This is a genomic window from Bordetella sp. MIP270_01_BMS (assembly GCF_054958705.1).
This window is the reverse complement of record NZ_CM143297.1, coordinates 2,154,864-2,608,187: the sequence shown is the minus strand read 5'-3', so window position 1 is coordinate 2,608,187 and position 453,324 is coordinate 2,154,864. Positions and strand designations below refer to the sequence as shown.

Annotated in this window: 408 protein-coding genes, 2 tRNA genes, 8 pseudogenes and 2 riboswitches (1 of these 420 cut by a window edge); of the genes and pseudogenes, 242 read left to right on the top strand and 176 right to left on the bottom strand. The window is 65.0% G+C overall.

Going from position 1 to position 453,324, the window contains the following annotated elements; all coding sequences use genetic code 11:
- Both ACV17W_RS12185 and ACV17W_RS12180 read right to left on the bottom strand, forming a co-directional pair.
- Positions 1-15, bottom strand: partial view of a YhdH/YhfP family quinone oxidoreductase gene (locus ACV17W_RS12185; RefSeq protein ID WP_462592592.1) — the start only. 1,002 nt of this gene lie to the left of the window's left edge; the window shows 15 of its 1,017 coding nt (coding positions 1-15); the start codon lies at positions 13-15; its stop codon lies off the left edge, out of view.
- 10 nt (positions 16-25) lie between these two features.
- Complete coding sequence (locus ACV17W_RS12180) at positions 26-1,237, bottom strand: CaiB/BaiF CoA transferase family protein (protein ID WP_462592591.1); 1,212 nt, start codon at positions 1,235-1,237, stop codon at positions 26-28.
- 153 nt (positions 1,238-1,390) lie between these two features.
- On the opposite strand from ACV17W_RS12180, the gene ACV17W_RS12175 reads away from it, so the two are divergent.
- From ACV17W_RS12175 to ACV17W_RS12155, 5 genes are read left to right on the top strand one after another with little or no spacing between them, the layout of a single operon-like run.
- On the top strand, positions 1,391-2,200 hold the full coding sequence (locus tag ACV17W_RS12175) for an IclR family transcriptional regulator (RefSeq protein WP_462592590.1): 810 nt from the start codon (positions 1,391-1,393) through the stop codon (positions 2,198-2,200).
- A 22-nt stretch (positions 2,201-2,222) separates the two neighbouring features.
- Complete coding sequence (locus ACV17W_RS12170) at positions 2,223-3,377, top strand: acyl-CoA dehydrogenase family protein (RefSeq protein WP_462592589.1); 1,155 nt, start codon at positions 2,223-2,225, stop codon at positions 3,375-3,377.
- Between the two features lie 36 nt (positions 3,378-3,413).
- On the top strand, positions 3,414-4,385 hold the full coding sequence (locus ACV17W_RS12165; RefSeq protein WP_462592588.1) for a tripartite tricarboxylate transporter substrate binding protein: 972 nt from the start codon (positions 3,414-3,416) through the stop codon (positions 4,383-4,385).
- Position 4,386: 1 nt separating this feature from the next.
- Entirely contained in the window at positions 4,387-5,496 is a 1,110-nt protein-coding gene (locus ACV17W_RS12160) for an NAD(P)H-dependent flavin oxidoreductase (protein ID WP_462592587.1), read from the top strand.
- A complete protein-coding gene (locus ACV17W_RS12155; RefSeq protein WP_462592586.1) occupies positions 5,493-6,353 on the top strand; it encodes an enoyl-CoA hydratase/isomerase family protein in 861 nt (286 codons plus the stop codon). The genes ACV17W_RS12160 and ACV17W_RS12155 overlap by 4 nt, the downstream gene beginning before the upstream one ends.
- Positions 6,354-6,423: 70 nt before the next feature.
- Here the strand turns inward: ACV17W_RS12155 and ACV17W_RS12150 are convergent, their stop codons facing one another.
- The gene (locus ACV17W_RS12150; RefSeq protein WP_462592585.1) at positions 6,424-7,170 is read right to left on the bottom strand and encodes an RES family NAD+ phosphorylase; all 747 of its coding nucleotides are present in this window, start codon (positions 7,168-7,170) and stop codon (positions 6,424-6,426) included.
- The gene (locus ACV17W_RS12145; RefSeq protein ID WP_462592584.1) at positions 7,170-7,541 is read right to left on the bottom strand and encodes an MbcA/ParS/Xre antitoxin family protein; all 372 of its coding nucleotides are present in this window, start codon (positions 7,539-7,541) and stop codon (positions 7,170-7,172) included. The genes ACV17W_RS12150 and ACV17W_RS12145 overlap by 1 nt, the downstream gene beginning before the upstream one ends.
- Before the next feature lie 108 nt (positions 7,542-7,649).
- On the opposite strand from ACV17W_RS12145, the gene ACV17W_RS12140 reads away from it, so the two are divergent.
- The 5 genes from ACV17W_RS12140 to otsA all read left to right on the top strand — a co-directional run bounded on the left by ACV17W_RS12140 (position 7,650) and on the right by otsA (position 12,468).
- Positions 7,650-8,069: a secondary thiamine-phosphate synthase enzyme YjbQ gene (locus tag ACV17W_RS12140; RefSeq protein ID WP_462592583.1), complete on the top strand. Its 420-nt coding sequence runs from the start codon at positions 7,650-7,652 to the stop codon at positions 8,067-8,069.
- 82 nt (positions 8,070-8,151) lie between these two features.
- Entirely contained in the window at positions 8,152-8,862 is a 711-nt protein-coding gene (locus ACV17W_RS12135; RefSeq protein ID WP_462592582.1) for a ribonuclease activity regulator RraA, read from the top strand.
- A 55-nt stretch (positions 8,863-8,917) separates the two neighbouring features.
- Positions 8,918-10,027, top strand: coding sequence for a DUF1615 domain-containing protein (locus ACV17W_RS12130; RefSeq protein WP_462592581.1), 1,110 nt, complete (start codon positions 8,918-8,920; stop codon positions 10,025-10,027).
- A gap of 220 nt (positions 10,028-10,247) precedes the next feature.
- Positions 10,248-11,039: a trehalose-phosphatase gene (gene otsB, locus ACV17W_RS12125; RefSeq protein WP_462592580.1), complete on the top strand. Its 792-nt coding sequence runs from the start codon at positions 10,248-10,250 to the stop codon at positions 11,037-11,039.
- Between the two features lie 22 nt (positions 11,040-11,061).
- Complete coding sequence (otsA, locus tag ACV17W_RS12120) at positions 11,062-12,468, top strand: alpha,alpha-trehalose-phosphate synthase (UDP-forming) (RefSeq protein WP_462592579.1); 1,407 nt, start codon at positions 11,062-11,064, stop codon at positions 12,466-12,468.
- Here otsA and ACV17W_RS12115 read toward each other — a convergent pair.
- From ACV17W_RS12115 to atzF, 3 genes are read right to left on the bottom strand one after another with little or no spacing between them, the layout of a single operon-like run.
- Positions 12,451-13,176, bottom strand: a complete 726-nt coding sequence (locus tag ACV17W_RS12115) for a GntR family transcriptional regulator (RefSeq protein WP_462592578.1) — start codon at positions 13,174-13,176, stop codon at positions 12,451-12,453. The genes otsA and ACV17W_RS12115 overlap by 18 nt on opposite strands.
- A gap of 1 nt (position 13,177) precedes the next feature.
- Positions 13,178-16,804: an urea carboxylase gene (gene uca / locus ACV17W_RS12110; protein WP_462592577.1), complete on the bottom strand. Its 3,627-nt coding sequence runs from the start codon at positions 16,802-16,804 to the stop codon at positions 13,178-13,180.
- A gap of 5 nt (positions 16,805-16,809) precedes the next feature.
- Positions 16,810-18,672 carry an allophanate hydrolase gene (gene atzF, locus ACV17W_RS12105; protein ID WP_462592576.1) on the bottom strand — a complete coding sequence of 621 codons (1,863 nt, stop codon included), beginning with the start codon at positions 18,670-18,672 and terminating at the stop codon, positions 16,810-16,812.
- A 449-nt stretch (positions 18,673-19,121) separates the two neighbouring features.
- On the opposite strand from atzF, the gene urtA reads away from it, so the two are divergent.
- From urtA to ACV17W_RS12075, 6 genes are all read left to right on the top strand, one after another.
- Complete coding sequence (urtA, locus tag ACV17W_RS12100; RefSeq protein ID WP_462592575.1) at positions 19,122-20,372, top strand: urea ABC transporter substrate-binding protein; 1,251 nt, start codon at positions 19,122-19,124, stop codon at positions 20,370-20,372.
- A gap of 20 nt (positions 20,373-20,392) precedes the next feature.
- Positions 20,393-22,018, top strand: coding sequence for an urea ABC transporter permease subunit UrtB (gene urtB / locus ACV17W_RS12095; protein WP_462592574.1), 1,626 nt, complete (start codon positions 20,393-20,395; stop codon positions 22,016-22,018).
- Positions 22,015-23,133, top strand: a complete 1,119-nt coding sequence (gene urtC / locus ACV17W_RS12090; RefSeq protein ID WP_462592573.1) for an urea ABC transporter permease subunit UrtC — start codon at positions 22,015-22,017, stop codon at positions 23,131-23,133. The genes urtB and urtC overlap by 4 nt, the downstream gene beginning before the upstream one ends.
- The gene (gene urtD, locus ACV17W_RS12085; RefSeq protein ID WP_462592572.1) at positions 23,130-23,975 is read left to right on the top strand and encodes an urea ABC transporter ATP-binding protein UrtD; all 846 of its coding nucleotides are present in this window, start codon (positions 23,130-23,132) and stop codon (positions 23,973-23,975) included. The genes urtC and urtD overlap by 4 nt, the downstream gene beginning before the upstream one ends.
- A 1-nt stretch (position 23,976) precedes the next feature.
- Positions 23,977-24,675, top strand: coding sequence for an urea ABC transporter ATP-binding subunit UrtE (gene urtE / locus ACV17W_RS12080; protein ID WP_462592571.1), 699 nt, complete (start codon positions 23,977-23,979; stop codon positions 24,673-24,675).
- Between the two features lie 212 nt (positions 24,676-24,887).
- Positions 24,888-25,517: a peptidoglycan DD-metalloendopeptidase family protein gene (locus tag ACV17W_RS12075; protein ID WP_462596535.1), complete on the top strand. Its 630-nt coding sequence runs from the start codon at positions 24,888-24,890 to the stop codon at positions 25,515-25,517.
- A 190-nt stretch (positions 25,518-25,707) separates the two neighbouring features.
- On the opposite strand, the gene ACV17W_RS12070 is transcribed toward ACV17W_RS12075, so the two are convergent.
- The 3 genes from ACV17W_RS12070 to ACV17W_RS12060 form a co-directional block, all read right to left on the bottom strand.
- Positions 25,708-27,213 (bottom strand): tripartite tricarboxylate transporter permease, encoded by a 1,506-nt coding sequence (locus tag ACV17W_RS12070; RefSeq protein WP_462592570.1) that lies wholly within the window; start codon positions 27,211-27,213, stop codon positions 25,708-25,710.
- Positions 27,214-27,235: 22 nt separating this feature from the next.
- Positions 27,236-27,700 carry a tripartite tricarboxylate transporter TctB family protein gene (locus ACV17W_RS12065; protein WP_462592569.1) on the bottom strand — a complete coding sequence of 155 codons (465 nt, stop codon included), beginning with the start codon at positions 27,698-27,700 and terminating at the stop codon, positions 27,236-27,238.
- Between the two features lie 787 nt (positions 27,701-28,487).
- Positions 28,488-29,000 carry an acyl-CoA thioesterase gene (locus tag ACV17W_RS12060; protein ID WP_462596534.1) on the bottom strand — a complete coding sequence of 171 codons (513 nt, stop codon included), beginning with the start codon at positions 28,998-29,000 and terminating at the stop codon, positions 28,488-28,490.
- Positions 29,001-29,158: 158 nt separating this feature from the next.
- Between ACV17W_RS12060 and aqpZ the strand changes: the two genes are divergently transcribed.
- On the top strand, positions 29,159-29,899 hold the full coding sequence (aqpZ, locus tag ACV17W_RS12055; protein WP_462596533.1) for an aquaporin Z: 741 nt from the start codon (positions 29,159-29,161) through the stop codon (positions 29,897-29,899).
- Positions 29,900-29,944: 45 nt separating this feature from the next.
- Positions 29,945-30,820 carry a dienelactone hydrolase family protein gene (locus tag ACV17W_RS12050; protein ID WP_462592568.1) on the top strand — a complete coding sequence of 292 codons (876 nt, stop codon included), beginning with the start codon at positions 29,945-29,947 and terminating at the stop codon, positions 30,818-30,820.
- A gap of 15 nt (positions 30,821-30,835) precedes the next feature.
- Here ACV17W_RS12050 and ACV17W_RS12045 read toward each other — a convergent pair whose 3' ends face one another.
- Both ACV17W_RS12045 and ACV17W_RS12040 read right to left on the bottom strand, forming a co-directional pair.
- Positions 30,836-31,840: an MBL fold metallo-hydrolase gene (locus tag ACV17W_RS12045; RefSeq protein WP_462592567.1), complete on the bottom strand. Its 1,005-nt coding sequence runs from the start codon at positions 31,838-31,840 to the stop codon at positions 30,836-30,838.
- A 50-nt stretch (positions 31,841-31,890) separates the two neighbouring features.
- Positions 31,891-32,805 carry a LysR substrate-binding domain-containing protein gene (locus ACV17W_RS12040; protein ID WP_462592566.1) on the bottom strand — a complete coding sequence of 305 codons (915 nt, stop codon included), beginning with the start codon at positions 32,803-32,805 and terminating at the stop codon, positions 31,891-31,893.
- A 127-nt stretch (positions 32,806-32,932) separates the two neighbouring features.
- On the opposite strand from ACV17W_RS12040, the gene ACV17W_RS12035 reads away from it, so the two are divergent.
- From ACV17W_RS12035 to ACV17W_RS12025, 3 genes are all read left to right on the top strand, one after another.
- Positions 32,933-33,193, top strand: a complete 261-nt coding sequence (locus tag ACV17W_RS12035) for a DUF2917 domain-containing protein (RefSeq protein ID WP_462592565.1) — start codon at positions 32,933-32,935, stop codon at positions 33,191-33,193.
- Complete coding sequence (locus ACV17W_RS12030; protein WP_462592564.1) at positions 33,186-33,806, top strand: DsbA family protein; 621 nt, start codon at positions 33,186-33,188, stop codon at positions 33,804-33,806. Before ACV17W_RS12035 ends, ACV17W_RS12030 begins: the two co-directional genes overlap by 8 nt.
- Positions 33,807-33,872: 66 nt before the next feature.
- On the top strand, positions 33,873-34,625 hold the full coding sequence (locus ACV17W_RS12025; protein WP_462592563.1) for an SDR family oxidoreductase: 753 nt from the start codon (positions 33,873-33,875) through the stop codon (positions 34,623-34,625).
- Positions 34,626-34,979: 354 nt separating this feature from the next.
- On the opposite strand, the gene trpC is transcribed toward ACV17W_RS12025, so the two are convergent.
- The 3 genes from trpC to ACV17W_RS12010 are packed head-to-tail and all read right to left on the bottom strand — an operon-like array spanning position 34,980 to position 37,382.
- A complete protein-coding gene (gene trpC / locus ACV17W_RS12020; RefSeq protein ID WP_462592562.1) occupies positions 34,980-35,768 on the bottom strand; it encodes an indole-3-glycerol phosphate synthase TrpC in 789 nt (262 codons plus the stop codon).
- On the bottom strand, positions 35,765-36,796 hold the full coding sequence (trpD, locus tag ACV17W_RS12015; RefSeq protein ID WP_462592561.1) for an anthranilate phosphoribosyltransferase: 1,032 nt from the start codon (positions 36,794-36,796) through the stop codon (positions 35,765-35,767). Before trpD ends, trpC begins: the two co-directional genes overlap by 4 nt.
- Before the next feature lie 13 nt (positions 36,797-36,809).
- Entirely contained in the window at positions 36,810-37,382 is a 573-nt protein-coding gene (locus ACV17W_RS12010) for an anthranilate synthase component II (protein WP_462592560.1), read from the bottom strand.
- Positions 37,383-38,095: 713 nt separating this feature from the next.
- Between ACV17W_RS12010 and ACV17W_RS12005 the strand changes: the two genes are divergently transcribed.
- Both ACV17W_RS12005 and pntB read left to right on the top strand, forming a co-directional pair.
- Positions 38,096-39,703 carry a Re/Si-specific NAD(P)(+) transhydrogenase subunit alpha gene (locus ACV17W_RS12005; RefSeq protein ID WP_462592559.1) on the top strand — a complete coding sequence of 536 codons (1,608 nt, stop codon included), beginning with the start codon at positions 38,096-38,098 and terminating at the stop codon, positions 39,701-39,703.
- A gap of 18 nt (positions 39,704-39,721) precedes the next feature.
- A complete protein-coding gene (pntB, locus tag ACV17W_RS12000; protein ID WP_462592558.1) occupies positions 39,722-41,128 on the top strand; it encodes a Re/Si-specific NAD(P)(+) transhydrogenase subunit beta in 1,407 nt (468 codons plus the stop codon).
- 58 nt (positions 41,129-41,186) lie between these two features.
- Here pntB and trpE read toward each other — a convergent pair whose 3' ends face one another.
- The 3 genes and pseudogenes from trpE to rpe all read right to left on the bottom strand — a co-directional run bounded on the left by trpE (position 41,187) and on the right by rpe (position 44,428).
- On the bottom strand, positions 41,187-42,707 hold the full coding sequence (gene trpE, locus ACV17W_RS11995) for an anthranilate synthase component I (protein ID WP_462592557.1): 1,521 nt from the start codon (positions 42,705-42,707) through the stop codon (positions 41,187-41,189).
- Positions 42,708-42,964: 257 nt separating this feature from the next.
- Positions 42,965-43,689, bottom strand: a pseudogene (locus ACV17W_RS11990) (phosphoglycolate phosphatase).
- A gap of 7 nt (positions 43,690-43,696) precedes the next feature.
- Entirely contained in the window at positions 43,697-44,428 is a 732-nt protein-coding gene (rpe, locus tag ACV17W_RS11985; RefSeq protein WP_462592556.1) for a ribulose-phosphate 3-epimerase, read from the bottom strand.
- Positions 44,429-44,533: 105 nt separating this feature from the next.
- Between rpe and apaG the strand changes: the two genes are divergently transcribed.
- The 5 genes from apaG to ACV17W_RS11960 are packed head-to-tail and all read left to right on the top strand — an operon-like array spanning position 44,534 to position 49,213.
- The gene (gene apaG, locus ACV17W_RS11980; protein WP_462592555.1) at positions 44,534-44,908 is read left to right on the top strand and encodes a Co2+/Mg2+ efflux protein ApaG; all 375 of its coding nucleotides are present in this window, start codon (positions 44,534-44,536) and stop codon (positions 44,906-44,908) included.
- Positions 44,909-44,942: 34 nt separating this feature from the next.
- Positions 44,943-46,244 (top strand): murein transglycosylase A, encoded by a 1,302-nt coding sequence (gene mltA, locus ACV17W_RS11975; RefSeq protein ID WP_462592554.1) that lies wholly within the window; start codon positions 44,943-44,945, stop codon positions 46,242-46,244.
- Complete coding sequence (locus tag ACV17W_RS11970) at positions 46,241-47,410, top strand: UbiH/UbiF family hydroxylase (RefSeq protein ID WP_462592553.1); 1,170 nt, start codon at positions 46,241-46,243, stop codon at positions 47,408-47,410. Before mltA ends, ACV17W_RS11970 begins: the two co-directional genes overlap by 4 nt.
- Complete coding sequence (locus tag ACV17W_RS11965; protein ID WP_462596532.1) at positions 47,407-48,228, top strand: DsbC family protein; 822 nt, start codon at positions 47,407-47,409, stop codon at positions 48,226-48,228. The genes ACV17W_RS11970 and ACV17W_RS11965 overlap by 4 nt, the downstream gene beginning before the upstream one ends.
- 28 nt (positions 48,229-48,256) lie before the next feature.
- Entirely contained in the window at positions 48,257-49,213 is a 957-nt protein-coding gene (locus ACV17W_RS11960; protein WP_462596531.1) for a D-2-hydroxyacid dehydrogenase family protein, read from the top strand.
- Positions 49,214-49,220: 7 nt separating this feature from the next.
- On the opposite strand, the gene ttcA is transcribed toward ACV17W_RS11960, so the two are convergent.
- Both ttcA and folB read right to left on the bottom strand, forming a co-directional pair.
- Entirely contained in the window at positions 49,221-50,189 is a 969-nt protein-coding gene (gene ttcA, locus ACV17W_RS11955) for a tRNA 2-thiocytidine(32) synthetase TtcA (RefSeq protein ID WP_462592552.1), read from the bottom strand.
- A gap of 10 nt (positions 50,190-50,199) precedes the next feature.
- Positions 50,200-50,559: a dihydroneopterin aldolase gene (gene folB / locus ACV17W_RS11950; protein ID WP_462592551.1), complete on the bottom strand. Its 360-nt coding sequence runs from the start codon at positions 50,557-50,559 to the stop codon at positions 50,200-50,202.
- Positions 50,560-50,676: 117 nt separating this feature from the next.
- On the opposite strand from folB, the gene ACV17W_RS11945 reads away from it, so the two are divergent.
- The gene (locus ACV17W_RS11945; protein WP_462592550.1) at positions 50,677-51,573 is read left to right on the top strand and encodes an NAD(P)/FAD-dependent oxidoreductase; all 897 of its coding nucleotides are present in this window, start codon (positions 50,677-50,679) and stop codon (positions 51,571-51,573) included.
- 27 nt (positions 51,574-51,600) lie between these two features.
- Here ACV17W_RS11945 and ACV17W_RS11940 read toward each other — a convergent pair whose 3' ends face one another.
- Complete coding sequence (locus tag ACV17W_RS11940) at positions 51,601-53,364, bottom strand: M61 family metallopeptidase (RefSeq protein WP_462592549.1); 1,764 nt, start codon at positions 53,362-53,364, stop codon at positions 51,601-51,603.
- Positions 53,365-53,408: 44 nt separating this feature from the next.
- Here ACV17W_RS11940 and ACV17W_RS11935 point away from each other — a divergent pair, with 44 nt between their 5' ends.
- The 13 genes from ACV17W_RS11935 (at position 53,409) to ACV17W_RS11875 (ending at position 64,833) form a co-directional block, all read left to right on the top strand.
- Positions 53,409-54,185: an enoyl-CoA hydratase gene (locus tag ACV17W_RS11935; RefSeq protein WP_462592548.1), complete on the top strand. Its 777-nt coding sequence runs from the start codon at positions 53,409-53,411 to the stop codon at positions 54,183-54,185.
- A gap of 193 nt (positions 54,186-54,378) precedes the next feature.
- Positions 54,379-55,971: a DUF1254 domain-containing protein gene (locus tag ACV17W_RS11930; RefSeq protein WP_462592547.1), complete on the top strand. Its 1,593-nt coding sequence runs from the start codon at positions 54,379-54,381 to the stop codon at positions 55,969-55,971.
- Positions 55,972-56,185: 214 nt separating this feature from the next.
- Positions 56,186-56,614, top strand: coding sequence for an ATP synthase subunit I (locus tag ACV17W_RS11925; RefSeq protein WP_462592546.1), 429 nt, complete (start codon positions 56,186-56,188; stop codon positions 56,612-56,614).
- Positions 56,615-56,682: 68 nt separating this feature from the next.
- Complete coding sequence (atpB, locus tag ACV17W_RS11920) at positions 56,683-57,564, top strand: F0F1 ATP synthase subunit A (RefSeq protein WP_462592545.1); 882 nt, start codon at positions 56,683-56,685, stop codon at positions 57,562-57,564.
- 113 nt (positions 57,565-57,677) lie between these two features.
- A complete protein-coding gene (gene atpE, locus ACV17W_RS11915) occupies positions 57,678-57,920 on the top strand; it encodes a F0F1 ATP synthase subunit C (RefSeq protein ID WP_003815363.1) in 243 nt (80 codons plus the stop codon).
- Between the two features lie 145 nt (positions 57,921-58,065).
- Complete coding sequence (locus ACV17W_RS11910) at positions 58,066-58,536, top strand: F0F1 ATP synthase subunit B (protein WP_462592544.1); 471 nt, start codon at positions 58,066-58,068, stop codon at positions 58,534-58,536.
- A 12-nt stretch (positions 58,537-58,548) separates the two neighbouring features.
- Positions 58,549-59,088 (top strand): F0F1 ATP synthase subunit delta, encoded by a 540-nt coding sequence (locus tag ACV17W_RS11905; protein WP_462592543.1) that lies wholly within the window; start codon positions 58,549-58,551, stop codon positions 59,086-59,088.
- Positions 59,089-59,125: 37 nt separating this feature from the next.
- Positions 59,126-60,667: a F0F1 ATP synthase subunit alpha gene (atpA, locus tag ACV17W_RS11900; RefSeq protein ID WP_462592542.1), complete on the top strand. Its 1,542-nt coding sequence runs from the start codon at positions 59,126-59,128 to the stop codon at positions 60,665-60,667.
- Positions 60,668-60,766: 99 nt separating this feature from the next.
- Positions 60,767-61,672 (top strand): F0F1 ATP synthase subunit gamma, encoded by a 906-nt coding sequence (atpG, locus tag ACV17W_RS11895; RefSeq protein WP_462592541.1) that lies wholly within the window; start codon positions 60,767-60,769, stop codon positions 61,670-61,672.
- Between the two features lie 43 nt (positions 61,673-61,715).
- Positions 61,716-63,116, top strand: coding sequence for a F0F1 ATP synthase subunit beta (gene atpD / locus ACV17W_RS11890; RefSeq protein ID WP_462592540.1), 1,401 nt, complete (start codon positions 61,716-61,718; stop codon positions 63,114-63,116).
- Between the two features lie 9 nt (positions 63,117-63,125).
- Complete coding sequence (locus ACV17W_RS11885) at positions 63,126-63,551, top strand: F0F1 ATP synthase subunit epsilon (RefSeq protein WP_462592539.1); 426 nt, start codon at positions 63,126-63,128, stop codon at positions 63,549-63,551.
- 303 nt (positions 63,552-63,854) lie between these two features.
- Entirely contained in the window at positions 63,855-64,622 is a 768-nt protein-coding gene (locus ACV17W_RS11880; RefSeq protein WP_462592538.1) for a helix-turn-helix domain-containing protein, read from the top strand.
- A 58-nt stretch (positions 64,623-64,680) separates the two neighbouring features.
- On the top strand, positions 64,681-64,833 hold the full coding sequence (locus ACV17W_RS11875; protein WP_462592537.1) for a hypothetical protein: 153 nt from the start codon (positions 64,681-64,683) through the stop codon (positions 64,831-64,833).
- Between the two features lie 300 nt (positions 64,834-65,133).
- On the opposite strand, the gene ACV17W_RS11870 is transcribed toward ACV17W_RS11875, so the two are convergent.
- Positions 65,134-66,159, bottom strand: coding sequence for a zinc-dependent alcohol dehydrogenase family protein (locus ACV17W_RS11870; protein ID WP_462592536.1), 1,026 nt, complete (start codon positions 66,157-66,159; stop codon positions 65,134-65,136).
- A 96-nt stretch (positions 66,160-66,255) separates the two neighbouring features.
- Here ACV17W_RS11870 and ACV17W_RS11865 point away from each other — a divergent pair, with 96 nt between their 5' ends.
- Positions 66,256-67,122 (top strand): LysR family transcriptional regulator, encoded by an 867-nt coding sequence (locus tag ACV17W_RS11865; protein WP_462592535.1) that lies wholly within the window; start codon positions 66,256-66,258, stop codon positions 67,120-67,122.
- A gap of 20 nt (positions 67,123-67,142) precedes the next feature.
- On the top strand, positions 67,143-67,463 hold the full coding sequence (locus tag ACV17W_RS11860) for a hypothetical protein (protein WP_462596610.1): 321 nt from the start codon (positions 67,143-67,145) through the stop codon (positions 67,461-67,463).
- A 96-nt stretch (positions 67,464-67,559) separates the two neighbouring features.
- Here ACV17W_RS11860 and ACV17W_RS11855 read toward each other — a convergent pair whose 3' ends face one another.
- Both ACV17W_RS11855 and ACV17W_RS11850 read right to left on the bottom strand, forming a co-directional pair.
- On the bottom strand, positions 67,560-68,972 hold the full coding sequence (locus ACV17W_RS11855) for an MFS transporter (protein WP_462592534.1): 1,413 nt from the start codon (positions 68,970-68,972) through the stop codon (positions 67,560-67,562).
- 1 nt (position 68,973) lies between these two features.
- A complete protein-coding gene (locus ACV17W_RS11850; RefSeq protein ID WP_462592533.1) occupies positions 68,974-69,720 on the bottom strand; it encodes an SDR family oxidoreductase in 747 nt (248 codons plus the stop codon).
- Between the two features lie 133 nt (positions 69,721-69,853).
- Between ACV17W_RS11850 and ACV17W_RS11845 the strand changes: the two genes are divergently transcribed.
- Positions 69,854-70,714 carry a LysR family transcriptional regulator gene (locus ACV17W_RS11845; protein WP_462592532.1) on the top strand — a complete coding sequence of 287 codons (861 nt, stop codon included), beginning with the start codon at positions 69,854-69,856 and terminating at the stop codon, positions 70,712-70,714.
- A 50-nt stretch (positions 70,715-70,764) separates the two neighbouring features.
- On the opposite strand, the gene ACV17W_RS11840 is transcribed toward ACV17W_RS11845, so the two are convergent.
- Positions 70,765-72,264 carry a catalase gene (locus ACV17W_RS11840; RefSeq protein WP_462592531.1) on the bottom strand — a complete coding sequence of 500 codons (1,500 nt, stop codon included), beginning with the start codon at positions 72,262-72,264 and terminating at the stop codon, positions 70,765-70,767.
- A 336-nt stretch (positions 72,265-72,600) separates the two neighbouring features.
- Here ACV17W_RS11840 and hemE point away from each other — a divergent pair, with 336 nt between their 5' ends.
- The 3 genes from hemE to ACV17W_RS11825 all read left to right on the top strand — a co-directional run bounded on the left by hemE (position 72,601) and on the right by ACV17W_RS11825 (position 78,167).
- Positions 72,601-73,674 (top strand): uroporphyrinogen decarboxylase, encoded by a 1,074-nt coding sequence (gene hemE / locus ACV17W_RS11835; RefSeq protein WP_462592530.1) that lies wholly within the window; start codon positions 72,601-72,603, stop codon positions 73,672-73,674.
- 350 nt (positions 73,675-74,024) lie between these two features.
- A complete protein-coding gene (locus tag ACV17W_RS11830) occupies positions 74,025-76,106 on the top strand; it encodes a primosomal protein N' (RefSeq protein WP_462592529.1) in 2,082 nt (693 codons plus the stop codon).
- Positions 76,107-76,109: 3 nt separating this feature from the next.
- Positions 76,110-78,167, top strand: a complete 2,058-nt coding sequence (locus tag ACV17W_RS11825) for a UvrD-helicase domain-containing protein (protein WP_462592528.1) — start codon at positions 76,110-76,112, stop codon at positions 78,165-78,167.
- A 55-nt stretch (positions 78,168-78,222) separates the two neighbouring features.
- Here ACV17W_RS11825 and ACV17W_RS11820 read toward each other — a convergent pair whose 3' ends face one another.
- From ACV17W_RS11820 to ACV17W_RS11785, 8 genes are all read right to left on the bottom strand, one after another.
- Entirely contained in the window at positions 78,223-79,353 is a 1,131-nt protein-coding gene (locus tag ACV17W_RS11820) for a M20 family metallopeptidase (protein ID WP_462592527.1), read from the bottom strand.
- Between the two features lie 33 nt (positions 79,354-79,386).
- Positions 79,387-80,289: an alpha/beta hydrolase family protein gene (locus ACV17W_RS11815; RefSeq protein ID WP_462592526.1), complete on the bottom strand. Its 903-nt coding sequence runs from the start codon at positions 80,287-80,289 to the stop codon at positions 79,387-79,389.
- A gap of 10 nt (positions 80,290-80,299) precedes the next feature.
- A complete protein-coding gene (locus tag ACV17W_RS11810) occupies positions 80,300-81,301 on the bottom strand; it encodes an ABC transporter ATP-binding protein (protein WP_462592525.1) in 1,002 nt (333 codons plus the stop codon).
- On the bottom strand, positions 81,298-82,281 hold the full coding sequence (locus ACV17W_RS11805; RefSeq protein WP_462592524.1) for an ABC transporter ATP-binding protein: 984 nt from the start codon (positions 82,279-82,281) through the stop codon (positions 81,298-81,300). Before ACV17W_RS11805 ends, ACV17W_RS11810 begins: the two co-directional genes overlap by 4 nt.
- On the bottom strand, positions 82,278-83,198 hold the full coding sequence (locus ACV17W_RS11800) for an ABC transporter permease (RefSeq protein WP_462592523.1): 921 nt from the start codon (positions 83,196-83,198) through the stop codon (positions 82,278-82,280). Before ACV17W_RS11800 ends, ACV17W_RS11805 begins: the two co-directional genes overlap by 4 nt.
- Before the next feature lie 4 nt (positions 83,199-83,202).
- Positions 83,203-84,180 carry an ABC transporter permease gene (locus tag ACV17W_RS11795; RefSeq protein WP_462592522.1) on the bottom strand — a complete coding sequence of 326 codons (978 nt, stop codon included), beginning with the start codon at positions 84,178-84,180 and terminating at the stop codon, positions 83,203-83,205.
- Positions 84,181-84,217: 37 nt separating this feature from the next.
- Positions 84,218-85,831, bottom strand: a complete 1,614-nt coding sequence (locus ACV17W_RS11790) for an ABC transporter substrate-binding protein (protein WP_462592521.1) — start codon at positions 85,829-85,831, stop codon at positions 84,218-84,220.
- A gap of 63 nt (positions 85,832-85,894) precedes the next feature.
- Positions 85,895-86,866, bottom strand: coding sequence for a M14 family metallopeptidase (locus tag ACV17W_RS11785; protein WP_462592520.1), 972 nt, complete (start codon positions 86,864-86,866; stop codon positions 85,895-85,897).
- Between the two features lie 277 nt (positions 86,867-87,143).
- On the opposite strand from ACV17W_RS11785, the gene ACV17W_RS11780 reads away from it, so the two are divergent.
- On the top strand, positions 87,144-88,052 hold the full coding sequence (locus ACV17W_RS11780; RefSeq protein ID WP_462592519.1) for a LysR family transcriptional regulator: 909 nt from the start codon (positions 87,144-87,146) through the stop codon (positions 88,050-88,052).
- Positions 88,053-88,182: 130 nt separating this feature from the next.
- On the opposite strand, the gene ACV17W_RS11775 is transcribed toward ACV17W_RS11780, so the two are convergent.
- The 3 genes from ACV17W_RS11775 to ACV17W_RS11765 form a co-directional block, all read right to left on the bottom strand.
- A complete protein-coding gene (locus ACV17W_RS11775; RefSeq protein WP_462592518.1) occupies positions 88,183-89,799 on the bottom strand; it encodes an ABC transporter substrate-binding protein in 1,617 nt (538 codons plus the stop codon).
- Between the two features lie 267 nt (positions 89,800-90,066).
- Positions 90,067-90,300 (bottom strand): hypothetical protein, encoded by a 234-nt coding sequence (locus tag ACV17W_RS11770; RefSeq protein WP_462592517.1) that lies wholly within the window; start codon positions 90,298-90,300, stop codon positions 90,067-90,069.
- Positions 90,301-90,395: 95 nt separating this feature from the next.
- The gene (locus ACV17W_RS11765) at positions 90,396-91,241 is read right to left on the bottom strand and encodes an NAD(P)H-hydrate dehydratase (RefSeq protein ID WP_462592516.1); all 846 of its coding nucleotides are present in this window, start codon (positions 91,239-91,241) and stop codon (positions 90,396-90,398) included.
- 79 nt (positions 91,242-91,320) lie between these two features.
- Between ACV17W_RS11765 and ACV17W_RS11760 the strand changes: the two genes are divergently transcribed.
- A complete protein-coding gene (locus ACV17W_RS11760; protein ID WP_462592515.1) occupies positions 91,321-92,154 on the top strand; it encodes an enoyl-CoA hydratase/isomerase family protein in 834 nt (277 codons plus the stop codon).
- A gap of 188 nt (positions 92,155-92,342) precedes the next feature.
- Here ACV17W_RS11760 and ACV17W_RS11755 read toward each other — a convergent pair whose 3' ends face one another.
- Complete coding sequence (locus ACV17W_RS11755) at positions 92,343-93,095, bottom strand: enoyl-CoA hydratase-related protein (protein ID WP_462592514.1); 753 nt, start codon at positions 93,093-93,095, stop codon at positions 92,343-92,345.
- Positions 93,092-94,084: an NAD(P)H-dependent flavin oxidoreductase gene (locus ACV17W_RS11750; RefSeq protein ID WP_462592513.1), complete on the bottom strand. Its 993-nt coding sequence runs from the start codon at positions 94,082-94,084 to the stop codon at positions 93,092-93,094. The genes ACV17W_RS11755 and ACV17W_RS11750 overlap by 4 nt, the downstream gene beginning before the upstream one ends.
- Before the next feature lie 135 nt (positions 94,085-94,219).
- On the opposite strand from ACV17W_RS11750, the gene ACV17W_RS11745 reads away from it, so the two are divergent.
- The 3 genes from ACV17W_RS11745 to ACV17W_RS11735 all read left to right on the top strand — a co-directional run bounded on the left by ACV17W_RS11745 (position 94,220) and on the right by ACV17W_RS11735 (position 97,924).
- Complete coding sequence (locus ACV17W_RS11745; RefSeq protein WP_462592512.1) at positions 94,220-94,840, top strand: TetR/AcrR family transcriptional regulator; 621 nt, start codon at positions 94,220-94,222, stop codon at positions 94,838-94,840.
- Between the two features lie 145 nt (positions 94,841-94,985).
- Positions 94,986-96,221: a CaiB/BaiF CoA transferase family protein gene (locus tag ACV17W_RS11740; RefSeq protein ID WP_462592511.1), complete on the top strand. Its 1,236-nt coding sequence runs from the start codon at positions 94,986-94,988 to the stop codon at positions 96,219-96,221.
- A gap of 179 nt (positions 96,222-96,400) precedes the next feature.
- Positions 96,401-97,924: a 3-hydroxyacyl-CoA dehydrogenase gene (locus ACV17W_RS11735; RefSeq protein ID WP_462592510.1), complete on the top strand. Its 1,524-nt coding sequence runs from the start codon at positions 96,401-96,403 to the stop codon at positions 97,922-97,924.
- Positions 97,925-97,947: 23 nt separating this feature from the next.
- On the opposite strand, the gene ACV17W_RS11730 is transcribed toward ACV17W_RS11735, so the two are convergent.
- Complete coding sequence (locus tag ACV17W_RS11730) at positions 97,948-98,853, bottom strand: LysR family transcriptional regulator (RefSeq protein ID WP_462592509.1); 906 nt, start codon at positions 98,851-98,853, stop codon at positions 97,948-97,950.
- Between the two features lie 87 nt (positions 98,854-98,940).
- Between ACV17W_RS11730 and ACV17W_RS11725 the strand changes: the two genes are divergently transcribed.
- On the top strand, positions 98,941-99,723 hold the full coding sequence (locus ACV17W_RS11725; RefSeq protein WP_462592508.1) for an NAD(P)H-dependent oxidoreductase: 783 nt from the start codon (positions 98,941-98,943) through the stop codon (positions 99,721-99,723).
- An 81-nt stretch (positions 99,724-99,804) separates the two neighbouring features.
- Here ACV17W_RS11725 and ACV17W_RS11720 read toward each other — a convergent pair whose 3' ends face one another.
- The gene (locus ACV17W_RS11720; RefSeq protein ID WP_462592507.1) at positions 99,805-100,737 is read right to left on the bottom strand and encodes a c-type cytochrome; all 933 of its coding nucleotides are present in this window, start codon (positions 100,735-100,737) and stop codon (positions 99,805-99,807) included.
- 207 nt (positions 100,738-100,944) lie between these two features.
- Here ACV17W_RS11720 and ACV17W_RS11715 point away from each other — a divergent pair.
- A tRNA-Arg gene (locus tag ACV17W_RS11715) sits at positions 100,945-101,019 on the top strand.
- Positions 101,020-101,576: 557 nt separating this feature from the next.
- Here ACV17W_RS11715 and ACV17W_RS11710 read toward each other — a convergent pair.
- On the bottom strand, positions 101,577-102,230 hold the full coding sequence (locus tag ACV17W_RS11710; protein ID WP_462592506.1) for a hydrolase: 654 nt from the start codon (positions 102,228-102,230) through the stop codon (positions 101,577-101,579).
- 156 nt (positions 102,231-102,386) lie between these two features.
- Here ACV17W_RS11710 and ACV17W_RS11705 point away from each other — a divergent pair, with 156 nt between their 5' ends.
- The 18 genes from ACV17W_RS11705 (at position 102,387) to ACV17W_RS11620 (ending at position 121,698) form a co-directional block, all read left to right on the top strand.
- The gene (locus ACV17W_RS11705) at positions 102,387-103,397 is read left to right on the top strand and encodes a LysR family transcriptional regulator (protein WP_462592505.1); all 1,011 of its coding nucleotides are present in this window, start codon (positions 102,387-102,389) and stop codon (positions 103,395-103,397) included.
- A gap of 596 nt (positions 103,398-103,993) precedes the next feature.
- Entirely contained in the window at positions 103,994-104,911 is a 918-nt protein-coding gene (locus ACV17W_RS11700) for a pirin family protein (RefSeq protein WP_462592504.1), read from the top strand.
- A gap of 157 nt (positions 104,912-105,068) precedes the next feature.
- Positions 105,069-107,132, top strand: coding sequence for a prolyl oligopeptidase family serine peptidase (locus ACV17W_RS11695; protein WP_462592503.1), 2,064 nt, complete (start codon positions 105,069-105,071; stop codon positions 107,130-107,132).
- An 86-nt stretch (positions 107,133-107,218) separates the two neighbouring features.
- Positions 107,219-108,262 carry a porin gene (locus ACV17W_RS11690; protein WP_462592502.1) on the top strand — a complete coding sequence of 348 codons (1,044 nt, stop codon included), beginning with the start codon at positions 107,219-107,221 and terminating at the stop codon, positions 108,260-108,262.
- Positions 108,263-108,464: 202 nt separating this feature from the next.
- A complete protein-coding gene (locus tag ACV17W_RS11685) occupies positions 108,465-109,508 on the top strand; it encodes an ABC transporter substrate-binding protein (protein WP_462592501.1) in 1,044 nt (347 codons plus the stop codon).
- The gene (locus tag ACV17W_RS11680; protein WP_462592500.1) at positions 109,505-110,311 is read left to right on the top strand and encodes an ABC transporter ATP-binding protein; all 807 of its coding nucleotides are present in this window, start codon (positions 109,505-109,507) and stop codon (positions 110,309-110,311) included. The genes ACV17W_RS11685 and ACV17W_RS11680 overlap by 4 nt, the downstream gene beginning before the upstream one ends.
- A gap of 27 nt (positions 110,312-110,338) precedes the next feature.
- A complete protein-coding gene (locus tag ACV17W_RS11675; RefSeq protein ID WP_462592499.1) occupies positions 110,339-111,178 on the top strand; it encodes an ABC transporter permease in 840 nt (279 codons plus the stop codon).
- 18 nt (positions 111,179-111,196) lie between these two features.
- Positions 111,197-111,883, top strand: coding sequence for an isochorismatase family protein (locus ACV17W_RS11670; protein ID WP_462592498.1), 687 nt, complete (start codon positions 111,197-111,199; stop codon positions 111,881-111,883).
- 266 nt (positions 111,884-112,149) lie between these two features.
- A complete protein-coding gene (locus ACV17W_RS11665) occupies positions 112,150-113,028 on the top strand; it encodes a VOC family protein (RefSeq protein WP_462592497.1) in 879 nt (292 codons plus the stop codon).
- A gap of 68 nt (positions 113,029-113,096) precedes the next feature.
- On the top strand, positions 113,097-114,185 hold the full coding sequence (locus tag ACV17W_RS11660; protein ID WP_462592496.1) for an ABC transporter substrate-binding protein: 1,089 nt from the start codon (positions 113,097-113,099) through the stop codon (positions 114,183-114,185).
- Positions 114,185-115,003 (top strand): ABC transporter ATP-binding protein, encoded by an 819-nt coding sequence (locus ACV17W_RS11655; RefSeq protein ID WP_462592495.1) that lies wholly within the window; start codon positions 114,185-114,187, stop codon positions 115,001-115,003. Before ACV17W_RS11660 ends, ACV17W_RS11655 begins: the two co-directional genes overlap by 1 nt.
- Positions 115,004-115,014: 11 nt before the next feature.
- A complete protein-coding gene (locus ACV17W_RS11650; RefSeq protein WP_462592494.1) occupies positions 115,015-115,797 on the top strand; it encodes an ABC transporter permease in 783 nt (260 codons plus the stop codon).
- Positions 115,798-115,816: 19 nt separating this feature from the next.
- Complete coding sequence (locus ACV17W_RS11645; protein WP_462592493.1) at positions 115,817-116,902, top strand: M14 family metallopeptidase; 1,086 nt, start codon at positions 115,817-115,819, stop codon at positions 116,900-116,902.
- A 257-nt stretch (positions 116,903-117,159) separates the two neighbouring features.
- Positions 117,160-117,954 carry a sugar phosphate isomerase/epimerase family protein gene (locus ACV17W_RS11640; RefSeq protein WP_462592492.1) on the top strand — a complete coding sequence of 265 codons (795 nt, stop codon included), beginning with the start codon at positions 117,160-117,162 and terminating at the stop codon, positions 117,952-117,954.
- Positions 117,955-117,977: 23 nt separating this feature from the next.
- The gene (locus tag ACV17W_RS11635) at positions 117,978-118,967 is read left to right on the top strand and encodes a Bug family tripartite tricarboxylate transporter substrate binding protein (RefSeq protein ID WP_462592491.1); all 990 of its coding nucleotides are present in this window, start codon (positions 117,978-117,980) and stop codon (positions 118,965-118,967) included.
- Between the two features lie 60 nt (positions 118,968-119,027).
- A complete protein-coding gene (locus ACV17W_RS11630) occupies positions 119,028-120,065 on the top strand; it encodes a zinc-dependent alcohol dehydrogenase (protein ID WP_462592490.1) in 1,038 nt (345 codons plus the stop codon).
- 59 nt (positions 120,066-120,124) lie between these two features.
- Positions 120,125-120,727, top strand: a complete 603-nt coding sequence (locus tag ACV17W_RS11625) for a hypothetical protein (RefSeq protein WP_462592489.1) — start codon at positions 120,125-120,127, stop codon at positions 120,725-120,727.
- 35 nt (positions 120,728-120,762) lie between these two features.
- Positions 120,763-121,698, top strand: a complete 936-nt coding sequence (locus tag ACV17W_RS11620) for a LysR family transcriptional regulator (protein ID WP_462592488.1) — start codon at positions 120,763-120,765, stop codon at positions 121,696-121,698.
- A gap of 64 nt (positions 121,699-121,762) precedes the next feature.
- On the opposite strand, the gene ACV17W_RS11615 is transcribed toward ACV17W_RS11620, so the two are convergent.
- Positions 121,763-122,614 carry an alpha/beta fold hydrolase gene (locus tag ACV17W_RS11615; RefSeq protein WP_462592487.1) on the bottom strand — a complete coding sequence of 284 codons (852 nt, stop codon included), beginning with the start codon at positions 122,612-122,614 and terminating at the stop codon, positions 121,763-121,765.
- A gap of 98 nt (positions 122,615-122,712) precedes the next feature.
- Between ACV17W_RS11615 and ACV17W_RS11610 the strand changes: the two genes are divergently transcribed.
- From ACV17W_RS11610 to ACV17W_RS11595, 4 genes are all read left to right on the top strand, one after another.
- Positions 122,713-123,597, top strand: coding sequence for a LysR substrate-binding domain-containing protein (locus tag ACV17W_RS11610; RefSeq protein WP_462592486.1), 885 nt, complete (start codon positions 122,713-122,715; stop codon positions 123,595-123,597).
- A gap of 159 nt (positions 123,598-123,756) precedes the next feature.
- Positions 123,757-124,761, top strand: a complete 1,005-nt coding sequence (locus ACV17W_RS11605) for a Bug family tripartite tricarboxylate transporter substrate binding protein (protein WP_462592485.1) — start codon at positions 123,757-123,759, stop codon at positions 124,759-124,761.
- A 62-nt stretch (positions 124,762-124,823) separates the two neighbouring features.
- The gene (locus ACV17W_RS11600; protein ID WP_462592484.1) at positions 124,824-126,185 is read left to right on the top strand and encodes an MmgE/PrpD family protein; all 1,362 of its coding nucleotides are present in this window, start codon (positions 124,824-124,826) and stop codon (positions 126,183-126,185) included.
- Between the two features lie 4 nt (positions 126,186-126,189).
- Positions 126,190-127,602 (top strand): MmgE/PrpD family protein, encoded by a 1,413-nt coding sequence (locus tag ACV17W_RS11595; RefSeq protein ID WP_462592483.1) that lies wholly within the window; start codon positions 126,190-126,192, stop codon positions 127,600-127,602.
- Positions 127,603-127,665: 63 nt separating this feature from the next.
- Here ACV17W_RS11595 and ACV17W_RS11590 read toward each other — a convergent pair whose 3' ends face one another.
- Positions 127,666-128,220, bottom strand: coding sequence for a helix-turn-helix domain-containing protein (locus tag ACV17W_RS11590; protein WP_462592482.1), 555 nt, complete (start codon positions 128,218-128,220; stop codon positions 127,666-127,668).
- A 101-nt stretch (positions 128,221-128,321) separates the two neighbouring features.
- Here ACV17W_RS11590 and ACV17W_RS11585 point away from each other — a divergent pair, with 101 nt between their 5' ends.
- The 3 genes from ACV17W_RS11585 to ACV17W_RS11575 are packed head-to-tail and all read left to right on the top strand — an operon-like array spanning position 128,322 to position 130,795.
- On the top strand, positions 128,322-129,311 hold the full coding sequence (locus ACV17W_RS11585; protein WP_462592481.1) for a Bug family tripartite tricarboxylate transporter substrate binding protein: 990 nt from the start codon (positions 128,322-128,324) through the stop codon (positions 129,309-129,311).
- A 14-nt stretch (positions 129,312-129,325) separates the two neighbouring features.
- Positions 129,326-129,979 carry a glutathione S-transferase family protein gene (locus ACV17W_RS11580; RefSeq protein WP_462592480.1) on the top strand — a complete coding sequence of 218 codons (654 nt, stop codon included), beginning with the start codon at positions 129,326-129,328 and terminating at the stop codon, positions 129,977-129,979.
- A gap of 9 nt (positions 129,980-129,988) precedes the next feature.
- A complete protein-coding gene (locus tag ACV17W_RS11575) occupies positions 129,989-130,795 on the top strand; it encodes an aldolase (protein ID WP_462592479.1) in 807 nt (268 codons plus the stop codon).
- A 192-nt stretch (positions 130,796-130,987) separates the two neighbouring features.
- Here ACV17W_RS11575 and ACV17W_RS11570 read toward each other — a convergent pair whose 3' ends face one another.
- The 4 genes from ACV17W_RS11570 to ACV17W_RS11555 form a co-directional block, all read right to left on the bottom strand.
- On the bottom strand, positions 130,988-132,382 hold the full coding sequence (locus tag ACV17W_RS11570) for an MmgE/PrpD family protein (RefSeq protein WP_462592478.1): 1,395 nt from the start codon (positions 132,380-132,382) through the stop codon (positions 130,988-130,990).
- Positions 132,383-133,357 carry a Bug family tripartite tricarboxylate transporter substrate binding protein gene (locus tag ACV17W_RS11565; RefSeq protein WP_462592477.1) on the bottom strand — a complete coding sequence of 325 codons (975 nt, stop codon included), beginning with the start codon at positions 133,355-133,357 and terminating at the stop codon, positions 132,383-132,385.
- A gap of 88 nt (positions 133,358-133,445) precedes the next feature.
- On the bottom strand, positions 133,446-134,402 hold the full coding sequence (locus ACV17W_RS11560; protein WP_462592476.1) for a Bug family tripartite tricarboxylate transporter substrate binding protein: 957 nt from the start codon (positions 134,400-134,402) through the stop codon (positions 133,446-133,448).
- Positions 134,403-134,553: 151 nt separating this feature from the next.
- Positions 134,554-135,702, bottom strand: a complete 1,149-nt coding sequence (locus ACV17W_RS11555; RefSeq protein ID WP_462592475.1) for a CaiB/BaiF CoA transferase family protein — start codon at positions 135,700-135,702, stop codon at positions 134,554-134,556.
- Between the two features lie 520 nt (positions 135,703-136,222).
- Between ACV17W_RS11555 and ACV17W_RS11550 the strand changes: the two genes are divergently transcribed.
- The 6 genes from ACV17W_RS11550 (at position 136,223) to ACV17W_RS11525 (ending at position 141,887) form a co-directional block, all read left to right on the top strand.
- A complete protein-coding gene (locus ACV17W_RS11550; protein WP_462592474.1) occupies positions 136,223-136,966 on the top strand; it encodes a GntR family transcriptional regulator in 744 nt (247 codons plus the stop codon).
- Between the two features lie 62 nt (positions 136,967-137,028).
- The gene (locus ACV17W_RS11545; RefSeq protein ID WP_462592473.1) at positions 137,029-137,463 is read left to right on the top strand and encodes a Zn-ribbon domain-containing OB-fold protein; all 435 of its coding nucleotides are present in this window, start codon (positions 137,029-137,031) and stop codon (positions 137,461-137,463) included.
- Positions 137,460-138,614, top strand: a complete 1,155-nt coding sequence (locus tag ACV17W_RS11540) for a thiolase family protein (RefSeq protein WP_462592472.1) — start codon at positions 137,460-137,462, stop codon at positions 138,612-138,614. The genes ACV17W_RS11545 and ACV17W_RS11540 overlap by 4 nt, the downstream gene beginning before the upstream one ends.
- A 238-nt stretch (positions 138,615-138,852) precedes the next feature.
- A complete protein-coding gene (locus ACV17W_RS11535) occupies positions 138,853-139,824 on the top strand; it encodes a Bug family tripartite tricarboxylate transporter substrate binding protein (RefSeq protein WP_462592471.1) in 972 nt (323 codons plus the stop codon).
- A 24-nt stretch (positions 139,825-139,848) separates the two neighbouring features.
- Positions 139,849-140,640 (top strand): enoyl-CoA hydratase/isomerase family protein, encoded by a 792-nt coding sequence (locus ACV17W_RS11530; protein ID WP_462592470.1) that lies wholly within the window; start codon positions 139,849-139,851, stop codon positions 140,638-140,640.
- Positions 140,640-141,887: a CaiB/BaiF CoA transferase family protein gene (locus ACV17W_RS11525; protein ID WP_462592469.1), complete on the top strand. Its 1,248-nt coding sequence runs from the start codon at positions 140,640-140,642 to the stop codon at positions 141,885-141,887. Before ACV17W_RS11530 ends, ACV17W_RS11525 begins: the two co-directional genes overlap by 1 nt.
- A gap of 21 nt (positions 141,888-141,908) precedes the next feature.
- On the opposite strand, the gene ACV17W_RS11520 is transcribed toward ACV17W_RS11525, so the two are convergent.
- The 4 genes from ACV17W_RS11520 to ACV17W_RS11505 form a co-directional block, all read right to left on the bottom strand.
- Positions 141,909-142,823: a LysR substrate-binding domain-containing protein gene (locus ACV17W_RS11520; protein ID WP_462592468.1), complete on the bottom strand. Its 915-nt coding sequence runs from the start codon at positions 142,821-142,823 to the stop codon at positions 141,909-141,911.
- A gap of 156 nt (positions 142,824-142,979) precedes the next feature.
- Positions 142,980-143,741 carry a 4-hydroxy-2-oxoheptanedioate aldolase gene (hpaI, locus tag ACV17W_RS11515; protein WP_462592467.1) on the bottom strand — a complete coding sequence of 254 codons (762 nt, stop codon included), beginning with the start codon at positions 143,739-143,741 and terminating at the stop codon, positions 142,980-142,982.
- A 2-nt stretch (positions 143,742-143,743) separates the two neighbouring features.
- The gene (locus tag ACV17W_RS11510; protein WP_462592466.1) at positions 143,744-144,727 is read right to left on the bottom strand and encodes a Bug family tripartite tricarboxylate transporter substrate binding protein; all 984 of its coding nucleotides are present in this window, start codon (positions 144,725-144,727) and stop codon (positions 143,744-143,746) included.
- 23 nt (positions 144,728-144,750) lie between these two features.
- Positions 144,751-145,638, bottom strand: coding sequence for a TauD/TfdA dioxygenase family protein (locus ACV17W_RS11505; protein ID WP_462592465.1), 888 nt, complete (start codon positions 145,636-145,638; stop codon positions 144,751-144,753).
- Positions 145,639-145,734: 96 nt separating this feature from the next.
- Between ACV17W_RS11505 and ACV17W_RS11500 the strand changes: the two genes are divergently transcribed.
- Positions 145,735-146,514 carry an IclR family transcriptional regulator domain-containing protein gene (locus ACV17W_RS11500; protein WP_462592464.1) on the top strand — a complete coding sequence of 260 codons (780 nt, stop codon included), beginning with the start codon at positions 145,735-145,737 and terminating at the stop codon, positions 146,512-146,514.
- Here the strand turns inward: ACV17W_RS11500 and ACV17W_RS11495 are convergent.
- The 6 genes and pseudogenes from ACV17W_RS11495 to ACV17W_RS11470 all read right to left on the bottom strand — a co-directional run bounded on the left by ACV17W_RS11495 (position 146,495) and on the right by ACV17W_RS11470 (position 152,590).
- A complete protein-coding gene (locus ACV17W_RS11495; protein WP_462592463.1) occupies positions 146,495-148,003 on the bottom strand; it encodes a tripartite tricarboxylate transporter permease in 1,509 nt (502 codons plus the stop codon). The two genes, ACV17W_RS11500 and ACV17W_RS11495, sit on opposite strands and share 20 nt — an antisense overlap.
- Before the next feature lie 6 nt (positions 148,004-148,009).
- Positions 148,010-148,486, bottom strand: a complete 477-nt coding sequence (locus ACV17W_RS11490; protein ID WP_462592462.1) for a tripartite tricarboxylate transporter TctB family protein — start codon at positions 148,484-148,486, stop codon at positions 148,010-148,012.
- An 8-nt stretch (positions 148,487-148,494) separates the two neighbouring features.
- Positions 148,495-149,469: a Bug family tripartite tricarboxylate transporter substrate binding protein gene (locus ACV17W_RS11485; RefSeq protein ID WP_462592461.1), complete on the bottom strand. Its 975-nt coding sequence runs from the start codon at positions 149,467-149,469 to the stop codon at positions 148,495-148,497.
- A 126-nt stretch (positions 149,470-149,595) separates the two neighbouring features.
- Complete coding sequence (locus ACV17W_RS11480; RefSeq protein WP_462592460.1) at positions 149,596-150,411, bottom strand: rhodanese-like domain-containing protein; 816 nt, start codon at positions 150,409-150,411, stop codon at positions 149,596-149,598.
- Positions 150,412-150,544: 133 nt separating this feature from the next.
- Positions 150,545-151,234: pseudogene (locus tag ACV17W_RS11475) on the bottom strand (rhodanese-like domain-containing protein); the annotation flags it as partial.
- Positions 151,235-151,420: 186 nt separating this feature from the next.
- The gene (locus ACV17W_RS11470; RefSeq protein WP_462592459.1) at positions 151,421-152,590 is read right to left on the bottom strand and encodes a putative sulfate/molybdate transporter; all 1,170 of its coding nucleotides are present in this window, start codon (positions 152,588-152,590) and stop codon (positions 151,421-151,423) included.
- A gap of 274 nt (positions 152,591-152,864) precedes the next feature.
- Here ACV17W_RS11470 and ACV17W_RS11465 point away from each other — a divergent pair, with 274 nt between their 5' ends.
- Positions 152,865-153,503, top strand: coding sequence for a DsbA family protein (locus tag ACV17W_RS11465; RefSeq protein WP_462592458.1), 639 nt, complete (start codon positions 152,865-152,867; stop codon positions 153,501-153,503).
- Here ACV17W_RS11465 and ACV17W_RS11460 read toward each other — a convergent pair.
- Complete coding sequence (locus ACV17W_RS11460; RefSeq protein ID WP_462592457.1) at positions 153,476-154,684, bottom strand: MFS transporter; 1,209 nt, start codon at positions 154,682-154,684, stop codon at positions 153,476-153,478. The two genes, ACV17W_RS11465 and ACV17W_RS11460, sit on opposite strands and share 28 nt — an antisense overlap.
- 61 nt (positions 154,685-154,745) lie before the next feature.
- Positions 154,746-155,225, bottom strand: a complete 480-nt coding sequence (locus ACV17W_RS11455; protein WP_462592456.1) for a MarR family winged helix-turn-helix transcriptional regulator — start codon at positions 155,223-155,225, stop codon at positions 154,746-154,748.
- Positions 155,226-155,328: 103 nt separating this feature from the next.
- Here ACV17W_RS11455 and ACV17W_RS11450 point away from each other — a divergent pair, with 103 nt between their 5' ends.
- From ACV17W_RS11450 to ACV17W_RS11440, 3 genes are all read left to right on the top strand, one after another.
- Positions 155,329-155,511 carry a hypothetical protein gene (locus ACV17W_RS11450; RefSeq protein WP_462592455.1) on the top strand — a complete coding sequence of 61 codons (183 nt, stop codon included), beginning with the start codon at positions 155,329-155,331 and terminating at the stop codon, positions 155,509-155,511.
- Between the two features lie 279 nt (positions 155,512-155,790).
- Positions 155,791-156,609, top strand: a complete 819-nt coding sequence (locus tag ACV17W_RS11445) for a glucose 1-dehydrogenase (RefSeq protein ID WP_462592454.1) — start codon at positions 155,791-155,793, stop codon at positions 156,607-156,609.
- A 3-nt stretch (positions 156,610-156,612) separates the two neighbouring features.
- On the top strand, positions 156,613-158,433 hold the full coding sequence (locus ACV17W_RS11440) for a glycoside hydrolase family 15 protein (protein WP_462592453.1): 1,821 nt from the start codon (positions 156,613-156,615) through the stop codon (positions 158,431-158,433).
- Positions 158,434-158,451: 18 nt separating this feature from the next.
- Here ACV17W_RS11440 and ACV17W_RS11435 read toward each other — a convergent pair whose 3' ends face one another.
- Genes ACV17W_RS11435 through ACV17W_RS11425 form a run of 3 tightly spaced genes read right to left on the bottom strand, consistent with a single transcriptional unit; the run spans position 158,452 to position 161,652 of the window.
- Positions 158,452-159,435, bottom strand: a complete 984-nt coding sequence (locus ACV17W_RS11435; protein ID WP_462592452.1) for a Bug family tripartite tricarboxylate transporter substrate binding protein — start codon at positions 159,433-159,435, stop codon at positions 158,452-158,454.
- Positions 159,436-159,445: 10 nt separating this feature from the next.
- Entirely contained in the window at positions 159,446-160,447 is a 1,002-nt protein-coding gene (locus ACV17W_RS11430; RefSeq protein WP_462596530.1) for an NADPH:quinone oxidoreductase family protein, read from the bottom strand.
- Positions 160,447-161,652, bottom strand: a complete 1,206-nt coding sequence (locus ACV17W_RS11425) for a CaiB/BaiF CoA transferase family protein (RefSeq protein ID WP_462592451.1) — start codon at positions 161,650-161,652, stop codon at positions 160,447-160,449. The genes ACV17W_RS11430 and ACV17W_RS11425 overlap by 1 nt, the downstream gene beginning before the upstream one ends.
- 90 nt (positions 161,653-161,742) lie before the next feature.
- Between ACV17W_RS11425 and ACV17W_RS11420 the strand changes: the two genes are divergently transcribed.
- The gene (locus tag ACV17W_RS11420) at positions 161,743-162,684 is read left to right on the top strand and encodes a LysR family transcriptional regulator (RefSeq protein WP_462592450.1); all 942 of its coding nucleotides are present in this window, start codon (positions 161,743-161,745) and stop codon (positions 162,682-162,684) included.
- Between the two features lie 151 nt (positions 162,685-162,835).
- On the opposite strand, the gene gshA is transcribed toward ACV17W_RS11420, so the two are convergent.
- A complete protein-coding gene (gshA, locus tag ACV17W_RS11415) occupies positions 162,836-164,410 on the bottom strand; it encodes a glutamate--cysteine ligase (RefSeq protein WP_462596529.1) in 1,575 nt (524 codons plus the stop codon).
- Positions 164,411-164,575: 165 nt separating this feature from the next.
- Between gshA and ACV17W_RS11410 the strand changes: the two genes are divergently transcribed.
- Complete coding sequence (locus tag ACV17W_RS11410; protein WP_462592449.1) at positions 164,576-165,112, top strand: hypothetical protein; 537 nt, start codon at positions 164,576-164,578, stop codon at positions 165,110-165,112.
- Here ACV17W_RS11410 and ACV17W_RS11405 read toward each other — a convergent pair.
- Positions 165,102-165,317, bottom strand: a complete 216-nt coding sequence (locus tag ACV17W_RS11405) for a LuxR C-terminal-related transcriptional regulator (protein WP_462592448.1) — start codon at positions 165,315-165,317, stop codon at positions 165,102-165,104. The genes ACV17W_RS11410 and ACV17W_RS11405 overlap by 11 nt on opposite strands.
- Positions 165,318-165,450: 133 nt before the next feature.
- Positions 165,451-166,323 (bottom strand): LysR family transcriptional regulator, encoded by an 873-nt coding sequence (locus ACV17W_RS11400; protein WP_462592447.1) that lies wholly within the window; start codon positions 166,321-166,323, stop codon positions 165,451-165,453.
- 110 nt (positions 166,324-166,433) lie between these two features.
- Here ACV17W_RS11400 and ACV17W_RS11395 point away from each other — a divergent pair, with 110 nt between their 5' ends.
- The 9 genes from ACV17W_RS11395 (at position 166,434) to ACV17W_RS11355 (ending at position 174,753) form a co-directional block, all read left to right on the top strand.
- Entirely contained in the window at positions 166,434-167,231 is a 798-nt protein-coding gene (locus ACV17W_RS11395; protein WP_462592446.1) for a succinate dehydrogenase/fumarate reductase iron-sulfur subunit, read from the top strand.
- Complete coding sequence (locus ACV17W_RS11390; protein WP_462592445.1) at positions 167,228-167,566, top strand: succinate dehydrogenase; 339 nt, start codon at positions 167,228-167,230, stop codon at positions 167,564-167,566. Before ACV17W_RS11395 ends, ACV17W_RS11390 begins: the two co-directional genes overlap by 4 nt.
- 1 nt (position 167,567) lies before the next feature.
- Positions 167,568-167,921 carry a succinate dehydrogenase/fumarate reductase transmembrane subunit gene (locus tag ACV17W_RS11385; protein ID WP_462592444.1) on the top strand — a complete coding sequence of 118 codons (354 nt, stop codon included), beginning with the start codon at positions 167,568-167,570 and terminating at the stop codon, positions 167,919-167,921.
- 2 nt (positions 167,922-167,923) lie between these two features.
- Positions 167,924-168,802 (top strand): fumarate hydratase, encoded by an 879-nt coding sequence (locus ACV17W_RS11380; RefSeq protein WP_462592443.1) that lies wholly within the window; start codon positions 167,924-167,926, stop codon positions 168,800-168,802.
- 19 nt (positions 168,803-168,821) lie between these two features.
- Positions 168,822-169,433 carry a fumarate hydratase C-terminal domain-containing protein gene (locus ACV17W_RS11375; protein WP_462592442.1) on the top strand — a complete coding sequence of 204 codons (612 nt, stop codon included), beginning with the start codon at positions 168,822-168,824 and terminating at the stop codon, positions 169,431-169,433.
- Positions 169,430-171,163 (top strand): L-aspartate oxidase, encoded by a 1,734-nt coding sequence (locus ACV17W_RS11370; protein WP_462592441.1) that lies wholly within the window; start codon positions 169,430-169,432, stop codon positions 171,161-171,163. The genes ACV17W_RS11375 and ACV17W_RS11370 overlap by 4 nt, the downstream gene beginning before the upstream one ends.
- 171 nt (positions 171,164-171,334) lie before the next feature.
- Positions 171,335-172,333 (top strand): Bug family tripartite tricarboxylate transporter substrate binding protein, encoded by a 999-nt coding sequence (locus ACV17W_RS11365; RefSeq protein WP_462592440.1) that lies wholly within the window; start codon positions 171,335-171,337, stop codon positions 172,331-172,333.
- Between the two features lie 52 nt (positions 172,334-172,385).
- A complete protein-coding gene (locus tag ACV17W_RS11360) occupies positions 172,386-173,999 on the top strand; it encodes a thiamine pyrophosphate-binding protein (protein WP_462592439.1) in 1,614 nt (537 codons plus the stop codon).
- Positions 174,000-174,006: 7 nt separating this feature from the next.
- The gene (locus tag ACV17W_RS11355; RefSeq protein WP_462592438.1) at positions 174,007-174,753 is read left to right on the top strand and encodes a sulfite exporter TauE/SafE family protein; all 747 of its coding nucleotides are present in this window, start codon (positions 174,007-174,009) and stop codon (positions 174,751-174,753) included.
- 16 nt (positions 174,754-174,769) lie between these two features.
- Here ACV17W_RS11355 and ACV17W_RS11350 read toward each other — a convergent pair whose 3' ends face one another.
- The 8 genes from ACV17W_RS11350 to ACV17W_RS11315 form a co-directional block, all read right to left on the bottom strand.
- A complete protein-coding gene (locus ACV17W_RS11350; RefSeq protein WP_462592437.1) occupies positions 174,770-175,777 on the bottom strand; it encodes an Ldh family oxidoreductase in 1,008 nt (335 codons plus the stop codon).
- A 29-nt stretch (positions 175,778-175,806) separates the two neighbouring features.
- Positions 175,807-176,739 carry a hydroxyacid dehydrogenase gene (locus tag ACV17W_RS11345; protein ID WP_462592436.1) on the bottom strand — a complete coding sequence of 311 codons (933 nt, stop codon included), beginning with the start codon at positions 176,737-176,739 and terminating at the stop codon, positions 175,807-175,809.
- Between the two features lie 104 nt (positions 176,740-176,843).
- Positions 176,844-177,851, bottom strand: coding sequence for a Bug family tripartite tricarboxylate transporter substrate binding protein (locus tag ACV17W_RS11340; RefSeq protein ID WP_462592435.1), 1,008 nt, complete (start codon positions 177,849-177,851; stop codon positions 176,844-176,846).
- Positions 177,852-177,894: 43 nt separating this feature from the next.
- Positions 177,895-178,776 carry an ABC transporter permease gene (locus ACV17W_RS11335; protein WP_462592434.1) on the bottom strand — a complete coding sequence of 294 codons (882 nt, stop codon included), beginning with the start codon at positions 178,774-178,776 and terminating at the stop codon, positions 177,895-177,897.
- A complete protein-coding gene (locus ACV17W_RS11330; RefSeq protein ID WP_462592433.1) occupies positions 178,769-179,566 on the bottom strand; it encodes an ABC transporter ATP-binding protein in 798 nt (265 codons plus the stop codon). The genes ACV17W_RS11335 and ACV17W_RS11330 overlap by 8 nt, the downstream gene beginning before the upstream one ends.
- A 57-nt stretch (positions 179,567-179,623) precedes the next feature.
- Positions 179,624-180,637, bottom strand: coding sequence for an ABC transporter substrate-binding protein (locus ACV17W_RS11325; RefSeq protein ID WP_462592432.1), 1,014 nt, complete (start codon positions 180,635-180,637; stop codon positions 179,624-179,626).
- Between the two features lie 157 nt (positions 180,638-180,794).
- On the bottom strand, positions 180,795-181,970 hold the full coding sequence (locus tag ACV17W_RS11320) for a UxaA family hydrolase (RefSeq protein ID WP_462592431.1): 1,176 nt from the start codon (positions 181,968-181,970) through the stop codon (positions 180,795-180,797).
- A gap of 44 nt (positions 181,971-182,014) precedes the next feature.
- Positions 182,015-182,296, bottom strand: coding sequence for a UxaA family hydrolase (locus ACV17W_RS11315; RefSeq protein WP_462592430.1), 282 nt, complete (start codon positions 182,294-182,296; stop codon positions 182,015-182,017).
- Between the two features lie 171 nt (positions 182,297-182,467).
- Here ACV17W_RS11315 and ACV17W_RS11310 point away from each other — a divergent pair, with 171 nt between their 5' ends.
- The 5 genes from ACV17W_RS11310 (at position 182,468) to ACV17W_RS11290 (ending at position 187,195) form a co-directional block, all read left to right on the top strand.
- Positions 182,468-183,226 carry a GntR family transcriptional regulator gene (locus tag ACV17W_RS11310; protein WP_462592429.1) on the top strand — a complete coding sequence of 253 codons (759 nt, stop codon included), beginning with the start codon at positions 182,468-182,470 and terminating at the stop codon, positions 183,224-183,226.
- Between the two features lie 41 nt (positions 183,227-183,267).
- Positions 183,268-183,347, top strand: a riboswitch (SAM riboswitch).
- Complete coding sequence (gene metX / locus ACV17W_RS11305) at positions 183,337-184,590, top strand: homoserine O-succinyltransferase MetX (RefSeq protein ID WP_462592428.1); 1,254 nt, start codon at positions 183,337-183,339, stop codon at positions 184,588-184,590. (Overlaps the previous riboswitch by 11 nt.)
- A complete protein-coding gene (gene metW, locus ACV17W_RS11300) occupies positions 184,587-185,204 on the top strand; it encodes a methionine biosynthesis protein MetW (protein ID WP_462592427.1) in 618 nt (205 codons plus the stop codon). Before metX ends, metW begins: the two co-directional genes overlap by 4 nt.
- An 85-nt stretch (positions 185,205-185,289) precedes the next feature.
- On the top strand, positions 185,290-186,531 hold the full coding sequence (locus tag ACV17W_RS11295; protein WP_462596528.1) for a muropeptide transporter: 1,242 nt from the start codon (positions 185,290-185,292) through the stop codon (positions 186,529-186,531).
- 91 nt (positions 186,532-186,622) lie between these two features.
- Positions 186,623-187,195 carry a trimeric intracellular cation channel family protein gene (locus ACV17W_RS11290; protein ID WP_462596527.1) on the top strand — a complete coding sequence of 191 codons (573 nt, stop codon included), beginning with the start codon at positions 186,623-186,625 and terminating at the stop codon, positions 187,193-187,195.
- 237 nt (positions 187,196-187,432) lie between these two features.
- Here ACV17W_RS11290 and gdhA read toward each other — a convergent pair whose 3' ends face one another.
- Both gdhA and ACV17W_RS11280 read right to left on the bottom strand, forming a co-directional pair.
- A complete protein-coding gene (gene gdhA, locus ACV17W_RS11285) occupies positions 187,433-188,776 on the bottom strand; it encodes an NADP-specific glutamate dehydrogenase (RefSeq protein WP_462592426.1) in 1,344 nt (447 codons plus the stop codon).
- Positions 188,777-189,315: 539 nt separating this feature from the next.
- Positions 189,316-190,110, bottom strand: a complete 795-nt coding sequence (locus ACV17W_RS11280; protein ID WP_462592425.1) for an exodeoxyribonuclease III — start codon at positions 190,108-190,110, stop codon at positions 189,316-189,318.
- Positions 190,111-190,347: 237 nt separating this feature from the next.
- On the opposite strand from ACV17W_RS11280, the gene pyrE reads away from it, so the two are divergent.
- Complete coding sequence (gene pyrE / locus ACV17W_RS11275) at positions 190,348-191,034, top strand: orotate phosphoribosyltransferase (protein WP_462592424.1); 687 nt, start codon at positions 190,348-190,350, stop codon at positions 191,032-191,034.
- On the opposite strand, the gene ACV17W_RS11270 is transcribed toward pyrE, so the two are convergent.
- The 4 genes from ACV17W_RS11270 to gatC form a co-directional block, all read right to left on the bottom strand.
- The gene (locus tag ACV17W_RS11270; protein WP_462592423.1) at positions 191,027-192,007 is read right to left on the bottom strand and encodes a tripartite tricarboxylate transporter substrate-binding protein; all 981 of its coding nucleotides are present in this window, start codon (positions 192,005-192,007) and stop codon (positions 191,027-191,029) included. The two genes, pyrE and ACV17W_RS11270, sit on opposite strands and share 8 nt — an antisense overlap.
- Before the next feature lie 266 nt (positions 192,008-192,273).
- Positions 192,274-193,731 carry an Asp-tRNA(Asn)/Glu-tRNA(Gln) amidotransferase subunit GatB gene (gene gatB / locus ACV17W_RS11265; protein WP_462592422.1) on the bottom strand — a complete coding sequence of 486 codons (1,458 nt, stop codon included), beginning with the start codon at positions 193,729-193,731 and terminating at the stop codon, positions 192,274-192,276.
- Positions 193,728-195,266, bottom strand: coding sequence for an Asp-tRNA(Asn)/Glu-tRNA(Gln) amidotransferase subunit GatA (gene gatA, locus ACV17W_RS11260; RefSeq protein ID WP_462592421.1), 1,539 nt, complete (start codon positions 195,264-195,266; stop codon positions 193,728-193,730). The genes gatB and gatA overlap by 4 nt, the downstream gene beginning before the upstream one ends.
- Before the next feature lie 3 nt (positions 195,267-195,269).
- Positions 195,270-195,578 carry an Asp-tRNA(Asn)/Glu-tRNA(Gln) amidotransferase subunit GatC gene (gene gatC / locus ACV17W_RS11255; protein WP_462592420.1) on the bottom strand — a complete coding sequence of 103 codons (309 nt, stop codon included), beginning with the start codon at positions 195,576-195,578 and terminating at the stop codon, positions 195,270-195,272.
- A 227-nt stretch (positions 195,579-195,805) separates the two neighbouring features.
- Between gatC and ACV17W_RS11250 the strand changes: the two genes are divergently transcribed.
- The 5 genes and pseudogenes from ACV17W_RS11250 to rodA all read left to right on the top strand — a co-directional run bounded on the left by ACV17W_RS11250 (position 195,806) and on the right by rodA (position 201,619).
- Positions 195,806-196,849 (top strand): rod shape-determining protein, encoded by a 1,044-nt coding sequence (locus ACV17W_RS11250; protein WP_012247450.1) that lies wholly within the window; start codon positions 195,806-195,808, stop codon positions 196,847-196,849.
- Between the two features lie 76 nt (positions 196,850-196,925).
- Positions 196,926-197,809 (top strand): annotated as a pseudogene (mreC, locus tag ACV17W_RS11245) (rod shape-determining protein MreC).
- Positions 197,796-198,362, top strand: a complete 567-nt coding sequence (gene mreD, locus ACV17W_RS11240) for a rod shape-determining protein MreD (protein WP_462592419.1) — start codon at positions 197,796-197,798, stop codon at positions 198,360-198,362. The pseudogene mreC and the gene mreD overlap by 14 nt, the downstream one beginning before the upstream one ends.
- Before the next feature lie 15 nt (positions 198,363-198,377).
- Positions 198,378-200,486, top strand: a complete 2,109-nt coding sequence (gene mrdA / locus ACV17W_RS11235) for a penicillin-binding protein 2 (protein WP_462592418.1) — start codon at positions 198,378-198,380, stop codon at positions 200,484-200,486.
- Complete coding sequence (gene rodA, locus ACV17W_RS11230; RefSeq protein WP_462592417.1) at positions 200,483-201,619, top strand: rod shape-determining protein RodA; 1,137 nt, start codon at positions 200,483-200,485, stop codon at positions 201,617-201,619. The genes mrdA and rodA overlap by 4 nt, the downstream gene beginning before the upstream one ends.
- A gap of 24 nt (positions 201,620-201,643) precedes the next feature.
- Here the strand turns inward: rodA and ACV17W_RS11225 are convergent, their stop codons facing one another.
- Positions 201,644-203,065 carry an amidase gene (locus ACV17W_RS11225; RefSeq protein ID WP_462596526.1) on the bottom strand — a complete coding sequence of 474 codons (1,422 nt, stop codon included), beginning with the start codon at positions 203,063-203,065 and terminating at the stop codon, positions 201,644-201,646.
- 26 nt (positions 203,066-203,091) lie between these two features.
- Complete coding sequence (locus ACV17W_RS11220; protein ID WP_462592416.1) at positions 203,092-203,856, bottom strand: IclR family transcriptional regulator; 765 nt, start codon at positions 203,854-203,856, stop codon at positions 203,092-203,094.
- A gap of 145 nt (positions 203,857-204,001) precedes the next feature.
- Here ACV17W_RS11220 and ACV17W_RS11215 point away from each other — a divergent pair, with 145 nt between their 5' ends.
- Genes ACV17W_RS11215 through ACV17W_RS11205 form a run of 3 tightly spaced genes read left to right on the top strand, consistent with a single transcriptional unit; the run spans position 204,002 to position 207,865 of the window.
- Entirely contained in the window at positions 204,002-204,970 is a 969-nt protein-coding gene (locus tag ACV17W_RS11215) for a Bug family tripartite tricarboxylate transporter substrate binding protein (protein WP_462592415.1), read from the top strand.
- Between the two features lie 20 nt (positions 204,971-204,990).
- Complete coding sequence (locus ACV17W_RS11210; protein WP_462592414.1) at positions 204,991-205,785, top strand: enoyl-CoA hydratase/isomerase family protein; 795 nt, start codon at positions 204,991-204,993, stop codon at positions 205,783-205,785.
- Between the two features lies 1 nt (position 205,786).
- The gene (locus tag ACV17W_RS11205) at positions 205,787-207,865 is read left to right on the top strand and encodes an acetate--CoA ligase family protein (protein ID WP_462596525.1); all 2,079 of its coding nucleotides are present in this window, start codon (positions 205,787-205,789) and stop codon (positions 207,863-207,865) included.
- Positions 207,866-207,953: 88 nt separating this feature from the next.
- Here the strand turns inward: ACV17W_RS11205 and slmA are convergent, their stop codons facing one another.
- Genes slmA through argB form a run of 3 tightly spaced genes read right to left on the bottom strand, consistent with a single transcriptional unit; the run spans position 207,954 to position 210,208 of the window.
- Positions 207,954-208,526 (bottom strand): nucleoid occlusion factor SlmA, encoded by a 573-nt coding sequence (gene slmA / locus ACV17W_RS11200; protein WP_462592413.1) that lies wholly within the window; start codon positions 208,524-208,526, stop codon positions 207,954-207,956.
- Between the two features lie 30 nt (positions 208,527-208,556).
- Positions 208,557-209,306 carry a pyrimidine 5'-nucleotidase gene (locus tag ACV17W_RS11195; RefSeq protein WP_462592412.1) on the bottom strand — a complete coding sequence of 250 codons (750 nt, stop codon included), beginning with the start codon at positions 209,304-209,306 and terminating at the stop codon, positions 208,557-208,559.
- Positions 209,306-210,208 carry an acetylglutamate kinase gene (argB, locus tag ACV17W_RS11190; protein ID WP_462592411.1) on the bottom strand — a complete coding sequence of 301 codons (903 nt, stop codon included), beginning with the start codon at positions 210,206-210,208 and terminating at the stop codon, positions 209,306-209,308. The genes ACV17W_RS11195 and argB overlap by 1 nt, the downstream gene beginning before the upstream one ends.
- A 235-nt stretch (positions 210,209-210,443) precedes the next feature.
- Between argB and ACV17W_RS11185 the strand changes: the two genes are divergently transcribed.
- Positions 210,444-211,229: a MetQ/NlpA family ABC transporter substrate-binding protein gene (locus tag ACV17W_RS11185; RefSeq protein ID WP_462592410.1), complete on the top strand. Its 786-nt coding sequence runs from the start codon at positions 210,444-210,446 to the stop codon at positions 211,227-211,229.
- A gap of 162 nt (positions 211,230-211,391) precedes the next feature.
- On the opposite strand, the gene ACV17W_RS11180 is transcribed toward ACV17W_RS11185, so the two are convergent.
- The 6 genes from ACV17W_RS11180 to ACV17W_RS11155 form a co-directional block, all read right to left on the bottom strand.
- Positions 211,392-212,216, bottom strand: a complete 825-nt coding sequence (locus ACV17W_RS11180) for a TauD/TfdA dioxygenase family protein (protein ID WP_462592409.1) — start codon at positions 212,214-212,216, stop codon at positions 211,392-211,394.
- Between the two features lie 197 nt (positions 212,217-212,413).
- Positions 212,414-213,301, bottom strand: coding sequence for a LysR family transcriptional regulator (locus ACV17W_RS11175; protein WP_462592408.1), 888 nt, complete (start codon positions 213,299-213,301; stop codon positions 212,414-212,416).
- A 53-nt stretch (positions 213,302-213,354) separates the two neighbouring features.
- Positions 213,355-213,849, bottom strand: a complete 495-nt coding sequence (locus tag ACV17W_RS11170; RefSeq protein WP_462592407.1) for a peroxiredoxin family protein — start codon at positions 213,847-213,849, stop codon at positions 213,355-213,357.
- A gap of 7 nt (positions 213,850-213,856) precedes the next feature.
- On the bottom strand, positions 213,857-214,597 hold the full coding sequence (locus ACV17W_RS11165) for a BON domain-containing protein (protein WP_462592406.1): 741 nt from the start codon (positions 214,595-214,597) through the stop codon (positions 213,857-213,859).
- Positions 214,594-215,187 (bottom strand): phosphoheptose isomerase, encoded by a 594-nt coding sequence (locus ACV17W_RS11160; protein ID WP_462592405.1) that lies wholly within the window; start codon positions 215,185-215,187, stop codon positions 214,594-214,596. Before ACV17W_RS11160 ends, ACV17W_RS11165 begins: the two co-directional genes overlap by 4 nt.
- Before the next feature lie 29 nt (positions 215,188-215,216).
- Positions 215,217-215,708 (bottom strand): YraN family protein, encoded by a 492-nt coding sequence (locus ACV17W_RS11155; protein ID WP_462592404.1) that lies wholly within the window; start codon positions 215,706-215,708, stop codon positions 215,217-215,219.
- Positions 215,709-215,773: 65 nt separating this feature from the next.
- Between ACV17W_RS11155 and rsmI the strand changes: the two genes are divergently transcribed.
- Both rsmI and ACV17W_RS11145 read left to right on the top strand, forming a co-directional pair.
- A complete protein-coding gene (rsmI, locus tag ACV17W_RS11150; protein ID WP_462592403.1) occupies positions 215,774-216,706 on the top strand; it encodes a 16S rRNA (cytidine(1402)-2'-O)-methyltransferase in 933 nt (310 codons plus the stop codon).
- Between the two features lie 5 nt (positions 216,707-216,711).
- Positions 216,712-217,266 carry a methylated-DNA--[protein]-cysteine S-methyltransferase gene (locus ACV17W_RS11145; RefSeq protein ID WP_462596524.1) on the top strand — a complete coding sequence of 185 codons (555 nt, stop codon included), beginning with the start codon at positions 216,712-216,714 and terminating at the stop codon, positions 217,264-217,266.
- 28 nt (positions 217,267-217,294) lie between these two features.
- On the opposite strand, the gene ACV17W_RS11140 is transcribed toward ACV17W_RS11145, so the two are convergent.
- Together ACV17W_RS11140 and rapZ are read right to left on the bottom strand one after the other, a co-directional pair.
- The gene (locus tag ACV17W_RS11140; RefSeq protein ID WP_462592402.1) at positions 217,295-218,230 is read right to left on the bottom strand and encodes a septal ring lytic transglycosylase RlpA family protein; all 936 of its coding nucleotides are present in this window, start codon (positions 218,228-218,230) and stop codon (positions 217,295-217,297) included.
- Positions 218,227-219,099, bottom strand: a complete 873-nt coding sequence (gene rapZ, locus ACV17W_RS11135; RefSeq protein ID WP_462592401.1) for an RNase adapter RapZ — start codon at positions 219,097-219,099, stop codon at positions 218,227-218,229. Before rapZ ends, ACV17W_RS11140 begins: the two co-directional genes overlap by 4 nt.
- Positions 219,100-219,260: 161 nt before the next feature.
- Between rapZ and ACV17W_RS11130 the strand changes: the two genes are divergently transcribed.
- The gene (locus tag ACV17W_RS11130) at positions 219,261-220,013 is read left to right on the top strand and encodes a c-type cytochrome (RefSeq protein WP_462592400.1); all 753 of its coding nucleotides are present in this window, start codon (positions 219,261-219,263) and stop codon (positions 220,011-220,013) included.
- A gap of 9 nt (positions 220,014-220,022) precedes the next feature.
- Positions 220,023-221,306 (top strand): c-type cytochrome, encoded by a 1,284-nt coding sequence (locus tag ACV17W_RS11125; RefSeq protein WP_462592399.1) that lies wholly within the window; start codon positions 220,023-220,025, stop codon positions 221,304-221,306.
- Here the strand turns inward: ACV17W_RS11125 and ACV17W_RS11120 are convergent.
- The 9 genes from ACV17W_RS11120 to ACV17W_RS11080 all read right to left on the bottom strand — a co-directional run bounded on the left by ACV17W_RS11120 (position 221,303) and on the right by ACV17W_RS11080 (position 228,625).
- Positions 221,303-222,736, bottom strand: coding sequence for an aminotransferase-like domain-containing protein (locus ACV17W_RS11120; RefSeq protein WP_462592398.1), 1,434 nt, complete (start codon positions 222,734-222,736; stop codon positions 221,303-221,305). The two genes, ACV17W_RS11125 and ACV17W_RS11120, sit on opposite strands and share 4 nt — an antisense overlap.
- A gap of 22 nt (positions 222,737-222,758) precedes the next feature.
- On the bottom strand, positions 222,759-223,685 hold the full coding sequence (gene hprK, locus ACV17W_RS11115; RefSeq protein ID WP_462592397.1) for an HPr(Ser) kinase/phosphatase: 927 nt from the start codon (positions 223,683-223,685) through the stop codon (positions 222,759-222,761).
- A 28-nt stretch (positions 223,686-223,713) separates the two neighbouring features.
- Positions 223,714-224,169, bottom strand: a complete 456-nt coding sequence (locus ACV17W_RS11110; RefSeq protein ID WP_462592396.1) for a PTS sugar transporter subunit IIA — start codon at positions 224,167-224,169, stop codon at positions 223,714-223,716.
- Positions 224,170-224,409: 240 nt separating this feature from the next.
- On the bottom strand, positions 224,410-224,748 hold the full coding sequence (gene hpf / locus ACV17W_RS11105) for a ribosome hibernation-promoting factor, HPF/YfiA family (protein WP_462592395.1): 339 nt from the start codon (positions 224,746-224,748) through the stop codon (positions 224,410-224,412).
- Positions 224,749-224,969: 221 nt separating this feature from the next.
- Positions 224,970-225,761, bottom strand: a complete 792-nt coding sequence (lptB, locus tag ACV17W_RS11100; RefSeq protein ID WP_462592394.1) for an LPS export ABC transporter ATP-binding protein — start codon at positions 225,759-225,761, stop codon at positions 224,970-224,972.
- Between the two features lie 23 nt (positions 225,762-225,784).
- Positions 225,785-226,405, bottom strand: coding sequence for a lipopolysaccharide transport periplasmic protein LptA (lptA, locus tag ACV17W_RS11095; RefSeq protein ID WP_462592393.1), 621 nt, complete (start codon positions 226,403-226,405; stop codon positions 225,785-225,787).
- Positions 226,402-227,019: an LPS export ABC transporter periplasmic protein LptC gene (lptC, locus tag ACV17W_RS11090; protein WP_462592392.1), complete on the bottom strand. Its 618-nt coding sequence runs from the start codon at positions 227,017-227,019 to the stop codon at positions 226,402-226,404. The genes lptA and lptC overlap by 4 nt, the downstream gene beginning before the upstream one ends.
- A gap of 11 nt (positions 227,020-227,030) precedes the next feature.
- Complete coding sequence (locus ACV17W_RS11085; protein WP_462592391.1) at positions 227,031-227,639, bottom strand: KdsC family phosphatase; 609 nt, start codon at positions 227,637-227,639, stop codon at positions 227,031-227,033.
- Complete coding sequence (locus tag ACV17W_RS11080) at positions 227,636-228,625, bottom strand: KpsF/GutQ family sugar-phosphate isomerase (RefSeq protein ID WP_462592390.1); 990 nt, start codon at positions 228,623-228,625, stop codon at positions 227,636-227,638. The genes ACV17W_RS11085 and ACV17W_RS11080 overlap by 4 nt, the downstream gene beginning before the upstream one ends.
- 101 nt (positions 228,626-228,726) lie before the next feature.
- On the opposite strand from ACV17W_RS11080, the gene purT reads away from it, so the two are divergent.
- The 8 genes from purT to ACV17W_RS11040 all read left to right on the top strand — a co-directional run bounded on the left by purT (position 228,727) and on the right by ACV17W_RS11040 (position 237,716).
- Positions 228,727-229,938 carry a formate-dependent phosphoribosylglycinamide formyltransferase gene (gene purT, locus ACV17W_RS11075; protein ID WP_462592389.1) on the top strand — a complete coding sequence of 404 codons (1,212 nt, stop codon included), beginning with the start codon at positions 228,727-228,729 and terminating at the stop codon, positions 229,936-229,938.
- A gap of 185 nt (positions 229,939-230,123) precedes the next feature.
- The gene (locus ACV17W_RS11070; protein WP_462592388.1) at positions 230,124-230,669 is read left to right on the top strand and encodes a GbsR/MarR family transcriptional regulator; all 546 of its coding nucleotides are present in this window, start codon (positions 230,124-230,126) and stop codon (positions 230,667-230,669) included.
- A 126-nt stretch (positions 230,670-230,795) separates the two neighbouring features.
- Positions 230,796-232,373: a cytochrome ubiquinol oxidase subunit I gene (locus ACV17W_RS11065; protein WP_462592387.1), complete on the top strand. Its 1,578-nt coding sequence runs from the start codon at positions 230,796-230,798 to the stop codon at positions 232,371-232,373.
- 15 nt (positions 232,374-232,388) lie between these two features.
- Complete coding sequence (gene cydB / locus ACV17W_RS11060; RefSeq protein WP_462592386.1) at positions 232,389-233,543, top strand: cytochrome d ubiquinol oxidase subunit II; 1,155 nt, start codon at positions 232,389-232,391, stop codon at positions 233,541-233,543.
- Between the two features lie 13 nt (positions 233,544-233,556).
- The gene (cydX, locus tag ACV17W_RS11055) at positions 233,557-233,682 is read left to right on the top strand and encodes a cytochrome bd-I oxidase subunit CydX (RefSeq protein ID WP_462592385.1); all 126 of its coding nucleotides are present in this window, start codon (positions 233,557-233,559) and stop codon (positions 233,680-233,682) included.
- Positions 233,679-235,430: a thiol reductant ABC exporter subunit CydD gene (gene cydD / locus ACV17W_RS11050; RefSeq protein ID WP_462592384.1), complete on the top strand. Its 1,752-nt coding sequence runs from the start codon at positions 233,679-233,681 to the stop codon at positions 235,428-235,430. Before cydX ends, cydD begins: the two co-directional genes overlap by 4 nt.
- Positions 235,427-237,109, top strand: coding sequence for a thiol reductant ABC exporter subunit CydC (gene cydC, locus ACV17W_RS11045; protein WP_462592383.1), 1,683 nt, complete (start codon positions 235,427-235,429; stop codon positions 237,107-237,109). Before cydD ends, cydC begins: the two co-directional genes overlap by 4 nt.
- 52 nt (positions 237,110-237,161) lie before the next feature.
- Positions 237,162-237,716 carry an adenine phosphoribosyltransferase gene (locus ACV17W_RS11040; protein WP_462592382.1) on the top strand — a complete coding sequence of 185 codons (555 nt, stop codon included), beginning with the start codon at positions 237,162-237,164 and terminating at the stop codon, positions 237,714-237,716.
- Here the strand turns inward: ACV17W_RS11040 and ACV17W_RS11035 are convergent.
- A complete protein-coding gene (locus ACV17W_RS11035; RefSeq protein WP_462592381.1) occupies positions 237,713-238,636 on the bottom strand; it encodes a LysR family transcriptional regulator in 924 nt (307 codons plus the stop codon). The two genes, ACV17W_RS11040 and ACV17W_RS11035, sit on opposite strands and share 4 nt — an antisense overlap.
- 143 nt (positions 238,637-238,779) lie before the next feature.
- On the opposite strand from ACV17W_RS11035, the gene ACV17W_RS11030 reads away from it, so the two are divergent.
- Positions 238,780-239,136, top strand: coding sequence for a DUF4148 domain-containing protein (locus ACV17W_RS11030; RefSeq protein ID WP_462592380.1), 357 nt, complete (start codon positions 238,780-238,782; stop codon positions 239,134-239,136).
- A 314-nt stretch (positions 239,137-239,450) separates the two neighbouring features.
- On the top strand, positions 239,451-240,563 hold the full coding sequence (locus tag ACV17W_RS11025; RefSeq protein WP_462592379.1) for a porin: 1,113 nt from the start codon (positions 239,451-239,453) through the stop codon (positions 240,561-240,563).
- Positions 240,564-240,701: 138 nt separating this feature from the next.
- Here ACV17W_RS11025 and ilvA read toward each other — a convergent pair whose 3' ends face one another.
- Positions 240,702-242,210, bottom strand: a complete 1,509-nt coding sequence (gene ilvA / locus ACV17W_RS11020; RefSeq protein ID WP_462592378.1) for a threonine ammonia-lyase, biosynthetic — start codon at positions 242,208-242,210, stop codon at positions 240,702-240,704.
- Between the two features lie 1,056 nt (positions 242,211-243,266).
- Here ilvA and ACV17W_RS11015 point away from each other — a divergent pair.
- Both ACV17W_RS11015 and ACV17W_RS11010 read left to right on the top strand, forming a co-directional pair.
- On the top strand, positions 243,267-243,833 hold the full coding sequence (locus ACV17W_RS11015) for a YqaA family protein (RefSeq protein WP_462592377.1): 567 nt from the start codon (positions 243,267-243,269) through the stop codon (positions 243,831-243,833).
- 79 nt (positions 243,834-243,912) lie between these two features.
- Positions 243,913-247,872 (top strand): DUF3683 domain-containing protein, encoded by a 3,960-nt coding sequence (locus ACV17W_RS11010; protein ID WP_462592376.1) that lies wholly within the window; start codon positions 243,913-243,915, stop codon positions 247,870-247,872.
- A 101-nt stretch (positions 247,873-247,973) separates the two neighbouring features.
- Here ACV17W_RS11010 and ACV17W_RS11005 read toward each other — a convergent pair whose 3' ends face one another.
- From ACV17W_RS11005 to ACV17W_RS10985, 5 genes are all read right to left on the bottom strand, one after another.
- Positions 247,974-248,948: a Bug family tripartite tricarboxylate transporter substrate binding protein gene (locus ACV17W_RS11005; RefSeq protein WP_462592375.1), complete on the bottom strand. Its 975-nt coding sequence runs from the start codon at positions 248,946-248,948 to the stop codon at positions 247,974-247,976.
- 73 nt (positions 248,949-249,021) lie between these two features.
- Entirely contained in the window at positions 249,022-249,861 is an 840-nt protein-coding gene (locus tag ACV17W_RS11000; protein ID WP_462592374.1) for an enoyl-CoA hydratase-related protein, read from the bottom strand.
- 46 nt (positions 249,862-249,907) lie between these two features.
- The gene (locus tag ACV17W_RS10995) at positions 249,908-251,107 is read right to left on the bottom strand and encodes a CaiB/BaiF CoA transferase family protein (protein ID WP_462592373.1); all 1,200 of its coding nucleotides are present in this window, start codon (positions 251,105-251,107) and stop codon (positions 249,908-249,910) included.
- Between the two features lie 179 nt (positions 251,108-251,286).
- Positions 251,287-252,171: a LysR substrate-binding domain-containing protein gene (locus ACV17W_RS10990; RefSeq protein ID WP_462592372.1), complete on the bottom strand. Its 885-nt coding sequence runs from the start codon at positions 252,169-252,171 to the stop codon at positions 251,287-251,289.
- A 60-nt stretch (positions 252,172-252,231) separates the two neighbouring features.
- Complete coding sequence (locus tag ACV17W_RS10985) at positions 252,232-253,611, bottom strand: NAD-dependent succinate-semialdehyde dehydrogenase (protein ID WP_462592371.1); 1,380 nt, start codon at positions 253,609-253,611, stop codon at positions 252,232-252,234.
- A gap of 199 nt (positions 253,612-253,810) precedes the next feature.
- Between ACV17W_RS10985 and ACV17W_RS10980 the strand changes: the two genes are divergently transcribed.
- A complete protein-coding gene (locus ACV17W_RS10980) occupies positions 253,811-254,773 on the top strand; it encodes an AraC family transcriptional regulator (RefSeq protein ID WP_462592370.1) in 963 nt (320 codons plus the stop codon).
- Between the two features lie 183 nt (positions 254,774-254,956).
- Positions 254,957-256,162, top strand: a complete 1,206-nt coding sequence (locus ACV17W_RS10975) for a TIGR03862 family flavoprotein (RefSeq protein ID WP_462596523.1) — start codon at positions 254,957-254,959, stop codon at positions 256,160-256,162.
- 61 nt (positions 256,163-256,223) lie between these two features.
- On the opposite strand, the gene ACV17W_RS10970 is transcribed toward ACV17W_RS10975, so the two are convergent.
- Genes ACV17W_RS10970 through ACV17W_RS10955 form a run of 4 tightly spaced genes read right to left on the bottom strand, consistent with a single transcriptional unit; the run spans position 256,224 to position 259,185 of the window.
- Positions 256,224-256,994 carry a LamB/YcsF family protein gene (locus tag ACV17W_RS10970; RefSeq protein WP_462592369.1) on the bottom strand — a complete coding sequence of 257 codons (771 nt, stop codon included), beginning with the start codon at positions 256,992-256,994 and terminating at the stop codon, positions 256,224-256,226.
- Positions 256,995-257,005: 11 nt separating this feature from the next.
- The gene (locus ACV17W_RS10965; RefSeq protein ID WP_462592368.1) at positions 257,006-258,007 is read right to left on the bottom strand and encodes a 5-oxoprolinase subunit C family protein; all 1,002 of its coding nucleotides are present in this window, start codon (positions 258,005-258,007) and stop codon (positions 257,006-257,008) included.
- A complete protein-coding gene (pxpB, locus tag ACV17W_RS10960) occupies positions 258,004-258,729 on the bottom strand; it encodes a 5-oxoprolinase subunit PxpB (protein ID WP_462592367.1) in 726 nt (241 codons plus the stop codon). The genes ACV17W_RS10965 and pxpB overlap by 4 nt, the downstream gene beginning before the upstream one ends.
- Before the next feature lie 24 nt (positions 258,730-258,753).
- Complete coding sequence (locus tag ACV17W_RS10955) at positions 258,754-259,185, bottom strand: VOC family protein (protein ID WP_462592366.1); 432 nt, start codon at positions 259,183-259,185, stop codon at positions 258,754-258,756.
- 164 nt (positions 259,186-259,349) lie between these two features.
- Between ACV17W_RS10955 and ACV17W_RS10950 the strand changes: the two genes are divergently transcribed.
- A complete protein-coding gene (locus ACV17W_RS10950) occupies positions 259,350-260,216 on the top strand; it encodes a LysR family transcriptional regulator (protein WP_462592365.1) in 867 nt (288 codons plus the stop codon).
- A gap of 48 nt (positions 260,217-260,264) precedes the next feature.
- Here the strand turns inward: ACV17W_RS10950 and serA are convergent.
- The 3 genes and pseudogenes from serA to phoB form a co-directional block, all read right to left on the bottom strand.
- Positions 260,265-261,476: pseudogene (gene serA / locus ACV17W_RS10945) on the bottom strand (phosphoglycerate dehydrogenase); the annotation flags it as partial.
- 82 nt (positions 261,477-261,558) lie between these two features.
- Positions 261,559-262,857, bottom strand: coding sequence for a phosphate regulon sensor histidine kinase PhoR (gene phoR, locus ACV17W_RS10940; RefSeq protein ID WP_462592364.1), 1,299 nt, complete (start codon positions 262,855-262,857; stop codon positions 261,559-261,561).
- An 11-nt stretch (positions 262,858-262,868) separates the two neighbouring features.
- Positions 262,869-263,567 carry a phosphate regulon transcriptional regulator PhoB gene (gene phoB, locus ACV17W_RS10935; protein ID WP_462596522.1) on the bottom strand — a complete coding sequence of 233 codons (699 nt, stop codon included), beginning with the start codon at positions 263,565-263,567 and terminating at the stop codon, positions 262,869-262,871.
- A gap of 254 nt (positions 263,568-263,821) precedes the next feature.
- Between phoB and ubiE the strand changes: the two genes are divergently transcribed.
- From ubiE to ACV17W_RS10905, 6 genes are all read left to right on the top strand, one after another.
- Complete coding sequence (ubiE, locus tag ACV17W_RS10930) at positions 263,822-264,592, top strand: bifunctional demethylmenaquinone methyltransferase/2-methoxy-6-polyprenyl-1,4-benzoquinol methylase UbiE (RefSeq protein WP_462592363.1); 771 nt, start codon at positions 263,822-263,824, stop codon at positions 264,590-264,592.
- Between the two features lie 152 nt (positions 264,593-264,744).
- Positions 264,745-265,755 carry a Tim44 domain-containing protein gene (locus tag ACV17W_RS10925; RefSeq protein WP_462592362.1) on the top strand — a complete coding sequence of 337 codons (1,011 nt, stop codon included), beginning with the start codon at positions 264,745-264,747 and terminating at the stop codon, positions 265,753-265,755.
- Positions 265,756-265,894: 139 nt separating this feature from the next.
- The gene (locus ACV17W_RS10920) at positions 265,895-266,533 is read left to right on the top strand and encodes a ubiquinone biosynthesis accessory factor UbiJ (protein WP_462592361.1); all 639 of its coding nucleotides are present in this window, start codon (positions 265,895-265,897) and stop codon (positions 266,531-266,533) included.
- A gap of 5 nt (positions 266,534-266,538) precedes the next feature.
- Complete coding sequence (ubiB, locus tag ACV17W_RS10915; protein ID WP_462592360.1) at positions 266,539-268,092, top strand: ubiquinone biosynthesis regulatory protein kinase UbiB; 1,554 nt, start codon at positions 266,539-266,541, stop codon at positions 268,090-268,092.
- 174 nt (positions 268,093-268,266) lie between these two features.
- Entirely contained in the window at positions 268,267-269,154 is an 888-nt protein-coding gene (locus ACV17W_RS10910; RefSeq protein ID WP_462592359.1) for a ferritin family protein, read from the top strand.
- A gap of 32 nt (positions 269,155-269,186) precedes the next feature.
- Positions 269,187-269,684, top strand: coding sequence for an adenylyltransferase/cytidyltransferase family protein (locus ACV17W_RS10905; protein ID WP_462592358.1), 498 nt, complete (start codon positions 269,187-269,189; stop codon positions 269,682-269,684).
- A gap of 54 nt (positions 269,685-269,738) precedes the next feature.
- Here the strand turns inward: ACV17W_RS10905 and ACV17W_RS10900 are convergent, their stop codons facing one another.
- The 4 genes from ACV17W_RS10900 to ACV17W_RS10885 all read right to left on the bottom strand — a co-directional run bounded on the left by ACV17W_RS10900 (position 269,739) and on the right by ACV17W_RS10885 (position 273,515).
- Positions 269,739-271,079: a TolC family outer membrane protein gene (locus ACV17W_RS10900; protein ID WP_462592357.1), complete on the bottom strand. Its 1,341-nt coding sequence runs from the start codon at positions 271,077-271,079 to the stop codon at positions 269,739-269,741.
- Between the two features lie 9 nt (positions 271,080-271,088).
- Complete coding sequence (locus ACV17W_RS10895; protein WP_462592356.1) at positions 271,089-271,769, bottom strand: protein-L-isoaspartate O-methyltransferase family protein; 681 nt, start codon at positions 271,767-271,769, stop codon at positions 271,089-271,091.
- A gap of 91 nt (positions 271,770-271,860) precedes the next feature.
- A complete protein-coding gene (gene thiD / locus ACV17W_RS10890; RefSeq protein ID WP_462592355.1) occupies positions 271,861-272,709 on the bottom strand; it encodes a bifunctional hydroxymethylpyrimidine kinase/phosphomethylpyrimidine kinase in 849 nt (282 codons plus the stop codon).
- On the bottom strand, positions 272,706-273,515 hold the full coding sequence (locus ACV17W_RS10885; RefSeq protein WP_462592354.1) for a thiazole synthase: 810 nt from the start codon (positions 273,513-273,515) through the stop codon (positions 272,706-272,708). Before ACV17W_RS10885 ends, thiD begins: the two co-directional genes overlap by 4 nt.
- 204 nt (positions 273,516-273,719) lie before the next feature.
- On the opposite strand from ACV17W_RS10885, the gene amaB reads away from it, so the two are divergent.
- A complete protein-coding gene (gene amaB / locus ACV17W_RS10880) occupies positions 273,720-275,210 on the top strand; it encodes an L-piperidine-6-carboxylate dehydrogenase (RefSeq protein ID WP_462592353.1) in 1,491 nt (496 codons plus the stop codon).
- 49 nt (positions 275,211-275,259) lie between these two features.
- Here the strand turns inward: amaB and ACV17W_RS10875 are convergent, their stop codons facing one another.
- The 6 genes from ACV17W_RS10875 to ACV17W_RS10850 all read right to left on the bottom strand — a co-directional run bounded on the left by ACV17W_RS10875 (position 275,260) and on the right by ACV17W_RS10850 (position 280,121).
- Positions 275,260-275,550 carry a hypothetical protein gene (locus ACV17W_RS10875; protein ID WP_462592352.1) on the bottom strand — a complete coding sequence of 97 codons (291 nt, stop codon included), beginning with the start codon at positions 275,548-275,550 and terminating at the stop codon, positions 275,260-275,262.
- Between the two features lie 32 nt (positions 275,551-275,582).
- Positions 275,583-276,554: a WD40 repeat domain-containing protein gene (locus tag ACV17W_RS10870; RefSeq protein WP_462592351.1), complete on the bottom strand. Its 972-nt coding sequence runs from the start codon at positions 276,552-276,554 to the stop codon at positions 275,583-275,585.
- Positions 276,555-277,580 carry a CobW family GTP-binding protein gene (locus ACV17W_RS10865; protein ID WP_462592350.1) on the bottom strand — a complete coding sequence of 342 codons (1,026 nt, stop codon included), beginning with the start codon at positions 277,578-277,580 and terminating at the stop codon, positions 276,555-276,557.
- Between the two features lie 5 nt (positions 277,581-277,585).
- Positions 277,586-278,698, bottom strand: a complete 1,113-nt coding sequence (locus ACV17W_RS10860) for an LVIVD repeat-containing protein (protein WP_462592349.1) — start codon at positions 278,696-278,698, stop codon at positions 277,586-277,588.
- Between the two features lie 35 nt (positions 278,699-278,733).
- Entirely contained in the window at positions 278,734-279,684 is a 951-nt protein-coding gene (locus ACV17W_RS10855) for a tripartite tricarboxylate transporter substrate binding protein (protein ID WP_462592348.1), read from the bottom strand.
- 95 nt (positions 279,685-279,779) lie between these two features.
- Positions 279,780-280,121 (bottom strand): RidA family protein, encoded by a 342-nt coding sequence (locus ACV17W_RS10850; protein ID WP_462592347.1) that lies wholly within the window; start codon positions 280,119-280,121, stop codon positions 279,780-279,782.
- Between the two features lie 272 nt (positions 280,122-280,393).
- Between ACV17W_RS10850 and ACV17W_RS10845 the strand changes: the two genes are divergently transcribed.
- Positions 280,394-281,347: a LysR substrate-binding domain-containing protein gene (locus ACV17W_RS10845; protein WP_462592346.1), complete on the top strand. Its 954-nt coding sequence runs from the start codon at positions 280,394-280,396 to the stop codon at positions 281,345-281,347.
- Positions 281,348-281,393: 46 nt separating this feature from the next.
- Here ACV17W_RS10845 and ACV17W_RS10840 read toward each other — a convergent pair whose 3' ends face one another.
- Positions 281,394-282,332 carry a cobalamin-binding protein gene (locus ACV17W_RS10840; protein ID WP_462592345.1) on the bottom strand — a complete coding sequence of 313 codons (939 nt, stop codon included), beginning with the start codon at positions 282,330-282,332 and terminating at the stop codon, positions 281,394-281,396.
- 142 nt (positions 282,333-282,474) lie between these two features.
- A complete protein-coding gene (locus tag ACV17W_RS10835; protein WP_462592344.1) occupies positions 282,475-284,493 on the bottom strand; it encodes a TonB-dependent receptor in 2,019 nt (672 codons plus the stop codon).
- 68 nt (positions 284,494-284,561) lie between these two features.
- A riboswitch (cobalamin riboswitch) is annotated at positions 284,562-284,723 on the bottom strand.
- 92 nt (positions 284,724-284,815) lie between these two features.
- Between ACV17W_RS10835 and metH the strand changes: the two genes are divergently transcribed.
- Both metH and ACV17W_RS10825 read left to right on the top strand, forming a co-directional pair.
- Complete coding sequence (metH, locus tag ACV17W_RS10830; protein WP_462592343.1) at positions 284,816-288,589, top strand: methionine synthase; 3,774 nt, start codon at positions 284,816-284,818, stop codon at positions 288,587-288,589.
- Between the two features lie 135 nt (positions 288,590-288,724).
- Positions 288,725-289,513, top strand: a complete 789-nt coding sequence (locus ACV17W_RS10825; protein WP_462592342.1) for a helix-turn-helix transcriptional regulator — start codon at positions 288,725-288,727, stop codon at positions 289,511-289,513.
- A 45-nt stretch (positions 289,514-289,558) separates the two neighbouring features.
- On the opposite strand, the gene mutY is transcribed toward ACV17W_RS10825, so the two are convergent.
- The 3 genes from mutY to argH form a co-directional block, all read right to left on the bottom strand.
- On the bottom strand, positions 289,559-290,617 hold the full coding sequence (mutY, locus tag ACV17W_RS10820; protein WP_462592341.1) for an A/G-specific adenine glycosylase: 1,059 nt from the start codon (positions 290,615-290,617) through the stop codon (positions 289,559-289,561).
- 61 nt (positions 290,618-290,678) lie between these two features.
- Positions 290,679-291,635, bottom strand: a complete 957-nt coding sequence (locus tag ACV17W_RS10815; protein WP_462592340.1) for a Bug family tripartite tricarboxylate transporter substrate binding protein — start codon at positions 291,633-291,635, stop codon at positions 290,679-290,681.
- A gap of 149 nt (positions 291,636-291,784) precedes the next feature.
- A complete protein-coding gene (gene argH / locus ACV17W_RS10810; RefSeq protein WP_462592339.1) occupies positions 291,785-293,299 on the bottom strand; it encodes an argininosuccinate lyase in 1,515 nt (504 codons plus the stop codon).
- Between the two features lie 140 nt (positions 293,300-293,439).
- Between argH and ACV17W_RS10805 the strand changes: the two genes are divergently transcribed.
- Both ACV17W_RS10805 and ACV17W_RS10800 read left to right on the top strand, forming a co-directional pair.
- Positions 293,440-294,333, top strand: coding sequence for a LysR family transcriptional regulator (locus ACV17W_RS10805; RefSeq protein WP_462592338.1), 894 nt, complete (start codon positions 293,440-293,442; stop codon positions 294,331-294,333).
- Positions 294,334-294,530: 197 nt separating this feature from the next.
- A complete protein-coding gene (locus ACV17W_RS10800; RefSeq protein WP_462592337.1) occupies positions 294,531-298,136 on the top strand; it encodes an indolepyruvate ferredoxin oxidoreductase family protein in 3,606 nt (1,201 codons plus the stop codon).
- Positions 298,137-298,213: 77 nt separating this feature from the next.
- On the opposite strand, the gene cheD is transcribed toward ACV17W_RS10800, so the two are convergent.
- The 3 genes from cheD to ACV17W_RS10785 all read right to left on the bottom strand — a co-directional run bounded on the left by cheD (position 298,214) and on the right by ACV17W_RS10785 (position 300,660).
- The gene (cheD, locus tag ACV17W_RS10795) at positions 298,214-298,846 is read right to left on the bottom strand and encodes a chemoreceptor glutamine deamidase CheD (RefSeq protein WP_462592336.1); all 633 of its coding nucleotides are present in this window, start codon (positions 298,844-298,846) and stop codon (positions 298,214-298,216) included.
- Positions 298,847-299,086: 240 nt separating this feature from the next.
- Positions 299,087-299,995 carry a cell division protein FtsX gene (locus ACV17W_RS10790; RefSeq protein ID WP_462592335.1) on the bottom strand — a complete coding sequence of 303 codons (909 nt, stop codon included), beginning with the start codon at positions 299,993-299,995 and terminating at the stop codon, positions 299,087-299,089.
- A complete protein-coding gene (locus ACV17W_RS10785) occupies positions 299,992-300,660 on the bottom strand; it encodes a cell division ATP-binding protein FtsE (RefSeq protein WP_462592334.1) in 669 nt (222 codons plus the stop codon). Before ACV17W_RS10785 ends, ACV17W_RS10790 begins: the two co-directional genes overlap by 4 nt.
- A 211-nt stretch (positions 300,661-300,871) precedes the next feature.
- Here ACV17W_RS10785 and ACV17W_RS10780 point away from each other — a divergent pair, with 211 nt between their 5' ends.
- The 24 genes from ACV17W_RS10780 to ACV17W_RS10665 all read left to right on the top strand — a co-directional run bounded on the left by ACV17W_RS10780 (position 300,872) and on the right by ACV17W_RS10665 (position 328,432).
- Positions 300,872-301,888 carry an amino acid ABC transporter substrate-binding protein gene (locus ACV17W_RS10780; protein WP_462592333.1) on the top strand — a complete coding sequence of 339 codons (1,017 nt, stop codon included), beginning with the start codon at positions 300,872-300,874 and terminating at the stop codon, positions 301,886-301,888.
- Positions 301,889-302,010: 122 nt separating this feature from the next.
- Positions 302,011-303,201: an amino acid ABC transporter permease gene (locus ACV17W_RS10775; RefSeq protein ID WP_462592332.1), complete on the top strand. Its 1,191-nt coding sequence runs from the start codon at positions 302,011-302,013 to the stop codon at positions 303,199-303,201.
- Between the two features lies 1 nt (position 303,202).
- Entirely contained in the window at positions 303,203-304,303 is a 1,101-nt protein-coding gene (locus ACV17W_RS10770) for an amino acid ABC transporter permease (protein ID WP_462592331.1), read from the top strand.
- 60 nt (positions 304,304-304,363) lie between these two features.
- Complete coding sequence (locus tag ACV17W_RS10765) at positions 304,364-305,104, top strand: amino acid ABC transporter ATP-binding protein (RefSeq protein WP_462592330.1); 741 nt, start codon at positions 304,364-304,366, stop codon at positions 305,102-305,104.
- An 85-nt stretch (positions 305,105-305,189) separates the two neighbouring features.
- Positions 305,190-306,215, top strand: coding sequence for a Bug family tripartite tricarboxylate transporter substrate binding protein (locus ACV17W_RS10760; protein ID WP_462592329.1), 1,026 nt, complete (start codon positions 305,190-305,192; stop codon positions 306,213-306,215).
- Between the two features lie 525 nt (positions 306,216-306,740).
- Positions 306,741-308,684 carry a flavin-containing monooxygenase gene (locus ACV17W_RS10755; RefSeq protein WP_462596406.1) on the top strand — a complete coding sequence of 648 codons (1,944 nt, stop codon included), beginning with the start codon at positions 306,741-306,743 and terminating at the stop codon, positions 308,682-308,684.
- Between the two features lie 12 nt (positions 308,685-308,696).
- Positions 308,697-309,212 (top strand): MaoC family dehydratase, encoded by a 516-nt coding sequence (locus ACV17W_RS10750; protein ID WP_462596405.1) that lies wholly within the window; start codon positions 308,697-308,699, stop codon positions 309,210-309,212.
- Positions 309,213-309,233: 21 nt separating this feature from the next.
- Positions 309,234-310,052, top strand: coding sequence for an aspartate/glutamate racemase family protein (locus tag ACV17W_RS10745; protein WP_462596404.1), 819 nt, complete (start codon positions 309,234-309,236; stop codon positions 310,050-310,052).
- Between the two features lie 61 nt (positions 310,053-310,113).
- On the top strand, positions 310,114-310,902 hold the full coding sequence (locus ACV17W_RS10740; RefSeq protein ID WP_462596403.1) for an aspartate/glutamate racemase family protein: 789 nt from the start codon (positions 310,114-310,116) through the stop codon (positions 310,900-310,902).
- A gap of 2 nt (positions 310,903-310,904) precedes the next feature.
- On the top strand, positions 310,905-312,107 hold the full coding sequence (locus tag ACV17W_RS10735; protein ID WP_462596402.1) for an acetyl-CoA C-acyltransferase: 1,203 nt from the start codon (positions 310,905-310,907) through the stop codon (positions 312,105-312,107).
- 81 nt (positions 312,108-312,188) lie between these two features.
- A complete protein-coding gene (locus ACV17W_RS10730; protein ID WP_462596401.1) occupies positions 312,189-313,004 on the top strand; it encodes an ABC transporter ATP-binding protein in 816 nt (271 codons plus the stop codon).
- 31 nt (positions 313,005-313,035) lie between these two features.
- Positions 313,036-313,884: an ABC transporter permease gene (locus ACV17W_RS10725; protein ID WP_462596400.1), complete on the top strand. Its 849-nt coding sequence runs from the start codon at positions 313,036-313,038 to the stop codon at positions 313,882-313,884.
- Positions 313,885-313,923: 39 nt separating this feature from the next.
- Positions 313,924-314,736 (top strand): SDR family NAD(P)-dependent oxidoreductase, encoded by an 813-nt coding sequence (locus tag ACV17W_RS10720; RefSeq protein WP_462596399.1) that lies wholly within the window; start codon positions 313,924-313,926, stop codon positions 314,734-314,736.
- Between the two features lie 59 nt (positions 314,737-314,795).
- Complete coding sequence (locus tag ACV17W_RS10715; protein WP_462596398.1) at positions 314,796-315,893, top strand: ABC transporter substrate-binding protein; 1,098 nt, start codon at positions 314,796-314,798, stop codon at positions 315,891-315,893.
- A 45-nt stretch (positions 315,894-315,938) separates the two neighbouring features.
- Positions 315,939-317,573: a class I adenylate-forming enzyme family protein gene (locus ACV17W_RS10710; protein WP_462596397.1), complete on the top strand. Its 1,635-nt coding sequence runs from the start codon at positions 315,939-315,941 to the stop codon at positions 317,571-317,573.
- Positions 317,566-318,426: an SMP-30/gluconolactonase/LRE family protein gene (locus ACV17W_RS10705; RefSeq protein WP_462596396.1), complete on the top strand. Its 861-nt coding sequence runs from the start codon at positions 317,566-317,568 to the stop codon at positions 318,424-318,426. The genes ACV17W_RS10710 and ACV17W_RS10705 overlap by 8 nt, the downstream gene beginning before the upstream one ends.
- 58 nt (positions 318,427-318,484) lie before the next feature.
- The gene (locus tag ACV17W_RS10700; protein ID WP_462596395.1) at positions 318,485-319,471 is read left to right on the top strand and encodes a Bug family tripartite tricarboxylate transporter substrate binding protein; all 987 of its coding nucleotides are present in this window, start codon (positions 318,485-318,487) and stop codon (positions 319,469-319,471) included.
- Between the two features lie 98 nt (positions 319,472-319,569).
- Entirely contained in the window at positions 319,570-320,163 is a 594-nt protein-coding gene (locus tag ACV17W_RS10695; protein ID WP_462596394.1) for a TetR/AcrR family transcriptional regulator, read from the top strand.
- A 216-nt stretch (positions 320,164-320,379) separates the two neighbouring features.
- Positions 320,380-322,764, top strand: coding sequence for a type VI secretion system Vgr family protein (locus ACV17W_RS10690; RefSeq protein ID WP_462596393.1), 2,385 nt, complete (start codon positions 320,380-320,382; stop codon positions 322,762-322,764).
- A 12-nt stretch (positions 322,765-322,776) separates the two neighbouring features.
- Positions 322,777-323,181, top strand: coding sequence for a DUF3592 domain-containing protein (locus tag ACV17W_RS10685; RefSeq protein ID WP_462596392.1), 405 nt, complete (start codon positions 322,777-322,779; stop codon positions 323,179-323,181).
- A gap of 16 nt (positions 323,182-323,197) precedes the next feature.
- Positions 323,198-325,822 (top strand): DUF2169 family type VI secretion system accessory protein, encoded by a 2,625-nt coding sequence (locus tag ACV17W_RS10680; RefSeq protein ID WP_462596390.1) that lies wholly within the window; start codon positions 323,198-323,200, stop codon positions 325,820-325,822.
- A complete protein-coding gene (locus tag ACV17W_RS10675; RefSeq protein WP_462596389.1) occupies positions 325,816-326,889 on the top strand; it encodes a pentapeptide repeat-containing protein in 1,074 nt (357 codons plus the stop codon). The genes ACV17W_RS10680 and ACV17W_RS10675 overlap by 7 nt, the downstream gene beginning before the upstream one ends.
- Positions 326,890-326,913: 24 nt before the next feature.
- A complete protein-coding gene (locus ACV17W_RS10670) occupies positions 326,914-327,840 on the top strand; it encodes a PAAR-like domain-containing protein (RefSeq protein WP_462596387.1) in 927 nt (308 codons plus the stop codon).
- A complete protein-coding gene (locus ACV17W_RS10665; protein ID WP_462596386.1) occupies positions 327,830-328,432 on the top strand; it encodes a suppressor of fused domain protein in 603 nt (200 codons plus the stop codon). The genes ACV17W_RS10670 and ACV17W_RS10665 overlap by 11 nt, the downstream gene beginning before the upstream one ends.
- 18 nt (positions 328,433-328,450) lie before the next feature.
- Here ACV17W_RS10665 and glpK read toward each other — a convergent pair whose 3' ends face one another.
- Positions 328,451-329,971, bottom strand: coding sequence for a glycerol kinase GlpK (gene glpK / locus ACV17W_RS10660; RefSeq protein ID WP_462596385.1), 1,521 nt, complete (start codon positions 329,969-329,971; stop codon positions 328,451-328,453).
- Positions 329,972-329,984: 13 nt separating this feature from the next.
- Entirely contained in the window at positions 329,985-331,415 is a 1,431-nt protein-coding gene (locus ACV17W_RS10655) for a DHA2 family efflux MFS transporter permease subunit (protein WP_462596384.1), read from the bottom strand.
- A gap of 96 nt (positions 331,416-331,511) precedes the next feature.
- Between ACV17W_RS10655 and ACV17W_RS10650 the strand changes: the two genes are divergently transcribed.
- The 4 genes from ACV17W_RS10650 (at position 331,512) to ACV17W_RS10635 (ending at position 333,931) form a co-directional block, all read left to right on the top strand.
- Positions 331,512-331,700, top strand: a complete 189-nt coding sequence (locus ACV17W_RS10650; protein ID WP_462596521.1) for a DUF3460 family protein — start codon at positions 331,512-331,514, stop codon at positions 331,698-331,700.
- 97 nt (positions 331,701-331,797) lie between these two features.
- Positions 331,798-332,685 (top strand): segregation and condensation protein A, encoded by an 888-nt coding sequence (locus tag ACV17W_RS10645; RefSeq protein ID WP_462596383.1) that lies wholly within the window; start codon positions 331,798-331,800, stop codon positions 332,683-332,685.
- 37 nt (positions 332,686-332,722) lie between these two features.
- The gene (panC, locus tag ACV17W_RS10640) at positions 332,723-333,565 is read left to right on the top strand and encodes a pantoate--beta-alanine ligase (RefSeq protein WP_462596382.1); all 843 of its coding nucleotides are present in this window, start codon (positions 332,723-332,725) and stop codon (positions 333,563-333,565) included.
- Positions 333,566-333,667: 102 nt separating this feature from the next.
- The gene (locus tag ACV17W_RS10635) at positions 333,668-333,931 is read left to right on the top strand and encodes a LuxR C-terminal-related transcriptional regulator (RefSeq protein ID WP_462596381.1); all 264 of its coding nucleotides are present in this window, start codon (positions 333,668-333,670) and stop codon (positions 333,929-333,931) included.
- Positions 333,932-334,130: 199 nt separating this feature from the next.
- Here ACV17W_RS10635 and ACV17W_RS10630 read toward each other — a convergent pair whose 3' ends face one another.
- Positions 334,131-334,859, bottom strand: a complete 729-nt coding sequence (locus ACV17W_RS10630) for a copper resistance protein NlpE N-terminal domain-containing protein (RefSeq protein WP_462596520.1) — start codon at positions 334,857-334,859, stop codon at positions 334,131-334,133.
- A gap of 180 nt (positions 334,860-335,039) precedes the next feature.
- Here ACV17W_RS10630 and ACV17W_RS10625 point away from each other — a divergent pair, with 180 nt between their 5' ends.
- The 7 genes and pseudogenes from ACV17W_RS10625 to ACV17W_RS10595 all read left to right on the top strand — a co-directional run bounded on the left by ACV17W_RS10625 (position 335,040) and on the right by ACV17W_RS10595 (position 346,437).
- A complete protein-coding gene (locus ACV17W_RS10625; RefSeq protein ID WP_462596380.1) occupies positions 335,040-335,897 on the top strand; it encodes a prepilin peptidase in 858 nt (285 codons plus the stop codon).
- Positions 335,898-335,943: 46 nt separating this feature from the next.
- Complete coding sequence (gene coaE / locus ACV17W_RS10620; protein WP_462596379.1) at positions 335,944-336,582, top strand: dephospho-CoA kinase; 639 nt, start codon at positions 335,944-335,946, stop codon at positions 336,580-336,582.
- Between the two features lie 44 nt (positions 336,583-336,626).
- A complete protein-coding gene (gene zapD, locus ACV17W_RS10615; RefSeq protein ID WP_462596378.1) occupies positions 336,627-337,379 on the top strand; it encodes a cell division protein ZapD in 753 nt (250 codons plus the stop codon).
- A gap of 131 nt (positions 337,380-337,510) precedes the next feature.
- Positions 337,511-338,770: an MdtA/MuxA family multidrug efflux RND transporter periplasmic adaptor subunit gene (locus ACV17W_RS10610; protein ID WP_462596377.1), complete on the top strand. Its 1,260-nt coding sequence runs from the start codon at positions 337,511-337,513 to the stop codon at positions 338,768-338,770.
- Positions 338,767-341,856, top strand: coding sequence for an MdtB/MuxB family multidrug efflux RND transporter permease subunit (locus tag ACV17W_RS10605; protein WP_462596376.1), 3,090 nt, complete (start codon positions 338,767-338,769; stop codon positions 341,854-341,856). The genes ACV17W_RS10610 and ACV17W_RS10605 overlap by 4 nt, the downstream gene beginning before the upstream one ends.
- On the top strand, positions 341,853-344,969 hold the full coding sequence (locus ACV17W_RS10600) for a multidrug efflux RND transporter permease subunit (RefSeq protein ID WP_462596375.1): 3,117 nt from the start codon (positions 341,853-341,855) through the stop codon (positions 344,967-344,969). The genes ACV17W_RS10605 and ACV17W_RS10600 overlap by 4 nt, the downstream gene beginning before the upstream one ends.
- A pseudogene (locus ACV17W_RS10595) lies at positions 344,966-346,437 on the top strand (efflux transporter outer membrane subunit). The gene ACV17W_RS10600 and the pseudogene ACV17W_RS10595 overlap by 4 nt, the downstream one beginning before the upstream one ends.
- Before the next feature lie 63 nt (positions 346,438-346,500).
- On the opposite strand, the gene ACV17W_RS10590 reads toward ACV17W_RS10595, so the two are convergent.
- From ACV17W_RS10590 to ACV17W_RS10570, 5 genes are all read right to left on the bottom strand, one after another.
- The gene (locus ACV17W_RS10590) at positions 346,501-347,463 is read right to left on the bottom strand and encodes a Nudix family hydrolase (protein ID WP_462596374.1); all 963 of its coding nucleotides are present in this window, start codon (positions 347,461-347,463) and stop codon (positions 346,501-346,503) included.
- Positions 347,456-348,325, bottom strand: coding sequence for an ATP-binding protein (locus tag ACV17W_RS10585; protein ID WP_462596373.1), 870 nt, complete (start codon positions 348,323-348,325; stop codon positions 347,456-347,458). The genes ACV17W_RS10590 and ACV17W_RS10585 overlap by 8 nt, the downstream gene beginning before the upstream one ends.
- 21 nt (positions 348,326-348,346) lie before the next feature.
- The gene (gene argJ / locus ACV17W_RS10580; protein ID WP_462596372.1) at positions 348,347-349,573 is read right to left on the bottom strand and encodes a bifunctional glutamate N-acetyltransferase/amino-acid acetyltransferase ArgJ; all 1,227 of its coding nucleotides are present in this window, start codon (positions 349,571-349,573) and stop codon (positions 348,347-348,349) included.
- A gap of 239 nt (positions 349,574-349,812) precedes the next feature.
- The gene (locus tag ACV17W_RS10575) at positions 349,813-350,310 is read right to left on the bottom strand and encodes a MarR family winged helix-turn-helix transcriptional regulator (RefSeq protein WP_462596371.1); all 498 of its coding nucleotides are present in this window, start codon (positions 350,308-350,310) and stop codon (positions 349,813-349,815) included.
- 8 nt (positions 350,311-350,318) lie between these two features.
- Positions 350,319-351,218, bottom strand: coding sequence for an alpha/beta hydrolase (locus ACV17W_RS10570; protein WP_462596370.1), 900 nt, complete (start codon positions 351,216-351,218; stop codon positions 350,319-350,321).
- Positions 351,219-351,413: 195 nt separating this feature from the next.
- On the opposite strand from ACV17W_RS10570, the gene ACV17W_RS10565 reads away from it, so the two are divergent.
- The 13 genes from ACV17W_RS10565 (at position 351,414) to ACV17W_RS10505 (ending at position 364,701) form a co-directional block, all read left to right on the top strand.
- The gene (locus ACV17W_RS10565) at positions 351,414-352,577 is read left to right on the top strand and encodes an ABC transporter substrate-binding protein (RefSeq protein ID WP_462596369.1); all 1,164 of its coding nucleotides are present in this window, start codon (positions 351,414-351,416) and stop codon (positions 352,575-352,577) included.
- Between the two features lie 75 nt (positions 352,578-352,652).
- Positions 352,653-353,567: a branched-chain amino acid ABC transporter permease gene (locus tag ACV17W_RS10560; RefSeq protein ID WP_462596368.1), complete on the top strand. Its 915-nt coding sequence runs from the start codon at positions 352,653-352,655 to the stop codon at positions 353,565-353,567.
- 3 nt (positions 353,568-353,570) lie between these two features.
- On the top strand, positions 353,571-354,524 hold the full coding sequence (locus ACV17W_RS10555; RefSeq protein WP_462596519.1) for a branched-chain amino acid ABC transporter permease: 954 nt from the start codon (positions 353,571-353,573) through the stop codon (positions 354,522-354,524).
- Positions 354,524-355,318, top strand: a complete 795-nt coding sequence (locus tag ACV17W_RS10550; RefSeq protein ID WP_462596367.1) for an ABC transporter ATP-binding protein — start codon at positions 354,524-354,526, stop codon at positions 355,316-355,318. Before ACV17W_RS10555 ends, ACV17W_RS10550 begins: the two co-directional genes overlap by 1 nt.
- Complete coding sequence (locus tag ACV17W_RS10545) at positions 355,312-356,016, top strand: ABC transporter ATP-binding protein (RefSeq protein WP_462596366.1); 705 nt, start codon at positions 355,312-355,314, stop codon at positions 356,014-356,016. Before ACV17W_RS10550 ends, ACV17W_RS10545 begins: the two co-directional genes overlap by 7 nt.
- 70 nt (positions 356,017-356,086) lie before the next feature.
- Positions 356,087-356,410, top strand: coding sequence for a thioredoxin family protein (locus ACV17W_RS10540; RefSeq protein WP_462596364.1), 324 nt, complete (start codon positions 356,087-356,089; stop codon positions 356,408-356,410).
- A gap of 468 nt (positions 356,411-356,878) precedes the next feature.
- Complete coding sequence (locus ACV17W_RS10535; RefSeq protein ID WP_462596363.1) at positions 356,879-359,227, top strand: bifunctional salicylyl-CoA 5-hydroxylase/oxidoreductase; 2,349 nt, start codon at positions 356,879-356,881, stop codon at positions 359,225-359,227.
- On the top strand, positions 359,224-360,012 hold the full coding sequence (locus tag ACV17W_RS10530) for an SDR family NAD(P)-dependent oxidoreductase (RefSeq protein ID WP_462596362.1): 789 nt from the start codon (positions 359,224-359,226) through the stop codon (positions 360,010-360,012). The genes ACV17W_RS10535 and ACV17W_RS10530 overlap by 4 nt, the downstream gene beginning before the upstream one ends.
- 18 nt (positions 360,013-360,030) lie before the next feature.
- Positions 360,031-360,888 carry an enoyl-CoA hydratase family protein gene (locus ACV17W_RS10525; RefSeq protein ID WP_462596361.1) on the top strand — a complete coding sequence of 286 codons (858 nt, stop codon included), beginning with the start codon at positions 360,031-360,033 and terminating at the stop codon, positions 360,886-360,888.
- Positions 360,889-361,016: 128 nt separating this feature from the next.
- The gene (locus tag ACV17W_RS10520) at positions 361,017-362,186 is read left to right on the top strand and encodes an acyl-CoA dehydrogenase family protein (RefSeq protein ID WP_462596360.1); all 1,170 of its coding nucleotides are present in this window, start codon (positions 361,017-361,019) and stop codon (positions 362,184-362,186) included.
- Positions 362,187-362,219: 33 nt separating this feature from the next.
- Positions 362,220-363,860, top strand: coding sequence for an AMP-binding protein (locus ACV17W_RS10515; RefSeq protein WP_462596359.1), 1,641 nt, complete (start codon positions 362,220-362,222; stop codon positions 363,858-363,860).
- 9 nt (positions 363,861-363,869) lie between these two features.
- Complete coding sequence (locus tag ACV17W_RS10510; RefSeq protein WP_462596357.1) at positions 363,870-364,292, top strand: acyl-CoA thioesterase; 423 nt, start codon at positions 363,870-363,872, stop codon at positions 364,290-364,292.
- Positions 364,293-364,296: 4 nt separating this feature from the next.
- Complete coding sequence (locus tag ACV17W_RS10505; protein ID WP_462596356.1) at positions 364,297-364,701, top strand: RidA family protein; 405 nt, start codon at positions 364,297-364,299, stop codon at positions 364,699-364,701.
- A 166-nt stretch (positions 364,702-364,867) separates the two neighbouring features.
- Here the strand turns inward: ACV17W_RS10505 and hemL are convergent, their stop codons facing one another.
- From hemL to ACV17W_RS10490, 3 genes are read right to left on the bottom strand one after another with little or no spacing between them, the layout of a single operon-like run.
- Positions 364,868-366,151 (bottom strand): glutamate-1-semialdehyde 2,1-aminomutase, encoded by a 1,284-nt coding sequence (hemL, locus tag ACV17W_RS10500; protein ID WP_462596355.1) that lies wholly within the window; start codon positions 366,149-366,151, stop codon positions 364,868-364,870.
- A gap of 4 nt (positions 366,152-366,155) precedes the next feature.
- Positions 366,156-366,881: a thiamine phosphate synthase gene (gene thiE, locus ACV17W_RS10495; protein ID WP_462596354.1), complete on the bottom strand. Its 726-nt coding sequence runs from the start codon at positions 366,879-366,881 to the stop codon at positions 366,156-366,158.
- Positions 366,878-367,678, bottom strand: a complete 801-nt coding sequence (locus ACV17W_RS10490) for a bifunctional hydroxymethylpyrimidine kinase/phosphomethylpyrimidine kinase (protein WP_462596353.1) — start codon at positions 367,676-367,678, stop codon at positions 366,878-366,880. Before ACV17W_RS10490 ends, thiE begins: the two co-directional genes overlap by 4 nt.
- A gap of 167 nt (positions 367,679-367,845) precedes the next feature.
- Between ACV17W_RS10490 and ACV17W_RS10485 the strand changes: the two genes are divergently transcribed.
- From ACV17W_RS10485 to ACV17W_RS10470, 4 genes are all read left to right on the top strand, one after another.
- The gene (locus tag ACV17W_RS10485) at positions 367,846-368,010 is read left to right on the top strand and encodes a rubredoxin (protein ID WP_003814980.1); all 165 of its coding nucleotides are present in this window, start codon (positions 367,846-367,848) and stop codon (positions 368,008-368,010) included.
- A 62-nt stretch (positions 368,011-368,072) separates the two neighbouring features.
- Positions 368,073-368,678, top strand: a complete 606-nt coding sequence (locus tag ACV17W_RS10480) for a YqgE/AlgH family protein (RefSeq protein WP_462596352.1) — start codon at positions 368,073-368,075, stop codon at positions 368,676-368,678.
- On the top strand, positions 368,671-369,066 hold the full coding sequence (gene ruvX / locus ACV17W_RS10475) for a Holliday junction resolvase RuvX (protein ID WP_462596351.1): 396 nt from the start codon (positions 368,671-368,673) through the stop codon (positions 369,064-369,066). The genes ACV17W_RS10480 and ruvX overlap by 8 nt, the downstream gene beginning before the upstream one ends.
- A 205-nt stretch (positions 369,067-369,271) precedes the next feature.
- Entirely contained in the window at positions 369,272-370,012 is a 741-nt protein-coding gene (locus tag ACV17W_RS10470) for a lysophospholipid acyltransferase family protein (RefSeq protein WP_462596518.1), read from the top strand.
- A 104-nt stretch (positions 370,013-370,116) separates the two neighbouring features.
- Here the strand turns inward: ACV17W_RS10470 and ACV17W_RS10465 are convergent, their stop codons facing one another.
- From ACV17W_RS10465 to mpl, 8 genes and pseudogenes are all read right to left on the bottom strand, one after another.
- Positions 370,117-370,947 carry a symmetrical bis(5'-nucleosyl)-tetraphosphatase gene (locus tag ACV17W_RS10465; RefSeq protein WP_462596350.1) on the bottom strand — a complete coding sequence of 277 codons (831 nt, stop codon included), beginning with the start codon at positions 370,945-370,947 and terminating at the stop codon, positions 370,117-370,119.
- A complete protein-coding gene (lptG, locus tag ACV17W_RS10460) occupies positions 370,944-372,122 on the bottom strand; it encodes an LPS export ABC transporter permease LptG (RefSeq protein WP_462596349.1) in 1,179 nt (392 codons plus the stop codon). Before lptG ends, ACV17W_RS10465 begins: the two co-directional genes overlap by 4 nt.
- Before the next feature lie 74 nt (positions 372,123-372,196).
- The gene (mtgA, locus tag ACV17W_RS10455; protein WP_462596347.1) at positions 372,197-372,931 is read right to left on the bottom strand and encodes a monofunctional biosynthetic peptidoglycan transglycosylase; all 735 of its coding nucleotides are present in this window, start codon (positions 372,929-372,931) and stop codon (positions 372,197-372,199) included.
- Positions 372,932-372,937: 6 nt separating this feature from the next.
- A complete protein-coding gene (aroE, locus tag ACV17W_RS10450; RefSeq protein WP_462596346.1) occupies positions 372,938-373,801 on the bottom strand; it encodes a shikimate dehydrogenase in 864 nt (287 codons plus the stop codon).
- A complete protein-coding gene (locus ACV17W_RS10445) occupies positions 373,798-374,697 on the bottom strand; it encodes an energy transducer TonB (protein WP_462596345.1) in 900 nt (299 codons plus the stop codon). Before ACV17W_RS10445 ends, aroE begins: the two co-directional genes overlap by 4 nt.
- 232 nt (positions 374,698-374,929) lie before the next feature.
- A pseudogene (locus ACV17W_RS10440) lies at positions 374,930-376,812 on the bottom strand (ribonuclease catalytic domain-containing protein).
- Positions 376,813-376,892: 80 nt separating this feature from the next.
- Entirely contained in the window at positions 376,893-377,492 is a 600-nt protein-coding gene (locus tag ACV17W_RS10435) for a YqiA/YcfP family alpha/beta fold hydrolase (RefSeq protein WP_462596344.1), read from the bottom strand.
- Positions 377,489-378,865 carry a UDP-N-acetylmuramate:L-alanyl-gamma-D-glutamyl-meso-diaminopimelate ligase gene (mpl, locus tag ACV17W_RS10430; protein WP_462596343.1) on the bottom strand — a complete coding sequence of 459 codons (1,377 nt, stop codon included), beginning with the start codon at positions 378,863-378,865 and terminating at the stop codon, positions 377,489-377,491. The genes ACV17W_RS10435 and mpl overlap by 4 nt, the downstream gene beginning before the upstream one ends.
- A gap of 69 nt (positions 378,866-378,934) precedes the next feature.
- Between mpl and ACV17W_RS10425 the strand changes: the two genes are divergently transcribed.
- The 8 genes from ACV17W_RS10425 to ACV17W_RS10390 all read left to right on the top strand — a co-directional run bounded on the left by ACV17W_RS10425 (position 378,935) and on the right by ACV17W_RS10390 (position 386,349).
- On the top strand, positions 378,935-379,489 hold the full coding sequence (locus ACV17W_RS10425; protein ID WP_462596342.1) for a TlpA family protein disulfide reductase: 555 nt from the start codon (positions 378,935-378,937) through the stop codon (positions 379,487-379,489).
- Positions 379,490-379,613: 124 nt separating this feature from the next.
- Positions 379,614-380,048, top strand: coding sequence for a type II 3-dehydroquinate dehydratase (gene aroQ, locus ACV17W_RS10420; RefSeq protein WP_462596341.1), 435 nt, complete (start codon positions 379,614-379,616; stop codon positions 380,046-380,048).
- A 99-nt stretch (positions 380,049-380,147) separates the two neighbouring features.
- Complete coding sequence (accB, locus tag ACV17W_RS10415) at positions 380,148-380,597, top strand: acetyl-CoA carboxylase biotin carboxyl carrier protein (protein WP_462596340.1); 450 nt, start codon at positions 380,148-380,150, stop codon at positions 380,595-380,597.
- Positions 380,598-380,605: 8 nt separating this feature from the next.
- Positions 380,606-381,952: an acetyl-CoA carboxylase biotin carboxylase subunit gene (gene accC, locus ACV17W_RS10410; RefSeq protein WP_462596339.1), complete on the top strand. Its 1,347-nt coding sequence runs from the start codon at positions 380,606-380,608 to the stop codon at positions 381,950-381,952.
- 46 nt (positions 381,953-381,998) lie between these two features.
- The gene (gene prmA, locus ACV17W_RS10405) at positions 381,999-382,919 is read left to right on the top strand and encodes a 50S ribosomal protein L11 methyltransferase (protein WP_462596338.1); all 921 of its coding nucleotides are present in this window, start codon (positions 381,999-382,001) and stop codon (positions 382,917-382,919) included.
- 21 nt (positions 382,920-382,940) lie between these two features.
- Positions 382,941-384,710: a DUF3426 domain-containing protein gene (locus ACV17W_RS10400; RefSeq protein WP_462596337.1), complete on the top strand. Its 1,770-nt coding sequence runs from the start codon at positions 382,941-382,943 to the stop codon at positions 384,708-384,710.
- Positions 384,711-384,722: 12 nt separating this feature from the next.
- The gene (locus ACV17W_RS10395) at positions 384,723-385,664 is read left to right on the top strand and encodes a carbohydrate kinase family protein (RefSeq protein ID WP_462596336.1); all 942 of its coding nucleotides are present in this window, start codon (positions 384,723-384,725) and stop codon (positions 385,662-385,664) included.
- A gap of 181 nt (positions 385,665-385,845) precedes the next feature.
- Entirely contained in the window at positions 385,846-386,349 is a 504-nt protein-coding gene (locus tag ACV17W_RS10390) for an outer membrane lipoprotein (RefSeq protein WP_462596335.1), read from the top strand.
- A 294-nt stretch (positions 386,350-386,643) separates the two neighbouring features.
- On the opposite strand, the gene ACV17W_RS10385 is transcribed toward ACV17W_RS10390, so the two are convergent.
- The 5 genes and pseudogenes from ACV17W_RS10385 to ACV17W_RS10365 form a co-directional block, all read right to left on the bottom strand.
- Entirely contained in the window at positions 386,644-387,207 is a 564-nt protein-coding gene (locus ACV17W_RS10385) for a YggT family protein (RefSeq protein WP_462596334.1), read from the bottom strand.
- A 152-nt stretch (positions 387,208-387,359) separates the two neighbouring features.
- Positions 387,360-387,965 (bottom strand): histone H1-like DNA-binding protein, encoded by a 606-nt coding sequence (locus tag ACV17W_RS10380; RefSeq protein WP_462596333.1) that lies wholly within the window; start codon positions 387,963-387,965, stop codon positions 387,360-387,362.
- Positions 387,966-388,281: 316 nt separating this feature from the next.
- A complete protein-coding gene (locus tag ACV17W_RS10375) occupies positions 388,282-389,475 on the bottom strand; it encodes a ribonucleotide-diphosphate reductase subunit beta (protein WP_462596332.1) in 1,194 nt (397 codons plus the stop codon).
- 27 nt (positions 389,476-389,502) lie between these two features.
- Positions 389,503-392,425, bottom strand: a pseudogene (locus ACV17W_RS10370) (ribonucleoside-diphosphate reductase subunit alpha).
- 303 nt (positions 392,426-392,728) lie between these two features.
- The gene (locus ACV17W_RS10365) at positions 392,729-396,235 is read right to left on the bottom strand and encodes an indolepyruvate ferredoxin oxidoreductase family protein (RefSeq protein WP_462596331.1); all 3,507 of its coding nucleotides are present in this window, start codon (positions 396,233-396,235) and stop codon (positions 392,729-392,731) included.
- 118 nt (positions 396,236-396,353) lie between these two features.
- Here ACV17W_RS10365 and ACV17W_RS10360 point away from each other — a divergent pair, with 118 nt between their 5' ends.
- The 3 genes from ACV17W_RS10360 (at position 396,354) to ACV17W_RS10350 (ending at position 398,757) form a co-directional block, all read left to right on the top strand.
- Positions 396,354-396,815, top strand: coding sequence for an Lrp/AsnC family transcriptional regulator (locus ACV17W_RS10360; protein ID WP_462596330.1), 462 nt, complete (start codon positions 396,354-396,356; stop codon positions 396,813-396,815).
- A 219-nt stretch (positions 396,816-397,034) separates the two neighbouring features.
- On the top strand, positions 397,035-397,550 hold the full coding sequence (locus ACV17W_RS10355) for a hypothetical protein (RefSeq protein WP_462596329.1): 516 nt from the start codon (positions 397,035-397,037) through the stop codon (positions 397,548-397,550).
- A gap of 10 nt (positions 397,551-397,560) precedes the next feature.
- Complete coding sequence (locus tag ACV17W_RS10350; RefSeq protein ID WP_462596328.1) at positions 397,561-398,757, top strand: MFS transporter; 1,197 nt, start codon at positions 397,561-397,563, stop codon at positions 398,755-398,757.
- Between the two features lie 113 nt (positions 398,758-398,870).
- Here the strand turns inward: ACV17W_RS10350 and gltX are convergent.
- Positions 398,871-400,272, bottom strand: a pseudogene (gene gltX, locus ACV17W_RS10345) (glutamate--tRNA ligase).
- Positions 400,273-400,393: 121 nt separating this feature from the next.
- On the opposite strand from gltX, the gene ACV17W_RS10340 reads away from it, so the two are divergent.
- Entirely contained in the window at positions 400,394-402,847 is a 2,454-nt protein-coding gene (locus ACV17W_RS10340; RefSeq protein ID WP_462596327.1) for a bifunctional acetate--CoA ligase family protein/GNAT family N-acetyltransferase, read from the top strand.
- A 160-nt stretch (positions 402,848-403,007) separates the two neighbouring features.
- Here ACV17W_RS10340 and ACV17W_RS10335 read toward each other — a convergent pair whose 3' ends face one another.
- Positions 403,008-403,688 (bottom strand): alpha/beta hydrolase, encoded by a 681-nt coding sequence (locus ACV17W_RS10335; protein ID WP_462596326.1) that lies wholly within the window; start codon positions 403,686-403,688, stop codon positions 403,008-403,010.
- Positions 403,689-403,728: 40 nt separating this feature from the next.
- Complete coding sequence (gene yjgA, locus ACV17W_RS10330; RefSeq protein WP_462596325.1) at positions 403,729-404,277, bottom strand: ribosome biogenesis factor YjgA; 549 nt, start codon at positions 404,275-404,277, stop codon at positions 403,729-403,731.
- Positions 404,278-404,334: 57 nt separating this feature from the next.
- Between yjgA and pmbA the strand changes: the two genes are divergently transcribed.
- The 7 genes from pmbA to erpA all read left to right on the top strand — a co-directional run bounded on the left by pmbA (position 404,335) and on the right by erpA (position 410,617).
- Positions 404,335-405,702, top strand: coding sequence for a metalloprotease PmbA (pmbA, locus tag ACV17W_RS10325; RefSeq protein ID WP_462596324.1), 1,368 nt, complete (start codon positions 404,335-404,337; stop codon positions 405,700-405,702).
- 103 nt (positions 405,703-405,805) lie between these two features.
- Positions 405,806-406,903, top strand: a complete 1,098-nt coding sequence (locus ACV17W_RS10320) for a TRAP transporter substrate-binding protein (protein ID WP_462596323.1) — start codon at positions 405,806-405,808, stop codon at positions 406,901-406,903.
- A gap of 456 nt (positions 406,904-407,359) precedes the next feature.
- Positions 407,360-407,788, top strand: coding sequence for a 50S ribosomal protein L13 (rplM, locus tag ACV17W_RS10315; RefSeq protein WP_209157852.1), 429 nt, complete (start codon positions 407,360-407,362; stop codon positions 407,786-407,788).
- Positions 407,789-407,797: 9 nt separating this feature from the next.
- Positions 407,798-408,190, top strand: coding sequence for a 30S ribosomal protein S9 (gene rpsI, locus ACV17W_RS10310; RefSeq protein ID WP_462596322.1), 393 nt, complete (start codon positions 407,798-407,800; stop codon positions 408,188-408,190).
- Between the two features lie 111 nt (positions 408,191-408,301).
- On the top strand, positions 408,302-409,366 hold the full coding sequence (gene argC, locus ACV17W_RS10305) for an N-acetyl-gamma-glutamyl-phosphate reductase (RefSeq protein ID WP_462596321.1): 1,065 nt from the start codon (positions 408,302-408,304) through the stop codon (positions 409,364-409,366).
- A gap of 45 nt (positions 409,367-409,411) precedes the next feature.
- Positions 409,412-410,161, top strand: a complete 750-nt coding sequence (locus tag ACV17W_RS10300; RefSeq protein WP_462596320.1) for a DUF6776 family protein — start codon at positions 409,412-409,414, stop codon at positions 410,159-410,161.
- Positions 410,162-410,248: 87 nt separating this feature from the next.
- A complete protein-coding gene (erpA, locus tag ACV17W_RS10295; RefSeq protein ID WP_462596319.1) occupies positions 410,249-410,617 on the top strand; it encodes an iron-sulfur cluster insertion protein ErpA in 369 nt (122 codons plus the stop codon).
- Positions 410,618-410,887: 270 nt separating this feature from the next.
- On the opposite strand, the gene ACV17W_RS10290 is transcribed toward erpA, so the two are convergent.
- Together ACV17W_RS10290 and ACV17W_RS10285 are read right to left on the bottom strand one after the other, a co-directional pair.
- Complete coding sequence (locus ACV17W_RS10290) at positions 410,888-412,024, bottom strand: anhydro-N-acetylmuramic acid kinase (protein WP_462596318.1); 1,137 nt, start codon at positions 412,022-412,024, stop codon at positions 410,888-410,890.
- A 16-nt stretch (positions 412,025-412,040) separates the two neighbouring features.
- The gene (locus ACV17W_RS10285; protein WP_462596317.1) at positions 412,041-413,456 is read right to left on the bottom strand and encodes a peptidoglycan DD-metalloendopeptidase family protein; all 1,416 of its coding nucleotides are present in this window, start codon (positions 413,454-413,456) and stop codon (positions 412,041-412,043) included.
- Between the two features lie 274 nt (positions 413,457-413,730).
- On the opposite strand from ACV17W_RS10285, the gene tyrS reads away from it, so the two are divergent.
- From tyrS to ACV17W_RS10225, 12 genes are all read left to right on the top strand, one after another.
- Positions 413,731-414,960 carry a tyrosine--tRNA ligase gene (gene tyrS, locus ACV17W_RS10280; protein ID WP_462596316.1) on the top strand — a complete coding sequence of 410 codons (1,230 nt, stop codon included), beginning with the start codon at positions 413,731-413,733 and terminating at the stop codon, positions 414,958-414,960.
- A gap of 30 nt (positions 414,961-414,990) precedes the next feature.
- Positions 414,991-415,644, top strand: coding sequence for a YbhB/YbcL family Raf kinase inhibitor-like protein (locus ACV17W_RS10275; RefSeq protein WP_462596315.1), 654 nt, complete (start codon positions 414,991-414,993; stop codon positions 415,642-415,644).
- Between the two features lie 297 nt (positions 415,645-415,941).
- Positions 415,942-417,186: a serine hydroxymethyltransferase gene (glyA, locus tag ACV17W_RS10270; RefSeq protein WP_462596314.1), complete on the top strand. Its 1,245-nt coding sequence runs from the start codon at positions 415,942-415,944 to the stop codon at positions 417,184-417,186.
- Positions 417,187-417,304: 118 nt separating this feature from the next.
- Positions 417,305-417,787: a transcriptional regulator NrdR gene (gene nrdR, locus ACV17W_RS10265; protein WP_462596313.1), complete on the top strand. Its 483-nt coding sequence runs from the start codon at positions 417,305-417,307 to the stop codon at positions 417,785-417,787.
- A gap of 71 nt (positions 417,788-417,858) precedes the next feature.
- The gene (locus ACV17W_RS10260) at positions 417,859-418,773 is read left to right on the top strand and encodes a helix-turn-helix domain-containing protein (RefSeq protein ID WP_462596312.1); all 915 of its coding nucleotides are present in this window, start codon (positions 417,859-417,861) and stop codon (positions 418,771-418,773) included.
- 156 nt (positions 418,774-418,929) lie between these two features.
- Positions 418,930-419,904: a tripartite tricarboxylate transporter substrate-binding protein gene (locus tag ACV17W_RS10255; protein ID WP_462596311.1), complete on the top strand. Its 975-nt coding sequence runs from the start codon at positions 418,930-418,932 to the stop codon at positions 419,902-419,904.
- A 58-nt stretch (positions 419,905-419,962) separates the two neighbouring features.
- The gene (locus ACV17W_RS10250) at positions 419,963-420,286 is read left to right on the top strand and encodes an NIPSNAP family protein (protein WP_462596310.1); all 324 of its coding nucleotides are present in this window, start codon (positions 419,963-419,965) and stop codon (positions 420,284-420,286) included.
- Between the two features lie 134 nt (positions 420,287-420,420).
- Positions 420,421-421,527: a bifunctional diaminohydroxyphosphoribosylaminopyrimidine deaminase/5-amino-6-(5-phosphoribosylamino)uracil reductase RibD gene (ribD, locus tag ACV17W_RS10245; protein ID WP_462596517.1), complete on the top strand. Its 1,107-nt coding sequence runs from the start codon at positions 420,421-420,423 to the stop codon at positions 421,525-421,527.
- Between the two features lie 32 nt (positions 421,528-421,559).
- On the top strand, positions 421,560-422,177 hold the full coding sequence (locus ACV17W_RS10240) for a riboflavin synthase (RefSeq protein ID WP_462596309.1): 618 nt from the start codon (positions 421,560-421,562) through the stop codon (positions 422,175-422,177).
- A gap of 344 nt (positions 422,178-422,521) precedes the next feature.
- Positions 422,522-424,447 (top strand): PrkA family serine protein kinase, encoded by a 1,926-nt coding sequence (locus ACV17W_RS10235; RefSeq protein WP_462596308.1) that lies wholly within the window; start codon positions 422,522-422,524, stop codon positions 424,445-424,447.
- A gap of 12 nt (positions 424,448-424,459) precedes the next feature.
- Positions 424,460-425,719, top strand: coding sequence for a YeaH/YhbH family protein (locus tag ACV17W_RS10230; RefSeq protein WP_462596307.1), 1,260 nt, complete (start codon positions 424,460-424,462; stop codon positions 425,717-425,719).
- Positions 425,716-427,281 (top strand): SpoVR family protein, encoded by a 1,566-nt coding sequence (locus ACV17W_RS10225; protein WP_462596306.1) that lies wholly within the window; start codon positions 425,716-425,718, stop codon positions 427,279-427,281. The genes ACV17W_RS10230 and ACV17W_RS10225 overlap by 4 nt, the downstream gene beginning before the upstream one ends.
- Before the next feature lie 118 nt (positions 427,282-427,399).
- Here the strand turns inward: ACV17W_RS10225 and ACV17W_RS10220 are convergent, their stop codons facing one another.
- From ACV17W_RS10220 to ACV17W_RS10180, 9 genes are read right to left on the bottom strand one after another with little or no spacing between them, the layout of a single operon-like run.
- Positions 427,400-428,566, bottom strand: a complete 1,167-nt coding sequence (locus tag ACV17W_RS10220; RefSeq protein ID WP_462596305.1) for an acetyl-CoA acetyltransferase — start codon at positions 428,564-428,566, stop codon at positions 427,400-427,402.
- Positions 428,563-428,943: a Zn-ribbon domain-containing OB-fold protein gene (locus tag ACV17W_RS10215; RefSeq protein WP_462596304.1), complete on the bottom strand. Its 381-nt coding sequence runs from the start codon at positions 428,941-428,943 to the stop codon at positions 428,563-428,565. The genes ACV17W_RS10220 and ACV17W_RS10215 overlap by 4 nt, the downstream gene beginning before the upstream one ends.
- A gap of 5 nt (positions 428,944-428,948) precedes the next feature.
- Positions 428,949-429,410 carry a MaoC family dehydratase gene (locus tag ACV17W_RS10210; RefSeq protein ID WP_462596303.1) on the bottom strand — a complete coding sequence of 154 codons (462 nt, stop codon included), beginning with the start codon at positions 429,408-429,410 and terminating at the stop codon, positions 428,949-428,951.
- Positions 429,403-430,389 carry an NAD(P)H-dependent flavin oxidoreductase gene (locus tag ACV17W_RS10205; RefSeq protein ID WP_462596302.1) on the bottom strand — a complete coding sequence of 329 codons (987 nt, stop codon included), beginning with the start codon at positions 430,387-430,389 and terminating at the stop codon, positions 429,403-429,405. The genes ACV17W_RS10210 and ACV17W_RS10205 overlap by 8 nt, the downstream gene beginning before the upstream one ends.
- Positions 430,390-431,064 carry a 3-oxoacid CoA-transferase subunit B gene (locus tag ACV17W_RS10200; protein WP_462596301.1) on the bottom strand — a complete coding sequence of 225 codons (675 nt, stop codon included), beginning with the start codon at positions 431,062-431,064 and terminating at the stop codon, positions 430,390-430,392.
- A complete protein-coding gene (locus ACV17W_RS10195; RefSeq protein WP_462596300.1) occupies positions 431,049-431,726 on the bottom strand; it encodes a CoA transferase subunit A in 678 nt (225 codons plus the stop codon). The genes ACV17W_RS10200 and ACV17W_RS10195 overlap by 16 nt, the downstream gene beginning before the upstream one ends.
- Positions 431,727-431,728: 2 nt before the next feature.
- Complete coding sequence (locus ACV17W_RS10190; RefSeq protein ID WP_462596299.1) at positions 431,729-432,625, bottom strand: SDR family oxidoreductase; 897 nt, start codon at positions 432,623-432,625, stop codon at positions 431,729-431,731.
- Complete coding sequence (locus ACV17W_RS10185) at positions 432,606-433,454, bottom strand: enoyl-CoA hydratase-related protein (RefSeq protein ID WP_462596298.1); 849 nt, start codon at positions 433,452-433,454, stop codon at positions 432,606-432,608. Before ACV17W_RS10185 ends, ACV17W_RS10190 begins: the two co-directional genes overlap by 20 nt.
- A 5-nt stretch (positions 433,455-433,459) precedes the next feature.
- The gene (locus ACV17W_RS10180) at positions 433,460-434,452 is read right to left on the bottom strand and encodes a tripartite tricarboxylate transporter substrate binding protein (protein WP_462596297.1); all 993 of its coding nucleotides are present in this window, start codon (positions 434,450-434,452) and stop codon (positions 433,460-433,462) included.
- A 456-nt stretch (positions 434,453-434,908) separates the two neighbouring features.
- Between ACV17W_RS10180 and ACV17W_RS10175 the strand changes: the two genes are divergently transcribed.
- Positions 434,909-434,999, top strand: a tRNA-Ser gene (locus tag ACV17W_RS10175).
- A gap of 823 nt (positions 435,000-435,822) precedes the next feature.
- Here ACV17W_RS10175 and ACV17W_RS10170 read toward each other — a convergent pair.
- Entirely contained in the window at positions 435,823-436,269 is a 447-nt protein-coding gene (locus ACV17W_RS10170; protein WP_462596296.1) for a carboxymuconolactone decarboxylase family protein, read from the bottom strand.
- Between the two features lie 156 nt (positions 436,270-436,425).
- Between ACV17W_RS10170 and pdxR the strand changes: the two genes are divergently transcribed.
- Together pdxR and ACV17W_RS10160 are read left to right on the top strand one after the other, a co-directional pair.
- On the top strand, positions 436,426-437,844 hold the full coding sequence (pdxR, locus tag ACV17W_RS10165; RefSeq protein ID WP_462596295.1) for a MocR-like pyridoxine biosynthesis transcription factor PdxR: 1,419 nt from the start codon (positions 436,426-436,428) through the stop codon (positions 437,842-437,844).
- Between the two features lie 458 nt (positions 437,845-438,302).
- Positions 438,303-439,420 (top strand): IS3 family transposase gene (locus tag ACV17W_RS10160; protein WP_462592677.1). Its coding sequence is split into 2 segments (ribosomal slippage): positions 438,303-438,564 and positions 438,564-439,420, totalling 1,119 coding nucleotides; the frame shifts between segments, so codons are not numbered across the junction.
- Between the two features lie 84 nt (positions 439,421-439,504).
- Here ACV17W_RS10160 and ACV17W_RS10155 read toward each other — a convergent pair.
- Positions 439,505-439,987 (bottom strand): MarR family winged helix-turn-helix transcriptional regulator, encoded by a 483-nt coding sequence (locus tag ACV17W_RS10155; RefSeq protein ID WP_462596294.1) that lies wholly within the window; start codon positions 439,985-439,987, stop codon positions 439,505-439,507.
- A 49-nt stretch (positions 439,988-440,036) separates the two neighbouring features.
- Between ACV17W_RS10155 and ACV17W_RS10150 the strand changes: the two genes are divergently transcribed.
- Complete coding sequence (locus ACV17W_RS10150) at positions 440,037-441,551, top strand: FAD-dependent oxidoreductase (protein WP_462596292.1); 1,515 nt, start codon at positions 440,037-440,039, stop codon at positions 441,549-441,551.
- 443 nt (positions 441,552-441,994) lie between these two features.
- Here ACV17W_RS10150 and ACV17W_RS10145 read toward each other — a convergent pair whose 3' ends face one another.
- Entirely contained in the window at positions 441,995-442,948 is a 954-nt protein-coding gene (locus ACV17W_RS10145) for an alpha/beta fold hydrolase (protein WP_462596291.1), read from the bottom strand.
- A gap of 119 nt (positions 442,949-443,067) precedes the next feature.
- Between ACV17W_RS10145 and ACV17W_RS10140 the strand changes: the two genes are divergently transcribed.
- The 7 genes from ACV17W_RS10140 to ACV17W_RS10110 all read left to right on the top strand — a co-directional run bounded on the left by ACV17W_RS10140 (position 443,068) and on the right by ACV17W_RS10110 (position 449,954).
- The gene (locus ACV17W_RS10140; RefSeq protein WP_462596290.1) at positions 443,068-443,895 is read left to right on the top strand and encodes an AraC family transcriptional regulator; all 828 of its coding nucleotides are present in this window, start codon (positions 443,068-443,070) and stop codon (positions 443,893-443,895) included.
- Between the two features lie 183 nt (positions 443,896-444,078).
- Positions 444,079-444,966 (top strand): LysR family transcriptional regulator, encoded by an 888-nt coding sequence (locus ACV17W_RS10135; protein WP_462596289.1) that lies wholly within the window; start codon positions 444,079-444,081, stop codon positions 444,964-444,966.
- An 81-nt stretch (positions 444,967-445,047) separates the two neighbouring features.
- On the top strand, positions 445,048-446,304 hold the full coding sequence (locus ACV17W_RS10130; protein ID WP_462596288.1) for an alpha-hydroxy acid oxidase: 1,257 nt from the start codon (positions 445,048-445,050) through the stop codon (positions 446,302-446,304).
- Positions 446,305-446,356: 52 nt separating this feature from the next.
- Positions 446,357-447,391: a lactonase family protein gene (locus ACV17W_RS10125; protein WP_462596286.1), complete on the top strand. Its 1,035-nt coding sequence runs from the start codon at positions 446,357-446,359 to the stop codon at positions 447,389-447,391.
- On the top strand, positions 447,370-448,236 hold the full coding sequence (locus ACV17W_RS10120; protein WP_462596285.1) for a TauD/TfdA dioxygenase family protein: 867 nt from the start codon (positions 447,370-447,372) through the stop codon (positions 448,234-448,236). Before ACV17W_RS10125 ends, ACV17W_RS10120 begins: the two co-directional genes overlap by 22 nt.
- Before the next feature lie 44 nt (positions 448,237-448,280).
- On the top strand, positions 448,281-449,252 hold the full coding sequence (locus tag ACV17W_RS10115; protein ID WP_462596284.1) for a Bug family tripartite tricarboxylate transporter substrate binding protein: 972 nt from the start codon (positions 448,281-448,283) through the stop codon (positions 449,250-449,252).
- 9 nt (positions 449,253-449,261) lie between these two features.
- Complete coding sequence (locus ACV17W_RS10110; protein WP_462596283.1) at positions 449,262-449,954, top strand: HpcH/HpaI aldolase family protein; 693 nt, start codon at positions 449,262-449,264, stop codon at positions 449,952-449,954.
- A 121-nt stretch (positions 449,955-450,075) separates the two neighbouring features.
- Here ACV17W_RS10110 and ACV17W_RS10105 read toward each other — a convergent pair whose 3' ends face one another.
- Positions 450,076-451,353, bottom strand: a complete 1,278-nt coding sequence (locus ACV17W_RS10105) for an O-acetylhomoserine aminocarboxypropyltransferase/cysteine synthase family protein (protein WP_462596282.1) — start codon at positions 451,351-451,353, stop codon at positions 450,076-450,078.
- 235 nt (positions 451,354-451,588) lie between these two features.
- Positions 451,589-453,271, bottom strand: coding sequence for an MORN repeat-containing protein (locus tag ACV17W_RS10100; RefSeq protein ID WP_462596281.1), 1,683 nt, complete (start codon positions 453,269-453,271; stop codon positions 451,589-451,591).
- Between the last annotated feature and the right edge of the window lie 53 nt (positions 453,272-453,324).

Sequence of the window (453,324 nt, the reverse complement as noted above, 5' to 3'; positions counted from 1 at the left end):
TGTGGGCGTATTCATGTGGGTGGCCTCAGATGACGCGCTGGGCGCGCAGTTCTTCGAGTTCCGCTTGTGTCAGTCCGAGCTCGCCGTAGACCTCGGCATTGTGCTCGCCGACCGACGGGCCGGAGCGGGGCACCGGCATATCGCGGCCCACGATGCGCGGCACGATGCAAGGGGCGGGCAGCGTGCCGTGATCCGGGTCAGGCAGGCGGATAATCGCCTCGCGAGCCTGAAAGTGAGGGTCGGCCTTGATGTCTTCGATGTCGTATACCTTGCTGAACGGGATTTCGTAGGGCTCGAGCCGCGCACGAATGTCCTGGAACGAGCGCGCGGCGAACCATTGTTCCAGTTCGCCATCCAGCGCGTTCATGTTCTGCACGCGCTTGGGCAGCGTTTCGAAGCGCGGATCGTCGATCCATTCGGGATGGCCCATGGCCTTGCACAGCCGGACATAAACCGCCTGGGATGACGCCACCAGAGAAAAATAGACACCGTCATTGCTGCGGTACATATTGGATGGCGACGTATACGTCGTGAGATTGCCGGCTGCGCGCCGCACCTGGCCCAGTTGCTCGTGTTCGACGGGCAGGGGATCCAGTATGCGCAGCAGTGCCTCCGTGGCTGAAAGATCGACCTCCACGCCCTGCGCCAGGGGGTCGCCGCGCAGGCGCGCCACTTCGGCCGCGATGGCAAAGGCACAGAAGACGCCTGCGATGGAGTCGCCCAGCGGAAAGTTGGTGTGCAGCGGTGATCCGCCGGGTGTGCCGGTCAGATTGGTGAGCCCGCTCATGGCTTCGAATATGCGGGCGAACCCGGCGCGCGCCCGATATGGGCCGGTCTGGCCGAATCCCGTCAGGCGCACCACGATGAGGCGCGGATTGGCCTGGTGCAGCGTCGCGATATCCAGGCCCCAGCGATCGAGGCTGCCGCTGCGAAAATTTTCTACCAGCACATCGAAACGGGGCAGCATCGAAAGCAGTATCTGCCGGCCCCGCTCTTTCCGCACGTCCAGCGTAATGCCGCGCTTGCCCCGGTTGGCCACCTTCCACCACAGCGGGGAGCCGTCCTTGACGGGTTGCATATGACGCAACGCATCGCTGCCATCCGGCAGTTCCAGCTTCACGACGTCGGCGCCATGGTCGGCGCAGAGCGTGGCGCCGCTGGGTGCGGCAAGCACCGTGGCCATGTCGAGAATGCGGATCCCGGCCAACGCGCCGGTGGCTGAAGAGTGGTGAGTCATGCGTGCTCAGAGGCAGTGGATGGGCCTCTGTTATGCATCACTGCAATCTGCCCAGCAATGCTGTGTTTTGCACAGCGAAACAGTACTCTCAAAGCGTTGACGGCTTATACCGAAGGAACAATGATGCCTGCGCCTGTACAACGAAATCGCAAAGTGAGCGCTATATCCCTGCCCGGCCTGGTGCACCCGCACGATTTGTCCTCCGACCGCCAGTTTTCAATGAACCTGGCGCGCGGACTGGAGGTGTTGCGTGCGTTCTCGGCTTCGGCGCCGCTGCTGGGAAACCGCGAGATTGCCGACCGCACCGGGTTGCCCAAGCCTACGGTGTCGCGCCTGACCTACACCCTGACTCTGCTTGGCTATCTGGCCCGTGATGGGCGACTGCAGAAGTACCGGCTCGGGCCCGGCGTGCTGTCGCTGGGCCACCCGCTGCTGGCCAGCATGCAGGTGCGGCAGCTGGCCAAGCCCATCATGGAAACCTTGGCGCGCACCACGGGATGCACCGTGAACCTGGGCATCAGAGATCGGGGCAATGTCGTGTACATCGATTCGGTACGCGCCGATTCCGCCAATCAGCACCTGCCGGACATCGGCACCTCGCGGCCCTTGCTCAGCAGCTCGATCGGCCGCGCGCTGATCCTGGCTTACCCGGCGGCCGAACGCACGGCCATTCTGAATTTCCTGAAGGTGCAGGACCGTGATTCGTTCGACCGATACCGCGCTATCTGGGACGCCGATGTCAAGCGCTATGCCGCTGATGGCTACTGCCATTCGAAAGGCGACTGGAAGAAAGAGATTCATGCCGTTGCGGTGCCGGTGCGCCGGCCCGCTGGGGAACCACCCCTGGCGCTGAACTGCACCATTGCCGCGCACCGCGCCCCGAAAGACCGGCTCGTGAAAGAGGTGGTGCCTTTGCTGAAAGAGGCGGTGCACCAGCTGGTTGCGGCGCAAGGGCTGCTATGAGCCCAATCCACAAGGAAGATCCATGATTCGAGACCCCATCAGATTCGAAGCAATGCTGCAGGAGGTGCGGGATTTCCTGCGCGACGAATGTCTGCCGATCGAGAAGCAGGTAGACGAAGCCGACGAGATTCCGGAGCCGGTGGTGCAACGGATGCGCGAGCTGGGGTTGTTCGGTCACAGCATTCCTGAAGAATATGGCGGCGCAGGTCTCACCACCGAAGAACTGGCCTTGGTGAATATCGAGGTCTCCCAGGTGGCCACGGCGTTTCGAGCGCGTTTTGGCGGCAACACCGGCATTGCGTCGGAATCCCTGGTGGTAGACGGAACCACGCAGCAGAAGCTGCGTTACCTGCCGCTGCTGGCCAGTGGCGAGGTCACGGGTTGTTTCGCTCTGACCGAACCGGAGGCCGGATCGGACGCCACCGCGCTGCAGACGGTGGCGGTGCGGGACGGGTCGTATTTCGAGATCTCCGGCCGCAAGTGCTTCATCACCAACGCTCCCATTGCCGATCTCTTCACGGTTTTCGCGCGGACGGACCCCGCCTCGAAAGGCGCTGCCGGCATCTCGGCATTTCTGATCGAGCGAGGCACGCCGGGGCTCACGACGCCGCCGGCCTATCGAAAGATGGGTCAGCACGGATCGCCGGTGGGGGAGGTGGTGCTCGACCGGGTTCGCGTGCACGAAAGCATGATAGTGGGTGGCCTGGAAGGACAGGGCTTTCGCACGGCGATGCGGGCACTGAACAAGCAGCGCATCAACCTGGCCGGCCTGTGCGTGGGCCCGGCTATCCGGTTGGTGCGAGAAATGGTGCAACGCGCCCAGGGGCGCAAGCAGTTCGGCCAGCCCATCGCGGAGTTCCAGCTGGTGCAGCAGATGATCGCCGAGAGCAATACGGACGTGTATGCCGCCCGGGCACTGGTGCTCGAGACCGCGCGTAAGCGCGACGACGGCAAGGACGTGACGCTGGAAGCATCGATGTGCAAGTTTTTTGCGACCGAGATGTGCGGCCGGGTGGCCGATCGTGCCGTACAGATTTTCGGCGGCGGCGGATACATCGCCGACAACGTGGCGGAGCGCTTTTATCGCGACGTACGCCTGTTCCGCCTTTACGAAGGAACCAGCCAGATCCACATCGGCAATATCGCGAAGCGGACCATGGCGGCCATAACGGGCTGAAGCAAAACCCGCATTCAAAAAACCAGGAGAGAGACTATGAAAATCACCCATATGATGGCAGCGTGCGCGCTCGCCGTGATGGCGCCGGTCGCGGCCATGGCGCAAAGCGACTATCCCTCCAAGCCCATCAAGATCATCGTGCCGTTCTCGGCCGGGGGCATTGTGGATTCCGTGGCGCGCCTCATCGGCGAGCAGCTGTCGTCGCGGTATGGCCAGGCAGTGGTGGTGGAAAATCGCACTGGTGCGGGCGGCGCCATCGGCACTGACTACGTGGCGCGCGCTCCGGCCGACGGCTATACGCTGCTGCTGGTCAGCCCCAGCCATGCCGTGGCGCCGGTGCTGAAGAAGAGCATCAACTGGAATCCGGTGCGCGATTTCAAGGCGGTGGCCGGATTCGGAATCGTGCCCAATATCATCGTGGTGAACCCGGCGGTTCCTGCGCAGACCATGTCCGAGTTTGTCGCCCTGGCCAGGAAGAGCGACCCTTCGCAGACCTACGCCACCGCGGGGCTGGGCACATCGAACCACCTTTCGGGTGAATTGCTGTCGCAAGAAGCAGGGATCAAGCTTACGCACGTGCCCTACAAGGGGCAGACGGACGCATTGAATGACCTGGTGGCCGGGCGGGTGGCCATGATGCCGCTGAGTGCCGCGCTTGCGATTCCGCAGGTGCAGGCAGGCAAATTGCGCGCCCTGGCCGTGACTACTGCCACGCGCGCCAAGGCGGTGCCTGATCTGCCGACAGTGGCCGAATCGGCTGGATTGCCGAACTATGAAGTCGGAACCTGGTTCGGCCTGGTGGCGCCCGCTGCGACGCCCCAGCCCGTGCTCGACAAGCTGGCGGCCGACGTGCACGCCATTCTTCAAAAGCCGGAAGTCGAAGCCAGGTTCGCCGCACTCGGCGCCGAGTTTGCGCCGCAGTCGCCCGCTGAGTTCGATGCCTTTGTCGCCGCCGAATTCGACAAATGGAGCAAAGTCATCAAGCAGGCAGGCATCGAGGCTGACTGACATGTCGCGCATCCGCACGCCGATCTGCGACCAGTTGGGAATACGGCACCCCGTGTTCGGCTTTTCGCACGAGCCCGATGTGGTGGTGGCCATTGCGCAGGCCGGCGGCTTTCCGGTACTGGGGCTGGGCCGCGACGCTCCGGAGCACATACCCGGCATCATCGAACAATTGGAGGGCCGGCTTGGGGGCCTGCCCTACGGGATAGACTTGATGTTGCCCGCCAATGTGCCCGAGCAGGCCGACCCGGCGTCTCTGCGCAGCGCGCTGCCAAGCGCCCAGGTGGCGTTCGTGGACGGACTGCGCGAACGATTCAATATTAAGCCGCCCGTACGTCCCAGCTTTTTCACGTCGCACGCGCGTTCTGAGGCCTTGTTCAAGGCCCAGATCGACGCCGTGCTCGGTTCCCGTGCAACGGTCGTCGCGACGGCCATTGGCCTGCGGCCCGAGCTTATCCGGCAGGCGCAGGCGCAGGGCAAGCTGACGTTCTCGCTGGTGGGCTCGGTGCGCCACGCGCGCAAGGCGCTGGATATGGGCGTTGACGTCCTGGTGGCCCAGGGATACGACGCCGGAGGGCATACGGGTCCGGTCGGCACGATGGCCCTGGTGCCCCAGGTGATTGCAGCGGCACAAGGCAAGCCGGTGCTGGCGGCGGGGGGCATTGCCACGGGCGGCCAGGTGCTGGGCTGTATCGGGATGGGTGCGCAGGGAGCCTGGCTCGGTACGCTGTGGATGGCTGCCCGCGAGAACCACACCCCTCGGGCTTTGCTTCAGAGGCTTATCGAAAGTGGCAGCGAGGACACCGTGATTTCCCGTGCACATAGCGGCAAGCCCTGCCGGGTGGTGCGCAGCGAATGGATCGACGCGTGGGAATCCGCCGACGCGCCTGCGCCATTGCAGATGCCGATGCAACAGGTGCTGACCGGAGATGTATTCGCCTCGTTGCATGAACATGAGGACGCCCGGCTCATTTATGAAGCGGCCGGCCAGAGCATCTTCGGCATCCGCGGTGAAACCAGCATCGCGAGTCAGATGCAGCAGCTGGTTCGGGAAATGGACGACGCTTGGGGCCGCATGGCCCGGTTCGCCAGTGAAGGAGGCATGCCCGCATGACGACTTACCAGTTTCGCGCGTCTTCGTTGCGCATTGCCGATGGAGTTGCCGATTTCGTGCACACCACGCCCGCTACCCGCAATGCAATGTCCGCCGACCTGCGCGGCGATTATGCAAGCATGCTGGATGCGGTGGATGGCGATGACACGGTGCGCGCGCTGATCTTGCGGGGGGAAGGCGGGAGTTTCTGCGCGGGGGGGAATCTGCACGAAATGGCCGAGCGTCTGGACGACCCGGTCGCGGGCGCGCCCGCGGCAACGCGGCGCCGGATCGGCTCGACTGCCAATTGGCTGCGCCGTTTGCTGGAACTTGACGCCGTCGTCATCGCCGCGGTGGACGGGCCCGCCGCCGGCGCGGGATTCAGCCTGGCCCTGCATGCCGACCTGGTCGTTGCGTCTTCGGCGGCGCGGTTCTGCATGTCATTTCCGCGCATAGGCGCGGTCGGGGACTTTGGTGCCCACTATCTGCTGCCACGCATCGTTGGGCTGTCGGCGGCGCGCAGCATACTGCTGACCGGGCGCACGCTCGATGCCGGCGAGGCGCGAGCGCTGGGCATTGTGATGGCGATTCATGAACCGGCCGCGCTGGTGCAGAATGCCCTTTTGCTGGCCGGGCAGATCGCCCGTGGACCGGGCGACGCGCTGGCGATGAGCAAGCGCTTGCTGAATCAGAGTTTCGAAACCGACTACGCGTCGATGTCCAATCTGGAAGCCCTGTCGCAGGCGGTAGCGATGTCGACGCCGTACCACGCCGATGCCGTGCATCGATTCAAGAGCCGGCAGCAGCAGCGGTATGACTGGGATCGGGACGGCCCCGAACTGGGTTGGCGCGATGCCCCCTGCGCCGGGCCGGGTTGAGCGGAGGCGCCGCTGCACTTGCGCACGCACGGAATGCGCTCGGATACCTGGCGCGCGAGGCGCATGCATTTCAGGCCGGAATAGGCAGTTGCCCGTCAAGCTGGAAAGTCGCCAGCGCGAAGGTGGCCACCTGGCGACCGGATGCTTCTTTGAACGCGACGGTCGCGGCCGAGGTTTCACAAAGCCATGGATGCATGTCGCGAGGCTTTTTCTGGGCTATGGCCTGCAAAGTGAACAGGCCGACGCAGCATCCTCCCGCTGGATCGCGTGCCGAAAAATACTCGAACGCCTGTACGCCGGCATGGCGCATGTCGGTGCCCAGCTGCTGTGCTGCGGCATAACGCGCGGGATGGGCGAGCTCGGATCGGTAGGCATCGAAGGGCGGGTCCTGGAGCCGCACGCCCGCGGACGCCTTGTAGCCTACCGAGAAGAGGGTGTGCTGGCTGTGAATGTAGGGTTTGGGTGGGGGCGCATCCATCGAATTCCAGAAGACGAATCGATAGTAGGCTGACTCGGCCAGCGTGGTGTCGAGGCTGCGGCCGCCGTAGAAAATGCCAGGCTCGTGCGTGCGGCCAAAGCGCGAGCCCCACGGCAGGGGCGGATACCGGAACGGCGTGGTGAGCAGATAGTGGTAGCCCGCGCTGCCCTCGGGATAGGCCGGTTTGCTGTCGTCGATAAGGGATTCCAGCACCGCCTGCTCTTCCAGCGTGTCGACATAGCCCAGCGTCGCGATCTGCTCCTGGCTTTCCACCAGCCGGTATAGCGTGCCGGATAACGGAGCGACGTGTTGCGTGCCGCTGCAGGCCTGCCAGATCATCAGGTCTTGCCCCGGATGGCGTCGGTGAACCGCAGCACAGTCATCAAGCCCTGGATGCTTTCGATTTGCCGGGCCGGTATGCCGCCGGTGATCCGGTTGGGGCTGTGCATGAAGTGGCGGATCCAGTCGGGGTCGCCCCCCGCCAGGGTGTAAAGCGCGCGTGCCAGTCTCAGCAGCAGCACGGCCAGTTCACCCTGCTTCGACGCGGGATCGAGCGACGGATTCTGCTTGAGCCGGCTGATGGCCGTGCGATGCACCCCTAGCACGGCGGCCAGATCGGTTTGCCGCAGCCCGAGCTGATCGGCGGCGCGCAATACCGCCTTGGCGAGCACGGCATCAGGAGCAGGCTTGGGGTTGCGCAGGGCGGTCATATCGCTGCCTTTGTGTTCATACTGCACATATGATATAAAAAAAGTGCAAATCGAACAACGGAGGCGGGGTCTGTACGGGCGGCCGCCGCGCATAGGCAAGGCAGATACATGTGGCTTCAGAAATCATTGCAGTTGACCGCGCGGCCGCGCGGTTTCCATCTGGTTACCGATGCCATCGTCGAACAGTTGCCAGAGATTCGCGGCGTCCGGGTCGGCCTGCTGCATTTGTTCATCCAGCATACGTCGGCGTCGCTCACCATCAATGAAAACGCCGATCCCACGGTACGCGCCGATTTCGAACGCTACTTCAACCGCGCCGTTCCCGAGGACCAGCCTTACTACGAACACACGTACGAGGGCAGCGATGATCTGCCTGCCCATCTGAAGTCCAGCCTGCTGGGCAACAGCCTGAGCCTGCCGGTTGGCGCTGGGCGGCTGTGCCTGGGCACATGGCAGGGCATTTACCTGTGCGAACACCGCAATCACGGCGGACCGCGCATGCTGGTCGCCACCCTGCACGGAGAATAGCCGCCGCCGCAGTGGTATAACTTTTCCACCCCTGAGGCGCGCGGGCGACGTGGCGCGCCCATTCGCTCCCCGGAGACCGCTCATGAGCACCCTGCAGGATGCAACGGCTTTTCAGGCGCTGGCAGGCGTCACTACCGCGACGTTGACCACCGTCCTGCTTAAAAAGGGGCTGCGCAACGTGTGGATACGGGGAGCCCGGCCCCTCACAGGGAACGCTCAGCGCGTGGTCGGGCGTGCCTTCACTGTACGGTTCATTCCAGCACGAGAAGATCTCGCCACCCCCGATTCGTGGAGTTCGCCCAAGTCGACCCGTGCGGCGATCGAGCAAATGCCGCAAGGTTGCATAGCCGTGGTGGATGCCAACGGCGTCAAAGACGCAGGGTTCTGGGGAGACATACTGTGCGCCCGCATGGCCCGCCGCGGCGTCGCCGCCCTGGTCAGCGACGGCGCGGTGCGCGATCTGGCCGGCGTGCTGTCGACCGGCCTGCCTGTCTGGGCGAGCGGTGCGGCCGCTCCCCCATCGGTGGCCGCCCTGACCTTCGTCGATTGGCAGCAGCCCGTGGGCTGCGGCGGGGTCGCGGTATTTCCCGATGACGTCATCGTGGCCGACCAGGATGGCGCTGTGGTCATCCCTGCCGCTATGCTGCCGGACGTGGCGGCCCTTGCCGTCGAACAAGAGCGCCTGGAAGGTTGGATCATGGATGAAGTGCAGGCCGGCGCATCGCTGCCGGGCTTGTATCCGCCCAATGCCGAGAACAAGGCACGCTACCTGGCATCGCGCCAGGAAGACTGACGCACTTGGCGCGCCTTGCCCTCTGGCGCGGAACTCGGGGGGTAGAATTTCCCGCATGACTGCAACCGCCCATACTGGTGTTTTCCGGCGCCTGCCCTGCTGGGCGGGCGCAATGTTGCTGGTGCTGTTGGCAGGATGCGCCACCCGTCAGCCCGAACTGCCAACACGCAGTCCCACTGAAATACAGGCCGAACTGCAGACGCTCCTGCCGGCAGGCGCGGCCGACCGATCGGCCTGGGCGCGCGATATCGCGGTGGCGTTCACGGCGCAGGCACTGGAGTCGAGCCGCACCAATCTTTGCGCCGTCGTTGCCATCACGGCGCAAGAATCATCGTTCCGGGCGGATCCGCCGGTTGACGGCTTGCCCCGCATCGCGCGGCGTGAGATCGAACGCCGCACCCAGGCAATGCACATACCTGCCTTCCTGGTACAGGCCGCGCTGAACATCAAGTCGCCGACGGGCAAAACTTATAACCAGCGGCTGGACGCCGTACGTACCGAAAGGCAGCTGAGCGAGATTTTCGAAGACTTCATCGGCATGGTGCCCCTGGGCCGGCAGCTGTTCAGCGGCCTGAATCCCGTGCGTACGGGGGGCCCCATGCAGGTCAGCATCGCCTTCGCCCAGGCGCAGGCCCGAGACTATCCCTATCAGGTCGAACGTTCCATACGCAACGAGGTGTTTACGCGGCGCGGAGGGATGTACTTCGGGATTGCTCATTTGCTGGGATATGAAGCCCCTTACGACTCGGTGCTGTATCGGTTTGCCGACTTCAACGCTGGCTGGTATGCGAGCCGTAATGCGGCGTTCCAGGCCGCCGTGAGCCGTTTGTCGGGTATCGAGCTGGCGCTGGATGGCGACCTGCTGATCCATGGATCCATCGAGCCCAGCCAGACCGAACGCGCCGTTCGCGCCATCCGGCGCCGCCTGGACATCAATGAGGCGCGCATTCGACCAGAGCTTGAGAAAGGCAGCCTGTACGAGTTCGAGGCCACGCGTTTGTACAAGCGGGTGTTCGAACTCGCCGACAAGGATGCGGGCAAGCGTTTGCCGCGCGCGGTGCTGCCCGGCATAAAACTCGAAAGCCCCAAGATCACACGAAATCTGACGACTGCCTGGTTCGCCAACCGTGTGCACCAGCGTTGGAAGCAATGCATGGCCCGCTAGCCATACGCGCGACGCTGAGCGCCCACGTTTGACGCGATAAGCCTCGGCAGGCGGGCACGCGGTTTGCAAGCCTTGGTCGCAAACGACACAGTCGTACGCAATTGTGTCATTGATTGGCACAAGCCTCTGCCGTATGGTGAAGCGATGGGCACATGGCGCCCGGCATCGTCGATGCCGGCCCGGATCAAGCGGCGGCGCCGCCTAGGCTACACGGAGCTTTATGCTGAACAACCCGGACACCGCCGATTCCCGTTCGGACTCGCCGGCCGAAAGCTGGCAGGAGCCGGCCGTGCCGCGGGCCGGCGGCATAGCGCTGTTCCTGGATCTGGACGGCACCCTGGCCGACCTCCAGGCCGACCCGGGTCTGGTCTGGGTGCCGGAAACCACGTTGACGACGCTGCAGCAACTGACCGAGGCGCTGCAGGGCGCCCTGGCGATTCTGTCGGGCCGCCCGGGCATCGACCTCGACCGCCTGCTGCATCCCTTGCGCCTGCCGCACGCCGCCGGGCATGGGGCTGAACGCCGTGACCGTCACGGTGTCGTGGTGCAGGCGCCCGCGCCAGCCAGTCTGGACGCCGTGCGCGCTACCTTGCGCAAGCAGGTGGCTGAGTGGCCCGGGGTCTGGATCGAGCCCAAGAGCCACGGCCTGGCCGTGCACTTCCGGGCGGCGCCCGGTATGGCCGCCCGCGTTGAAAAGCTTGTGCGGGAAACGGCCGAACGGCATGCGCCGGACTTCGATATACAGCCGGGCAAGATGGTGTACGAATTGCGCCCGCGCGGCATACACAAGGGGGCGGCGCTGCTTTCCTTCATGCGCGATGAGCCTTTCGCGGGCCGCATCCCCATCGCGGTGGGCGACGACCTGACCGACGAGTCCGCCTTCATCGCCGCCAAGCAGGCAGGTGGGTATGGCATCAAGGTGGGGGCAGGGCCCAGCAGCGCAGTGTGGCGGTTCCGGGATCCCCTGGCGCTGGCTGGCTGGCTTGGGCGGCTGGCCGAGCAAGCACCGTAACCGAAGACTGCGAGTACCGAACATGAGCCGACTGATCGTCATTTCCAACCGCGTGGCATTGCCTACTGGCGCCCGGGCGCCCGGCGGACTGGCGGTGGGCCTATATGACGCCCTGCGTGATTCCGGGGGCCTCTGGCTGGGATGGAACGGACAGATCGGCGAAGAGGACGGCAGCGGCTCTGTTTCCACGACGACTCGCGACAACATTACCTATGCCACGTTTCCGCTGGCCCAGCACGACTACGACAGGTTCTATCGCGGCTTTTCCAATACGGTGCTATGGCCGGTGTTCCACTATAGGCCTGACTTGCTGCGCTATCGGCGTACCGACTACGACGGCTATCAGAAGGTAAACCGCGATTTCGCCGCACGGCTGGCCCCGCTGCTGCGGCCGGATGACGTGATCTGGGTACACGACTATCACTTGTTGCCGCTGGGCGCATATTGCCGCGAACTCGGGGTGCGCAATCGCATCGGGTTTTTCCTGCATATTCCATTTCCCGCCGGCGCACTGTTCGAGACCATTCCGCCGCATCGCGAACTGGCGCAGGCGATGTGTGCCTATGACGTCGTGGGTTTCCAGACCGACTCGGATGCCCAGGCGTTTGCCGATTACTGCGTGCGCCAGCTGGGGGCCGAGCGCAAGGCCGGCGGTTTGCGTGCCGGTGCAAGGCAGTTGACGGTAGACGCCTATCCCATCGGGATCGACGTCGAGGACGTGGCCGCCATGTCGCGCAAGAAAGGGTCCAGTCAGGTGGTCGCACTGAAACTGGGGCTGGCGGACCGGAAGTTGATCATCAGTGTCGACCGGCTGGACTACAGCAAGGGCCTGCTGGAACGCTTTGCCGCGTTCGAGCAGTTGCTTGAAATGGCGCCGGACCATGGCAACCACGTTTCGTTCGTGCAGCTTGCCCAGTCGTCGCGGTCGGACGTGCAGGGCTATCGCGAAATACGGCGCGAACTCGACCGCGCCGCGGGGCGCATCAATGGCAAGTGGGGCGATCTCGGCTGGGCGCCGCTGCACTACATCAATCGCTCGTACAGTCGCGCCACGCTGATGCCCCTGATGGGCGCCTCGCAAGTCGGCCTGGTGACGCCACTGCGCGATGGCATGAACTTGGTGGCCAAAGAATACGTGGCGGCCCAGCCGCCCGAAGATCCGGGCGTGCTGGTGCTGTCGCAGTTCGCCGGTGCCGCCAGCGAGATGCAGGACGCCGCGCTGATCGTGAACCCATACGACATCGAAGGAATGGCCCATGCGCTCGATGAGGCGTTGCGCATGCCTCTGGCCGAACGGGTCGAGCGCCACCGCAGCCTGATGCAGGGCCTGCGCCACCATGACCTCGAGACCTGGAAGACGCGCTTCCTGGCAGACCTGCGGGCCTCGCACGTGCCCGTGATCGACCACCCGTCAGCGCAGACCGTCTGAACGCGCCGCCTGCAGGCGGTGCAGCGTGATCTTTCGCACTTCGGCCTTGCTCAATTCAATATGAGACTTCAGCATGCGCATGGCTTCGTCAGCACGCCGAGCCAGCACCGCACGCAAGATGGCCCCATGCTCGATGTAGGTGGCGTCTACACGGTAGTCTTTCGTGAAATCGAGCTGGCGGATGATGCGGATTTTTTCGGTGACGTCGCGGTGGATCTGCGCCAGCTCGGGGTTGCCGGCCGCCGCAACCAGCGTGCAATGAAACGCCTCGTCCAGTTCGGCGACCCGCCTGCCGCTGCGCAGGCGTTCGTCCGGGGGAACCAGCCAGATGCGCTTCAGGCCGGGGAGGTCGCCCGAGGAGTCCATGTCATGCAGGCTGCATAGCCGCGTTACCGCGGCCTGTTCGAGCACGATGCGCACATCGTAGAGCGCTTCGAAGCGCTCGAAATCGAAGGGGCGCACCCGCCAGCCGCTGCGTTGGCGCAGCAGCACGAACCCTTCGCGTTCCAGGCGGTACAGCGCCTGCCGCACAGGTGTGCGGCTCACACCCATGCGGGCCACCAGCTCGCTCTCGGTAAAGTCATCACCCGGCAGCAACCGGAACTCGAACAGGTCACGCTTGATCAGCTCATATGCCTGCCCGGCCAGCGTCAACGGAGAGCCGGTCTGGGCAGGGTTATCGGGCAGCGACGTAAGGGCCAGGCGCATGTCACGCTACCGCGCAGGCCTCGGCGTCGATCACCAGCAGCATATCGCCGCTGTTGACGGGCTTGCCCGGCGTGCAGCGGATAGCGGTGACCGTGCCGCTGAAGGCGGCTTTGATCGACAGCTCCATTTTCATGGCCTCGACGATAACCAGGGTGTCGCCTGTCTCGACACGTTGGCCGATGCTGACCGGTATTTTCCACACGTTGCCGCAGAGGTCGGCGCAGACGGCGCGCTCGGTGGCGCCGAGTTCCGCGGCAGGTTCGTCCGGCTCCATCGGTTCGACGATGAGCGGTTCCTCTGACTGCCAGAGCGTCACCTCGGCTTCAAAGGCAGCCTGCTGCGCGGCCTTGAAGGCATCGATCTCGGCCGCGTGGGCCTGCAGGAACCGCTGGTGCGCGGCGAAATCGAAATTTTCTTCTTCGATGCGCAGTCCCCCACGGCCTTCGCGGAAATCATCGCGCAGCACGGCCAGTTCGGCTTCGGACACTGGGTAGAAGCGGACCTGGTCGAAGAACCTAAGGAGCCAGGGCTGGCCATCCTGGAACACCGGATTCTTCAAGAATTTGTTCCAGATGGGCAGCGTGCGGCCCACCAGTTGGTATCCGCCCGGAGAGTCCATGCCATAAATGCACATGTATACGCCGCCTATGCCGACGGTGCCCTCGGCCGTGTAGGTGCGGGCGGGGTTGTACTTGGACGTCAGCAGGCGGTGCCTGGGGTCGATAGGCACGGCGCAGGGGGCGCCGAGATAAACGTCGCCCAGGCCCAGCACCAGGTAGCTTGCTTCGAAGACGATGCGGCGTACGTCGTCGCGTGACGGCAGGCCGTTGATGCGCTGAATGAAGTCCACATTGTTGGGCAACCAGGGCGCCTGCGCGCGCACCGTTTCGCGATAGCGGTCGACGGCGCCCAGCGTTGCGCTGTCTTCGAAGGCCAGGGGCAGGTACACCACCCGCGTAGGAACTTTGAGCGTCGCGACGTCGGGCAGTGTTTCTTCCAGCGCCAACAGGCGGGCGACCAGGGCTGGCTGGCTGATGAGCCGCGCATCGTATTGAATCTGCAGCGAGCGTACGCCAGGCGAGAACTCGAGCACGCCGGCGATCGGGGCGGCGGACAGGGCCTCCATGAGCAGATGGACGCGCATGCGCAGCGCCAGGTCGAGCACGTTGTCGCCGTATTCCAGCAAGAGATACGTGTCGCCCGCCTGCCGATAGGTGACCAGGGGCCGCGTCTCGCTGGGGGGCAGGCTCGCCACGATGGGCGACAGTGCGTGGGCTTCTGGCATGACGGCTGCCGTGGGAACGACTGCCTGCAGCGTCCGGATCTCGGCGTCCTGCCGGATTTCCCGGGCGAGCGCCTCAGTCGCATCGAGCGGGACGAAGCGAATCCGATCACCGGGCCTGACCTGGCCCACCTTCCAGAGTTCCGCCTTGGCAATGGTGGCCGGGCACACGAAACCGCCCAGGCTGGGGCCGTCGCGAGTCAGGATGACAGGGCTGTCGCCGGTGAAGTTGATACTGCCGATGGCGTATTCACAATCGTGGATGTTCGACGGATGCAGCCCGGCCTCGCCGCCGTCCTGGCGCGCCCAGCTGGGTTTGGGCCCCGACAGCCGCACACCCAGGCGGTTGGAGTTGTAGTGGACTTCCCAGTCGGTGGAAAAGAACTGCTGCATCGATTCGGGGGTAAAGAAATCTGGCGCGCCATGCGGGCCGACCAGCACACCGATCTCCCATACGCTGGCGTAGCTCGGCACAAGGGCCGGGTCGACTGCGCAAGGGGGTTGTGCCGGCGGCGGCGTCAGGCTGGCCGGCAGACCGGGCTGCGCCATGGGAAGCATGTCGCCTGCGCGCAGACAACGCCCCGCATGGCCGCCGAACTGACCCAGGGCAAAGGTCGCACGGCTGCCCAGGTAGCACGGCACGTCCAGACCATTGCGCACCGCCAGGTAGCTGCGGCACCCTGTCTCGGCGCGGCCAATCTCCAGCACCTGTCCCGCGCGCACTTGCACCGGCTTCCACATTGCGATGGGCTGACCATCCAGCCGGGCAGGCGAGACCGCCCCGGTCAGCGCCACGATTGCGTCGCTGTGAAACTTCAGCGTGGGGCCGACCAGGGTGCACTCGAGCCCGGCGGCTTCCGGGGCATTGCCCACGATGCGGTTGGCCAGGCGGAAGGCGTAGTCGTCCATGGGACCTGATGGCGGTACGCCAATGTTCCAGTACCCGACACGGCCCGGGTAGTCTTGCACACTGGTATACGTGCCGCCTTCCAGCACCTCTATGGCGGCGGGCTGGAAATCGAAGCGGTCAAGAAACCGCGTGGACAACTCGCCTGCTTGAAAGCGCCGATCGGCCACGACCTGCCGCAGGAAGTCCAGGTTGGTTGCAATGCCATGCAGTTGCGTATGGGCCAGCGCGTTGCGCAGTTTATGCAATGCATCGGCGCGGTCCGCACCGTGCACAATCAGCTTGGCCAGCATGGGGTCGTAGAACGATGGCACGTCTGTGCCGGTTTCCACCCATCCGTCTACGCGCACGTCGTCCGGGAACTGCACCTGCGTCAGCACGCCCGGCGACGGCTGGAACCCTCGCACCGGGTCTTCCGCATACAGCCGCACTTCGATGGCGGCGCCTTGGGGCGGACGGTGCAAGGCGGCCCAGTCCAGCGGCTCCTGCGCGGCCACGCGCAGCATGCATTCGATCAGGTCGAGCCCGGTCACCGCCTCGGTGACCGGGTGCTCTACCTGCAGTCGCGTATTGACCTCGAGGAAGTAAAAGGCGTCGCGCGCGCTGTCGTAGATGAACTCGACCGTGCCCGCTGAACGGTAGGCAACCGACGTACCCAGCATGACGGCGGCGCGATGCAGGGCGTCGCGCGTCGCGGCCGGCAGGCCGGGCGCCGGTGTTTCTTCGACGATCTTCTGGTTGCGGCGCTGTATCGAGCAATCGCGCTCGCCCAGCGCCACGACTTTGCCGTTTCCGTCGCCGAAGATCTGCACCTCGACGTGCCGGGCCTGGTCTACGTATCGCTCGAGGAACGCACCGCTATCGCGGAAGAAGGTCTGCCCCTGGTGCTGGACGGCGGCGTAAGCGGCAGCCAGGTCGGCCGGCGTATCGCACCGCGAAAGTCCGATGCCGCCGCCCCCTGCAGTACTTTTGAGCATGACGGGATAGCCGATGCGCTCGGCCTGAGCCAACGCGTCGGCAGCGTCGGCCAGCAAACCCGTGCCGGGCGTCATTGGTATTCCGGCAGCCGCCGCGAGTTCGCGGGCCCGGTGCTTGAGCCCGAAATCACGCAGCTGTCGGGGTGTGGGGCCGATGAACGTGATGCCCGCTTCGGCGCACGCGTCGGCGAACTCGGCGCTTTCGGACAGAAATCCGTAGCCCGGGAAAATGGCCCGGGCCCCGGTGGCCCTGGCGGCCTCGAGTATGCGGTCGATGCGCAGGTAGCTGTCGGCGGGCTTGTCGCCCTCTAATGCCACCGCCACATCCGCCGCGCGGACGTGAGCGGCGTTGCGGTCCGCATCCGAATACACCGCGACGCTCTTGATCTTCATGCGCTTGAGCGTGCGTATGGCGCGCAGCGCGATTTCGCCGCGATTGGCGATGAGCACAGTATGGAACATTATCGTTATTCCCCTTGGTGGGCTGCGGTGTCTTGCAGGTGGCGCAGGTACGCGCGCCATCCGCCGAACTCGGTGATGTCCAGGGCGCCGGCAATGCCGCGTGGCTCACAGATGAATCCTTTCACGCTGCGTCCATCGGCCAGGTCGAGCGTCCCGATACCCAGCGGCGGCGGAATCTCTGCGACGAACTCGCCAAACGCGGCAGGCGAGAGTTCCCAGATCTCGAGCGCAATGGACGCTCCGTCATCCGTGTGGGCCATTCCGGGCTTGGGTGGGCTGCTGTTGGCCAGGGCATAGAGCCGATACGCCGGGGCGCTGTGCGTGGCTTCGAGGAAGCGTCCGCCGCGCGAGGTCAACTGATGATTGAGCGGCATGCCCCGCAGGTGCGCGCCCACCACGGCCACCTGCACGACACGCTCGGAAGCATCGGCCGGCGAGGCCGCCTGCGCGATTGCGCCGGCCGGCGCCCCCGGCCGGGGCCGGGCGGTGGCACCCAGCGTGCCGCACAATGTGGCTTCCCAGCGGCGGCCGAACGCCGCCAAGGCACGATCTTGCCAGGCCAGGCCGATCAGGGTGATGCCGGAAGGCAGCCCGTCGGCACGCAGGTCGCCCGGAAGCGCCAGCGCCGACAAGTCGGCCAGATTGGTGAAGTTGGTATACGTGCCCAGGTGCGTGTTCAACAGGACGGGTTCTTCCCGCAGTTGGGCGATGCGATAAATGGTCGGTGCGGTGGGAACCACCATGGCGTCGAAGCCCGCCAGTTGCTGGTGGATGGCACGGGTCAGCTCGGCGCGGCGATACTCGGCCTGGAAGGTGTCCACGGCGCTATACCGTCCCGCCTGTTCCACGATGCCGCGCACGACCGGGTCCATGGCTTGGGGCTCGCGTTCGTGCAGGGCGCGGACCGACGCATATCGTTCGGCGACCCAAGGCCCCTGGTAAAGCAGGTCGGCAAGTTCGCGAAATGCGGCATAGTCGATGGGTACGAGCGTCGCCCCGAGGTCGCGCAGGCGCTGCAACGAGGCTTCGTATGCGGCCTGCGCGACGGTGTCGCCATAGAACTCGGTTTCTTGCGGTACGGCCAGCCGCGGCTGATGGGGCAGTTGCATCGGCATGCGCGCCGCGGGTCGCGAATACGGGTCCTGCGCATCGAAACCCGCTGCGACCGTGGCCACCTGGTCCGCGTCATCCACCGTCAACGCGAAGACCGACACGCAATCCAGCGTGCGGCAGGCAGGCACGACGCCGCGCGTACTGAGCCAGCCCTTGGTAGGTTTGAGTCCGACAATATTGTTGAAGCCGGCGGGCACGCGTCCCGACCCCGCGGTGTCGGTGCCCAGCGCGAAAACCACCAGGCCGCGCGCGACGACGCTGGCCGAGCCCGAGCTGGAACCGCCGCTGATAAAGGCGGGGTCGAAGGTGTTGGGCACCGCGCCGTGCGGCGATCGCGTTCCCACGAGGCCGGTGGCGAACTGATCCAGGTTGGTCTTGCCGATTAGAATGGCGCCGGCGGCCCGCAAGCGCCGCACCACTTCTGCATCGCGCTGCGCCGTGTAGGCGTATGCCGGACACGCGGCCGTCGTCGGCCAGCCTTCGGCGTCGATGTTGTCTTTGATGGCGAAGGGCACGCCATACAGCGGAAGCAGATCCCTATCCGCGCCAACCGCCTCGAGTCTGCGGGCCAGTTCTGCCAGCTGCGCGCTCAAGCCCATGGCATCCACCTGGCATATCCAGGCAGGGTCATCAGCCTGCAGACTGTTGACCACCGCGCCCAGGAGGTCCTCGGGCCGCGCCCCACTGCGGTACGCCGCCTGCCATTCGGCCAGAGTCCAACCTTGCGTTTCTGAATTGACTGCTTGGGCGTTCATGCCTGGAATCCTCGCTTGTATACAAGTGAGTCAACTAAAGCAATCGATATGCCAACTCTGGGATATGTCGTCTAAACGCTTGCGCGGCGCGGCTTTGCGGGGCGCAGCCCATTTCAAGACGTGCGCATGGGTCCGTTCGCCAGCATCGTGGCGACGGCGGGCGTGCACCGCATTCGCGCATATGCGCACTGCTGCCGTGCATGCGCACCAGGATCGGTCGCGGTGCCTGGCGCCGAAAGCCGGGCGCGTGGACATCCTGGCCATGCCCGGCTTACGCAGCCGCGCGCGCTGCGGCGCATCGGCGTCTGTAGGCGCCAACTTGGCATAGGTCTTGCTTTGATCCGGTTGCACGTGTTGCTGCGCCGTTCGCAGCGCGGGTGGCTTGTTTTGATGCACAGGGCAGATCACACGCCGGCCCGGCCGGCCTATTCCAATAAAGGATTCAAGCGATGAAGCGCAGACTTGTATTGAAGCAACTGACCGCTGCCAGCCTGTTGGCACTGACAGCCTGGGCACCTGGCGTGATGGCGGCCGAGACGATCAAGGTGGGCATACTCCATTCGCTGTCGGGAACCATGGCGATATCCGAGACCACGCTCAAGGACGTGGCGCTGATGACCATTGAGGAGATCAATGCGCAAGGCGGGGTGCTGGGCAAGAAGCTCGAGCCCGTGGTGGTGGATCCGGCGTCCAACTGGCCATTGTTCGCCGAAAAGGCGCGCCAGCTGCTATCGCAGGACAAGGTGGCTGCGGTGTTCGGATGCTGGACATCGGTATCGCGCAAGTCAGTGCTGCCGGTGTTCAAGGAGCTGAACGGCCTGTTGTTCTATCCGGTGCAGTACGAGGGCGAAGAGCTCGAGAAAAACGTGTTCTACACGGGCGCCGCGCCCAACCAGCAGGCCATTCCTGCGGTGGAATATCTGATGAGCGAGGATGGCGGCGGCGCCAAGCGCTTTGTGCTGCTGGGCACCGATTACGTATACCCGCGCACCACCAACAAGATTCTGCGGGCTTTCCTGAACTCAAAGGGCGTGAAAGACGAAGATATTCAGGAGGTCTACACCCCCTTCGGCCATTCCGACTACCAGACCATCGTCGCGGACATCAAGCGATTCTCCGCGGGCGGGCGCACCGCCGTGGTGTCTACCATCAACGGCGACTCGAACGTGCCTTTCTATAAAGAGCTGGGCAACGCGGGCCTGAAGGCCACCGATGTGCCCGTCGTGGCGTTCTCTGTGGGCGAAGAAGAGTTGCGCGGCGTCGATACCAAGCCTTTGGTGGGCCACCTGGCCGCGTGGAATTACTTCCAGTCGATCAAGAATCCCACCAATGCGGCGTTCATCGATAAGTGGAAGGCCTACGCGAAAGCGCGCAACCTGCCCAACGCCGCGAACGCCGTGACGAACGATCCGATGGAAGCCACCTACATCGGCATTCATATGTGGAAGCAGGCTGTCGAGAAAGCTGGCACTACCGATGTGGACGCCGTCATCGGCGCGATGGGCGGACAGACCTTTCAGGCGCCCGATGGTTTCACCGTTCAAATGGACCCGACCAATCACCACCTGCACAAGCCCGTCTATATCGGCGAAATCAAGGCTGACGGTCAGTTCAATGTCGTGTGGAAGAGCAAGGGCCCGATCCGCGCTCAACCGTGGAGTCCTTACATACCCGGCAACGAAGGCAAGCAGAACCTGTAAGCCGACAGAGCGAGGCAATCATGCGCAGCGTGTTTCTTGCACGGGTGATGCTACGCCTGGCGATTGCGTGGCTGGCCGGCATCTGGGTGCCGGCGGCCACGGGGGCCGGACTCGATCCGGCGTTGGTGTCGCAATTGGTGGCCGACGACACCGACACCAGGCTGGGTGCGATCGCCCGCCTGGGTGCCGACCCGGACCCGCACGCCGCGCAGATTCTTGAGGCCCTGGGTGCCGATCGCCTGTACGTCGCCCCCGACGGAACCGTGCTGGTAGACACCGGCGCGGCAACGCTCGATGCCGCCAGTGGTCAGCCGGCCATCCTGCCCGACGGGGCCAGTACGGTATCTATCAATAACCGGCTTCGCCGCGCCATTGCCGCCGCGTTGGCAACTTCGCGCCTGCTTGCCGCGGATCCCGCGCAGCGCCTCGCGGCCGCGCAGCGGCTGCAGCGCGGTACGGATCCGGCGATGCTGCCCATACTGGAAAAGGCCCTGCAAGCCGAGCGCCATGCCAAAGTGCGCGAAGCGCTCGGCATCGCCGTCGCGACCCTGCAATTGAAGAGCGACGACGAGGCCGAGCGCCGGCAGGCGGCCCGGACGCTGGGCGACAGTGGCAACGCCGCTTTTCGCCCCATGCTGGAAGAATTGCTGCGCAAAGACGCCCAGGGCGCGTACGCCGAAGCCGACGAACAGCTGCGCGTCGAGGCGGCGGCAGCCTTGCTTCGCATCGAGCGTCACCTGACCACCGTGGCATGGCTGGGCAACCTGTTCTATGGCATCAGCCTGGGCAGCGTGCTGCTGCTTGCCGCCCTGGGCCTGGCCATCACGTTCGGGCTGATGGGCGTCATCAATATGGCGCATGGCGAGCTGCTGATGATAGGGGCGTACGTGACGTATATCGTGCAGTCACTCTTCAGGTTATGGCTGCCCGAATGGATGGATGCCTATGTGATCGCGGCGCTGCCGGTCGCCTTCGTGGCGACGGCGCTGGTGGGCATGGCGCTGGAACGCACAATCATCCGTTGGCTCTACGGAAGGCCGCTCGAGACACTGCTGGCGACCTGGGGCATCAGCCTGGTGCTGATGCAGGGCGTGCGGACTTTGTTCGGCGCGCAGAACGTCGAAGTCGGCAACCCTTCGTGGATGAGCGGCGGCTTCACAGTGCTGGGTGGCCTGGTGCTGTCGTACAACCGTATCGCCATCATCGTGTTCGCCGCGCTGGTCGTGGGATTCGTGTGGCTGTTGCTCAATCACACCCGCCTGGGCCTGTTCGTCAGAGCCATCACGCAAAACCGGCGCATGGCTGACTGCGTGGGCGTGCCGACCGGGCGCGTCGACATGCTGGCATTCGGGCTGGGTTCGGGCATCGCCGGGCTGGCCGGCGTGGCGCTTTCCCAGCTGGGCAACGTCGGGCCGGACCTGGGGCGCGCTTATATCGTCGACTCATTCATGGTGGTGGTGCTGGGCGGTGTGGGCCAGTTGGCCGGCACGGTGGTGGCCGCGCTCGGACTGGGCGCCATGACCAAGTTCCTTGAACCCTATTCAGGCGCCGTCATGGCCAAGATCACCATCCTGGCGCTGATCGTGCTGTTCGTACAGAAGCGCCCGCAAGGCCTGTTTGCGCCTCGCGGCAGGAGCGCCGAATGAACCCCATTACTGCCGATGCGGCACTGCGCCGACCCTTGTTCAGCCCGCGCGCCTGGTTGGCGCTGGCAGTCGCCGTTGCCCTGCTGGGCCTGCTGCCCGGCCTAAATCTGGTTTTTGCGCCCGGACATGCATTGCATGTACCGGCCTACGCCGTCGCCCTGATCGGTAAGTTCATGTGCTATGCCTTGGCGGCATTGGCGCTGGACCTGGTATGGGGCTATGCCGGCATACTTTCGCTGGGCCATGGGCTGTTCTTTGCATTGGGCGGCTATGCACACGGCATGTACCTGATGCGTTCGATCGGCCGGGACGGTGTCTACCAGGCCGAGGTGCCAGATTTCATGGTGTTTCTCAACTGGAAGACGTACCCCTGGTACTGGTCTTACACCGAACACTTCTGGTATGCGATGTTGCTGGTGGTGCTGGTGCCCGGATTGCTCGCGTTCGTGTTCGGCTACTTCGCCTTTCGCTCGCGGATCAAGGGCGTGTACTTCTCGATCATCACGCAGGCGCTGACGTTCGCCGCCATGCTGCTGTTCTTCCGCAACGATACGGGGTTTGGCGGCAACAACGGTTTTACCGACTTCAAGCGGATACTGGGCTTTGATATTACGGCCGCGAGCACGCGCGCAGCGCTCTACTGGATCACCCTGGCGGTGCTGGCGGGAGCCCTTGTGACGGCGCGCGCGGTCACCCAATCCAAGCTGGGACGCGTCCTGACCGCGGTGCGAGACGCCGAAAGCCGGGTGCGCTTCATAGGCTATGAGCCCCTGGGATTCAAATTGTTCGTGTGGACACTGTCCGCAGTGATGTGCGGCGTGGCCGGGGCCCTGTATGTGCCGCAGGTCGGCATCATCAACCCTGGCGAGATGTCTACCGAGAACTCCATCGAGATGGTCATCTGGGTCGCCACGGGCGGACGGGGCACGCTCATCGGGCCGATTATCGGGGCCGGCGCGGTGAACGGCCTGAAGACCTGGTTCACGAGCGTGTTCCCGGAGTTCTGGCTATACGCACTGGGCCTTATTTTCGTGCTGGTGACGCTGTTGTTGCCGCAGGGGATCGTAGGGTTGGTGAGGCGCTGGGCCGCGCGGCGGCAGGAGCATTCGGCATGAAAATCCTTACCGCAGACCCCTCGCAGATTGCATTGGACGATGGCCCGGGCGGACAGCCGTCGTATGGCCGGGTTCCACCGCCGGGGGTCGACACCTCGCACGGCGCCATTCTGTACCTGGACGGCGTCACGGTCAGTTTCGACGGTTTCAAGGCCCTGAACAACCTGACGCTGGACATCGGTGTCGGCGAGCTGCGCTGCATCATCGGCCCGAACGGCGCCGGCAAGACCACGATGATGGACGTCATCACGGGCAAGACCCGGCCCTCGGCCGGAACGGTTTTTTTTGGCCAGAGCATAGATCTGACAACCCTGAGCGAAGCGCAGATCGCGCATAGCGGAATCGGCCGGAAGTTCCAGCGGCCCACCGTGTTCGAACAACATACCGTGTTCGAAAACCTTGAGCTGGCGATGAAGAGCGACAAGCGCGTGCGCAAGACGCTGTTCGCGCGCCTGAGTTCCGAGCAGGCAGACCGAATCGCCCAGACGCTCGACCTGATACGGCTGCGCAGTGTATCCACGCGCATGGCCGGGCTGTTGTCGCATGGGCAGAAGCAGTGGCTGGAGATCGGCATGCTGCTGATGCAGGAGCCGCAGTTGCTGTTGCTGGACGAGCCAGTCGCCGGCATGACCGACGCCGAGACCGATCACACCGCCGAACTGCTGAATGCACTGCGTGGGAAACATTCACTGATGGTGGTCGAGCACGATATGGACTTCGTGGCGCGCATCGCCGATGGCGGCAACGTGACGGTGCTGCACGAGGGATCAGTGCTGGCCGAGGGAACCATGGCTCAGGTTCAGTCCGACGCCCGGGTCATCGAAGTCTATCTGGGGCGTTGACATGCTGGAAGTGCAGAATATCGACCAATACTACGGCGGCAGCCACACCCTGCGCGGGGTTTCAATGTCGCTGCGGCAAGGCGAATGCCTGGGGCTTCTAGGGCGCAACGGCGTCGGCAAGACCACCCTCCTGCAGTGTCTGATGGGCGTGCTTCCCGTGGCTCGCGGCCAGATCCTGCTGGACGGCAAGGATATCGCGCGCCTGCCTCCGCATCGGCGCGCCGCGCTCGGCATGGCATACGTACCGCAAGGGCGCGATATCTTCGCGCGACTGACCGTCGAAGAAAACATCATGATGGGCATGGCGCGCTTCCCGGGGGCCAGGGCGCGCCGCGTCAAAGAGGAAGTCTATGAATTGTTCCCCGTGCTCAGGACCATGCTGGGGCGACGCGGCGGAGACCTGTCGGGCGGGCAACAACAGCAACTGGCCATTGCGCGAGCACTGGTGGCGGAACCGCGATTGATCATCCTGGACGAGCCCACCGAAGGCATACAGCCGTCGATCATCAAGGATATCGGCCGCGTGATCCGGCTGCTGCGCGAACGGGGCGACATTGCCATTCTGCTGTGTGAGCAGTACTTCGATTTCGCCCGCGAGTTGTCGGACCAGTTCGTTGTGCTTTCACGGGGCGAGGTCGTGGCCCGCGGGCCGCGCGCCGAAATGGATGGCGAGAACGTGCGCCGCCATCTGTCGGTATGAACTGCACGGCCTGATTCAACTGCACAAGCCTGTTACAGCGTTTCTTGTTACCCTTCTGGGCGGGGATAATTTTTGTTTTCCTGCCTAATCGAACCGATACGTTGTCAGTGCCTGCTATTTCACCGATATCCGTCCCGCCGGGGCAGCCAAGCCGCCCAACCCTCTCGCATGCCTGGCGCCGCGCCGGCACGGCGTGTTGCGTCAGTGCATTGATGCTGCTGGCGGCCTGCAGTTCCACCAAGGTGGGGTCAGGGCAGTACCGAGTGCAGTCGGGCGATACGCTCAGCAAAATTGCGCGTGAGCACAACACGACCGTCGCTGAACTGATGCGGCTGAACAAGCTGTCCAACCCCAACCGCATCAGCAAAGGGCAGGTGCTGCGGGTGAATGGTTCGGCCAGTGCGGCTTCGACGCCCACGCCCGCGCCCACGCGTGCGGCGACCCCCACCCCGGCCGCCTCGGCGGCGGCCGTGCGCAATCTGAAGCTGGCGTGGCCTGCGGAAGGCACCATCACGCAGCGCTATAACGGCAGTTCGTCCAAGGGCATCACCATCGTCAACAAGGCCGGTACGCCGGTGCGCGCCGCCGCCGCGGGCAGTGTGGTCTATGCGGGCAACCGTCTGCGGGGCTATGGCAACCTGGTGATCGTGCAGCACGCCGGCGACTTCCTCAGCATCTACGCCCACAACAGCAAGATGCTGGTCAAGGAAGGGCAGAAGCTGTCGCAGGGCCAGCAGATCGCCGAGATGGGCAGCACCGATCGTCAGGGCCCAGGGCTGTACTTCGAACTGCGCCACCGCGGCCAGCCGGTCGACCCGACGAGCGCCTTGCCCCCCCGTTGACCCGTCCCTACGGTACTCGACGCTGCCGTGTGTCCGCAGCGGGGCCGCCCGGTCACGCGCCATAAATTCCTGTCGAACGTCCCCGCGCCTGACGAAACAAAAAAGCCAGACACAGGGTGTCTGGCTTGAGCGCTTCAGTGCAGGACTGCTGCGTTCCCGCGGCCGGCTCGGGGCCGGCCCAGGATAACGGTCAGTCTTCCTCGACGAAGGTCTCCTGGCGCTTCTTGCGGATGGAGGGCAAGGCAACCAGCACGACCAACACCAAGGCTGCGGCCAGCAGCGAGGCCGACAGGGGCCGTTCGACGAAGGTGAGGAAGTCGCCGCGCGACAGCAGCAGGGCACGACGGAAGTTTTCTTCCATCATGGGCCCGAGCACCAGGCCCAGCAGCAGCGGGGCGCCTTCGCACTTCAACTTGGCCCACACGTAACCCACGACGCCGAAGACGGCGGTGGTGTAGATGTCGAACACGTTGTAGTTCAGCGAGTACACACCGATGGTGCAGAACACCAGGATGGCCGGGAACAGGATGCGGTAGGGAACGCGCAGCAGCTTGACCCACAGACCGATCAGCGGCAGGTTCAGCACCACCAGCATCAGGTTGCCGATCCACATCGAAGCGATCAGGCCCCAGAAGAGGTCCGGGTGGCTGGTCATGACCTGTGGGCCGGGCTGGATGTTGTGGATGGTCATTGCACCAACCATCAGCGCCATCACGGCGTTACCCGGGATACCCAGCGTGAGCAGCGGAATGAACGATGCCTGCGCACCGGCGTTGTTGGCTGATTCCGGGCCAGCCAGGCCGGCCGGGTGACCCTTGCCGAAACGCTCGGGCTCTTTCGACAGCTTCTTTTCGAGCGTGTACGAGGCAAAGGCCGACAACACCGAACCGCCGCCTGGCAGGATGCCCAGCATCGAGCCCAGCGCGGTGCCACGCACAATGGCGGGTGTCGCTTCGCGGATTTCCTGGCGGCTGGGATACAGCGAACCGATCTTGTCCTGCAGCTCGACACGGTTTTCCTTCTGTTCGAGGTTGGACAGGATTTCGGCGAAGCCGAACACGCCCATGGCCACGATGGCGAAGTCGATACCGTCTTGCAGTTCGGGGATGCCGAAGTCGTAACGAGCCACACCCGAGTTAACGTCGGTGCCCACCATGCCCAGCAACAGACCGAGCAGGATCATGCAGATGGCCTTGGGCAAGGAGCCGGAGGCCAGCACCACTGCGCCGATCAGGCCCAGGGTCATCAGCGAGAAGTACTCGGCGGGGCCGAACTTGAAGGCCACTTCGGCCAGCGGGGGCGCGAAGGCGGCGATCAGCATGGTGGTGACGCTGCCGGCAAAGAACGAACCGATTGCAGCCAGGGACAAGGCCGCGCCAGCACGCCCGTTACGGGCCATCTGGTGACCGTCGAGCACGGTGACGACCGCCGAGGTCTCGCCAGGCAGGTTGACCAGAATGGCTGTGGTAGAGCCGCCATACTGCGTGCCGTAGTAAATGCCGGCAAGCATGATGAGCCCGGCCACCGGCGGCAGCACATAAGTAATGGGCAGCAGCATCGCGATGGTCGGTACCGGGCCCAGGCCAGGCAGCACGCCCACGAGAGTGCCCAGAATGCAGCCCAGCAGGGCGTACAGGAGGTTTTCGGGGGTAAAGGCGACGGAGAATCCGAGCGCCAGGTGTTCCATCAATTCCATGATCTTGTCTTCCCCTTGGTTTTTAATTCATGCCCAGAAACGACGGCCACAGCGGGAAGATCAATCCCAGACCCTTGATAAAGGCGAGCCAGCAGAAAACGACGAGGAAGATCGCATTGAGGATCGCCACGCGCCAGCTGAATTCGTAGCTGGCGATGCTGCTGAGGATCACCAGCAGAGCCAGCGACACATAAAGGCCGAGCGGGCGCAGCACGAAGCCGAACAGCACGACCGAGCCGATGATGATGAAGAGAATCTTGAAGTCGAACCTGTCGACCTCGGTTTCGGTGGCTTTCGGTGAAAGCGCGCCGAGCGCGACGACGGCGCCAAGGAGAGCCAGGCAGATGCCCAGCCAGAACGGGAAGTACCCCGGGCCCATTCGGGCCGAAGTGCCCATGTTGTATTGGGTGGCCACGAAGGCGAATCCCAGTCCGATCAAGGTGAACATCACCCCTGACCAGAAGTCCTGCTTATTCCGAAGCTGCATATAAGGTCTCCTTATTGTGCCGTGCCAGGTTGGTGGGACCTGAAGGCGGAGACGCAGTGCCGAAGGACGCTAGAGGCTTGGACATAAAACATATAAAAAAAAATATGGCACGGCGGCGCGAGCCATATTGGGTTCTGCAAGCGTCCGGACACTGAGCGCACCGCCAGCACGCATAGTCCAAGTCGGATGGATCGTATCACGATGTAGTTGCGAATTCTGTTGGTGAATTCGCTAAGGATTGAGGCGTTGGAAGTCCATCAATCGGAACGCAGGCGCGCCGCACGCCAAGCTGGTGGCGGCTCTTGGCGAAGTGCGGTGTGGCGACGCTCGGCGCACACTCGATTCGATGTCAAGCCCTGCACGCTGCGCCAATGCATCCCGCAGCCGATGCCGTACAGAGATTTGACGGCGCACGACAAGGCTGCGACATGACGCCGGGAGCCCTGCGCATTGGATGCTGCGCATACTGCGGGGCAGGGCTATCGAGCTCGGCGGCTCCGATGCCCCGACTAGTCGAAAACAGGAAATAATTGCTCTGTTCGCCGCCGAATTCCTGCAGAATTTACGAACAATCTATCGCGCACGATTCGCCAAGAAAGTGTACGCCTAGTGGACACCGGCCCACAGCAGATCGGTGGCGCGGAGCAGGCGCTAGGCGGGCTTCCACAGTGTGAGACATCCCCGCAACGCGGCAGTTACACAGGCCTGCATACACACCCTAGGGAAAATCCGGAGAAAATTGCCGCTATTTCTGTTGTGGCCGCGCAACACTGTCGCGCGGGACGGCTCAGCTTGTGGCGTCAGGGACGGGATCCTGCACGCTGCGCTTGATTTCTGCGTGATGGCGTTCCATTTCCTGGCGCAGTTCCCGGCGCTGGCGCGCCGCCTCGTAACGCTGGCGCTCTTCAAGCGTGCGCACCTGAAGTTGGGGAACGGGCGTCGGCTGCCCGTTGTCGTCGACGGCGACCATCGTGAAGAAACAACTGTTGGCGTGGCGGACGACCTGGCGGCGTATATCTTCGGTAATGACCTTGATGCCGATTTCCATGGACGTGCGGCCGGTGTAGTTGACCGAGGCAAGGAAGGTGACCAGCTCGCCCACGTGTATGGGCTGGCGGAACATGACCTGGTCGACCGACAAAGTGACCACGTATTGGCCGGCGTAGCGGCTGGCGCAGGCATAGGCGACCTGATCCAGATACTTGAGGATCGTGCCCCCGTGGACGTTCCCGGAAAAGTTGGCCATGTCGGGCGTCATCAGGATGGTCATCGAAAGCTGATGGCTGGCGTTCTCTTGCATGGCGTGGGGCCGGAAGTTGGAAAGCTTCATGGTAATCGCAGCGTGCGGCGCGCGCGCGTCCGATCGCGCCGGGCGTCGGGAGGCGCTTTGCAAAGCTTCACTTTGTGATCGGCGGGCTTGCGCTACGCTCGCCTCGTCTTTCACATGGAGATTGCATGATGGCTTCTTTGTCCAAGCGTTGTGCCGCCGAGTTCATCGGTACCTTCTGGCTGGTTCTGGGCGGCTGCGGCAGCGCAGTGCTGGCGGCCGGGTTTACTGAACTGGGCATCGGATTCGCGGGTGTGGCGCTGGCATTCGGACTGACCGTGCTGACCATGGCCTATGCGCTGGGGCATGTCTCCGGCGCGCACTTCAATCCAGCGGTGACCGTCGGCCTGGCAGCGGCGGGGCGCTTCCCCGTGCGCGACATTGCGCCGTACGCGTTGGCGCAGGTCGTGGGCGCGGCAGTCGCGGCCGCCGTGCTGGCCTGGATTGCAAGCGGCCAGCCCGGTTTCGACCTCGTGGCCAGCGGTTTCGCCGCCAATGGGTATGGTGACCACTCACCCGGCCGGTATGCGCTGGGCGCGGCGCTGGTATGCGAAGTGGTGCTGACTTTCGGGTTTCTGTTCGTCATTCTAGGGGCCACCGACAAGCGGGCGCCGGCCGGGTTTGCCCCGATTTCGATCGGCCTGGCCCTGACCCTGATCCATCTGGTCAGCATTCCGGTCACCAACACGTCGGTCAACCCGGCGCGCTCGACCGGCCCGGCCCTGTTTGTTGGCGGATGGGCGCTCGAGCAACTTTGGCTGTTCTGGGTCGCGCCCGTGGCAGGTGCCGTGCTTGCGGCGCTGGCGTATCGCTTCGTGGCCGGCGAGCAGCGCGAGAATTTGCTGCGACGGGAGGTGGCCGCGGATGCATAATGGTCCGCGGCCCTGTGTGGGGCGGCCCTACCAAGGAGATCCCCAATGTCCCGAGATTCGCAGTTCGACAGCCTGCTGCCGCCCTTGCGGCTGGACCGGCGCACCTTCGTAGTCACTGCTTTGGCCACGGGTTTTACGACGGCAACCGGTCATGCGGCGGCGGCCACGGCAATAGCAACGTCTGCCGATGGCCTCGACGCCGGCCCGGTGCAGATTCCCGTGCCGGGTGGCCAAATGCCGGCGTATCGCGCGGCGCCCAAGGGGGGCAAGGCCTTGCCCACCGTGCTGGTCATCAACGAGATCTTCGGCGTGCACGAGTACATGCAGGATGTCTGCCGCCGACTGGCCAAGGCGGGCTACTTGGCGATCGCGCCCGAACTGTTCGCCCGTCAGGGCGATGCGTCCAAGTACACCGAGATCGCGAAGCTGCGCGCCGAAATCATCGACAAGGTGCCCGATGAGCAGGTGATGAGCGATCTGGACGCGGCCGCTGCATGGGCGGCCGAAACCGGTGGCGATCCCAAGCGTCTGATGGCTACGGGCTTTTGCTGGGGCGGCCGCATCGTGTGGCTGTATGCGGCGCACAACCCCAGGCTGCGCGCTGGCGCTGCCTGGTATGGCCACGTGCGCAATACCACCAGCCCCATCAAGCCCCAGGATCCGATCTCGGTGGTCGATCGTATGGCCGCGCCCGTGCTGGGCCTGTATGGCGAAGCCGACGCGGGCATTCCCGTGGATGACGTCGAGCAGATGCGAGCCGCGCTAGGCAAGGGTTCGGAACCGGCCCGGCAGTCGAAGATACGTCTCTATAAAGAGGCGCCGCACGGCTTCCATGCAGATTATCGGCCCAGCTATCGCAAAGAGGCCGCGCAGGATGCATGGAGCCGCATGCTCGACTGGTTCGAGCGCTACGGGGGATAAGTACCGCGCGCGCCACTACGGCTGCGCCGGACGCGGCCGTAGCGGCGCGTATTCGGCGGGAACCCAGGCGTAACCATGGCCGTCGGTACGCACGTGCCCCAGGCCCGGAAACGGCATGTGCGCGCCCGCGACCCAGAGCTTGTCCCGTGCCGCGTCAGCGAAAATCCGCTTGCGGGTAGCAATGGCCTGCGCGGTATCGACATCGAATTCGATCGCGACTTCCGGCCGGGCAAACTGGACGGCATGGCTGTGCACGATGTCGCCCCATACCAGCAGGGCCTGTCGGCCGGACGTGAACAGATACGAAGTGTGGCCGGGCGTGTGGCCCGGCGTGGACACCGCCTGCACACCAGGCAGCAGCGTGTCTTGAGGCTGGAAGGTCAGGAATTTGCCCGTGGCCTGGTAAGGCGCCACCGAATCGCGGGACATCTTGAAAAATGGCTGCGCGTCGGCGGGAGCCTGGGCCGCCGCCGTCGTACTGAGCCAGAAATCGGCATCGGCCCGGGCGGCATAGACGTCGGCGTTGGGGAAGCGCGGCGTGCCCTGCGGAGTCAGCAGGCCGCACGCATGGTCGGGATGCAGGTGGGTGAGCAATACCGCGTCGATCTGCTCGGGCTGGAATCCTGCGGAGCGCAATGCGTCATTCAGCGCACCCGCGGTCGGCCCCAGGCAAGGGCCGGCGCCCGTATCCACCAGGACGACCTGCTTGCCATTCTGGACGACGTAGGCATTCACGGCGGTCTGCATGACGGGATCGGCCGGCACGTACATGTTGGCCAGCAGCGTCTGGATGTCAGGGCCGCTCGCCCCCCTGAGCAGCGCCGGGTCCAGTTCCACATAGCCATCGTAGAGCGCCGTGACAACGAAGTCGCCCAGCGCCATGCGATAAAACCCCGGCGCCTGCGCCGTCTGCAGGGGCGCAACCGCGTGGGCGGGCGCCGCCCCGGCGAATAGGGCCGCGGTGGCCAGGCTGAAGGCGCCCAAGAGTCGGCGCGGCAGGGAACAGACCGGGTAACGCATGTGGGGTGGCTCCGTTTAGGCTGGCTGGGGTGCGTCGAGGATAGCGCGAATCAGTCGAGCGCGCGCGCCGTGTCTCGCGCGCGCGAAGCCAGCCAGTGCGCCACGACATCGACATCGGCCGATCGGGCGCGCGCCGAGCGGATCATCCAGTACGCATGACGGGACGCGCTTTGCAACGGATCGCCCACGGCGATCAGGCGTTTCTGTGCCACCAATGGCTCGACCAGAGCCCGCCGACCCAATGCGACCCCATGGCCTGCGAGCGCGGCATGGACGACCTGGTCGTACTGATTGAAGCGCAGCATGCCTTTGGGCCGGACGTTGCCAAGCCGATGGACCTGCAGCCATTCGCTCCATTGCAGCCATGGTCGCGTGGGGTCGTCAAAGTCGAGCAGCACCGCATGGGGCAGCGTGGCGGCGTTGAGCGCGATGACACCCAGCGAGGGATGCGCGACTGGCACCACGGCCTCGCCAAACAGCCATTGGGCGCCGTCGGGAACAGCTCCACGCGGGCTGTAGCGGATGGCGATATCGACCCCGTCATGGTCAATATCAAGCACACGGTTGTCGGCCGCGACGCGCACATCGATGGCGGGATGTTCGGCCTGGAATTCGCCCAATCCTGGCAGCAGCCAGAGCGAGGCCACGCCGATGGTCGTGGTGACGGTCACCGGGGTGCGACGTTCGGGGGCCCGCCATTGGGCGGCCAGGTCACCGAGCTGCGCCAGCCACGGGTCGGCCAGCCGAAACAGTTGCGCGCCTTCCACGGTAAATGCCACGGAGCGGAAACCGCGGGTCAGAAGCGCCACGCCCAGGTGTTCTTCGAGCGCGCGGACCTGCCGGCTGACGGCGGACTGGGTCAGATGCAAGTCCTGGGCTGCCGCGGTGATGCTCATGCGCCGCCCGACGGCTACGAATCCGCGAACGAGATCAAGTGGGGGTAGCTTGGAGAGCGGAAATGACATTCCTGTGGCGCATGTGACTGCGGCGTGGAAATCGGTTGAGCAATCATACCCGGCGACGTTCAATATGAGCAGTCCCCCATAACCATCGCCCGAACGGCGTGCGGCGCAGCGCGGCAGGGAGAGCCCCATGGCATCCAATTCGATACAGCTGGTTTGCATGACAGGAATGTCAATGGCGTTGACGCGCACGCCCGTGCGGCTGGAGCGCGGGCCCGAGCTGCGTATCCTGTGCCAGGCGGGCACGGTGTGGATATCGGAATACCCGAGCCGCGAAGATCACGTGCTGGGGGTGGGTGACGCCGTGCAGTTGCACGGCAATCGCGATATCGTGATGAGCGGGCTGCCCCGTGCGAGGGTGGCACTGATCCCGGAGCCTCGATATGAATGAACCTGCTGCCTCGTGTGAGTTGTGGTTTGATTTCGCCAGTCCGTACAGCTACCTGGCCGTTGAACGGGTAGAGCCGCTGGCACGGCAGGCCGGCGTGCAGGTGACGCTGCGCCCGTTCCTGCTGGGACCGATATTCCAGGCACAGGGTTGGAATGACTCGCCGTTCCGCCTGTTCCCGGGCAAGGGCGCTTACATGATGCGCGATGTGGCGCGCCTGGCCGAGAAGTACGGCATCGCCTATCGCCGGCCCAGCCAATTTCCCAGGGTGAGCGTGCTGGCTTCCCGTGTAGCCCTGTTGGGGCAGGACCAGCCCTGGGGGGGCGATTTCTGCCGTGCCGTGTTCCGGGCCAGCTTCGCCGATGACCTCGACATTCAGGACGTGTCGGTAGTGGCCGGGCTGGCCGATGCCTTGCAGCTCGACGGCAAGGCGCTGGTGGAACAGGCTCGCGAGGAGGCCATCAAGGAAGCCCTGCGCCGACGCGTCGACCGCGCCCGGGAACTTGGAATATTCGGCGCGCCCACCCTGATGGTGGGCAAGGAAATGTTCTGGGGCAACGACCGCCTTGAAGATGCATTGCATTGGGCAGTGCGCAACGAGCGGTCGCAGGCCTGACGCGCGGCCGTCCGACGCCGCCGCACTTCAGCCGGTGCCGGCGGCTTTTTTCTGCAAGGGTGAAGGATGTCTAACGATAAAGTCATGATAGTGACGGGCGGCAGCCGCGGGATAGGCGCCGCGGTCGCGCGCCTCGCCGCGCAACGGGGCTACGCCGTCTGCGTGAACTACCGCAGCCGCCGTGACGCGGCCGACGAGGTGGTGCAGGCCATACAGGCCGATGGCGGTCGCGCCATTGCCGTCGCTGGCGATGTAGCCGATGAAGCGCAGGTGGTGCGCCTGTTCCAGGCCGTTGACGAGCAGCTCGGGCGCGTCGACGCCCTGGTGAACAATGCGGGCGTGCTTGAAACGCAGATGCGCGTCGAAGACATGGACGCGGCTCGCATCACCCGCATCCTGGCCACGAATGTGGTGGGCGCCATGGTGTGCTGCCGGGAAGCCGTGCGGCGCATGGCGCCACGCCATGGCGGACGGGGTGGCAGCATCGTCAACGTCTCGTCGGTGGCCGCCCGCCTGGGTTCGCCCGGCGAATACGTAGATTACGCCGCTTCCAAGGGAGCCCTGGATACCCTTACCATCGGCTTGTCCAAAGAAGTGGCAGGCGATGGAATCCGCGTCAACGCCGTACGCCCGGGCACCATCTATACCGAGATGCATGCCAGCGGGGGCGAACCCGGCCGCGTCGATCGCCTGGCCAGCGCCATCCCGCTGCAACGCGGAGGCACGGTACACGAGGTGGCTGGCGCCGTGATGTGGTTTTTCTCGGACGAGGCTGCCTACACCACCGGTTCGTTCATCGAGGTGTCGGGCGGGAAATAACCGCAATACCCGCGCGCCGAATCCGGCGGCCAGCCCCCTCGACGACCCGGCGTTCAGCGCGGGGCGTCGCGTCAGCGTCCGGTGTCGGGGTAATTGGGCCCCGCATCGTGGAAGCCGCCGGTACTGTACGGGTTGACGGCACCGGGGTGGGGCGGGCCAGGGTCATGCGGACCTTGCGCGCAGCCCGCCAGCAGCAGGCCGGCCGCTGCCGCTAATAACCAACGCAATCGCTGTGGCATTGTGAGTCTCCGGTAGGTAGTGGACCGGCCTGCAGCGCCGCGGCAGGCCAGGCGAGGGGAAAGCGCGACGCCACAGGCAGCAACCGGCGTGCCGCGCAGCGCCGGGCGGGTGCGCTCAGGCCATCAGGCGCGCCAGCTCGACACCGGGGTCTTCGGCTCGCATGAAGGCTTCGCCCACCAGGAAAGCATCGACCTTGTGGCTGCGCATGAGCTGCACGTCTTCGGGCGTGAGAATGCCGCTTTCGGTGATCACGCGCTTGCCGGGAGGGATCAGCGGCAACAGGTCCAGCGTATTCTTCAAGCTGGTTTCAAACGTACGCAAGTTCCGGTTGTTGATGCCGAGCAGCGGCGTTTGCAGGCTGAGAGCCACGTCCAGTTCTTTGGCGTCGTGGACTTCAACCAGTACATCCATGCCGAGTTCCACCGCAAGGTCTTCGAGTTCTCGCAGGTGGCTGGGGGACAGGGCCGCCACGATGAGCAGCACACAATCGGCGCCCATGGCACGCGCCGAGATCACCTGGTACGGGTCGATGACGAAGTCTTTGCGCAACACGGGCAGCGGGCACGCCGCGCGGGCGCGCCGCAGATTGTCGTGCGAGCCCTGGAAAAACTGCACGTCGGTCAGCACCGACAGGCACGCTGCGCCGTGCACCGCGTAGGTGGCGGCAATGGCGGCCGGGTCGAAGTTGTCTCGCAGCACGCCCTTGGAAGGCGAGGCTTTCTTGATTTCGGCGATGACGCCCGCCTTGCCCTGCGCAATCTTGTCTTCGATGGCCTGGGCAAAGCCCCGCACATCCTGGCGCGCCTGCGCTTCACGCAACAGTTCGGCCTCGCTGCGCATTTGTCGGGCCGTTGCGACTTCCTCGGCCTTCACGGCGAGGATCTTCGCGAGAATGTCGTTCATTTCTGGAGCTTCCGGGTGTATGCGCAGAATTCTTCCAGCTTGGCACGGGCCGCGCCGTTAGAAATCGTTTCAAAGGCCAGTTTCAGTGCTTGATCGATGGAGTCGGCCTTGTTGCCGGCGTAGATGGCCAGGCCGGCGTTCAGGGCAACGATGTCGCGGGCAACGCCATCGACATTATCCAGCGCCTGTATGACGAGCTCGCGCGATTCTTCACGGTTGGTGACTTTGATGCCTCGATTAGACACCATTGCCAGACCGTAGTCTTCGGGATGGATCTCATATTCGCGCACTTCGCCGTCCTTGAGTTCACCCACCATGGTGGCGCCGCCCAACGAGGCTTCGTCCATGCCGTCCTTGCCGTGCACAATGAGCACATGGCGCGAACCCAGGCGTTGCAGGACGCGCACCTGGATGCCTACGAGATCGGGGTGGAACACACCCATCAGCTGGTTGGCGGCGTTGGCGGGATTGGTCAGTGGGCCCAGTATGTTGAAAATGGTGCGCACGCCCAGTTCTTTGCGCACGGGCGCCACGTTCTTCATGGCGCTATGGTGGGCGGGGGCGAACATGAAGCCGATGCCGGTGGCCTGGATGCATTCGGCCACCTGCTCAGGGGTGAGGTCCAGATTGGCGCCCAGGGCCTCGAGTACATCGGCACTGCCCGATGACGAGGACGCGCTGCGCCCGCCGTGCTTCGCGATGGGCACGCCAGCCGCGGCGGCCACGAACATCGCGGTGGTGGATATGTTGAAGGTATGGCTGCCGTCGCCGCCGGTGCCGCACATGTCGAGCAGGTCTTGCGGATTCGGCGTGACGACGGGCGTGGCGAATTCGCGCATGACTTGCGCGGCAGCCGTGATCTCGCCAACGGTTTCTTTCTTGACGCGCAACCCCATGAGCAGTGCGCTGGCGATCTGCGGAGACATTTCCCCGCGCATCAGCATGCGCATCAGGTGCAGCATTTCGTCGTGGAAGATTTCGCGATGTTCTATGCAGCGCGTGAGGGCTTCAGCGGGCGAGATGGACATGGTCGTTGCCTTGTTATTTGATATTCAGGAAGTTGCGCAGCAGGTCATGTCCGTGCTCGCTCAGCACGGACTCGGGGTGGAACTGGACCCCATACAACGGCAGGGTCTTGTGCCGCACGCCCATGATGTCTCCGTCGGGTGCTGTGGCCGTCACCTCGAGGCAGTCTGGCAGTGTGCCGGCGTCTATGGTCAGCGAGTTGTAACGGATGACGGTGTAGGGCGACGGCAGGCCGGCGAACACATCGGTGCCGCGATGGGTTACCTGAACCGTCTTGCCATGCATGATCTGCTGGGCCCGCACGATATCGCCACCGTACGCTGCGCCGATGGCCTGATGACCCAGGCACACCCCCAGGATGGGCACCTGGCCCGCGAACCGCTGAATCAGGGCCACGGATATCCCGGCTTCGGCGGGCGAGCAGGGCCCGGGCGACACGCAAATGTGATCGGGCCGAAGCGCGGCAATCTCGTCCAGCGAGATCTGATCGTTGCGAGCCACCTGCACCTCGACACCGAGTTCGCCGAAGTACTGCACCAGGTTGTAGGTGAAGGAATCGTAGTTGTCGATCATCAGCAATTTAGGCATCGAGATTCCTTGGCGCGGAGACGGCTGAATGGGAGGCTACCGGGAGGGTGATGTCCAGGGACGCACGAACCTGCGCACGACGTCGCCCCGGCTGAGTTTGCCGGCGGTGGGCTGCGGGGGGGAAATTGACGGGCATTGGGCAGATCTCCTTGGGTGTTGGAGCCGCCGTGCCGGAGTGCCATTTTGCTGAACCTTGCCTGCCGGTACGGCGGCAAGGTGCGGTTTGAGACCGCAGCAACGTGCCGCTTCCTATTGGAAGCGCCACCACTTGGCAAAATTGATCGTAGCGATACGGGTCATGGCAAACCGGAAATGCATAGATTGCGGCAAGCCGCGAGCGGGAAGAATATTACCATGTGCGGCGCCGTCCGGGGGTATCCGGCCAGGCTGCACACGCATCCCGATGCACCGGCGTGGAACCTGCGGACCGGGCCGGCGGGCGGGAAGCGCTGGTGCCGGGCCAGCCGATTCCGCGCATTCAGAAAGCGCCCTGGGGCAATTTGTGCGCAGATGCGCCAGAAACATGTAAGCTTTCGCTGCTGATCGGCAGGGCGAGGCATGCGTTGTCGCTCGCCGACCCAGTACGTACCGATCCGCAATACCCGATCCACCCGCATTTGGCTTTATCAGATCAGGCCGCTTTCAGCGGCTTTATGTGCATCGGCTCGCCCGCGGCATCTGGCGCAGCCACGTACTTTCCGAGGATGTCCTCCATGCAGAATGATTCGACACCGCAGGCGCAGCGCATAGGTATTCCGCGCGAAACCTTTCCCGGCGAGAAACGCGTCGCCACGGTTCCCGACGTCGTCGAGAAACTGATCAAGCTCGGATTCCACGTGGCCGTGGAATCGGGCGCTGGCGCGGCGGCAAATTTCAGCGACGACGCCTATCGGGCGGCCGGCGCCGACATTGTCGATGACGCCGCGGCGCTGTGGGCGGGGTCGGATATCGTGTTCAAGGTGCGTCCGCCCAACGTCGAGGAAGTGGCGCTGATGCGCACCGGCGGCACGTTGGTCGACTTTATCTGGCCGGCGCAGAACCCCGAACTGATGCAGCAGCTGGCCGGCAAGCAGGCCACAGTACTGGCCATTGATTGCCTGCCACGCACTTTGTCGCGCGCGCAAAAGATGGACGCGCTCACGTCGATGGCGGGCGTCAGCGGATACCGCGCCGTGATCGAGGCCGCGAACGCATTCGGGCGTTATTTCAACGGCCAGATCACCGCGGCGGGGAAGGTGCCTCCCGCCAAGGTATTCGTGGCGGGCGCCGGCGTGGCTGGGCTGGCTGCCATCGGCACCGCGGCCAACCTGGGCGCCATTGTGCGGGCCAACGACACGCGGGCCGAAGTGGCCGACCAGGTCAAGTCGCTCGGGGGCGAGTTCGTCAAGGTTGACTACGAAGAAGAAGGCTCGGGCGGAGGCGGCTATGCCAAAGTCATGAGCGAAGGTTTCCAGGCGGCCCAGCGCGCGATGTACGCCGAACAGGCCAAAGATGCCGACATCATCATCACCACCGCGCTGATCCCCGGCAAACCCGCACCCAAGCTGATCACTGCCGAAATGGTGCAGTCGATGAAGCCCGGCAGCGTGATCGTGGACATGGCGGGCGAGCAGGGTGGCAATTGCGAGCTCACCGTGCCCGGCGAGGCTGTGGTGCGCCACGGCGTGACCATCATCGGCTATACCGACCTGGCTTCTCGCCTGGCCAAGCAATCGTCCACGCTGTATGCGACCAACCTGCTTCGACTTGCTGAAGAACTGTGCAAGGCCAAAGACGGGCGGGCCGTTGTCAATATGGACGACGACGCCATACGCGGCCTGACTGTGGTGAAGGACGGTGAGATCACGTGGCCCGCGCCGCCCTTGAAGCAGGCCGCTCCGCCGCCCGCCGCCGCCCCCGCCGCAACGCCTCCTGCGCGGCAAGGCGGCCATGGCCATGGCCGCAGCGGGCCCCTGCCCGCCAAAGTGGTTGCCGGTATTTTCGCGGTGGCGGCCGCCGCCTTCTGGTTCATAGGCAGTTTCGCGCCCGCGGCCTTTCTGGGCCATTTCACGGTATTCGTGCTGGCCTGCTTTATCGGCTACATGGTGGTTTGGAACGTCACGCCGGCCCTGCACACACCGCTGATGAGCGTCACCAACGCCATTTCGAGCATCATCGCGATAGGGGCGCTGGTGCAGATCGCGTCGCCGGCCGAGGGCATGGCGGGGCGGCCCGACGACCTCATCCGCTGGATGGCCTTCGTGGCGCTGGTGCTTACCGCGGTCAATATGTTCGGCGGGTTCGCCGTCACGCGCCGCATGCTGGCAATGTTCCGTAAATAATAAATAGAGAAGGACGCCATGTCTCCAAGTCTCGCAACGGTTGCCTATCTCGGCGCCGCCATTCTCTTCATCCTCAGCCTGGGTGGGCTTTCCAACCCGGAAACCTCGCGGCGGGGCAACCTGTTCGGCATTTTCGGCATGGCCCTGGCCGTGCTGGCGACGGTATTCGGCCCGCAGGTCGACAATTCGGGCATCGCATGGATCGTCGGGGCGCTGGTCATAGGCGGGGCCATAGGCCTATACGCCGCCAAGATCGTGAAAATGACCCAGATGCCCGAGCTGGTGGCGCTGATGCACAGCCTGGTCGGCCTGGCGGCATGCCTGGTGGGGTTTTCCAGCTACATCGACACTACGCTGCAGTTCGAGGGCGCCGAGAGGATCATCCATGAAGTCGAGATCTACATCGGTATCCTGATTGGCGCCGTGACGTTCTCGGGCTCGCTCATCGCCTTCGGCAAGCTCAATGGCAAGATCGGCGGCAAGCCCCTGCTGCTTCCGGCCAGGCACTGGCTGAATCTGGTGGCGCTGCTGCTGGTGATCTGGTTCGGCCGGGAATTCATCCAGGCCGAAACCGTGGCAGACGGCATGTTGCCGTTGCTGGTCATGACTGCAATTGCGCTGCTCTTCGGCATCCATATGGTCATGGCCATCGGCGGCGCCGACATGCCCGTGGTGGTCTCGATGCTCAACAGCTACTCGGGCTGGGCGGCCGCCGCCACCGGATTCATGCTCAGCAACGACCTGCTGATCGTCACAGGCGCACTGGTCGGTTCGTCGGGGGCGATTCTGTCGTACATCATGTGCACGGCCATGAACCGCAACTTTCTCAGCGTGATCGCCGGTGGGTTTGGCGGCGGGGCCCCGGCCAAGAAGGGCGACGCGGGCGCGCCGCAGGGCGAGGTCACGCCCATCAGCGCTCCCGAGACGGCCGAACTGCTGCGCGATGCCAAGAGCGTGGTCATTGTGCCGGGTTATGGCATGGCGGTCGCCCAGGCGCAGCACACGGTGAACGAAATCACGCGTACCTTGCGCGACAAAGGGGTGGATGTGCGGTTCGCCATTCATCCCGTGGCGGGGCGCATGCCAGGCCACATGAACGTGTTGCTGGCAGAAGCCAAGGTGCCGTACGACATCGTGATGGAAATGGACGAAATCAATGATGACTTCCCCGACACTGACGTGGCCATCGTGATCGGCGCAAACGACATCGTCAATCCGGCAGCGCAGGAAGATCCGGGCAGCCCCATTGCGGGCATGCCCGTACTGGAAGTCTGGCGGGCGCGAAATTCAATCGTGATGAAGCGATCCATGGCGTCGGGCTACGCCGGCGTGGACAACCCGCTGTTCTATAAAGAGAACAACCGCATGCTGTTTGGGGATGCCAAGCAGATGCTGGACGAAGTCCTGGGCGCATTGAAATCCTGACCGGGCAACTGCCCCCGGCCCTGGCGTCTGGGGGCAGTGGTTGCGCGCGGCCGGGGGGTCAGATGGGCTCGTCCAGCCCGTGCTGCACCTGTTCGGCGGCGCGCAGCACGGCGCGGGCCTTGGCTTCGGTCTCGGCCCACTCGAGTTCGGGGTCTGAATCCGCCACGATCCCGGCAGCCGCTTGCACATAAAGCATGCCGTTCTTGATCACGCCAGTGCGTATGGCGATGGCGACGTCCATTTCGCCGCCATAGCTCAGGTACCCGGCGGCGCCGCCGTAGATGCCGCGTCGTACCGGCTCGAGCTCGTCGATGATTTCCATGGCGCGCACCTTTGGGGCACCGGTCAGGGTGCCGGCGGGGAAGGCGGCACGCAGCACGTCCATGCTGCTCATGTTGGCGTTCAGGGTGCCGGTGACGTTGGACACCAGGTGCATCACGTGCGAGTAACGCTCGATCGTCATGGTGTCCGTCAGTTTGACCGAGCCTACCTCGGCCACGCGGCCGACGTCGTTTCGTGCCAGGTCTATCAGCATGACGTGTTCCGCGATTTCTTTCGGGTCGGCGCGCAGCTCTTCGGCCAGGGCGAGGTCTTGCTCGGGCGTCGAGCCGCGCTTGCGGGTGCCAGCCAGCGGGCGGATGGTGATCTGCGACTTCGCGGGGCCCTCTTCCTTTATCTGTTCCTGGCGAACCAGGATCTCGGGCGAGGAACCCACCACCTGGAAATCGCCGAAGTTCCAGAAGTACATGTAGGGCGACGGGTTCAGTGAACGCAGTGCACGGTAGAGCGACAGCGGCGCATCGCGGAACGGCTTGGCGATGACTTGCCCCACCTGGACCTGCATCAGGTCTCCGGCGGCGATGTATTCCTTGGCGCGGCGCACCGCCGCGAGATAGTCGGCCTTGTCGAAATCGCGCCGCTCTTCAGTCTGCATGCTGGCATGGCTGTACGGAATTTCCACCGGGCGTCGCAGGCGTGCCCTCAGGTCGAGCAGCCGCTGCTGTGCGCGGCTGTAGGCTTCGGGCTGGGCGGGGTCTGCGTACACCATCAGGTAGGTGCGGCCTGCCAGGTTGTCGACGATGACCAGTTCGTCGACGTGCATCAGCATGATGTCGGGGGTGCCGCCGTCCATGCCGGCCGGATAGGGCTTGACCGCCGGTCCCAGGCGCGGCTCGATGTGGCGTACGGTGTCATAGCCGAAGTAGCCCGCCAGGCCGCCGCAGAACCGCGGCATGCCGGGGCGCAGGGCGACCTTGAAGCGCCCCTGGTACTGCTCGATGAAGGCCAGGGGGTCGCCCTGGTGTGTTTCGACGACTTCTCCGTCGCGCAAGACCTCGGTGGTGGTGCCATCGGCGCGGATCACCGTCCGGGCCGGCAGGCCGATGAAGGAATAGCGCCCGAAACGTTCGCCCCCCACGACCGATTCCATCAGGCAGCTCATGCGGCCGCCTTGCGATCCGCTGTGGGCCAGTTTCAGATAGATGGCCAGCGGCGTATCCAGGTCGGCATAGGTTTCGGCCACCAGCGGAATGCGGTTGTATCCCTGTGCGGCCAGCGCTTTGAATTCGATTTCGGTCATGAAGGTCTCGCAGTTTTCTGAATCTACGGGCCGGGCGCGCAACAAAAAAGCCCGGTCTGGTGAGGTTCCGGGCTTTGGCGCTGTGTTGTACAGCTTCGGCACTAGGCGGCAGACGCGTCCAGGGCCGGGAAGGGAATCATCGCCACCCGGAAGACAAGCGCCACCAACGCCACGAGGCGTTGCGCAGGGAAGTCGACGGATGAGCGGTCATGTGACGATGTGGTTCAGGTAGTTGAAGCTGCGGGTTGGCCGCGCCGCTACACGGGTGAGACCGGGAAGGCCCCCGGACTGCCCTGACTGCGGTCAGCGTTCCAGAGGGCTATCCACTGGGCGGCTTCGACAATGCTGGCAACTATACCATCGACATCCAGGCTGTGCACATCCTGGCCCTCGTTGTAGCCGTACGGTACGGCCAGCACCTGCAGACCCGCGGCACGGCCCGCGAGCGCGTCGTTGATCGAGTCACCGATGGCCACTGCCCGGGCGGGCGCACGCCCAGCCGCTCGCAGGCGTACAGCATCTGGTCGGGGTCGGGCTTGCGCTGCTCGCAGGTGTCGCCGCAGACGACTTCTTCGAAGAAGCCGGCCAGGCCGGTGCGCTGCAAAAGCGGCAGCGTGAATTCGGTGGGCTTGTTGGTCACGACCGCAAGCTTCAGGCCCTGGTCGCGCATGGCCTTCAGGCCCTCGATCACGCCATCGAAAACGGCCGCCTTGTCGCCATTGACCAGATGGTAGTGGCGGAAAAAGGACGCGCGCGCCCGGGCAAACAATGCCGGTTCGGGGTCGGCGTCCTGCAGCGAGCCGGCAAGGGCGCGTCGCACCAGGTTGTCGACGCCCTTGCCCACGAACGTGGCAATGACGTCTTCGCGCAGCGCTGACATGCCGAGTTCGATACGCATGGCGTTGGCCGCGTGGGCCAGGTCGGGTACCGAATCGAGCAGGGTGCCATCCAGATCCAGCAGCACTGCTTGAAAAGTGGTCATGGTTGCCTCAGGCGGATAGGGTGCCAGCTTTGGCGATTTCGCCGCGCAAGGCCTGGATGACAGCGGCGTAGTCAGGCTGTCCGAAGATGGCGGACCCGGCCACGAAGGTGTCGGCGCCCGCGGCGCGGATCTGGGCGATGTTGTCGATCTTGACCCCGCCGTCGACCTCGAGCAGGATGGGCTGGCCGCCTGCCTGCATCCAGCGGTCGATGCGCGTGCGGGCATCGCGCAACTTGTGCAGCGTGGTCGGAATGAAGCTCTGGCCGCCGAAGCCAGGGTTGACCGACATGAGCAGCACCACGTCGAGCAGGTTCATCACGTGGTCCATGGCTTCGAGGGGAGACGCCGGGTTGAACACCAGACCGGCTTTGCAGCCATGGTCGCGGATGAGGGAAAGCGTGCGATGCACGTGCCGCGACGCCTCGGGGTGAAACGTGATGATGTTGGCGCCGGCCTTGGCAAACTGAGGTATGAGTTCATCGACCGGCTCGACCATCAGGTGCACGTCGATGGGCACCTTGACGTGCGGGCGAATCGCGGCGCAGACCATGGGTCCGATCGTCAGGTTGGGAACATAATGGTTGTCCATGACGTCGAAGTGGATCCAGTCGGCGCCGGCGGCGACGACATTGCGCACTTCTTCGCCCAGCCGGGCGAAGTCTGCAGACAGAATACTGGGGGCGATTCGAGTGGCGACCGGAGACGCTGTGGGCATGATGATCGGGGTTTCCGCGGGCATAATGTGCCATTATTGTAGTTTGCCGTACCTGAATGCTGCCGGCCTGGTTCCTACCTGCTGTCGGCAAGCCGCCCAACCGCCCAGCGCCAACACCGGGAAAGGCCCGTGAAACCCTACGACCTGACCGTCACCGTTGCTCCCGTTTTCGTGCCCGAGCAATCCGACCCCGCCGAACAGCAGTATGTGTTCGCCTATACCGTGCGCATCACCAATACTGGCGAGCATCCCGCACAAGTCATCAGCCGCCACTGGATAATCACCGACGGCGAACAACGCGTACAAGAGGTGCGCGGCCTGGGCGTCGTGGGCCAGCAGCCCTTGCTGGCGCCCGGTGAAACCTTCGAGTACACCAGCGGCTGTCCGCTGAGCACGCCGGTGGGCACGATGCGCGGCACCTACCATTGCGTGGGCGAGAACGGTATTCCGTTTGAAGTGCCCATCCCCGAATTCTTGCTGGCCATGCCCCGCACCTTGCACTGATGCCGGGCACGCCAGCCTTTTTCCGTATCTGCCCATGACGCGATTTCTCAGACTGTTGTGCCTGCCGCCGCTATTGGCGGCATGCAGCCTGACCCAAGTGCCGCCCGAGCCCGGGCAGGCACGGCCGCAGGCCCAGCCTGGCGCGGGGGCGCCCTCGATGACCGGGCCGTTGGTGGTGCCGAGTTTGTCGTCGCTGCCCGATACTCCGGCCCGTACGCTGGGCGGGCGCTTTCAGCGGGCCAGCTGGGCCGAGCTGCCGGGATGGTCGGCTGACGACCTGGCGCAGTTCTGGCCGCTGTTCATTCGCAACTGCAAAGGCCTGATGCGGCCTACCAGCGGCAACCTTGCCGCGCCGGCGCGTGCCACGCCGCGTGAATGGCAGCCGGTCTGCGCGGCCGCCGCCGACGCTGCCACCGCCCCCACCGATTCCGCGGCCGTGCGGCAGTTCCTGCAAACGCATCTGCAGCCCTGGCGCCTGAACGGCGCCGATGATCGGCCGGCGTCAAACACGGTTACCGGCTACTACGAACCCCTGGTACGAGGTTCGCGCCGGCAGGGCGGTCCGTATCAGTGGCCCTTGTATGCCGTACCCGACGACCTGCTCACCATCGACCTGGGCGCGGTGTACCCGGAATTGGCCGGCAAGCGGGTGCGCGGCAAGCTGGTGGGCAGGCGAGTGGTGCCCTACGACACCCGTGCGGCCATCGAATCTTCCAGCCGGCGGCTGCCTGCCATCGTCTGGATCGACGACCCGGTCGACAACTTCTTTCTGCAAGTGCAGGGGTCGGGTCGTGTGCTGCTGACCGACGGACCCGATGCCGGCACGACCATACGCCTGGCGTACGCCGACCACAACGGCCAGCCGTACGCTTCGATCGGGCGCTGGTTGATCGCGCAGGGCGAACTGCGTGCCGACCAGGCGTCCATGCAGAACATCCGGGCCTGGGCGCAACGCAATCCGCAACGGGTTCCGGAGATGCTGAATGCCAACCCCGCCGTGGTGTTCTTCCGCGAAGAAGCGGTAACCGATCCCGAACTGGGCCCCAAGGGCGCGTACGGCATTCCGCTGTCGCCCCGCCGTTCCATCGCCGTGGATACCGCCTTCGTGCCGCTGGGCGCGCCGGTGTACCTGAGCACTACCTGGCCGGCTTCCGACCGGCCGCTGCAGCGCCTGACCTTCGCCCAGGACACGGGCACCGCCATCCGCGGCCCGGCCCGCGCCGATTTCTACTGGGGCTTTGGCGATGATGCCGGGGCTTTGGCGGGGCGCATGAAGCAGCGCGGCCAGATGTGGGTGCTGTGGCCCAAGCAGGCCGGGGAGCCGAGCGCACGATGAGTCACGACATCGTTGTCTGCGGCGCCGGCATCATCGGCCTGGCCAGCGTGCTGGCCCTGGCGCGCAAAGGCCAGCGCGTGGCGCTGCTGGCCCCCGCCGCCGCCGTGCCGCCGGCCGACCCCGATGCCTACCATCCGCGCGTTTACGCCATTTCGCCGGCCAGCCAGCGGTTTCTTGCCGAACTGGGCATCTGGGATGCCCTGCCGTCCGCTCGCATCACGCCGGTGCAGGCCATGGAAATCCATGGCGACGCCGACGGCCGGGTCGACCTCACGGCCTGGCAGGCGGCCCAACCGCAGCTTGCCTGGATCGTCGAATCGGGCGAGATCGAGCGCGTGCTTATCCAGGCAGTGCGCATGTTCGGCATTCCCTGGCTGAACGAACGTTGTGTCGGCTATCGCGATGGCGCGGTAGAAACCAGTTCGGGCACTTGGCTGCGGGCCGACCTTTTCGTGGGCGCCGATGGCGCAGCATCGCCGCTGCGCGCCGCGGCGGGTATCCCTCACACGTCGGTTCCCTACGAAGAAACCGGACTGGTGGCCCATCTCGATGCCGAGCGGCCGCACCACGGCACGGCGTTCCAGTGGTTCCGGGACGACGGCGTGCTGGCATTGCTGCCGCTGCCCGATACATCCGCCGGACCACAGGTGTCGATGGTCTGGTCCATGCGCAACCCGCAGGCCGCTGCGTTGCAGTCGCTGGGCCCCGACGCACAGGCCGCGCATCTGGAACCGCTGCTGGCCCAGGCGTCGCAAGGGCGCCTGGGCAGCTTGCGGGTGCGCAGCAAGGTGCATGGATTTCCGCTGACCCTGGATCAGGCGAACATGACGGGGCCTGGCATTGCCCTGGCGGGCGACGCCGCGCATCGCGTGCACCCGCTGGCCGGGCAGGGTTTGAACCTGGGGTTGGGCGATGTCGAGGCATTGGCGCGCGTGGTGGCCGAACGTGAGCCTTATCGCTCGGCGGGCGACCCGCGGGTGCTGCGGCGTTACCAGCGCGCCCGCGCAGAATCCGTTTTCGCCATGCGCCTTGCCACCGACGGACTGTACCGCCTGTTCGGCACCCGAATCGCCCCCCTGGCCTGGCTGCGTAACGCCGGTATGCAGTGGGTCGACGCTTCGCCTTTCCTGAAGCGCCACTTGATCAACGGGGCCTCTCGAAACTGAGCGCCCCAGGAGCACACATGAATTCCCGAATTTTTGCATTCCTGTCCCGGGCGCTGTGCGCGGCCGGCCTATTCGTGGCCGCCGGCGCATACGCGCAGCCGGCGTCCGAATCCGCCGGCCCGGCCGCCGGCAAGGCCAATGCTGTCCAAGGCGCCACCGCCAAAGCCGGGACGGGCGGTGCGGATGCCGAGGCGCAGGCGGTCAAGGATCGGTTCAAGCAACGCTTTTCCGAACTCGACGTCACGGCGGTGCATCGCACGCCTTACGGCATTTTCGAAGTGCAGCTGGGAACCGAGCTGGTCTACACCGACGAGAAAGTCACCTGGGTCATGGAAGGCCCGCTCATCGATGCCGTGACGCGCCGCGACGTCACCCGCGAGCGACAGGAAAAGCTCGGTGCCGTGGCTTTTGACGACCTGCCACTCGACTTGGCCGTGAAACAGGTGCGTGGCGACGGGTCGCGCAAGATGGCCATCTTCGAAGACCCCAATTGCGGCTATTGCAAGCAACTGCACAAGACACTGGAAGGCGTCGACAATCTCACCATATACACCTTCCTGTACCCGGTACTGTCACCCGATTCAACGACCAAGTCGCGCAACATCTGGTGCGCTTCGAACCCCGCGCGGGTCTGGCAGGACTGGATGCTGCGCGGCAAGACGCCGCCCACGGCCGAATGTGAAACCCCGGTCCAGCAGGTGCTCGCCCTGGGGCAACAACTGATGGTGCGCGGGACGCCCGCCATTTTTTTCCAGGATGGCAGCCGCCTCAACGGAGCGGCGCCGCTCGAGATGATCCAGGCCCGGCTGGGCCAATGACCGGAGCCTGACCGTGAATAACGATGTCATCAAGGTTGCGTTGCTCGACGATTACCACGGCGTGGCCCAGCGTTACGCCGACTGGGACACGCTGGGCGCGCGGGTCCAGGTGCAGTCGATCCGCGATTACCTGCCCGAAAGCGAGCGGGCCCAGGTACTGCAACCCTTCGACGTCATCGTGGCCATGCGCGAGCGTACGCCATTCCCGGCCGAGCTGGTCGAGGCCTTGCCGCAATTGCGCCTGCTGGTCACCACCGGCATGCGTAACCTCGCGATCGACATGGACGCCTGCCAGCGCCGAGGCGTAGTCGTTTGCGGTGCGCCCGGCAGCGCCGACGCCAATACCGCCACCGCCGAGCTTGCCTGGGCTCACATCCTGGCCCTGTTCAAGAACCTGACGGTCGAGGATGCCAATATGCGGCGCGGACTGTGGCAGACGGGCATGCCGCGCCCCCTGGCCGGCAAGTGCCTGGGCGTGGTCGGCCTGGGCAAGCTGGGTACGGCGGTCGCCCAGGTGGGCAAGGCCTTTGGCATGCGGGTGCAGGCCTGGAGCCCTAACCTCACCGCTGAACGTGCGCAGTCGGCGGGCGTGGAATTCGTGACCAAGCACGAACTTTTTGCCAACGCCGACGTAGTGAGCGTGCATCTGATTCTCAGCGAAAGCACGCGCCATGTGATCGATGCGGCCGCGCTGGCGGCCATGAAGCCCTCGGCGTTCCTGGTGAATACTTCACGCGCCGGGCTGATCGATCACGACGCCCTGCTCGACGCGCTGCGCAAGGGCCGGCTGGCCGGAGCTGGACTCGACGTCTTCGACGAAGAACCGCTGCCGCCCACCGACACGCTGCGGGCGCTGGACAACGTCGTGCTGACCCCGCACCTGGGCTACGTCAGCCCCGAAAATTTCACGGCCTTCTACCGCAACGCGCTCGAAGCCGTGCAGGCGTGGATGGCCGGAACGCCCGTACGAGTGCTCAACGCCTAGCGGCTGCCTACAGGCGCGCGAAAACCACTTTCTGTTCCGCGAGGGGGGGTTCGTTGTCCCCGCAGCCGGAACGGTCGCCTTGCGGCGCCGGCGATTCGATGAGGTCCATCGTATCGAAGGCCGTATCGCCATCGGCATCTGGAACGCCGCTGGGTTTCAGGCCTGCGAAATCGAACAGCTCGCGGTCCATCAGGTGCGATGGCACGACGCGCGACAAGGCGTTGAACACATTCCACGACCGCCCCGGGTGCTGCCGGTCCCAGTCCCGGATCATGCGCGCGACTTCCTGACGCTTCAGGTTTTCTTGCGACCCGCACAGATTGCAGGGAATGATCGGAAACTGCTTCAGCTTGGCGTACGCGACGAGATCGCTTTCAGGAACGTAGGCCAGGGGTCGGATCACCGTGTGACGGCCGTCGTCCGAAACCAGTTTGGGAGGCATGGCCTTGGCTTTGCCCCCGTAAAACAGGTTCAGGAAAAAGGTGGCGAGAATATCGTCGCGGTGGTGCCCCAACGCAATTTTCGTGGCGCCGAGTTCGCTGGCCACCCGGTACAGAATACCTCGCCGCAGCCTCGAGCACAGCGAACACATGGTCTTGCCCTCGGGGATCACGCGCGTCACGATCGAATACGTGTCCTGCGTTTCGATGTGAAACGGCACACCCAGGGAACTCAGATAGTTGGGCAGGATGTCGGGCGGAAAGCCAGGCTGCTTCTGATCGAGATTGACCGCCACGATATCGAACGGAAAAGGCGCGCGCTGACGCAGGCCGAGCAGAATATCGAGCAACCCGTAAGAGTCTTTGCCGCCGGACAGGCACACCATCACCCGGTCGCCGGCCTCGATCATGTTGTAGTCGGAAATCGCCCGGGTGGTTTCGCGCGCCAGGCGCTTGCTCAGCTTGTTGCCCTCGCGACGGGCTTTTTCCGATGCGGGGGTGCGCATCGAGAGGGGGGTGTCGATCTGGTCTTGCATAACAGTGTGCCTAACGAGTCAGCTGGATTTCAACGCCCACGGCGGCGCAGTCGGAGAACGCCATGGGTTTGCTGATGCGCAGCCGCAGGGCGCGCACTTCGGTAAAGTCCCGCAGCAGGCGTGCAGCCACTCGCTCGCTGAGCGTTTCGATCAGGTTGACGTGCGCCTGCGTACATTCTTCGACAATGGCTTCACGCAATCGGCGGTAGTCGAGCACGCTATGGATGTCGTGGTCATCGACGCTGCGCGTGACATCGACGTCGAACTCGGCATCGATGTGCAGCGGCTGGGTCGCCCGACGTTCGTGTTCGAGAATGCCGATGCGGGCGTCCAGTGCCAGCCCGGACAGGATGATGCGGCGTGTAGGCATGATGAATACCTAAATGAGAGAACCGGAATTGTAAGGCGGCCGGCACCCCTCGCTACAATCCGGGTTGGCCGCCGTGCCCATGCGGCGCGGCGCATTGCGTTACGGAAGACAGGAATCATGCAGCAATTCGATGCAGTTATCGTGGGCGGAGGTCCGGCAGGCGCCTCGTGCGCCATCTGGCTCGCACGGCTCGGCCTGGCGCCGTTGCTGGTCGACGCCGCCGCGCAGGCCGGCGGGCTGAGCCACGACAACCCGTTCACTGACGACTGGATCGCCGTGTTGCCTGGCGTGACGGGCCAGCAGGTGGCTGCCAACATCGCAGCCAGCGTGCAGGCCGCCGGCGTGACCACGAGGGCGCACACGGTTGCGCAAGGGGTGCATCGTGACGCGGACGGCTTTCGGGTCGATCTGCAGACGCACGGCCGTGCCTCCATCGTTGCGGGGCGTACCCTGGTCATCGCTTCGGGCGTACGCGCGCGCGGCTTGCCCGAGCATCCCGCGGGCGCCACCTGGCCCGGCGTGCTGGTCGGACCGGGATCCGCCATCATGTCGCATGATTACACCGGGCTGTCCGTAGCCGTGCTGGGTGGCGGCGACAACGCGTTCGAGAATTTCGTCTATGTGCGCAATCGTGGGGCGCGCTGCGTGCACCTGTATGCGAGAAGCGTCCGCGCGCAGCAGCAGTGGGTCGCGCGCGCCGGCGAAGATGGCGTGCAGGTGGGCCCTTACCAGGTCGATCCATCGAGACGCACGGTCAATGGGCACGCCTATGACCTCATTCTGGTGTTCTATGGCTGGGAGCCCCAGGCGGCATTTGCAGACGGCCTGTCGCTGCAGCGCGATGCGAAGGGCTATATCTGCACTGACCCGGCCACGGCGGAAACCAGCACCCCTGGCGTATACGCTATTGGCGAAGTGGCCAATCGCATGCACCCCTGCGTGGTGACTTCCATGGCCGATGGCGTCGTAGCGGCCAAGGCCATTCAGCGGCGCCGTGAGCGCGACGGCCAGTAGGCCTGCCGGCAGCTGCCTGGCAGACCGTCAGCGGGCGGAAAGCACGCAGTCCAGCGCCGCTGGCGGCGCCAGGCGCACAGTGAAGGCACGCAGTTCATCACGGCGGAACACGTGAACCGTGACACGGTCGCCCGGTCGGTACTGCGCCAGCAGCTGTTCCAGTCCGGAGGGGGCTTCCACTTTCAGGCCGTCCAGCGCTACCACGACGTCTCCGGCCGCCAGGCCGCCCTTATGGGCCGCTCCCCCCTCGAGCACGGTGGCGAGGGCGAGCGCGTCGCCTTGCCGGCGGGTACGCACATCCAGCGAGGGGATGTTGACGGTGGGCTTCCACTGCAGGCCGATTCCGTGCGGAGCCAGCAACTCGCCCAGCGGCACGTCGGCCGTGCCGTAGGCGTAACGTGCCACGAAGCGGCGCACATCCACGCCCGTGGCCTCGCGCACCAGTGCAGGCAGCGCGTCTTCGGGTACGCCATGGGGATTGCCGCGATAAAAGTCGCGGCCATAGCGTTGCCACAGCAGGCGCATGACGTCGTCCAGCGAAGCCGCGCCGCCGCTTTCACGCCGGATCGTCAAGTCCAGGCCCAACGCCACCAGGGCGCCCTTGGTGTAATAGCTGACCAGGGCGTTGGGAGAGTTCTCGTCCTGTTTGTAGTAGCGGGTCCAGGCGTCGAAAGAACTTTCGGCCACCGACTGTTTGCGGCGGCCCGGCGTGCGCGCCACGTTGGTGATGGTCTTGGCCAGCAGTCGGAGGTATTCCGTCAGGCCTATCGTGCCCGAACGCAGCAGCATCAGGTCGTCGTAGTACGACGTGAAGCCTTCAAACACCCAGAGCAGCCGCGTCAGGGCAGGCTGCTGCAGCCGATAGGGCACGAAGGCGGCCGGCTTGATGCGCTTGACATTCCAGGTGTGGAAGTACTCATGGCTGAGCAGGCCCAGGAAACTGCGGTAACCATCGCCCTGGCCCTGCTGGCCCTGCACCGGCAGGTCTTTGCGAGAGGCCATCAGCGCAGTGCTGGCGCGGTGCTCGAGGCCACCGTAGCCATCGCCCACCACCATGGTCATGAATACGTAGCGGTCGCTGCTGTCCAGGAACGGCGCGCGCTTGGACCGAGGCTCGAAAAAGGCGATCTGGGCTTCGCAGATGCGCTGCGCGTCAGCGGCAATGCGCGCGAGGTCAAGCCGGGGCGCCACACCGGTGAAGACCAGTTCATGCTCGGCGCCGTGGGCGCTGAAGCGTGCGACCTGGGGCGTGCCCATTTCGACCGGGTGGTCGACCAGGGCGTCGTAGTCCGGCGCCAGGTAGCGGCCAAAGCCGTTCCGGCGTGCGGCGCCCGCGTGCCCGCGCGCCTCGGGCAGACTGGTGTAGACCTTCCAGCCCGCGATGCCGCGGGGGGGGACGAGCTCCAGGAGGCAAGGCGCTTCGTCCAGGCCCTCAGCGCGCAGGAACACGCTGGTTCCATTGAAAAAGCCGTGCGTTTCATCCAGGTGCGCGCCACGCACGGAAAGGTCCCAGGCGTAGACGGTGTATTCGATCTGCAGTGGGCCGACGCTGGGCGCGGCCTGCCAGGTATGGTTGTCAATCTTCGAAAGCGCAACCGCGCGGCCGCCCGCGCGGGCGTGCACGGTCTCGATCTGTCGTGAAAAATCGCGGATCAGGTAGCTGCCGGGAATCCAGGCCGGCAATGACAGCCGTTGGCCGCCCGGGTCCGGCTCGGCTACCGTCATGGTGACGCGGAATCGATGCCCGGCGGGGTCGTAGGGTTCTAGGCGGTAAATTACGGGTTTGTCCATTGCGGTATCTTACTGTCCCAAACGCAATTTTCCAGGAGACTTCCATGAGTGCATCGTTTGTACTGGTCGAGACCCGTGGCCGGGTGGGGTTGTTGACGCTGAATCGACCCAAGGCGCTCAACGCGCTCAACGATCAGCTCATGGATGAGCTGGGCGCTGCGTTGCTGGCGTTCGAAGCCGACGACAACATTGGCGCCGTGGTTATCACCGGCAGCGAAAAGGCCTTCGCCGCCGGTGCCGACATCGGCGCCATGAAAGACTGGTCGTACATGGATGTCTACGGCAACGAGTACATTTCGCGTAATTGGGAAACCCTGAAGCGCGTTCGCAAGCCGGTGATTGCCGCCGTGTCGGGCTACGCGCTGGGCGGCGGTTGCGAACTCGCCATGATGTGCGACATCATCATCGCCGCCGATTCGGCCAAGTTCGGCCAGCCCGAGATCAAGCTGGGTGTCATCCCGGGCGCTGGGGGCACGCAGCGCCTGCCGCGCGCGGTCGGCAAGGCCAAGGCCATGGACATGGTGCTGACGGCGCGCATGATGGGCGCCGAAGAGGCCGAACGCGCCGGTCTCGTGTCACGTGTGGTGCCGGCCGACAAGCTCTTGGACGAGGCCATCGAAGCGGCCACCGTCATTGCTTCGATGTCATTGCCATCGGTCATGATCGCGAAAGAATGCGTCAACCGTGCCTATGAATCGCCCCTCAACGAAGGGCTGCTGTTCGAGCGCCGTCTTTTCCACTCATTGTTTTCCACATCCGACCAGAAAGAGGGCATGGCCGCTTTCATGGAAAAGCGCCCGCCGGTGTTTCAACACAAGTAAGGCGCCGGGACGAGGCCTGGCGGCGGCCCATGGCAAGTCCGGAGGTTCCAGGCGGTTGCGGGCTGTAACTTTTGCATGGCACCTTGTTGCAACATCCGCGCCTATTCTGTAACGGCGTTATGTTGAAAGAGGCTCGCCTTGTCCCCGGACGAGGCGGCCGGCTCGATTGCCAATACAAACCAAGGAGCCCTTCATGCATCGTCGTCCATCTGAACCCGCTCGCCATTGGCGCCAGGCCGTCCTGGCCGGTGCGCTCAGCGCGTGCTTTGCCTGGGCCGCCGCGGCCCAGGCGCCTCAGCATACCCTGCGCCTGGTATCCGAAACGCCGGTGGCCGCCCCCGCGTCCGCACCGGCCGTCGCGCTGAGCGCCGACGAGTTGCGCGACACCGCGGTCGATGCGTACCTGTACGCCTATCCCCTGGTACTGATGGAAGCCACCCGCCGCAGCGCCACGCAGGTGCAGAGCGCGCTGGCCGGCAAGGCGCCCATGAACCAGTTCGGCCACCGCACGGTGTTCCCGGATCCGGGCGCCACCGATGTCGCGTGGCCCAGTACGGACATGCTGTATTCCAGCCTCTGGTACGACGTTTCGCGGCAGCCGCTGATTGTGCGGGTGCCGGACTCCGGCGGCCGCTACTACGCATTGTCGTTGCTGGACATGTGGACCGACGAATTCGACTCGCGCGGGTCGCGCACCACCGGCAACGGCGAGCAGACCTTCGCGATCGTGGGCCCGCATTGGCATGGCGTAGCCCCGGCAGGGGTTGAGGTCGTGCGCAGCCCCACCAATATGGGGTGGCTGATCGCCCGCATCCAGACCGGTGGGCCGCAAGATTATGGCGCGGTGAACCAGTTCCAGGCCGGCATGACCGCCAGTCCCATGGCCGTTGCGCCGCCGCCGGTTGCGGCGCCGCAGCGCCCGGGCGCGGCCAAGCCCGCCGTCTGGCCTCAAAGCCCGTCCAGTCCCGGCTACAGCCCGGTCGGCGCCGGGCCCAGCCGGTACACGCCCATGCCGGTGCCGCCCGCCTCGTCCGTCACCTGGGATACGCAGGGGTCGCCAGGCCAGCAGGTCGCGGCCATGGATCCGGCGACCTTTTTCACCGTATTTTCCGAACTGCTGCAGGCCAATCCGCCTCACGCCCATGACAACGCCATCCTGTCGCGCCTGCGCCGCATCGGGCTGGCAGGCCCGCAGCCGTTTGTATATGGCAATCTCGATCCCGTCGTGCAGCAGGCGCTCGCCGATGCGCGTCCGGTGGCGGGCCGGCGCATTGCCGACGGGGCGGCCCGGCTGGGTACGACCATGAACGGATGGAACACTGTGCTTCATGGCATCGGGTCGTACGGCACCGACTACGCTCGCCGCGCATCAGTGGCATATGCCGGGCTGGGCGCCACGACGCCGCACGATGCGTTGTACCCGGTCACCACGGTGGATGAAGACGGCGAATTGCTGAGCAGCGACGAAGATTACGTTCTGCATTTCGATAAGGGACAGTTGCCGCCGGTCAATGCGTCGTGGTCGCTGATTCTGTATAACGCCGAACAAGGCCTGGCCCCCAATCGCCAGGGCCGCTACGCGCTGCGCAGTACCGATCCCCTGCAGTACAACGCCGACGGCTCACTCGACATCTACATCCAGCGCGACGACCCCGGGCCGCGCAAGTCGTCGAATTGGCTGCCGGCCCCCGGCCAGGGCAACTTCATGCTCAACATGCGGTTGTACTGGCCCAAAGACATCGCCCTCGACGGCCAGTGGGCTCCGCCCCCGGTCAAAGAAGACTGATGTGCTTTCGCCCCGGCTGCGCCCGGTCGGGCGCGGCCGCACCGAGCCAGGCCCGTCCGACCCCCGGGCGGCGGCTGCGCATCTCATGCGTGCCCGGCTCTTCATTTGCTCGGTGAAAAAGAAACACGCTATACTCTACGGGTTTGACGCTTGCGGGATAAAAACACGTGGCAAACCTGTCGCGCATGTGTAGCCGCAAGAGCGGGGAAGCCTGATGCAAAGCCTGGTGGAAGAGAACCCGGTGCTTACCGATGCCGATCGCGCGGCACTCGATGCTCAAGCTTGTCGAGGGCTCTTGTGGGTATTGGCGGCTCAGGGTGCCATGGGGCTCGCGGCGGCATCGATTGCAGGGATCATTGCGGGTACGGCGGCCGGTTTGTCGGCGTTGGCGGGGGCGGGTGCGTATTTCGTGCCTAATGCGTTGTTTGCATTGCGTCTGCTCATCAACGTGCTCAAGTCCGGTCGGGCCAGTCCCGTTACTTTTTTCCTCGGCGAGATGGTCAAGTTGCTCATGACGGCGTTGCTGTTGTGGCTGCTGTCGCGTGTGGCACAGGATTGGCTGGTATGGCCGGCGGTGCTGCTTGGGCTGATCTTCACGCTGAAGGGGTATCTCTTGCTGTTGATGTTCCGCAAGTTGTCATAGCTGCTTAAAAATCGTGCAAACGGCCGGCTCGCAAGGGTCGTTCACTCAGCAAACAGGGTAGGGTTCAAATGGCTGCTGCCAGCGACGTATCGCCTCAGTCCGCGTACATTCAGCATCACCTGGTGCATCTGAACAACATAGGCGAAAAGCAGTCCGTCATCGCCCAGTTCGACGTCATCAACTATGACTCCGTGTTCTGGTCGGCTCTGACGGGCCTGATCGTCATCGTGTTCCTGTGGGCGGCCGCGCGTCGCGCCACCGCCGGTGTGCCGGGTCGTTTCCAGGCTTTCGTCGAGATGGTCGTGGATATGGTCGACGAACAGGCCAAGGGCATCGTCACCAATGCCAAGAGCCGCCTGTTCGTGGCGCCGTTGGCCCTGACTGTGTTCCTCTGGATCATCCTGATGAACGCGCTCGACCTCATCCCGGTCGACCTGATGCCTTCCATCTGGCGCTGGACCGGCCTGGGCGATGAGCATGGCGATCCGCTCTATTACCACCGTATCCTGCCCACCGCCGACCTCAACGTGCCCATGGGCATGTCGCTGGGCGTGCTGCTGCTCATGCTGTACTACGGCATGAAGATCAAGCATCCGGGCGGGTTCTTGAAAGAATTGTTCACTGCGCCTTTCCATGCCCATGGCATCGGTGCGGTGGTGCTGGCTCCGGCCAACCTGTTGCTCAACCTGATCGAATACGCCGCCAAGTCGGTGTCGCTGGGCATGCGGTTGTTCGGCAACATGTTCGCCGGCGAACTCGTGTTCATGCTCATCGCCTTGCTGGGCGGTGCCTGGACGGGCCTGAACGCTGCCAGCGTGGGCTTGGGTATCGGCCACGTGTTGGCGGGTTCGGTGTGGGCAATCTTCCATATCCTGATCGTGTTGTTGCAGGCCTTTATCTTCATGATGCTGACGCTGGTGTATATCGGCCAGGCACACGAAGGGCACTGACCCCATTCCCGGCGCGGGCTCGTTGCCCGCGCCCGGGGCGCAAGAGTTTCTTGCATTCCTAGCAGTTCCGTTTTCTTAATTTTTGACTTCAGATTTCTAACCAAGGAGTTGTCATGACCAACGTCGCTTTCGTTGCTCTCGCTTGCGGTCTTATCATCGGTCTGGGCGCTATCGGCGCTTGCATCGGCATCGCATTGATGGGCGGCAAGTACCTGGAAGCTTCGGCTCGTCAGCCTGAACTGATGAATGCGCTGCAAACCAAGATGTTCCTGCTGGCTGGCCTGATCGACGCGGCGTTCCTGATTGGTGTTGGTATCGCCATGCTGTTCGCCTTCGCCAACCCGTTCGTAGGCTAAGCCGACGGTTCATGGCAACGCCCGCCGGCGCAATGGCGGGCTTGACGCCGGCGGCAGTAGCGATTTCTGCTGCATGCCGGCCAAGTATCGAGTGCTCCGCGACGCCATCCTGCGTCCGGGGCCGTAAGGTGTTAAAGGAACGACCGTGAATCTGAACGCGACGATCTTTTTCCAGATGCTCGTGTTCTTCGTTCTGGCGTGGTTCACGATGAAATTCGTGTGGCCGCCCCTGACGAAGGCGATGGACGAGCGCCGCCAAAAAATCGCCGACGGCCTTGCCGCCGCCGAGAAGGGCAAGGCCGATCTGGCCCAAGCCCAAGCGCGCGTCAGTCTGATCGAGGCTTCTGCAAAATCCGAGAACCACGCCCGCATCATCGAGGCCGAGAAACAGGCCGCCTCGCTGATCGAGCAGGCTCGCCGCGAAGCTGAAGCCGAACGCGCCCGCATCGTTGCCCAGGCGGCGCAAGATGCCGCGCAGGAAGTGCAGCGTGCCCGCGACCTGCTGCGCGACGAAGTCGCCGCGTTGGCTGTCAAGGGTGCTGAACAGATCCTCAAGCGCGAGGTAGACGCCCGCGCCCACGCCGAGCTGCTGACCCAGCTCAAGGCGCAGCTTTAATCCGGGAACGCCATGGCTGAACTTTCCACTGTTGCCAGGCCCTACGCCGAGGCGCTATTCGGCGCGGCACGCGACGACAAGGCCGGCTTGCCGGCCTGGGCCGAATTGGTCGGCGAGCTTGCCCAAGTGGCTGCTCACCCCGACGTGCGCGACGCGATGTCCGACCCGCGCCTGGGCGATGTACAGCGCATCGAACTCTTTACCAGCCTGATCAAGGCTGAACTGCCCCAGGCCGCGCGTAATTTCATCGAGCTGCTGGTGGCCAACGACCGTTTGCTGCTGTTGCCCAGCATTGCGCAGCAATTCGTCGTGCTGAAGAACCAGCACGAGGGTACGGCGCAGGCGGAAATCACCAGTGCGTTCGAACTGAGCGCCGAACAGGTCAAAGAACTGGTCGACGCGCTAGAAATCAAGTTCGGTCTCAAGCTCAGCCCCAACGTCACCGTAGACAAGTCGCTGATCGGCGGCGTGCGCGTGGCCGTTGGCGACCAGGTGCTCGATACTTCCGTACAAGCCCAATTGGCCCGCTTGCGGGATACGCTGGCCGCCTGACGCGCTCGGCCAGACAAACAGGATTCCAGGAGTCAACATGCAACTCAATCCCTCCGAGATCAGCGAACTGCTCAAGAGCCGCATCGAGGGCCTGGGCGCTTCGGCTGATATTCGCACCCAGGGCACCGTCGTGTCCGTTACCGACGGTATTACCCGCATTCACGGTCTGTCCGACGTGATGCAGGGCGAAATGCTCGAATTTCCCAACAACGTCTTTGGCGTGGCACTGAACCTCGAGCGCGACTCCGTCGGCGCCGTGATTCTGGGCGACTACACCGGCGTTTCGGAAGGCGACCAGGTCAAGACCACTGGCCGCATTCTCGAGGTCCCCGTGGGTCCCGAGCTGCGTGGCCGCGTGGTCAACACGCTGGGCGTGCCCATCGACGGCAAGGGCCCGATCGACACGAAAGAAACCGACATCATCGAAAAAGTGGCGCCTGGCGTTATTGCCCGCCGCTCGGTTTCGCAACCGCTGCAGACCGGCATCAAGGCCATCGACTCGATGGTCCCGATCGGCCGCGGCCAGCGCGAACTGATCATTGGTGACCGCCAGACCGGTAAAACCGCCGTTGCCGTCGACACCATCATCAGCCAGAAGGGCAAGGGCGTCACCTGCGTGTACGTCGCCATCGGCCAGAAGGCATCGACCATCAACAACGTGGTGCGCAAGCTCGAAGAGCACGGCGCCATGGAATACACCATCGTCGTGGCCGCCTCGGCGTCCGACTCGGCGGCCATGCAGTACCTGGCAGCCTATGCCGGTTGCACCATGGGCGAATACTTCCGCGACCGTGGCGAAGATGCCCTGATCATCTATGACGACCTGACCAAGCAAGCCTGGGCCTACCGCCAGGTGTCGCTGCTGCTGCGTCGTCCGCCCGGCCGTGAAGCCTACCCCGGCGACGTGTTCTATCTGCACTCGCGCCTGCTCGAACGCGCTGCCCGCGTCAACGAAGAGTACGTCGAGAAGTTCACCAACGGTGCCGTCAAGGGCAAGACCGGCTCGCTCACCGCGCTGCCGATCATCGAGACCCAGGCGGGCGACGTGTCGGCCTTCGTGCCCACCAACGTCATTTCCATTACCGACGGCCAGATCTTCCTGGAAACCGACCTGTTCAACGCCGGTGTGCGTCCTGCCATCAACGCCGGTATCTCGGTGTCGCGTGTGGGCGGCGCAGCCCAGACCAAGGTCATCAAGAAGCTGTCGGGCGGTATTCGTACCGACCTGGCCCAGTACCGCGAACTGGCCGCCTTCGCGCAGTTCGCCTCCGACCTGGACGACGCAACCCGTCGCCAGCTCGAGCGCGGCAAGCGCGTGGTTGAGCTGCTCAAGCAGCCGCAGTACCAGCCGCTGCAGGTGTGGGAACTGGCCGTCACGCTGTACACGGTCAACAACGGTTACCTGGACGACGTGGACGTGGCGCAGGTCCTGGCTTTCGAAAAATCGCTGAAAGATCAACTCAAGGCCAAGCACGCCGGCCTGATCCAGCGCATCGAAGACACCAAGGAACTGTCCAAGGACGACGAAGCCGAACTGGCTGCCGCCATCCAGGATTTCAAGAAGCACGGTGCTTTTTAAGGCAATGTCTGGCGTAGTGGCGGGCCTCGTGCCCGCCCTACGGTAGGGCGGGGCGAGCCCCGGCCGCATCCCGCCAAGCCGTTACAACAGGAAAGCGCAATGCCCGGAATCAAGGAAATCCGAACCAAGATCAAGAGCGTGCAAAACACGCGCAAGATCACCAAGGCGATGGAAATGGTCGCTGCATCCAAAATGCGCAAGGCGCAGGAGCGGATGCGCGCGGGTCGTCCGTACGCCACCAAGGTGCGCGAAATCGCCGCGCACTTGATGCAGGCTAATCCCGAGTACAGCCACCCGTACCTGATCGAACGCGAGATCAAGGCGGTCGGCGTCGTGCTGGTCACCACCGACAAGGGTCTGTGCGGGGGCCTGAACACCAACATCAGCCGCGTCACGCTGGCCAAGCTGAAAGAATTCGAGCAACGCGGCGTTCGCGTGCAGACGACGGCGTTCGGCAACAAGGGCCTTGGCCTGCTGACCCGTATCGGCGCCAACCTGGTTTCGCACGAAGTGCAACTGGGCGACAAGCCCGACCTCGACCGCTTGCTGGGTTCCATCAAGGTCCAGCTCGACGCCTACCTCAACGGCGAGATCGATGCGTTGTACGTGGCCGCCACGCGCTTCATCAACACCATGAAGCAAGAGCCGGTGTTCCTGCGTCTGCTGCCGCTCGCGAGCGGTTTGGATGATCCCTTCCAGACGGGCGTCGAGACCATGTCGGCCAGCGCCGAGGTCAAGTCGAACTACAGCTGGGACTACATCTACGAGCCGGATGCCAAGAGCGTGATCGACGACCTGCTGCAGCGTTACGTCGAAGGCCTGCTGTACCAAGCCGTGGCCGAGAACATGGCCTCGGAGCAGTCGGCCCGGATGGTTGCGATGAAGGCAGCATCGGACAACGCCAAGAAGGTTATCGGCGAACTGCAGCTGGTCTACAACAAGACCCGCCAGGCGGCGATCACCAAAGAAATTTCGGAAATCGTAGGGGGCGCGGCCGCCGTTTAAGCAGCCAGCATCCCGTCAAAAAGCTATCAAGCAAGGAATCGACATGAGCAACGGAACCATCGTTCAGTGCATCGGCGCCGTGGTGGATATTCAGTTCCCCCGCGATCAAATGCCCAAGATCTACGAAGCGCTCACCCTGGCCGACGAAAGCTCGCCTTTCGCCGAGAAGGGCCTCACGCTCGAAGTGCAGCAGCAGCTGGGCGACGGCGTGGTGCGTACCATTGCGCTGGGCTCCAGCGACGGCCTGCGCCGCGGCATGAAAGTCGTGGGCACCGGCGCACCCATCTCGGTGCCCGTGGGTCACGGCACCCTGGGTCGCATCATGGACGTGCTGGGTCGTCCCATCGACGAAGCCGGCCCCATCCAGTCCGAAGAAAAGCGTGCTATTCACCAGGCCGCCCCCCGCTTCGACGAGCTGTCGCCGTCGGTCGAACTGCTGGAAACCGGCATCAAGGTTATTGACCTGGTCTGCCCGTTCGCCAAGGGCGGCAAGGTCGGCCTGTTCGGTGGCGCCGGCGTGGGCAAGACCGTCAACATGATGGAGCTGATCAACAACATCGCCAAGCAGCACAGCGGTCTGTCGGTGTTCGCCGGCGTGGGCGAGCGTACCCGTGAAGGCAACGACTTCTACCACGAAATGGAAGAGTCGAAGGTGCTGGACAAGGTTGCGATGGTGTTCGGCCAGATGAATGAGCCCCCGGGCAACCGTCTGCGCGTGGCCCTGACCGGCCTGACCATGGCCGAGAAGTTCCGTGACGAAGGCCGTGACATCCTGTTCTTCGTCGACAACATCTACCGCTATACCCTGGCCGGTACCGAAGTGTCGGCACTGCTGGGTCGTATGCCTTCCGCCGTGGGCTACCAGCCGACGCTGGCTGAGGAAATGGGCGTGCTGCAAGAGCGCATCACCTCGACCAAGACCGGTTCCATCACGTCGATCCAGGCCGTTTACGTGCCCGCCGACGACTTGACCGACCCGTCGCCCGCCACGACCTTCCAGCATTTGGACTCGACCGTGGTGCTGTCGCGTGACATCGCCGCGCTGGGTATCTACCCGGCCGTGGATCCGCTGGATTCGTCCAGCCGCCAGCTCGACCCGCAGGTCGTGGGCGAAGAGCATTACGCCGTTGCCCGTGGCGTGCAGCAGACGTTGCAGCGTTACAAAGAACTGCGCGACATCATCGCCATTCTGGGCATGGACGAGCTCTCGCCTGACGACAAGCAGGCCGTTGCCCGCGCTCGCAAGATCCAGCGCTTCCTGTCGCAACCCTTCCACGTGGCTGAAGTGTTTACCGGCTCGCCCGGCAAGTACGTGCCGCTGGCCGAAACCATCCGCGGTTTCAAGATGATCGTCGACGGCGAATGCGACGCGTTGCCCGAGCAGGCCTTCTACATGGTCGGCACCATCGACGAAGCCTTCGAGAAGGCCAAGAAACTGCAATAAGGAGCTCACATGGCTACCCTGCAAGTGGATGTCGTCAGCGCAGAAGAGGCGATCTTTGCCGGTGAGGCAACGTTCGTGACGCTGCCTGGCGAAGCGGGTGAACTGGGCATTCTGCCCGGGCACACCCCGCTGATCTCGCGCATACGCCCCGGTACCGTCAAGATCGTCCGTGCCGATGGAGGCGAGGAGAACATCTTCGTCGCCGGGGGCATTCTTGAAGTGCAGCCGGGCATGGTGACGGTGCTGGCCGATACGGCCATACGCGCGGCCGACCTCGACGAGGCTCGCGCCGTGGAAGCACGACAAAAGGCCGAAGAGGCTCTGCGCAACGCCAAGGACAAGGCCGACATCGCAGTTGTCGAAGCCGAGTTGGCCATGCTGGCCGCGCAGGCTGCAGCGGCTCGCCGCCTTCGCCAGGTTCGCAGTACGCACTGAAGTCGGTACGCATGCCCGTGCACAGCGCGGAGCATCATGCAAGAAGGGCGGCCCCAGGCCGCCCTTCTTGCATTTGCGCATGGTAAAGCGCGGACATGCTCCTGAGCAGGCGTTACGTCAGCGAGCGGCATCCGTGGGATCTGGGTGCGCATATATCTCTGAGCACGCCTTTAGCCAAGTTGGCAAGCGCCTGACGCATCGTTTACGTATAACCCGCAATATGACAAGTGCGAATTCCGGCAGAAGGCACTGACGCGTACGCTTTCGATTCTTGCGTATGTATCAAGTCTCAAGGAGCCCATCTTGCGCGAAACACTCGATTGCGCCGTTCTCATGACCCCAGGCCACGAGACCTGGGTGCGCGACTGGGTCGGCAGCCACCAAGGTCAAGGGCGCCTCAGGCTGTACGCCCAGGAGCTTTCCACCCTGGCTCCCGGTGCCCCTGACACCCGTCTGCTGGCTCGGGGCCGGCTCGCGTTGCGGCGCTTCGATGGCTGCCTGGTTCCCGTGGCCGCAGCGTCCTTGCCATGGGTGCGCACTGTGCTGGCCAACGCGGGGGCAGAGCCCCGTACGCCCTTAGTCACTCTGGTGTTCGACATTACCGCACCGGCCATCCTCGACCTGCTGGCGCTGGGCGCAGCCGATTTCATGCGTGCTCCGGCCTGCACTGACGAACTGCGCGCCCGCCTGACCCGGTTGTGCCGCACGGGCATGTCCGCAATGTCGGCGCCGGCTCCGGGCGCGGCAGGGGTGCCTTGCACCGTCCGCGAACCGTTGCCCTCCTACGGTAACCGGTCGGGCCAGCGGCGTGCCGCTGCTCGTGCCCGGCTCGAAGCCGCCCTGGCTGCGCTGCATGCCCAGGAAGCCACACAAGACGAAGAGCCATTCCGCCAGGCCAAGGCGCGGGTCGTAGACGGCTTCGAACGTGAATACCTGCGGCGCGCCTTGTCGCGCCACGCCGGTAACGTGGCCCAGGCGGCCCGCGCTTCCAGCAAGCACAGGCGAGCCTTCTGGGCCCTGATGCGTAAGCACCGCATCGATGCGGCGCGCTACCGCGTGGCGGCCGAGTAAGCAATGCCGATAGCTCGAAGAGCTTGTCGCGAAGCTGCCGTGGGGCCGGAAAGTCCGCATGCTGACGCTCTCCGTGCCCGGTGCCGCCAAGGAGCGGCGTCAGGCGGAACGGAAGGGCATCGCGCAGCAATTGATAGAGGCGAGGCCCAATGGCGCAATCAGCCTGCTCGATGTGCTCGGGAACGGACGGCCGTGTCGGGTCACCGGGTGAGCGCATCGTTTCCACCGCCGGCTGCAACTTCATCGGCCGGCAGGGCAGGAACGTAGGTACTCAACTGGTTCGAGCAGACAGTGCAGAACGGCGAAGGAAGAACGCTGCGTTTCGATATCGGGCCGCTACGAAAGCAGATGATGATCCTGGGTGTGCCCCAAGTTACATCCACTGTGACTCGCGCGTCCCGGATTGAGGTCTTCGCCCACCATTCCGATGCGCGGCAATCCCGAATTCGACGATGACGCGCCGGCCCGCCGAATAATATCCGGGCGACCGTGCCGCACCGAGTATGGGGTGCTAGCGGGCGGCCGTATCGTGCAGCAAGGCCACTTTTCCGAATCGCGTGGCCTCAGCCATGTAGCCTAGCGCCTGTGGCGCGTCTTGCCACGGAAAGACCCGGTGGATGATCGGCTTCAGGCCGTTCACCTCGATGGCGCGGATCATGGCCTCGAACGATTCGCGCGACCCGACGGGAATGCCACGCACCTGTACCTGCGCGGAAAAGATGTCCAACGGATTGACAGAGCCTTGCTTGCCACCCAGATAGCCAATGACATTGATCTGGCCGCGGCGGGCGCAGGCGCGCAGGGATTGCGCAAAACTTTGGGGCCCTCCCACTTCGATGACGTGATCGACCCCGCGCCCATCTGTCAGTTCGCGCACGGACGCGGCCCACTCGGGCTGGACGCGATAGTTGACGCCCGCATAGGCGCCCAGTTTGGCGGCACGCTCGAGTTTGTCGTCGCTGCTGGAAGTGACGATCACCCGCGCGCCGCTCGCCACTGCAAACTGCAGTGCGAACAGCGAAACACCGCCCGTGCCCTGGACCAGCACCGTGTCGCCGGCCTTCAACCTTCCTTCCGTCACCAGCGCATGCCAGGCGGTGACGGCAGCACACGGCAGTGTCGCGGCTTCAAGATCGGTCAGGTTTCTGGGAGCCAGGACAGCGGCCTGCTCATCGAGCAGTGCGTACTCGGCCAGCAAACCGTCGATCGGACCGCCCATCTGATAAGCCGGCTCCGCCATGCCAAAGCCGCCGCCGACCCAGCGCTGCCAGAACGTGCTGCACACCCGGTCGCCGACTTTGAATCGTGTCACCCCGTGCCCGACAGCCACGACCACGCCAACTCCATCCGACAACGGCACCAGCGGCAGGTCGAATTCCGTGTGGTAGGACCCCGTCACGATCTCGACGTCACGGTAGTTGAGCGCCGTGGCCGTGACCTGAACGAGTATCTGCTGGCGGCCAGGTTCCGGCACAGGTCGTTCAACGAGCCGCAGATTGCCAAGGCCCGGAGAGGGATAGAGCATCATCGCCTTCATCGGTTCCGACTCCGGTGAGTTTGGGTAGAGACATCATGGCATTGCGTCGTCACATACTCAAATGCATAATGCGTATAAAAATTATGTGTACAAAACATGTTTGATGAACTGCGCACTTTTGTGCTGTATGCGCAAGAGGGTTCCGTGCAGAAGGTGGCAAGCCGGCTGCCGCTAACCCAGCCGGCCGTGACGCGTCGCATCCAGAAGCTCGAGCGCATCATTGGGGTGCCTTTGCTTGACCGTCGCCACAAACCTCCTGCGCTGACACCCACGGGCCGGGAAGTGCTACGGCGCAGCGAGGCCATCCTCGCGGCAGCTGAAGAACTTCGATTACTGGCAAAGGCGCCCGAGCCAGAAGGCGTGTTTCGGCTCGGGGTCGCCAAGGGGTTGGCACATGCCGATCTATCCGAGGGCCTTTCTGCAGTCATAGCTCGATTTCCTCGCCTTACCCTGCGCCTGCGGTCAGGGTGGAGCGGTGAGCTCGTGGAACTGCATCAGGACGGCAGGCTCGATGCCGTCGTAATTCTGTCTGAAGGCAGGCGGTACGCCGCCGCCCAGGCCCTTGGCAAGGAAAAGCTGGTGATCATCGGACCCCGAAGGTTCAAACCGCAGTCTCGCGATGCCGTGGCGCACGCAGGCTGGGTGCTGAGTCCGGAACCCTGCGAGGCACGCAGGCACCTGGCCAACAGGCTGACGGCGCGACAGCGGACGTTGAACGTGGTCGCCGAAATCGACGATGCCAGCATGCAGGCCGACCTGATACGCAGGGGCGTGGGCCTGGGGTTGATGCCCAAGCGGCTCTATGAGCGATCGTCGCCGAAAGGGGTCACCGCGGTCGACGCCGTCCCCGGAAACCTGCAGCTCGACGTATTGATGCTGCGCGCGCCGCACCTGGGCCCTCTGGACAGCGTCGCAGACGCTGTCGCGACCGGCATACGGCAACTGCTCACGCTTGGCGGCTGATGGGCCCGGATTATTGCGAGGTGTCCTCCGTCGCCGCCGCTTTGCAGAAAGATGAACTGAATGTCGACGTCCGGGGTTCGGAAGACGGCGAGCCTGCCGATATTCCTACCGCCTTGCGACGCCGGGGCGGCATCCTGGCTCATCGCGGTTTTGCCAGCGTACGCTCCGAAACCGACATGCTTCGCTATCTACGCAAGCCGTCCGACAAAGACCTCGCGCTAGACCGCAGCATGACTCCGCTGGGCTCGTGCACCATGAAGCTCAGCGCCACGGCCGAGATGATTCCCATCGGAACTGTTTTCCCCGGCTGTACGAGCGGAGGGCTCCGCCTCCACACGTGATCATCACGCGGCATCCCAAACCCTCTTTGTGCGCGAGCCAGGCAAAGAGGACCGCATCGGGCGCTGGCGGATGAACCCTTCCGTCAAAGCCTGGCACTACTTTTCAACGAGATTCCAACTTAGCCCCGCCGCAAGCGCCAGCGCCGCGCCTATGGCCGTCGAGGCCACGGCGAATGCCAACCCCACATCCTGCGCGCCTGCGCCATCAGGCGCGATTGCGATGAATAGCCCTCCTATCATGGCCACGGATACTGCGGCGCTGATCTGCAGAGTGGCGTTGACCAATCCGGAAGCCAGCCCCGCCCAGCGGGTGTCGACCCTGTCTACGTTCAATCGCACCAGCGAGGGCAGCGCCATGCCTTGCCCCAGGCCGATCAAGAACAACGGCGGCGGCAGCCATGAGGGCGTGCCCGTGTACGCCAGCGCAGCAGCGGCGGCCAGGCCGGAAACTTCCAGGATCATGCCGAACGCGGCGGTTCGTGCACCCAGGTGCCGTGCGACAGGCGGGCTGCAAAGCGGCCCCAGCAAGAAGCCAATGCCCAGGGGCAGGATCGCCAGGCCGGCTTCCAGGGCGTCGTGCCCCAAGCCCGCCTGTTGATACACCGCGAACACGAGGAAGAACGCGGCGAGCGAGTAGAACAGGAAAGTTGCCGCCAGGCTGCGCCGCAACCCGGCATTTGCCAGCAGCGAAGGCGGGACCAGAGGCGTCCGGCCGGCGAGTTCCTGTTGTGCTTCATACCGCCAGAAGGCATACAGCAACGGCAAGCTCACAATTACAAGAACTACGCACCACCACGGCCAGCCGTGCTCTCGTCCTTCGATCAGCGGTATCAGAAAGGCCAGCAACGCTGACGCCAGCAGCAGCGCCCCGGCCATGTCCAGGCGGGCCGAGCGTTCGGCCGGGTTTTCACGAAGCAGCGTCAATGCGGCCGGAACCGCGGCGACGATGATGGGAAGGTTGATCAGGAACACGCTGCGCCAGCCAAGCCCCCAAAGGTTCGCAGACATCAGCTCGCCTCCCAGCAACTGGCCGCCCACCGACGCCAGCCCGAGCGTTGCGCCATAGAGGCTGAGCGCCCGGTTTTTCTCGCTCGCCTGGAAGATGGCGTGGATGGACGCCAAGGTCTGAGGCGCCATGATGGCCGCAGATATGCCTTGCAGCAAACGTCCCAGGATGAGTACGCCGGGTGACGGCGCCAGGCCACACAGCGCCGACGCGAGGCCAAAGCCGAGCATGCCGGCCACGAACACGCGCTTTCGTCCATAGAGATCGCCCAGGCGGCCACCCAGGATCAATGTCACGGCATAGGCCGCGGCGTAGACTGAGATCACCAGTTGCGACACGTCCGAAGTGGCTCGCAGGTCTGCACGGATCGAGGGCAGCGCAACGTTGACGATGAAGAAATCCAGGGGCGGCAAGAATGTGCCTGCCAACAGGACAGCCAGGGCCAGCCAGCGACGCGGATCAGGAACCGCGATCGCGGCTGGTTGCATCCCCATGGTCGTCATGTCAGCGCATGCCGCCCGAAGCCAGGACGATTTCGCCCGTTATCCACGCCGCATCGTCGGACGCCAGGAATGCGACGATGGGCGCGATGTCCTGTACCTGGCCGATGCGGCCCAGTGGTGTCTGGCGTTCGTTCCACGTTTGAAAGTCCGAGCCGATGGCGCCGGTGGCATGAGTGCCTTCGGTTTCGATCAGGCCGGGGTTGACGGCGTTGACCCGGATGCCGCGCGGCCCCAGTTCGCGCGACAGAACGCCGGTGATTGTGTCGATTGCGCCTTTGGTGCCGCTGTAGATGGCGCTCTCTATAGGGAGCACCCGCGTGACGAACGAACTGACGTTGATGATGCTGGCACCCTGGCCCAGATGCGGCGCGGCGGCGCCGCTGACCAGCAGAGGGGCCAGGACGTTCGGGTCGAACTGCTGGCGGTATAGGGCTTCGGTGGTGTCTTCGATTCTGGCGAACTGGTAAACGCCCGCGTTGTTCACCACGATATCCAGCCGGCCAAAGTGGTCGATGGCGGCCCTGACCAGGGCGGCTGCCTCTGACTGCTTGGTGACGTCGGCGCCGACTGCAACGGCTTTTCCGCCAGCGGCTTCAATGTCGGCGACCACCTTGTCCGCGCCGATCCTGCTCGATGCGTAATTGACGATCACCCGCGCGCCGTCGGCCGCGAGTCGGCGCGCAATCGCGGCGCCGATTCCTTTCGAAGCGCCCGTTACGAGGGCAACCCTGTCCTTCAACTTGCTCATGTCGTGAGATTCCTAATCCATCTGGCCCGGAATGGCCAGTTCATTGGCAGGCGTCATGGTGATGCGTACAGAATTGCTTGTGAACTGCCGTTCATGTACATTTTTTGTACATATTTGAACGGAACCCCAGGATATGGAATGGAGCGACGTCCGGGTCTTCCTGGCGGTAGTGCGCGGTGGATCTTTCGGCGAAGCGGCCCGCATCCTGGGAGTCAGCCACCCCACCATCGGGCGCCGGGTTAGGGCGCTTGAGGACGAGGCGGAACAGCCCCTTTTCCGCAGGACCGCAACTGGGCTGGTACTGACAGACGCCGGCGACGCCGTGCTGGCGTTAGCGGAATCTATGGAGAATTCCGCCTTGGCCATGGAAAGGCGCCTGGCAGGCAATCATGAGCGGCTCGAGGGGATTCTGCGGATTTCTTCGGCAGAATGGTTTGCCGGTTATGTCCTGGCGCCGGTTCTGGCTGAACTGGCGCGGCGCCATCCGGCCGTGGTGCCGGAGGTGATGGCGAGCTATCGCCTGCTGAACCTGTCCCGCCGCGATGCCGACGTGGCATTTCGCATCGTGCCCTTCAGCGAACCGGATATCGTTCAACGGCGCCTGATGACGATGCAGTATGGTCTTTATGGCTCGGCCAACACGGCACACGCGATGCAGAAAAATCCGGAATCGGTGGGCCTCATCCTGATGAATACGGCGCAGTCCCATTTTCCCGACGTTGCCTGGCTGCTCGACAGGTTTCCCCTGTCCCGGCGGGCCTTCACCAGCACGAGCCGCGCCGTCCAGGCGCAGATGTGCCTGCGCGGTCTCGGTGTTGCCGTACTTCCGCGGCCTCTGGGTGATGCCGTGCATGGATTGCAGCGTATCGAAACGCCCGGCCAGCCACCCACCAGGGATATATGGGTCGGCTATCACCAGGACCTGCGTCACATGGATCGGCTGCGGGCAATGCTGGATATCGCCGATACGATGCTGGCGAGCTCCGCGTCCTAGCCCGCCAGCCCGCCGGTGCGGCCGCGTGCACCGGCATGTCCAGGGTTCGCCTACGCTTCGCTCATGCCCGCAGCGGGTTCGCCGGCCTGGTGATTGCGCACCTTGTCCTCTATGCGCCGGCCCACATTGGCGTCGATGCTCTTCCAGTACTCGAAGGCCCGCTCCAATACCGGTGACCGCACGCCGCCCAGCAGGCTGCCGGCGACGGTCTCTACCAGCCGGGCGCGTTGCGCGTCATCGAACACCTCGCGTACCAGCGTGCCCGGCTGGCTGAAGTCGTCGTCATCGGACCGCAGGGTGTAGGCGCTGCGTATCATCTCGCCGTCGGCTTCCCAACCGTCTTGGACTTTGCCCTCGGGATCCGACCATGGGCGGCCGGCAGAGTTCGGGGCGTAGACCGGCTGGTTGCCGCTGTGCTCGTAAGCCATCTGCCCGTCGAACATATAGGTGTTCACCGGTACCTTGGGCTTGTTGACGGGCAACTGGTGGAAGTTGGCGCCTATGCGGTGGCGTTGCGCGTCGTTATAGGCAAAGGCCCGGCCTAACAGCATTTTGTCGGGCGACAATCCGATGCCGGGCACCGTATTGCCGGGCGAGAACGCGGCCTGCTCGATCTGGGCAAAGAAGTTTTCAGGATTTCGGTTCAGGGTCATCGTGCCCACTTCGATCAGCGGGTAGTCTTTGTGCGACCAGACCTTGGTAAGGTCGAAAGGATTGATGCGATACGTGCGCGCGTCGTCGTACGGCATGACCTGCACCGACAGCGTCCAGCTGGGATGCTCGCCCCGGGCAATGGCGTCGAACAGGTCGCGGCGATGGAAGTCGGCATCGGCGCCGGCCATGTCCTTGGCTTGCCGGTTGTCGAAGAATTCCATGCCCTGGCGGGTATGGAAATGGTATTTCACCCAGAAGCGTTCCCCCTGCGCATTGATCCACATGTAGGTGTGTGAACCATAGCCGTTCATGTGGCGCCAGGTGCGCGGCAGGCCGCGGTCGCCCATCAGGTAAGTGACCTGATGCGCCGATTCCGGATTGTTGGTCCAGAAGTCCCACTGCATGTGGTTATCGCGCAGGCCGGAATCAGGCAGACGCTTCTGGGTGCGAATGAAATGCGGGAACTTCATGGGATCGCGTACGAAGAAAATAGGCGTGTTGTTGCCGACCAGGTCATAGTTGCCTTCGCTGGTATAAAACTTCAACGAAAAGCCGCGGACGTCGCGCCAGGTATCAGGGCTACCGGCTTCCCCGGCCACGGTCGAAAACCGGGCCAGCATTTCGGTATTACAGCCCTTCTGAAACAGTGCTGCCTTGGTGTAGGCCGATACATCGGCGGTGGTTTCAAAAACGCCGAATGCACCCGCGCCTTTCGCGTGCGGTTGCCGCTCGGGCACCTTCTCGCGGTTGAAATGCGCCATTTGCTCCAGGAAATGCACATCGTGGAGCACGATGGGGCCGTCAGGGCCGATGGTCAACGAATGGCGATCACTGGGCGCGGGCGCACCGGCGCCCGTGGTGGACGGCGTGGAGAAAATTTTTTTGGGATCGGTCATGGCGGCTCCTGGGAAAACGTCAGAAGTGAGGGCATCAAGGCCCCGGTAGCAAGGTCACTGTACACCGGCTACATGAAAGCCCAGATGCGCGAGCTCACGCGCGCCCTGCGCAGACGGCCCGCTACGGGGCATGACAGGGAGGGGGGACGGCTTTCGAGGGGCGCGCGGTGGGGCGCCGCCATTGCCCTCATAGTGGCGTGCGGGCCTGGCGTCATGGGGCCGGGTGAACGCCGGTGCTGCACAGGTAATGCGGCGCGGCCGCCGCGCTTGAGGCATGCCGTCGTGAGCGGCGTGCGCGAAGGGTAAAATCAGGGCTTCTGATGTTGAAGGATGGCCGTGTCCGCTCTCCCTTTGAAGAACGATGTGTTCTTGCGCGCCTTGCTGCGCGAACCTGTCCCTTATACCCCCATCTGGCTGATGCGCCAGGCGGGCCGCTATTTGCCCGAATACAACGCCACCCGGGCCCGCGCCGGCTCGTTCATGGGGCTGGCAAAGAATCCCGACTACGCCGCCGAGGTCACCCTGCAGCCGCTGGCGCGCTACGACCTGGATGCCGCAATCCTGTTTTCCGACATTCTCACGGTGCCAGACGCCATGGGCCTGGGCCTGGACTTCGCGCCGGGCGAAGGTCCCCGGTTTGCCAAAACTGTTCGCACCGAAGGCGATGTGGCCGGGCTGGCGGTGCCCGACATGGAATCGCTGCGCTATGTGTTCGACGCCGTCACTGTCATCCGGCGTGAACTCGATGGCAAAGTGCCGCTCATCGGCTTCGCCGGCAGCCCCTGGACCATTGCCTGTTACATGGTAGAGGGTCGAGGCAGCGCCGACTACCGGCAGATCAAGACCATGCTGTATGCGCGTCCCGACCTGCTGCACCGCATTCTCGAGGTCAACGCGCAGGCTACGCTGCAGTATCTCAACGCACAGATACAGGCCGGCGCGCAGGCCGTGATGCTGTTCGACAGCTGGGGCGGCGTACTGGCAGATGGCCTGTTCCAGCAGTTTTCCCTTGCGTACACACGCAAGGTCGTCGACGGGCTCACGCGCCAGCACGAAGGGCGCAAAGTGCCGGTGATCGTATTCACCAAGGGCGGCGGCCAGTGGCTGGAAGCCATTGCCGGCTGTGGGTGCGACGCCATGGGCCTCGACTGGACAGTGAATCTCGCGCAGGCCCGTCAGCGCATCGGCGACGCCGTCGCGTTGCAGGGTAATCTTGATCCCATGACCTTGTTCGGCGGTGGCCAAGCCATACGTGCCGAGGCGCGGCGCACGCTGGACGCTTTCGGCCCGGTGGGCAATGGCGGCCATGTGTTCAACCTGGGCCACGGCATTTCGCAGTTCACACCGCCTGAGGCCGTGAGCGAACTGGTTGACGAAGTCCACACCTATAGCCGGGCATTGCACGTCTAGGTAAGTGTCCGCTATCGGGGTTATGGGCATGGTCACGTGCCTCGTGTGCCGACTTGTGCACAGACCGTCGGCAAGTCGGGATAACCCCGAATAGCTGGCAGCGTTTCTGGGAATTGCTTATAAGTGATTGATAAATAAATAAAATTAATGGTGCGATGGCAACTTGCTTGAAAATTTCGGGCCGCTTGCCTTGACATACGCCAAGGTTATAGGCGGCTTTTCCCCAAAGTTATCCACAGCCGCCTGTGCAATCCGAAATTCGTCGCGGCCTGACAATCTGTTAGGCGCAAAATCCAGAATCTACTTTAAGTTGCGCGAGCCCCAAGCGATGTTTACGGCTTCCCCCGCCCATGTCTGACCTGCAAGACGGCCACGGAGCGCACCCAGATTTCTGGGTACGCGTGGCCCTGGACGTCCCCTTGCCCGGCCCTTTCGACTATAAGGCGCCGTCGGCGGTGCCGGTGGGGGCGCGCGTCATTGTGCCGTTCGGGCCGCGCAAGCTGGTGGGGGTGGTGGTAGAGAACCCCGCAGAGCCCGCCGTCGCCGTCAGGCAGGTGCGCGAGATCGAACTTGTGCTGCAGGATCTGCCTCCATTGCCGGACGATTGGTTGCGGCTGGCGCGTTTTGCTGCCGAGTATTATCAGCGGCCGCTGGGCGAAGTCATGCTGCCCGCCATGCCGCCGCCGCTGCGCAAGCCATCGGCCTACCAGGGCAAGCGGTCGGGGCAGGGTCCGGTGGCGCGTCTGGACGCGCGCATGACCAGAAAGGCGGCTACCCCCATCGCACCCGACGAGCCGCCCGAACTCAATGCCGACCAGCGGGCGGCGGTGGATGCGGTGGCCGCGTTGAACGAATTCAAGCCTGTTCTGCTGCATGGCGTCACGGGCAGCGGCAAGACCGAGGTCTATCTGCACGCGGCGCAGCGTGTGCTGGCGGCGGGCCGCCAGGTGTTGTTGCTGGTGCCCGAAATCAACTTGACCCCGCAGCTTGAAGCCGCTTTGCGCGCGCGGCTGGAAGGCGTGCTGGGCGCCGATGGCCTGGCCGTGATGCACAGCGGCTTGTCGGACGGCGAGCGCGTGCAGGCCTGGGCTCGCGCGCAGCGCGGCCAGGCGCGCATGCTGCTGGGCACGCGCATGGCCATCTTTGCCCCCATGGCCGAACTGGGGCTGATCGTGGTCGATGAAGAGCACGATGCATCCTACAAACAGCAAGATGGATTGCGGTATTCAGCGCGCGACCTGGCGGTGTGGCGCGCCCGCGACCTGAACATTCCGGTAGTGCTGGGCTCTGCCACGCCTTCGCTGGAGAGCTGGCATCACGCAGAACGGGGCCGGTATCTGCGCCTGGCCCTGAAAGGGCGCGCCCGGGCCAGCGACCTGCCGGCCATACGCCTGATCGATACGCGGCGGCTGGCCATGCGCCAGGGAATCTCGCCGCAGCTTACCGAAGCCATCGAGCAACGGCTCGAGCGCGGCGAGCAGTCGCTGGTGTTCCTGAACCGACGCGGCTATGCGCCGGTGCTGCATTGCGCATCGTGCGCCTGGGTCAGCCAGTGCACGCGTTGCACCGCATTCACGGTGCTGCACCGAACGCCCGGTCGCGGTCATCGTCTGCAATGCCACCACTGCGGCTATCAGGCGCCCGTGCCGCGCGCGTGCCCGGAATGCGGCGACCAAGACCTGGAACCCATGGGCCGGGGCACGCAGCGCGTCGAGGAGCACCTGGCGGAATTGTTTCCTCAGGCACGCATCTCGCGTATCGACGCCGACAGCACGCGACGCAAAGGCAGCGCCCAGACGCTGTTTGCCGCCGTGCACGCGGGCGAAGTCGACATACTGGTGGGCACCCAGATGGTGGCCAAGGGACATGATTTCGCGCGGCTGGGCCTGGTAGGCGTGCTCAATGCCGACTCGACATTGTTCTCGCACGATTTTCGCGCACCCGAGCGCTTGTTCGCCCAGCTGATGCAGGTCGCCGGACGAGCTGGCCGGCACGGGGGCGGCGGCGAGGTCCTCATCCAGACCGGTTACCCGGAACAACCGGTGTACCAGGCATTGCTGCGACACGATTATGCGGGCTTCGCGCGGCATGCGCTCGAAGAGCGCGAGACAACCGGCCTGCCGCCATTTGCCTACCAGGCGCTGCTGACCGCCGAGGCGCGCGAACTTGCGCAGGCCTTGGCGTTCCTGCAGCAGGCGCGTGACCTGGCCACGGGCAGCGAGTTTCCCGGCGCGGGCGCAATGAATCTGTACGACCCGGTGCCGCTGCGCGTGGTGCGGGTGGCCAACGTCGAGCGCGCGCAATTGCTGCTGGAAAGCACCAGCCGACCGGCCCTGCAGGCCTTCCTGGCGGCGTGGTCGCCTTACCTTGCCGCCATGGCGGCCGAGGCGCGCGTGCGCTGGCAGCTTGAAGTCGACCCCCTGGAAATCTGACCCATGTCCGACAGCGCACCCATAGGCCATGGCCTGAACCCTGCCCAGAAGGAAGCCGTGCTGTATCTGGACGGTCCATGCCTGGTGCTGGCCGGCGCGGGCAGCGGCAAGACGCGCGTCATTACCCAGAAGATTGCCTATCTGCTGCGCGAGTGCGGCTACATGGGCCGCAATGTGGTGGCGCTGACCTTCACCAACAAGGCGGCGCGAGAGATGGCCGAACGGGTCAAGCCGCTGGTCGACCGCAAGCTGGCCAAAGGCCTGACTATCAGCACCTTCCATGCGCTGGGCGTGAAGCTGTTGCGCGAAGAGGCGCGGCACGCAGGGTTGAAGCCGCAGTTCTCGATACTGGATTCCGATGATGCGATGGCCATCATCCAGGAACTGCTGGCCACCACCGACCGCGGCAGGCTGCGTTCGGTGCAATCGACCATCTCTCTCTGGAAAAATGCGCTGCTCAGCCCGGATGATGCCGAGCGCAGTGCCGCCACGCCCGGCGAAGTGGACGCCGCTAGGGTGTATCGCAATTACAGCGCCACGCTGGCGGCGTACCAGGCCGTGGACTTCGATGATCTGATCCGCATACCCGCGCAGTTGCTGGAAAGCAATGAGGCCGTACGTACGCGCTGGCAGAACCGTGTGCGATACCTGCTGGTTGACGAATACCAGGACACCAACGTTTGCCAGTATCGCCTGGTGCAGCTGCTGTGCGGCGACCGCGCCATGTTCACGGCGGTGGGTGACGACGACCAGGCCATCTATGCATGGCGCGGGGCCACGGTCGAGAACCTGGCCAAGCTGACCACGGATTACCCGACCCTCAAACTGATCAAGCTGGAGCAGAATTACCGTTCAGTGCAGCGCATCCTGGCCGCGGCCAACACGGTGATCGAAAAGAACCCCAAGTTGTTCGAGAAGAAGTTGTGGTCTGATCTCGGCGTGGGCGAACCGATCGTGGTGTCGGCCATGGAGAATGACGAACACGAGGCGCAGTCGATCGCGATGAAGATCTCCGCGGCCCGGTTCGAGCGTCAGGCGCAATGGAAAGATTTCGCGATCCTGTATCGCGGGAACCATCAGTCTCGCATTCTGGAACAGGCGCTGCGTAACCTGAAGATCCCGTACACGATCGCCGGTGGACAAAGCTTTTTCGACAAGGCCGAGGTGCGCGACGTGCTGGCCTATCTGCGCCTGATCGCCAATGATGACGACGATCCTGCCTTCATCCGCGCGGCTACCACACCCAAGCGGGGTATCGGACAGGCCACCTTGCAGGTGCTGGGCCAGTACGCGGCCCAGCGCGAGGTCTCGCTGCTGGCGGCCGTTTCCGAAAGCGGGCTCGAGAGCCTGCTGCAGCCGCGGCAACTGGAATCCCTGCGCACCTTCGGCGAATTCATCCGCCGCATACAGTGGCGGGCCGGACGGGGACGCACAGACGGCAGCGGGTCGCCGGAACCGGCGGGCGCCATTCTCGACGACATGCTGGGCGCCATCCAGTACGAGCGCTACCTGTACGACACGCTGGAAGAAAAACCCGCCCAGACGCGCTGGGAGAACGTGCTTGAGCTCACCGGTTGGCTCAAGCGCAAGGCAGAAGAAGACGGCATGTCGCTGTTTGACCTGGTGCAGCACGTTGCGCTGATCACCATGCTGGAACGCGGCGATGAAGAAGAGCCGGATGCGGTCAAGTTGTCGACGCTGCACGCCTCAAAGGGGCTGGAGTATCCGCACGTGTACCTGGCCGGAGTGGAAGAGGGCCTGCTGCCCCACCTGGGCAAGGATGATGAAGATGGCGATCCGGCGCGGGCTGCCGAGAATCTGGCGACGCGTATTCAGGAAGAGCGGCGGCTGATGTACGTGGGCATCACGCGTGCGCAACGCAGCCTTAACCTCAGCTGGTGCAAGAAGCGCCGACGCGCCCGTGAAGACATGGTGCGCGAACCCTCGCGCTTCATCGAGGAAATGGGCCTGGGCAACGTGCCTGTGCAGGAAGACGAAGCGACGCGCGCCATGAGCCCCAAAGAGCGCCTCGGCATGTTGAAGGCGCTGCTGAAGAAATAGCCGACCCCCCCGCCCCCGGCGGGGGCGCCGCCGCGCCGCCCGCGCTGCCGTTGCGTTACGCCAGGTCGCGCAGCAGCAGTTCCCAGAATTTCAGGCGGGTCTGCAGCGTAGAGACCAGAATGTATTCGTGCAGTGTATGCGCGCCATCGCCGTCTGCGCCCAGGCCGTCGAGCGTCGGTACGCCCATGGCCGAGGTGAAGTTGGCGTCGCTGCCGCCGCCGGTCATTGGCGCTTCTTCCAACGCGAAACCCGCCTCGCGAGCGTATTGTTGTGCCAGCGCCAATAATTCCGCCGCTGCCTCGGTGCGCACCATGGGCGGACGATTGAGCTCGACGTCGATGTCCAGTTCCACGTCGGGTCCGACGGCGCACAGGTTTCGCATGCGGCGCAGCACGTCTTCTGCGGCGCCCATGTCCGGCACGCGGAAGTCGACCACGCAGCGACATTGTGCGGGCACGGTGTTGGTGACGGTGCCGCCCGCGATGGTACCCACGCTGACCGTCACACCGCGTTCGTAGTCCGTCATGGCTTCCAGCGCCAGCACCTGATGCGCCATTTCGCGTATGGCGCTCCGGCCTTTTTCGTGCTGCATGCCGGCGTGGGCAGGCCGGCCCTTGACGTTCAGGCGCAGCATGCCCGTGCCCTTGCGCGCAGTAACGCACTTGCCGCCATTCGGGCGGGCGGGTTCGCACACCAGCCCATATTTGGCGTTTGCCGCGTATCGTTCAATGGACGCGCGCGAGGCGTGGCTGCCGGTTTCTTCGTCGGGCACCATCAGGAAGTCCACGGGCAGCTGGGTGGCACCTGGCTGCGCGAGCCGTGCCAACGCGGCCAGCGCAAGATAGATGCCGCCCTTCATGTCGTAACTGCCTGGCCCATACAGTCGGTCGCCTTCGATGCGGCAGGGGTTGTCTTGCAGCGTGCCGACGGGATGCACGGTGTCCAGGTGCCCCAGCACCAGGACGCCGGGACGGGTGTCATCGAGGGCGCGGTTGGTGACGTACAGCAACGGTCCGGTGGCGGGGTCCAGGGGCGTGAGCTCGACCCGCAGACCGGCTGCGCGCGCCTGCGCCTGCACCAGTTCCGCCATGGCGGCCACCCCTTGCGGCGAGTTCGACGGCGATTCGCAACGCACCCAGGACTGGATGCCGGCGATGAGTTCTTCGGTGGTGGGCTGCGTTGACATGTAGCGTTCCCGAATGATGAAAGACGTTGCGGATCAGGCGACTTTCTGGCCGGCCAGCCGGGCCAGTTCGGCGTCGCTGGGCAGCTTGCCTTCGAACCAGAGGCTGGCGCAGGCGGCCGACATGGCGCGGCCGTCGTGGCCGATGCCCGGCACGACCTGCAATTTCCAGCCGAAGGGCACGCCGCGGCGTTCGGCTTCGCGCTGGCCTGCCTCGAAATAGTGATGCGCGCGCGCGAACCTGTGCGGGCCCTGGCGCATGGCGGCCGGCTCGGACGGCAGGTTGGGGTCGCTGGTCTCGATATCCTGGTCGCCCGCGAGGATGGTCATGGGATACGCCAGCAGTCGCACCAGATGATCTTCGGTCAGGCCCACGCCGTCCATGCCTTCGGGAAAGCGATGGTCGAAAGTAGGAAGGGTGTACCAGCCCGGGTTGGCGGCCGTGACCGCGCAGAATGGCGCGTGGGCCTGGCTGCTCATGAGCCGGTGCACGAATTGTCCGCCGGCCGAGTGGCCGAACAGGTGCGCCTGTTCGACCTCGGTGATTTCCGCCTTGCGCAAGTCGGCGAACACTTTGGCCACGAGCGCGTAAGTCCAGCCATCCACGTGGCGCGGATTGCCGCCCGGACTGAAGACGCGGCCGTTGTTGTAGCTTTCGACGCCGGGCCAGATGTCGTCGGAAAATGTGGGTGCAACGATCAGCACATTGTGCCGGTCAGCGGCGGGAATCCAGAAATCACGGTAATCGTCGCCGTTGCGCAGCACGCCGTGCTGCACCATGACCACCGGGCGATCCGGGGTGTAGCCATAGGGGCGATAGGTTTGCAGCGTGAACGGGCGATCGGCGTTGCGATCGTCGTCGACATACACAATGGCATTGCGGCCGGCATGGCCCAGCTCCTGGGCAAGGCGGTCGGCGTTGGACATCTCTGCTTTCATGGGGTACGGGCTAGGTGTTGAGGTGGCAGGCCGACCAATGGCCGGGCGCGATTTCTTGCAACGGGGGCGCCTGCTCGCGGCAACGCGGCATGGCATGCGGACAGCGCGGGTGGAAGGTGCAGCCCGGCGGGGGATTCAGCGGCGAGGGAATCTCGCCCTTGATGGGCGTGAACTTGCGGCCGCGACGGCTCACGTCGGGCACCTCGGCCAGCAGCGCCTGGGTGTAGGGGTGATTGGCCCGGGCAAAAATCTCGGCGGCCGGTGCGCGTTCGACGATCTTGCCCAGGTACATGATGGCGACGCGGTCGGAAATATGCCGCACCACGCCCAGGTCGTGGCTGATGAACAGATAAGTGAATCCGTGCTGTTCGCGCAGATCCATGAACAGGTTGATGACCTGCGCCTGGATTGAAACGTCGAGCGCCGCCACCGGCTCGTCGCACACGAGGAACTTGGGCTCCACCATCAGCGCCCGCGCGATGCCGATGCGCTGCCGCTGCCCGCCTGATATCTGGTGCGGATAGCGATCGCGGTATTCCCGGTCGAGCCCGACCTCGGAAAGCGCGCGGTCGATGCGTGCCGGGATCTCGGCCGGCGGCGCGAGCTTGTGCACCTTCAGTGCCTCGGCCAGTATCTGCCGCAGCCGCTGGCGCGGATTCAGGGACGCCTGCGGATCCTGGAAGATCATCTGCACGCCCAGGGTATAGGCCAGCAGTTCGGCGCCACGCAGGCCGGCCGTCGACTTGCCCTGGTACAGCAGTTCGCCTTCGGTCTGGCGGTGCAGACCGGCCACGACGCGACCCAGTGTCGATTTGCCGCAGCCTGACTCGCCGACCAGTCCCAGGACTTCGCCGCGTTGTACGGAGAGGTCCACCCCATTGACGGCATGCACGGTACGGCGGTCGACCGGCCTGCCGGCCAGCGCCAGAATGCGCTGGGCCAGGTCGGGATGGTGCTCGAAACGCTTGTGGACGTTGCGCAGCTCGATAACGGGCGTGTCTTGCGGGGTCATGCGGGTGTGGTCTCGCGAGCGATCGGTACGTAGCAGCGGAAACTGCGCGGCCCTTCCTGGACGGCGGAAGGGGCCTGTTCGGCGCAGCGTGGGATGGCGTTCGGGCAGCGCGGCCGGAAGGCGCAGCCCGCGGGGCGGCCGGCCAGGCTGGGCGCCATGCCGTCGATCTGGTGCAGGCGCGCGCCGGGAGCGGTGTTGGCGGGCATCGAATCCAGCAATCCGCGCGTATAGGGATGCCGGGGCGCGTCGAGCACCTGTTGCACCGGGCCTGCCTCGACGATGCGGCCGGCGTACATCACGGCGACATGGTCGGCCAGTTCGGCCACCACGCCGAGGTCATGGGTGATCCAGATCAGGGCGGTGTTGTGCGTGCGGCAGATTTCCTGCATGCGGTACAGAATCTGACCCTGGATGGTCACGTCCAGTGCGGTGGTCGGTTCGTCACAGATGATCAGGTCCGGGTTGTTCAGCATGGCGATGGCGATGGCCACGCGCTGGCGCATGCCGCCGGAGAATTCGTGGGGGTAGCTGTCCAGCCGTTTTTCGGGGGCGGGTATGCCCACCATGGCCAGCGCTTCGCGGCAGCGTTCGCGAGCCTGCGCCATCGGTACGCTTTCGTGCGTGAGAATGGCCTCGACCATCTGTTCGCCGATGCGCAGCACCGGGTTCAGGGTCATCAGCGGATCCTGGAAGATCATGGCAATACGGTTGCCGCGCAGGCGCCGCATGCTTTCTTCGTCGAGCTGTCGCAGGTCATTGCCTTTGAACAGGATCTCGCCCGACACCACTTCGCCCGGGGGATCGATGAGCCCCAGCAACGAAAATCCGGTTACCGACTTGCCCGAGCCGGATTCACCGACCAGGCCCAGGATCTCGCCGCGCCGTACGGTCAGGTCCACGCCGTCTACGGCCGGCCAGGCGCCGGCTTCGGTATGGAAGGCGGTGCGCAAGCCGCGCACCTGCAGAATCACATCGTTCATGCTCGTCGCGGATCCAGGGCTTCGCGCAGGCGGTCGCCCACGATGTTGATGGTAAGAATCAGCACCAGCAGGGCAACGCCCGGGAACATGCTGATCCAGTAGTCGCCCGAAAGCAGGTACTGGAAGCCGTTGGCGATGAGCAGGCCCAGCGACGGCTCGGTAATGGGTACGCCCACACCCAGGAACGACAAAGTGGCCTCCAGAGCGATGGCCGTCGCGATCTGGATGGTGGCGAACACCATGACGGGCCCCAGGCAGTTGGGCAGCAGATGGAAGGCCATGATGCGCCACGCCGGGAACCCGAGGTTCGCGGCAGCTTCGACATATTCCTTGCGACGTTCCTGCAGCGCGCGGCCGCGCATGATGCGCGCATAGTGCGCCCATTGCACGACCACCAGCGCCAGGATCACCTTGTCGACGCCGCGGCCCATCATGGCCAGCAGCACCAGCGCCACCAGAATGGTGGGGAATCCAAGGATGAAATCCACGATGCGCATCAGCATGGTGTCGACGAAACCGCCGGCGTAGGCGGCGATCAGGCCGGCGACGCTGCCGATGGCGGTGGCAAGCGCCACTGCGGTCAGGCCCACCATGAGGCTGATGCGCAGGCCATAGAGAATGGCGCTGAACATATCGCGCCCCTGGTCGTCGGTGCCCAGAAGGTACACCTGGCCGTCCATCGACGTCGCGCCCGGCGGCAGGCGGCCGTCGAGCAAATTCAGGTTGGCCAGGTCATAGGGGTTCTGCGGCGCGAAGTACGGGGCGGCCAATATCACGATCATCAGCAACGCCAACGCGATGACCGAACCCATGACGGTGGGGCGGCCGCGCAGCTTTTTCAGGATGGCCGCGCGGCGCGGGGTTTCAGCCAGGGGCTGGATCGTGCGCGTGCGGCCGTGGGAAGTGGATTGAGCCATGGCTTCAGTGTGCGGGAGCGACGAGCTGCACGCGCGGGTCGAGCGCGGCATAGAGGATATCGACGATGAAGTTCACGATGACGAAGATCAGCGTCACGAGCATCACGTAGGCGACCACGACAGGCCGGTCGAGCTGATAGACGCTGTCGATCAGGAGCTTGCCCATTCCAGGCCAGGCGAACACGGTTTCGGTGATGGTGGAATAGGCGATAAGGCTGCCGAACTCCATGCCTACCACGGTCACGACGGGGATCAGGATGTTGCGCAGGATGTGGCGTCGGACGATGCGCCCCGGCCGCACCCCCTTGGCGCGCGCAAACTTCACGTATTCCTGCGACTGGGCTTCTGCCACGCCCGTCGCAGTCAGGCGCAAGACCAGCGCAATATTGGCCAGCGCCAGGTTGATGGCCGGCAGTATCAGGTGAGACCAGCCATCGGCGGTAAGAATGGACAGCCGCACGCCCAGCACGCTGACGGTGTCGCCGCGGCCCGAAGCAGGCAGCCAGCCGAGCCACACGGCAAACAGCAGGATCAACATCATTCCCTGCCAGAAATTGGGCAGCGAGAAGCCCAGCACCGAGCTGGCCATGATGCCGCGCCCCGTCAGGCGGTCGCGATACAGGCCGGCCACCAGGCCCAGCGGAATGCCGATCACACAGGTCAGGGTAATGGCGACCACCACCAGTTCGAACGTGGCCGGCACCCGTTGCAGGATCAGTTCAATGGCGGGAATGCCATGCACGAACGAATTTCCGAGGTCGCCGTGCAGGGCGCGCCAGAGGAAGGTGAAATATTGCTGCCAGATCGGCTGGTCCAGCCCCAGGCGGGCAATGGTGGCCTGACGGGCCTCCACGGTCGCCTCGGGGCTGACCAGGAGTTCGATCGGGTCGCCCACGGCGTAGACCGCGAAAAACACCACGACCGAAACCGCGAGCAGCACGAACAGGCTCTGGATCAGCCTGCGCAAGGTAAACAAAACCACGTTGCGTGTTCCTTGGGTCTTGCGTCAATAGCCCGGGTCAGGGGGCCGATTTAACCGATGTAGCCAGAGTGTACTGGTCGGCACGGCCTTCGTAGGCGAGCCCCTTTCTGAACGCCCAGATAGTGCTCTCGTAATGCAGGGGAATACTGGGCAGGTCAGCCAGAGTCAAGGTCAGGGCCTGCTGCAACAGCTTTCCGCGCTGGGCGTCGTCGACCGTCGTCACCGCCTGGCGGAAGATCTGGTCGAGCTCAGGATTGGAATAGCGGCCATAGTTGCTCGTGCCCATACCCAGTTCCGGCTCGTATGAGGTGACCCAGTATTGCAGGAACGACGAAGCCTCGCCGGTTTCAGAAGACCAGCCGCCCATCGCGAAGCTGAACTCGCGCTTGGCGCGCTTGGGGAAGTACACCGAGCGCGTCATCGCGTCGACGTGCGCCTTGATGCCCACCCGCGACAGATATTGGGCCACTGCCTGGGTGATCTGCCCGTCGTTGATGTAGCGGTCATTGGTCGATGACAGGGTCATCTCGAATCCGTTGGGGTAGCCCGCCTCGGCCAACAGCTTCTTGGCGCCCTCGGGGTCGTATTTCAGCTCGGGCGGATTGGGCAGCGTGCCGAACATGCCGTCGGGCAGGAACTGGTTGGCCGGCGTGGCCATGCCATCCATGATGCGATCGACGATGGTCTTGCGATCTATGGCCATGCTGATGGCGCGCCGCACTCTCACGTCCTGCAGCGGGTTCTTGCCATCGTGCGCCTTGACCAGCGGGCTCTGGTCGCGGCCTACGTCGAACTGGAAGTACACCACGCGCACTGACGGCGTGACGACGTAGTCGAAACCCGGCGTGTTCTTGATGCGTTTCACGTCGCGGGCGGCAGGGCTCTCGATCACATCGTAGTCGCCCGCCAGCAGGCCGGTAAGGCGCGGACCCGCGCCGGGCACCGGCACGAAAGTCACGTTGCGCCATTCGGGCTTGTTGCCCCAGTAAGCGTCATTGCGTTCCAGCTCGATGCCGGAGCCCTTGACATAGGTCTTGAATTTGTACGGCCCGGTACCGATGGTGTTCTTGCCGTTGTTGAAGTCGATGACCTTCGGCCAGGCCCCCGTCACGCCGCATTTGTTTGCGAGATCGAAGTTGATGGGCCCGTGCTCGACGATGCCGCTCCAGAGAATGCCCATGCGGGTCAGGTCGTTGGGCAGCAATGGATAGGGCTTGTGCGTCTTGATGCGCAGGGTGTGGGCGTCTGCCGCTTCCACGCTGGCGAATTTCTGGACCACGGCCGCATACGAACCGGCAATGGCTTCCTCGTTGTTCATGGCCCGGCAGAAGGTGAAGATCACGTCCTGGGGCGTTAGCGCCTCGCCGTTCGAGAACGTCACGCCTTCGCGCAGCTTGAATTCCCAGGTGGTGTCGTCCAGGGCGCGCCATGCGGTGGCCAAGCCTGGCGTCAGGGCCATCTTGGCATCTTGCGCGACCAGGGTCTCGAAGATCTGCGACGCCATGGCATTGTTCGGGGTCGCCTGGTGGTAGTGCGGGTCCATGGCGGTGGGCTCGGAAGCCAGCGCGATCTTCAGCGCCTGGGCGTGCGCGCCGCTGGCGAAGCCAAGCAGCGCGATCAGGGCAGTCGTGCGTAGGCGTGAGGCGAACATAGTGGGTTTCTCCTGGAAGCAAGGGTGCAACGCGTGGCAGAGATCCGGGCCGACGTCGCGGCCCTAGTCGATGGGTTGCGCCAGCCGCATCACGGTGACGCCTGGCCGCACGTTGGCCAGCGACGGCATGATCAGCACGCAATCGTCATAGGGTGTCGTGAACGGCTCGCCGTTGTTCCACCCCAGCAGGGTGCCCGCCTTGGGCAGCCGTTCGAGACCGCGCCAGTCCTGCGCGAACCGCACATCGGCGCTTTGCGCGGCGATGGCATGCGTGACGCGCAATGCCTGCTGGCGCGCCGCCGCCGGGGCCAGCCATTCCCGCGGCAGTTCCTGCGCATCGACCGTTCCGGCCGCGCCAAGGAAGCGGGCCATCTGGTCGACGGCGACGTCGCGAGCCTCGGGCGCACCGTGAAATCCGCACTCGATGAGCAGCGACCGGGTGCCGTTTTCGCCGCTTTCGCCGAAGCGGCCGTAGTCGCGCATGCGCACGCCGGCGGCATGGCCTGCGTCGGCGATGATGGTCGCCGGGTTGCCCAGCTCGAGCGCGAGGTCGATGTTGCGAGGCTGCACCCCGGTAAGCTGAAGGGGCACATCGGAATTGCTCATCGAATGAAAATCGAGCAGCCAATCGGCCTGGTCTACCCATGGCCGCAGGGCAAGCGCACGCTGGCGTTCTAGGGTCGCAGCGCTCTCCAGCTTGTCTGCGCTCCACACGCGATTCATGTCTTCATCGACATAACGGGCGGGCAGGTAATTGGCCGGATCGAAGCGGTCGAATGCCGCCAGGTTGCAGAAGGCCAGGGTCAGCGTGCCGCGGCGCGGCCGCAGGCCGCTGGCGAGCAAGGTCTTGAGTGCCCACGCGCCGCATAGCTCGTTGCCGTGAATCAGCGCCGAAAGCATGACCCGCTTGCCCGAAGAGCCGGAATCGAAGTGCCAGACACCCGGCGTGTCGGTATTGCCCAGGCGCTCTGCCGACAGGTCCGGACAGGGCAAGGTGAAAGGACGCAGCGGTGTTGCGGCGGCATCAGTAGCCATGGAAGCTCCACAAAGCAGGGCACATCGACGGGGGGCGGATTTGTTGGCCGCCCTGGCACGGTTGCTTACGGCGGCAGCCGGCGCAACCTGCGCGGCCCGCATACGGATTCCCCGTGGCGCCACGCGCGGGGGCGGGCGGCCTGTCGATTGTTATCTCGGGCAGATTCTAGGAGGCCCGTAGCTTTCTCGACAATTAGAATATTTGAGACGCCATTTGCTTTTTTGGCAAAGCAGGGCGCACTTGCGCCCCTGTCGTGCAACGTTCGCGGGAAAACCCATGCATGGGATTATGTTGAAGTATTTTGTGGCCGTGGCCGAAACGGGCAGCCTGAGCGGCGCCTCGAAGCAGCTGCATGTGGCAGTCTCCGCCATCAGCCGCCAGATTGCCCGTCTCGAAGAGGACGTGGGGGCGCCGCTGTTCGAGCGCGCGCCACGCGGCATGGTGCTCAGCGACGCCGGACGCCTGTTGCTCGCCCACGCGCGGCGCACCCAGATGGAGTCCGACGAGGTGCTGCGCCAGATAGCGGGCCTGCAAGGCACGCCCCATGATGAAATCCGGGTAGGGGCTTCCGAGGGGCCCGCCCAGGGGTTCCTCCCGGTGGCCATGGTGGATTTCCGGCGGCAGTACCCCCGCACGCGTTTTTTGCTGCACGTGCTGACGCCCCCCGAATCGATGCGCCAGATCGCCAGTGGCGACATCGACGTCTCTGTCTCGTTCAACGTCGAACCGGCGCAGGGCGTGGCCGTGGTGCATTCGTGGCGCGCGCCGGTGTACGCGGTGATGGCGGCCACGCATCCCCTGGCTTCGCGCAGCCGCCTCTACCTGGAAGATGTGCTGGCCTACCCGCTGGCGCTGACCGATGACAGCAGCACGGCGCGCCGGCTTTTGAACCGGACTTGCGCGCTCGAAGACATGCAGCTGCAGGCCGCGCTGGTATCGAATTATTCGCCGGCCCTGCACGGATTCGTGCGCAACTCCAACGCCGTGATGTTCGCCGGCTACATCTCGGTGGCGTGGCGCCTGGTCCAGGACGGGTTGGTGGCGCGGCCCGTCGTGAGCGCCGAATTGCAGTCCCGCAATCTGCAGATCCAGACCATGGAGGGGCGGTTGTTGCCGCCGAGTGTGGCGCGCTTCATCGGCCATCTCAAGGCGCGCATCGACGAACTGGAGGCCACGCTGCCGTAGGGCGGCACCCAAGAAAATGCCCGACCCGCAAGGGATCGGGCATGCATTCCCGGCTTGCAGTACCGGGGCGCGCCTGTCGCACGACGCGATCCGGGCCGGGTCGTGTGGCCGGCCCGGACCTGCCCCGTGCTTACTTCGGATGCACGGACATTGCCAGGGTGTACTGGTCGCGCCGGCCTTCGTAGGTCAGGCCCTTGCGAAACGCCCAGATGCTGCTTTCGAAGTGCAGCGGGATCAGCGGCAGGTTGTCCAGCGCAATCTGGGTGGATTGCTGCAGCAACTTCTCGCGCTTTTCCGCGTCGACGGTCACGATGGCCTGTTCATACACCTTGTCGAAATCGGCGTTCGAGAACCCGCCGTAGTTGCTGGTGCCCAGGCTGCGGGCCGAGTCGAGCGACGCCACCCACAGCTGGAAAAGCGCCGAAGCTTCGCCCGTTTCCGCTGGCCAGCCACCCATGGCGAAGCTGAACTCGCGCTTGGCGCGCTTGGGGAAGTAGATCGAGGCCGTCATCGCGTCGACATGGGTCTTGATGCCGATGCGCGACAGGTACTGGGCTACCGCCTGAGTCACCTGGCCGTCATTCACGTAACGGTTGTTGGTAGACGACAGGGTTAGTTCGAAGCCGTTCGGATAGCCTGCCTCGGCCAGCAGTTTCTTCGCGCCTTCCGGGTCGTATTTGATTTCGGGGGCGTTGGGCAGCGCACCGAACATGCCTTCGGGCATGAACTGGTTGGCCGGGGTGGCCAGGCCGTCCATGATGCGCGCGTTGATGGTCTTGCGGTCGATCGCCATGTTGATGGCCTGTCGTACCCGCAGGTCCTGCAGCGGGTTCTTGCCGTCGGCACTCTTGACGAAGGGGCTGGGGTTGCGGCCCACGTCCGGCTGGAAGAACACCAGGCGGGTCGACGGGGTGGCCACGTAACCGAAGTTGCCGTTGTCTTTCAGGCGCGGCAGGTCGCGGGCGGCGGGGTTTTCGATCACATCGAAGTCGCCCGACAAGAGGCCGGTCAGGCGGGGACCGGCATTCGGCACCGGCACGAATTTCACCGTTTCCCAGTGCGGCTTGTCGCCCCAGTAGCCGTCGTTGCGCTCGAGCTCGATACCGGTGCCCTTTACGTACGACTTCAATTTGTACGGCCCGGTCCCGATCGCGTCTTTGCCATTATTGAAGTCGGCCACGGTGGGCCAGGCCCCCGTCACGCCGCAGCCTTCCTTGGGCGCGAATTTCAGCGGGCCGTGTTCGACGATGCCATTCCAGATGATAGGCAGTTGCCGCGCAAGTTCGGCAGGCATCAGCGGGAAGGGCTCGGCGGTTTTCAGGATGACGGTATGTTCGTCCGGCGTCTGTACATCGGTGAGCAGCTTGGTGACCGTCATGTACGACTGCGAGATGTTGGTCTCGTTGTTCAAGGTACGGCATACCGAGAACAGGACATCCTGCGAGGTGAAGGGCTCGCCGTTCGAGAACTTCACGCCTTCGCGCAGCTTCAGTTCCCAGGTGAGGTCATCCAGGTTCTTCCACGAAGTTGCCAGCCCGGGCTGCAGCTGCATGTCGGCATTGCGGTAGATCAGCGAATCGTAGATGTGCGCAGCGAACGCGTCGTTCTGCGTTTGCTTGTGATAGTGGGGGTCGGCAGAGGTGGGCTCGGACGACAGGGCGACAGTCAGCGACTGCGCCAGGACGGTCGGGGCGAGAGCCAGGCCGGCGCTGGCGGCCATCAAGGCCAGGGAAGTACGGATTTTCATGAAGGCTCCAGTCGGGACTGATCGCAACCCGGGCGGCGGGGTGCCGTCAGATGCAATCAATCGTGACAAGGGGCCGATTATCGGAAGGCGCTTCGAACGTTGTCAATTCAGGTTATTCAGGTAGGCGGCGCGCATTTGAGCTGGATCAAGGCCCAAATTGCAAAGCGCCACGCCTCGCTTCGAGGTGTGGCGCCTGGTACGCGTGCCACCGCACGCAAGGCAAAGCCGCCCGGTCTGTTACAGAGACGGGCGGCTGACCTCAGGGTATTACCACTGCGAACCGGTGTAGTGCGCGCTGGCGGCCCGGGCGCGGTTCATCGCGGCGTTTACTTCGGCGACGTAGGCGGCAAAGGCACCGGTAGCGCGGGCGATCTTGCCGCCGGCCTGCTTCAGAAGCGCCAGCGGTTGAATGTTCGATTGGCTTTCCATTGCGCCGCGAAGCAGGTCGCGTTCAAGCGCATCGGTAAGGCGGGAATTGGTGTTCAGGGTAAGTTCGCTCATGGTTTTCTCCAGTCCGTTTCGTCTTGGGGTAAACCATTATAGGGATAACCCTATGTGCAATGCAACATGAATCTGTGGATAAGTTGTAACTGCTGCTATCCGTGGCGGTTTCGCAACTGACGTGCGGCGTCGGCCAGTTCCCCGGCCGTCAGCCCGATGGGGCCGATGCCCGACGCCACCAGCAGGTCCGCCGCGGCGCCATGCAGCCAGACTGCGCCGGGGACGGCCTGTTCGAGCGGGATGCCCTGGGCGATCAGGCTGCCGAGCATGCCGGCCAGGACGTCGCCAGTGCCGGCCGTGGCCAATCCGGCGTTGCCCGTGGTGTTCCGCCAGCAATGGCCATCGGGGCGGCAGACCAGCGTGCCCGGTCCCTTCAATACCACCCACGTGGAATGTCGGGTCGCCAGGCCGCGGGCAGCCCGCAGGCGGTCGCCCTGTACCTCCGGCGTGCTGACGTTCAGCAGGCGTGCAGCCTCGGCCGGGTGAGGGGTGAGCACCACCACCCCCTCGCCCCAGTCCGGCAGGCGGCCAGCCGCCAGAAGGTTCAGGCCGTCGGCGTCGAGCACCAGGGGAGCCCCTGCGCGCTGCTCGATCAGTGCCGCCAGCGTGTCTCGCGCCAACGTCGTGGTGCCCAGCCCGCATCCCGCCACCCAGGCATCGACGGGGGCGTCCTGGAACAGCGCGGCCGCTTCGCGCAGCATCAGTTCCGGTTGCAGCAGATCGCAAGGCAGGGGGCTGGCCGGCTGGGCGAACCCTACCCGCACCTTGCCAGCGCCGGTTTTCAGCGCCGCGCGCGCCGCCAGCAGCGCCGCTCCGGCCATGCCCGGCCCTCCGCCCACGATGGCCACGGTGCCGTGGGTGCCCTTGTGGGCGTCAGCGCCGCGGGGGGTGAACAGCTCGGGCAGGCTCTGCCGAAGAATGGGGGTGGGCGCAGCGGACATGAGGTGCTTCCATGGGATGTCTGACGATCCATCCACTATAGTGCCCACACACCCCATACCGTACAGGCAGGAGACGTCCATGTCCGATTCATCCCTAGATCATTATGCGCAATACCAGGCCCTGAAACTGCGCCGGCATCCCCAGGGCATTCTGGAAGTCATCATGGGGGCCAAGGGCGGCGCCCCGGGCAAGCTGTCCACCGCCGACGCGCGCCTGCACCGCGAACTGGCCGATATCTGGCGCGACGTCGATACCGATCCGGAAACCCGTGTCGTGGTCATCCGGGGCGAGGGCAAGGGCTTCTCCGGCGGCGGCGACCTGGAGCTGGTCGAGCAGATGGCCGACGATTTCCAGGTGCGCACGCGCGTATGGCGCGAGGCCCGCGACCTGGTCTACAACGTGATCAACTGCAACAAGCCCATTGTGTCGGCCATGCACGGCGCCGCCGTGGGGGCAGGGCTGGTGGCCGGCCTGCTTGCCGATGTGTCGATTGCCGCGCGCGACGCCCGCATTATCGATGGCCATACCCGGCTTGGCGTCGCGGCTGGCGACCACGCCGCCATCGTCTGGCCGCTGCTGTGCGGCATGGCCAAGGCCAAGTACTACTTACTATTGTGCGAGACCGTCAGTGGCGCCGAAGCCGAGCGCATAGGCCTGGTTTCGCTGTGCGTCGACGAGGCCGACCTGACCGACAAGGCGTTTGAAGTCGCCGGCCGGCTGGCCAACGGGTCGCAGACGGCCATACGCTGGACCAAATACGCCCTGAACAACTGGCTGCGGATGGCCGGCCCCAGCTTCGATGCATCACTGGCGCTGGAATTCATGGGTTTCGCCGGCCCCGATGTGCGGGAAGGCATCCAGTCGCTGCGGGAACGGCGTCCGCCGGACTTCGGTGCCGACGCCCCTTTCTGATGCATGAAGGAGGGCTGCGCGGGCTGCCGGGCCATGCGGCGAGCCGGCGCCGCCGATTCTGGCCGACCGCGTGGCCTGCCAGTCGCCACCTGCATGAGCGGGGGCGTCGTGCTGGCTCGAAGCCGGGCCGCGGGTTCGCGCGTGCGCCAGCATGCCGGCGGGGTTGCCGGCAGCGGCGCGCGCCCGCCTCAGGCCTTGTTCAGGAAGCGCGCGAACGCGTCCTGGGCTTCCTGCGTCTTGAGCCGGGCGCTGAATTGGGCTGCCTCGTAGTCCAGCGCTTCGTCGATGGCCGCCCGATCGGCCCGTTTCAGCATGGATTTGGTCAGACGCAAGGCGCTGCGGGGTTGAGCCGCCAATTCACGTGCGGTGTCGCGAGCGATCTCGAGGGCCCGTCCGGGTTCAGTCAAGTCGGTGATCAGGCCCGCTTGCGCGGCCTCATCGGCCCCGATGGCTTTGCCCTGCAGCAACCATTGCGCAGCCTTGCGCGCTCCGGCCAGGCGCGGCAGCAATAGGCTGGAAGCCCCTTCGGGGCACAGGCCCAGGCTGACGAACGGGATGCGCAAGCTGGCATTGCGCGACGCGTATACGAAATCGCAGTGCTGCAGCAAGGTGACCCCGATGCCGATCGCGTAGCCTTCGACGGCGGCTATGACGGGTACGTCGGTCGCGATGAGGGCGCGCAGGAAGGTCATGCCCGCACTGTCGCCGTCGGGACGTCCGGCCTGGAAGTCGCGCAGGTCATTGCCCGCGGTAAAGTGCTCGCCAGCGCCTGTCAGGATCAGCGCGGAAAGCGTGGAGTCTTCCGTGGCCTGGCGCAGTTGCGAGGCCAGCGCCTGATAGGTGGCAATGTCCAGGGCGTTGCGCCGCTGCGGCCGATTGATGGTCAGGGTAAGAATGCCGCCATCGCGTTCGGCCAGCAGGCTGTCGGGTAGGGCGGTCATGCGAAGTCCTTGAGCGCCAGGCGCGCGCGGGCCTGGGCATATTCACGGCGCAGTCCGGCCACGATTTCGGCGGCCGGCAACACGCTGTCGATGCCGCCGACGCCCTGGCCGGCGCCCCAGATGTCCTTCCATGCCTTGACCCGGGTGGATCCGAAGTTCGACGTCGCGGCATCGGGGGTGGGCAGGTTGGCCGGGTCGAGCCCTGCGGCCGCGATGCTAGCCTTCAGGTAGTTGCCCGGAATGCCGGTAAAGAAGGGCGTATAGAGAATATCGGATGCGCTGGCGTCGACGATGGCTTGCTTGTAGCCATCGGATGCATTGGCTTCGCTGCTGGCGATGAAGCGCGTGCCCATGTAGGCGAAGTCGGCGCCCATGGCCAGTGCGGCCAGGATATCGGCGCCCGAGGTAATGGCGCCCGACAGGATGATGGGGCCGTCGAACCGGGCCCGCACCTCGCGCAGCAGGGCGAACGGGCTCAGCGTGCCGGCGTGGCCGCCGGCGCCCGCGCAGACCAGGATCAGGCCGTCCACTCCCGCTTCCAGCGCCTTTTCGGCATGGCGCAGCGTGGTCACGTCATGGAATACCTTGCCTCCCCAGGCATGGATGCCGGCCACCAGGTCGCCAGGCGCCCGCAGGCTGGTAATGATGTAGGGCACCCGGTGCTTGCCGCACACGGCCAGGTCCTGTTCGAGCCGATCGTTGGACTTGTGGATGATCTGGTTGACGGCGAAAGGCGCCACTTTGGCGCCCGGCGCCTGCCGACGCGCGGCCAGCCCTTCGCCCACTTCGCTCAGCCATTCATCCAGCAGCGACTGCGGCCGGGCGTTCAGCGCGGGAAACGCGCCCATGACGCCACTGGCGCACTGTTCGATGACCAGTCGGGGATTGGACACAATGAACATGGGCGAGCAAATGACCGGCAGGGACAATTGCGCATAAAGCTGGGTGACCAGGGGGTGGGGCTGGTAGGCGTCGTCGCGTGCGTTCATGGGAATGGGCGTTGAATGGGGCTGATGGGCGAGTCTATAATTACCTACCGGATGTCCGGTAATTAATTGATCTTCATTTAACGGCAAGGCTCGCGGGCGTGTCAATGCGCCGCGCCGCTCCCCTGCCGGCACCCTATGGCAGACAGCCCAGGTTCAATCAAGCGGCCGCGCGCCGGCCGGCCGCCCACGCTGGCGGCGCCCCGGGAACGCATCCTGGCGGAAGCGGCCCGGCTGTTTGCGCGCTGCGGTTATGAAAGCAGTTCGGTGGCCGACCTGGCTGCCGCCATCGGTGTGTCGAAGGCCGCTATTTATCACTACTACGCCACCAAGCAGGACATCTACGACGCGATCATCATCGAGGTGCTGGGCGGCATGACGCAGGCCGTGTCCCAGGCCGTCGCGCAGGTGCCGGATGCCCGGGAAAAGCTGCGGCAGTTCATGCTGGCGCATGCCCGCTACTTCGAACAGCACCATCCCCAGTTCGTGACGATGCTGGTCGGCTATTCCGGAATGACCATTACCGAACGGGAAGATGCCGCCCGGCTGCGCGACGGCTACGAGCGCATGTTGCGCGGCATACTCGAGGCGGGCATACAGAGCGGCCAGTTTCGCCGCCTGGATGTGGCGGCGACCGGACGCGCCGTGCTGTCGATGCTGAACTGGATGGCGCGCTGGTATCAGCCCGGCGGCCCGGACTCCGCCGAGGCCATTGCGCTGGGCTACTTCGAACTGCTCGACGGCGGTCTGGTAGCGTGATGGCGCCGCGTTCAGACATCCACGCCGCCCGCGTTGTGCGCGACGCGCACAAGAACGTTCGGAAAACGGAATACGCCGCCACGGCGCCTGGGGCTAATATCCCTGGGTTCATCGAAAGCTATACAACCTGTTAATTCCATTGATTATGTCGCAACGACCCGCTCCCCTGACCGGCATTCGAGTGCTGGATCTCACCCGTGTGCTGGCCGGCCCATGGTGCACGCAGAACCTGGCTGACCTGGGCGCCGAAGTCATCAAGATCGAACGCCCCGGCGCGGGCGACGATACGCGCGCCTGGGGGCCTCCCTACCTGAAAGACGCCACCGGCGCCGATACCACCGAGGCGGCCTACTACCTGAGCGCCAACCGCAACAAGTATTCGGTGGCGCTCGACATTGCCTCGCCGCGCGGCGCCGAACTGGTGCGCGAACTGGCGCGCCAGAGCGACATCCTGGTCGAGAACTTCAAGGTGGGCGGGCTGCGCAAGTATGGGCTGGACTACGACACCCTGAAGGCCGACAACCCGGGGCTGATCTATTGCTCGATTACCGGCTTCGGCCAGACCGGGCCCTATGCCAGCCGGCCGGGCTACGACTTCATGATCCAGGGCATGGGCGGCCTGATGAGCATTACCGGCGAGCGCGACGACCTGCCCGGCGGCGGCCCCCAGAAGGCCGGCGTGGCAGTGGCCGATCTGATGACGGGCATGTATTCCACCGTCGGTATCCTGGCGGCGTTGCACGAGCGCGGCCGCAGCGGTTTGGGCCAGCACATCGACATGGCGCTGCTGGACTGCCAGGTTGCCATGCTGGCCAACCAGAACCTGAACTACATGACGTCCGGACAGGTCCCGCAACGGGCCGGCAACGCGCACCAGAACCTGGTGCCCTACCAGGTGTTTGCCGCCAGCGACGGACACCTGATCGTTGCCGTGGGCAACGACAGCCAGTTCCGCAACTATTGCCGCGTCATAGGGCTGCCCGAGCTGTCGGCCGATCCGCGCTTTTCCACCAATCCGCAGCGCGTGCAGAACCGTGAACAACTTGTGCCGCTGCTTGCCGAGCGCATGGCCACGGGCGAGCGCGACCACTGGCTGGCCGAACTGGAAGCCGCGGGCGTGCCGGCCGGGCCGATCAATACGCTGGATCAGGTCTACCAGGACCCCCAGGTGCAGGCACGCGAGATGCGGCGCGAGCTGCCGCATCCGACCGCGGGCAAAGTCCCGGTGGCGGCCAGCCCCCTGAAACTTTCCGGCAGCCCCGTGCAATACCGCCGGCCCGCGCCCCTGCTCGGTGAGCACACGCGGCAGGTCCTGAGCGAAAGGCTGGGATTGTCCGAAGAAGAAATCCAGGCCCTGGCGCAACCGCGCGTGCAGGGCTGACCGCCGCAGGCCGGCGCAGCGGCAAGCTTGCGCCGGCATGGCGCCAGACTCCGGGCGTGCAAGCCTGCCATACCGCCTGGCGGCATGCCCGATGATTGAACAGAGCACGCGCAGTTTGCCATTGCCATGGCGGGTTCAGGCAGAGCGCGGCGAGCCGATAACAGGAAGGAGCACATTCAATGACAGAGATCCAGACCATCGCCGTAGTGGGCGCGGGCGCCATGGGGCGTGGCATCGCCCAGATCGCGGCGCAGGCAGGGGTGCAGGTACGCCTGTATGACACCAGCGCCGATGCCGTTGCGTCGGCGCGCGAATCGTTGCGGCAGCTGTGGGACAAGCTCGCCCAGAAGGGCAAGCTGAGCCAGGACGACGCGCAGGCCGCCCTGGCGCGCGTCCAACCCGCCTCCACGCTCGAAGCGCTGGCCGGGTGCCAACTGGTCATCGAGGCCATCGTCGAGCGCCTGGACGTCAAGCGCGAACTGTTTGCCAAACTCGAAGACATCGTCGGCGACGATTGCATACTGGCTTCCAATACCTCGTCGCTGTCGATCACGGCGATCGCGGCCGCGTGCCGGCTGCCGCAACGCGTCGCGGGTTTTCACTTCTTCAACCCGGTTGCGCTGATGAAGGTGGTCGAGGTGATCGACGGCCTGCGCAGCGATCCCGCCGCCGGGGATGCACTGGCCGCGCTGGCGCGCCGCATGGGCCACACGCCCGTGCGCGCCAAAGACATGCCTGGCTTCATCGTCAACCATGCCGGTCGCGGCATGAACATCGAAGGGCTGCGCGTTGCGCAGGAATCAGTGGCCACGTTCGACCAGATCGACGCCATTATGCGCGAGCAGGCGGGTTTCCGCATGGGGCCGTTCGAACTCATGGACCTCACTGCGCTGGACGTCTCCCATCCCGTGATGGAGTCGATCTATCGTCAGTTCTTCGACGAGCCGCGCTTCCGTCCGTCGCCCATCACGACAGTGAGGCTGGCCGGCGGTCTGATCGGCCGCAAGGCGGGCGAGGGCTTTTATTCGTATCCCGAAGGCCAGAAGCAGGTGCCGGCCGAGGCCGAGGTGCCCGCGTCGCGGCCCGGGCTGCGCGTGTGGATCAGCCCGGCCCATGAAGAAGGGCGCACGCGTGCACAGGCCTTGATCGCGACGCTGGGCGCCGAGATCGTGGAGTCCGCCGAGCCGCCGGCAGATGCGCTGCTGATCGTGACGCCCTACGGCGAAGACGTATCGTCCTGCGCAAGCCAGCAAGGGTTGGACGCCTCTCGTACCGTGGGGCTGGATACTCTGCATGGCTTGCCCGCCGGCAAACGCCGCACGCTGATGCTGTCGCCGGCGACGCACGCCGAATGGCGCGACGCCGCGCACGCCTTGCTGGCCGCCGATGGCGCGCCCGTCAGCGTCATCCAGGACTCCGCCGGCTTCGTCGCGCAGCGCATCGTGGCCGCAATCGTCAACGTGGCTTGCGACATCGCGCAGCAGCACATCGCCACACCGGCTGACATCGATCGTGCGGTGACGCTGGGCCTGGGATACCCCGCCGGTCCGCTTGCCATGGGCGACGCCCTGGGCGGGGCGCGCATACTCGAAATTCTGTGCAATATGCATCGTGTCACCGGCGACATGCGGTACCGGCCGAGTCTGTGGTTGCAACGCCGGGTCCAGTTGGGCTTGTCGCTGCTGGCTGAAGCCGCGGCCTGACCCATCCCGCGTGCCTGGCCGGCCTATCGGGTCGGCCGGGCAATCTGATCGCGCAGCCATTGATGCGCCGGATCGCGATGCTGGCGCTCATGCCAGAGCATGAGCATTTCGAAGCCGGGTATTTCCAGCGGCGCCTGTACCGAGCGCAGCGCCGGGTCATCGCGAATGAGCCGCGACGGCACCATCGCGACGAGATCGGTGCTGGCCAGCACCGACCGCAGTACCAGGAAGTGCGGCACAGAGAGCACCACCTTCCGGCTGAGCCCTCGCTCTGCCAGTATCGCATCGGTGACCCCGTGGAATCCGCCATCCGTTTGCGACACCACCACATGATCCAGCTTGCAGAACCGCGCCAGCGTGGGGGCGCGCTTCAAGCCCGGGTGATCTGCCCGTCCCGCCAGCACATAATGTTCGCGAAACAGTAGCTGGCGACGCAGGCCGGGCGGGGCGTCGGCGGAAATGTGAAACGCGAGGTCGAGATCGCCCTGCTCCAATTGCAGCGCCAGGCGTTGCGGCACGAGCGGGCAGATCGCCAGGCGCGTGGCCGGCGCACGCGTGCGCAGTCCCGCCAGCGCGGGCTGCAAAATGGTAGAGGCGGCATAGTCGGTCGCGCCCGCACGCCACGTGTTCGTCGCTGCTTCGGCGGCGAAGGGGGGCGGCGGCGCAATGGCCTGGCGCAGCGCCAGCAGCGCAAGACGCAGCGGCTCGCGCAGATGTTCCGCGCGCGCGGTGGTACGCATGCCGCGTGGCCCCGGCAACAGCAATGGGTCTTCCAGTACGTCGCGCAAGCGCCCCAGCTGCAGGCTCACTGTCGGCTGCGAAAGGTGCAGGCGACGTGCGGCCCGGGTGACATTCTGTTCGGCAAGCAGGGCATCCAGCGTCACCAGCAGGTTCAGGTCGAGCCGGCGCAAGATCTCGGTATTGGCCATGGAAATAACGGGGTATTAAGTAATTGATTTCCAATATACCTGCTCTCGCCCTATGGTGAATCTCCTTTCATTGCGAGGAGCATTTTCATGAATTTGTTAGTGGTCTATGCCCATCCTGAACACCGGTCCTTGAACGGGTCGATCAGGGATTTCATCGTGCAGCATTTTGAGCGGGCCGGCGACGCGGTCGAGGTTTCCGATCTGTACGCCATGAACTGGAAAGCGTCACTGGATGCCCACGACAACCTCGCGCATCCGGCCGGTGAACGGTTCGATCCCACGCGCGATTCTCAGCGGGCCTACCAGGATGGCACCCAAAGTGCCGATATTGAGCGGGAACAGGAAAAACTGCGCTGGGCCGACGGCGTGATACTGCAATTTCCCCTGTGGTGGTTTTCGATGCCCGCCATACTGAAAGGCTGGGTCGATCGGGTGTATGCCTATGGATTCGCCTACGGAGTCGGCGAGCACTCCGACACGCACTGGGGCGATCGATACGGAGAGGGTACCCTGGCCGGCAAGCGCGCCATGCTGGTCGTCACCACTGGCGGATGGGCGTCGCACTATGGGCCCCGCGGCGTCAACGGCCCCATCGAAGACCTGTTGTTTCCCATCCAGCACGGCATTCTGTATTACCCGGGGTTCGCCGTCCTGCCGCCCCAGGTCATATACCGGACCGGGCGTATCGATACCGAAGGCTATGCCGAAGTTCGACGCGCACTCGCCGACCGTCTGGATACGTTCTGGACAGCCCCGCCGATCCCGTTTCGCCGGCAGAACGGCGGCGATTACCTGATTCCGGAGTTGAGCCTGCGGCCCGATATCCTGCCGGGGCAAACGGGCTTCGGCGTACACACTGAAGCGTCCTAGACCCGGCAACGACCCGTCGCAGGTGCAAGAAAAAACCCCCGGGCAGTACGCTGCGCGGGGGTTTTTCCTGAGCGGGGGGGCTTACTGCACCGACTGCACCATGTATTCGACCGCGGCGCGGATGTCTTCTTCGGACGCGTTGGCGGCGCCGCCCTTTGGTGGCATGGCGCCCTTGCCGGTGATTGCCACCTTGACCATGGCGTCCATGCCCGTCTTCAGGTAGGGTTCCCAGGCAGCCTTGTCGCCCAGCTTGGGCGCGCCAGCCACGCCGGTGCCGTGGCAGGCGAAGCAGGCGGTCTTGTAGAGTTTTTCACCAGCCGGATTGACGGCGGCTTCGGCCTTGGGTGCCTCGGCCTTGGCTGCTTCGGCCTTGGGCGCTTCGGCCTGGGCCGGAGTTTGAGTCTGCGCGGCTGCGGCGGGTGCCGCGGCTGCGGCAGCGGCCGCCGGTGCGGCAGCCTGCTTGGCGCTTTCGGGCTTGGTACCTTCGGCCTCGCCTTCCTGGGCCGGCGGGGCGGGTTCTTCGAACGAACCGCCAGACTCGTTGGCCATGTAGACCACGGCGCGCGCGACTTCGTAGTCGCTCAGAGCGGGGTTGCCGCCCTTGGGCGGCATGGCGCCCTTGCCGTGCAAGGCGATATCGAGCATGGCGTCGAACCCGGACTTGATCAGGGGCCCCCAGGTGGCTTTGTCGCCCAGCTTGGGAGCGTTGGCCACACCCGCCGTATGGCAGGCGGTACAGACGGCCTGGTAGACCTGCTCGCCAGTCTGGAAAACCCGGGGCGCGTTGGCGTCGACCAGCTCGAAGCTGGCGACCGGCGCGATGCGTCGGGCCACCGACTCTTCGGTCATGGAGTCTGAACCTGCGCCCATCTTGTTGCTGGCCATGACCAGGTTGACCAACATGATGATGACGATGATCGGCACCAGGAACGACAGCACGATTGTGACGATCAGCTGTTTAGGGGTCTTGATGGGCGAGGCGTGTTCTTCGTGGTGTTCCTGCTCGTTGCTCATAACCAAATCCTGCAAATCGGGTACCGGGGCGCCTGGCGGCGGCAACAGACGAATAACTACTGCGCTAGGATGGGCCAGGAAACGACCGACCCCGCATGCAAACGCTAGATTATATAACGCCCAGACGATATAAGACTAAGGGAAGCGTCGCGGTGGCGTACCGTGCCGGCGCAACGTTCAAAAATATGGGTACAATGTCGCCTCTTTGCGCCCGTAGTTCAATGGATAGAATGAGAGTTTCCGAAGCTCTTGATACAGGTTCGATTCCTGTCGGGCGCGCCAACATTTCCGTCTCGCGTTATTCCGGGGTGAATTCCGGCAAAACACAAGCGTTTGCATGAGACTTGCCGGAAATCGCGCCGCTCGCGTATCCCCCGAAGTTGCACGATCCGCCGCGCACCGACGCCCTGCGACGTGGGCGATGGGCATCCGCCCTACGTAAATCCATCCGACGCCTTCACCGAGGCCCACCCCGCAGGATCAGGCCAGGCTCTAGCCAGATTGCGGCCGTTCGGCGAGCCTGAACGGCCCAATACATCAGCGTGATCGCACGCGCACTGACAAGACCGGCGTGTTTCCGGCCCGGGGATCCTGACACGCGGCCTCGAGCGAGGCAATCTTCTGACCCTGCCCGCAACCGCCAGATACGTGGCGTGATGGACAACTTGGCGGGGAAAATGCAAATACTGCCGGAGACGGCGTCTCCAACATCTGGCACGTCTCTGTGTCCGCGCGATGTGAAACCCGCACGTTGCCAGCCTTGGGTGGTGCGGCGTAAATAGGATGGGCGGGCGCGTCCTGGAGTTGACTGCTCTTTACGAGCAGCATCCCCAGCACGATCAACCGGCGGCAGCGGGCACCGGCGTGTTGAGCAGCTGCTGTTCCCACAGGTAAGCGATTCCGCTGCCCGCGCAATGCTGGACCATGATGTCAGTCAGCCCCGGGGCGGTATCCGTGCGCGCCCAGTCGCGTTGCCATTCGGCAGCCACCGCCAGCCACGTCATGAGGTTCACGCCCGCCGCCGTCATGCGCTGGAGAGCAACTTCGTGGGCTTCGACCGACACGCCGCCCGATGCATCGGTGACGACTGTGACGTCCCAGCCTTCGCCCGCCGCCTGGATGGCCGGCATCGCGACGCAAACCTCGGTCCACAGCCCGGCGATGATCAATTGCTTGCGGCCCGTGGACTGGGCAGCGTCGACCACCTTCCTGTCTTCCCACGTGTTGATGAGCGTGCGGTCTATGACTTTCTGGCCGGGAAAGACATCGGTGATCTGGGAAAAGATATTGCCGCCGCGATCAGCGATCACGCTCGTCAGAATGGTCGGCACGTCGAAGAGCTTAGCGGCCTTCGCCAAGGCCGCCGAGTTGTTGACCACGGTGTGCGGATCGTGGCTGTTCAGGTTGGCGAGTTGATAAGGCTGGTGGTCGATCAGGACCAGTACCGAATCATCCGGACGTAGAAGCGAATTGAGCCCATTGCGAAAAGTCATTGGTTATCCCGTCGTTTGCTGTGGTGTGCAGAATTTGCAACGCGGATTGCATTGCAGCTTGCTCTCCGGGAAGTACGCGTTGGCAACGAAGCAGTCCCGGACCCTGCATTATGTTTTCACGCACTCTGATGCGGTAGTTCCATCCCTGGACGAGCTGTGTCGCGCAATCTGGAACACCAACGGCTCACACGACTGCTGTCGGTGCTATCCTGCTCCAAACAATGTTGCAAGAACCGGGGGCAACGCAAAGTGGGTATCAAGGAGCTGCAGACGTTCATTGAAATTGCCGACGCGGGTGGCGTTTCCCCGGCCGCGCTTCGAATGGGTGTGTCGAAGTCGATAGTCAGCCGTCGGTTGCTGCGGTTGGAAGCTGAGCTTGGCGTACAGTTGCTGGCCCGGACCACGCGCGGGTCGGCGCTGACTGAGGCAGGGGCGATTTTCAGGGATCACGCTGCGAGGGCTTGCGCAGATATCGACATGGCCCGGGAAACGATCGTGCGGGCGGGCCCGCTGCAGGGCCGCTTGCGAGTTGCCGTTCCCGTGTCGTTCGGCCTCACGCATTTCGCGCCGGCGGTCGCGGAGCTGGCGCGCCGCCACCCTAAGCTTCATGTCCAGACCTGCTACAGCGATCGTTTCGTCGATCTCATCGCTGAGGGTTACGACTGTGCGGTCAGGGTGGGCTATTTGCAGGACTCAAATCTGATCGCACGGCGGGTGGGGCCCATGCAAAGCAAACTGCTTGCCAGCCCTCATTACATCCAGGCGCACGGCGCGCCCGAAGACCCGGCCGAACTCGCCGGGCATGAAGCCCTTATGCAGGGCACCGAGACATGGCAGTTCACGGACGGTGACAATACAATCACGGTCCACCCGCAAGGGCGCTTCAAGGCCGATAACGGCACGGCCTTGGTCGCCGCCGCGACGGCCGGGCTCGGGATCGCCTATCTGCCCGATTGCCTGACCCATGAGTACGTGGCGGCGGGCGCCCTGGTGCCCATCATGACTCGATATCCCCCACCGCCGTCCGGGGTATACCTGATTCGCCCGCCTGGGCTACATCCCGCCCGAAAGATACGCGTGCTGACGGAACTACTGATCGAACACTTTGAGGAATGGCCTGATCTTGCAGGGCGTGATGCGGGATGCGTTGCGCCAGACAAGGTCTGATCTTGTCGAGCGCAAGCTCAGACGCGAGTTGTCAGCAGCGACGCACGGCTGAGTAGCGCCTATGGCGGGTCGTTCCAGGAGGCTTGGCCTTGGCGGCTTCGTGGCTTTCGGCCCGATGCTTCCTGTCCCAGCCTGGCGCCCTGGCCAGGGCCGGGGCGAGGCTCACCCAGGGCGCCGTCGCTGCAGCCCACCTGGCCACGCCTCTGCCACCGCACGAATCTTCCATCCCCGCAGCCATGTCCAATACAGGCCGCATCGGATGCGGGATAGTGCCCGGAGACGTCCTGGCAGGTTCATCGGCGGGAGATGGAGGCCGCAGCATTGGCACCGCCTGAGAACGACGAACCGCGCAAGGTCCACTTGTCCAGGCACTGAATCATGACCCGTGGCCCAGTCCGGCGCCCTCAGGCCGACCCTGTGCCGATGCCGGAGAAAGGCTGCGGTGTGAGTGCCCCCTTGCGGGATCGGCACTCCCACCTACCCGGTTCATGTAGTCCCTGGAAGCGTACATAGGCACACATCATGAAAACATTACACGGCGGCAGGCTCGCCCGACATTGTCTTGACGCGGTCGATCCGCGCGCGGGAAGCCCACGATGATTGAAATGGTGATCGAGCAGCGGCGGCGCAGCCTCGGCGGCGGCCTTGAAGTGGGGCGCGTGTTGCCCTCCATGCGACGGCGCATGGTGGGGCCGTTCGTCTTTTTCGACCACATGGGGCCGATCGACGTCGCTCCCGGAGCGAACTCGCGCATCGACGTGCGCCCGCATCCGCACATCGGGCTTGCAACCGTGACTTATCTGTTCTCTGGCGAAGTGATGCATCGCGACAGCATCGGCAGTGTGCAGACAATACGGCCGCAAGAGGTCAACTGGATGACGGCCGGCAGCGGCATCACGCACAGCGAGCGCTTCGAGCGGGCACGTACCTGCGGCGACCATCTGCACGGCATCCAGGCATGGGTGGCGCTGCCGGCCGAGATGGAGGAAACCGCTCCCGCCTTTTCACACCATGCGGGCAGCGATCTGCCTCAGTGGGACGAGGCGGGCGTGTCCGGCCAGTTGATCGCCGGCAGTGCCTATGGCCTGACCGCCGGCGCCAGGACGCTGTCGCCCCTTTTCTACGCGCATCTCGACATGGCGCCCGGCGCCACCGCAGAGATCCCGCGCGAATATAGCGAGCGTGCGGTCTATATCGCCAGCGGCACGGTCAAGATCAACGGTGCCTGCTACGAGCAGGGCCAGATGCTGGTGCTGGCGGCGAACGCGTCGCGGGTTCGTGCCGTGAACCACTCGACGGTCATGGTGTTGGGCGGCGAACCCCTGGGCGAGCGCTTTCTGTACTGGAACTTTGTCTCATCGTCGAAGGCCCGGCTCGCGCAGGCCGCCGCCGACTGGGCGGCGGGCAGGATGAAGCTTCCCGATGCCGACGATGCGGAATTCATCCCCTTGCCGGACGACGCGGTGCTGCCGACGCCCACAGCAGCCCGGCCAGAGCATCCAACCGGTGCTTGAAGCGCTTCGCGCCCTGCGGCGATTCGGCGGCGATTCGGCGGCCATGGCTTCCCCGGGCGGCGTCGCCCGCAGCGGGGCGCAACCGCGAGCCAACTGAAATCGGCCGGGCCTCGCGCGCGGAAAAGCTTCCGGCGCATTCATCCATCGAGGAAACGCAATGAATTATCCGCCCACGCCTCGCGGCGACGTCGTCGACGATTATTCCGGCCAGCAGGTCGCCGACCCGTATCGCTGGCTGGAGAGCGATATTCGGAAAGACGAAGCCCTTTCCGCATGGGTGGCTGCACAGAACGACCTGTCCCGTGCGTATCTGGCGGCGCTTCCGGGCCATCAGGTCTTTCGGGAACGTCTTGCGGCGCTGTTCGACCACGCACGCCTGACGGTTCCGGAGAAGCGCGGGCAGCGGTACTTCTTTACGCGCAATTCGGGGCTCGACAATCAGGCTGTCCTGTTTGTACGCGAGGGCGTAAGCGGAAAGGATAGGCCTGTCATCGATCCGAACGCGTGGTCGCCGGACGGATCCAGTGCCCTGGCCGAATGGGCGCCATCTGAAGACGGGCGCTATGTGGCCTATGCCATTCAGGACTCGGGTTCTGACTGGCGCACGATCCGGATCCTGGACGTGGACACCGGCAGGATTCTTGAAGACGTTATCCACTGGGCGCGCTTCACGAGCCTGGCCTGGACGCATGACGGCACGGGCTTTTTCTATGGACGCAGCCCCGAGCCCCAGGCGGGTGCAGAGTTCGTGGCACCGGCGGTTCAGCACGCCATTTACTTTCACCGCGTCGGGACGGGGCAGCTCGCAGATCGGCGGGTGGACGTCGCCGACGCGCATTTGCCCGTGGTGCACACGGTAGAGGTCACTGCCGACGGGCGATACGCGGTCATCTACACGACGGCCATGGCCGGAGGCAATGGGCTGGCGGTGGTCGACCTGAGCGAGGCGGGCTGGCCGGTCAGGACTGTGATTGCCGCGTTCAGCGACAGCTGGCAGCTGGTCGGGAACATGGGCACGCGCCTGTACGTGGCCACGCAGCAGGGCGCCGAGCGTGGCAGGGTAATGACGGTGGAGCTTGCTGGTTCCGAGCCTGTGTTCAGCGAACTCATCGCGCAACGGGAGCCGGTGCTCAAGTTCGGCTCCCTGATAGGAGACCGCCTCTTCGTGTCCTATATGCAGGATGCGAAGACGCAGATCGCGCGGTTCACCCTGGAAGGCAGGCCGGATGGCTTTATCGATTTGCCGGGTCTGGGCAGCGCGAGCCCCGTGTACGGCCGGCCTGGCGATGACGAGGCCTTCTTTGTCTACACCAGCCATGACGCCCCATCCACGATCTACCGCTACGACGTCGCCTCGAACACGAAGTCCGTCTGGGCCGCACCCCATGTGGCGATCGATCTGGACCGGATCCGGGTCGAGCAGATGTTCTACGAATCGAAAGACGGTACGCGAGTTCCGATCTTCGTCGTCCGTCGCGCCGACGTCACGTCCTGCGCACCCACGATGCTCACGGCCTACGGCGGTTTCGGCATCTCGATGGTCCCCTACTTTTCTCCCGCCGCAATGGCGTGGGTGGAACAGGGAGGTGTCTACGCGGTCGCGAACATTCGTGGCGGCGGGGAATACGGAAAGACCTGGCATCAGGCCGGGCGCGGCCACAACAAGCAGAACTCGTTCGATGACTTCATTGCCGCCGCGGAGTTCTTGAAACGGGGGGGCATATGCCCCCCGTCCGGGCTGGCCATACATGGGGAATCGAACGGTGGGCTGCTCGTTGCTGCCGTCGTCAATCAGCGTCCCGATTTGTATGCCGCCGCCATCCCCGGCGTCGGCGTGCTGGACCTGCTGCGCTTCGACCGCTATACCGCGGGCCAGTTCTGGACCCACGAATTCGGACGGCCGGACACCGACGAAGATTTCAAAAATCTGCGGAAGTACTCGCCTCTGCACAATGTTCGCCCCGGGGTGCCATATCCGGCCATGCTCGTCACCACGGCAGATACCGATGACCGGGTCGTTCCCGCCCATTCGTTCAAGTACGTGGCAACGCTGCAGCATGCGGATCTGGGGTCCCGTCCGCGCCTGTTGCGCGTCGACACACAGGCGGGGCACGGCCTGGGCAAGCCCACTCATAAAGCCATTGCCGAGATCGCAGACATGTGGACGTTCGCGGCGTATTGGACAGGACTTGATGCGGGGCGGGAACCGCGGAGCAGCTAGCGCGACGCTTGTTCCAGGCAGGCATCGAGTGCATTGCTCCTGGGCGCCGCGCGGGAACGCAGCCGACAATTTTCTGGGAGACAACCATGAGGACAGTTTCTGCAGGCGTGCTCACCGTGGCATTCGCGACGGCGGCTCTGGCCGGGGCCGCCCAGGCTCAAAGCAGCGTGACGCTTTACGGCCTGATCGACCTGGGCTACATGAACGACCGCGACGATGCCAACGGCACGGCGCAGAGCATCGACAGCGGCAACGAGTCGGCGTCGCGGTGGGGCATCAGGGGGGTGGATGACCTGGGGGGCGGCTTGAAAGCCACCTTCCAGCTGGAAGGAGGGTTCAACGCCGATAACGGAACAGCGGCGCTGGGACGATTGTTCGGCCGATGGGCCTATGTAGGCCTGGAGAGCGCGACACTGGGTGAGTTGCGACTGGGCCGGCAATGGGTGCTCAGCCGCGAGTGGGGCGCAGAGCTGACACCGTTTTCGATCGCCTGGTCACGCTCGGGCCTGACCACCACGTTCGGCTATAACGACGGCGATTTCGGCTCGAGCGGCATTGCCGACAACATGGTGATGTGGCGTTCGCCTCGCGCGCATGGCTTCGAGGGTGCAGTCGGCTACAGCTTTGCGGCAGAGGGCGATGAAGCATTTGGCACCGGCAACAACGACCGCGTGGTCACCGCCGGGGTGCGCTATAGCCGCGGCCCGCTGCGCGTCGCGCTGACCTACGAGCATCTGTATGCCGACCAGCGTCGTGTCACTGGGCTTGCCGACTCTGCCCGCAATACCAGCAACTGGCAGTTGGGCGGATCGTATGACTTCGAGATCGTGCGCGTCTATGCGGGCGCGGGCCGGCTGAGCGATGCAAACCGGGGCCCCGCCCGGGACCTGGACAGGGATTACGCCTGGACCGCGGGCGTGCGCGTTCCGTTAGGGCCGGGGGCGTTATTGGCCTCCTGGCAGCAGACCACGAACTCGAAGATCCGCGCGTACGCCGTGGGTTATCAGTACGACCTTTCCAGCCGCACCGATCTGTACACCTTTTATAACCACAGCGAAACGCGCGACCTGGCTACCGGCGAAGACAACGGCCGGCGCCAGATCAGCGTGGGCATCCGGCACCGCTTCTAGCGACAGGCGCGGCCACCCCCGACTTCGTCAGAGGGCTTAAACGGTCGCAGGCACCGATGCCCTGGCATGTCCAGGCCACACCCGGGCATTAGGACATACCCTGCTATATGCATCGCTGTACACGTATTGAAATATCGTTTTGTATACACTACGATCCGGTGAACTTTTGCGGACGCCGATGCGTTCCATTCAGGAGAGAGCGATGTGCAAACGATCTGACGATGTCGGGATTTCGTGGTTGCGGCGGGCGCGCGGTGCATGCGCCGTCATGTTCGCGTCGGCCGCGCTGCTGGGCGGCTCGCTGGCCCACGCCGCGAACGCGCCTGTCAAGGTGCGCTATGAAGAGACCGTCAGGTCATTGCAGTTCGTGCCCACCTACGTAGCCCTGACACGCGGCTACTTCAAGGATGCCGGCCTGGAACTCAGCATGCGTACCGCGCAGGGCACCGACAAGGCCATGGCGGCGTTGCTGGCGGGTAGCGCGGATATCGCCTTGCTGGGGCCGGAGGCCGTCGTCTATGTGTCCAACAGCGAATCTCCCGTCAAGCCCAAGATTATTTCGGGCCTGGTCGCTACCGATGGTTTCTTGCTGGTCTCGCGCGACAAGACCCAGTCCACGTCGAATTTCGACTGGAACAACCTGAAGGGCAAGACGGTCATGGCGTTCCGGCCGGGTTCCACGCCTGACGTGTACCTGGAAAATCTGTTGCGCTCGAAGGGCCTGCAACCGGGTGGCGACCTGAAGATCGTCAACAACATCGGCCCCGCCGCGCGCATGGGGGCATGGATGGCGGGCCAGTCGGACTATGCCATCTTCATGGAGCCCGAGGCCGGCAACATTGAACGCAACGGCCAGGGCAGCGTCGTCGCCTCGATCGGCAATGAAATCGGCCAGGTCGATTACACGGTGTTCGCGGCCACCGACAAGTTCATCCAGAAGAACCCCGAAGTCGCGCAGGCCTGGGCCAATGCCATTGCCCGTGCTTTCGTGGCCGTGGCCAACGACACGCCGGCCGAGCTCGCCAAGGATGTGATGCCCTTTTTCCCGGGGCTGAGCCAGGACGAAATCGCCGCGGCCATCGAACGCTACCGTTCCTACAACATCTGGAAGAAGACGCCCGTAGTCGAAGAACAGGCCTTCAACACGCTGCAGGACATGCTGATCCAGAGCGGAACCCTGGACAAGGACAAGCGGGTGGACTATTCGTTCGCGGTGGAGCGGCGTTTTGCGGAGCAGGCAAAATGAAGCGTGGCGACGCGAGGCAGGGCGACAACCGTATAGAAATACAGGAAGTCTCGCTTCGCTATTTCACCCAGGAAAGCGAAACCCTGGCGATAGACCGCATCAGCCTGACGGTCGAGCCTGGCGAATTCGTGAGCATCATTGGCCAGTCGGGCTGCGGTAAAAGCACCTTGCTTTCCATTGTGTCCGGCATCTTGCCCGCTTCGAGCGGGCAGGTGCTGGTCGGTGGACGCCCGGTGCTCAAGCCCACGCCGCGCATCGGCTACATGCTGCAGCAAGACTACCTGTTCGAGTGGCGCACGATCCTGGACAACGCCATGCTGGGTGCCGAGATCCAGGGCCTGGACCGCGCTTACGCACGCGAGCGGGCCGAGCAGCTGCTGGACAAATGCGGGATGGGCAACTTCCTGCACCACTATCCGCGGGAACTGTCCGGCGGCATGCGCCAGCGGGTGGCCCTGGCCCGCACGCTGGTGACCAACCCGGATGTCGTGTTGCTGGATGAGCCATTCTCGGCGCTCGACTCGCAGACGCGCCTGGCGCTCGCGGATGAGGTCGTTTCCATTCTGCGTGCCGAAGGCACGTCGGCAATCTTGGTCACGCACGACCTGGGTGAAGCAATCACCATGACCGACCGGGTGATTGTGCTTTCCCGGCGGCCCGGGCGCATCAAGTCGGAATATCGCATGACGTTCGCGGACTACCCCGACACCCGGCCCGCGCCCTTCCAGGCCCGCTCGCTACCCGAGTACAACACCTATTTCACCACGTTGTGGAAAGAGCTCGACGTTCACGTCGAGGGATGACCGCGGCAATTGATTCGTTCTGCCATCATGCCGACCAAAACGCCCGCCATGGGGAACGGCGAGAAAGCCGCTGCCGTGCCCAGTCCCGAGTATCACCTGTACCTGCGCCGTCAGCGGCACCGCCGCCGCGCCATCCTGGGCAGCCAGGTCCTCTTGCTGCTGGTGTTCCTCGCCTTGTGGGAATTCCTGGCCCGCAGCCACGTCGTGAACCCGATGCTCACCAGCTACCCCAGTGCGCTTTGGCCGACGTTCCTGGACTTGCTGCGTAACGGAAACCTCATCGGACACACCTGGAGCACCTTGTTTGCAACGCTGTTCGGCTTTGTCGTCAGCATGGTGCTGGGCATCGCTATCGCCGCGCTGTTATGGTGGTCGGACTTTCTCAACAAAGTCCTCGATCCCTTCCTGGTGGTGGCCAACGCCATGCCGAAAATCGCGTTCGTGCCGATTTTCTACATATGGCTGGGGTCGCAGTATTCGATATATGGCATGGCGGTCGCCGTCGCCCTGTTCGTGACCATCATGGTGATGTACAGCGGATTCCGCGGTATAGACAGCAATCGGATAAAGCTGGCGCGCACCTTCGGGGCAACGCGCTGGCAGGTTTTCTGGATGGTCGTCATGCCGGGCAGCGTGCCCACACTGTTTGCCGCCATCAAGATGAATATCGGGCTGTCGCTCATCGGCGTGATTGTCGGAGAGTTCCAATCGGCGGACTCGGGCCTGGGGTTCCTGATCGTCAACGGCAGTCAGATTTTCAAGCTGAACATCGTCATGACCGCAATCGCCGTGCTGGCATTGATGTCCGGCATCATGTACCTGATCGTGGCTCGTGCCGAAGCGGCCGTGTCGCGTCGCTACGCCTGAACCACGAAGGAGCCCGCGATGCTTGAAGTTCCCGATTGGATCAGCGCCCGTATTGTGCAGCGCATGGGCAGGCGCTACGTCAGCGAGCGCATCGACCCCTCGCGCACGGCGTTCGTCGTGGTCGACCTGCAGAACTACTATACGCAGCCGGGCTTCATGGCCGAATGTCCCGCGGCGCGCGACACCTTCCCCACAGTCAATGCACTGGCAGCGGCATTGCGGCAGGCGGGCGGGCATGTCATCTGGATCAAGACCTGCGCCGACGGCGCGGCCGACTACTGGAAGTACTACCACGGCCGCATGCTCAAGCCGGAAAGCAGCGACCGCCGGCTGCGTGAATTGTCCAGCGACGGGCCGGGTTATCCATTCCCGGAAGCCCTGGATATCCGGGATGGCGACATACAAGTGGTGAAACGCTGCTACAGCGCGTTTGCTCCGGGCTCGTCAGAGCTGGACACGGTGCTCAGGGAGCGCGGCATCGATACGCTGCTGATAGGCGGGACCCTGACCAATGCCTGCTGCGAAACGACTGCCAGGGACGCCATGCTGCGCAACTACACGACCATTATGGTCGACGACGCGCTGTCCGCGCTGACCGACACCGAGCACGTCTACACGTTGCATAACTGGCTGCTGCATTTCGGCGATGTCTACAGTGCCGATGAAGTGGTGGCGCGACTGGCCCCGGCGGGCAGCTCCGTCTGAGCTGAACCGAAGGACCCGACGGCTCGCCCGGCGCCTGCCGCCCGTGGCACCGCGCACGCCGACCGCCCCCCTGCGTCTCGGCAAACGCCAGGCTCGCATCCGGGCGTGCATGTCGCCGCTCTGGGAGATCCGCACTGCACGGCGGATTTTGCCCTGGGGACGTGACGCGCGAAGGGGCCCCCGAGCACCGCAAGTCCGGCAGGGTAAACTATGCGCGGATGTATACAAAAAGTTATGCAGTGTTTTCAGAGTTGTCGGGACGTCGGATGCAGCAAGTAGCGGTATCGCCCGCAGGGGTGAATCTGGACCATGTAGGCCTCTTTGCCAGGGACCTGGCGCTCACATCCAGCCAGTTCGAAGCCCTCGGGTTTCAACTCACCCCCCAGTCGCAACATTCCCGACCTCCGACTCCCGACGCACCCGTGGCGCTGCGCGGCACGGCCAATCGATGCGCCATGCTGGAGCACGGCTACATCGAGATCCTGGGAGTTGTCGACCCCGAGCTGGACACCCTGGGCGTGCCCGAGGCGCTGTGCCGATATGAGGGCATGCATATCCTCGCGTTTGGCGTGGATGATGCCGACGCGCAAGAGGCCCGGCTCGCGACGGAAGGCTACCTGCCCACGCGGACCATATTGGAGCGCCGGGTGGATCTGCCGGCCGGCAGCGCGACCGCGCGCTTCGTCCAGGTGCGGCCCAGCCCAGGCTCGTTGCCCGAAGCGCGAGTCTTCATGCTGCAACACGACACCCCTGACCTGGTCTGGCAGCCGCGTTACCTGATCCACCCCAATACGGCGACAGGCCTGGCGGAAACCACGGTGGCCGTGGCCGATATCGGCGAAGCCGCCGAACGCTACCGGCGCTATCTGGGCTGCACCCCTGAAACCGGGCCGGGATATTGCCGATTTCAGCTCGCCCACGGGGCGCTGCGGCTGCTGAGCCCCGCAGAACTGCGCGCCCGCGTGCCGGGCGCGCACGTTCCCACCTTGCCTTATCCGGCCGCGACGACGGTGACCGTCGCCAGCCTGGATCGCGCCGCGTCGCACCTGCGAGCCCATTGCGTCGACTTCGAGGCCTGTGCCGACGGCCTGTGCGTCGCGCCGGAAGCGGCCGGCGGCATGAGCATGATCTTCCAGGCGCTTTGAGACCAATCGATACAAGACACCCCGGGCATCGGGTGCAATCCCTGGCCCATCATTTTCGGAGTATGCATATGAAAGCTGGACAACTACGCCAACCATTACGCCGCCTTGCCGCACTGACCCTGATGGCCGGCGTGGCACTGGGAGCTTCATGGGGCGTACGGGCGGAAACCGTGAAGTTTGCGTTCCCGACGAACATCAATCTGTCGAACGCTCCGCTGCTCATGGCCAGCGGCATGGACTACTTCAAGGATGAAGGCCTGGACGTGGAAATCATGTTCTTCCAGGGCTCGTCGGTGATGATGCCTCAGTTGACGCAGAAGAACATCACGTTTGGCTGGATGAGTCCCGAATCGTTGATTTCCGGCGCGCAGCCCGGGCGGTCGCGACTGCCGGTCAAGCTGTTCTATAACGGCATCCACCTGTCTCCGTACGAGATCGTCGTGAAAGAGGACAGCCCGATCAAGCAGGCGTCGGACTTCGCGGGCAAGAAAATCGGCGTTGGCGGCATGACTTGGGCGAACATCCCCATCACCAAGGCCATCATGAACGACGCGGGCCTGACGCTGGGCAAAGATTATGAGCTTCTGCCCGTGGGCGTGGGCGCCAGCGCCTTCCGGGCGTTCGAGGACGGGTCGATTGCGGGCCTGAATCTGTTCGACACATTCCATGCCCAGCTCGAGAACTCGGGAACGAAACTGCGGCGCGTGCCGATTGACGAGAAGTATCGCAAGCTGTTTTCCAATGGCTGGCTGGCGCATGAAGACACGCTGCGCGAGAAGCCCGAAATGGTTGTGAAATTCGCGCGCGCGGCCGCCAAGGGCGTCGTGGCGTGCCAAGCCAATGTCGAGGCCTGCGTCAAGAATTTCTGGTCGATGTACCCCAACACCAAACCCTCGCAAGGCACCGAAGCGCAGAAGCTGGCCGACGCCGTGCGCATTGTGCAAATGCGCCTGGCCACCATGATTCCGGCCGAGGGTCATAAGCAGATGGGCCGCTACACCGAGCAATCGCTCAACGATTACGTCAAGGTACTGCATGAGGGCGGGTTGTTGTCCACCACGGACCTGCCGTTGAATACGCTCTATACGAACGAGTTCGTCGATCGCATCAACGACTTCGACGCGCAGGCGGTTGCGGCGGCCGCGAAGGCGAAATAATGCAGCCCGCAAAACCAGTTGAGGGAGAATCCGGCGCCGGGGGCGATGGCTCGCCCGTGTTGGCAACGCAGGGGCTGAGCGTCGTGTTCCAGGGCAGTCGCGGCAGCGTGACGGCGCTGCAGGATCTCTCAGTGTCGGTAGGCAAAGGCGAGTTCGTGTCGGTGATAGGTCCGTCCGGCTGCGGGAAATCGACACTGACCCGCGTCTTCAGCGGCTTGCTGAAGCCCACGCAAGGCACTGCGTACCTGAAGGGGGTGAAGATCGACCGTCCTCGCGGCGACGTGGGCATGGTGTTCCAGCAGGCCAACCTGCTGCCGTGGAAGACCGTGCTCGACAATGTGCTGGTGCCCGCCAGGGCGCTGCGCCAGGACCGTACGAAGTCGCGCGCCGCGGCGATGGACCTGTTGCGCCTGGTCGGCCTGGAACGGTTTGCGCACAACTATCCGGCCGAGTTGTCAGGCGGCATGCAGCAGCGTGTGGGAATCGCTCGGGGCCTGATCCATAACCCCGACCTGCTGCTCATGGACGAGCCGTTCTCCGCGCTCGACACCATGACCCGCGACCATATGAGCCTGGAGCTGCAGCGGATCTGGATGGCGCGGCAAACCACCGCCATCTTCATCACCCACAGTATTTCCGAGGCAGTCTTCCTGTCGGACCGGGTGCTGGTGATGTCGGCCAGGCCGGGCACCATCGTGGAAGATATCAAGATCGACCTGCCGCGCCCGCGCACGCTGGAAACCATGGCGACGCCGGAGTTCTCCGAATACTGCCTCACGTTGCGGCGGCTGTTCGAGAAACTCGTGCAATTCAATTAAGAGAACGATCCATGTCGAACAAGTTGAAGGCCGTAGGCTATCCGCTGGTGACGGCGCTCGTGCTGCTGTCCATCTGGATCAGTGCCGTTGAGGTATTCAAGGTGCCCGACTACCTGATTCCTGCGCCGCGCGCGGTGCTGGGCACGCTCTACACGGGCTACATCGAGGGCCGGTTCTGGCCGGATTTCTTTTTCACTCTGGGCAACACGCTGGTGGGCTACACAAGCGGCGCCTGCCTGGCCCTGGTGCTGGGCGCGTTCGTTGCCGAGTCCAGGACCTTCGAGCGTTTTTTCTTTCCTTACATCGTGGCGCTGCAGGCGACTCCCAAGGTGGCCATCGCGCCCCTGATCCTGGTCTGGTTCGGCTACGGCATGGCATCGAAGGTCGTGCTGATTGCGCTGATGACGTTTTTTCCCGTGTTCATCAACACCATCACCGGCTTGCGTCAGACCAATCCGGCCATGCTCGACCTGATGAAAGTGTGCTCGGCGTCGCGCATGCACGTGTTCCTGAATGTGAAGCTGCCCGCGGCAGCGGGGCATATCTTCGCAGGCCTGCAGATTTCGGTGGTGCTCAGCCTGATCGGCGCGGTGGTGTCGGAGTTCGTGTCTTCGAGCAAGGGCCTCGGGTACCTGATCCAGTCGGCGTCGGTCAATATGGACGTCGCGACGATGTTCGCGTGCCTGTTCAGTCTTATCGCCATCGGCGTGACGGGCACGCAGCTCGTGGCCGTCCTGCATCGCCGACTGGTGTTCTGGGAGCGCGGCGCCTCCAGCACACTTGCAACGCACTGAGCACGGGATACGCAACGCCATGGAATTCCACCACTGTTACGCCACGACGTACCAAAGCGCACGCCAGCGGTTTCGTGCCGCGGCCGCCGAACGCGGGGCTCAACTGCACGAATACGCACATCCCCTTCGGGGGCCTGGCGGCGAAGCGCTGGCCGCGGATGTGGCCGTATTCGGTTCACCCCACGCGTCGCGCCGCCTGATCATCATCAGCGGCACGCACGGCCTGGAGGGCTACTGCGGCTCGGCTGCGCAGCTCGCCTGGATGCAGGGGGATGGTCCGGGAGCAATGCCGCCAGATGTGGCCGTCGTCATGGTGCATGCCATCAATCCGTGGGGCTTCGCGCATGGTTCCCGCACCACCGAGAACAACGTCGATCTCAACCGGAACTTCCTGGACCATGGCCAGCCGCATCCGCCCAACCCGGACTACGGGCTGCTGCACGATGCCGTGCTCGGCAAGGAATGGACGATGGCCGCCATCCAGCAAGCCCAGGCGGCCATGGACGACTATGCCGCGCGCAAAGGATCGGATGCATTATTCGACGCTCTGGCGCGCGGCCAGTACACCCACGCCGACGGATTGAACTATGGCGGCGTCCAGCGCGAATGGTCGAACCTGCTGCTGGAACAGATTTTTCGCGATCATCTGGCCACGGCCGCCAAGATAGGCTTCATCGATTGGCACACCGGCGTTGGCGAATACGGCCAGCCCTTCTTCCTGTGCTTCAACGAAGAAGAGGGTGAGCTCTTTGCACGCGCTTGCGCATGGTGGGGAGAATCCCGGGTGCGGGGCCAGCGTCCGCATGGCAAGGCACGGCCTGCCTATCAGGGCTTGCTGTTCCACGGTATGCAGCAGCTGGCGGGCGACGTGCCGGTCTGCGGCGCGGTCGTCGAATTCGGAACGCGCGGCTGGCATATGCGGCGCATCCTGCGGCTTGACCTCTGGTTGAAATTCCATGCCACGCCCGGTACGGAGCAGTATGAGATGTTGCGTGCCGATCTGATGGATGCCTTCAGCCCCGTCGACCAGCTATGGCGCGACGCGACCGTGCGCCATGCGCTGCAGATTACCAGTGAGGCCGTGGCCGGCATGGCCGACTGGTAGGCGCAGCAGAGGCCGGCGCGGCGCCTGCTCAATTTTCGTCCTTCTCGAAGCCGCCAGCGTGCCTGCGGCCATCCCCGCAGGCACGCTGGCGGGGTGACTCGTGCTTTGCCAAAGTTGGACTTTTGAATTTCAAGATTGTTGGAACCGTTCTGCCTGCCTACCATACGCCTCAATATTGATCTTAGCGGGCGCTCAGTGGCGTGATAGTGGTGGCAGGCGCAGAACCGATTCGAGCCAGGCATGGAAAGCAGCTGTCATTGGGCTGGCTGACCGTACCCAATGCAAACAGCGTCCAGTTGGTCGAGGCGGCGGGAGCGGCGGGCTTCACCGCGGTGTCCGTCCGGCTGGAGGGCCGCGACCGCGAACGCGAATCCGCGCTTTGCGAGGATGCGCAGGCAATCGCATCGCTGGAGCTTGCGCTGGCCGACAACGGCGTGAGGCTCGGCCATATGGGCGGGCTGTGGCTGGATGGCCATAAACCGGTACAGGAGTTCGAACGGGCTATCGCGTGTGGGGTGCGGCTCGGCACCGATCTGTGCGTGGCCATTGCACCGCCTGATCGCTCGCCACATTCCATCCAGGAAGATTTCAACGGCTTGTGCGAGCTGGCCCATCGGTATCAGGTTCGTGTGGCGGTCGAGTTCGGCGCCTACCTTGGCGTGCCATCGCTGGACGCCGCCATTCAGCTCATCGAGCGCTCAACAGCAGACAACGCGGGCCTTCTGGTGGATGCCCTGCATCTACATCGATCCGGCAGCCAGCCGGCGGCGTTGCGGCGCGTGCGGCCGGAGCGCATCTTCGTAGTGCAACTGTGTGACGCCAAGGCAGATGCGCCCGCTTTCTGGCAATTGCAGACGGAAGCCCGCGGAGACAGACTCGACCCCGGCAGGGGCGTCATACCCCTGTGCGACCTGCTGCAAGTCACACCGAGCCACACGCTGCTCGAGATTGAAGCGCCATGCTTCGCCTATCGCAGTCTGCATGCGACGGAGCGCGCCCGACTTGCGATGCAGGCCACGCAGACCCTGTTTAGCCGGTGCAGTACAGACTAAAAAATTTATCCGAGGAGACCATAATGCAGAAGTTCCAGCCCTCTCTGGGCCAGATGATAGTGAGTGTGGGCCTGGCTTTGGGCGCCTGTGCCGCCAGCGTGGCGCAGCCCGCGACGTCTTCATTCCCATCCAAACCCATCCGGTTGGTCATTCCCTATTCGCCTGGCGGCTTGAGCGACGGCATCGCCCGCACCGTCGCCGAGGAGCTGCAGCGCACCCACAATATGCAGATCATCGTCGAGAACAAGACGGGCGGAAACACGGTTCCGGCGGCCATGGCGGTGACCCGGGCCAACCCCGACGGCTACACAGTGGGCTGGTTTTCGGCATCGACATTCACGACCGTCCCGAAGCTGATGCCCGATCTTCCGTTCAAGGTGTCGGACTTCAAGCCTGTGCTGATGGCGTACAGCGGCCCGATCGTCATGGCGGTGAGCAGCAAGGTGCCGGTCAGTAACGCCGCTGAGTACGTCGAATGGGTCAGGAAGGAAGGCAAGCCTGCCCTGGTAGGGGCGACCGCCAAGGGCGGCGCGGGCCACCTCACGACCGTGGCGCTGGGGCAATCGGCCGACATGACCGTGGACCTGGTGGCGTATCGCGGCGGGCCTCCCATGGTGACGGAGCTCGTGGGTGGACAGCTGAACGCTGCCATGGACATTCTGGATACGTTTCTCACCCAGCACAAGGCCGGAAACCTGAAGGTGATCGGGCACACCAGCGCCCAACGCCTGGATGTCATACCGGAAGTTCAGACTTTTGCCGAGGCCGGCTTCCCGGAAGTGAAGGGGCAATTCTGGCATGGCCTGTTCGCGCCTGCCGGTACGCCCGATGAGATCGTGGCACTGCTGAACCAGCGCATTGGCGAGGCCTTGAAAACACCCGCGGTCAGGGCCAGGCTTTCGCCCGACCTCAAAGTCGGCAGCTATACGCCGGCCGAGTTCGCCGATCACATCGCGCGCGACCGGCAGTATTGGGAACAACTGATCGACAGCGCCTCCATCAGCCTGCAGTAGAGGCGCACTGACGGCAGGCGCCGACCCCCGATCAAGTCATTCAACGTTTGGTAGCAATCTATGCTCGCACTAAGAAAAACCAGCCCTGAGCGCGGGCTCTCATTGGTGGATGCGCCTGTCCCGACTGCTCCAGGCCGCGGGGAAGTCGTCATCCGTGTAGAGGCCGCGGGCATCTGCGGTTCCGACGTCCATGTCTACGAATGGAGCGGAGGCTACGACTTCATGACGCCGCATATGCCGGTAACGATGGGCCATGAGTTCTGCGGCCGCGTGTTCGCGGTGGGAGACGAAGGCGCCTCGTTGCAGATCGGGCAGCGCGTGGCGGTGTATCCCGTCGTTCCGTGCGGGGCATGCTTGAACTGCGCACAGGGCAAGCGCGAGCTCTGCTTGAAGCGCAAAGCCCTGGGGCTGACGCTGGACGGGGGCTTCGCGCAGTATGTACGTGCGCCGGCGGCGAACTGCATTCCCCTTCCCGATGCGCTGGAACCCGCACTGGCGGCCCTGATGGAGCCTCTGTGCATCGCTGACCACGCGGCCGCAATCGGTGAGGTCAGATTCGGCGACAACGTGCTCATACTGGGCCCCGGCACGATAGGGCAGGCTGTCGCAAGAGCCGTGAGCTGGCGCGGAGCCAACAACGTCATCGTCGTCGGTATGGACGATGGGCCACGGCTCGACACGGCAAGTAAAGTCGGCGCTACCCACACCCTCGATCTGCGCGAGGTGCCGGACATCAAGCGAGCGGTCCAACAGATCACGGGCGAGCGCGGTGTGGATGTGGTCATCGAGGCAACCGGCAACCCGGCCAGCGTACCCGCCGGCCTGGAGGTGCTGCGCAAGGGAGGCGTCATGGTGGTTGCAGGCATCCATCCCCGCCCCGTTCAGATCGACCTGACCTCCCTGGTGCGCAATCGCCATCAGATTCGCGGGGCACATTCATCGATACGGGCTTCATGGGACGTGGTTGCGGCGCGCCTGGCCTCTGATCCGGAAAGCGTGCGCCCAATGGTCAGCCTCAGCCTGCCATTGAGCGAAGCAATCCATGGATTCGAGCAGTGCGTCAACAAGCAGGCGTCCAAAGTCGTCCTGCATCCGTAGACCATTCCGGCCGCGCCCATGATCCATTTCCTTTCAGCGGTCCCTTATTGGAGTTTCAGATGAAGTTTGACATTACGAAGCGGCTTCCTGAGGTTGACGTCGCCCTTGCGCGCACCGACAACCCGCGGCATATCGCCATTCTGAAAAATTATGTGCGCCATGCAAATCTGGAAGTCTGCGGGCTGTGGGAAGGGATCGTCGCGCCGGAAATGATGGTGGAGCACCCGGTGTATGTATTTCATTCGCCCCAGGGCATACGCGTTCTGGACGGCATGCAGGCGGTGAGAGACGAGTACGCGAGCTACGAAAAGCTCGGAAACACCGTCATTTACCACACCGACGGCGAGATCTTCGTCGACGACGGCGGATTCATGACCGAGTACGTATCCAACCGCTTCTGGCCAGGCGAGCTCCTGCAGGCGCTCGGCGACGATATCGACGATCCGCAAGCCACCTACCTGGTATCCATGACGCAAGCGATGTACTGGCCCTATGACGAGCGGGCGCGCGTCGTCGCTGAACGCGTTTACCGGGGCAGCGACCGCGTGATACGCAAGTGCGAGCCCGATGAGGTCATCACCATGGAAGAGTGCCGCGAGAAGCTGCTGCCCTCGCTGCCGCCGGTACACTGCCCGATGACCGGCAAACCCCTGCAGCACTGAGCCCACGCAGGGCCGCACCGGCGATGCAGCCACCTATGAGCGCCTACTACAATTTCACGGATCTGCGGCTGTTCCTTGCCGTGGCGGAAGAACGCAGCCTCACCCGCGGTGCAGCTCGCGCGAACCTGTCATTGTCTGCGGCCAGCCTGCGCATCAAGAATCTGGAACAGACGCTGGGGGTGCGACTTTTCGAGCGCGGCGGGCAGAGCATTGTGCTCTTGCCCGCGGGCCATACCCTGCTGCGCCATGCGCGCGCACTGATGAGCCAGATGTCGCGCATGCATGACGACCTGCTCGAGCATGCCGAAGGCGCGAAAAGTGTGCTGCGCATTTTTCTGAACACATCCGCCATGTCTGAGCTGCTGCCGGATGTGCTTCAAACCTTCTTGATCGAGCATCCGGACGTCAATGTTGACTTGCGCGAACAGCTGGGCAGCGACATCCTGCGCGCCATACACGAAAAGACTTGCGATATCGGCATCATTGCGCGCGACCAGGCCAGCGCTGATCTTCATGTGATTCCCTATCGCCGCGACCGGCTTGTCCTGGTCACGGCGGCTCATCACCCGCTGGTCGCGGCGGGCCCGGTGTCATTCGCCGATACGCTGAACTTCGATTTCATCGGCCAGCAAGAAGGAAACGTCATCCAGCTCACCCTCGCACGCGCGGCTGCCGAGCAGGGCCGCAAGCTGATGATGCGCATCCAGGTGGGCAGCTTCGACGTGATGTGCCGGATGATCGAGGCGGGAATCGGGGTGGGTGTGCTTCCCGAAGGAACCGCCAGCCGCTACGCCGACCGCTACGCGCTGCATGTGGCGCCCTTGCAGGATGATTGGGCAACGCGCGAACTGGCGGTCTGTGTGCGAGACCCCGCCGAACTGCCCGACGCCGGACTGGCTTTCATCGATATGCTGGTCGCCAGCCAGACGCAAGGCATGGTGTCGTTGAATCGGCGCGTCGAGTACTCGTAGGGCAGTCCGGAGCCCCTCGGCGCGGGCATGCCCCGTTGGCCTTCGAGCGCCCGGGCGTGCGGATTCAGACCGGCTGAGCCAGTTTGGCCGCCGATGCATTCGTCGAAGCGCTGCGTTGAAGCGCGACGTAATCGAGTATCGCGTCTACCACTGCCTGTGGCTGCTCGGGCAACAGCGCATGCGCGGCATTTCGGATGGTCAGGTTGGTGACGCGGTCGCCCAGCTGGTCTTTCAACACGTTGGCAAAGCGCTGTGGGGCGATGACGTCGTACTCGGCCTGCAGGTTCAGGATGGGGGCGTTGCCGCCGGCGAAGAATTCGTCTACCGGTGTGCGCTTCTGCGCGGCCGTCTGCATCTTCAACAAGGTGGTGTTCCAGCCGTCGAGCCAAGCGCGCGCGTCGTTTCCTGGCGCGAAGAACACCTTCTGCAGCGCGTCCAGGCGCGTGTCTTCCGGAAGTTCGGTATTGCCGCAGATCTCGATCATGGCACGGGTCTCGTTGCTGATGGGCAGGCCTTGATAGCCCGCCGGCACCTTGCCTGCCGAACCGGCCAGCAGCAACAGCGCGCGTACCAGGTCGGGGCGGTCGGACGCCACGGTGCGGGCAATCCAGTTGCCGTGCGCATGGCCCACAATGAAGGCAGCCCCGCAATTCTGGCTTTCGATCACGGCAGAGATGTCTTCAGCCCAATCATGCAGGGTTTTTCCTTCCAGAGGACCGGTGCTTTGGCAATTGCCGCGCGGTTCGGGCCGAAGCACGCGGTAGCCGGCGGCCGCCACGGGAGTCGAGATCGGCTCCATGTCTTCGGCGCCACGTCCCAAGGACGGCAGCATGACCACCAGATCGCCGCAACCTTGCGCGTAGACTTCCAGTCGTATACCGTTTCCCCGCTCAACAAAGAACTTTTCGATCTGCATGGTATTCCGCTGTTCATGAATAGAGTCGCCTACTCTAGTCAACTAACAATAGCGTGACCAATATGGATTATGACTCACAGTTATTGGCGCGGTGAATAATGGATATCCGACAGCTCAGGTACTTTGTAGCGGTTGCCGAGGAACTCAACTTCAGCCGCGCGGCGATACGCCTGCATATGTCGCAGCCGCCTCTGTCCCAACAGATCAAGGCGCTCGAAGACGAGCTGGGCGTGGAATTGCTGATCCGGACGCGGCGCGAGGTCAGGTTGTCGGACGCGGGCAAGGTGTTCCTGCGCGAGAGCCGGGCGGTGTTGTCACAGCTGCAGTCGGCTATAGACACCACCCATCGGACGGCGCAAGGCGGTACCGGGGATATCCGGCTTGGAGTCGCAACGTCGGCAATGTTCAACGTAATGCCGCAGATTCTCGAGCGCTTCCGCTGCGAGCTTCCCGATGTGAACGTGCTCGTGACCGACATGGGCTCTCGCGACCAGATCGACGCAGTGCGCCAAGAAAAACTGGACATAGGCATTGTGCACCAGCAGACTCATATCGAAGATCTCGAGTCCAGGCCGATATTCAGCGAGACGCTATGTCTGGCCGTTGCGCAGCAACATCCACTTTCTTCGAAGCAGCTGGTCTCTCTCGACGACCTGAAGCACCAGCCGTTCGTTTCGTTCTCGCGGGATTATGCGCCGACACTGTTCGATGCTTTCATCGCCGCATGCGGCGATATGGGTTTCAGCCCGCGCATCGTGCATACGGCCCGGCATCCGCTGACGATCTTCCAGATGGTCAGGCTGGGCTTGGGGCTGGCGTTCGTGCCGGCTTCGTTCGCCAGGAGCTCTACGCCTGGCGTCAGCTACCTCCGCCTCGACTACACCGCAAATTGCGTCCACATGTGCGCGATATGGAACCCGAAGAACCCGTCGCAGCTGATGAGGAACGTGGTGGATAAAGTCTTCTCGCAGCCGGTGTACTAGCGCGCACGCGGAGCGCTGGCGAGCTTCAGGCGTATAACTGTAGGTCGGAAATCATATTGGACGCCGGTACTGGGCCACGGATAGAGTTCGTAGCACCAGAACAGAATCCCTGCGTCGGCATTCCTAAGCGGCCGATGCGGGAACAATCGGAGACGATCCATGGTTTCGATACGAAAGCGAGCGAGCCTGCGTGGCGCCCTGGCAATGGCCTTCTTGGGGGCCGCCTTCGGGTTGCCCGTTCCTTCCTCCGTCAAGGCCGAACAGGCGTATCCCAAGCGTGCCATCACCATCGTGGTGCCTTATACACCGGGCGGATCCATCGATACACTGGCGCGTCTGCTGGCCGAGAAGCTGCAGGCCAGGCTGGGCCAGAGTATTGTCATAGAAAACCGTGGCGGGGCTTCCGGCCTCATTGGTGCGCAACACGTGGCGAAAGCTTCGCCTGACGGCTACACCCTGTTGTTCAATGCCTCCAGCCAGGTCGAGATGCCGCTGGTCATGAGCGGGCAGACCTATGACCCCGACAAGGACTTCACACCCATTTCGAAGATCGGCTATGTGCCGTTGCTGGTGGTAGCCAACAACGACCTGCCAGTGAAAAACCTGGCGGAGTTCGTGGAACTGGTGCGCAAGGGCAAAGACAAGTACACCTTCGCGACCTCAGGCTACGGGACGTCCAGCCATATTGCCGAGGAGCGCCTGCGGCACGAGTTCAAGCTGGATATGGAAATCGTGGCCTATAAGGGCGCAGCGCCTCAGTTGACCGATGTGATGGGCGGGCATGTGTCGGCCGCCGTTTCTCCGATGCCCGGCGTCTTTCCGCACGTGTCCGCGGGCCGCTTGCGCCCGATTGCAGTCACCAGCGCGGAACGCCTGCCGCAGCTTCCGGATGTGCCCACCGTTTCCGAAAGCGGACTGCCGGGTTTCGAGCTGCTGTCGTGGTATGGGTTGTGGTCACCCGTGGGCACGCCTGCCGCAATCGTCGACCGGCTCGCTCGCGAAATGGAAGCGGTGAAACAGGATCCCGACATTCAGAAGCGGTTTCGCGAGCTGTCTTTCGTGCCGGTGGATTCGAATCCAGCGAGCTTCAAGGAGTTCATCCGCGCCGACATCGAGATGGTCAAGAAAATCGTGGCTGACGCCAACATCAAGGTGGGATTCTGATCCCCGGGGCTGCTCACGAGCCGTGGCCTATCGCTGGAGAATCTCGGATGTCGACACGCAACATGACTAGAACTACGCAGATCGTTGCCGATTGGGTAGCAGGCATTCAGCAGGCTCAGGTTCCCGAGCCGGTACGCGTTGCCTTGCGGTTCCTCGCGCTGGATACCTTTGCATGCGCCCTGGCAGGCGGATCGCAGCCTTGGGCGCAGGTAATACGCCAATGGGCGTCGGTGTCAGGGCCGCCGGCGCAGGGTCCGTCCCATATCTGGGGTGACTCGATCGCCAGCCTCAGGGCCAGTGACGCAGCCTTGGTGAACGGCGCCTGCGCACATGCGTTCGAACTCGACGATTTCCACAATGCCAAGGTCCATCCGGGTGCGGTGGTGCTGCCCGCGGTGTTTGCACTGGCCGAGCGCATGGGCTCGGCGCCAGACCGGATCGAAGCGGCGATTGCAGTCGGGTACGAGCTGGTGATCCGCACTTCGCTGGCGCTCAAGCCGGGCGAGACGCGATTGCGAGGCTGGCACCTGACGGCCGTCTGCGGGCCGTTGGGCGCGGCCGCGGCGGCGGCGGTGCTTCTGGACCTTGATGCCGAAAGAACCAGCTGGGCGTTGGGACTGGCCGGTACTCAGTCAGGCGGCCTTTTCGCTTTCACGGCAGATGGTACGGATTCGAAGCGGTTTCATCCCGGACGGGCTGCACAGAGCGGAGTCATGGCCGCGGAACTTGCCGCGATGGGGCTCAGTGGGCCTGCCCAGATATTCGAAGCGGCCGATGGCGGCTTGCTGAAGGCGTTTTCCGACGTGGCCGATGCCGAAGTTCTGACGCGCGGGCTTGGGCAGCATTGGCATGCCGCCGACACGAATTTCAAGCCATATGCCTGCTGCGGAAGCATGCACGCCCACGTGGACGCGGCGCTGCAGTTGCGTGCCCGATGGACTCCGGGTGCTCGGGTGCGCGTTGGCTTGCCCAGGGTGGTCCTGGTGCAGTGCGGTTACGACTACCAGCCCGGATCGTCGCTGAACGCGCAGATGAGCGGCCGATACAGTGTGGCAGCGGCGCTGCTGGACGGCGCGGTGCTGCCGGGGCAGTTTACCGACGCCCGCATGAAGGGCGCCGATGTGGTGACGTTGGCGCGCGATCTGGAACTGGTGCACGACGCGGCGCTGGACGAGTTGTACCCCAGGCATTTTTGCGGGTGGGTGGAAGTGCAGGCGGCCGACGGACAATGGTTGCGAGAAATGGTAATGGACCCATCAGGGGCGGCGGGCAATCCTTCGCGTCGCGATGCCATTGTCGAGAAGACGGAAAAGTTGCTGGAGCCGCTGCTCGGGGCGGATGGCACCCGGCGGCTCTGTGGCGATTTCGAGCGTCTGGATCAGACCGAACTCAGCGCCATCCTGTCGCATGCCCGGATGAGGTGATCGTATGAGTCTGGAAAAGCCTCCGTTGCTCGAAGGCGCGACAAGGGATCTTGCCCGCTTCGCGGCCGAGCTTGATTTTGACGACATCCCGGCGGATGTCGTCCAGACGATCAAGACCAGCGTGCTCGACAGCATAGGCTGCTGCCTGTTCGGCGCGACGCTGCCCTGGTCGCAGACGGTGACTACGCTGGTCGAGGGCGAGGGAAGCCGCCCTGTGGCGTCGCTGTTCGGCAGGGGCAGCAAGTCGTCGGCGGCTGGAGCGGCGCTGGTCAACGCGACGGCGGGCCATGCCTTCGAGCTGGACGATATCCACAAAGAATCCATCGTTCACCCGGGGTCGATTGCCTTGCCCGTGGGCATCGCGTTGGCCGAGCAGACGGGCAGGCGTCGGGGCCGCGATCTGATCACTGCAATGGTGGCGGGCTACGAAGTGGGCACCCGTGTTGGCAACGCAGCGACGATGAGCCTGTTCTTCAGGGGGTTTCATCCGCAAGGCACTTCGGGCGTGTTCGTGGCGGCTGCCGCGGCCGGGCGCATGCTGGAACTCGATCCCCTGCGCATGCAGCATGCGTTGGGTATCGTCGGATCGCAAGCTGGCGGCCTCATGGCGGCACAAGAGGGCGCCATGGTGAAGCGGTTCCATTCCGGCCGCGCCGCACAGAGCGGCGTATATGCCTCCATGTTGGCACAGCGGGAATTCACAGGCATCCTCGACGTCCTGGAGGCTCCCTACGGCGGGTACCTGAGTTCGTATTCCGATGCCCCCAACCCATTGCGGCTGACGGACGGCCTGGGTGTGAACTGGGAAACCGGCAAGACTGGCTACAAACCGCACGCGAGCGTTACCAGTATCCATGCAGCGCTGGACGCCTTGGCGCAGATCATGAGGACGCATGATCTCGGGGCCGACGATATTGCTGCCTTGCAGGTGGGGGTGAGCCATATGACCTACGTGCATTGCGCATGGCCCTACAAGGCCCAGGGAGTGACTGCCGCGCAGATGAACCTGTACTACGGCCTGGCCATCATGGCGATCGATGGGCAGGCATTCGTCGATCAGTACCGCCACGACAGGCTGGACGATCCGCACATTTTCGATTTCATTGCTCGCATCACCGCGAACGTGGATCCGGACATCGACGGCATGGGCCCGGCGTTTCGCCACGCGGCGCGCGTTACCGTCACTACGCACGAAGGCGCGGTTCACCGGGCAGAGATCCTGCACCGGCGCGGCAGCCCCGAAAATCCGTTGAAACCCGCCGATGTCGAATACAAATTTCGCCACGTCGTGAGATCGTGCGTGCATCCAAACCACGTCGAAGCGCTGATCCGCCTCTCGAATGAACTCGATCGTTTGGACGATATCCAGGCTCTTCTGGACATCCTGGTTGCCCCGGCTCCGGGCGCACCGCGATAGGCCCGCTGGGCCTTTGCCGAACCGATCGCCGTCCTGATCCGGCCGGCCATGCCGGCAGGCCGCTCACGACGGCTCGGCCGCCGGCGCAGGCAGATTGTCTTCCGCGATCACCAACAGTACCGACGCCGGCTGCGCGCCGATGGAGGTGATCTTGTGCGGAATGCTGGAATTGAAATGCACGCTGTCTCCCGCGCGTAGCGTCTCGGTGCGGCGGGCCAGCTGCAGGCTGACGCTGCCTTTCAGCACGAACAGGATTTCCTCGCCCTGGTGATGGCTCATCGGATGGTCGCGTACCGGCTCGCTGGACGGCGTCAGTACGAAGGCCACCATTCTGTGCCCGGGAAGGGTGCCCGAGACGATGCGCGGCGACTGCCCGGCCTGCCGACGACCCGTTGGCGCGCGGTTGATCACCACCGCATCTGCGTCCTGCGACTCTGCGAACAGGTCTTCTACCGCTACGTCCAGGGCTTTGCATATCCGCAACGCCGCACCTATAGAGGGCGCTGAAACGCCACGTTCCAGTTTCGACAGATACCCGCGCGTCAGGCCGGCCTTCTGGGCGAGCTCTTCCAGCGTCAGGCCCGCCTGGACGCGTAACAACTTCAGTTTTACAGCCATTGCTTCCCTTTCAGGATACTTGTATCCTAGAATAAACTTGTTTCTTGATTTGGGTCAAAACCAGAGCGCGCTACTTGCCGTTCTTCTCGTGGAGATATGCTATGTCGTTTCGGGCTCGCGTCCGCGCCTTCTTTATTATTGCGCTAACCAGCATGACGGTCGCCGCGCCGCAGCTGGCCTCGGCCGCAGAGGCCAACTATCCGACCAAGCCGATACGCCTGATCATTCCGTTCGGCGCAGGGGGCATCACGGATGTGGCGGGGCGGCTGATCGGCCAATACCTCGGCGAGGCGCTCTCGCAGCAGATCGTCGTCGAGAACCGTCCCGGTGCCGGCGGCTCGATTGCCGCCCAGGCGCTGGTGAGCGCCCCGCCCGACGGCTATACCTTGCTGCTGGGAACGGTGGGTACCCAGGTGGTCAACCCCATGCTCTACCGCAAGCTCAGCTATGACCCTGCAACCATGACGCCGGTGTCGCTGGTCAGCAATTCGCCGTACGTGCTGGCGATCAACGGCGTCGAGGGTGTGGGCAATCTGAAGGAATTGGTGGACTACGCCAAGCAGCACCCCGGGGTGCTGAATTTCGGATCGGCGGGCAACGGCAGTTCGCCTCATCTGGGTATCGAGCTTTTCAAGCTTTCTACCCAGACCGATATCATGCACATTCCCTTCAAGAGCGGGGCGGAAGCGGTGAACGCGGCCGTTGGCGGCCAGGTGAATATTGTCATCGACGCCTTGCCGGTGATCCAGCCGCAAGCCAAGGCGCAGCGTCTGAAGATGCTCGCCATCGCGGCGGAGCAGCGCAGTCCGGCCGCAGCCGACCTGCCGACCAGTGGCGAACAGGGCCTGCCGGCTTTCCAGATCGGGTCGTGGAACGCGCTGGTGGCGCCGCCGGGCACGCCTGAAGCCTACGTTCAAGTGCTGAACAAGGCGCTGGCAGAGGCGATGGCGCGGCCCGAGCTGGTGTCTCGCCTGGCCGGCATGGGCATCGAGCCGCTGCCCACGGGCGTTGAAGCGTACCGCAAGCACATTGCCAGCGAAGCCGATAAGTGGAGCAAGGTGATCAAGGCCGCCGGTACGCAACTCGACTGAATGCAGGGGACGACATGCTGAAGCTCTACGACACGCTGCGATCGGGTAACGCCTGGAAGGTGCGGTTGATGGCGAGCCTGCTGGGGGTTCCGCTGGAACGCCGGACCTTGTCGATAGACCGCGGCGAACTGCGGGCTCCCGAGTTCCGGCAGATTGCCCCCATGGGCCACGTACCCGTGCTGCGCCTGGAGGACGGCACCCACTTGGCGGAATCGATGGCCATTCTTTACTACCTGGCGCAGGGCAGCGCCTGGTGGCCGCAAGATACGCTCGATCAGGCGCGCGTCTTGAGCTGGATGTCGTTCGAACAGGACCGCCACATGACGCCACTTGCCCAGCTGCGTCTGAACCTGGCGCTGCACCAGCGCGGCGACGCGGATCAGGAGCCCTATGCCAGCTATGCGGTGGCCGCGCGCGCGGCGCTGCAGGTGCTGGAAGCGCAATTGCAGCGGCAAGGCGCAAGCGCCTGGGTGGCGACCTCGGCGGCGCCCAGTATCGCTGACGTGGCGCTGTATCCCTATACCCGCATGGCCCCAATGGGCGGCATCGCACTGGACCCGTACCCGGCAATACAGGCCTGGCTCGAGCGCGTCGAGGCCCTGCCGGGGTACCAATCGCTATTTCCGGGGCAACCGGAACGCAACCTTTCTACTGCTGAACTTCCCTGAGGCCCAGCCATGACTCAAACCGATACTTTCCAGCTCGATAAAGCCACGCTGGTGTCGAAGTCGACTACGCAGATGGATCGGCAGTTCCAGGACAGCGCCTACACGCTGCGCCAGAAGGTGGCGCTGACTTGCCGCATCCTGTTCGATAACGGCCATGATTCCGGTCTGGCCGGCCAGATCACCAGCCGAACCGGCACACCGGGTCAGTTCCTGACGCAGCGGCTGGGGCTGGGATTTGACGAAATCAGCGAAGACAACCTGCTGGTGGTCGATGAAGACCTCAATGTGCTGGAAGGCGACGGCATGGCCAACCCGGCCAATCGCTTCCATGCCTGGGTCTACAGGGCCCGTCCGGACGTGAACTGCATCATCCATACCCATGCGCTGCATACCGCTGCCCTGGGCATGCTGGAGCAGCCGCTCATGGTGTCGCACATGGACAACTGCGTGCTTTACGACGACGTGGCCTTCGTCGGCAAATGGCCGGGCATCCCGGTGGGCAATGAAGAAGGTGAGTTCATCGCCGGAGCTCTCGGCAGCAAGCGTGCGCTGATGCTCTCGCATCATGGCCTGTTGATTGCCGGTTCTTCGGTGGAAGAGGCCTGCGTGCTGGCGATCGCCTTCGAGCGCGCCGCAAAAATGCAGCTGCTTGCCTCCGGCGCGGGGGAGATCAAGCCCATTGATCACACGCTGGGCACCGAGGCGCATGATTGGGTGCTGCGGCCCAAGCGCAATACGATCGCGTTCGAATACTATGCGCGGCGCTCGTTGAAGAAACCGCACAATAGCGATTGCATCAGCGCCAAGGCTGATTGAGCGTGGCGGCAGCGCAGGGGCGTTCTTGGGCAACGCCTCGATGTGCAGGGATGGCGTCGGACACTTGCCGGCCCGACCTCCCGCGCGAGGGTGGCGGGCCAGCCATGTTAAAAGCGACCGTCTGACGCGCAGGGACCCGACACTTTGCCGGTACGGCGCCACGAAGCGCGAATGGATGGGCTCGTGCCGGGATTACGCGTTGCCTGTGCGCGCGCGGGCGCCCAGCACATGCATCACGTCCGAGGCGCGGTGCTGCTCCAGCGACAGCACCGTGTCCGCGATGCGTCCGGCATGTTCCCGGCTGACCGCACGCGCAGCATTATCATGAAACTTGTCGACGATTTCGGCGTTGCTGATCGGGCGTGAAGCGGCGCCACGGTTGATTGGCTCGCTGTGCTTCAGGACCCTGCCGTCGGCAAGAGCCACGATAACCTCGCCGCCATAGTAGGTGGGGAAATCTGCATCGGGGTCGGCTTCGCATTCCACCAGTGAAGCAAGAGCAAGCGTATCCGCGTCCTGATAGGCACCGGGGTCCAGGGCGTCGAGGGTGAAGCGGCCGAAGCGCAACCCGATGGCCACTGCATAAGGAATGCTGAACTGTGCCTCGTAGACGTTCGTCGGGCGTCGCTTGAGTTCGGCCGGTTCGCACACGGTTTTCATGACGCCTGCCGGGACGCGGGCCACGATGCGTCGAACGGCGGCGCCGCCCCATGCCCGGTGCAATTGACTTGCTGCATCGGCACAGGCATGGACGAAATGGCAGGCAGGGACGGGCTTGATGGCGATATTGCTGGTTTCCCAGATCGTCCCCAGTTCTTTCGTGACGAGCGTCAGGTCACATCGATCGGCCAATGGCCCGAGGTGGCTGCTGTACAAACCGAACCGCCCCTCGTATGCCGCGCGCGTCCCGACAAAACCGTTCTTTGCCAGCATTGCGGCGGTAATGCCGGCAGCGCCGGCCCATCCGGGATGCAATCGCTTGGTCCATGCGCCGTCGCTCAGAAATTCCAGGCTGCCCGAGGCGAAGGAAAGTGCAATGCCTTGCGCCTGTACGCTCTGTTCGCCGTCCAGTTGCAGCACGTGGGAAGCTGCCAGCGCGCAGCCGAATGCACCGATGAGCCCGGTGGGATGGAATCCGACTTGGTGGAACCCCCCCTTTGCCGCCGCGCCCAGACGCGTGGTGGCTTCTACGCCGAGGATATAAGCCGCCAGCAAATCCCGGCCGCTCCGGTCCAGGCGTGTACCGAGTCCGAGTACCGTGGGAAGTACCGACGTCGTGGCGTGCAGAACCCCGGCCGGATGTGTGTCGTCGTAGTCAAGGCCGTGTATCAGCAGCGCGTTCATGACCACGGCATCGCGCAATGGCAGTGATTGGCCGTAGCCAATCACCGGTATGTCACCGTCGGGCCCCGCCAACTCGCGCAGGCCGGCCATGGTCACGCGCGCGAAATCCCATTGTGTGCAAGCGATGGCGATGCCCAGGGCGTCAAGCATAAGGTGCTTCGCACGGGTCCGAACCTCGTTCGGCACGCTCTCCAGGCGGAAATCGGCGGCGAAGTCACCAAGGGTGGACGATAGGGTGGGCATTCAATCCACCTTCGCACCGGAGAGTTTGACGGCGACAGCCCACTTGTCGATTTCAGAGCGCAAGTAGGTTGTAAAATCGGTGTCGTCCATGATGGCAGGTTCCGCGCCGATGGCGGTCAGCTGATTCTCGACCTCAGGCGTTTCTAGCCAGGTTGCCAGCGCCTTGTGCAACGTCTCGATAACTCCCGCGGGGGTGCCTTTCGGTGCAAGCACGCCAACCCAGGAGGGGGTGTCCAGTTCGCCGAGGCCGGCTTCCCCGATTGTCGGAACATCAGGGGCCGCAGAGCTGCGCTGCGTGGTTGCGACGGCAAGGATGCGCAGCCTTCCAGAACGCATGTGGGGCAGCAGCGCCGGACCGGTATCGAACATCGCGCTGACCCGGCCGGCAATCAGGTCGGTCACTGCAGCTGCACTTCCCTTGTAGGGGACATGGGTCATGCGGATACCCTGTGCCTGCTTGAACAGCTCCATGCTCAAATGGCCCGTGACTCCGTTACCCGTCGAACCATAGTTCAGTTTGTCCGGTGCTTCCCGGGCCAGCCGGACGAGGTCTGCCGCATTTTGCGCGGGTACATCCACATTCACCGCCAAAAATTGCGGCACGATGGCCAGCAGGCTGACCGGTTCGAAATCCCGCAACGGGTCGTAGGATAGGTTCGAATAGAGGCTGGGATTGATGGCCATAGGCCCCCCGGAGCTGACGAGCAAGGTGTAGCCGTCGGGCTGGGCCTTGGCCACTGTCTCGGCGCCGATGATGCCCGCCGCCCCTGCTTTGTTATCGACGATGATGGCTTGACCGAGCGCGTCTTGTAAATGCTTGGCCAACACTCGCGCGACGGTATCCGTTGCCTGGCCGGGCGGAAACCCCACGACCAGGCGTATCGGCTTGTCCGGATATGCGGCATGGGCAGACCCGCCCGCGGACATCACCGTCAGCACTGCCGCGAAGAGCATGATGCTCAGGCGATTTTTCATTATTGTCTCCTTTGATTTTCGATTGTGGTCGTACGAGAGGGCGTGGCGGTATCAGGCGCCTGCCCTCGTGCTTTGACGGGCGCCGCCCTCAGTAAGCCTGCGGCTCGACATTGGCGTTCTTCAGCACTTCGGCCCACTGCCTGGTTTCGGATTGAATTGCGGCGCGCACCGTGTCGGGCGTGTTGGGTGGGGAAGCAAGGATCTTCTGCTCGGACAGAGTCTGTTTTGTCTGCGGCATCGCGATCCAGTCATCGACGATCGTGACCAGCTTCTCCACGATGTCGGACTGAGTGCCCGCCGGCGCGAACAGTCCGACCCAATAGCTCACATCGTAGTCATCCAGTTCGCGTATTTCCGACTCGCTCATGCCCGGCACGCCGGGCATGAGCGGCGAAGGCTGGCCAGAGCTGACCGCCAGGGCTTTGAGCCGGCCGGCCGCGACCTGCGGCGCGGCGGCGGCGAGGCTGTTGAACATCAGGTGCACGTTGCCGGCTATCAGATCGGCGTCGGCCTGGTTGCCGCCCCGGTAAGGTACATGCACCATCTCGATGCCGGTCGACGTCTTCAGCAACTCCATCAGCACGTGCGCATAGCTGCCCAGGCCATTCGAGGCGTAAGAGAGTTTGCCGGGGTTCTGGCGAGCATGACTCACCAGTTCCTTGACATTGTTGGCGGGCAAGCCCGGCGCGGCAATCAACAAGGCCGGCAACTCTCCTATCTGAGCAATGGGTTGCAGATCGCGTTCGACGTCGTATCGCAGGTTCTTGTAGAGCGACGGATTGATCACTACCGTTGACGATGTCGTCAGCAGCAGGGTGTAACCGTCGGACGCCGCGGTGGTCACCGCCTCGACGCCAATGGTGCCGCCCGCGCCGGACCGGTTCTGCACAACGAAAGGCTGACCGAGGCGTTCGGACGCATACCGGCCAAACAGGCGGGCTACGACATCCGCGGTCGATCCGGGTCCGAACGGGACGATGAGTTGCACCGGGCGGCTGGGGTAGCCCGGCGTTTGATCTGCGTGCGCCGCGTTGCTCATCGGCATCAGTAAAAGTGCAATGCAACCGATGGCCGCCTTCAGCGCGCGGCCCCTTTCTGATCTTGTCCGGCACATGATTGTCTCCTCATGGTTCTGGCGGACTCGCCGCCTATTGTTGGCCTTCTGAGAGTGATATGGCGAAATGGACTTCAGGGCACTAGAGAGCCTCTATCAGGTCGTTGTTTGCGCCAAGCTGGGGTGCCGTGTCGAATGTCAGGTCGCCGTGGTTGTCCAGCCATAGCGGCGTGCGGATCATGCGTCGTTTTCCGGCGATAGGGTCGTCGATGTCTACGTACATGCCGCGTGCGCCCAAGTGGGGGCATTCGTACACTTCGCTCACGCTTTGCACCTCGCCGGCCGGCACGCCCGCGGCGCCGAGATGCTCCACGATTTCGCGGCGGGTCCGGAGGGCGGTCCACTGGTTGATCTCCGGACGGATGATGGTGCCGAAATGCAGGGATCGTGATCTGACGGTGAGCAGTTCGCTATGGGTCAGCAGGTCTTCGCGGGATACGGCCACGCAAAGACGGCGCCAGATTTCATCGGTGGGCAGGATCAACGCGACATAACCGTCTGCTGCCTTGAACGTGCCGACCGGTGCGTAGGCGTCCAGACCTCGCTGGCGTCGTTCGCCCGTGAACTGCGTCAGCATCAGTTCTCGTTCCATCAGCGAAGCGGCTGCGTCGTACATGCTGATATCCACAAAAGTTCCTCGGCCCGTCGCGTCGCGTGCACGCAGGGCCGTAAGTACGCCGAAGGCCGCATGTATGCCGGCGAAGATGTCGCAGAAGCCGGTGACGGTGGGAATGGGCGGGCCGTCGACCTCGCCGGTCACATCCATGATGCCCGCCATGGCTTGCACGGCGGTGTCGAAGGCGGGGCGATCTGAATACGGGCCGCGCCGCCGGGGCGACCGGCCATAGCCGCTGATTGCCGCATACACGAGGCGTGGGTGCTTTGGCGCCAGCGCTTCGTAACCCAATCTCAGCTTATCGATCGCGCCGGGCCGCAGGTTCTCGACCACGACATCGGCAGTCTGGACCAGAGCTATGTAGCGTTGACGGTCTCGCTCCTGGGACATATCCAGAGTCACGGAGGATTTGTTGCGGTTGTAAGAGAGAAATCCCCCGCTCATCTGTCCAGAGGTGCCGCGCACCAGAGGGTCGTAGTCACGCCGTGGGTCCCCCCCTTGCGGGCGTTCTACCTTGATGACCTCGGCGCCCTGATCGGCAAGCATCATGGCGCAGTAGGGCGCAGAGATGTACTGCCCCAGTTCAATGATTCGAATGCCCTGTAATGGCTTCATGATGGGTTCCTGAGTGACCTGCGCGTACGCCGCGCTTCGTGGAGGCTGACGTCTGGCAGCTTGGGTCGTCCGGCGCCGGATGCGCTCGATACTGAATTGGTCCGCATAATACATCCGTATCATTTCGGATGTGAAATTAGCGGAAACCCGCATATGCTGCTCTGGTGCTTCTGCGCACAACCCGGATGGCATCATTAAAATCTATAAATAACATATGGTTAAAGCTACTTCATGACTCGTTGGAACGCTGCTGGCTATCGGAGCATTTTGTTTTATTGGTCCGAAAATTTTTGTGTGTTGCTCAAAAAGGTACGTACAAATATAATCGTCATACGCCGACTGTTTTTGGGCGATGGGGCTAGCGGCCCACCGTCGCCTGCCGAAGTGACCAGGAGCCTTCACCCGTGATGAATCGCAGCGCTTCGCCGCCTGGATGATCAGGGCTTGCCGGCCGTCGTTGTTGATACGATGGCGCGGCCCTCGTCGATAATGCGGGCGAACCAAGCAGGGGTGGAAAGGTATGAAACGAGCAGTAGAGATACCGGCATATCGCACAGTGACCGAGCAACTGCGACAACAGATCTACGGAGGCAGTTTCGCGCCAGGCTCGCGCCTGCCTACCGAAGTCGAACTCTGCCGTCAGTACGAGGTGAGCCGGCACACGATTCGCCTGGCGCTCAAGCAACTCGTTGCGGAGGGGCTGATCGACCAGATTCAAGGTAGCGGCACATACGTGCGGGGTCGGCCGCAAACCGACGAGCGCTATGTTCGGTCCATCGGTTCGATGGACGACCTGACGATGTGGCCGGGTACGGACATGGACGTGGTGCAGCCGTTCACGGTGCGTGTGGATGCGTCGGTCGCTTCGCGTCTCCAGTTGGATTATGTAGAGGTCGCGACAGCGCAGGTCAGGCGGTTGTTCAGCGGGCAGCCCTTTGTGTATACGCGACACCATGTATCGCCGGCGTTGGGCCGCGTTCTGAAAGAGCACGACGTACCTTCCGACGGCCCCGGCACGATCATCGGTGCGGCAGAGAAGTACTTGCAGCGCCCCGTCGCAGGGGTTCAGCAGAACATCTCCGCGCTGAACTGTGATGCCGATATTGCGCAGCATATCGGCTGCGCACGCGGCGACGCAGTAATTTTTATCGAGCGTCTTTACTACGACACATCGGGCGCTTTTGTTGAGTTAACGGAATCATTTTTTAACCCCAGACGGTACGCTTATCGGGTGGATCTTAAGCGCAAAGGTAGAGGCGGCTGAGTCAGTCGCGGGCCGCTCTACTTCATGCCGTCGCACTTTTCCAGCCAACTGGAGAGGCATTCATGTTGAACGTCATTGAAGCAGACCAGCCCTATATACCCATACGTAAGGGATTGTTCCAGATGGACCCTCCACGGCTACTGGGTTCGGAATGCCCGGTTTGCCACACAAAAATCTATCCCGCCAAGAGTTTTTGCCCGCGATGTGAAGGCGACGGCGCCGAACCACCGCAAGTGGTGCCCCTGTCTCCGGAGGGTGTCGTGTTTGCGTACACGGTGATTCATCAGGCGCCGGCCGGACGCCAGACGCCGTATGCGCTGGCATACGTCGACCTGGATGATGAGGTACGGGTGCTCGCCCAGATACACGCCCCCTGCGCGGACATCCGCATTGGGCAGCGCGTCGCACTGACGCTGTGCACGGTCGGTTCGGATGGCGAGACACCGATTGTCGGTTATGCCTTCGTACTCGTCGACTCATCCAAAGGAGCGTCATGATGCAGCAAAGTTATTTCGCTGGCGCGGGTATGGTGCGCTTTGGCAAGTATGGCCTGGAAACGGGTTTTGAACAGCTGGGCGCAGCGGCTGCCCGGGCAGCCATGGAGGATGCCGGCGCTCGCCGATCGGACATCGAGGCGGTTTACGTGGGACACGTGTTCGGCGGACCGGTGGCCGGCCAGCGCGTGGCTGTCGAGCTGGGGCTGGATGGGCTGCCGATCAGCAACCATGAGAACTATTGCGCCAGCGGTGCGACGGCGTTACGCGAAGCCTGGATGGCGATCCGGGCCGGGGCCTACGACGTGATACTCGTCGTAGGAGCGGAGAAAATGACAGACCGGATCAAGGGAGGCGTCACACCCGATCCATCCGATCTGGACGCGATGCAGGGCTACGTGATGGCGGCGGGGCACGCGCTGAGCGCCCAGCGCTATATGGCAGACCATGGCGCGACGCGTGAACAGATCGCGATGGTCGCCGTCAAGAATCACAGGCATTCCGTTCACAACCCCTACGCCCAGTATCAACATGCCATCAGCCTGGAGGAAGTGCTTGCCGCCCGTGCGATCGCCGACCCGCTGGGCAAGCTGGACTGCAGCCCGATCAGCGACGGGGCGGCCGCAGTCGTTGTGTGCAGCGCCAAAGGTCTGCAACGGTTGGGATTGAAGCGCGAAGGCCGCCCACATATCCGCGCGATCGGACTGGCCAGCGGCCGGGTACGCACCGGGCTTTACGACTTGAATGAAGAAGACATTTCACGCCGAGCGGCCGAGCAGGCGTACGAGGCGGCAGGCCTGGGCCCGGAGGACATCGATCTGGTCGAGATGCATGATTGCTTCACCATCGCCGAAATCGTGCGTCTGGAAGGCATCGGCCTGATTCCCAAGGGAGAGGGCGGGGCGTGGACGCAGGCCGGGCATACTTCGGTGGGCGGCAAGCTGCCAGTCAACCCCAGCGGGGGACTGCTGTCGCGCGGCCACCCGGTCGGCGCGACAGGCGTGGCACAAGCCTGCGAGCTCTACTGGCAACTGACCGATCAAGCCGGTGCGCGACAGGTCGATGGTGCGCAAGTCGGGCTGGCGTATTGCAAAGGGGGCACCGTGGCAGGCACCGATGGCGGCTCGGTCACGACGGTGATTCTTTCGCGGTGACACCGTTTTGAGCGCGGCCGGTCCACACCGTCTGGCCGTGCCGCGATCTGCTCCCGGTTGCCATGAGCCCGTCCCGGGGGCGCGGAGATGCCCGCTTTTCAGCTGCCTCGAGCAGTCGGGCACATCGCGTTTCCATATACCCCCCGCTTGATTCCATAGTTGTCCCCCCAGGCCTTGCGCCGTAGAGTGCCCCTAGCGCCACCGTCAGAGCGGCGTAACAGACACGGACGGAGACACTATGGAATCAAGCACCATACGCAGGCGGCTGTTGGCCGTGATGGCAGTTCTGGGACTGGCGGGCTCGATCGGGCCGGCGCAGGCCCAGGATTCGCTGATACGTCTTTATGTGATTGTGGCGCCCGGCGGCAGCGCGGATGCGATGGCCCGCATCGTGGGAGAAAAGCTGGGGCCCAAGGTGGGCGGCAACGTCGTGGTCGAAAACAAGCCGGGGGCGGGAGGCAATCTGGCCACTCAGACCGTGGCGCGTGCAGCGCCCGACGGCACCTCGCTGTTACTCACGGCGAACAACCACACCATCAACCCCACGCTGTATGCCGACGCGGGCTACGCACTGCAGGACCTCGTCCCCATCGCAGAACTGATGCGAGGCCCGTCGGTGATCGTGGTGCCCGCCGATTCGCCCTACCAGTCGTTCGAAGACCTGCTTGCCGACGCGCGCAAGCGGCCGGGCGCCATTGCCTACGGTAGCGCTGGCGTAGGCACCCCGTCGCACATGGCAGGCGAGATGCTGGCCCAGGCCGCCGGCATCAAGCTCATGCACGCCCCGTACCGAGGATCGGGACCATCGTTGAATGACGTGGCGGGCGGGCAGATCCCGGTGGTCATTGCTTCGCTGGTCGCGGCCACGCCGATGATCCAGGCGAAAAGAGTTCGTCCGCTGGCTGTGACGTCGCTGAAGCGATGGCCGGGCCAGGAATCCATACCCGCCGCATCCGAGTTTGGCATGCCCGCCTACGAACACCTGACCTGGCTGGGCCTGTTTGCGCCAAGGGGCACGCCACCTGCGAAAGTCCGCGAACTCAGTGAAGCGACCCTGGAAGTGCTGAGGGACCCGGACATCAAGAATAAGGTCGCAGTACTGGGCGGGCAGGTGGGCGAAATGGATGCCGAGACCTTCGGGCGCTTCATTGACACCGATTACCAGACCGCGCGCGACTTGATCAGCAGTGTGAATCTGCAAGTGAATTGAGTACAACCCAGGAGGCAGCACATCATGGACACGCCGACACCCGGCAGTGATGCACGCAAAGACACGGGCTTGCCCGTGCTGTACATCAACGGGCCACGGGCCGACATCCGCTTCAACCGCCCCGACGTGCACAACCGGGTGCAGCCCGAAGACATCAAGGCGCTGCATGAGCACTTCGACCGCATCGAGGCCGAACCGGCCGTACGCGTCGTGGTTTTTTCCGGTTCGAGCAAAGCGTTCAGCTCGGGATTCCATCTGGGCGTGTTGAAAGAGTCGGATGAAGGTGCACGGCTGTTCGAAGTGCTTACCGACAGGCTGGAAAATCTTCGGCCTGTGACCATCGCCAAACTTGACGGCCCGGTATACGGCGGCTCGACCGACCTGGTGTTGTCCTGCGATTTCCGGCTGGCCCGAACCGGCGTGCAGATGTTCATGCCCGCCGCCAGGCTGGGCCTGCACTATTACCCGCACGGGCTGCGCAGATGGGTCAGCCGCCTGGGGCTGCAGGGGGCCAAGAAGTTGTTCCTGACTTCCAGCGCCATCGGCAGCGACGAGATGATGCGCATCGGCTATCTGGACGAAGTCCATGATCCCGATCGATTGGACTCGGCGGTCGACAGCCTGGTGGCCCGCCTGCTGGCCCAGGCGCCGGCCGTCTCTGTTCGAATGAAGCAGGTGCTGAACGCGACAGCTCGAGGCGAGTACGACGATGACTACGCGCGTGTGGGATTTCTGCAGAGCCTGGCCAGCAAGGATCTGGCGGAAGGCCTGGCTGCGTGGTCAGAGAAACGAGCGCCGCGGTTTACGGGGGAGTAATGAACGCAGATATGCTGGACGGGCAATTGCCGCTGCGCGGCGTGCGGGTCCTGGAGTTATCGCAGATCATGGCCGGCCCCATTTGCGGCCTGATGCTGGCGGACCTGGGCGCGGAAGTCATCAAGATCGAGAAACTCGCCGGGGGCGACGACGCGCGGGCCTTCAACAACTCGGGAGCGCCCGGTGAAATGCCGGCTTCTTTCCAGATCATCAATCGTGGCAAGCGTTCCGCGGCGCTGGACATCCGCACCGATGCCGGACGCGGGGCCTTGCTGCGCATGATCAGGCAAGCCGATGTGGTCACCGAGAATTTCCGGCCCGGCACCCTGCAGCGGCTGGGGCTGGGGCCAGATGTGCTGATGCGCGAGAACCCGGCGTTGATTTGCGCGTCGGTCAGTGGGTACGGCGCGAAGGGCGAATTGCAATCGCGGGGCGGATTCGATCTGGTCCTGCAGGCGTTCAGCGGCCTGATCAGCGTCACGGGCGAGCCCGGGCGTGGCGGGGTCAAGCCCGGAGTGCCCATCGCAGACGTGAACGCGGGAGTACTGGCCGCCATGGGCGTGCTGGCCGCTTATATTCATCGGTTGCGCAGCGGAAAAGGTCAGTGGGTGCAGACCTCGCTGCTGCAGGCTTCGATACAGCAGTTGTACTGGTACGCGGCGTTGTTCTTTTCGTCCGGACGGCTGCCGCAAAGGCTGGGCACGGCGCATCCCATCATTGCGCCCTACCAGACCTACCGTTGCGCCGACGGAGATCTGGCGCTTGGCGGCGGCAATGAGTCCATCTGGAAGCGTATTGTGCAGATCGTGGGCCGTCCCGAATGGGAGACGGACCCCAGATTCTGCAGCCCCAAGCAACGCCTGGAGCATCGGGATGAGCTCGCTGCATGCTTGAACGAAGTGCTGGCCCGGCGCACGCGCGCCGAATGGGAGCACGAGTTCCTGATGGCAGGAGTACCGTGCGGGCCGGTGCAAACGGTGGATGAAGCGTTGCTGCACGCGCAGACGCGTGCGGTTGAGATGGTCATCGATGTGGCCGACGCCAATGGCGGCGAGGCGCGCGCCATCGGCCTGCCCATCCTGTTCGACGGTGGCAATCACCCAGCACGTTCGGCGGCACCGCGCCTGGGGCAGGACACGCGTGCCGTGCTGCGTGAATTCGGCTTTGGCGACAGCGAAATCCAGGCCCTGGAAGCCGCGGGGACCAGCTGGGACGCGGGCCAGGAGGGCCAGCCGCAAACCGCGTAGTCCGTGCATGCGGCGGCCTGGCTAAGGCTGGTGGCCGCCGGGCCAGCGGCCCTCCCGGAGCATGTCTTGCAGAACGTCATGCAAGACCTTGCGGGTAGCCAGCAGGGCGGGCTCTTGCGGCGCCTCGATGGCGGTGCACAGCGTGAGTACGCGCTGCAGCCTGGGCTTGATCAGGCAGGCGGGCAGGTCGCACAGCGATGCGTGATCGGGTAGGGCGGACAGCGGCAATACCGTCGCCCCCACCCCGGCGCGCACGAGGCGCAGCATGGTCAGGGGGTTCGAGCATTCGACGACCACGTTCAGTTGCAGCCCCGCTGCATAGCAGGCTCTGTCCAGGATGACGCGAACATTATTGGGCTGGGCCGCCAGCACCAGCGGCACGCCATGCAGTGCCGTGAGCGGCAGGTCGCCCGTTGAGGCCGCGGGCACGCCTATGGCGTAGAAATCTTCCTTGACCATGGCCTGGGCATCCACGCCGCGCGGCACATCTTCGGCAAAGACCAACGCCACGTCGATGCGATGGTTCAGCAACTGCTCGGCCAGATAGGTGCTGGGATATTCGATGATACACAGCATGACCTTGGGATAGTGCTGCGCCATGGCTTGCACCAGTTCGGTGGACAGCGTCTGTGCAACACTGACGGGCAGCCCCAGCGTGACCTTGCCGCGAGGGTCCTGGCCGATGCCCGCCGACACGTCTCGCATGCCCTCGATCTGCTGCAACACGGAGCGCGCGCGACGATACAGGTCCATGCCATGTTCGGTTGGCGTCACACCGCGCGAGCTTCGGCTGAGCAGCTGGCAACCGATCTCATCTTCGAGGCGCGCAATCTGCAGGCTCAACGCCGACTGCGCCACATGCACCGCGTCCGCCGCCCGCGACAGACTGCCCAACTCGACGGTCCTGACGAAATAGCGCAGTTGCCGTAGTTCCATATTGGCTGTTTTTCTATGAGGCCGTACCGGGCGAAATGCACAGGGTCGCGTCGAGGTTAACGCAGCCCGGAGTACGTCACAACAGCGAGGGGCCGTCCGCGGCAATGCACAGGGGGGCCGGTGGACCGGCCCCCCCTGTGCGCATTGGCGCCGGGGCTACTTGAACCGTTTGGCCAGGGCGCGCCCTGCATCGGTCAGCAGCGCGATATCGCCGCCGACGGCCACGAAGCACACCCCCATGTCGATGTAGCGTCGGGAATGGTCGTCGTTCAAACTGAGGATTCCTGCCGGCTTGCCGGCCGCGGAGATGCGTTTCACCGCGTCCGCGATAGCCGCCTGCACATCGGGGTGGCCCGGTTGCCCCAGGTGGCCCATTGACGCCGACAGGTCGGATGGGCCGATGAACACACCGTCCACCCCTTCGACGGCCGCTATCTCGTCGAGGTTGCGCAACGCCTCTTCGGATTCGATCTGTACCAGCAGGCAGATGCGGTCATTCGCCTTTGCCAGGTAATCGGCCTCGGCGCCAAATTGGGACACGCGCGACAGGCGGGATCCAACGCCCCGGATCCCCTGCGGGGGATACCGGACGGCCCGTACCAGTTCGCGCGCCTGGTCGGCAGTGTCGACCATGGGCACCAGCAGCGTGGAGGCACCCATGTCGAGCAGCTGCTTGATCATCCAGGTTTCGCCCGTCACCGGGCGCACGACGGCCGCGCTGCGCGACGCGGCGACGGCCTGTAGTTGTCCGAGCAGCGTTGTGAGGTCATTGGGCGAGTGTTCGCCGTCGAGGAGCAGCCAGTCGAACCCGCAGGCGGCGCACATTTCCGCTGTATAAGGATTCGCCATGGACACCCATAGGCCGATCTGCCGCTGGCCCGCCTGGATGGCTTGCTTGAAAGGGTTGTCGGTCGCCATGTTCAGTCCAGTTTGACGCCGGTGATTTCAACCAGCTGCCGCCATTTGGCGATTTCGCCCTTCTGGAATTCCTTGAATTCGGCGGGGGTCACGTTGACCAGCTCCAGGCCTACGTCCTGGGCCATTTTCTTCATTTCGGGCCCGCGCGCATACTCATTGATGGTCTGATTCAGCTTGCTGATGACGTCCGGCGGCGTATTCTTCGGAGCGAATACGGCGTACCAGGTGACGAGGCCTCGGTCGTCGAAGTCGTATTCGCTGGTGGCCGGCGTGTCAGGCGCGAAGCTCGCCCGTTTCTTGTCCGCCACCGCGACCAGGTTGACGCGGTCAGCCCGGATCTGGGTAAGCGACGGGCCGGCGTCCTCGAACACGTAAGATACGCGCCCGCTGATCAGGTCGGTCATCAGGCTGCCCACGTCTTTGTACAGCACTGTTTCGACCTGCACATCCTTGCTTTTCTTCAGCAGTTCCACGAACACGCGCGAGGTGGTGTTGCTGGACCCGAAATTGACTTTACCGGGGTTTGCGCGGGCTTCGGCGACGATCTCGGGAAAGGTCCGGGCCTGGGCTTCCTTGCTGGCGAGGATCACCATCGGCCGCTTCGCGACAATGGCGATGGGCTCGAAATCGCCTTGCGGGTCGTAGGCCAGCTTGCTGTACAGGCTGGCGTTGGCGGCCATGGGCCCGCTGGTGGCGACCAGCAGGGTGTAGCCGTCGCCCGGGCTGTTGGCCACGAACGAAGCGCCGATGATGCCGCCCGCGCCGGGCTTGTTGGCCACGGCCGCAGGCTGGCCGAGCTTTTCGGCAAGGCCTTGGGCCACCATGCGTGCAATGGAGTCGGTGCCCGACCCCGCGCCGAACGGCACGACGATCGTGATGGGGCGTTCCGGGTACGCGGCGACCGCGGCGGCGGGCCCCATGCCGGCACCTATGGCGATACCCAGGGCCAATGCTGCGCCCTTGATGACGCGTGATGACAACTTCATTTTGTGCTCTCTCCTGTAGATAGTTATTGGGCCGGCACGGTGGGGCCGATATCCTGCGCGGTGGCGCGCCGCATGGCGCGGCGGTACTTCTGGTTGTAGTTCGTGCCGCGGTGCATGGTGCAACGGTTGTCCCAGATCACAAGGTCATGCGGGCGCCAGCGGTGCCTGTAGACAAACCGGGGCTGGGTGGCAAACGCCATCAGCCTGTCCAGCAGGGCGCGGCTGTCTTGCTCGTCCATGCCTTCGATGGCCGAGATATGTGACGCCAGGTACAGCGACCGTCGCTGATTGTGGGCATTGTTGCGCACCAGCACCTGCCTGACCGGCGGCTGGCGCGCACGCCATTCGGCCGGGATGTCCAGATCGCCCAGCCCCAGCAGCTTGCGCGAGTGGAAATAATCGTGAATCGCGACCAGATCCTGGATCTGCGACTGGGTGGCGGGGTCGAGGTTGTCCCAGGCCGCGCGCATATCTGCGAATTCTGTGGCGCCACCCACCGGCGACACTTCCTGGGCGTTCAACAGCGACGCGCTGGCGGGCGTTTGCTTGAACGAACTGTCGGTATGCCACAGCTGATTGCTCAGCAACACCAGCCTGCGAATGTCGGCGTCGCCAATGAGCTTGCCTTGTTCGTCCAGGTTCGAGATGTCCGACAGCTGGGCATGTTTGAGGCGCCGGGGCTTGTTTTCGCTCGCAATATAAGAGCCCACCGAGGTTTCCAGCGGGCCATAGATCTCGGCGACGCGCAGCTGTTGCTCTTCATCCAGCGGTTGGTCCGGAATAACCAGTACCGCATACTGATCGAGGGCCGTGCGCAGGGCCAGTTTCAGATCGTCCGACATGGGCTGGGTAAGGTCGACGCCGGCGACTTCTGCCACGAAGCCGTCGGTCACCGGAGTGAGGTCGAGCATGATTGAGTTTCCTGTAGTCGGGGAGCCCGGTAGGCGCTATAATTTCGCTGTTAGAAAATAATTTCGTTCATTGAAATTATCATAAGGAATCTGACCGTGCGACAGAATTCGGGATTACCCAAAGGCAGCGATCTATTCGTGGAAGCGTTCGCCCGCGGTCTGGCGGTCATACGCGCGTTCGGGCCCGACGGCCCCACGCTGACACTGTCGGAAGTGGCCGAGCGAGCCGCCGTCACGCCCGCGGGGGCACGGCGCCTGTTGCACACGCTCGTGACGCTTGGGTACGCGCGGGTGGACGGCCGCAGGTTCTCGTTGACGCCCGCAGTATTGGACATCGGCTATGCGTACCTGAATTCGCTGTCGCTGCGCGAAGTGGCGCTGCCTTATCTGGAGGAGTTCGCGCGTGAGCGCGGCGAAATCTGTTCGCTGTCGGTGCTCGACAAGAACGACATCATCTATGTGGCGCGGGCCGAGATCCGCAGTCCTTCGGCACGACGCCTGATAACTGGGGAACGCCTGCCTGCGCACGCGACCTCGACCGGGCACGTACTGTTGGCGCAGCTCGGCGCGGAAGAGCTCGACGCATACCTTGCCCAAGCGCCTTTTGAACGTCTGACTGAGTACACCCTGACGGAAGCCGAGCCATTGCGCACAGCAGTGCAGAACGCCCGGGCCCAGGGATATGCGCTGGCAAACCAGCACTACGAACTGGGCGTATGCGCGCTGGCCGTGCCCGTGCGCAATCGCGAAGGCCAGTTGGTGGCGGCGCTGACCACCAGCCTGAACCTGGCCAAGCACCCCGCCGAAGGGGTAGTGGCCGACTTCCTGCCAAGCCTGCAGCAACTGGCGGGCGCCATCAGCCGGGGGCTGACCTGAGCGGCCGACGCTTGATCGCACTGGCTGCCGACATCACGATCAGCAGCCCCGCGCCGGCAAGGAAGGTCACCGAGAGCGGCCGCGTGTAAAGGATCGAAAGGTCGCCCTGTGACACCATCAGGGCTCGTCGAAAGCTGTTTTCCAGCATGGGACCAAGCACCATGCCCATCAGCAGCGGCACGGGCGAGACTTCAAGCTTGATCAGGATGTAGCCCAGCACGCCGAAGCCTCCGAGAAGGTAGATATCGAATACTGAGGCGCGCGCCGTGAAGGCCCCCACCGAGCAGAAGACCAGGATGATGGGAAACAGGATGCGGTAGGGAACGCGCAGCATTTTGACCCATACGCCGACCAGGGGAAGATTCAGCACGACCAGCATCACGTTGCCGATCCACATCGACGTGATCAAGCCCCAGAAAATGCCCGGATGGTTGGCGATGACCTGCGGGCCCGGTTGAATGTCCTGGATGACCATTGCCCCCAGCAGCAGGGCCATGATGGCGCTGCCTGGAATGCCCAGCGTCAGCAGCGTCAGGAAGTTGGTCTGGGCGGCCGCATTATTGGCGGATTCCGGGCCCGCCACGCCTTCTATTGCTCCATGCCCCAGCTCGTGCCGGAAGCTCGACACTTTTCTTTCCAGGGCATAACCCGCGAAAGACGCCATGGTGACGCCGGCCCCGGGCAATATACCCAGTATCGCGCCGAGCGCCGTACCCCGAGCGATGGATGGCGCCATCCGTCCGAAGTCGGCGCGCGAGGGCATCAGCTGTGTGATGGGCGCCAGCGTGGCGTTCCTGTCGGTCTTTTGGTTGTAATGCTCCAGATTGACGGCGATCTCTGCTACGCCGAACACGCCCATGGCCAGGGCCGTAAGTTCGATGCCGTCGTAGAGCTCGGGTATGTCGCCGGTATAGCGGTACTCGCCCGAGTTGATGTCCGTACCAACCAGGCTGAACAGCAGGCCCAGCACTACCAGGCCGAGCGATTTGTCGATGCTGTCGGAAGACAATGCGATGGCGCCGACCAACCCCAGCACCATCAACGCAAAGTATTCGGACGGCCCGAACAGGAAGGCAATGGAGGTGAGGGGTTCGGCCAACGTTGCCAACAGCAGAACGCCGATGCTGCCGGCCACGAACGAGCCGATGGCCGCGGCGGCCAGGGCCACGCCGCCGCGGCCTTTGCGCGCCATCTGGTAACCGTCGATCATGGCGACGGCGGACGATGATTCGCCGGGCAGTCTGAGCAGGATGGCAGTGGTAGAACCTCCGTATTGCGCGCCGTAGTAGATGCTGGCCAGGAGGATCAGGGCGCCGGTCGCCGGCAGGGCATAGGTTAGCGGCAGCAGCATGGCCACGGTCGAGATAGGCCCCAAGCCGGGCAGCATGCCGATGAACGTGCCGATCAGGCAGCCGAGCAACGCGTAGCCGATGTTTTGCCAGGACAGGGCGGTGGCAAAGCCCAGCGCCAGGTTATCGATGAGGTCCATATCGCATCAGGAGGCCAGGCCGACGAATGCAGGCAACAGTGGCAACGGCAAAGCCAGGCCATAGGCGAAGCCGCCCACATTGATCACCACCATCGCCGCGGCGTTGGCGAGTGTCGTCTTCCAGGTGAACTCGCGGCTCGCCAGGCTGGCCAGTACGACCAGCAGCACCAGCGCCAGCACGAGGCCCAGCGGCCGCAGCGCGGCGCCGAACGCCAGTACCGAACCCACCATCCAGGCCAGAGAACGCAGGTTCAAGGGCTGCAGCCGCCGGACGGGCACGCGCGCCAGAACTGCGCGGGCCATGATGAACAGGCCCAGTGCCGCCAGCAGAATGCCCAGGGCGCATGGGAAGTACCCCGGGCCCATGTAGTCCAGCGTGCCCATGTCGTACTGTGAGGCAGCATAGGCAAAGGCCCCGCCGGCAAGCATATAGATCGATCCCAGGACGAAGTCCGGCCTATGCCGGATGCTAGCGCGCGCCATGTCGTGTCCTAGAGTGTCAGGCCCGCTTTGCGGGCGATATCGGCGTACAGTTCACTGTCTTCCCTTATGGTGCGATTCAACTCGTCGGGAGGCGACGCGGCCACGATATAGCCCAGGTCTTCCAGCGCGTTCTTGGTCTGGCTCTCCTGGAGAATGTCGGCGGCGGTGCGATAGATTTTCTGAATGATGGCCGGCGGCGTGGCGGCGGGCACCGCGAGCCCCTGCCAACTCTGGAAGACATAATCTGCAACGCCGGCTTCCTGCAACGTGGGAATGTCAGGCAGCGCACGCGAGCGGAAGGGCGTGGTCACGGCCAACCCCTTCAGCCTGCCCGCGCGTATGTTTTCAGTGGCGGCCGCCAGCGTGATGATCTGCGCATCGATATGGCCGCCGATGACATCGAGCATGGCGGGGCCGCCGCCCAGGGACGGAATTACATTGAACTTCACGCCGGTGCGTTGCGACAACAGCTCGATGGCCAGGTGCTGGTGGCTGTTCTTCGCGCCCGACAGGGCAATTGACGTCTTGCCCGGGCGGGTTCGCACGAACTCCAGGTACTCGCCGAAACTGCTTACGCCCAGGTCGGGCCGCACCATGATCAGAAGAGGATTCACCACTGCCTTGATGACGCCGGTGAGATCTTTGTGCGGGTCGTAGGGCAGCGGTCTGGACTGGATGGCGTCGATGGAAAGCGCATCTCCGGCCAGAAGCAGAGTATGGCCGTCGGGCGTTGCCTTGCTCACCTGGTTCGTCGCAATGCTGCCTCCGCCTCCGGGGTTGTTCTCGACAATGGTGCGGGTACCCCAATTGGCATCCAGCCGTTGCCCGAGGGTGCGCGCCAGTTTGTCTGCGCTGCCGCCCGCAGAAGCGGAAACCAGGATGCGCAGATTCCGAGACGGATAGTGCGCCTCGGCTGCGCGCAATACAGGCGCGCCCAGTGTGGCCGCGATGCCTGACGATATGAGGAAGGTACGCCGTTTCATGTAAAGCCTTTGAGGTGGTGGGGTTCGGGAATTTCTGAGGTCATGTGAACGCGTGCGCTGCGCAGCGTGAGGCGTTGACAGGATGAGGCGGCCGGGCTTGCGCGCAGCGACGCGCGTGGCCCGTATTCATGCCGCCAGTACGCGGAGCGGCGCCTCGCCGCCCGGCCGATTCAGCTGCTTCACCAGGCCTACTTCCCAATCCAGGTATTCGCGGAATTTCGCGTTGCGCTGTGTCTGGTCGTCGTAGTCGTACGCGTGGCGCCATGGATATTTATGCGTGCTCAGGTCGCGACCGCTGCCCGACGCGGTCGGGTACCCCGCACTGAACCAGGCGCGATTGCCGCCCAGCAGCGCCCGTGCCGGTACGCCTTGACCGCGCAGGCGCCGCACGATGCTGTCGGCATAGAGGCCATCGCCGGACGTCACCACGACCGGCTTGGCTGCGGCCCCCAGCTCGGGCAGCACTTGCGCGATGTCTTGTGCCACGATGAACCATGCATGCCGGATGTGCTGGCGAGCGTAGGCGGCGGGTGAGTCAGCGTCGATGACGATTGCGTGATCGTGCGCTATGGCTTGCCACGCTTCCTCGACCGAGACCCATGTCGATTCGCCGCCGGCTGGATCGCGCAGCACCTGAATCGGCTCGTCGCCCGTTTCGAGAGCCGCGTCCGTGCCGGGCCGATAGAGGTGGACGGTGTGGCTGCCCAATTGCACCAGCCAGGCAGCTACCGATGCCGCCCGTACGCCGTCCCGGTCGGCCAGCACGATGGTCGCACCCTGGGTTGCCACATAGTCGTCCGTGGACTGGATCAACTGGCCGCCCGGTGCCCAGCGCCAGCCGGGCAGGTGCCCGGCGCGGTATTCCTCGGCGCCACGAATATCGAACAGATAGGTGGAGCGCGCTTCGTCTTGCAGCAGCTGTTGCAGGCCGGCTGGCGTCAATGTCGTGATGCACGGCCCGTGCCAGGAGCAGTTCGGCTTGCGCCCGGGCGTTGTGCAAATGGTCCGGCGTAGGCTCGGGCAGCACGGTGCGGCGGCCATGCGCCAATTCGTATCCGTGCAGCAGCCAGGCCATCGTGCCATCTTTGAGGGACACCACTCGGTTGGGAATGCCGCCATCGATGAGCGTTTGCGCCCCGATGATGCTGCGCGTTCGACCCGCGCAGTTCACCACGATCAGGGTTTGTGGATCGGGAGCAAGCTCCCGGATGCGATACGTCAGCTCTCCATTGGGCACGTTATGGGCGCCAGGTATGCTGAAGCGGGAGAACTCTTCGGGAGTGCGTCCGTCCACCACGACGATGTCCTGGCCGCTGTGCAGCCGTTCATGAAGTTCTGGCGCCGAAATCTGCGGCGTGCGGGCTTTTAGCTCGACCACCTCGCCGAAGGCCTTGCTGGGTACGTTGAGTCCGCTGACGACCTCATAGCCTTCGGCTCGCCATGCGCGGATGCCGCCCGCCAGGCCATGCAGCTTGGTGTATCCGAGCCGCGACAGCAGGCCCGCCGCGTCGCTCAACCGTGTTCCGTCCGCATCGACCAATATGATGGGCGTTGACTTTCGAGGCACGGCGCGGCGAATCAGCAGTTCAATGCGCCATAGAGGCATCGTGACCGAGTACAGCAGGTGCTGCTGTTCGTATTCGCTGTGTTCACGTATATCGAGCAAGGCCAGTTCGCCCGCCACTTGCAAGCGGCCGTGCAGCTGCTTGGGGGTGAGCGACTTGGCTGAGCAGGATGTGTGCGGCAGGGTGCGGGAGTCGTCCATAGTTGCGCGCATGTCGGGTTATTGCCGAGGCCCGCTGGCCGCTCGCGTTTCGTCGCGGCAAGGTGTCGGGCAGCGCTACAGTCTATGGATTCCCCTTCGCCGACCCAAACATATTTCTTCTATTTGTTTATTGGCGGCCGGGTCATAAGCTGATACCTGGTCGAGGATTCAGTGGAGGGCCGCAGGCTACAGCCGTGCCCAGCCACGCCTGAGGACGTGATGCAGGACGATGCCGGCAAGAAAGCCGAGCGCGACGTTCCAGATGCACAGCGCCGCGCATACGAGGACGACGCAGCGCTCGCCGCGGCTGGCCGGCAGCATGCTGCTTCCAGCCGAAAGCTGCATGCCGGTGATGAACAGCACGACCCCCAATACTGCGGTTGGAAACAGCTGGAACAGCGCTTCGACCGAACTGCTGAAGAATAGGGCAAGCGCCAGCAAGACGCCGCCCAGAATGACGACCGAGCCGCCGGTCCTGGCGCCGAACGCAAGGTGTCCGGCCAGGCCGCCTGCGCCATGGCACATGGGCACACCGGCGGCGAAGCCGCTGAACAGGTTCATGACGCCGTTGGAGAGCGCCACTTTGCTTTCAGTGATGCGGCATTGCGGGAAGTGCTTGTTGTGTTCTTGCGTGATGGCAATGACAGCGTTGCCCAGCGTCAGTGGAACCTGCGGCAGGGCCAGCAGGACCACGCCCACGAAGACCTGGTTCCAGGTCAGGTCGGCAAGGGGGTAGTCGGGCGCGGTGAACCCGATGGATACCTGGCTCAGGCGGGTCAGCAATTCGGGCTGGCGCATGCCGCCAATGAATGCGCCGAACATCAGCAGCACGAACATGGCCGGCACTTTGCGATTGCCCATCAGCATCAACGTACCGGTCAGGCCAATGGCGGCGACGACCCAATCGTCGTGCATCATCTTCACCCCCTGCAGCATGAAGCCCATGCCCAGACCCAGGACGATGCCGATGACTACCGGCGCGGGTACGAGCCTGGCGATGCGCCGCATCAGGCCGCTGACGCCGAGGATGAACCAGATCAACCCGGTGGCCAGCGCGGCGGCGCAGACAGCTGCAGGCGTGACCATCGCCGTCTGCACGGCCTGGATCGAGGCGACGGCGCCGATGGCTTTCATGGGTTGCACCGGGAATGGCGTCTTGTAATACAGGCCGCATGCAATCATGGATGTGCCGAAGGCGAAAAGTACGCCGAAGGGATCCATGCCCAGTACGCCGATGTAGGCCGCAACGAAAGGAATGAGGGTGCCGAGGTCGCCGAACGCGCCCGCCCATTCCATGCGGTCGTATCGATTGGCGCGCCGGGGCGCGGCCTCGGTGGAATCGGGTTGCGTAGGCACGGGCTCGCAGGCTGCCGGTTCAGCCACAGGGGCGGTGCCTGCGAGTGTACCCGCCGTGTAGCGCATGGCGGGGCACGACCCCGGGCCGGGCGTGTGCCCGCCACCGGGGCTGACGCGTTCCGGCAGACCAACTGGAATAGCTGGTATGACGCCGCGGCCATGGCGCTGCGCACCGCATGTCAGCATAATCGTCTTGCATGCAGGGCGGGGGCGGAGAACCCGCGCAGGCCCGGGCACGCTCCGGCCCGTGAGTGCCGTTCATGAGGTACGCGCAATGCAAGTACACCTGGACTATTACTTCTGGATGAATTCCGACTGGGCCTACCTGGGCGCCGACCGGCTCGAGGCCCTGGCGGCCAGGCGCGAGGTGCGCATCCACTATAAGCCCGTGGACCTGCCGAGTATCTATGCCCGCACCGGCGGCATCGTGCTGGGGCAGCGCTCGCCGCAACGGCAGGCCTATCGCGTCACGGAACTGAAGCGCTGGTGCCGCAAGCTGCAGATCGACCTGAATATCGAGCCGGCGCATATGTGCCCCGATGCAGGCCTGGCGTCGTGTGTGGTTATCGCCGCCGATGCGCGCGGCCTGCCCGTGGCGCGGCTGTACAAGGCGATACTGCGCGCCGAATGGTGCGAGGAACGTGACATCTCGGTCGCGGCCACGCTGCGCGAGATCCTGCTCGAACAGGGCCTGGACGCAGCGCTGCTCGACGCGGCCCGCCAGCCGGATGTGGGGCAGCAATACCGCCGCTATACCGACGAGGCGGTGGCGGCCGGGGTGTTCGGCTCTCCCTCGTATTTATATGACGGAGAACTGTTCTGGGGCCAGGACCGGCTGGACATGCTCGAAGAGGCCATCGCGCTGTCGCGCACTGACGGGGGCGCTCAGGCTCCCGCGGCCGCCCGCATCTGAGGCTGCCGTTGGAAATACACCGCCGTGGTCACACCGAGCGCGATCACCATGATGCAGAACGCGCACACCGCGACGTCCATGCCCCAGTAGTCGGCGATCCAGCCTATGCCCATAGTCGGCGCCATGGCGCCGACATAGCCTACGACCAGGTACGTCGACATCAGCCCCGACCGGGTGCTGGGCGTTGCCAGGCGGGCAAGCATGCTCATGCCGGCCAGCATGCACATGCCGTGGCCCATGGCCGTGGTCAGGACTCCCAGGCCGAACAGTACGGTCGAGCTGGTCCACAGGTTGACCATGAGCATGAGATTGCTGCACGCAAGCAGCCCCAGGCCCGCGGCGCCGCACCAGTGCGTGGGCATGCGTCCGGCCAGGACCTGGACTGAGGCCGAAGCGAACAGGATCAGGGCGATGGCGGTTCCGCTGACGACGGGCCCGCGCCAGGGAACCAGCTGGTCGAGGAACAGCGGCGCCATCGAGGCATACATGCCGAACACGCCGAATGCCAGGAAGGGCAGGCAGCACGTAAGGATGAAGGCGCGGGAGAGGCCTGGCTCCGGCCATGTCAGTTTCGGCAGGACGTCGCGCCACGACCAACGCCTGTCCTGGCCCGGCTTGTCGTCATGCGGCAGTTCCAGCCGCCAGAGCGCAAGCAGGCCCAGTGTGCCCAGGATGAGCGTGGGGACGTAGGTGGTGATCAGGGGGGAGGGCGCCCACTGGCCTATCAGGCCGCCCACGAGCGGCCCGAGCCCGAATCCCAAGGCGAGCAGGAACCCTGTGATCATGGCTATGCGCTGGACGTTGCTGGCGCGCGATAGGCGCGCCAATCCCAGCGTCGCACTGGTCGTGACCAGGCTCGACGCAACGCCCACGACGAAGCGGCCGATGCTCAGGCTGGTCATGTCCCGGGCGATCATGCTGCCGAATGTGCCGATCACCACCAGGGCCAGGCCGCACTGCATCATGGGCCGGAAGCCCAGCCTGTCCGGCAGCCTGCCGAGGAACAGCAGGCTGCACAGCGCCCCACTCATATAGACGACGTAAATGAGCGAGATATCGCTGGTCTGCAGCTGCCATGCCTCTTTGTACAAGGCATACAGGGGACTGATGAGCGCGGTGCCCATCACGCCCACTATCATGGCAAAACTCACCCATCCGTAGGGTGAAGTGTTGAGTTTCATCGGCTATCTGGGCGGGCAACAGGATGGGGGCGGGCGAGAGATTCAGAACGCTGTGCGCGCTTCATGGCGCGCCTTCAAGCTGACAGAATCGGCGCGAGATTTTCTCGAGCGCGCGGCGCGTGACGTCGAGTTCGTGCGGCGTGAGGTCGGCCAGGATGGCCCGTTCGATTTCCAGGCTCTTGGCCAGGATGGTCGCGGCGACCTGCCGGCCTGCCGGCGTCAGCGCGATGCGCTTGGTGCGCCGGTCGTCGGCGTCGCTGGACCAGTCGACCAGATCGGCCTTGCGCAGTTGGTCGAGTACGCGCACCAGCGACGAGGTGTCGAGGAACAGGGCATTGGCCAGGTCTTTCTGGCGCAGCGGCTCGCCCTGCACATACAGCACCAGCAGGGGCATGCGCGTGGCGTCAGTGAGGCCCTGGTCTTTGAAGCTGAGGTCTACCTGCCGGCGCCATTGCCGGAACACGCCGCCCAGCAGCAGGCCAAAGCGCGTACGAGCCGCCGGCAGGTCGGGCGCCGGCGTGGCCGGGAAGATAGTTGGCATGCAAAGTATAGTACTGCAGCCGGGCCGGAAGGGCCAGCGACAGAGGGCGTCGGCGGCTGGGGCGCGACTTGGGTTCCGTCGCTGCGGCTGCCGAACGGCGCGCTTGTGGTGCAGCCCCCAGCCGGGACAGGCGTGGAAGGCGGCGATACTCAATGGCAAGAAGCCCGCGCCTGCGCCGTCGTCGTGCACCATGGAGGCGCGGGATACAACAATGCGGATGGCGCTGTTCGATATCAAGGGCGTGGCCGCACGCATCAACCCGGACGGCCGCATCCCGGGCATGTAGAAGTTGCGCCTGCGGGCTCCGGCCGCAGGCAAGTCGGTGTGCACCCTTCGGCCCGCGCGCCCCGGGCATGCGGCGTGCTGCTGAGCGCCAGGCGCGCGCATGGGGCGCGGACGCAGCCGGCCTCTCTGAGGGCCCGTGAGCCTGCCCATTAGCGGGTGCACTCCCCGGGAGGGCAGTGTCGGGCGGGACGCTGCTTCGTACACCGGGCTGGGCTGGGTGCGAGCGACAACCGGCGTCGCACGGCTGGCCCCGGCACTTGCGCGCCGCAAGGAGAACAGCATGCGGCATAGCGTAAATCTGTCCGGCAAGGTCGCCATTGTCACCGGCGCCAATTCGGGCATAGGCAAAGGCGTGGCGTTGGAGCTCGGAGCGGCCGGCGCGCGGGTGGTGGTCAATCATCGGTCCAACGACGAATCCTCGCGGCGCGGCGCCGAGGTGGTCGATGCGATCAATCGGGCTGGCGGCGCAGCGGTGGCCGGGCCGGGTGATATCAGCCGCGAAGAAGATGTGGAGCAGTTGTTCGGAATTGCCCACGACGCCTTCGACGGGGTGGACATCCTGGTGAACAATGCCGGCATTGAAAAGCCGGCGCCGATCCAGGACATGACGCTGGCGCAGTGGCAGCAGGTGATCGACGTGAATCTGACGGGTCAGTTCCTGTGTGCGCGGGCCGCGGCCCGCGCATTCTTGAAGCGGCATCCTGCGCCGCCGTCCGAGGGCAGCGCCGGCAACATCATCTTCATCAGTTCGGTGCACGAAGTCATTCCCTGGGCGTTCCAGGTGAACTATGCGGCGTCGAAAGGCGGGGTGTCGTTGCTGATGCAGTCACTGGCGCAAGAGCTGGCGCCCATGAAGATCCGCGTGAATTCGGTGGCGCCCGGCGCGATTCGCACCCCCATCAATGCGCCGGCCTGGAACACGCCGCAGAGCCTGGCCGAGTTGCTGAAGCTCATTCCGTATGGCCGGATCGGCGAGCCCGAGGATGTGGCGCGCGCCGTGGCGTGGCTGGCCGGAGACGAGTCCGACTATGTCACGGGGTCGACCCTGTTTGTCGATGGCGGCATGACGCTGTACCCCGGTTTCCGCGGGGCAGGCTGAGCCATGTCCAAGCCCCTTGAAGATTATGGCCTGATCGGAAATATGCTCTCGGCGGCGCTGGTGGCGCGCGATGGCTCTATCGATTGGCTGTGCCTGCCGCATTTCGATTCGCCGGCCTGTTTTGCCGCCTTGCTGGGCGACGAAAGCCACGGGCGCTGGTTGCTGGCGCCGGCTGAACCCCGGGGCACCGCGCAGCGCCGGTATCTGCCCGACACGGCGGTGATCGAGACGCGCCACGAGACGGATACCGGCGCGGTGCGCGTCTATGACTTCATGCCCTTGAGCGACGACGAAGAGCGAGTCGACGTAGTGCGCATCGTGCGCGGCGAGCGCGGAAGCGTCCAGATGCATACCGAGCTGACGCTGCGGTTCAACTATGGCCAGGCCGTACCCTGGGTGCGGCGGCGCGATTACGGGCTCAGCGCGATTGCGGGCCCCGATGCGGTCGAGTTGCACACGGCGGTTCCGATGGAAGGCCGCGACATGAAAAGCGTCGGCTGCTTCACGGTGCAGGAAGGCCAGACCGTGCCTTTCACCCTGTCGTACCACCGGTCGCACAAGACGCCGCACTTCGTGCCCGACCGCATGGAAAGCCTGGATCGCACCATTGCCTGGTGGCATGAATGGGCCAAGCGCTGCCACTGGGAAAATGGCGACGGCGAACGGCGCGATGCGGTCGTGCGTTCGTTGATCACCTTGAAACTGCTGACTTTCCAGCCTACCGGCGGCATCGTGGCCGCCCCCACGACTTCGCTGCCCGAGGAAATCGGTGGAAGCCGAAACTGGGATTACCGCCACTGCTGGTTGCGCGACTCTGCCCTGACGCTGTATGCCTTGCTGAACGCCGGCTATCGCGAAGAGGCCGAAGCCTGGCGGCAATGGTTGCTGCGCGCGGCGGCCGGCCATCCCAATCAGCTGCAGATCATGTACGGCATCGCCGGCGAACGATGGCTGGCCGAAAACGAGATTCCCTGGTTGCCGGGTTATGAAGGCAGCGCGCCGGTACGCATCGGCAATGGCGCCGCAGGGCAGATGCAGCTTGATGTTTACGGCGAACTAATCGAGACCTTGCATGCCGGCCGGGTGGCCGACCTGGCGCCGCTGGCCGAAGCCTGGCGTCTGCAGAAGGTGCTGCTGAAGCCGCTCGAAGACTTGTGGCACCAGCATGATCACGGCATCTGGGAAATGCGGGGACCGCGCCGGGCATTCACGCATTCACGCCTGATGTGCTGGGTGGCGCTCGATCGTACGATCAAGTCGTGCGAACGCTTCGGGCTGGACGGGCCCGTGGCGCGCTGGCGCGCGCTGGCCGAACAGATCCGTCACGATATCTGCACGAACGGGTATGACGAGCGCCTGAACTCCTTTGTCCAGTACTACGGCGGGACGGCGCTGGATGCGAGCCTGCTGCTGATTCCTCAAGTCGGGTTCCTGCCTGCCGATGACAGGCGCGTGCGCGGCACCATCGATGCCATCGAGCGGACCCTGCTGCGCGACGGCCTGGTGCTGCGCTACAACACCGAACACAGCGACGATGGCCTGCCAGGCGATGAAGGCGTGTTCCTGGTCTGCAGTTTCTGGCTGGCCGACGCCTACATCATGCAGGGGCGGCTGAACGAGGCCGAGCAATTGTTCGACCACCTGCTGGGCTTGCGCAATGACCTGGGCCTGCTGGCCGAGGAGTACGACGTGGTGCGCCGCCGGCTGGTGGGAAATTTCCCGCAAGGCTTCTCGCACATCGGGCTGGTGAACACGGCGTACAACCTGAGCGCGGCGGGCGGCACCGCGCGCCAGCGCTCGACCAGCGACGCGCCGCGCGACTGAGCGCGCGCCCCGCCTTCGTTATTGCGGCTGGATCTGCGCAGCCGTCACGATGTCGCGCCACTTCTTGCCCTCGGACTCCGTGAAGCGTGCAAAGGTCTGAGGGTCGGAGCCCACCGGCTTTGCGCCGAGCCCGGCATACTGGGCGACCACATTGGGTTGCTGCAGCGCGCGCGCCGCATGCTGCGACAGCTTGTCCACGATGGCGGGCGGCGTGCCGGCTGGCGCCCACAGGCCGTACCAGGTGCTGATGTCGAAACCCGGAAAGCCGGACTCTGCCATGGTGGGCACGTCGGCGAGCTCGCCCACGCGCTGCGGTGTGGTGACCGCCACCGCGCGCAGCTTTCCTGACTTGATGAAGGGCATGGCCGATGGCATCGAGTCGAACATCAGCTGGATCTGCCCGCCCACCAGGTCGGTCAGGGCCGGAGCGCTTCCCTTATAGGGTACGTGCTGCATCTTCAGGCCGCTGCGCACCTTGAATGATTCGCCCGCCAGCTGCTGTGCCGATGCCGTGCCGGCAGAACCGAAGTTCAGCGCCTGCGACTGGCCCAGTTTCACCAGGTCCTGCACGGTGCGCACGCTGGAGCTTGCCGGCACCACCAGCACCAGGGGCACATCGGCCAATTGCGTAATGGGGGCGAAATCCTTGAACGCATCGTGCCGCATCGATTTGTACAGGTACGGATTGATGACGTGCAGCGATGCGTTCGCCAGGAAGGTGTAGCCGTCGGGCTTGGCCCGCGCCACGAGGTCGGCGCCTATCATGCCACTCGCGCCCGGCTTGTTCTCGACGACCACGTTCTGCCCGATTGTCTTGGACATCTCGGCGGCCACAAGTCGCGATACGGTGTCGGTAGGTCCGCCGGGCGGATAAGGAACCACCATGGTAATGGGCCGATCGGGGAACGAGTCTGCCGCGGACGCGGCCAGGGGCGCGATGGCCAGGCAGGCCGTGGCCAGGGCGGCCATGGTGTGGCGTAAAGGATGAAACTGGGCAAACATGGGACGTCTCCTAATTTATTTTGAGCGCCACCTTGCCGATGACCCGCCGGGTTTCCAGCGCAGCCAGGGCGGCGGCAAGATCGGCGGCCGGATACACCGCCGTGACTGCGGGCCGGATCCGTCGCGTGCGGGCCCAGTCCAGCAATGTGTGCATGGCGCGCTGCAGTGCCGGAGCATGCGCGATGCGTTCGTCGGCCGGGGTCCAGCCCAGGTAGCGGCCGTAGAAGAAGCCGTGCAGAGTCAGGTTCTTGACCAGCAGCAGGTTCAACGGAACATCAGGAACCTGGCCGCTCGCGAAGCCGATCGACAACATGCGGCCATTGGGCGCCGCCGCTCTGACGCTGCGTTCAAAGGCAGGCCCGCCCACGGCGTCGAAGACCACGTCCACGCCGTTTCCGCGCGTCAGAGCCTTGACGTTTGTCGCCATGTCGGCGTCGGCGGCCAGGGCATGCGCCGCGCCCGCGTCGAGCGCCGCCTGCCGCTTGGCGTCGGTACTGGCACAGGCGATCACCGTAGCGCCCAGCAGGGCGGCGATTTCGACGGCCGCCAGCCCCACCCCCGAGCCGGCCCCCAGCACCAGCACGGAGTCGCCGGGCTGCAGCGCCGCGCGCCACAACAATGCGGTATAGGCGGTGCCATACGATATGGGCACGGGCAATGCGCCCAGCAAGTCGAGTTCGTCAGGCACCGGGTATACGGTGTATTCGGGCAATGTCAGGTACTGCGCGTAGCAGCCCCAGCGCGCCACGGCGACGACCCGGTCGCCCACGGCCAGCCGCTTGACGCCGCTCCCGCAGGCGCTGATGCGGCCCACGGCTTCGGTGCCCGGCACGAACGGCAGGGGCGGCCGGCTCTGGTAGGTGCCTTCGATCAACAGCCGCGTGGCATGGCTTACGCTTGCATGCTCGATCTCGACGGTGACTTCGTGCGGGCCGGGCGCAGGAGCGGTGTCGATATGCTGCACCTTCACGTCCGACACCGGGCCGTGGCGTTCGCAGACGAGCGCGCGCATCACGATGTCAGCTCCGCCTGCCTGACGACGCCGGCCTGCAACATGGCGTCAATGTCGGACTGCGCGACGCCCCAGTCGGCCAGCACCTGTGTGGAATGTTGGCCAATGGCCGGCGCCGGGGCCAGCTCGCGGCGGGCCCGCAGCCCAGGGACGCGGGCGTAGGGCAGCGGCGCGCCGCCCATCTGGCCCAGCGATTCGAACAGGCCGAGGTGCAGCGCCTGCGGATGCGAGGCAAGGTCGTCGTAATCGCGCACACGTGCATGCAGCACGTCTTCGCGCGCCAGACGCTCGATCCAGTATGCGGAGGGCTGCTCGCGAAGTTGCGCAGCCAGTGCGTCGTGCAGCTCATGGCGGCGGGCCAGGCGGCTGGCGTTGTCGGCATAGGCGGGGTCTTCAAGCCATTGCTGCCGATCGAGTGCGCGGCACAGGCGTGCGAATTGGTCGTTGTTCAGGGCGAGTACGGACAGCCGCCCGTCGGCCGTCTCGAACACGCCATTGGGCGCACTGACGGGGCCGGCCACCCGTTCACCTGCCATGGCGTGCGCGACGATGTCGTGTACCTGCAGGGCGGCGCAGGCCTGGAACAGGCTCAGCTCTACATGGCTGCCACCGCCGCCGCGCGCCTGGCGGTACAGCGCGGCGCTGGTGGCCTGCGCCGCATACAGGGCCGTGGCGATGTCGGCCATCAGCAGACCGATGCGCCGGGGTTCCCCATCGGGCGTCTGGTTCGCCACCATGAGGCCGCTGTCGGCCTGCATGACGGAGTCCGAGGCGGGGGCCTTGGCGTAGGGGCCATCCGGGCCATAGCCACTGATCGATACGTACACCAGCTCGGGCCGGTCGGTGGCAAGCTCGGCGTAGTCGACGCCAATGCGCGCCGCCACACCTGGCCTGAAATTCTGTATCAGCACATCGGCCTGGCGGGCCAGCCGGCCCAGCAGAGCCCGGCCGTCAGCCTGGCGGGCATCCACGCACAGGCCGCGCTTGCCGGCGTTGTAGGCAATCGACAGGGCGCTGTCGTCGCCTCGCACCACGCCCACGTGGCGGCCCCAGTCACCGTCGGGCGGCTCGACCTTGACCACGTCCGCGCCTTGCTGCCAGAGAATCTGCGCGCAATAGGGGCCGGCGATGCCCTGACTGATGTCGAGCACGCGCAAGCCCTGGAAGGGCAGGAGCAACGATGAGTGGGAGGCTGCACTGGACATGGCGGATGTGGGGTTGTGGGCGTATTCACCGATGGTAGGCAGCCGGGCCGCATTCGACAATGCGTCGAACTGTGCCTGTAATGGTGAACCATGGTTGACAATATTCCCGACCTGAACCTGGTGCGCCTGTTCGTGGCCATGGTGGAATCGCGCAATCTCAGCGCGGCGGCGCAACGCTGCGGCATGACCCGGTCGAACATGTCGCACCGTCTGAAGCGCCTGGAGCTGGTGATGGGAGCGCAATTGTTGCGCCGCACCACGCGCCATGTCGAACTGACCCAGGCGGGCCGCCTGCTGTACCAGCATGGCGTGCGCCTGCTCGACGAGATGCGCGCCGCCCAAGCGTCGATAGACAGCCTGGGCGGCACGGTGCGCGGCGATGTGCGGGTGCGGCTGCCTACCGGGCTAGGCCATCTGTACCTGGCGCCGGTACTGATGGAATTCGCGCGGCGCTACCCCGACATCGCGCTGCGCCTGCACATTAACGACAACATCGGGGACCTCGTGTCGGCGGAAGTCGACCTGGCGCTGAAGATCACTTCCGCGCCCCCGGAGGACCATGTCGCGCGCCGGCTCTGCGCCATCCAATGGACGCTGTGCGCCACGCCCGGCTTCGTGCACGAGGGCCATCCGGTGCAGACGCTCGAGCAACTGGGCCGCTGCTCGATGATCGCGCCGCAGTCGCTGGGGCGTCGCTTCGACCTGCGCCTGATGCATCCGCACGGGGTGCCCCTGGTGCTGCGCGTGGCGCCGAGGCTGCAATCCGGCGATTACCCGTTCCTGCGCGAGGCGGTTCTGGCCGGCCTGGGAGTTGCATTGCTGCCGCGATATGCGGTCTGGAAGGAACTGCGTGACGGGCTGCTGTGCGAAGTGTTGCCCGAGTTCGAACCAGAAGGCGTGGGAGACGCCATATATCTGTTGACGGCGCCGAACCGCTTTCCATCGATGGCGACGCGCACGCTGGCCGGGTTCATCCAGGAGCACATCGAGCAACATCACCGAGAATGGCTGCGGCCCGTGCGGGCGGCTTGAAGCGCACTGCCGCCGCCGGACGCAGCGCGCCGACGGGCGCAGACGGCGGGAGCGCTCCGGCGGGGACGCGATGCGCCCCGCCTGTTCCGCGATGGCGACATGCGCTTCGAGGTTGTCGGACGGGGCCGTAATGACCGGGCGGGGGTGCGGCTCAGTTCTGGGTGGGCGCCTTCAACGCGGCGTGGTAGCGCGCGACGTAGGTATCGAAATCGACCTCGTCGGATTGTTCCAGGCGCGCCTGTTCGGCATGTGACTGGCGCGCCGCCTCGGCGTATTCAGCCGCGACGTCTGCAGGCAGGGGCGCGGCGCGCAGAGTCTCGGCGTGCTGCTGGCTCAGCCGCAGGGAATAGTCCTGGAAGGACAGCCCGCTGTCGCGCAGATCGGCCAGCAGTTGGGCCGAGGGTGTCTGGTCGGGATGGTCGAGCTTGGTGCGCTGGGCCTGCAGGGCACGCGCATAGGCGTCGCCGCCCAGCGCCTGGTCGTAAAGCGCGGCGTACGGCGCGATCTGGTCGAGCAATTCGTGGCCCCACTGCGGCACGCTCGTGGCCAGGCCTTCGCGGTCGAGCTTCAGGCCCGGCTTGCGGCCTTCCTTGACCACCAGCGAGAAATTGTCGGCACTGCGCTGGCAGTAGCCGTTCTGGGAGAAGTAAGGGCTGTCGGACGCCGCACAGAACAGCAGGAAAGCGTCCATGAAGCGCGCGGTGTCGGCGGCGATGCCCACGGGCTGTTGGGGATCGATGTCGAGGCAGCGCACTTCGACATACTGAATGCCCCGTTCGGCCAGCGCGGTGACCGGGCGTTCGCAGCGGCCCGTGGCGCGCTTGGGGCGGATGCTCGAGTAGTACTCGTTTTCGATCTGCAGCACATTGGTGTTGAGCTGGATCCACTGGCCGTCGCGATGCGTGCCGATGGCCTGGTAATCGGGCCAGGGCTGGGTGACGGCGCTGTACAGGCGGCCCAGGAAGGTACCCAGATCGTTGTAGCAGAGCTTCAGCTGCGCCTGCGCCTTGTTCTGGTAGCCCAGGTCGCTCATGCGCAGGCTGGTGGCATAGGGCAGGTACAGGCTATGGGCGTCGAGCGCCTGAAGGTCGTGCGGATCGTCTGCCATGAAGCTGCGCGACAGCGCGGGCGCGGCGCCGAACAGGTACATCAGCAGCCACGAGTAGCGTGTGAAGTTGCGGATCAGGCTGATGTAGCCTCGCGATCGGCGTTCCTGGGCAGAGAGGGGCCCCGGCTCGAGTTCGTCCCAGAGGGCATCGGGCAGCGAAAAGTTGTAATGCACCCCGGCGATGCACTGCATGGCCTTGCCGTAGCGTTCCGCCAGGCCGCGACGGTACACATGTTTCAGCATGCCGGTGTTCGACGTACCGTACCAGGCGATGGGTATGTCGGCTTCGGGCGGCAGCGAGGCCGGCATGGACTGGTTCCAGATGTATTCGCCGTCGAGCACTCCGTAGACGAACCGGTGTGTGTTCTCGAGCTCTGCAAGCAGGGGCTCGACCCGCTCATGCGTACCGGTGATGAGCTCGAGCAGGGCTTCGGAATAATCGGTCGTGACGTGCTCGTTGGTTAACGCCGAACCCAGGCCGGAAGGATGCGCGGTGCGGGCCAGGCGGCCCTGGGCATCGACGCGCAGCCCCTCTTTTTCGATGCCGCGCAGGGTCTGGGCGAGCAGGTCGGTGCGGTCCTTCAGGCGGGCCAAGCGGCTGGCGGCGGTATCTGTCACGGTCATATGGATATTCTGGGATTGAGCGCGGATTTTACGGGCTGATGGGGTTTCGTGCCGGGGGATCCTGCACTGGCGCCAGGGACAATCCGCCGAACCCCGGGCTGGCCGCAATGGGCGACAATCGCAGTATTCGCCCGGACGCTTCTCGGAGGCCGCATTACCATGATTTCCCGGTTGTTCCGCCTGTTTTCGGCGCGCCTGCCCCGCCTGCTGGCCATTGCGGTGCTGGTCGCGGCCTGTTCCCCCAGTTACAACTGGCGAGAAATGGATGTGGCCGACGGCCACGTTCGGGCCGCGTTCCCGGCCAAGGTACAGACACAGACCCGCGATATCAACCTGGGCGGACACCCGCTGCGGTTTACGCTCGACATGGCAGATGTCGACGGCGCCATGTTCGCCGTGGGGCACGCGCGGCTGCCGGAATCGGTGGCCAGCGACCCGGCCGCGCGCGCGGCCCTGAGTGAGGCGCTGGCGCGATCGCTGTATGCCAACCTGGGCGCCACGCCGCCCCAGCCGATGCCGGCCCCCGGCGAAGATATCGAAATACACGGGCAGGCCGGCAAGCAGGCGGGCTGGCTGCTGGCTCGGGTGTGGGTGACCGACACGATGCTGATCGACGCCGTGGCCGCCGGTTCGCCCGAGAGCCTGCCGCGCGAACGGGCGCAGGAATTCGTGCACGCCGTCAGGATCAATCGGTGAGCGAGGGCAGCAGGCCATGGCGCATGGCCTGTGCGACCGCGGCACGGCGGTTGTAGACGCCGAGTTTGCTGCAGGCGTTGCCGATGTGGAAATTCACCGTGCGTTCGGTTACGCCCAGGATGATGCCGGTTTCCCAGCTGGTTTTGCCCAGGGCCGACCAGTAAAGGCAATCGCGCTCGCGGATGGACAGGGGTTTGGCTTGCATGGCAATGCGATGCACGAGTGCCGGGGCGGGATGATCCGCGGATTTTCCATGGCTGCCGTCAAGAGCCTGCCTGACCTTTACCCTGCCCGGCCTTTTCGGACCAATCTGATGGTGGGGCGCAGAATCCGGCGCGCTAGCCGGACGTTTCCGCAAACACGCCGCGCAGCGTGCCGGTAATCGACGACTTGCCATGGCGGCGCCTTTCGAGCATACCGACCCGACGCAGGATGGGCGGGCCCGGCAGCGGCTTGACGGCCAGTTGCTTGCCCGTGCGCCAGTTGGCGTTCGCCAGCAACGGCACCACGGCCACGCCGTAGTCCTGGCGCACCAGTTCGGCGATGGCCTCGATGGAATTCAGTTCCAGGATGATATTGGGGGCGGCTCCCATGCGGGCCAGGGCCTGCGCAATCAGGTGGCCGGTCCAGAGTGTGCGGTCGAACTGCAGGAAGGGTTCCGAAGCCAGCAGTGAGGCCGGTGATTTGCGCCGCAGGCGCGGCGCGGCGATCAGAACCAGCGGCTCTTGATACAGCGGGGTCCAGACCAGTGCGGGGTCGACCCCATGGGGAGGTTCGGTGACGACCGCCGCATCGAGCTCGCCGCTTGCCACGCGCGCCGCGAAGTCGGCCGACTGGCCGGCCAGCAACGTGATGTGCAGGTCCGGATAGTCGCGCTTGATGCGGGCCAGCACCGTGCCGAATGTGCCCATCAGCGACGACACGAGCGTGCCGATGCGCAGGCTGCCTCGCAGCGTATCGCCGCTTTGCGCGAGCAGTTGCTCGTAGCGTGCCACCAGGTCTTCGAGTTCGGCCAGTATCTGCCGGCCGTGCGGGGTAGGCACCGCAGCCTGTGCGCGGCGCTCGAACAGCTGGACGTCGAGCTCGCTTTCCAGGTTCTTGATCTGGAGGCTGACGGCCGCCTGGGTCAACCCCACGTGGCGGCCCGCGGCCACAAAGCTGCCGAGGCGGGCGGCCGCCAGGGCAGTGCGGAATTGGCGGATGGAAGACATGCGCCACAGCATATAAAAAATACTTGGGCTACGCAAAACAATTAATAGTTTTACTTTTGGTCGATGCCGCTGCAACATGCAAGGCGTTGCTTTTCCAGGCGGAACAGGCCATGCCCCAGCAAGAATCCCCCGCCGGCGCGTTGCGCGTGAAAGTGTGGCGCGGCGGCCGCGACGGCGCTTTCCAGGTGTACGAGGTGCCGCGCCGCGACAACCAGACCGTGCTGGACGTGGCCACCCACATACAGCGCCACCTGGACCCCTCCCTCTCATATCGGTATGCCTGCCGCGTCGGCATGTGCGGGTCGTGCGCCATGACGGTCAACGGCGTGGCGCGCTGGACATGCCGCACCCACGTGTCGCGGGTGGTGCGCGACGGCGGCATCGAGATCGCGCCGTTGTCCAATCTTCCCATCATCAAAGACCTGGTGACCGATATGGCGCCGTTCTTCGATAAGTGGCAGCAGGCGCAGGGGCGCTTTACCGGGCCTGCCGGCCGCCATGACCCGGTGGCGCGCGTCAGCCCGGCGTCGCCCGCGCGGCGCGCCGCCGACGCCGGCATTGAATGCATCGGTTGCGGAGTCTGCTATGCATCGTGCGACGTGGTCACCTGGAAGCCGCAGTTCCTGGGGCCCGCCGCGCTCAACCGCGCCTGGACGCTGGTCAACGACGAGCGCGATACGGCGAATGCAAGCCGGCTGGCGGCGGTGGCGGGCGATGCGGGTTGCCACTCCTGTCATACGCAGGGGTCCTGTACGCTCAGATGTCCCAAGGGCATCGCGCCCACGGCCGCTATTGCGGGGCTCAAGCGCACGACGGCGCGCGCCGCGATGCGCGGTGAACTGGGTACGGCCGCCGAGCCGGACAAGGGGGCCAAGGCAGAACCCGGCATGACCGGAGCCACGCCATGAGCGCGGCGGCGGCGCGGCGCTGGTATTGGCAGCGCATCAGCGCGATGGGCATGACGCTGTTTGTGGTGGGGCACCTGGCTTTGATCACCTGGGCCGTGCGCGGCGGGCTCAGCGCGGCCGAGATATTGGGTCGCACGCGCGGCAGCCTGGCCTGGATGCTGTTCTACGGAATTTTCGTCCTGCTCGTTGCCGTGCACGCTGCCATCGGCCTGCGAAACGTGTTGGACGAATGGGGGCGCGCGCGCCGCGTCGCCGCGCCGCTCGGGTTGCTGGCGGGCGTCTTGCTGCTCGTGCTGGGCTGGCGCGCAGTGGCCGCCGTGACGCTGGGAGGCTGACATGCGCCGCAATGACCGACGTGCCCGCACCCATGCCAGTTGGCTGGCCTTTGCCGTGCACCGTATCTCGGGCTTGCTGCTGCTGGCGTTTCTGCCCGTTCACTTCTGGACGCTGGGCCTGGCGTTGGAAGGCGAGGCGGCGCTGGATGGCGCGCTGCGCTGGTACGAAGCGCCCTTGTTCAAGTTCGGCGAATGGGCGCTGGTGCTCTGCCTGGCAGTGCACCTGGCCGGCGGCCTTCGATTGCTGTGGATTGAATTCGCGCCGTGGCAGGGGCTGCGGCGCGGCTGGATTGCGGTGGGCACTGCGGCGTCTGTCGCGGTGTCGTTGCTGTTTGTCGTCAATATGCTGGGTTGAATATGCCAGAGATCGATTACGCACAGGTAGAAGATGCCGCGCGCGAACTGTACATCAGGGCGCTCAAGCGCCTGCCGGATGACATCAAGCAGGGTTTCGGCCGCTTGCGCGCCGCGGAGTCGTCATCCCGCGCGCAGACCATCCTGGACACGATGACCACGAACATCGCGGTTGCCGAGGCGAACGACAACCTGTTGTGCCAGGACACCGGCATACCTATTTACAACGTCGTGGTCGGCCGCCGCGTCGCCCTGGATGGCTGGCGCCTGAAGCAGGCCATCCGCACCGGCTGCGAGCGGGCGACGCGCGAGCACCCGCTGCGTTCCAGCGTCGTGCATCCCATCAGCCGCAAGAACGCGCATACCTCGTGCGGGCCCGGTGTGCCCGTCATCCACGTCGATTTCTGCGAGGACGACGATCGCCTGGAAATCGAGATGGTGCCCAAGGGGAGCGGGTCCGAGAACAATTCGTTCCTGCGCATGGCGATTCCGGCCGAAGGGCTCGATGCGGTGAAGACCTTTGTGATCGACTGCGTGATGCAGGCCGGTGGCAAGACTTGTCCGCCGACCATCGTGGGCGTAGGCGTGGGTGGGACGTCGGACCTGTGCGTGCATCTGGCCAAGCAGGCCGCAACGCGCCCGCTGGGCTCGCACTGCGATGACCCGCTGGGCGCTCAACTGGAGCAGGAATTGTCGGCCGCGGTCAATCAGCTGGGCGTGGGCCCGCAGGGGCTCGGGGGCGACGCTACGGCGTTCGCCGTGCATGTGGAACTGGCGGCCACGCATATCACCATGAACCCTGTGGCGGTGAACATGCAATGCCATTCGGCGCGCCGCGCGCGTGCCACCTTCACGCCGCAGGGCGTGCAATACGGATTCTGAGCGCCTGGGATTTGCCGCCATGACTCATCACGACCTCACCATGCCGATCACCGAAGCCCGGGCGCGCGAGCTGCGGGTGGGCGACACAGTGACTTTGCAACGCACGCTGTTCGGCATACGCGACGCGAGCTACATAGCCCTGTTCGATCAGGGCCGCGCGACGCGCCTGGACATGCAGGGCCACGCGGTCATCCACACGGCGCCCAATGTGCGCAAAGTGCCGGCCAGCCCGGCCCACCCCGCAGGCTATGAGCCGGTGTGCATCGGCACGACCACGTCGTCCCGCATGGAACGCTTCACCTCGCAACTGATGCGCCAGTGCGGCGTGCGGCTGATCGTGGGCAAGGGCGGCATGCATGAGGGGTCGAGCCGGGCATTTGCGGAGCTGGGCGGCGCTTATCTGGCCATCGTGGGCGGCACTGCGGCACTGGAAACCACCTGGATCGAGTGCATCGAAGATGTTGACCTGGACGACCTCAACCCGGAATCGCTGTGGAAGTTTCGCATCCGGGACTTCGGCCCGTTGCTGGTGGCGATGGACAGCCATGGCGCGTCTCTTTACGACCAGGTGGCCCGGGACGTCGCCGACCGCCGGCAGGCCGTACTGGCGAACCTGGGGGTGGCGAAATGAACCTGCACGGCCTGCAACAGCGCCAGACCGACGTGCTGATCCTGGGGTCGGGAGGGGCGGGGCTGTTCGCTGCCTTGCACGCGCACGAGGGGGCGCCGGACCTGCACATCACGGTGGCGGTGAAGGGCCTGCTGGGCAAGTGCGGCTGCACGCGGATGGTGCAGGGCGGCTATAACGTGGCGCTGGCCTCCGGCGATTCACCCGAGCGGCATTTCATGGACACCATCGAGGGCGGCAAGTGGCTGCCCGACCAGGAGCTGGCCTGGACGCTGGTGAACAAGGCCGTCGAGCGGGTCCATGAGCTGGAAAACGAACTGGGCTGTTTCTTCGACCGCAATGCCGACGGCACACTGCACCAGAAAGCCTTCGCGGGGCAGACGTTCGACCGCACCGTGCACAAGGGCGACCTGACCGGTATCGAGATCATCAACCGCCTCGCCGAGCAGGTGTGGGCGCGCCGCATCGAGCGCCTGGAAGAACACCGCGCGGTCGAGTTGATTCCCACGCCCGACGGGCAGCGCATCGCCGCCGTGCTGATGATAGATATCCGCAGCGGCGAATTCGTGCTGGTGCGGGCCAAGGCGGTGCTGCTGGCTACCGGGGGCGGCCCCACCATGTACCGGTACCACACCCCGTCGGGCGACAAGAGTTGCGACGGCCTGTCTATGGCGTTGCGCGCCGGGCTGGGCCTGCGCGACATGGAGATGGTGCAGTTCCATCCCACCGGGCTGCTGGCCGGCGCCGACACCCGCATGACGGGCACGGTGCTGGAAGAAGGGCTGCGCGGTGCCGGCGGGTACCTGCTGAACGGCGCGGGCGAGCGCTTCATGCAGTCAGTGGACCCTCGCGCCGAGCGGGCCACGCGCGATATTGTGTCGCGCGGTATCTATGCCGAAATGCGGGCGGGGCGAACTTCGCCCAACGGAGGCGTGTTCATCGAAATGGCCCACCTGGGCCCCGAACAGGTGCGCCGCCAATTCAAGGGCATGGTGGAACGCTGCGCCGATTGTGGCTTCGACCTGGCAGCCGGACGCGTCGAGGTCGTGCCGACGGCGCATTACATGATGGGCGGAGTGCTGTTCCAGCCGGACTGCCGCACGGCGCTGACGGGGCTTTATGCCGCGGGCGAAGATACAGGTGGCGTGCACGGCGCCAATCGCCTTGGCGGCAACGGCGTGGCCAATTCCACGGTGTTCGGAGGCATCGCGGGCGATGCGATGGCGCGTTGGGTACCGGGCCAGGCGTGGGCCGAGCCGGACGCTTCGGTGGTGCAGGCGGCGATCGCGCGCGCGCAGGCGCCGCTGGCCAGGCGCGGTGGAGACCTGCACGCGCTGCGCGAACGTTTGTCCAGCGTCATGTGGGACGAGGCCGGGATTGTGCGCGACGCCGAAGGGTTGCAACGCGCGCTGGCGGCGCTGGCCGAGTTGCGCGGCGAGCTCGACCGCGTGGGCGTGGCCGACGGCAATCGGGCCTACAACATGGCCTGGCACGATTGGCTCAACCTGGAGAGCCTGGTGCACGTCAGCGAAGCGATCGTGCACGCGGCGCTGGCCAGGGAGGACTCGCGCGGAGCGCACTTTCGCGCCGATTTCCCGGAAGTGCGCGACCTCGAGCATTCCTGGTATTCGGTGGTAGCGCAACAGGGCGGCGCCCTGAAGGTGCAACGCCAGCCGGTGCAGTTCACCCGGGTGCGCCCCGGGCAATCGCTGCTGCAGCAGGACGCGGCTTAGCCTGCCTGCCGCCGGAGGGCGATGGCGTGCAAGGGAAAACGCCCGGGCCGGAATGGCCGGGCATTGCTGATGGATGAGGTGGATCACAAAGCCGGTGCCAGGCCGCCGCGCGCCACAGCGTGCGGACGGGAGGCACCAGATACCAAGGCGCAGCACAAAAGGGGAGACATCATGGAGACAAGAGCAAGAATCGGGCGGTGGGGCATGACTCTGGCCGGGATGGTGGCCGGCCTGGCGTTGGGGGGCAGCGTCATGGCCCAGGGCTACCCGCAACGGCCGGTGACCTTGGTGACGCCGTTCAGCGTGGGAGGCGACGCCGACCTGGCTGCCCGCAACCTGGCCGCGGTCGTGCAGCAGTACCTGGGCCAACCCCTGGTGGTGCTGAATCGCGCAGGCGCGAACGGGGCCATCGGGTCTCAGTACGTGAAGGACGCCGATCCGGATGGCTACACCCTGTTGATGGCGCGCGTGGGTTCGCAGGCCATACTGCCTGCGCTGCAACCAGGGCTGGCATACCGGTGGGACGATTTCACTTTCCTGGGGCTGCTGGAGTTGAACCCTTATGTGTGCGCGGTTCCGAAGAGCTCGCCCCACCATACGCTGGCCGACCTGGTCGCGGCGATCAAGGCCCGGCCCGGCGCCCTGAACTATGCCACCACGGGCCCGGCCACCGTGCTCAACCTGGGGCCGCAACTGCTGTTCAATGTGCTGGGTCTGCCTTCTAACGCCGCCATGGCGATCACCTACAAGGGCTCGGGTGAAGCAATGCTGGCCGCGCTGTCGGGGCAGGTGGATTTCGTCTGCACCAACTATGCGCCGATTTCAGGCCCGTTGCACGACGGGCGTCTGCGCGCCTTGATGACGACCACCCCCACGCGCCTGCAGACCTTGCCGGATGTGCCCACTGCGCGGGAGTCCGGCTATCCGCAGCTCGAAGCCATCATCGGGTGGAGCGCCCTGTATGGGCCGCCCGGCATGGCGCCGGACGCGATACGCAAATGGGCCGAGGTGCTGCGCGGGGTATCCTCCGACCGGGCCTGGATCGATGGCACGACCCGCCTGGGCAGCGTGCCGGATGTGCGCGCGGCCGAGGCCACGCGTGATTTCGTACAGGCTCAGGTGCAGGCATACGAGCAGCTGGGGCGCACGGCCGGCATCGCGCTCAAATAATTCAACGCCAGGCGCGCGCGCCTGGCCTCAGGCAGGACAAGGAGCTCTATTCATGGCAGTCAAGGTACGCGGCGCCGATGCGCTGGCCCGCTCGATCAAGGCGGCGGGCATCACCCGCCTGTTCACGCTGTCTGGCAACCACATCATGCCCGTATTCGACGCGGCGCTGTCGGCGGGCATCGAACTGGTGCATGTGCGCCATGAGGCCAGCGCGGTGCACATGGCGGACGCCTGGGCCCGGCTCACGGGCGAGCCCGGCGTGGCGCTCGTCACCGGCGGCCCCGGCCATGCGAACGCGGTCTCGGCGCTGTACACCGCGCAGATGTCCGAGTCGCCTGTCGTGCTGCTGTCCGGTCATGCGCCCAACCGTCAGGCGGGGTGGGGCGCCTTCCAGGAGATGGACCAGGCCGCCATGGCTGCGCCGGTGACCAAGGCCTCCTGGGCTGCGGCGTCCGCAGCGGGACTGGCCGCGGATTTTGCGCGGGCCTGCCGCGTGGCACGGTCAGGCCGCCCCGGCCCGGTGCATCTGAGCCTGCCGACCGACACACTCGAACAGACGGTCGACTACGCGGATCCTGCTGCGGGCGAGTTCGACGCGCAGCCGATGGCGCTGGATGCGGGGCAGGCCGAGGCCATGGCGACCCGGCTGCGGCGCGCCCGGCGCCCGCTGGTGCTTGTGGGGCCGCGCGGCCTGACCGACGCCGGGCGCCAACGCGTGACCGCCCTGCAGCAGGCCTGGGGCGTGCCCGTCGTGGCGACGGAAAGCCCGCGCGGGGCCAATGATCCCGCGCTGGGGGCTTTCGCGCCCATGCTGGCCCGAGCGGACTGCGTATTGCTTGTCGGCAAGCGGCTGGACTTCACCCTGCAGTTCGGCCAGGCATTCGACGGCCAGTGTGCCTTCATGCAGATAGATGCCGACGAGCGCGAATGGCAGCGTTCGCGCCGCGCGGTGGGCGACCGCCTGCATGACACTGCACAGGCCGATACCGACGCCGCGCTGGACGCCCTGCGGCAATTGGAAATGCAGGGCGATGCCGGCTGGCTGGCCGAGGTTGAAGCCGCGCTGGTCTTTCGGCCACCCGGCTGGCGCGAAGCGCGAGGCGATGGCGCGGGGCTGCATCCGGCCGAACTGTGCCGTGCGGTTCAGCAACTGCTGGACTCGCACCCCGACTCGGTGCTGGTGTGCGACGGCGGCGAGTTCGGCCAGTGGGCGCAGGCTTGCCTGCAAGCGCCGCATCGTGTCATCAATGGCGCCGCGGGCGCCATCGGCAGCGCGTTGCCCATGGCGCTGGCAGCCCGGCTGGCGCATCGCGACGCGCCGGTGGTGGCAATGATGGGCGACGGCACGTTCGGCTTTCATTGCTCGGAGCTCGATACGGCCGTGCGTTACGGTCTGCCGTTCGTTTGCGTCGTCGGCAACGACGCCCGCTGGAATGCCGAGTACCAGATCCAGCTCAACCAGTACGGCGCGGAACGCCTGATTGGGTGTGAACTGCTGCCCACCCGATATGACCAGGTGGCCGTCGGCTTCGGAGCACGGGGCGCCTGGGTGGACAGCGCCAATGCCCTGGGCCCTGCGCTGCAGGCGGCGGGCGCGGCCGACCTGCCCACCTGCATCAATGTGGCCCTGGCCGGCCTGCCCGCGCCCGTAGTGCGTCAGGGCTGAACCGGCGGTGTCCACCGAAACCTTGCTGCTGCTTGCGGGCGGCGCCTGCGTCGCGGCCTTTGTGCAGGGGCTGGCGGGCTTCGGCTTCGGGCTGGTGGCCATGGCGTTCTGGTCCTGGACGCTGCCGCCCTCGGTCGCGGCGCCCGCCGTCGTATTCGGCTCGCTGATCGGGCAGTTGCTCGCCGTGCGGTCGCTGCGCAGTGGTTTCAGCTGGCGGCGGCTGATGCCTTTCCTGCTCGGCGGGCTGGTGGGCGTGCCGCTCGGGGTCGCGTTGTTGCGCTATGTCGACCCAGCGGCGTTCAGGCTGGGGGTGGGGCTGGTGTTGCTGGGTTATTGCCCGGCCATGCTGCTGGCCGCGGACCTGCCCAGGATCTCGCGAGGCGGCCGGGCCGCCGATGCCGCCGTGGGCTGGCTGGGCGGCGCCATGAGCGGCTTCGGCGGGTTACCGGGCCCGGCACCCACACTATGGTGCGTATTGCGCGGTTGGGCGCGTGATGAGCAGCGTTCGGTGTTCCAGAGCTTCAACCTCGCCATGCATGCCGTCACGCTGGGCGGCTACGCGGCCGCCGGCCTGCTGTCGGCCCAGTCGGTGCCGGTGTTCTCAGTGGTGGGGGCGGCCACGCTGGTGCCCGCCTTGGTGGGCGTGCATTTGTACCGCCGGTTCAGCGACGCCGCTTTCCGCCGCGTGGTGCTCGGGCTGCTGACGCTGTCGGGCGTGGCGCTGGTGCTGGCGGGCGTGCGCGGCTTCTGGTAGCCGCCCGCATCGCCAGTCAGCCTTGTCCAGCCAGGTCGCACAATTGCGCAAGCAGGGCATCCGGAATATCCACGCCTTGGTCCTGAGCCTGCCGCTGCAGGCCGGCGCGCCGCGCGCCGGGCAGGCGCACGTCGCTGTCGGCCAGCATGGCGGACACCAGGGTTTCGACACGCTCGAGATACACCTCGCGGCCGGCCAGGGCGCCTGGGTCGATCGCGAGGAAGGCCTGACCGATGCGCGCCTGGTTGCCGGCGTCGGTAAAAAACGAGTCGGCTTCGAAGCCGAATTGCGCGCCCGTCAGTGCGCAGGCCAGCAGCTCGACGATAAGCGCCAGCATGGCGCCCTTCACGCCGCCCATGGGCAGCATGCTGCCGGCGAGGCCCGCCTTGGGATCGGTGGTGGGGTTTCCTTCGGCGTCCAATGCCCAGCCCAGCGGTATGTCTCGCCCTTCGCGCGCGGCCACCATCAGTTTGCCGCGCGCCACTTCGGACAGCGACAGATCGATGACCAGGGGATCGCCATCGCGGCGGGGGAAGGCCGCCGCAATGGGATTGGTGCCAAACAGGGCGCGCTTGCCCCCCCATGCGGGCATGGCCGCGGGCGAATTACCCATGGCCAGGCCCACGAGGCCTTGGCGCGCCAGCGCGTCGAGGTGATAGGCGGCCACGCCGAAATGATGGCTGTTGGTCACACCGGCGAAGGCGACGCCGTGCCGCAGCGCGCGAGCCGCGGCTTCCTGTACCGCAAGCGCGCAGGCCGGAAAGGCGAGGCCGGCGCCGGCGTCGACCAGCACGGCGCCGTCGCGCTGCTGCGCGATGCGTGGCACGGCGCCACCCACGGCACGGCCGTTGCGCACATGCGTGGCATAAGACGGTACGCGCGAAACGCCGTGCGACGCCAGCCCCTGCGCATCGGCGTACACGAGCGCGCGCGCCGTGCTGTCGGCCATGTCGGTACTGGCGCCCGCGCCGCGCAGGGCCGCGGCGGCCAGGTCATGCAAGGATTTCAGATCTACAGTTGCCATGGGCTCTCGGAACGACGTTGGGTGTAGGGTCAGCGGGCCGGGTCCAGCGCGTCGGCCACGCGCTGCGCCACCATGCTGGATACGCGGCTGTTGGCCTCTTGTGTCAGGCCGGCGATGTGCGGAGTGAGCAGCAGGTTGGGGGCATCGGCCAGCGCGCTGCCGGCGGGCAGCGGCTCGTTGCCGAATACGTCGATGGCGGCGCCGCGCAAATGCCCGCTGCGCAGGGCCTGCGCCAGGGCCGCTTCGTCGATGATGCCGCCGCGCGCGGTATTGATGAGCACCGCGCCGCGCTTCATGGATGCCAGCCTGTTCGCGTCGATCAAGTTGCGCGTGGCGTCGGTGAGCGGAATATGCAGCGTCAGCACATCGGCGCGCGCCAGCAGCGCGTCCAGCGGCATGGGCTGTACGTTTGCCTCGCTCCAGGCCGGGTCGTCGTCGCCCAGCATGGGGTCATGGGCGGCAACCTGCATGTCGAGAGCCTGGGCCAGCCGGGCCGTCAGGCGTCCGATGCCGCCGAACCCCACGATGCCCAGGGTACGGCCCTGGGCTTCCAGCCCGTTGGATAGGTCGGTGCGCGGCCAGGCTCCGGCCGCTACCTGGCCGCTGCCGCAATAGGCGCCGCGCAACAGCAACAGCGCACTGGCAATGACGTACTCGGCGACCGCGCGGGCGTTGGCCCCCGTGGCGGGCAGTACGGCAATGCCGCGTGCCTGGCAGGCCGGCAGGTCGATGTTGTCCAGGCCCACGCCCAGGCGTCCCACCGCCCTGAGGCGCGGGCCTGCCGACAGCAGGGCAGGATCGACGCGGGTGCGGTTGCGTACGATCAGCGCGTCCGCCTCGGCCAATGCGGTGGCCAGCTCGGCCGGCCGGTCCACAAGGTCGGGTTCATAACGGACGTCGAAGCGGGTGCGCAGCTCGGCGACGGCCGCTTCGTCCATGAATTCGGAAATTACGATGTGCATCGGGCTCTTCAATAACAGGTGTCAAGGTGCGCGAACTGGTTGCGCCGGAGGCTGCCCCGCAGGGCAGCCTCCGGCGCGCCGTCATCAGGGACCAGGGCCGGCGGCTATCCGACCTGGATGTTGGCATCGCGGATGATTTTGCCCCAACGATCGACTTCGCTGTAAAGATATTCCCGGAACTCGGCCGGACCGCGCGGTCGGGGGATGAAGCCCAGTCGCTGCAGCGACTGCTGCATGGCGGGTTTGGACACCTCCTTTTCTATTGCGCCGCCGATGCGCTGGACCAGCTCGGCAGGCATGCCGGCGGGGCCCAGAACGCCGGTGAAGTTCTCGACGATCAGGTCGGGCAGGCCGGCTTCCCCCACTGTGGGCACGTCGGGCAGATCGGGGCTGCGCTCCTTGGTGCTGATGGCCAGGGCGCGCAGCATGCCGCTCTTGACGTGGGGCAGCGACTCCGGGTAGTTCGAGAAAATGACATCGAGCTGTCCGCCGATGAGGTCGGTGAGCGATGGCGCGCCGCCCTTGTAAGGCACATGCAGCAGCGAAGTGCCGGTGAGCTTCTGGTATAGCGCCAGCGTCAGGTGCGGCGGCGTGCCGTTGCCGCTGGAGCCGGCCGACAGCGAGCCCGAGCGGGCCGCGCGCGTCAGGTCGTCAAGGGTGCGGATCGGGCTCTTGGCATTGACCACCACCATCATCGCGGACGAGGCGATTCCTGCCAGCGGCACCAGGTCTTGCTTCAGGTCGTATCCCGCTTTGCCGGCGAACAGCGTTGCGTTGGCCGCGTGCGTCATGGTGATGGCCAGCCAGGTGTACCCGTCAGGCTCCGCCCGCGCCACCAGCGACGCGCCGATGTTGGCGCTGCCGCCGGGCTTGTTCTCCACCACCACATTCCAGCCCTCGCCGGTGGCAAGTGCCTGCGCCACCTGGCGCGCCGCCACGTCGGTCAGTCCACCCGGCGAAAACGGCACGATGTAACTGACGGGGCGCTGCGGCCAGCCCTGTGCGGCGGCCAGGCTGTGCGCCCACGGAGTCAGGGCCAGTGCGCCTGCTCCCAGCAACCCCAGCGTCTTGCGCCGCTGGATATCGGAACAGGCGGGACGGTCGATGCGCATTGCAGGTTCTCCTTTGTATGAGTTGGTCGCCCAGGGGCGGCGATCAGTGCTGCATTCCCCACTTGCGGATGGTGTGGATTTCTACCGTTCTGAAAATGACGTTCTCGACGAGCAGGCCGATCAGGATCACCGTGAACAGGCCGGCGAAGACGTTGGGAATCTCGAGCAGGTTCTTGTTCTCGTAGATGAACCAGCCCAGCCCGCCCGATCCTGAACTGACGCCGAAGACCAGTTCCGCCGCGATCAGCGTGCGCCAGGCAAAGGCCCAGCCGATCTTCAGGCCGGTGAGTATGCTGGGGAACGCCGCCGGGATCAGGATGCGGCGCACGTAGCCGAAGCCGCTCAGTCCATAGTTGCGGCCCACCATGCGCAGGGTCATCGATACCGACAGAAAGCCCGAATGCGTGTTCAGCGCCACCGCCCACAGCACCGAGTGAATCAGCACGAACACCACACTGCCTTCGCCCAGGCCGAACCAGATGAGCGCCAGCGGCAGCAGTGCAATGGCGGGCAGGGGATTGAACATTGACGTCAGGGTCTCGAGCAGGTCGGTGCCCAGCCGCGTCGTAATGGCCAGCACGGTCAGCAACGCCGCCAGCGCTATCCCGGCCGCATAGCCGACCAGCAGCACGCGGATCGAGGTCCATGCCTTCATCAACAGCGCACCATGCACCAGCCCGTCATACAGCGCCGCCACGGTCGAGCCGAAAGTGGGGAACAGCAGCGGGTTGTTGACACTTCGTGCGTAGAGTTCCCAGATGAGGGCGAGCACGGTCAGCAGGAACAGCTTGCGCAGCGCGCCGATGTTGTACAGCCGTTCCCACGTCGATAGCGGCTTCTGCACCACGCCGAACGATTCGTCGGCCACCGGCTCCAGGTAGCGTTCGGCGCGGCCGGCGGCGAGGTTCGCGTCCTGGTCAGCCATGTTGTTGCCCCTCTTCTTCGATGCGATCCGCGAACAGCATCGCGTTGATTTTGTCTTCGAGTTCCTGGTGCCGGCTGGCATCGGATTCGCCGCGAGGCACACTGTTGATCTCGGCCTTCACCTGGCCCGGATGCGGCGACAGCAACAGAATGCGGTTGCCGATCTTGATCGCCTCCGGAATGGAGTGAGTGACGAACAGCACGGTGAATCGCGTGTCATCCCACAGTTGCAGCAGTTCGTCCTGCATCTTGCGGCGAGTCAGCGCATCCAGGGCGGCAAAGGGTTCGTCCATCAGCAGGATGTCGGGCTCCATCGCCATGCCGCGGGCAATGGCGACACGCTGCTTCATGCCGCCGGACAGCATATGTGGGTAGCTGTCGGCGAACTTGGCCAGGTTCACCTTGTGGATGTAATGCATGGCGCGCTCGTCGGCCTCGCGCGTGCCCATGCGGCCGCTGGCCAGCAGGGCAAAGGCCACGTTCTGGCGTACGGTTTTCCACGGCAGCAACTGGTCGAATTCCTGGAAAACCATCATGCGGTCGGGGCCAGGGCGGGTGACCACTTCGGACTTCAGCCGTATTTCGCCCTCCACGGGCGGCAGATAGCCGCCCACCGCCTTGAGCAGTGTCGACTTGCCGCAGCCCGACGGGCCCAGAAGAATGAAGCGGTCGCCCTGCCATACCTGGAAATCCACGCGATAGGTGGCGGTGATCAGGTATTCGGGGGTTTTGTACTGCAGGGTCACGCCGCGTACATCGAGCAGCGGCGCGGCGGTTCTTGCATCGGTCATGCCAGCCCTCCTGTATGGCGCCCCGGCCGCGGGCCGGGGCAGGGTGTGACGCGGCCTTCAGCTTCCCTGCAGCGAGTGGGCATTGGGGAAGAACAGGTCCTTCCAGGACTCAGGCATGACTTTGATCGACCCCACCTTGTGCATGAAGTTCACGTACTTCATGATGTTGTTCGGGGTGAGCGTGTACGAGATGTCGGGATTGTTCAGGATCTCGATCACGTCCTCCTCCTTGGTGCGCGTGTCGTTGGCCAGGCGCAGGTACGTCTTGGCCGCCCAGGTCTTGTCCTGGTTGATCTTGTCGGTCGCCTCTTGCAGCGCGGCCATGAACGCGGCGTAGACCTTCGGATTCTCCTTGTGGAACTTCTCCGTGGTCCACACCAGGTTGAAGGTGGCCGGGCCGCCCAGTACGTCGTACGAACTCAGGATGCGATGAATGCCTGGCTGCTTCAGCTCGAAATCCTGGAAGGGCGGAGAGGTGAAGTGCGCGGTGATCTCGCTGGAACCGGACAGCAGCGCCGTCATGCCATCGGGGTGCGACAGCGATACCGTGAGCTTGTCCAGGCGATTCTGCTGCCCTTCGCCAAATGCCTGTTCCGCGGCCATCTGCAGGGTGACCGCCTGGATGGAAACCCGCACGGCAGGCAGGGCGATGCGGTCTTTGTCGGTGAGGTCCTTGATGGACTTGACTGCGGGGTTGCGCGAATTCAGATAGAGCGGCATGGCGTTGATGGCCGATACCGCCTTCACGTTCAAGTTGCCGCGCGTGCGCGACCACATGGTGACCAGTGGTCCCACGCCGCCCGACGCAAAGTGCAGGCTGCCCGACAGCACGGCCTCGTTCATGACGTTGCCGCCGGCAAAGCGCGACCATTTCACCGTCAGATCGTCCACGCCTGCCTGCTTGGCGTGTTTCTCGATCAGTTTCTCGTCCTGCATGATCATCAGCGACAGATAGCTGATGCCGGGCTGCAGGGCCACGGTCAGCTCCGACACTTCGGCGCGAACCTGCGAGCCCAGCAGCAGGCCGGCCGACAGACAGGCCGCCGATGCAATACGCGTAAATCGCTTCATGTCTTCCTCCTTGGGGATGGTGCCCGGATAGGCATGGGGCGGAGGCGCGCCCGGCATCTGTGTACCGGTGCGCGCGCGCCGCGGGGTGCTTCAAGGTCCGGCGATGAGCCGGGCTGGATCGATATGACCGAATTGCATGACGGGCATGGGCCTCGCTTCAGGCGCTCTCGTACAGGCGGGTGAGTACGAATTCACGATGGCCCAGGGCCTCGGCGGCGGTCCAGCGCCCATTGGCCGTGGCCATCATGCAGTCCAGCAGCTTGTCGCCCGCCTGGTCCAGGTCGATCTCGCGTTGCAGCAGCCCCGAGGTATCGACATCAATGTGTTCGCTCATGGTGCGCACGGTGCGGGGGTTGGCGCAGATCTTGATGACGGGAAGGATCGGGTTGCCGATCACGTTGCCCTGGCCGGTGGGGAAGAAGTGCACGGCATAACCCGACGCGGCGCACAGCGTCACCATTTCGGCCGCGGCCGACGACGAGTCCATGAACCACAGACCTTTGCCGGTGGGCGTCTCGGCCTTGTCCAGCACCCCGTCGATGCGGCACTTCTTGCCGATCTTCTGGATATTGCCCAGCGCTTTTTCTTCGATCGTGGTGAGCCCGCCGGCAATATTGCCCTTGGTCGGCTGCGATTCCGACAGATCGCTGGTTTTCCAGCGGTCGATGACTTCCTGGTAGCGGTTGAACATGAACATGAAGCGCTCGCGCACCGCGTCATTGGCGCAGCGCTCGGCCACGATATGCTCGCCGCCCGTCAGTTCGGTGGTTTCGCCAAACACCAGCGTGCTGCCCAGCGCATACAGCTTGTCGAACGCATTGCCCACGGTGGGGTTGGCGCCGCAGCCCGAGGTCGTATCCGACTCGCCGCATTTGGTGGAAACCCAGAGATCGGAAATCGGGCATTCCGTGCGCTGCAGGGACGTGGCGTAGTGCACAAATTCCTTAGCCTTGCGCGAGGCCCGCATGATCGTGTCCAGGTCGCCGTGCAGTTCGATGCTGAAGCCAGCCACGGGCTTGCCGGTGGCGGCAATGCCGTCGACCACGCGCTTGGTCCAGCCTTCCTCGATGCCGATGACAATCACGGCCGCCACGTTGGGGTTGCTGCCGGTGCCGATCAGCGTGCGGAAATGCAGTTCCAGGTCTTCGCCGAACTGCAGGCGTCCATACGGGTGGGGCAGGGCCATGGTGCCCTTGATGTTGTTGGCGACGGCTTCGGCGGCGGCATTCGAGATGTCATCCACCGGCAGAACGATGACGTGGTTGCGCACGCCGACCCGTCCGTTGTCGCGGCGGTAGCCCCGGAAAGTGGTCGAAGCATTGACGATGGCCATGGTGATTCCTATGTATATGGTCGATGTAGATAGAGCGCGGCCGCTTACCAGCGCTTGGTCTTGATGTTGTGGACGTGGGCATGCTGGCCCGCCTTGATGGGCTCGACCACTTTGCCGATGTCGGTGCCGTACTTGAACACCGTGTCGCCGACCGCCATGTCTTTCAGGGCCACCTTGTGGCCGATGGGAATGTCCTGCAGCGCCTTCAAGTGGATGATCTTGTCTTCATCCATGATCCAGGCATTCAGCTCAGTGCCGGCCTTGAGATCTTCCACGACGGCGACCGCCACCGTGTCTTTCGCATCGTGCAATACGGCGTGAATCATTGTTGTCCTCTCTGGTGTGATGGCCGCCCTGGTTGCTCGGTCCGGGGCCGGTTCGTTCGCATCTTAGGCGGCGTAAAGACGCAAGTCAACCAAATCATATAGATGAGTTGTATGATGCGGGTTGCGTCGGCTCGCGCCGCTACAATCCGGCCACTTCAATCCGGTAATTCCATGAAAAACACTTCGACGACCCCTGTGCCCCTAGGCAGCCCTCTGTACGCGCAGGTCAAGCAGGCGGTGCTCGCGGCGCTGGCGCGCGGCGAATGGAAGCAGGGCGACGCCGTGCCTCCAGAGAAAACCCTGGCCGAACGCTTCGGAGTGTCGATAGGCACGCTGCGCAAGGCCATAGACGAGCTGGCCGCCGAAAACATTCTGGTGCGTCACCAGGGGCGCGGCACTTATGTGGCCGTGCATACGCGCAATCACCATTTCTTCAAGTTTTTCCGCATCCTGCGGCAGGACGGCCACAAGTCCTATCCCGCCACGCGCTTGCTGCGCTTCCGGCGCGTTCGCGCCACGGGCGCCACCCGCGAGCATCTGGGCCTGCCTACCGGCAGCTACGTTTTCGAGTTCACCAACGTGCTGTCGCTGAATGGCGACGTGGTCATGGTGGACGACATCTGTGTGCCCGAATCCCGCTTTCCGGGCCTGACCGAGCAGCACCTGCGCGAACGGCCCAGCACGCTGTATGCGCTTTATCAGGATATGTTCGGGGTGAATGTCATCGCCACCGACGAGCGGCTGCGGGTCTGCGTGGCCGACGCTGCGCATGCCGAATGGCTCGGCGTGGCCGAGCACATGCCGCTGCTCGAAATACGCCGCGTGGCGTATTCGTACAACCGGCAGCCAGTGGAATGGCGGATTTCGCGGGTCAATACCGAGGCCTACGAATACCTGGGCCAGGAACCCGGCGCCGTGGTCGCCGGTTGAGCCGTACAAACCTTGTGGTCGGGCAGTGCTAAACTTCGGGTCATTGAACCGGCGCCGATTTGCCTGATCCGCTTGCGGGCGCCTCTATAAATCCAGCTAAAGAGGTCCGTATGACCACTCCTGCCCAGTCCGTGGCCGGGGGGCTAGCCCCCGGCGCAATTCCCGCCCCAGCCGAAACCGGCTCGGTAGGCATCGTAAGCCCTCAGCTCATCCGTTTCGACGAGCCGCTGCAATTGGCCAGCGGACAGTCGCTGCAGTCGTATGAGCTCGCCGTCGAAACCTATGGCACCCTGAATGCCCAGCGCACCAACGCCGTGCTGGTGTGTCACGCCCTGAACGCCTCCCACCACGTGGCGGGCATGTCCGCCGACGATCCCAACGACATCGGATGGTGGGACAACATGGTGGGCCCCGGCAAACCGCTGGACACTCGCCGTTTTTTTGTGATCGGCGTCAACAACCTGGGGTCGTGCTTCGGATCCACCGGGCCGGCGAGCATCAATCCTGCCACGGGCCGCCCGTGGGGCGCGGCCTTTCCGGTGCTGACGGTCGAAGACTGGGTGCACGCGCAGGCACGCCTGGCCGACCGCTTCGGCATCGAGAAGTTTGCCGCGGTCATGGGCGGATCGCTCGGAGGCATGCAGGCCCTGAGCTGGGCCATCACCTGCCCCGAGCGTGTCGAGCACTGCATCGTCATCGCCAGCACCCCGCGGCTTTCGGCTCAGAACATCGGCTTCAATGAAGTGGCGCGGCGCGCCATCATCACCGATCCGGATTTCCACGGCGGTGACTACTATGCGCACAACACCGTGCCGCGCCGGGGCCTGTCGGTCGCTCGCATGATCGGGCACATCACCTATCTGTCGGACGACGACATGGCCGAGAAGTTCGGCCGCACCCAGCGCGAGCCGGCCGAAGGCGGTGCCTACCGGTACGGCTACGACGTGGAATTCGAAGTCGAATCCTACCTGCGCTACCAGGGCGAGAAATTCTCGCGCTACTTCGATGCGAACACGTATCTGCTGATCACCCGTGCGCTGGACTACTTCGATCCGGCCCGGAGTACCGGCGGCGATCTGGCGCGCGCCTTGCAGCCCGCGCGCGCCGACTTCCTGCTGGTGTCGTTTGCCACCGATTGGCGCTTCCCGCCCGAGCGTTCCCGCGAAATCGTGCGCGCGCTGCTCAAGAACGGAAGCCCCGTCACCTATGCCGAGATCGATGCGCCGCACGGCCATGACGCTTTCCTGCTCGACGACGCGCGTTATCTTGCCGTGGTGAGGGGCTACTACGAGCGTATCGCGCGCAAGCTGAACCTGGACGTCACGGCCGCCGCGCCGGCCCCCGCCGAAGGATGCCCCGCATGACCTCCATCTCCGTCCCGTCCGGCCGTACCGCCGACATGCGCCCCGACCTGGTCCGCATTGCCAGCTGGATCGAGCCCGGCAGCCGGGTGCTAGACCTGGGTTGCGGAGACGGCGCCCTGCTGGCCTATCTGCGCGACCAGCGGCAGGTCAGCGGCGCCGGGGTCGAGATCGACGACAACCACGTCATTGCCTGTGTACGCCGCGGCGTGGAAGTCATTCAGCAGAACCTGGAAGACGGGCTGGCCCTGTTCGACAACAAGCAGTTCGATACCGTGGTGCTGTCGCAGACCCTGCAGTCCATGCACCGCACCGAGCACATCCTGCGCGAGATGGCGCGCGTGGCGCGCTATGGCATCGTGTCGTTTCCCAATTTCGGCTACTGGCCGCACGGGTGGTCCATACTGCGCGGCCGGATGCCCGTCACGGGCCAGATGCCTTACCAGTGGTACAACACGCCCAACATCCACCTGTGCACGCTGGCCGACTTCGAGCGCCTGGCCGGCGAGCTGGGGTTGCGCATTCTCGAACGCGCCACGTTCCATGAAGATCGAGAGATCACCTGGCTACCGGGCTGGCGCAGCACCCTGGCGGTGTACCGGTACGCAGCCGACTGATTGCACGCCGCGGATCGGGCACGTGGCCATTGGTTAATATGCCGGGTGTCCGGCATTTGCCGCGCCGCCCGCCAGGAGACGCCTTATTTCCGCCGCATCGCACGTGTATTTCAACCGCCGCGTCGCACCGTTGCTGGTGCTGGGGTTTGCCAGCGGCTTGCCGCTCGCGCTGACGGGAGGCACGCTGCAGGCCTGGGCCACGGTCGATGGCGTGTCGCTGGAAGAGATCGGCTTCCTGACCCTGGTGGGCTCGGCCTACACGCTGAAGTTCCTGTGGGCGCCGCTGGTCGACCGCTATGTGCCGCCGCTGCTGGGCCGCCGCCGGGGCTGGATGCTGGTGACCCAGCTTCTGCTGGCGGCTTCCATCATGGCGATGGGGCTGCTGAACCCGTCGTCGGCGCTGCTGCCGCTGGCCTTGCTGGCCGTGGCCGTGGCGTTCTTCTCGGCAACGCAGGACATCGCCTTCGACGCCTATTGCACCGATGTGCTGCGCCGCGAAGAGCGCGGCGCCGGCGCTGCCGTGAAAGTGCTGGGCTACCGCCTTGCCATGGTGGTGTCCGGCGGGCTGGCGCTCATCGTTGCCGACCAGTGGCTGGGGTGGGGCGCCACTTACGTGCTCATGGGGGCGCTGATGCTGGCCTGCGCGCTGGCGACGATCTGGGCGCCTGAGCCCGAGCGGCCGGCGCAGGCGCCGCGCAGCCTTGCCCTGGCAGTGGTCGAGCCGTTACGCGAATTCTTCAGCCGGCGCGGCGCCTATACGGTTCTGGCGCTGATCGTGCTGTACAAGCTCGGCGACGCGTTCGCCGGCGCCCTGTCCACCACATTCCTGATTCGGGGGGCCGGCTTCGACCCCACTGAAGTGGGCACGGTCAACAAGGTGCTGGGCCTGACCGCCACCATCATCGGCGCGCTGGCAGGTGGAACCTTGATGGCCCGCTGGGGCCTGTACCGATCTCTGATGGCGTTCGGACTGCTGCAGGCCGTGTCGAACCTGGGCTACTGGGTGATTGCCGTGAGCCCCAAGAGCCTCTGGCTGATGGGCGCTGCGGTGGGTATCGAGAACCTCTGCGGCGGGTTGGGAACGGCATCCTTCGTGGCGCTGCTGATGGCCCTGTGCCAGCAGCGTTTCTCGGCTACGCAATTTGCACTGCTGTCGGCGTTGTCGGCAGTGGGCCGCATCTACCTCGCGGGCCCGCTGACGCCGCCACTGGTCCATTGGCTGGGCTGGCCGGGATTTTTCATGCTGACGGTCGCCATCGCGCTGCCGGGGCTGTTGCTGCTATGGAGCCAGCGCCGCACGATCGATGCGCTGGAACCCTCTACCTGAGGCGCCCGCCGCCGCCGAGTCCGCCATGCATGCCGAAACGTCCACCCTGTTGCTGCACGCGCTGTACCTCGTCGCCATCGTCGCCGAGGCCATGACCGCTGCGCTGGCGGCGGGGCGACGCGACATGGACTGGATGGGAGTCTGCATCATTGCCTGCGTCACCGCGCTGGGCGGCGGATCGCTGCGCGATGTATTGCTCGGGCATTATCCGCTGACCTGGGTGGCGCACCCCGAATACCTGGGCATGACGGCAGGCGCGGCGATACTGACCGCGCTGGCGGCGCCCTTGATGCGGCGGCTGCGCCGGCTGTTCCTGTGGCTGGATGCGGTAGGGCTGGTGGCTTTCACCATCATCGGCTGCAAGGTGGCGCAGCAGATGGAATTGCCTGTCAGCATCGTGCTGATCAGCGGCATGATCACCGGGTGTGCGGGCGGCGTGCTGCGCGATGTGCTGTGCAACGACGTTCCCTTGCTGTTCCGCAAAGAGCTGTACGCCAGTGTGTCCCTGGTGACCGGCGGGCTCTACATGGGGTTGCTGGCCATTGATCTGTCCGCCAATGTGGCCGTGCCGGTGGCCTTGCTCGTTGGCCTTGCCTTTCGCCTGCTGGCTCTGCGGTTCAACTGGCAGATGCCGCGCTTCGTCTACCGCGACGATTGGCATTGAAGGGGCAGGTCGCGCCTTCAATGCATGCTGGCACTGGCGGGAGGCCTGCGCGCGGGCCGGCAGGCGATCGCGGGGACGGCGACGCTGGCCGTGCGTTGCCGCCGTCAATCCATTATTCAGTCTGTAAAGCTGCGCCCCGCTGCCGGATGGGGCTTGGCCGCGGGGGGCCATCCGCTCCATGGCGCGGGTGTCGGGTGTCCGGGCGTGCCCGGACACCGGCCTGTGACGCGTGGGGCTTCAGTACAGGCCCTGCTGCCGCATCGCGTCGGCCACTTTGACGAATCCGGCGATATTGGCCCCATCGAGGTAGTTCACGGCGGTGCCGCGGCCCTGGCCATGGCGCACGCAGTTTTCATGGATGTCGCGCATGATGGCGTGCAGGCGCTGGTCGACCTCGTCGCGGCCCCAGCCCAGCCGGATCGCGTTCTGGCTCATTTCCAGGCCCGATACCGCCACGCCGCCGGCGTTGCTGGCTTTGCCCGGCGCGTACAGCACGCCCGCATCGATGAAGGCCTTGGCGGCTTCCAGTGTCGAGGGCATGTTGGCGCCTTCGGCCACGCATTTCACGCCGTTGGCGATGAGCGCGCGCGCGTCGTCGATTTCGAGTTCGTTCTGCGTCGCGCAGGGCAGGGCAACGTCCACCGGCACATGCCAGGGCCGCTTGCCGGCTTCATATTGCAGCTTGAATTGCCCGGCATACTCGGCCAGCCGGCCGCGCTGGTTGTTCTTCAGGTGCATGAGCGCCGCCAGTTTCTCGTGCGTGAAGCCCGCTTCGTCGACGACCACGCCCTCGGAGTCAGACACCGTCACGACCCGCGCGCCCAGCAGCATGGCTTTTTCGATGGCGTACTGCGCAACGTTGCCCGAGCCCGACACCGACACGCGCAGTCCGTCGAACGACATGCCTTCGCGCTTGAGCATTTCTTCGGCGAAATACACCGTGCCGTAACCGGTGGCTTCGGGGCGGATCAGGCTGCCGCCAAAGCACAGGCCCTTGCCGGTGAATACGCTGGCGGCCGAGTTGGACAACTTCTTCATCATGCCCGCCATGAATCCGACTTCACGAGCGCCCACGCCCATGTCGCCGGCCGGCACGTCGGTATCCGGACCCAGGTGGCGGTGCAGTTCCAGCATCAACGCCTGGCAGAATCGCATGACTTCCGCATCGGACTTGCCCTTGGGGTCGAAGTCGGAGCCGCCCTTGCCGCCGCCCATGGGCAGCGTGGTCAGGGCGTTTTTCAATGTCTGTTCGAATGCCAGGAACTTCAGCACCGACAGGTTCACCGACGGATGAAAGCGCATGCCCCCCTTGAAGGGGCCGATGGCCGAGCTGTGCTGTACGCGGAAGGCGCGGTTCACGCGGGCCTGGCCGCGGTCGTCTGTCCAGCAGACACGGAACTGGATGACGCGCTCGGGTTCCACCAGGCGCTCAAGCAGCGCGCCCTCGGCGTAATGGGGGTGTTGCTGGAGAAAGGGCCACAGGCTGGCCATGACTTCGTGCACGGCCTGCATGAATTCGGGTTGCTGCGGGTCGCGCGCAGCGACCTGGCGCAGAAAGTCGTCAAGACTCTGCAGTTTCACTCTGGTCTCCTGGGGAACGCTGCAAACCGGTGCAAGAACTGCCCGGACATGGTGCGCGTTAAGGGGCCAATCCAGTGCGTGATTGCACTGGCTCGGTGCCGAATTGTACGGGGATCGACAAGCCCGCGCAAAATGCCCATCCGCCGCAAACCCGCATGGTTATTGGTGTTGCGGCGAGCTGTATTTAGGGACGTATCAACGAGAAGGTGTTCGATGAAACGCGGTTATTTTCGTCACGAGGCCTGGAAAGAAGGCTTTTCCTGGAGAAATAAATGCGTCCCTAATTTTTATGCGTCAAACGTAAGGGGGCGGCAAGGCGTTCTGGCAGGTTTCGCCTGGCGGCTGGCGGCGGCCACGAGCGTCATTGCAGCGCCGGGTCGCATTAATGCGTCCCCTGTTTTATGTTATATGTCCCCAATAATTGTGGGCCGTTGAACCCCGGCGTCTATCCGCCGGGCCAGTTGCCGAGGCGGCGAGCCTGCCCACGCAGCCTGCAGCGCCGCCTGGGCCCTGCACGGGGTACGGGGCGGTCGGCCGGCTCAGGACTGCAGGGTGTAGTCGTAGTCGATGGTCAACGGGGCATGGTCGCTGAACCGCTCGTCTTTATAAATCGCCGTCTGGCGGGCGCGGGCGGCGATGCCCGGGGTGGCGATCTGGTAGTCGATACGCCACCCCACGTTCTTGGCCCAGGCCTGCCCGCGATTGCTCCACCAGGTGTACTGGTCGGGGCGGTCATCCAGCGTGCGGAACACATCCACAAAGCCGCGCCGATCGAACACTTCGCTCAGCCAGGCGCGTTCTTCCGGCAGGAAGCCCGAGTTCTTCAGGTTGCCCTTCCAGTTCTTCAGATCGATTTCCTTGTGCGCGATATTCCAGTCGCCGCAAATGACGAATTCACGGCCGGTTTTGCGATGTTCCTCCATCAGTTCATCGAGCCAGGGGCCGAACACGTCCAGGAAGCGGTATTTCGCCTGCTGGCGTTCGTCTCCGCTGGAACCGGAAGGCAGGTAGGCGCTGATGACGGACAGGTCTTTCCAGTCCGCGCGGATGATGCGGCCTTCGGCGTCGAATTCTTCGCAATTCAGACCGTTCTGCACACGCTCGGCGGCATTGCGCAAATAAATGCCGACGCCGCTGTAGCCTTTCTTGCTGGCATGGCAGAAGTGGCCCGTGTAGCCGGGCGGATGGCGCAGCTCGTCGGTCAGGTCGTCGTGCGAGACTTTGATTTCCTGCAGGCACAGCACGTCGGCGCCGTGGGTCTGCATCCACGTTTGCAGCCCCTTGCGAAAGGCCGAGCGGATGCCATTGAGATTGATCGAGGTAATGCGCAGCACGAACGGAACTCCTGTAAAGCGGCCGGCCAACGCCGGTCCAAGCGCCGAATTTAACCGACGCGCCGCGCGGGAGGTGAGCCCGGCGGCCAACCGGCTGCCCTTGCTGCGTGCCTGGCCGCGCTCAGCCCAGGCCGCGTTCCGGCGCGCAGGCGCGCCATCTGCCCGCCCGGCGCGTCGGGCGCGGCGTGCATCGAAGCTAAAATGCCGGCTGTCATCGTACTTTCGGATACCCGCCGCATGGCCGCCGCTACCGCCACTTCTACCGACTTTGTCCGTTTCGCCCTCGATGAAGGCGTGCTGCGCTTCGGCAGCTTCAAAGTCAAGTCAGGGCGCATCAGCCCTTATTTCTTCAATGCGGGCCTGTTCAACAGCGGCGCCTCGGTCGGGAAGCTGGCGCAGTTCTATGCCCAGGCACTGCTGGACTCGGGAATCGAGTTCGATATGTTGTTCGGCCCCGCCTATAAGGGCATTCCGCTTGCCACCGCCACCGCCGTGGCCCTGGCCAGCCACCCGGGCATGAAAGGGCGCGACGTGCCCTTCGCCTTCAACCGCAAAGAGGCCAAAGACCACGGCGAAGGCGGCACGCTGGTGGGCGCTCCGCTTCAGGGCAAGGTCGTCATCATCGACGACGTGATCACGGCCGGCACCTCAGTGCGGGAATCCGTCGAAATCATCCGCGCCGCCGGGGCCGAGCCGGCGGCCGTGCTGATTGCGCTCGACCGGCAGGAACGGGCCGGGCCCGATGACGCCCTATCGCCGCATTCGGCGGTTCAGGATGTGGCGCAGACCTACGGCATGCCGGTCGTCAGCATTGCGTCGCTTGCGGATATCCTGGGGTTGCTGGAGCACGACGCGCAGTTCGCCAGCCACCGCGACGCCGTACTGGCGTATCGCAACCAGTACGGCATACTTCAGGTCAATTGACGTTCATGCCCTCGGACTTGAGCACGGGGGTCCATTTGTCGATTTCCGACTTCACCCATTTCTGCAGCGACTCGGGTGTCTGACGTTCCGGCGAGACGATTTCCGCGCCCAGGTCGGCCATCTTGCCGGTGAATCCGGGTGACTTGAGCGCGGTCTGCAGCGCCCGATTGAATGTGGCCACCGCTTCCGGCGGCGTGCCGGCCGGCGCGTAGATGCCGTGCCACACCTTGACTTCGAAACCCTTGAGCCCTTGTTCATCCAGCGTGGGCGCGTCCGGCAGCTTCGAGATGCGGTCGGAGGTCGTCACGCCATAGAACTTCACGTTGCCTGCCGCGATGTGCGGAATGGTCTGGGTGGTCTGGTCGCACAGCACATCGACCTGTTCGCCCAGCAGCGCCGCCATGGCCGGGCCGGTGCCCTGGTAGGGAATGGTGGTGAACTTCACGCCCAGCGCCTGTTGCAGCAGTGAACCGCACAGCTGTGACACCGCACCCGGGCCCGCGTTGGCGAGGTTGATCTTGTCGGCGTTCGCGCGCGCGTATTCGATGAACTCGGCCATGTTGTTGGGCGGCAGGTTCTTGCGGCCCAGGAGCGTCATCGGCACGTCGATCACTTCTCCCACATAGGCGAAGCTCTTGAGCGGATCGAACTTCAGGTTCGGATACAGCGCGGTCGCCGTGGCCATGCCGTTGTGGTGGATGAGGTAGGTGTAGCCATCGGGATCGGCATTGGCGACATACGTGGCAGCCAGCGTGCCGCCCGCGCCGGTGCGGTTTTCCACCACGATGGGCTGGCCCAGTTCTTTGCTGAGTTCCGCTCCGAGCGTGCGCGCCACCACGTCGGTGGGGCCGCCGGCCGCAAACGGCACGATCAGCGTGATCGGACGTGTGGGGTAATTGGCCGCCTGGGCGGCGGGAGCCAGCGTGAGCATGATCGCCGACAGCGCGGCGGCAAACGGTAAGCGCAAGGTCATTGGTCTCTCCTCGGTACGCGTCAAGTCACAGGCCGCGCCCTGATTACGGGCACGGCCTGTAGTGTGCGCCCATTCTTGGCCCGCCGGCGAGTATTGGGAATTCGGCATTGGAAAACCCCGGATTTGCGTGCCCTGAAGCAGGGTAAACCCGGGCGCGGCGGGGTGCCGGCGCGCAATCAATCGGGCGCCCGCATTCAGCGCCCGCCAGACAGCGCCCCGCGAGTGCGGAGCAGGGCTGCGCCATTTGCAGCGCGCCGGCCCGTGCGCTAGCTGTCGAGTTTCTGCTTGAGCAGCTCGTTCACTTGCTGGGGATTGGCCTTGCCCTTGGCGGCCTTCATGATCTGGCCAACCAGCGAGTTGAAGGCTTTCTGCTTGCCTGCGCGGTATTCGGCCACGATGGCAGGATTGGCCGCCAGCACTTCGTCGATCATGGCGCCGATGGCGCCGCTGTCGCTGATCTGCTTGAGCCCGCGCGCTTCGATGATGGCGTCGGGCTGGCCACCGTGTTCCCCGGCCCACATGGCCGCGAACACGTCGCGCGCGATCTTGGTCGAGATCGTGCCGTCGATGATGCGCCCGATGAGTGCCGCCAGTCCCGCGGCCTGCACCGGCGCATCGGCGACTTCTTTTTCTTCGCGGTTCAGCGCCGCGGTCAGCTCGCCCATGATCCAGTTGGCGGCCTGCTTGGCCTGGCCGGCCGGCAGGGCCCGCGCCACGTCTTCAAAGTACGCGGCCAGGTCTCTGCTGGCCGACAATTGTGCGGCGTCGTACGCCGACAGCCCGTAGTCGCGTTCGAAGCGCGCCCGCAATGCCGCGGGCAGTTCCGGCATCTGCGCCCGTACCTGCTCGACCCATTCGGACGAGATGATCAGCGGTGGCAGATCGGGATCGGGAAAGTAGCGGTAGTCATGCGCGTCTTCTTTGCTGCGCATGCTGCGGGTCTCGTCGCGGTCGGCGTCGTACAGCCGGGTTTCCTGCACGACCGTGCCGCCGTCTTCGATCAGTTCGATCTGGCGGCGCGCTTCGAACTGGATGGCGCGTTCAAGAAAGCGGAAGGAGTTGACGTTCTTGATCTCGGTGCGCGTGCCGAATTCTTTCTGGCCCACGGGGCGCACCGAAACGTTGGCGTCGCAGCGGAACGAGCCTTCCTGCATGTTGCCGTCGCAAATGCCCAGCCACACCACCAGGCTGTGCAGCGCACGCGCATAGGCGACAGCCTCGGCGGCCGATCGCATTTCCGGTTCGGTGACGATTTCAAGCAGCGGCGTGCCGGCGCGATTCAGGTCGATGCCGCTGGCGGGAGCGCCGCCGGCCAGCGAGAAGTCGTCGTGCAGCGATTTGCCGGCGTCTTCTTCCAGGTGAGCGCGCGTCAGGTTGACCGTTTTCTCTTCTTCGCCCACGAAGAAAGAGATCGAGCCGCCCAGCACCACGGGCAGTTCGTACTGGCTGATCTGGTAGCCCTTGGGCAGGTCGGGGTAGAAATAATTCTTGCGCGCGAACACCGAGCGGGGCGCCACGGTGCCGCCCACGGCGAGCCCGAAGCGAATGGCGCGCTCGGCGGCCCCGCGGTTCATCACGGGCAGGCTGCCGGGCAACGCCAGGTCGACCACGTTGGCCTGCGTGTTGGGGGCAGCGCCGAATCGCGTGCTGCTGCCAGAAAAGATTTTTGCGTCGGTGGAAAGCTGGGTATGCGTTTCCAGGCCGATGACGATTTCCCAGTTCATTGCTCGGTGCCTTGCTGGCCGGGCACTCGGCGGTGCCAGTCCGTGACTTGTTGATAACAGTCGGCGAGTGCCAACAGCCGGCCTTCGTCGAAGTAGTTGCCGATGATCTGCAGGCCGACCGGGCGCGCCGGCTGGCCGAATCCGCAGGGGATGGACATGGCCGGCAGGCCCGCCAGGCTGACGCCCAGGGTATAGACGTCGGCCAGCCAGTCGGCGGTGGGATCGTCGCGGTTGTCGCCCAGGTTCTTGGCCACCGTGGGCGCCACCGGCCCCATGATGACGTCGCACTGGCCGGCGAAGGCGTGTTGGAAATCCTGTGCAATCAGGCGGCGCACACGCTGGGCCTGCAGGTAGTAGGCGTCGTAATAGCCGTGAGACAGCACATAGGTGCCGATCAGAATGCGGCGCTTGACCTCGTCGCCGAAGCCTTCCGCGCGAGACCGGGCGATCATCTGGTTCAGGTCGGCATATTCGGCCGCGCGATGGCCGTAGCGCACGCCATCGTAGCGGGCCAGGTTGCTGGACGCCTCGGCCGGGGCGATGACGTAATAAGCAGGAATGGCCAGTTCGGTGCGCGGCAGCGAGATCGCCACGCGCTGCGCGCCCAGGGCCTCGAATTGCGCCAGCGCGGCCTCGACTGCGGCCGCGACATCGGGCGCCAGGCCGGCGCCGAAATATTCTTCCGGTACGCCGATGCGCAGGCCCTTCAGCGGCTGGCTGCCCGCGGCGCGGTAGGCAGCCTGGGCGGCGTCGTAGGCGGCGCGGATGCGGCCCGGCACGTTGGGTGCGCCGTCGCAGGTTTCCAGGCTGGTGGCGTCACTGGGATCGAAGCCGCTCATGGGGTCGAGCAGTTCGAGCAGGTCGCGGCTGCTGGGTGCCAGCGGGCCGGCCTGGTCGAGGCTGGAGCCGAAGGCCACCATGCCGAAACGCGATACGGTGCCGTAGGTGGGCTTGATGCCGCTGACGCCGCACAGGGCGGCCGGCTGGCGTACCGAGCCGCCCGTATCGGTGCCGGTGGCGGCGGCAACCAGCCGCGCGGCCACGACGGCGGCCGAGCCGCCCGAAGAGCCGCCGGGCACGGCGTCCGGATCCCAGGGATTGCGCACCGGGCCATAAGCCGAGTTCTCGTTGGCCGACCCCATGGCGAATTCGTCGCAGTTGAGCTTGCCCAGCGACACGGCGCCGGCAGCCTGCAGGCGCTGCACCACGGTGGCGTCGAAAGGGCTGGCATAGCCCTTCAGCATTTTGCTGCCGGCGGTGGTGTGCCAGCCGCGCGTGACGAAGGCGTCTTTATGGGCAATGGGCACGCCGGCCAGAGGCCCTGCCGTGCCGGCCGCCAGGGCGGCGTCGGCCGCGTCGGCCTGCGCCAGCGTCAGGGCGTCGTCGATATGCAGGAATGCGTTCAGGTGGCTGGCCGCCTGGGCGGCTTCGAGCGCGCTCTGGGCCAGCTCACGGGCGCTGACCTGCTTTTGGGCAAGCGCGGCGCGCAGTTCGGCAATGCCCCCGAATTGGGTATGCAGGGCGGTAGTCGTCATGGCTTATTCGATGACCTTGGGTACCAGGAACAGGCCGTCGCTGGAATCGGGCGCGTTGGCCAGGAGCTCGGCGCGGCGCTCTTCGGAAGGCGTTTCGGTGACGGCATCGGGACGCAGTCGCAGGGCGATGTCCTGGTGGGCCGACAGGGGGTGGGCCAGCGGCTCGACGCCTTGGGTATCGGCGGCCTGCAGCCGTTCGATGAGATGGAGGATGCCGTTGAGTTCGTCCTGGGCGCGTACGCGCTGGTCGGAAGTCAGTTCAATTCTGGCCAGCCGGGCGATGCGGACCACATCTTGTTCAGTGAGCGCCATGCAAGGGAAAACCGAGAAAAATCGATGGGAGGGCGAGCTAGGGTTACAAGGCTGGGTTTACACCGCGCGGCCCTGTGACAAACCATGAATAGCCCGCATTTATGCGCTATTTCCGTCGAAATTATAAGTTATCATTCACGGTTTAATCGCTGCACTCGAACGGCAGGCCTTGCTTGCGGCCCGTCGCCAGCAGTCCGGCCCTAATTCCTGTATCTCGCTGAGCTCCCATGTTCGGATTCCTGCGCAGTTATTTTTCCAGCGATATGGCGATCGACCTCGGTACCGCCAATACGCTGATCTACGTCCGGGGCAAGGGCATCGTGCTCGACGAGCCATCGGTAGTCGCCATCCGCCATGAAGGCGGGCCCAACGGCAAGAAGATCATCCAGGCCGTCGGTCACGAGGCCAAGCAGATGCTCGGCCGGGTGCCCGGCAACATCGAGGCCATCCGCCCCATGAAAGACGGCGTCATCGCCGACTTCACGGTCACCGAGCAGATGCTCAAGCAGTTCATCCGCATGGTCCACCCGCGCAACATGCTTGCGCCCAGTCCGCGCATCATCGTGTGCGTTCCCTGCGGCTCCACGCAGGTCGAGCGCCGCGCCATCCGCGAATCGGCACTGGGCGCCGGCGCCTCGCACGTGTATCTCATCGAAGAGCCGATGGCGGCCGCCATCGGCGCCGGCCTGGCGGTTTCCGACGCCAGCGGCTCGATGGTGGTCGATATCGGCGGCGGCACGACCGAAGTCGCGGTCATCTCGCTGGGCGGCATGGTGTACAAGGGCTCGGTCAGGGTCGGCGGCGACAAATTCGACGAGGCCATCGTCAATTACATCCGCCGCAACTACGGCATGCTGATCGGCGAACCCACGGCCGAACTCATCAAGAAAGAAATCGGCTCGGCGTTCCCGGGGTCTGAAGTGCGCGAAATCGAAGTCAAGGGCCGCAACCTGGCCGAAGGCGTGCCGCGCAGCTTCACGGTGTCTTCCAACGAAATCCTCGAGTCGCTCACCGATCCGCTCAACCAGATCGTGTCGGCCGTCAAGATTGCCCTGGAACAGACGCCCCCCGAACTCGGCGCAGACATCACCGACAAGGGCATCGCCCTGACCGGTGGCGGCGCGCTGCTGCGCGATCTCGATCGCCTGCTCCAGGAAGAAACCGGCCTGCCGGTGGTTGTTGCCGAAGACCCTCTCACCTGCGTGGTGCGCGGCTGCGGCGAAGCGCTCGAACACCTTGAGAAACTCGGCGCCATTTTCATCAACGATTAAGTCCGTCCCGCCGGGCGCTGCCTTGCCGGGCGTGCGCGGTAAAGCGGGTGCGGGCTGAGGCCCGGGTTCGGTATTCATGCAACGACAAGGGACTCCACCTCTTTTCAGGCGCGGGCCGCCCGCAGAGGTGCGGTTGGCCGTCATGGTCGCCCTGTCGCTGGCGCTGCTCGTACTGGATTCGCAACTGCACGTGCTCGAACCCCTGCGACGCACGGTCGCCATGGGGCTGTATCCCTTCCAGCGCGCCGTCATGGCGCCGCGCGACCTGGTCCAGCAGGTCAACGAATGGCTCAACGCGGCGAATCGCATCCGCACTGAAAACGAAGCCTTGCAGCGGCAGCGCATCGAGTGTCCCAGGTGGCCACCCATGCCGCCCAGCTGGCCGCCGAAAACTCGCAGCTGCGCCGCCTGCTGGGCGTCACCGACACGGTCGAACAGGCCGCGGTCGTGGTCGAGGTGCTCTACGAGCCGGCCAACAGCTTCCAGGAGCGGCTGGTCTTCAACAAAGGCAGCCAGGCCGGCCTGGCGCCGGGCATGCCCGTCATCGATGAAGGCGGCGTGGTCGGGCAGATCGTGCGGGTGACCCCCATGGCGTCAGAAGCCGCGCTCGTTACCGACGAGCGCGTCTCGGTGCCGGTACAGGTGCTGCGCAATGGCCTGCGCCTGATCGCCTTTGGCTCAAACACGCCAGGCCGCATCGAAGTGCGCTACCTTGCCGCCAATGCCGACATCAAAGATGGCGATATCATCGTCACCAGCGGCGTGGGAGGCCTGTTTCCCGCCGGCCTGCCGGTGGCAAAGGTGCTTGCGGTAGAACGCGACACGGCGTCGGGCTTCGCGCGCGCGATTTGCGAACCCCTGGCGCACCCCGAGCGCTACCGCCACTTCCTGGTGCTTCAGGTCGACGTTGCCCGCGCCCAGTATGAACTTAAAGAGGCCGACAGCGGTGAATCGCGATAACCAGACGGTACGGCAGCCGGCGCGCCGCCTGGGCACGCCCAGCAATGTTCGTCCCGAGCGCCTGTCCCGGCCGGCGCACGGCGCGTTCGTCTGGGGCACGCTGCTGCTGGCCTGGCTGTTGTCGCTGCTGCCCTGGCGCACCTGGGAAGGCGCGCCCGACATCCTGGCGCTGGTGCTCGCGTTCTGGTGTGTGCACGAGCCGCGCCGCGTGGGTCTGGTGGCCGCCTTCTGCTTCGGCCTGCTGCTCGACGTGCACGACGCCAGCGTGCTGGGCGGCCACGCGCTGGGCTACACGCTCGTCGCTTATGGCGCCGTGGCGCTGCACCGGCGGCTGCAGCGCTTCGATCTCTGGAGCCAGGCATTGCACATGCTGCCGGTGTTCTTCGTGGCTCGCCTGGTGCAGCAAGTCGTGCTGGCGTGGCTGGCCGGCCGGTGGCCCGGCTGGGACTGGACGCTGAGCGTGTTGCTCACCGTTGCCATCTGGCCGCTGGTCGGATGGGTGCTGCACCTGCCGCAACGCGGTACCGACGACGCCGAATCCTCGTCCGTCTGAGCCCAGTCAGGCGCCATGTTCGAGTTCAAGAAAACCGGTCAGCAGCAGAAGCAGCGTTTCAAGTTGCGCGCCTGGGTGGGCGGGCTGTTTGCATTGGCCTGCTTCGGCGTGCTGGTGGGGCGTTTCTGGTATTTGCAGGTCGATCGCTACGAAGGCCTGTCGGAACGCGCCGACCGCAACCGCATCGCGGTGGTGCCCATCTCGCCCCGCCGGGGCGAGATCCTCGACCGCAACGGCAACGTGCTGGCGCGCAACTACCGCACCTATACGCTGGAAGTCGTGCCGGCCCTGGCGGGCAACATCGACAAGCTGCTCGACCGTCTCACGCCCATCGTCTACGTCAGCCCGGGCGACCTGCGCCGCTTCAAGCGCCGGGTGGGGGAATCCAGCCGCTATGCCAGTCTGGTGCTGCGCAACAACCTCAACGAGACCGAGGCCGCCTGGTTTGCCGCGCATGCATACGAGTTCCCGGGCGTGGAACTGCGTGCCCGCTGGGTGCGCGAGTATCCCCAAGGCGCCACCGCCGCCCATGTCGTGGGCTACATCGGGCGTATCGCCGACAGCGACCTCGAAGAGCTCGAGAGCACCGGGCGACTGGGCAACTACCGGGGCACCGACGTCATCGGCAAGAAGGGCATCGAGAAAAGCTGGGAACAGCAGCTGCATGGCCAGACCGGCCTGGAAGAGGTCGAGGTCACGGCCACCGGGCGTCCGGTGCGCACCCTGCGCCGTACCGACCCCGTGCCGGGTTCCGACATCATGCTGTCCATCGACCTCGACCTGCAGCGCATCGCCGAAGAAGCCTTCGGCACCCAGCGGGGCGCCCTGGTGGCGGTCGATCCCACGACGGGCGAGGTGCTGGCCTTTGTGTCCCAACCCTCGTTCGATCCGAACCTGTTCATCGACGGCATCGACGTTGAAAACTGGCGCCTGCTGAACGAGTCGCCCGACCACCCGCTGATCAACCGGCCGCTGTATGGCACGTATCCCATCGGCTCCACGTACAAGCCGTTCGTGGCACTGGCCGCGCTGCAGCTGGGAGTGCGCGGGCCGAACGAGCGCATTTCGGATCCCGGCTACTACGAATTCGGTGGGCAGCGCTTTCGCAACGCGGGGGGCGCGGCCTACGGCATGACCGACATGCACCGGGCCATCGTGGTGTCGTCGGACACGTATTTCTATTCTCTTGGCCCCGAAATCGGGGTGAACGCCCTGCACGATTTTTCCAAGCAATTCGGCTTCGGCCAGATCACCGGCATCGACCTCGACGGCGAGCGAGCCGGCGTGCTGCCTTCCACGGAATGGAAGCGCAAGGCCTACAAGGGCCGCGAGCGGCAGCGCTGGTACGCCGGCGAAACGATCTCGGTGGCCGTCGGGCAGGGCTATAACTCGTTCACGCTGCTGCAATTGGCGCAGGCCACCTCTACGCTGGCCAGCAACGGCGCCTACCGCCGGCCCCACCTGGTGCATGCCGTGCGCGATACGCGCACGGGCGAGATCCGGCCCACGCCCTCCGACCCGGAATACACCATACCTTTGAAGCAGCAGAACATCGACATCATCAAGGCAGCGATGGCTGACGTGGTGCGCTCGGGTACCGCGCGCCGCGCCTTCGCCGGCACGCCCTACCAGGCCGCCGGCAAGACCGGCACGGCACAGGTCTTCAGCCTGCGCGGCGCCCAGTATCGCGCCAGCGAGCTCGACGAGCGCCTGCGCGACCACGCCCTGTTCATGGGCTTTGCGCCGCTGGAAAACCCCCGGATTGCCGTGGCGCTGATCGTCGAGAACGCGGGCTGGGGCGCCAGTGTTGCCGCCCCGGTGGCGCGCAAGGTATTCGACTTCTGGCTGGCCAAGACCGCGCCGGGCGGCCCCATGCTGCCTGCACAGGCGCCAGCCGACGAGGCGGCGGTCACGGCATCCGACGCAGCGCCGGCTGCCAGCGCGCCCGCGGCCGAGCAGGCCACGCGTCCGCGCGCCGAGCCCGTCTCGCCGGCGCCGCGTCCGAGGCCCGCGCCGCGCGCTATCGAACCTGCCCCGCCGCAGTCCGCGCGCCGCGCGCCTTCCACGGCCCCGGCGCTTTCCGACCTGAGCGATTTGTTCGAGTCGGCGGGAGACAAGCCATGAAACGACTGGGCGCGCTGCTGGCACGCATATTCCTTGCCTTCGACTGGCCGTTGCTCGTGATTCTGGCCTTGTTTGCGGCGCTGGGGCTCACGGTCATGCATTCGGCCGTGGGCAGCACCGACTGGCGCTTCGCCGACCAGTCGCGCAATTTCCTGATCGCCTTCGGTGCGATGTGGGCCGTCGCGCTCGTGCCGCCGAAGATGCTGATGCGGTTCGCCCTGCCTTTCTACGCCCTCGGCGTGGTGCTGCTGCTGGGCGTGGAGTTCTTTGGCGAAACCAGCAAGGGAGCGACCCGCTGGCTCGATCTGGGCATCACGCGTATCCAGCCTTCCGAAATGATGAAAATCGCGGTGCCGCTGATGCTGGCCTGGTATTTCCAGCGGCACGAGGGCGAAGTGCGCATCCGCGATTTTCTGGCCGCGGCCGCCATGCTGGCGGCGCCGTTCGGCCTGATCGTGTTGCAGCCCGACCTGGGCACCGCGTTGCTGGTGTTCGGGGCAGGCTTCTTCGTCATCTACTTTGCCGGTCTGTCTTTCAAGCTGCTGGTGCCCCTGACGGTGATCGGCGTCGTGGGCCTCGGCACCCTCGTCTACTACGAAGATTCGCTATGCCAGGCCGGAGTCGACTGGGTCGTTCTGCACGAATACCAGAAACAGCGGGTGTGCACGCTGTTGAATCCCAGCTCCGACCCGCTGGGCAAGGGATTCCATACCATCCAGTCGATGATCGCCGTGGGCTCGGGCGGCCTGTACGGCAAGGGCTATATGCAGGGCACGCAGACCCACCTGGACTTCATTCCCGAGCGCACCACCGATTTCGTCTTTGCGGTGTATGCCGAAGAGTTCGGCCTGTACGGCGGGGTGGCGATGCTGGTGCTGTACGGGCTGCTCATCGCGCGCGGCCTGACCATCGCCATGCGGGCTTCGTCCCAGTTTGGCCGCCTGCTGGCGGGCGCCCTGACGATGATGGTTTTCATCTATGTGTTCGTCAACGTGGGCATGGTGACGGGCATCCTGCCTGTGGTGGGCGTGCCGCTGCCCTTCATGAGCTACGGCGGCACGGCACTGTTCACCATGGGTATCGCAAGCGGAATACTCATGAGCATATCGCGCCACCGGGGCGAGCAGCCGTAGCCCCGGCGCGGCAGTTCTCGATGGTTACAGCGGGGCGATAAGTACCCCTGCACGTTCATCTATCACCGGGTGAATGGCTGCCGCTGCCGCCAGAAGCTCGTGATCGGAGTCAGCCCGCCCGACCAGCTGCATGCCCAGCGGGAGCCCGTTCGCATCATAGGTGGTAGGCATGTGAAGCGCGGGCCAGCCTAGCGCCGACCAGACCCGGTTGAAGATCGATTCGCCGGTGTGCGTCAGGCCCGCCGGAGCCGCGCCTGGTGCGCTGGGTGTCAAGATCCACTCGGCACCCTGCAGGCGAGCGTCCAGCTCAGTGGCCGCCTCGACGGTCCGACGGCGCGCACGCTGGTATTCATCGCCCCCAATCCTGTCGCCGATATCCAACGTGGCCGTGAGTTTCTGACTGAGCCGGTCCGGTGACGCCCGGTACTCGGCGTGCAAGCCCCGCGCCATTTCATAAGCCATGATCGTCCAATGGCACTGCTTCATTTCCAGCATCAGCGCATTGGCATCAACGTCGACGACATGCACGCCCGCCCGTCTGAGCTTTTCGATAGCGCTCGAGAGCGCCGCCGCGGCTTCGGTCTCGAGCGGCGACAGGCTTTCCGCACGGATGACGGCCAGCGAGCGTGGCAGTGCTGGTACGGTCGGGGTCTGGTCGTCAGCGGCAGAAGAGGGCAACAGCACATTGGCAACCTCTCGCATGATGTCCATCGACCGGGCGAACCAGCCGATGGTGTCGAACGTATCCGAAAGCAGGCGGAGTCCGGCCCGATGCACCAGGCCAGGCGTCGGTTTGAGGCCCAGTACGCCGCAATACGCAGCAGGCCGCGTCACCGACCCGCCCGTCTGTGTGCCCAGCGCAAAATCCACCGCACCACAGGCCACCGCCGCAGCCGAGCCGCTGGAAGAACCGCCCGGAGTGTGGCTCGTATTCCAGGGGTTGGTGGTGAGGGGCTCTTTTTTGTAGGCAAACTCGGTGGTGATCGTTTTACCAACGGGGATGGCACCCGCCGCCCGCAACAGCGAGACGCACGAGGCGTCGAAGAATGGGATGAAGCCTTCGTATATCGGGGAGCCGCAAGTGCTCGGCAGGCCGGCGACATCGATGTTGTCTTTGACGCCGAATGTCAGACCACGCAGGGGAGAGTTCGTCGCGGGCTCTGAGGCGAACCGCTCAAAGGCGCACTGAATGAATGTCGCGTCGATATCCGCCCATGGAGTGCAGTGTCGCTGCGAATGCTCAATGCGTTGCAGTGCGGCCTGGGCGTTGCCGCCGCGAAACTTGACGCCGGCCTGGTTGGATGCTGAGGCGTCTGGATGGGACGACGATGACACGAAATTCTCCTGGCAATGTAAATGCGATGGGCCTGCGGTGAGCAGCGCCTGAATTGATCTTTTTGATGCTACGTTTGATTGCGCTGCCTGGCAACAGAGGCCATCGAGCACTTTCAAGACCGATTCGGCGGGTGTGATCAGCGCTTGTCGGACGCCCACGAAGCCTGAATTTCGGCGGCCAGATCGAGCAGCGGCGCATGCAGTCGTGCCACCAATTTTTGGCTGGGCAGTTCGCTGGTGAGGCTGACATTCAGTACGTACGTCTGCGCATCGTCGAGTTGCAGCGGACAAGCCAGCGCGATGACATCGGGCAGCCAGGAGGCTGCGCAATAGCCGTGCAAGGAGACATCCTGAATCGCAGCGGTGATTTCCTCGCGGATGCGGGGCCAATGGCGCGGATGGCGGGCTGCGAAGCGGCGGTACTGACTGCTTCGCTCTGCGTCGGTGCGCGTTGACAGCCAGGCGCGGCCGAGCGACGTGAGCTCCATCGGAATGCGCTGGCCAGGCATTACCGTACGGATGGATTTCCCTCGACTCAGTCGTATGGACTCCAGGTAAACCATCTCGAGATCGTCGGCGAACGCCATGCCGACGTTGATGCGTTCGCGGCGTGCGAGCGCTTCCATCAGGGGGGCGGCATGCCGTAGCAAGGTGCTGCTCGATCGCATCGAGAATGCCATGCTCAGCACGGAAGCACCCAACGCGTAGGCGCGACGATCGGGGTGGTAACGCAGGATGCCGTCGCTCAGCATGCTCTGTGTGAGCCGGCTGATAGTGGCGCGCGGGAGTTGTGTGCGCTCGGCGAGGTCGCCATTGCCCAGCCATTCCGTGCCGGGGCGAAAGGCTCTGAGAATCTGCAGTCCGCGTTCAAGCGAACGATTCGGCGTGGCTTTCCCTTTCATTTCGTCCCCTTAAAACCGCTTATTTAACCGCAGTTAACATTTCCATCTAATGGAATTGGTGGGCTGAATGTGGCGCGTGCGCTACGTATACTTTCCGGGCAATCAGCGCTAGGTGGCTGCAGGAAATCAACCCAAGGAGACAAATGTGAAGCGCAACGCACTTTTACTGGCCAGTTCCCTCTTTTTGGCAACGCCCTTCGCCGGAACGGCCCAGGCCGCATTCCCCGAACGACCTATCGAAATCGTCGTTCCTTTCTCGCCGGGCGGTGGTACCGACACCATCTCGCGCACGATCGCCGAGAGCATGTCCAAAAGCCTGGGCTCGCCCGTGGTGGTGCTGAACAAGCCGGGCGCGGGCACCGTGATCGGTACGGGCTTTGTCGCCAAGGCGAAGCCCGACGGGCATACGCTGGTGATGGCAACCTTCGCCCACGCGGTGAATCCGGGCCTGTACAAAGACCTGCCGTTCTCGACCGAGAAAGACTTTGCGCCGGTGGCCCTGATCGGGGCGTCGCCCAACGTGCTGCTCGTCAACAGCGCCAGCCCGTTCAAGACGGTCGACGACATCATCGCGCAGGCCAGGGCGAAACCGGGTGAACTGACATTTGGTTCCTACGGCACGGGGACTTCGGCGCACTTGATGGCCGAGTTCTTCCAGAACGAAGCCGGCGTCGATCTCATCCACGTGCCCTACAAGGGCGGCAACCCCGCGACCACGGCGCTGCTGGCGGGCCAGATCGATATGCTGTTCGGTGCGGCCGGGGTTTCCCAGTACATTGACAGCGGGCAGCTGCGTGCGATTGCCGTGACGTCCAAAGAGCGCTCGCCGGCGTTTGCAGGGGTGCCCACCATTGCTGAATCCGGTCTGCCGAAGTACGCCGCCGAGAGCTGGTATGGCCTGTTCGCCCCGGCGGGTACGCCGGCTGATGTGATTGAAAAGCTCAATGCCGCAGTCAACGAAGCCGTGCAGACGGAAGCATTTCAGCGTCGGGCCAAACAAGAGGGTTTGACGACCTATACCGGCACGCCCAAGGATCTGGGTGACTACGTTGCCGCTGCGACCAAGCTGTGGGCCGACGTCGTTGAAAGTGCGCAGATCAAGGTCGATCAGTAAATAATCCGGGGCACGACGAAATGGCTAATGAAGCAAACATCGATCTGAGCATCGAAGACGGTATCGCCGTGGTGACACTGAACCGTCCGGACAAGCGCAATGCGCTCAACGACACCATGCGGGAAGCGCTGGCCGAAGTGCTCGAGAACACCGTCGAAGACCGTGCGGTCAGAGCCGTTATCCTGACGGGGGCGGGGGCCGCGTTTTGCGCCGGTGGCGATATCGCCGCCATGCAAGAGCGCGCCAAAGCGGCGCCCGGCGATGTGGCGTTCAATGGTTGGAGTCGCCAGCAGCGTACCCACAAAGCCATCCTGCGCGTGCACACGCTGCCCAAGCCGGTGGTGGCTGCCGTCAATGGCCCCGCTACCGGTCTTGGTGCAGACCTTGCCTTGGCCTGCGACTTTGTGCTGGCGAGCGCCAAGGCAACGTTCGCGTGGAACTATCTGCGTCGTGGCTTGATTCCCGATGGCGGCGGTCTGTACTTTCTGCCCCGGCGCGTGGGCATGAGTCAGGCCAAGCGCCTGCTTTACTCGGGCCGCACCATCGACGCCAGTGAGGCGTTACGACTCGGTGTCGCTGAGGAGGTCTTCGAGCCTGATGCCCTGCTGAACGAGGCCAAGGCGTTTGTACGCGACTTCGTGCGTCAGTCGCCCAAAGCGCTGGCCTTGACCAAATCGATTCTGGACCAGAGCTTTGAACTTACCCCCGATGCCGCGTTTGCCCTAGGCAGCCAGGCGCAGGCCATTTGCTACACCACGACCGAGCATCAGGAATCGATTGCCGCGTTCCTGGATAAGTCACCAAGAAAATCTTGATATGAGCGCAATACATCGCCTGCTGGCGCCGCAAAGCATCGCGGTCATCGGAGCATCCGCCGACCTGACCAAGACCTCAGGTCGACCGGTTGCCTATTTAACAAAGCACGGATACCGAGGCAAGATTTATCCCGTCAACCCAACAGCCGCCAGTGTCGGGGGGCTGCCCTGTTACCCCAGTGTGAGCGCGTTGCCCGAGACACCCGATGTCGCGATCGTGATGCTGGGCGCAGAAAAGGCCATTGCAGCGGTGCAAGCGCTGTCCGGCGTCGGGACGTCGGCCGCCATCGTCCTGGCCAGTGGATACGCCGAGCTGGGCGCAGAGGGGTTGGAGCGGCAGCGGCGCCTCCAGCAGGCCGCAGGCAACATGCGAATACTGGGGCCAAACACCATCGGCCTGGTGAACCTGACCGATGGAATCACGCTGTCGGCCAGTAGTGCGCTCGAAGCCGACGGACTGCTGACCGGCAACATCGCGCTTGTCTCTCAGAGTGGTGGCATCCTGGGTTCATTGCTTTCGCGCGGTGCAGCACAGGGCGTGGGCTTTTCAAAGCTGATCTGCACCAGCAACGAAGTCGACCTGCAAATGAGCGACTTCGTCGAGGCGTTGATTGATGACGCGGCGACCTCGGTCATTGCCCTGTACATGGAGACCGTGCGCGATCCGCAGCGCTTCCGGCAGGTATGCCTGAAAGCGCGCCGTGCCGGCAAGCCCATCGTCGCTTTCAAGGTTGGACGGTCTGAGGCGGGGGCGCGTTCCGCGGTGTCGCATACTGGGGCGATGGCAGGCTCGGACCGCATGTACGACGCCTTGTTCGACGAGGTTGGAATTATCAGGGTGACGAACTTCGCCGACTTGCTGAATGTGCCGGTGGCGCTGAGCGCAGGGCGGACGCTGCGCGGCAATCGCATCGCAATACTGACCTCAACCGGCGGCGCGGGCACGCTGGTGGCCGATAGCCTTGGCCTGTCCGGCTTCGAAACCGATGCACCTGATGCAGACACTGCGCAGGCGCTCAGGGCGCTTGAAGGTGGCCACCAGTTTGCGCTGGATCGAAACCCGATCGACGTGACGCTCGCCGGCCTGGATCCCGCCCTGCTGCGCAGCATCATCCGCACCCTGCTCAAGAGCGACGCGTACGACGCGTTGGTGACTATCGTCGGCTCGTCGGCGCTGGCCAGGCCGACCTTGATGTCCGAGGCGATTTCGGATTGCCTGGGTCTGAATGACAAGCCCATCATGGCTTATGTCAGCCCGCACGCCCCGCAGATCGCGCACAGCTTGAATACCATGGGTATCGCGGCCTACTCGGCGCCCGAGGCGTGTGCGTCGGCGTTCAGCGCCCTGCGCCAGGCGGCTGCCCGCGAGGAGGCAAGTCACGCGGCCGTGGCCGTGGCACCCGCCGCAAGTCTTCCCTATGGGGGGCGGCTCAACGAATCGCAGTCCAAGGATTTGTTTGCGCGCTTCGGCATCCCGGTGACGCGGGAGTTGACGGTGTCGACCGCAGGCGAGGCTCAGCACGCCGCGCAGCGTCTGCAGGCGCCGCTCGTGCTGAAGTTGCTTTCCGAAAGAATCATGCACAAGAGCGATATCGGCGGCGTGGTTTTGAATCTGACCGAGAGCACGGTGGCCGCTGCCCTCACCGACATGCGGGCACGTGTGGGCGGTGTGCCTGAGGAGCCCATGCAGTTTCTCGTGCAGGAAATGGTGCAGGACGGTGAGGAACTGATTCTCGGTCTGGCGCGAGACCCGCTGGGTGCGGCCATCATGCTGGGGTCAGGTGGCATCACGGCGGAGCTCTTCAATGATACGGTGCTGATGATGCAACCCGCCGACCGTCCTCTGCATCGCTCGGAAGCAGCGGCACTGGTAAAGAAGGCGCGGCTCTGGCCATTGTTGAACGGTTATCGCGGCCAACCAATGCGCGATATCGATGCACTGGTGACGGCCATCGTCGACTTCTCAGCTATGGTGCACCAGATGGGCGACCGCCTGCTCGAGGCGGAGATCAACCCACTATTCGTCAGACGTGCCGGCGAAGGCGTGGTCGCCGCGGACGGTGTGGTCGTGCTGGGGTGAATTGCGGCGGCGCTGCGCGGGTGCGCTCCTCGATGTGCGGGTGCGCGGCTGCGTCGTGCGTGCCGTTGCGCCGGCCCGGCGTCTGCGGCTAGAGCAGCACCTTCAGGTGCTCATCCAGATGCGTGGTAGGCGCAACACGCCAGCCGCTCTGTGCGTACCGCAACCAGCGTCCCAGCACCAGATGGGTGAGCAGGCTGGCATGCGCGGCGATGTTGGCATCGGGGGGCAGATCGCCGTCGCTGACCGCGATGCGCAGCGACTGTTTCAGCGACGCTTCAATGCGGTCGTTGATGTGATTGATGCGCTCTTGCAGGCGGTTGTCTTCGGTGACCAGCGCGTCGCCCGTCAGCACGCGGGTCATGCCCTTGTTACGCTCGGCGAAGGCCAGCAGCATCGACACCGTTTTGCGCGCCTGGCCCAGGCCCAGCGGTTCGGCCGAGGCAATCTGGTTTACCAGCGTGAACAGGCTGACTTCGATGAACTCGATCAGGCCCTCGAACATCTGCGCCTTGCTGGCGAAGTGGCGATACAGGGCCGCCTCGGACACCTGCATGCGCGCGGCCAGCGCCGCCGTGGTGATGCGCGCGGCGTGTGGCTGCTCCAGCATTTCAGCCAGGGTTTGCAGGATCTGGTTCTTGCGTTCGCCGGGTTTACTCGCCATGGCCAACTATCGATGGATGAGGGTGGGCCGCTAGCAACCGCGCAACGGGCGGCGTCGCAGCAGCAAGTCGCTTACCGAGTTTACCCGCAAGTCGACATAGCCCGGCCGGTGGCAGGCCGCGCCGGCAAACGGTGTGCCGGGGTGGTAGACATGCACCGTACGCACCCCGACACGCCGCGCGCCGCGCAAGTTCTTCAGTGTGTCTTCGACGAGCACTGCGCGCGCCGCCGGCACCCCCTCGCGTGCCAGCACGTAGCGCAGCAGCGCCGGCGACGGCTTGGGGCGGAATTCGCCATGCAGGCGCATGTGTTCGATGGCCCATATGCTTTCGAAGTGGCGAAGAATGCCCAGGCGCCGCAGTACGGCACGCGCATAGTCGAAGGGCGCGTTGGTCAGCAATACCTTGCGCCCGGGCAGCCGCCGCAGCTTGACCGCGAGCGCAGTTTCGGCGCGAACCAGCGGATTGACGTCGAAATCATGGCTGCGCCGCAGAAAGGCATGGGCGTCCACGCCATGGTGGCGCACCAGGCCGATGACGGTGGCGCCATAGCGGCGCCAGTACTTGGCCCGCAACTGGTTGGCGGTATCGATGTCCACATCGAGAGCCTCGGCCACCGCGGCCGTCATGCCCTGGTCGATGAGCGGAAAAATGGCGTGCGAGGTGTCGTGCAGCGTGTTGTCCAGGTCGAACAGCCACAGCTTTTCGGATGTCCCCGTATCCGCGCGGCGCGAACGGCGCAGGCGCGCAGTCGGCCGCAGCAGGTGTCGATGCACCTGCATCAATGGGAACTGATCATCGTCCCGACGCCCTGGTCGGTAAGAATTTCCAGCAGCAGGCAGTGGGGCACGCGGCCATCGACGATATGCACCGAGTTCACGCCGTTCTTGGCCGCGTCGAGCGACGACGAAATCTTGGGCAGCATGCCGCCCGAAATGGTGCCATCCGCGAACAGTTCGTCTATGGTCTGGGCCGACAGGCTGCGCAGCAGCTTGCCGCTCTTGTCGAGCACGCCCGGAGTGTTGGTCATCATCAGCAGTTTTTCGGCGCCCAGCACTTCGGCCATCTTGCCCGCCACGACGTCGGCATTGATGTTGTAGGCGGTGCCGTCTTCGCCATAGCCGATGGGCGAGATCACGGGAATGAACTGATCGTCTTGAAGCGCCTTGACCACGGCGGGCTCGACCTGCGTGATGTCGCCCACGAAGCCGATGTCGAGCGGTTCGTCGGGGTTGTCTTTATTCGCCATCAGCTTCTTGCGCGCCTGGATCAGCATGCCGTCTTTGCCGGTCAGGCCCACGGCCTTGCCGCCAACCTCGTTGATCATCATGACGATGTCTTGCTGCACCTGGCCGCCCAGCACCCATTCAACCACTTCCATGGTTTCGGCGTCGGTGACGCGCATGCCTTGGACGAAGGTGCCCTGCTTGCCGATGCGCCGCAGGGCGTCGTCGATCTGAGGACCGCCGCCGTGCACGACCACCGGATTCAGGCCTACCAGCTTGAGCAGCACCACGTCGTGCGCGAAGCTGCGCTGCAGGCGCTCTTCGGTCATGGCGTTGCCGCCGTACTTCACCACGATGGTCTTGCCATGGAATCGTCGAATGTACGGCAGTGCTTCCGAGAGAACGGCCGCTTTGATGGCGGGCGACGAAACGGCGGCAGGGTCGGGGGTGTCGGTCATGGCAACAAGAGCTCGGCTAAGAATGGAAAAAGGAAAATGCCTGCGCCGGCGCGGGCTCGGCGCTGCCAGGGCAAGCATACGGCAGATTGTAGTCCCGCCCAATTACTTATAGCCGGAACCCATGATGATATGCCCGACAAATAACCGCCATTCAGGTAAATTGGGGGCGATTTTGCAACGGCCGCCGCCTATCCGGCCGCGCGGCCACCCTGTCCCACCCCCCACGAGGTTACCTATGCGTTTTCTCCTTGCCCGGACGGCCCTGGCGGCCTCCGCCTTCTTCCTGGCTGGCGCCGCCCACGCCGAAAAACTCATCGTCGGAGCCACCCAGGTGCCCCACGCCGAGATCCTGGAAGTGGTCAAGCCGGCGCTGGCCAAAGAAGGCGTGGAACTCGACATCAAGGTGTTCAGCGACTACGTACAGCCGAACCTGCAGCTGGCCGACAAAGAGCTCGACGCCAATTTCTTCCAGCATCAGCCCTATCTGGATACCTTCAACAAAGACCGCGGCACCAAGCTGGTGGCGGTCGGCCTGGTGCATGTCGAGCCGTTCGGCGGGTATTCGCGCAAGCTGAAGTCGGTGGCCGAACTGCCCGAGGGCGCCACCATCGCCATTCCGAACGACCCGTCCAACAGCGGCCGTGCCCTGTTGCTGTTGCAGAAGCAGGGTGTGATCAAGCTGAAGGATCCCGCCAACATCGTGGCCACGCCGCTCGATATCGTCGAGAACCCGAAGAAGCTGAAGTTCCGTGAACTCGAGGCCGCGATGCTGCCCCGCGCGCTCGATGACGTCGCGCTGGCCCTGATCAATACCAACTACGCCCTCGAAGCGGGCCTGGTGCCCACCCAGGACGCGTTGTTCATCGAAGGCGCCGATTCGCCATATGCCAACCTGGTGGCGGCACGCCCCGACAACCAGAACGCCCCGGCCGTGAAGAAGCTGGTCGGAGCCCTGCAATCGCCCGAGGTGAAAGCGTTCATCCAGGAAAAGTACAAGGGCGCCGTGGTACCGGCGTTCTGAAGCCCCTGCCGGGGTGCCCGGGTCATGGCGGGCCTGGCTCGCCCCTCGGCGCCGAGCCAGGCCCGGACCGCACGTCGCCGGTCGGCCGATGGCCGGCCGAGCCGCCGGGCTCAAACCCCCGGCGAGCGCGGGCCGCCGCGCATGAGCTGAAGGCCGGCGGGTTCAGGCGGGCCGGTCGCCCTGCAGGGTGATGCGGTGCATGATCCGCCGATGCCCGTGGTAATCATTCACCGGATTGTGCTGCGTGCAGCGGTTGTCCCAGAACGCAATGGTGTCCGGCTCCCAGACGAAGCGGCAGGTGAATTCCGGCTTTACCTGATGGTTGAAAAGGAACTGCAGCAAGGGCGCCGACTCTTCGCGCCGCATGCCCTTGATACCCACGGTATGGGCCACATTCACGTAAAGGGCCTTGCGGCCGGTTTCGGGATGGGTGCGCACCACCGGATGCTCGGCCACGTATTCTTTAGGCGCCGCCTCCCGGCCGTCGGTGCGTATGCGGTCTTCGCGTGTCTTGGACACATCGGCCTGCGCCGAGCTGCTGATGCCCACCAGCCCGTCGAGCAGGCTCCGCATGGTGTCGGACAAGGCCTCGTAAGCCAGGTATTGGTTGGCGAACATCGTATCGCCGCCGTAGGGCGGGATTTCGCGTGATAGCAGCATCGAGCCCATGGGCGGCTCTTGCAGATAGGTGGTGTCCGAATGCCAGATGCCGCCAAAGTTCAGTGTTTCGTGTTCGAGCTTCTTCACCTCGATGATGGTGGGGTAGCCTTCCAGCCCTCGCACGAACGGGTATTCCACCGGCTGGCCCATGGCCTGCGCGAAGGCCAGGTATTGGGCCGAGTTGAGTTTCTGGTTCTTGATGAAGATCACCAGGTGGTCAAGCAGGGCCTGTCGCACCTCGGCGGCCTGCGCGGCGGTGAGGCCGGCGGCCAGATCCAGATCGGATAATTCGGCGCCCAGAGCGCCGGCGATTTTGCGAATTTTCATTGTGCTCACTTTTCACGCAAGATACGTGGGTTCTTGCCATGCAGGGAATGGTATGTCGCGCGACGCTGCGAAACAAATCAAATAATCTTAGCGATTATTAAGAAAAATTTAGGAATGGCCGTAGCGGGGCTGTCGGGCGCAAGACGGGCCGGGTGTCCTTGGAGTCGCGCCCGGCTCGTCTGCCGCGGGCATGGGGGCTATCGTTGCGCGGCCCGCAGCATGTCGACCAGCCTCGCCGCCGGCGCCGAAAGCCTGTAGCCCCTGATGGTGACCACCGCGATGGTTCTCTGGAGGGCGGGCCGGGCGATGCGCACCGTGCTCAGCGTGGTGCCGCGAGGCACGGCAATGCGCGGCAGAATGCCGGCCCCGAGTCCGGCGTCGACCATGGCTATCAAGGTGCTGACGTGCGTGAATTCGTAGCTCAGATCGGCCTGGATGCCATTGTCGTGCAGGGCACCTTCCAGGTGGCTGCGGAACAGCGAATTGGGCGCCAGCGTGAGCAGGCGCAAACGTGACAGCTCGCGCAGCGAGATGGTCTTGCGTCCGTTGTCGCGGTAGCCGCGCGGCAGCAGTGCGCAATACTCGTCGACGAAGAGTGGATGGAATTCCAGTTCAGACCGGGTTTCTTCCACCGGGCCGATGCCGAAGTCGACTTCCCGCCGGCGTACTGCTTCAAGCAGGTCGTGGTGGGAAAGTTCGCGCACGCGCACGGCGATGCCCGGATACTGGCGCGCATAGGCGGTGAGCAGCGCCGGCAGGCGCGTGCCGGCCACCGTGGGAACGCAGGCGAACGCCAGGTTGCCGTGCTGGGCATTGGCGGCCTGCCGGATGCGGGTCAGGCCGCTGTCGAGCTCGGCCATGGCTTTGCGTGCGCTGATCAGCAGGTCTTCGCCTTCAGGCGTCAGTGAGACGTGGCGCGTGGTGCGCTGGAACAGCGCGACCCCCAGCTGAGTCTCGAGCTGCTTGACCTGCATGCTGATGGCCGGCAGCGAAACAAAGGCGTGCTCGGCGGCCTTGCGAAAACTGCCGTGCTCGGCGACGGCCACGAAGGCGGACAGCAGTTTGAAGTTGAAGGTAGGGGGCATGGGCGCCTGGCAAGCACGCAATAGAGGCGGCCGCCGTCACGCGGCCGCGGGCACTAGCCCGCCGCCAGGGCCTTTTCGATGGCGGCGTGGAACTCGGCGTAGTCGTATTCGCCCAGGTAGCGCTTGACGATGCGGCCTTGCTTGTCGATCAGGAACGCCGTGGGCGTGAGCCTCACGTCGCCGAATGCGCGAGCGATGTCGCCGTTGACGTCGAGCGCCACGGGAAAGGGCAGCTTGCGGGTTTCCGCGAAATTGAGCACGTAATTGGGCGGGTCGTAGTTCATGGCGACGGCGACCGTCTCGTAGCCTTTGGGCGCGTACTCTGCGTAGGTTTCGATGTTGCCCGGCATCTGTTTGACGCAGGTGACGCAGCTGGTGGCCCAGAACTTCACCAACACGACCTTGCCGCGCAGGTCGTGCATGCTGAAGGTCTTGCCTTCGATGGTGGTGAAGGCCACGTCGGGGGCCGGCGCGGCGGGGCGCCAGACGAACCAGGCGCCGATGCCGACCGCCACCAGGACGGCCAGGGAAAGAATGAGCTTTTTCATTGTTTCATTATTTGATGGGCATGACTTGTACGCCGTCGACCTGGCCGCCTGCGCCGGACTCGATGGGCGCGGCCTGCGGCTGGGCGGAGCCGCCGGTCGACTGCACCGTGGCGGGTTCGGCGGTGGCGCCCGAGAGCCGTAGCGCTTCTTCGCGGCTGATGGTCTGGAACAGCTTGACTACCTTGGCCACGCCGCCCACCTCAGAGGCGGCCGTCGCGGCATAGTTGCCCTCGGCTTCGGTGACCATGCCCATCAGGTATACCACGCTGCGGTCGGTGGTGACCACGATGGTGGCCGACGGCACGTACTTGGTGTTGAGCAGCGCGGTCTTGACCTTGGAAGTCAGCCAGGTGTCGTTGGACCGCGTGCCGAACGAGGCCGCCGGACCCACGTTCAACTGGTTGACCACCGATTTGACGTGTTCGACGCCCTGCGCGATCGATGTGGCCTGCGCCTTGGCGGCGTCCGACGGCACGTCGCCGGTCAGCAGCACCACCCCGTTGTACGACACGGCGTTCACGCGGGCCGCGTCGCCCAGCCTTTGGCGGATCTGGTATTCGGCCTTGAAGGCGATGTTCTGGTCTTCGAGCTGCGCGCCCGACGTGCGTCGGTCGGTAATGACAACGGCGGTCGTGGCGGCGGCGCCTCCGACGACCAGCGGCGCGCACGCCGACAGGGTCAGGGCCGTGGTGCCGAGCAGGGCGGCCAGCAGCAGTGGGCGGGCCACCGTCTTGGCGTCGGGCATCATTCGGGGTCTCCTAGGAGTAGAGCATCAATACCGTCGCACAGGGCATGCAGCATCAGGCCGTGGACTTCCTGGATGCGCATGGTGCGGTCGTTGGGTACACATAAATGGACGTCATGGGCGGTCAATAGTTCACTGATCACCCCGCCGCCCTTGCCGGTGAGCGCAATGACGGACATTTCGCGTTCGTGCGCGGCCTGCATGGCCCGGATGACGTTGGCGGAATTGCCGCTGGTGGAAATGGCCACCAGCACGTCGCCCGGCTGGCCCAGCGCGCTGACCTGCCGTTCGTAGATCTCTTCGAAACCGTAGTCGTTGCCAACCGCGCTGAGGATGGCCGTGTCGGTGTTGAGGGCGATACCCGCGAGGGGCAGCCGTTCTCGCTCGAACCGGCCCACCAGTTCGGCGATGAAATGCTGGGCGTCGGCGGCCGATCCGCCGTTGCCGCACGCCAGAATCTTGCCATTGTTGGCCAGGGCCGCGAACACCACGTCGACTGCCGTGGCCAAGGGGGCCGACAGGGCGTGCATGCTTTGTTCGCAGGCGGCCATGGCATCGCGAAAATGCGACGTCATGCGAGAGGTCATATCCATGGCGCGCATTATCTCATGGTGCCGGCGGCCTACAGGGTGAAGGCGGCCGGGATCCAGCGGGCCACGCCGGCCTCGAAAGCCACCACATCGAAGCGTACGGCAGGCGTGAGGCCGCCCCAGTGGCGCTGCGCCAATTCGGGCAGGAGCAGCGCGGCGCAACGGCCCAGGCGGGCGCGCTTGGCCGGTCCGACACTGGCCGCCGCGCCACCGTAGCGCGGGCTGCTCCGCGCGCGCACCTCGACAAACACCAGGGCGTCCGCGTCACGCATGACGAGGTCCACCTCACCGGCCTTGCAATGCACGTTGCGCGCCAGGGGGATCAGTCCGGCCGCCGCCAGCATCTGCAGCGCCTGGGTTTCGCGCGCGTGGCCGTGGCGCTGAGTGGGGGAAGCGCGGGGTGCGTCGGCCGCCGGCGCGGATGTGCGGACGGCGCGCCGGGCCGCGGCGCGGCGGCGCCGCAGCAGGCGCTGCTGGGCCTGTCGCGCGCGCGCATAGGCAATTTCCGAAAAGGGGTCGGACATGGGGTGATCTTCGAAGGCGTGGGCGGCTACACTGGCACAATTTGCCGCCTGGCCGCCAGCTCACTATGAATCTGAATGTCCCGCCCGCCCTTGCCGGCGATGCATGGAACCGAATGGCCGAGCGCGTGGCCGGCCAGCATTGGCCCGAGTCTGCGCTGTACGTGGTGGCCACGCCCATCGGCAACCTGGGCGACCTGGGCCTGCGCGCCTGGCAGGCGTTGTCGCGCGCCGATGTGATCGCCGCGGAAGACACGCGGTCCAGCCGCAGTCTGCTCGAAGCCTGGGGCATCTCCACCCCGCTGATGGCGGCGCACCGCCATAACGAAGCGGCGGCCGCCCAGGACATCTGCCAGCGGCTGGCACGAGGCCAGCGCGTGGCGCTGGTGTCCGACGCCGGTGCTCCCGCCGTCAGCGATCCGGGTGCGCGGGTCGTGCGCGCGGTGCGGGACGCAGGCTTCGCCGTGGTGCCGGTGCCCGGGCCGAGCGCAGTCATTACCGCCCTGATGGGCAGCGGCGTCACCTCTGATGAAAACCCCGCCTATGCTTTCGCCGGGTTCGCGCCGGCCAAGTCGGTGGCGCGCCAGCGATGGTTGCGATCATGGTGCGATTTGCGCGCGCCGGTCGTGTTTTTCGAGTCGCCGCACCGCCTGGCGGGCTGCCTGACAGATCTCCTCGAGGTGTGCGGCCCCGACCGAAACCTGACGATCGCGCGCGAGCTGACCAAGCGGTTCGAGCAGATCGCGACCCTGCCCTTGTCCGATGCGGCGTCGTGGCTGTCCGCCGATTCGCATCGGGCCCAGGGCGAATTCGTCCTGATCGTGCACGCCGCCGAGGCTGTTGATGACACCGGGCCCGATGATCCGGCCACTGGCGTGCTGCTCGATGCGCTGCTTGAAACCCTGTCGGTGCGAGACGCCGCGCGGGTGGCCGCCAAGGTTACCGGGCAACCCCGCGACGCCCTCTACGCCATGGCGCTGGCTCGCAAGGAAAGCTCGTGAAGCCTATGGGCGCCGGCCAGATAATGGCCTACGTGGATATCGATACGCCGCTGGGCGGCATGCGCCTGGCCGCCAGCGACACGGCGCTGCGTGGCGCCTGGTTTCTCGACCAATGGGATATTCCCCCGCCCTCGGCCGCCTGGCGCCTGGCGCCCACCCACCCGGTGCTGCGGCAGGGGCGCCACGAACTGGCCGAATGGTTCGCCGGCCGGCAACAGTGCTTCCAGGTGGCGCTCGATCCGCAAGGCACTTCATTCCAGCAGGCGGTGTGGCGGGCGCTGCTCGAATTGCCGTTTGGCGCCACCTGCAGCTACGGCGACCTGGCCTTGTCCATCGGCAGGCCCCAGGCGGTGCGCGCGGCCGCCCAGGCGATCGGACGCAACCCCATTTCTATTTTCATACCCTGCCATCGCGTGGTCGGCCGCGATACGTCCCTGACGGGCTTTGGCGGTGGGTTGGCGCGCAAGCAGTTCCTGCTGGCGCACGAAGGACATCGTTATCTCGGCCAAGGCGCCCGCACGCGCCGCGTGTCCGGCGGCCAGGCCGTACTGCCGTGGTAGCCCGGGCCGCCGCAGACCGCCGCGCGGTTCAGTAGGTGGCCAGGCTGGGCAATATGCCGGTGCGGTCGGCGACCTGTCGCGCCGCGCCCAGCGCGGTATCGCGATCGCCGTAGGGGCCGATGCGTACCCGGTACAGGCCGCCGGCCCGCTGCACTATCGCGGGCGGCGTGCCGGCGCCGGCATCCAACTGGGTGTTGACCCGCTGCATCAGGCTGTGGGCGTTGGCCGGCTGGCTGAATGCGCCGATCTGCAGGTATACGCCGTCTGCGGCGGTGGCTGCGGGCGCGGCCGGCACCGGGGCAAGCTCGGTGACCGTTATTTCCGTGGCGGACAGGGGGGCGGCGCTCACGGCGGCCAGCGATGCCGCCTGGGCCGTGGTCTGCGCCCCGTGGCCCTGAGCCTGCGCCAGGCGGATCTCGGCCGGCATGATTCGTTCCACCAGCACTTCGCCACTGCCGGGCCCGATGATTCCCAGCTTATGGGCGGCAGCATAGGAAAGGTCCATGATGCGGTCGCTGTGGAACGGGCCGCGGTCGTTGACCCGCACGACGACCGTTCGGCCATTGATGGAACTGGTGACGCGCGCGTAGCTGGGCAAGGGCATCGTGGGATGGGCCGCGGTCATGGCATACATGTCATAGACTTCGCCGATCGAAGTGCGCTTGCCATGGAATTTCTTGCCGTACCACGAGGCGAGGCCGCGCTGCTTGTATGCGTGGTCTTCATCGGCCACCGGCACGTAGCGCTTGCCAAATACCGAGTACGGCCGGTTTGCGCCGCTGGCCAGTGGCTCGAGGCGCGGGACGGCGTCCGGGATGTTGTCCAGGTCGGACGGCGGATGGGCGCCCGGTCCGTCGTCCTGGTAGTAGCCGCCAGCCTTTCGAGTGCCCGAGGACGAACAGCCTGCAATGACCACTGCCAGGCCCACCAGTATCGGCGCCAGGAAGACGCGACAAGGCTTCATGGCGAGTCCTCGGGCAACTGCGTGCGGTGCCGCACCAGCAATGGGTCGTGGTCGGCAAAGCGCTGGGCGAGCTGTTCCACCACGTAGACCGAGCGATGCTGCCCGCCCGTGCAACCAATGGCCACGGTGAGATAGTTGCGCGTGTCCTGCGTATATTGCGGCAGCCAGCGCTGGAGGTATCCGGCGATGTCGTCGATCATGCGGGTCACGATCTCGAAGCTGGCCAGCCACGCGGCCACCGGCTCGTCGCGGCCGGTCAGGGGACGCAGGTTGCGGTCGTAATACGGGTTGGGCAGGCAGCGCACGTCGAACACCAGGTCGGCATCGCTGGGCACCCCGCGCTTGTACGCGAATGACTCGAAGGTCAGCACCAGCGGCGGCCGGTCGGCCTGCACCAGGTCGCGAATCCAGGCCCGCAACTGCCCGGGGGTCAGGTCGGACGTATCGATGACGTGTTCTTGTTCGCGCAGCGGCGCCAGCAGGTCGCGCTCGAGCGAAATGCAGTCTAGCAGCGACGGAGCCTGCCCGCCGCGTGTCAGGCGGTCGGTCAGGGGGTGGCGGCGGCGGGACTCGGAATAGCGCTGCGCCAGCGTGTGCGTATTGGCGTCGAGAAAGATGACGCGCAGCGAGGTGCCCATGGCCCGCATGGCGGTGATGACGCCGGGCAGTTCCGCCAGCTCGCCGGGCGAGCGGACGTCAATGGCAATGGCAACCCTTTCGAGGCCATCGTCGCGTGCGCCCGCGACAAATTCGGTAAGGAAGCGCACGGGCAGGTTGTCAATGCAGGTATAGCTGGCATCTTCGAGCATGCGCAGCGCCACCGACTTACCTGAGCCGGATATTCCGGTGATGAGGACAACACTTAGCATGGCTTTGATTGTTGCATGATTTTGCCGACGGGTTGCCGGCGGTTTGCCATCTGATATGGCCGTAAACTGTAAGACTGATCCTATACCCCCAGGCCGCGCTGGCGTACTCTGGGGTTGCCGGGGCCTTCGGGCCTCCCAATTGCCCACGTAATTGCTGACTGATGTCCGTTTTTTCCCCCTGTTATCCGAATGGGTCCTGGCGCCGCACCCTTGCCGCCATGGCCGCCGCGGCCTGTACGCTGGCGGCTCCGCTCGCGCCGGGATGGGCGCAGGATGAGCCCGCGCTGCAGCCCGGTACGATGCAGGCGCGTGTGGCGGCCTGTACGGCCTGCCATGGCGCCCAAGGCAAGGCAGGCGCCGATGGGTACTATCCGCGCCTGGCCGGCAAGCCTGCCGATTACCTGTACCACCAGCTGCTGAATTTTCGCGATGGCCTGCGTCAGTATCGGCCCATGACGCACCTGCTGGTGGGGCTGCCCGACGACTACCTGCGCGAGATGGCGGCCTATTTTGCCGATCAGCACGTGCCGTACCCCGCCCCGGCCCGCCCTTCGGGCACGGCGGATATGCTGCAACTCGGCCGCGCGCTGGCCATGCAGGGCGATGCCGCGCGCGGCCTGCCGGCCTGTGCCGCCTGCCATGGCGCGGCGCTGAACGGCCTGGCGCCCGCCATTCCGGGCCTGCTGGGCCTGCCGCGCGACTATATCGGCGCGCAGATCGGCAGCTGGAAGAACGGACTGCGGCGTGCCGCCGAACCGGACTGCATGGCAGACGTGGCGAACAAGCTCACGCCGCAAGATATCGGAGCCCTGTCCGCCTGGCTGGCCGCGCAGCCCGTGGTCGAGCCCTACGTGCCTGATCCGGCCGGGTCGGCGCCGCTGGCCGCGGAATGCGGCAGTCAGTCGAAACACTAGAAGACCGGCATGAAACGCATCATCAAATATTCTTTGCTGGCCATACTGCTGGCCGGCCTGGCGGTGATGGCCGTCCTCTACTGGATGGGCACGCGCGAAGACACCTCCACGGGCCCGACGGCCGGGCCCGCCGAGGCCGGACGCCAGATCGAACAAGGCCGGTACCTGGCCCGGCTGGGCAACTGCATGGCCTGCCATACCGCGCAAGGCGGCAAGCCCTATGCCGGCGGCACTCCCATACCCACTCCGTTCGGCACGCTGTATGGGCCGAACATCACGCCCCATGCGAGCACCGGCATTGGCGGCTGGACGGCCGACGACTTCTGGCGCGCGTTGCATCAGGGCAAATCCAAAGACGGCGAACTGCTGTATCCGGCATTCCCGTACACCGAATACACGCGCATGTCGCGGGCGGATTCCGACGCATTGTTTGCCTATCTGCAGACGGTCGAGCCGGTAGAGCAGGCCAGCCGGCCCCACGATCTGGCGTTCCCGTATGACCAGCGCGGACTGCTTGCCTTCTGGCGCGCGCTGTATTTCCGCCCTGGGGTGCTGGAATCCGATCCTGGCGAAGACGTGCCCTGGAACCGCGGACGCTATCTGGTGGAAGGCCTGGGCCATTGCGCCGCCTGTCACGCGCCGCGCAACAGTCTGGGGGCCACGCGTGCCAGCGATGGCCTGTCCGGGGGCGTGATCGGCGGGCTGGATTGGTACGCGCCGCCGCTCCACAATGACGAGGCCACCGGCCTGGGCCGCTGGAGCGCCCAGGACATTGCGCAACTGCTGCAGACCGGCATGGCGCGGCATTCCACTGCCAGCGGCCCCATGGCCGAGGTCGTGCTGGGCAGTTCGCAATACCTGACCGACGCCGATGCGCTGGCCATTGGCGCCTATCTGAAGTCGCTGCCCGCGCCTGCGGCAAGTACGGCTCGCGTGGCGGCTCCCAGCGCCGCGCTGATGGATCATGGCGGCCGCTTGTATCAGCAGCATTGCGCGGCCTGCCACCAGGACCAGGGGCAGGGCAGTGGTACCGCCTGGCCGGCGCTGGCCGGCAACCCCACCGTCACGGCCCCGTCGTCTGTCAATGCCATTCGCATGGTGGTCAATGGAGGGTATGCGCCCGCGACGGCTGCCAATCCGCGGCCCCACGGCATGCCGCCATTCGGGCCCATGCTGGCCGACGGCGATATCGCGGCCCTGGTCTCCTACATACGCAACAGCTGGGGCAATGAGGCGGGCGCCGTGACACCGTTCGACGTCAAGCGCGTGCGCGACGCCACCACGCGCAACTAGCGGGCCTGCCGGCCGCCAAGGCGGCCGGCGAGCGCACCCAGCTCGCGCATCGCGTCTTCCATGCGTTCATCCCAGGGGTGCCCGTAGTTCAGGCGCAGCGCATGACCGAACAGCCCGCTTGCCGAGAAGATGGGGCCGGGCGCGACGCTGATGCCCTGTGCCAGCGCGCGGCGATGCAGATCCAGTGCATCGGCATGCCGCGGCATTTCGACCCACACGAAGAACCCCCCCTGTGGCCGCGTGACCCGCGTGCCCGCGGGAAAATAGCGCGCCACGGCGTCCAGCATGCGCTCTTGCTGGGCGGCCAGGGTGCCCCGCAGGCCGCGCAGGTGGCGGTCATAGCCGCCCCGCTCGAGATATTGCGCCAGAGCTCCCTGGGCCGGCCCGGAGGCCGACAGCGTGGTGGCCAGCTTCAGCCGATGCACTGCGCGTGAATACCGCCCGGCCGTGGCCCAGCCGATTCTATAGCCCGGAGCCAGGCATTTCGAGAACGAACTGCAGTGCAGTACCAGCCCCTGCGCGTCGTATGCCTTGGCGGGCAAGGGGCGGGTATCGCCGAAGTAGAGTTCGGCATAGACGTCGTCTTCAATGAGCGGAATCTGGTGCCGCGCGAGCAGGGCCACGAGGTCGCGCTTGTCGTCCTGTGACATCAGGCTGCCCAAGGGGTTCTGGAATTGGGTCATCAGCCAGCAGGCTTTGGGCGAGTGCCGCGCAATGGCGGATTCCAGGGCATTCAGGTCGATGCCCCGCCGCGGGTGGGTGGGCACTTCGACGGCCTGCAGGCCGCGCTGCTCCAGTGCTTGCAGCGCCCCGTAGAAGGTGGGCGATTCCACGATGACCGCGTCGCCCGGCCGCGTCGTGACCTGCAGGCAGAGGTTCAGCGCCTCGAGCGCGCCGGTGGTGACGACGATGTCGTCGGGCGTGACCGGAACCCCTGCGGCGCGGTAGCGCAGGGCGATCTGCCTGCGCAGCTGAGGGTAGCCTGGCGACAGGCCTTCCACCGTGTCGTGCGGATCGAGATGGCGCACGTAGGTGGCCATGGACTGGCCCAGGCGTTCCAAGGGAAACAGCGACGGTGCGGGAAAGGCGGAGCCCAGCGGTACGACCTTGCGGTCCCGTACCGAGCCCAGGATGTCGAAGATACGTTCGCTGATGGCCAGCGAAGTCGAACCCCCGTGCGGCTGCGAGGTGTCGGGCTCGGGCGGGCGGCTGTGGGGCAAGGCCCGAACGTAATAGCCCGAGCGGGGCCGCGCCTGGACCAGGCCGCGGGCTTCGAGCAGGTAATACGCCTGGAATACGGTAGAGGGGCTGACGCCGCGGGTGGCGCAGGTTTCGCGTACCGAGGGCAGTTTGTCGCCTGCCCGCAGCAGACCTTCGCGGATGGCGCGCGCAATATCGTCGGCCAGGGCCTGGTAACGAGTGGCTGCCATGAGGCGGGCGGGGGCGCGGCGCCTACTTGCTGCTTTGCAAGATCGCCATCGCCTGGCGTTCCATGAATTCACCCAGCGTGTCGATGCCTCGCAGCTTCAAGATGGTGTTGCGCACCGCGGCTTCGACCAACACGGCCAGGTTGCGTCCCGCCGCCACCTGCAGCATGACCTTGCGCACCGGCATGCCCAGCATGTCCTGCGTGATGTCTTGCAGGGGCAGGCGCTCGAATTTGTCTTGCGCAGTGGAGCGCACCAGGTGGACGATGAGCTTGAGCCGCATTTTTCGGCGTACCGAGGTTTCGCCGAAAATGGTGCGGATATCGAGCAGGCCCAGGCCGCGCACTTCAAGCATGTTCTGCAGCAGCGGCGGACAATGCCCTTCGATCATGCCGGGCGCGATGCGCGAAAACTCGACGGCGTCATCGGCGACCAGGCCGTGGCCGCGGGAAATCAGTTCAAGTGCGAGCTCGCTCTTGCCCAGGCCGGATTCGCCGGTGATGAGCACGCCCACGCCCAGGACGTCCATGAACACACCGTGAACGGTGGTGGTGGGTGCGAGTTTCTTGCCCAGGTAAATACGCAGCAGGTCGATCAGCTGGGCCGCCGCGACGGGCGTGGACAGCAGCGGCACCTGGTGCTGCTCGCACTGGTCGATGAGGTCTTGGGGCGGGGTCAGGCCGTCGGCCAGCAGGATGGCCGGTACGCCGCCGATCAGCAGCTCGTCCATGTGGTGCACGCGGCGGCGCAGGTCGAAACGGCTGTAATAGGCCAGTTCTTCCTGGCCAAATACCTGTATGCGCGAAGGGTGGATCAGATTCAGGTGGCCGATCAGGTCGGCGGCCGACATGCCGTCGTCGCGGATGGCGCGTTCTGCCGCGCCCTGGCCCGCGATCCAGGTGAAGGGGATGTTGTCGGCGTTGTCGTCGACCAGTTCCTGCACTGTAAGCATGGCAGCGGCTCGGCGATCGGAAAAAGGGTCAGCGTTGGCCCGTGGTGAGCATCCGGAGGACTTCGGCCGGGTCGGTTTCGGTGCCCAGCGCCTCGCGCAGCGCCTTGTTCGACATGAGCTGAGCCAGTTCGGCCAGGATGTCCAGGTGCTGCTGGGTAGCGGTTTCGGGCACCAGCAGGCACATGAGTATCGTGACGGGCTGGCCGTCGGGGGCATCGAACGGCACCGGTTGTGCCAGCCGAATGAAGGCCGCCATGGGTTCGGCCAGGCCTTTCACGCGGCCGTGTGGCACCGCCACGCCCTGGCCCAGGGCCGTGGAGCCCAGGCGCTCGCGGGCGAACAGGCTGTCGAACACAACGGTTCTGGCCAGGCCATGTTGATTTTCGAAGAGCAGCCCGGCCTGCTCGAATGCGCGTTTCTTGCTGGTGGCTTGCATGTCGAGGACGACATTGCCGGCGGGAAGGATGCGCGACAGATGATTCATGCGGCTCATTATAGGATGTTATGCCGCAGTGCAAAAACGCTGCGGCCGCTTGCCTGTACGAACCGGCAAGCATAGACGCTTCAGCGCCGCGTTGGGAAGAGGCAGGTGGGGGAGATTGCCGATGCCCCGGCAGGAAAGTGACTGCAAGTGCGGGACATCGGGATCGTGCGGACCCCGTAAAGGCGGTCTGGATTCAAGCTCGGGTGCGTGAAAGGCTCGAGCGGTGGATGAAGCGCGGGACTACTGGGTTTGCTGCATGGCGGCAGCAGCTTGTCGCTTCACGGACTCGGCCGTATGGCTTTGCACCTTGTCTTTGTGCTTGAGGACCTGGCGGTCGACTTTGTCGGCCAGCAGATCGATGGCTGCGTAAAGGTTTTCATCCACGGCTTCGCAATGGATATCCTTGCCGCGCAGTCGCATGGTGATTTCGGCTTTATGCCGCAGGGGCTCAACCGAGAGCATGACCTGGGTGTCGATCACGTGATCGAAATGCCGCAGCACTCGCGCCAGTTTGTTCATGACATATTCCCGGATTGCCGGGGTGACGTCGAGATGACGACCGCAGATGCTCAGGTTCATAGTGTGCTCTCCTTCAAGTAAAGAGAAAGGGGTGCGCTCTCGCGCGGGGATCTGGTCGAAAAAGGCTCCTGAAAAAAGGGATGGATGGATGCGTACCGGCGCCTGAAACGCCGGCCGTCAGTACTAGTGTATAGACTCTGCCCGGTAAAACAAGTTGCGTTCGGGCAAGCGCGAAAAGCCCCCCAGGGGAGGGCCGTATTGGGGTTTCCCCCAGGGCTTTGTTACATGCGGAAGTGTTCGCCCAGATACACCCGGCGCACGGCCGGATCGCCGACGATTTCGTCGGGCTGGCCGTCGGTCAGCACCTTGCCTTCGCTGATGATGTAGGCGCGATCGCAGATCCCGAGGGTCTCGCGCACGTTGTGATCGGTGATCAGCACGCCGATGCCACGCCCCTTCAGGAAGCGGACAATGCGCTGGATTTCGATGACCGCGATGGGATCGACGCCGGCGAAGGGCTCGTCGAGCAGGATGAATCGGGGACGCGTCGCCAGCGCACGGGCGATTTCCACGCGGCGGCGTTCCCCGCCCGACAGCGAAATGGCGGTATTGCCCCGTATATGGCCGATCTGCAATTCGTCGAGCAGGGCCTCGAGCTGCTCTTTGATCTGCGTGTCGGTAAGACTGCGGCCCTGCGCATCGAGTTGCAGCTCGAGCACGGCGCGGATGTTCTGCTCGACCGTGAGGCGGCGGAACACCGACGCGTCCTGGGGCAGGTACGACAACCCCATGCGCGCCCGCTTGTGGATGGGCATCGAAGTGATCGCGGCGTCGTCGATTTCAATGCGTCCGGCGTCGGCGGGAACCAGGCCGACGATCATGTAGAAACTGGTGGTCTTGCCGGCGCCGTTGGGGCCCAGCAGGCCCACGACTTCGCCGCTGTTGACCTCGAGTGAAACGTCCTGCACCACGGTGCGCCCGTTGTAGATCTTGCGCAGGCCGGTGGCGCGCAGGCTGCCCAGCTTGACGCCTGAGGCGGAGGACAGGGGCGACGGCGTGGATATTTGAGTCATGTGTGTGCGTAGGAAAACGGCGGTCAGCCCTGCTTGGCGGCCCCGCCGTTCTTGGCGCGGCATTCGGCGATGGCGGCATCGGCCTTGGCGCGCGGGGCGGCGAACGAGCGCACGCGCCCGCCCGGAGCCGAGGAGTTCGGCCCGCCCTGGGCCTGGTAGACGCCGGTTTTTTCGTTATAGCGGACACGTTCGCCACGGATCGTGTCGAACGGTTTTCCGCAGATGGACCGGGTCACGATGGCCTGCCCGATGAGGTCGAACTCGCCCTTGGTGCTGTTGTATTCGGCACGCAGGCCGGTGCCTTCGATGACTTCGAAGTTCTCGGGCCGTTCCTGGCGGATGGTAACGATGTTGCCCTTGTTGGCCGTGGCCGTGCCGAACTGGTTGCCGGCCGCGTCTTCGTTGGCTTCGAGCCGGTCGGCCGTGAGCTTCATGAGACCGCGCGTGAGCACCACGTTGCCGGTAAAGACGCTCTGGCGCTTGATGTCGTCGTAGTGCAGCGTGTCGGACAGGATCAGCGTACTGGGGTCTTCGGCCGGCTGGGCCTGTTGCGCGTGCGCGGCGCCGCCCAGCAGCAGCACGCCGGACAACGCCATGGCGGCGAAAGATCGCATCGAAGCCGGGTAGATCAGTATGTGGGTCATGGCGGAGTCTGGGTTGATTCGCCCGTGGGGCGCGTGCGGGTATCGGAGCCGGCGATCTCGACGTCGGTAGAGGCCGACACTTCGAGTTGCCGGGTAGTGTTGTTGTACCGCATGCCGGTGCCGCTCATGCGGGAATTGCCCTTCAGCACCACCGCGGGCAGATCGGTGTAGATCACATCATTGTCGGGCAGAATGATGAGCTGTTTGCTGCGTACGTCAAGTGCGTCGTTGTTGGCGTCGGGCTGGCGATGCACGTGGGCATTGCCGTTCATGACGATGCGCTCGCCGCCGCGTTCCATGATCGCAGTGTCGGAAGTGGCGACCGTGATGGGGTTGCTCTCTTGCTGGCCGATGGCCCGCGGAGACGTGACGTGGTAGGAGTCGTCGTCCGGGAAGTGTTCGGCGTACTGGCCTTCGAGGCGATTGATCGGCTTGCCGGTGGCGTCAGTGCGCAGCATGACGAAATCGCGCGCCCAGGAATCCATTTCGTGCGTCAGCCGGCGGGGCGGATCGATGGGGATGGCCCTTTGCGCGTAGTCGGCCGCCCACCACGTGCCGATCACGATGGCGATCAGCAGCGACAGGGCGATCAGGGCGGGGAAACGTTCTTTCATGCCGGAGGGCGTTATTGAATGGCGCCGGGGCCAAGCAGGCCGGGCGCCATCATGAAGGCGCCCAGCCGGCCTTGCGAGGCCAGCAGCAGGTCGCAGCATTCGCGCACGGCGCCGCCGCCGCCCGGTTGCGAGGCAACCCAGTGCGCCGCCTGGGCGATGTAGCCGGGCGCGTTGGCCACGCTGGCAGCGAACCCGGCGCGCTGCAGGGCCGGCAGGTCGATGATGTCATCGCCCATATAGCCGGTTTGATTCAGTTCGACCCCGTTGCGCTGTGCGAGTTCCGACAGGGCCGTGCCCTTGTCGCGCACGCCTTGCATGACTTCGGCAATGCCAAGCTCGGCCGCGCGACGATCGACGATGGGGCCGGATCGCCCGGTGATCAGGGCCACCCGCAGGCCGCTTTCGAGCAACAGGCGCAGGCCGTGGCCGTCGAGCGCGTGGAAGCGCTTGAACATTTCGCCGCTCTCGCTGTAGTACAGGCTGCCGTCGGTGAGGACGCCGTCGACGTCGAACACCATCAGTCGCACGGCGGCCGCGCGTTCGCGTACCGCCGGGGTGATGCGGGCCAGCACCAGTGCTTCGGCAGGGTGGGGAAAAGTACGGGGACTAGTCATGGTCATACCACTTTCGCGGCCATCAGGTCGTGCATGTGCAGGGCACCCAACAGAGTACCGTCGGGTTTCAGGACCAGCATTTGATTCAGGCGCTGTTCGTCCATCTGGCGGGCGGCGTCGACGGCCAATGCGTCGGGGCCGATGCTGCGCGGCATGCGCGTCATGCCCTGCGACACCGTCAGGTTGCGGACATCGCCGTGGCGTTCAATCAGGCGGCGCAGGTCGCCATCGGTGAAGATGCCGGTGGGCCGGCCTGCCGTATCGACCACGATGGTCATGCCCATGCCCTTGGCCGACATTTCCTCGAGCGCCGTGAACAGCGGGGCGGACTCGGCCACGATGGGCAGCGCCGCGCCCTGCCGCATCACGTCGCGCACGTGCGTGAGCAGCCGGCGCCCCAGCGTGCCGCCGGGGTGCGAGCGCGCGAAATCGTCGGGGCCGAAGCCGCGCGCTTCCAGGCAGGCCACGGCGAGCGCGTCGCCCAGCGCCAGCGCGGCGGTGGTGCTGGCCGTCGGGGCCAGGTTCAGCGGACAGGCCTCCTGCGCCACGCTGGTGTCCAGGTGCAGATCGGACAGGCGCGCCAGTTCGGAGGCCGGGTTGCCCGTGATGGCGACCAGGCCGGCGCCCATGCGGCGCGCCACCGGCAAGATGGTGAGCAGTTCCTGCCCCGACCCGGAATGCGACACCGCGATCAGCACGTCGTCGCGCGTGATCATGCCCAGGTCGCCGTGGATGGCCTCGGCGGCATGGACGAAGAACGCCGGCGTGCCGGTAGAAGCGAAGGTGGCGGCGATCTTGCGTGCGATATGGCCCGTCTTGCCGATACCGCTCACCACCACGCGGCCCCGGCAGGCGAGCAGCATGTCGACCACGCGCGTGAAGCTGTCGTCCAGGCGCGCCGAGAGGTCGGCAATCGCCTGGGCCTCGATATGGAGCGTGCGGCGAGCAGAATCGAGCGCCGTGTCGCGAATGGGGGATGGATGGTCGGTCATGGGCGGATTTTAATCGCAGTATCGCAGGTTGCCCGCGCCGGGGGCCTATGGCATGCTGGCGCCGCAATTTTCCGTTTCAACTGACTATCAGGCCCGCCATCATGTCCTCTATTTCCGCGCCCGTGCTGGGCACGCCCCTGTCCGCTTCGGCCGTCCGCGTCATGCTGCTGGGCGCCGGCGAACTCGGCAAGGAAGTCATCATTGCCTTGCAGCGGCTGGGCGTCGAGGTCGTGGCCGTCGACCGCTATGCGGATGCGCCGGGGCACCAGGTTGCCCATCGCGCCCACGTCGTGTCCATGACCGACGCCGACGCGCTGCGTCGCATCATCGAGCAAGAGCGCCCCGATGTGATCGTGCCCGAGATCGAGGCCATCGCCACCCAGGCGCTGATCGAGATCGAGGCGGCGGGCACGGCCCGCGTCACGCCCACGGCCCGCGCCGCCCAGCTGACCATGAACCGCGAGGGCATCCGCCGGCTGGCGGCCGAGACCCTCGGCCTGCCGGTTTCGCCGTACCAATTCGTCGATTCCGAGGCCGAGCTGCGACGGACGATCGACCAAATCGGCTATCCCTGTGTGGTCAAGCCTGTGATGTCGTCGTCGGGCAAGGGCCAGTCGATCATCAAGAGCCCCGACGACATCTCTGCGGCGTGGCGCTACTCGCAGGAAGGCGGCCGGGTGGGCGCCGGGCGGGTCATCGTCGAAGGCTTCATCCGCTTCGATTACGAGATCACGCTTCTGACGGTGCGTGCCCGCGGGCAAGATGGGTCCATCCAAACCCATTTCTGCGCGCCCATTGGCCATGTGCAGGCCGACGGCGACTACGTCGAAAGCTGGCAGCCTCATGCCATGCAGCCGCTGGCGCTGCAGCGCGCCCAGGACATTGCCCGCGCCATCACTGACGAGCTGGGCGGCATGGGCGTGTTCGGCGTGGAGCTGTTCGTGGCAGGCGACCAGGTGTGGTTCTCCGAGGTAAGCCCGCGCCCCCACGACACCGGCATGGTCACCATGATCAGCCAGGTGCAGAGCGAATTCGAATTGCACGCGCGCGCCTTGCTCGGACTGCCGGTCGACACGGCGCTGCGCCAACCCGGGGCCAGCAGCGTCATTTACGGCGGGGTCGACGCGCGCGGCGTGTCGTTCCACCAGGTGGCACAGGCGCTATCCGAAGCGGGCACCGATATTCGCCTGTTCGGCAAGCCCGAGTCGTTCGTCAAGCGGCGCATGGGCGTTGCCCTGGCCACGGCGCCCGACGTGGATGCCGCCCGACTCAAGGCCAAACGCGTGTCCGCTGCAGTGGTCGTCAAGGCCTGAGTCGCGCCGCACAGGGAAGATGTCCAGGGTTCTTGCATGATTCGTTAATCGCCATCCCCCCTGGTAAGCCGTTCGCTGAGTTGCGTTTTGCCAATAAAGCCGCCTGGGGGCGGCTTTTTGTCGCTTGCATTTGATTCCGGTTAATTCGATAATTTCAGAAATTCCTGAAATCTAAGTGACAAATTATGCCGCTCAACCCTCAGACGGAACGTTTCGTCCTGCATTTCGGTGAAATGGGCAGCCGCTGGGGCGTGAACCGCACGGTGGGGCAGATCTACGCCCTGCTGTTCCTGGCCCCGAAGCCCCTGAACGCCGATGACATTGCCGAGGCCCTGGGCTTTTCGCGCTCGAACGTGAGCATGGGGCTGAAAGAGCTGCAGTCGTGGCGCCTGGTGAAACTCGTGCACCAGGTCGGCGACCGGCGCGATTACTTCGAAACGCCGCAAGACGTATGGGAAATCTTCCGCATCCTGATGGAAGAAAAGCGCAAGCGCGAGGTCGACCCGACGCTGACGCTGCTGCGCGACAACCTGCTCGAGTCGCCGGCCGGAGAATCCGAGGCCTATGCCCATCAGCGCATGCGTGAAATGCTCGAACTGATCGAGTTGTGCACCGGCTGGTTCGACGAGGTTCATGATCTTCCACCCGAGACGTTGCAAGGCCTGATGAAGATGGGTACGCGGGTACAGAAGGTTCTGGGTTTTGCCGGCAAGCTGCGAGGCCGGGGCTGACATCGCGGCGTTCACGAAGGAATATTCCAATGCATCTGCCGGGCACACGTGTCCTTTGGGCCGCCTCTCGCTCTGCCAGGGCCGGGGCGATTTTGCGGCTTGCCGTGGGTTGTTAGGAAAACAGCCATGATCGATATCGACGTCGTCAACCTGTCGCGCTTCCAGTTCGCCGCGACAGCGATGTATCACTTCATTTTTGTTCCGCTGACCCTCGGCCTGTCATTCATCATGGCCATCATGGAAAGCGTGTACGTCATGACGGGGCGCGACATCTGGCGCCGCATGACCATGTTCTGGGGCACGCTTTTCGGCATCAACTTCGCGCTGGGCGTGGCCACCGGCGTGGTGATGGAATTCCAGTTCGGCATGAACTGGTCGTACTACAGCCACTATGTGGGCGATGTGTTCGGCGCGCCGCTGGCACTCGAAGGCCTGATGGCGTTCTTCCTGGAAGCCACGTTCGTCGGTCTGTTTTTCTTTGGATGGAACCGCCTGTCCAAGGTGGGCCACCTGATGGTGACGTGGCTGGTCGCGTTCGGCACCAACTTCTCGGCACTGTGGATCCTGATCGCCAATGGCTGGATGCAGAACCCGGTGGGCGCCGTGTTCAACCCCGACACCATGCGCATGGAAATGACCGACTTCGCGGCCGTGGTGCTCAATCCCGTGGCGCAGGCGAAATTCGTGCACACGGTCAGCGCGGGATATGTGGCCGGCGCAATGTTCGTGATGTCGATCAGCGCGTGGTACCTGCTGAGGCGTCGCCACATCGACCTGGCCAAGCGCTCGATGGCCGTGGCCGCCAGTTTTGGCCTTGCATCGGCCCTGTCGGTCGTGGTCCTGGGCGATGAAAGCGGCTACCTGACCACCGAACACCAGAAGATGAAAATCGCCGCCATCGAAGCCATGTGGCATACCGAACCGGCGCCCGCCAGCTTCAATCTGTTTGCCATCCCCAACCAGGAAGCGCGCAAGAACGACTTCGCGATTGAAATTCCCTGGGTGATGGGCATCATCGGCACGCGCTCGTTCACGACCCCTTTGCTGGGCATCGATGACCTGGTCAAGCGCGCCGAGGTACGCATCCGCGAGGGCCTGGTTGCGTACGAGGCGATGCAGCGCATACGCGCCAACCCTGGCGATGCCGAGGCGCGGATGACGCTCGACCGCACTTGGCCTCAGTTGGGCTATGCCCTGCTGGTCAAGCGCCATCAGCCCGACCTGAGCAAGGCGACCGATGCCGATATTGCACAGGCCGCTCTGGACACTATCCCGCACGTGGCGCCACTGTTCTGGGCCTTCCGCATCATGGTGGCGGTGGGCATGTACCTGATCCTGTTTTTCGGGGTGGCCTTCTGGCTGGCCTCACGTGGGCAACTGGACCGCCGGCCCGCATTGCTGAAGGTGGCCCTCTGGAGCCTGCCGCTGCCATGGATCGCGATCGAGGCGGGCTGGTTCGTAGCCGAGTACGGACGCCAGCCCTGGGTGATCGAAGGCGTGCTGCCTACGTATTACGCCGTATCGGGCCTGACGGTCACCGACCTGATGATCAGTCTGGGCATCTTCCTGCTGCTGTACACCGTGCTGCTGGTCATCGGGGTGAAGGTGATGCTGCATGCCATCAAGGCCGGACCCAAGTCCGACCGGCCCGCGCCGCCGCCGGCGCAGCCCGACCCGGTTGCCGCCGCGGCCGACGCATACTGATTACGGAGCACGCAAATGGAAAGCTTGATCCCGTTCGACCTGGCCACCCTGCGGGTGATCTGGTGGGCCTTGTTGGGTGCGCTGCTGATCGGTTTCGCCGTCATGGATGGCTTCGACCTGGGCATCGCTGCCTTGTTGCCGGTCGTGGCGCACACCGACGCCGAGCGCCGGGTGGTCATCAACGTGGTCGGTCCCGTGTGGGAAGGCAACCAGGTATGGCTCATTACCGGAGGCGGCGCGATATTCGCGGCATGGCCATTGCTGTACGCGTCGGCCTTCTCGGGTTTCTACATGGCCATGATGCTGGTGCTGGTGGCCCTGATCGTGCGGCCCGTGGGCTTCAAGTACCGCAGCAAGATGGAAGGCACGCGCTGGCGCGGCGCCTGGGACAAGGTGCTGTGCGCCTCCGGCGTGCTGACATCGCTGGTGTTCGGCGTTGCCATGGGCAATCTGATCGTCGGCGTACCCTTCGGGTTCGACGCCAACATGTTGCGGCCGCAGTATCACGGCCATTTCTACCAGTTGTTCAGTCCGTTCGCGCTGCTGGCGGGGCTGTTGAGTGTGTCCATGCTGGTCATGCACGGCGCCGTGCAGTTGGTGTGGCGCACTGACGGCGTCGTTGCCCAGCGTGCGCGCCGTTTCGGCCGCCTGGCCGCGCTGGCCACGCTGGGCCTGTTCGTGGCCGGGGGGTTCTGGGTGGCACACGGCATCGACGGCCATGTGATCACCAGCGTGGCCAACACCATGGCGCCCTCTGACCCGGTGAACAAGACCGTGGCCCTGCAACCCGGCGGCTGGCTGGCCAATTTTGCCAAGTGGCCGCTGGCGTGGGCGGCGCCAGCCATGGGCGTGGCGGGCGCGTTGTTGGTCGCGGCGTTCTTGGGGCGATGCCGCGACTGGCTGATGTTCATCATTTCGGCGCTGTCGGTGTCGGGAATCATCTTGACGGTGGGCCTGGCGCTGTTTCCGTTCCTGATGCCTTCCTCCATCGATCCCCGCTTCGGCCTGACCGTGTGGGATGCGTCATCCAGCCGGCTGACCCTGTGGATCATGCTGCTGGCCACCGCCTTCTTCCTGCCCATCATCACGGTGTATACGTCCTGGGTCTACCACGTGATGCGCGGCAAGGTCACCAGCGAGTCGATCGACGGCACGCCCAATTCTTATTAAGAGGCTGCATAGCATGTGGTACTTCTCGTGGATTCTCGGCCTGAGCCTTGCTTGTGCCTTCGCGATTCTCAACGCCATGTGGTTCGAACTGCGCGAAGGCGCAGAGCACCTGCCCCTCGAGCGCGACGATCAGGCGTGAGCAGCCCGCCGGGATTGTCGCCTGATACGGCGTTGCCGCGGGATCGCGCGGCGCGGCAGCATACGCGCTGGCTCTCCGAACAGGCGCGCGTGGTGCGCGTGCCCCTGGCGCTGGCAGCGGGTGCCCCTCTGCTGGGCGGTCTATTGCTGGTGGGACAGGCGTGGCTGTTGGCCACGGTGCTGGATTCCGCCATCGCCGGCGGCGCACCGCGATCCGACCTGGCGTCCGCCATCGGCGCGATCGCGCTGGTCATTCTGGTGCGCGCCGGGCTGGCGTGGCTGAGCGAGCGCGCCGGCGCGCATGCCGCAGAAACTATCAAGCAGCGGCTGCGTCTGGCCTTGTTCGACCGGCTGCTGGCGCGCGGCCCGGCATGGTCGCGAAGCAGGGTGTCAGGCGAGCTTGCCAGCGCCATCGTCGACCAGGTCGAGGCGCTGGATGGTTTTTTCTCGCGCTACCTGCCATCGGCCGTGGCGGCCGCGGTCTTGCCCGTGGCGTTCGCAGTCGCCCTGTTGCCTCTTGATGTCGTTGCGGGCTTGCTGCTGCTGGTGACCGCGCCGCTGATCCCGCTGTTCATGGCGCTGGTGGGGTGGGGCGCCGAGGCGGCCAGCCGGCGGCATTTCCAGGCCTTCGCCCGGCTGTCCGGCTTCTTTGCCGACCGCCTGCGCGGGCTGTCGACTCTGAAACTGTACGGGCGCGCCGAGGCCGAGGCCCAATCCGTCGCGGCGGCCAGCGATGCGGTGCGGCGCCGTACGATGGCCGTGCTGCGCATCGCGTTCCTGTCGTCGGCGGTGCTTGAATTCTTCGCTGCCCTGGGCGTGGCCGGCATGGCCGTGTACTTCGGCCTGAGCTATCTGGGTTTCCTGGATCTGGGAGGCTCGCCGCTGACTCTGCACATCGGGTTCTTCTGCCTGCTGATGGCCCCCGAGGCCTATGCACCGCTGCGGCAATTCGCCGCCCACTATCATGACCGTGCGGCCGCCCGGGCCGCAGTGGCCGAGATCGATGCGGCCTTCGAGGGCTTGCCGGAACTGGCCCTCGCCGAGACGCCAGTCGACGCCATGGCCGAGCTTGCGACGGGTGAATCGCGCGGCGCCCGCCTGAGCGTGGCGGAATTGTCGGTAAAAGCGCCAGGGCGCGCTGCGCCCGTGCTCGAACGGGCCCGTCTATTGCTTGAGCCGGGCGCGCATGTGGCCCTGATGGGCCCCAGCGGCAGCGGCAAGACTACCCTGCTCGAGACTCTGGGCCGCCTGCGCGCGGGCGAGGGCAGCATCGAGCTGGATCGCCGGGCGCTGGCGGACTGGGACGAAGCGCAATTGCGAGGGCGCGTGGCGCTGGTGGGCCAGCGCCCTTATCTGTATGCCGGCACCATTGCCGACAACATACGCCTGGGGCGTCCGGGCGCCACCGACGCGGAGGTGCGCGAGGCGGCGCGCCGGGCCTGCGTCCTCGAATTCACCCACCCCCTTGCCGACGGGCTTGACACCCGGCTGGGCAGCCGGGGTCTGGGCCTGTCCGGCGGGCAGGCGCGGCGCGTGGCATTGGCGCGTTTATTCCTGCGCGAGCCCGGCCTGATACTGCTGGACGAACCCACGGCGCATATGGACGACGCCACGCAGGCCCGCGTGCTGGACGAGATACTGGCGTTCGCACAGGGCCGGACCCTGTTGCTGGCCACCCATGCGCCCGCGGTGGCGGCTCGGCTGCCGCGCACCTTGCGCCTGGACGGCGGCGCACTGGAAACCGCATGACGGCGCTGCGGATCCTGCTTGCTCTGTACCGCCGGCGCTTGTCCGGCCTGCTGGCCGCGCTGACGCTGGCGCTGCTGACTGTCGCGGCCGGCGTGGCGTTGCTGGGCGTCTCGGGCTGGTTCCTGAGCGCAGCGGCGCTGGCGGGCGCTGGCGCCGCCTTCAACCTGTTCGTTCCCTCGGCCCTCGTGCGGATGCTGTCGTTTCTGCGCATTGCGTCACGTTACGCCGAGCGTCTGGTGGGGCATGCGGCCACCCTGCGCCTGCTCACCGATCTGCGCGCCAGCGTGTTCGACGCCCTGGTGGCTTTGACGCCGCGGCAGCTGGGCCGGTTTCGCGGGGGCGATCTGGTGGCGCGCCTGACCGGCGACGTCGATGCCCTCGATACCGTATTCCTGCATGTGCTGGCGCCCATTGCGACGGCGGGCCTGGCCGCCGCGATACTGGCGGCCGTCATCGGCCAGTGGGCCCCCGCGGCCGCGTGGACCCTGGCGGCAGCCATGGCGGCCGCCTGCCTGGGCCTGCCGGCATGGCTGGCAAGAGCGGGCCGCGAGCCGGGGCGCATCATCCAGGCACGGCATGCGAGGCTGCGGGCGGCCACGCTCGACGCCGTGGAAGGCCACGCCGACCTGGTGGCCTGGCACGCTGGCGTGCAAGTGCGCCAGGCATATGCCCAGCATTGCGCCCAGGCCGCCGAGGCGCGTGGCGGGCAGGTGCGGGTGGCGGCAGCCGGACTCTGGATGTTGCAGGTGCTGTCCGGCATCGGCATCGTGGCCATGCTGTGGTTCGGGCTTGAGGCCCTGTCCGACCGGCGCCTATCCGGGCCGTGGCTCGCGGGCCTGGTTCTGGCCACCATCGGGCTTTTCGAGGTGGCGGGCCCGCTGATGCGAGGGGCTGCCCGGTTGGGATCGTCGGTAGCGGCCGCGCAGCGCATCCGCGCCATCGCGACGCTTCGGCCGGATCGGGCCGAGCCGGCCCACCCGGACCCTCTGCCGGACCAGGGCGTCATTGAATTCACCGGCGTGCGCTACGCGTACCCCGGCACGGGTGGCCTGCCTGGCCTGCCCGTGCTCGACCAGCTGGACCTGCGCGTCGAACCCGGCGAACGCGTCGCCATCACGGGCCCTAGCGGGGCGGGCAAATCGACGTTGTTGTACCTGCTGCTGCGCCTGGAAGAGCCGCAGGCCGGCAGCATACGTTTCGGTGGCGTCGACCTGCGCAGGGCGGCCGCCGAACAATGGCACAGGCGCGTCGCCTGGTTGTCTCAGGACGCCCCGGTTTTCCTGGGCACCCTGCGCACCAACCTGTTGATCGGCGCGCCCGAAGCAGACGACGCGGCACTATGGGCCGCGCTGGATGCCGCCCGGCTGGGAGACTTCACCCGAGGGTCGCCCGAGGGCCTGGACACCTGGGTGGGCGAAACCGGCGCCGCATTGTCGGTCGGGCAGGCGCGGCGCCTGTGTCTGGCGCGCGCGCTGCTGTCGCCCGCGCCCGTGCTCGTGCTGGACGAGCCGACGGCGGGCCTGGACGAAGCGGCCCAGGCCGCCTTCTTCCGCGACCTGGGTCGCGCGGCATCCGGACGCACCGTGCTGCTGGTGACGCATGCGGCGCTGCCGCCGGGCACCGTCCATCGCCGCCTCGCGCTGAGCGATGGCCGCCTGACGGCCACTGCGCTGGCCTAACCGGGGTGCCGCGGTTATAGTGCGCCTTGCTTGACTTCACCGGGCCGTTCCCATGCAGACCGATACTGCCGAACTTATCCGGCGCACCATCCGCACCGTGCCCGACTGGCCGCGCCCAGGGGTCACGTTCCGCGATATCACCCCGTTGCTTCAGGATCCTCGCACGTTCCGGGTCTTGATCGATCTGTTCGTGTACCGCTACATGCGCCAGCGCCTCGACTTGGTGGCGGGCGTCGACGCGCGGGGCTTCATCGTGGGCAGCGTGCTGGCCTATGAATTGAACCTGGGCTTCGTGCCGGTGCGCAAAGAGGGCAAACTGCCGTATAGCACGGTGGCCGAATCCTATAGTCTCGAATATGGCAATTCCACCGTCGAGATGCACACCGATGCCGTGCACACCGGCCAGCGCGTGCTGCTGGTCGACGACCTGATCGCAACCGGCGGCACCATGCTGGCGGCCATCAAGTTGCTGCAGCGCCTCGGGGCCAATGTTGTAGAGGCCGCTGCCATCATCGACCTGCCCGAACTGGGTGGCTCGGGCAAAGTGGCCGCCACGGGCACGCCGTTGTTCACGGTGTGCAGCTACGACAGCAGCGGGCCCACCTAGGCCGCCGCGCTGGCCGCCCACAACGCCGGTTCGGCCAGGCGCGGCTGAATGAAGTCCAGGAATGCCCGCGTCTTCGCGGGCAGTGTGCGTGAAGGCAGCAAGGCGAACAGCGGGACGGGGGTCAGGTGCCAGTCGGGCAGCACCGGCACCAACCCCTTGCCACTGATAGGGTGGTTGGCCGCATCGAAGACCCTCATCGGCAGGGGCGCGATGCCCAGCCCCTGGCCCGCGAGCCGCGACAGGATGCCCACGTTGTTGGCGGCCAGCCGGCCCGACACGGCCACGCGTTCAGTCTGCCCATCCGAATGCAATTCCCAGAACGAATACGCTTCGCTCATGGCGGGCCGCAGGCATTCGTGGTGGCCAAGGTCGGCAGGCGCGCGGGGCGTACCGTAACGCGACAAGTATTCCGGCGACGCGAATAATCGGTTTTCCATCAGTGCGATCTGGCGCGCCACGAGGCTGGAGTCCGGCTGCCTGCCGAAGCGCAGCACCACATCGTATGGGTTCGTGATGGGGTCGATGTGCTGCATGTTCAGGTCGAAATCGCATTCGATATCCGGGTGCTGCGCACGAAACTCGCGGATCACGGCCGGCAGGAACAGCTGGCCCAGGCTCGACGGCATGGATACACGCAAGCGGCCCTTGGGTTGGGTCGCCATGTCCAGCAATTGGTCATGTGCCACGCGCGCTTCTTCCACAATGGGTCGGCACCGCTCAAAGTACAGCATGCCGGCCTCGGTGAGTTCAATGCGCCGGGTGCTGCGTTTCAGCAGCGTCATGCCTATGCTGTGTTCCAGCTCGCTGACTCGCCGCGACAACGTCGATGCGGGCATGTTCAGGGCTTCGGCGGCATGGCTGAAGTTCTTGCGCTTGGCGACCTCGACGAAAAGCGCGATGTCATTGAGCTGGATGTCCATGGGCTTGCGGGTTTGATCTGTCAGATTCAGAACATATCGCATCGCAGGCCAGGAATTGTTCCATCAAAATGGAAAAGTCTGTTCCGATGGCCGCGCCAGCGGCGGTGGCCACGGTAAGATGATGGCGCGCCGGCCACGTTTTCGTGACCTGGCCTTGCACGGTGACCGCCATGTCCGTTTCTTCCAATACAAAAACCCGAGCGCAGGTGCGCGCCGAACTTGCCGCCGCCCGGAAGGCGGGCCAGGTTTCGTCGGGCGAGCTCGACTATCCGCCTGCGGCCGTCACGCCCGCCAGCGCCAAGTCGCGCGCCACGGTGCGCCAGGAACTGCAACAGGCGCGCGCCGCCGGCCAGATGGCTTCGGGCGAACTCGATTATCCGCCCGCCACGCCCGCAGGCGGCACCAAGACGCGCGCCCAGGTGCGCGCCGAACTCGCCGCGGCCAGGCAGGCGGGCGAAGTCAGTTTCGGCGAACTCGACTACCCGCCGTCTCGCCGCTGAGCAAGCGCCCGCCCGCGCACACGCCGGCGCCGCAGCGGCGTGGTTTTCGCGCCACGCGGCGCGCGGGGGCCGGGGCCGTCGCACACGGAACGTCCGGCGGGCGCGTCGGACGGCACCTCTGAATGAAGCGCGCGGGAACGCGCGCGCGAGCCGTGCGATTCATAGTGTTTTTGCAAAACAGCTCCTCAAAAGCGCACTTAATTCCTTGAGTTGATCGGCAGATACTGCGGACGTGCATGTGCCTTCCGGCATCGCCTCGGCCTGGGCGGAATGCGCATGGATCTTTCCTGTCACTTTGCTTTAGGAAACTCATCATGAAAAAAACGCTACTGGCGGTTGCGCTCGCCACCGGCTTTGCAGGCGCGGCCCAGGCGGAAACGTCGGTCACGCTGTACGGGCTGATCGATGCAGGCGTGGGATACAACCAGATCAAGGGCCCTGATGGCAACAAGCAGAGCCGCATCGGCGCCGTCGACGGCGTAAACAGCGGATCACGCTTCGGTCTGCGCGGGGTGGAAGACCTGGGCGACGGCCTGAGCGCGGTGTTCCAGCTGGAAGGCGGCTTCTCGCCCAATAACGGCACGTCGTCGCAGGGTGGCCGGCTGTTCGGACGCCAGGCCACCGTCGGCTTGCAGAGCGAAACCTGGGGCCGCCTGGATTTCGGCCGCCAGACCAACCTGGCCTCGAAATATTTCAGCCCCATCGACCCGTTCGGCCTGAGCTTTGACACCGCCAATATGGGCGCCACGTTCGGTTCGGCCAACACGATGCGCCTGGACAATATGGTGCTGTACCAGACGCCGTCCATATCCGGCGTGAAGTTCGGCATCGGTTATTCGTTCAACGCCGACGACCGCAACACGAGCTCGGGCAACAACTTCCAGACCGGCGACAACAATCGTGTGCTGACCACCGGTCTGCAGTACATCAACGGCCCGCTGACCCTGGCCGCTTCGTACGACCGGATGAATCCCGACAACAGCACCGCGGGCGGCAAGACCGACGGGCACATCCAGCAATACATCGTGGGCGGCGCCTACGACTTCGAGGTCGTGAAAGTGTCTGCGGCCTTCAGCCAGACGCGCGACGGCTGGTTCGTCAGTACCAACCTGGACACGCTGCCCGATGGGGTGCAGAACTATGGCAACTTCCGTACGGTGGACGGGTTCCGCGCCAATTCGTACCTGCTGGGCGTCACGGCCCCGCTGGGCGCCCACACGGTGTTCGCGTCTTGGCAGCGCGCCGATCCGCAGAACGATCGCCTGACGGGTGATGACGCCACCACCAACATCTACAGCGTCGGGTACACCTACGACCTGAGCAAGCGCACCAACCTGTACGCGTACGCCTCGTATGGCGACAACTATGCGTTCCAGGACGACGTGCGCAGCATGGCCGCCGCGGTAGGCCTGCGGCACCGGTTCTAAGCGCGCTGCGCGGTCGGCGCGGGTTGCCGAATGCACGGGCGATCTCCGTCGCCCGTCGAGTGACGACTGACCCCGCGAAGGTTTGCGCCGGCCGTGCGCGTGGCTGGAAAGGAAGGGCCCCCATAAGGGGCCCTTCCGCTACAGGAACAGCCGGTAGGCCGGATTATCGGTCTCGTTGACGTGCGGATACCCCAGCTCGGCGACAAAGGTCTTGAACTGCTTTTTATCCGATGGGGGAACCTGGATGCCGATCAGGATCTGCCCGTAGTCGGCGCCCTGGTTGCGATAGTGGAACAGGCTGATGTTCCAGTCGGGATTCATAGCGTTCAAAAAGCGCATCAACGCCCCCGGACGCTCGGGGAACTCGAAGCGGTACAGCAGCTCGTGGCTGGCAAGGGCCGAGCGGCCGCCCACCATGTGGCGCAAGTGCGTCTTGGCCATCTCGTCCTGGGTAAGATCGAGCGTATCGAAACCGTTGCGGCGGAAGTGCGAGGCGATCTTGTCGGATTCGGCGGGCGAGCTGACCTGCAGGCCCACGAACACGTGGGCACGGTCGGCGTCGGAGATGCGGTAGTTGAACTCGGTGACGCTGCGGTCGCCGACCAATTCGCAGAAGCGGCGGAAACTGCCGCGTTGTTCGGGCATGCTCACGGCGAACACGGCTTCGCGCATTTCGCCCACCTCGGCGCGTTCCGCCACGAAGCGCAGGCGATCGAAGTTCATGTTGGCGCCGCAGGCAATGGCCACCAGGGTCTTGTCTTTGAGCTTGTGGGTTGCCGCGTACTGCTTGGCCGCCGCGACCGCCATGGCGCCCGCGGGCTCGAGCACACTGCGAGTGTCCTGGAACACGTCTTTGATGGCAGCGCAGATGGCGTCCGTATCGACCACCACGTAGTCGTCCACATACTGGCGCGTCAGCCGGAAGGTCTCGACGCCCACTTTCTTGACGGCGGTGCCGTCCGAGAACAGGCCCACATCGTTGAGCTGCACGCGGCGGCCGGCGCGCACGCTGCGCAGCATGGCGTCGGAGTCTTCGGTCTGCACGCCGATGATCTTGATTTCGGGGCGCAGTTGCTTCACATAGGCCGCCACCCCCGAAATGAGGCCTCCGCCTCCGATGGCCACGAAAATGGCGTCGATGGGGCCGGGGTGTTGGCGCAGGATTTCCATGCCCACCGTGCCTTGGCCCGCGATGACATCGGGGTCGTCGAAGGGATGCACGAAGGTGAGTTTTTCTTTTTTCTCGAGCTTTTGCGCGTGATCGTAGGCGTCGGAAAAGCTTTCCCCGGCCAGCACGACTTCGCCGCCGAGGCGCCGCACGGCATCCACCTTGACTTGCGGGCTGGTGGTCGGCATGACGATGACGGCCCGGCAACCCAGCCGGGATGCGGCCAGCGCCACGCCCTGCGCATGATTGCCCGCCGAGGCGGCGATGACGCCCCGGGCGCGGGCCGCGGGCGGCAGGTTGGCCATCTTGTTGTATGCCCCGCGCAGCTTGAAGCTGAATACGGCCTGGGTATCTTCACGCTTGAGCAGCACCGTGTTCGAAATTCGCTGGGACAGCAGAGGGGCGGTTTCGAGGGGAGATTCGACGGCGACGTCGTAGACCTTGGAGGTCAGGATGCGTTTCAGATAATCGGCGGACATGGGGCTGGATTGGCCGGGTGCAATGAAAAAAGAGTGAGGGGGATTATTGCACGGGGGGTATTGGGGGAGGGCGCGATGGAGGGGCGTGGGGGTGGTGAGTTGCGGTTTGTTTGAGGGATCGGGGGTTGGGATGCGGCGTGTTTGAGGGATCAGGTGTGGCAATGCGGCGTGTTTCTGGCGTCGCGCGGGGATGGTGCGATCGGCTTGGCTTCACGGTGCCGTCGGGCGCCCCAAGCGCCCGGCCCGGCCCCGAGGCGCCGCGCCGCTCGCGCCATCCCCGCGCGACTCGCAGCACAGGACACCCGTGACGCCGCCGGGGCATCATGCGTTCTTGCCTGTTCAACCCGCGCTGGAGTGGGGGGAAAAGCGTAAAGGGCCGCCTGATCCCGCCCGCCCTGCGCGAGCGGGATCAGGCATCGGGTTGCCGGCTCGCGAAGATCGCGGGGAGTAAGGGGCGGTGTTCGTTCATACGTCGGCGCCTCATCAGAAGCCCCCCGCACAGCCCGGCAGACCCAACCCTCAATCCGACCTCCTCCAACAAAAAATCCATCCCCATGCCCATGGCCAGCCGCCAGTCGAATGCCTGATCCCGCCCGCGCAGGGCGGGCGGGATCAGGCGGCCCCGCATGGTTTTCCCTCCCACCCCGGTTCTGTATCAGGATGCATGAACGCCGGACGTCCCGGCGGTGTGCGGCGGCGTTTGGGGGCGCGAGTCTTGGGGAGGGGGTGCGGAGGGCGCGGCGCCTCGGGGCCGGACCGGGCGCTTGGGGCGCCCGACGGCACCGTGAAGCCAAGCCCTCCGCGCCCCTCCCCAAGACGGCCCAGGGAACCCCCACCAACCCCCCACCAACCCCCCACCAAACTCCCACCAAACTCCCACCAAACTCCCACCAAACCCGTACCAAACCCGTACCCCACCGCGTACCCCACGCGTACCCCCACCCGTACCCCACGCGTACCCCCACCCGTACCCCCACCCGTACCACCCCGCACCCCCAAGCCCGGCCCACCCCCGCGCACCCCTGGACCCGCCAACCAGCTAAACTCCCGCCCATCATGGAACAAAGCCTGCTGAACGCTGTGCACTGGTTGCTGGCGCTGGTGGCGCTGCCAGAGGTCGGGCTGCCGGCCATTTTTCTGGTCAGCATCATTTCGGCGACCCTGTTGCCGCTGGGATCCGAACCGGCGGTGTTCGGCTTCGTGAAATTGGTGCCCGATATGTTCTGGCCCGCTGTGCTGGTCGCCACCGTCGGCAACACCCTGGGGGGCGCGATCAGCTACGCCATGGGCCTGGGCGCCCACCGGGCCCTCGAGCGCTGGCGCGAAAAACATCCCCAGCCGCCTCGCGACGGGCATGCCGGGCCGGCCGGAGCCCACCCTGGCGGGCCGGCTGACCGCATGGCCGGGCGTTGGCACATGCATGCCCACGACTGGCTGCACCGGGTCGGTCCGCCGGCGCTGCTGCTGTCCTGGCTGCCCGCGGTGGGCGACCCGCTGTGCGCAGTGGCAGGCTGGCTGCGCCTGGCTTTCTGGCCTTGCGTGATCTACATGGCCATCGGCAAATTCGGGCGCTACGCCGTGATGACGGCCGGCCTGCTATGGTTTTTTCCCCAGCCTGCCTGAGCCGTCCGGAGGGCTTCGGGGGCCTTCCGCGCACAATGTCTTAAAATGATTCTTTAAGGGCCTATTCCCTCCGTTGTCCATGAACGCCCCCCTCGCCAGCCAAATCCTGTCCGCGGCGATACCGCCCGCCGCCACCTCGCGGTTACGCGAAATCCCCTACAACTACACTTCGTTCTCCGATCGTGAGATTGTCGGCCGCCTGCTGGGCGAAGATGCCTGGCAATGGTTGTCCGATTTGCGTGGCGAACGCCGCACCGGCCGGTCGGCCCGCATGCTGTACGAGGTGCTGGGCGATATCTGGGTGGTCAGCCGCAATCCTTATCTGCAGGACGACCTGCTCGACAACCCCAAGCGGCGCAAGCTGCTGGTCGAGGCCCTGCATCACCGCCTGGGCGAGATCGACAAGCGCCGCGAGCCGGACGGCCCCGCCGTCGAAGGCCACGATCCGCACCGCGACGCCAAGGTGGGCGAACTGCTGGCCCGGGCGCGTGCCGCCGTGGCTGCCTTCGAGAACCAGTTCGACCAGACCGCCCATCTGCGCAAGCAGGCGCAGAAGGCGCTCGGACGCATTACCGCGCGGGGCAACATCAAGTTCGACGGCTTGTCGCGGGTGTCTCACGTCACCGATGCCACGGACTGGCGCGTGGAATATCCATTCGTCGTGCTGACCCCGGACAGCGAAGATGAAACCGCGGCGTTGGTGCGGGCCTGTATCGAACTGGGCCTGACCATCGTGCCGCGCGGGGGCGGCACCGGCTACACAGGGGGCGCGATTCCGCTCACCTGGAAATCCGCCGTCATCAATACTGAAAAGTTCGACACGCTGGGCGCGGTCGAATCCTGTATCTTGCCCGGCCGTACCGAGCCGGCCGCCGTCATCTATGCCGGCGCCGGCGTGGTCACCAAGCGCGTGGCCGAAGCCGCCGAGCAGGCCGGTTACGTGTTCGCGGTGGATCCCACTTCCGCCGAAGCGTCGTGCGTGGGCGGCAACATCGCCATGAACGCCGGCGGCAAGAAAGCCGTCCTATGGGGCACCGCGCTCGACAACCTGGCATGGTGGCGCATGGTCGACCCCGATGGCCATTGGCTCGAGGTCACGCGCCTGGACCACAATCTGGGCAAGATCCACGATGTTGACGTGGCGCGGTTTGAGTTGAAGTGGTTCGACGGCGCGGGCAAGCCGGGCGAAAAGCTGATCAAGACCGAGCAGCTCGAAATCGCCGGCCGCGTCTTCCGCAAAGAGGGCCTGGGCAAGGATGTCACCGACAAGTTCCTGGCGGGCCTGCCGGGCGTGCAGAAAGAAGGCTGCGACGGGCTGATCACCTCGGCCCGCTGGGTGCTGCACCGCATGCCCCGCCATACCCGCACTGTGTGCATGGAGTTTTTCGGCCAGGCACGCGATGCCATTCCGTCAATCGTCGAGGTCAAGGGGTATCTCGACGGTGAAGGGCGTGCGCGCGGCGCCATCCTGGCCGGGCTGGAACACCTGGACGAGCGTTATCTGCGCGCGGTGGGCTATGCCACCAAGAGCAAGCGCGGCACGCTGCCCAAGATGGTGCTGATCGGCGATATCGTCGGCGACGATGAAGACGCCGTGGCCGTCGCAGCCAGCGAAGTGGTCCGGCTGGCCAACACCCGCCATGGCGAAGGTTTCGTGGCCGTGAGCCCCGAAGCACGCAAGAAGTTCTGGCTCGACCGGTCGCGCACCGCCGCCATCGCCCGGCACACCAACGCCTTCAAGATCAACGAAGACGTGGTGATTCCGCTGTCGCGCATGGGCGAATATACCGACCACATCGAACGCATCAACATCGAGCTGTCCACGCGCAACAAGATCAAGTTGGTCGATGCCCTCGACGACTTCCTGGCCGCGCCGCTGCCGGTCGGCAAGGTCGAAGACATTGAAGACGAAGCGACGCGCGCCGAGTTGCTGGCCGAGCGTACGCGCCAGGCCGTGGACGTGCTGGCCCTGGTGCGCCGCCGCTGGCAGTGGCTGCTCGACAACCTCGACATGCCCGTACGCCAGGCGCTGCCCGACCTGCCCGGCCTGGGCATGACCCCGCTGCAGGGTGCGCTGGCCGACCGCGTGGCCGCGCAGCCCGACGTCACCATGTTCGACGTGCTGCAAGACCGCACGGTACGCGTCTCCTGGAAGACCGAGCTGCTTGCACCCCTGCAAGGCATTTTCTCGGGCAACATGGGCAAGCATGTCGTCGACGAGATCAAGGCCATTCATGCGCGCGTGCTGAAAAGCCGCGTGTTCGTGGCCTTGCACATGCATGCGGGCGACGGCAACGTGCACACCAACATTCCGGTCAACTCCGACGACTACGAGATGCTGACCGAGGCGCACCAGGCGGTGGCCCGCATCATGCAGATCGCGCGTGATCTCGATGGAGTGATTTCGGGCGAACACGGCATCGGCCTGACCAAGTACGAATTCCTGACCGAAGCCGAACTGGCGCCGTTCCAGGACTACAAGCGGCGCGTCGATCCGCGTGGGCACTTCAATGCCGGCAAGCTGATGCCGGGCGCCGACCTGCGCCACGCCTGGACGCCCAGCTTCAACCTGATGGGCCACGAATCGCTGATCATGCAGCAAAGCGATATCGGCGCTATTTCAGAATCGATCAAAGACTGCCTGCGCTGCGGCAAATGCAAACCGGTGTGTGCCACCCACGTGCCGCGCGCCAACTTGCTGTATTCGCCGCGCAACAAGATTCTGGCCACGTCGCTGCTGGTCGAGGCCTTCCTGTACGAAGAGCAGACCCGGCGCGGGGTGAGCCTGAAGCACTGGGAGGAATTCGAAGACGTGGCCGACCACTGCACGGTATGCCACAAGTGCTACAACCCGTGCCCGGTCGATATCGATTTTGGCGACGTGTCGATGAACATGCGCGCCCTGCTGCGCCGCATGGGCCGCAAGTCGTTCAACCCCGGCACCTCGGCGGCCATGTTCTTCCTGAATGCCAAGGATCCGGCAACCATCAACGCCACGCGCAAGGCCATGGTGGGCGTGGGCTACAAGGCGCAGCGCCTGGCCAACGAGCTGTTGTCGGGCCTGGCGCGCAAACAGACCGCGCATCCGCCCTCGTCGGTAGGCAAACCTCCTCTGCGCGAGCAGGTGGTGCACTTCGTGAACAAGAAGATGCCGGGTGGCCTGCCCAAGCAGAGCGCCCGCAAGCTGCTGGACATCGAAGACGCCAATTACGTGCCCATCATCCGCGACCCGAAGGCCACTACGGCCGACACCGAAGCGGTGTTCTATTTCCCGGGCTGCGGGTCGGAAAGGCTGTTTTCGCAAGTGGGCCTGGCCACACAGGCCATGCTCTGGCATGCAGGCGTGCAGACGGTGCTGCCGCCCGGGTACCTGTGCTGCGGCTATCCCCAGCGCGGCAACGGCATGAACGACAAGGCCGAGCAGATCATCACCGACAACCGCGTGCTGTTCCACCGGGTGGCGAATACGCTGAACTACCTGGACATCAAGACCGTCGTGGTGAGCTGCGGAACTTGCTATGACCAGTTGGCCGGCTATGAGTTCGAAAAGATCTTCCCCGGATGCCGCCTGATCGACATCCATGAGTACCTGCTCGAGAAAGGCATCAAGCTCGAGGGCGCGAAAGGCGTTCGGTACATGTACCACGACCCCTGCCACACCCCCATGAAGCTGCAGGAGCCCATGAAGACGGTGCGCGCGCTGGTGGGCGACGGCGCCATCAAGACCGACCGTTGCTGCGGCGAATCGGGCACGCTGGCCGTCAGCCGCCCGGATGTGTCCACGCAGGTCCGTTTCCGCAAGCAGGAAGAACTGCAGAAGAGCCAGGCGGCCCTGCGGCAAGACGGTTACGAGGGCGATGTGAAGGTGCTGACTTCGTGCCCGTCCTGCCTGCAAGGCCTGTCCCGCTACCAGGACGACACGTCCATGCCCGCCGACTACATCGTGGTCGAGATGGCCCGCCACATCCTGGGCGAGCAATGGATGGAAGACTACGTGGCACGCGCCAACGCCGGCGGCATCGAGCGCGTGCTGGTGTAGAAACCGGCGGGCCCTGCTGCGCGCCCTGGCGCGCAGGGCCTTGCCAGTGGCTGCCGCGCCTCGCAGCACCGGCGGGCTGGCGATCTGAACCCGGCGCCGCTTTATTCAGGCTGTATTCCGGCCGCCTGGATGACCTTGCCCCACTTGGCGATCTCGGCGTCCTGGAACGCTGCAAGTTCAGCGGAACCGGAGGTCCAGGCCTGCGTGGCCGAATTCCTGAAGAACGCCTGTGTCTGGTCGCTGCCCACGGCATGAGTCAGGGCCTGCCGCAATGTATCGGCGGCGGCTGCCGAGGTGTCCGCGGGTACATACGCGGCAAACCAGTAACTCATGTCGTAGCCTTCGATGCCGGCTTCCTGCAGCGTGGGCACGTCGGGCAACTGAGGAAGGCGTTGCGTAGTCGATGCGCCGAGCGCGCGCAATTTGCCGGCGGCTATCTGCCCCAGTCCGGTGACCGTGTCGATCACCATCAGGTCGATATGACCGCCCAGCAGGTCGTTCAAGGCATTGGGATTGCTGTTGTAGCCGACCCATACGATATCGGTGCCGGTCAGTTGCCTGAGCATCTCGCCCGCGATGCGGCTGGATGAATTGCCGCTGCCGAAGCTGAGCTTGCCCGGATGCTCGCGGGCTGCGCGCACCAGGTCGTCGACCGTTCCGTAGGGGGTATCGGCCTTTACCACCAGCACCATGCCGCCCACACCCAGCGCGGTCAGCGGCGTGAAATCGGCACGGGGGTCATAGGGCAGCTTCTTGAACAGGTGCGGATTGGCAGCTTGGGTCGTGTTGGTGGTGATCAGTACCGTGTATCCGTCGGGAGCGGAACGGGCCGCGTGCTGGGCAGCGATCATGCCGCTGGCGCCCGGCCGGTTCTCGACCACCACGGGCTGACCCAATGCCTGCGTGACCGACGCCGACAGCGCTCGCGCCAACTGGTCGGTGGCGCTGCCGGCCCCAAACGGAACGACGAACGTTATAGGCTTCTGTGGAAAGTCGGCTTGAGCCGCGACGGCGTAGGCCATGGCCACAGTGGCGCAAGCGGCCAGTCGGACGAGGCGTAAGGCATGCTTCAACATGATGAGAGTCTCCGGTTATGTAAGGCGCGGCGAAGAAGCCCGAGGCCGGCCTGGTATGGCAGTTGGCCGCGGCCTAGCGCGCGCCGGGCTGCGCCCGGCCTTGCAGAAACTGGAGCACCGCGCTTTTGTGCTCTTCTCCCGTCAGCAGAATGGCCTGCATCGCGGCGGCATTTTCCAGTGCGACGGGCAGGGTGGATTCAGCGGAGTCGAGCACCAGGCGCTTGGCCATGCGCAAGGCCTGGGGTGGGTTGGCCGCGATGCGGCGCGCCAGCGCCATGACGGCCTCGTCCAGCAGGGGTCCGGCTTCGACGCGGCTTACCAGGCCGAGTTGCAGGGCGGTCGGCGCATCGATGAATTCGCTGGTCAGCGTCAGTTCCAGGGCCCTGGCCGTGCCGACGAGGCGGGTCAGGAACCACGCGCCGCCTATGCCGGACACCAGGCCAAGACGCAAGAAGCTCTCAGCGAAGGTGGCGCGATCGCTGGCCAGACGCAGGTCGCACATCAGCGCCAGGTCGCAACCCGCGCCGACCGCCGCGCCGTTTACGGCCGCGATCGATGGCACCTGTAGAACCTGCAGCGCCAATGTGATGCGGTGAAGCGACGTCTTCAGCCGGGCGCGCACTTCGGCGGTCGAACCCTGCATCAGGTCGGCCCCGCGCGCCATGTCTTTGACGTTGCCGCCGGTGCAGAAATGGCGGCCGGTGGAGCGCAGCACGACGCAGTGCACATTGGGGTCCGCATTGGCGCTTTCCAGCGCCGCCGCCAAAGCCTCGGCCATGCCCATGGACAAGGCATTGCCGGTATCGGGGTCGTTCAGGCTGAGCGTGAGCACGCCGTCGGTCAAGTGTTCGAGTATCAGTTCGGACGCGCCTGCGTGGGGGGCGGCGCGTGGTGAATCGGCAGCAGTCTGCATGACGGTTTCCTGGGTCTCGGTGGGTTATGTCGCGTCTGGGGGTTTTCTATGCGGGCTGGCTCAGCACTCCGGCGTTGAGCAGCACTTCGATGTCGGCGGCGCAGTAGCCGTATTCCTCCAATATCTGCCGGGTGTGCTGCCCCAGCGTGGGCGCGGGCGCTGCGGGCAGGGGCGTTGCGTGGGCAGGGCCGGGCGCAAAACCCGGCATGCGCACGGGTCCGGCCAACGGATGATCGATCCAGCTGTCGATGCCGCTGGCGGCATATTCGGCCGATCCGATCACGTCGTCGTAGCCCGCCACGGGGCCGCAAAGAATGTCGTGCGCCGCCAGTAGTTGCATCCACGCTTCGGTACCGCGTTGACGGAACAGCGGAGCCAGCGCCTGGCGCAGCGCTTCACGATGCTCAACTCGGCTGGCATTGCTCGCGAAGCGCGGGTCACCTTCCAGGTGCTCGGCGCTCAGTACTTTGCACAAGGCATGCCAGCGCTGCGGATGATAGGCAGCAACCATGATCCAGCCGTCACGCGTTGGAAAGGCCTCATTGGGCGCGGCGTAAGGTGCGGCGCTGCCTGTCTTGACCGGCACGGCGCCCGACGCGAAGTAAGACGCGAAACCGATCTGCTGCAGCATCAGCGTGGCGTTGTATAGACTGATGTCCAGATGCTCGCCCTGGCCGTTACGTTGCGCCGCGCCCCGCGCCGCCAGGATGGCAATCGTGGCCAGGTATCCGGTGACCATGTCCGCCACGGGAATCGCGACCTTGACCGGCTCGCCGTCCGGTGCCCCGAGGGTGCTCATCAGGCCGCTGCTGGCCTGGATGATGCCGTCCACGCCAGGGCGGTCACGCAGCGGACCCGTTTGTCCGTATGCGGATATCGAGCAATACACCAGGCGCGGATTGCGCTTTGCCATCGAGGCATAATCCAGCTCGAGCCCGCGCATGACGCCGGGGCGGAAGTTCTCGACTACGACGTCGGCATCGCGTATGAGCCGCTGTGCCACGTCGCGGCCCTGCGCGCATTTCAGGTCCAGCGCCATGCCGCGCTTGTTGCGGTTGACGCTGAGAAACACGGTGCTCTGGCCCGCGATCCACGGTGGCCCGATCTGCCGGCCCAGCTCGCCGCCGGGTGGCTCGATCTTGATCACGTCGGCGCCCATGTCGGCAAGCATCATGGTGCAGACGGGGCCCGCCAACACGTGCGAAAAATCCACGACTCGCAGGCCGCGCAGGCTGCGCTGGAACATTCTCTGTCTCCCGGAGGGGGCGACGTGCTGGCGCCCCGCTTTGCTGTCATGCAGGCAGATTAGGCATGGCGGCAGTGCCCGGCAATCGACTTTATTGAGCGGCGGCTTTGACTTTTTGTAAAGGCGCCGAGAACCCAGGCGGGCACACCCGGATTTGGCGCCGCGCGATGGCGTGGCCGTCAGTCTTCAATCAGTTCGGCCAGCCAGTCGCGAAACGCGCGCAAGGCATGCGAGGCCGGCTTGCCCGTGGGCCAGGCAAAGTAATAGGTGTAGTCGGCCCGATCGAGCGCGGGGGAGAGGGGCGCCACCAGCGCCCGATCTGCCAGTTCTTTTTCGATCAGCGCCCTTTGCGCGATGGCCACGCCATGCCCTTCGATCGCGGCCTGATACGCCAGCAGCGAGGTCTCGTACTTCATGCCCTGCGCCGGATTGACGTCGCGCACGCCAGCGGCGCGCAGCCACAGCATCCAGTCGTCGGGGCGCGCCATCGAATGCAGCAAGGTCTGCCCTGCCAGCTGCTTTTTGTACCTGAGCCGCAGCGATGGCGCCGCCACAGGGATCAATTCATTGCGTACCAGTCGCAGCACGCGCATGCCCGGCCAGCGTCCGTCGCCCAGCTGGATTCCGGCATCGATGTCCTCGCGCTGGAAATCCAGTGGCTGGAATGAGGTCATGACCTGCACATCGATGTTCTTGTGCAGTTGGTGAAAGCCCGCGAGCCGGGGTATCAGCCACCGCACGGCGAAGGTGGCGGGCGACCGTATCCGTAGCGTGTTGCCCGCGCTGCTGCGGCCCGTGACGGCGAGCGTGGCCGCGCGAAGCGTGGCAAACAGCGGGATCAGGTCGGAAAGATAGCGGGCGCCGGCTGGCGTGAGCTCGAGCCCGCCACGCACGCGCAGGAACAAGGGCGTGCCCAGAAACTGTTCCAGGGCACGCACCTGCCGGCTCACGGCGGCAGGCGTGACGCATAGTTCCTCGGCGGCCTTGGAAATGCTCAGCAATCTCCCTGTGGCTTCGAACGCTCGGGCTGGATTCAGCGGAGGGAGAAGGTCGCGGCGGGCCATGAGGAAGGGCGTGAGGACACACTGACGCGCGTACTATAACGCCGCGCGCCTTCCCGCCGTTCAGGCGTCCTGCCCGCTCATCAACACGTATTTCACCTCGACGTATTCCTCGATGCCATAGTGGCTGCCTTCCCGGCCGTAGCCCGATTGCTTGACACCGCCGAAAGGCACAGAAGCGGTTCCCACCGAGCCAGAGTTCAGGATGACCATGCCGGCCTCGATGTCGCGCGAAAGCCTGAATGCCCGTGCCAGGTCGCGGGTATAGGCGTAGGCGACGAGGCCGAATTCGGACTGGTTGGCGCGGCGCACGACCTCGTCTTCGGTATTGAACCGATAGAACGGGAACACCGGACCGAAGATTTCCGTCTGCGCGATCGGCATGTCGTCGGTAAGGTCGGTAAGCACGGTGGGTTCGTAGAACAGGCCGCCACGAGGGTGCGGACGCCCCCCAAGCAGCACTTTCGCGCCGCGCCGCCGGCTGTCTTCAACCAATGCCGCCACTTTGTCCAGGCCTGGGCGATTGATCAGTGGCCCCACCACAAAGTTCTGTTGCAGGCCCTGGTCTACCGGGATGCGCGCCACCGTGTCGACCACGGCCTGTACGAAGCGTTCGAAGATGCCGTCCTGGACATAGATCCGGTTGGGGGAAATGCACACCTGTCCCGAATTGCGCAGCTTGGCAGCCACCAGGCCAGCCACCGCCTGATCGATGGTGGCGTCATCGAATACCACGAAGGGCGCATTGCCCCCCAGTTCCAGCGTCATCTTCTGCAGCGAGGCGCCGCTAGCGGATGCCAGCAGCTTGCCTACGGCCGTCGATCCGGTAAATGAGACCTTGCGGATGCGCGTATCGCCCGTGAACAAGGCGCCGATTTCCTGCGGAGTACCCGTGACCATTTCGAATACACCCTCCGGAATTCCGGCCTTGCGTGCATATTCCAGCAGCTTGTAGGCGGTTAGCGGGGTTTCTTCCGAGGGCTTGATGATCATGGTGCAGCCGGCGGCCAGCGCGGTCGCCACTTTGCGGGTGATCATCATGAAGGGAAAGTTCCAGGGGGTAATGGCCGCCGTGGGCCCGGCAGGCGTTTTGATGGCCATCACCGTGGCGTGCTCGGCGTGCGCCGGTATGGTGTCGCCATACACGCGCTTGGCTTCTTCTGCATACCACTCGATAAAGCCCAGGCCGTATTCGATTTCGCCCAGGGCTTCCGACAGGCATTTGCCATTTTCTTGCACCATGAGTTCAGCGAAGGCCTGTTTGTCGTCCCGAACCAGTTCGAACCAGCGGCGCAGCAGGTCGCTGCGCGCTTTCGCCAGCTTGCGGGACCAGGCGGGAAAGGCCGCGCAAGTGCGGTCGATGGCGGCCCTGACCTGGGCTGCGTTCATGGCCGGCGCGGCTCCGACACGCGTGCCGTCCGCGGGATTCAATACATCGATCATGTTGACTCCAGTCATTGGGTTGGTGTCGTGCCATCAGATTGGGTGGCACGCTCCATTGCATGATAGGATCGACAAATTCCGGCATCCATGGCATTGGATCTGGTATTCTTGCCTTATATTATGAATACACCCATGTGGTGTGCATGCATTGGCCACGCATCGCCGTGCCCAGTGTGCAAGCGTGCAAGCCCCTGAACCCATGTTCCCAGCCGCCCAAACCGCCGTTGATCCGACCTGCGCCGAGCGGCCTCGCATGGTCGCGCTGCTCGAGCGTCTCGCTCCTTCCGAGGGCTACAACCTGTCTGCGCTGCCCGACATCCGGTTTCTGCGTTCGAACCGCCCGATGAAGCAGGTGCCCGTGCTGTACGACCCTGGCATCGTGATCGTGTGCCAGGGCCGTAAGCGTGGGCATTTCGGTGACCAGCTCTACCTGTACGACGATCAGCATTACCTGGCGGTCGCCGTCCCCGTTCCGTTCACCATGGAAACCGACGCCAGCCCCCAGGAACCCCTGCTGGCCATCTACATGCACCTGGACTTCAAGCTCGCTGCCGACCTCATGCTGCAGATCGACCAGCATGGCGGTGCTGAGGCGGCACAGCCGCGCGGCATGGTGTCCACGCCGCTGGATCACCGCATGAGTGTCTCTGTGGTGCGCCTGCTCGAAGCGCTGAGCGATCCGCTTGAGGCCGCCGTTCTCGGCCCCTCGCTGGTGCGCGAAATCTACTTCCATGTGCTGGCGGGCGAACAGGGCCCGTCGATGCGTGCTGCCCTTGCCATGCAGGGCCAGTTCGGCAAAATCGCGCGGGCGCTGCGCCGCATTCATTCTGCCTTCAATATCGACCTGAGCGTTGAACAGTTGGCACGTGAAGCGGGCATGAGCGTTCCTACCTTTCACACTCACTTCAAGTCCGTGACCCAATCGTCGCCGGTACAGTACTTGAAGTCGGTGCGCCTTCACCAGGCGCGCCTGCACATGGTGCGCAATGGCATGACCGCAGCCGCCGCCAGCGCCGAAGTCGGCTATGAAAGTCCTTCGCAATTCAGCCGGGAGTTCAAACGCCTTTTCGGGCGCAGCCCGCTGCAGGAAGTCCGGCGCATGAAGGCCGAATTCGCCGTCCCGCCCGCCCGGCCGGCGTCGGCCTTTGTTTCGTCCCACTGAAGCTGGCCTGCATGCCGCCGTGACGGGTCCGCCGTGAATGGCAAGCCTGAAACGGCCATGGGCGTGCGACAATCCGGGCGCTTATTCCTGCGTCACGCCTCAATGCCTCCGTCCAGCCTTCCTGCTTCCGCCGCCGCTTCAGTCGTGCGCGTCGCCGTCATCGGCGGGGGGCCGGCCGGCCTGATGGCGGCCGAGACCCTGGCCCGCATGGGAATCTACGCCGATGTCTACGATGGGATGCCTTCGGTGGGACGCAAGTTCCTGCTGGCTGGCCGCGGCGGGCTCAACCTGACGCACGGCGAGCCGTCCGAGCGCTTCAATACGCGCTACGGCCAGCGCAGCGCGGCAGTGGGAGCCTGGCTGCAACGACTGGACGCCTCGGCAGTGCGCGACTGGGCCCATGGGCTGGGGGTCGATACCTTTGTGGGCTCGTCCGGCCGCGTGTTTCCTCGCGAGATGAAAGCAGCGCCGCTGCTGCGCGCCTGGCTGTCACGGCTGCGTGGCGCCGGTGTCCGGTTCCACATGCGTCACCGCTGGGCGGGCTGGCCCCCGGGCGCCGCCGTCTGCCCAGGGCGCCTCGATTTCGATACGCCGCAAGGCCGTGCCACCGTGAGCGCCGATGCCGTGATCCTGGCGCTGGGCGGGGCCAGCTGGGCCCGGCTGGGATCCGACGGCGCGTGGGCAGCCGGCCTGCAGTCGCACGGCATTGCCGTGGCGCCGCTGCGGCCGGCGAATTGCGGCTTCGACGCCGACTGGACCCCACACTTGCGCGAGCGCTTCGCAGGCATGCCCGTCAAGTCGGTGGCGATGGCGCTCGATGATCACGGCAAGCCCGGCGCGTGGCGCCGCGGCGAGTTCGTGCTCACGTCGACCGGCGTGGAAGGCAGTCTGGTATATGCACTGTCGGCGGGGCTGCGCGACGCCATCGACACGCATGGGGCCGCGACGGCGTGGCTGGACCTGCTGCCCGACCAGCCCATCGACCGAGTGCAGGCGCAGGTGGCGCATCCGCGCGGTGCGCGGTCCATGGCCAGCCATTTGCAAAGCCGACTGCAACTCAAGGGTGTCAGGGCGGGGTTGTTGCGTGAATGTGCGCCGCCCCAGGCCTGGCACGATGCCGAGCTACTGGCGCGCCGGATCAAGGCGTTGCCGCTGCGTCTGGTTCGGGCCCGCCCCATCGATGAAGCCATCAGCAGTGCGGGTGGGGTGCGCCTGGAAGACACCGATGCTCGCCTGATGCTGAAGGCCGCACCCGGCGTATTCTGCGCGGGAGAAATGCTCGATTGGGAAGCGCCGACGGGAGGCTACTTGCTGACTGCCTGCATGGCCAGCGGCGTGGTGGCCGCGGAAGGCGTGCAGGCCTTTCTGAGCGAAGCCCGAGCCGGCTGAAGGCCTGCGCGGGTAAGGGCGGAGCGGGGGCGCGCCGATACCGAGCCTGGCGGCTGGCGCGTCAGGAACCCTGCGGCACGGTGCGCACCTCGATGCCGGCCTTGGTCAGGGCATCGGTCAGGGCCCTGGCAAAGACCGGGGCATTGGGCTGGTCGCCATGAATGCACAGGGTATCGGCGCGCACGGGCACATCATGTCCGTTCACGGAGCGCACCACGCCCTCTCGCACCATGCGCAGCACCTGGGCGACCGAAGTGTCTGCGTCTTCGATCATGGCCCCGGGATGGGTGCGCGGCGTGAGCGTGCCGTCGTCCTGGTAAGAGCGGTCGGCAAACACTTCATGGGCCGTCTGCAGGCCGGCGTCCTGGGCCGCCACGATCAGTTGGCTGCCCGCCAGGCCGTACAGCACCAGGCTGGCGTCCACGTCGCGCACGGCGCGGCAGATGGCCTTGGACAGGGCGGCGTCTTTGGCTGCCATGTTGTAGAGCGCCCCGTGCGGCTTTACATGATGCAGGCGGGCGCCCTGGCTCGCCGCCACCGCGGCGAGCGCCCCCACCTGGTACACCACCATGTCGTAGGCCTCCTGGGGCGTGATCTGCATGGCGCGCCGGCCGAATCCCACCAGGTCGGGCAGACTGGGATGCGCACCCACCGCCACCCCGCGTGCCAGCGCCGCGGCCACGGTCTTGCGCATGGTGGAGGGGTCGCCGCCATGGAATCCACAGGCGACGTTGGCCGAGCTGACGAACTGCAGCACGGCTTCGTCGTTGCCCATGTGCCAGGCGCCGTAGCTTTCGCCCATATCGCAGTTCAGGTCGATCGCGGCATTCATAGGGTGGGTCCTCAAGCGCGCAGCAGAACGCGCAGTGGTTTCAGGGCATCTTGCAACAGGGCGTAGGCGTCTTCGCGGTCGCCGTCGAGCTGTTGCGCCTCGTGCAGTTCGACACGCGCAAAGCGCAAGGCTTCGCCGGGGCCCATCTGCGCCAGCGCCGGCAAGTCAGCCGTGATCACCTGGGCGATCTTGGGGTACCCGCCGGTGGTCTGGCGGTCGGCCATCAACACGATGGCCTGACCGCCCGAGGGCACTTGTACGGTGCCATAGTTGATGGCTTCAGACAAGATCTGGCGTGGCGCCGACATCGTGAGGTCCGGGCCCTCCAGGCGATATCCCATGCGGTCGGATTGAGTGCTGACGCGAAACTCGGCGTGCAGCAATTGGTGGCGCGCGTCGGCGGTGAATTCGTCCCAATGGGCGCCCGGCAGAATGCGCAATTGGCGGCGCGGCTGCAGTGCCAGCGTGGCAGGCAGGTAGATGCGCACCTGCCAGAGCGCCTGGGCCAGCGTGTCGAGCGAAGCAGGCCGGTCGGGCAATGGCGAGCGCAGGCCGATGGTGTCGCCCCGGGCCAGCGCCCTGCCGGCGTGACCGCCGAAACCGCCGCGCAGATAGGTGCTGCAGCTGCCCAGGGCCGGTTGCAGCGCAAAGCCGCCATGCACGGCCAGGTAGGCCCGCAGGCCGGCGCCCGGGCGCGCCATGCCGAACGTCAGCACGTCTCCGGCGCGGGCCACCAGGGGGCGGTGGCAGGGCGCTGCGGCGCCGTTCAGCGTGGCCTGCAGGTCGGCCCCGCCGATGGCAAAGCATGCCGGCTGGTCAAAGCGCAGGGTGGGCCCGGCCAGGGTGATCTCGAGCGTGGCATGGTCGGCGTCATTGCCGGCCAGCAGATTGGCCAGGCGATGTGCTCGGGCATCCATCACTCCGCATACGGGCACGCCCAGGTGTTGTGCGCCGGTGCGGCCCTGGTCCTGGAAACTGGACAACAAGCCGGGCTTGATGACAGTGATGCTCATTGCGCGGCCTCGCGCAGGCGGCGGAACTCGGCGGCGTCGATGGGCACGAAGCGCACCCGGTCGCCGGGCTGCAACAAGGCAGGGGGGTCGCCGCCGGGGTTGAACAGAACTGCTGGCGTGGCGCCAATGATGTTCCAGCCGCCGGGAAGCTGGCTGGGATACAGCACGGTCTGCCGGTTGGCGACGGCCACCGAGCCCGCGGGTACGGTCGTGCGCGGCGAGGCACGCCGGGGAAGGTTCAGCCTGGCGTCGTGGACGCCCAGGTACGGCGCGCCGGGTGCGAAGCCCAGCATGAAGACAAGGCTGTCGGATCCGGCGTGCAGGTCGATGACCTCCTGGGGGGACAGGCCGGCATGGCGCGCCACGTCATCGAGGTCCGGGCCGAATTCCCCGCCATAGCAGACGGGAAGCTCGATGCGCCGGCCCGCCTGCACGTCGGCCGAGATGCCGTCGGCCAGCAATCGCTCGACACGGTCGGCCAGTTGCCGGAAACCCGGCCGCTGGCCGCCGCCAGGCTGGTAGTGCACCGCCACCGTCACGAACGACGGCACCACATCCGTCACGCCGGGCAACGCGGCCTGGCGCAATTTGTGCGCGGCGGCCAGGCACAGCCGGCCCACATCGATATCGATGGTCTCGCCAAAGCGCACCAGCAGGCAGCGGTCGCCTTGCGGCTCGATGCGCCAGGCCGGTTCGGGAGCAACGGATGAAGTCGTGGTCAACAGCGGGGCCGCCTGTGCTTCGGTTTACTTGGCAAACAGGGAATCCATGTTCTTGAAGGACTTGAATTCCAGGGCGTTGCCCGACGGATCCAGGAAGAACATGGTGGCCTGTTCGCCGACTTCGCCCTTGAAGCGCACGTAAGGTTCGATGACGAATCGGGTGCCGGCTTCGGTCAGTTTCTTGGCCAGCGCCTCCCAGTCGTCCATGGGCAGTACCGCGCCAAAGTGCCGCACCGGCACATCATGCGAATCGACCGAGCTGGTCGACTTGTGCCCACATTCATCGGGCGACAGGTGGGCAACGATCTGGTGGCCGTAGAAGTTGAAATCGACCCATTCGTTCGAGCTGCGTCCTTCGGGACAGCCGAGCAGGTCGCCATAGAAGGCGCGAGCTTCGGCCAGGTCGCGCACGGGAAAGGCCAGGTGAAACGGGGGCAGGGCGGCTGAGGTAGTCATGGTGGGCTCCGGAACGCAAGAGTAAATCAAATTCGACAGTCGGGTCGGGCGGCCGCCTGAGCATTCAGCCGGCGTGTCGTCCGATTCCTTGCTTATCAGTGTAGAGATTGTTTTTTTGATCGAAAAGCGATATTTTTTTGCCCTGAGACTCAATAAAATTGATCGTGATCCGGGAACTCAAAACCTTTCTCGCAGCGGCTCGCCTGGGTACGTTTTCCGGCGCCGGACGCCAACTGGGCCTCACCCAGTCCGCAGTCAGCGCACAGATGCGCCGGCTGGAAGATTATCTGGGCGTGGCCCTGTTCGAGCGGACGGCGAAATCCGCGGTATTGAGCGCCGCCGGCCGCGACATGGTGCCCCAGGCTGAAGAACTGGTGGCGCTGGCCGATCGCATGGCCAGCTCGGCAGGAGCGGGCCACGTCAGCGGCCTGTTGCGCGTGGGCGCCATCGCGTCGGTGCAGCAAAGCCTGCTGGTCGAGGCCCTGGCGCAGTTCCGGGACGCCTTCCCGGATGTGCGCGTGCGGGTGGTGCCGGGGGTGTCGCTGACGCTGCTGGGGCAAGTCGACGCCGGCGAAATCGACATGGCGGTGCTCATCCGCCCGCCCTTCGCCCTTCCGCCCGAACTGGGCTGGCGCCCGCTGCTGACCGAACCCATGGTGCTTGCCGCCCCCGCCGCATTACCCGAACGTCCCTGGCGCGAGCTGCTCGCCAGCCAGCCGTTCATACGCTACGACCGTTCCTCGTTCGGTGGCCGCCTGGTGGACATGTTCCTGAAGAAACATCGCGTGGCGGTGCGCGAGGCGATTGAGCTGGACGAGATGGAAGCCATTGCCGGCATGGTTCGGCGCGGCCTGGGCGTGGCCTTGTTGCCGCGTACACGCCAGTTCGATACGACCGGACTGCGGGTGTACGACCTGGCGGACGCCGGTTTCGGCCGCGACATCGGCCTGATCGCGCGCCTTCCGGACGACCCCGGATCGCTGGCAAGCCACCTGGCCGAATGCCTGTTGCAAGCCGCCGCGCAGCCTTGAGGGCGCGGGCCGTCACGTTGCTGCGCGGCGGCGGCCACTGCGCCGTCGTCAGGTAGTGATGAGGTCGCAGCGCACGGTGATGGGGTGGTTGCACAGCGCCGTCATGACAGCGTCGCTGACCGCGCCGTCGACATCCGTAATCACATAGCCTATCTGGCCACGGGTCTGCAGGCTCTGGCTCAGGATGTTCAGCCCCTGTTCGGCCAGCAGGCTGTCGAGGGTACCCAGCGCACCGGGGGCGTTGCGGTGTACGTGCAGGATGCGCGCCGCGCCGGCGGGCTCAAGATAGGGCAGCTCGGGAAAGTTGACGGCGCTCTTGGTCGTGCCGGACTGCATGAAGCGCACCAGTTTCTCGGCGACTTCGCGGCCGATGTTTTCCTGCGATTCCTGCGTGCTCCCGCCAATGTGCGGCGTGAGCAGCACATTGGGCAGGCCGATAAGCGGGCTGGCGAGCGGTTCGTCGACGCTTTTGGGTTCGGTGGGGAAGACGTCGAGCGCCGCGCCGGCCAGATGGCCCGATGTCAGGGCGGCGTGCAGCGCGGCAATGTCCACCACCGTGCCACGGGAAGCATTGATCAGGATCGCACCGCGCTTCATGCGAGCCAGCGCGGCGGCGTCGATGATGTTCTCGGTGCTTTTGCCGCCCGGCACGTGCAGCGTCACGACGTCCGCTTCCTGCAGCAAGTCGTTCAGCGAGCCGGCCGGCCGCGCGTTGCCCAGCGGCAGCTTGGCCTCCACGTCGTAGAACACCACGCGCATGCCTATGCTTTCGGCCATCGTGCTGATTTGCGAGCCGATGTTGCCATAGCCCACGATACCCAGCGTCTTGCCGCGAGTTTCGTAGGCCCCCGCGGCGGATTTGTCCCAATGCCCCTGATGCACGCGCGCATTTTTCTCGGGTATGCGGCGCAACAGCAGGATGGCTTCGGCGAGCACCATTTCGGCGACCGAGCGCGTATTGGAAAAAGGCGCATTGAATACCGGTACACCGCGCTGCATGGCGCTGTTGAGATCGACCTGGTTGGTACCGATGCAGAAGCAACCCACCACGCGCAGATCGGGAGCCGCCGCCAGAGCCTCGGCGTCGAGCTGCGTGCGCGAACGGATGCCTGCGACTTGCGCGTCGCGCAAAGCGGCGTGAAGTTCGGCGGGCGGCAGGGCGCCCGCATGGGTCACGATGTCGGTATAGCCTGCGGTGGCGAAAACGTCGCGAGCGCTGGGATGAATATTCTCGAACAGGACGATCTGGGCCATGGGTGCTTGGTAGGTGAGAGAAGATGCCTACTATTGTGGCTTAGTTTGCCGCCATGGCGTCCAGAGGCCATTTGGCCGGTGGGGGCGCTCACGCGGCCACGACCCGTTCTGCCGGAAATTGCAGGGCGAAGGTGCTGCCCTTGCCGGCCTCGCTGGTGATGAGCAGTTCCGCATCATGCCGGATGGCGATGTACTTGGTGATCGCAAGCCCCAGGCCGGTGCCGCCCGCGGCGCGAGAACGGCCGCGGTCCACGCGATAAAAGCGTTCGGTCAGGCGCGGGATGTGCAGCGCGGGAATGCCGATTCCCGTGTCCTGCACGCTGAAGCGGGCGTTTCCGTTCGGCAGGCCCTGCCAGTGCACGGTGATCTTGCCGCCATCGGGCGTGTAGCGCACCGCGTTGGTAAGCAGGTTCGACAGGGCCGACGCCAGTTCGGTCTCGGAGCCCAGCAGGTCCAGCGATTCATCGACCTGCCATTCGAATTGATGGCGTCCGGCCGACAGGGCTTCGATCTGCTGGCGCGCCGTGCGCAGCACGGCCGGCATGTCCACGGCGTGCGGTTCAGAACCCGGCGACGATTCGAGCGTCGACAGCGTCAGCAGGTCTTCCACAATGGCCTGCATGCGCCGCGCCTGCTCGTGCATCATGTTCATGTATTGTTCGCGCTGCGCCTCGTCCAGCGCTTCGGGCGGCATGTCGCGCAGCGTTTCCAGAAAGCCGGCCAATACGGTCAGCGGTGTGCGCAACTCGTGCGAAACATTGGCGACGAAGTCGCGCCGGGTGGTTTCGAGCTTTTCGATCTGCGTGACGTCGCGCGAGATCAGCAGCCGCCGATTGCTGGCGTAGGCGGCAAGGTGCATCATCATCACCCGTTCCTGGTCGCCATGGGTCAGGCGTACCAGCACCGGCTCCGGCCAGTCGTCGCGGCGCGCATAAGCCACGAATTCCGGGTCGCGCAGCAGATTCAGCAGGCTGGTGCCGCGGTCGGCCGGCAGGCTCAGGCCCAGATGGTGGCGCGCCACGCGGTTACACCATTCGATCTGGAAGTCTTCGTTCAGCGTCACGACGCCGTCGGGCAGGGCCTGCGCGGCAGCTAGCATGCCCTGCATGGTGGCGCGGGTTTCGGCCAGCTCGCGCGCCCGCGCCCGCGTGTAGCGGTACAGCGGCGCCAGGATGTCGTCCCAGGGCCCTACCGACGCGGGCGGCGAGGTTTCCGGGTGGCGTGCCCAGCGCGACACGGCGCTCAGGCGCCAGCTGCGCCAGAACAGCAGGCCCAGCAGGGCCGAGCAGAACACCAGCCAGCCGGCCGGATTTCCGGCGAGCCAGTACACGAGAAGCGACAAGGCCGCCCACAGGGCGACCAGGAATAAAGTGCGCAGCCAGATCATCGTGGCTTGTTTTACCGTGCCGGAACCTGAGCGGTAAACCGGTATCCGCTGCCGCGCACCGTTTCCACGTGCACGTCATGGCCGCTGGGCTCGAGCGCCTTGCGCAGGCGTCGGATATGCACATCGACCGTGCGCTCTTCCACGAAGACGTGATCGCCCCAGACCTGATCCAGCAGTTGCGAACGCGAGAACACACGCTCGGGGTGAGTCATGAAGAAGTGCAGCAGGCGGAATTCGGTGGGCCCGATCGAAAGCGACTGTTCGTTGCCCGACAGCCGGTGCGTCACGGGGTCGAGTTTCAGACCGCTGACGTCGATGACGTCATCGGTGAGCTGGGGCGCGCGCCGCCGCAGCACGGCCTTGATGCGCGCCATCAGTTCCTTGGGCGAGAACGGCTTGGTGATGTAGTCGTCGGCCCCGGCTTCCAGCCCATCGACCTTGTCCTGCTCCGCGCCCTTCGCCGTCAGCATGATGACGGGCACCGCGCGGGTGCGCTCGTCTTCGCGCAGCTTGCGAGCCAGGCTCAGGCCCGAGGCGCCGGGCAGCATCCAGTCAAGCAGAATCAGATCGGGCAATTCGGCGCGTATCAGGGTCTGCGCCTGCTCGACATCGAACGCACGCAGTACTTTGTGGCCCGCGAAAGACAGGTTGACGGCAATGAGTTCCTGGATGGCGGGTTCGTCTTCGACGACGAGAATGGTGCTGGACATGGCGGTCGTGGCTGTCATTAAGCGCGCAATCAGCGCGGACATTGCGATAGTATGGCCGGAATATTTCAGGTATGTGACCAGCGGCGCATTGCCGGTTCCGGATATCCACCCCAAGCAGCCAGGGCCGGCTCGGCCGCCCGGTCTACACCGGTGGCGGCCGGGAACCCCGGGCCTGCGGACTTCCGGCCACGCTGGTGCGGCACAGGCGCCGTCTTCAATCGGCTACCATTGCCATCTATACCGGGATACCAGCCATGCAACAGAAACCTGCCCCTTCTTCCGATCCGAAATCGGGCGACACCCATTTCGGCTTCCAGTCCGTTCCAGAAGCCGAAAAGGCGCGCAAGGTCGCCGAAGTCTTCCATTCCGTGGCGTCGCGCTACGACGTGATGAACGACCTGATGTCGGCCGGGCTGCACCGGGCCTGGAAGGCATTCACGATCGGGCGCGCGGCCGTCCGGCCGGGCATGAAGGCGCTGGATATTGCCGGCGGCACTGGCGACCTGGCGCGGGCCTTTGCGCGGCGCGCGGGCGCCACCGGCGAAGTGTGGCTCACCGACATCAACGATTCCATGCTGCGCGTCGGCCGCGACCGGCTGACCGATGACGGCCTGCTGCTGCCCACCGCAGTGTGCGACGCCGAGAGCCTGCCATTCCCATCGGGCTATTTCGACCGCGTCAGTGTGGCCTTCGGGCTGCGCAACATGACCCACAAAGACCGCGCGCTGGCCGAAATGACGCGTGTGCTCAAGCCGGGCGGCAAGCTGCTGGTGCTGGAGTTCTCGCGCGTCGCCAAGCCCCTGGCCCCCGCGTATGACTGGTATTCCTTCAACGTGCTGCCCTGGCTGGGCAAGAAAGTTGCGGGCGACGAATCCAGTTACCGGTACTTGGCCGAATCGATCCGCATGCACCCTGACCAGGACACCCTGGCCGATATGATGCGCACCGCGGGGCTCGAGCGTGTCCAATATTTCAATCTGACGGCCGGCGTGGCCGCCCTGCACGAGGGCGTGCGCCTGAATTGACCCCACGCCGGGGAACTTGTGGCGAGCGGGCTTGTCCGTTATTCTTGAGATGTTCAGTTAAATGTAAGAAATCCCCCGGTTTGAATGACGCCGGCCGCCTCGCGGCCTGTTTACGCCTCAGGGGGCGTCTTGTGCTCAAGGAGTCACACCACATGTTTCGTTCCGGATTCACTCGGCTGTTCGCCGCGGCTCTGATTGCCGTCGCAGGCACCGCCATGCTGGCCGTCTCGTTCGACGCCGAGGCCCGCCGCATGGGCAGCGGCAGCAGCGTCGGGCGGCAGTCCACCAACATCACGCAGCAGCGCCAGGCCACCACGCCGCCCGCCGCCACCACCACCAACCGCAGCGCCGCGCCGGCCGCCGGTGCCGCTGCCGGCACCGCGGCAGCGGGCGCCGCCGCCAAGAGCGGCATGTCGCGCTGGCTCGGCCCCATCGCCGGCATCGCGGCCGGTCTGGGCATCGCGGCCCTGCTCTCGAGCATGGGTCTTTCGGGCGCGTTCGCCGAATTCCTGTCCAGCATGCTGCTGATCGGCCTGGTGGTGTTCGCCGTGCTGTTCATCATCCGCCGTCTGCGCGGCGCCGGTCCGCGCCATGCCACGCAAGGTGCGTACGGTGGCAACGCCGCGCGCCAGAATGATGCCGACAAGTCCCAGCAGCCGCTGTGGCGCCAGGCCTTGAACCCGGCCCCGGCGCAACCCCAGCAGGCGCCTGCCGCTCCCGTTGCGGCCGCGCCCGCCGCTGCCGCCGTGCCCGCTGAGGGCGACGCCGACAACTGGTACATTCCGGGCGATTTCAACAGCACCGAGTTCCTGCGCAAGGCCAAAGAGCAATTCGTGCAGATCCAGGCGCTGTGGGATAGCGGCGACACCGATCGTCTGCGCGAGTTCCTGACCGACGACCTCATTTCGGAACTGAAGCAGCAGCTGGCCGAACGCGGCGCGACGCCGAACAGCACCGAGGTCGTACTGCTGAACGCCGAGTTGCTGGGCATCGAAACGGTCTCCGACGGCCACCTGGCAAGCGTGCGCTTCTCCGGCATGCTGCGCGAGGCTCCGGGCACCGAGGCCTTCCGCTTCGAAGAAGTCTGGAACCTGTTCAAGCCCGAGCAAGGCGGCTGGCTGCTGGCCGGCATCCAGCAGATCCCTGTCGAATACGCCAGCTGAACCCCCAGGGTGCCCCACGGCGCCCGGCGCGGTCCTTCCCGCCGCCCCCTCCGGGGGGCGGGTGCGCGCCCGACCCGGTAAACTCCGGGTTTGTCCGTTTAATCGGCAGGGCCTGCGGCCCGCCGGTCCGTTAGCACCGATGCTGCCTTTTTCCGTACTGCCGACCCCCGCGCGTGTGGCCGTCCGCGCGCTCAATGCCTTGCTGGCACGTGAAGCCTGGGCGCGCGAGCGTCTGCAGCGCCATGCCGGCAAGACGGTGCGCTTCGCGATGGGCGGCTTCAAGGCTGGCCTGGTCATCAATAGCGAAGGCTATGCCGACCTTGCCGACGCGGCCGTGGTGCCCGACGTGACGCTGACCGTCGACCCCGCCAAATTCAACCCATTGCGCCTCGCACCGGGCCAGGAGCGGCCCGACATGGCCGAGGCCACGCACATCGAGGGCGATGCTGCGCTGGCGCGCGTGGTGGCCGATCTGGCCGCGAACCTGCGCTGGGACCCCGAAGACGATCTCGCGCGGCTCGTGGGCGATATGCCCGCCGCACGCATGGCCGCCGGAGCCCGCGCCGCCAACCAGGGGCTGCGCAGCGCGGCCAGCAGCGTGGCGCGGAATGTGTCCGAATTCCTGTCCGAAGAGCGCGGCGCGCTGGCGGGTGCACCGTTGCTGGCGCAATGGCGCCTCGATCTCGCCGAACTGGGCAGACATGCCGATGCCGTCGGACGCCGCGCGGCCGATCTGGAAGCCCGCATCGCCCGCCTGACTCGTCAAAGGGGCGCCTGATCCCTATGCCGACCATCCTGCGCGTGCTACGCATTCTCTACGTGGGTTTCCGCTACGGCCTGGACGACCTGGTGCTGTCCGGGGTGAGCCATCCGTTGGCGCGCGGCCTGCGCTGGACCCTCAGGCTGGGCATGCGCCCGCGCGCGCCGCGCGGATTGCGGCTGCGCCGCGCCCTGGAATCGCTCGGCCCCATCTTCGTGAAGTTCGGTCAGATGCTCTCGACCCGGCGCGACCTCATTCCGGCCGACATCGCCGAAGAGCTCGCCCTGCTGCAGGACCGCGTGCCGCCGTTCCCGTCGGCCCAGGCGGCGGCGAGCATCGAGGCGGCCCTGGGCGCGCCCCCCGCTCAGTTGTTCGCCCAGTTCGACGTGGACCCGGTGGCGTCCGCATCCATCGCCCAGGTGCACTTTGCGGTGTTGCACGACGGCCGCGAAGTGGCCGTGAAGGTACTGCGCCCCGGCATGCGCCAGGCCATCGAACGTGACCTGGCCTTGCTGCGCATCGTGGCGCGCATCATCGAACGCACCGGCCCCGACGGGCGTCGGCTGAAGCCGCGCGAAGTCGTGGCCGAGTTCGACAACTATCTGCACGACGAGCTCGATCTGGTGCGCGAGGCGTCCAATTGCAGCCAGCTGCGGCGCAATTTCGATGCGGCATCGGGACGTGGCGACCTGCTCATCGTGCCCGAGGTCATCTGGGAATACACCACCCCCACGGTCTTCACCATGCAGCGCATGTATGGCATACCCGTAGGGCAAATCGATCGCCTGCGAGCCGCGGGTATCGATATTTCCAGGCTGGCGCGCAGCGGCGTCGATATCTTCTTCACCCAGGTGTTCACCGACGGTTTTTTTCACGCGGACATGCACCCCGGCAACATCTACGTATCCGACCAGCCCGAAACGCTGGGACGCTATATTGCGCTGGATTTCGGCATCGTCGGATCGCTGTCCGAGTTCGACAAGAACTACCTGGCGCAAAATTTCCTGGCGTTCTTCCATCGCGACTACCGGCGTGTGGCGCAACTGCATATCGAATCCGGATGGGTGCCCGCCGACACGCGCGAAGAAGCGCTCGAGGGCGCGGTTCGCGCCGTCTGCGAACCGTATTTCGATCGGCCGCTCTCCGAGATCTCGCTGGGGCAGGTGCTGTTGAGGTTGTTCCAGACCTCGCGCCGCTTCAATGTCGAGATCCAGCCACAGCTGGTGCTGTTGCAGAAAACGCTGCTCAATGTCGAAGGGCTGGGCCGCCAGCTGGACCCCAACCTCGACCTCTGGAAAACAGCCAAGCCGTACCTGGAAAACTGGATGCGACAGCGCATGGGCCTGGACGGCCTGCGCAAGTCGCTCGCCAAAGAAGCCACGCAGTGGTCGCAGATACTGCCCACGTTGCCGCGGCTGATGCACGAGCAACTCAGCAGGCCGAATGTAGAGCCGTTGCTGTTGCTCGAGGTTGCCCGTTTGCGACAGACGCAAGAGCGGGGCAATCGCCTGCTGGCCGCCCTGACGGCCGTGCTGGCGGTGGCAGTGGGGGTTGCCCTATGGGCATTGAACCGCTGATCCACTGATATCGCCGGGCCGCCTTGTCATGAGTTCGTCATCGAACTGTCATGACAGCTTCTCGCGGCGCGGCGATAAATAACCCTGCGCGTACAACGTGCAAGGTCCGAGCCGTTACCGTACGGCGTTTCTTGATGTTATTACAGCCCCACGCGGGACCAACAAGGGCACACCATGCTTTATCCTGAACTCTTCAAGACCATGGAAGCCGTGCGCTGGAACATGGCCAACGACATACCCTGGGACGACTTCGATGGCAGCAAGCTGTCCGACGAACAGGCGTATACCATCAAAATGAACGCCATCACCGAATGGGCGGCGTTGCCGGCCACCGAGATGTTCCTGCGCGACAATCGTGGCGACAGTGATTTCTGCGCGTTCATGTCGGTGTGGTTTTTCGAAGAGCAGAAGCACTCGTTGGTGCTGATCGAATACCTGCGCCGCTTCCGGCCCGACCTGGTGCCCACCGAAGAAGAGCTGCACAAGGTGCGTTTCGAGTTCGACCCGGCGCCCGAGCTCGAGACCCTGATGCTGCACTTCTGCGGCGAGGTTCGCCTGAACCACTGGTATCGTCGCGCCGCCGAATGGCACACCGAACCTGTCATCAAGGCGATTTATCAGACCGTGTCGCGCGACGAGGCTCGCCATGCGGGCGCCTACCTGCAATACATGCGGCGCGCGCTGCATGATCGCGGTCAGCAGGTCAGCGAACAGGCGCGTCTGTCGTTCTCGAAGATCGGCGTATTGATGGCGTCGGCCAGCCGTACGGCGCAGGCCATGCACCCCACCAATCTGCACGTCAACAAGGCGCTGTTTCCCAACGACACGGTGCAGTCGCGCCTGCCCGAACCGGGGTGGCTCGAGCACTGGCTGGACACGCAGATCCGCTTCGACGGGGTATGGGAACAGAAAGTGGCCAGCCGCATTCTGCACATTCTTTCCAGCCTGATGGGCCGGACGTTCGATTCGGTGAAAGACCTGAATCGCTTCCGCAAGGAAATGATGCAGCAGGCGGGTCGCCAGGACGGACAATCGGGCCTGATCCTGCCCGCCGGCGCGTGAAGCGGCGGGCGGCGGCAGCGTACAATCGCCGCATGTCTGCCGCCCGATTCGAATCCAAGATACTCAGCCGCGACGCACTCGCTGCGGCCATCGCCCTGGGCAAGCTGCCCCGGCCGCTGGTGTTCACCAACGGCGTGTTCGATATTCTGCATCGCGGTCATGCCACCTACCTCGACCAGGCCGCGCAGCTTGGCGCCACGTTGGTCGTTGCCATCAACACCGACGATTCCGTGCGCAGGCTGGGCAAAGGCAGCGATCGCCCGCTGAACCGCCAGGACGACCGTGCGGCGCTGCTGGCCGCCCTGGGTTGCGTCAGCGCGGTGACCCTGTTCCATGAAGACACGCCGGTGGAAATCATCGGCGAATTGCGGCCCGACTTCATCGTCAAGGGGGGCGACTACGATATGGAAACCCTGCCCGAAACCGCGCTGGTCAAGAGCTGGGGCGGCCGGGCCGTGGCCATTCCGTTCGAATTCGAGCGATCCACCACTGCCCTGGTCCGGAAAATCCGCGCCGACGAGCGCGCTTAGCCCTGGCAGGCGGCACCCCCCCGCCCGTGGCCCGCACGCGGGTCGCCACGCCGTTCAGCGACGACTATCAGGCAGCCGCAACAAGCGGTTGATGGCCTCGAGATCGGCCTCGGCCAGGATGCCGCCCGTCGCCTTCAGGCGCAGACTGTCGAGCAGGGTGCGATAGCGGGCCTGGGCCAGGTCGCGCTGCGTGGCGTACAGCTGTTGCTGGGCGTTGAGCACGTCGAGGTTGATGCGCACGCCCAGTTCATACCCCGTCTGGTTGGCTTCCACCGCCGCGCGGCTGGATTTCTCGCCCGCCTCGAGGGCCGAGATGCGAGAAAGACCCGACACCACGCCGGTGAAATACTGCCGCGCTTCCTGGACGGCCTGCCGCCGCGCCGCCTCGTAGTCGTTGCGGGCTCGCTGTTCGAGCTGGACTTTTTCAGTGACTTGAGAAGACACGCCGCCGCCCGAGTAAATGGGCACCGACAGCACCAGGCCGACGGCATTGTCCACGGCGCGCCCGCCGGCGGCCTGGCGGTTTGCGCCATCGGAACTGCCGCTGCTGGCCCGCAGGCTGAGGGTCGGATAGTGCCCGCTGCGCGCCACCTGGATCTCGCGTTGTGCGATCTGCGCCTGCAGCTGGGCTCGTGCCACGGCAAGGCTGGCGGCTTCGGCCTGCGCCGACCAGTCGGTCACGCGGGCCGGCTGAGGAGCCGGAAGGCGCACGCCGGGCGGAAGCTCGGCCAGCGCGCCCGGGGGCTCGCCGATGATCTTGGCAAGCTCGTCCCGCAGCACCGTCAGATCATTCTGCTGCAGCAGTTCCTGCGCCACGACCAGGTCGTAGCGCGCCTGGGCTTCATAGGTGTCGGTGATCGTCGCGATGCCAAGCTCGAAATTGCGTTTGGCGGCTTCAAGCTGCGCCGCTACAGCCGCCTTTTCGCCTTCTGTGGCCTCGAGGGTGTCTTGCGCGGCCAGCACGTTGAAGTAGGCATCTGCAACGCGCAGCAGCAGGTCCTGGTAGGCCTGCTGCAATTGCAGCTCGGCATCGGCCACGCCCAGGCGGGCCTGTTCGAAACGCTGCCAGCGCGCGCCGTCATAAAGAGGTTGGGTGAGCACCAGGCCCCATGCCACGCTGGTGCCGTCGCGGCTGCGCGACGCGATATTGCGCGTGGCCCGGGTTTCGTCGTAGCCGCCGATGACTTCTGCGTTCACGGCGGGCAGCAGGTTGGCGCGCGCCTGCGGCAATTGTTCGATTGAAGCCCGGTAATTGGCGCGCGCCGCCGCGTAGATTGGGTCGCTGGCCAGCGCCGTGCGCCAGGTCTGCAGCAGGTCCTGGGCGGCGTGCGCCGATGCGCCCACGCTGGCGGCAAGCGCCAGGATCAGCCCAGCCGCAAGCGATCCGGGGCGCATGCGTGAAGATCAGAACTTGAATTGCGAAACCGTGACCCCGCGCAGCGGCTTGACCACCGTTTCGAACAGGTGGACGGTTTCGAAGCTGGCGGCCGTGGTACGGGTGATGCGGCAGGCTGTCATGATGGGCGCCTGGCCCACGATGACCACGAGTCGGCCGCCCACGCGCAGTTGGTACTTGATCGAATCGGGCACCACGGGCACCGAGCCGGTGACCAGAATCGCGTCGTACTCGGTGGTGCCCCAGCCGTTGCGGCCATCGCCCGTTTCGACCTTGACGTTCGTGACGTTGTTCAGCTGCAGATTCTGCTGCGCGAACGACACCAGGCGGTTGTCGATTTCAACCGAAGTGACCTGCTGCGCCAGATGGGCCAGCAACGCCGCCTGGTAGCCCGACCCCGTGCCGACTTCGAGCACGCAGTCGGTGGGGGTGAGCTGCAGTTCCTGGGCCAGGCGGGCTTCGATCTTGGGCGCGAGCATCACCTGGCGGGTGTCCACTGCGTTGATCTGCAGGGGGATCTCAAGATCGGAAAACGCCAGCGAGCGCAACGAGGGCGGCACAAATTGTTCGCGGCGCACGGCGAACAGGGCGTCCAACACCTTGGCATCGAGCACGTCCCACGGACGGATTTGCTGCTCTACCATGTTGAAGCGGGCGATTTCTACGTCGGGCAGGGTCGAAGCGTTCATGACGGCATAAAGATAATCAGACAGGCCAACAGCACATTGTACTGATTCGTTGCATTTCTGGGAGTCCGGCCCCGGAAGGGCCGGACGTGTCTTACCACCAGGCGTGAAAATGGTGCGTGGGCCCGTGCCCCGAACCTACTTGCAGGCGGTCGGCATGCCGCAGCGCTTCGGCCAGGTAAGCCTTGGCGCGCCGGGCTGCTTCGGGCACGTCGTCGACCTGCGGCAGCAGTGCCGCCAGGGCCGCCGACAGGGTGCAGCCGGTGCCATGGGTATTGCGTGTTTCGATGCGGTGGCCGGGCAGTTCGATCATGCGGTCGCCGTCGTGCAGCAGGTCGACGGTGTCATTGCCGGGCAAATGGCCGCCCTTGAGCATGACCCAGCGCTGGCCGGAGTACGCCATGATGTTGCGCAGGCGCTCGGCCACGCGGCGCATCTCTTTGACGGTTTCCACCGGGCGCTCGTCGAGCAGCACGCCGGCTTCCGGCAGGTTGGGGGTAAGCAGCGTGGCTTGCGGCAGCAGCGCTTCGCGCAGCGCCCCGACAGCTTCGCGTTCGAGCAGCAGATCGCCGCTCTTGGCCACCATGACGGGGTCGAGCACGACGTGGGGCGGCGTCCACCTGGCCAGCTTTTCGGCCACCACTTCGGTTACGGGCTGTTGGCCCAGCATGCCGATTTTGACGGCGTCGATGCGCACATCGGTGAACACGGTGTCGATCTGCAGGCCGACGAAGGCCGGCGCCACCGGCGCGATGCCCGTGACACCCTGGGTGTTCTGCGCCGTGAGCGCAGCAACCACCGCGCAGCCATACGCGCCCAGGGCGCTCATGGCCTTGACGTCGGCCAGCACCCCCGCGCCGCCCGAGGGATCGACGCCGGCGATACTGAGGACGTTGGGGATGGGCCGTGCCCCAGTGGAGGAGTGCGGGCGCGGGGCGCTCATTTGGTGGCGGCCGGCGCGCCGGTGATCAGGCCTTCGGTCGGCGAGCTGGGCGCGCCGCTGTACAGCTTGCGCGGCATACGTCCCGCGCGGAACGCGTCGCGTCCTGCCGCCACGGCATTTTTCATGGCGCGTGCCATCAGGATGGGGTCCTGGGCCGCGGCAATGGCGGAATTCATCAGCACGCCGTCGCAACCCAGTTCCATGGCGATCGCGGCATCCGATGCCGTGCCTACGCCAGCGTCCACCAGCACCGGTACGCGCGCCTGGTCGATGATCAGGCGCAGGTTCCACGGGTTGAGAATGCCCATTCCGGAGCCGATGAGCGAAGCCAGCGGCATCACGGCCACCACCCCGAGGTCTTCGAGCATGCGGCACTGGATGGGATCGTCGGTGCAATACACCATGACCTTGAAGCCATCGGCCACCAGGGTCTTGGCCGCCTGCAGGGTTTCCGGCATGTTGGGGAACAGCGTGTGCGAGTCGCCCAGCACTTCCAGCTTGACCAGGTCGTGGCCGTCGAGCAGTTCGCGCGCCAGCCGCAACGTGCGCACGGCGTCGTCGGCGCTGTAGCAGCCGGCAGTATTGGGCAGCAGGGTGAACTGCGAGGGCGGCACGTGATCGAGCAGGCTGGGCTCGCCGGGGTTCTGCCCGATATTGGTACGGCGGATGGCCACCGTGACGATTTCGGCGCCGCTGGCGTCCAGGGCGGCACGGGTCTGGGCGAAATCTTTGTACTTGCCGGTGCCCACCAGCAGGCGCGACTGGTATTCGCGTCCGGCGATGGTCAGGGTGTCAGGAGTGTTCATGGTGAAGCGAAAAGGAAAAAAACGGCGTGCCCGCACGAGGCAGCGGCCAGGATATGTGTCCATGATAAAGCACCCGCGGGGCTGACGCCGGCGGATCATGAATAAACGGAATGAACCGAGCGGTTTTTGTCGTTTGGCGGGCCGCCGGCCCGTCTGCATACTTGCCGCATTCCATTGTTTTTCCGTTGTTTCCAAGGAGCCCCCATGGTTGACCATCTGCTGGATAGTCTCGGCGTGAGCGCATCGACCTATACCGGCGGCGAGCATGCCGTCCATACGCCCATCGACGGCAGCCGTATCGGTTCGGTTCGGCTCGACGACGCAGACGCCGTTGCCGCCAGGATCGAAATCGCCGCCCGGGCTTTCGATGTGTGGCGGGCCGTGCCCGCGCCCAGGCGCGGCGAGCTTGTTCGCCTGTTCGGCGACAGGTTGCGCCGTCATAAGCAGGCGTTGGGCGAACTGGTTTCCTGGGAAACGGGCAAGATTGCCCAGGAAGGCCTGGGGGAAGTCCAGGAAATGATAGACATCTGCGATTTCGCGGTGGGATTGTCCCGGCAGCTTTACGGCCTGACCATCGCCTCCGAGCGGCCGGGCCACCATATGCGCGAAACCTGGCATCCACTGGGTGTGGTCGGCGTCATCAGCGCGTTCAATTTTCCTGTTGCGGTGTGGGCATGGAATACGGCGTTGGCGCTCGTCGCGGGCAATTCCGTAATATGGAAGCCTTCCGAGAAGACCCCCCTGACCGCCCTTGCAAGCCAGGCCCTGCTGGAGCAGGCGATACAGGAGTTCGGCGAGGCGCCCCCGGGGTTGAGCCAAGTGTGCCTGGGTGATCGGGCCGCCGGCCAGGCACTGGTGGATGATCCGCGGGTCGCATTGGTCAGCGCGACGGGCAGCACGCAGATGGGCCGTGCGGTGGGCCAGCGTCTGGCCGCCCGTTTCGGACGTGGCATTCTCGAGCTGGGCGGCAACAACGCCATGATTCTGGCTCCCAGCGCCGACCTGGACCTCGCGGTCCGGGCGATCCTGTTCGCGGCTGTAGGCACTGCGGGGCAGCGCTGCACATCGTTGCGCCGCCTGATCGTCCACGAATCCGTCAAAGCCGAGATTCTGAGCCGGCTGAAGACCGCCTACTCGATGGTTCGTGTCGGGCATCCCTTGCAGGACAGCCTGGTCGGTCCCCTGATAGACAAGGCCAGCTTCGCGGCGATGCAGGACGCCCTGGCGCGCGCGAAGGACGGCGGCGGCACCGTCTATGGCGGAGAACGCCTGCTTCAGGCCGAATACCCCGATGCCTATTATGTGTCGCCAGCCATCGTCGAGATGCCGGCACAGACGGATGTGGTGCGCCGCGAAACCTTCGCGCCGATTCTTTATGTGATGAGCTATACCGACATCAATACTGCGATACGGATGAACAACGACGTGCCGCAGGGTCTGTCGTCTTGCATATTCACTACGGACCTTCGCGAGGCCGAACTGTTCCAGAGCGCGCGGGGAAGCGACTGCGGCATTGCCAATGTCAATATCGGCACCAGCGGCGCCGAGATCGGCGGAGCGTTTGGCGGTGAAAAAGAAACCGGCGGGGGCAGGGAGTCCGGCAGCGATGCCTGGAAGGCGTATATGCGCCGGCAGACCAATACCGTGAACTATACGCGCGAGTTGCCGCTGGCACAGGGCATCAGCTTCGGCTAGCCGCCCCGGCCATCCGCCGGCGTCGCCGGGGCGCCAGGCGGATGGCGGGTCAGTCGCCCACGCAGCGCAATCCGGTGCCCGAAGGGCGCGGGCGCGGCTGTCGCGCCTGCAGCAGCGCCAGGTAGGACACAGCGATCTTGCGGGCGGCAAACATGCGTTCGAACGCCCGCATGTCGATCGCACCGCACTTCGGGTTGAAAAAAGCGTCCCAATCCCGGGCCGACACACGGCTGCCCTTCATCGAGGCCTCGACCTTGCGCGTCTGGCGTATCAAGGCTTCTGACGCCGGCTGGACCTCGCGGTAATAGCCGCGGTCTTCATAATCAAAATCTGCGCACATGGTCAGCTCGCGAGAATCAGTGATGGACGCGTTCAGTGGGTCAGGACGGAGCCGCAATCGCCCGATTGGGATCCGTAGGCGAGCCGAACGCCATCGGGATGCCAGGCCAGCGCGGTGAGACTGTCGCGGCCGGCCTGGCCGACGATCTTGCGGTGGTCTCCCTCGATGCTTTCAAGCACGATGGCGCCGTCTGAATAGCCGACCGCGACCCACGCGTTGGCGGGATGGCACGCGACGGCGGTGACGCAATGCTGCGGCCGATCGCCGAGTACCAGGGGTGGGGCGCCGACAGGCCCCTGGGGACTGGTGAACGGCCACAGCACCGCGCCCCGGCTGCCGTTGGTGGCCAGCCAGTTGCCGTCGGGCGACCAGGACCAATCCGTGACGGGGCGTTCATAGCCCAGCATGCGGAAATGCCTGGGCGTGGTCAGGCACCAGCCGTGCAGCCCGCCGTCGCGCATGGCCATGAGCAGGAACCTGCCATCCGGCGAAAAGGTCATGCGCGTGGGTACGCCCTTCCACGGCAAATAACGTGGCGGCCCCGCCCGGCCGCATTCGTGCAGCATCACTCCGTCGTACAGGCCGATAGCCAGCAGTTGCCCGGAGGGGTCGAAGGCCAACGACTCTACAGAGCGGGGCTGGGCGAGCTCGGCCCAGCCGCCGTCCGCATCCTTCAGCCAGACCGTCCGTCCAGACGCGTATGCGATCCGGCCGTCGGCGGCGACGGCGAGCGCCGACGCCCACTTTTTCCCCGTGCTGGCGACGCGGGCCAGCTGCCGTTCGCAATAGGCCTGCAAGCATCCGTCGTCGCCGGCCGTCACCAGGCCGCCATCCGGCAGGGGGTGAACCAGCAGGACATCGCCGTCGTGCATCCGCGTCGTGCTGCGGCCCTGGAGGGCCGTGACGTGCAGATCGCCGCGCTCGGCCAGGAAGCAGGCGTCTTCTCCGTGGAAGGCCGCCAGCAGGCAGGGGCTGCCGATATCGAGACGAGAGAGCGTCCGCATTCAGGCCTGGCAGCGCTTGAAGGCTTCCCGCAGACCGGCCACGTCCAGCTGACGCCCGATGAACACCAGCCGGCTGTCGCGTGTCTGCCCCGGACCCCACGCCCGTTGGTGTTCGCCTTCGACAATCATGTGTACACCTTGGATGACGTATTTGTTTTCCTCGCCGGCGAAGGCCAGTATGCCCTTCAGGCGCAGAATGTCCGGGCCTTGCTCTTCAACCAGTCGGTGGATCCAGGGGAAGAACCGGTTGCCGTCGAGCTCGCCCGCGCGCAGCGACACCGACTGGATGCCATGCAAGTGTCCCGCATGTGATTCAGCATGGTGGCTGCAGTGTTCGTCATGCACGTGATCGGGCCCGTCATGGCAGTGCGGCGCCATCGAAAAGAACCCATCGGCCTCGTCGAGACGGTTCAGGTCGAATGCGCCTATGGCCAGGATGCGCGACAGATCGATGTCGGCGTGCCGGGTGCGATAGCGTGCGGCGTGCGGGTTGATCCCGGCGATGCGGCGCTCGAGTTCATCTGCGCTATCGGCCGACACGAGGTCGGTCTTGTTGATCAGGACCACATCCGCGTAGGCCAGCTGATGGGACGCCTCGGCGCTGTCGTGCAGCCGCAGCGGAAGGTGCAGCGCGTCCACGAGCGCCACGACGCTGTCCAACGCCGTTCTGCTTTGCACTTCTTCGTCCATGAAAAAGGTCTGCACGACCGGCGCGGGATCGGCAAGGCCGGTCGTTTCCAGCACGATGGCATCGAATCGTCCCGGCCGCCGCAGCAGCTTCTTCAGAACGCCTATCAGGTCGCCCCGTACCGTGCAGCATACGCAGCCGTTGTTCATTTCGTAGATTTCTTCTTCAGACTCTACGATCAGGTCGTTGTCGATCCCGATTTCGCCGAACTCGTTGACGATGACCGCATAGCGCTTGCCCTGCTGCTGCGTGAGGATGCGATTGAGCAGGGTGGTCTTGCCCGCGCCCAGATAGCCGGTCAGGACGGTGACGGGTATCTTTTCCACAGAGGTGCTCATGAAAGTCAGGTGCGTTCCAGTATGTGCATTCCGCGGTTGCGATCGATGATGTAGATGAGCCCTTCCTTGGTCAGGAATACATCATTGGTCGAGGCCCGGTCGAACCCCGGTATGTCCGGGACGAAGTGCGCGACTTCCCGCGGAGCGTGGGGGTTCTTGATGTCGACCACGCGCAGCCCGTTGGCGAACCAGGCGACCGGGATCTCGGTGCCATAGACCTGTTCGGCGGGCTGATGGCAGCCGGTGTATTCCGGCATGTTCTTGTCTTGCAGCCCTTCGATCTGGTAGGTGGATATCGGAACAGGCTGAGTCTCGTCCGTGATGTCCACGAGCCACATGAACGGGGGCGGCGACGGGCGTAGCTTGCGTACGTCTTCGTCTGCCACGACCGCGATCTTGCGTCCGGCCAGATCGAACGGCATGGGCAGGACAGTGTGCGTGGGGTGCGGAAAACTCGGGCTGTACGACAGATGCGACACCAGCTTGGGCTTGCTCATGTCTTCGATGTCGAGTATTACCATGCCGCCGTGCCAGTAGGCGACGTACAGCCGGTTTCCGCGGCGAAGCACCTGGTGGCACCACGTCATCCGATAGCCTTCATCCGGGGTCTCGCCGCCCGCCACCCATTGGCCGGGCATCCACCAGCGGCCTACCTCTTGCGGTCGGGCGGGGTCCTTCAGATCGAGAATCATCGCGATGTTCAGGTGGTATCCCTCGACCTCGGGCGTGATGTATGCATAGCGGCCGTCGAAGTCGAAGCGGTGCACGCCGGTGCCGGCGGTTTTCCAGAAACTGATCTGCCTGGGCCGTGTCGGATCCGAAACGTCGTAAATGGCAAGGCCGCCCTGGAAGTTTTCGCCGAGTATGTAGGGGGGAGGGCATTCCCAGTTGACCAGCATCAGGTCGTTCTCGACCCGGACTTTATGGCTGTGCACCCCTTCGGGGATGGCAATATGGGCCACCTGCCGGGGATGCGCGGGATCGCTGATGTCCAGGATGGTCGTGCCCGCCGGGGCCTCCATGTGCGCGATGTAGGCGTAGTTGCCCTGCACATACACTTGCCCACCACCCGGGCAATCGAATTGCCCGATGCACTTCAGACCTTTTATATCCGCCATGGCGTGATGCCTCTCCTGGTGATTCGACTTAGGGGTTATTGCTTGATCAAGCCGAGCGACTTGAGCAGTTCTGTGTGTTTCCTGAACTCGGACCAGAGCATGGCCTTCGTGTCCGCGCCATTCATGTAATTGATGCGAACTTCCCGCGAGACCACGAATTTCTTGAACTCGGGGTCGTCCAGCGCTTCTTTGAAGGCGTCATGCATGTACTGGCGCAGCCCTGCGTCCATGTTCTTGGGGGCAAAGAAGAAGAACTGCAGCTGCACGCCGATGTCGTATCCCATTTCTTTGAATGTAGGGACGTCGGGGTAGTATTCGACGCGTTCAGCTTCGAATACGCCGAGTATGCGCAGGCGCCCTTCGTTCAGCATGGGCCTGCCTTCGCCCGCATTGATCACCAGCGCGTCGACGTGGCCACCCACCAGGGCTACGCTGCTTTGCGACCAGCCCGCATAAGGCACTTCGACGACGTCGATGTCGGCCGCCTGTATCAGCTGCGCCATGTTCAGATGCGCGGCTGTGCCCACGCCGGTGTACCCGAGGCTGAACTTGTTGGGCGCGGCCTTGGCTGCCGCAATGAACTCCTGCGCCGTCTTCCATGGTGCGTCCGCGCGCACGGCCAACAGTTGGTACGACGAGACGATATTGATGATCGGCTCGATGTCATCGGGGTTCTTGTAGGCGACGGCGTTGATCTGCGGCACATCGACAATGGCGCCGGTGGGCGAGAAGCCGATGGTGAGATCCTCCGGCTTGGAATTCACGACCGCCGTGATGCCGATCGAGCCCCCGGCGCCCGTCCGATTGACGGCAATGACGCCATGCGGGAAGCGATGGCGCGCTTTCTCTACCGCCATGCGGGCAACCAGGTCGGTCAGTCCGCTCACAGTGAAGGGGTTGATCATGGTGACCGGGCCCGCGGGCGCTTGCGCCAGTGCGGTTCCTGACACGGCGGCAAGCACCAGTGCAGCTATCGCTCTTCTCATTGCATTTCCCCTTGAATGAGACGCCTGCCGGCATGGCGGCGTCTTCGACTTCGTGAATCGGATGATTTCGCTATACGGGGCGGTATGCGCGGCGGCTAGCGTGCGGCCACCACCTGGACCTCGACAAGGAATCGCGGGTCTGCAAGACGCGCTTCCATGGGCGTGCGCGCAGGCGTGCGCCCCGGCACTGCCCAGGCGTCCCAGACTTCGTTGAATGCCTCCAGGTCACGCATGTCTTTCAACATCACCAGGGCCGAGATGACGCGGGTCCGGTCGGTTCCGCTGCGAGCCAGGAGGCTGTCGATCTGATCGAGCACTTGTTGCGCCTGGCCCTTGAGATCGGCACTCGCGTCCGACGCTACCTGTCCGGCGAGATACACCGTGTCGCCGTGAATCACGGCCTTGCTGTAGCGGGGATTGCTTTCCAGATATTCCATGGCTCTTCGTATGGATGCGCCTGGGCGCTCGGTATGGAGTTCCAATCGTCGTGGCTGGACAAGGGCTGCTTCGGTTCGTAATATCCACGCGTCCAGTATGCTGATGCACCGGGCAGGCGCTCAGTTTCGAACATTGATGCCGGTCCGCGATTGCCTGTATGCCTCGACCTGCATCCGAGGCCATCCTATCAAGCTGACCCGGGGGGTGAAAGCGATGAATTGACATCGGATCATCTGAATTTTTCATCACCTTCCCCCCGACCCCACACACGATGAAACTGAACCGACGCCTAGTCCCGAATCTGCTCATTCTGCAAACGTTCGAATGCGCGGCGCGTCATGGCAGCTTCACCCAGGCGGGCAAAGAGTTGAACCTGACCCAGAGCGGAGTCAGCCGACATATCAAAGAGCTGGAGTCGCGTCTGGACCTTCAGCTGTTCGACCGCGTAAGGCAACGCGTCAGCCTGTCTGCAGCCGGCGCGCGGCTTCTGCCCGAAGCGCGCCGCCTGCTCGATAGTGTCGAAGGCACGATGTTGCATTTCATGGCGGGCGCCCAGGCCAGCAACCATCTCGCCATCGCCGCCCCGGGCACGTTCAGCAGCCGCTGGCTGATTCCGCGGCTGCCGGGTTTCCTGGCGCGGCATCCCGATACGGTGGTCAGCTTCCAGGGCAGCGTGCCCTCTTTTTCAGGCGAATTCGCCCCGTTCGACGTCGCAGTGCATTTCGGCCGGCCGGTATGGGCGCATGCGTCCTGCACTTATCTCTGTCGAGAAATCGTGCTTCCCGTGGCCAGCCCGGCGTTGCTGCGAACGCATCCCGTAAATACCGCGCGCGACCTGGCCGACGTTCCACTGCTGCACGTGAACGCGCGGTCCACGGCCTGGGAGGCCTGGTTCGACGGCCTGGGCCTGGATACCGGCACAGCCTACCGGGGCCATCATTTCGACCAGTTCTCGATGTTGATCGCCGCCGCCGCAAGTGGCATGGGCGCGGCGCTGCTGCCGACGTACCTCATAGAAAGCGAGTTGCGCGATGGCACGCTGCAAGTCATGCTGGACGAGCCGCTGTCTACCGACAAGGCTTACTTCCTGGTCGTGCCTGAAGACAAGGCCGACGATCCGATCGTCCAGGCATTCTGCGAATGGATCGGAAGTCAGGTGTCCGGCGGGGAGACGGGCGCGGATGCGTTGATCGGCCCGCTGCCGAGTAGCGGCACGAGCTTGTGACCCTGGCCGGTAACGGCCCGTTGAAGTGGCGCACCGGCAGCGGCGATCAGCCGCGCGCGCTGTCCAACGCCTCGCACAGCTGTTCTGCCGCGTCGATCAGGCGAGGCCCGGGCCGATACAGCGCGTCCGCATCCACCCCCACCACATGGCCGCGCTCGGCGGCCGGCAAGCCTCTCTGCAGCCAGGCCTGGCGGCTGGCCCGGGTGTCATCGGGCGTAATGGTGCCTACCAGCACGGCGTCGGGCCGCGCGGCCAGCACGCTTTCCAGTGACACTTGGGGCGCAAGCACGGGCGCCTTCTCGAAAACGTTCACCCCGCCGCACAGCCGCACGGCGTCGCTGACGATGCTGGCGCCGTTCAGCGTGTAAATGGGCTGCAGTCCTGCCTCGATGAACACCCTCACGGGTGCACGCCCAGAGTAGCGGGCAGACAGCGCCGCCAGCCGGTCGCGCAACGCGGCGGCGGCCGGCCCGGCCCGGTCTTCGGTGCCGAACAGGCGGCCCACGGTTTCCACCGCATCTGCAATGTCGCCCAATGTGCGTGGATCGCTGTAGTAGACCGGAACGCCCATGCGCCGCATCAGGTCGCCCAGCGGGTCCGGCGTGGCGGGCTGCCAGGCGATGAGCAGGTCCGGGCGCAGCGCGGCGGCGCTTTCCAGGTTGGGCCGGAGCGCATCCCCGATCGAGGGCAGGGCGCGTGCATTCGGGGGGTAGTCGCTGCCCTTTGCTGTTCCTGCAAGATAGTCACCGGCGCCCGCCGCATACACCAGTTCGGTTGCGTGCGGCGTGATCGTGATGGCGCGGCGCGCCGGCGCGTCCAGCGAAATGGTGCGCCCCTGGTCATCGCGCAGAATGACCCCGGCGCCTGCCGTGTGCGAGGCATCCCGCGGCGCGGAGGCGGGCGCCATTGCGCTGGCCGCCATGGCCGCGCCCGCGAGCCCGAAAGCCGCCAGGGCGAAGGCGGACGACCGGGCGGCCGCGGACATGTCGGCGGCCGGCCTGCTTTGAGCATGCGAACCGTGCATAAGCCGCGAAACCAGGCCTCGGCAGGCCGGCGCTTGCGCGGGGCGCATCCGGCGCGCCGGCGGACGATCTGGCGGACAGCGCCGCAAAGTCGGTGCGGGCACGTCAGTAACGCAGTGTCAGGGCGGCCTGTACGTTGCGGCCGGCGGCCGGGTACAGATTGTAGGGGCCGCTGCCGCCCGTGCTGCCCGCGCGTATGCCGTAGGTGGCGTACTCGCGATCGAACAGATTGTTCACGGCAAGGCTGCCGGACAGGTGCCGGGTGAATGCATAGCCGATCTTGCCGTTCACCAGCACATAGTCATCCAGCTGCCGGTCAAACTGATTGGCCTGGTCGTTGTCCATGCGCGCCTTGCCCACATACTGAGCCGACACGCTGACGAACATCCGGTCGTCCGGCCGCCATGTGGCGCCGAGGTTGGCCAGCCACTTGGGCACCAGCGGCACGGTGTTGCCCGCCAGATCCACGCCACCATAGGTGCCGGACCGGAACTTGGCCTGCAACCAGGTCACGTTGGCGTCCAGTGAGATGCCAGACGTCAGTGCGTGGTGGCCTTCCAGCTCGAGACCCTGGCGCCGGGTGGGGTCCAGATTGACGTTTGTGAACGTCACCGGGTTGTACTGGATCTCGTTGGTCAGGTCGTAGCGGAACCAGGTCAGGCGGGCCGCAGACGCGTCGCCCTGCCACAGGACGCCCAGCTCCCTGTCGAGGGACGTCTGCGGCTTCAGGGGAGTGGCCACGTACAGCACCTCGTCGGAATTGGCCAGGCGGAAGCTGCGCCCCAGCTTGCCATAAGCGCTGAAACCGTTGCGCAACTCCTGGCGCACGGCCAATTGCCAGGCGCCCAGGTGTCGGGTCTGGTCCGAGTTTCCGCTGAAGCCGGACAACGTTTCCAGGCGGTCGCGGGCGTATTGGCGGCGGCCGCCGAGCGTGATGCGTGTCGTGTCGGTGGCCTGGAACTGCGCTTCGCCGAAGAGCCCATGTTGGCGCTGCTCGGCGCGCCATCGATCGGCCACAGGCGAAAACGAGTATGAGTTGGTCGCGTCCAGGTTGCTGTCCAGCATGTCGACGCCTGCGATCAGCGCGTGCCGGCCGGCCACGGGCAAGTGGTAGCGCAGGCTGCCCGTCGTCTGGTGCAGTTCTTGTGTGCGCGTCGTGTCGCCGAACGGGCTGCCGCTGAATCCGCTCAGCGATTTGTCGCGCTGGCCCAGTTCGGCGTACAGGGTGCCGGCCCCCGCACGCTGTTCGAACTGCGCCCCGAACGCATCGATCTGCGTCTCGATGTAGTCGTCGGGCGTCGAGGTGCCGCGCGGGTCGTCTTTGTACTCGTCCAGTCCGGTGGCAGGATCGACCCGACGCGGGCCGGGCAGGCCCAGCTTCTGGCGCGTGGTGCGGGCGAACAGGCGCACCTGGCCCCCGTCGTGACGGAAGCCGAGGGCCAGGCCGCCGCTGTCGCGGCTCTCGCGATTGTTGTCGCGGTAGTTGTCGGTGCGCAGCGTCTGACCATAGACGTCGACGGTGACGTGCTCGTTCTGCAGGCCGATGGCCGCGTCCAGCTGGTGCAGGCCGTAGCTGCCCACGGTACCCGTGACGCTTGCCGAGGCGGGCTGCCCGTCGGCGTTGCCGCGCTTGGTGATGATGTTGATCACTCCGCCGGTCGTGCCGCCGCCATACTGCACCGACCCGCTGCCTCGCACGATTTCGATGCGTTCGATGCGCTGCAGCGGTACGGTACCCAGCGAGGGTGCCGACAGGTCGTTGTTGTTCTGCGGGATGCCGTCGATCAGGATCAGCGTGTTGCTCAGCCCGGTCAGGCCAAACCCCCTTATATCGACCGCGGCCTGCTCGGCGGCGCCGGTGCTGTTCAGTACATGGATGCCAGCCTGCGTAGACAGCAGGTCCTGAACCGTCATGGCGCTGCTGGTGCTGATCTGCTGCGCAGTCAGCACCGATACCTGTACGGGCTGGTCGCGCGCGTCGACGGGCACGCGCGAGCCGGTCACCGTAATGGCGTCGAGTTGCGAAATGGCAGAAGGGGGGGAAGAAGCTTGCTGGGCGCCTGCCCACAGGGGCACGGAGCAGCTCACGACACCGGCGGCGCGCCGGAGCAATCGGGATGTCATTGGATGAACCTCGGTAGGACGCGCGACCCCGCACGTCGTTCACGGGATAGAGCCGCGCCGGAGCGCGTCTCTACGGGTCGAAACCGGCCGGTATCGGGCTGCCATGCGGCGCTGGGCGCGGCATGGGGACCGTTGCGGGGGCAGCACAGGCTGGGCGCGGGGCGCCTTCCTGTTTCCCGTTTAAGCTCGACGTGCGGGCACGCCGAAGCACCAGTTCGGCCCGAACTGTATCACCCGTGGGCGGGCCACGACCCGTTTTGTTACCATCAAGCGTAGGTTTTCCGGCGTTTTTTCCTTTTTCGCCACATTTCCGAGAGTTCCCGTGCCGTATCCCCGCCTGCCTTATCCGCCCTCGTCATATACGCGGGGCGGCGACTTTGCCCGCCTGCTCGAGCAGCGCATTCTGGTGCTGGACGGCGCCATGGGCACCATGATCCAGCGCTACAAGCTCAGCGAGGCCGATTTCCGCGGCGAGCGTTTCGCCGACCATGGCAAGGATCTGAAGGGCGACAACGAATTGCTGTCGCTGGTACGGCCCGACATCATCGAGGAAATCCACCGGCAGTACCTCGAGGCCGGGGCCGATGTCATCGAGACGAACACTTTCGGGGCGACGTCGGTGGCCCAGGGCGACTACGACCTGCCCGATCTGGCGTACGAGTTGAACCTGGCCTCGGCCCGGCTGGCGCGCGCCGCCTGCGACGCCTACAGCACGCCGGAGCGGCCGCGCTTCGTTGCCGGCGCCCTGGGCCCCCAGCCCAAGACCGCGTCCATATCGCCCGACGTCAATGACCCGGGCGCGCGCAACATCACCTTCGACGAACTGCGTGATGCCTATACCGAGCAGCTGAACGGGCTGCTCGACGGCGGCATCGACATCGTGCTGATCGAGACCATTTTCGATACGCTGAATGCCAAGGCGGCCATCTTTGCCGTGGAATCAGTGTTTGAACAGCGTGGCGTGAGGCTGCCCGTGATGGTCTCGGGCACGGTGACCGACGCTTCGGGACGCATTCTGTCCGGGCAGACGGTCGAGGCGTTCTGGAATTCGGTGCGGCACGCCAGGCCCATCACTATCGGGCTCAACTGCGCGCTGGGGGCGGCGCTGATGCGGCCCTATGTGGCAGAGCTCTCGAAGTTGTGCGACACCTACGTCTGTGTCTATCCCAACGCGGGCTTGCCCAACCCCATGGCCGACACCGGCTTTGATGAAACGCCCGCCGACACCTCGGCCTTGCTCGAAGAGTTCGCGCGCGCGGGCCTCGTCAACATGGCGGGAGGATGCTGCGGCACCACGCCCGACCATATTCGCGCCATCGCCGACAAAGTGGCCACTTTGTCGGCGCGTGTCGTGCCTGAAGTCCCCATCAAGACCCGGCTTTCCGGCCTCGAGCCGCTGAACATCGATGAAGATTCGTTGTTCGTCAACGTGGGCGAGCGCACCAACGTGACCGGCAGCAAGATGTTCGCGCGGCTGATCCGCGAAGAAAAATATGACGAGGCGCTGGCCGTGGCACGCCAGCAAGTCGAAAACGGCGCGCAGATCATCGACATCAACATGGACGAGGCCATGCTGGATTCGGTGGCCTGCATGCACCGATTCCTGAACCTGATCGCGTCCGAACCCGACATCGCTCGGGTGCCGATCATGATCGACAGCTCGAAATGGGAGGTCATCGAGGCCGGCCTGAAGTGCGTGCAGGGCAAGCCCGTGGTGAACTCGATTTCCATGAAAGAGGGCGTCGAGGCCTTCCGGCACCATGCACGCCTGTGCCGGCGCTACGGCGCGGCCGTGGTGGTGATGGCCTTCGACGAAACCGGCCAGGCCGACACCCTGGCGCGGCGCCAGGAAATCTGCGGACGCGCCTACAAGATACTGGTAGAGGAAGAGCAGTTCCCTCCCGAAGACATCATTTTCGACCCCAACGTGTTCGCGGTGGCCACGGGCATCGACGAACACAACCATTACGCGATGGACTTCATCGACAGCGTGCGCTGGGTGCGGCAGAACCTGCCGCATGCGCGCCTGTCGGGCGGCATTTCGAACGTGAGCTTCTCGTTCCGCGGCAACGAGCCCATGCGCGAAGCCATACATACTGTGTTTCTGTATTACGCCATCCGCGAAGGCCTGACGATGGGCATCGTCAACGCGGGCCAGCTGGGTGTGTATGCCGACCTTGAGCCCAGGCTGCGCGACCTGGTCGAAGACGTCATCCTCGATCGTCCCGAGCCCGTGGGCAAGACCGATTCCGCCGACGACCGCACACCGACCGAGCGCCTTGTGCAATTCGCCGACAGCGTCAAGGGCTCGGGCGCCAGGAAAGAAGAAGACCTGGCGTGGCGCGCCGGCCCCGTCGAGCAACGCCTTTCACACGCCCTGGTGCACGGCATAACCACATTCATCGTGGAAGACACCGAAGAGGTGCGCCAGAAAGTCGAGGCACGCGGGGGCCGTCCCATCGAAGTGATCGAGGGTCCGCTGATGGACGGCATGAACGTCGTGGGCGATCTGTTCGGCGCCGGCAAGATGTTCCTGCCGCAAGTGGTGAAATCGGCCAGAGTCATGAAGCAGGCCGTCGCGCACCTGATTCCCTTCATCGAAGAGGAAAAACGCCAGATTGCGGCCGCCGGCGGCGATGTCCGCGCCAAGGGCAAGATGGTGATCGCAACGGTCAAGGGCGACGTCCACGACATCGGCAAGAACATCGTATCGGTGGTCTTGCAATGCAACAACTTCGAGGTCGTCAACATGGGCGTCATGGTGCCCTGCGCGCAGATTCTCGAGAAGGCCAAGGAAGAAAACGCCGATATCGTCGGACTGTCGGGCCTGATCACGCCCAGCCTCGAAGAAATGGCCTACGTGGCCTCGGAAATGCAGCGCGACCCGTACTTCCGCGACCGCAAAATCCCGCTGATGATCGGTGGCGCCACGACCAGCCGAGTGCATACCGCGGTGAAGATTGCGCCGAATTATGACGGCCCGGTGGTGTACACGCCGGACGCCAGCCGCGCCGTGGGCGTGGCGGCCAATCTGGTGTCGGACCAGGCTCATGCCTATATCGACGAAGTGGCGCAAGAATACGAAGACGTGCGCCGCCGCCATGCCAACCGCAAGGCCACGCCGCTGATCCCGCTGGCCGAGGCGCGCGCCGCGCGACCGCATATCGACTGGGTATCCTACACCCCGCCGCGCCCCAAGTTCATCGGCCGGCGCGCATTCAAGAGCTACGACCTGGCCGAGATCGCCAAGTACCTGGACTGGACCCCGTTTTTCCAGACCTGGAGCCTGTTCGGCCAGTTCCCCGCCATTCTGGATGACAAGGTGGTGGGTGAGCAGGCGCGCAAGGTCTATGCCGACGGCCAGGATATGCTCAAGCGCATCATCGATGGCCGCTGGCTGACCGCGAATGGTGCCGTGGCGTTCTATCCCGCCAATACGGTCAACGACGACGATATCGAGGTCTATACCGACGAGTCGCGCAACGAGGTGCTGTTCACGTATCGCAACCTGCGTCAGCAGGGGGTCAAGCGCGAGGGCATCAGCAATAAATGCCTGGCCGACTACATTGCCCCCAAATCCAGCGGGGTGGCCGACTATATCGGGATGTTCGCCGTGACAGCCGGCCTGGGCATCGAGAAAAAAGAGGCCGAGTTCCAGGCTGCGCTCGACGACTACTCCAGCATCATGCTCAAGGCCATGGCCGACCGTCTGGCCGAAGCGTATGCGGAATGCCTGCACGCCCGCGTGCGCCAGGACCTCTGGGGATATGCCGCCGATGAATCGCTCAGCAATGACGACATGATCGCCGAGAAGTACGCCGGCATCCGCCCGGCGCCGGGGTACCCCGCCTGCCCGGAGCACGTGATCAAGCGTGAATTGTTCCAGGTGCTGAACGGCGACGACATCGGCATGCAACTGACCGACAGCTACGCGATGCATCCGGCTTCCAGCGTGTCGGGCTTTTACTTCAGCCATCCGCAATCGCAATACTTCAACGTGGGCACCATAGGCGCCGACCAGCTCGCCGACTACGTGGCCCGCAGCGGGCGCAGCGAAGAGGACGTGCGCAGGACGCTGGCCAGCAACCTGGGGTAGTACCGGCGGCGATCTGCCGCCGTCGTACCCGCGCGGCACCAGGCTTCCGCAGGGCAGCCGGGTGCCGGTAAGATCAGGCCCTGCTCCTAGCCTCATGGTTTCTGCGTACCTGCCTGCATGCCACCATCATCTGCCTTGCTTGATAGCTCTGCTCGCCGCCGGCACGCACTGGGCGAGTTCGTGCGAGCCGCCCGCGCCCGCATCACGCCGCAGATGGCGGGCCTGCCGGAAGGCGTAAGGCGGCGCACGCCCGGCTTGCGCCGTGAAGAAGTGGCCCAGCTGTGCGGCATCAGTGTCACCTGGTACACCTGGATCGAGCAGGGCCGCGAGGTCTCGGTCTCACCGGCCGTTTGGGCGCGCATCGCGGCGGTACTGCAATTGGCCCGCGCCGAGCGAGCGTATCTGTTCGAGCTCGCCGAATGCGCCGACCCGCAGCACCCGCGAGACGACACCATCGAGGCGCCCGGCCTGCTGCGCGAATGCGTCGATGCAATCACCGCGCCCGCCTACGTGCTGGACCGCGCCTGGAACGTGCTGGTGCATAACGCGCCCATGCGCGAGCTGTTCGACGATTGGCCGGTACGCGATGCGCAGCCCAACTTGCTGCGATATATCTTCCTGGAGCCGCCTGCGCGGCAACTGGTGGTCGACTGGGAGCAGCGCGCGCGTCGGGTCGTCGCTGAGTTTCGGGCCGACGCTGGCGCCCATCTGGACGAGCCCGACGTGCTGGCATTGCTCGAGGAGTTGAATCGCGACAGCGACGTGTTCGCCCATTGGTGGACGCGCCACGCGGTGGTCGAGCGCGAAGGGGGGCTGCGCGAGTTCCAGCATCCACGAAGGGGCCGGCTGGCCTACCAGCAGACGACATTCCGCCTGGCCACGCATCCTGATCTGAAGCTCGTGATGCTGCTGGAAGACGCGTAACTCAGTGGCGCTGCCCGCGGCGCAGCGGTCCTGCCCGCGCAGGATTCAGTCAGGCAGCCCGGCCGACAGCAAGCCGTCGAGCAGCTTGCGAACTGGAGCGGGCAAGGCAAGCCCCGGTAATTCGGCCGCGCCGGCCCAGCGTTGCGGCAATCCGGGTTCGGCCACGCCCGCCGCTGCCTTGACCGGAAGATACCAGGGCTTGATGTGCAGCCGGTAGTGCGTGAAGGTGTGCGCGAATGCAGCCAGTTCGTAACGTTGCAGCGGCTCCAGGCCCAGTCGCAGCGAGGCCTGCGCAGGGTCCATGCCGGGCTCGAACTCGGGCAGGCTCCACAGTCCGCCCCAGATACCGGGGGCGGGGCGCTGCTGCAGCAGGATCGCCCCATCGCGTTGCAATACCAGCATGCCGGTCTGGCGTTCGGGTATGGTCTTGCGCACCCTGGGAGTGGGCAGCTCGGCCTGGCGCCCCTCGCGGCGCGCGATGCAGGTGGCGGCCAGCGGGCAGCGTGCGCAATCCGGTTTGCCGCGCGTGCACAGAGTGGCCCCGAGGTCCATCAGGCCCTGCGTATAGGCAGCCATGTCCAGCGAGGGGGTGTCGGCCACCTGCGCTTCGGCCAGGGCCCACAGGCGCTGTTCGATCTCGCGCCGGGCCGGGTCGCCCGCGATGCCGAAATGGCGGGTGAATACGCGCTTGACGTTCCCGTCCAGGATGGGGGCGCGCGCGCCATATGCAAAGGCGGCAATGGCGGCTGCCGTAGACCGGCCGATGCCGGGCAGGGTGGCAATCTGTTCGGCCGAGGGGGGGAACCGCCCGCCCCAGTCGTTCACAATGGCTTGGGCGCAACGGTGGAGATTGCGAGCCCGCGCGTAGTATCCCAGGCCGGCCCAGTAAGGCATGACCTCTTCCTGGGTCGCCGCCGCGAGGGCGGCGACATCGGGAAAGCGTTCCAGGAAGCGCTGGTAATAGGGGATGACGGTGGCGACCTGGGTCTGCTGCAGCATGATCTCTGACAGCCAGATCCGGTAGGGGTCCTGCGTGTGTTGCCAGGGCAAGCCGTGGCGGCCGTGGCTGGCCTGCCAGGCGACGATGCGGAGGGCGAAATCCATAGCGAGGAATTATCGCATCACCCGGTTCGCCTGGCGCCATGCCACTGCAGTCGCCCGGTTTCTAGTCCATCTGGATATTCAATTTATTCACGACGGGCGCCCAGAGTTGCAGTTCATCGGCCATGATCTTTGCCGATGCCGCGGCATCGTTCGGAAAGGGCGTGGCGCCGACTTCAATGATGCGGGCGGTGAAGCTGGGCTCTTTCGTCATGGCCAGTACCGCGTCCTGGATCTTCTGCACTACCGGCGCGGGCGTCTGCGCCGGCGCCATGACTCCGTACCAGGAGTCAAGCACGGCATCCTGGACGCCGCCTTCCGCGAACGTGGGCACATCCGGTATGGATGGGGCGCGTTTTTCCGAGGCGACCCCGAGCAAGCGCATCTTCCCTGCCGATACGTAGGACATTACGTTGGGCAGGTTCACGAACAGGGTGTGGACTTCACCGGACAACAGGTCGGCCGTGGCCGGCGCGGCCCCCTTGTAGGGGATGTGCGTCAGCTTCACTTGGGCGCGGTCCTGGAAGACCTCGCCGACAAGGTGATTGATCGACCCTACGCCAGCAGAACCCATATTGATCGCGCCGGGGTTGGCCTTGGCATATTCCACGAGCTCGCCCAAGGTATTGGCCGGCGTGTTGAGGGATACGGCCAGTACGTTGGGGACCGATGCGAAGGTGGCGGCGGTGATCAGGTCTTTATTGCTATCGAAGTCCAGGTTCTTGTAGAGCAGCGGTTGCAATACCTGCCCTTGCGTGCCGACCAGCAGGGTATATCCGTCAGCGGCGGCCTTTGCAACGTAAGCGGTTCCTATGATGCCGCCTGCGCCCGGGCGGTTATTGACGACGACGGGCTGGCCAAGGTGGGCGGACAGACGATCCGCAATGATGCGGCCCATGAGGTCTACCGTGCCACCCGGGGCGAACGGGACAACGAGCGTAATGGGCCTGTTCGGATAATCCTGGGCGCTTGCGGTAAATGAAAGGGCCAGCGTACAGATGGCGGCAATTTTCTTGAACATCAGATGATCCCCTCTGGTCAATTGAAAGATGGTTGGTCGTCAAGCGCTTGCGAAGTGTCAGTGCGATGCTTCTGCGTAGCGCGGGTAGTCTCAGCTGCGCACGCCGGAAACCGGATCGTTGCGCCGCGGTTGGCCACTGTTCCCGGAGTTCAGCCCAGCCAGGGCGAGGAAGCGTCTTGTCGCAACGCGGCAGCGGCCTCGACCTGTGCATGCCGCGCTGCCAGCCAGCTGCTCTGTCCGGCAGCGATGGCGCGGGCGCGGTCAAGCAGTGCCGCGACTTCCGTCGCAGCAGTTCCGCCCAGGGAAGTACGCGAACCGACAAAGGCGCGCGCATCGAGGCTGTCACGTATGGCCTCCGTGGCAAGACCCGGGTCAGGAATGCCCAGCGCCTGGGCAGCTCCGCTCAGTAATTCGCTATTGACGTCCCGTACCGAAATGCCCTGTTCGACGCACAAGCGGACCAGCCGGGCCACCAGGCTGTGTGCTTCGCGAAATGACATCGCGCCGTGCCTGACGATTTGATCGGCCAGGTTCGTGGCGGTGGACCAATTTGATTCTGCGGCGCGCGCCATGTTTTCTTCGTGCACCGTCAAACTGTCGAGCATGGCGGCCATGAGCTGAAGACTGTTGCAGGTTTCCTCAAAGGCCTTGTCCAGCAACGGCAGTTCGCGCATTACCACGTCCCCGGTGCCTTCGGCCCGGAAGGTGGCCAACGCTGTGGTGAGCCACGTCGTGGCTGCGCCGGCCGCGAACTTCACCACTTCCAGGCCCGAGGGATTTTTCTTTTGCGGGAAAATGGAACTCGTGCCGCAAAACTCATCGGCAGTTTCCACAAAAGAAAACTCATGCGCTGACCACAGGTGAAGATCGGTCGCCAGATCATTCAACGTCGACATGACAAAGGAAAGCGCGGCCGCGATCTCGGCTGCGTAATACGCTTCTCGCGCGAGCTTTGCGTTCTCTACCATCCCGTCGAACGCGAGCAGCTCAGTCGTCCTCTGGCGGTTGATCGGCCAGGAAGTCCCAGACAGGCCGGCCGCACCCAGAGGGTTCAGGTTGAGCCGGGTGTACGCACCGCACAAGCGGTCGAAATCGTCCGAGATCTTCGTGCTGAATGAAAGCAGGTAGTGGCCGAACGTGGTGGGATGAGCGTGCTGCATGCAGGTATATCCCGGCATGAGGGTGCCGGCCTGCCGTTCGGCAAGATTCAGGATGCTGGCCTGCAGCCTCGTCATCAAGTCCAGTGTTTGCAGCAACAGGCGTCGCTTGTAGAGACGGCGTACCGTCGGGCCCTGGTCGAGGCGGCTTCGCCCTGTATGCATCCTGCCACCTGTTTCTTCACCGATTTGCTGAAACAGGTAGTCCTCGACCTGAAGCAGAAAGCTGCCCCGCAACGGGTCGACCGGAAATCCTTCGGGCCCCATTGCGGCGATTTCCGCCAGCGTGGCCAGGATCTGTCGCGCCTGGTGCGGCTCGAGAATGTGCTGCTCGGCCAGCATGATGGTGTGGGCGATGTCGACCTGCAGATATTCGTGGAACTGCAACAGCTCGCGGTCCAGGTGGGGCCGTTCAAAGATTCTCACCATCAGGTCGGACGGTGCTGCGCTCAGCCGGGCCTCCGCCAGCGTGCGGCCTTGCGTATAAGAATCGGCGCGATCGTTCACCACTGCTTCTCCAGCGACAGTCCGCGGCGGGCGCGATCTGTCGGATAAATGATTGACTGCGCCGCACTTTATTTTCTATAAGGTCATTCGTCCAATTAATTTTTATCTGAAACTTTGATAAGTTTCACTGATGGTGGCCTATGGAATTACGCCAGATTGAGGCGTTCGTATCGATTGCGACCCTGCGCAACTTCCGGGTGGCGGCCAACCGGCTGCATATCACCCAGCCTGCCATTTCGATGAGGTTGGCGTCGCTGGAGCGGGAGCTCGGCGCCGAGTTGATCGACCGCAGAGGGGGCGACGTGCAGCTCACCTCCAAAGGCATGCAGTTATTGCAATTGGCGGAGCATCTGCTTGATACCTCCGCCGAGCTCAAAATGCTGGCGTCCGGCGGCGAAAAAAAGCTGCAGCGGGCGCGCATCGGCACGACCAGCACCATCGTCAACGCCTGGATCGTCGATCTGTTCAGGGAACTGGAGCGCGACCTGCCGCATTTGACGGCGGAACTGATCGTGGACACCTCTCCGCGGTTGCGCAACCTGCTGGAACGCGGCGAACTGGATCTGGCCATCATCATGGGCAATACGCTGAGCGCCGGAGTCCGGAACTTGCCGCTTGCGCGCTACGAAACGCGATGGGTGGCCAGCCGGGCGCTGGGCGTGCCCGAAAACGTCGCGTTGTCCGACCTGGTCCAGCATCGAATCGTGACGTATGCCCGGGATTCGGCCACCTACGGCGCACTCGAAGAGCTGTTTCGGAACAGTGGATTGTGGCCGGTGCGATTGAGTTGCACCAACTCGGTTGAGACGATGCTGGGCCTGGTCCGAGCGGGCATGGCCATAGGCGTGATCAGCGAAGCCTGTGTGAGGGTTCCGCCTGGCGAGGAAGCGCTGCAGACGATACGCGGCGCTCCCACGCTTCCGGCGTATGAATATTTCGCGTCATACCATGTGGACTCGGTCGGTCGCATCGGGATGATGGTTGGCGAGATTGCGCAGCGCGTATGTTGGAAGCACGCGGCAGCCCAGGACTGAACTGCCGCGTCGGCCTGAACCCCTGGCCTCAGGTATCGGCCATCACGCCATCCGGTCCCGTCCCTATTGCATCCCCCCCGCCCCGGCGGGTACAACCTGGGTGGAACAACGGCACTTTCGCCCGTTCCAGCCCGCCGCGGCTTCACAAGAGCCGGCTCGCGACGCTGGCCCGGGCATCCAAGACCCTCGGAGTAGACATGAATGCCCCTTTGACGTCCGCGCAGCGCGCGGCGCTTGCTTCCGTTCAGCTGGACGACAGGTATACCCTGGACAGCGGTCGTGCCTGGATGAGTGGTATCCACGCACTGGTGCGCCTGCCCATGAACCAGCGCCTGCGCGACCAGCGTGCCGGCCTGAATACCGCGGGTTTCGTATCGGGTTACCGCGGCTCGCCCCTGGGGGGCGTCGATCAGAACATGTGGAAAGCCGCCAAGTACCTGAGGGCGCACCACATTGAATTCCAGCCCGGCATCAACGAAGACCTGGCCGCCACGGCAGTGTGGGGATCGCAGCAGGTCAACCTGTTCCCGGGCGCGCGCTATGACGGCGTATTCGGCATGTGGTACGGCAAGGGCCCGGGGGTCGACCGCTGCGGCGATGTGTTCAAGCATGCCAATGCAGCGGGCACCTCGCCGCATGGCGGCGTGCTGGTGGTGGCGGGCGACGACCACCCGGCCAAGTCGTCCACCTTGCCGCACCAGAGCGACCACATCCTGAAGGCCTGCATGATTCCGGTGCTGTTCCCGTCGAGCGTGCAGGAAGTCCTGGACTTCGGGCTGCATGGCTGGGCCATGAGCCGCTATGCCGGCGTGTGGGTAGGCATGAAATGCATCACCGACATCGTTGAAGTTTCAGCATCGGTGGACGTGGATCCCGACCGCGTGCGGATCGCCTTGCCGCACGACTTCCAGCTGCCCGCCGATGGCCTGAACATCCGCTTGCCCGATACGCCGCTGCAGCAGGAAGCGCGCTTGCTCGACTACAAGCTGTATGCCGCGCTGGCCTACGCGCGCGCCAACGGCCTGAACCGCGAATTGTGGCATGTGCCGCAAAGCCAGGCCCGGTTCGGCATCATGACCTCCGGCAAGGCGTATCTGGATACCCGCCAGGCCCTCGTGGATCTCGGACTTACCGAGGACGTGTGCCGCCGCATTGGCGTGCGGCTGTTCAAGGTGGGCATGGTGTGGCCGCTGGAAGCCACCGGCGTGCAGCAGTTCGCCGAAGGACTGGACGAGATCCTGGTGGTGGAAGAAAAGCGCCAGGTGCTCGAATATCAGCTTAAAGAAGAGTTGTTCAGCTGGATTGGCAGCGGCAAGAAGATTCCGAGGGTGTCGGGCAAGTTCGACGATAAAGACGGCGGAGAATGGGCGGTGCCGCAGGGCAACTGGCTGCTGCCGGCGCACTATGAGTTCTCGCCCGCCATGGTGGCCAAGGCCGTGGGCGCGCGTCTGCTGCGTTATGAACTGCCGGATGACGTGCGCGCCGGCATTGAAGCGCGGCTGGCGTTCATCTCCGAGCGGGAGCGGGCGCAAGCGATGCCGCGCGTGGTGACCGAACGCAAGCCGTGGTTCTGTTCGGGCTGCCCGCACAACACCTCTACGCGGCTGCCCGAAGGCTCGCGCGGCATGGCCGGCATCGGCTGCCACTATATGGTGACCTGGATGGGCCGCAATACCCAGGTCTACACGCAGATGGGAGGCGAAGGCGTGCCATGGATCGGCCAGGCGCCGTTCACTGACGAGAAGCACGTGTTCGCCAACCTCGGCGACGGCACATACTTTCACTCGGGGCTGCTGGCCATACGCGCGGCGGTGGCTGCCGGCGTCCCCATCACTTACAAGATTCTGTTCAACGACGCCGTCGCCATGACGGGCGGTCAGCCGGTGGATGGGCCCATCGACGTGCCCATGATTACTCGTCAGATGGCGGCCGAAGGTATCGAACGAATCGTGGTGGTTACCGATGAGCCGCACAAATACAAGGAAGTGACCACGCTTGCGCCGGGTGTGCCGGTACGCCACCGCGACGAACTCGACGCCGTGATGCGCGAGTTGAGGGCGCACCCGGGCGTGTCGGTTCTGGTGTACGACCAGACCTGTGCCACCGAGAAACGCCGTCGGCGCAAGCGCAATGCCTTCCCCGATCCCGCGCGCCGGGTGGTCATCAACGACCGCGTCTGCGAGGGCTGCGGCGATTGTTCCGAGAAATCGCATTGCCTGTCGGTCGAGCCGCTGGAAACCGAGTTCGGCCGCAAGCGCACCATCAACCAGTCGAGTTGCAATAAAGACTATTCTTGCCTGAAAGGTTTCTGCCCCAGCCTGGTGACGGTGGAGGGCGGGCGGCTGCGCAAGCCGCGAGCACTTGAACAGCAGGCTGCCATCGATGCCGGCGTGCCGGCGCCGGTGTTGCCGCAACTGACGCAACCCTATGGTGTGTTCGTCGCCGGCGTGGGCGGTACCGGCGTGGTCACCATAGGCCAGCTATTGGGCATGGCGGCCCATCTGGAAGGCAAGGGCTGTTCGGTGCTCGACATGGCGGGGCTGGCGCAAAAAGGCGGTGCAGTCTATTCGCATGTCGTGCTCGCGTCCACGCCCGAGAGCCTGTTGAATACCCGTGTCGCCATGGGCCAGGCCGACGTGGTGCTGGCGGGCGACCTCGTGGTGGCGGCCAGTCCCGAGTCCCTCGCCCGCATGAAGGCCGGCCGCACGCGCGTGCTGCTCAATAGCGATGTCGCGCCCACTGCGGCGTTCGTCAACAACCCCGACTGGCGCCTGCCGGGCGCCGACCTGCAAAGCGAATTGCGGGCGGCCTGCGATCCGGGTCACGTCGATATGCTCGATGCGGCCGAGCTGGCGGTGGGATTGTTGGGCGACGCCATTTATGCCAACCCCATGATGCTGGGCTACGCGTACCAGAAAGGCTGGCTGCCGCTGGGCCAGGAGGCCTTGCTGCGCGCCATAGAGCTCAACGGCCAGCAGGTGCCGGCCAACCAGGCCGCCTTTGCCTGGGGGCGTCGGGCCGCGCATGATCTGGCGGGTGTGCAGCGGCTGGCTGGGCGGCGCGCCGATGCGCCGTCTTCCGATTATGTCGAAGTCCGGCGTGGGCAGCCCGGCGCCGTGGTCGATATCAAACGGCCGGCGGGCGAGCTGGAGGCGCTGGTGGCGACACGCAGCGAATTCCTCACGGCCTACCAGAACGCCGCCTATGCGGCCCGCTACCGTGACCTGGTACAGCAGGTCGCGCAGGCCGAACTGGCCGCCACTGGCACAAACCGGCTTGCCCTGGCCGTGGCTCGCTATTACTTCAAGCTGATGGCTTACAAAGACGAGTATGAAGTGGCTCGCTTATATACAGACGGCGAATTCCTCAAGCAGGTCGACGCGCAATTCGAGGGCGACTGGAAGCTGCGCTTGCATCTGGCGCCGCCGCTGCTGGCGCGCCGCGACGCCCAGGGCCACCTGATCAAGCGCGCGTATGGCCCGGGCGTACTGAAGGTATTCGCATTGCTTGCCCGTTTGCGCGGGCTGCGCGGCACGCCGCTGGATGTATTCGGCTACACCGCTGAACGCCGAGCCGAAAGGGCATTGATCCATACTTACCAGAGTGATGTGCTGTCGATACTGCCCAAGCTGACGCGCGCGAATCTCGACAACGCAGTCGCGCTGGCGAGCCTGCCTGAAACCATACGCGGCTACGGCCATATCAAGGAGGCCGCCATGCAACGGGCCGCCGCCCGCCGCGCGGAGCTGTTGCAGGGGTTCAGCGCGTCGGTGCTCGCCATCGACGGGGTGCGCGCCGCCTGAGTTCGCCTGGACCTGCCGCGGCGCCGCTCGCCGACCGGTCGCCGGCCGCGGCAGCGCCGGCGTGCACCGTCGTAGGCCTAGCGGCCCGGCGTATTGAAGCGTTCGAACCTGGGCGGGGTCTGGGCCTTGGCGCGCGCGGTTTGCGCGGCCACCTGTTCGCGCTGGGCGATCAAGGCCTGCGCCTTGTGGTGGTGCGGCGCCAGCTTGCGCACCATGACGCGCCCATCGCGCGGAAAGTACCCAATGCGGCGCGCTCGCACATCGCCCAGATCTTGCGCCAGCACCGGTATGCCTTCAGTGCGCAAGTAGCTGAGAACGAATCGGGCGTTCCGTTCGCCGATGTTCAGCTGCTGCATGGCGCTGAGTACGGCTCCGCCACCGAACACCTTGGCTTCGAGCCGTTCACGGGCGGCGCCCGCTTTCAACAGCTCGTTGATCAGGACTTCCATGGCATAAGCGCCATAGCGCATGGTGGCCGAGGCGGGGGCGTCGCCGTCGCCTTCGGGAAGCATGAAGTGGTTCATGCCCCCTATGCCAGTCTGCGGGTCGCGGATGCAGGCGGCCACGCAGGAACCCAGCACAGTCGAGATCATCAGGTCTTCGCCGTTGGCTGCCACATAAAACTCGTTGGGCAGAACCTTCACCGCGGGACATTGGAAGACACTATCAAAATAGTGACGAGTCGCGCGGGCGTCTAGGCGAGGGGGCATGGTGTAGCCGTGTTCAAGAGACGGCGGATCGGCGCGAGGCCGGTATTTAGCAGTTCTGCAATGTTAGCAAATATGTTTTATGTAATTAAATTGCACAAGGCCACGGACGGAATCCGTTGCGCAGACGCGTCCCGGCCAAGACGGCCGGGTGTTGCGTCCCCAATAAATTAGGCTGCGCCTCGGTTACCGACTGGCCAATATAGCGTCGGCCGGCCGGTTTCGTTCAGGGCAATAGAGGCGTTAAAAGCGCGTACTGCGCGTGACTGACCAGCGGGCCGCCAGCGCGCCCAGTATGCTGGTGCCCAGCACCGCTGCCACCAGCACTGGCACGCCTGGCAAATGCAGGGTGAATTCGGCGCCATAGCTGCGCGCCAGCCCGAGCAGCGCATTGTTCAGCGGCGCCAGGGCGATCGAGGCCGCGCCTATGGCCGCCAGCGCCGCCAGCGCGCCAGACAGGGCGCCCAGGTACAGAAACGGCCGGCGCACAAAGGATTCGGTGGCGCCCACCAGCCGGGCGACGGCGATTTCTTCGCGTTGCAGCATGGCCTGCATGCGCACGGTGTTGAAGACCGCCGCGAGCACCACGGCGGCCACGCAGGCCGCCAGGAACAGCAGGCCTACCCGGGCGAACCGCAGGATGGCCTCGAGGCGCTGCACCCAGGCGCTGTCGAGCTGCACCTGCTCGACGTGGTCCCACTGCCGCCATACCTGCGCAAGCTGGTCGGCCCTCTGAGCGAGCTGATCGCCTTCGGTCAGGGTCGCCACCACGGCGTCGGGAAGGGGATTTCCCGGCAGCACCGCGAGCGCTTCGTTCCAGGTGGGATCGTTGCGCAGCGAAGCCAGTGCATCGTCTCGTGGGACCACCCGCACGGCCTGCACTTGCGCGGCGTGGTCGGTGCGGATGCGCTGCGCGATGCCGGCGGCGGCCTCGGCGGGGGCATTCGTGTGCAGGAAGAGGGTGACTTCGGGTGACACGGAAACCTGCCGCGCCACGGGCTGCGCCGAGACCAGGATGGCGCCGCCCAGCAACGGCAAAGCCAGGGCCAGGGCCATGACCAGCAGATTTGCCAGCGATGAGAAGGGTTGTGCCGCCAGGCGGCGCAAAGTGACTGTCAGGGCATAGCGATGCTGCCGCAACCAGGATTTCATGCGGAGGCCCCCGAGTCGTGGAATTTGCCGGGCTCGAGCCGCAGCATGCGGGTCGCGTAGCGCGACATCAGGGCTTCGTCGTGCGAGGCGATCAGGGTGGTGACCCCGACGCGATTGAAGTCGCGAAACACGTTGAGGATGCGCTGCGCGGTGTCGTGGTCCAGGTTGGCCGTCGGTTCATCGGCGATGAGGATGGCGGGCCGGTTGACGATGGCGCGCGCGATGGCCAGGCGCTGCTGCTCGCCGCCCGACAATTCGATGGGGTTCATGTTTTCCTTGCCGGCCAGGCCCACCTTGTCGAGCGCGGCGCGCGCCCGGCTGCTGGCCGAATCGGGTGCCTGGCCGGTGACGGCCAGCGGCAGCATGACGTTCTGCAATGCGCTGCGGTCGAACAGCAGATGGGTGTCTTGCAGAATGACGCCGACGGCGCGGCGCAGGTAGGGGCGCGCCCGTGCGGGGAGCTTGTCGAGGCGCTGCCCATTGACCTGTATGGAGCCCCGGCTGGCGGGCTCGAGACCGCCGATCAGCTTGAGCAAGGTGGATTTGCCCGCGCCCGATGCACCTGACACGAAGATGAATTCGCCAGCGCTGACGCGGAAGTTGATATCGGCCAGGATGTTACGGCCTCGCCCATACGATTTGAAGACGTGCTGGAATTCGATCATGGCGGCAAGAAAGTATGAAGCAGCAATAGTACCGCGGGGGTAGCGCGCAGGCATTGGGTGCGGACAGGCTTATTTTGTGTCCCTTTTTTTTATTTAAAACGTCAAGGGATTTCCCCCATGTCCCCGAAAAACCTCAACCGCTACCATCCCGGCGTTGCTTGACGCGCCCTACCCCTTGCGCTCAAGGCTTCCCCTACAGGAGAGATCAAACATGAAAGCACTGAAATTAGCCGCCGTTGCCGCCGCACTGTTTGCAGCGTCATCGGCGGCCAACGCTGGCGCGACGTTCGACAGCGTCAAGAAGAAGGGCTTCGTCCAGTGCGGCGTCTCTACCGGCATCCCCGGATTTTCCATAGCGGACAGCAAGGGCCAGTGGCAGGGTATCGACGTGGACATGTGCCGCGCCATCGCCGCCACCATGTTCAACGACGCGAGCAAGTTCAAGGTGACGCCCCTGAACACGCAGCAGCGCTTCACCGCCCTGCAATCGGGTGAAGTCGATGTCCTCACCCGCAACACCACCCAGACCCTGACCCGCGACACCACGCTGGGTCTCATTGGCGCCGGCGTCAATTACTACGACAGCCAGGGCGTGATGGTGTCCAAGGAGCTGGGCGTGAACAGCGCCAAGGAGCTCGATGGCGCCACCGTCTGCGTGCAGCCGGGCACCACGACCGAACTGAACCTGGCCGACTGGTTCCGCGGCCAGAAGATCGAGTTCAAGCCGGTGGTCATCGACAAGTACGACGAGATCATCCGCGCGTTCTCGGCGGGCCGCTGCGACGCGTTCACCACCGACAAGTCGCAGTTGGCGTCGACCCGCACCACGCTCGAGAACCCCGACAATTTCGTCATCCTGCCGGAAGACTTCTCGAAAGAGCCGCTGGGCCCCATGGTGCGCCAGGGCGACGAGCAATGGTTCAACATTGTGCGCTGGTCGCTCAACGCCATGCTCGAAGCCGAGGAATACGGCATCACGTCCCAGAACGTCGATGAACAGCTCAAGAGCTCCAACCCCAACGTGCAGCGCATCCTGGGCGTGACGCCGGGCATGGGCAAGAACCTCGGTGTGGACGACAAGTGGGCCTATACCATCATCAAGCAAGTCGGTAACTACGGCGAAGTGTTCGAGCGTACGCTGGGCAAAGACAGCGCCATGAAGCTCGAGCGCGGGCTGAACGCCTCGTACAAAGATGGCGGTCTGATGTACGGCTGGCCGGTGCGCTAAGCGCGGCTGCCTGGCAAGGCGGGTGAGCCCGCCTTGCCGGCCCGCCAGCGGCGGGCGGCAGGAGTAAAGGTGGCGCCAGGATCCTTCCGGCCATCCCTGTTCGACTTCTGTAGATTCAATCCATGACGACAAACAACCCACAGGTCCCGGCAGCGGCGCCCAAGCGACGCCTGAGCTGGAACGACCCCGGCGTGCGCGCTGTGGTGTATCAGGTTGTCGCGCTGGCCTTGGTCGCCCTGGCCGTGTGGTTCCTGGTTTCCAATACGCTGCATAACCTTGCGGTACGCAACATCTCCACCGGTTTCGGCTTCCTCGACCGCGAGGCGGGTTTCGCCATCGGCGAGACGCCCATCGCCTATTCGCCTGCCGATACCTATGGCCGTGCCATCTGGGTGGGCCTGTTGAACACCCTGCGCGCCGCGGTGCTGGGCATTGTGCTGGCAACCCTGCTGGGCACGCTGATCGGTGTGGGCCGGCTGTCCAAGAACTGGCTGATGGCCAAAGTGTGCTCGGTGTACGTCGAGGTCATGCGTAACGTGCCGCTGCTGCTGCAGCTGTTCTTCTGGTACGCGCTGATCACCGAAAACATGCCGGGGCCTCGCCAGGCGGCGAACCCGTTGCCCGGAGTCTTCATTTCCAACCGCGGCCTGAAGGTGCCGACGCTGGAAGGCAACTCGCTGGACTTCATTCTGTTCGGGCTTGCGCTGGCCATCGTCGGGACCATCGTGGCCGCCCATCTGGGAAGGAAGCGGCAGGAAGCCACAGGCCGCGTGTTTCCGTTGGGCCGGGTGGCGCTGGGCCTGTTCATCGCCTTGCCGGTAGCCGGCTGGCTGATCAGCGGCGCGTCGCTGACGCTTCAGATGCCCGAACTCAAGGGTTTCAACTTTACCGGCGGCCTGACCATCACGCCGGAATTCGCCGCCTTGCTGGCGGGGCTGGTGATCTACACCTCGGCCTTTATCGCCGAAGTGGTGCGCTCGGGCATCCAGGCCGTCAACCAGGGCCAGTGGGAAGCCGCGGGCTCGCTGGGCCTGCGCCGTTCGCGCGTCTTGCGCCTGGTGATACTGCCACAGGCGCTGCGGGTGATCATTCCTCCGATGACCAGCCAGTACCTGAACCTGACCAAGAACAGTTCCCTGGCGGTGGCCATCGGGTATCCCGACATCGTGTCGGTGGTGAACACCACCATGAACCAGACCGGACAGGCCATTGAAGGCATATTGCTCATCATGGCGGCCTACCTGACGGTAAGCCTGTCGATATCGGTGTTCATGAACTGGTACAACAAGCGCATCGCGCTGGTGGAGCGTTGAAATGAGCACGACTACGCATATCCCCAGCGAGGGCTTGCCGCCCCCGAGCAGCGAGGTCGGCGTCTGGGCCTGGATGAAAGCCAGCCTGTTCTCCTCGCCGCTGAACATCCTCGCCACGGTGCTGGTGGCGTGGCTGCTGCTGATGTCCGTGCCGGCCCTGGTCGAATGGGCATTCCTGCAAGCCGATTTCACATCGTCGACGGCGCAGGAGTGCCGACAGGCCGCTGGCGCATGCTGGGCATTCATTGCCGAAAAGCACCGCCTTATCCTGTTCGGCACGTATCCCTATGACGAGCAATGGCGGCCGCTGATCGCCACCCTGATCCTTATCGGCGTCATTATCTGCAGCGGCCTGCGCCGCTTCTGGAACCTGCGCCTGCTCGTGATCTGGGTGGTCGGGCTCACGGCGGTGGCGGTGCTGATGTGGGGCGGCGTGCTGGGCCTGACCTACGTCGAGAACTCGTTGTGGGGTGGCCTGCCGCTCACGCTGATTCTCTCTACGTTCGGAATCGCCTTTGCATTCCCCATCGGCGTACTGCTGGCCTTGGGACGCAAGTCGAAAATGCCGGCGATCAAGGCGCTGTGCGTCGTGTACATCGAGTTGATCCGCGGGGTGCCGCTGATCAGCCTGCTGTTCATGTCGTCGGTAATGCTGCCCCTGTTCCTGCCGGTGGGCGTTTCCATTGACAAGCTGCTTCGTGCGCAGATCGCCATCATCATGTTCGCGGCCGCGTATATCGCGGAAACCGTGCGCGGCGGCCTGCAGGCAATACCGAAAGGGCAGTACGAGGGCGCCGATTCGCTGGGCCTGAACTACTGGCAGCAGATGCGCAAGATCATCCTGCCCCAGGCCCTGCGCATTGTCATACCGCCCCTGGTCAGCATTTTCATCGCGTTGTTCAAAGATACGTCGCTGGTGGTGATCATCGGCATCTTCGACCTGACGCTGGCGGCCAAGGCGGCCCTGTCCGATGCGGCATGGCGCGGATTCGGCGTGGAAGCCTACATCTTCATCTCGCTGATCTATTTCGTGTTCTGCTTTTCGATGTCTAAATACAGCCAACGCCTGGAAAAACGCCTGGCGACCGGCCACCAACGATAGTTGCCGGGCCCGGCGCCGCGGTGCGCGGCCCGGGCCGGCGAACCTTATGGGAGTACAGGCATGAGTGATGCCATCATCCGCATGCAGGACGTGAACAAGTGGTACGGCCAGTTCCACGTGCTGCGCAATATCAATCTGGACGTCGCGCCTGGCGAGCGCATCGTGGTATGCGGCCCGTCGGGCTCGGGCAAGTCGACCATGATCCGCTGCATCAACCGCCTGGAAGAGCACCAGAAGGGTCACATCATTGTCGACGGCACCGAGTTGACCAATGATCTGAAGCACATCGAGACCATTCGCCGCGATGTGGGCATGGTGTTCCAGCACTTCAACCTGTTTCCGCACCTGACCGTGCTCGAGAACCTGACGCTGGGCCCCACCTGGGTGTTGAAAAAGCCGAAGGCGGAAGCCGAGGCCACGGCCATGAAGTACCTCGAACGCGTGCGCATTCCCGAGCAGGCCAACAAGTATCCGGGCCAGCTTTCCGGGGGCCAGCAGCAACGCGTGGCCATTGCCAGGTCCTTGTGCATGAGCCCCAAGATCATGCTGTTCGACGAGCCCACTTCCGCGCTGGACCCGGAAATGGTGAAAGAAGTGCTGGACGTGATGGTGACCCTGGCCCAGGAAAGCGGCATGACCATGCTGTGCGTCACGCATGAAATGGGCTTTGCGCGCAAAGTGGCCAACCGCGTCATCTTCATGGACCGTGGCGAGATCATCGAGCAGAACAGTCCCGATCAGTTCTTCGACAATCCGCAGAACGAGCGGACCAAGCTCTTCCTGAGCCAGATCCTGCACTGAGGCGAAACGGCGGCGGCGGGGTGCCGGGGAGGATGCCGTGGGGTATGCTATTTGCCGCACAAAGCCCACACCGGAGACCAGAACAATGTCCAACCCGCGAATTTCTGCCGTGTCGTCCACCCGCCGCTCCCTTGTGTGCGGCGCTGTTGCCCTGGCGGCCACTTTGGGGTGCCTGGCGCCCGCCGCTGCGCAGAGCTCCGACTTCCCCGCCAAGCCGCTGCGCTTCGTGGTGCCGTATCCCCCCGGCGGGCCGCTCGACACGACGGCGCGGCTGCTGGCCGAGAAAGTCCGTGTGTCGCTGGACCAGCCCGTCATCGTCGAGAACCGCGCGGGGGCCGGCGGCAACATCGGCGCCGACCTCGTGGCCAAGGCGGCCCCCGACGGCTACACGCTGGTGATGGGCGCCGTGGCGACGCACGCCATCAACCCGTGGCTGTTCGCGAACTTGCCGTACGATCCCGTCAAGGACTTCGAGCCGGTAACCATCGTGGCCGCGGTACCGAACGTGCTGGTCATGAACATGGACTTCGCCCGGAACAACCAGATCGACTCGCTGGCCGACCTGATCGACTACGCCAAAAAGAATCCCGACCGCCTGAACTACGGATCGGGCGGCAATGGCAGCGCGGGGCACCTGGCGGGCGAACTCTTGAAGGCGCGTGCGGGAATCGGTGTCGTTCACGTTCCCTACCAGGGTGCCGCACCGGCGCAGCTGGCCCTGTTGGGCGGGCAGTCGGACTTCATGTTCGACAACCTGGCAGCCGCGGCCCCCCTGATCAAAGACGGCAAGGTCAAGGCGCTCGCGGTGACCACGCTTCAGCGCTCATCGCTGCTGCCTGACGTGCCCACTGTGGACGAAGCGGGGATCAAGGGTTTCGATCTGGGTACGTGGTTCGGCGTGTTCACGACGGGGGGCACGCCCGCCGACGTGGTCGCCAAGCTCAACCAGGCTTATGCCGACGCGCTGAAGCAGCCCGATGTGCGCCAGCGCCTGCTGGCTATGGGATCCGAAACCGAGCCCATGACCGCCGAGGCGTTCGCCGAGTTCGTCAAGAGCGAGAAAGACAAGTACCAGGAAATCGTGAAGCTCTCAGGCGCCAGCCTGAACTGAGCAGCAAGGGGTGTCTGACTCCCGCGGGATGTCAGACGCCCTGATGGGGTAGGGCCACGCCCGAATCGACCTGTCCATTGCAGGCAGCCATTCAGAACCCGGGTTTCCGGGCGTCCCAGGCCGAAGCGCGTGCCTCGACGCCGACCGCAACGGACACCAAGTCCTTCGCCAGGGAAATGGCGGCCGATGACTCGACGTATCGAGCCATTGCCGGATCATTGAAGCTTCAATAGCCCGAAATCGCGGCGTGGCGGCATCCGCCGCCGTGGGCACCCGATCGCCGCGGTGGGCGGCAGGCCCGGACGCCCGCGCGCCGAAGAGGCGGCGCCGAATCCGCGGCGTCCCAGACACAAGCCCGCCTCGCCAGCATTCTCCCGAATCATCGAAAAGCCGCCTTTCAATGGGCGGCTTTTGCCATTGCGCCCTGGTGAAAACCCGGCATATATTTTTATTTACTCGTGAGTAAAGTAAATATACTATTTGGTAAACGCCAGTAGACATGGTCATGATTAAGGAGAGGGGCAGATGGATGGACGGAGGCTGGCCACCGAGGACGCAGGGGTCCGCAAAGACTGGGTCGAGGCGGCTGACTTGCTTCCGCTTGCCGCCGCGCTGATACAGGCCACGGATGACAGGGATCTGTTGCAGCGCCTGCTCGCGGCAAAGGCTGCCGGACCGGTGAAGGCTGGCCTGCCCCCTGCGCTGCAGCGGGAGGTCAGGTCCAAGGCATACGAGTGCCTATGCGCAGAGACCGAAGCGCGGGCGTCGGCGCAGCCATGCATGCAGATGATGCAGGACCTCGTCCGCCTGGTGACCGACGTGCCGGCGTCCGAGGTTGAGCAATACGCGCCCATGATGCTGGACCAGGCGGGCTTCACGATGGAACGCCCGTACGGCAAGGAGTCGGGTGCCCGAAATGGCCCGGCCATGCGCGTGGCGGTTATCGGAGCCGGCATGTCGGGCATATGCGCGGCAATCGAGCTCAAGCGCGCGGGCTTCGAGTGTGATGTGTTCGACCGGAACGCGTCGGTCGGTGGAACCTGGCACGAAAACCAGTATCCCGGCTGCGGCGTGGACACGCCCAGCATGTTCTACGCATACTCCTTCGAGCCCCGCTTTCCCTGGAACCACCATTTCGCCAAGCGCGATCAGATCGCAGCCTATTTCGAGCACTGCGTAGACAAGTACGGGGTGCGGCAGAACATTCATCTGCAGACCGACGTGCGCGCGGCTGTCTATGACGAAGCCGCTCAGAGATGGCAGGTGACGATCCGTGATGCCGAGGGAAATAGCCGGGTGCAGACCTACGACGGGGTGATCAGCGCGGTGGGGCAGCTGAATATCCCATCGATTCCCCGCATCCCTGGCCTGGATACTTTCGACGGAAAGGTGCTGCATACCGCCCAATGGGACCCTCAGCTGGATCTTGCCGGCAAGCGGGTGGGCCTGATCGGCACCGGTGCGAGCGCCATGCAGGTAGGGCCGGCGATCGTTGATCAGGTGGAACACCTGACGGTGTTCCAGCGCGAACCGCATTGGGTGCTGCCGAACTCGGTGTACCACCGCCGTTTCGACGAGGCGGATCATTGGTTGTTCGAGCGGCTGCCCTATTATGCGCACTGGCTGCGTGCCCAACTGATCTGGAGTTACGGCGACGCCGTCTATCCCTCGCTGAAGATCGATCCGTCCTGGCAAGGCGACGGTGGGTCGATCAACGCGATCAGCGAAAGTTATCGGCGGAACATGGTGCGCCACCTGAAGCACGAGCTGGCGGGCCGGCCCGACCTGATCGAGAAGGCCCTGCCCGACTATCCCCCTTACGCAAAGCGCGTGCTGCTGGACAACAACTGGTACAAAACCTTGCGGCGCGATCATGTGGACCTTGTCGTGTCGCCCATTTCGGAAGTCCGTGCCGACGGAATCGTGAGTGCCGACGGCCAGCACCATCCACTTGACGTCATCGTGCTGGCCACGGGGTTCCAGGCCTCGCGCATGCTCTCCACCATCGACATCACGGGGCGCCAGGGCATCAGCTTGCGCGACGCGTGGGACGGCGACAATCCCCGCGCCTACCTGGGAATCACCGTTCCGCGTTTCCCCAATCTGTTCCTGCTGTATGGCCCGAACACCAACCTGGGCTATGGCGGCAGCGCGATTTTCAATGCTGAGTGCCAGACTCGCTATGCGGTCCAGTGCCTGGTGAATATGCGCGAACAGGGATGGGGCGCCATCGAATGCCGCCAGGACGTCCACGATGCCTACAACGAAACCGTGGACGCCATGCACGAAGGAATGGTCTGGTCGAGGCAGGACGTGGACAACTGGTATCGGAACAGCCAGGGCCGCGTGACCACGAACAGCCCCTGGCGGCTGCTCGATTACTGGAGCCTGACGCACAAGCCCAACTACGCGGATTACAACGTGGAGCCCCGGCGCGACAACGCGGCCAGTGCGGCGCCCAGGAACTGAGGGGCCATCAATATGTCGACTCAACACGCAGCAGGCGTGCGCCAGACCGTTCAGCGAGGCGGCCTGTTCCTGGAAGATTTCCAGCCTGGCATGGTTATCGAGCATGGGCTGCGCCGCACCGTCACACAGGCGGACAACACGTTTTTTTCATGCCTGACTTTGAATCCGCAACCCTTGCACATCGACGCCGAGTTCTGTGCGTCCGAGACCGAGTGGGGGCGCCCGCTGATCAATTCGTTCTTCACACTGGGGCTGGTGGTGGGCATCAGCGTCAACGACACGACAGTGGGAACCACCGTTGGCAACCTGGGCATGAGCGAAGTGCGGTTTCCGGCCCCTCTGTTCGATGGCGACACCGTCCGGGTGACCACCGAGGTACTTGCAGTACGGGAGTCCCGGTCCCGCCCCGAGGTAGGTATCGTCTCGCTCTGCCACCGCGGCTACAAGCAGACCGGCGAACTCATTGCCGAATGCCACAGGCAGGCCATGATTTACAAGCGCGGCCGCATGCCGGCCGATCAAAAATAAGCAACCCAACGAGGAGACACCATGAAGATCTGGTATCAGAGCATGACCAACCTGCCCAACTGGCCGGGATATCAGCGCGTGCTGCACAGCGTGATCGACCGCGCCAAAGAGGCGGGAACCGAGGTCGAAGTGCATGGCATGACCAAGGTGGGCGGCATCGGCGATCAGTTCCGATACCTGGAGTATCTGGAAACCGCTGAACTCCTGGACAACGTGCACCAGGCGATCGATCGCGGCTTCGACGCATTCCTGATTGGCAACATCGGCGATCCCGGACTGCGGGCGGCGCGTGAAGTGGCGGATATCCCCGTGCTGGGATTGTGCGAGAGCTCCATGCATCTGGCCTGCATCATGGGCGCGTCGTTCTCCTTCATCACCATCAACGACAAATTCACACCACGCATTGTCGAGAACGTAACCACGTACCGGCTCGAGAAGCGCTTCGTGGGTGCTCACAAAATGAACATCACCCGCCTGCACGATCTTGAAGGCGGGTTCGAGAATCCGCAGTCCAAGGCACGCATTCTGTCCGACTTTGAAGCGGCCGCAGAATCCGCGGACAAGGCCGGCGCCGAAGTTCTGATCGCGGCGGGCGGAGTGGTGTCGGGCTTGCTGGCGCACTGGCAGGTCAGCCAGAGTCAATGCGGAATCCCCATCCTGGATGGCATCACCAGCCTGGTCAAGATGGGCGAGATGGCCGTCAAGATTCAGTCGCTGACGGGTCGGTTCATCAGCAAGCGACGTCTTTACGCACCGCCTCCGCTGGAGCAGATTGAAGAGCTGCGCAAGGCCTATGGCAACTATATCTATCCGTCGGTACCGGGTCCGGGCAGCCGTTGATGCCTATCACCGGGCGTGGCGTGGCCGCGAACGGCGATACCACTAACTATCAGGAGACAAGATGAAGATCTGGTTCCAGTTGTTGTCGTCAGAGAAAAAGATGAGCGCCTTCCTGGCGACCGTGCAGGAATTGGTCGATCGGGCAGTGGATTCAGGCACCACGGTGGATGTGCGGGGCACGCCCGAAGGCGTGCTGGGCGACCAATACCGCCTGTTCTTCCAATATGACCAGAAAGAGGTCATACGTAACGGTCTGCGCATACGCAAGCACGGCGGGTACGACGCATTCGCCATTGCGAATTCGCTGGATCCCGCCCTGGTCGACCTGCGCGAGATGCTTTCCATACCGGTGCTTTCATTCATGGAGAACAGCTGCTTTACCGCGTGCACCATGGGCGAGCGTTTTGCCGTGATCACGCCCAATCGCAAAATGGTGCCGCGATATCGTGAGATTGTGCTCGGCTATGGCCTGCGCGACAGGCTGGCCGGGTTGGTGCCCATTGGATTCGACGACGTCCGGGCACAGGAGGAAGCATTCACCAGTGCGTCCGTGGCCGACCGGGTGGAAAAGGAAATGGTGGCCGCGACGCGCAAGGCGGCCGAGATGGGCGCGGAAGTCGTTTTTGCGGCTGGGCCGCCCGGAGCGCTGATGGCCAAGCGCGGGATTTTCGAGGTCGATGGCGTGCCGATTCTGGATACCTATACGCTGCTCGCCAAGGCGGCCGAAATGCGCGTGCGCATGCATCAGCTCACCGGCGTGTCCGTCAGCCGCGCATGTCTGTACGCCGCGCCGGACGAGGAGCTGGTCAAGCGCGTCGGAAAAACCTACGACATTCCGGAGCTGATGTGAGCATGACGGGACGCCCCGTCTACCTGTGCGACGGCGTCCGCACGCCCATCGGGCGCTATGGCGGCGCCCTGGCCGGCGTGCGAACCGACGATCTTGCCGCGGCGCCGATACGCGAGCTGCTGCGGCGCCACCCCCGGCTGTCGGAAACCGTCGGCGAAGTCGTGCTCGGCTGCGTGAATCAGGCGGGGGAAGACAACCGCAACGTCGCCCGCATGGCCGCGCTGCTGGCGGGGCTGGATGCGTCGGTTCCCGCCATGACGGTCAATCGCCTCTGCGCCTCCGGCCTCGATGCGGTCGCCGCCGGTGCGCGCATGATCGCCAGCGGCGAGGCCCATGTCGTGATTGCGGGTGGCGTTGAATCGATGAGCCGGGCGCCGTTCGTCATTCCAAAGGCGCGGGCGGCGTATAGCCGTCACGGCGAGATTCACGACACGACGATAGGCTGGCGGTTCGTGAACCCCGTGATGCAAGCCATGTACGGCACGGATTCCATGCCGCAGACCGCGCAGAACGTGGCGGACGAGCATGGCATCAGCCGAGAAGACCAGGACGCCTATAGCTTGCGCAGCCAGCAGCGCGCCGCGGCGGGCCGCAGCCATCTGCTGGCCGATGTATTCGGGTTGGATGTGCCGACGTCCGGCTCCCGAACGGTGCATGTCCAGCACGATGAGCACCCTCGTCCCGACACCACGGCCCAGGGCCTGGCGGCGTTGCGCCCGTTGTTTGCCAACGGCAGCGTGACGGCGGGGAATGCTGCCGGCGTGAACGACGGGGCAGCCGCCGTGGTGCTGGCGGATGAAGCCGGCCTGGCTGCGCTGCAGTTGCGACCGCTGGTCCGCATCATGGGCGCAGCGAGCGCAGGCGTGGCGCCCCGCATCATGGGCGTCGGGCCCATTCCGGCGGTGCGCGCCCTGACCGAGCGCATCGGTCATGCGGTGCGCGATTTCGATGTCATCGAGCTGAACGAGGCGTTTGCGGCGCAAGTGCTGGCGTGCTCGCGCGCCTGGGGGCTGCCCGACGACGCCGAGCACCTGAACCCCTGCGGCGGCGCCATCGCGCTGGGCCACCCATTGGGTATGTCAGGGGCCCGGCTGGTGCTGCACGCATCCAGGGAGCTGCAGCGTCGGGCAGGCAAGCGGGCGCTGGTGACCATGTGCGTCGGCGTCGGGCAAGGATTGGCAATGGCGATGGAACGGGTCACGTAGCACAAGAACAGAGCCTGCAGGCAGCGACGCTGGACGGAACCCGGATACACGGGGCGACAGCCGGCACATTAGGAGAGAGACATGGATGGCAATCTGACAGCCCGAGCCAACGGCGTGGCAGCGCCCGAGGTGCTGCTGCGCTTCAGCGAAGTCAGCAAAACATATCGGACCGCACAGGACGTGGACGCGGTGGCGCTGCGCCCCGTGACCGCGAGCCTCAACAAGGGCGAGTTCGTCAGCCTGCTGGGGCCGAGCGGGTGCGGCAAGACGACGCTGCTGAAGATGGCGGCAGGCCTGGTCAGGCCCACCTCGGGTTCAATCACATTGGCGGATGGCGCACCGTTGCAGCCGGGCTGCTATGGGTTTGTCTTCCAGGCGGCCGCGCTGCTGCCCTGGCGTACCGCGCTCGAGAACGTATTGCTGCCCGCCGAAGTGCTGGGCTTGCCGCGAGCCGCGGCCAGCCGCCGCGCTTCCCACCTCCTGGAAAAGGTCGGGCTGGCCTCGGCCACCCACAAGCGGCCCGGGGAATTGTCCGGCGGCATGCAGCAGCGCGTGTCCATCGCCCGGGCGCTGCTGCACGACCCGGCGCTGTTGTTCATGGACGAGCCCTTCGGTGCGCTCGACGCCATGACCCGGGAAGAACTGAACCTGGAACTGCAGCGCATTCACTTGAACTTCGGCAAGACGGTGCTGTTCGTCACGCACGATATCGAGGAAGCCGTGCTGCTCTCGGATCGGATATTCGTCATGTCCGCCGGCCCTGGCAGGATGCTGCGCGAGATTTCGGTACAGCTGGACAGGCCCCGCAGTCTGGAAACGAAGCGAGACCCGGCCTTCCATCAGCTGGTGAGCGACATACGCGAACTGCTGCATGGCGCAGCCAGAGCCGCGAACTGATTCTATGGATAGCAAGACAATCGGAGGCGGTATGCCTGAACACATCGAGAAACTGTCAGGCGTGGCGCCCGCCGTGAAGGCGCCTCGTGCAGCAGCCTGGTCTGCACAGCGCAGGCAAGAGTGGCTGGCTTCGGCCGCCATTGCCATTGTGCTGATCGGCACATTGGAACTGGCTGCGCGCAACCAGTGGATTTCCGCAATGATCGTGGCGGCACCGAGCCGCGTGATGGCAGTACTGGCAGAGGGCATCGCGGACGGCATCTACCTGCGCAACCTGGCTGCGTCAATGGGGGCGCTGGTGGCCGGGTTCGGTCTTGCCTTCGTGGTGGCGGTGGTGACGGCGGGCGTGCTGTCGAGCAGCCGCTTTCTCGAACGGGTGCTGACCCCTTACATCGTGGCGTTCCAGAGCATGCCCAAGGTGGCTATCGCGCCGTTGGTAGTGCTGTGGCTGGGCTTCGGCGAACTCTCCAAGATCGCGATTGTTGCCATCGTGTGCTTCTTCCCGATGATGGTCAACACGCTGCAGGGCCTGCGCAACCGGAATGTCGACCACTATGAGCTTCTGCAGTCTCTCGGGGCGAGCCGGTGGCAGCAGTTCTGGAAGCTGCGGCTGCCGCACGCCGTGCCATACATATTCGCCGGAGTCCGCATCGGGGCGATATTCGCGCTGATCGGCGTGGTGGTGGCGGAATTCGTCGGCACCAATTCGGGGGTGGGCTTTGCGATGCTCCAGGCGAAGGCTCAGTTTGACGTGCCAGGCGTATATGCGTGCCTGGTATTGCTGATGTTGATGGGCTTGACGCTGAACGCCCTGACCACAGTATGCGAACGGTGGGTGGCCGCGCGCATGGGAACGACGGTGGATGGCGCCGGGCACTGATGCGCCGGTCCCTCCGCACTAACCGCAGGAGATTGAAACGTGGATCTGCAACTTGAAGGTAAACGCGCGCTGGTGACGGGATCCAGCGCAGGAATCGGGCTGGCTGTGGCCCGCAACTTGTTGGCCGAAGGGGCTCACGTCATATTGTGCGGGCGCCACCAGGACAGGTTGGATGCCGCGGCCCAGGAGCTGCGCGGCGCCGGCGACGGGCGTATCCACACCGAAGTCGCGGATGTGACCAGCCTGGACGACATCGAACGCCTGGCGGCGGCCACGCGCGAGGCATTCGGGGGACTGGACATTCTGGTGAATAACGCCGGAACCGGAATCTACAAGCCCTTTTTCGACGTGACGGACGCGGAACTGGTGCACGCCATGCAGATGAACTTCCTGGCCATGTTCCGTGTCACCCAGCGCATCCTGCCCATTCTGCTCGACAGCGGCGGCGGCACCATCGTGAACGTCACGGGCACATCCGGATCGTCCGTGCTGGATGCGCCGTTCTATTCCACCTGCAGCGGGCCAGCCAAAGCCGCGGAAAATCGCTTCACCAAAGCCCTGGCCATGGAATTCGGGCCCAGGGGCATTCGCGTCAACAGCGTGGCCCCGGGCCGCATCAACGCGCCGGAGCGTTTTGCGCGCTGGTGCAAAGACATTGCCGCGCGCACCGGGCAAGACCACCTCACGCCGCAGCAACTTCGCGAGGAATGGGGCAAGCGGATCTCGCTGCCCGGCAATCGCTGGGGCGAGATCGAAGAAATTGCCCGCCTGGTGGCGTTCGTGGCCTCGCCGGCTTGCGGATTCATGAACGGTGCAGTGTTGGTCGCCGATGGCGGGGAAACGCGAGACTGAGCCCGTTCATGGCGGCGCGGCAGGTATGAAGAACTGAATAACGATAACCGGAGACAACAATGACGACTCGACGCACCTTGATGCAACTCGGAATCGCGGCGGCCATGGCTGGCGCGGGAATGGTCGCGCTGGCCCCCTCGCATGCGGCCAGCCAGGAAAAGCCGCGGAAACTTTCCGTCGCGAATGCGACCGTGTCCACCCCGCCTTATGCCGCCTACAACACATCGGTACCGATGGAGATTTTCTTCAAAGAGGAGGGAATCGACGTCCAGATGCTGCACATGGGCGGCGCGACGGTCGCGACGCAGGCGCTGGGCACCGGCAAGGTCGATATCGCCGTGCCGGCCAGCTCGGCTCCCCTGGCTTTGCTCGACAAAATGCCTGACGCGGGCATCGTGGGCTTCTACACCTTCATCAACGGGTTCCAGAGCATGCCGGTGGTGTTGCCGGACAGCCCCATTGCCGATCTGAAGGACCTGTCCGGAAAGACTATCGGCGTGCAGACCCTGGGCAATTCGCAGGTGCAGACGACCAAGGCGCTGGTGCAGATTGCCGGGGGCGACGCGGCGTCGCTGCGTTTCGTCGCCGTCGGGGAAGGCGTCGAGGCAGCCCATGCGCTTACGACAAAGCGAATCGATGCGCTGGTGTTGTTCGACGGCCTGTACGGGCAGATCGAGGCGAACGGGCAGGCGTTGCGGCGGCTGAGCAGCAGCGCGACCGGCCGCGACCAGGTCGGCTTCAGCGGGGTCATCATCGCGCGCAAGAAGTTCCTGGAAGACAACCGGGATACGTTCGTACGCTATGGACGCGCGATCGCGAAGTCCACGGTTTTTGCCAAGGCCAATCCCGAGGCCGCGGTGCGGATCCACTGGAAGCATTTCCCGGAGACCCGCATGCGCGGCGTCAGCGAGGAAGAAGCCATGCGCCTGGCCCTCCCTTCCTTGAAGAATCGCCTGGACAACGTGTACGAAGTGGACGGCATGTGGGGCAATTCCACGCTGCAGCAGGTCAAGGGCTACATACGGCTGAACCAGTTGGGCGGACAGCTGACCAAGGGCGAGTCGCTGGAGCGTCTGTGGGACCCCGCGCTGATGAAAGATATCAACGATTTCGACCAGGAGGAAATCCGGGTCCGGGCACGGAACTGGAAGCCCTAGCCGCGCAAGAACGAGATCAATCGACCGCCTTTTTCCGAGAGTCTCATGCCTAGCTTTCCGCACGTCCCCGCCGATAGGCCGGCGTTGCCCACCTGGTTGGCCGATGCATTGCACTTGCATCGCAATCACAGCTACCCGGAATACATATTGCATCGCCGGCAGTCCCTGGCCCATCGCACTGCCCTGGTCTTCGAGAATCGCAAGCTGAGCTACGAGCAGCTGGCTTCCGCAGTGGATTCAGCCGCCGGAAATCTGCAGCGCCAATACGGGCTGACTACCGGTGATCGGGTAGTGATATGCGCCGAGAACAGCGATCTGTATGTCATCGCCTATTTCGCCGTACTGCGCGCGGGTTGCGTGGCCGTGCCGGTCAATCCCAAGCTGACGCCTCATGAGCTGGCCTATCTGGTCAATGATTGCTCCGCGGCGCTGTTCATGCATGCCGGCCTGCCTGCTGAATTCCTGGGGCAGCTGGCCGGCCTGTTCGACCGGCAGGTGTCGCTTGCCACGCTGGACCTCGCTCGAGCCGGCGGCGCGCAGGATCACGCGGCCCCCGATACGCCGGACCCGGATGCCGCCGCCGTCATCTTCTATACCTCGGGCACCACCGGCAAGCCCAAGGGCGTGATCCATACGCATCGCACGCTGATCGCCGGCGCGCTGCAGGCAGCCCACGCCTGGGGATATGCGCGCGAGGGCCTGACCAATCTGGCCATCACGCCGCTCTTTCATGTGGCGTCGCATTCGTGGTCGTACCCCACGCTGGCTCATGGCGGCACTCTTGTCGTCGACACCTACAGCACTGAGCGCCTATTCGAGTTGATCGAGAGGCACCGGGTGCAGGGGTTCGGCTGCGTCCCGGCAATGTTGCTGATGATGTTGCGTTCCGAGGCGCGAGTGGGTCGCGATCTGTCCAGCGTCCTCAACGTGCGCTTCGGTGCGTCGCCCATGCCTGCGGAACGCCTGGCCGAAGTGCAGGAGCTGTTTCCGAACGCGCAGCTTTATCACGGTATGGGGCAAACCGAATCGTGCGGCACCATCAGCGTGCTGCCGGGTGCGCTGGCGCTGGACAAGGCAGGCAGCACCGGCTGGCCCCTGCCAGGCTGCGAGGTGCGCATCGTCGATGACGAGGGGAACGATGTGGCGCCGGGCGAGCGCGGCGAAGTTCTGGCTCGCAGCCCGAGTGTGATGATCGGTTATTTCGGTCGCACCCGGGAAACCCAGGAAACCCTGCGCGACGGCTGGCTGCACACCGGCGACGTCGGGTACCGGGACGCCCAGGGACTGATTTATCTGGTCGACCGCAAGAAAGACATGATCATACGGGGGGGCGAGAACATCTATTCGGTAGAGATAGAGCACGTGCTCGCGCTGCATGCGCGGGTGGAGTCGTGCGCCATCATCGGAATGCCGGATGATCTGATGGGCGAGCGGGTCGGCGCCGTGGTGGTGGTGCGCGGAGGGCAGCCCGAGGCGGGCGGCGCGAGCCAGGCGCTGGCCGACGAACTGAAAGCCTGGTGCCGCGCCCGGCTTGCGCACTTCAAAGTGCCAGAAGAGATCTTCTTCATGAGCACTCTGCCGCAGACCGCCACCGGAAAAATCCAGAAAGGCATGCTGCGTCAGCAGCTCTTGGCGGCGCGGGAGCCCGCTACCCGGGCGGCGATGGGCAGCCATGTCTGAAGTACCGGTGTTGTCATCCGGCAAGCCGGTGGGCAGGGACCTGGCACGCCCGGAATCGGTGCTCGCGCTGCCCGACGGCTCGATCGTCGTGTCGGATCGTCGCGCGCTGGCATGCCATATTTCGCCAGACGGGACTCAGACGCTGATGGGGCGGCGGCACGGCTTGCCGAACGGCTTGGCGCTTCTCGACGACTCGACCCTGGTGATCGCCGACATCGGGGATAGGGCCGTGTTCGCCCTGTCCGCGGACGGGAGCGAGTCGACGCTGCACGCCACTCTGGCGGACGGCAGCAGGCTGGGCGCCGCCAACTTTCCGCTGGTCGGTCCCGACGGCGCGTTATGGCTGAGCGTGTCCACCACTTCCGACGACCTGGGCGAGGCGATCAACCAGCCGCGCCCAGATGGGCAACTGTTGCGCAGCCGGGGCGGGCGGCTTGAATTGGTCAGCGCAGGGCTTTATTTCCCCAACGAGTTCCGCTTCGATCATGACGGCGCATGGGTTTATGTGGCAGAGACGACGAAGGGCCGGGTCCTGCGAGCCCGGCTGCTCAAGGAAGGCACCCTGGGCCAATGGGAGGCTTATGGCCCTGATCCCGTGTGCGCCGGTGCGTACGTCGATGGAGTGGCGTTCGACGACGCCGGCAACCTGTGGGTGACGGAGCTCACCCGCAACGCCATTCTGGCCATTTCGCCAGACCAGCGACTTCATTGCCTGGCTGAAGATCCGCAGGGCGCGCAATTGTACAAACCCACCAGTATTGCGTTCCATGGACCCGATCGATGCAGCGTACTGGTCGGGTCGCTCAAGAGCGCGCAACTGCGGGTGTTCAGGTCGACCGTGCCCGGCCGGTGAAAGAGATGGGCATGTTGCAGCAGCATCAGAAACAAGCACGACATACAAGGAGACAGTGATGATTACACGCCGCAGATTTATTCAGGGAACCAGTGCCGCCGTGATGGCGCCGTTTTACTCTCTGGCACAGGCTCAGGCCCAGCCCTCGAAATGGCCGACCAAACCGCTGACCTATGTGGTGCCCCTGGCAGCCGGCGGCGCCACCGACATCATGGGTCGTCTGGTGTCCGAGCGCCTGGCTCAACGCCTGGGTGTGCCTGTTGTCGTCGAGAACCGTACCGGGGCCGGCGGAAGCATAGGAGCCGAAGTCGTTGCGCGTGCGCCGGCCGATGGCTATACGCTGCTGGGGGGGTCGATCAGCACGAACGCCATTATCGGTGCGTTGTACAAGAACCTGTCGTTTGATCCTGCCACCGCCTTCACGCCTCTGGCGATGATAGGCGTCAACCCCTTGCTGCTGTGCGTGTCCGAGAACAGTCCATACAAGAATCTGAAAGAACTGCTGGCCGCGGCCAGGAAGAAGGCCGACAACCTTTCTTTCGCTTCGGCGGGCAACGGCACTTCCATGCATCTGGCCATGGAACTGCTGTGCTACAAGGCTGGCGTGAAGATGGTTCATGTCCCGTATCGTGGCAGTGCCCAGGCATTGGCCGCAGTGCTGGGCAACCAGGTCGACATGGCGTTCGATACGGCCATCGTTTGCGAGCCTCATATCAAGGCCGGGAAGCTGCGACCGCTGGCCACGGGCTCCAAAGAGCGTCTGGCGCGCTTTCCAGACGTGCCTACCATGGAAGAAGAGGGCGTCGACGCGGTGGAAGTGTTTTCCTGGCTGGCGATATTCCTGCGCAGCGGTACGGATCCCGCCATCGAGCAACGTCTGCGTACCGAACTCAACGGCATTCTCAGCGCGCCTGACGTGCGCGACAGGATCACCGAACTTGGTACGCTGCCGGCGCAATGGGACCAGGCGCAACTGCAGCAGTTCCTCGACGGTGAAATCGTCAAGTGGCGCACCGTGGTTGACGCCATGGGAATCAGCCTCTAGCCTGAATGGGCAGTCGGCGGGGTGTGCTGCGGGCGGCGCGTCCGACGCGCTACGTTAGAATTTCGGGTTTCGCGTCGAAGCGGTGCGAGGAGTGACGGATGCGGGAAGAATTGCGTGAATTCAAGCGGACCAGAATTATCGAACAGGCGTCGAAGTCGTTCTATGAACGGGGTTACGAAGCCACCAGTATCGAGCTTCTGGCTTCCGAATTGAACGTTACCAAGCCGTTCATCTACAGCTACTTCCCGAACAAGCTCGCCATACTCGAAGCGGTATACGAGCAATCGAGCCTGCGGCTGGTCGAAACACTGCAGGCGGAGCTGAACCGTTCCGGCCCGCCTGCTGCACGCCTGCGCAAATTCGTGATTGCCTTCGTGCTGGAAAACATCAAGCACCAGGCGTCCAGCGGCGTCTTCCTGCAGGAAGAGAAGCAGTTGTCCGAGACGCAGCTTGCGAAGATTCGCAAACTGGAAAAGTCTTTCAATGATGCGCTCACCGCATTGATCCGTGCGGGCATCGAAGACGGCAGCTTCGAAGTCAACGATCCCAGCATCGCGTCATTGAGCCTGAGCGGCATGGTGCGCTGGGTGCATCGTTGGTATCGGCCGGGCCGGCGCCTTGATCCGGAGCAGATTGCCGAAGAGATCGCCGAGTTGGCCCTGAACATGCTCTGCGCCCGCGAGGGCTCATGAGGGCAGCGGCCGATAATGCGGCCGCTCCCTGCTCACTGCATGGCCCTGCCGCCTTCTGCCGCGCATTTGCATGCGCTCGGAAGATCTGTAACTTCCCCGGCGGGCGATGGTTACGTTTCCGCGTTGAAGTAATTCCGTCATCCTGAGTGCCTAGCATTCGTGCCTGGTCGCATGCGCCGTCGCGCCATGCCAAACGAGGATCACGAACGCGCCGCTATGGATAACGTCATTGCCCTGCAACGCCGTACTGTCACCGCCCGCACGCCGCTGCCCGACGGGATGCTGGCCTTTCGCAGCATGTCGGGCCATGAGGCGGTGTCGCAGCTGTTCGAACTCGACGTCGACCTGGTATCGCCCACGCATTCGCTCGACCTCAAACAGCTGCTGGGCAAGCCCCTGGCGCTGGACATCCAGGCCGCCAGCGGCATCCGCCACCTGCATGGCCACATCACCCGTTGCAAGCTTGCGGGGCGCGAGGGGCCGACATCGCGCCTGTACCGCTACCGGGCCACCGTGCGTCCATGGCTCTGGTACCTGACCCAGACGTCGGACAACAAAATTTTCCAGCAGCTCAGCGTGCCCGATGTCATACGCGAGGTGCTGGCCGAGTATCCGTACCCGGTCGAGTACAGGCTTTCCGCGGCCTACCGCAAATGGGAATACTGTGTGCAGTACCAGGAAACGGATTTCGCCTTCATCAGCCGCCTGATGGAGCACGAAGGTATTTATTACTGGTTCCGGCACGAGGCGGATCAGCATACGCTGGTGCTGACGGACGACATCACTCAGCATGAATCCTCCCCGGGCTATGCGTCGATTCCGTACTATGGCCCGGATCGGGTGACCGTTCCCCGGCATGAATACATAGCCAGCTGGGAAGTCGCCGAACAGATTACCCCCGGCGCTTTCGCCAGCGCGGACTACCATTTCGAGACCCCTGGAGCCGACCTGCAGGCCCGCCGCAACAATCCCGGCGCGTATGATCACGGCGATCTCGAGGTGTATGAATGGCAGGGGGGGTACACCAACCCAGGCGATGCCGAGCGATATACGCGCGTCCGGCTGGAAGAGCTGCAATGCCGCCAGGAGCAGGTCAGCGGCAGCTGCAATGCTCGTGGCATGGCCCCCGGCTGGCTGTTTACTCTGCGAAACCATCCGCGCCAGGCCGAGAACCGCGAATACCTCATCCTGTCGACGAATTACCATATCCAGGAAGCCGGCGAAGCCAGCGGGCTCGGCGCGGCGATGTTCGACGTGGGCTTCACGGTTCTGCCGGCCGCGACGCAATATCGGCCGCCCCGCATCACTCCGCTGCCGCATACGCACGGGCCGCAGACGGCGCGCGTGGTCGGCAGGGCGGGCGAGCAGATCTGGACCGACAGCTATGGCCGCATCAAGGTTCAGTTCCACTGGGACCGCTACGGCCAGAAGAACGAGAACAGCTCATGCTGGGTGCGCGTTTCCAGCCCCTGGGCCGGCGGGGGATTCGGCGGCATCCAGTTGCCGCGCGTGGGCGACGAGGTCATTGTCGATTTCATCGGTGGGCAGCCAGACCGGCCCATTGTCATCGGCAGGGTCTACAACGCCAGCAATATGCCGCCCTGGGAACTCCCGCGCAACGCGACGCAAAGCGGTTTCCTGAGCCGCTCGCGCGATGGCACGCCCGGCAACGCCAACGCGCTGATGTTCGAGGACAAGCCCGGTTGCGAGCGCGTGTGGTTGCACGCCGAACGCGACCTGAACACCGAGGTCGAAGGCAACGAACTGCACACGACTGACGGCACGCGCAACAGCATCATCGGGTCGCACGACACCACGGTGATAGGCGGGCTGGGCGGAGGCAACCGTCATATCACTGTGCACGGCACCGATACGCTGCAAGTGGACGATGACCGTTCAGTAACGGTGGACGGCGGTGAAACCTACACCGTCAGGAACCAGCGCACCGTGCACGTGACCGACGGCTTGATGGAAGAGAAGTTCGACCAGGGGCTGCACACCACGATCGCCGCGCAGGGCGAAGTGCGCAATGTGACCGGTTTGTTCGATGAAACCCTCAACAGCGGCGAAACGCGGCACGTGACGGGCGACTTCAACGAAACGCTGGACGGTAACGTGACCCAGACCATAGTGGGCGGCGGCACTTACACCCAAACCATCAGCGCCGACCATATCCACGACCTGACCGGCACGCAGGATTCGACGATTACCGGCGCCGTAACCCATACGATAAACGGCAGGCTTACCCAGACCGTGACCGATGCGCTGACAGTGAATGCCGACACCAGCATGACGGTAAACACCCCCAGCTGGACCGTCAGTGGCGCCAAACAGGCGTTCTGGGCGTCGAGCTTCGTGCGCGGCACGCCGGCCAGGGCCACGATCGTTGGCGCCGCGGCGGACTTGTGGGGAGTACGGCAGCAGGTGTATGCAGGCGTCAATTCGCAATGGTCCACCGTAAAACTCGATCTGGCGGCCTTCAAGAACGGCGACTCGGGCTTTGAGTTCGGCGGCGCGGGCACGCAGATCAGAGGTATTGGCGTGCAGATCAAGAGCGGGATGGTCGGCATCATCTCCCGCGTGGCCAATATTTTTCCGTGACCGGGGACGCGCATGATCCAGTTCGCGTGGTGGCTCGCCGGGACGGTGGCCACGTGCTTGTTCGTAGGTTTCGTCGCCAGGGTCGTGCGCGACAACGCCCGGCTGTTCGACCAGGAACGCGAGCTGGCCCGGCAGCTCGCCCAGGCCGGCCTGCCTGCCGTGGCCACGGTGCTGGCCGTGGATCGGCAGCCGGGCGGCCGCCCCTATGCCGCGCCCGTGAAGCTCACGCTCCGCTACGCCGACCAGTATGGCCGCGAACAGCACGCCGAGTTGCGCCTGTACGTCGACCGCGAGCTGCTGGCCACGTTCATGCCGGGTCAGGCCGTGCATGTCCGCTACGACCCCCTGCATCCCGCGCGCATCGCCGTCGACCGCAGCCTGACGCCCACCGAGATTCCGGCCGCATGGCGGGCATAAAGCGCGGCGCGGATACATGAAGATCATCAAACCACTGCGCCTGGGGTTACTGAGCCGGCCCTATACGCTGCGCCGCCGGTCGCATCTGGGACTGAGCGTGCTGGCGCTGGCCGATATGGGCACTTCGCCCCTGCTGTATCCCGAAGCCGATCTCTGGGCCCTGGCCGGCGAGGCGCTGGCCGATGATGGCGTCCTGGACCTCGGGGTGCCCAAGCCGTGCGCCGAGTTCCTGGTCAGCGGCAGCGTGTACACCGCACACCAGGAGCGTCGCGACGCCTGTGTGGCAAGGGCCAGGGTAGGCGACAGGCAGAAAAGCCTGATTGCCTTCGGTGACCGCTATTGGGTTGATGGACGGGCCACGCCCCCGCAGCCCTTCGACAGCGTGCCGCTGGACTGGCGGCACACCTATGGCGGCGCGTCGTATGCCGACAATCCGCACGGACGCGGCGCGGATGACGAATGGATCGACGGAGTGCGCATGCGCCGGCTGCCCAATATCGAGCCCATGCAGGCGCGATGGGTCCGGCCGGGTCAAGGGGGCGAACCGGCGAGCCTGGGGCCACTTTCGCCGACGTGGCCGCGCCGCTTCCAGCGCGCCGGCACGTATCACGATGATTGGCCCGACCAGGCCTGTCCGGGGTTTCTGGACACCCTCGACCCGCATTTTTTCAATGCAGCCCCGGCGGACCAATGGTGGCCTGAGCGGCGCGAGCTTGCGCCGGGCACCGATTACGAGTTGTGGAATATGCATCCTGGCCGACCATGCCAGAGCGGCGTGCTGCCTGACTGGCACGCGCGCTGCTTTGTGCGGCGCGCCCACAGCCAGGTATTGGAAGCGGTGTCGCTGGCGCTGACGACTGCGTGGTTTTTTCCCGACCGCGAGCGCGTGCTGCTGATCTACCAGGGAGCGGCTGACCTGGCCGAGGACGACGGCGCCGATATCGATCTGCTCATGCCGGCCCTGGATGTCGCGACGCGCTTGCGGCCGGTAGCGCATTACGAATCCGTGCTCGAGCGGCGGCTCGACCCGGAAGACGGTCCTCTGCATGTGCTGCTGGACGATGAGCTTCTGCCTGGGGCCAGCCTGGGCCCGTGGGCAGCGCTCGAGCGCTGGAACCCGATGAACAGTCCGCTGAGCCAGAACCAGCACGCTCGAGCGGCATCGCTGCATGACCAGATGCTTGTTCAGGCGCGGGCGGCTGGCCTGGATCCTGCCCGATTCGAGGTGCCGCTGCCGGCGCGCAGCCCTGCGCCCGCGCTGCATGACCTGCCCGTCCTGGCGAAACAGGCCCGGCACGCCGCCGAAGAGGCCCGCATCGACATGCTGCACGCCCGGCGCCGTCTGCAGGAACAGTTGCAGGCGGAAGCCGCACGCATGCCCGCCGGCATCACGCCGGCCAGCCTGATGGACGACGCGCAGGCCCCGCTCGAGGGCGGACCGCCCACGCTGCATGAGCATGCCGGCCTGGCGAGGTTGTCTGATATGGCTGCGCGCCAGCCGGCCGGCGCGGAGGCGGGCCGGCTCGACGAGGCCGGCGTGCTTAAGATGATGAAGCAGGCGGATGGCCATTTGCGGGCCATGTACCTGCAGGCGGCCCATTTGCAGGCGCCCGCGGCGATGGCGCGGCCGGCTAGAAGGGCGCGGCTGCGGCGGCGGGTCGAGGCGCTCATGGCCGGCAGCCGCAACCTGTCGGGCCTGGACCTGACGGGAGCGGATCTGTCAGGCATGGACTTGCGCGACGCGCGCTGCGTAGGCACCTGGTTCGAATGCGCCGATCTGTCGGGCGCTCGACTGGACGGCGCGGATCTCAGTCATGCCGTACTGGCGCGCGTGCGCGCGTCGGGAGGGTCATGGCGGTCCGCCCGGCTGCAAGGCGCCAACCTGGGGGGCGCCAGCCTGGCGGACCTCGACCTGAGCGCGGTGTCCATGGCGGACTGCCAGCTGGGTGGCATACAGCTGACGCGCTGCACGATGGCCGGACTACACATGAAGCACTGTCATCTGGCCGGAGCGACGTTGACCGATTGCCGCTTCGACGGCGCAGACTTCGACACGGTGACGTTCTGGCAGCAGACGCGGCTGAAGGGCGTGGTTTTTGCGGATGCCCGCATGGAAAGAGTCAGCTGGGTGGACTGCGTGTTCGACGAGGTCGCGTTCCCGGGCGCCGACCTGATGCGCTGCTCATGGGTGCAAGTGCAATGTGATCGCCCGCTGAACTGCACGCGCGCGTGCCTGACCACATGCTGCGTGGTGCTGACTGATCTGGATGGCGCGGTGTTCAGGGGCGCGACGCTGCGCGAATGCAGCTTGCGGGATATCGGGCTGACCGGAGCCGATTTCAGCCAGGCAGGCCTGATACGTTGCGACCTGTCGGGCGCCGACCTGCGCTGCGCACGCCTGACCCAGTCGCGCGCCGACGAAAGCTTGTTCATCCGAGCGGACCTGGGCGGCGCCGATATGTCCGGGGCCGATCTGAAAAATGCCCTGCTGCATAAGGCGGACCTGCGGCAGGCCAGCCTGCGGGACGCCAATCTGTTCAGGGCGGACCTGGCGCAGAGCCTGCGGGACGCCAGTACCGATACGCGGGGAGCTTACACGCATCTGGCGAATACTCGGCCGTCGGCGGGGGCGCCATGCTGACGCCGGCGGCGCTGCGCGCGCGCATCAAGAATGGGGAAGTGCTGGCCGGCCTGGACTTGCGTGGACTGGTGTTCGATGGCCTGGATATGGCGGGCGCCGTGTTGCATGACTGTGACCTGACCGGGGCCAGCATGGCGGGCGCTGACTGGCGCGACAGCTGCTTCAGCGCCTGCCGCATGCCGCACAGCGACTGGCAGCGTGCCGATGTGAGCCAGTGTGCCTATTTTCGTTGCGCGCTGGACCAGGCCGATTTCCGGCTGGCCGGTTGCAGCGAAACCGCATTCGTCGAATGCCAGGCGCCGGGCATCGATTTCAGCGGCACCATGCTGCAGTCCTGCCACTTCACGCAGACCGGTTTGCACGGCGCTCGATTGCAGCAGGCGGAACTGCAGGAGGGTTCGTTCTCGGACTGCGCATTGCAGCAGGCCAGTTTCGCCGGCTCGCGCATGAGCAAGTCGGTATTCGTGCGCGCCGACCTGCGCGACACGCGCCTGACGGGCGTGATCCTGGACAAGTGCGTATTCACCGAGGGCGATCTGCGCGGACTGGAGCTGGCCGGAATTGATCTGCAAGGCTGTCAGTTCATCGACGCGGTCATGGATGGATGCGATCTGCGGCGTGCGCAGTTGCGGCAGGCCAATTTCAAGGGCGCATCGCTGCGCGGAGCGTGCCTGGCGGGCGCGCGCGCCGACCGCGCCTTGTTTGTGCAGGCCGACCTGACCGGGGCCGACGCGGCCGGGGCGTCGTTCGTGCAAAGTGTGTGGGCCGATGCCTGCATGGACGGCGCCGTATTCAGCGCAGCCGATCTCACCCAGGCGGTGATGCATCGAGCGCGCTGCGCCGGCCTGCGCCTGGACGGGGCACGCCTGGCCTACGCGGATTTCTCTTACGCCGACCTGCGTGACGCCGACCTGCGGCGGGCGCAGTGCGAACGCACGCAGCTGCATCGCGCCCTGACGGAGGGTGCGCGCTGGACGACGCGGGCAGGCGTGCTCGACAACGACCCCGCGCTGTACGAGGCCGAGCTCTGGTCGGCCGGCCGAGGCGGCGCGCCGCAACATTCCTGACCGAGAGCCACACCCGAGGACACCATGTTCGCCGACTGCCAGCTAATGGGATTGGACCTGGCTTTTCCCGACATCTGCAAAACGCCGCCAGCGCTGTTGCCCATTCCGTACCCCAACTTCGCGATCGGCCCAATGGCGATCCCGAATGTATGGAACACCTTGCTGATGATGATGCCGGCGCACAATCTGCTGACCACTATCCCCATCACCAATGGCGACAATGCGGGCGTGGCGCTGGGCCTGATCTCGCAGACGGTCATGGCCCAGGCGCGCCGGGTGACCTGCGTGCCCAATGTGCTGTTCGGCTGCATCCCGGCCACCCGGCTGACCGGACTGACCACACAGAACACCATCAATGCACGTGGCATGCGGGTGCTGCCCAGCCAGTTGAAAGTGGTACTGCTGGGCGCCGGCGGCGGCGCCGGGCGCGCCGCATCGGCTGCCCGCAGTGGTACGGCGGGCAGCGGCTCCCGCTCGGGCGACCTGGCCAGACGATCCCCGGGCAAGCCGGGGCAGGGCGCGCAGGCCCCGGGCCCGGGCGTCTCCTCGCGTTCGCGCACGCCGGTCGAGCGCGCAGGCGAGGGCGGGCAACCTGACGCGGCGCGGTCTGACGCGGCGCGGCCTGACGCGGCCCGGACCGACCCGCGCTATCAGCGGGGCAAGTTCCGCAAGGGCGTGCGCGACAAGGTCTGGGATTCAGCCAAGGGCAAGGACGGCAAGGCGCGCGACCCGGTTTCGGACCAGCTGATGAAAAAAGACGAGCCCTGGGACATGGGCCACAAACCAGGATTCGAACATCGCAAGCACGTCCGCAGCGCCGCTGACCGCAATATCGACCGCAGGCAGTTTCTCGATGAATACAATGATCCCACCCATTACCGGCCTGAGCTGCCCCGCTCCAACCGCAGCCATCAGGGCGAACTGAGAACGGACGACTATTTTGGCTTCTGACGCTTCTTCACCCGTATCGCCGCAGCGCAAGGCCGTGGCGCGCCACGCGCTGTCCGTATTCGGTGGCGCTCCGGTAGTGCACGCCTTTCATCATGACACCCTGCCAATGTCCATCGACATACTCGAGGTGGACGACAGCCCCGACGAGGCCCTGGTGTCGTATTCGACGCTGGGCCTGTTCGAGACGCCGCTGCGCCACGCCGACGGCACGCCGCTGGCCACGCGCGTCGAGCTGTGCGCCGAGGCCCCGCAAGAGCAGGTGTGGTGGGGCAATGTGCTCAGCACCGCCGCGTTCGGCCTGATGCGTTCCGGGCAGGCCATCGCGCCGGGCGGCGTGCTGCGCAATTGCGTGGGCGAGTACTACGCCGCGTGCACTGTGCCGCACCTTTACGTTTGCGTGCCGTTTTCGTGGCAGGACGGAGAATTTCCCAGGCTCGACGTCGACGGCCAGCTGGTGAACTGGCTGCAGGGCATCGCCATCAGCGAGGCAGAACGGCGCTACGTGCTCGAACATGGCTCTGAAGCCTTTGAAGATCTGCTGCTCGAGCAGGATCCCGAGCTGTACGACCTGGGACGTGATTCCGTGGTGTGAGCTGCGCCGGGCCCGCCGCTACGCGGGCTGGGCCCAGCCCTTCGCGTGCTCGACGGCCTGGCGCCAGCGTGCCAGCCTTGCCTGGCGCTGGTCGGCCGACCAGGCGGGCTCGAACCGGTGTTCGGGTTCCCATTGGGCGGCGAATTCGTCCAGCCCTGACCAGAACCCCGTGGCCAGGCCGGCCAGGCCGGCAGCCCCGCGCGCGGTCGATTCCGAAACCCTCGGGCGCACCACCGGCACGCCCAGCAGATTGGTCTGCATCTGCATCAGCAGATCGTTGCGCGCAGCACCGCCATCGACCCGCAATTCCGATAATTCGATGCCGCTGTCCGCATTCATGCAGGTGAGCAATTCGGCGCTTTGCAAGGCGATGGCCTCGAGCGTGGCACGAGCCACGTGCGCGCGCGTGGTGCCCCGGGTGAGACCCACCAGGGTGCCGCGGGCATAGGGGTCCCAGTCGGGAGCGCCCAGGCCGGCAAAGGCCGGCACCAGGAACACATCGTCAGTATCGGCCACGCTGGCGGCCAGGGCCTCGACCTGATCGGACCGCTGGATGATGCCCAGGCCGTCGCGCAGCCATTGCACCGCGGCCCCGGCCATGAACACACCGCCCTCGAGCATGTACGTGGCCTGCCCGGCCGGCCCCGCACCCGTGGCGGGCAGGCCCCAGCCGATCGTGGACAGGAGATTGTTGCGCGAGGCCACCGGCGCGTGCCCGACGTTCATCAGCATGAAGCAGCCCGTGCCATAGGTATTCTTGGCCATGCCCGGCTTGAAGCAGGCCTGCCCGAAGGTGGCGGCTTGCTGGTCGCCCGCGATGCCGGCAATGGGAATGGCGCCGCCAAACCATTCGGGCAAAGCGCGACCCACTTCCGCACTGCTGGGCGCCACCGAAGGCAGCAGGCTGCGCGGGATATCGAGCAGGGCCAGGATTTCGTCGTTCCAGTCGTGCGTGTGGATGTCGTACAGCAGGGTGCGCGACGCGTTGCTCGGATCGGTGCTGTGCACCTGTCCGCCGGTCAGCTTCCAGACCAGCCAGGTATCAACGGTGCCGAAGGCCAGTTCGCCGCGTTGCGCCGCCTGGCGGGCCCCGGGCACGTTTTCAAGCAGCCAGGCCAGCTTGGTGCCGGAAAAGTAGGCGTCGACGACCAGCCCGGTGCGCTCTTGCAGCAGCCGATCGTGGCCCTGTTCGCGCAGCCTGTCGCACAGGGGCGCGGTGCGACGGTCTTGCCACACCAGAGCATGGGCCAGCGGCCGGCCCGTGGCGCGGTCCCAGATCAGGGTGGTTTCGCGCTGGTTGGTAATGCCGATGGCCGTGATGTCGGCTGCGGTGGCGCCGGCGTTGCGCAGCGCTTCGCGGGCCACGTCGAGCTGGCTCTGCCATATCTCGTTGGCGTCGTGTTCGACCCAGCCGGGCTGCGGGTAGTACTGGCGGAACTCGCGCTGGCCCATGCCCCGGGCCCTGCCGTGGCGGTCGAACACAATGGCGCGCGAGCTGGTGGTGCCCTGGTCCAGGGCCAGAATGTACGATTTCGTCACGGATGCCTGCCTATCAACCCCGCAGCTGGGCCCCGGCGGTGGGAACCAGCCTTCTGAACGACAACGTCGAGACCGCGCACAACACTCCGACCACCACGAAGGCCACCATGGCGTCGCTGGTGGCGACGTGATCGGCACCTCGCGCGGCCATGCTGATATTCAGGGTGACGGCGGCCACCCCCACGCCCAGGCTGATGCCGAGCTGCTGCGCCATGGCAGCGAAGCTGCTGGCGCTGCTCATGCGTCCGGGCGGGATATCGGCATAGGTTAGCGTATTTACCCCCGTGAACTGCAATGAGCGGAAGAAGCCGCCGGCCAGCAGAATGGCTATCATCAGCCAGACCGGCGTGCTGGCCGTGAATGCAGCGCACGCAATGATGAACAGCCCGGTCAGGATGGCGTTGACGGTAAGCACGCGGCGGAAGCCGAAGCGCTGCACGATGGGGGTTGCCACGAATTTCATCAGCAGCGCGCCGGCGGCGCTGGCGAAGGTGATCATGCCTGCCGAGAAGGGCGACAGGCCGAAACCCACCTGCAACTGGACGGCAAGCAGGAACGGCATCGCACCCACGGCGAACCGGCACAGGTTGCCACCCAGCACCGAAATCGCGAAGGTCGGCTCCCGCAGCAGGGTCAGGTCGATAATCGGGTGCGCCGCCCGCCTGGCGTGCTGCACATACAGCACGCCGCAGACCAGTCCGATCAGCGTCAGCGCGGCGACGGCGACCGGCGGAATCAGGCTGTGGCCCAGCGCCTCGAAGGCGCTGACCAGGGTGGCCAGGCACACGGCGCTGAGCAGGAATCCCAGCCAGTCGAGCCGGGGTGTCGATGCCTCGCGGATTTCGGGCACGTAGCGCCGCACCAGCTCGATGCCCAGCATGCCGATTGGGATGTTGATCAGGAAAATCCAGTGCCAGGACATGTACGTGACCATGAATCCCCCCAGCGGCGGGCCGATGACCGGCCCGAGCAGGGCCGGTATGGACAGGAAGGACATGGCCTTGAGCAGGTCTTGCTTGGGCACCACGCGCAGCAGGATGATGCGGCCCACCGGCACCATCATGGCGCCCGCCATGCCCTGGGCCACGCGAGCCACCACCATGTGCGTCAGATTCTGGGACAGGGCGCAGGCCACGGAACTGAGGGTGAAGAGGGCGATGGCCGCCATGAACACGCGCCGCGCGCCGTAGCGGTCGGCGGCCCAGCCGCTTACGGGCACGAACACCGCTACGGCCAGCAGGTAGGAAGTAATGGCGACGTTCAGGCGCACCGGCGTCGAATTCAGCGCCTGCGCCATCACGGGCAGCGCCGTGGCCACGACCGTCGAGTCGAGCATTTGCATGAACAGCGCACACCCGACGATGAAGGGGATCATCCGCGCCGCGCGCCCGGTGTCCGTGGAAGAAGAAGTTGCAGGAGGCGGGCTGGCGGTGTCGGGGGGCATGTCAAGTGGGGACGAGGGGGCCTGCAGATTGTAACGCCGGGCGACCACCGGGCTGAAGTAAACTTGTGCGATCTGCAACCTGTTTATACCGGTGCCATGGCCAGTCATTACGAATCCGACATCACCCGCTTCCTGAAGTCGTACAAGGCGTCGCACCCCGACGTCGAGCAACGCCAGCGCGAAGGCCGCGCCCGCCTGTGGGACAAGAAGCAGGACACCGAGCTGCTCGAGTCTTTCCGCATGGCGCGCGTGCCGCAAAAGCCCTACGTGTATCAAAGTGAATAAGCGCGGCTGGCGTGGCGGCGTGGCGGGCGCGAGCGCGCCGTCCCCGCTTTGTTGCGCGCGCGCACGCGGCGCAACCACTTCCTGAGGCGGCGCGCCCATGCCTTCGAATCCCCCGGTTTCAGGTGAGGCCCTTGCTGCCTTGGTAGCGCCCACTGTTGACAGCACGCCCGACGTGGTCGACAGCGTGGCATTCGCACGCCTGTACGGCGAACCCCTGTTCCAGCTGCCTACCGACCTGTACATCCCGCCGGATGCGTTGGAAGTCTTCCTGGAAACCTTCGAGGGCCCGCTGGATTTTCTGCTGTACCTCATCCGCAAGCAGAATTTCAATGTGCTGGACATTCCCATGGCCGACGTCACGCGACAGTACCTGTCGTATGTCGACCAGATACGCCTGCACAACCTGGAACTGGCGGCAGAATACCTGCTGATGGCAGCCATGCTGATCGAAATCAAGTCGCGCATGCTGCTGCCGGTGAAAAAAACCGATACGGGCGAAGAGCCCGAAGATCCGCGCGCCGAACTGGTGCGCCGCCTGCTCGAGTACGAGCAGATGAAGCTTGCGGCTCAGAAGCTCGACGCCCTGCCGCAATTGGGTCGCGATTTCAAGCGCGCGGATGCGGTGGCCGACATCACCACCGAACGCATGCTTCCCGATGTCAGTGTCGACGACCTGCGCGCCGCGTGGGCCGACATCCTGAAGCGCGCCAAGCTGAATCAGCATCACCACATCACGCGCGAACAGCTGTCGGTGCGCGACCACATGACCCACATCCTGCGCCGTCTGAACGATGTGCGGTTCATCGAGTTCGGTGAACTGTTCCTGGAGCGCATACGCGAAGGCGCGCCCGTGGCCGTGGTGGTGGTACATTTCATCGCCATGCTGGAATTGGCGCGTGAATCGTTGCTTGAAATCACCCAGGCCGAACCTTACGCGCCCATCTATGTGCGCCTGGCCTATACCAGCGTAGCCGCCGCCGCCTGACGGGCGTGCCGGCAGGCCGCCGCTTCCGGAGACACTCTTGAAAGTCGTACACACGATCCAGGAATTGCGCGATCATCTGCGCGGCCAGAACCGCGTATCGTTCGTGCCCACCATGGGCAACCTGCACGAAGGCCACCTGGCCCTGATGAAACTGGCGCGCCAGCATGGCGACCCGGTCGTGGCCAGCATCTTTGTCAACCGGCTGCAGTTCGGCCCCAACGAAGACTTCGACCGCTACCCGCGCACCCTGCGTGACGACATCGACAAGCTCGAAGCGGCGCGTGACGTCTACGTGCTGTTCGCGCCCGACGAGCGCGAGATGTATCCCGAGCCGCAGAATTACCGGGTACAGCCGCCGGACGACCTCGGCGACATTCTCGAGGGCGAGTTCCGCCCCGGCTTTTTTGGCGGCGTCAGCACGGTGGTGCTGAAGCTGCTGTCTTGCGTGCAGCCGCGCGTGGCGGTGTTCGGCAAGAAAGACTACCAACAGCTGATGATCGTGCGCAATATGTGCCGGCAATTCCAGCTGCCGGTAGAGATCATCGCCCATGAAACGGTGCGCGCGGACGACGGGGTGGCGCTGTCATCGCGCAATCGCTACCTGACGCCGGCCGAACGCGCCGAGGCGCCTGCGCTGTACCGGGCCTTGCAGGCGATACGCGAGCGCGTGGCCAGCGGCGAACGCGACGTGGCCGCCATCGAGCGCGATGCCGCGCAAGCGTTGGCCGCGCGCGGCTGGGAAGTCGATTACCTGGCCGTTCGGCGCCAGCGCGACCTGCAATTGCCCCAGCAGGCCGATTTGGACGCCGGCGAACCCCTGGTCGCCCTCGCAGCCGCCAAACTGGGCGCCACCCGGCTGATCGACAACCTCGAACTGTAGAAAAGGCCAGGGGACCGAAAAGTCCTGTCAGGTTTGACAGTATTCGGGGCCCGGCCGCCCCTGGCAGACTCTCTTGCATTTCGACCTTGCAAGCGAGCCATCATGCCGCACACCCCCCAGTCGCGCCAGACCGGCGCTCCGCGCCGGCTGACTGCGCGCGAGCAGCAGATTGTGTCGTATCTTGCCGCCGGCCGCCCCAATAAGGTGGTTGCCATCGAGCTGGGCATATCCCTGCGTACAGCCGAAGCGCATCGCGCCCGCATCTTTCGCAAGCTGGGTGTGCGCAATACGCTCGAACTGGCGTGCAGTCTTTGCCGACACTATGGAAAGCCGCCCCACGCCGGCGATGGCAGCCCGCCCGGCTAGCGCGTGGCAGTACCTGGCCCGGTTGCGCCGCACCGGGCAGAGTGCGGGCTTGCCGGGCCCGCCCCGGGTTCAGAAAATCGCATCACCCCAGGCGTCGGAGACGTGCCCGGCTTTCGCCCGGTTGCGATGCCTGCAGTCACGCCGAGGCAGGCTTAGTGCTTTTGCGCCCCTTGGCCCGCGCAAGGCGCGGGGCAGGGGGTTACGAGCACTTCGGCGGCGGCTGCTTCGACAATTCGTCGATCGCGTCGAGGTCGGGCTGGCGGGTCAGGCTGTAGTTCAGGTTGGGCGTATTGCCCAGGATGGACCGCAGGCGCAGCACGTTGTTGGCCGACACGACGAATTCGGCGAGCGGGGCGCCATCGGCGTCGGCCAGCAGCACGCGCGGCGGGCGTTCCGCCGTGGCGTCCCAGCAGCCTTGTTCGGCGGTGGGCTTGCTGGGGCTGCCCGCGTTGTCGAGGTAGGCCGTGCGGCTGCGCCAGCGGCCGTTGGGCGCCAGGGTCAAGGTCACGCGCTGCGCCGCGCATTGTTCAGAGGGCGTCAGGCAAGGCAGGGTGCCCATGTAGGTCTGGGCCTGGGGCACCAGCGCGTGAGCCGCTGGCGAGGCGCTGCCCGCGGCGTCGGCGGCCGACGCAGCCTTGGTGTCGGCGGCTTCCTGGGCGCCCGTGCTGTCAGGTTTGGCGCGTTCCTGGCCGGGGGGCGGCGCTTTCAGTTCGATCTGCAGTTGCGAAGGGGCGCGCACGACCGATCGGTACGCAGCGCCCTCGCCCTGGTACTGCGCGTCGGTGAGCGTTCCGGCGGCGGGCGGGTTGTAGTAGCCCGGGCTGCGCTGTTGGGCGCAACCCGCCACCAGTGCGGTGCCCGCCAGAATGGCCGCGGTCAGGGTGAGGGAACGATGGCGGGGCGCCTGGAGAAGCTTGGGAGCGGGCATGGTGGCGGGAATTCGGGTAGTGGATATGTGCAGAATTCTACGCATTTATGGAAACATCCGATACGTTCGTGTCACGCCGCCCGTTTGAACTATTTGCCGTGTGCCGGAATAATGCGGCGTCCCGCATGCCGTTGCATGCAGCGGCCCTGGGGCCGACTTTCACCCTGAACGGGTTCTTCCATGTGGCATGCCTATGCAATCGATCTCAATTGGGCCATCGCCATGGCCGCGCTGCTGGGACTGGCGGTGGGCTCCTGGCTGACGGCGCTCGCTCACCGGCTGCCGCGCATCATGGAGCGCGAGTGGCTGCAGCAGTACCAGGATTTCCGGGGCGCGCCGCTGGAGGCCGCCGGGGATGAAACCGCGCCGCCCGGCTACGGCTTGTGGCGCCCCGGCTGGCATTGCGTCCGCTGTGCGGCGCCCATACGCGGCTGGCGCCGACTTCCCCTGCTGGGGTGGATAGGGCTGCGCGGCCGCTGCGCGGCCTGTGACGCTCCCATCGGCTGGCGCTATCCGGTCACCGAGATGGCCACGTCGGTGCTGTTCGCCCTGTGCGCGTGGCGTTTCGGCGCCACGCCCATGGCCTTCTGCGCCATGGTGCTGTGCGCAACCCTGCTGGCTCTGTCCTGGATAGACCTGCAGACCAGCCTGCTGCCCGACGCCATTACGCTGCCGCTGGCCTGGCTGGGCCTGCTGATCAATCTGGGAGGCGCGCTCGCGCCGCTGCCGTTGGCGGTGCTGGGCGCGGTGGCGGGGTATGTATTCCTGTGGCTGCTGTTTCACATGTTCCGCCTGCTGACAGGCCGGGAGGGCATGGGGTATGGTGATTTCAAGCTGCTGGCCGCCTTGGGCGCATGGTTCGGCCTGGCGGCATTGCCGGGGCTGCTTTTGCTGGCTTCGTTGGCCGGCGTCGCCGGTGCGGGCATACTGCGCCTGACCGGACATGCGCGCCGCGGGCAACCCTTGCCGTTCGGCCCTTACCTGGCCCTGGCCGGCATTGTGATGTTGCTGGCGGCAGGCCGGCCGGCCTGGTTCTGAAGCCGGGCGCTGGCGTGCCGCAACACGCATTTCAGGAATGAGCACTATGTACAGAATCGGCCTGACAGGCGGCATCGGCTCCGGCAAGACCCGCGTGGGCGACATGCTGGCCGAATGGGGCGCGGCGCTGGTGGATACCGACGCCATTTCGCACGCCCTGACCGCACCGGGGGGCGCGGCACTGCCCGCGATCCGTGCCGAGTTCGGCGACGCCGCCGTGGGCGCCGATGGCGCGTTCGACCGTGCCTGGATGCGGGAGCTGGTGTTCCGGCAGCCCGACGCACGCGCACGGCTCGAGGCCATCATGCACCCACTGATCGGCGCGTATACGCGACGCGCAGCAGAAGCAGCGCAAGGCGCGTACCTGGTCTACGTGGTTCCTTTACTGGTCGAGTCGGGCCGGTGGCGCGAACGCGTCGACCGCATCTGCGTGGTCGATTGCGACCCCGCAACCCAGGTCGCCCGGGTGCAGGCGCGCAGCGGGCTGACGGAGCCAGCCATACGGCGTATCATGGCGGCACAGGCCGCGCGCGAAACCCGGCTCGCGGCAGCTGACGATGTCATCGTGAACGATGGCGCGACTTCTGCCGAACAGTTGCGCGCGCAGGCAAAGGCTTTGCACGACCAGTGGTGCCGATTGGCGGCGTCGCCTCGCAAGCCGTCGCCAGGCGCGGCCGGCTCCTGAATAACCCGGCCCGCGGGCCGATCACCAACAGGCCTGTACATAGCGTGATTCTTTACGAATATCCCTTCAATGAGCGCGTCCGAGCCTATCTGCGGCTCGAGTATCTGTTTGACAGACTGAATTATTTTTCACGCGCGGGCGACGCCAGGCATCACCAGATCGCAGTCGCCACCTTGTTCGATATTCTTGACGCCACCGAACGCACCGACATCAAGACGGCCGTTCTGCAGGACCTCGACCGTCAGCGCGTCGCGCTGCAGGCGTTGCGCGACCATCCCGGCGTGGCGCAAGACGCGCTCGAGGCCATGCTGGTTGAGATGGAACGCACGGTGGGCGCGCTGGCCGCCCAGGGGCGTGCCGGCCAGTCTCTGCGTGAAAACGAATGGCTGATCAGCCTGCGGGGCCGCCTGGCGGTGCCCGGCGGCGCGACGCAGGTCGACATGCCTTCATATCACGCCTGGCAGCACAAGCCCGACGCCGACCGCTGCGCCGATCTGCAGGGCTGGAGCGCGCCGTTGCGCCCGCTGCACGACGCCGTTTCCATGGCGCTGCGCCTGTTGCGTGAATCCGGCCGCCGCGCCGACATCCAGGCCGAACAGGGCGCCTACCAGCAAATGCTGGCGGGCAAGCTGTTCCAGCTGCTGCGCGTCTGGATCGACCCCCAGCTGGGGGTCTTCCCCGAGATCAGTGCAAACAAGTACATGATCTGGATACGTTTTTCCTGTCAGGACGGCGATGCCAAGCCGCAGCAGGTGTCGCGCGACGTGCCGTTCCAGATGTCGCTGTGTAGCGCCTAGCAGGCCCCGGGCCACGGCGGAGGTGCCGGGCCGAATTCCTATTGCGGTGTGTTTCAGGCCAGGCTGCCCGCCGCCGTAAACGGCTGCACTTGGGGGACAATAGCGGCTCCTCGCAGCCCGTTACGATTCCTATGCCACTCAGCCCGTCCGCTTCATCCAGGCCCCGCCGAACGCGCCTGCTGGTCGCGATGTTGTTGTTGCTGGCCGCCGCCGTGGCCGCGTGGCTGTGGTTCAAGCCCGCCGGGGAGCAGCAGGCGCCGCAACGGCCCGGGCGCGGCGCCGCAGGAGCGATGGCCATGCCGGTGCCGGTGCGCGTGGCCGAGGCCAGTACGCAGAATATCGACATCGTGCTTCGCGCCCTGGGCACGGTGACGGCCTACAACACCGTGACGGTACGCAGCCGCGTCGATGGCGAGCTGATCCGCGTCGAATTCAACGAGGGCCAGCGCGTCAAGGCAGGCGACCTGCTGGCGCAGATCGACCCGCGTTCCTACGAAGTTGCGCTGGCCCAGGCCCGTGGCCAGCAACAGCAGAACCAGGCCTTGCTGGCCAACGCCAGGCGCGACCTGCAGCGATACCAGACCTTGTTCAAGCAGGACTCGATCGCGCGGCAGCAGCTCGATACCCAGGCCGCGCTGGTGCGCCAGTACGAAGGCACGCAGATCAGCGACCAGGCGGCCGTGGACGACGCCAAGCTGCGGCTCGACTACACTCGCATCACGGCACCCATCGATGGCCGCCTGGGGCTGCGCAAGGTCGATGTCGGCAACCTGGTGTCCGCCGGCGATACCGAAGGCCTGGTGGTCATTACGCAGACGCAGCCCATCTCAGTCATGTTCTCGCTGCCCGAAACACAGCTGCCCGAAGTGCTCGAGCAGGTGCGGGCCGGCCGTACCCTCACGGTGCGCGCCTACGATCGCACCGACACCCGGCAGATCGCCAGCGGCGTACTGGAAACCCTCGACAACCAGATCGACGTCGCCACCGGCACGGTGCGCCTGAAGGCGCGCTTCGACAATGCCGACGAAGCCCTGTTTCCCAATCAGTTCGTCAACGTGCGCCTGCTGGTCGAAACGCGCGAAGACGCCACGGCCATTCCCACCGCGGCTGTGCAGCAGGGCTCGGCGGGCGCCTTTGTTTTCCTGGTGCGGCCTGACGACACCGTCGAAGTGCGGCAGGTCGAGCTGGGCGCGATCAACGGCAACCGCGTGGCCGTGAACGAAGGCCTGGTGCCGGGCGACCGGGTCGTGGTCGAGGGCACCGATCGCTTGCGCACCGGCGCCAAAGTCAGCGTCGTGGCCGGCGACGCCACCATTCCGGCTACGCCGGGCGAGGCGCTGGGCGCCGGCGCGCCCGTGCGCACCGGCCAGCCTGGCGCCAAGGCACCGTGAACCCATCGCGTCTTTTTATCCTGAGGCCGGTGGCCACCACGCTGTCGATGGTGGCCATCCTGATAGCCGGTTTCATCGCCTATCGCCTGCTGCCGGTATCGGCATTGCCCGAGGTCGACTATCCCACCATCCAGGTGGTGACGCTGTACCCGGGAGCCAGTCCCGATGTCATGACCTCGCTGGTCACTTCACCGCTCGAACGCCAGTTCGGCCGGGTGCCGGGCCTGAACCAGATGTCGTCCACGAGTTCGGGCGGCGCGTCGGTGATCACACTGCAGTTCAGCCTCGATGTCACGCTGGATGTCGCCGAACAGGAAGTGCAGGCCGCGATCAACGCGGCCTCGAACCTGCTGCCCACCGATTTGCCGGTGCCGCCGGTATACAACAAGGTCAACCCGGCCGATGCGCCCGTCCTGACACTTGCCATCACCTCGCCCACGATGCCGTTGCCGCAGGTTCGCGACCTGATCGATACGCGCGTGGCGCAAAAGCTCTCGCAAATACCCGGCGTGGGGCTGGTCAGCGTGGCCGGTGGGCAGCGCCCTGCGGTGCGGGTTCAGGTCAATCCGCGCGCGCTGGCCTCGGCTGGGTTGTCGCTCGCCGATCTGCGCACCGCCATCGTGGGGGCCAACGTCAATCAGCCCAAGGGCAACCTCGACGGCCCCGAACGCTCGACCACCATCGACGCCAACGACCAGCTGAAATCGCCGACCGACTATAACGACCTGATCATCGCGTACCGCAACAATGCGCCGCTGCGCCTGTCGGATGTGGCGCGCGCGGTACAGGGCGCCGAAGACGTGCGCCAGGCCGCCTGGGCAGGCGACCAGCCGGCCATTCTGCTGAACGTGCAGCGTCAGCCGGGCGCAAACGTCATTGACGTGGTCGATCGCATCCGCGAGATGCTGCCGCAACTGAGGGCAGCGTTGCCGGCCACCCTGGACGTCACCGTGGTGTCCGACCGCACCCAGACCATACGCGCGTCGGTCTCGGACGTGCAGTTCGAAATGCTGCTGGCGGTGGCGCTGGTGGTCATGGTGACCTTTGTGTTCCTGCGCAGCCTTACCGCCACGCTGATCCCCAGCGTCGTCGTGCCGCTATCGCTCGTGGGCACCTTCGGCATCATGTACCTGGCGGGCTTCAGCGTGAATAACCTCACCTTGATGGCGCTCACCATAGCCACGGGTTTCGTGGTGGATGACGCCATCGTCATGATCGAGAACATCGCGCGCCATCTCGAGAAAGGCGAAACGCCGATGCAGGCCGCGCTGAAAGGCGCGCAGCAGATCGGCTTCACGCTGATCTCGCTGACATTTTCACTGATTGCGGTGCTCATCCCGCTGCTTTTCATGACCGAGGTCGTGGGGCGCCTGTTTCGCGAGTTCGCCATCACGCTGGCGGTGGCCATCCTGATTTCATTAGTGGTGTCGCTGACCCTCACGCCCATGATGTGCGCGCGGCTGCTCAGGCCCGAGTCCGAGCAGCGGTTCGGCCGCTTCCACCAGACCACGGCGCGTTTCATCGACGGAATCATTGCGCGCTACGACCTCATGCTGCAATGGGTGCTGGCGCGCCAGACACTGACCCTGCTGGTGGCGCTCGGCACGTTCGTGCTGACGGTGCTGCTGTACATCGCCATACCCAAGGGGTTCTTTCCGCAACAGGACAGCGGCATGATCCAGGCCATTACCCAGGCGCCTGCCTCAGTGTCCTTCACCGCCATGGCGCAGCGGCAGCAGACGGCGGCGCGCATTGTCCTGCAGGATCCCGACGTCGAATCGGTGGCGTCCTTCATCGGGGTGGATGGCACCAATCCCACGTTGAACACCGGCCGCATGCAGATCGCGCTAAAGCCCCATGCCGAGCGCGACGGCAACCTGGCTGATATCACTCGCCGCCTGCAGGACGCGCTGCAGGCGCAGCAAGACGTGAAGGTCTACATGCAACCGGTGCAGGACCTCACCATCGAAGACCGGGTCAGCCGCACGCAGTATCAGATGACGCTGTCGAACCCCGACATCGCGGTGCTGGCCGAGTGGGCGCCCAAGCTGGTGGCCCGCATGGCGCAATTGCCCGAGCTTGCCGACGTGGCGCATGACCTGCAGGACGATGGCCTGCAGACCTGGGTGGAGATCGACCGCGATGCGGCTGCGCGGCTGGGCATCACCACCGCCGCCATCGACGAGGCGCTTTACAACGCGTTCGGGCAAAGGCTCGTATCCACCATATTCACGCAGTCGAACCAGTATCGGGTGGTTCTGGAAGTGCTGCCGCAATTCAGCCGGTCGCCCGAGGCGCTGGGCCAGATACATCTCAGCACCGCGGCCGGCACGCTGGTGCCGCTGTCGGCCGTTGCGAAGATTTCGCAAGGCCGCACCATGCTGGCCATCAGCCGGCTCGACCAGTTTCCCATGACCACGGTGTCGTTCAACTTGGCACCCGGCGCCTCGTTGTCCGGCGCGGTCGAGGCCATCGTGGCGGCCGAGGCCGAGATCGGCATGCCCGCCGGCATCGAAACCCGCTTCCAGGGGGCCGCGCTGGCGTTCCAGAATTCGTTGTCGAGCACGCTGTGGCTGATCCTGGCCGCCGTGGTCACCATGTACATCGTGCTGGGAGTGCTGTACGAAAGCTATATCCATCCCATCACGATTCTTTCCACGCTGCCGTCGGCCGCGGTGGGGGCGCTGCTGGCGCTGATGATCCGCGGCACCGAGCTCGACATGATAGGCATCATCGGCATCATCCTGCTGATCGGCATCGTGAAAAAGAACGCCATCATGATGATCGATTTCGCGCTGGAGGCCGAACGCAAGCGCGGCCTGTCGCCGCGCGCGGCCATCCATGAGGCGGCGCTGCTGCGCTTCAGGCCCATCCTGATGACCACGCTGGCGGCCTTGTTCGGGGCCTTGCCGCTCATGCTGTCCACCGGCACCGGCGCCGAACTGCGCCAGCCCCTGGGCCTGGTCATGGTGGGCGGATTGCTGCTCAGCCAGGTGCTCACGCTGTTCACCACGCCGGTCATTTACCTGATGTTCGATCGCCTCGCGCACCGTGGCAGGCGGCGCGTGGCCTCGGAGCCCGCATGATCCTGTCGGCACCCTTCATCGTCCGCCCGGTGGCCACGGTGTTGTTGTGCCTGGGGCTGGTTCTGGCCGGGGTGCTGGCATTCCGGCTGCTGCCCGTCGCGCCCCTGCCGGAAGTGGACCTGCCCATCATTTCGGTGACTGCCAATCTGCCTGGCGCCAGCCCGGAAACGATGGCTTCCAGCGTGGCCACGCCGCTCGAACGCTCGCTGGGCAGCATTGCCGGCATTACCGAAATGACCTCGCGCAGTTCGCAGGGGTCTACGCGCATCACCCTGCAGTTCGACCTGAGCCGCGACATCGACGGCGCGGCGCGCGACGTCCAGGCGGCCATCAACGCGGCACGTTCGCTGCTGCCCACCAGCCTGAGCCGCAATCCCACGTACCGCAAGGTGAACCCGTCATCGGCGCCCATCATGGTGCTGGCCATGACTTCCAGCACCCTCAGCCAGGGCAAGCTGTACGACCTGGCATCGACCATCGTGGCCCAGAAGCTGGCGCAGGTCAGCGGGGTGGGCGAAGTCACGGTAGGGGGCAGCTCTTTGCCGGCGGTGCGGGTGAACCTCATCCCGGGGGCCCTGTCCAGTCGTGGCGTGTCGCTTGACGAAGTGCGGGCCACACTTACGCAGGCGAACGCCAATCGGCCCAAGGGCGTTATCGAAAACGACGAGCACCAGTGGCAGATCATGGCCAGCGACCAGCTCGAGCGCGCAGAACAATACCGGCCGCTGGTGGTGGCCTGGCGCGATGGCGCGGCGGTGCGGCTTTCGGATGTCGCCACGGTGGAAGACTCGGTCGAAGACCTGTTCCAGACCGGGTTCTACAACGACAGCCCGGCGATCCTGCTGATTCTGCGACGGCAGGCTGACGCCAATATCATCGAAACCGTCGAAGCCGTGCGGGCGCAGTTGCCCCAGCTGGCGGCGTTGCTGCCGGGCGATGTCGACCTGATCGTGGCGCAGGACCGCACGCCGAGCATCCGCGCGTCGCTGTTCGAGGCGGAGCTGACACTGGTGGTCGCCGTGGGCCTGGTGATGCTGGTGGTGCTGCTGTTCCTGCGCCACTGGCGCGCCGCGCTCATCCCGAGCGTGGCGGTGCCGGTGTCCCTGATCGGCACGTTCTGCGTCATGTATTTGTGTGGCTACACCCTGAATACGATTTCGCTGATGGCCTTGATCATCGCCACCGGCTTTGTCGTGGACGACGCCATCGTGGTGCTCGAGAACATCATGCGCCATATCGAACGGGGCGCGTCGCCGCTGCGTGCGGCCCTGCGCGGATCGCGCGAGGTCGGGTTCACCGTATTGTCCATGAGCCTGTCGCTCGTGGCGGTGTTCATTCCCATTCTGCTGATGGGCGGCGTGGTGGGGCGGCTGTTCCGCGAGTTTGCCGTGACGCTCTCGGCTGCCATCATGGTGTCGCTGGTCGTCTCGCTCACCCTGACCCCGATGATGTGCGCGCGCATGCTGAAGCCGCACAGCCAGGCGCGCCCGCCCGGGCGCATGTCGGCGGCCATCGGGCGCGGCTTCGATGCCATGCTCGCCCATTACCGCAGAAGCCTGGCCTGGGCGCTGGCGCACGGCCGCATCATGATGCTGCTGCTGGCCGCCACCATCGGCCTGAACGTGTACCTGTACGCCGTGGTGCCCAAGGGGTTCCTGCCGCAGCAGGACACCGGCCAGTTGCTGGGTTTCTTCCGCGTCGATCAGGGCACGTCCTTCCAGGCTACGGTGCCCAAGCTGGAGTATTTCCGCAAAGTGATTCTTGCCGACCCGGCGGTCGCCAGTATCACCGTGCATGCCGGCGGGCGGGGCGGCAGCAACAGCAGCTTCATGTCCATCCAGCTCAGGCCGCAGGCCGAACGCAAGGCCAGCGCCAACGACGTGGTCAACCGCTTGCGCGGCAAGCTGCAGAACACCCCGGGCGCGCGTGTGTTCCTGGTGCCGCAACAGGACATCTTCCTGGGTGGGGGGCAGGGCAGTGGCTCGTACGACTACACGCTGCTGTCCGGCGAGCTGTCGTTGCTGCGCACGTGGATGCCGCGCGTGCAACAGGCAATGGCTGCCTTGCCCGAAATCATCGACGTGGACACCAGCGTCGAAGACAAGGGCCGCCAGGTCCAGCTGGTGATCGACCGCGAGGCCGCGACCCGGCTGGGTATCGACATGAGCGATATCGCGGCGGTGTTGAACAATTCGTTCAGCCAGCGGCAGGTTTCCGTGATGTATGGCCCCCTGAACCAGTACCACGTGGTCATGGGTGTCGACCAGCGCTTTGCGCAGGACGCCGAATCCCTGAAACAGGTGCACGTCATCACGCAGGATGGCCAGCGCGTGCCGTTGTCCGCCTTCGCGCGTTTCGAAACCACCAACGCGCCGCTCAGCGTCAGCCACAATGGGCTGTTCGCCGCCGACGACATCTCGTTCAACCTGGCTCCGGGCGTGTCGCTGGACCAGGCCATTCGCGCCATCGATGACGCGGTGGCGCGCATCGGCCTGCCTTCAGACCAGATCCAGGCCGGCTTCCTCGGCACCGCGGCGGCCCAGCAGACCGCGCAGAACCAGCAGCCGTGGCTGATACTCGCCGCGCTGGTCACCATGTATATTGTGCTGGGCATTCTGTACGAAAACCTGGTGCATCCGCTGACCATTCTGTCCACCTTGCCGTCGGCGGGCATCGGCGCGCTGCTGGCCCTGATGCTGGTAGGCAGCGAGTTCACCATCATTGCCCTGATCGGCGTGTTCCTGCTGATCGGCATCGTGAAGAAGAATGCAATCATGATGGTCGATTTCGCGCTCGAGGCCGAACGCCGGCACGGGCTCAGCCCGCGCGATGCCATATTCGAGGCCTGCCTGACGCGATTCCGGCCCATCATGATGACGACCATGGCGGCGATCTTCGGCGCCTTGCCGCTGGTGCTGGCCACCGGTCCGGGCGTCGAGATGCGCCAGCCGCTGGGCGTCACCATCGTCGGCGGCCTGATCCTCAGCCAGATCCTGACCCTGTACACCACGCCGGTCGTGTACCTGTACCTGGACCGATTCCGCCTGTGGCTGCGTCGCCGCCGTGGCGGCCCGGGCGCGATCGGGGCACAACCTGATGTAGAAAGCCCATGAGCCGCACCCTGACGTCGCTGAACCTTCCTGACCTTGCGCGCGCGCCGCGCCTCGCCATCGCCGCGTGCTGCTGCGCGTTGCTGTCCGCCTGTGCTGTGGGACCGGATTATCAGCGTCCCGCCGTGGACGTGGGCGATGGCTACAAAGAAGCGCCTGCGCGCATCGACGGCTGGAAGCCGGCCCAGCCTCGCGACACCGCCGAGCGCGGCGCCTGGTGGCGGGTATATGGCGATGCCACGCTCGATGGGCTGATACAGCAACTGAACAGCGCCAACCAGACCATTGCACAGGCCGAAGCCAACTATCGCCAGGCCCAAGCCCTGGTGCAAGGCGCGCGTGCGGGCTTTTTCCCGACGCTGGGCACCAATGCCAGCGCCACGCGGGCTGGCGGCGGCAGCGGTTCGGCGGGCTCGGGCGTGGGCAACCAGTACAACCTGGGCGGCACGGCAGCCTGGGAAGCCGATCTATGGGGCCGTGTGCGACGCGAGGTGGAGGCCAGTCGCGCCGAGGCCGAGGCCAGCCTGGCCGACCTGGGCAGCGTGCGCCTGAGCGCGCAATCGGCGTTGGCGCAGAATTACTTTCAGCTGCGCATTCTCGATGAACAAAAGCGCCTGCTCGAATCAACCGTGGCGGCCTACGAACGCTCGATGCGGCTGACGCAGAATCGCTACGAGGCCGGTGTGGCCGGCAAGAGCGATGTGTCGGTGGCGCTCGCCCAACTCGAGAACACGCGCGCGCAGCTGATCGACCTGGAATGGCAGCGGGGCCAATTCGAACATGCGATCGCCGTCCTGGTGGGGCTGGCGCCGTCGCGCTTCGATCTGCCCGCCGCCGGCTTCGAACAGGTCTTGCCTGCCATCCCGGCCGGCTTGCCGTCTGAATTGCTGGAACGCCGCCCCGACGTGGCATCGGCCGAGCGCCGCACCGCGGCGGCCAATGCGCAGATCGGCGTGGCGCAGGCAGCGTGGTTTCCCGACCTCATCCTGAGCGCCGACGGCGGTTTCCGCAGCGGCCAGTTTGCCCAGTGGCTGACGGCGCCGGCGCGGTTCTGGTCGCTGGGGCCGTCGCTGGCGCTGACTTTGTTCGATGGCGGCGCACGGCAGGCCCAACTCGACCGGGCACGGGCCGCCTATGACGCCCAGGCCGCGTTGTATCGCCAGACTGTCCTGGGCGCGCTGCGCGAAGTCGAGGACTATCTGATCCAGCTGCGCGTCATGGAGCAGGAACAATTGTCCAGCGCCGCGCGGTCGAAGCGGCGCGTGAGTCTCTGCGGTTGGCGCGCAACCAGTATGAAGCGGGGCTGATCGGCTACCTTGATGTCGCCGTGCTGGAAACCACCGCGCTCAACAGCGAACGCAATGCGCTCAGCCTGCTGGGCAGCCGCCTGGCCGCGAGCGTACAGCTGATCGCCGCGCTAGGCGGGGGCTGGGAAGGCCTGCCCGATCCGCAGGCAGGCACGGCCCGGTAGGTGCGGCGCCGCGGCGTCCGCCCATGCGAGGCTGCCTGTTTCCGGGCAGCCGGTGCTGAAGGCTCAAAGAATGGCGCTTATGCCGGCCACGCCGTGCGCGCCGTGCCGTTGCGCTTCGGCCAGTGTATCGGCCGACTGGCCACCCAGCGCATAGACAGGCAGGCCGGCGTCGCGGTTGCCTTCGACGAAGCCCGGCCAGCCCAGCGTGGGTTGGCCCGGGTGCGAGGGCGTGTCGAGTACGGGCCCCAACACCGCGAAATCGGCGCCCAGATTGCGGGCTTGCACGACTTGGTCATTGTCGTGCGCGGACACGCCTACCAGGGCATGTTCGTGCAACTCGGGCCGCGCATGCAACGCCGCGGCGTCGGTCCAGCGCAGGTGCACGCCGTCGGCCTGGCGCCACCACGCGGCCGGATGCACGCTGTTGACCAGCAGCCTGGCGCCCGCGTCGTGGCATAGCTTGCCGATGACCTGCATGGCGTCGCGCAGCGAGGGCGCCGCGGGGCCATCGGGCCAATCAGGTTCTCGCAGCTGCACCAGTTTCAGGCCCCGCGCCAGTGCCAGTTCGAGGCGTTCGAGAAACGCGGGCAAGCCGGCGCGACTGCCGATGGATGAAATGCCATAGGTGTCCGGCAATTGCAGCCAGCGCAGCGGCGGCAGGGTGGCTGGAAGCAGGTCGCCGACCTGGGCCGCGTGCGCGGGCTTCACCCAGCGCAGTTGCTGGTCTTCGAGCCCGCGGGGCTCTCCCTGCCAGGCTGTGACCCGGCAGAACGCCAGTCGCACCGTGGTTTGCGGATACGCATGCACGTAGGTCACCCAAGGCACCGCGTGGGTGACTTCGATGCCGATTTCTTCGCGCAGTTCGCGCGCCAGCGCCTGCAGCACGGTTTCGCCTGGCTCGAGCTTGCCGCCGGGCAGTTCCCACCAGCCCGCCCACGGCTTCCCATCCGGGCGTTGCCCCAGCAGCAGCTGGCCATCGGGCCGCAGGATCAGGCCGGCCGCGACGTCGATGATGCGTTCAGACATGGCGGGCCGCCCAGTCGCGCGCAAATTGGTAGGCCACCCGTCCCGAGCGCGATCCGCGTTCGAGCGCCCATTGCAGGGCTTCGGTGCGGCTGGTGTCGATGTGTTGTTCCGGGCAGCCGAGCTCGCGCAGCCAGTGGCGCACGATGTCGAGGTAGTCGTCCTGTTTGAACGGATGGAACGACAGCCACAGGCCGAAACGCTCGGAAAGCGAGATTTTTTCTTCGACGGTTTCGCCCGGATGGATCTCGCCATCGGGCTGGTGCCTGGCCTGAAGGTTCTCGCTCATGTATTCGGGCATCAGGTGGCGCCGATTCGAGGTGGCATAGATGAGCACGTTGTCGCCCGACGCCGAGACGGAGCCGTCCAGCACCGACTTCAATGCCTTGTATCCGGCTTCGCCTTCCTCGAACGAGAGATCGTCGCAAAATACGATGAAGCGTTCGGGGCGCGGCGCGACCAGCTCGACGATATCGGGCAGATCGCCCAGGTCGGATTTGTCGACCTCGATGAGCCGCAAGCCCTGGTCTTCATAGGCCGCCAGCATGGCCTTCACCAGAGAACTCTTGCCGGTGCCGCGTGCGCCGGTCATGAGTACATTGTTGGCGGGCTTCTTGTGCAGGAACTGCTGAGTATTGCGGTCGATGATGCCTTTCTGGCGTTCGATATGCTGCAAGTCGGCCATGTCGATGCGGGCCACATGACGCACGGCGTCGAGCCAGCCTCGCGCCCCGCCGCGCTTGCGCCAGCGGTAGGCATGCGCCGACCAGTCGATGTCGGGCGGGGCAGCCGGCAGCCAGGCTTCGAGCTGGGCAAGCACCCGCTCGGCACGCTCGATCAGTACGGAAAAATCGGTAGCAGTCACTTCGGTTTCCGATGCAGGGGCTCAGGAACGGTAGTCGGCATTGATGCTGACATACTCGTGCGAGAAGTCGCAGGTGTACACGGTCTCGGAGACCTGGCCGCGAGCGAGCGCTATGCGGACACAGATTTCCGCCTGCTTCATGACACGCTGCCCGTCGGCCTCTTGGTAGTCGGGGTTGCGTCCGCCGTCGCGAGCCACCAGCACGTCGTCCAGCCACATCTGCAGCCCGGACACGTCCAAGTCATCGACGCCGGCGTAGCCTATGGCGGCGAGGATGCGGCCCAGGTTGGGATCGGACGCGAAGAACGCCGTCTTGACGAGCGGCGAGTGCGCGACCGAGTACGCCACCTTCAGGGCTTCTTCGGCGTTCTTGGCCTGTTCGACGCGGATCGTGATGAACTTGGTGGCGCCTTCGGCATCGCGCACGATTTTCTGGGCCAGGTCCAGCGCGGCCTCGGCCAGCGCGTCGCGGACGGCGGCGTAGTGCGGGTCGGCCTCGGAGCCGATTTCAAGACCCGACTGGCCGGTGGCCGCGATGATGAACGAATCGTTGGTCGAGGTATCGCCATCGACCGTGATGCGGTTGAACGACCGGTCGGCGATATCACTGGCCAGGGCGCGCAGCAGCGGCTGCGGGATGCCTGCGTCGGTGGCCAGGAAGCTGAGCATGGTGGCCATGTTGGGGCGGATCATGCCGGCGCCCTTGCTGATACCGGTGATGGTGATGGTCTTGCCGCCCACCTGCACGCGACGTGAATGGATCTTGGGCAGCGTGTCGGTGGTCATGATGCCATGGGCGGCATTGAACCACTGGTCGGCGCCCAGCCTGGACAGCGCGGCGGGCAGCGCGGCCGTGAGACGGTCGAGCGGCAGGGGTTCGAGAATGACGCCGGTCGAGAATGGCAGCACCTGTTCGGCAGGCACCCCCAGCAACTGGCCCAGCGCCACGCAGGTATCCTGAGCCTTCTTCAGCCCCTCGGCGCCCGTGCCGGCATTGGCATTGCCGGTATTGATCACCAGGGCGCGTATGGGGCCGCCCGTGGCAAGGTGCGCTTCGCACACCTGCACCGGCGCCGCACGGAAACGGTTGCGCGTGAACACGCCCGCCACGGTGGTGCCGGCCGCCAGCTTGAAAACAGTAAGGTCGCGTCGGTTGGCCTTGCGGATACCGGCTTCGGTAACGCCGATGTCTACGCCGGCAACGGGGAAAATTTCGGACTCGGAAGGGATCTGCAGGTTAACGGCCATGACTAAGTCTCTGTGGCTGAGGGCGAATTGAACCGCCGGGCGGCGGTGGAAGCCTTCTATTATCCCACCGCTGGATGGCGGGGGGGAGTGCCGGGCCGGCTGAGTTCTGTTGACGCCTTGGTGTGCTGGGCTTCTGGCCGGCCGAGGCCGACGCACGTGCGCCGCCCCGGGTGCCCGCACAGCGTGAGACGGGCCATCACCCAGCCATCACCCCGACCGCCAGCCCCTGCTGATGAGGTTCATGCCGCCCGGCGCGCCGCCCCACGCACCGCCACCACCTGCAATTTCAATTCGCCCAGCGCCTGATAGAGTGCGTCGCGGCTGGCGTCGGGCAGGTCGTTGAACATGGCCTTGACCCAGTTTTCGTGAGCCCGTGCCATGCGCGCGAAAGCGCGGCGCCCCTGCGGCGTGAGCTTCAGCACCGAGCTGCGGCGGTCGGATTCCATCTTGGTGCGCACCACCAGGCCTTCTTTTTCCAGCTGGTCGGCGATGCCCGTGATATTGCCGTTGGTCACCATCATGCGGCGCGACAGCTCGCCCATTTTCATTCCCTTGGGCGCCCGTTGCAATTGGGCCATCAGGTCGAAGCGGGGAAGCGTGGTGTCGAATTCGGAACGCAGCCGGCCGCGGATGTCGGATTCGATCAGGTTGCAGCAGGTCAGCATGCGCAGCCACAGCCGCAGCGCGTGGTGATCATCGGGCGCGGCGCGCGTTTCCAGGTCGGGAGCGTTGATCATGGCGGACTTCAGCGTTTGGACCGGCCGGCGGCCAGGCCCATTTGATGGAAGAGGGCACGCGTCAGCGGGCTGGCAGGGTCGTTCAGCGCCAGTACGATGTCGAAATGATTGTGGTCTGGCATCGGCACATGGTCCGCAGCCAGTCCCCGGCCGCGCCAGGCCCGCAGGAAATCGTCGGTCTGGCGCTTGAACTCGTCGGTTTCATTGCCGCCATAACTGGCCAGCAGCGGGCAGCGGGCAGCCAGCGGCTGCAGCGCGGGGCTGTTGCGCACGGCATCGTCCGGGCTCAGCCGCATCCACTCGTTGATATGGGTATGTACCAGCGGCCGCAGGTCGTACAGCCCGGACAGCGGCGCCGCGCCGGCCACCACATCGGGCGGGACGCCGTATTGGTCGTGCCAGCCGCCCACCAGAAGCATGCCCACCAGATGTCCGCCCGCCGAACTGCCCGACACATGGATGCGTCGCGGGTCGCCGCCATGGCGCGCAATATGCCGGTGCACCCAGGCCACCGCCCGGCGGTTCTGATCGACGATGTGGTCCAGCGTGACCGCCGGCGCCAGAGAATAATTGACCGTCACCACCACCGCGCCGGCCTGCGTGAAGGCAGGGGCCATGCAACAGGCGTCGTCCTTCGACAGCGCGCGCCAGTATCCGCCGTGTATGAACATGAAGACCGGCGCGCCATGCGCGGGCGCCGCAGGCTGCGCGGCAGCCGGGAAAATATCGAGGAGTTCGTCGGGATGGTCGCCATAGGGCACATCGGCCGCGTGCGGCAGGGCGGCGCGGGCGGCCTGGCTTTGCACCGCATATTGCGCCAGGAAAGGCTGCACATCGGGTACCGTGGCGCGGGCGTTGTACTGTACGTCGAGCGCGGCGCGGTCGTAGTGGCGGTAGAGGGCGGGCATAGTGGGGTGGCGCGAGGGATATCCCTGGTAAAAACCCTAGGCTTGTCTTGCAGAATACTTTAAACCTAAACTATGCGGGACGCCAGCCTTTGCCGCCTCATCCAGCCGATGTCGGGCAGACCGATGGTAACAAGCATCCGATTCGCCACATCGCATAACAACAACCGCTGCGCGCCACGCGCAAGGAGCTACACGATGCGTTTCCTGACTACCCTGGTGGTGGCCGCCGCGCTGGCGCCTGCCCTTTCATCGGCCGACACGATCAAAGTCGGCATCGCCAATGATATATCGGGACCTTTCGCCGCGCTGGGCGCCGAGGCTCGCGATGGTTTCAATCTTGCCATCAAGCAGCTCGACGGCAAGCTGGGCGGGCAGCCCGCCGAATTCCTGCAGTCGGACATGGGCGGCAACCCCGACCAGGCCCGCCAGCTGGTGACGCGGTATATCCAGCGCGACAAGATCGATTTCTTCACGGGGCCCATCGGCTCGAATGTGGCGCTGGCCGTCGGCCCCGCGCTGTTCGCCGCCAAGGTGCCGTATCTGTCGAACAACCCCGGGCCCAGCCAGTACGCGGGCGAACGCTGCAACCGCTATTGGTTCGGCACGTCGTACCAGAACGACGCCTTCCATGAAGCCGCCGGCAAGGTGGCGGCCGACCGCGGCTTCAAGAAAGTCTTCATCATGGCGCCCGACTATCCGGCTGGCAAGGATGCCCTGACCGGCTTCAAGCGCGGTTACAACGCCGACGTTGCCGAAGAGGTGTACACCAAGCTGGGCCAGATCGACTACGCCGCCGAGCTGGCACAGATACGCGCCGCCAAGCCCGACGCGGTGTTCATTTTCCTGCCGGGCGGCATGGGCATCAACTTCGTGAAGCAGTTCGTGTCCACCGGCCTGTCGCAAAGCGTCAAGCTCATCGGCCCCGGATTCTCGGCCGACGAAGACGTGATCCAGGCCGTGGGCGACCCCATGCTGGGCATGTACAACACCGCGCAATGGGCCCATGACCTCGACAATGCGCAGAACAAGCAGTTCGTCGAGGCATTCCGCAAAGCGTACAACGGCCGCTACCCGTCGGTGTATGCCGCCCAGGCCTACGATGTGATCATGGCCATGGACGCCGCTGTGAAGCAGGCCGGCGGCAAGGCCGGCGATCGCGACGCCATTGTGCAGGCGCTTGCCAAGGCCGACTACCCATCGGTGCGCGGCGAGTTCACTTACGGCAAGAACCACTACCCGATCCAGGCCTACTACCTGCGCGTGGTCGAAAAAGACGGTGATGGCCGCATCACCAACAAGCTGGTCGGCAAGGTGTTCGACAAATACCAGGACGTCTACGTCGATCAGTGCAAGCTGTAGTCCTGTGTTGCGGCGGGCGACGCCAGACTCGGCGCGCCCGCCTTCCCGCTTCTTTCGCGCGTTGACGGATCCTAGATGACCCTGGTTGTCGAGCAACTGCTGAATGGCCTGCAGTTCGGATTGATGCTGTTCCTGATCGCCGCCGGGCTGACCCTGGTTTTCGGCATCATGGACATCATGAACCTGGCCCACGGGTCGCTGTACATGGCCGGGGCCTACGTCGCCGCCGAAACCATGCAGCGGTCCGGCTCTTTTGTCGCGGCCGTGCTGGTCGCGGCGCTGGTGACCGGTGTGGTGGGCTTGCTGCTCGAGCTGGTGCTGGTGCGCCGCCTGGCGGTTCGGGACCATCTCGCCCAGGTGTTGGGCACCTATGCCGTCATTCTCATCGCCAACGACATCGTCAAGATGATCTGGGGCCCCGCCCCGGTCATGCTGAATATGCCGGCCGCGCTGTCCGGGCCGGTGCGGCTGCTGCCCGACCTGATGTACCCGGCCTACCGCCTGGTGATCATTGCGTGCGGCCTGGCCGCTGCGGTAGGGCTGTACTGGTTCGTCACGCGCACCAGGGCGGGCGTGCTGGTCAGGGCGGGCGCCTCCAATCGGCAGATGGCCACGCTGATGGGGGTGCGAGTGCCCTTGCTGTTCCTCGGCGTCTTCGCGCTGGGCGCGATGCTGGCTGCGGTGGCGGGAGCGCTGTTGGGCCCGATCACGGCGGTGCAGATCGGCATGGGCGAGGAAATCCTGATCCTGGTCCTGGTGTGTATTGTCATCGGCGGCATCGGCTCGATACGCGGCGCGTTCGTCGGCGCGCTGCTGGTGGGCATGGTCGATACCGCCGGGCGGGCTTTCCTGCCCATGCTGCTGCGCGAGGTGCTGCCGCCCGCCATGGCGTCGAGCCTGGCCGCGACCCTGGCGGCGATTTCCATTTACTTGCTCATGGCCGGCGTGCTGGTGTTCCGCCCGGCCGGGCTGTTTCCGGCGCGTGGTTGAATGATGCACCGATCCACTATCTGGACCCTTGCCCTGCTGCTGGCGCTGGCGCTGCTGCCATACGCGGCCCAGGCGCTGGGCCTGGACTTCTATGTGTCGGTGGTGCGGCGCATGCTCATCTATGCGGTGGCCGCGACCAGCCTGAATCTTATCCTGGGCTACGGCGGAATGGTCGCGCTGGGGCACGCCGCGTTCTTCGGCGCGGGCGCCTACGTGGTGGGAATACTCGACGCCTCGGGCGTGCACGGCGGGCTCGTCGCCTGGCCAGCGGCCGTCGCCGTGGCCGCGCTGCTGGCCCTGATGATCGGCGCGGTGTCGCTGCGCACGCGCGGGGTGTATTTCATCATGATCACGCTGGCCTTCGCGCAGATGGTCTATTACCTGTTCATCTCGCTGAGGCAGTACGGTGGCGAAGACGGCCTGAACCTGTCCGGCTATTCGCTGCTTCCCGGCGTCGACCTGGCCGACAGCACCCAGTTTTACTATCTGGTGCTCGCGCTGTTCGCCGTATTGATGTGGGCATTCGGCCGACTGGTCGATTCGCGCTTCGGCATGGCGCTGCAAGGCATACGCGAGAACGAATCCCGCATGGAAGCCCTGGGATATCCGGTGTACCGCCTGAAATTGGCGGCATTCGTGCTCAGCGGCGCGGTGGCCGGCCTGGCCGGGGCTTTGCTGGCCAACCACAATCTGTTCATATCCCCCAGCCTCATGCACTGGACACAGTCCGCCAACCTGCTGGTCATGGTGCTGGTGGGAGGCATAGGCCTGCGCTACGGAGGCGTGGCGGGTGCGGTGCTCATGCTGACGCTCGAAGAAGTGCTGCGCATGTGGACCGAGTACTGGCACTTGCCCCTGGGGGTATTGCTGTTGTGCGTGGTGTTTGGTGCGCCCCGCGGCGTTGCGGGCCTGGCGGCGCCCTGGTTCGGCGGCGCGTTGCGCCAAGGGAGGCCGTGATGGCAGACGCGCCCGTCACCACGGCAGGTCCGGCCCTGCAGGCCAGCGGCCTGGTGCGCCGCTTCGGCGCGCTGATGGCCACCGATCATGTTTCCCTGACGCTGGAACCGGGTGAGATCCATGCGCTCATCGGACCCAACGGCGCGGGCAAATCGACACTCATACACCTGCTGTCCGGAACCCTCGCGGCCGATGAAGGCAGCCTGGTGCTGGCAGGCACGGACGTAACCCGCCTGAACGCGCACCAGCGCGTGGCCGCGGGGCTGTCGCGCTCTTACCAGGTCACCAACATCTTCAGGTCGTTCAGTGTGCTGGACAATCTGCTGCTGGCGGTGCAGGCGCACGCCGGCAGCAGTTTCCGGTTCTGGCGTCCACGCGTGGCCGATTCTGCGCTGCACGATGCCGCACGCGAACTGGCGAGCCAATGTGCGCTCGATGCCAATCTGTTCGATCGCCCGGCCGCGACGCTGCCGCATGGCGAGCAGCGCAAACTGGAATTCGCACTGGCCCTGGCGGCCCGGCCCAGCGTGCTGTTGCTCGATGAGCCTATGGCGGGCATGGGACCTGACGAAACCCTGCGCCTCACCGAGCTGATCGAGTCGCTGCGGGGCCATGCGGCCATGCTGCTGGTCGAACACGATATGCAGGCGGTGTTCCGGCTGGCCGACCGCATCTCGGTACTCGTGTACGGCCGCATCATCGCCACGGGCACGCCTGCCGAGATCCGGGCCAACCCGGCCGTCCGGCAGGCTTACCTGGGCGAAGACGAGACACTGGAGCGCGCGAGATGTTGAGCATGAAGGGCGTTCAAAGTGGTTACGGCGCCAGCCAGGTATTGTTCGGCGTAGATCTCGAGGTGGGGGCCGGGCAGGTGGTGACGCTGCTGGGCCGCAACGGCATGGGCAAGAGCACCTTGCTGCGGACCCTGTTCGGCCAGCTTGCACTGCGCGGCGGTTCTATACATTTTGCCGGGCAGGACATCAGCGGCTGGGCGCCCGACCGCATCGCCAGGGCGGGCCTGGCCATTGTTCCCGAAGGCCGCCAGTGCTTCCCCAACCTGACGGTGCGCGAACACCTGAGCGCCTTCGCCGCGAACCGCAACCCCGACATCGTGCAGCCCTGGACGGTGGAGCGCGTATTCGAATTGTTCCCTCGACTCGCCGAGCGCGCGCGAAACATGGGCAACCAGCTGTCGGGCGGCGAGCAGCAGATGCTGGCCATCGGCCGCGCGCTGGTCACCAATCCGCGTTTGCTGGTGCTGGATGAAGCCACCGAAGGACTCGCGCCGCTGGTGCGCGAGGAAATCTGGTCGTGCCTGTCGACTTTGCGCAGCGCCGGGCAGACCATTCTGGTCATCGACAAGTACGTCGAGCGTCTGCTCGCCCTGGCCGATCACCATGTGATACTCGAACGGGGGCAGGCCGTCTGGACCGGCGATTCAGCCTCGCTGGACCGCGACCGCCGATTGTGGGAACGCTACCTGGGCGTGTAGGCGCGGTGGCGAGTGCGGGTACGATGGGGCATGCGGCTTGCTGGCAGCGGGCCCGTAACCTGGAGCCATCATGTCCATGTCCCAACGCTATGAACCCGAAACCCTGTCTCGCGCCGATGTCGACGGACGTCCCGGGCCCTTGGTGCTGGAATTCGGCACCAATTGGTGCGGCTTCTGCCAAGCCGCGCAACCGCTCATCGGGCAAGCCTTCGCAGCCTATCCGCAGGCCGAACACATCAAGGTGGAAGACGGCAGCGGACGCCCGCTGGGGCGTTCGTATCGCGTCAAGCTCTGGCCTACCCTGATCTTCCTGCGCGACGGGCGCGAGGTGGCGCGGCTGGTTCGGCCGGGCAATGCCCGGGACATCGTTCGCGCGCTGGGACAGATCAGCTGAGCCGTCCCCCGCCGGCGGGGCCCTGGCTGCGAACGCCGTTCTTCGGCGACTCGCCGGCGCGGTACCCGCGATCCCTCTCGAATCGGCCCCGGCCCGGGGCTCTGCGTGGCGGCCCAGTATCGCCAGGCACGGCACTTTCGACCCGAGTCGCGCGCGGCGGGCAGGGTTGTGAGATTCACCTCCCACGACGCAGGACCTGAGCGGTGCCGGTCGCACGGCCTGCCGCCCTCCCGTGAACCTCGGCCAGTTCGCCATGCGCGTCTCCCCCCCGCGGCGTCCTGCGGGCGTGCGGGGCGGGGCGGCATGCACGCTGCGTCGTGCGTTTCCTGGTCACGGTCTCGATGCCCCTGCTGGTGTAAACCCGCATCTGTTGCGCGGCCCTCGCCGGCGGTTTATAGTTGAAACCTAAACTAATTGGACGGCGGTCGATGCACTGCCGCCGCCCGGTGTCCTGGAGCGTGACGCGCAATGAAGATCATCTGCCTGGGCGGTGGCCCCGCCGGCCTGTACTTTGGCCTGCTGATGAAGCTGCAAGACCCGGCCAATGACGTCACGGTCATCGAGCGCAACCGGCCTTACGATACGTTCGGCTGGGGCGTGGTGTTCTCCGACGCCACCATGGACAATCTGCGGCAGGCGGACCCGGTGTCGGCGCAGACCATCGGCGACGCCTTCAATCACTGGGACGACATCGATATCCACTTCAAGGGGCGCAGCGTGCGCACCCGGGGCCACGGATTCATCGGCATCGGACGCAAGAAACTGCTGAATATCCTGCAGCGCCGCTGCGAAGAGGTCGGCGTGAAGCTGGTGTTCGAGACCTTCGTGCAGGACGACCAGGCCATGGCATTGCAGTATGACGCCGACCTGGTCATTGCGTCGGACGGCATCAACAGCCAGGTTCGCACCCGTTATGCCGACACCTTCCAGCCGGATATCGACACGCGACGCTGCCGTTTCGTATGGCTGGGCACCACCAAGGTGTTCGACGCGTTTACCTTTGCTTTCGTGCAGAACGAACACGGCTGGTTTCAGGCGCATGCCTACCGTTTCGAAGACGGGCTTTCGACCTTCATCGTCGAGACCCCCGAAGAAACCTGGCGGGCGGCCGGCATCGGCGACATGGGCCAGGAAGAGGGCATTGCCTATTGCGAAAAGCTGTTCGCGCCCTGGCTGGACGGCCACCGCCTGATCAGTAATGCCGCACACCTGCGCGGCGCCGCCATCTGGATCCGCTTTCCGCGCGTCATCTGCGACACCTGGGTGCACTGGAACACGCTGGATACGCCGCGCGGGCAGCGTCGCGTGCCGGTGGTGCTGATGGGCGACGCGGCGCACACGGCACATTTCTCGGTGGGTTCGGGCACCAAGCTCGCGCTCGAAGATGCCATCGAACTGGCGCGGTGCCTGGGCGGCGCTCAGGGCGGGATCGAGCAGGGCCTGCAGCACTATCAGGACGTGCGCAGCGTGGAGGTGCTGAAGATCCAGAATGCCGCGCGCAATTCCACCGAGTGGTTCGAGAACGTTCAGCGCTATGCCGGGCTCGAGCCCGAACAATTCGCGTATTCGCTGCTGACCCGCTCGCAGCGCATTTCGCACGAAAACCTGCGGCTGCGCGACGCCCAATGGCTGGAAGGCTACGAACGCTGGCTGGCCGCCTGTGCCGGGGTCGATACCGGCGACGCCCGTCCCCCCCTGCCGATGCTCACGCCGTACCGGGTGCGCAGCCTGGAACTGAAGAACCGCATCGTGGTTTCGCCGATGGCGATGTATTCATGCGAGCAAGGCGTGCCTGGAGATTTTCACATGGTGCACCTGGGGGCGCGCGCCCTGGGCGGGGCGGGTCTGGTCATGGTCGAAATGACCTGCCCCTCGCCGGACGCGAGGATCACGCCGGGGTGCCCGGGCTTGTGGACCGACGGGCAGGCGCAGGCGTTCGCGCGCATTGTCGATTTCGTGCATGCCCACAGCGAGGCGCGCATAGGCATCCAGCTCGGGCATGCGGGCCGCAAGGGGTCTACGCAGCTGGGCTGGCAGAAAATGGATTACCCGCTGCCAGAGGGCAACTGGCCGCTGTATTCGGCTTCCGCGCTGCCCTACCTGCCCGGTATTTCGCAGGTGCCACGCGCCATGGACCGCGCCGACATGGACCGAGTGCGCGACGACTTCGTCGCAGCCGCGCGCCGAGCCGCGCAGGCGGGCTTCGACTGGCTCGAATTGCACTGCGCCCACGGTTATCTCCTGTCCAGCTTCATTTCGCCGCTGACCAACCGGCGCACCGATGAATATGGAGGCAGCCTGGGCAACCGGCTGCGCTACCCGCTCGAAGTGTTCCGGGCCGTGCGCGAGGCGTGGCCGCAGGATAGACCGATGTCGGTACGCATTTCAGCGCACGACTGGGTCGAGGGCGGCATCACGGCCGATGATGCGGTCGAGATCGCACGCCGTTTCAAAGAGGCTGGCGCGGACATGATCGACTGCTCGTCGGGCCAGGTCAGCCCCGATCAACAGCCGGTATACGGGCGCATGTACCAGACGCCGTTCGCCGATCGAATCCGCAACGAGGCCGGCATCCCGACCATCGCGGTGGGCGCGATCTTCGAGGCCGACCATGCCAACGGCATCATTGCTTCTGGCCGGGCCGACCTCTGCGCGCTGGCAAGACCGCATCTGGCCGATGCTGCCTGGACGCTGCGCGAGGCCGCCCGCGTGGGCTACAGCGACACCGCCTGGCCGCGCCAGTACGTCGCCGGCAAGCGGCAACTGGAATCCAATTTCGAACGCGCCGCCAGCCTGGCGCAACAGGACGCCAAATGACACCTTCGACCTCTCTGGCCGGGCGACATGCCCTGGTAACCGGCGGCGCGCGCGGCATCGGTTTGGCCTGCGCACGGGCCCTGTTGCAGCGAGGCGCCTCGCTGACGCTGCTGGGCCGCGATCGCGCCGCGCTGGACGCCGCGGCAGGCGCCCTGCGAGCGCACGGCAAGGTACAGTCCGTCGCCGCTGACGTGGCCGACGAGGCCTCGGTGCGCGCCGCGTTCGATGAGGCCGCGCAGGCGGCGGGCACGGTGGATATTCTGGTCAACAATGCCGGGCAGGCCGTCAGCCAGCGTTTCGACCGCACTGATGCCGCGGCGTGGCACGCCATGCTGGCCGTCAACCTGACCGGCACGTTCCACTGCATCCAGGCGGCGCTGCCGGGCATGCTGTCCGCCGGCTGGGGCCGCGTGATCAATGTGGCGAGCACGGCAGGGCTGATCGGCTATCCGTATGTGACCGCCTATTGCGCCGCCAAGCATGGCGTGGTGGGCCTGACGCGCGCGCTGGCGCTGGAGGTCGCGCGCCAAGGGGTTACCGTCAATGCCGTGTGCCCGGGCTTCACCGACACTGACATCGTGCGCGGCGCGGTGGACAACATCGTGCAGAAAACCGGCCGTAGCGCCGAGCAGGCGCGTGCCGAGCTGGCCGCGCGCAACCCCCAAGGCCGTCTGGTGCGGCCCGACGAAGTCGCCGAGGCCGTCGCCTGGCTGGCCTTGCCCGCGTCCGCATCCATCAATGGCCAGGCCATCGCCGTCGACGGCGGTGAAGTCATGACCGGCTGACCGGCCCCAGGAGACCCCATGAGCACTGCAGCCACCGAACACACCATGAAGCACCATCGGCGCCCCTACGCCGCCTATGCGGCCCGCACCTTCCTGTGGCAGGTGTCGGCCGATGGCAAGGTTGGCACCATTACGCTGAACCGTCCCGAGCGCAAGAACCCGCTGACCTTCGATTCTTATGCCGAACTGCGAGACCTGTTCCGCGGCCTGGTGTACGCCACGGATATCAAAGTGGTGATCCTGACGGGCGCGGGCGGCAATTTCTGTTCGGGCGGAGATGTGCACGAGATTATCGGCCCGCTCACGCAGATGAGCATGCCCGAGCTGCTCGATTTCACGCGAATGACGGGGGATCTGGTGAAGGCGATGCGCGCCTGCCCGCAGCCCATCGTGGCCGCGGTAGATGGCGTGTGCGCCGGCGCGGGCGCCATGATGGCCCTGGCCTCCGACCTCAGGCTGGGCACGCCGGCGGCGCGTACGGCCTTCCTGTTCACGCGCGTCGGGCTGGCCGGCGCAGACATGGGCGCCTGCACCCTGCTGCCACGGGTGATCGGCCAGGGCAGGGCCTCCGAGCTGCTGTACACAGGGCGAGCCATGAGCGCCGACGAGGCTCTGCAGTGGGGCTTCTTCAACAGCCTGCACGACGGCGGGTCGCTGCCGGACGCCGCCCAGGCACTGGCGGCGCAATTGGCGGCGGGGCCGACTTTCGCGCATGGCATCACCAAGAAACTGCTGCACCAGGAATGGAACATGGGAGTGGACGAAGCCATCGAGGCCGAGGCCGAGGCCCAGGCCATCTGCATGCAGACCCGCGACTTCCGGCGAGCCTACGAGGCCTTCGTCGCCAAGCGCAAACCCGTATTCGAAGGAGACTGACATGAAACCCGCCCTCGAAGCGATGCGCATTGCCCCCGCCCGGGAGCGCCGCCATCGCGCACGCAGGCCCGCCGCGGCGGATTTGTCGCGAGCCGCTCGCGTTGTGTCTGGCAACCTGGAGCCCTGATATGGCAGATACCACGTGGCTGGACTGGCCTTTTTTCGACGATCACCATCGCGACCGGGCGGCGGAGCTCGAGGCCTGGTGCATCGACGCTCTGGCGCACATCGATCATCACGATACCGATGCAGCGTGCCGCAAGTTGGTGGCGGCCCTGGGCCAGGCCGGCTGGTTGCGCTATTGCGTACCCGCGGGGCCTGATGGCGCCTGGGGTGGCGCGTTGCCGCAGGTGGACTCGCGAATGGTCTGCATATTGCGCGAAACCCTGGCGCGGCACGATGGCCTCGCGGATTTCGCGCTGGCGATGCAGGGGTTGGGCAGCGGCGCCATTGCGCTGATGGGTTCCGAAGAGCTGCGCCGGCAGTATCTGCCGCGCGTCGCCAGCGGGCAGGCCATCGCCGCCTTCGCGCTGTCCGAGCCCGATGCCGGTTCCGATGTGGCGGCCCTGACATGTTCGGCGCGGCTCGAGGGCGATCACTACGTGCTCGATGGCGCCAAGACCTGGATATCCAATGGCGGCATCGCCGATTTCTATTGCGTGTTTGCGCGCACCGGCGAGCAGCCGGGTGCACGGGGTATCAGTGCATTCATTGTCGATGCGGACACCCCGGGCCTCGAGATCGCCGAGCGCATCGAAGTGATGGCACCCCATCCGCTGGCCACGCTGGCATTCGATGGCTGCCGGGTGCCCGTCAGCCACCGCCTGGGCGATGCCGGGCAGGGCTTCAAACTGGCCATGATGACGCTGGACATTTTTCGCGCTTCGGTGGCTGCTGCCGCGCTGGGCTTCGCCCGCCGCGCCCTGGATGAAGCCTTGCAGCGCTCCCGCGGCAGGCGCATGTTCGGCCAGGCATTGGCCGACCTGCAGCTGACACAGGCCGCGCTGGGCGACATGGCCACGGCGGTCGATTCGTCAGCCCTGCTCACCTACCGCGCCGCCTGGCTGCGCGACGTAAAAGGCGTGCGCACCACGCGTGAGGCGGCCATGGCCAAGATGGCGGCCACCGAGTCGGCCCAGGCCGTCATCGACCGTGCGTTGCAGATGTTCGGCGGCGCCGGAGTCGTGTCCGGCATGGCGGTCGAGAAGCTATATCGCGAGATCCGCGCCCTGCGAATTTATGAGGGGGCCACCGAAGTCCAGAAGCTCATCATCGCACGAGAGCTGCTCAAAGACTGACAGCAGCCCGCACGCACTGCCAAGGGGATTTGCATGGAACGCTCTGCCCACCTGGATACTTTCGCCCGCGATCATCTACCTCCGGCCGATGAATGGCCCGAGTTCCTGCTAGACAGCCCGGATGTGGCCTATCCGGCCCGGGTGAATTGCGCCGCCGAGCTGGTCGATGCCATGGTACGCAACGGATACGGGCCCCGTCCGGCGCTGCGCTGGCGCCGGGAAGGCGTGGCGGCCGTGATGACCTACGCCGAGTTGCAGGCCCTGACCAACCGCATCGCCCGCGTATTGGTCGAGGACATGAAGCTGGTGCCGGGCAACCGGCTGCTGCTGCGCGGCCCGAACAATCCGATGATGGCCGCCGCATGGCTGGCCGCCATCAAGGCCGGCCTGGTCACAGTACCCACCATGCCTCTGCTGCGGGCCAAGGAACTCAAGCAGATCATTTCCAAGGCGCAGGTCGCGGCAATGCTGTGCGACGCGCAACTGGCCGTCGAGGCGCGCTACTGCATGCAGCCCGACCATGAACATTACTGCGGCGTACTGCGTCAGATCATGCTGTTCAACGATCCGGCAGCCGATGCGCTGGACGCGCTGGCGGCAGCCAAGCCCGACGATTTCATTCCCTGCGACACCGCCGTCGACGACGTCTGCCTGATCGCATTCACCAGCGGAACGACAGGCATGCCCAAGGGCTGCATGCACTTCCATCGCGATGTGCTGGCAATGTGCGACCTTTTTCCGCGCCATGTGATCAAGCCGGAGGCAGATGACATTTTCTGCGGCACGCCGCCGCTGGCTTTCACTTTCGGACTGGGCGGCCTGTTGTGCTTTCCGTTGAGGGTGGGGGCGAGCACGGTGCTGGCCGAGAAGCTGACGCCGGACAGCCTGCTCGAATTGATCCAGGACTTCCGCGCCACCATCGTGTTCACCGCGCCCACGTTCTACCGCCAGATGGCGGCGCTTGCCGGCAAATACGACGTGAGCAGCCTCAAGAAAAGCGTGTCGGCCGGCGAGGCGCTGCCCGACGCCACGCGGCAACTCTGGAAGAAAGCCACCGGCATCGAAATGATCGATGGAATCGGCGGCACCGAGATGATCCACGTGTTCGTGTCCAGCCCGCCCGATCAGGTGCGGCCGGGCGCGATAGGCAAGGTGGTGCCGGGCTACGTCGCCTGCGTCGTAGACGAGAACATGCAGCCCGTGCCCCACGGCACGCCGGGACGGCTGGCGCTGAAGGGGCCCACCGGGTGCCGCTACCTCGCCGATGATAGGCAGCGCCGCTTCGTGCAACAGGGCTGGAACCTGCCGGGCGACACGTTCGTGCAAGACGACGACGGCTATTTCTTCTACCAGGCTCGCAATGACGACATGATCGTCTCGGCCGGCTACAACATTGCCGGCCCGGAAGTTGAGGATGCCCTGTTGCGGCACGAGTCCGTGGCGGAATGCGGCGTGGTGGGCGCCCACGACGAGGAGCGCGGCCAACTCGTCAAGGCGTTTATCGTGCTGAAGCCGGGGTTTGCGCCCAGCGCCGAACTCGCGGCTGAGTTGCAGGCCTTCGTGAAATCGTCGATCGCCCCGTACAAGTATCCACGCGCGATTGTTTTCGTGGATGCACTGCCGCGCACCGAAACCGGCAAGCTTCAACGCTTCGCTCTGCGATCGATGGCCTAGGAGCCCCCCATGTCCACGCCCTTCGCCAGCGAAGTAGAGGTGCGGTTCCGGCATTGCGATCCGGCAGGCATCGTGTTCTATCCGCGCTACTTCGAAATGATCAACGACTTCGTCGAAGAGTGGTTCGACAAAGGCATGGGCATGCCTTTCCATACATTGCACGTGAATCGCCACATCGGAACGCCGCTGGCGTCGGTGCAATGCGACTTCACGGCACCCAGCCGCTGGCACGAGAAACTGCGCCAGGAACTGTCGGTCCGGCGCATCGGCGGCGCATCTTTCGCGGCCGATGTGCGCTTCGCAGGGCCCGACGGCAGCACCCGGCTGAAGGCTGTCTTGACTATTGTGACGGTGGATCTGCGCACCATGCGCTCGACCGCCATTCCCGACGATCTGCGCCAGCGTATGCAGGCGTTTCTTATTACAGGATGAACCCATGCAAATTCTGCAACCGCCTAATTGGACGCCACCGCGTGGCTATTCAAACGGTGTAATGATGCAGGTCGGGGTGGGCGACCGCCTGGTGTTCGTGGGCGGCCAGGTGGGCTGGAACGGCCAGCAGCAGTTCGAAACCGACGACTTTGCCGGGCAGGTGCGCCAGACCCTGGAAAACATCGTGGCCATCCTGGCCGAGGGGGGCGGGCGTCCGGAACATATCGTGCGCATGAACTGGTATGTGACCGACAAGCAGGAGTATGTCGCCGCGTATCCCGAAATCGGCAAGCACTACCGAGAGGTCATCGGACGCCACTTTCCGCCCATGACGGCTTTTCAGGTGGCCGGGCTGGTCGAAGAGCGCGCCAAGGTCGAGATCGAGGTCACTGCCGTCATCCCGGCCTGAGTGCGGCGCGCTTCGCCGGAAACGGCAGCGATACCGTTCCCCGAAGGTGGCCGGGGCACGCCGCCGCCCGGCGCCGGCCAGTGTGGATCGGCGCCGGGCGCTTCCCGCGCGGGCCAGGCGGCCTGGCCGGGCGGACGAGGCGCGGATGAGGCGCGGATGAGGCCCTTCAGGCCTTCATGCTGGCGAACACCGCCTCGGCGGCATCGAGCGTGGCATCGATGACGGCGTCATCGTGCGTGGCCGACACGAAACCGGCTTCATATGCCGAGGGCGCGAAGTGGACGCCGCGGTCGAGCATGGCATGGAAGAAGCGCTTGAAGGCCTCTGTATCGCTGGTCGAGACTTCGGCGAACGAGGTGGGTACCGTGTCGCGGAAATACACGCCGAACATGCCGCCGATGGCGTCGGCGGAAAACGAAATGCCGGCGGCTCGGGCGCGTTCGCGCAGGCCATCGGCCAGCCGCAGGGTCTGCCGCGACAGGTTTTCATAGAAGCCCGGTTGCGCGATCAGGCGCAAGGTAGCCAGCCCGGCCGCCACGGCCACCGGGTTGCCCGACAGCGTGCCGGCCTGGTACACGCCGCCCAGCGGAGCCAGGTGCTCCATCAGGTCGGCGCGGCCGCCCAGGGCACCCACCGGCATGCCGCCGCCGATCACCTTGGCCAGCGTGGTCAGATCGGGCGTTACGCCCGACAGCCCTTGGACACCCTGCGGCCCCACCCGGAATCCGGTCATGACTTCGTCGAAGATCAGTACGGTGCCGTGCTGGGTGCAGACGTCGCGCAGGCCCTGCAGGAAGCCCTCGGACGGCTTGATGAGGTTCATGTTGCCGGCCACGGGTTCGACGATCACGCAGGCGATTTCCGGTCCGTGCTGCGAAAACGCAGCCTGTACGGCCGCCAGGTTGTTGAACTCGAGCGTGAGGGTGTGCGCCACGAATTCGGGCGGGACGCCGGCCGAACTGGGATTGCCGAAGGTCAGCAGACCCGAGCCGGCCTTCACCAGCAGGCTGTCGGAGTGACCGTGATAGCACCCTTCGAACTTCACGATCTTGGCACGGCCCGTGGCGCCCCGCGCCAGGCGGATGGCGGTCATGGTGGCTTCGGTGCCCGAGCTCACCAGCCGCACGCTTTCCAGCGACGGCAGGCGTTCGATCAGCACTTCGGCCAGTTCGATCTCGGCGCGGGTCGGCGCACCGAACGACAGCCCGTCGAGCGCGGCATCGCGCACCGCCTGCACCACGTCGGGATGGGCATGACCCAGGATGGCCGGGCCCCATGATCCGACGTAATCGATATAGCGCGTGTCTTCTTCGTCCCACACATAGGGGCCTTGCGCGCGTTTGATGAAACGCGGGGTGCCTCCTACCGAGCGGAAGGCGCGAACCGGGGAATTGACGCCGCCCGGAATGCTGCGGCAGGCACGATCGAATAACTCAGAATTACTGGACATGGCGTTACGGCTGGAAGTGAGAGGGTGCGTTGAAAGGGGCGGAACAGGCGATGGCGGCCTGCAGGATGTCGGGCGCTTCGAACAGCCCGTTGATCACGGCAATACTGTCTGCGCCGGCCTGCGCCACCTGCCCCGCGTTGGCAGGCGTAATGCCGCCGATGGCCACCACGGCGGCCCTGGGTGCGCCGGCGGCTGCCGCCACGGACCGGGCCTGCCCCAGCAGGGAAAGCGGCGCACGCACGGCAAGCGGCTTCGTGGACGACGGGAACACCGTGCCGAAGGCGATGTAATCGGCGCCTGCGTCGAGCAGCTCGCGCGCCCGCTGCAGGTCGTTGTAGCAGGAGGCGCCCAGCAGCAGGCCGGGGCCGGCTTGCGCTCGCGCCTGCGCCAGGTCGCCGTCGTCGCGGCCCAGGTGCGCGCCATCGGCGCCCACCTCGAGGGCGAGGCGCCAGTGGTCGTTGACCAGGAACACCACGCCCATTTCACGGCACAACGGCGCGAGCGCGCGCGCCTGCGCGGCGCGGTGCGCCTCGGTGGCGGTCTTGCGGCGCAGCTGCAGGGCAGTCATGCCGCCCGCGGCGGCCAGCCGCACGGCGTCCAGCAGGCGACCGGTGTCGTCCCATTCCGGCGTGATGCCGTACAGGCCGGCCGGGAAGCGCAGGGCGGGGGGCGAGACGTCGCCGTGCGGCTCGCCGGGGGTCGTGCCCGGACCGGAAGCGGGAGAGCTCATGGCGTGCCCAGGCGGTTGGGTATGCGCCGGCCCATGCCGGCAAGAAACGCCGCGCCCACGGATTCTTCGGCGTGGCGCAGGGCCTGCTCGACAGCCTTGGGCATGTCGAGCCCTTGCGCCAGCATGGCGGCCGCCGCAGTGGCGGCGACGCCGCCCGTGTCGGCATTGCGTTCGGGAGGCGCCTGCCACGGCCATGTTGAGGTCTGGCCGTCGGGGCCCAGCAGGACGTTGGCATGGTGGCCTGGCCGTACGGGCGCGCCCAGCACCAGCGCCCATTGGGCCCCGCCTGCCACCATGGCATGCATGGGGCTGGGCGCGTCGCCGATGTCGATGTCGCCGTCGGCGTGCCACTGCGCCAGCCGCATGTGTTCGACGACGACGAGGTCGGTTTGCGGCAGCACGAGCTCGAGGGTGGCGGCCAGCAGGTCGTCGGCGTCGTCTTGCGCGGCAGCGTCGTGCGCGGGCAGGTTGCGCTGGCCCAGATGCAGCACCAGCGGCACCTGGCTGTAGTCGGCGGCGACCTGGGCAGCGACGCTGGCGGCCTCGGCGCTGTATAGTCCACCGACCTTGATGGCCTGCACCGGCATGTCTTCGAGCAGGCAGCGGGCCTGGTCGTCGAGCAGTTCGGGCGGAGTAGGGTGGATTTCCTCGATGCCGGCAGTGTCTTGCACCGTCAGGGCGGTGGCCGCGGCCAGACCGTGGCACCCCAGTCGCGCGCAGGTCACGGCGTCGGCGGGCAGGCCATCGGCGCCGGATGGGTCGATGGGCCCGAAAATCAGGATGATGGGGGGAGTCAAGGGGGACACAAGCTGCGGCAAATGGAAGGGCGGGCACAGGCCGTGCTAAGGCTCTGCGGGCAACCCCTGTTGGGTTTCGGTAAGATTGCCCCATTCTAATGGATGCGCCTGGCGCTTTGCCCGCCTACGGGGGCGGGCACCTTGATGTAACAGACAAAAGAGAATTTATGCGTACTTGGATGTGCTTGATCTGCGGTTGGGTTTACGATGAAGAGGCCGGCTTGCCCGACGAAGGCATCGCCCCCGGCACGCGTTGGGAAGATGTGCCGCCCAACTGGGTCTGTCCCGAATGCGGTGCGCGCAAAGAAGACTTCGAACTGATGGAAATCTGATGGCGCGGGCGTCCGGGCCGTACGCGGCCTGTCCGCCCGGGCGCAGTGCCCAGGGGGGTCCCATGACCGATGAACACCACGACACGCAGCCTGATGACGACGCGACCGACGCGCCGGCCACCGATTTTTCCAATCAGTTCCTGATTGCCATGCCTCAGATGGTCGAAGGCAGCCTGGCTGGCTCGGTGATCTATATCTGCGAGCACACGGCGAGGGGGGCATTGGGGCTGGTCATCAACCGGCCCACCGATCTCACGCTGGCCAGCCTGTTCGAACGTATCGACCTCAAGCTCGAGATCCGGCCCGCGGCCGATACGCCGGTTTTTTTCGGCGGCCCGGTACAGACCGACCGAGGCTTCGTGCTGCACGCGCCCGCGGGCGACTACAGCTCGAGCATCAAGCTGGGCGACCTGGCGCTGACCACCTCGCGCGATGTGCTGCAGGCCGTGGCCGACGGCCAGGGGCCCGAGCGCATGCTCGTCACCCTGGGCTATGCCGGCTGGGGCGCAGGGCAGCTCGAAAGTGAAATGGCGCAGAACGCCTGGCTCAACGTCGGAGCCGATGCCGACATCATTTTCGACGTCCCGCCCGAAGACCGCTATCCCGCGGCTCTGAAGCTGCTGGGCGTCGATCCTGTGATGCTGTCCGGCGGTGCGGGGCATGCCTGAAGAAACGCTGCTGGCCTTCGATTTCGGGGAAAAGAAAATCGGCATAGCCATCGGCAATACGCTTACCCGCCAGGCGCGGCCGCTCGAGATCATCTTTTCCGAAGTTCGCGACACGCGCTTCGCGCGCATCGGCGAATTGCTGCAGGAATGGCAGCCGCAGCGTGCCATCGTGGGCCTGGCCCTGGCCGCCGATGGCGGCGAGCAGCCGGCCACGGCGCGCTGCCGCCGTTTTGCCAACCAGCTGCACGGGCGATACGGCCTGGCCGTCGAGCTGGTGGACGAACGCGGGTCCAGCATGGAAGCCCAGCGCCTGCTGGGCACCCATGCGCCCGACGACGCGGTGGCGGCCGCGGTGATTCTGCAACGCTATCTCGATGCCCTGCCATGACGCCCGCAGTCCGGGCGGCGCCTGCGACGCACGCGAAGGGCGCCATGCCCGTTAGCCGCGGGCGCGCGCAGCGCGACGCGCCTGCAGCGCGGTTGGACCGCCCCCGCGGCGGGTGCGCCGCGGTTGCGATCAACGGTATGATGCTGGCCGGCCGGCGTCGCGCCCCTTGCCCACGCGCCGTAGCGGCCTGGGAGCTCCGGAGTTGTTGAAATCGCTACGTTTCTTGTTGCGCTTTGCGCTGGTGGTGCCGTGGATTTTCTTCGGCCTGCTGTGCGTGGGGCTGGCGTATCCCTTCATGAGCCTGCCGGCGCGGGCTGGGCTCAATCGGTATTGGTCGCGCCGCTTGATGGCGCTCTGCGGTGTCCGCATCATCGTCCAGGGGCAACCCTTGCTGACGGGCGCGGTGCTCTGGGTAGCCAATCACGTCTCGTGGATCGACATTTTTGTGTTGAATTCCGTGCGCGCCACCTCATTCGTGGCCAAGAGCGAGATCCGCAAATGGCCGCTGATCGGCTGGCTGGTGGCCGGCGCCGGCACCGTGTTCATTCAGCGCGGCCAGCGCCATGCGGTGCACGCCGTGGGCGCGTCGGTGCAGGAACGGTTCAGGCAGGGGGCGGCAGTGGGCCTGTTCCCCGAGGGCACCACCAGCGAGGGCTTCACCGTGCAGCCCTTCCACGCCAGCCTGTTCGAGCCCGCCCGCTCGGCGGACGTTGCCGTGCAGCCCGTGGCGCTTCGATTCCTACAGCATGGCCAGCGCAGCGCGCTGGCCGCCTTCGTGGGCGATGAAACCCTGGTGGCCAACCTGTGGCGGGTGCTGGGCGCAACCGGCCTGGCGGTCGAAGTGGAATTCCTGCCCCCCGTGGCGGCTCAGGCACCCGACGGACTGCCGGTCACCCGCGTCGACATGGCCCGCCTGGCCCGAGCGGCCATCGCGGCACGCCTGTAAGCCGCCGGACGCACCACCGGACGCGCAGGGGCGGCCGACTGATGCGCGCCGCTGCGGCCGGCGCGACGGAATCCGTGTCCGCCCGCGCCGGGAGCACCGGGGGGCTATTCAGACAGCGGATCCTGGAACTGCTGGCATTTGATCTGCACCAGCTTGCGGTCTTGCAGCCGTACGGCCGACAGCGAGCCGCCCCATACGCAGCCGGTGTCCAGGCAGATCACGTCGGGCCGCATCAGCAGGCCCAGCGTCGACCAATGGCCAAAGACGATCGTGACGTCGGCGGTGGCGCGGCCGGGCACGTCGAACCACGGTACCAGGCCGGCGGGCCAGGCCCCGGGGGCGACCTTGGTGGCGAATTCCATATCGCCGCTGGGCGTGCACAGCCGCATCCGCGTGAGCGCGTTGATGACGACGCGCATCCGCTTGGAACCTTTGTAGCGGTCTTTCCACCGAGTGGGTTCGTTGCCGTACATCTTCTGCAACGCCTTGCGCCAGTCTGGGCCGCGCAGCACATCCTGCACTTCGGCGGCCAGCGCCAGGGTCTTGGCGACATCCCATTTGGCCAGCACGCCCGCGTGCACCAGCAGATGGCCGTGTTCGAAGTGCGCCAGGGGCCGGTGCCGCAGCCATTCAATCAAGTCGTCGGAGTCGGGGGCCTCGAGGATCTCGGTGATGGTGTCGGACTTCGACGGCTTGCGCACGCCTGCGGCGGCGGCCAGCAGGTGCAGGTCGTGGTTGCCCAGGACAGAGGTGGCCCGGTCGCCCAGTTCGATGATGCGGCGCAGGCTGGCCAGCGACTGGGGGCCGCGATTGATCAGATCGCCCGCGAACCAGTAGCGGGCGTCCGGGTCGGCCAGGTCAGGATAGCCCAGAAGCTGGTCCAGCGGCGCGCAGCAACCCTGCACATCCCCGATCATCCATATGCTGCCTGTCATGCGGGGCTGCGCCTCCAGGGCCAGCGCCTTTGCGCGAAGCGCGCGGTGGCATGACGGTATTCCATGAGGCTCAGGGCGCCCAAAGCCAGCAGCACCGCGCCGACGTTCGGACCGAGCGCGGTCAGCCAGGGCGGCCAGCGGCTGAGCATGCCGACGTTGAGCGCCAGCTGGTTCAGCATGAAGAAGCCCACGCCTAGCAGTATGCCGACGAATACCTTGGCGCCCACGCCGCCGCGGCGGGTCTGCATGAAGCCGATGGGCGCGGCGATGGTGATCATGACCAGCAGGGTGAACGGATACGACACCTTGCGCCACAAGGCCACCACCTGCCGGCCGGCGTCCAGCTGGTTGTGATGCAGGTACTCGATGTAGTCGAGCAGGGTGCCCAGCGACATGCGTTCAGGCGTCAGCACCCGTGCCAGCAGGCGTTCGGCGCTGAGGGTGGTGTCGAGTTCGCGTTCAGGCAGCTTCGAGACATACGCCGGCGCGTTGGGAGGCGGCTTCGCATCGGCCAGCGCATCGGGCGCGCTTTCATCGATATTGGTCTCGACCACGTCGCGCAGTACCAGCTTGTCGCCTGAAAAGGCGCCGGTGGCGGCGGTGGACAGAGTGGTCAGCTGCTGGCCGGGCTTGAATTCGTACAGGGTCACCCCCTCGACATTGCCATCGGCGAGCAGCCTGGCAATGTTGATGATGCGGGTGCCGCCATTGCGCGTGGGCTCTTTGAACCAATAGCCGCTGTCCATGCGGGTGCCGCTGGCCTTGCCCCGGAACATCAGGCTGGCCTCGCCGCTTTTGATCTCGGCCGCCGGCGTGACGAATTCGGACAGCAGGGTGGCGCCTATCATCAGCGGCAGCGTGATCAACCACAGCATGCGCAACAGGCGCATGCCACTGACGCCGGATACGCGGAGGATCACGAGTTCGTTGCGCTGGGCCAGGCCCGCCAGCGCCAGGATGGCGCCGATCAGCAAGCCGATGGGCAGGAGGTCGTACAGCCGGGTGGGCAGCGCCAGCGCCTGCATGTAGAGCAGGGCGGGCATGCTGAACTTGTCGCCCACGTTGTCGAGGTCGTCGACCAGCGCGAAGAACGTGAACAGCCCCAGCAGGGCCATCAGGACCACTGCACAAGAACGATAGATTTCGCGGGCCAGGTAGCGGCGGGCTGTACGCATGAAAAAGGTTACGTCGGCGCGTAAACGTGACAGCTTACCAAAATCGGCTCATCTTCCGGACCCCCGGCGCTGTGTCAGGGGATGTCAACGAGCCGCATGCGGCGGGTCAGCGTGCCGGTGCGGGAATTCAGGTAGCTGGTGTTGCGGTGCTTGTCGTAGTAGCGCGGGTTGGGCAGCATGGCCGCCAGCCGTGCCGCTTGCGAAGCCCCCAGGTTCGCCGCACTGGTCTTGTAGTAGTGGCGGGCGGCTGCCTCGGCGCCGAATACACCGACTCCCCATTCCGCCACATTCAGATACAGCTCGAGGATGCGCTGCTTGGGCATCACATGCTCGATCATGTAGGTAAGCACCAGTTCCTGGCCCTTGCGCAGGTAGCTGCGCGAGCTGGACAGGAACAGGTTCTTGGCCAGCTGCTGCGTAATGGTCGAGCCGCCGCGGACCTTGCCGCGGCCGCTCTCCTGCTGACGCTGGTTGTATTCCCAGGCCTTGCGGATGGCGTCCCATTCGACCCCATCGTGTTCGGTGAAATTGGCGTCTTCCGACGCCACGACTGCGCGCTTCAGGTTATTGCTGATGCGATCGTAGGGTACCCACTGGTATTTCAGTTCCGCCTTGGGGTCGGTTTCGCGCAGGCGCGACAGTTCCTGGCGCATGATGGCGCTGCTGCCCGGATCGCGGTAGGCATACCAGACCACCATGCAGAACATCCACAGCTGATACATGATGACCAGGCACAGCAGGGCCATCAGGCCGGCGCCGATCACCCGGCCCCAACGTATCGTGCCCTTGGTCGGACGTCGCGCGGGCATGCGCAATCAGTCCCGGGCCAGCAGCGCGGCGCGCAGGGTGGTCAGTACCGGCGATGGATCGGGCCGCACCCCGTGCCAGATGAAGAAACTTTCGGCAGCCTGCCCCACCAGCATGCCCAGGCCGTCGGCAGTGCGGGCGGCGCCGTCGGCGGTGGCCTGGCGCATGAAAGGGGTGGGGTGGGCGGCATACATCATGTCGTACGCAAGGGCATCGGGCGCGTACAGGCCCTGCGGCAATGCGGGCGCATCGCCCTTCAGGCTGCTCGCGGTGGCGTTGATCACGACGTTCCAGCCCCCGGGCGCACCGGCTTCGGCCAATGCCGCCCCGGTGACGTGCGTGCCTGGCAGGGTGCCGCCGGCTACCCAGCTGGCGGCCAGGTCATGGGCGCGTTGCGCATTGCGATTCACAATATGAATGCGGGCGCAGCCTGCGGCGGCAAGCGGCTGCAATACACCCCGCGCCGCGCCGCCGGCGCCCACCAGCAGCATGCGAGCTCCTTCCAGCACCACGCCCAGCCGCAGCAGGTCGCTGACCAGGCCCACCCCGTCGGTGTTGCAGCCGTGCCAGGCGCCATCGCGAAGCCAAAGCGTATTCACTGCGCCGGCCAGGCGGGCGCGTTCGCTCAGGTGCCCGGCCGCCAGTGTGCGAGCCGCTTCTTTGAAGGGCACGGTGACGTTCAGCCCCGATCCGCCTTGTTCGCGGAAGGCCTGCACGGTGGCTTCGAACCCGTCCAGTGGCGCCAGCAGCCGCTCGTATTGCAGCGGCTTGCCGGTCTGCGCCGAAAACAGGGCGTGGATCTGTGGCGAACGGCTGTGCTCGACGGGGTTGCCTATCACAGCGTATCGGGGCGGGGTCTGTACCTGGTTCATGGGCTTCGGGCTTCCAGCGTATCGTTGACGAAGTGCCAAGTGCGGGTAATGACCAGCATATCGGCTTCCCGCGCGATGGGCGGCGGGAACGGCGGAAACGGCGCTGCCATCTGTACGATGCGCCGCGCCGCCTGGTTCAGGACGGCATGCTCGGAAGGCTGGTCGATCTCGACATTGGCCACGCTGCCATCGGCGCGCACCGTCACGGTAATCTGCAGGGTACCGTATATGCGGCCGCGCGCCTCGTCGGGGTAGTGCTGCGTCCCCACGGCTTCAATGCGGGCGCGCCAGCTATCCAGGTATGCGGCATAGTGCGACGCCTGCGCCGACGGGGCGACGAACACCTTGCGCGGCTGCGCGTTGTAGTTCTGCACGCGGGCGGCCAAGGCCGCGATGCGGGCGTTCTGCACCAGCCCCGGTTGATCCTGCACATCTTCGCCAGGGGCCGTTGCATCGGGCCAGGGGTAGACCGCCTGGCGTTCCGGTCCGGCCTTGGTGTTGGCCTGCAACTGGCTCAGCAATCGCATCTGTTCCGCCTCGAGCTGTGCCTGGCGCGTGCGCATGGCCTGCAGCACAATGGTCTCGGCGGATTCCCCGGTGCGCGGCAAAGGCGTCGCAGCCACCCCGTGCTGGGCATTGCCTCCCCCGTCCACCTGATGTTGCGCCACCACTTGCGGCTGTGCCGGTGCGGACTCCGTATGCGCATTGACCAGCACGATCTCCAGCGGCGCCGGCCCGGTCCGCTGCGGCGCCGGCGTGCTGAAGCGCCACGCCAGCGCGCCGGCGTGCAGCAGCAGCGAAATCGCCAGGCCGATTCGCAAGTAGTGCTGGGCGGGCGCGCTCAACCAATGCAGGAAGCGGCCCGGCGTCGAGGGGAATTCAGCAGAACGTTGCACGCCCGCATTTTAGACCCCTTGTCGTGCGGCGCCATCCGGCCGCGCCGCCCTCCATTCGCGGGCGCCGCGGCAGTTCCGCGCGTGTCCGGCCAGGCACAGGGCAGGGCTCGACGAGGCGATTGCGCCCATCGCGCGGCGATGCGTGTTCAGATAGGCCGGGCCCATCGACTGGCCCACGGGCCGCGGTGCCGGGCGGTTTCGCCCAAGGCGTACCGGCAGCCTTGCACGCCCGTCAGGCCGCCAGCCCGGCGAACCGGCACTCAAGTTCCAGCGCGAGCTCGTCCATGCCCAGGATGTCCAGTTCGACCGCCGTGCCGCGTTCGAGTTCGGGCAGGCCCCCCACGCGTGCCACCAGCGGCGCGTTCGCCAGTCGCACCAGGTCATCCCGCAGCACATGGGCCACGGTTCGCGTGATTCCCTGCTGGCGCAGCCAACGCAGGCACCAGTAGCGTTCCATGTTGCTCTGGAAATCGCCCCAGGCCGCGTACTGAGCATCGAAGGCCCCGATGATCGCAAACAGGTCGGCATCACGCGGCTTGAATGGCGCCACCAGCCGCGCCGACACCCCGTGCTCGACGGCGGCAATCAGCTGCCACTGGTTCACCAGGTCGACGTAACGGCGCAGCGGCGAGGTATGCCACGCATATTGCGGCACGCCGATGGCTTCATGCGGCAGCGCCTGGGTGCTCATGCGCACCCGACCGGCCTGCTGCGAACGATAAATGCCGGGCACGCCATGCTGGTGCAGCAGGCCGCCCCAGAGATTGTTGGCCAGGATCATGTATTCAGCCACCATGCGGTCCAGCGGCGCGTTGCGCTGGCGCGGCACCAATTGCACGGGCGTATCCGGGTCGTCGGGGCTGCCGTCCAGGTAGAAACTGTATTCGACCCGCGAATTGTTTTCGGGCTTTCCGCGCACGGCGTCACGCTGCGCCGACAGCGCGCTGGCCAGCTTCCACAGCGGACGAAGCCAGTGGCCATACGGCAGCGGTGCATCCGGGTCGTTCAGGGCGGCTTCGGTGACCTGCGTATCCAGCATGTTGTGGCGCAGGTTCTCGCGCACCAGCACCCGCTCTACTCGCGTTTCCGACGCCGTGATTTCACCGGTGGCCGGGTCCGCCGTCACGTACAGCGACAGCGCAGGCACTTCCCGGCCTGCGTCCAGCGAAAACGCCTGGATCACGTTGTCGGGCTGCATGGGGATTTTCTCCCCCGGCATATAGACGGTCGACAGGCGGGCACGGGCCAGCTGGTCCAGTTCGCTGCCTCGCGTCACGGCCAGGCCGGGAGCCGCCACGTGTATGCCCACGCGCACCTGGCCATCAGGCAGCGTGGTGACCGACAGTGCATCGTCGATCTCGGTGGTCGTGATGTCGTCGACCGAATAGATTTCGAGGTCGGCCAGCGGCAGTTCGCGTTCCACCGGCGGCACTTCCATGTCGGGAAAGCCGGTGCCGCGCGGGAAGTAAGTGGCGAGGAACCTGCGCTTGTGCAATGCAAGGGATGCGGCCACGCGCCCAGGTCGAGCAGCAGGCGTTCGGGGCTTTTCTGCAACTGCGCGCACGCCGCGTCCAGGGCTTTCCAGGGCATGCTGTTCTTGTCGGGACGAATCAGCAACGATTCCGCGGCCTGGGCGATCTCGGCCGGCAGGCGGCCCGCAGCCATGTCGTCCACCCATTGCTGCTGCTGTTCGGCCTGCTTGCGTTTTTTTTCCAGCGCCGCCAGTGCCGCAGCCAGAATGTCAGGCGGTGCGGGGCGGTAGCGCCCCGTGCCGCGCCGGTGGAAGTAAGCCGGTGCGCCATGCAGCCGCATCAGCAGCGCGGCCCGCTCGACCGGGCTGGGCGCATGGCCGAAGTAGTCGGCGGCCAGGGCGGCGGCATCGAACTCTTCCTGCGGCGCACATTCCCACAGGAATTGCAGGTCCAGCTCATCGGCGACGGTGGCGGCCTGGGCCAGCAAGGCCGCCGGCGCCGGCTCGGCAAAGGTGAACAGGGTGCTGGTGCGCTTGATCTTGCTGCGCTTGCCCGATTCCGACTCCACCTGCAGGCTGGCGTCTGTCTCGGACAGGATGTTGCCGGCCTTGAAGCCGCCGTCTTCTTCGTAAAACGCGTACATATTCAGTCCATCGGGGGCGCGGTGACCGCGCGGGCCGTACGGCGCCGCCACCTGCCAGTCTATATTTGAATGTGGCTTGATCAGGTGCGGTCGGCGCTCAGGGCAAAGTCCAGCACTTCGGGCAGCCAGCGCGCGAAATCGGAGAGCCCATGGTCGCTGCCCTGCACGATGCGTTGCCGGCATCCCGGGTAACGGGCCTGCATTTCCCGCCAGTCCAGCACTTCGTCGCCGGTGGCCGCCACCAGGAAATAGCGTTCGGGTTGCGTAATGGCATCTACCCGGGCCGCCGCCAGTTCGTCGACATACTCGGCGCGAAACACGAACGGCGCGTCGGAATGATACATGCGATGCTCGCCCACTTGCGTGGCCAGGTCACGCGCTGCTTCGACCGCCGGGTTCAGCAAGACTGCCTTGCAGTGCAGCTGTTCGGCCAGCCAGGTTGCGTAATAGCCGCCCAATGACGAGCCTATTACCGTGAGCTGGCGGGGGTCATCGGCCCTGGCCAGCAAGCCCCGGGCCAATTGGCAGGCCAGGTCCAGCGCCTCGCGGGGGCTGGCCGGCAATTGCGGGCACTGCCAGTCGTCGGGGCCGGCAAGCCCGCGCTCGTTCAGCGCTTGTGCCACCAGCCTGGCCTTGAAGGAGTCGGGCGACGATCGAAAACCGTGCAGATACAGAATCATGCAGGCTCCCGGCGCGCCACCGCCTTGAGCAGCTTGTCGTGCACACCGCCAAATCCGCCATTGCTCATGACGAGGATATGGTCGCCAGGCCGCGCCGCCCGTGCCACGGCGGCGACGAGGTCGTCCAGCTCGCTGTAGCTGCTGGCGCGCTCGCCCAAGGGGGCCAGCACTTCGTCCGGATTCCAGCCCAGCGCATGCTTGCCGCTACGCTCGCCAAAGCAATACACCAGATCGGCCGCTTGCAGCGCATCGGGCAGGCGCGCCGCCATGGCGCCTAGCTTCATGGTGTTGGAGCGGGGCTCGAGCACGGCCAGGATGCGCTCGCCGCCCACTTGGCGACGCAGGCCCTCGAGCGTGGTTTCGATGGCGGTCGGGTGGTGCGCGAAATCGTCATAGACGGTGATGCCGCTTACTGTGCCACGCACTTCCATGCGGCGCTTCACGCCGGCGAAACGCGTCAGCGCAGCCACGCCGTCGGCGGGCGAGACGCCCACATGCTGGGCTGCCGCCAGGGCTGCCAGCGCGTTCAGGCGGTTGTGTTCGCCGCCCAATGTCCAGCGTACCGTGCCGGCAGGCTGCCCGTCGTGTCGAACCTCGAAGGCGCCCGTGGCGTCGGCGGGCCCGGCCTGCCAATTGCCGCCCGGCCCGAAACTGACGGTTTCCGACCAGCAACCGCGCGCAATGACACGGTCCAGGGCCGGGCAACTGGCGGGCCGGACGATGCGGCCGCTGGCGGGTATGGTGCGCACCAGATGGTGGAATTGGGTCTCGATGGCAGCCAGATCCGGAAAGATGTCGGCGTGGTCGTATTCCAGGTTGTTCAACACCGCCGTGCGGGGACGGTAGTGAACGAACTTCGAGCGTTTGTCGAAGAACGCGGTGTCGTATTCATCCGCCTCGATGACAAAAGGCTGGACCGCAGGGTCATAGCGCGCCGACACCTGCAGGTCGTGCGCCACACCGCCGATCAGGAAATTGGGGCGCAGCCCGGCGGCCTCGAGTATCCACGCCAGCATCGAACTCGTCGTGGTCTTGCCGTGGGTGCCGGCCACCGCCAGCACATGCGCGCCGGGCAGCACATGGTCGCCGAGCCACTGGGGGCCCGACACATAGCGCGCGCCGGCGTCGAGAATGGCCTCCATCAAGGGATTGCCGCGCGTGACCACATTGCCCACGACGTACAGGTCGGGCTTCAAGGCCAGTTGGTCGGCTCCGTAGCCTTCGATGAGTTCGATGCCCTGCTCGGCGAGCTGGGTGCTCATGGGGGGGTATACGGCGGTATCGCAACCGGTCACCCGATGGCCGGCGGCGCGCGCGATCAGCGCCAGGCCGCCCATGAATGTGCCGCAAATGCCTAGAATATGCAGGTGCATTGATGATCTCCTGCGCGCATTGTAGAGGCTCGTTCGCCGCGGGCGCCGCGCGGGGTTATGATCCGGTCCATGAATCGTCGCTACTTCCTGTACGCTGGCGCAGCGGCCGCCGTGGCCGCGGCCAGCGGCTATGCCTGGCGCGAGCGCCGCGCCGCAGCCCCTGCGCCGGGACCCGAAACCCCCGCGTCGCCTGTCCAAGCCGCCGACCCTGTCGCCATCCTGCGAGGCCTCTCGCTGCCTGATCTCGATGGCACGACTAGAACCCTGTCCGAATGGCAGGGGCGGCCCATGGTGGTCAATTTCTGGGCAACCTGGTGTGCGCCCTGCGTCAAAGAAATGCCCGAGCTGCAGGCCCTGCACGAAAAATATCCGCGCATACAATTCGTGGGCATCGGGGTGGATAGTGCCGATAAAATGCGCGAATTCATTCAGAAAGTGCCGGTCACGTATCCCCTGCTGGTGATGGGGGCGGGCGCCATCGATACTCTGCGCACCTTGGGCAATCCCGCCGGCGGTCTGCCCTTCACGCTGATTTTGGCGGCAGATGGCCGAATTAGTCGAAAGATTCTGGGTCAGATACAGTCCGACGACCTCGACCGCACCTTGCAGGGGCTGGCGGCCTGATTTCCGCCTCTGGCCAGCCAGTTTGTTCCACGCACCGCAAACTGTATCTGTTGGACAAACGCTGTGAATAGGCGTAAAAAGGCGGTTTATCGATAGTTTTGCCGACACTTTGCGGCTGGCCTCCATGGCGCAACACATCCTGGTATTGCACGGCCCGAACCTGAATCTGCTCGGTACGCGCGAGCCCCACCTTTACGGCAGTCTTACCCTGGCACAGATCAACCAGGGTCTCGAGTCGCTGGCAGCCCAGCTGGGCGTGGGCCTTACCGCTTGGCAGAGCAATCACGAAGGCGCATTGGTCGAACGTATCCAGGCGGCCCGTCAGGATGGAACCGACTTCATCGTCATCAACGCGGCAGCTTATACGCATACCAGCGTAGCGGTGCGCGATGCCCTGGCGGCGGTGGCCATCCCTTTTGTTGAAGTACATTTGTCGAACCTGTATAAACGCGAACCGTTCCGGCAGCACTCGTACCTGTCCGACCTTGCCGTGGGCCTCGTCTGCGGCCTGGGCGCCGATGGCTACGAAGCCGCAGTCCGTTATGCGGCACGGCATTAGTGCGGCGTTTCAGTCTCCGGACTCACCTTTACCTCCACATACGAAACGGCGCGGCCTTCATGCAGGCGCGCCGCCAACATTAATCGGGAAGCAGCTTCTATGGACCTCCGAAAACTCAAGACCTTGATCGACCTGGTGGCGGAATCGGGCATTGCCGAGCTTGAAATCACCGAAGGCGAAGGCAAGGTCCGCATCGTCAAGTTCTCGCAGACGCTGCAGCCCGTGGCCTATCACGTGCCTGAAGCCGCGGCGCCTGCTCAGGCCGCACCCGCGGCGCCTGCAGCCGCCGCGCCCGAAGCTCCCGTCGTGCCGCAAGGGCATGTGGTCAAGGCGCCCATGGTGGGCACGTTCTACCGCGCGCCCAATCCGGGCGCCGCTCCCTTCGTCGATGTCGGCCAGTCGGTCAAGGAAGGCGACCCGCTCTGCATCATCGAAGCCATGAAACTGCTCAATGAAATCGAAGCCGACAAATCCGGCGTCATCAAAGAGATCCTGGTCGAAAACGGCGAACCCGTCGAGTACGGCCAACCGTTGTTCGTCATTGGCTGATTGCATCTATGTTTGAAAAAATCCTGATCGCCAACCGCGGCGAGATCGCGCTGCGCATCCAACGCGCCTGCCGCGAGCTCGGCATCAAGACGGTGGTCGTGCATTCCGAGGCTGATCGCGACGCGAAGTACGTGCGCCTTGCCGATGAGTCCGTGTGTATCGGGCCGGCGCCTTCGCGCGAAAGCTACCTGAACATGCCGGCCATCATTTCGGCCGCAGAAGTCACCGATTCCGAAGCCATCCACCCCGGCTACGGTTTTCTGTCCGAGAACGCCGACTTCGCCGATCGGGTCGAGAAAAGCGGGTTTGTCTTCATCGGCCCCAGGCCCGAAACCATCCGCCTGATGGGCGACAAGGTCAGCGCCAAGCGCGCCATGATCGAGGCCGGCGTGCCGGTGGTGCCCGGATCCGAAGGCGCGTTGCCGGATGATCCCCAGGAAATCATCCGGGTGGCTCGCGAAGTGGGCTACCCCGTCATCATCAAGGCAGCGGGCGGTGGCGGTGGCCGGGGCATGCGCGTGGTATATACCGAAGCCGCGCTGCTCAACGCCGTCACCATGACGCGCTCCGAGGCCGGTGCGGCGTTCAACAACCCTGAAGTCTACATGGAGAAGTTCCTCGAGAACCCTCGCCATGTTGAGATCCAGGTGCTCGCCGATGGCGGGCGCAATGCGGTCTGGCTGGGCGAGCGCGACTGTTCCATGCAGCGGCGCCACCAGAAGGTCATCGAAGAAGCGCCGGCGCCGGGCATCCCCCGCCGCCTGATCGAACGCATCGGCGATCGCTGTGCCGACGCGTGCCGCAAAATGGGCTACCGCGGTGCGGGCACGTTCGAGTTCCTGTACGAGAACGGCGAGTTCTATTTCATTGAAATGAACACCCGCATCCAGGTCGAACACCCGGTCACCGAACTCATTACGGGGGTCGATCTGGTCCAGCAACAGATCCTGATCGCCTCCGGCGAGAAGTTCCAGCTGCGCCAGCGCGATGTCACCTTCAAGGGGCATGCCCTTGAATGCCGCATCAACGCCGAAGATCCTTTCCGATTCGTGCCCAGTCCCGGCCGCATCACCAATTGGCATACGCCGGGCGGACCGGGCGTGCGTATCGATTCGCATGTGTTCAACGGCTACTTCGTGCCGCCCAACTACGACTCGATGATCGCCAAGGTCATTACGTACGGCGATACGCGCGACCAGGCCCTGGCCCGCATGCGCATCGCGCTGTCCGAAATGGTGGTGGAAGGCATTTCCACCAACATCCAGCTGCATCGCGAGCTGCTGCAAGACGCCCGCTTCATCGAAGGCGGCACCAGCATCCACTATCTCGAGCACAAGCTGGCCCAGCGCCCTTGATGCTCTGGCGGGCCGCCCTGGCGGCCCGCCGCACCGGAAGAACCGTATGCGTGAACTTGTGCTTCATTGCCCCGAGGCGCAGGCCGAAGCGCTATCCGATGCGCTGCTCGAGGCCGGCGTGTTGTCGGTTTCGGTGGAAGACGCCGATTTCGGAACCGAGGCCGAACGCCCGCTGTTCGGCGAGCCCGGCACCGAGCCCGACGTACTGGCTTGGGAGCACAACCGCGTCGTGGCGCTGTTGCCCGACGGCGCCGACCCTGCCCAGATCTACGAACAGGCCATGGCCGGCGCGGGCATCGATCCCATCATGGCCGGCGGATGGACCTTGCGCGATGTGCCGGACGCCGACTGGGTGCGCCTGACGCAGGCACAGTTCGGCCCCATCCAGATTGCCCATCGCTTGTGGATCGTGCCCAGCTGGCACCGTGGCGATCCGGCCGTGCCCGCGATTGCCGGACTCGACGATGCCGCCATTCACATCGAGCTGGATCCCGGCCTCGCTTTTGGCACCGGCAGCCACCCCACCACGCACTTGTGCCTGGCGTGGCTCGAGTCCGAGTTGCCCGCTGGGGCCACTGTGCTCGATTACGGCTGCGGTTCGGGCATCCTGGCCATCGCCGCGCGCAAGCTGGGCGCCGGCCCGACCGACGCCGTCGACATCGACCCGCAGGCCGTGCAGGCCACGGCCGATAACGCCCGCGTCAACCACGTTGAACTGCAGGCGTTGCTGCCCGACGCACTGGGTGACGACACCTATGAAGTGGTGGTGGCGAACATCCTGTCCAACCCGCTGAAGGTGCTGGCGCCCATGCTGGCCGGCCGCGTCGCCGCGGGAGGGCAACTGGTGCTTTCCGGTGTGCTGGAACGGCAGGCCGAAGAAGTTGCCGCCGCGTATGCGCCGTGGCTTCCCCTGTCGGTGTGGCAGGCCCGCGATGGCTGGGTTTGCCTGCACGGCCGCAAAACCTGAAGCCGGCGGTAGAGTCACGCCATGGTCATGACAACCCGCTGCCCGCATTGCGGCACCTCCTTCAAGGTGGTGCCCGACCAGTTGCGGGTGCGTAACGGGCTGGTGCGCTGCGGCGCCTGCAATACGGTTTTCGACGGTCGCGCCAGCCTGGTGGCGCATATGCCGCCGGTGCAGCCGACGGCCAGCGGCCCCGTCGCCGCCGCCCATCGCCCCGACACAACGACCGTGTCACCGACGGCGCCGCCCCGGCATGTCAACCCGGCGACCCCTTCCTGGGCGGTGCCCGAAACTGGGCGCGCCGCCTCGGCCGTGCCGCCAGCTCACCGCGATTCCCCGGCCCGGCCCACACCGCCTGCGCCTTTCTCATCCCATGCCTCGGGAGGCCCGGCGGTGCCCCCGTGGGAAGTGGACCCCGCCACCGAATCGGCAACGCCGGCGGCCGCGCCTCGCGACGGGCACGCCGGTGCGTCGGCATGGCCGGCGTCCGACCCCACAACCGGGCGAGACGCCGACAAGCCCGCCCAGGCCGCGAGCCCGTCCGGATTTCCCGCAGCGCCGCGCGATGCCGGTCCGCCTCCGCACCTGAGCCCGCGCCAGGCCACCACAGCGGGTGGCGTACGACAAGCTGGTTCCTCCATGCCTTACCCGTCCGGCACGGCCGCGGGCGCGGCGGCTGCCCGGCCCGAGCCGCGGCTGGGACCCGTGCCAGCCGCGCCGCCCGCCGTGCTGCGTGGCCGCAGCGAAATGCGGCGCCAGGATCCTTATCTGGGCAGCCATGACCTTGGGGCCCGGCCTGCATCCGACGACGGGCAGCCCGACTACGATGACGAAGACGCGGCAACCGATCACGGGCGATCGCCGCTGGCCGGGCAGGCGTCGGCGGGCGGTGCGGCCTTTGCAGCCCCGCGCACGCCGAGCTATCGGGCGGCGCCCCCTGAAGAGCCCTTTTACGGCGCGGTTACGCCTGCCGATCCTGCTTACCCCGATCCGTCTCTTACCCAGCCGCCCCATCGAGAGCCGCCTGCGTCCGGACGGGCGTCTCACGGGCCTTCCCCGGCCCGGCCGCATCATGGGCCGACCGCTTCCGAACCGGCTTACCGTGCGCCTGCTGATCAAGGGCTGGCCGGTCGGGCACGCGCCTACCCCGATGAGGACACGCATCCGGACGACGATGAAGGGCCCGAGGTAGAGCCAGCAGTACGCGGCGAGGCCCGCACGCGGTTCTATGGCGCCACCGATGTGGGCCGCACCCCGCCCGAGTTTCTGGATCCCGAACATCAGGCGCGCCGCAGCCTGCGGCGCAGCCTGTGGGGCTACGGTTGCTTGCTGGGCGCGCTGCTGCTGGCTCTGCAGCTCGTGTATGTGTATCGCACCGCCATTGCCGTCGCCGCGCCTCAGTTGCGCCCGCTGCTCACCAGTATCTGCGAGCCGCTGGGCTGCGAGATCGGGTACGCGCGCCGCATCGAACGCATTTTCGTCACCTCGTCTTCGTTGCAGCCGCCGCGCGGACAGGCAGGCGCCAGCGCCGCGGATGGAGCGCACCGCCTGGTGCTGCGGGTATCGCTGCGCAACCGGTATGACAAGCCTCAGCATTGGCCGGCGTTGCGGCTCGACCTCACCGATCTTTCCGACACCGTGGTGGTGCGCAAGGTGCTCCGGCCGCAAGACTATCTGCCTGCCGCGCAGGCCGCGACCCCGTTCGAACCCGGCGCCGAAATCACCGTCGAAGTGCCCATCGATGTTACCGATGCGCAGGTGAACGGCTATCAAATCGACAAGTTCTTTCCCTGAAGGATGACAAGCATGACGGCTCCTGTTCTGGTTTGCGGGTCGATGGCGTTCGACACCATCGCAGTATTCGACGGCCGGTTCAAAGAACATATCCTGCCCGACCGCATTCAGTCGCTCAGTGTTTCGTTCCTGGTGCCTTCCATGCGCAAAGAGTTCGGCGGGTGCGCCGGCAATATTGCCTACAACCTGAGGTTGCTGGGGGGCAGCCCCGTGCCGGTGGCGACGGTGGGCGAAGACGCCGCTGACTACCTCGAGCGATTCTCGGATCTGGGCATCGACATTTCGCGCCTGCGCGTCATGCCCGGAACCTTTACGGCGCAGTGCTTCATCACCACAGACCTCGACGACAATCAGATCGCCGCGTTTCACCCCGGCGCCATGGAATTGTCGGCACAGAACGATCTCAGCGGCGCGCAAGCCTCGTGGGCCATCGTGGCGCCTGACGCCAAGGCCGGCATGTTCGCGCACGCCGAGCGACTGCACGCGGCGGGTATTCCTTTCATCTTCGACCTGGGGCAGGCCATGCCCTTGTTCGACGGCGCCGACCTGGACCGCATGCTGAGCCTCGCCCAGGCCCTGACCGTCAACGATTACGAAGCGGGTGTCGTCGAGCAGCGCACGGGGCGCAGCATATCGCAGATCGCCTTGCAATTGCAGGCCGTGGTGGTGACCCGTGGCGCTGCCGGCGCCACCCTGTATACCGACGGCGCCGAGGTGCAGGTGGCCCCCGTTCGTCCCGCAGAGATCGTCGACCCCACGGGCTGCGGCGACGCGCATCGTGCGGGCCTGCTGTATGGGCTCACCCACGGCTGGGCCTGGGCAGACAGCTGCAAGCTCGCGAATCTGATGGGCGCGATCAAGATTGCATCCCGCGGTCCGCAGAATCATGCGCCTTCCCGGGCCGATATCGATGCCCGGCTGCGAGATGCCTACGGTATCGGCCTGGCGGCCTAGGAACCCCGCAGGCGCAGGATGGTCCAACATGTGTCGCGACCATGGCAAAAGCCTTAAGCAGCGGTTACTTCACACGGCCGCAGCTGCCTAAAAGTTGCATGCTGTTTCGCACCCGGTTATTCCGGGCAAGCCAGAGTACTATCAGTTGCATAAAATAGGCTTACCGACCCAAGGAGTCCCCATGAGCCATATTCTGTCCTCTCCCTCTACCGCGCCGCGCGCCGGCCGCTGGCTGGCCGTGGCCGCAGTGGTCACCTCGGTGGCCTTGCTGGGCGGCTGCGCCAACCGCAGCGCCTCCAGCGGTGTGTATTCGTACGATCAGGCCCAGCGCGAGCAGATCGTGCGCATTGGCACGGTCACCGGCGTGCGTCCCATCACCATCCAGGATGACAAGTCCAGCGGCGTCGGCATGATCGCGGGCGGCGCACTGGGTGGCGTGGCGGGCAATGCGGTGGGCGGTGGCACGGGCCGGGCCCTGGCTACCGTCGGTGGCGCGCTGCTCGGCGCGCTGGCCGGCAATGCAGTCGAGAACCGTGCAGGCCGGGCGTCCGGCCTCGAAATCACGGTGCGCCTCGACAACGGCGAGACCCGTGTGGTCGCGCAAGAGGCCGATGTTCCCATCAGCGTAGGTCAGCGGGTGCAAGTCATCAGCGGCGCCGGCCCCACTCGCGTCGCCCCGTACTGATCGCTGCGGCACGAGGGCAGGCGCCTGGCCGAGCCAGGCCGGGCACCGCGCCCTACCTGCCTGTTCGACATGAATGCGGCCGCCCTTGGCGGCCGCTGTCGCGCCAGTCGTGTTGCTTCAGAATGTGGCGGCCGGGCTTCCGAAAATGTCTCGGCACGAGCGGTGAACATTCCGCCGCCCGCTTGGCTTTGTGCAATGAAATTCCAGGGCTTTCATGACTTGCCCTGATGGCCGGCATGAGCCACGTATGCAAGGGCCTGGCCGTGACGATGGCGGCGGCCAGGGCGCCGCGGCTCAGACGCCGAGCAGTCCGTAGGTAAGACGCGCCAGCATCATCAGCGCGACTTGCGCCAGGATCAGCAGAACCAGCGGCGAGAAATCGATGGCGGAGCCTCGCGGCAGAATGCGGCGTATCGGCTCGAGCATCGGCGCCGTGAGCGTCTGCAGCAGGGCCATCAATGGCGACATCGGGTTCACCCACGAAAGCACGGCCTGCAGCAGCGTCAGCCATACGATGAGGTTCAACGCCCATTTCACCACCATGAGCAGGGAAGAACCGAGCGCAGCGGGCAGGAGCGCGGCGGGTATCAGCGTGCCCACGGCAACCAGCCACATCAGTGCCAGGAAGGCCAGTGCGGTCAGCCACGCGGCGACCAGGCTGGTCCAGTCGATGGCATGGCCGGCGGGAATCAACTTGCGTATGGGCAGCACCAGCCAGTTGGTGACTTGATAGATGCCGCGGGCCAGTGGATTGAAAGGATGCAGACGCACCGCGTGGATCCAGGCGCGCGCGATCAGCGCGGCGCCAAACAGCGTGAAGGTGATCTCGAGCAGGAAGCGGAGGATGTCGCCGAACATAAGAAGCAGTCTGCAAAAAAATTTCGACAACTATTGTCGCATGGCGCCACGCGCGATGCGTGGCGCGCACGTCTGCGCAGCCATACCCAAACAAAAGCCGCCTGGCCTGGGCCAGGCGGCTAAGGTACCGCTAGCGTACGGAACCGTCTTTATTACGGACGGCCACCGGTCGGGAACGGCCACGACGCGGCAGGGTTCAGCGCGGTCTTCGCACCCGGGGCAGCAGCCGTGGAGGGCGGCGTAGCGGGCTTCTTGGGGGCAGCCTTCTTCGCAGCAGGCTTTTTGGCAGCGGGCTTCTTGGCAGCGGCCTTCTTCGCAGGCGCCTTCTTGGCAACGGCCTTCTTGGCTACCGCCTTCTTGGCCGGGGCCTTCTTGGCTGCCGCTTTCTTGGCCGGGGCCTTCTTGGCTACGGCTTTTTTGGCAACGGCTTTCTTGGCAGGCGCCTTTTTGGCTACCGCTTTCTTGGCCGGAGCCTTCTTGGCGGCAACTTTCTTGACAGCCTTCTTGGCAACCGTCTTCTTCACTGCTTTCTTGGCAGCGGTTTTCTTGACGGCCTTCTTGGCGGCGGTCTTCTTCACTGCCGGCTTCTTGGCTGCCGTCTTCTTCACGGCAGGTTTCTTGGCTGCAACCTTTTTCACTGCGACTTTCTTGGCAGCGACTTTCTTCACGGCCTTCTTGGCCGGCGCTTTCTTGGCCGCGGTTTTCTTCGCGGCGGGCTTCTTCACCGCTTTCTTGGCGGCTTTCTTGGCTGTTGCCATGGTCATGCTCCTTAGGTTCAGGGGTCCCAGAACTTAAACCCGTGCCACGATCCGTCGAACGATGGATCGCGCCCGGGCCATTCATCGGCGCATGCCGCTGCCCCGTACGAGCGGCAGCTACTGCGGTGTGCGCTAATGAATTCGGCACAGCCATTTGATATGGCCCCCGCGCCTGTTGCGCGAGCCATCTCAAATGGCGCCGGTAGGCGCCCCACATGGGGCGCCTACCGCTTGGTACTGCGTATTCGAATACCGAGGCCGACGGAGTCGGCATCTTGTCGTCGTGCAAGCCAACCGGCACGACGACCGATGCGCATCATTCCCAGCTCAACGTACCGCCGGTTTGGTATTCGATCACGCGTGTTTCGAAAAAGTTGCGTTCCTTTTTAAGATCGATCATTTCCGCCATCCAGGGGAAGGGGTTTTCTTCCTGCGGATACAGCGGTTCTATCCCAATTTGCTGGCAACGGCGATTGGCGATGAAGCGCAGGTACGACTTGAACATGGGAGCGTTCAGGCCCAGTACACCGCGCGGCATCGTGTCTTCGGCGTAAGCGTATTCGAGTTCTACCGCCTTCTGGAACAGGCCACGGATTTCCTCGCGGAATTCGGGCGTCCACAGATGGGGGTTTTCCAGCTTGATAGTGTTGATCAAGTCGATACCGAAATTGCAATGCATGGATTCATCGCGCAGGATGTACATGTATTGCTCGGCGGCGCCGGTCATCTTGTTCTGGCGGCCCAGCGCCAGTATCTGCGTGAACCCCACATAGAAGAACAAGCCTTCCATCAGGCAAGCGAAGACGATCAGCGACTTCAGCAGCGTCTGGTCGGCTTCGGGTGTGCCTGTCTGGAAGTTGGGGTCGGCGATGGCGTCGATGAACGGAATCAGGAATTCGTCTTTGGCGCGTATGGACGGGACTTCGTTATAAGCGTTGAAGATCTCGGCTTCGTCCAGGTCGAGGCTTTCGACGATGTACTGATAAGCGTGCGTGTGGATGGCTTCTTCGAAGGCCTGGCGCAGCAGGAACTGGCGGCATTCGGGCGCCGTGATGTGGCGGTAGGTGCCCAGCACGATATTGTTCGCCGCCAGCGAGTCGGCGGTGACGAAGAAACCCAGGTTGCGCTTGACGATGCGTCGCTCGTCTTCGGTGAGCCCGTTGGGGTTCTTCCAGAGAGCGATGTCGCGCGACATGTTGATTTCCTGCGGCATCCAGTGGTTGGCGCAGGTGGCCAGGTATTTTTCCCAGGCCCACTTGTACTTGAACGGCACCAACTGGTTCACGTCGGTCTTGCCGTTGATGATGCGCTTGTCGGCAACCTTCACGCGGTGAGCGGCGGCGTCGCCGCCGGCCTGCTGCGGCGCGGCCGGGGTGGGCAGCGCCGCATCACCGAATACGCCGGTGGCGGCACGTGTGGGTTGCGCGGCAGCAGCCGGCTGCCCGCCCGCCACGGGGGCGGGCGATTGCGCCGGTTGTACTGCGAGCTTGTCTTCTTCCCAATTAAGCATGAATGAATTCTCCGGAGGCGGTGGTGATTACTGGCAGGCTTCGCACTCTTCGAAGCCGGGATCGCCCGGCCGCATGGTGCAAACCGCCCCGAGAACTTCGGGTTCCGGCAAAGCAGGGGCTGCCGCCGCGACTGCCGTGGCAGTCTGGCCGGCGCTGACGGCGTTTAGTTCGCCGCCGCGGCCCGTGGATTTTTCGGCGCTGGTGGCGCCCAAGGTGCGCAGGTAGTAGGTGGTTTTCAGGCCACGCTGCCACGCAAGCTTGTAGGTGTCGTCGAGTTTCTTGCCCGATGCGCCAGCCATGTAGATGTTGAGCGACTGGGCCTGGTCGATCCACTTCTGGCGACGCGATGCGCACTCTACCAGCCAACGCGGTTCGACTTCGAACGCGGTGGCGTAGAGTTCGCGCAGTTCGGAAGGTACGCGATCGATACGGGACAGGCTGCCGTCGAAGTACTTGAGGTCGGCGACCATGACTTCGTCCCAGAGACCGAGTTTCTTCAGGTCACGAACGAGGTATTCGTTTACGACCGTGAACTCGCCGGAGAGATTCGATTTGACGTACAAGTTCTGGAAAGTAGGTTCGATGCACGCAGATACGCCAATGATATTGGAAATCGTCGCCGTTGGGGCAATTGCGATGCAGTTCGAGTTGCGCATGCCATGTTCTTTGATGCGCGCACGCAACGCATTCCAATCGAGTGTGCTCGACTCGTCGACATCAACGTGGCCGCCGCGTTCTTCACGCAGCATTGCCAGCGTGTCCTGCGGCAAGATGCCACGCGACCACAGCGAACCTTCATACGAAGGATAGCGGCCGCGTTCGCGCGCGAGTTCGCTCGACGCCCAATACGCGTGATAGCACACGGCTTCCATCGAACGATCGGCGAATTCGACGGCGGATTGCGATGCATAAGGCACGCGCATCATCTGCAGGCAGTCCTGGAAACCCATGATGCCCATGCCCACCGGCCGATGGCGTTCGTTGGAGTCTTTGGCTTTCTTGACCGCGTAGTAATTGATGTCGATGACGTTGTCGAGCATGCGCATCGCGATGCCCACCGTGCGCTTGAGCTTGTCGTGGTCGAGTTCGAAACCGCCGGCGGCGGCGGGCTTCATGTGCGCGACGAGGTTCACCGACCCCAGATTGCAAACCGCGATTTCAGAGTCGTTGGTGTTCAGTGTGATCTCGGTGCACAGGTTCGAGCTGTGCACGACGCCCACGTGCTGCTGCGGCGAGCGGATGTTGCACGGGTCCTTGAAGGTGATCCAGGGGTGGCCGGTTTCGAACAGCATCGACAGCATCTTGCGCCACAACGCGATGGCCGGCATTTTCTTGAACAGCTTCAGTTCGCCGCTGGCTACCTTGGCTTCGTAGCCCACGTAGGCTTCTTCGAACGCCTTTCCATACTTGTCGTGCAGGTCGGGGCAGTCGGACGGCGAGAACAAGGTCCATTCGCCGTTCTCCATGACACGCTTCATGAACAGGTCGGGAATCCAGTTGGCCGTGTTCATGTCGTGCGTGCGGCGGCGCTCGTCGCCGGTGTTCTTGCGCAGCTCCAGGAATTCCTCGATGTCGAGGTGCCACGTTTCCAGGTACGTGCACACCGCGCCCTTGCGCTTGCCGCCCTGGTTCACCGCCACGGCGGTGTCGTTGACGACCTTCAGGAAAGGCACAACGCCTTGGCTTTCGCCGTTGGTGCCCTTGATGTGGCTGCGCAGCGCGCACGGGCGTCCAGTCGTTGCCCAGGCCGCCGGCGTACTTGGCCAGCAGTGCGTTTTCCTTGATGGCGTCGTAGATGCCTTCCAGGTCATCGGACACCGTGGTCAGGTAGCACGACGACAATTGCGAATGCAGGGTGCCCGAATTGAACAGAGTGGGCGTCGAGCTCATGAAGTCGAACGACGACAGGATCTCGTAGAACTCGATGGCGCGTGCTTCGCGGTCGGCCTCGCGCAGGGCGAGACCCATGGCGACACGCATGAAGAATACTTGCGGCAGCTCGATGCGGGTGCCGCGGATGTGCAGGAAATAGCGGTCGTACAGGGTCTGCAGGCCCAGGTAGCCGAATTGCAGGTCGCGCCGCGCGTCCAGTGCAGCCGCCACGCGGGCCAGGTCGTACTCGGCCAGCTTGGGGTCGAGCAAGCCGCCTTCGATGCCGCGCTGGATGAAGGTGGGGAAGTACTCAGCGTAGCGGGCAACCATGCCCGCTTGCGACACTTCTTCGCCCAGCACTTCTTTGCGGATCGTGTGCAGCAAGAGGCGTGCCGTCACCTGGCTGTATGCCGGGTCTTTCTCGACCAGCGCGCGCGCCGACAGAATGGCCGACTTGAAGACCTCATCGACAGGAATGCCGTCGTACAGGTTCTTCACCGTTTCCTTCAGGATGGCTTCTGTGTCGATGAATTCGGTCAGGCCTTCGCCAGCCGCTTCAATGGTGGCGCGCAGCGCGGCCAGGTCGAGCGGGCGGCGCTCGCCGTTGTCGATCACGTTCAGGTGGCTTTCCTGGGCGGCGGCCGGCGCGGCTTTGTCCTGCACCTCGGCTGCGGCAGCGCGCTCCTGCGAGCGTTTTTCCCGGTACAGCACGTAGGCACGCGCCACGTCGTGCTCGCCCGAGCGCATCAGCGCCAGTTCAACCTGATCCTGGATGTCTTCAATATGGAAGGTGCCGCCCGCCGGGCGGTTGCGCACCAGGGCGTTGACTGCTTGCGTGGTCAGGTTGCCGACCAGCTCGCGCACGCGGGCAGAGGCCGCGCCCTGGCCACCATTGACGGCGAGGAATGCCTTCGTCATGGCAATGGCGATCTTGCTGGGCTCGAAACCCACCACCGAGCCATTGCGCCGGATGACGTTGTAGCTGGCCCATTGACCGCCGTTGGCGTCGGCGGGGGCGTCTGATTGAGAGGGCGGCACGGCGGTAGGCCGGGTCACAGAGGCGATCGAAGTCTGCATGGAAGCTCCTGTGGAACTAGCGTAAATAAGCGGCATGGGCGGGGCCCATGCCGGCGCTGATGTATCGGGGGAGGGGGTCTGTTATTTGCCGGCGCGATCGCCCGGCTGTGCCAGGCGGAACTGAATCCGACTGATCTTACGACCACTACATATAGTGTAACACCCCTCGCAGCATACAAATTCTAGTGATCAAGGGGATTGTGAACAAGGATAACTCGCCGTGAGTTCCCCTATTAATTGTTTTTGAATGTAACGAGCTGGCCGATGTGGCATGCGGCGTAGTGGTCGCTATCAGGGGCGGTTTTATGCGGTTTTGCGCGCTGAAATCGTCTGAGAGGCCGGCGTAGTGTAGTCGCGCAGCGCCCGGCGCAGTTCGTCCTGGTAGCGCGCTACGCTGGCGAGCTTGACGTGCCCAAAACCCCGCACCTTCTCGGGCAGCGCGGCGATGGCAGCCGCCTGGCCGATATTGCCGGCGTGCAGGTGCGCGAGCAGCGTATGCACGGTGCCGCGATATTCTTCGATAAGCGCTCGCTCGAGGCGGCGTTCGGCAGTGCGCCCGAAGGGATCCAGCCAGGTTCCGCGCAGGCCCTTCAGGCCGGCCAGTACTCGCATGGCGGGCAGCAGCGCCGGACCCAGCGTGACTTTGCGCGGGACGCCGGTGCGGGCATCCCGCCGGGCAAGAAAAGGCGGCGCCATGTGAAAGCGCAACGAATAATCACCTTCGAACTGGGCTTGCAGTTGCTGGTGGAACGTCGCATCAGTGAACAGTCGGGCCACCTCGTACTCGTCTTTATACGCCATGAGCTTGAACAGGCTGCGGGCAACGGCCATGGCCAGCCGCGGATTGCGGGCGTCCGGGGCCAGTTCGCGTTCGCGCTGCGCCACGCGCTCCACCAGCTGACGATAGCGGTCTGCATAGGCGGCGTTCTGGTAGGCCGTCAGGTCGCGCACCCGGCGCGCCACGGCATGCTCGAAAGATTCCGGCACCTGCAGCTGCACCACTTGCGCGGCGGGCTTCATCGCGGTGTCGAGCACTTGCGGGCGGTGCGCCGCCAGGCGTCCCGCTTCGAAAGCGTCGCGATTGGCCTGCACAGCAACCCCGTTCAGCTCGATTGCCCGCGTGAGCGCAGTGTGCGACAGAGGAACGGCGCCGCGCTGCCAGGCGTGGCCCAGCATGAACATGTTGGACAGGATGCTGTCGCCGAACAACGCCTGCGCCGCACGGTGCGCGTCCAGCGCGGCGGTGCAGGAGTCGCCGGCCGCATGGCGGATCTTCGCCAGCAGCGATTCGGGACGCATGGCCGCATCCGGGTTGCGCGTGAATTCGGAAACCGGTGCGACGTAGGCGTTGACCGTTACCTGCGTATGGCCGCGGCGCAAGGCGCCGAGCGCGTCCGGGGCCACCGCGGCCACGGGGTCGCACAGAATGGCCGCGTCGGCCTGCTGCCAGTCGAGCCGCACGGGTCCGTCGGCGGCGTGGGCGGGTGCCAGCCGGATATGGCTGACCACTGTGCCGCCTTTCTGGGCCAGCCCTGTCAGGTCCAGTACCGCCGCCGACAGGCCTTGCAGGTGAGCCGCCATCGATACGATGGCGCCGACCGTAATGACGCCGGTGCCGCCCATGCCGGCCACCAGCATGCGATACGGCTGGTCGAAGGTGCGCACAGGGGGCATGGGCACGGTGTGCAAATGTTCTCGCCATGCCGAGGCCGGGCCCGCGCCCGATGCGCGTTTGCGCAGCGCGCCGCCCTCTACCGATACGAAGCTGGGGCAGAACCCCTCCGCGCACGCATAATCTTTATTGCAGCTGGACTGGTCGATGGCGCGCTTGCGCCCGTACGGCGTTTCCAGGGGCACGATCGACAGGCAGTTCGATTGCACTCCGCAATCTCCACAGCCTTCGCAGACAGCGCTGTTGATGAACAGGCGGCGCGGCGGATCAGGAAACTGCTGCTTCTTGCGGCGGCGCCGCTTTTCGGCGGCGCAGGTCTGGTCATGGATGAGCACGGTCACGCCGCGCGTTTCTCGCAGTTGCCGCTGCAGCGCGTCGAGTTCTCGGCGATGGTGCACGGTGACGCCGTCCGGCAGCCGCACCTCGTCGTATTTTTGGGGTTCGTCGGTAGTGATGACGATGCGGGCCACGTTTTCCCCCCGCAACTGCTGGCAGATCTGCGGCACCGAGATCGGGCCATCGACGGGCTGCCCCCCCGTCATGGCCACGGCATCGTTGAACAGTATTTTGTAGGTGATATTGGCCCGTGCCGCCACGGCCTGCCGGATGGCCAGGTATCCCGAGTGGTAATACGTGCCTTCGCCCATGTTCTGGAACACGTGCGGCATCTCTATATAGCGGGACAGGCCGACCCAATCGGCGCCTTCACCGCCCATCTGGGTCAGCCCTCCGGTCTCGCGATCCATCCATGCCGCCATATAGTGGCAGCCTACCCCGGCCAGCGCCTGGCTGCCCTCGGGCACCTTGGTGGAGCTGTTGTGCGGACAGCCCGAACAGAAGTAGGGGCGACGGCGCATGCCATCGGCATCGTTGGATAGCGGCGCCGGGCAAGTCAGCGTGTCAGGGTCCGCCGCCACCCGCAGGCCCGCGCTGCGCGCCAGCCAGGAAGCCAGCGGCGCCGCCAGCAGCGACGGCCGCAGCTGCCCGGTCGATGCAATCAGTGTTTCTCCGTCCAGCCCGGTCTTGCCCACCACCGTGGGGCGCCGCGGCAGGTTGTACAGCAGGTCCTTGATCTGGCTTTCAACGACGCCGCCTTTTTCTTCTATGACCATCACATGGTCAAGTCCGCGCGCGAAGTCCAGTACGCGCGCGGCATCCAGCGGCCAGGTCAGGCCGGGCTTATAGACGCGTACCGGCGTATGGGCAGCGTGCGGGTCGATTCCCAGCCGGGTCAGGGCCTCCAGCGTATCGAGATGGGCTTTGCCTACCGTCACCAGGCCTACCGTGGCGTGCGGCGCCGGGCACACCAGGCGGTCGATCGAATGGCGGCGAGCGAATGCGCGCACCGCGCGCAGCCGGGCCTGCATGCGCAGTTCGATCGCGGGGGTCAGGAAATCCCGTGCCGTGTATTCCAGCGCCTCGGCGGGCAAGTCGGGGTCATGCGGCATTTCAAAATGCGCCGCCGGAGCGGGCATGCAGGCCTGACCCGTCTCCACAGTTTCCGAAATGGCCTTGAACGCCACCCACGCGCCGCTATAGCGGGACAGCGCCCATCCCCATAGCGCAAACGCCTCGTATTCGGCGACGGAGGCCGGGTGCACGATGGGCATCTGCCATCCGATCAGCGACGCTTCGCTCGCATGGGGAATCGACGAGGACACCGCCGTATGATCGTCTCCCACCACGACCAGCACGCCGCCATGGCGCGACGCGCCGGCGGCGTGGCCATGATGCAGCGCGTCGCCCGCGCGGTCCACGCCCGGGCCCTTGCCGTACCACAGCGCAAACACGCCGTCGACTTTGCGGTCGGCGCGCACGCCCGCCTGCTGTGTGCCCATCACCGCGGTGGCGGCCAGGTCCTCGTTGATGCCGGGTATGAAGGTGATCCGGTGCGCATCCAGCTCGGCACTGGCCTTCCACATGGCCATGTCCACGCCGCCGAGCGGCGAGCCGCGATATCCAGACACGAACCCCGCCGTATTCAGGCCGCGCTGGCGATCCAGGCGCGCCTGGGTCAGCATCATGCGCACCAGCGCCTGCGTGCCGGTCAGAAAGATTCGGCCTTGCGTGCGGGTCAGGTTGTCCTGCAACCGATAGTCCAGATCCAGGCCCGGCTCGGGCGCGGGGGTGCCGTCCATACTGGCGCTCCTATTGTCTCCAGTCATGATAGTTGCGCCCGCCAGGGGAATCTTTGCGTTATTGGGTCGTGTAATCCCTATAATTTGAAATGAACATTTCGTTTGGCAGGAAATAGCGATGGACAAGACCGATATCGGCATTCTGCGCGCGCTGCAGATCGACGGCCGCGCCTCGGCCCAACAGCTGTCCGAACAGGTGGGCCTGTCCGCGGCGCCGGTGTGGCGGCGGGTCAAGGCGCTCGAGGCAGCGGGCGTCATCACGGGCTACAGCGCCCAGGTCGACCGCACCAAGGTCGGTTTGCAGGGCTGCATGTTCGCGCAAATCAGCCTGGAACGGCATTCGGCCAGCACGGTCGAGAATTTCGAACGTTCCGTGCGCGATGCGCCCGAAATACTCGAGTGCTACGCCGTGACGGGCGACTCCGACTTCTTGCTGAAAATTCTGGTGGAAAGCCCGGAGGCCTACGACCGCTTCCTGCACCGGTTCTTGTTCAACCTGCCGGGGATCCGGCAAACGCGCACCATTGTGGCGCTGCGCGAGCTCAAGCACGATGTGCGGCTGCCCCTGGACGCCGCGTGAACCGGCGGCGTGGCGGCCAATCCGTCTTTTCTCGCTCGATTGCGGCACACATGCAGGCTTGCCTGTCGCGGCCGGGCCGCGCAGTGTTGCACTTACACACCAACTGCCGGGTTGTGTGATTGCATCGTCGCTGCGCCATCATTAGAGTCGCACCTGCACGCGCACATGCCAACCTGAGTGCTTGTCGCGCGACTGGCGCGAGTGGTTTCGAGGATGTTCATGAATATTCAGTTGTGGTTTCGCCGCTGCGCCGCCGTAAGCGTGGCGTTGGTTCTGGCGGGTTGTGCGGCGCGCAAGACGCCCGAGGCCCCGGCAGCCGGGCTACCGGCGCCGGCAGCGCCGCCTGCGATGGTGTGCCAGCCTGCCGAATCGGGCAGCCGTCTGGCGGGCGTGTGGCTGTCGAATACTCGTCCGCGCGGCGTGGCCGGCGAATTCAGCGCGCTGATCGCGCTGGCCGCCGATGGATCGATGAACTACACCACCCAGCTCAAGATCGGCAAGCGCATACGCCCCGGCCTGCGCGAATCGGGCTGCTGGCAGCTGGCCGACGGCATTCTCACGCTGCATACCGTACGATCCAACGGCGAGCCCGTGGATGCCACCGATCCCATCTATCAGAACCGCTATCGGCTTGAAAAAATCGACGGCAACCGGCTCTCGCTGCGGGAGTTGCGGAATGGGGGGCAGGTAATCACCGCGCGGCGCATGCCCGCCGGCTATCGCCTGCCCGACTGACGGCCCGCCGATGCCGCCCGCCAGTTCACACAACCGTGCCATCGTATTGCTCGCGCTGGCCGCATTCGTCAGCGCCTGCGCGTTTCGCATCTGCGATCCCATGCTGCCCCGGCTGGCCACGGAATTCGGCACTTCTACCGGCCAGGCTGCCGCAACGGTCACGGCGTTCGCGGTAGCCTACGGGCTGCTGCAGATGTTCTTCGGCCCGGTGGGCGACCGCTATGGCAAGTACCGCATGGTTGCGGTTGCCACCTTCGCTTGCGCCATCGGCAGCGCGGGTGCGGTGATGGCCACTTCGCTGGACATGCTGGTGCTGTGCCGCGCCCTGTCGGGCGCGGCAGGGGCGGGCATCGTACCCCTGGCCATGGCCTGGATCGGCGACAACGTGCCCTACGAGCAAAGGCAGGCCACGCTGGCGCGTTTTCTTACCGGAACGATTCTTGGCATGGCGGCCGGGCAACTGGTGGGCGGCTGGTTCACCGATACGATTGGCTGGCGCTGGGCGTTCGCCACCATGGTGGCCGGCTATCTGGCGGTAGGCCTGCTGCTATGGCGCGAAGTGCGACGCCAGGCGACGCACTTGCCCGCGCCGGCCAGTGCGGCGCCTCGGCAGGGCTTCAGCGCGCAGGCGCGCACGGTGCTCAGCGTGCCCTGGGCGCGCGTGGTGCTGGCCATTGTATTTGTCGAGGCATTGCTTGTATTCGGCGCGCTGGCCTTCGTGCCGGCCTATCTGCACACGCGATTCGGGCTTACGCTGACGGCGGCTGGCGCCGTGGCGTCGGTATACGCGTTGGGCGGCCTGCTCTATACGGTGGTGGCCGCGCCGGTGTTGCGCCGGCTCGGCGAACGAGGGTTGGCCATTGCCGGCGGCCTGATGCTCAGCAGCGCGTTCCTGGGCTATCTGCTGGGGCCGGGCTGGATGTGGGCGATGGCTGCCAGCATGGCTGCCGGCCTGGGCTACTACCTGTTGCACGCCACCTTGCAGACCCATGCCACCCAGATGGTGCCCAGCGCGCGCGGTACGGCGGTGGCCTGGTTCGCCTCGTCGCTCTTCCTGGGGCAGGCGGTGGGCGTGGCGCTGGCCGGCGTCGTGGTGGATGCGGCCGGCGCAGCGGTATTGTTCGGTACAGCGGCTCTCTTGCTGCCGGTGGTGGGCTTCGGCTTCGCATGGGCCTTGCGCCGCCGGCTGCGGGCGTCCGTGGCCTAGCCTGCGGGGGCGGCCGGCGCGCGACGGGCCGGCAGGGCACTGCAGCGAGGGCCTGCCTGGCTCGGCGCCGGATGCCGCCGCCGGTCCAGCGTCCGCGCCTGACGGCGCATCCGTTATATCGCGCCCAGCCGTTGCAGGACCGCGTCTTTGCCTATCAGTGCCAAGACGGCGTCCACCGCGGGCGTCTGGGTCTGGCCCACGACCGCCACGCGCAAGGGGATCGCCAACTGCGGCATCTTGAGTCCGCGATCGGCCAGCACCGCCTTGATCAAGGCGGAAACGGCTTCGCGCGACCAGTCGGATCCTTGGGCGCGCTGCGCAAAATCAGCCAGCGCCTCGCGAGCCGCCGGCGTCAGGTGCTGCTCGGCCAATTCCGCCGGAGCGGGCTGGTACGGTTTGCAGAACAGCAGTGCCGCATCGGCCAGTTGTTCCAGCGTTTCAGCGCGATCTTTCAGCAGACCCATGGCAGTGGGCAGGTCCACGGCGTCCGGATTGCCGCCGCGCCGCTCGATGCGCGGTGACACGCGTGACGCCAGTTCGGCGTTGTCCATCTGCTTGATGTAGTGGGCGTTCACCCAATTCAGCTTTTTGGGGTCCCACTGCGAGGCCGACTTCGACAAGTGGCGCGTGTCGAACCATTGCACCAGCTGATCGCGCGTGAACAGTTCGTCGTCGCCGTGGCTCCAGCCCAGCCGCGCCAGGTAATTCACCATGGCCTCGGGAAGATAGCCTTGCGCGTCGTATTCCATGACGTTGACCGCCCCGTGCCGCTTGGACAGTTTTTCGCCATCCGGGCCCAGAATCATCGGCACGTGGCCGTATTCAGGCAGGGTCGCGCCCAGCGCGCGCAGGATGTTGATCTGGCGCGGCGTGTTGTTGACATGGTCATCGCCGCGCAACACATGCGTGATGCCCATGTCCCAGTCGTCGACAACGACACAGAAGTTGTAGGTGGGCGTGCCGTCGGGGCGGGCGATGATCAGGTCATCGAGCTCGGAATTGTCGAAGCTGATGGGACCCTTGACCATGTCGTTCCAGCCCGTGGCGCCTTCCTGCGGATTCTTGAAGCGCACCACCGGTTGGCGGCCTTCCGGCACGGGCGGCAGGGTCTTGCCGGGCTCGGGCCGCCAGGTGCCGTCGTAGCGCGGCTTCAGTCCGCGGGCGCGGGCGGCCTCGCGCATCGCCTCGACTTCCTCGGGCGAGCTGTAGCAATGGTAGGCGGTGCCATCGCGCAGCATCTGGGCGATGACCTCGCGATAACGGTCCATGCGCTGCATCTGGTAGAACGGCCCTTCGTCGGGCTGCATGCCCAGCCAGTCCATGCTGTCCAGGATGGCCTGTACCGCTTCGGGCGTGGAGCGCTCGACATCGGTGTCTTCGATGCGCAGCACGAACACGCCCTGATGATGGCGGGCGTAGGCCCACGCAAACAGCGGTGCGTGCGCCGCCCAAATGCAGGAAGCCGGTGGGCGAAGGCGCGAAGCGGGTACGGATGGTGGCGGGAGTGGCAGTCATAAAGGCAGTAAAGGCCGCGGCAAGCCGCGCAGGATAGCGGGAAAGCACCGCGAACCGTCATGGCGGCCGGGTGCGGGTCTTGTTACGATGGGTCTATTTTAGAGTAGCGCCCGACCTCCCCATGCTGCGACACGCTCTTGCTCCGTTATTCGAGCCCCGATCGCTGCTCATCGTGGCCGATAGGCCCCTGCCGGTGGCCGAGGCCCTGCCCGCCGCGTTGCGGTCTCGCACCACGCGCATCGACGCGGCGACGGGCGTGGCCCCTGATTTCCCCGCGGCATGCCAGGGGCTGTCCCATGGCCAGCGGCCCGACCTTGCCATCGTATGCGTGTCGCCTGCCGTCCTGCCCGAGACGCTCCGCCGCCTTGCGCCGTTGCGGCCTCACGCCGCCATCGTTCTGCCGCACGAATTGCCCGATCCCTATCCCGGGGGCACTTTGGCCTTGTGCCGCGCATGGGCGCATGAAAACCAGTGTGCGCTGCTGGGGCCGCGGGCCTTTGGCGCGCAACGGCCGCACGCCGGCTTGAACCTCAGCCAGCATCCTGCGCTGGCGCGCGCCGGCCGCGTGGCGCTGGTGGCGCAATCACGGTCCATCACGGCCGCCGTCATGGACTGGGCCGAGGATGTGCACATCGGCTTTTCCACGGCGGTGTCGCTCGGCGATGAGGCGGCGGTCGACCTGGCGCAGGTGCTCGACTACCTGGCGAGCGACCCTCGTACCGACAGCATCGTGCTCTATCTCGAAGAGCCCGGCACGGCGCGAGAATTCATGAGCGCGTTGCGCGCGGCGGCCAGCGTCAAACCGGTCATCGTGCTCAAGGCGGGCCGCGATGGTGAGCCCGGCAGCGACGCCACGCTCGATGCCGCGCTGCGCCGCGCGGGGGCCGTGCGCGTGCGGTATTTTGTTCAGTTGTTCTCGGCCGTCAAAGTGCTGGGCTATGCGCGCCGCCCTAGAGGCAGACGCGTGGCGCTGTTGTCCAACGGCAGCGGCCCGCCCCAGCTTGCGCTGGATCTCATCGGCCCGGACGCCGCGGTCCTGAAGGCCGAACTCACCCCCGCCACGCGGCGCGCGCTGTCAGAACAGCTCGAGCCCGACGCCTCCACGCACAATCCTGTCATCACCTACCTGCCGCTCACGGCTGCGCGCATCCAGTCGACGCTCGACTGCCTGATCAACGACAGCGGCGTCGACGGCGTGTTGGTGCTGCTGGCGCCCGACGCACTGGCCGACATGACGGGCGTGGCGCGCCAGCTCGCCCAGATTGCCCCCAAGGCATCCAAGCCGGTAGTCACCTGCTTCATGGGCGACGCCGGCATGCGGCCCCTGCGCCGGATGCTCGACGACGCCGGTACCCCCGCGTTCCGCACGCCCGAATCCGCCGCCGATGCCTTTGGCGTGCTCGCCACGCATTACTACAACCAGCAACTGCTGCTGCAGGCGCTGCCCCCCGAGCCGCCCAACCGGCTGCCCGACATCGCCGCGGCACGCGGCATACTCGAAAAGGCGCGGGGCCAGGGCCGGCTGGACCTCTCTGCGACCGAATGCCGCGACCTGCTCCAGGTATTCGAGGTCCCCCTGCGCGATGTGCCGCCCGGTGTGCTGCCTGGCGAGCCCGAATCGCGGCCCATGGCCATCCGCGTGCGCCGCGATCCGCGCTTCGGGCCCGTCATACAGTTCGGTGCGGGCGGGCCCGATGCCGTGCTGGCCAGCGGCACCGATCGAGGTATGGATCTTCCCCCGCTCAATGGCTTCCTGGCGCGCCAGTTGATCGAACGCAGCCGCGCCTGGCGCCGCGTGCTGGCCCCGCAGATCACGGGCGCCGCCACCGAGGCCGTGCAGCAGGCATTGGTGCAGGTGTCAGAGCTGGTGTCCGAACTGCCCGACATCGAATCGCTCGACATCGACCCGCTCTACGCTGGTGAAACTCAACTTCGCGCGGGCGGGCTGCGCATCACGCTGTGTGCCCAGCCGGGGTGTGCGACGCCCCGGGCCAGCGGCTATCCGCACATGGCCATCCATCCGTATCCGTCGCGGCTGGTGCGAACCCGTCAATTCGACGATGGCACCGAATGGGTCATCCGCCCCATACGCCCCGAAGACGGACAGACGCTTCAGGAATTCATCCGGGGCTTGTCCGAACAGTCGCGCTACATGCGCTTCGTGTCGATGATGCGCGAACTGACGCCGCGCATGGTGGCGCGCTATACGCAGATCGACTACCACCGCGAACTGGCGCTGGTGGCGACAACCCAGGTGCCCAATCCCCTGAACCGGGGCCACCCGCGCGAGGTCATCATTGGCTTCGCTCACTACCTGCGCAACGCAGACGGCCGGGGCGCCGAGTACGCATTGGTGATCGGCGACGATTGGCAGCGGCGCCGGCTCGGCGGCCAACTGATGGAAGCCCTCATCGACGCCGCGCGCGAGCAGGGGCTCGAATACATCGACGGACTGGTGCTGGCGAGCAATCGCCCCATGCTCACGCTCATGACGCGGCTGGGCTTCACTAATGACCCGGATGCCGAAGACCCCACCATGCGGCGGGTGTGGCTGCCGCTGGCGGGCCAGGGTTAGCGGCCGCCGGCTCATGGCACGGGCTGGGCGGGGTCCGGTCGGGACGTCTCTGCGGCAAAGCCGGCCGGGGGCAGGTCCCAGACCGCTGAAAGGCGCGGGTTGCGCCGATGCCCCCGGCATGGCGGACGGGCGGGCGCGGCGGACCACGCCGTGCGCGCCCTCAGGCCGTCAGCACTTCCCGCAAGAATGCGGCGATGTCGGAAATTTCCGGTGCGCACACCGAATGCGGCATTGGGTAGGTGTGCCAGCGAACGTCGTGGCCCAGGGCCTGTAGCTGCTCACGCGACGCTTCCGCACGCGCCAGAGCCACCACGGGATCGTGGGTGCCGTGCGCCAGGAATATGGGCGTGGCTGCGTTGGCGGCCTGGCGCTCTGCGGCAGCCAGGTCGATCAACGGCAGATATCCCGACAGGCCGATCATGCCGGCCAGTTTTTCCGGCAAGCGCAGGCCCGTGTGCAGGGTCATGGCGCATCCCTGAGAGAATCCGGCCAACACAATGCGTGAGGTGGGAATGCCGCGGGCGTTTTCGCGCTCGATCAGCGCACGCACCGCCGCTTCCGACTGCCGGATGCCGGCGGCGTCTTCCTGGCGCACCAGGTCAGTGACAAGAATGTCATACCACGAGCGCATGGCCATGCCACCATTGATGGTCACAGGCTGGACGGGTGCGTGCGGAAACACGAAGCGCACCGCGGGCTGGCTGCCCAGGCCCAGTTCCGGCACGATGGGCGCAAAGTCGTTGCCATCGGCGCCCAGCCCGTGCAACCAGATGACGGCGTGCGTGGGATTGGGGGCGGTTTCGATCTCGATGCCGTCGAGCAGGGCGGAATGGGTGCTCATGTCGGGAACTGGAAAATAAGCGGTAGGAAGAAAAAGGAGCTCAGGCGGCCAGCGCCTTCAGTGCCTGGAAGAGCGCGCGATAGTGCTTGCGCTGCGGGTCCTGGCCCGGCTGCAGGGCGGCATTGTGCTGCGCCTCTTTGCGCGCAGCGCGGATGGTTGCCCGCAATTGCTGTACGTCGGCGCCAGGGTAGGTGTTGAGCAGCTCGGTCAGCGCCTCGTCATCGACCAGCAGCCGGTCGCGCAGGGCTTCCAGCCGGTGCATGGCGGCCGTTTCTTCGCGCGAGCCGTTCTGCCAGGCGTCGAGCTGGGCCCGAATTTCGTCGGCCGGCGCGTCGCGCATCAGCTTGCCCACGAAGTGGGTCTGCCTGCGCAGCCCTTCGCGGCTGGTGGTCCGTTGCGCCAGCCGTATGGCTTCATAGAGCCGTTCGGCCAGCGGCAACTGCTTCAGACGGTCGGCCGGCAGCTCGATGAGCTGCTTGCCCAGGTCGAGCAGGGCGTGCATTTCGCGCTTGATCTGCGATTTGCTGGGGCGGTCGTAGCCGTTGTCGTCAACATCGGCCTCGGCCGGATCAGGAATAGGGGAAGTCATGGGAACAGCGTGGACACAGACTTGGCTATGATAACCGTCTCTGTACATTGGACTGCAATGGTCAATACTCCCGCCTCCTCACTTCCGCTGGCCGCCAACCACGCGCGCTTCAGCGAATTAGTCGAACAAGTCCTTGCGCATGCGCGCCGTATCGGCGCCAGCGACGCCGTCGCCGAGGTGTCCGAAAGCCTTGGTCTGTCGGTATCCGTGCGAAAAAACGACATCGAGACCGTCGAACAAACCCGCGACCGCTCCCTGGATCTGACTGTCTACGCCGGCAACAGCCGCGGTTCCGCCTCGACTTCGGATTTTTCCGAGGCTGCGCTGAAGCAGACCGTCGAGGCAGCCTGGCACATCGCCCGCCATACCGCGGCCGATCCTGCCGCCGGGCTACCCGACGCCGACCAGCTGGCTACCGATATCCCCGACCTGGCGCTGCACTACGCCTGGCCGGTCAGCACCGAGCAGGCGGCCGAGCTCGCGTTGCGCGCCGAACGGGCCGCCCGTGCGGTCGATGGCCGCATTACCAATACGGATGGCGCAACGGTCGGTACGTACGAAGGCCAGTTTGTCATGGGCAATACGCGCGGCTTCCTGGGCGGGTACCCCTATTCCCGGCACAGCCTTTCGGTGGCGCCCATCGCCGGGCGCGGCAACCATATGCAGCGCGACTATTGGTATACATCCGATCGCGACCCGGCTCGCCTGGCCGAACCCGAAGCGGTGGGCCGATACGCAGCCGAACGCACGCTCTCGCGATTGTCCGCCCGTCGCATACGCACCGGGAAATTTCCAGTGCTGTTCGAGGCGCCGCTGGCCCTGGGCCTGCTGGGCGCCCTGACGCAGGCCACCAGCGGGGGCGCGCTGTACCGCAAGGCCAGCTTCCTGGTCGACGCCCTGGGCAAGCCGATCTTCCCCGAGCACATCGACGTAACCGAAGATCCTCACGTGCCTGGGGCCATGGGCAGTTCGCCGTTTGACGACGAAGGCGTGCGCACCCAGGCCCGCAGCGTGGTCTCCGGCGGCGTGCTCGAAGGCTATTTTCTGTCGTGCTACACCGCGCGCAAGCTGGGCATGGTCACCACGGGCAACGCGGGCGGGTCGCACAACCTGACGCTGGCATCCCGTCTCACCAGCCCCGACGATGATTTCGAGGCCATGCTGCGCAAGCTGGGAACGGGCTTTCTGGTCACCGAGCTCATCGGCCAGGGCGTCAATTACGTCACCGGCGACTATTCGCGCGGAGCGTTCGGCTATTGGGTCGAAAACGGACAAATCCAGCATGCCGTGCAGGAAGTCACCATCGCGGGCAATCTGGCCGACATGTTCCGCCAGATCGTCGCCGTGGGGGCCGACACGATCGCCCGCGGTACCAAGCGGACCGGTTCCATCCTGATCGAGCAGATGGCGATTGCAGGGGCCTGATTTACAGCGTAATCACCATAGAGCGGACTTTTAACAACGTGTAATATCCGCCAGGTATCGCCAGCGATATCCCATACCGAGTTGCCACGAGGAGCCAACCAATATGCAACGTCGTTCCTTTCTGAAAAAAGCCGGCCTGGGCGCCGTCGCGGGTAGCGCCGCGGTTGCCGCGCCGGTCTTCGCCCAAGATGCCCCCACGCTGAACTGGCGCATGGCGTCCAGCTTTCCCCGCAGCCTCGATACGCTGTATGGCACCGGTGAAATCTTCTGCAAGTTCGTCAACGAAGCCACGGGCGGCAAATTCAATATCCGCCACTTTCCGGGCGGCGAAATCGTTCCGGCGCTGCAGGTCATGGACGCGGTGTCCAACAATACGATCGAATGCGGCCACACGGTTTCCTACTACTACTATGGCAAGAACCCCGCGTTCTGCTTCGACGCAGCGGTGCCTTTCGGCCTGAACGCCCGCCAGATGAATGCCTGGATGTTCGACGGCGATGGCATGAAGCTGACGCGCGAGATGTTCGCGCCGCACAAGATCATCAATTTCCCCATGGGCAACACGGGCGTCCAGATGGGCGGGTGGTACCGCAAGGAAATCAAGTCGGTTGACGACTTGAAGGGCCTGAAGATGCGTACGGCCGGCTTCGCAGGCGAAGTGCTGTCGCGCCTTGGCGTCGTGCCCCAGCAGCTCGCCGGCGGCGACGTGTACCCGTCGCTCGAAAAAGGCACGCTCGACGCGGTAGAGTTCGTCGGCCCGTACGACGATGAAAAGCTGGGCTTCAACAAGGTGGCCAAGTATTACTACTACCCGGGCTGGTGGGAAGGCGGCCCGCAGGTGTCGCTGTACCTGAACGAAGGCGCCTGGAGCGGGCTGCCGAAGTCGTACCAGGCCATTGTCGAAGCTGCCAGCCGAGTCGCCCATGTGGCCATGACGTCGCGCTACGACGCGGTCAACCCCGGCGCGCTCCGCAAGCTGATTGCAGCGGGCGCCGAGCTGCGGCCGTTCCCCCGTTCGGTGATGGACGCTTCATATGCCGCGGCCCAGACCGTGTACAAAGAGTTTTCGGACAAAGATCCGAAGTTCAAGGCGCTGTACGACAACTACATGGGCTTCCGTGACAGCGTGGTGCCTTGGTTCCGCCTGGCGGAAGGCTCGTACGACCAATACCTTGGCGTGGCAATGACCGCCAACAAGTAACTGGCGGCGGCCTGCCGGGTCGGGCAGGCCGATAGTCGGTGAGCGGGGCGGGCGATATGCTCGCCCCGTTTTCATTTTCGTCGTCGTTTTCATGGCCGGCCAGGCGTGCAGGCCGACCCGGGTTTTGTATCCAGGCGGTTCGTGTTCCGGGCAGGCGGGGCGGAGCACATGCGCCGGGCTCAGGCGCATCCAGGCGCCCTTGGCTGCTGCCGCGGGCTGCCCCCGCCCAACGCGCCGCCCCGCCTGCCGGAGCCCGAACGGCGATTCGGGTCACCATTGCCCTGCCCAATATTTGAGCAGTCGTGCTAGAATAGTCAGCTTTCCCTTATTCCGGTTCACAGCACGGGCGGGTAATAACGCTTAGGCCAGCGGCGGATATCTCCAAAGCACACCGAATTCAGGGAAAAACTCTTGTCTGGCTTTTCGGGCAAGAAAAATTTTCTACTAGGAACCATCATGAAGACCTTTGTGGCCAAGCCGCATGAAGTCCAGCGTGACTGGTTTGTGATCGACGCCAAGGGCAAAGTCCTCGGTCGTGTGGCCAGCGAAGTCGCACGCCGTCTGCGCGGTAAGCACAAACCCGAATTCACGCCGCACGTTGACACTGGCGATTACATCGTCATCATCAACGCCGCTGATATCGTCGTAACGGGTAACAAGGCGCAAGACAAGAAGTACTTCCGCCACACCACCTACCCCGGCGGCATCCGTGAAACGAACTTCGAGAAAATGCAGCAGCGTTTTCCCGGCCGCGCCATCCAGAAGGCTGTCAAGGGCATGCTGCCCAAGGGTCCGCTGGGCTACGCCATGATCAAGAAACTCAAGGTGTACGCCGGTGCCGAGCACCCGCACACCGCTCAGCAGCCCAAGCCGCTGGATATCTAAGGAAACGCCATGATCGGTAACTGGAACTACGGAACCGGCCGTCGCAAAACCTCGGTGGCTCGTGTTTTCATCAAGAAAGGGTCGGGCAAGATCATCGTCAACGGCAAGCCTGTCGACGAATTCTTCGCTCGCGAAACTGGCCGCATGATCGTGCGCCAGCCGCTGGAACTCACCGGCCACCTCGAATCGTTCGACATCAAGGTCAACGTTCACGGTGGCGGCGAAACCGGCCAGGCTGGTGCCGTGCGCCACGGCATCACCCGCGCCCTGATCGACTACGACGCGGCGCTCAAGCCCGCGCTGTCGCAGGCCGGCTTTGTCACTCGCGATGCCCGTGAAGTCGAACGTAAGAAGGTCGGCTTCCGCAAGGCCCGTCGGCGCAAGCAGTTCAGCAAGCGCTAATGTCCTGCAAAAAGGCCGCGAAAGCGGCCTTTTTGTTTACGGGCGGGTCTTCTCATCAAGACGCCGCGCGCTAGCGATACAATTATTTTTCGTCCCACGGAAGCACCCACTATGGCCCACGCATCGAATTCCCGCATCAAGGTCGGCATTGTCGGCGGCACCGGCTATACCGGCGTCGAACTGCTGCGCCTGCTCTCGCAGCATCCGCACGTAGAGCTCACCGCCATCACGTCCCGCAAAGAAGACGGCATGCCGGTCGCTGACATGTATCCCAATCTGCGTGGGCGCGTGAAGCTGGCATTTTCCACCCCCGAAAAGGCCAACCTGGCCGACTGCGACGTGGTGTTCTTCGCCACCCCGCATGGCGTGGCCATGGCGCAAGCCCAGGAGCTGCTGGCCGCGGGCACCCGCATCATCGATCTGGCCGCCGATTTCCGCCTGCAGGACACGGTCGCGTTCGAACGCTGGTACAAAATGCCCCACTCGTGCCCCGACGTGCTGGCCGAATCGGCGTATGGCCTGGTCGAGTTGAACCGCGAGGCCGTGTCCAAGGCGCGCGTCGTCGGCAATCCGGGCTGCTACCCCACCACGGTGCTGCTCGGCCTTGCGCCCGTGCTTGAAAATGGTGCGACGCTGGTCGACACCCACACGCTCATCGCCGATTGCAAGTCGGGTGTATCGGGGGCGGGCCGCAAGGCTGAAGTGGGCTCCTTGTTCTCCGAAGCCAGCGACAACTTCAAGGCGTACGGCGTGGCGGGTCACCGCCACCATCCGGAAATCACGGAACAGCTGGAAAAGCTGGCGGGTGGCAAGGTGGGCCTGACTTTCGTGCCGCACCTGGTACCCATGATACGCGGCATGTATTCGACGCTGTACGCGCGCATCCGCCCCGAAGCCATGGACACGGACTTCCAGGCGCTTTATGAAAAGCGCTATGCCGACGAGCCGTTTGTCGACGTCATGCCTGCCGGCAGCCTGCCCGAAACCCGCTCGGTGCGCGCTTCGAACAACTTGCGCATCGCGGTGCATCGTCCCGAAGGCGCTGGCTTGCTGGTCGTGCTGGTCGTGCAAGACAACCTGGTCAAAGGCGCGTCGGGCCAGGCCGTGCAGAACATGAATCTGATGTTCGGTCTGCCGGAAGCCGCCGGGCTGGATCAAGTTGCCATCCTTCCCTGACGCAGGCCCTGCCGGCTCGGGCTCGAGGCCGGCCTGGAGGTTGTGATGCCGCTTCCCGCCGAACCCGCGGTTTCCGCGGGCAAGCGCTCGTTATGGCGGTGGCTGGCCCCGCTGTGCACGCTGCTTCTGGGCGCCGCATTGGGCGTGGCCGGCGGCTACGAATATGCACGGCACTCGGTCGTGGCTGGCGAGGCCGTGGTCATTACCCCCGGGCAGATGGCTGCTCAGGATGCCGCGTTGCGGCAAAGCCAGGCGGAAACCCGCTTCCTGCGTGCCCAGCTCGACACGGCCGACGGTGAAATCGCCGTGGAGCGGGCCGCCCGCAAAGAGCTGGAAAGCCAGCTGCGCGCATCGCAAGCCGAGCTGGGCCGCGTCCGCGATCGGCTGGCGTTTTTCGAGCAGTTGCTGCCGCCGGGCCCGGAAGGTGCCGTCGACATTCGCGGCGCAGAAATCCTGCGGGAAGGGCGGGGGCTGAAGTACCGCGTGCTGCTGATGCGCAGCGGCCGAAACGACACGCCCTTCACCGGGATGCTGCGTTTTCAGGCTGCAGGGGTGCTAAAGGGCGAGACAGTCTCTGTCGACCTGGTCCCCATGCAGCTCAGGGCCGATACGCCGGCCGATCCTGGTGCGGTGCCCGCAGCAGGCGGCGGGCCGCTGGCCCTGCATTTCGACCAGTACCAACGCAGCGAAGGGGTGCTGGAATTGCCCGAGGGATTTGTCCCCGAAACGGTGACGATCAGCGTGCTGGAAGGCAGCACTGTTCGCGCCTCGCGCAACCTGACGCTGGAATTTTGATCCGCGCCCCGTCTGCGCTATAGTCAAACCATAGATGGCGGCGTTGCCGCCTGCCCGATACGGCCGTTCGCGGCCAGGAGTTCTACCATGAATGCAGTCACCGAAACTGTCGACCTTCAGGCGCCCCCGTCGCCGCTGGTCTTCACCGATTCCGCCGCCGCCAAGGTCAAGGACCTGCTGGTCGAAGAAGGCAACCCCGAACTCAAGCTCCGCGTGTTTGTGCAAGGCGGGGGCTGCTCGGGTTTCCAGTATGGCTTCACCTTCGATGAAGCCGTCAACGATGACGACACCGTGCTCGACAAGAACGGTGTGCAGCTGCTGGTCGATCCGATGAGCTTCCAGTATTTGGTTGGCGCCGAAATCGACTACAAAGAAGACCTTGAAGGCGCGCAGTTCGTCATTCGCAACCCTAACGCCAGCACCACCTGCGGCTGCGGCTCGTCGTTCTCGGTGTAATGTCGGCCGCCTCGCATGCCTGCGTCAGCGGGTATGCGTGCGCTGAATAAATCCGCGTGCGCGCTGCCATTCACCGGCAGCGCCGTTGAGGCCTGGTCCCAGGCGCGGCCGCAGGGCCGCGCTTTCACCCACTGCCCGTCGAACCCATTACTGCCTCTTCGAAGGCATTGCTGCCCGACTCCCGCGCGGCGCAGGGCTCTCGACATAAACTGCCTTTCCGCCGTTTGGCTGGCCGCCGAGCGCATTGCGCGGCGCTCACGCTGCCACGGATCACGCCGGATAGAGCGCGCCCAGCACACGTGGCCCGCTTGCGCCGGTGACAGCGGGCACGCCGGCCGGTGTCCTGTCAAGAAACGACTGCGCCAGCCAGGCGAAGGCGAGCGCCTCGACCCATTGCGCCGGTACGCCTTCGGCGTCTGTGGGGCGTGTCGGCCGCCGCAGGCACACGCTCAACTCGCTCATCAAGCCCGCGTTGCGCGCGCCCCCGCCACAAACCAGCACATCTTGCGTGCCGGGTGCGGCGTGCTCGAGCGCGTCAGCCACGGTGCAGGCCGTGAAGCGTTGCAGTGTGGCCTGTATGTCTGCAGGCGCAACCGGCGGACCCTGATAGCTTTGCAGGCGTTGATCCAGCCAGTCCGCGTGGAACAGATCACGGCCGGTGGATTTGGGCGGCGGCATCGCAAGCCAGGGTTCGCTGGCCAGCAGGTGGTCGAGCAAGCCCTGTTCAACCGTGCCCGTGGCCGCCCAGGCGCCTCCATCGTCATATGCCCGGCCGGTGTGACGCTGGCACCAGAGATCGAGCAGCACGTTGGCAGGCCCGGTGTCGAACCCGCGCGGCGGTTTACCCGGCGACAGCAAGGTCAGGTTGGCTATGCCTCCCAGATTCAGCACGGCCCGGTCGTGTGCGGCCTGGAACACCGCCGCGTGGAACGGCGGCACCAGGGGCGCGCCTTGGCCACCGGCTGCTACATCACGGCTGCGGAAGTCGGCCACCACGTCGATGCCCGTCAATTCGGCAAGCAGCGCCGGCGCGTTCAATTGCACGGTATAGCCGAGGTCGGGCCGGTGGCGCACGGTTTGCCCATGCGCGCCTATCGCGCTGATGGCGCTGGCTTGCAGGCTGGCCTGGTCGAGCAGCGATTGCACGGTGTCGGCATACAGCTGCGCCAGCGACCGCGAGGCCATCGACGCGCGGTGCAGCTCATCGGCGCCGCTGTGGTTAAGCGCCAGGAACTCATCGCGCAACTGGCCGGGCATGGGCAGCGCGGCAGTCGCCAGGACTTGCGGGGCCTGCTCGCCGCCCAGACGTACCAATACGCCATCGGCGCCATCCATGCTGGTGCCTGACATCAGCCCAATGAAAAGGCGGCCAGGCAAAGACGCATGCCGGCCGCCGGTCGGTGCCATTCGAGTTCGGCTCGTATCAGCGGCTAGCCACGTTGGTCGTGGCTTCGGGCAGCGTCTGCTGGAATTCGGTCAGCAGGGCGATCTGCTGCTTGTAAGGCAGCACGGCGGCCTTGAACTTGGCAGCCTCGGCGGCTTCGAGCGGACGCGACACCGGAAGATCGGCAGCCAGCGGATTGACCGGCCGGTTGTCGATGCGGAATTCGTAGTGCAGGTGGGGCCCGGTGGCCCAGCCGGTGGATCCTACGTAGCCGATCAGCTGGCCCTGCGCGACCTTGGTGCCCTTCTTGATGCCGGGCGCGATGCGGCTCTGGTGCGCATACACCGTGGAATATTTGCCGAAGTGTTCGATGATGACCACGTTGCCATAGCCGCGCTGATGCCCGGCGAACGACACGGTGCCGTCGGCGGTGGAGTGGATGGGGGTTCCGGTTGGGGCGGCATAGTCGACGCCCTTGTGGCCCATCCAGGTGTTGTGCACCGGGTGCATGCGCATGCCGAAGGTCGAGCTGATGCGCGAGAACTTCAGGGCGGTACGCAGGAACGCGCCTCGCAGGCTTGACCCTTCGAAGTCGTAGTAACTGCCGGATTTGCCGTCGGGGCTGAACCAGACCGCATTGTGGGTCTTGCCGTCGTTGACGAATTCCAACGCCAGCACGCGGCCCGCGCCGGCGTAGCGGCCCTGGTGCGAGCGCACTTCATATACCACGCGGAACTGGTCGCCACGGCGCAGGTCGCGCAGGAAGTCGATCTTCGAGCTCAGGATGTCGGCCATCTGCATGGTGACCGAATCGGGAATGCCGGCGGCGTCGGTCGCGCCGAACAGCGACGACCGGATGGTGCCGACCGCCACGCGGGTCTGGCTTTCGGTGCTATCGCTGATTTCGCGGGCGACGTAAGATTCGTCAGATGGCGTGACCAGCAGCATCTTGGTCGTGACCTGGCCGTTGCTTTCATCCCCTGGGGTATGCACGTACCGCAGCCACACCAGCTTGCCATCGGCATCGGTGGCGGCCTGTACCGAGCGGCCCGGATAAAGCTTGTAGATGCTGCGGGCGCTCGGCGCCTGGGTCAGGAAACGCTGCAGGCCGGGGGCGTCGATATCCAGGCGCTGCAGTACAGCGGCCAGGGTATCGCCGGGCCGGATGCGGGTTTCGCTGATGAAAGGCGCCTCACTTTCGGTGCTGCTGAGGCTGACCTGGCTGGGTTCGAGCTGCAGCACGCTTTGCACCTGCCGCATGGGCGGCAGTTCGGCGCGATCGGGCTGCTGCACCATGCCCAGCGCGGCGGCGCCGGCGAACAGGCCGATGGCGGTGACCAATAGCGTGCGGCGTATCAGGCCGGGGCGGTGGGACGAAGAGGACGCTGAACGGGGGGCGAACAGGGCGGCTATTGTATTGCGGGCGCCGGCCGGGCTGTTTGAGCCTCGATTCATCGTGCGGGACCTTTCAGGTGGCGTTGCAGCCCAGGATGCGCGCGCGGGATGCAGGTCGGCCTTGGCGTGCCGGAAGGCGCGCGCCGGGTATGCGTTCCTGCGACGCATCGGGTGAACAACGGGTATGTAACGAAGACAGCGACTGTAACGACGACAGTTGCGTATGATTAGGGCCGTATCCTAGCTGATTCGGATAGAATTTTCGACCGACTTTCGCCTATTTCTGGCAGTTTTTACACCTTTTTTGCGCAGCCCCGCCCTGTTTCCCCCTGATATGTCCCAAATCGAAGCCCCTATCACTCCTGAAGTCGAGGCCGATCTGCGTGTGGCCAAGCGCGGCTGCGACGAGCTGCTGGTCGAATCCGAGTTCGCCCGCAAGCTCGCCAAGAGCCGCGCCACCGGCGTGCCGTTGCGCATCAAGCTGGGGCTCGATCCCACCGCGCCCGATATCCATCTGGGCCATACGGTGGTGCTGAACAAAATGCGGCAGCTGCAAGACCTGGGCCATAACGTCATCTTCCTGATCGGCGACTTCACCTCGATGATCGGCGACCCCAGCGGCCGCAACTCCACGCGTCCGCCGCTCACGCGCGAGCAGATCGAGGCCAACGCCAAGACCTACTACGCGCAGGCGAGCCTGGTGCTCGACCCGGCGCGCACCGAGATCCGCTACAACTCCGAATGGAGCGACCCGCTGGGCGCACGCGGCCTGATCCAGCTCGCCTCGCGCTATACCGTGGCGCGCATGATGGAGCGCGAAGACTTCACCAAGCGCTTCAAGGGCGGGATACCCATTGCGGTGCACGAATTCCTGTACCCGTTGATGCAGGGCTACGACTCGGTGGCCCTGAAATCCGACCTAGAACTGGGCGGCACCGACCAGAAATTCAACTTGCTCGTGGGCCGCGAGCTGCAGAAAGAATATGGGCAGGCGCCGCAATGCGTGCTGACCATGCCCCTGCTCGAAGGCACGGACGGCGTCGAGAAAATGTCCAAGTCCAAGGGCAATTACATCGGCATCTCTGAAACTCCCGAGTCCATGTTCGGCAAGCTGATGTCCATCTCCGACACGCTGATGTGGCGGTATTTTGAACTGCTGTCGTTCCGTTCGCTCGAAGACATTGCCGCCCTGAAAGCAGGCATCGACGCCGGCGCCAATCCGCGCGATGCCAAGGTGGCGCTTGCCCAGGAAATCGTTGCGCGTTTCCATACGCCCCAGGCGGCCGACGCGGCACTGGCAGCCTTCCAGGCGCGCTTTCGCGACGGAGCCATGCCCGACGACATGCCCGAAGTCAATGTGGCCGGCGCGCCGCTGGGCATCCTGAAGGTGTTGCGCGAGGCTGGCCTGGTGGCCTCGGGCGCCGAGGCGCAGCGCAATGTCGAGCAGGGCGGTGTGCGCGTCAATGGCGATCGCGTCGAAGACAAATCGTTGCAATTACAGGCCGGCACCTATGTGCTGCAGGTGGGCAAGCGCAAGTTTGCTCGTGTTAATTTGGCAGGGTAGGAAGCGCCTACGTTTTCGCAGGAGCACGACATGAATCTCTCGAGTCTTTCTTTTTCCGATAACGAATCGATTCCCGATCGCTACGCTTTCGGCAAGATCGACCCGCAGTCGCACGTGGCGCTCGCGGAAAACCTCAACCCGCAGTTCTCCTGGGACGACGTGCCCGACGGCACGCTGTCGTTCGCCCTGATCTGCCACGATCCCGACGTGCCGTCCAAGCCCGATGACGTCAACCAGGAAGGCCGCATCGTGCCGGCCGACCTGCCGCGCGTCGACTTCTTTCACTGGGTGCTCATCGACCTGCCGGCCGACAAGCGGGACATCGAAGAAGGCTTCTATTCCAGTGGCATCACGCCGCGCGGCAAGGGCGGGCCGCTGGCCCCGGGCGAAGCGCGCCAGGGCATCAACGACTACACCGCCTGGTTCGCCTCCGACCGCGACATGAGCGGCGACTACTTCGGCTATGACGGCCCGTGCCCGCCCTGGAACGACGCACTGCCGCACCGCTATGTGTTCACGCTTTACGCGCTCGACGTGCCGCGCCTCGATGTGCAGGGCTCGTTCAACGGCAACGATGTTCTGCAGGCCATGCAGGGCCATGTGCTGGCCCAGGCCAGCCTGACCGGCATCTACACGCTGAACCCCGAGCTCGCTCCCAAGCAGATCGGCGCCACTTCGGCCTGACCCGGCCGCCAGGGCGGGCAGCACTGTACGAAAGGTGCCCGTCCGCCTGCCGCCCCGGCTCCCGCCGCGCCCCATGGCCTTGAGCGCGGCTATCGCGGGCCTGCAGCATGAATCTTTTTCACGCTGGCTTGAGCCGCATTTCTCGAGTGTCGGGCCTGCGGCCCGATTCGTCGCGCCCGGCGCGATTTTCGGCCGTTTTCGGGGCGAGGCGCCGCGGCTGACCAGCGCCGGCGCGGTAAACTAGCGGGCATTCCTCATCCGGCTTTTCCTCTTTTTACCTTCCAGGAACTCCCCGTCATGTTCGACCGCAAACTCGCCCTGTCCCAGGTAGACCCCGAAGTCTGGGCCGCCATCCAGAAAGAAGACGTACGCCAGGAACAGCATATCGAGCTGATCGCGTCCGAAAACTACGCCAGTCCGGCGGTCATGCAGGCCCAGGGCACGCAACTGACCAACAAGTACGCCGAAGGCTACCCGGGCAAGCGCTACTACGGTGGCTGCGAGTATGTCGACGTGGTCGAGCAACTGGCCATCGACCGCCTGAAGCAACTGTTCGGCGCCGAAGCGGCCAACGTGCAGCCCAACTCCGGTTCGCAGGCCAACCAGGGCGTATACATGGCGGTCCTGAAGCCCGGCGACACCGTGCTCGGCATGAGCCTGGCCGAAGGCGGGCACCTGACGCACGGCGCGTCGGTGAATGCCTCGGGCAAGTTGTACAACTTCATTTCGTATGGGCTCGACGCCAACGAAGTGCTGAACTATGCGCAGGTCGAGCAACTCGCCAAAGAACACAAGCCCAAGCTCATCGTGGCGGGCGCTTCGGCCTATGCCCTGCATATCGATTTCGAACGCATGGCGCGCATCGCGCACGACAATGGCGCGTTGTTCATGGTTGATATCGCCCACTACGCGGGCCTGGTGGCGGGCGGTGCGTATCCGAACCCGGTGCCGCACGCCGACTTCGTCACGTCCACCACGCACAAGTCGCTGCGTGGCCCCCGTGGCGGCGTCATCATGATGAAAGCCGAATATGAAAAGATGATCAACTCGGCCATCTTCCCCGGTATCCAGGGTGGCCCGCTCATGCACGTCATTGCCGCCAAGGCCGTGGCGTTCAAAGAAGCTCTTGAGCCCGAATTCAAAGCATACGCGCAGCAAGTGGCCAAGAATGCCCAGGTGCTGGCCGAGACGCTGGTCAAGCGCGGGCTGCGCATCGTATCGGGCCGCACGGAAAGCCACGTCATGTTGGTGGACCTGCGCCCGAAGGGCATCACGGGCAAAGAAGCCGAGGCCGTCCTGGGCCAGGCGCACATCACCGTGAACAAGAACGCCATTCCGAACGACCCGGAAAAGCCCTTCGTGACCAGCGGCATCCGCCTGGGCACGCCGGCCATGACCACCCGCGGCTTCAAGGAAGCCGAAGCCGAACTCACGGCCAACCTGATCGCCGACGTGCTCGACAATCCCCGCGACGAAGCCAATATCGCGTCGGTGCGCGCGCGCGTCAACGAACTGACCGCCCGCCTGCCCGTCTACGGCTGACCCTGGTCGGGGCGGCGGCCGCGTGCCGCCGCCAGTGGCGTGGTTTTCCAACGCCGGCCGCCTGTGGCGGGCCGGCGTCGTTACAATACGCCAAATAATTGCACTGGGGGCCGGCAACATGAAATGCCCATTCTGCGGCAACGTCGACACACAGGTGGTAGACAGCCGGGTGTCCGAAGAAGGCGATACGATCAGGCGGCGCCGCCGCTGCCTGGCCTGTGACAAGCGGTTCACGACCTACGAACGTATCGAACTGGCCATGCCCTCGGTCGTCAAGCGCAACGGCAGCCGTAGCGACTATGACACCGCCAAGCTGCGCGCGAGCCTGTCGCTGGCATTGCGCAAACGCCCGGTCAGCACCGTGCAGGTCGACAGCGTCGTCGCGCGCATCGAAGAAACCCTGCTGGCCAGCGGGCTGCGCGAAGTCTCCACGGAACATATCGGCGAACTGGTCATGGCCGAGCTGAAGAAGCTCGATAAAGTCGCTTATGTGCGCTTTGCCTCGGTGTACAAGAACTTCGAAGATATCGGCGAATTCGTCGAGGCCATACGCGAGATGCAGGGCCCCATGCTGCCGGGAAAACTGCGGCGCGAATCATAAGGCACGGCGGCGAGCCACACGCGGAAACCGTCGGTTTCCCGCCGTCGGTGCTCATCGCGAATACCAGGCACATGACCCGCACGCAGAACGACGCCCCGGACCGCGGCCCCGGCTCTTCCGGTTTCCCGACCTTCGAGACCACCGATTTCGCCGGTGTGGGGTCGTTTTACATCGATCTCGTCAAACTGCAGGGCAGGCCCGAGATCCCGCGCGGTTTTCCGCATCGCCACGCCTATTACCACATCCTGTGGATGTCCCGGGCGCACGGCTCGCACATGGTGGACTTCCAGCATCTCGACGTGCGGGACCGGTCGGTATTCTTCCTGGGCCCTGGCCAGCTGCATGCCTGGAATTCGACGGTCCGGCCCGAGGGCTACGTCATGAACATCAGCACGGCGTTCTTTACGCATATGTTCCCGCGTGCCGACGATATTGCCCGGTTTCCGTTTTTTCACCCCGGCGGCGGCGCTCCTGTCTTGCGCCTGAGCCCAGAACAGCACGATGAGTTGCTGCCCTTGCTGCAGGCCATGGAAAACGAACTGCAGGTGCGGCTCCTGGGCTGCTACGACGTGGTGCGTTCGTATCTGCTGATCCTGCTGACCCGGTTGCGCCGTCTGTATGCCATGGACGACAACGTGCTGCGGGCGGGCCGCAGCTATCCGCTTGCCAAGCGGTTTGCCCTGCTGGTGGAAGAGCACTACCTGACCTTGCGGGGCATGCGCGAATACGCCGATGCGCTGGCGGTCAGCGAGCGCCAGTTGAACGAAGCCGTCAAGCGCACGACGGGCCGTACCGCCAGCCGCTTGGTGCAGGAACGCATCGTGCTCGAAGCCAAGCGACTGCTCGCCAATACCGACCTGGCGGTCGCCGAAATCGGCTTCGCCCTGAACTTTGAAGATCCCGCGTATTTTGCGCGCTTTTTCAAAAAGCACACCACGCGCACGCCGGGGCAGTTCCGCGCGGACACGCAGAGTTTGCGCGCCTGACCGCGCAGAAAAGTGCAATTCAAGCTCTGAATCGTCCTAACACGGCGGGGCGTTTCCTACCTACAGTACGCAGCAGGCGCCGCAAGGCGCAGTGGCCGCGCCGCGTGTGCTGCCCAGGAACGCTACGGTCCGACAGTGACCAAAGGAGACAAGAGCATGAATTCCATTTACGCCCGCCTGCTGCGGCCGCTGCTGGCCGCAGCCCTTACGCTGAGCAGCGGCGCTGCGGCCGCGGCTTTTCCAGAACGTCCTGTTCGTATCGTCGTGCCATTCGCGGCCGGAGGCGCCACCGATGTAATCGCGCGCACGGTGGCTCAGGAACTGGCCGCCAAGCTGGGCCAGCCTGTCATCGTTGAAAACCGTGCGGGGGCCAACGGCAACATCGGGGCCGCCGCGGCCGCCCGAGCGGACGCCGACGGCTACACGCTGCTGATGGCGACTTCCAGCCACGCCATCAATGCCACGCTGTATCGCGACCTGGACTACAGTCTGACCCGGGATTTCGTGGGCCTGTCCAACCTGGCGTCGGTGCCGCTGTTGCTGGTCGCCAACCCGCAAGTGCCAGCCAACACCGCCGTCGAGATGTCCGCCTACGTGCGGGAAAACGGGGAGCGCCTGGCGTACGCGTCGGGTGGCACCGGCACGGCGGCGCACCTGGCCGGCGCGCAGTTCGGCGCATTGTCGCAGGCCCGACCCACGCATGTGCCCTACAAGGGCGGCGCGCTGGCCCTGAACGATCTCATCGGTGGGCAGGTGCAGTTCATGTTCGCCAACCTGCCCGAGGTGCTGTCCCATGTCCAGGCAGGGCGCCTCAAGCCCATCGCCGTGACGGGCCAGCAGCGTCATGCGGCCTTGCCCGAGGTGCCGGCCTTTGCGGAAACGCCCTTCAAGGACATGGCGGCGCGTTCCTGGTTCGGTCTGTTCGTGCGCGCAGGCACGCCGCCCGAGATTGTGGAGCGGCTGTCGGTGGCCATCTCGGAAAGCGTGGCCGCGCCCTCCGTGCAAAGCAAGCTCAAAAGCCTGGGCGCGGACCCGGTAGGCGATGGCCACGCCGCCTTCAATGCCTATGTGGCGCAAGAGGTCGACCGCTGGCGCGCCCTGGTCGAGGCGTCAGGCGCCTCGCCGGGTTGACCCCGGCCGCGGCCGACGGCCCCCGCCCCATCTTCACTTCATCCCATCAGGAGATTCCATGCTTTACGACGTACGCATCTATACCTGCCAGCCCGGCAAGATCAAGAAGCACCTGGCGCTGTATGCCGAGCACGGCTATGACGTGCAGCGTCGCCACCTGGGCGAGCCGCTGGCATACATGCAGACCGAGACCGGGGACGTCAACAGCTACGTGCACATATGGGTTTATGAAGACGCCGCCGACCGCGCCCGCAAGCGGGCCGCCTTGCAGGCCGACCCCGGCTGGGCCGCCTATCTCGCGCGCAGCAGCGAAGCCGGATACCTGGTCTCGCAGCGCAATCAGCTCATGACGCCGGTGCCTTTCTTCAAGCCCGGGGCCTGACGACTGCCGGCCGGCGCGGCGCCCGTCCCGCCGGCCAGAACCCGCCCGGCCGCCGTACGCCTGCTTGCATCAGCTGCGGCGGGCATACAATCGCAGGCGTGACTGAAACCACCGAACCTGGCGACCTGATCTGGATGCGGCGCGCGCTTGCGCTGGCCCGCTCCGTCATGACTTCGACCACGCCCAATCCGCGCGTGGGGTGTGTGATCGTGCGCGAAGGGCGCGTGCTGGGCGAGGGCGCCACGCAACCACCGGGCGGCCCGCATGCAGAAGTCGTCGCCTTGCGCGATGCCGCGGCCCGGGGCGAAACGGTGCAGGGCTCCACTATGTATGTCACGCTGGAGCCTTGCAGCCACTATGGCCGCACACCTCCCTGCGTTGACGCCGTCATTGCCGCCCGGCCCGCCCGCGTGGTCGTGGCCATGGGCGACCCCAACCCGCAGGTGGGCGGTCGTGGACTAGCCCGCCTGCGCGAGTCCGGCATCCCGGTCGCGACCGGCGTCTGTCATGACGAAGCGCTCGAAATCAACGCCGGCTTCGTGGCCCGCATGAGTCGCGGAACGCCCTGGGCCTGGGTAAAGATGGCAGCTTCGCTCGATGGCCGCAGCGCCCTGCACAACGGCGTTTCGCAATGGATCACCGGCAAAGCCGCGCGCGCCGACGGCCACGCGTGGCGCGCCCGCAGCTGCATCGTGCTGACCGGTATGGGAACCGTGCTCAAAGATAATCCGCGCCTGAACGTGCGCAGCGTGGATACGCCTCGCCAGCCATGCCGGGCCGTGGTGGACGGCCGTTTCGAAATTCCCGAGGACGCTCGCCTGCTGGATGGCGGCGATGTCATCGTGTTCACGGCGCGGCCCGATGCGGCGAAGGCAGCGCGGCTGGCCAGGCGCGATGTACGTGTCGTGGCCCTGCCCGGACGAGCCGCCGATCATGTCGATCTTCCTGCCGTCATGCAGTGGCTGGGCGAGCACGACTTCAACGAAGTGCACGTCGAGGCGGGCGCCGGCCTGGGTGGCGCGCTGATGTCGGCGGGGTGCGTCGACGAATTGCTGGTGTACCTGGCCCCGGTACTATTGGGCGATGCCGCGGCCATGCTGCGGTTGCCCCTTATCGAGCACCTGGACAGTGCGCGGCGCTTTGAATTCACCGACGTCGCGCGCCTGGGCCCCGATTTGCGGTTGCGCGCGCGCGATGCCGCGCGATGGGATGCGCTGCGGCGCGTCACCGATTGCCGCTGACTTTTTCATGCATTCATCGCAGGAGACCTGATATGTTTACTGGCCTGGTAGCGGCGGTGGGCCGCATCGTCCGCCTCGACCCGCTGGCCGATTCCAACGAGGGCGGCGTGCGCCTGCATATCGACGCCGGCGCCCTTGATCTCTCCGACGTGCGCATTGGCGATTCCATTGCCGTGCAAGGCGCCTGCATGACGGTCGTGGCGCTGCAGGGCAGGGTTTTCCAGGTAGATGTTTCGCGAGTCAGCCTCGACCTGACGGTGGGCCTGGATCGTGAAGGCGAAGTCAACCTCGAAAAATCCCTGCGCGTGGGTGACCAGATCGGCGGGCACTTGGTTTCGGGGCATATCGATGGGCTGGGCGAAGTGCTGCGCTTTGACGCGGCAGGCGAATCGCGCGAGCTGGCCATCCGCGTGCCGCCCAGCCTGGCGCGCTATCTCGCATACAAGGGGTCCATTACGGTCAACGGGATCAGCCTGACGGTGAACAGCGTTACCGACCTGGCCGACGGATGCGAGATCAGCATCAATATTATTCCGCACACGCAATCGGTGACCACCTTGCGCAACGTGCGGCCGGGTGACCGCGTCAATCTCGAAGTCGACACCATCGCGCGTTATGTCGAACGCATGATGTCGCTGCCGGCCAGCTGAGGCGCAGCGTTGCAAAACGCCGGCGGCAGGTGCTAGCGCTCGCCGCCGCTCGCTGCCAGTCGCGCGATGGGCCCGCCGCTTGCTACGGCACGGGCACAGCATGGTGGTGCCGCCATGCATTGAAACGCCTTGGTATGAATCTTTGCGGATTCGCGGAACTGTTTCTCTGCAGAGCAGCCTAACCCTTAATAAGCGCGTCAGCCCAATCTATGGTGTGTGCCGAAAGCAACATATCAAGATGATGTGCATGACTCGATGCCCGGAATGTCTGGCTACATCGAGAAATGAGGAACACAATGGGACGACGGACTTATTAACCGACCATGCGCTGTAGGAGGTTATCCGTGCAAAACATCGTCGAAGGCTTCAAGTCGCAGTACGCGAAAGACCAGGAAACTGAGCTTTCTCTCGAAGACTACCTGGCGCTCGCCAGGAAAGATCCCATGGCCTATGCCAGTCCTGCAGAACGCATGCTGGCAGCCATAGGCGAACCAGAACTGGTCGACACCCGCAACGATCCCCGTCTGTCACGGTTATTCTCCAACCGGATCGTTCGTCGGTACCCTGCATTCAAGGAATTCTTCGGGCTGGAAGAAGTCATCGACCAGATCGTGGCTTTCTTCAAGCATGCCGCGCAGGGTCTGGAAGAACGCAAGCAGATTCTCTACCTGCTGGGTCCGGTGGGCGGGGGCAAGTCCTCCATTGCCGAGCGCCTCAAAGCGCTGATGGAAACCTATCCCATCTACGCGCTCAAAGGATCACCGGTGAACGAGTCGCCCTTGGGCTTGTTCCACCCCGAGCGCTTTGGCGACACGCTCGAAAAAGAATACGGCATACCGCGCCGCTATCTCAGCGGCATCATGTCTCCCTGGGCGGTCAAGCGCCTGAAAGAATTCGATGGCGATATTTCAAAATTTCGCGTCGTGCGGCTGAATCCGTCGGTACTGCGGCAGGTAGCCATCGCCAAGACGGAACCGGGCGACGAAAACAACCAGGACATTTCCTCTCTGGTTGGCAAGGTCGATATACGCAAGCTCGACCGGCATTCGCAAGATGATCCCGACGCGTACAGCTATTCGGGTGGCTTGTGCCTGGCCAACCAGGGCTTGCTCGAATTCGTCGAGATGTTCAAGGCGCCGATCAAGATGCTGCACCCCTTGCTGACGGCCACGCAAGAGGGCAACTTCAAGGGCACCGAAGGGTTTTCAGCCATTCCGTTCAATGGCACCATCCTGGCCCACTCGAACGAATCCGAATGGCAGACCTTCCGTAACAACAAGCACAATGAAGCGTTCCTCGACCGTATCTATATTGTCAAGGTGCCTTATTGCCTGCAGGTGACCGAAGAGGTCGAGATCTACAGGAAGCTGCTGCGCAACAGTTCGCTGGCCACCGCGCCCTGCGCGCCCGGTACCCTCGAGATGATGGCGCAGTTCTCGGTGCTTACGCGCCTGAAAGAGCCCGAAAACTCGAGCGTTTATTCAAAACTTCGCGTGTATGACGGCGAGTCGCTGAAAGACGTCGACCCCAAGGCCAAGGCGCTGCAGGAATATAAAGATTACGCCGGCACCGACGAAGGCATGACGGGTGTGTCCACACGCTTCGCGTACAAGATTCTGTCCAGCGTGTTCAACCACGACCAGACCGAGGTCGCGGCCAACCCTGTGCACCTCATGTATGTCCTTGAACAACGAATTGGCCGGGAAGACTATCCGGAAGAGATCCGGCGGCGGTATCTCGATTTCATCAAGGGGTACCTGGCGCCGCGTTATGCCGAATTCATTGGCAAGGAAATCCAGACCGCCTACCTGGAGTCGTATTCAGAGTACGGACAGAACATTTTCGACCGCTACGTGACCTTTGCCGACTGCTGGATCCAGGACGAAGAGTTCCGCGATCCCGAAACGGGCGAAAGCTTCGACCGCAGCGCGCTGAACGACGAACTGGAAAAAATCGAGAAGCCGGCCGGCATTGCGAACCCTAAAGATTTCCGCAACGAGATCGTCAATTTCGTGCTGCGCGCTCGCGCCAACAATGCGGGCCGCAACCCTACCTGGACCAGCTACGAAAAGCTGCGCGAAGTGATCGAGAAGAAGATGTTCTCGAACACCGAAGACCTGCTGCCGGTGATTTCATTCAACGCCAAGGCCTCGGCCGAGGACAAGAGCAAGCACCAGAGCTTTGTCGACCGCATGGTTGAAAAAGGCTATACCGAGAAGCAGGTGCGTCTGCTGTGCGAATGGTACCTGCGCGTGAGGAAATCATCCTGAGCGAGGTGAATCATGAATTCACTCATCGATCGGCGCCTGAACGGCCGCAATAAAAGCGCGGTTAACCGCGAGCGCTTTCTCAGGCGATATAAAGACCAGATCCGCCGGGCCGTACAGGATCTGGTTCGCGAGCGGTCCATCGAAGACATGGACCAGGGCGGGGAAATCAATCTGCCCACTCGCGATATTTCAGAGCCGCATTTCCGTCACGGCCCCGGCGGCGACCGCGAGCTGGTGCATCCGGGCAATCGTGAATTCGCCAAGGGCGACACCTTCCAGCGCCCATCGGGCGGCGAAGGGCAGGGCGGGTCCGAGCCCGGCGAGGGCGAGGCGGTAGACCAGTTCACGTTCAGCCTCTCGCGAGCCGAATTTCTGAACCTGTTCTTCGAAGACCTGGAGCTGCCGCACCTGATCCGCACTCAGCTGGGTGACGTCACCCAGAGAAAATGGCAGCGGGCCGGATACACCACCACGGGATCGCCCAGCCTGCTCAGTGTGAGCCGCACCCTGAAGGCCTCTTTGTCTCGCCGAGTGGCGCTGGGCGTGGCGGCACGAGCCGAGCTCGAAGCGGCGCAGGCCCGGCTGGATGCCGCGATTGCAGCCGGCGCGCCGCCAGACCAGATCGAGGCGCTGCGCAAGGCCGTTGAAGATTGCACCAACCGCCTGGCGCGGCTGCCATTTCTCGACGATGTAGACCTGCGCTACCGCAACCGCGTCTCGGTGGCCATGCCCATGGCGCGCGCCGTCATGTTCTGCCTGATGGATGTATCGGGCTCGATGGATGAAGGCAAGAAAGACCTGGCCAAGCGCTTCTTCACACTGCTGTACCTGTTTCTGTCGCGCAAATACGAGCATGTGGATGTGGTGTTCGTTCGCCACACCGACAACGCCGAAGAAGTGGATGAACAGACCTTCTTCTACGACCCGAAGAGCGGCGGCACCATTGTCTTGTCGGCGCTCGAGCTCATGCACAAGATCATGCATGAACGCTATCCGCCTGACGCCTGGAACGTCTACGCGGCGCAGGCCAGCGACGGAGACTCATTCGGCGCCGACGCGGGCAAGAGTGCGCGCTTCCTCGCCGAGAAACTCCTGCCTGCCACCCGCTACTTTGCCTACATCGAAGTGCCCGACTCGCAAGAGGCCCGCAAGAGCAGCCTGTGGGCCGAATACGAGCAGGAATCGGCGCCGCATTTCGCCATGCGCCGCATTCATGAACGCGGCGAGATCTACCCCGTGTTCCATGACCTGTTCAAAAAGGAAACCGCATGAACGCCATCATGGGCTCTCGTGCCGAGCTGGAGGCCCTTGGGCATGCCCGGCCCATTTCAGAAGGTTCCGAGTGGACGTTCGAACTCATCCAGCGCTATGACGAGGCCATCGCCGAGGTGGCCGCGGAGTTCGGGCTGGACACCTACCCGAACCAGATCGAAGTCATCACGTCCGAGCAGATGCTCGATGCGTATGCGTCGGCCGGTCTGCCCATCGGCTATCCGCATTGGTCCTACGGCAAGGAATTCATACGCAACGAGCAGTACTACCGGCGGGGTATGCAGGGCCTGGCCTACGAAATCGTCATCAATTCCAACCCGTGCATCTCATACCTGATGGAAGAGAACACCATGGCCATGCAGGCCCTGGTGATCGCGCACGCGTGCTACGGCCATAACTCGTTCTTCAAGGGCAACTACCTGTTCCGCCAATGGACCGATGCCGACAGTATCCTGGACTACCTGGTGTTCGCCAGGAAGTTCGTGATGGACTGCGAAAGCCGCTACGGCATCGATGCGGTAGAGTCGGTGCTGGACTCCTGCCACGCCCTGACCCCGCACGGGGTAGACCGCTACAAGCGTCCGGCCCCCGTCTCGTACAAGGAAGAGGCGCAGCGGCAGGCCGAGCGCGAAGAGCACGCCCGCCTGCAGTACAACGATCTGTGGCGCACGCTGCCGCGCAGCGAGCCCGATGCGGCCGATGAAAAGCGGCGCATTGCCTTCCCGCCCGAGCCCGAAGAGAATCTGCTGTACTTCATTGAAAAGCACTCGCCCAGGCTCGAACCGTGGCAGAAAGAGCTGGTGCGCATCGTGCGCAAGATCGCCCAGTACTTCTATCCGCAGGGCCAGACGAAGGTCATGAACGAGGGATGGGCCACGTTCTGGCATTACACCCTGCTGAACCGCCTGCATCAGAAGGGCCTGGTGACCGACGGCTTCATGATGGAATTCCTGCAGAGCCATACCAATGTGGTCAGTCAGCGGGGCTTCGACGAGCAAGGCTATGGCGGCATCAACCCCTACGCCCTGGGGTTCGCAATGATGCAGGACATACGACGCATTTGCGAGTCGCCCACGCCCGAAGACCGCCAATGGTTTCCGGATATCGCCGGCAGCGACTGGGTCAAGACCCTGGACTTCGCGATGCGCAATTTCAAGGACGAATCTTTTATTTCGCAGTACCTGTCGCCGCGGCTGATACGCGAATTTCGCTTCTTCGCCATTGCCGACCACCAGTCCAACCCGGTGCTGGAGGTGGCGGCCATTCACGACGACGAGGGCTACCGGCAGATTCGCAAGCTGCTCGCCGCGCAGCACAACCGCGATAACCAGGTGCCCGACATCCAGATCGTGCGGTACCGGCGCGAATCGGATCGCTCGCTCGTGTTGCGCCACCTGCAGACGCGCGGCCGTCCGCTGGCCAATGAAGATGCCGAACAGGTCATGAAGCACCTGGGCCGGCTGTGGGGCTTCAAGGTAAGGCTGGAAGAGGCCGCGCCCGACGGGTCAGTGATCGCGTATCGCGAAGTGAACGCCTCCGCGCCGTATCGCGACGGCAACTGAACGGCGCGGCCCGCGGCCTGGCTCCGGGCCATCCGCGTGGCGAGCGACAGCCTGGTGTCGTTCGGCCGGGCGCCTGACTTGCCGGCAGGCGCGAATGACGCGGCGCCATGCGCCAGGCTCAGCCTGGCTGGTCGGCCCGGCCCAGCAATACCGTTGCCTGCGAAGAAAGCACCCCGCCGTTGCCGTGGGCCAGCGCGGTCCGCGCATTGGGTATCTGGCGTTCGCCGCATTCTCCTCGCAGTTGCCGCACGGCCTCGACCAGCAGCAGCAGGCCGTACATGCCCGGGTGGCAGTATGAGAGCCCGCCCCCGTTGGTATTGACGGCGAGCCGACCGCCCGGCGCTATCGCGCCATCCTGCACAAAGCGACCTCCTTCGCCCTTGGGGCAGACCCCCAGGTCTTCAAGGAACAGAATGGTGTTGATGGTGAATGCGTCATAGAGCATCAGGACGTCGACGTCCTGGATGCCAAGGCCGGACTGGCGGTAAGCCTGGCGCCCGGACTCGACGGCCCCGGTGGTGACGAGATCGGGCATCGACGAAATGCTGGCGTGCGTGGCGCAGTGCCCGAAGCCCAAAGGCAGCACGGCCGGCCGGGCCAGGTGGGCGGCCCGGTCGGCCGTCGTGACGACGATGGCCCCGCCGCCGTCATTGACGAGACAGCAGTCGCGCACGGTGAGGGGTTCGCTGACCATGGGCGAAGCCAGCACCTGCTCGATGGTCAGCGGCTTCTTTTCCCAGGCGACGGGGTTGAGCAGCGCCCATTGCCGGGCGGCTACCGCCACCTCGGCCAGCTGCTCGCGGGTGGTGCCGAACTCGTGCATATGCCGGGCCGCTGCCAGCGCGTAGGCGCTGGGGGGCAGAAAAGGCCGGAAGGGCGATTCGTAGGGATTGCGCTCGGCCGGCGCGACATTGCTGCGGCCGGCGCTGCGCTGCGTGCTGCCATAGGCGATTACGACGGCGTTGCAGGTTCCGGCTTCCACCGCCTCGCAGGCGCGCTGCAGATGCAGCAGGAAGGATGATCCGCCTACCGAGGTGGACTCGAGATAGGCGTTGGGCCTGTTCAGGTACTCTGCCAGGCCCAGCGCCGCCATGCGCATTTGCGAGGTGGCGGCGAAGATTCCATCGATATCGGACAGCGCGAGGCCTGCGTCGCCCACCGCGCGCAGCGTGGCCTGAGCCATCAGGTCAAGCGGCGATGTGCCAGCCGGCACTTGACCGAGGTCTGATTCCGCCACACCCACAATCACGGCGCGGCGCCCCTGGGCACGATAAGTGGCGTTCATTGCGTGCGCTCCGTGTCCAGATCGAAGATGGGAAACAAGGTGTCGCCATCTTCGCCGACCCCCGAAAAACGGACCGGGGCGCCAATGGCGACGGGCTTGGATGCGGCCTGCACCGAGCTCATCAGCCGGAACCCTTCGGCCATGTCGATCAGCGTGACGTTGTAGGGAGGCTCGCCGCGCCGGTGGACCACGGTGTTGCTGTAGACCACGCCACGGCCTTGCGAGACGCGCCACTCGAGCGAGGTCTCGCCGGTATATGGGCAGGCCACGCGGGGATAGAACACAGCCTTGCGCGCGGCCGGGCTGTATTGATAGGCGAGCCGTCCCTCCCGCAGATGCGATTGGTAGATGGCGAACACGGATTGCTGGGCGTCCATGCGATTCACGAAGGGTTGAAGATGAGGGAGATGGTCGTGGCGCTCATTGCCGGGCGAGCCTTTCCTTCGATCTCGATGGTGTTGTCGTAGACCAGCTTCCAGTAGTTGCCCTGGCTGGACACTTCCATCAGCTTGCGATGCAGCCGGATGCGGTCCCCGCATTGCACCGGCTCGATGAAGCGCACACGCTCGGAACCGTAATTGATGCCCTTGCCCCGCTGGCGCACGTTGATCATGCCTTTGCTCAGCCCCGTGATGAACGACAACGTGAGCCACCCATGAGCGATCGTCTTCCCATCGGGCAACTCGCGTCTGGCCCGCTCTTGATCGACGTGGATCCAGTTGTCGTCGCCAGACAGGCGCGCAAAATCATCGATCATTTCCTGCGTGATGGTGAGCCACGCGCTGAAACCGAGATCTTGACCCGCATGCTGCTGCAGGTCGGAAGGCTTATCCACTTCAAGCATGCTGAACTCCCTTCTCGAAGACGCCATTCAGGCGGCTGTACACAATGTCTTCGGCTTCGCGCATGATGGAAGCCAGGAGCGCCTCGCAAGTGGGCACGTCATCGATCAGCGCCTGGCATAGGCCCACCGTCCAGATGCCAGCGTCGATGTCGCCTTCTTCGTACACCCGGCGGCCGCGCGCGCCCGACACCACGGGGCCGATCTCTCCGATGCCGGCGCCCCTGGATTCGAGTTCCAGCACGCTGCGTGCGACGGCATTGGCGGCAACACGGCTGCTGTTGCGCAGGCTGCGCAGTATCACACTGGTGTCGTTCTCGGTCTGCGCCACGATGGCGTCCTTGATGCGCGCATGAATCGGCGATTCCACCGTGCACATGAATCGAGTACCCATATTGATGCCTTCAGCGCCCAGACTCAGGGCCGCCACGAGGGATGCGCCGGTGGCCATTCCGCCCGAAGCGATCACCGGAATCTGTAGCGCCCGGGCTGCGCGGGGGATGAGCACGAAGTTGGGAATGTCATCCTCGCCCACGTGGCCAGCGCATTCGAAGCCGTCGATACTGACGATGTCCACGCCGAGTTCCTGCGCTTTCAGGGCATGGCGCACCGTCGTGCATTTATGAATCACCCGGATGCCGTGCTTGCGGAAGGCCTGGACGTGCTCGCCCGGGTTGTTGCCCGCCGTCTCGACGATCCGGATGCCGGACTCGATGATCGCTGCCCTGTACTCGTCATAGGGAACGGGCTTTAGCGTCGGCAGGATGGTGAGGTTCACGCCGAAGGGCTGGTCGGTCATCTCGCGCGTGCGACGGATCTCGGCCATCAGCGCATCCGGGCTGGGCTGGGTCAGGGCTGTCAGTATGCCGAGGCCACCCGCGTTAGAAACGGCCGCGGCCAGTTCTGCATAGCTCACCCATTGCATACCTCCCTGGACAATCGGGTAGCGTATGTTCAATAACTCCGTCACGCGCGTCTTCATTCAGGTCTCCGGGACTTCATAGGTTCTGCAAGCATCTGAGACCGACAGCGGTGCGTCGGAAATGGCCTGCAGTGCTTCGATTGTGATTCCCGGCAGCATGCGCTCCACGCGTACGCCATCGGGCGTGATACTCATCATCGCGTAATCGGTGTATATGCGCTCTACGCACTGCATGCCGGTCAGCGGATATGTGCATCGCTTCATGATGCGCGGCGCGCCATCCCGCGTGCAGTGTTCCATGAGCACCCACACACGCTTTGCCCCCGCGGCCAGATCCATGGCGCCACCGACGCCAGGGATCTGCGTGCTGTCGCCCGTGGTCCAGTTTGCGAGATCTCCGTTGGCAGCCACCTGGAACGCACCCAGGCAGGCGACGTCGATATGGCCGCCGCGTATCATCAGGAAGGAATCGCTATGGCTGAACACCGAGGCCCCGGGAAGCAGCGTCACAAACTGCTTGCCGGCGTTCACCACATCGCGGTCTTCCTGGCCGGGCTCGGGTTTGGGGCCCAGGCCCAGCAGGCCTTGCTCGCTGTGCAGCTGCACGCCCTTGCCGGCCGCCAGGTAATCGGCGATCAGAGTGGGCAGGCCTATGCCCAGGTTCACATAGGAATTCTCAGGGAGATCGTCCGCCACGATGCGGGCAATCTGCTTGCGGCTCAATCCCTCGCGCATGGCACCTCCAGAATACGGTCGACGAATATGCCGGGTGTGATGATGTGTTCGGGATCCAGGTCGCCCGGCGCTACTATTTCCTCCACCTGCGCAACGGTGACCGGCGCCGCCCCAGCCATGACCGGGTTGTTGATGCGTGCGCCGCGGTGGTAGACCAGGTTGCCCAGGGTATCGCCACGCCTGCCCCGGATCAGCGCCATATCGCCGCGCAGCGGGGTTTCGAATACATAGGTGCGCCCGTTGAATTCCCGGGTTTCCTTTCCCCGGGCCAGGTCGGTGCCGGCCGCGGTGGCGGTGTAGAACCCGGCGATGCCGGCTGCTCCCGCGCGTATCCTTTCCGCCAACGTGCCTTGCGGCACGAGTTCGATCTCGATCTTGCCGGCGTGATACAGGTCGTCGATGATGCTGTGGCCATATAGCCCGCGCGGGAACGAGCATATGAACTTGCGTATGCGGCGGCCCTCGAGCATGGTCGCGATCACGTCGCTGCCCGTGGTGGTGTTGTTGGCGACGATCACCAGGTCGCGCGCCCCGGCTTCATAGACGCCCCACAGCAGATCCGCGGGACGGCCCGAAGTGCCAAAGCCCCCGACCAGCAGGGTGTCGCCGTCTTTTACTCCCTGAACCGCAGCGGCGAGCGTCTCTATGCGCTTGCTCGACATAGTCAGTCCAATTCCTTGCCGGACATGTCGGCATTGCGCCGTGCGCGCTGGAAGGCGTCCAGCAACTGCCTGCCGCATTCGACCGGGTCCTGCGAGGGCTCGCCTTCGGGGCCCCGGTGCCAGCCTTCCATAATGGCAAGATGGCCGCCGCCGGCTTCGATCACCCGGCCCGTCAGGCCACCGCCCTGCACGCTGGCCAGCCATACGACCACAGGGGCCACCCAGTGCGGCGCGCGCAGTTGCAATTCCTCGGGCGTGCGTTCGCGCAAGCCTTCCGTCATGCGTGTCTGGGCGTGAGGAGAAATGGCGTTCACGGTGACGCCGTACCGCTTCAGCTCACGCGCTGTGATGATGGTAAAGCCTGCGATGCCGGCCTTGGCCGCCCCGTAGTTGCTCTGCCCGATGTTGCCGAAGATGCCGGACGTAGAGGTCGTGTTGATGAGTCGGGCGTCCACCGGCGTTCCCTTGTGGCGCTCGCGCCAGTACACGGCAGCGTGGTGCGATGTCGCAAAGGTACCCTTCAAGTGCACCCGGATGACGTCGTCCCAGTCTGACTCTTCCATGTTGACCATCATGCGGTCGCGCAGGATGCCGGCATTGTTTACCAGAACATCAAGGCCGCCGAATGTGTCGATGGCATGGTGCACCAGGCGGCGCGCGCCTTCCCAGTCGCTGACGTCGTCATGGTTGGCCACGGCCTTGCCTCCCTCGGCACGAATGGCGTCCACGACCTGGGCGGCTGCGGAATCGTCGCGGCCATGGCCATCACGCGATGTCCCGATGTCGTTGACGACGACGCTGGCCCCATGGCGTGCCAACTGCAGCGCGTACTCGCGCCCCAGGCCCTGGCCTGCGCCCGTGACGATGGCAATCCGGCCCTCACACAACTTCGTTTGCACGGTTTCCTCCTGCTTGTTTCGATAATGGTCCGGCGCCCAGCCGGGCTAGCGCCTCGCGGTGGCCGGGCGAAAGCACACATGCCACATGCCGCTGTGCCTCCAGGCGCAGCACCTCGTCCAGCGGCTGTGCAGGCGCCTCGCGCAAGTTCTGCTTCAACTGTCGCAATGAGAAGGTGGCGGTTTCGCACCAGCGCCCGATAATGCGCGCCTCGAGATCCGCCAGCTCGCCCGGGTCCACCACCCGCTGCACCAGGCCCATGGCGTAGGCGCGGTCGGCGTCGATCATTTCGTCCAGCAGATAAAGCTCGTGCGCGCCGCCGACGCCGACGGCCCTCGGCAAGAAATAATGGCCGCCGAAGTCGCCGCTCAGCCCCAATCGCAGAAACCCCGTTCGAAATCCGGCGCTGCGGTCGGCAATACGGATGTCGCACGCCATGGCCATCGACAGCGCGGCGCCGATGGCCGGTCCGCGCATCACGGCCAGCGTAGGCACCGGGAAGTCGTGCAGGCATTTCACGATGCCGCTACGGCGTATCAGGCGCTCGATACGCGCGCATTCCGACGTGTCGCTGCCGGCAGCGGCCATGCGGCGCACGTCGCCTCCGGCGCTGAAGGCGTCGCCGGCCCCGGTCAGCACGAGGGCATGCAGGTCGGATCTCTGGGCGGCGGCAGCGAGAGTCTCGCGCAGCCCGTCGTACATGGCGGGCGTCAGCGCGTTTTTCTTCCCGGGCCGGTTGAGTATGATCCGCAGCACGCCCGGGCGCGAGTCGTCAATGAGAAGTTCCCGCGCACCGGCCTGTTCCGCTTCGTCCTTGCTGGCGCTGTTCATGTCGCTCACTGCACCGGAATGGCTGTTTCCTTGCCGGTCAGGGCCAGCACACGCTTCATCCGCGCACCTTCATCCTGGAAGGTCTTCTTGGCGTATGCCGTGTATTCTTCCGGCCCCATGTAGGTAATGGGCATGCCTACGCTTTCCATGAACTTGATGTATTCGGGGTTCGCCAGGGCTTGCTTGAAGGCGGCATCAAGCTTTTTGACGACGGCCGGGTCCATGCCCGAAGGGCCTACCACTCCCATGGGAGAGCGGGCCTCGACGTCGAATCCGGACTCGCGCACGGTGGGAACATCGGGGTAGTCGCTGCCGCGCTGGCCATTCATGGTTGCCAGGATGCGGATCTTGCCCTCTGCCACCAATTGCGCCAGCATGCCCGAACCGCCACCGACAATAATGTCGACCTGACCGCCTAGCAATGCAGTGACGTTGTCAGTGCCGCCCTTGTACGGTACGTGCATCATCTCGCCTCCCGCGGCGGCGACGACGTCATCCATCGTCATCTGAGGCGTGCTGTAGATTCCGGGCGATCCATAGGTGTACTTGCCCGGCTCCTTCTTGGCGTCCGCCAGCAGGTCGCCCAGGGATTTCCACGGAGAATCGCCTCGCGCCGCGATCAGATAGCTGTAGTCGGCAATGCCCGACACATAGGTCAGGTCGGCAACCGGGTCGAAATCGACTTTCTGAATATAGGGAATGCGGAACACACCGCCGGGCACGATGGCCAGCGTGTAGCCGTCCGGCTTGGCAGTCTTCAGCGCCGTCGCGCCCAACGTCCCGTTCGCGCCGCCCCGGTTCTGGATGACCAGCGTCTGCCCCAGTGGTTGCTTGACGTGTTCGACCAGCTTGCGAATGACTACGTCGGTAAGTCCGCCCGCCGCATACGGAACGATGAGCGTGACAGGCCGTTCGGGAAATTTATCGGCGTTGGCGCCATGAGCCATAGGCGCAATTGCCGCCAGACTGAGCAGCGCTGCGGACCAGATTCTCTTCATGCCTTCCTCCTGTTCGTTTATCCGGCGTCCTGTTTGGTTGCTCGCCGGATGGCTTCCTGTACCGGAGCCAGAGCGGATGTTATCCCTAATGGGGGCATGGAAGTAGACCTTTCGAGCCTCATTAAGTCCATATTGTGATACTACGTGCGGATGTGGACCTCAGATAGCGGGTGTGCGTGTGGTTGGTAGGGTAACGAACGTCCACATTAAAGACTTCCAGGCTGCTGCCCTGAAGCCTGGCGCCGGCGCCGCCGGGTTGCGCCACCCGTCTTGCGACGAAGCCTGGCGGCAAACTGCGCGACCAGGAAGTCTCAGCTTAAGAGTGAGCCGTCGAGCCCGTTCTGCGTAGCGGCCGTCCCACGGCCGCATGCTTGTCGCGCGCCATTCTGTTAGAATCGCGGATTCGCATTTGCGGCCTGCCCGGCCTGTCGGGTTGCAGGGCCCGCATCCGAATCAGGACAGGTGGCCGAGTGGTTGAAGGCGCACGCCTGGAAAGCGTGTATACGTTCATAGCGTATCGGGGGTTCGAATCCCCCTCTGTCCGCCAGATTTCGAAAAAAGCCCTTGATTTCAAGGGCTTTTTTCTTGTCAAGCGGGTGTTAACGTTCAGCGATTTGCGTTGCTGTGCACTTCACTTGCTGGCGACGGGCCGGGGTGCCGATCAAGCAGACTGCAATTGGTGGTGTCGATCATGGTATCGATACGCCCAATACCATGACCCCCGCCGCGCAGGAGCCGCAGGCCGCGCAGCTTGACCCAGAATGCCTTGTATAGCTGACGCTCCCGGTTTGAGCCCTTGCGTCTCGGCCGGGCAAGGGGGGTGCGTGTCTCGCTGTGTTCAATGGATGTGCGCATGTTTATGGGACGCACGGTTTGCGGCCTCTGCAGGACATAATCCAATGGAAGTCGGGCGATTTCTGGGCATGTTGGCTAACGAGCGCTCGGTGGTGACCGCCACGCACAACCAGACCTTTAGCGCGTCACCGCGTCCCACCCCGAAGGATTGGCATCGGGCTGTGACGGTGTAGTGGCCTACATCGTCGCTCACGCCGAACTCATTGCTTGGGATTTAAGCTGGTCGAAGTGGCGGTTTTGATATCGACGCTACCGCCGATATGAGTTGCCGGCCCGCTTGGTGTCCACAGGCATTGGTGAATGACGGCTCTGGAGCTTTAAGTGCGACGGCGCGCCACGATTGGAAGCGGCGTACCACGCCAAGAATGGCGTCTCTCTGCCAGGAGCAGACGTTCGCGGGCGGTTGTCCAAAGCTGCCCTTCGCGCAGCTCGGTCTGAATTGCATCATCGACGGCTACGGTTTCGCATCATCGAGCCCGTGAAGCATCACTTCCAATCTGCGTGTGAAAACCAGATCATGACTGGGCAGCGACAGGAACTCGAAACGGCGCTCCCAGCCGATTGAACGCGTTCATTGCGGCGATCGTGATCGTGAGGTCAACTAGATCCTTGGGCGCGAATTGTGCCGAGGCGGCTGCATACGCCTCATCAGACGCGTGCGTCTCGCTGACACGGGTCACCTCCTCAGCCCAGGCCAGCGCGGCGCGCTCCTGCTCAGAGAACAAATGGTGCACCTCGTCCCATACGGGTACCAAACTGATCTTGTCGATCGACATGGTTTTTCTTAGATCGCGACTGTGCATATCGATGCAGTGTGCACAGCCATTGATTTGCGAAACGCGGAGGAACACGAGGTGCACGAGTTCCTCCGGAAGGTTCGTCTTTCTTGTGACGTAGTGGTGGATACCGAAAAGTGCCTTTGCGCCTTCAGGTGCGATCTCTTGCCAGTTCAATCGGGTCATCACAGTCCTTTGCTGTTTTTGATGAGTGTCGGATCGCAGCCGGTGGGCCCCGAAGGCCGCCTCTCGACTTCGGCCGCGATCCATGTCATAAGCAGACGTTACTCCTCCGGGTGTTGGAGAAACAGGCCCAAAAACTGCCAAAACGACTGACCCAAGATGGCTGACTTAAGTACGTTCGACGCGCTGTTGATTCAGGTGGACCGAGCCGCCGTCGCGCCAATCGGCGACCAGATCCATGCGAGCCTGCGAAGGGCAATCCTCGACGGCCGGCTTACGCCAGGACAGCGTTTGCCTTCCGGCCGGGACCTCGCCGCGCAGCTTGGTGTCGCGCGCGGCACCATTCGCGTGGCGTACGATCGGCTAATCGCCGAGAACCTGGTATTCGGTGCCGGACCCGCAGGAACGCGCGTATGCGCTCGGCCGTCTACCTTCGAAGCGTTCGACGACTTGCCAATCGAAAGACCTTTGGCGGCTTTCAACCGTCCATTTTCGAGCGCCCCAAGGCCGTTCCAAATGGGCGTACCCGCTCACGACGCGTTTCCGGCCAAGCTGTGGGCCCGCATGCGAGCGCGTGCCCTACGCGACGACGCGAGCACTGATACGGCCTACGCTGACCCGCGAGGCGAACCCGTGCTGCGGGCCCAGATCTCGAGCCACCTTGCCATCAGCCGACAAATGCAATGCCATCCCGATCAAATCATCGTCACCGGCGGATACCGGCAGGGCCTACTGCTTGCCCTCACGGCGCTACGCGCTCACGGGCGTAAGGCGTGGATCGAAGAGCCAGGTTATCCGTTAGGACGGCGCGGGCTCGAGCTGATCGGCGCCGCGCTCGAACCTGTGGGCGTTGACGCCGAGGGGCTGCGCGTGGAGGATGGCATCGCCCGGGCCCCAGACGCCATGCTGGCACTGGTCACCCCAGGCCAACACGCACCGCTAGGCGTGACCCTATCGCGCGCACGCAGACACGCCTTGCTCGACTGGGCGGCGTCAAGTGGCGCCTGGATCATCGAAGATGACTATCTCGGGGAACTTCAGCTCGACGGTCGGGCTGCGCCAGCCCTTGCCTCAGGCGCACGCGCCGAGCGTGTGATCCACATCGGGTCGTTCAGCAAAACGATCAGTCCGGCACTCGGCCTCGGTTTCGTCGTCGCCCCACGTTCGCTGGCGGAACGTCTGGTCGAGGTCGCCGCCGTGTTGGCCCCGGCCTCGAACCGGATCACCCAGCTGGCTGTTTCGGAGTTTCTATCCAATGGGCACTTCCTGCGGCACCTGCGGCAAATGAAGGCTCTCTATACCGAGCGCCGCAATCTTGCGCTAACGCATGTAAACGAGCTTCTGCCGGGCACGCTGGCGGCTGGGCTGGGCGTGATCGCGCCGCTGCCACAGATTGCCGACGACATCGCCGTTGTGCGTATCGCCCGCGAACATGGGCTCGCGCCTTCTGCGTTCTCCGCTTGGCACCTTAACCGCACTAACGTGCAACGTGGCTTGCTACTCAGCGCGACGAACCTGCACCACGACAACATAGATGCTGCATGCGCGACGCTTGCAAGAATCGTTGCATCTCGTTGAATCGTAGACCGCAGATCCCTTTGGACCACGCACGCGGCGTCGGAGGGTCCGGTTCTCGCGCCTACTGACGTCAGCGTTCGGCGGCGAAGTTCCGCCGACGGCCAGTAGCTGACATTTGGCGATCAAACAAGGCGACCTACGCCAGCTCCGCAAGCCAGTCGCAGGCATCATGCGTGGCGACGGATCCACGGCAGTTCGGTCGCGGCCGTGGCTGACCAACTATCGCTTGACAGCTCTTTGTTCTCCCGCATGCTCTCCTATACTTGAGGAAAGGGGGGAAGGACGATGTTCGAAATTACTGGCGCACAAGTGGCAGACCTCAATGACGCCGATCTGCGAACACTCGTCGCACGTCTCGCCTTGGCAGAATTGCGGACGCAGGGTTGCCCCGTAGGATCCCCCTCAGAGTAGACGTCAGCCAGTAGAATTTCGGAGCCTCCTTTCCATCGGAGACTCCCTTGAAGAAAAGCAGATTTACCGAAAGCCAGATCGTTGCGGTGCTCAAAGAAGGCGAAGCCGGCATCCCGGTCGTCGAGTTGTGCCGCAAGCACGGCATCAGCAGCGCCACGTACTACCAGTGGAAGAGCAAATACTCGGGCGTGCAGGTGTCCGAGTTGCAGCGCCTGCGTGAGCTTGAAGCGGAGAACGCCAAGCTCAAACGCATGTACGCGGATCTGGCCCTGGAGAACTCAGCGATCAAGGATGTGCTGAACCGAAAATCCTGACGCCGTCAGCCAGGCGCGGGGTCGTCGAGCAGTTGGTGGAATCGAAGCTCTCGATCACACGTGCCTGTCAGATTGCTGGCCTGTCGCGGGCGGCGTACTACAAGAGGCCAACTCCGGCAGAGCAGCGCGATGCCGAGGTCATTGATGCGCTCAATGCCATCGTGACCCGGCATGGGCGTTGGGGATTCTGGAAGTGCTTCACACGGCTGCGGCTCGATGGCCATTGCTGGAACAAAAAGCGGGTTCACCGGGTGTACTGCGAGATGGGATTGAATTTGCCTCGACGCTGCAAGAAACGGCTGACTGACCGGCCCCGTCAGCCGCTGGACCATTTCCTGGAGCCAAATCGCTGCTGGGCATTAGATTTCATGCATGATGCCTTGTACTGTGGCCGACGCTTCCGGACGTTGAACGTGATCGACGAGGCCAACCGGGAGTGCCTGGCCATCGAGGTAGGCACATCCATCCCGTCGGCACGCCTGATCCGTGTGCTCAACCGCCTGATCAATTGCTATGGGGCTCCTGAGGCCATACGGCTGGACAACGGGCCGGAGATGGTCTCGCTGGCGTTCACCGAATGGGCTGCTGCCAGAGGCATCGCCGTGCGTTATATCCAGCCCGGAAAACCGAATCAGAATGCGTTCATCGAGCGCTTCAACAAGACGTATCGCACTGAGGTGCTCGACGCTCATCTGTTCGCTAATCTGCAGCAGGTGCAGGCCATCACCGAACAATGGCTAATCGATTACAACGAATACCGCCCACATGAATCACTGGGCGACGTCCCGCCGGTGCAGTTTATGCCTCGGCTAACCCTTGCTCCGAATCTCTATCAGCCGTCGTCTACTTGACGGGGGACCCTACGCCTTCAGCTCCTATAAGACCCGGCGCTTACGCGAGTTCATATCCAAGGCGCCGGACACGCGCCAGCCGCCTCATGCCCGAGTGCCCAGTTCGAGCGCCTCCGCGAACTTGCGCATCAGGCGCACGAGTTCCGCGACATCTTCCGCGGCCCAGTCCTCAAAGATTCCCCGTGCCAGACGCTCGCGTGCCTGGTCTAGCTTGTCAGTCACGGCTCTGCCCTTGGCAGATACCACCGTTTCGCGCATCCGGCGATCTTCGGGATTCTCGTGTCGCATCACCATCTCCATCCGTTCTAGCTTGGCAACTTGGCGGCTGATGGTCGTGTAATCCCTGCCAAGACGATCCGCCAGATCCACCACGCCGATCGGGCCCACCCTTTCAATCATCACCAATAGACGAAAGAGAGCCTGATCCAACTGCACGCCGGCTTCCGCGATCAGTTGTTCGTCGTTCCGGGGGCGGTTCATCACACTCAGTATCGTGATCAAGGACCGATGAAGGTCCTTCAACTGCGCCGAGATATGTGTATCTTGCACTTTTTTCCCTGTGGGCATAAACTGTCCTCCTGATGTGTGCATATTACACATATTTGGGAAAACTGCGATGCGAGAATCCGTCGACGTGCTGATCTGCGGTGCGGGTGCCGCCGGCTTGACCCTGGCAATAGAACTGGCGCGGCGCGGCGTGCGCTTCGCCCTTATCGAAAAGTTGTCGTCCCCCTTTCCGGGCTCGCGCGGGAAGGGGATTCAACCGCGCACCCAAGAGGTCTTTGAAGACCTGGGAATTCTCGATCGAGCCATGGCCGCGGGCGGTGTTTATCCCAAGGTTCGCAAATACACGGCGGACGGCGCTCAGCTGGATCAGGAAGCTGCGCCTGCTGCCGCACTTACGGCCGCCGAGCCCTACACCCTCGCGTTGATGGTGCCGCAGTTCAAGACCGAAGCGATTATGCGCGAGCGCCTGGCCGAATTGGGCCAAGCACCCGAGTATGGCGTGGAGCTGGTCGGAATGGAGGTTACTGCCGGCGGCATAGAAGTCCTGCTCGCCACTCCGGAGGGCCAGCAGAGGCTCTACGCCCGCTACGTGGTGGGCGCCGACGGCGGGCGCAGCCTGGTGCGCCGAACAATGCGCATCGGTTTTCCGGGCACGTCTCTAGGCGTGCGGGCGATCGTGGCCGATGTCGTACTGGAAGGGCTGTCGCGCAGTATGTGGCATCAGTTTGACGGTAACGGCGCGGGTCCCCTGGCCATCTGCCCGCTTGCCGGCACGGATATGTTCCAGATCCAGGCGCCCGTGCCGCTGGAGGGCGACATCGACCTTTCCGCGGCTGCGCTGACTGAACGCATCGCCCTGCACACCTCGCGCACGGACATTACCGTCCATTCAGTTTCGTGGTCTTCGATTTATCAAATGAACGCCAGGCTGGCCGACCGTTACCGAGATGGCCCCGTGTTCCTGGTCGGCGATGCTGCACATGTCCATCCTCCCACCGGCGGACAAGGCCTCAACACAGGCGTGCAGGACGCCTATAACTTGGGCTGGAAGCTGGCCGCCGTGCTTGCTGGCGCGTCCGAGGGGCTTCTTGATACCTACGAAGCCGAACGCAGGCCTGTGGCCGCGCACGTACTCAGCCTGTCCACGCGGTTGCTTGCTGGTTTCAAGAGCGGAGACAACAGGCGGACCCGCGAAGTGCAGCAACTGGACGTCGGTTATCCAGCATCTCTGCTAACCCTTGCGTCGCAAGCCGCCAGCAGGATTGCGCCGGGAGCCCGCGCGCCCGACGCCATTGTGCGTGGCGCAGGCGGCAGCCCGACGCGCCTGTTCAACTTGTTCCGGGGCACGCATTGGACATTACTCGTCAACGGCCCTTCAACTTTTCCGCCAAGCGCTGGCTTGCACGTTCACTGCATCGGCCCCGGTATGGAGATCGAAGACCACCTGGGGCAATTCGCCAAGTTTTACGGTCTGGCCGCGGGTGCCGGCACGCTGATCCGGCCGGACGGGTATGTGGCAGGCGTTTTTGCGAGGGATCGGGCCATCGAGATTCGAGCGCATCTGGACCGCTACTGCAAATGCGCCCATAGCTGTTCTGGCGCCGCTTTGGGAAACCGTTTATGAAATGATTCCACCTGCTCTCTTGCAAGGCGTGTACTCAAAGCATCCATCGACGCGTCGAGCGCAGTCACGATATCTTCCCGTGATCATGCCTCTACCGTCGAGCGACCACTTCCGGCCGATCCTGTGGAATAACTCCTTCAGATACCACCGGAATCAAGCGCTGAAGCGTCATGCAATCGGGCTTGGTGTCTGACTGGCTGAGCGATTGATTTGCTTGTTCTGGATCCCCCTCTGTCCGCCCGTTGGATTGCTCTGCCCATTGCAGGCTGTCTCGCTCCGGGGGGGCAAACGCCTTCGGTCCTATACGGGAGGCGCCGAAGGACCGGCTGAAGCTGGCCCGGTCTCTGTTGCATGGTTCTGTTCCTAAAAACATGAGGCAGGGCTGAGGGCTACGAATACAGGCCGGCCGTGACGCTGCTCACGGCCGGCCTGTATGGCGCAGATCACTGCTTCAAGAAGTCCAGCAAATCCTTATTGAAGCCGTCTTTGTGCGTGTCGGTCAGTCCGTGCGGCGCACCGGGGTAGACGATCAGTTTCGCGCCCTTGATCAGCTCAGCGGACGCCTTGCCGGAAATGGCCAGCGGCACGATCTGGTCGTCATCTCCATGAATTACCAGCGTGGGCACGTTGAACTTTTCCAGATCAGCACGAAAGTCGGTTGCAGAGAACGCCGCGATGGAGTCATAGGTGTTCTTGTGGCCGGCTTGCATGCCCTGCGACCACCAGCTGTTGATCAAGCCCTGCGACACCTTGGCGCCCGGTCGGTTGAAGCCGTAGAAAGGCCCCGCCGCCAGGTCCAGGTACAGCTGCGAACGGTTCTCGAGCGATGCCTTGCGCAGACCGTCGAACACCTCGATTGGCACGCCTGCTGGGTTGTCAGGCGTCTTCAGCATGAGTGGCGGGACCGCGCTGACCAGGACTGCCTTCTTGACAAGACTGCTGCCGTGGCGGCCGATGTAACGCGCCACTTCGCCCCCGCCGGTAGAAAATCCCACGGCGGTAATGTCCTTCAGCCCCAGGGCCTGGATCACGGCCGCCAGGTCGTCGGCATAGTGGTTCATATCATTGCCATTCCAGGGCTGGCTGGAGCGGCCGTGCCCGCGGCGGTCGTGAGCGACCACCCGGTAGCCGTGATTGGCCAGGAAGATCATCTGCGACTCCCAGCTGTCCGAGCTGAGCGGCCATCCATGGCTGAAGGTGACGACCGGACCATCCTTGGGGCCCCAGTCTTTGTAGTAGAGGCGCACGCCGTCGGCGGTGACGATGTAGTCGCCATCCACGGTGGCTTGCGCCGCGATCTGCGCTGCCGGAGCAAGTTCGGTCGTATGCGCGGCCGCCACGGATTGCAGGGACGCGGCAAGTACGCCGATGAGGAGTTTTTGGGTGAAAGCATTCATGAGATAAGTTCCTGTCAGTCGTTGATGGGATCGATTTCGTTTTCGACAGGACGCATTGTGCGGGATTGATCAGTACTATGGGTGATGTAAAATACTTTTTTCTTAACTAATCGTATTCCATGGCCGATCGCCTCGCCGCCTTGATGGCCCACTTCCCGGTGACCGCGAAAGTATGCAGCGTGAGTGGTTCTGCCACTTTCAGCAGGCCGCAAAGCAGCGAGTCGCACGGGGAGTTGCACGTGGTGCGCAGCGGCACCGTGCTCGTTCGGCACGGTCGGGAGTCTCTGCGCGTCGATCAGCCCAGCTTGCTGCTTGCGCCCCGCCTGCCTGGCCCAGGGTTTGCCGTCGAGCCGGAGCCAGGCGCCGATGTCGTAGGCGCCGTGCTCGCGTTCGAGGGCGGGGCCAGCAGTCCCATCGCTGCGGCCTTGCCCGAGCTGGTGTGTTTGGCGCTGGATGAAATCGATGGGGCAGGGCCCGTGTTGCAAGTGCTGTTCGATGAAGCGCTGGAGCAACGCTGCGGCCGCGTTGCGCTGGTGGAGCGCCTGTTCGAAGTGGTAATGATCCAGGTGCTGCGACAGCTGATGGAAGCCGGCCAAGTGCAGGGGGGCTTGTTGTCGGGTCTGGCGCACGCGCGCTTGCGCAACGCGCTGGTGGCCATGCACGAGACGCCTGCCAAGGCATGGACGCTGGGCGAGCTGGCTGAGGTGGCGGGAATCTCCCGCAGTGTGTTTGCCAAGACATTCCGCGAGACCGTGGGCATCACGCCCGGACAGTATCTGCAGAGTTGGCGGGTGCGGCTGGCGCAAAAAGCGCTGCAGCGCGGACGCCCGCTGAAAATCATTGCCGCCGAGGTGGGCTACGGCAGCGAGGCCGCGCTCTCACGCGCCTTCAAGGCACACGCGGGCCGCTCGCCGCGGGAATGGAAGGCCCGAGCGCGAGCGCATTAGAGGCCGTAGATGGGCGGATGACCTGACTTTATGAGGTTCGGCGTCATCGGATCGGGAAGGGGCCCATGGTCGACCGTCACCGCGACTGCATGTGAGTCGTGTCTCTGGGAGGCGCTACCGGGCCCGCTCTCGACTCAACGGCGCGGCGAATAGAATGGCGCGAACAAAATGGAAGGGGGGCGCATGAGAATCGAATTTCTCGCAACGCTGGCGGCTGTGGCCGAACACGGCAGCCTGGCGGCCGCCGCCGAAAAAGTCAGCCGGACGCCCAGCGCGGTGAGTCTGCAGATGAAGCAGCTCGAGACTTATTTCGGCCAGGCCATTCTTGACCGCTCAGGTCGCAACGTGCGGCTGACACGTTTTGGGCGAGACCTGGCCAGGGTAGGCCAGCGCGCTTTCGACGACCTGGAGGCCCTGCGCCGGGTTTCGGAGATCTCGCCCGTCGGCAAAGTGCGGTTGGGTATTGCCAGCTCGGCGCTGACCAACCTGTTCCCGCAGGCGTTTGCACAACTGCAGCAGCAGGCCCCCGGCGTGGCGCTGGATCTGCGGCGCGGGCCGAGCGACCAATTGCTTTCAGACGTGAAGGCGGGCCGGCTCGACGCGGCGGTGATCATCCGGCCGCCATCGGGTGGTTCCAGCAGATTCCGCTGGACGCCGCTGTTGAATGAAGAATACGTCATGCTGGCGCCGGAGCATCTTACGGGTACGGATGTCAGAAAGCTGTTGCGCCAGCTGCCATGGATCAGGCTCGACCGCAGTCTTTTGACGGGCAGGATCGCGGCTCGTTATGTGGATTCATTGCTGCCGCAACATCCCGCGCTGCTGGATCTGCCGGCGTCGGATGTGATCGCCGCCATGGTCGAGTCCGGTGTGGGGGTGTCGGTGCTGCCGCGACTGCCGCCGCGTAGCCGCGACGCGTACCGCATACGCGAGATCCGGCTGGGGCGCAGCGGTCCGGTCCGGCAGACAGTATTCGTGCAGCGTATCTCCGACAGTGAGAAAAGGGTCATCAATGCCGTGAGGGAAGCTTTCGTCTGGGCCGCGGGCAGCGGATCGGACGACCCAGTCTGAATCGTGAGAAAAACTCACGCTTGGAACGACGAATTATCGCGCAAGCGTGATGGCGCGAGCCATATACTCTGGCCACGAATAATGACCCTGCCTCTCTCGATGAAAGCCACTCTGCGTCTTGATGATCTGGTATCAGTAGGAGCGACACCCCACACGCGGGTGGGGATGGGCAACCTGCCCAAGCGGCTCAAGCGTGTGCTTTGCCTGGATGATTTCGAGACCGAGGCGCGGCGGATATTGCCGCGACCCATTTATTCATACGTCGCGGGCGGTTGCGAGCTGAACAGGTCTGTCGAGGCAAACCGCAACGGTTTTCGGCAGTACATGTGGATCACGCGGGTGCTGCGCGACACGTCGTCGCGCACCCTGGCCACTACGCTGCTGGGCAAGCGTTACGCGGCGCCGTTCGGCATCGCACCCATGGGCATCTGCGGGCTCACCGCCTATCGGGGCGACATTGCGCAGGCGTCAGCCACCCAACGCGCGAACGTGCCGCTGATCCTGAGCGGCGCTTCGCTGGTGGCAATGGAAGAGGTCACCAAGGTCAATCCCGATGCGTGGTTCCAGGCCTATGTGCCGGGCGAACCCGAGCGCATCATGCGTTTGCTGGACCGGGTCGAAGCGGCGGGGTTCGGAACGCTCGTCGTGACGGTCGACACCCCCGTCAGCGGAAATCGCGAGAACAATCTGCGCGCCGGCTTTTCTACCCCCTTGCGGCCCAGCCTACGCCTGGCCTATCAGGGCATTACACATCCGCACTGGCTCTTCGGAACCGCTCTGCGCACGCTGGTCAGGCACGGCATGCCGCATTTCGAGAATGCGCAAGCCGCTTCGCGTACGCCGATTCTGGCCAAGTCGGCCATGCGTGATCTGGGCGCGCGCGACCATCTCAGCTGGGAACATTTCGCGCAGATCCGCAGGCGCTGGGCGGGCAAGCTCGTCATCAAGGGCATTCTGCACCCGGAAGACGCGAAGCTCGCCCAGGACCAGGGCGCGGACGCGATCATCGTATCGAATCACGGCGGACGCCAGCTCGACGGTGCGACGCCGCCGCTCTTGATGCTGCCCAGAGTCCGCGCGGCGGTCGGGCCAGACTATCCGGTCATGATCGATGGCGGCTTCCGCCGAGGCAATGACGTGTTGATGGCATTGGCCCTGGGGGCGAATTTTGTGTTGCTGGGGCGGCCGTTCAATTACGCCGGGGCCGTAGCGGGCGAAGAGGGCGTGATGCACGCGATCCGCATACTTGCGTCCGAAGTATTGCGCAACATGGCGCTGATAGGCATTGACCGTCTGGACGATCTGGACATGGAACGTCTGGAACCCGCCAGGCCTTAGCAATCATGCGCCGCCAGTACGCTGGCAAGGCAGCGTGAGGAGACTCGAATCAATGATAGTGATCGTGGGCACCTTCACCACCCCGCAACGGAGGGGGACCGCCAAGGGACTGCGTTCGTACCGTGTGGCTGCCGATGGGTGGCATCTCCTGCAGGAACTGCCTGCGGACAACCCGTCATACATCGTTCGGCATCCCGTGTTGCGCAACCTGATCTATACCTGCCATAGCGATGATCGGAAGGTCAGCGCGGCAAGGGTGGGGGACGATGGAACCATGGAATGGGTGGGGGAATGCGCCACCGGCGGCGACAACGGCGCTCACCTGGCGGTAGCCAACGACGGCAGCGCCCTGATCGTGGCGAATTTTTCCAGCGGCAGCATCAGCGTGGTCCCGTTGGACGCGGCGGGCAGGTTCCAGGGCGCTTGCGACACGATGGCGCTGCAGGGCGCGACCGGCCCCCATCCGCTACAGACGGCCAGCCAGCCGCATCAAATCAAGTTCTCTGCTTGCGGGCGATTTTTTTTCGTTCCCGACAGGGGATGCGATACCGTGCATGTTTTCTCGTACCAGTCTGCGCGCGACATACAGGCACTGCCGGGGGCGGTGCTGGCGCCGGGATCGGGTCCACGCCATATGGAATGGCATCCGAACAAGCCCATTGCCTACGTGCTGAACGAACTCGACTGTTCGGTGGCGGCTTGCCAGTGGAATGAATCCGAACGACGCCTGGAGCCTGGGGCGAACGTCGCCACGCGGCCCGCGGGAATTACCAAGGAAAGCATCGCCGCTGCCGTCTGCGTCTCGCCGGACGGCCGCTTCGTCTACACGACGACACGCGGCCACGATTGCATCACCGCCTTCCAGACCGGCGCCGACGCCCTGCATCCGAAGGCCATCGACTTCATGGACGACGTCGGCAGTTTCCCGCGCTTCATGGAAATGGACGCGGACGCCGGCGCGCTGTGGGTGACGTCGAATCGTAGCAACGACATCATCCGGGTCAACCTGGACAAGGAATCAGGAAAGTTCGCCGACACCTGGCGATTCCAGTCGGCGAGTCCGACGTGTCTGTTATTCATGCATTGATGGAGCTCTCCATGGTCGAAGCCTTGCGCTTGCGGATGCTTACAGAATATCTGGGCTATGAGGTCGAAGGCGTCGATCTGGCCCAGCCGTTGCCACCGGGCGCCGTGGAGCTGCTGCGCGGCGCGCTGGCGACACGGGGGCTGCTCGTTTTTCGCAATCAACACATCACCTCGGAGCAGCAGGCTGATTTCGCGCGTCTATTCGGCCGGTTCACCCGGCAGGGCCCCGTGCACAGCGTCAGCCCGGACTGCACGTATATCTCTAACGCCAGGGCCGACGGCGCATTTGGCAACGGCGAACTGGCATTCCATTACGACCATTCTTATTACGACTGCCCGATCAAGGTGTTGATGCTTTACGGCATCGAGATCCCCGCCGAGGGCGGCGAGACGCTGTTCACCAATTCGGCGGCCGCGGTACGGCATATGCCGGAATCATTGCTGAAGGAACTCGCCGGGCGCCAGGTGCTGAACCAGCTCGACTACACCTCGCTGCTCGATGACCGCAAGGACCTCAAGGCGGTGCAGGTCCAGGCCTGGCACCCGGCGGTGACCACGCATACGGCGTCCGGTCAGCAGATTCTGATGGTCGTGCGCGAGCGGAGCAAACGCTTCAATGACCTGGAAGGCGCGCGGGCGATGGAGTTGATCGAGGCCACGCACTCGGTGCTTGCCGATCCCAAGCTGGTTTACCGCCACCAGTGGGCGCCGGGCGATCTGCTTGTATGGGACAACCTGCTGCTGCAGCATGCCCGCTCGCCTTTCGACTCGACCCAGAAGCGCACCCTGCGTCGCTGCGCCATTGCGCATGATCTCGAGCCCGCGGCGGCCTCGCGAGGCGATTGATCTCAGTACCGAAAATCACGAATACAACGACAAGGGGAGACATCATGAAGAAGACCATACTCAAGGCGATCGCCGTATTGACGGCGATGTGGGTCATCCAGGGCAGCGCATTCGCCGCCGCGAATACCGGCTTCCCATCGCGCCCGGTGACGATCATCGTCGGCTTCGCTCCCGGTGGCGGCGGCGACATCGCCATGCGATGGGTGGCCCGCTATCTGTCAGAGCGTTGGGGTGTTCCGGTCATCGTGGAAAACCGGCCGGGGGCAGGCGCGACGGTGGCGACCGGGCAACTCGCGCGTGCGAAGCCCGACGGCTATACCGTCGGTCTGGCCACCAGCAGCCCGTTTGCAACCACGCCCCACTTCCAGAAAGTGCCGTACGACCCTGCCAAAGACTTCACCTATCTGTTCCAGTTTCTGGTGAGCGCACAGCCGCTGTTTGTTCGATCGGACGCGCCGTACAAAACGATGGAAGAGCTTCTGGCATGGGCCCGCCAGAACCCGGGCAAGCTGTTCTGGTCGACCGCGGCCACTAATGGCGCCACGCATATCGCCACGATGGCGGCTTTCAAGTCCGCCGGCATCGATGCCACCTATGTGCCGTTCAAGGGCGGGGTTGAGCCCATGAACGCGCTGTTGGGCGGGCAGATCCAGGCGGTGGTGTCGGACGGCTTTCTCAGCTTTCTGCAGGCGGGCCAGGTGCGCCTGCTGGCTGAAAGCGGACCGACTCGCGTTCCGGCCTTTCCGGACATTCCGACCTATACCGAATTTGGCTTTCCCTTGTCAGTGCCTATTTTCTATGGCGTGGCGGGGCCGGCCGGCATGCCCGACGACGCCGTGAAAGCATGGAACGAGGCGGGCCAGGACATGGTCAAGGCGCCCGGGTTTGCCGAGATGGTGCAAGTGCTGCGCGGATCGCCTTCCTACCTGGGAAAGGCGGATTTCACTGATCGGGTGACGCGCATGTACGAAGAGATCGGCCAGTATGTCGTGCAGTTGAAACTGAAAACCGACTGAGCGGCGGACATGAAAATCAAGGAAAAGCTGGCAGCGGGGCACGCGGTCACGATGATCAATGCGGGCCATCCATCGGCCTCGGTGGCCGAGGTGTTGGGCTCGCTGGGCCTGGACGCGGTCTTTATCGACTGCGAGCATGGCATGGCAGCCCCCGAGCGAGTGCAGGAAATGTGCCGGGCAGTGCGGTACGCCGGAAGCTGCCCGGTGGTGCGCCCCGAGGTGAACCGCGATTGGCTGATTACGCGTTACCTCGACGCCGGTGCGGGCGGCATCATGGCGCCGCACATCGAAACGGCGGCGGACGCGCAGGCCCTGGTGTCCGCGGTACGCTATGCCCGGCCCGAAGACCACGCGTCAAAGCTTGTCATCGCATTGGTGGAGTCCATCCGCGCGCTGGAGAATCTGGAATCGATCGCGGCGGTCGATGGTATTGATGCGCTGTTTGTCGGTTCGGGCGATCTGGCCAACAGCCTGAATCTTCCCGGCCGAAGATTTCATCCCGAGATCGTAAACCGTGTGCAGGACGCAGGCCGGCGCATCGTGAAGGCCGGAAAGATAGCGGGTACACGCGTCACCACGCAGAATGCGCCGGAGTTCGTCGAGGCAGGATTCCGGCTGCTGTACGAAAACGCCAACGCCTTTCTAAGCGCGGGCGCGTCGCAGTTCATTTCGGCCTGCTCGGTGGCGAAGTCGCCCAAATAAGGTGCAAAAGGGGCGCCTGGTGCCGGATTGAAGTCCGGTTCCGGGCGCCCTTTATCGCGTATGGCGCAGGTATTGCCGCGGGCCGGCGGCGCGCCTTGCGGCGCTCGCCGGCCCGCGCGGCTTACACCTGATTCAACGCCTGTTCCAGGTCTTCCAGCAAGTCGTCGATATGTTCGATACCGACCGACAGCCGCACCATGCCTTCCGTGACCCCGGCCTTGGCCAGTTCGTCGGGATCGAGCTGCCGGTGCGTGGTTGACGCGGGGTGCGTGGCCAGCGATTTCGCATCGCCGATGTTGACCAGGCGGGTGAACAGCTTGAGGGCGTCCAGGAACCGTGCGCCAGCCTCGCGGCCGCCGTCGCCCTTCAGGCTGAACGACAGAATGCCCGAGGCGCGGCCGCCGGATTGCTTCTGCACGATGGCATGGTCGGGATGGTCTTTCAGGCCGGCATAACGCACCCACTCGACCTTGGGATGCTTTTGCAGGGTTTCGGCGATGGTCTGCGTGTTTTCGCAGATGCGGTCCATGCGCAGGGCCAGGGTCTCGATGCCTTGCAGGATCTGGAAAGCGTTCTGCGGCGAAATGGCCGCGCCCATGTTGCGCAGGGGCACCACGCGCGCGCGGCCGATATAGGCGGCGGGGCCGAGGGCTTCGGTGTAGACCACGCCGTGATAGCTCACGTCGGGCTCGTTCAGGCGCTTGAAGCGGGCCTTGTGTTCTGCCCACGGGAACTTGCCGCTGTCGATGATGGCGCCGCCCACGCTGGTGCCGTGGCCGCCCAGATATTTGGTGAGGGAGTGCACCACGATGTCGGCGCCGTGCTCAATGGGACGAAGCAGGTAGGGCGAGGGAACAGTGTTGTCGACGATGAGCGGAACGCCATGCGCGTGCGCTACATCGGCCAGCGCGCGTATGTCGGTGACGTTGCCCAGCGGATTGCCGATGGACTCGATGAACACTGCCTTGGTGTTGTCGTCGATCAGCTTGCCGAAGGCGGCCGGATCGCGCGGGTCGGCAAATCGTACTTCGATACCCTGCTGCGGGAAGGTGTGCGCAAACAGATTGTAGGTTCCGCCGTACAGCGTGCTGGCGCTGACGATATTGTCGCCAGCTTCGGCCAGGGTCTGGATGGCAGCAGTGATGGCGGCCATGCCGGATGCCACGGCCAGGCCTGCGATGCCGCCCTCGAGGGCCGCGACGCGCTTTTCGAGCACGTCGGTCGTGGGGTTCATGATGCGCGTGTAGATGTTGCCCGGCACCTTTAGATCGAACAGGTCGGCGCCGTGCTGTGCGCTGTCGAAAGCGTACGCCACGGTCTGGTAAATAGGCACCGCCACCGACTTGGTGGTGGGGTCGGGCGAATACCCGGCATGTACCGCAAGAGTCTCTATTTTCATATTTATCAGTAGTGAAGTTGACGCCGCGCCAGAACACGGCGCGGGGTTCGATAAGCGTTCAGCGGCCCGGTACGCCGCCAGCGCAGGGGCGGAGTACGTTGACGGGCGCTGACGGCACCAAGGCAAAGAGCGAATTCGTCCATACGACCGCCCGAGTGTAGCGGTTTCGCGTGCCGCCGGCGCCGTCGCGGCGCGGACCTGCCATGGGCGGCCTGGATCAGCGCGAGTTCCGCCATCACTGTCTGTAGTACGTGGTTCCGCCTATGGTCAGTTCGCGTCCGTTGTAGCTGCATGATGCCGATCCGCCGGCCAGCGATCGGCGATTCATGACGGATCCGCCGGCATCCCGGTACACCGCCTCGCCGTACTCGAACTGCATGGAGTTGGCCGAGCCCTGCCAGCGGAAATCGACATCGAACGTGTAGGTGCGGCCGCCGCCATACGTCTGCTGCCAGAGGCTGCCGCTGCCGTTCGCATTGAACACCAGCCGGGACAAGCCGGTGGATGTGGAGAAACGCCCGCTGATAGCGGAGCACCCGCTGACGGGCCCGGTTTGTGCCGGCGCGCTGCCGGCGCTGACGTTGGGAGCGGGCGGCTGGCGTGGTGCGCCCTGACCGCCCGTATTATAGGTGGCAGCCAGGCGCTCCGCGGCCGCGACGGCGTCGGCCAGGCCCGACGAACTCATGGGTTCGACGCGCTTGCCGGTTCCGGCGCTGGCCTGCCGTTGCGCGTCGAGTTCCTGCGCCTGCGCGACCTCGCGGGCGGCGGCGAGGTCGCGTGCCTTGTTGCGGCGCTGATACTCGGCGGCTGACGCCATTTTCTCGCCCTCGAAGTACGCGCAGGGGATGCGTCGCCCGGAAACGGTGCAGGTAAACACGCCATCGAGGCGATCGATCTCCTCGCCGGGTACATCATGGATGATGGTTCCGTCCGCCAGGGTCAGGGTGCCCTGGCCAGCCGGTGTGCCGTCACGGGTGTCCCCCTGCCAGGTCTTGCCGTCGGGAAATTCGAGTTGGCCGGCCGCCGGAGCCGCCCCGGCGTAGTTCCCTTTGAATACGCGGCCGTCGGGGTAGCGCGTAACGCTGCCATCGATCAGGCCTAGTCCTCGCCAGCGGCCGTCCACCTGGCGCCCATCCTCGAACGCCGGTGTGCCGGTGAAACCTTCCGGATCGGCCTGAGCGTCGTCGATTTGTCCGATGCGCCTCTGCTGCTGGAATAGTTCCAGCACGCCGCGCCCGCGCGGGCGGTCGTCGGAACGTGGGCCATACCAGCGTCCTTCGCTGCTGTCGCCCAATGCAATGCGCAACGGCTCGAACGTCTGGCGCAAGTTCAGGCCGTTCGTGACGCCCATCGCCTCGGCAAGGCGTTGCTCTGCCGCCTGGCCTTCCAATACCTTGACGGTGTCATGCAACAGGCCCAGGTCAATGTAGACCACGGTGGCGCGGTCGGCCTGGATCTGTACCCACTCCGAGAACCGCTCGTCGCCGCGCAGGCCGACCTTCACCAGATAACTATCCGGCAGCAGTTGCAGCCGTGCGTGATAGCCGATGCGCGGGGTCGCTCGCACAGGCTTGAAGCCTGGCTGGGTTTTTGCCGCGGATACTTCGATGCGCCATCCCTCGGTACCCCACGGTGAATCCGGCAAGATGATGTGCAATTGCCCTGGGGCATGCGGGCCGGCCGTCGCGTGGTCGGCCGCCGTGGCTTGGGGCGTGTCGGAATGGGCAGCGTTCGCGGCCGTGGCCTGGACGCGCGGCTCGGCGGCGCTGCCAGGCGGCGGCTGCGAACCGGCGTCAGCCGGTTTCAGGCTTGCGAATGCCCGCTGCACGCTGGTGCCCATTTCCGTCATCGTGGCACAGCCCGGTGCGATCGCGAGTATCGACGCCAGGGCGGCAAACCGCAGCCCGCTTGCCCGCATTGCGCCGCTCATGCGACGCAAGAGAACGGTTCGCTCCCTGGTATGGGGGCGCG

What these genes read in the sequence shown, in the direction of transcription:
- slmA (WP_462592413.1), bottom strand. Translation starts at nt 208,526, where the DNA reads ATGGCGAGTAAACCCGGCGAACGCAAGAACCAGATCCTGCAAACCCTG.
- hprK (WP_462592397.1), bottom strand. Translation starts at nt 223,685, where the DNA reads ATGCTTACAGTGCAGGAACTGGTCGACGACAACGCCGACAACATCCCC.
- ACV17W_RS11525 (WP_462592469.1), top strand. Translation starts at nt 140,640, where the DNA reads ATGAACGCAGATATGCTGGACGGGCAATTGCCGCTGCGCGGCGTGCGG.
- ACV17W_RS11745 (WP_462592512.1), top strand. Translation starts at nt 94,220, where the DNA reads ATGGCAGACAGCCCAGGTTCAATCAAGCGGCCGCGCGCCGGCCGGCCG.
- ACV17W_RS10705 (WP_462596396.1), top strand. Translation starts at nt 317,566, where the DNA reads ATGTCTGAAGTACCGGTGTTGTCATCCGGCAAGCCGGTGGGCAGGGAC.
- ACV17W_RS11195 (WP_462592412.1), bottom strand. Translation starts at nt 209,306, where the DNA reads ATGCAGGTGCATCGACACCTGCTGCGGCCGACTGCGCGCCTGCGCCGT.
- ACV17W_RS10520 (WP_462596360.1), top strand. Translation starts at nt 361,017, where the DNA reads ATGGCAGATACCACGTGGCTGGACTGGCCTTTTTTCGACGATCACCAT.
- ACV17W_RS11530 (WP_462592470.1), top strand. Translation starts at nt 139,849, where the DNA reads ATGGACACGCCGACACCCGGCAGTGATGCACGCAAAGACACGGGCTTG.
- ACV17W_RS12040 (WP_462592566.1), bottom strand. Translation starts at nt 32,805, where the DNA reads ATGTCATTTCCGCTCTCCAAGCTACCCCCACTTGATCTCGTTCGCGGA.
- ACV17W_RS11735 (WP_462592510.1), top strand. Translation starts at nt 96,401, where the DNA reads ATGACAGAGATCCAGACCATCGCCGTAGTGGGCGCGGGCGCCATGGGG.
- amaB (WP_462592353.1), top strand. Translation starts at nt 273,720, where the DNA reads ATGGTTGACCATCTGCTGGATAGTCTCGGCGTGAGCGCATCGACCTAT.
- ACV17W_RS11755 (WP_462592514.1), bottom strand. Translation starts at nt 93,095, where the DNA reads ATGACCGCCCTACCCGACAGCCTGCTGGCCGAACGCGATGGCGGCATT.
- ACV17W_RS12010 (WP_462592560.1), bottom strand. Translation starts at nt 37,382, where the DNA reads ATGCCTAAATTGCTGATGATCGACAACTACGATTCCTTCACCTACAAC.
- ACV17W_RS12045 (WP_462592567.1), bottom strand. Translation starts at nt 31,840, where the DNA reads ATGCGTTACCCGGTCTGTTCCCTGCCGCGCCGACTCTTGGGCGCCTTC.
- ACV17W_RS10560 (WP_462596368.1), top strand. Translation starts at nt 352,653, where the DNA reads ATGACCCTGGTTGTCGAGCAACTGCTGAATGGCCTGCAGTTCGGATTG.
- ACV17W_RS11535 (WP_462592471.1), top strand. Translation starts at nt 138,853, where the DNA reads ATGGAATCAAGCACCATACGCAGGCGGCTGTTGGCCGTGATGGCAGTT.
- ACV17W_RS11765 (WP_462592516.1), bottom strand. Translation starts at nt 91,241, where the DNA reads ATGTCCGCTGCGCCCACCCCCATTCTTCGGCAGAGCCTGCCCGAGCTG.
- mutY (WP_462592341.1), bottom strand. Translation starts at nt 290,617, where the DNA reads ATGGATTTCGCCCTCCGCATCGTCGCCTGGCAGGCCAGCCACGGCCGC.
- ACV17W_RS10285 (WP_462596317.1), bottom strand. Translation starts at nt 413,456, where the DNA reads ATGAATCGAGGCTCAAACAGCCCGGCCGGCGCCCGCAATACAATAGCC.
- ilvA (WP_462592378.1), bottom strand. Translation starts at nt 242,210, where the DNA reads ATGTCCGCCGATTATCTGAAACGCATCCTGACCTCCAAGGTCTACGAC.
- ACV17W_RS11545 (WP_462592473.1), top strand. Translation starts at nt 137,029, where the DNA reads ATGTTGAACGTCATTGAAGCAGACCAGCCCTATATACCCATACGTAAG.
- hpaI (WP_462592467.1), bottom strand. Translation starts at nt 143,741, where the DNA reads ATGGCGACCGACAACCCTTTCAAGCAAGCCATCCAGGCGGGCCAGCGG.
- mtgA (WP_462596347.1), bottom strand. Translation starts at nt 372,931, where the DNA reads ATGCCCGCGCGACGTCCGACCAAGGGCACGATACGTTGGGGCCGGGTG.
- ACV17W_RS11830 (WP_462592529.1), top strand. Translation starts at nt 74,025, where the DNA reads ATGTCTGACCTGCAAGACGGCCACGGAGCGCACCCAGATTTCTGGGTA.
- ACV17W_RS10555 (WP_462596519.1), top strand. Translation starts at nt 353,571, where the DNA reads ATGCACCGATCCACTATCTGGACCCTTGCCCTGCTGCTGGCGCTGGCG.
- ACV17W_RS11575 (WP_462592479.1), top strand. Translation starts at nt 129,989, where the DNA reads ATGACTCAAACCGATACTTTCCAGCTCGATAAAGCCACGCTGGTGTCG.
- ACV17W_RS10850 (WP_462592347.1), bottom strand. Translation starts at nt 280,121, where the DNA reads ATGGAATATCTGGAAAGCAATCCCCGCTACAGCAAGGCCGTGATTCAC.
- cydX (WP_462592385.1), top strand. Translation starts at nt 233,557, where the DNA reads ATGTGGTACTTCTCGTGGATTCTCGGCCTGAGCCTTGCTTGTGCCTTC.
- ACV17W_RS11615 (WP_462592487.1), bottom strand. Translation starts at nt 122,614, where the DNA reads ATGCAGATCGAAAAGTTCTTTGTTGAGCGGGGAAACGGTATACGACTG.
- ACV17W_RS12160 (WP_462592587.1), top strand. Translation starts at nt 4,387, where the DNA reads ATGTCGCGCATCCGCACGCCGATCTGCGACCAGTTGGGAATACGGCAC.
- ACV17W_RS12065 (WP_462592569.1), bottom strand. Translation starts at nt 27,700, where the DNA reads ATGCAGCTTCGGAATAAGCAGGACTTCTGGTCAGGGGTGATGTTCACC.
- ACV17W_RS11945 (WP_462592550.1), top strand. Translation starts at nt 50,677, where the DNA reads ATGCAGCAATTCGATGCAGTTATCGTGGGCGGAGGTCCGGCAGGCGCC.
- ACV17W_RS10300 (WP_462596320.1), top strand. Translation starts at nt 409,412, where the DNA reads ATGCCGCTTCCCGCCGAACCCGCGGTTTCCGCGGGCAAGCGCTCGTTA.
- ACV17W_RS11460 (WP_462592457.1), bottom strand. Translation starts at nt 154,684, where the DNA reads ATGAAACTCAACACTTCACCCTACGGATGGGTGAGTTTTGCCATGATA.
- erpA (WP_462596319.1), top strand. Translation starts at nt 410,249, where the DNA reads ATGAATGCAGTCACCGAAACTGTCGACCTTCAGGCGCCCCCGTCGCCG.
- ACV17W_RS11720 (WP_462592507.1), bottom strand. Translation starts at nt 100,737, where the DNA reads ATGAGCAACGAGCAGGAACACCACGAAGAACACGCCTCGCCCATCAAG.
- atpE (WP_003815363.1), top strand. Translation starts at nt 57,678, where the DNA reads ATGACCAACGTCGCTTTCGTTGCTCTCGCTTGCGGTCTTATCATCGGT.
- rodA (WP_462592417.1), top strand. Translation starts at nt 200,483, where the DNA reads ATGAAACGACTGGGCGCGCTGCTGGCACGCATATTCCTTGCCTTCGAC.
- ACV17W_RS11540 (WP_462592472.1), top strand. Translation starts at nt 137,460, where the DNA reads ATGATGCAGCAAAGTTATTTCGCTGGCGCGGGTATGGTGCGCTTTGGC.
- mpl (WP_462596343.1), bottom strand. Translation starts at nt 378,865, where the DNA reads ATGCACCTGCATATTCTAGGCATTTGCGGCACATTCATGGGCGGCCTG.
- ACV17W_RS11025 (WP_462592379.1), top strand. Translation starts at nt 239,451, where the DNA reads ATGAAAAAAACGCTACTGGCGGTTGCGCTCGCCACCGGCTTTGCAGGC.
- ACV17W_RS10670 (WP_462596387.1), top strand. Translation starts at nt 326,914, where the DNA reads ATGTTCGCCGACTGCCAGCTAATGGGATTGGACCTGGCTTTTCCCGAC.
- ACV17W_RS12035 (WP_462592565.1), top strand. Translation starts at nt 32,933, where the DNA reads ATGGCATCCAATTCGATACAGCTGGTTTGCATGACAGGAATGTCAATG.
- ACV17W_RS11700 (WP_462592504.1), top strand. Translation starts at nt 103,994, where the DNA reads ATGATTGAAATGGTGATCGAGCAGCGGCGGCGCAGCCTCGGCGGCGGC.
- urtE (WP_462592571.1), top strand. Translation starts at nt 23,977, where the DNA reads ATGCTGGAAGTGCAGAATATCGACCAATACTACGGCGGCAGCCACACC.
- ACV17W_RS11605 (WP_462592485.1), top strand. Translation starts at nt 123,757, where the DNA reads ATGGTTTCGATACGAAAGCGAGCGAGCCTGCGTGGCGCCCTGGCAATG.
- ACV17W_RS11760 (WP_462592515.1), top strand. Translation starts at nt 91,321, where the DNA reads ATGTCCGATTCATCCCTAGATCATTATGCGCAATACCAGGCCCTGAAA.
- ACV17W_RS10225 (WP_462596306.1), top strand. Translation starts at nt 425,716, where the DNA reads ATGAACGCCATCATGGGCTCTCGTGCCGAGCTGGAGGCCCTTGGGCAT.
- cheD (WP_462592336.1), bottom strand. Translation starts at nt 298,846, where the DNA reads ATGCCCCCTCGCCTAGACGCCCGCGCGACTCGTCACTATTTTGATAGT.
- ACV17W_RS11565 (WP_462592477.1), bottom strand. Translation starts at nt 133,357, where the DNA reads ATGAAAAATCGCCTGAGCATCATGCTCTTCGCGGCAGTGCTGACGGTG.
- ACV17W_RS11850 (WP_462592533.1), bottom strand. Translation starts at nt 69,720, where the DNA reads ATGAGCAAGTTGAAGGACAGGGTTGCCCTCGTAACGGGCGCTTCGAAA.
- ACV17W_RS10110 (WP_462596283.1), top strand. Translation starts at nt 449,262, where the DNA reads ATGAAAATCAAGGAAAAGCTGGCAGCGGGGCACGCGGTCACGATGATC.
- ACV17W_RS10680 (WP_462596390.1), top strand. Translation starts at nt 323,198, where the DNA reads ATGAAGATCATCAAACCACTGCGCCTGGGGTTACTGAGCCGGCCCTAT.
- ACV17W_RS11580 (WP_462592480.1), top strand. Translation starts at nt 129,326, where the DNA reads ATGCTGAAGCTCTACGACACGCTGCGATCGGGTAACGCCTGGAAGGTG.
- ACV17W_RS11520 (WP_462592468.1), bottom strand. Translation starts at nt 142,823, where the DNA reads ATGGAACTACGGCAACTGCGCTATTTCGTCAGGACCGTCGAGTTGGGC.
- ACV17W_RS11110 (WP_462592396.1), bottom strand. Translation starts at nt 224,169, where the DNA reads ATGAATCATCTGTCGCGCATCCTTCCCGCCGGCAATGTCGTCCTCGAC.
- atpB (WP_462592545.1), top strand. Translation starts at nt 56,683, where the DNA reads ATGGCTGCTGCCAGCGACGTATCGCCTCAGTCCGCGTACATTCAGCAT.
- ACV17W_RS10860 (WP_462592349.1), bottom strand. Translation starts at nt 278,698, where the DNA reads ATGGCGGATATAAAAGGTCTGAAGTGCATCGGGCAATTCGATTGCCCG.
- ACV17W_RS11710 (WP_462592506.1), bottom strand. Translation starts at nt 102,230, where the DNA reads ATGACTTTTCGCAATGGGCTCAATTCGCTTCTACGTCCGGATGATTCG.
- accC (WP_462596339.1), top strand. Translation starts at nt 380,606, where the DNA reads ATGTTTGAAAAAATCCTGATCGCCAACCGCGGCGAGATCGCGCTGCGC.
- ACV17W_RS10515 (WP_462596359.1), top strand. Translation starts at nt 362,220, where the DNA reads ATGGAACGCTCTGCCCACCTGGATACTTTCGCCCGCGATCATCTACCT.
- ruvX (WP_462596351.1), top strand. Translation starts at nt 368,671, where the DNA reads ATGCCTGAAGAAACGCTGCTGGCCTTCGATTTCGGGGAAAAGAAAATC.
- ACV17W_RS11185 (WP_462592410.1), top strand. Translation starts at nt 210,444, where the DNA reads ATGCGTTTTCTCCTTGCCCGGACGGCCCTGGCGGCCTCCGCCTTCTTC.
- argB (WP_462592411.1), bottom strand. Translation starts at nt 210,208, where the DNA reads ATGACCGACACCCCCGACCCTGCCGCCGTTTCGTCGCCCGCCATCAAA.
- phoB (WP_462596522.1), bottom strand. Translation starts at nt 263,567, where the DNA reads ATGTCCAGCACCATTCTCGTCGTCGAAGACGAACCCGCCATCCAGGAA.
- ACV17W_RS11270 (WP_462592423.1), bottom strand. Translation starts at nt 192,007, where the DNA reads ATGACCTTGCGCTTACCGTTTGCCGCCGCGCTGTCGGCGATCATGCTC.
- ACV17W_RS10995 (WP_462592373.1), bottom strand. Translation starts at nt 251,107, where the DNA reads ATGTTCCAGCGCAGCCTGCGCGGCCTGCGAGTCGTGGATTTTTCGCAC.
- ACV17W_RS11495 (WP_462592463.1), bottom strand. Translation starts at nt 148,003, where the DNA reads ATGGACCTCATCGATAACCTGGCGCTGGGCTTTGCCACCGCCCTGTCC.
- pdxR (WP_462596295.1), top strand. Translation starts at nt 436,426, where the DNA reads ATGGCTGACTTAAGTACGTTCGACGCGCTGTTGATTCAGGTGGACCGA.
- ACV17W_RS11690 (WP_462592502.1), top strand. Translation starts at nt 107,219, where the DNA reads ATGAGGACAGTTTCTGCAGGCGTGCTCACCGTGGCATTCGCGACGGCG.
- rpsI (WP_462596322.1), top strand. Translation starts at nt 407,798, where the DNA reads ATGATCGGTAACTGGAACTACGGAACCGGCCGTCGCAAAACCTCGGTG.
- ACV17W_RS10685 (WP_462596392.1), top strand. Translation starts at nt 322,777, where the DNA reads ATGATCCAGTTCGCGTGGTGGCTCGCCGGGACGGTGGCCACGTGCTTG.
- otsB (WP_462592580.1), top strand. Translation starts at nt 10,248, where the DNA reads ATGCTGAACAACCCGGACACCGCCGATTCCCGTTCGGACTCGCCGGCC.
- ACV17W_RS11610 (WP_462592486.1), top strand. Translation starts at nt 122,713, where the DNA reads ATGGATATCCGACAGCTCAGGTACTTTGTAGCGGTTGCCGAGGAACTC.
- ACV17W_RS10845 (WP_462592346.1), top strand. Translation starts at nt 280,394, where the DNA reads ATGAAACTGAACCGACGCCTAGTCCCGAATCTGCTCATTCTGCAAACG.
- ACV17W_RS10675 (WP_462596389.1), top strand. Translation starts at nt 325,816, where the DNA reads ATGCTGACGCCGGCGGCGCTGCGCGCGCGCATCAAGAATGGGGAAGTG.
- cydC (WP_462592383.1), top strand. Translation starts at nt 235,427, where the DNA reads ATGACGGCGCTGCGGATCCTGCTTGCTCTGTACCGCCGGCGCTTGTCC.
- thiD (WP_462592355.1), bottom strand. Translation starts at nt 272,709, where the DNA reads ATGAGCGCCCCGCGCCCGCACTCCTCCACTGGGGCACGGCCCATCCCC.
- ACV17W_RS10630 (WP_462596520.1), bottom strand. Translation starts at nt 334,859, where the DNA reads ATGCCCGCTCCCAAGCTTCTCCAGGCGCCCCGCCATCGTTCCCTCACC.
- ACV17W_RS11660 (WP_462592496.1), top strand. Translation starts at nt 113,097, where the DNA reads ATGAAAGCTGGACAACTACGCCAACCATTACGCCGCCTTGCCGCACTG.
- ACV17W_RS11360 (WP_462592439.1), top strand. Translation starts at nt 172,386, where the DNA reads ATGGCAGTCAAGGTACGCGGCGCCGATGCGCTGGCCCGCTCGATCAAG.
- ACV17W_RS10485 (WP_003814980.1), top strand. Translation starts at nt 367,846, where the DNA reads ATGCGTACTTGGATGTGCTTGATCTGCGGTTGGGTTTACGATGAAGAG.
- accB (WP_462596340.1), top strand. Translation starts at nt 380,148, where the DNA reads ATGGACCTCCGAAAACTCAAGACCTTGATCGACCTGGTGGCGGAATCG.
- ACV17W_RS11035 (WP_462592381.1), bottom strand. Translation starts at nt 238,636, where the DNA reads ATGGACATCCAGCTCAATGACATCGCGCTTTTCGTCGAGGTCGCCAAG.
- ACV17W_RS11170 (WP_462592407.1), bottom strand. Translation starts at nt 213,849, where the DNA reads ATGAAAAAGCTCATTCTTTCCCTGGCCGTCCTGGTGGCGGTCGGCATC.
- ACV17W_RS11425 (WP_462592451.1), bottom strand. Translation starts at nt 161,652, where the DNA reads ATGTCCAGTGCAGCCTCCCACTCATCGTTGCTCCTGCCCTTCCAGGGC.
- ACV17W_RS11585 (WP_462592481.1), top strand. Translation starts at nt 128,322, where the DNA reads ATGTCGTTTCGGGCTCGCGTCCGCGCCTTCTTTATTATTGCGCTAACC.
- ACV17W_RS12060 (WP_462596534.1), bottom strand. Translation starts at nt 29,000, where the DNA reads ATGCAAGAGAACGCCAGCCATCAGCTTTCGATGACCATCCTGATGACG.
- ACV17W_RS11560 (WP_462592476.1), bottom strand. Translation starts at nt 134,402, where the DNA reads ATGCCGATGAGCAACGCGGCGCACGCAGATCAAACGCCGGGCTACCCC.
- ACV17W_RS10290 (WP_462596318.1), bottom strand. Translation starts at nt 412,024, where the DNA reads ATGGCACCGACCGGCGGCCGGCATGCGTCTTTGCCTGGCCGCCTTTTC.
- ACV17W_RS10115 (WP_462596284.1), top strand. Translation starts at nt 448,281, where the DNA reads ATGAAGAAGACCATACTCAAGGCGATCGCCGTATTGACGGCGATGTGG.
- ACV17W_RS10805 (WP_462592338.1), top strand. Translation starts at nt 293,440, where the DNA reads ATGGAATTACGCCAGATTGAGGCGTTCGTATCGATTGCGACCCTGCGC.
- gatA (WP_462592421.1), bottom strand. Translation starts at nt 195,266, where the DNA reads ATGACGACTACCGCCCTGCATACCCAATTCGGGGGCATTGCCGAACTG.
- ACV17W_RS12115 (WP_462592578.1), bottom strand. Translation starts at nt 13,176, where the DNA reads ATGCGCCTGGCCCTTACGTCGCTGCCCGATAACCCTGCCCAGACCGGC.
- ACV17W_RS10635 (WP_462596381.1), top strand. Translation starts at nt 333,668, where the DNA reads ATGCCGCACACCCCCCAGTCGCGCCAGACCGGCGCTCCGCGCCGGCTG.
- ACV17W_RS11840 (WP_462592531.1), bottom strand. Translation starts at nt 72,264, where the DNA reads ATGACCGATCCCAAAAAAATTTTCTCCACGCCGTCCACCACGGGCGCC.
- metW (WP_462592427.1), top strand. Translation starts at nt 184,587, where the DNA reads ATGACCTCCATCTCCGTCCCGTCCGGCCGTACCGCCGACATGCGCCCC.
- ACV17W_RS11485 (WP_462592461.1), bottom strand. Translation starts at nt 149,469, where the DNA reads ATGAAACGGCGTACCTTCCTCATATCGTCAGGCATCGCGGCCACACTG.
- ACV17W_RS10390 (WP_462596335.1), top strand. Translation starts at nt 385,846, where the DNA reads ATGAGCCATATTCTGTCCTCTCCCTCTACCGCGCCGCGCGCCGGCCGC.
- urtC (WP_462592573.1), top strand. Translation starts at nt 22,015, where the DNA reads ATGAACCCCATTACTGCCGATGCGGCACTGCGCCGACCCTTGTTCAGC.
- ACV17W_RS10570 (WP_462596370.1), bottom strand. Translation starts at nt 351,218, where the DNA reads ATGCCCGCCCTCTACCGCCACTACGACCGCGCCGCGCTCGACGTACAG.
- ACV17W_RS11325 (WP_462592432.1), bottom strand. Translation starts at nt 180,637, where the DNA reads ATGAAGCGATTTACGCGTATTGCATCGGCGGCCTGTCTGTCGGCCGGC.
- ACV17W_RS11205 (WP_462596525.1), top strand. Translation starts at nt 205,787, where the DNA reads ATGAGCGCAATACATCGCCTGCTGGCGCCGCAAAGCATCGCGGTCATC.
- folB (WP_462592551.1), bottom strand. Translation starts at nt 50,559, where the DNA reads ATGCCTACACGCCGCATCATCCTGTCCGGGCTGGCACTGGACGCCCGC.
- ACV17W_RS11160 (WP_462592405.1), bottom strand. Translation starts at nt 215,187, where the DNA reads ATGGATATGACCTCTCGCATGACGTCGCATTTTCGCGATGCCATGGCC.
- ACV17W_RS10780 (WP_462592333.1), top strand. Translation starts at nt 300,872, where the DNA reads ATGAAAGCACTGAAATTAGCCGCCGTTGCCGCCGCACTGTTTGCAGCG.
- ACV17W_RS10135 (WP_462596289.1), top strand. Translation starts at nt 444,079, where the DNA reads ATGAGAATCGAATTTCTCGCAACGCTGGCGGCTGTGGCCGAACACGGC.
- ACV17W_RS10320 (WP_462596323.1), top strand. Translation starts at nt 405,806, where the DNA reads ATGCAACGTCGTTCCTTTCTGAAAAAAGCCGGCCTGGGCGCCGTCGCG.
- ACV17W_RS12165 (WP_462592588.1), top strand. Translation starts at nt 3,414, where the DNA reads ATGAAAATCACCCATATGATGGCAGCGTGCGCGCTCGCCGTGATGGCG.
- ACV17W_RS11845 (WP_462592532.1), top strand. Translation starts at nt 69,854, where the DNA reads ATGGAATGGAGCGACGTCCGGGTCTTCCTGGCGGTAGTGCGCGGTGGA.
- ACV17W_RS10770 (WP_462592331.1), top strand. Translation starts at nt 303,203, where the DNA reads ATGAGCACGACTACGCATATCCCCAGCGAGGGCTTGCCGCCCCCGAGC.
- thiE (WP_462596354.1), bottom strand. Translation starts at nt 366,881, where the DNA reads ATGAGCTCTCCCGCTTCCGGTCCGGGCACGACCCCCGGCGAGCCGCAC.
- phoR (WP_462592364.1), bottom strand. Translation starts at nt 262,857, where the DNA reads ATGATCTGGCTGCGCACTTTATTCCTGGTCGCCCTGTGGGCGGCCTTG.
- ACV17W_RS10255 (WP_462596311.1), top strand. Translation starts at nt 418,930, where the DNA reads ATGAATTCCATTTACGCCCGCCTGCTGCGGCCGCTGCTGGCCGCAGCC.
- rpe (WP_462592556.1), bottom strand. Translation starts at nt 44,428, where the DNA reads ATGCCCGCGGAAACCCCGATCATCATGCCCACAGCGTCTCCGGTCGCC.
- ACV17W_RS10380 (WP_462596333.1), bottom strand. Translation starts at nt 387,965, where the DNA reads ATGGCAACAGCCAAGAAAGCCGCCAAGAAAGCGGTGAAGAAGCCCGCC.
- lptG (WP_462596349.1), bottom strand. Translation starts at nt 372,122, where the DNA reads ATGCGTACAGCCCGCCGCTACCTGGCCCGCGAAATCTATCGTTCTTGT.
- ACV17W_RS10545 (WP_462596366.1), top strand. Translation starts at nt 355,312, where the DNA reads ATGTTGAGCATGAAGGGCGTTCAAAGTGGTTACGGCGCCAGCCAGGTA.
- ACV17W_RS11085 (WP_462592391.1), bottom strand. Translation starts at nt 227,639, where the DNA reads ATGACCATGACTAGTCCCCGTACTTTTCCCCACCCTGCCGAAGCACTG.
- ACV17W_RS11180 (WP_462592409.1), bottom strand. Translation starts at nt 212,216, where the DNA reads ATGAAAATTCGCAAAATCGCCGGCGCTCTGGGCGCCGAATTATCCGAT.
- ACV17W_RS10725 (WP_462596400.1), top strand. Translation starts at nt 313,036, where the DNA reads ATGCCTGAACACATCGAGAAACTGTCAGGCGTGGCGCCCGCCGTGAAG.
- ACV17W_RS10480 (WP_462596352.1), top strand. Translation starts at nt 368,073, where the DNA reads ATGACCGATGAACACCACGACACGCAGCCTGATGACGACGCGACCGAC.
- ACV17W_RS11005 (WP_462592375.1), bottom strand. Translation starts at nt 248,948, where the DNA reads ATGTTGAAGCATGCCTTACGCCTCGTCCGACTGGCCGCTTGCGCCACT.
- atpA (WP_462592542.1), top strand. Translation starts at nt 59,126, where the DNA reads ATGCAACTCAATCCCTCCGAGATCAGCGAACTGCTCAAGAGCCGCATC.
- ubiE (WP_462592363.1), top strand. Translation starts at nt 263,822, where the DNA reads ATGCAACAGAAACCTGCCCCTTCTTCCGATCCGAAATCGGGCGACACC.
- ACV17W_RS10540 (WP_462596364.1), top strand. Translation starts at nt 356,087, where the DNA reads ATGTCCATGTCCCAACGCTATGAACCCGAAACCCTGTCTCGCGCCGAT.
- ACV17W_RS10965 (WP_462592368.1), bottom strand. Translation starts at nt 258,007, where the DNA reads ATGAGCATCACTGTCATCAAGCCCGGCTTGTTGTCCAGTTTCCAGGAC.
- ACV17W_RS12180 (WP_462592591.1), bottom strand. Translation starts at nt 1,237, where the DNA reads ATGACTCACCACTCTTCAGCCACCGGCGCGTTGGCCGGGATCCGCATT.
- coaE (WP_462596379.1), top strand. Translation starts at nt 335,944, where the DNA reads ATGTACAGAATCGGCCTGACAGGCGGCATCGGCTCCGGCAAGACCCGC.
- glyA (WP_462596314.1), top strand. Translation starts at nt 415,942, where the DNA reads ATGTTCGACCGCAAACTCGCCCTGTCCCAGGTAGACCCCGAAGTCTGG.
- ACV17W_RS10435 (WP_462596344.1), bottom strand. Translation starts at nt 377,492, where the DNA reads ATGATTCTGTATCTGCACGGTTTTCGATCGTCGCCCGACTCCTTCAAG.
- ACV17W_RS11070 (WP_462592388.1), top strand. Translation starts at nt 230,124, where the DNA reads ATGCCGCTCAACCCTCAGACGGAACGTTTCGTCCTGCATTTCGGTGAA.
- ACV17W_RS11065 (WP_462592387.1), top strand. Translation starts at nt 230,796, where the DNA reads ATGATCGATATCGACGTCGTCAACCTGTCGCGCTTCCAGTTCGCCGCG.
- ACV17W_RS10970 (WP_462592369.1), bottom strand. Translation starts at nt 256,994, where the DNA reads ATGAATGCCGCGATCGACCTGAACTGCGATATGGGCGAAAGCTACGGC.
- ACV17W_RS10575 (WP_462596371.1), bottom strand. Translation starts at nt 350,310, where the DNA reads ATGATCAACGCTCCCGACCTGGAAACGCGCGCCGCGCCCGATGATCAC.
- ACV17W_RS11400 (WP_462592447.1), bottom strand. Translation starts at nt 166,323, where the DNA reads ATGTCTTCCATCCGCCAATTCCGCACTGCCCTGGCGGCCGCCCGCCTC.
- ACV17W_RS10695 (WP_462596394.1), top strand. Translation starts at nt 319,570, where the DNA reads ATGCGGGAAGAATTGCGTGAATTCAAGCGGACCAGAATTATCGAACAG.
- ACV17W_RS11510 (WP_462592466.1), bottom strand. Translation starts at nt 144,727, where the DNA reads ATGAAGTTGTCATCACGCGTCATCAAGGGCGCAGCATTGGCCCTGGGT.
- ACV17W_RS11145 (WP_462596524.1), top strand. Translation starts at nt 216,712, where the DNA reads ATGGGCGCCGGCCAGATAATGGCCTACGTGGATATCGATACGCCGCTG.
- ACV17W_RS11440 (WP_462592453.1), top strand. Translation starts at nt 156,613, where the DNA reads ATGTCCAAGCCCCTTGAAGATTATGGCCTGATCGGAAATATGCTCTCG.
- ACV17W_RS11570 (WP_462592478.1), bottom strand. Translation starts at nt 132,382, where the DNA reads ATGCCCACCCTATCGTCCACCCTTGGTGACTTCGCCGCCGATTTCCGC.
- ACV17W_RS10715 (WP_462596398.1), top strand. Translation starts at nt 314,796, where the DNA reads ATGACGACTCGACGCACCTTGATGCAACTCGGAATCGCGGCGGCCATG.
- ACV17W_RS11750 (WP_462592513.1), bottom strand. Translation starts at nt 94,084, where the DNA reads ATGAACGCACGCGACGACGCCTACCAGCCCCACCCCCTGGTCACCCAG.
- ACV17W_RS10465 (WP_462596350.1), bottom strand. Translation starts at nt 370,947, where the DNA reads ATGACAGGCAGCATATGGATGATCGGGGATGTGCAGGGTTGCTGCGCG.
- ACV17W_RS11455 (WP_462592456.1), bottom strand. Translation starts at nt 155,225, where the DNA reads ATGCCAACTATCTTCCCGGCCACGCCGGCGCCCGACCTGCCGGCGGCT.
- ACV17W_RS10835 (WP_462592344.1), bottom strand. Translation starts at nt 284,493, where the DNA reads ATGACATCCCGATTGCTCCGGCGCGCCGCCGGTGTCGTGAGCTGCTCC.
- ACV17W_RS10865 (WP_462592350.1), bottom strand. Translation starts at nt 277,580, where the DNA reads ATGAGCACCTCTGTGGAAAAGATACCCGTCACCGTCCTGACCGGCTAT.
- ACV17W_RS10525 (WP_462596361.1), top strand. Translation starts at nt 360,031, where the DNA reads ATGAGCACTGCAGCCACCGAACACACCATGAAGCACCATCGGCGCCCC.
- ACV17W_RS10800 (WP_462592337.1), top strand. Translation starts at nt 294,531, where the DNA reads ATGAATGCCCCTTTGACGTCCGCGCAGCGCGCGGCGCTTGCTTCCGTT.
- atpG (WP_462592541.1), top strand. Translation starts at nt 60,767, where the DNA reads ATGCCCGGAATCAAGGAAATCCGAACCAAGATCAAGAGCGTGCAAAAC.
- ACV17W_RS10775 (WP_462592332.1), top strand. Translation starts at nt 302,011, where the DNA reads ATGACGACAAACAACCCACAGGTCCCGGCAGCGGCGCCCAAGCGACGC.
- mltA (WP_462592554.1), top strand. Translation starts at nt 44,943, where the DNA reads ATGACGCGATTTCTCAGACTGTTGTGCCTGCCGCCGCTATTGGCGGCA.
- ACV17W_RS10985 (WP_462592371.1), bottom strand. Translation starts at nt 253,611, where the DNA reads ATGATCGATGTATTGAATCCCGCGGACGGCACGCGTGTCGGAGCCGCG.
- ACV17W_RS10385 (WP_462596334.1), bottom strand. Translation starts at nt 387,207, where the DNA reads ATGTTCGGCGACATCCTCCGCTTCCTGCTCGAGATCACCTTCACGCTG.
- ACV17W_RS11410 (WP_462592449.1), top strand. Translation starts at nt 164,576, where the DNA reads ATGATTTCCCGGTTGTTCCGCCTGTTTTCGGCGCGCCTGCCCCGCCTG.
- lptA (WP_462592393.1), bottom strand. Translation starts at nt 226,405, where the DNA reads ATGACCCACATACTGATCTACCCGGCTTCGATGCGATCTTTCGCCGCC.
- ACV17W_RS11685 (WP_462592501.1), top strand. Translation starts at nt 108,465, where the DNA reads ATGTGCAAACGATCTGACGATGTCGGGATTTCGTGGTTGCGGCGGGCG.
- urtD (WP_462592572.1), top strand. Translation starts at nt 23,130, where the DNA reads ATGAAAATCCTTACCGCAGACCCCTCGCAGATTGCATTGGACGATGGC.
- ACV17W_RS11345 (WP_462592436.1), bottom strand. Translation starts at nt 176,739, where the DNA reads ATGCACATCGTAATTTCCGAATTCATGGACGAAGCGGCCGTCGCCGAG.
- otsA (WP_462592579.1), top strand. Translation starts at nt 11,062, where the DNA reads ATGAGCCGACTGATCGTCATTTCCAACCGCGTGGCATTGCCTACTGGC.
- ACV17W_RS11490 (WP_462592462.1), bottom strand. Translation starts at nt 148,486, where the DNA reads ATGGCGCGCGCTAGCATCCGGCATAGGCCGGACTTCGTCCTGGGATCG.
- aroQ (WP_462596341.1), top strand. Translation starts at nt 379,614, where the DNA reads ATGGCGCAACACATCCTGGTATTGCACGGCCCGAACCTGAATCTGCTC.
- ACV17W_RS10275 (WP_462596315.1), top strand. Translation starts at nt 414,991, where the DNA reads ATGAATCTCTCGAGTCTTTCTTTTTCCGATAACGAATCGATTCCCGAT.
- ACV17W_RS11375 (WP_462592442.1), top strand. Translation starts at nt 168,822, where the DNA reads ATGACTCATCACGACCTCACCATGCCGATCACCGAAGCCCGGGCGCGC.
- ACV17W_RS11435 (WP_462592452.1), bottom strand. Translation starts at nt 159,435, where the DNA reads ATGTTTGCCCAGTTTCATCCTTTACGCCACACCATGGCCGCCCTGGCC.
- trpD (WP_462592561.1), bottom strand. Translation starts at nt 36,796, where the DNA reads ATGTCCATCTCGCCCGCTGAAGCCCTCACGCGCTGCATAGAACATCGC.
- ACV17W_RS11625 (WP_462592489.1), top strand. Translation starts at nt 120,125, where the DNA reads ATGAAGTTTGACATTACGAAGCGGCTTCCTGAGGTTGACGTCGCCCTT.
- ACV17W_RS10730 (WP_462596401.1), top strand. Translation starts at nt 312,189, where the DNA reads ATGGATGGCAATCTGACAGCCCGAGCCAACGGCGTGGCAGCGCCCGAG.
- pmbA (WP_462596324.1), top strand. Translation starts at nt 404,335, where the DNA reads ATGGTCAATACTCCCGCCTCCTCACTTCCGCTGGCCGCCAACCACGCG.
- ACV17W_RS10875 (WP_462592352.1), bottom strand. Translation starts at nt 275,550, where the DNA reads ATGTGCGCAGATTTTGATTATGAAGACCGCGGCTATTACCGCGAGGTC.
- uca (WP_462592577.1), bottom strand. Translation starts at nt 16,804, where the DNA reads ATGTTCCATACTGTGCTCATCGCCAATCGCGGCGAAATCGCGCTGCGC.
- ACV17W_RS11420 (WP_462592450.1), top strand. Translation starts at nt 161,743, where the DNA reads ATGGTTGACAATATTCCCGACCTGAACCTGGTGCGCCTGTTCGTGGCC.
- ACV17W_RS11665 (WP_462592497.1), top strand. Translation starts at nt 112,150, where the DNA reads ATGCAGCAAGTAGCGGTATCGCCCGCAGGGGTGAATCTGGACCATGTA.
- ACV17W_RS10690 (WP_462596393.1), top strand. Translation starts at nt 320,380, where the DNA reads ATGGATAACGTCATTGCCCTGCAACGCCGTACTGTCACCGCCCGCACG.
- ACV17W_RS12150 (WP_462592585.1), bottom strand. Translation starts at nt 7,170, where the DNA reads ATGATCTGGCAGGCCTGCAGCGGCACGCAACACGTCGCTCCGTTATCC.
- ACV17W_RS10360 (WP_462596330.1), top strand. Translation starts at nt 396,354, where the DNA reads ATGGACAAGACCGATATCGGCATTCTGCGCGCGCTGCAGATCGACGGC.
- ACV17W_RS10625 (WP_462596380.1), top strand. Translation starts at nt 335,040, where the DNA reads ATGTGGCATGCCTATGCAATCGATCTCAATTGGGCCATCGCCATGGCC.
- ACV17W_RS11380 (WP_462592443.1), top strand. Translation starts at nt 167,924, where the DNA reads ATGCCAGAGATCGATTACGCACAGGTAGAAGATGCCGCGCGCGAACTG.
- ACV17W_RS10645 (WP_462596383.1), top strand. Translation starts at nt 331,798, where the DNA reads ATGCCTTCGAATCCCCCGGTTTCAGGTGAGGCCCTTGCTGCCTTGGTA.
- ACV17W_RS10170 (WP_462596296.1), bottom strand. Translation starts at nt 436,269, where the DNA reads ATGACCCGATTGAACTGGCAAGAGATCGCACCTGAAGGCGCAAAGGCA.
- ACV17W_RS11820 (WP_462592527.1), bottom strand. Translation starts at nt 79,353, where the DNA reads ATGTCAACGCAGCCCACCACCGAAGAACTCATCGCCGGCATCCAGTCC.
- ACV17W_RS10180 (WP_462596297.1), bottom strand. Translation starts at nt 434,452, where the DNA reads ATGAAGAGAATCTGGTCCGCAGCGCTGCTCAGTCTGGCGGCAATTGCG.
- ACV17W_RS10105 (WP_462596282.1), bottom strand. Translation starts at nt 451,353, where the DNA reads ATGAAAATAGAGACTCTTGCGGTACATGCCGGGTATTCGCCCGACCCC.
- ACV17W_RS11250 (WP_012247450.1), top strand. Translation starts at nt 195,806, where the DNA reads ATGTTCGGATTCCTGCGCAGTTATTTTTCCAGCGATATGGCGATCGAC.
- ACV17W_RS10510 (WP_462596357.1), top strand. Translation starts at nt 363,870, where the DNA reads ATGTCCACGCCCTTCGCCAGCGAAGTAGAGGTGCGGTTCCGGCATTGC.
- ACV17W_RS11630 (WP_462592490.1), top strand. Translation starts at nt 119,028, where the DNA reads ATGCTCGCACTAAGAAAAACCAGCCCTGAGCGCGGGCTCTCATTGGTG.
- ACV17W_RS10215 (WP_462596304.1), bottom strand. Translation starts at nt 428,943, where the DNA reads ATGGACGCCCAGCAATCCGTGTTCGCCATCTACCAATCGCATCTGCGG.
- ACV17W_RS11010 (WP_462592376.1), top strand. Translation starts at nt 243,913, where the DNA reads ATGAACGCCCCCCTCGCCAGCCAAATCCTGTCCGCGGCGATACCGCCC.
- ACV17W_RS11680 (WP_462592500.1), top strand. Translation starts at nt 109,505, where the DNA reads ATGAAGCGTGGCGACGCGAGGCAGGGCGACAACCGTATAGAAATACAG.
- argJ (WP_462596372.1), bottom strand. Translation starts at nt 349,573, where the DNA reads ATGGCCGTTAACCTGCAGATCCCTTCCGAGTCCGAAATTTTCCCCGTT.
- ACV17W_RS11970 (WP_462592553.1), top strand. Translation starts at nt 46,241, where the DNA reads ATGAGTCACGACATCGTTGTCTGCGGCGCCGGCATCATCGGCCTGGCC.
- ACV17W_RS10195 (WP_462596300.1), bottom strand. Translation starts at nt 431,726, where the DNA reads ATGTCGAGCAAGCGCATAGAGACGCTCGCCGCTGCGGTTCAGGGAGTA.
- ACV17W_RS11905 (WP_462592543.1), top strand. Translation starts at nt 58,549, where the DNA reads ATGGCTGAACTTTCCACTGTTGCCAGGCCCTACGCCGAGGCGCTATTC.
- ACV17W_RS10750 (WP_462596405.1), top strand. Translation starts at nt 308,697, where the DNA reads ATGTCGACTCAACACGCAGCAGGCGTGCGCCAGACCGTTCAGCGAGGC.
- ACV17W_RS10200 (WP_462596301.1), bottom strand. Translation starts at nt 431,064, where the DNA reads ATGCGCGAGGGATTGAGCCGCAAGCAGATTGCCCGCATCGTGGCGGAC.
- ACV17W_RS12170 (WP_462592589.1), top strand. Translation starts at nt 2,223, where the DNA reads ATGATTCGAGACCCCATCAGATTCGAAGCAATGCTGCAGGAGGTGCGG.
- ACV17W_RS12155 (WP_462592586.1), top strand. Translation starts at nt 5,493, where the DNA reads ATGACGACTTACCAGTTTCGCGCGTCTTCGTTGCGCATTGCCGATGGA.
- hpf (WP_462592395.1), bottom strand. Translation starts at nt 224,748, where the DNA reads ATGAACCTGAGCATCTGCGGTCGTCATCTCGACGTCACCCCGGCAATC.
- ACV17W_RS11695 (WP_462592503.1), top strand. Translation starts at nt 105,069, where the DNA reads ATGAATTATCCGCCCACGCCTCGCGGCGACGTCGTCGACGATTATTCC.
- ACV17W_RS11445 (WP_462592454.1), top strand. Translation starts at nt 155,791, where the DNA reads ATGCGGCATAGCGTAAATCTGTCCGGCAAGGTCGCCATTGTCACCGGC.
- ACV17W_RS10955 (WP_462592366.1), bottom strand. Translation starts at nt 259,185, where the DNA reads ATGACTACCTCAGCCGCCCTGCCCCCGTTTCACCTGGCCTTTCCCGTG.
- ACV17W_RS11645 (WP_462592493.1), top strand. Translation starts at nt 115,817, where the DNA reads ATGGAATTCCACCACTGTTACGCCACGACGTACCAAAGCGCACGCCAG.
- ACV17W_RS11120 (WP_462592398.1), bottom strand. Translation starts at nt 222,736, where the DNA reads ATGGCAGCCACTCGTTACCAGGCCCTGGCCGACGATATTGCGCGCGCC.
- lptC (WP_462592392.1), bottom strand. Translation starts at nt 227,019, where the DNA reads ATGAAAGAACGTTTCCCCGCCCTGATCGCCCTGTCGCTGCTGATCGCC.
- ACV17W_RS10790 (WP_462592335.1), bottom strand. Translation starts at nt 299,995, where the DNA reads ATGAAATCCTGGTTGCGGCAGCATCGCTATGCCCTGACAGTCACTTTG.
- ACV17W_RS11550 (WP_462592474.1), top strand. Translation starts at nt 136,223, where the DNA reads ATGAAACGAGCAGTAGAGATACCGGCATATCGCACAGTGACCGAGCAA.
- rapZ (WP_462592401.1), bottom strand. Translation starts at nt 219,099, where the DNA reads ATGCTAAGTGTTGTCCTCATCACCGGAATATCCGGCTCAGGTAAGTCG.
- ACV17W_RS12050 (WP_462592568.1), top strand. Translation starts at nt 29,945, where the DNA reads ATGTCCCGAGATTCGCAGTTCGACAGCCTGCTGCCGCCCTTGCGGCTG.
- ACV17W_RS10760 (WP_462592329.1), top strand. Translation starts at nt 305,190, where the DNA reads ATGTCCAACCCGCGAATTTCTGCCGTGTCGTCCACCCGCCGCTCCCTT.
- ACV17W_RS10920 (WP_462592361.1), top strand. Translation starts at nt 265,895, where the DNA reads ATGCTGCCTTTTTCCGTACTGCCGACCCCCGCGCGTGTGGCCGTCCGC.
- ACV17W_RS11600 (WP_462592484.1), top strand. Translation starts at nt 124,824, where the DNA reads ATGACTAGAACTACGCAGATCGTTGCCGATTGGGTAGCAGGCATTCAG.
- ACV17W_RS11370 (WP_462592441.1), top strand. Translation starts at nt 169,430, where the DNA reads ATGAACCTGCACGGCCTGCAACAGCGCCAGACCGACGTGCTGATCCTG.
- ACV17W_RS11040 (WP_462592382.1), top strand. Translation starts at nt 237,162, where the DNA reads ATGCAGACCGATACTGCCGAACTTATCCGGCGCACCATCCGCACCGTG.
- ACV17W_RS11675 (WP_462592499.1), top strand. Translation starts at nt 110,339, where the DNA reads ATGCCGACCAAAACGCCCGCCATGGGGAACGGCGAGAAAGCCGCTGCC.
- ACV17W_RS10785 (WP_462592334.1), bottom strand. Translation starts at nt 300,660, where the DNA reads ATGATCGAATTCCAGCACGTCTTCAAATCGTATGGGCGAGGCCGTAAC.
- ACV17W_RS10650 (WP_462596521.1), top strand. Translation starts at nt 331,512, where the DNA reads ATGGCCAGTCATTACGAATCCGACATCACCCGCTTCCTGAAGTCGTAC.
- ACV17W_RS11310 (WP_462592429.1), top strand. Translation starts at nt 182,468, where the DNA reads ATGAAAAACACTTCGACGACCCCTGTGCCCCTAGGCAGCCCTCTGTAC.
- ACV17W_RS11885 (WP_462592539.1), top strand. Translation starts at nt 63,126, where the DNA reads ATGGCTACCCTGCAAGTGGATGTCGTCAGCGCAGAAGAGGCGATCTTT.
- ACV17W_RS10700 (WP_462596395.1), top strand. Translation starts at nt 318,485, where the DNA reads ATGATTACACGCCGCAGATTTATTCAGGGAACCAGTGCCGCCGTGATG.
- urtB (WP_462592574.1), top strand. Translation starts at nt 20,393, where the DNA reads ATGCGCAGCGTGTTTCTTGCACGGGTGATGCTACGCCTGGCGATTGCG.
- ACV17W_RS10210 (WP_462596303.1), bottom strand. Translation starts at nt 429,410, where the DNA reads ATGCTTGAAGTGGATAAGCCTTCCGACCTGCAGCAGCATGCGGGTCAA.
- ACV17W_RS12005 (WP_462592559.1), top strand. Translation starts at nt 38,096, where the DNA reads ATGCAGAATGATTCGACACCGCAGGCGCAGCGCATAGGTATTCCGCGC.
- ACV17W_RS12025 (WP_462592563.1), top strand. Translation starts at nt 33,873, where the DNA reads ATGTCTAACGATAAAGTCATGATAGTGACGGGCGGCAGCCGCGGGATA.
- ACV17W_RS12075 (WP_462596535.1), top strand. Translation starts at nt 24,888, where the DNA reads ATGCTGCTGGCGGCCTGCAGTTCCACCAAGGTGGGGTCAGGGCAGTAC.
- ACV17W_RS11555 (WP_462592475.1), bottom strand. Translation starts at nt 135,702, where the DNA reads ATGAAGCCATTACAGGGCATTCGAATCATTGAACTGGGGCAGTACATC.
- ACV17W_RS11650 (WP_462592494.1), top strand. Translation starts at nt 115,015, where the DNA reads ATGTCGAACAAGTTGAAGGCCGTAGGCTATCCGCTGGTGACGGCGCTC.
- purT (WP_462592389.1), top strand. Translation starts at nt 228,727, where the DNA reads ATGTCCTCTATTTCCGCGCCCGTGCTGGGCACGCCCCTGTCCGCTTCG.
- metX (WP_462592428.1), top strand. Translation starts at nt 183,337, where the DNA reads ATGACCACTCCTGCCCAGTCCGTGGCCGGGGGGCTAGCCCCCGGCGCA.
- ribD (WP_462596517.1), top strand. Translation starts at nt 420,421, where the DNA reads ATGCGGCGCGCGCTTGCGCTGGCCCGCTCCGTCATGACTTCGACCACG.
- mrdA (WP_462592418.1), top strand. Translation starts at nt 198,378, where the DNA reads ATGTTCGAGTTCAAGAAAACCGGTCAGCAGCAGAAGCAGCGTTTCAAG.
- ACV17W_RS11330 (WP_462592433.1), bottom strand. Translation starts at nt 179,566, where the DNA reads ATGACCGATGCAAGAACCGCCGCGCCGCTGCTCGATGTACGCGGCGTG.
- ACV17W_RS11350 (WP_462592437.1), bottom strand. Translation starts at nt 175,777, where the DNA reads ATGGCAACTGTAGATCTGAAATCCTTGCATGACCTGGCCGCCGCGGCC.
- ACV17W_RS10130 (WP_462596288.1), top strand. Translation starts at nt 445,048, where the DNA reads ATGACCCTGCCTCTCTCGATGAAAGCCACTCTGCGTCTTGATGATCTG.
- ACV17W_RS11165 (WP_462592406.1), bottom strand. Translation starts at nt 214,597, where the DNA reads ATGATGCCCGACGCCAAGACGGTGGCCCGCCCACTGCTGCTGGCCGCC.
- ACV17W_RS11130 (WP_462592400.1), top strand. Translation starts at nt 219,261, where the DNA reads ATGTCCGTTTTTTCCCCCTGTTATCCGAATGGGTCCTGGCGCCGCACC.
- ACV17W_RS10155 (WP_462596294.1), bottom strand. Translation starts at nt 439,987, where the DNA reads ATGCCCACAGGGAAAAAAGTGCAAGATACACATATCTCGGCGCAGTTG.
- ACV17W_RS11290 (WP_462596527.1), top strand. Translation starts at nt 186,623, where the DNA reads ATGACCGCTGCGCTGGCGGCGGGGCGACGCGACATGGACTGGATGGGA.
- ACV17W_RS12140 (WP_462592583.1), top strand. Translation starts at nt 7,650, where the DNA reads ATGTGGCTTCAGAAATCATTGCAGTTGACCGCGCGGCCGCGCGGTTTC.
- ACV17W_RS11875 (WP_462592537.1), top strand. Translation starts at nt 64,681, where the DNA reads ATGCTGACGCTCTCCGTGCCCGGTGCCGCCAAGGAGCGGCGTCAGGCG.
- ACV17W_RS10925 (WP_462592362.1), top strand. Translation starts at nt 264,745, where the DNA reads ATGTTTCGTTCCGGATTCACTCGGCTGTTCGCCGCGGCTCTGATTGCC.
- ACV17W_RS10710 (WP_462596397.1), top strand. Translation starts at nt 315,939, where the DNA reads ATGCCTAGCTTTCCGCACGTCCCCGCCGATAGGCCGGCGTTGCCCACC.
- ACV17W_RS11635 (WP_462592491.1), top strand. Translation starts at nt 117,978, where the DNA reads ATGCAGAAGTTCCAGCCCTCTCTGGGCCAGATGATAGTGAGTGTGGGC.
- pntB (WP_462592558.1), top strand. Translation starts at nt 39,722, where the DNA reads ATGTCTCCAAGTCTCGCAACGGTTGCCTATCTCGGCGCCGCCATTCTC.
- yjgA (WP_462596325.1), bottom strand. Translation starts at nt 404,277, where the DNA reads ATGACTTCCCCTATTCCTGATCCGGCCGAGGCCGATGTTGACGACAAC.
- ACV17W_RS11175 (WP_462592408.1), bottom strand. Translation starts at nt 213,301, where the DNA reads ATGCCCCCTACCTTCAACTTCAAACTGCTGTCCGCCTTCGTGGCCGTC.
- ACV17W_RS10230 (WP_462596307.1), top strand. Translation starts at nt 424,460, where the DNA reads ATGAATTCACTCATCGATCGGCGCCTGAACGGCCGCAATAAAAGCGCG.
- ACV17W_RS10905 (WP_462592358.1), top strand. Translation starts at nt 269,187, where the DNA reads ATGTCTGCCGCCCGATTCGAATCCAAGATACTCAGCCGCGACGCACTC.
- ACV17W_RS11080 (WP_462592390.1), bottom strand. Translation starts at nt 228,625, where the DNA reads ATGACCGACCATCCATCCCCCATTCGCGACACGGCGCTCGATTCTGCT.
- urtA (WP_462592575.1), top strand. Translation starts at nt 19,122, where the DNA reads ATGAAGCGCAGACTTGTATTGAAGCAACTGACCGCTGCCAGCCTGTTG.
- ACV17W_RS11505 (WP_462592465.1), bottom strand. Translation starts at nt 145,638, where the DNA reads ATGCTCGACCTCACTCCGGTGACCGACGGCTTCGTGGCAGAAGTCGCC.
- ACV17W_RS10185 (WP_462596298.1), bottom strand. Translation starts at nt 433,454, where the DNA reads ATGAACAGCGCCAGCAAGGACGAAGCGGAACAGGCCGGTGCGCGGGAA.
- ACV17W_RS12030 (WP_462592564.1), top strand. Translation starts at nt 33,186, where the DNA reads ATGAATGAACCTGCTGCCTCGTGTGAGTTGTGGTTTGATTTCGCCAGT.
- ACV17W_RS11015 (WP_462592377.1), top strand. Translation starts at nt 243,267, where the DNA reads ATGGAACAAAGCCTGCTGAACGCTGTGCACTGGTTGCTGGCGCTGGTG.
- ACV17W_RS11395 (WP_462592446.1), top strand. Translation starts at nt 166,434, where the DNA reads ATGCCCCAGCAAGAATCCCCCGCCGGCGCGTTGCGCGTGAAAGTGTGG.
- ACV17W_RS10340 (WP_462596327.1), top strand. Translation starts at nt 400,394, where the DNA reads ATGCTGCGACACGCTCTTGCTCCGTTATTCGAGCCCCGATCGCTGCTC.
- ACV17W_RS11925 (WP_462592546.1), top strand. Translation starts at nt 56,186, where the DNA reads ATGCAAAGCCTGGTGGAAGAGAACCCGGTGCTTACCGATGCCGATCGC.
- ACV17W_RS10990 (WP_462592372.1), bottom strand. Translation starts at nt 252,171, where the DNA reads ATGGCCCGCCGCGACCTTCTCCCTCCGCTGAATCCAGCCCGAGCGTTC.
- ubiB (WP_462592360.1), top strand. Translation starts at nt 266,539, where the DNA reads ATGCCGACCATCCTGCGCGTGCTACGCATTCTCTACGTGGGTTTCCGC.
- pyrE (WP_462592424.1), top strand. Translation starts at nt 190,348, where the DNA reads ATGGCCGCCGCTACCGCCACTTCTACCGACTTTGTCCGTTTCGCCCTC.
- ACV17W_RS12130 (WP_462592581.1), top strand. Translation starts at nt 8,918, where the DNA reads ATGACTGCAACCGCCCATACTGGTGTTTTCCGGCGCCTGCCCTGCTGG.
- ACV17W_RS11790 (WP_462592521.1), bottom strand. Translation starts at nt 85,831, where the DNA reads ATGTTCGCCTCACGCCTACGCACGACTGCCCTGATCGCGCTGCTTGGC.
- ACV17W_RS10365 (WP_462596331.1), bottom strand. Translation starts at nt 396,235, where the DNA reads ATGGACGGCACCCCCGCGCCCGAGCCGGGCCTGGATCTGGACTATCGG.
- ACV17W_RS10260 (WP_462596312.1), top strand. Translation starts at nt 417,859, where the DNA reads ATGACCCGCACGCAGAACGACGCCCCGGACCGCGGCCCCGGCTCTTCC.
- ACV17W_RS10240 (WP_462596309.1), top strand. Translation starts at nt 421,560, where the DNA reads ATGTTTACTGGCCTGGTAGCGGCGGTGGGCCGCATCGTCCGCCTCGAC.
- ACV17W_RS10910 (WP_462592359.1), top strand. Translation starts at nt 268,267, where the DNA reads ATGCTTTATCCTGAACTCTTCAAGACCATGGAAGCCGTGCGCTGGAAC.
- aroE (WP_462596346.1), bottom strand. Translation starts at nt 373,801, where the DNA reads ATGAACCAGGTACAGACCCCGCCCCGATACGCTGTGATAGGCAACCCC.
- ACV17W_RS10885 (WP_462592354.1), bottom strand. Translation starts at nt 273,515, where the DNA reads ATGAACACTCCTGACACCCTGACCATCGCCGGACGCGAATACCAGTCG.
- ACV17W_RS10530 (WP_462596362.1), top strand. Translation starts at nt 359,224, where the DNA reads ATGACACCTTCGACCTCTCTGGCCGGGCGACATGCCCTGGTAACCGGC.
- ACV17W_RS10855 (WP_462592348.1), bottom strand. Translation starts at nt 279,684, where the DNA reads ATGAGAAGAGCGATAGCTGCACTGGTGCTTGCCGCCGTGTCAGGAACC.
- ACV17W_RS10610 (WP_462596377.1), top strand. Translation starts at nt 337,511, where the DNA reads ATGCCACTCAGCCCGTCCGCTTCATCCAGGCCCCGCCGAACGCGCCTG.
- gatB (WP_462592422.1), bottom strand. Translation starts at nt 193,731, where the DNA reads ATGAACTGGGAAATCGTCATCGGCCTGGAAACGCATACCCAGCTTTCC.
- ACV17W_RS10815 (WP_462592340.1), bottom strand. Translation starts at nt 291,635, where the DNA reads ATGTTCAAGAAAATTGCCGCCATCTGTACGCTGGCCCTTTCATTTACC.
- ACV17W_RS11655 (WP_462592495.1), top strand. Translation starts at nt 114,185, where the DNA reads ATGCAGCCCGCAAAACCAGTTGAGGGAGAATCCGGCGCCGGGGGCGAT.
- ACV17W_RS10220 (WP_462596305.1), bottom strand. Translation starts at nt 428,566, where the DNA reads ATGAACGCCACTTATCGTGCCCAGGGGCGCCGCGCCGTGATTGTGGGT.
- ACV17W_RS11405 (WP_462592448.1), bottom strand. Translation starts at nt 165,317, where the DNA reads ATGCAAGCCAAACCCCTGTCCATCCGCGAGCGCGATTGCCTTTACTGG.
- ACV17W_RS10590 (WP_462596374.1), bottom strand. Translation starts at nt 347,463, where the DNA reads ATGTCTGAACGCATCATCGACGTCGCGGCCGGCCTGATCCTGCGGCCC.
- ACV17W_RS11140 (WP_462592402.1), bottom strand. Translation starts at nt 218,230, where the DNA reads ATGAAGCCTTGTCGCGTCTTCCTGGCGCCGATACTGGTGGGCCTGGCA.
- ACV17W_RS10895 (WP_462592356.1), bottom strand. Translation starts at nt 271,769, where the DNA reads ATGAACGCTTCGACCCTGCCCGACGTAGAAATCGCCCGCTTCAACATG.
- cydB (WP_462592386.1), top strand. Translation starts at nt 232,389, where the DNA reads ATGGAAAGCTTGATCCCGTTCGACCTGGCCACCCTGCGGGTGATCTGG.
- ACV17W_RS10125 (WP_462596286.1), top strand. Translation starts at nt 446,357, where the DNA reads ATGATAGTGATCGTGGGCACCTTCACCACCCCGCAACGGAGGGGGACC.
- ACV17W_RS10740 (WP_462596403.1), top strand. Translation starts at nt 310,114, where the DNA reads ATGAAGATCTGGTTCCAGTTGTTGTCGTCAGAGAAAAAGATGAGCGCC.
- trpC (WP_462592562.1), bottom strand. Translation starts at nt 35,768, where the DNA reads ATGAACGACATTCTCGCGAAGATCCTCGCCGTGAAGGCCGAGGAAGTC.
- ACV17W_RS10765 (WP_462592330.1), top strand. Translation starts at nt 304,364, where the DNA reads ATGAGTGATGCCATCATCCGCATGCAGGACGTGAACAAGTGGTACGGC.
- ACV17W_RS11725 (WP_462592508.1), top strand. Translation starts at nt 98,941, where the DNA reads ATGAATTTGTTAGTGGTCTATGCCCATCCTGAACACCGGTCCTTGAAC.
- ACV17W_RS10355 (WP_462596329.1), top strand. Translation starts at nt 397,035, where the DNA reads ATGAATATTCAGTTGTGGTTTCGCCGCTGCGCCGCCGTAAGCGTGGCG.
- ACV17W_RS11930 (WP_462592547.1), top strand. Translation starts at nt 54,379, where the DNA reads ATGCATCGTCGTCCATCTGAACCCGCTCGCCATTGGCGCCAGGCCGTC.
- ACV17W_RS12135 (WP_462592582.1), top strand. Translation starts at nt 8,152, where the DNA reads ATGAGCACCCTGCAGGATGCAACGGCTTTTCAGGCGCTGGCAGGCGTC.
- ACV17W_RS12070 (WP_462592570.1), bottom strand. Translation starts at nt 27,213, where the DNA reads ATGGAATTGATGGAACACCTGGCGCTCGGATTCTCCGTCGCCTTTACC.
- argC (WP_462596321.1), top strand. Translation starts at nt 408,302, where the DNA reads ATGGCCCACGCATCGAATTCCCGCATCAAGGTCGGCATTGTCGGCGGC.
- ACV17W_RS10350 (WP_462596328.1), top strand. Translation starts at nt 397,561, where the DNA reads ATGCCGCCCGCCAGTTCACACAACCGTGCCATCGTATTGCTCGCGCTG.
- ACV17W_RS11855 (WP_462592534.1), bottom strand. Translation starts at nt 68,972, where the DNA reads ATGACGACCATGGGGATGCAACCAGCCGCGATCGCGGTTCCTGATCCG.
- rsmI (WP_462592403.1), top strand. Translation starts at nt 215,774, where the DNA reads ATGAATCTGAATGTCCCGCCCGCCCTTGCCGGCGATGCATGGAACCGA.
- ACV17W_RS11620 (WP_462592488.1), top strand. Translation starts at nt 120,763, where the DNA reads ATGAGCGCCTACTACAATTTCACGGATCTGCGGCTGTTCCTTGCCGTG.
- ACV17W_RS10565 (WP_462596369.1), top strand. Translation starts at nt 351,414, where the DNA reads ATGCGTTTCCTGACTACCCTGGTGGTGGCCGCCGCGCTGGCGCCTGCC.
- ACV17W_RS10870 (WP_462592351.1), bottom strand. Translation starts at nt 276,554, where the DNA reads ATGCGGACGCTCTCTCGTCTCGATATCGGCAGCCCCTGCCTGCTGGCG.
- ACV17W_RS11125 (WP_462592399.1), top strand. Translation starts at nt 220,023, where the DNA reads ATGAAACGCATCATCAAATATTCTTTGCTGGCCATACTGCTGGCCGGC.
- ACV17W_RS11770 (WP_462592517.1), bottom strand. Translation starts at nt 90,300, where the DNA reads ATGAGCGAACTTACCCTGAACACCAATTCCCGCCTTACCGATGCGCTT.
- ACV17W_RS11315 (WP_462592430.1), bottom strand. Translation starts at nt 182,296, where the DNA reads ATGATTCACGCCGTATTGCACGATGCGAAAGACACGGTGGCGGTCGCC.
- ACV17W_RS10335 (WP_462596326.1), bottom strand. Translation starts at nt 403,688, where the DNA reads ATGAGCACCCATTCCGCCCTGCTCGACGGCATCGAGATCGAAACCGCC.
- ACV17W_RS10745 (WP_462596404.1), top strand. Translation starts at nt 309,234, where the DNA reads ATGAAGATCTGGTATCAGAGCATGACCAACCTGCCCAACTGGCCGGGA.
- ACV17W_RS10100 (WP_462596281.1), bottom strand. Translation starts at nt 453,271, where the DNA reads ATGCGGGCAAGCGGGCTGCGGTTTGCCGCCCTGGCGTCGATACTCGCG.
- ACV17W_RS11155 (WP_462592404.1), bottom strand. Translation starts at nt 215,708, where the DNA reads ATGTCCGACCCCTTTTCGGAAATTGCCTATGCGCGCGCGCGACAGGCC.
- ACV17W_RS10145 (WP_462596291.1), bottom strand. Translation starts at nt 442,948, where the DNA reads ATGAATGCTTTCACCCAAAAACTCCTCATCGGCGTACTTGCCGCGTCC.
- ACV17W_RS10425 (WP_462596342.1), top strand. Translation starts at nt 378,935, where the DNA reads ATGAATCGTCGCTACTTCCTGTACGCTGGCGCAGCGGCCGCCGTGGCC.
- tyrS (WP_462596316.1), top strand. Translation starts at nt 413,731, where the DNA reads ATGTCCCAAATCGAAGCCCCTATCACTCCTGAAGTCGAGGCCGATCTG.
- ACV17W_RS11940 (WP_462592549.1), bottom strand. Translation starts at nt 53,364, where the DNA reads ATGGACAAACCCGTAATTTACCGCCTAGAACCCTACGACCCCGCCGGG.
- ACV17W_RS10655 (WP_462596384.1), bottom strand. Translation starts at nt 331,415, where the DNA reads ATGCCCCCCGACACCGCCAGCCCGCCTCCTGCAACTTCTTCTTCCACG.
- ACV17W_RS11430 (WP_462596530.1), bottom strand. Translation starts at nt 160,447, where the DNA reads ATGCGCGCGCTCGTCTGCGAACGCCACGGCCCGGTGTCGGACGTGAAG.
- nrdR (WP_462596313.1), top strand. Translation starts at nt 417,305, where the DNA reads ATGAAATGCCCATTCTGCGGCAACGTCGACACACAGGTGGTAGACAGC.
- ACV17W_RS11730 (WP_462592509.1), bottom strand. Translation starts at nt 98,853, where the DNA reads ATGGCCAATACCGAGATCTTGCGCCGGCTCGACCTGAACCTGCTGGTG.
- ACV17W_RS11220 (WP_462592416.1), bottom strand. Translation starts at nt 203,856, where the DNA reads ATGAAAGGGAAAGCCACGCCGAATCGTTCGCTTGAACGCGGACTGCAG.
- ACV17W_RS11590 (WP_462592482.1), bottom strand. Translation starts at nt 128,220, where the DNA reads ATGGCTGTAAAACTGAAGTTGTTACGCGTCCAGGCGGGCCTGACGCTG.
- ACV17W_RS10840 (WP_462592345.1), bottom strand. Translation starts at nt 282,332, where the DNA reads ATGTCCGCGGCCGCCCGGTCGTCCGCCTTCGCCCTGGCGGCTTTCGGG.
- lptB (WP_462592394.1), bottom strand. Translation starts at nt 225,761, where the DNA reads ATGACTCAAATATCCACGCCGTCGCCCCTGTCCTCCGCCTCAGGCGTC.
- ACV17W_RS11670 (WP_462592498.1), top strand. Translation starts at nt 111,197, where the DNA reads ATGCTTGAAGTTCCCGATTGGATCAGCGCCCGTATTGTGCAGCGCATG.
- ACV17W_RS10150 (WP_462596292.1), top strand. Translation starts at nt 440,037, where the DNA reads ATGCGAGAATCCGTCGACGTGCTGATCTGCGGTGCGGGTGCCGCCGGC.
- ACV17W_RS11465 (WP_462592458.1), top strand. Translation starts at nt 152,865, where the DNA reads ATGCAAGTACACCTGGACTATTACTTCTGGATGAATTCCGACTGGGCC.
- aqpZ (WP_462596533.1), top strand. Translation starts at nt 29,159, where the DNA reads ATGGCTTCTTTGTCCAAGCGTTGTGCCGCCGAGTTCATCGGTACCTTC.
- ACV17W_RS10140 (WP_462596290.1), top strand. Translation starts at nt 443,068, where the DNA reads ATGGCCGATCGCCTCGCCGCCTTGATGGCCCACTTCCCGGTGACCGCG.
- ACV17W_RS10250 (WP_462596310.1), top strand. Translation starts at nt 419,963, where the DNA reads ATGCTTTACGACGTACGCATCTATACCTGCCAGCCCGGCAAGATCAAG.
- ACV17W_RS10550 (WP_462596367.1), top strand. Translation starts at nt 354,524, where the DNA reads ATGGCAGACGCGCCCGTCACCACGGCAGGTCCGGCCCTGCAGGCCAGC.
- ACV17W_RS11870 (WP_462592536.1), bottom strand. Translation starts at nt 66,159, where the DNA reads ATGAAGGCGATGATGCTCTATCCCTCTCCGGGCCTTGGCAATCTGCGG.
- gatC (WP_462592420.1), bottom strand. Translation starts at nt 195,578, where the DNA reads ATGGCGCTCACTGAACAAGATGTGGTCCGCATCGCCCGGCTGGCCAGA.
- ACV17W_RS11335 (WP_462592434.1), bottom strand. Translation starts at nt 178,776, where the DNA reads ATGGCTGACCAGGACGCGAACCTCGCCGCCGGCCGCGCCGAACGCTAC.
- ACV17W_RS10975 (WP_462596523.1), top strand. Translation starts at nt 254,957, where the DNA reads ATGGCGGCCGAGACCCTGGCCCGCATGGGAATCTACGCCGATGTCTAC.
- trpE (WP_462592557.1), bottom strand. Translation starts at nt 42,707, where the DNA reads ATGACCGAAATCGAATTCAAAGCGCTGGCCGCACAGGGATACAACCGC.
- ACV17W_RS11320 (WP_462592431.1), bottom strand. Translation starts at nt 181,970, where the DNA reads ATGGCCATCGTCAATGCTTCGACCACTTTCCGGGGCTACCGCCGCGAC.
- ACV17W_RS11780 (WP_462592519.1), top strand. Translation starts at nt 87,144, where the DNA reads ATGCATGGGATTATGTTGAAGTATTTTGTGGCCGTGGCCGAAACGGGC.
- ACV17W_RS11390 (WP_462592445.1), top strand. Translation starts at nt 167,228, where the DNA reads ATGAGCGCGGCGGCGGCGCGGCGCTGGTATTGGCAGCGCATCAGCGCG.
- ACV17W_RS11340 (WP_462592435.1), bottom strand. Translation starts at nt 177,851, where the DNA reads ATGCGCATCGACCGTCCCGCCTGTTCCGATATCCAGCGGCGCAAGACG.
- ACV17W_RS11740 (WP_462592511.1), top strand. Translation starts at nt 94,986, where the DNA reads ATGTCGCAACGACCCGCTCCCCTGACCGGCATTCGAGTGCTGGATCTC.
- ACV17W_RS10900 (WP_462592357.1), bottom strand. Translation starts at nt 271,079, where the DNA reads ATGCGCCCCGGATCGCTTGCGGCTGGGCTGATCCTGGCGCTTGCCGCC.
- ACV17W_RS11210 (WP_462592414.1), top strand. Translation starts at nt 204,991, where the DNA reads ATGGCTAATGAAGCAAACATCGATCTGAGCATCGAAGACGGTATCGCC.
- ACV17W_RS11775 (WP_462592518.1), bottom strand. Translation starts at nt 89,799, where the DNA reads ATGAAAATCCGTACTTCCCTGGCCTTGATGGCCGCCAGCGCCGGCCTG.
- ACV17W_RS11810 (WP_462592525.1), bottom strand. Translation starts at nt 81,301, where the DNA reads ATGACCCCGCAAGACACGCCCGTTATCGAGCTGCGCAACGTCCACAAG.
- hemL (WP_462596355.1), bottom strand. Translation starts at nt 366,151, where the DNA reads ATGTCCAGTAATTCTGAGTTATTCGATCGTGCCTGCCGCAGCATTCCG.
- ACV17W_RS10395 (WP_462596336.1), top strand. Translation starts at nt 384,723, where the DNA reads ATGACGGCTCCTGTTCTGGTTTGCGGGTCGATGGCGTTCGACACCATC.
- ACV17W_RS11785 (WP_462592520.1), bottom strand. Translation starts at nt 86,866, where the DNA reads ATGGCTACTGATGCCGCCGCAACACCGCTGCGTCCTTTCACCTTGCCC.
- ACV17W_RS10535 (WP_462596363.1), top strand. Translation starts at nt 356,879, where the DNA reads ATGAAGATCATCTGCCTGGGCGGTGGCCCCGCCGGCCTGTACTTTGGC.
- ACV17W_RS12145 (WP_462592584.1), bottom strand. Translation starts at nt 7,541, where the DNA reads ATGACCGCCCTGCGCAACCCCAAGCCTGCTCCTGATGCCGTGCTCGCC.
- atzF (WP_462592576.1), bottom strand. Translation starts at nt 18,672, where the DNA reads ATGAACGCCCAAGCAGTCAATTCAGAAACGCAAGGTTGGACTCTGGCC.
- ACV17W_RS11825 (WP_462592528.1), top strand. Translation starts at nt 76,110, where the DNA reads ATGTCCGACAGCGCACCCATAGGCCATGGCCTGAACCCTGCCCAGAAG.
- ACV17W_RS11365 (WP_462592440.1), top strand. Translation starts at nt 171,335, where the DNA reads ATGGAGACAAGAGCAAGAATCGGGCGGTGGGGCATGACTCTGGCCGGG.
- ACV17W_RS11805 (WP_462592524.1), bottom strand. Translation starts at nt 82,281, where the DNA reads ATGAACGATGTGATTCTGCAGGTGCGCGGCTTGCGCACCGCCTTCCAT.
- ACV17W_RS10980 (WP_462592370.1), top strand. Translation starts at nt 253,811, where the DNA reads ATGTTCCCAGCCGCCCAAACCGCCGTTGATCCGACCTGCGCCGAGCGG.
- ttcA (WP_462592552.1), bottom strand. Translation starts at nt 50,189, where the DNA reads ATGCAAGACCAGATCGACACCCCCCTCTCGATGCGCACCCCCGCATCG.
- ACV17W_RS10400 (WP_462596337.1), top strand. Translation starts at nt 382,941, where the DNA reads ATGGTCATGACAACCCGCTGCCCGCATTGCGGCACCTCCTTCAAGGTG.
- ACV17W_RS11000 (WP_462592374.1), bottom strand. Translation starts at nt 249,861, where the DNA reads ATGCAGACTGCTGCCGATTCACCACGCGCCGCCCCCCACGCAGGCGCG.
- ACV17W_RS10755 (WP_462596406.1), top strand. Translation starts at nt 306,741, where the DNA reads ATGGATGGACGGAGGCTGGCCACCGAGGACGCAGGGGTCCGCAAAGAC.
- ACV17W_RS10205 (WP_462596302.1), bottom strand. Translation starts at nt 430,389, where the DNA reads ATGAAGACGCGCGTGACGGAGTTATTGAACATACGCTACCCGATTGTC.
- ACV17W_RS10505 (WP_462596356.1), top strand. Translation starts at nt 364,297, where the DNA reads ATGCAAATTCTGCAACCGCCTAATTGGACGCCACCGCGTGGCTATTCA.
- ACV17W_RS11935 (WP_462592548.1), top strand. Translation starts at nt 53,409, where the DNA reads ATGAGTGCATCGTTTGTACTGGTCGAGACCCGTGGCCGGGTGGGGTTG.
- ACV17W_RS11800 (WP_462592523.1), bottom strand. Translation starts at nt 83,198, where the DNA reads ATGGCTCAATCCACTTCCCACGGCCGCACGCGCACGATCCAGCCCCTG.
- ACV17W_RS10600 (WP_462596375.1), top strand. Translation starts at nt 341,853, where the DNA reads ATGATCCTGTCGGCACCCTTCATCGTCCGCCCGGTGGCCACGGTGTTG.
- ACV17W_RS11865 (WP_462592535.1), top strand. Translation starts at nt 66,256, where the DNA reads ATGTTTGATGAACTGCGCACTTTTGTGCTGTATGCGCAAGAGGGTTCC.
- ACV17W_RS11595 (WP_462592483.1), top strand. Translation starts at nt 126,190, where the DNA reads ATGAGTCTGGAAAAGCCTCCGTTGCTCGAAGGCGCGACAAGGGATCTT.
- ACV17W_RS11385 (WP_462592444.1), top strand. Translation starts at nt 167,568, where the DNA reads ATGCGCCGCAATGACCGACGTGCCCGCACCCATGCCAGTTGGCTGGCC.
- atpD (WP_462592540.1), top strand. Translation starts at nt 61,716, where the DNA reads ATGAGCAACGGAACCATCGTTCAGTGCATCGGCGCCGTGGTGGATATT.
- rplM (WP_209157852.1), top strand. Translation starts at nt 407,360, where the DNA reads ATGAAGACCTTTGTGGCCAAGCCGCATGAAGTCCAGCGTGACTGGTTT.
- prmA (WP_462596338.1), top strand. Translation starts at nt 381,999, where the DNA reads ATGCGTGAACTTGTGCTTCATTGCCCCGAGGCGCAGGCCGAAGCGCTA.
- ACV17W_RS10735 (WP_462596402.1), top strand. Translation starts at nt 310,905, where the DNA reads ATGACGGGACGCCCCGTCTACCTGTGCGACGGCGTCCGCACGCCCATC.
- ACV17W_RS11815 (WP_462592526.1), bottom strand. Translation starts at nt 80,289, where the DNA reads ATGAAAGCAGAGATGTCCAACGCCGACCGCCTTGCCCAGGAGCTGGGC.
- ACV17W_RS10375 (WP_462596332.1), bottom strand. Translation starts at nt 389,475, where the DNA reads ATGCTTAATTGGGAAGAAGACAAGCTCGCAGTACAACCGGCGCAATCG.